This is a genomic window from Streptomyces sp. NPDC015032, assembly GCF_043080425.1.
Lineage (GTDB): Bacteria > Actinomycetota > Actinomycetes > Streptomycetales > Streptomycetaceae > Streptomyces.
The window spans coordinates 1-461,373 of the sequence record NZ_JBIBVN010000003.1 but is presented as its reverse complement, the minus strand read 5'-3'; the positions used below and the strand labels follow the sequence as shown (position 1 = coordinate 461,373).

The following is a 461,373-nucleotide window of genomic DNA, read 5'->3' as shown; positions in this document are numbered from 1 at the left end:
GACACTGACGATGCCGAGGACGTCCAGCGCACCCACGGCCCGCAAGAAGCCGCGTAGCTTGGACTTCTCGTCCTCGATACTGATGTAGACACCGGCGGTGACGGACACCGAGCCGCTGGCCACGCCCAGATCCAGAGCGGTCGCGGCGCCGAACTCCAACTGGGCTTCCAGGGCCACGACGTGCCCGGACTCGACGGTGATCGAGAAGAAGCCGCCGCCGCCGAACAGGGAGACGGTGACGAGGAAGGGCTGGTCACGCGAGGAGACGGCGAAGGTCGCGCGGACCGGGGATCCGTCGAAGGGGAGGACGACGGTGCTCGACAGCGCCAGGTTCTGAAGCAGGAAGACGCCTGCGCCGATGGTGGGGACGGCCAGACCGTAGCCGACTTCGACGCCGGAAGTATCCGCTCTCACCCGTGGCCCGCTCGGTGGCGACGGCAGGTATGCGCGCAGCCGGTCCAGGAACCGCAGGTCTCCGGAGAAGCCGACCTTGCCGACCTTCGCGTCGAGGGAGGGGGACGTGCCGGGTTTTCCGGTGAAGGCCATGCGGTCGAAGCCGATGTCCAGGATCCCGGCGAACGACAGGGTGAAGCAGCGCAGTTCGCCCCGGACCTCGGCCTGCGGCGGAGTGCCGTCGAACCGTACGACGGTGATGCCGTGCAGGTCGAGTGTGGTCGCACTCGTCGTCTGCAGCGGCCCGAAGGTGCCCACGCTCACCGGGGGCCGCCAGAGCAGTTCTGTCCGTACGGCCGTGGGCGGCTGAAGATCGCCCGGCGGGCGGATCACCGTGGTGACCATGCGGGGGGCATCCGTGCCGTCGCCGACGCCGACCGTGGTGGGCGGGATCAGCCGGGTCAGGTCCAGGACGCCGAGCAGACGGGTGGGAACGAGGCTGCCGGCGGTGGGCGGTGAGAAGTAGTCGGCCGGGTTGAACTGCCCGGACTTGAATTTCTGGAGGTCCCCGCCGACCAGGCCCGCCGTGCTGGACAGGCCCGACACCGGCAGCGCCAGCGAGGCGATCGCGCCCGAGGCGGTGGGCGGTGGGGCGAAGGCGACAGGATCCGGAAGGAGGGCGTACACCTGGTGGGTGCCGGCGAGGCCCTGGCTGACGTAGTCGGCGTCCAGTTCCAGCCGCCGTACCGCGCCTGTCACCCCCGCCGGGGCTGCCGACGCGGTGGGACTGGGGGCGGTCAGGGCGTCCAGGGCGGGGATACGGGCCTCGACGGCCAGGAGCCGGGGATGTGCGGCGAGGCGGCCCGCCTGCTGGAGGGAGACCGGAGGTGCGGTCGAAGGCTCGGCTCCGACGCGCAGGGCGGTCACGTCCACGGTGGACGACTCCGCGTCCGTGCCCTGTACGGGGGCGAGTTCGAGGCGGCCGGTGGCGGGCAGCGCAATGTCCTTGGACTTGGCCTCGTACTCCACGAGCGCCCCGGCCAGTCCGCCGTAGGCGGCGTCGCCGCGGACGAAGACGAGCGACGAGGTGAAGTCGACCCGGTGTCCGAGCCGGTCGGTGGCGGTGAGACCGAAGAGCAGCCGCTGGCCGGGCCGGTCGGCCGCGTGCAGCCAGTAGCCGACGTCGTCGAGGGGTTCCTCGGTGTTGCCGATCTCCGCTTCCAGGGGGTTGTTCAGCCGCACCTTCACAAAGGGGAAGGCCCGGCTCCCGTGCGGGAGGGTCGCGACTCCGTCGTAGGTGATCTCGGGCTGCAGCACGGTCAGCCGGGCCACCTGCACCAGGCCGAGGTCGAGATGCCGCTCGGTGCGGGTCGCGACCTGCACCGGGAAGCCGAAGGGGAGCAGATAGCCGCGCTCCAGCACCTGGACGACGATGTCACGGCCGCCGGCCGAGCGGTGGCGGTAGGCGGTCACGCCGAGCGCCGGGAAGTCCGCCCAGTTGCCCACCAGGTCGACGTCGGCCCCGAGGGCGCTGAGGGCCAGTACGTCGGCGACGACAGGCCTGCTGGCGGTGGCGTTTGTGATGAGCTGCCGGTGGATCGCCATCAGCGAGCTGAGGAAGGGGTCTTCGGTGCGGGCGGGGCCTGCGGAGCCCAGGGACACGGGCGCGTCCGGGGAGGTGAGGCGGGTGTGCCACAGACCGGTGGTCCCGGTGGAGCTCGTCACAGGGTACGTGCCGTGGGTCCAGGTCACATCGGTGGTGGGGCTCAGGAAGAGACCCCACACGCATTCCAGGGAGGTGTCGTCCGGGGACATCGGCAGCCCTGCCCAGGCCAGCAGCCCGGCGACGGTGAGCGGCACGGACGCACCGGCCGGCACCTGGAAGGTGACCCGGCTCTCATCCGCGTACCGCACCTCCTTCGTCCCGGTCGAGGAGGCGTCGGGCGTCGTGGCCTCCTCGAGGACGGCCTGCGAAGGGAAATGGACGGTGATGCAGCCCGGCAGACCGGGGGTGCTGGGCACGAGGAACGCCGATCCGGCAGTGTCGGTGCGTGAGAGACCGGCGAAGGTGAAGTCGAGGACCACCATGTCCTCGCGGCGCATGAGCGTGATGGTCTGACCGTCCATGGGCGTGGACGAGGCGGCGCACATGTGCACCAGCTCCCTTGGGTCTCCAGGGAATTCGCCCCGCATACGATTCTTTCATCCGCCCCGCGGCCGTGCCACCGGAGCACCCGCGCCGATGCCGGCCCGGCGTGATCACGGATGTCGCCCGCCCCGTCACCGAGCGGTCAGTCGGCCGTCACGGGGGCCCGAAGAGCCGCGGCATGGCTTTCCACCGGGCCGTGAGCCGGCTGCCCCAAGGACTTTCCGGCCACAGTCGGCGCGCGGGGCTTCCCGAGGCCGAGGACGATCTGCTGGGCGCGTACACAGCGCAAATGCTCAGCAACTGACAGCCTGTCGCCGACCCCGATGAGGCGGACTCGGCTCTCGCGCCACACGCGGACACAGCGGTGACGCCGCATCGGACGGGGGAACCGATGCGGCGCCGGTGTTCACTGCCCGGGCTGCTTCAGCCCGTAGACCCGGTCGAGGGTTTCGACGGTACGACTGCCTGCGTTGTCCCGGAGTTCGGCGCGTCGCGGTAGAGCCCCCGGCGTTGCACTCAGCCGACCGCCACCGGCGACGAGCCGCCCGCCACGGCCAGACGGGGCTTCCCGGAGCCGTCCGCGGGGACGGTCCAGATGTCGCTCGCCCGCCCGGCAGCGCCCGGCAGCGCGTAGGCAACCGTGCCGTCGTTCAGCCAGGCTGCCTGGTCGTCGACGCTGCGGCTCTCGGCGAGCGGCGTCTCGCGCATGGTCCGCAGGTCCAGGGCGTACAGCCGCCAGGGCGCGGCCGGGTCGTCGGAGACCTTCTTCTTGAAGGCGATCCGGGTGTTGTCGGGCGACAGGGAAGGACACTCGGCGTTCTGCCGCAGCACCTTCGCCGACCAGTTCCGCATGTTCCCCTCGACGAGGTAGGTGCGGCCCTTGGTGGAAACGGTCGCGTAGAAGCGGTTGTCGTCGCGGGCGAAGGTCACTCCCCAGTAGTTGACGTCGGGGGCGTGGTAGCGGACGCCGTCCATGGTGAGGGGGATGTCCTCGATGGATTTGATGAGGTAGCCGGTGCGCAGGTCGAGGATGGCGGTCCGCGTCGAGAAGGCGGTGGTGGAGTACGAATCACCGGTGGCGAAGACTGTCCAGGAGAGCATCCGCCCGGAGGCGGAGACCCGCGCGCGGTTGGGCACCCCCGGCACCACGACCCGGCGCGTCTCGCGCAACCGCCGGTCGAGAACGACCGCGTATGTCTTCGGCAGCACCCCGGGCTCGGCCCGCAGGCAGAGTGCGCTGTCACCGGAGGCGTAGAACCGGTCGCAGGCGGGACCACCGCCGGTGCGGGTGGCGGGAGTTCCGGCACGCGGTTGATGGGCGACGCGTCCCGTGGCCGTGTCCCGGAAGTACAGCGCGGGTCCGGTGAGCGTGAACGAGGCGTCGGCATCGCCTCGTCGGCCCTCCGAGCGGTGTTGCACGTGCTGGACGTACCCGACGGAGCCGCCCGCGAGGAGCAGCACCGCGGCCACGACGACGGCGATGCGGGCCCGCGGGCCCAACGGGGTGGCGGTTCTCGGGAACCTTGCACTCATACGGTCCGCCTCTCGGGAATGCTTGCTCCCGGCCCCTCGGGAGCCTGGGTGGCTGACGGGTTGCGCGGCAGCAGTGCCCAGCCGCCCACAAGTGCGGCGAGCAGGGCGGACAGCGCCGCCCACAGGGCGGGACTCGGCCCCCACGCCGTCCACGCGGCACCGAAGCCCGCCGCGGCGAGCATCCGGGCCAGCGCCTGGCCGGTCTGGAGCAGGGCGAGCCCGCCCGCTCTGCCGTCGGCGGGCAGCACGGGTCCGGCGAGGGCCATCAGCACCCCGTCGGTGGTGGCGTAGAAGATGCCGAGCAGCACGAGGACGGGCACCAGGAGTAGCAGGGCCGGGCCGCCCGTCGGGGCGAGGAGCGTGGCGTACACGCCGAGCAGGGCGATATGTCCGTACAGGAACGGCAGCCGTCGGCCGACCCGGTCCGCGACGCGCCCCGCCGGGACCGCGAGCAGCAGGTAGCACGCCGCCGCGCCGAGCGGGAGCAGCGGGAACCAGCCGACGGGAAGGCCGAGACGGCGTTGGAGCAGGAGGTAGACGAAGGCGTCGCCGATGGTGGCGGCTCCGAGCAGGGCGGCGGCTCCGAGGATCCGCCGGAAGGCGGGATCACGGAGTGCTCCGAGTACCTTGCGCCCACGAGGTGTTGTCTTCTCGGCCGGTGCCGGCCGGTGTTGTCCGGGAACGTACAGAACGAGGAGCAGCACCCCGAGCAGGCCGACGCAGAAGCTGACGACGAACACCGCGTCGTAGGCATCGGCGGTGGCCCAGAGCAGAGCGAACGCGGCGAGGGGGCCGAGCAGTGCGCCCGTGGTGTCCATCGCCCGGTGCACGCCGAAGGACCGGCCCAATGTCTCGGGAGGGCTGCTCAGGGTGATCAGCGCGTCACGGGGCGCCGTACGGATGCCCTTTCCGACCCGGTCGGTGGCGAGGGCGGCCGCGATCCCGGCGGTGGCGCCGCCCGCGAGGAGCAGGCCGAGCCGGGAGAGGGCGGAGAGGGCGTAGCCGATCCCGGCGACCCGTTTGTGCCCTCGGCCACGGTCTGCGGCATGCCCGCCGAGCAGCCGCACGACGGAGGCTGCGCCGTTGAACAGGCCGTCCAGGAATCCGAATTGGAGAGGTGAGAGACCGAGTCCGAGGACGAGGTAGAGCGGCAGCACCGCGGTGACCATCTCGGAGGAGATGTCGGTGACGAGGCTGACCGTGCCGAGTGCCAGGACGGTGCCGGGGATGCGCCGGCCCGACCCGCCGGTGCGGGTCGGTGCCGGCGCGTCCCGGCGGCCTGTGGTCGCCAGATACATCAGTGGCAGGCGTACTTCGGGCTGGCGTCCTTGGTCTTCCCGTCGGTGCCGACGTAGCTCCAGCTGTAGTCGGAGTCGGTGAAGTCCAGCTTCAGCACGCCGTATTCACCGCTGATCCGCTTCTGGCTGTTGGGCTGGACGTTCTCGATGGGATACGGCTCGGCGCCGCCCATGCCGCCGACGATCTCGGTGATACCGTCCGCGGTCGCCTTCCCGTCGGGGTTCTGCGGGGCGAACCGCTCGTAGTGGTGGTCGTGCCCGTTGAGCACGAGGTCTGCCTTGGCCCCGTAAAGGATCTTCCAGACCGGCCTGCTGACCGGGTCGTTGCCGTGTCCGCCCGAGGAGTACAGCGGGTGGTGGAAGAAGGCGGCGATGCACGCCTTGCTGTTCTTGGCGAGGTCGGCCTTGAGCCAGTCGATCTGGGCGCTCCGGTCGAAGGAGTTGGAGTCGAGGGCGATGAAGTGCCAATTGCCCTCGTCGAAGCTGTAGTAGCTCTTGCCCTGGGGATACGCGATCGCCCCGTAGTACGCCTTGTAGCCGGCCAGCGCCCCGGCCGGATCGTACGTCTCGTGGTTTCCGGGTACCGGATGCGTCTTGTTCTTGAAGGCTCCCCAGGTCTTGTCGTAGTAGGCGCGGTAGTCGGAGATCCGGGCGTCGTCGTACTGGTTGTCGCCCATCGTCAAGTAGAACTTCGGATTGAGCTTCTGGGCCAGTGCGGCGGTCTTGGGGTGCGCGCAGTCGCTGTCGGAGGCGGTGCACTGGGCGGCGATGTCACCGGCGGCGACCACCGTGAAGGCGCCGGTCTGCGGGGGCGCGCCGTCGAAGGTGCCGTACACCTCGACCTCGTGCAGCGAGTAGCCGTAGGCGGTGCCGCGCGCGGTGCCGTACACGCGCAGGTAGCGGCCCTTGCCGGAAAGGCCGGACCAGTCGTCGGTGCCGCCGTTCCCGGCCTTCTCGTCGGCGAGCCGGGTCCACGTGGTGCCGTCCGCGGAGATCTCGATCCGGTACGCCTTGGCGTACGCGTCCTCCCAGCTCAGCTGCACCCTTGTGACGTCGGCGGTCCCACCGAGGTCGACGCGCAGCCACTGCGGATCCTTGCCCTCCGCGCTCGCCCAGCGGGTGGCGGGGTCGCCGTCGAAGGCGTTCTGCGGGCCGTGGCCGGAGTCTTCTTCGGAGGAGGCGGTGGCGGTCTTGCCACGCGAGATGAGTGGGTCGGCAGCGGCGCCGGCCCGGTCGGGGTAGGCGAGCAACAGGCTGCCGACGAGGAGGAGTACGGCGGCGATGACCACGCCCACCGTACGGCGCCGCGTGGACGTGAGGAGCGGAGTTGAGCCGTTCAGGTACATCCCTGGACTCCTGGCCTTGGGGGGTGGCGAGAGCTGGGCATCGGTGCGTGACCCCGCGCCCCGCCCGGACGCGGGCAGGGGACGGCATCGTGGCGGCCGGACCAGAGCTCTCACTGAGCGCGTCATGCCCATGGGGACGGGGCACCGCGCCAGGCCGCCGCCCGGAATGCTAGCGAACAGTAAACTTTCCTACCAGTCCCCAAATCCCCTTGATCCGGCTTCCGTTCGACACTCTGCCGCATCCGGCCACCGGCCCTCGTCGGCATCGTCACGAAGCTGGACGCAGTGGGGCGTCCGACGCGTCGGTGTCGACGAATCCGGGTGGGGCGACGGAAGTGCGTCCGGCTCCTGGCGGTCCGAACCGGTAGCGCTTCCAGTTCCCCCGCGCTGCACAATCGCTACCCGTTGCCGCACCCGATGCGAGAGAAGTTCCTCCGTCGCCTGTGGACTTCCGTCGGCGCCTGATCAAAAATGCCCAGTGGAGCGGTTTACCGGTCCGGGGATACGTTGGCCCGCGTCGTACACGATCCAGGCACCCGTGTCTGCCGATTGGAGCCGCACCATGAAGGACGTCACCGAGCTGACCGAAGGCTGGAGCCTCAGCCACGACGGGGCGTCGCTCGATGCCGCTGTCCCTGGCTGCGTCCACACCGATCTGCTCGCAGCGGGGATCATTCCCGACCCGTACATCGGCCTGAATGAGCACGAGGTCGCGTGGGTGGGACGCCGCGCATGGACGTACACCCGCGAACTCCACCCAGCAGAGACGGCCCAACACACCTACGAGCGGACCGACTTGGTCTTTGACGGCTTGGACACCTCCGCACACATCGAGGTCGCCGGGAAGACGCTGGGGCGCACTCGCAACATGCACCGCTCCTACCGGTTCGATGTCACCGGCCACACCGGAGAGCTCCGCGTCGAGTTCGCCTCGGCCTACGACGAGGCCGCCACCGTGGAGAAGTCGACCGGGCCCCGCCCGAACGCCTATCCCGAGCCTTTCCAGTACATCCGCAAGATGGCGTGCAGCTTCGGCTGGGACTGGGGACCGACGGTGGTGACCGCCGGCATGTGGCGGCCCGTCCGCCTGGACCACTGGTCCACCGCGCGCATCGCCCGCGTCCGCCCCCTGGTGACGGTCGAGGGCACGACGGGGCTGGTGGAACTGCACGTCGAGGTCGAGCGCACCCGGCAGGGCGCCGACCGTCCTCTCGTGGCGCACGCGTCGGTGGCCGGTGCGACGGCCCGCGCGACCATCGACGGGGACCGTGGCGTGCTGTTGCTGGAAGTCCCGGACGTGGCCCTGTGGTGGCCTCGCGGATACGGCGAACAGCCGCTGTACGACGTGGCATTGACCATCTTCGACGCATCCGTCCCCGGCCGGGCTCTGGACACCTGGGAGCGGCGGGTCGGCTTCCGCACCATCGAACTGGACCGCGGCGCCGACGAACACGGCACCGGCTTCACCTTCGTGGTCAACGGTGTACGCGTCTTCGTCCGCGGCATCAACTGGATCCCCGACGACGTGCTGCCTTCCCGTATCTCCCCGGAGCGCTACCGCACCCGGCTGCGGCAAGCCACCGACGCCAACATCGATCTCGTACGGGTTTGGGGCGGCGGGATCTATGAGGACGACGCCTTCTACGACGCCTGCGACGAGCTGGGCCTGATGGTCTGGCAGGACTTCCTTTTCGCCTGCGCCGCCTACCCCGAGGAGCAGCCACTGCGCGGCGAGGTGGAGGCGGAGGCCCGCGAGAACGTCGTGCGGCTCATGCCGCACCCCAGCGTGGTCCTGTGGAACGGCAACAACGAGAACCTGTGGGGCTTTTGCGACTGGGAGTGGGAGCCGGAACTCGCCGGCGACTCCTGGGGCGAGGGCTACTACCTCGGACTCCTGCCGCGCGTGGTCGCCGAGCTCGACCCCACCCGCCCTTACACCGCGGGCAGCCCCTGGTCCGGATCGTGGGACCACCACCCCAACGACCCGGACCACGGTACACACCACTCCTGGGAGGTGTGGAACCGGCAGGACTACACGGAGTACCGCGCGAACGTGCCGCGGTTCGTCGCCGAGTTCGGCTGGCAGGCGCCCCCGGCGATGGCCACGCTGCGCCGCGCCCTGCCCGGCGAGATCCTCGCCCCCAACTCCCCCGGCATGCTGCATCACCAGAAGGCCGGGGACGGCAACGGCAAGCTGGACCGGGGCGTCGCCCGCCACTTCGTCCTGCCCGAGAACGACTTCGACCGCTGGCACTACCTCACCCAGGTCGTCCAGGCCCGCGCCGTCGCCACCGGCATCGAGCACTGGCGTGCGCACTGGCCGCGCTGCGCTGGCACTGTCGTATGGCAGCTCAACGACTGCTGGCCCGTCAGCTCCTGGTCCGCTGTCGATGGCGACGGCCGCCTCAAGCCGCTCCACCACGAGCTGCGCCGCGTCTACGCCGACCGCCTCCTCACCCTCCAGCCGGACGGCGAGAACGGCTCCGGCCCCGTACTCGCCCTGGTCAACCAGTCCGCCGAGCCGTGGACCGCCGCCGTCGCACTCCGCCTGATGCGGGCCGACGGCTCGCTCGCCGCCCGCGCCCGTCTGGAGCTGACGGCGGCACCGCGCACGGTGCTGCGCGTTCCGGTGCCGCAGGACGTCGTGCCGGCCACGGGCTCGGCCGAGGAGTACCTGGCGGCGGACGCCGACGGCCTGCGGGCCCTCCACTTCGCCGTGCGGGACCGGGAGTTCGCCTACCCGGAGCCGCGGTTCGGGATCGCTGTGGAGAACGTGACCGGCGACCGGGATTCGGTCGACGTCGTGGTGACGGCACAGACCTTGGTGCGGGACCTGCTGCTCCAGGCCGACCGCATCGCACCGGACGCCTGCGCGGACCGCGGTCTGGTGACCCTGCTCCCCGGCGAGCGGGCCCGCATCCGGGTACGCGGGGCGGCCGGCGTGGGGGCCGACGCAGTCCGGGCGGCAGTCTTCTGCGTGGAGCCCGCGTGAGCGCCCCCCGCCGAGCGCGTCACGAGGAGACCGCGCTGCAGGAGGGCTGGTGGAAGGGGCGTCAGGTGGGCGGGGCCGCCGATTCCCCGCACGGAAAACCGGAGGACCGGCGTGGTCGGCGATACTGCCGACCACGCCGGTCCTGGCCCGCGGAGCGGGAGAGGGTCCTACGACTCAGTAGGCGGAGTTGACGTTGTCGATCGACCCGTAGCGGTGCGCGGCGTAGTTGGCGGCCGCGGTGATGTTGGCGACGGGGTCGGTGACGTTGTACGCGGTGCCACCGACGTGGTACGCGCTGAAGGTCGGCTGGATGACCTGGAGCAGACCCTTGGAAGGGATGCCCTTCTGGGCGTTGACGTCCCAGTTGTTCTGCGCGTTCGGGTTGCCGCTCGACTCGCGCATGATGTTGCGGTGCAGCCCCTCGTAGCTGCCGGGGATGCCCTTGGCCTTCATGATGGCCAGCGACTGCTTGATCCACCCGTCCAGGTTGTTGGCGTAGCCCCTGGCGGTCTGGCTGCCGTCCGCCGAGGCCTTGACCACGGAGGCGCCCACCGATGTCGTCTCGGCGGCCTGCGCGGATGTCGAAGTCAGCGTGAGGGCTGCTGCGGCGGCACCCATGGTGGCGATGCCTGCGACGGACAGCGTACGGAGGCGGGCGATGCGGCTGGTGCGGGTCTGCGTGTTCGTGGTCATACGGAAGGAACTCTCCAATGGGGACGTCATGGTGTTGCCGGCCGGTCTCGGTTGCGGCGGCCTGCGGAGCTGAACCCCGCTGTTGCCGGCTCGAGCGAACCGATCCGGCGAATCCGCCTGACCCGGCCGCTGCTCCCTGCAACGACAGCCATGGTTAGCGGTGGGCCGAGGGGAAAGCAATTATGTGACGTACTACCCAACTACGGAGAAATGTCCGAAATGAGAATTTGAATGGCTTTTAAGAGCCTCTGTGGCGCTCTCGGTCCTACTACCGTCGTTAGGATGTGATCCAGCTCCTATGGGTGGCATCACATCCTCGGTCCCCGGCCGGGGGTCTCGGCGGGTCTCCGGCAACGCACGAACGGGGCACTCCGGCGGCTCCCGCCCCGCGCGCATACGCATACAGCCACCGCACGGCTCCGCGACGGCAGCGAATGGCGGATCAGCGCGGGCGGGGGCGCCAGGCGCTTCGTAGATTGGCGAGAACACCTCGACCACCGGAAGGCCGGTGCGGACCCGTGACACCGCAGATCGACTACAGGGGGGTGTTCGCGGCCACGCCCAGCCCGTACATGGTGCTCGACCCCGACCTGGTGATCGTCGACGTCAACGAGGCGTATCTGCGGGCGACCGGCACCGGCAGGCAGGATCTGGTCGGGCGGTATCTCTTCGACGCCTTCCCCGACAATCCGGCGGCTCCGGATGTGCACGGGGTGCGGAAACTGCACGCCTCGCTGCGCCGGGTCCTCGGTTCGAGGGAACCGGACACGATGGCGGCGCTGCGGTACGACATCCCCGTCGCCGACCGGTCGGGGGAGTTCGAGGAGCGGTGGTGGTCCCCGATCAACGCCCCCGTGCTCGGGCCGGACGGACGGGTGGCATGGATCATCCACCGGGTGGAGGACGTGACCTCGTTCGTCCTGTTCCATTCCGGCAGTCCGGTCGCGGGCAGCGGCCCGCACAGCCAGCGACAGGCCATGGAGGCCGAGCTGTACGCCCGGGCGCAGCAGCTCCAGCAACTCAACGAGAAGCTGCGCCAGGCCCACGCCCGGGAACGCCAGGTCGCCGTCACGCTGCAGGAGGCGATGCTCCATTCCCCGGACCTGGGCGAACACCGGAACGTCGCGGTGCGCTATCTGCCCGCCACCGGGACACTGAACGTGTGCGGCGACTGGTACGACCTGGTCGACCTGCCTCACGGCGTCTTCGCCGTCGCGGTCGGTGACGTCGTCGGCCACGGACTGGCGGCTGCCGCGGTCATGGGCATGCTCCGCAGCGCCCTGAGCGCCGCCGTCAGAGCGGTCGACGGGCCCGAGAGGGCCCTGGACGTCCTGGACCTCTATGCCCGGTCCGTGGACGGCGCGCTGGCTACGACCACGGTCCAGACCGTCATCGACCCCGTCGGCCGCGAGATCTCCTACAGCGACGCCGGTCACCCTCCCCCGGTCCTGGTACGTCCCGACGGCAGCTGCGATCTGCTGGACCGGGCCACGGACCCGCCCCTGGCCGCCCGCCCTCGCCACGCCCCCCGTCCCCGGGCCGCCATGTCCTACGCACCGGGCGACACCCTGGTCCTGTACACCGATGGGCTCGTCGAACGCCGTGGCGAGGACATCGACACCGGTCTGGGCCGGCTGACCGACGCCCTGTCCCACTACCGGCGCCTCAGCCCGGAACGCCTCGCCGATGCCCTGCTGGCCCGTCTCGGCGTCAGCGGCGGCGCCCGTGACGACATCGCCCTGGTCGTCGTCCGCCTCTGAGCCCGCGGCCTGCGAACGGCGCGCGGCGATTGACGGCGGAGCAGGTCCTTCCGGCACAGCGCCCGGACCGATGCGGACTCACGCGGGTTGCGGTGAACCACTCGCCGGGGGCTCCTCGGCGCCGAAACGGGGCAGAGCCGTGGCGCTGTAGTCCGCTACGGCCGCCTGCAAGCCGATGTCCACCTGTGCGCGTTCGGACATGTGCCACCGGTGTTCCAACAGCTCGTGATAGAGCTCGGCCGGGTCCATGGAGCTGCGGATGTCCCGCGGCACGGCACGCACCGTGGGCCTGAACACCTCGCGGACCCAACGGTGGGCGAGCACCTCCGCCCGGGCACCGAGCGGGTCGCCCGGTGCGTGGTCCTCCTGGGTCGCCATCCAGCTCTCCAGGTCGTTGAGGAGCCGTCGGGCCTGGTTCTCCTCGGCGTCGAGACCGGTGAGGCGCAGCAGCTGGCGTTGATGGTGGCCCGCGTCGACGACCTTGGGGACGAAGGTGATCGTGTCACCGTCCGAGGAGTTGACGATCTGCATCTCGGCGACGTCGAAGCCGAGGTCGTTGAGCCTGCGCACCCGTCGTTCGATGTAGTGGTACTGGCCGGCGGGATAGACCGAGGTACGGGTCAGCTCCGTCCACAGCTCCTCGTACCGCTGGCAGATCTCCGCGCCGAACGCGATGGGGTCCACCGAGGGGTGGAGCGCACCGGAGGCCTCCAGGTCGAGCATCTCTCCGCTGATGTTCACCCGGGCCAGGTCGATGTCGTAGGCGCGCTGCCCTGCGCTGAGCCGGTCGTGCACCTCGCCGGTCTCCGCGTCCACGAGGTAGGCGGCATAGGCGCCGGCGTCCCGGCGGAAGAGTGTGTTGGACAGGGAGCAGTCGCCCCAGGCGAATCCGGCGAGGTGCAGCCGGACCAGCAGTACGGCGAGTGCGTCCATGAGCCGGTGCACCGTGGTCGGTCGCATGGTCGTCTCGAACATCGAGCGATAGGGCAGGGAACCGTTGAGGTGACGGGTGATCAGCATCGGCTCCAGTGGCGCCCCGTCGCCGCCGGTTCGCCCGGTGACCACCGCGAGTGGGTCCACCGCGGGGATCCCGACCCGGGCCAGGGTGCGCAGCAGCTCGTACTCGCGTACCGCCGGGCGCTCGGCCAGCTCCTTGATCGCCACCACGTCGGACCCGGCTCGGGCATAGCGCACGATGTGGCGGGAAATGCCGCGCGGCAGCGTCACCAGGTGTTTCTCCGGCCACTCCTCAAGTGGCAGATGCCAGGGCAGTTCGAGCAGGAGAGCGGGGTGCTCGGGGTTGGTGGCGCTGAACCGCAATGCCATCGTTCGCCTCGCTCCTACGGTGACGGGACCATCAGTGTGACGTAGCCGCCCGGGGCTGCCGGTGCACGGGGCCGGCACGGTACCCGGCCGCACGAAAGGATCATCACATGCCCACGATCAAGACTCTGCCGGTCCGCGACCGCGGAGACGGTGCTGCGCCGCCCCGAGGACTGGCTGCCGGGAGCGGTCAGCGCCGGCATCACGGTACGCGCGGCGGCCCCCGCCCCTGCACAGGCCCACGCCCACGCCCAGATCCCCGCGCAAGCGCAGATGTACCCGGGGCGCCCCGGGTACCCGGGCCACCGCGTTGCCGGTTCCTCCTCCCCCTCCTGTCCCGCACAGGCATCACCGGTACAGGTGGTGCGTACCCGGGCACGGTCGTACTGTCGATTCAGGAACGACCGCTGAAGGAAGGGCACCGCCACCGGCACTTCTCCTGACGCGCGGTCTCGGCCCCACGGGGCCGGACCGGCGCGGTCGGGATGCCGTGCGAACTCGAAAAGAGGCAGCTGGGAGCCGACATGCAACGAGACAAGTTCAGAGCAGCGGTCATGATGTGTGCTGCCGCGACGCTCGTGGCGACGGCGGTACCGACATCCGCTTCCGCAGCGTCGTCCTCACCCGCTCGCACCGTGGCCGTCGACTGTTTCTCGGATCCACAAGTACGCCCCGGCGACTTCCTGCTCGCCTGCGGGGACGGCAACAACCGTCTCATCGGCCTCCGTTGGACCCAATGGGGACCGGCGTCCGCCGTGGGCAGTGGACTCGACGCGGTGAACGACTGTCGGCCGGATTGCGCCTCGGGCACGTTCCACTCCTACCCCGTCAAGGTGAGGCTGGACCGTCCGCAGAGCTGGGAGAACCATCCTGAGCTGCAGCGTTTCACCCGGCTGCAACTCACCTACACGGACAGCACGCCGTCTGATACACACCGGGTCGTGACGTACAAGCTCTGGGACTGATGCATCCGGGCGGTGGTCGGCGGCGGCCGGGCTACCCGGCAGCGGCGGCGGTATTCGCCGTCGGGATGGCCGGAACCACCCTGCCCACACCGTTGTACGGGCTCTATCAGGAACAGATCGGGTTCTCCGAGCTGATGGTGACGGTGGTCTTCGCCGTGTACGCCATCGCGGTCATCGCGGTGCTGCTGGTGATGGGCAACTATTCCGACGAAGTCGGCCGCAGGCCCGTGCTCCTGTGCGCCATGGCTCTGTCGGCCGCCAGCGCGGGATGTTTCCTCCTGGAGAGCGGCCTGGCCTTGCTCCTCGTGGGGCGGATGATGTCCGGCTGCGCGGCCGGTCTGCTGAGCGGCGCGGCGACAGCGGCCGTCATCGAACTGGCAGGTCCCGGGCAGCAGGCGCGAGCCGGCTTCGCCGCCACTGCGGCGAACATGGGCGGCCTGGGCTGCGGGCCGCTGCTCTCCGGCCTCCTCGCGCAGTACACCCCCTGGCCGCTGACACTTCCGTTCTGGGTCCATCTGGGCCTGGTGACCGCGGCCGCCGGAATCACCTGGCTCCTGCCGGAGACCGTGGCCGAGCCGAAGAGGTGGCCGCGTCCGACGCCACAGGGAGTAGCGGTGCCGCCCGAGGTCAAGGGCGTATTCATGCCCGCCTCGCTGGCGGCGTTCGCGGGCTTCGCGCTTCTCGGGCTCTTCACGGCGGTGGCACCGAGCTTCGCCTCGCGGACGCTGGGCGTGCGCAACCTGGCGGTCTCCGGTGCGGTGGTGTTCTCCGTGTTCCTCGCTTCGACCGCCGGGCAGTCCTTGACGCAACGGATCGGCGCGCGTCGCGCGCTCCCCGCGGGGTGCGGCAGCCTCGTCGTCGGCCTGCTGCTGGTGGCTGCATCGCTGATCGCCGAGTCGCCGGCCCTGCTCGTCCTGGGCGCGCTGTGCGGCGGCAGCGGCCAGGGACTTGCCTTTCGCGCGGCACTCACCCTGATCGGCGGAGCCGCCCCGGCACGGCATCGTGGCGGCACCATCTCGGCGTTCTTCGTCGTCGCCTACGCCGGGCTCGCGGTCCCAGTCGTCGGGGTCGGCGCGCTGGCCACCTGGTTCGGGCTCCGCCCTGCCGGGCTGATCTTCACGAGCTGCGTGATCCCGCTGGCGGCCGGGGCGGGGACGTACGCCTCGCGCAGGCTGCCGAAGTGAATCGCACCGGGAGCACCGCGGGCTTGTCCACGCCGTGCGGGGACGCCGCACGGCAGTGAATGGACGTCCGCCCGCCAGCTGCTGCCTGACATGGCAGCAGCCTCCTGCTCTCGCAGGAGGCTGCCACTGATGGTGAATCCGATCTCTCTCTGAGAGGAGCCGTCCTCGTGGAACATGCTACGGCGATCGACGAGGAGTGCCCACTCCAGCGGGACTCGCTCCGAGCGGTGCGGGGCTGCCGGACACTGTTTTCCGGCCGCGTCGCACTGCGTGTTCAGGGGCGCCGTGCTCGGCGACCCCTCGGCATCCCCGCCCCGGCAGGACGCCGAGCGGGTGACCGCGTCCCGCGCCCACTCGCCGCGGGTGCACGGACCCGGCTCCGGAGCTCCTGGAGCACGATGTCGCTGCCTCGTCGCCGCCGAGAGAGTTCGAGCGGATTCTCCACGAGGGGCAGGCCCGCCCGGCACTCTTGCTAGACGTTTCGTCCAACAAGCGAGGGTGGCGCTCAGGTGAACCGGAACGTGCCGTCGTGGCTGCTCAGGGGCGAACCGGTTGACCCTCGGGGCGACATGGAGATCGGCGAAGGCATCGACATAAGAAGGCCGAAAAAGCCGTAGCGACAGCCGCACAGTCTCGATCACCTGCCGAGCACGGTTCCAGGCACCCCGTCGGCCGGTCCAGACATCGAGGACGGCCGAATGACCGTCCCGCCCGCTCACGCTACCGTGTGCTACCAGCGCTCTTCCGGCTCCCGTCCCGGGACACCACGTCACTCGGGACGAGCCTTGCCGGCGCCCGCCCATGTCCACTTCCGAGCATGTTGCACAGCCTCTCATCTCCGCACCGATATGTGCGGACCGCGCGACAACCCATGGAGAACACGTTGAGGACGAAGTTCCGTTCTCGTATCACCGCCCGGCTCGGGCGCACGTACCTGTCCAGGATCCAGAAGTACGGAATCGGCTCCTCCACGATCCGGCTGCTGCCCGAGGACCTGCTGATGCTCCTGCGCAGGGATGGACTGGACCCGGTGGACAAACTGGCGGGGCTCCAGGCGAAGGCGCCGGTGTCCAAGGTGTCGTTGCCGTTCGGCATGGATGTCTGGGTGGTCACCGGGTACGAGGAGTCGAAGGCCGTCCTCGGATCGGCCGACGGATTCAGTACCGACTTCGCCCACCTCGCGACGAACGCCGGAGTGGCGGCGGAACAGAGTCCCGGCGGGCTCGGGTTCAGCGACCCTCCGGTGCACACCCGGCTTCGGCGCATCCTGACCCCGGAGTTCACGATGCGCCGGCTGCGCCGGCTCACTCCCAGAATCGATGCCATCGTGGAGGAACGCCTCGATGCGATGGAAGCCCGACAGGGCCCGGTCGACCTGGTGAAGGACTTCGCACTGCCGATCCCCTCGCTCACGATCTGTGAACTGCTCGGCGTGCCCTACGGGGACCGCCACGACTTCCAGCAGCTGGCCATGGACCGCTTCGACCTCTTCGGTGGCACGACCGCACCCTTCGGGGCCATGTCGGAGTCACTGGCGTACTTCAGGAACGTGGTCAGGATGCAGCGCGAGGAGCCGGGCGACGGCCTGCTCGGCATGATCGTGAAGGAGCACGGCGACAGCGTCGACGACGAGGAACTCGCGGGCCTCGCCGACGGCGTGCTGACCGGCGGATTCGAGACGACCGCCAGCACGATCGCCCTGGGCTCCCTCGTACTGCTGCAAAACGCCGAGGTCTTCGAGCGGATACGGACGGACGACGCGGCCGCCGCGCCGTTCGTCGAAGAGGTGCTGCGCTACCTCTCCGCGGTACAGCTCGCCTTTCCCCGGTTCGCCCGTCAGGACATCGAGATAGCGGGCGTGGTCATTCCGCGGGGCGACATGGTGCTCTGCTCGCTGAGCAGCGCCAATCGCGACCCGTCGTACGTCATGGACGACGGACGCTTCGATCCGCACCGCAACCCCTCGGGGCATCTCGCCTTCGGGTACGGAATCCACCGCTGTATAGGCGCCGAACTGGCGCGCATGGAACTGCGCTCCGCCTATCCCGCCCTGGCCCGGCGGTTTCCCCGGATGCGTCTCGCCGTCCCGCCCCAGGAACTGACCTTCCGCAAGCTGTCGATCGTGTACGGCGTCGAATCGCTGCCGGTACACCTGCGCTGAGCAGGCGCGATGCCGGATTCGACGGGATCTGCTCGTGCCCGTACCGGCGACGCGGCTTCACCACACCGCGGGGGCCACGGCCGAGGTGACGCAGGTTCGCCTCGGCCCGGCCGCACGGCTCCCCATCGTCTCGTCGATACCGGCCAAAACGAGCAGGGTCCCGTCGGCACTCTGAGGACGACCAGCACCACCACGACCGCCGTCGCGACGAGCAGTGCCTGAAGCACGGACAGCACCTGGAACAGAGCCGGCACGAGCACCACGCACAACAGCAGACGCATCCTGAGGATCCGGAACAGCAGCACATGCAGTCCGCGCAGGAGGTTCATGTTGAGCGCCACCGGGGATGTCGACTACAGGGGGGTACCGTCTGCCCTACCAGGTGACGGTGATCCGCTGCGGACTGCGGGAGGTGCTGCCGCGTCGCCATTCGATTTCTTCGGCGGGTTGCGCCAGACGCAGGCCGGGGAAGCGGGCCGCGATCCGGTGCAGGGACAGCTGGAGTTCGAGCCGGGCCAGCCAGGCGCCCAGGCAGTAGTGCGGACCGGCGCCGAACGACAGGGTGGGGGCTGCCAACGGGGCGAACAGGTCGTCGAGTTGCCGGGGCGGGAACACGTCGGGATCTCGGTTGGCCATGCCGCAGTCGGCGAGCACCACCGAACCCGCGGGGATGGTCACGCCGCCGACCTCCGTATCGACGGCGGCGTGGCGCGCGGACCCCCGGTCGTCGCCGAGCGGAATCAGGTGGAGCAGTCGCTCCGCCACCGCCCCGGCGGCCTCTTCGTCCTCCCCCAGGCGTTGCCAGCAGTCCGGACGTTCACCGAGCAGGTGGAGCAGGGAGTTGCCGAGCATCGTCATGGTGCTGTCGTGCCCACCCACCACCAGCCCGCACACGAGGTCGACCAGTTGTCCTTCCGGGACGCCGCCCTCGTCATCGGCCGCCCGGACGAGCGTGCTGGTCAGGTCGTTGCCGGGTGCGCTGCGCCGCTCGGCCAGCAGTGCGGCTCCGAAGGCGGCGAACTCCGTCAGGGCGGTCTCCATCTCCTCCTTGGGGTGGGAGCCGTCGGAGAAGGCGTACTCGCTCCAGTGACGCAGCCGTTCCCGGGACAGGGCATCGAGCCCCATCAGCCGGCTGATCACGTCGATGGGGAGCGGAAGGGTGAAGCCGGCCACCAGATCCACCGGAGGCTCCCTGTCGGCGAGTTGGTCCAGGCGCTGTTCCACGATCGACGCGACCCAGGGCCGCCAGCGCGCGACGGCCCTCGGAGTGAAGGCCCGTCGCAGAGTGCGGCGGAGACGCAGATGGTCTTCGCCGTCCTGGTTGAACATCAGGTCCAGGCTGCCCACCAGGCCTGATTCTCCCGTCAGGGACGGGGCGTCCGGTGCGTGGAGCCGCGCGCGTCCGAACCGGGAGTCGGTCAGGACCTTGCGTACGTCGGCATAACGGCTCACCAGCCAGGCCCGGCTCCCGTCCGGTAGCGCGACGGGGCCGGGCGGTCCGGGCGGGTCGAAGTTCAGACGGTGCAGAGGGAGCGTGGGCGGGCCGGTCATCAGGTCGTTGTCGTCAAAGCGGGGCACGGGACCTCCAGGCGTGGAAAGCGGGCGATCGGGGGGCTGCGGGGGCAGCGTGCGGTCAGAGTTCGACCAGCACCTTTCCCCGGCTGGCTCCCCTGTCGTGGTAGAGGCTCCGATAGGCCTCCGGGATGTTCTCGAAGCCGTGGTGGAGGGTGTGACCGCAACGGACCTCGCCCCGCCGGACCTTGCCGCCCAGCTCGTCGTGGAGCGCGCGCCAGTTCTCCTCGGTGAACCACTCCAGGGAGAAGATGCCGCGCACGGTTGCCCGCGGGAACATGATGTACGGCAGCAGGCGCGGCCCGACGGTGTCCCGGCCGACCTGGGTGGCCCACTGCCAGCACACGGCCACCTGACTGTCGATGTTGAGCATGGAGAACACGGCATCGGTCACGGTGCCGCCCAGATTGTCGAAGTACTTGTCGATTCCGTCCGGTGCCACCCAGGTGAGTGCTTCTCGCACGGATTCGCAGCTGTCCCCGTGGCGGTAGACGACCACCGCGTCGAATCCCAGCTCGTCGAGGTACTGCGCCTTCGCCGCCGTCGACGTGGTGCCGACCACCCGGGCCCCCGCGAGCTTGGCCAGCTGGCCGACCAGCGAACCCACGGAGCCGGAGGCGCCACTGATCACCACCGTGTCCCCGGAGCTCACCGTCAGGAACTTCGTCAGAGTGCCCCAGGCGGTCATTCCGGGTCCGCCCATGACGCTCAGCGCGGTGGGGAGCGGAAGCGCGTCGTCGTACCAGTGGGGCTCCAGGCGGCGGAAGGCCGGGAAGACCATGGGGAACGTACCCGTCTGCCAGGGGGTCGCCGCTCCGCTGCTGACGAGATGGGTGCGCCAGCCGCCGAATCCCTGTACCAGATCACCGGGGCGATGAGCCGCCCGCGGTCCGGCTTCCAGCACCTCCATGATCGAGTCGGCTCCCATGTGCGCGCCGAGAGGGGTGTCCAGCGCGATGCCCTGAAGGTAGGGGTCCACCGAGACGTAGCGTGTCCTCAACAGCATCTCGTCCGGGGCCAGGTCGACATCGAGCTCCTCCTCGACGAGCCCGTAGATCCTCTCGATGTCGGGGACCCCCTCGACGTGCTCACGGACCACCCATTTCCTGGTTCTCATCGTGTTCCCTCTCGCTCGACGGAGGACGAACGGCTCTGCATGACGGGCCGCGCGTCCGGTCGGGGCCCCACCGGGACGACGAGGTGGGTCGGGGGCGGCCCGCTCTCGTCGACGGACGCCGTGAACGTCCGGCCGTCGTCCCTGCAGATGAACTGCATGACGTGCCGGCCCGCCGCCGCCGCACGGATCAGGCCGCCTGTCGTCGCCCATACGCCGGACTGGTAGAAATTCCGCAGTCCCGGCAGGCCGGGGCCGTGCTTCTTGATGAGCGTCTCCAGCGTCTCCCCGCTCTCCACGAACGGCTGCCAGCCGAGGACGGTGCCGTCGTAGTTGCCGGTGTAGCGGACCTGTGTGAGCGGGCTCGACACATCACGCACGGCGATCGCGTCCGTGATGCCGGGGTGGCGCCGTTCCAGGAATGCCACGAGTGCGTCGCGGGCCCGCCGTTTGGCCGTGTAGTACCCGCGGCCGTGGCGTACCGGCAGTGTGTGCAGTTCCTGGCCGCCACGGGTCCGGGTCACCTGCTCCGGTCCTTCGTCGAGGGCCCGCCAGGGGGCGATGTCGCAGAAGTAGGTGACGTACGCGATGCTCGTGCCCTGGGGAGAGAGTTCCGGGTAGTACCTGCTGCGGAACTGGACGTTGATGCTGGGGTGGCGGATGCCGGTGAGTTCGGCCGCTTCCGATGCATCGAGCAGATAGGTCGTGCAGGGATCTGCGTCGGGGAAGTCACGGCGCAGGCCGAGGAAGAGCGTGAAGTATCCGGGGAAGACCATGCCGGGTTCACGGATGGTCTTCGTGTACAGACGGCGGTACGCCTCGTTGAGGTAGCGGCCGCCGAGCAGATCCATCATGGTGGTACGGCCGTCACAGGCCGAGACGACAATGTCGGCGCGCAGTTCGCGCCCGTCGCTCAGCCGGACCCCGACCGCCCGGTCGTCCTCGACCAGTACCTCTTCGACCTTGGCGTTGTAGGTCACTTCGCCGCCGAGTCTGCGGTAGCGCCGCTCGATCGACTCGGCCAGCCCGAGCGATCCGCCCTCGGGGACGCCCGCGGAGAGGTTGGCATGCGAAGCGAGTTGGAAGTGGAACGGCAGTACCGGGAACGCCGGGTGCTTCTCGAACAGGATGAAGTTGAACGCCTCCCGCAGCAGGGGATCCTTGAACCTCGCCGAGTAGTCGGTCATCAGTACGCCGATGGTCTTGCGCACGGCATTGAAATAGGGGACGAAGGACGCCAGCATGCGCCAGCGTTCGGGCATGGACATCAACCCGACCGGTTTGAGGAACGGATAGACGGCGAGGCACTTGCGGAACACCCTCAGCTGCTTGCAGAAGTCCCGGATCAGGGCGGAGTCGACGGGCGAGAGCTCGGTCAGATGTGCCTGGAGCCGGTCGGGATCGGAGTAGAAGTACACGGCCCGGCCGCACCGGCCGCGCACGACGTTGAACACATCGAAGTGCCGTACCTCCTTGCCCTGCAACGCACCCAGCTCCAGCCAGATCTGGTGCATCTCGTTGCCGGGTCCGCTGCCGAGGAGCCAGCTGACACAGGGATCCAGGGTGAAGTCCCCGCGGTCCCATGCCGTGCAGCAGCCGCCCGGCAGTTCATGCATCTCCAGGATGTGCGTGCGGTAGCCGTTCATCCGGGCGTAGCAGCCGGTGGACAGACCGCCGAGCCCGGCGCCGATGATGATCAACGACTCCCGTTCGGAAGGCGACACGAACCTGCTCTCCTCGGTGTTCATGTGCGGGAGTCCCCGCGCGCGGACCATCTGTCGAGCTGAGGCAGCCGGCCCAGCTTTCCGGGGTGCCAGGGTTCGCCGCCCGGGCTCTCGGAGGCCGTGAACCCGCGTCCCAGCTCGTCGCAGAGGTACTGGATGACGAAGCGGCCGGTCGACGCGGCGCGGATCAGACCGCCCATACCGACCCACTGCCCGGCCATGGAGAATCCCCGCAGGCCGGGCAGGCGCATGCGGTCCTTGCCGACGAGCTTGGCCGCGATGTCGTCGGCCTCGGAGAACGCCTTCCAGGCGAGGATGGAGCCGTCGTGGTTGCCCGTGTACCGCCGGGTGGTCGCCGGGGAGGCGACATCGACGAGTTCGATGCGTTCGGCCGTGCCCGGCAGTCGGCGCTCCAGGAAGTCTCTGACGAAGCCGGCGACTCGGTGCTTCTGCGCCCGGTACTCCTTGCGGTCGGCGGAACGCAGTGCTTTCCAGTAGGCGAAGTCGCTGAAGTAGGTGCAGTGGACCACCGATCTTCCGGGCGGGGCGAATCCGTCGGAGTAGTGGGAGCGCAACTGGACCACCAGACTGTTCTGGAGTGCGCCGGGCAACCGGGCGGCGTCCTCGGGAGGGAGCAGATACGTGGTGCTGTGCGCCCGGTCGGGCCCAAGGTCGCCCCGGACCCCGACGAAGGCCGAGACCACCGCGGGGAAGAGAGCACCCGGTCGGTGCAGCAGGTCGTCGTACAGCTTGTCGATCCGGGGCCCGGTGTACCTGCCCTGCAGGAGACCGTGGATCGTCGTGTGGCCGTCGCAGGCCGAGACGACATGGTCGGCGTAGTATCGCCTGCCGTTGCGCAGTTCGATACCGACGGCGCGTCCGTCCTCGACGAGGATCCGTTCGACCCGTGCCCGGTAGTCGATCTCACCGCCCAGCGTCGTGTACCGCTCCTCGATCGAACGTGCCAGGCCCAGTGAACCTCCTTGTGGGAAGCCGGCGTTGTGGTGGTGGGCGCTGGCCATGTTGAACAGGTACGGGAGCAGCGGGAAGCCCTCCGGGTCCTGGAAGAAGATGTTGCGGAACGCCCGGCGCAGCAACGGGTCCTGGAAGCGGTCGGCGAACTCGTGCATCGGTGTCGAAGCCGTACGCCAGAACAGCCGGAACGCGGGCAGGACGGTGCGGAGCGTCTCGGCCCTCTCGCGCACGGTCCGCAGGGCCGGGGCGGTCAGGAACGGATACAGGTCGATGGCGATGAATCGCCTCAGGTCCCGGCAGAACGAGCGGATCAGCCGGGCGTCGGCGGGCGAGAGGCCGAGCAGGTGGCGCTCCAGCCGGTCCGGGTCGTTGTAGAAGACCACCGACCGGCCGGCCTCGTCGACGACTCGGTTGAACATCTCGAAGTTGGTGATGGTCTTGCCGTCGAGCGCCCCCAGTTCACGCCACACCTGGTGGGCGTCGTTGCCGTCGGCGGTGCCGATCAGCCACTCGATGCAGTAGTCGAAGATGTAGCCGTCGCGCGACCATGCTGTGCAGCAGCCCCCGGGCAGCACGTGCTTCTCGAAGATGCGGGACCGCATTCCGTTCATCTGCGCGTAAGCGCCGGTGGACATTCCGGCGACGCCGGCACCGATCACGATGACCCGGGGTCTGCCGTCCGCGTCCCGTCCGCCGGCGCTCCACGGATCGTCCGTGTCACCGGCCATCGGCGCCGCCCTCCTGGAGGATGCCGCGCACCAGCTCGGCGTTGCGGGCCACGTGCTTGGGGTCGAGCATGTCCGCGTGGATTCCGGAGCCGCGCAGGAGGGCTGTGGCCGTGGTGGAGCTTCCGTGCCAGGTGCCGCGTGCGCCCTCGGTGTAGAGCGCGGTCTTCTCCTCGTCCGTGACCACGCTGACGGTGGCGGAAACCGTGCCGAGGTTCGGTGTGCGTCCGCAGAACGCCAGGTATTCCGCTGCGTGGTCCAGGGTTTCGCGGGCGACGATCTCCGACCCGGTGTGCTTCCGGAGGTGTTCGGCCAGTTCCGCCTCGAAGATCTCGAGGTGTTCGGGGCCGGGGACGTAGGGCTCCAGGATGCGGTGCGAGTCCAGGACGATCACGTGGTCGACCTCGCGTCCCCGGGCTTCGAGCTCCTTGGCCACCTCGAACGCGAGGTTGCCGCCGAGGGAGTAGCCGAGCAGCAGGCATCGGCCCTCGGGTCGCAGGGACTCGATGTGGTCGGCGTAGCGGGCCACCTTGTTCTCGCCCGGGACGTAGTTGAAGGCGATCAGCCGGTACAAGGGCAGCTGCGCGGCGAAGGCCCGGTAGACGAGTCCGTGGCCGCCCGCCGGGGGGAAGCAGAACACCGTCGGGTCCCGGTCGCTGTTGAAGCTCAGGAAGGGCAGATCGTCCGAGACGCCGCCGGTGGCGAGTCGTTCCACCGTCGCGGCCATCCCGTGCAGGGTCGTGACCCGGTACAGCAGGCTGACGGGGATTCCCACGCCGAACTCCTGGCGCAGCCGGTGGATCAGCTCGATCAGCTTGATGGAGCTGCCTCCGGCCTCGAAGAACTCGTGTGTCAGGCCGACCCGCTCCAGGCCCAGCATCTCCTTCCAGTGCCGGGCCATGCTCATTTCGAACGGTGTGCCGAGCACCTCCTCCGGTTCGTCGTCGGCGTCGAAGCGGGGCGTCGGGAGGGCGGCGACGTCGACCTTCCCGTTGGCGGTCAGCGGCAGTTCCGGCACTGCGACGAAGTGCGAGGGAACCATGTAGGCGGGCAGCAGTTCCGCGAGGCGCCGTCGCAGCGCGCGCTGGTCGAGCGCTGTCCCGTCCGCCGGCACGCAGTAGGCGCAGAGCACGTCCTCCCCCCGGGCGTCGGGGCGCACGGTGACGACCGCCCGGGCCAGCTGGGGCCACTGGGCGAGGTGGGTCTCGATCTCGCCGATCTCGATCCGGTGGCCGCGGAGCTTGACCTGGTCGTCCACCCGCCCGAGCAGATGGACCCGGCCGTCGGCGTCCCAGCAGGCCGCGTCGCCGCTCCGGTAGAGGCGTACGGGTTCGGCGCCCGGCTCCCGGCTCATCGTCCGGGTCACGAAACGCCGGGCCGTCTGCTCGGGGTCGCCCGCGTAGCCGAGCGCGACGCCGTCGCCGCCGATCCACAGTTCGCCCGGTACACCGGGCGGCACCGGCTCGCCGTGCCGGTCGAGCACATGGAGCGTGCTGTTGTTCAAGGGCCGCCCGATCGGCACGGTGCGGCCGGGTTCCAGGTCGTCGACGGGTCCTTCGAAGAAGGCGCTGTCGATGGTGGCCTCGGTGACCCCGTAGGAATTGATCAGGCGGGTGTGCGGTCCGCACAGGTCGCGCAGCCGTCGGTACTCCCCGGTCTTCCATGCGTCGGACCCGACGACCAGCAGACGCATGAAGTCCAGCCGCAGGCCCTCCCGTCCGCAGTGGTCCATGAGTCCGCGTACGACGGCGGGGACGAACTCCGCGCAGTCGACCCGCTCCTCGCGCATGGTCCTGTAGAGGCGTTCGGTGTCGAAGAGGAGATCGCGGTCGACGAGCACCAGATTGCCGCCGGAGCACAGCGCGCGCACCAGATCACCGGTGAAGACGTCGAACGACGGGGCCGCCATCTGCAGGTGCACCCGCACGTCACGGTCCAGCCGGTACTCCTGGAGCCAGGCTCCGTACGCCGAGGCGAGGTTGCGGTGGCTGACCTGCACGGCCTTGGGGTGCCCGGTCGAGCCGGAGGTGTGGATGATGTACGCGGGCGAGTCCAGGCCCGCCGGGTCGTCCGGTCCGGCCGCGGGCGACCGTCGGCCGTCCGTCGCGGGCTCCGCCTCGTAGAGTTCCCGTAGGGTCAGCGTCTCTGCCGCAATCCCTGCCATCCGGTCCCGGGAGGTCTCGTCCGCGACGACGAGGAGGCCGGCACCCGCGGTCCGCACGGTGTGGGCGACACGGTCGGCCGGGTGGTCGGGCGGGAGGGGGAGGTAGGCGCCACCGGCCTTGAGCACCGCGAGGAGGGCTACGACGAGGTCGGGCGACTTGTCCAGGCAGAGCGCCACCACGCAACCGGGACCGGTCCCCAGCCGGCGCAGCCGCTGCGCCAGTTCCCCGGCACGGCGGTCCAGTTCCGCGTACGTCAGCCGGAGGGCCGTCCCACGGCACGACGGGGCCGTGACGGCGATCGCGTCCGGGCAGCGGGCGGCAACCTCGCTGATCAGCTGGTGCACGGGCCGGACACGATCCGCCTCGTGCTCCCCCGCTCCGGGCGGCAGGGCGGTGCGCGCGGCGCCGCTCCACTCGCCGACCAGCCGCTCGCGCTCCTGGGCGCCCAGCATCTCCAGCCGGGTGACGGGGTAGTCGGCCGGTGCCCTGGTCATGCTGTCGAGCAGGGTGGTGTAGTGCGATGCCATCCGCCGCATGGTCTCGGGCAGAAAGAGGTCGGTGTTGTATTTCAGGACGCAGTGGAACCGGTGCTCCGCCTCGTCCTCGTAGACGGACAGGGTGACGTCGAACTGCCCTTCTTCTTCGGGCAGTTCGATGTATTCGAGCCGGTAGCCGTATTTCTCGGTGGCGACCTGGTGGGTCAGCAGGATGAACATGGCCTGGAACACCGCGGAACGGCTGGGATCGTGCTGGAGCCCCAGTTCGTCCACCAGCAGGACGAACGGATACTCCTGGTTGTCGAGGCCTCCCAGCACGGTCGTACGGACCTGTTGCAGCAGCTGGGCGACCGACGGCTCGCCGGACAGGTCCGCGTGCAGCGGGAGCGGGTTGACGAAGTAGCCGTAGACGGAGGCGAACTCCTGCTGGATCCGGCCGGTCACCGGGCTGCCCACGATGACTTGGTCCTGCCCGGAGTAGCGCTGGAGCAGCACGTAGTAGGCACTGAGCAGCACCATGAACGGGGTCACGTCGTGCTCGCGGGCCAGGGCGTGCACGCGAGCGGTGAGAGCCGTGTCCAGTGCGAAGAACTCCGAGGCCCCGTTGTTCGTCTGCACGGCCGGCCGGGGTTTGTCGACGGGCAGTTCCAGGACCGGCACCTCGTCCGGCAGCTGGGAACGCCAGTAGTCGAGCATGCGCTGTGCCGCGGGACCGCCCAGGAAGCGGTTCTGCGCGTTGAGGAAGTCCAGGTAGCGCGCGGTGACGGGCGGCAGCGAGGGCTCATGGCCCTGGCGCAGTCCCTCGTAGACCGCGAGGAGCTCCTCGATGAAGGTGAACGTGGAGATCGCATCCGAGACGATGTGGTGGACCGCCTTCATGATCACCCAGCGGTCGTGGCCGCGTTTGAAGAGGCGGAAGCGGAACAGCGGGTCGCGTTCGAGGTCGTACGGCTTGCGGTATTCGGCCACGATCGTCCGGTGGATGTCCTCCCATTCCTGGTCCTGCACGTCGAACAGCGCGAGGTCCGGGCTCCGGTCGGACGACACCTGCTGCAACGGCAGGCCGTCCACCGTGAGGAAGTTGGTGCGCAGCGCGGGATGACGTGCGACCAGGCAGCGGACGGCTTCGAACATCAGGTCGGGGTCGAGGGCGACGCGGACCTCGACCGCGCCGCCGATGTTGTATGCGTAGCCCTCGGGGTTGAGCTGCCTGAGGAACCACAGGGCCTTCTGGTTCTGCGTCAGCGGATGGCGGAGCTCGTCCTCGAAGACCTCCACCGCCGCCTTGTCGTCACCTCCGGGTTCGAACGCCACCGCTTCGGCCAGACCGTCGTGGAGCTGTGTGACCAGTTCGACGACCGGGGTGCCGCTCAGCAGAGCCACCACGGGCGGGGCGATACCGAGTTCGGAACCGAGCCGGGCACGCAGCTCCATCGCCAGGAGCGAGTCGAGCCCCAGCGCGTTGAGGCCCGCGTGCGGATCGATCTGCTCGGGGCTCGTCCGCAGCACCGAGGCGGCCACCGCGGTGAACCGTCGGGCCACCAGGGCCAGGCGCTCCGCCGCGTCCGCCCTGCGGAAGATGTCGACGATGCCGTCGCGCGTGCCCGCGTCGGCCGTTCCGTCGGAGGCCGCCGCCGCGAGTTCGGCGACCAGCGAGGGAGGGGAGGCGTACCAGGACTGGAACACCGGCCAGTCGACGACCGTCGCGACGAGCAACTGGGCCCGGTCCTGGCCGATGACGCGTTCCAGCACCGCCATGCCGACGTCCGGTGCGAGCGAGCTCATCCCACGGCTGTGGAGGTAGTGGTCGACGAGTCCGAGCTCTTCGATCATGCCGGTGGCCCACGGTCCCCAGTCGATGCTGAGTCCCGGCAGTCCGAGCGCGCGACGGTGCTGGGCCAGCGCGTCCAGGAACGCGTTCCCGGCCGCGTAGTTGGTCTGACCGGCCGTCGTCAGCAGGGAGGCGATCGAGGCGAACAGCACGAAGTGGTCGAGCGGTTCGTCCCGCAGATGCCGGTGCAGCAGATACGCGCCGACGGCCTTGGGGTCGTGGGCCTCGGCGAACGTGCGGTGGTCCATGTCCGTGACGAGTGTGTCGCGGACCTGACCGGCCAGGTGGAACACCCCGCGGACCGGCAGCGGGTCGGTGAGGCGGTGGGCGTCGAGCCAGGCCGTGAACGCGGTCTCATCGGTGATGTCGAGCGGTGCCAGGACGATCCGGGCGCCGAGCGCCTCCAGTTCCCTGACGAAGGCGACGGCACGGCCCTGGGCCGTGGCGGGGTCGAGTCCGCGCCAGGCGGACCGCTCCGGCAGCGCGGTGCGTCCGATGAGGATCAGACTGCGCGCCCCACGTCGTACGAGCGTCCGGCAGAGGAGCCGGCCGAGTGCTCCGAAGGCCCCGGTGACCAGGTAGCCGCCGTCGGCGCGCAGGCGCAGTGGAAGGGGGCGCGTCAGCCCCTCGGCCCGCCGCACCCTGCTGGTGAGGCGGCCGGTGCCGCGCAGCGCGATCTCCTCCTCGTCGTCGGTGAGTGCCTCGCGCAGCAGCGCCTGCGCGTCGGCTCGGAGTCCCTCGTCCCCCTGCCGGCCGGGATCCAGGTCGATCAGCTTTCCGCGATGGGAGAGCAGCTCCTGGTGCCTGAGCACCCGGCCGACTCCCCAAGCCGGCGCCCCCAGAGGCTCGACGCTCTCGCCGGACTCGACGCACTGCGCGCCGCGGGTCACGATGTGCAGCCGGCCGCCGGCCCCGCGCCGGAGCAGTGTGCGGGCGAGCGCGATCAGTGAATACGCCCCGGTTTCGCTGTGCCGTACGACGTCCTGCCCTGCGGCCTCGGTGAGGTGCGGCAGGTCGAGGTTCCACAGATGCACAACGGTGCCGAAGGACGTCCCGCCGTCCTGGCCGCGCTTCCCGCCCTCGTCCAGGTCGGCGAAGAGCCGCTCCAGATCCGGGCCGGACCCCGGCACGACGGTGAACTCCCCTCCGTCTCGCGCCCTGTGGTACGCCTTCCCGGGACGCACCAGGTGGCAACGCACACCGCGCGCGACGAGCAGGGCACTCAGCGCGTCGCCGACACCGTGGCTGTCGGCGAACACCAGCCAGTCGGTATCGGTGCCGGGACCGCCCTGTGCGGTGTCCGTGCCCGTGTCCGTGCCCGCGTCGAAGGGCCTGTCGATCCAGACGGTTTCGGCGAGCCAGGAGTCGATCGTGCCCAGGCCGACCGCCGTGGGTGCCTTCTCCACGTCGGCTGCGCGGAATCCAATGATCCCGCCCAGAGGTTCACCGCTGTCCGTGTGGACGGTGATGTTCCCGACGAGCTCGTCCGCGTCACTGCGGGTCACCGTGGCATGCACCCAGATCGGCTGGTCTCCGACCGGGGCGAGGCACATCTCGTCGATGGACAGGGGCAGGCGGATGCCGGAGGTCTTCCGGTCCGCTTCCCCGTCGAGGAGCTGTGTCGTCAGCAGGGACTGGAAGCAGGCGTCGAGCAGCACGGGATGGATATGGTGCCGGGCCGCGTCGTCACCGAGCGCCGCAGGCGGGCTGAGCCGGGCGAGGACCTCGTCGGAACCGATCCACACTTCGTCGATGGCACGGAACGCGGGACCGTAGTGGTAGCCCAGGGCGGCCAGCTCCGCGTAGCAGTCCTCTCCGTCCACCCGGCGGCGGCTGCGGGCCCGGACGGCCTCGGTGTCGACGGTGGGGCCGGCCGGGCGCGGCTGTCCGGAGCGTACGACGCCGCTCGCGTGCACCGCCCGGTCGCCCTCCGTCTCCCCTGCCGAGGCGATCGTGAACGCCGCGTTCTGCGGCGAGAGCGTCAGGCGTACGGCGCGGTCCTCGCCCTCGGGCAGGAAGAGGGCTTTGCGGAATTCGACATCCGTCAGCACGACGTGCGTGCCGCCGGTCAGGGAACGGACCGCCTGTGTGGCCATCTCCAAGTACCCGGCCGCCGGAAAGACCACGGTGGACTGGATGCGGTGGTCGTCGAGGTAGGGCAGCCGCTCCGTGTCGAGTGTCGTGTGCCAGGCCGGTTCGGTGTGTGCCGTACGGCGGCCCAGCAGTGGGTGGACGGCGTGGCCGAGGCGGACCTGCGCGACGGGGCCGGGCTCCGTCCAGTACCGGTCGCGCTTCCATGGGTAGCGGGGAAGCGCCACCGGGCTGCCCACCGGGTGCAGGGTGTCCCACGCGACCGGTACTCCGAAGTTGTGCAGTTCCGCCAGCGAGGCGGCGAAGCGCTCCGGTTCGTTCTCCTGGCGGCGGATCGAGGCGACGGTGTGTACGGCCGCGTTCCGGCCGTCGAGGCACTCACGGATGGAATGACCGAGCACCGGATGCGGGCCGATCTCCAGGAACAGCCCGTACCCGTCGTCGGCGAGCCGGTCCACGGCCGCACGGAAGCGGACGCGGTGGCGGACGTTCTTCCACCAGTACCCGGCGTCCAGTTCACCGCCGTGCGCCGTGCCCTCCTGGCCCGTCAGATACAGCGGAACCGTTGCCGCCCGTGGGGCGAGCCCGTCCAGCGAGGCCAGCAGTTCGTCCTTGATCGCTTCCATGGCCACGCTGTGGTACGGGACCTGGACCGACAGGAACTTGGCGAAGATCTGCTCGGAGCGCAGCCCCTCCGCCAGTTCGGCCAACGCGTCCCGGTCCCCGGCCAGTGTGACCGCCGAGGGGCTGTTGACCGCCGCAACGGACACCCGGTCCCCGTACGCGGCCGCCCGGAGCTGCGCCTCCTCCTCGGGGAGACTCACGGCGAGCATGGTGCCCGTACCGTCGAGCCGCTGCTGGAGCCGACTGCGGTGCAGCACGACCCTCACCGCGTCCTCCAGGGTGTAGACCCCGGCCTCGTAGAAGGCGGCGATCTCGCCCGTGCTGTGACCGACCACGGCGTCGGGCCGCACGCCGTAGTGGCGCCACATGGCGGCGAGTCCCACCTGGACGGCGAAGTTGGCCGGCTGCGCGAGCCACGTCTCGCCCATGCGCGACGCGGCTTCGTCGGCCGTCATCTCATCGATCAGGGACCAGCCCGCCAGCTTGCGGACGACCATGTCGCACCGGGTGACGGCGTCCCGGAACGCCTCGTCGCACTCGAACAGTTGGCGGCCCATGCCCCACCACTGCGGCCCCATACCGGTGAAGACCCAGACGAGGCCGCGCTGTTCGGTGTCGAGCTGCCTGCCATGGACCACTCGGGGGTGAGATTCTCCCCGCAGGAAGGCGGCGAGCCCTTCGTCCAGTTCGTCCCGGGACGAGTACACGACGGAGAGCCGTGACTCGAGGTGCTGGCGGCGGCGGGCAAGCGTGTACCCGAGGTCGGACAGCGAAACCCCGGGACCGTGGGACCCTGCCAGCTCGCGACGGATGCCCGCCGCCACCTCCGGCAGGGCCTCCGGGGTCCGGGCGGTCAGCGGCAGGACGTTCCAGGACCGTTCGCGGAGCGCGGGGCGCCGGTCCGCCCGCTCGGGTGCCGCCTCCAGCACGACATGCGCGTTGGTACCGCCGAAGCCGAACGAATTCACCCCGGCTCGCGCGGGCCCCTCGTGCTCGGGCCAGTCGGTCGGCTCGGTCGGGATCAGGTACGGGGAGGACTCCTGATCGATGGCTGCGTTGATACGTTCCAGGTTGATGTGGGGCGGGATGCGGCGATGCTTGAGGCAGAGCACGGTCTTGATCAGTCCTGCGATGCCCGCTGCCGCTTCGGTGTGCCCGATGTTCGTCTTGACGGACCCGACGTAGCACTTGGCACCGGGTCTGCGGCCCACGGCCAGCGCCCGGCTCAGCGCGTTCGCCTCGATCGGGTCGCCGACCGCCGTCGACGTGCCGTGGGCCTCCACGTACTGCAAGGAGCCGGGTGCGATGCCGGCTCCGGCGCAGACACGCTGGATGAGAGCGGCCTGGGCGTCCGCGCTGGGCACGGTGATGCCATTGGTGCGGCCGTCCTGGTTGACCCCCGTGCCGAGGATCACCGCGTGGATCGGGTCGCCGTCGCGTACGGCGTCGGCGAGCCGCTTCAACGCGACCATGCCCACGCCTTCGGCCCGTACGTAGCCGTTGGCCGAGGCGTCGAACGTACGTGATCGGCCGTCGGGAGACAGGAAGCCGCCCTTCGTCTCGGCGATGGTGTACTGCGGAGCCATGTGCAGCAGGACGCCACCGGCAAGTGCGAGGTCGGTCTCCCGGTTGTTGAGGCTCTGGCAGGCGAGGTGCACCGCCACCAGGGAAGAACTGCACGCCGTGTCGATCGACAGGCTGGGGCCGCGGAAGTCGAAGCAGTAGGAGAGACGGTTCGAGACCATCGTCATCATGGTGCCGGTGGCGGTGTGTGCGGCCAGTGAGGCGAAACTCAGATCGGAGAACTGGAGGATCTTGTAATCCAGCGTGAACGCCCCCACGAACACGGCGGTATTGCTTCCGGCGAGCTCCGAGGGCCGCTGCCCGCCGTCCTCCAGCGCCTCCCAGGTCACCTCCAGCAGCTTGCGCTGCTGAGGGTCCATGTGGTCGGCCTCGCGCGGACTGATTCCGAAGAACCCGGGGTCGAACTCGTCGAAACCATCGATGAATCCGCCACGGCCGCCGATCAGGCGTCCCGGTTTCTCCTTGTACTTGCTGCCGAGGGTCGTGACGTCGTAGCGGTCCGCCGGTGTCGGTGTGATGCAGTCCTTGCCGTCCATGAGGTTCTGCCAGTAGGTGCGGTGGTCCGACGCACCGCCGGGCAGTCGGCAGCCCATGCCGATGATCGCTACTTCGTCGCTCACAGATGCACTGTTCACGTCGGGCAAGGTGGTACTCCTCAAGTCGTGGCATCGGGACATGGCATGGATACGAGGGGGCAATGCGGTTTCCTGAAAAAGAGGGGCCGGTCAGGCGGCGCCGGGCCCGGCCCTCGTCGAACGGCGCCAGGGGTGCAGAAGGGTGATGGCGATCTCGCCGGTCGGGGGGAACGACGCGGGGTCGTCCATGCCGACCGCGACCGGCTCGCGGCCGGGCCGCCACGTGTAGCTGTCGAAGAGGTGGTCCCAGATCGACAGATCCGAGCCGTAGTGGCCCGCTTCGGACAGGTCGATGCTGTGATGCAGGCGGTGTTGTTCGGGACTCGCGAGCACATGGTTGAGCCAGCCGATGCGCACGTCGATATTCGCGTGGACGAAATAGCCCTGGGCGGCCACGAAGAGGCCCACGACGAGTACGGAGTCCTGAGAGAAGCCGACCAATGCCAGAGCCAGCTGAACAGCCCCTTGCGCGAGCACGATGTCGAGGACATGATTGACGCCATTATTGGCGACATTCACTTTTTGCGGCACGTGGTGCACTCCATGCAGTCGCCACAATATCCGGTTCGCGTGGCCCAGCCGGTGCATGAGATAGCTCGCCAGCGAGCCCGTCAGCAGAGCCGCGGGGATTTCGACCCAGAGGTGGAGCGCCGGCACTTCCGGGGTCACCGCGGAGACAGCTGCGGTGACGAGATACTGGGCCAGGGCACTGGCCGCCACCGTCAGCAGGAAGTAGACGCCGTACCAGCGCCATTCGCTGGGGCTCGGATGCCAGGAGCGCTGGTGCGGAATCAGTCGTTCGAGCACAGCGAGGTAGGCCAGGGCGCCGAGCAGGAAGAGCGGGCTCACACGGCCCGGATCCCAGTCGAGGCACAGAGCCGCCGTAGCCACCGAAACCGTGGCCACCAGCAGGAAGGGATACGCCGACAAACGAAGAACGGCCCGCCCCGCACGCACGGCGGATCCTTTCCGCAGCACCGGAGCAGTATCCGGCTGCCGGTCACCACCGGGCAGTGGTTCGCAGTTTTCCATCTGTAGCACCTTTACAGAGGAACCAGTACAGAAGAATGCGCAGACCTCGAAAGAGGAACTGACTGATGACTTCCTGCGGGCACGCGGGACCAATTCTCCTCACGGAAGTTTTCACACATCGACAAACCGCACACTTGAACGCCTTTGTGAATTACTTCACGGACTCCGCGGGCCCGGGCGGGACCGCCGGGTCGAGCCCGCCCTAGTTCATTTTCCCTGCCCAACCCTCCCAACCGTCCGATTCAAGCCGCGTCCCGTTGCGCAGGACAGAGGGCGAGATTTTGCCACCCCGTCCGATTTTCAATGCAACAGGCGGACCAGCAGGGCCTAATGCGAACAATTCGATTTGCCGCCAAGTGGGTTACTCATAACACTAATCATTTCTTGCGATTTTCCATTACCCCTTTCCGTACGCGTTTCCTCGGACCTGTCGTCGCGGGTCACGTAAACCGGGAAGAAGCCGCCAGGGCCGGAAGGGCGCCCCTCTGCCGCCCCGGTGGGCAGCCCACTCCGGCCGCGGCGGCGGCGCGGCTTCGGCCCCCGGTCCCGGCGGAGCGCAATCGGGCCCGCCGTGGCTCATAAACGCCGGATCCGGAGGGGTGACCGTGTTGCTCACACGGACGGCGGCCGAGGTCCGCAGACATGGATGTGTTCCATGACGGAGACCTCCTGGCCAACCAGGGCGAGAAGCCTCTCGTCGCCGATCAGCGCTCGGGCGGAAGCGCCCGGCGTCTCCGGCGCGCCGCGCGCCGGTCTCGTCCTCGACTGGGTACACACCCTCGTGGCGGTGGCGTCGACGCCGAAGTCATGCACGACGCCACGGCCGTCGGCCGACCGGCCGGACTACGAGAACCGGAAGCGGGAGGCGCTGGACGAATCGGCCTCACACCTGCCGCGGTTGCTCATGAATATCGAGGACGAGGAAGTGCCGGTTCGCATGCCGGCCCCGATGAAGCCCGCAGAAGCGGGCGGAAGCCCCATGGCCCGACCTGTTGGTGGGCATCCGCAACCGTGGCGTCACCGGGCACGGGTCGGCTGCGAACGCAATGCGGCGGCGACGGACTCCAGAACCGTGATGGGGCGCAGCAAATCCCCGTAACCGATCGGGGGCCTCCCCGTACGGACCATCCCCAGAAACGCTTCGAGGCCCGGTACGCAGTACTGCGCGTCGAGCGCGAGTGTCTGCTGGACCATGGTGTTCCGGGTGAACGTCATTCCATGGAACGGGATCTGGTCCGTTTCGTCCGGCTTGACGAAGTTCACGACGACACGCGTGCCGCCGGCGGTGAACGACGCGGTGACCGTGGTGTCGGTGGTGTCGGTGCGTACGTCGTGGATCTCACCGGGGGCGAGCCTCAGAGCAAGGTCCACGGGGTGAATGCCGTAGAAGAAGATCCCGCCGTACTCGCTGTCGGGATCGGCGGGCCCGGACATGACCACTGCGTGCGGCTGCCCGCCCCGGGCAGACCGGGCCACCAGTGCGTCGGCGTCGGGAATCCAGCGGAGCGCCGAGGACGACGTGAGGGGCGCATCATGGGCGAGCGCGGTATCGATCATGACCCGGGCGTCCTCGACGGTGCAGGCCAACGGCTTGTCCACGAACACCGGAAGCCCCTCGGACAGGAAGGGGATGGCCCGGTCGCGGTGGTGCGCGCCGTGCCGGTCCGCGACGATGACGGCGTCCACCAGCCCGAGCAGGCCCTCGGGCTCGTCGACGATCTTCTCCACCTTCCCGGTGGACGCCAGCACGTCGTTGCGCCGACTGTGCCCGCCACTGAGAGCCACGACGCGGGCATCGCCGCCCGCCTCGCGGACGTTGAGATGGCCGACGATGTGGTCGACATGGGTGTTCTCAGTGCCAACGATCCCGATACGCATCGGGAGAGGCTACCTTCACCATGACTCGCCTGCTGACGGCACTCCCCCAGGTCATCGGGCAGGCCGGACCCGGACCTCGTCGCCACGGCATGCCACACGCGTCGGCGGCGGGGGCGGGCGCCGGTGTCAGATGAGGGCCGGCGCCAGGATGGCGGCCGCCTCGGCGATCAAGAGGTCATCCATCGGGGCGTCCTCCGCGTGCTGGGTGGACAGGACGGCCAGCACGATCGGCCCCCGGCCGGACGGCCAGGCGATGCCCACGTCGTTCGTTGTCCCGTAGCGGCCGGTGCCGGTCTTGTCGCCGATGGTCCAGTCCTCGGGAAGACCGGCGCGCAGGCGTTTGCCGCCAGTCGTGTTGGCCAGCAGCCATCCGGTCAGTCGCTTGCGGTCCCCCGCCTCCAGGGCATGTCCGAGGGCCAGCCGCGCGTAGGTCCGGCCGATGGCCCGGGGGCTGGTGGTGTCGGTCGGACGCTGCGGTTCCGCCGAGTTCAGCTCTGGCTCCCAGCGGTCGAGCCGGGTCACCGTGTCCCCGATGGACCGGCAGAAGCGAGTGACGGACGCCGGTCCGCCGAGTTCTTCCAGCAGGAGGTTGGCCGCGGCGTTGTCGCTCTGCGAGATGGCCGCGCCGCACAGGGCCTCCACCGTCATCCCTCGCGCGAGGTTCTCGCACAGACCGGTCACGGGTGCCCCTCCCGCCCTCTCGATGTCCTGCTCCGTGTAGTGGATGACCTTCGAGAGGAACGACCCGTCGTGGTCGAGGTCCCTCAGGACGGCCCCGACGGCCAGCGTCTTGAACACCGAGCACATGGGGAAGCGCTCATCCTCCCGATGGAGGACGACCTTGCCCGTCACCGTGTTCCACCCGAACACCCCCAGGCGGGCGGCGTGATCCCGTTCCAGATCCTGCAACTTCCGCGCCGTCTCGTCCCCCTGGGCGGAGGCGTACGCGGTCGATGGCATGGACGCCGTGGCCAGCACCGCCCCCACACCTCCTGCGAGCACCGCACGGCGTGACGTGCCCCTGCTTGCCTTCACGATCTCCCTGCCTTTCTCCGGGTGCGGCCCGCCTTCTCGCAGGCCACTTCTTGCACATGACGTTTCCTGTAGCTCACCAGTTGCACACGAAGGGGACGCATCCGACGACCCGGTCGACGATCCCGCTGGGGAGCGGCAGGTGCTGGACAGTGTGACCGAATGCGCGAGGAGACTGGGTGGGGATCCCGAGACGACCCGGCGGATCCTCCGGGACCGGATCGAGGCGGCCAGGGTGGCGCAACGTGGGCTGTGCCGCCGGTGGCAGGACCATCCGTCAGCGACGCCCACCGAACGGCCGAGTTCACCGAGGTGCGCAAGGAGGTCGACCGCGTCGATGAGGCCCTCGTCCATCACCTCGGCCTCCGGAAGCGTCGCCACCGCCCCGCCCCGCTGTCGGCTGCATGACGGCACCCCCCTGGCGGTCACGCACACGTTCGCTGGGTTCACTATGTCGCGGCAGAGGCGTTCGACACGCTGACGGGTGAAGAGGAGGGCCTGGACGGGGCGTTGGAGGCCGCGGGCCTGGACATCCCGCGCAATCCCGAACCGAGCGGCGGGCAGTGGGACGTACGGGACCCGGATGAGACGTCCCGTCGGCTGCCTCGTCTCAGCAGGATGTTCCCGCTCACCCGCTGAGCCGGCACTCTGGGTCGCGGTGGGTCAGCCCGCGGGCTCGTCGCCGACGACCTCGACCTCGGCGAGGTCGTCGACACCCGTGAGGCGTACGTCGTCGAACATGACGAGTGCGCCGAACTCGCCCGCCCCGGGCGCACAGGCGAAGCGGATCATCCATTCCCTGCCGCCGGAGAAGGTGAACTCCGGCGCCCAGTCCGCCCAGCTCGATTCCTCGCGAGCGCCTCCCACGGCGATGGCCGCCGCTCTCAGGTGCCGTGCGGCGTCCGCGCAGACGGCATCGATGAAGCCGGCGTCGAACAGGGTGCGCGGGTGCTCCTCGATGAGGCTCACCGGGATGTCGGGGAGGTCGCGGAGGTGCCCGGTGCAGCAGCGGAGTCCCTGCGGCGCGCCGATCTCCTCGATTGCCACGACGGCCCCCTGTCCGCCGAGCCGGTCCGCGGCCCGAAGGACATCGGTCATGGTCCCGTCCCTCGTCGCCGCGCGGGCATCCGCGCAAGGGGGCTTCGGATCCCCGGCCGGCACTCGGTCCGCCGAGGAGGCTCCGGGTCTGCTGCGAGCAGGGTTCACACCAGGTCCTCCGTCGTGATCAGCGCGCCGCGCAGAAGCTCGCTCAGGAATGCTGGGACGCCTCTTCGTTTCATACCCTGAAGATCCCATGGAATCGGGCGAGCAACATGCCCCGTCATGGCGATGTTTGTGCACGTGACGTCGGCAGCGAACGCACAGCGCATCCGACGGTCCGGGCAGCCGACCAGGGACGGGGCAGTGTGCGCGGGATGTACTGCGGATGCGCCCGCCGGCGCGCTCGCCCGTCCGCCGGCCCGGGTGTCCTGTACTTGGATCGCTCCGCTCCGGTTACTCCGGCCAGGAGGAATCCAGGATGGTGTCCACGAAGTTGCCTCGCTCGAATCCGGGTACATAGCGTTCCAGGACATCGGCCTTCACATTCCCGAAGGTGGTGTCCGGCCTGCCTTCGATGCCTTCGGTGAACGCACGGAGAATGCGCTTCTTGAAATCGGGACGGGGATGGAGGGAGACGATCGCCGCACGGTCCGCGTCACTGATGTCGGCGTAGCCGATGCCGAGTACGTCGTACTCCACCCCCGCGGTCACCAGCGCGACCTCGGGCTCCATGAACTGGGGAATTCCCGGCGTCGTATGGAGCGCGATCGCCGTCCAGACGCGGCGGACGCTGTCCTCGGGCACACCATGGGCCTGCAGGAACCGACGTGCCTCGTCGGCGCTGTCCACCTCGAACCGGCGGCCGCTGCCGCGGAATTCCTCGTTGAGACCCAGGTCGTGGAACATGGCGCCGATGTAGAGGAGTTCGGGGTCGAAACTCAGCCCCCTGTTGCGCCCCTGCAGGCCACCGAAGAAGTAGACCCGTCGGGAGTGGTGGTAGATCAGGTCGTCTGCCGCGTCGCGCACCAGCTCGGTGGCGGCGGCGGCCAGCGCGGTGTCGGGCACCGTCACACCGGAGGCGGCGGGGAGATCGGCACTGCTGGGCATGCGGACTCCTTCGTAGGGGGTACGTCGGCTCGTTCTGTCCGATTCTTCAGCCTGCGGCCCTCCCTCGCCAGGTCAGGGACCGGTGGTCTCCTCCCGGCCCGTCGGAAACCGGTGGAGATGGGCCAGGTCGTGCGGGATGGGACCGTCGGGGCGGAAAAGAGGTGCGCTCTCCCCGTCGGCGGCCGTGGCCGGGGCGTCCGTGAGGCGCAGACGTGTGCGCAGTCGCCCGTAGAAATCGTGCGGGCCGAGCCTGATGACGCGCAGACGGTGCGGGGCCGCGTACACCCCGAGCCAGTCCCCGGCGTCCAGCACGCCGCGCAGCTGCCCGTCGATCGTGACCGCGCCCTGCCCCGAATGGGGCAGGACCCGCACCGCGACCGCTTCGTCCGGCGCGGCGACCACGGTGCGGTTGAAGGTCATATGCGGTGCGACGGGAGTGAAGACGACGGCGTCCATGCGGGGTGAGAGCACCGGTCCTCCCGCGGCGAAGCTGTAGGCGGTCGACCCGGTGGGCGTGGCCATGATGACGGCGTCGGCCGAGTACGAGGCGAGGAGCCGGCCGCCGATGTAGACGCCGAGGCTCACCTGCCGGTCGCGTGCGAGCTTCTCGACCACGACATCGTTGAGGGCCGTGACATCCAGCGCCACTCCCCAGCCCTCCGCCCCGGCCTCGGCCTCCCGGTCGACCTGGGGCGGCGGCAGCATCGGTCGGCGTCCGTAGGCCATCAGGGCATCGATGTCCTTGGGGACTTCCAGCACCCGGGAGGTCCTCATCGTCAGCGTCATGCGCTCCTCGACCTCCGCCCGCCCCCGGTGGACGGCGTCGAGTGCCCGGACGACGTCCTCGGCCGGCACCTCGGTCAGGAAGCCGACCCGCCCCAGGTCGATCCCGAGAACGGCGCCCTGGTTCTTGGCCGCGATCCGGGCACCGCGCAGGAACGTCCCGTCGCCTCCGAGTGTCACGATGAGGTCGGGGTTGCCCGCGACCTGGGCCTCCTCCCGTCCGCCACGGCGACGCGCGTCGTCGCGCCACACGTCGATGTCCGTGCACGGAATGCCGTCGCGGGCACACCAGTCGCGTACGACGCGCGCCGCGGCAGCGGCCTCGGGACGGCCCTGGTGGACGACGACTCCCACCCGCTCGACACTCATCTCGCTCCGGCTCCCCGCGCTGCGTCGTGGTGACTGTGACCATCTCCTGGTGCCACCTTGACGGTCCGGGGGCGTGGCCGCCCCGCCGCCGGGCCGCCCCGCCGTCCGCGGTCAGGCGATCGGGCCACCGGGGAGCGCGGCGCAGCCGGGGCCGTGGCTCCCGCCGCCGCCTCGTTCGGCCCGCGGACCACCAGTGGTTCCACCGCCCGGGCCGCCCGTCTCCCGGCCCCGGCCACGTGGTGGCCTGGACCCGGTCGTCCGGTCAGGTCTGTACGTCCTCCGGGATGCTGACCAGCCAGCGGGTGTCCTGGCGGGGCCGCAGGTAGAGCGCCCAGTACAGCGTGGCGGCGGCGGTGATCCCGCCGGTCCACAGCAGGTACTCGGTCTCCTGCTGGGTCAGGATGTACGCGAGCACCGCGATGAGCAGCACGGGAACGGCCGGCCACAGCGGCATGCGCCAGGCCGGCGCCTCGCGGTGCGCCCCGCGGCGGCAGAGCAGGGCGGCGACCGCGACCAGCAGGTACATGCCGGTGACGGAGACGCCGGTGACGCCGTACAGGGTGTCGAGATTGACGAAGCAGAGTGCCGCGCCTGGGATGCCGACGACCAGGGTCGCCACCCACGGGGAGCCGAACCGGCCGAGCCGGGCCAGGGCGTTGTTGAGCGGTTCGGGCCACGCCTTGTCCCGGGCGGAGGCGAACAGGACCCGGGAGTTCTGGATCACCATGACGATGCCCGCATTGATGATCGCGAGGGCGACGCAGAGGCTGACGAACGTACCGACGGCCGAGTTGGACCAGGCAGCGACCATGGTGTTGAGGTCGCCCGAGGTCAGGGCCGCGAGGTCCGGGGCGCCCAGCGTGATGGCGATGACCGGTACCAGGATGACCGCCGTGGAGATGGCGAGGGTGGCGAGGACCGTACGGGCCACGTTGCGTCGCGGATTCTCCAGTTCCTCCGAGAGGTAGACCGCCGTGGAGAAGCCCTGGGTGATGAAGAGCGCGATCGCCAGGCCGGATACCACCATCATCGCGGTGACCGTGGAGCTCGTACCGCCCGACGAGGCGACCGAACCGTGCATCAGCGCGGAGGCCCCGCGCTCGGAGTGCGCGAAACCGAGAACGGCCACGACGCCCGCCGCGATCACTTCCAGGACGAGGAAGATTCCGGTGATCCACGCGTTGGCGCGCAGGTCCAGGAGCCCGGCGAGAGTGGCGAGCAGCATGACGCCGGCGCCTGCGGCGGGGGCCGGGATGTGCACGACGGGGGCGAGGTAGTCGGCCGTGCCCATGGCGATGACCGGGGGCACGATCATCACGACCAGCAGGGAGAGCACGAAGACGAGCCATCCGGCCAGCCGTCCCGCCATGGTCGACACCATGGCGTACTCGCCTCCCGCACTCGGAATGAGGGTGCCCAGCTCCGAGTAGCAGAAGGCGACCGCGATGCAGAGCAGCGATCCGACGGCGATGGTCAGGGCGGTATAGGTACCGAGGCTGGAGAACAGGTCCGGTACGACCACGAAGAGTGTCGAGGCGGGCGTCACGCAGGAGAGCGTGAGCAGCGTTCCGCCCACGACGCCGATGGAACGCTTGAGCTTCTGTGGGGTGGGGCCGGTCGCGGGGGCGAGCGCCTGGGGAGCGCTGAGCGTTTCCGTCATCGTGCGATTCCGATCAACAGGTGCGGTGTTTGAGCACGGGAGCGGTATCGCCTCCAGACAGAGGACGTGGTGAGTGGTTTCGTCGCTCCCGGCGACGACATGCAATCCTGACGAGTTCCGCAGGTCAAGAGCCGTTCACCTACGGAATTCGTTGTTTCGGCGAGTAAATCTAACGTTTTGGCGCTAAGAATGCGTCATTCCGCTGGGGATCGGCGGGTACGGGAACCGCAGCGTGGCCCGGCGGAAAGTTTCGCCCGTTCCAGATTCCGGAAGGGCGGGGCGCCCCGGAGCACCGGGGAGCGCGGACGGCCGCCATCGCGCACGCACTTCGGTGCGGGTGCGCGTCCCCGGACTTGATGCCAGCCTGGATGCATGGCTTGGGCGTCATGGACGACTCGTGGTGTGTTCTCCGGGCACGGTGGTGTGCTGACGGACGAGGCCGGCGTCCTGTCCGGGGACCTGACGGTTCACACGACCTGGGCCGATGACACGGCCCAGGTGACCGTGCAGTACACGGGTGCGATCGACTGGTTCACCATGTCGGGCAGCCCCGTGTCGTGCGGCTCGGAGGATGACAGCCGGCGCCTGCACGACGCGGTGGTGAAATCCGTCCGGGCAGGGGCGGGGGCCACCGTTCCCAGGCCTCCGCCGGAGTAGCCGATGCGCGGGTCGCTCCCCGCCGGGTCCCTCCCGGTCCGGCCGCTGCCATAAGGTCTCTTGAGTGAGCAGAGCTTTCAGCGGCTGGACAGAGCAAGCATTCGAGCTGCTTCTGCGGTTGGAGGGCACCCCTTCGCAGGAAGAGCGCGAGAGACACCGAAAGGACCGGGAGCGCCTGGTCCGTCAACCCATGATCGCGTTGCTGAACGAGGTGGCCGACGCGGAGGGGGCGTACGAGGACTTCTCCGTCTGGGGGTTCCGCAAGGACCCGTGGTGGTGGCAGCACCAAGTAGCGGTGATCCGGATCGCGCGCAATGTCGAGATCGGCCTCCGCTTCGACCTCGACGGGCTCCGGATCAAGGGTGGCTGGACCTACCCGGACCCGGGGCAGATCCCGTTGTTCCGTACGGCAGTTGCCGCGCAGGAGAGCGGACCCGCGCTGGTGCGCGCCGTCGAGACGCTGGAAAGGCGGGGGTACGAGGTCACCGGCGATCTGATGAAGCGCGTGCCACGCGGCCACGACGCCGGGCATCCGCGCGCCGACTACCTCCGGTACCGCTCGATCTCCGCCGCCCGGCCGCTCGGCGGGGACTGCGCGCAGCACACGCCGGCCCTGCCCGGTGCCGTGCTCGCGGCGGCAGAGGAACTGGAGCCCCTGCTCTCCTGGCTCGCCGGCCATGTGACCGTTCCCGGTCCCCGCCGAGCCGCGTAGCACCGCCCCCGCACGCTGCCCGCGGGGGGCGGGATTCCGGTCCCCCCTCGATCACTCCACGATCGTGCCGCTGCCCGCACGCGCGCAGGGCGGGACTCCTGCCCTGTTCGTCGCCTACTTCTTCGGAGAGGCTGCCCGCACGCGCCGGGGCTCCGCGTCCACCGGCCCGTTTCCGGACGGCACGCTGCCGACGCAGGTGCGCGAGGCAGGGGTTCCGGCCTCGCGCACATCCGGGGCAACGGCCGGAAGGCGGTCCCCGACCGTCGAGAGGCCCTTCGCGAGCGGCATGACCGCCCTCTCACCACTCGTCGGCCCTGAACCGCCACCGGCACCATGGGGCGTCAGTAGGCCCCGAACACGTTGTCGATCGAGCCGTACTTGTCGGCCGCGTAGTTGCAGGACGCGGTGATGTTGGCGACCGGGTCGTAGCTGTCCAGCGACGTACCGGGCACGTGGTAGGCGCGGAACGTCGGGTCGATGATCTGAAGGAGACCCTTGGACGGCGTTCCGGCGACAGCATTCGAGTCCCAGTTGTTGACGGCCCGGGGGTTGCCGGAGGACTCGCGCATGACGTTGCGGTGGATGCCGTCGTAACTGCCGGGGATGCCGTGCTTCGCCATGACGGCCAGCGACTCCCTGATCCAGCCGTCCAGATTGTTCGTGTACGTGGCGGGCTTGACGGCCGGTGCGGCCGTGGTGGTCGTCGCCGGTGCGGCACCGCTCACGGCGGACACGCCGGTGGAAGCGTGTGACCCGGCCTTGGCGCCGATGGTCAGCTTCATGCCCGGGACAATCAGAGCGGGGCTGCCACCCACCACCTCTCGATTTTCCTCGTACACCTTCTGCCAGCCACCGCTGACGGAATACTCCCGCGCGATCTTGGAAAGGGTGTCGCCCACGGTCACGGAATGGACGGCGGGTGCGGCCTTCTGGACGGAGATTTCCTTGACAGTGGCGGCGGACGACGCCGCGGCCTTTTCGGCGGCGACGGTCTGCGCCGGTGCGGCCGAGGCGAATCCCGCACAGACCAGCGGAAGCACGAGGGCGGCCCCGCCCGTGGTCGCGGCGATGAATCCGCGGGTCAGCGAAGTGGACTTGCGACGATAGGACTTACCCGTGGTGGGCATGGCGAATTCCTCTCCGTCGCCTGCGAGGTGAGCTGTCGGGTTCAGACTGGAGATGTCTGGCCGCATGCAACTGCGGCTTCACCCCGAGCCGTTCCGAATTCCGGATCGGCGACCTACCTGGGTCCCCCGCTCCTGCCGTACGCGATCGGGTCGGATTCTCGGACGGCGGCAGGATTCGGCGTTCCGTCCGGATTGACGGTGACCGTAGGCGAGAAAGGCCGAATGGAACAAGCCCCTATTTTTTGATCACAATTGATTTGCAAGATCGAATCACAGAAAGGCAGTAATCCACCTCACACCACATGACCAAATTTCCTTGCACAGAAGGGAACGGCGCGCGCAGCCTGCCGCCTTGAACCGTGGACGTGACTCACACCACGCAGTTCCCAAAAGTCACATTTCGGACAGAGCTCAAAAGTCGCAACTCTCTACAAATACCCCCTAATTAACCAAGCGGGCATGTTCGACAAAGCGCCCATATAGGGACATTTGCCCGCCTGTGCTCGCACTCTCGCTCCGGTGCGCCGCCCCCCGGGGCGACCGCACCTGGCAGGACCGGTCGGCGGTCCGGCCGTGCCACTCCCCCGCCCGGCACGGGGCTTTGCCTTTCGCCCTCCGGCTCACTATCGTCTTGACCGTCCTGTTGTCTCCGATAGAGGTGGACGTTGCGCATCTGAGGTTCGCGATCATCGCGCCGTACGGCTCCGGTCGTACGCCCGTCACGCTGTAGCAGTGTGTTCTCCTGCCCGTGACCCCGCGTGGATGCGACCTCGGTGCAGGAGCCGTCCCTCGATCTCTCGGACCGGCGCACCCTTCCCCTTCCGGTCGCTGCGTGGTGCTCGCATACGAAGCCCTCACTCACCAGGCTCACGACTGCGAGGATCACCATGGCGACACCCACTGCCCCCAATGTCTCCCTCACCTGCTCCGCCCTGTCGTTCCAGTGGCCGGACGGCACGACCGTCTTCGACGGGCTCTCCCTCGGCATCGGCCGCGGCCGCACCGGTCTCGTGGGCAACAACGGCGCGGGCAAGTCCACACTGCTGCGCCTGCTGGCCGGCCTGCTCCGCCCCTCCCAGGGCTCGGTGACCGTCGGCGGCAGCCTCGCCCATCTCCCGCAGAACATCACCCTCGACACGTCGTTGCGGGTGGACCAGGCCCTGGGCATCGCCGAGCGGCGCGATGCGCTGCGCGCCATCGAGGCCGGGGATGTGAACGAGAAGCACTTCGAGACGATCGGCGACGACTGGGACGTGGAGGAACAAGCCCTCGCGACGCTGGGGTCGCTCGGACTCGGGTACCTCGAACTGGACCGCACCGTGGGCCAGATGTCCGGCGGGGAGACCGTCCTGCTGCGCCTGGCCGCACTGTTGCTGGAACATCCCGATGTCCTCCTGCTCGACGAACCGACCAACAACCTCGATGTCTTCGCGCGTCGCAGGCTCTACGACGCCGTCGACAACTGGCGCTCCGGGGTGCTGGTCGTGGTCAGCCACGACATCGAACTGCTGGAGCGCGTGGACCGCATCGCCGAACTGCGCGCCGGATCCGTGGGCTGGTACGGCGGTGGCTGGTCCGCCTACCAGGAAGCCCTCGCCACCGAACAGGAGGCCGCCGGACGGATGTTGCGGGCCGCCGAGGCCGACGTGCGCCGGCAGAAACGCGAATTGGAGGAGACCCATGTGAAGCTGGCCCGCCGCCAGCGCCAAGGCAGGAAGGCGGAGGTCGACGGGGGCCTCCCGAAGATCCTCGCCGGCCGCCGCAAGCGGTCCGCGCAGGAGTCCGGGGGCAAGCTGCGCGGTGTCCACGAGGAGCGGCTGAGCGAGGCGCGCGAACGCCGCGAGGAGGCCGCGGACGCGGTCCGCAACGACGCCGAGATCCGCGTGAGCCTCCCCCACACCGCCGTTCCCACCGGCCGCACGGTGCTGAGCCTGCACGAACTTCGCCCCCGGTTCGGGCGGCTGCTCCAGGGCAACCTCCATGTGCACGGACCCGAACGGATCGCACTCGTCGGCCGCAACGGCGCCGGCAAGACCACGCTGCTGCGCACCCTCACCGGCGAACTGGCCCCGCTGTCCGGCGAGGCCAGGACGTTCGTACCGGTGCGCTTCCTTCCCCAGCGGCTGGACGTGCTGGACGACGAGCTGAGCGTCGCGGCGAACGTGGCCCGTATGGCTCCCGGGGTCACCGACAACCACATCCGCTCCCAGCTCGCACGCTTCCTGTTCCAGGGGAAGCGCGCGGAACAGCCGGCGGGCACCCTCTCGGGCGGAGAACGCTTCCGCGCCGCGCTCGCGGCGACGATGCTCGCCGCACCGGCCCCGCAGTTGCTGATGCTGGACGAGCCGACCAACAACCTGGACATCGCCGGCGTGCGACAGCTGACCAGCGCACTCCAGTCGTACGAGGGTGCGCTGCTGATCGCAGGCCACGATCTTTCGTTCCTGGAATCCGTCGGCATCACCCGCTGGCTGCTCCTCGGGGAGGAACTCCAGGACACCACGGCGGAGGAGGTGCGCGAGCTGCTCTCGACGCCGGAAGCGGACTGAGCGACCGCGGCAAGGCCCGCACCGGCAGAAACACATCCGGGTGCGGGCCCTCAGCGGAGTGGAGGCCCGCACCCGGCCAGAGGTCAGAACCTTGCGATGATCTTGTTCATCTGCTCGATCTCGGCGGTCTGGGCGGTGACGACGGCCCCGGCCAGCTTCTTCGCGTCGGCGTTGGCGCCGTTCTTCCGCTCGTCCTCGGCCATGGTGACCGCGCCTTCGTGGTGGCCGATCATGAGCTGGGCGAACTGCTTGTCGAATTCCTTGCCCTTGGCTGCTTCGAGGTCACTCATGTCCTTGCCCGACATCATCCCGGGCATGCCCGAACCTCCGTCCGAGCCGTGGTCCATGCCGGGCATGTCGCCCATCGCGGGCGAGGACGAGGACTCGGCCAACGGCTTCCCCCAGGAAGTCAGCCAGCCCTTCATGGTGTTGATCTCGGGATCCTGCGCCTTCTCGATCGCGGCGGCCAGTTCCTTGATCTCGGAGTCGGCGGCGCGGCCGTCGGCCAGCTTCGCCATGTCGACGGCCTGCTGGTGGTGCGGGATCATCTGCTGAGCGAACTTCACGTCCGCATCGTTGAACGCGCCGCCGGGGGTGGCCGACGCGGAAGCGCTGCCGGAGCCGTGCCGCGTTCCGGGGACGGCCGAGCCGTCGGAGTCGTCGGAGGAACCGCAGGCGACCAGTGTCAGCGCGAGGGCGGCGACGGTACCGACGGCCGCGACGCCTCGACGGCGGGCGGCGGCGGACTGGGAGGAAGACAGGGAAACGGACATCACGCGTTCTTTCCAGGTGATTGCGCCACATCGGCGGCGCGCGAAACGGGCAGGAACCTCCGGCCGGTCCGGGCCGAGGGCCGGGAACCGGCGGACGCCTGTCACGTCCGCGCCACGCACACCTGGAGCAGCAGCTCTCTGCCGGCGAACGGCGGCCCCCGCCGGGCCGGCCCCCGCACCGCTGTGCGTGGCCTGCCGAGGACCCGTACGACCAGGACCACGAGGCCCAGTGCCATGAGCAGCGGCAGCAGCCGGTCGCGCGCCTGGGTGGACACGCACGACTCGCCGTTCATCCCCGGCGCGGCGACGTCCGCCCGGGCCGTGCCGTGCTCTTCCGGCATCGCCGCGTGTCCGGCAGCGGTCGCCATGGGCATGGCCTGATTCGAGGTCACGGCCATGGCACCGTGACAACCCTCGGCAGCGCTCGCCGGGGCCCCGTGCATGAGGAACAGCCCGCACAGGACGGCACACAGCACGAGCAGCCGGGACATTCCCGGTGTGCGCGTCCGCCTGCGATCCACGGCTGCCTCGAATTCCCATGCGTGCGAGTCCTGCGGTACGGGCCCGACGATACCCCCACAGGGTTTCCCGTCCCTGCCGCACCCAGTCCCTGCCGCACCCCACCCCTTCACACGCTGTACCGCCCCGGCACCGTGCTCGGCCGGCGTGCCCGGCCACTTCGCGTACGGACCGCGGTGGGACCCACGCATGCGGGACGCCCGGGTGGGAGGGAGCGATGATGCGGGCGCCGGCACCGGCCGAAAACCCGGCGGGCCTTTGGGTCCGGGGCGGCTCACCGGCCGTTGCGGGCCCGGGTCCATGCGGCGTCGCGCAACAGGCGCAGGCCATTGAGGCCGACGATGACGGTGGAGCCCTCGTGTCCCGCGACCCCCAGCGGCAGCGGCAACGTGCCGACGAGGTCCCAGATGACGAGCCCGGTGATGAAGACGGCCGCGACCATCAGGTTCTGCACCACGAGGCGGCGGCACCGGCGCGAGAGTGCCACGGCGGTGGGGATGGTGGCGAGTTCGTCACGGACGACGACGGCGTCGGCGGTCTCCAGAGCGAGATCCGAACCGGCTCTGCCCATGGCGATTGCGGTGTGGGCGGCGGCGAGTGCCGGGGCGTCGTTGACTCCGTCCCCGACCACGAGGACCTTCCGCCCGGCGCTCTCCATCTCCTTGACCGCACGCACCTTGTCCTGCGGCATCAGGCCGGCCCGGACGTCGCCGATCCCGACATCGGCGCCCAGACGAGCGGCGGCGCGGGGGTTGTCGCCGGTGACCAGCACCGGAGCACTGCCGGTGAGGGCGGTGAGGCGGGCGACGGTGCCCTGGGCGTCGGCACGCAGCCGGTCGGCGATGCCCAGAGCGCCGGCGGGCGTGCCGTCGAGGACGACCAGCACGGCGGTACGGCCGTCTTCCTCCAGTTCCGCGACGAGCTCGGCGGCCGCTTCGTCCCCACGGCCGTTCAGCAGACGGGCGGGGCTGCCGACGGCGACGGTACGGCCGTCCACCGTCGCGGTGACGCCGGCACCGGGGGCGGAGGTGAAGTCCTTCGCGGTGGGCAGGGCGAGACCGCGGGTCCGGGCGGCCTCGGTGACGGCCCGCGCGAGGGGGTGCTCGCTGGGATGCTCGGCGGCGGCCGCCAGAGTGAGCAGGTCGTCCGGTGTCGGGCCGGAGGCCGGCAGCGGGCGGATGTCGGTGACGCGTGGGGTGCCTTCGGTCAGGGTGCCGGTCTTGTCGAGGGCCACGGCGTCGATCTGTCCGAGGCGTTCCATCACGACGGCGGACTTGATCAGCACGCCGTGCCGTCCGGCGGTGGCGATCGCGGAGAGCAGCGGCGGCATGGTGGCCAGGACCACGGCGCACGGCGACGCCACGATCATGAAGGTCATCGCCCGCAGCAGCGTCGGCTGCAAGGCCGCGCCGAAGGCGAGGGGCAGGGCGAACAGGGCGAGGGTGGCCGCCACCATGCCGATCGAGTACCGCTGTTCGACCTTCTCGATGAACAGCTGGGTGGGGGCCTTGGTCCCGGAGGCCTCCTCGACCATGGCGACGATCCGGGCGATCACCGAATCGGACGGGTCACGCTCCACCACGACGCGCAGTGCGCCGGTGCCGTTCAGCGTCCCGGCGAAGACCTCGTCGCCCCGTTCCTTGGTCACGGGCAGCGGCTCGCCGGTGATGGTCGCCTGGTCGACCTCGCCGGCCCCGTCGAGGACCCGGCCGTCGGCGCCGACGCGCTCGCCGGGGCGCACCAGGATCACGTCCCCGACGCTCAACTGCCCGGTGGGCACCGGCTCTTCGGTTCCGCCCTCACCGAGGCGGGTCGCCGTGGCGGGCGCGAGGTCGAGCAGGCCGCGCACCGAATCGGCGGTCCGCGCGGTGGCGAACGCCTCCAGGGCGCCCGAGGTGGCGAAGATGACGATCAGCAGAGCACCGTCCAGCACCTGCCCGATCGCCGCCGCGCCGAGGGCGGCGACCACCATCAGCAGATCCACGTCCAGCGTCTTGCCCTTGAGGGCCTTCAGCCCCTCCCACCCGGGCTCCCAGCCACCCGCGACGTACGTCAGCGCGTACAGCGGGCCCCACGCCCACCACGGGGCACCGAGCAGGTGCAGGGGCAGTGCCGACAGGAACAGCCCCAGGGCGGCCGCGGCCCAGCGGGCTTCCGGGAGAGCCAGGATCCGGGTGCGCCGTCCGGCCGGGTCCGCGTCCCGCACCGGTTCGGCGGACGCGGCCGGGCGGGTGAGGGTGAAAGACATGGGCGGTGATCCTTCACACGAGACGGCGGAGTGCTTCGACTCCCGCACCATACAGGATCACATGAACACGCATTCATGTGTTCATCTCCGTAGGATGAGGCCATGGGCCACGGAGCTGACGCGAACACTGCTGCCACCGCGCGCGAGCGCCTCGACGCCGTGGGGGCCGCCGATGTGGCGGCCACCCTGCAGGCTCTCGCGACCCCGTCCCGGCTCCGCATTCTCGCCCGCCTCCAGGAGGGTCCGTGCCCGGCGACGGAGCTCGCCGACGCGGTCGGCATGGAGCAGTCCGCCTGCTCCCATCAGCTGCGGCTGCTGCGCAACCTCGGCCTGGTCGCCGGCGAACGCCGGGGCCGCTCGGTGATCTACGCGCTGTACGACAACCACGTCGCCGAACTCCTCGACCAGGCCCTCTTCCACGTCGAGCACCTGCGCCTCGGCCTGCACGACACCCCCGCGGGGGAGGCGGCGGGAGCCGGTGGCACGGTGACGGCCGATGGGGTGGTGACGGCCGCCCGCTGAAGCCGGGCAGGGAGCCGCCCGGTGCACCCGGACGGCAAAACCCTCCGGCCGGGCTCACCCGTTCATCCGGTGGCACCCTCCCGGGCGAGAACAGCCCCCAGGAATTCCCCGAGGATCCCGTCGAAGACCTCCGGCCGTTCCATGTTGGGGAAGTGCGCGGCGCCCTCGACCGTGGCCGCACGCCCGTCGGCGACGATCCGCACGAGACGTCGGCCCATGCCGATGTGGTCGTCCGAATCGATGCCGCCCTCGATCGCCAGCACCGGGACCGTGATCCCCGCCGCCCGCGTCCAGGTGTCGGTCACGGGCACACGCAGATCGGGTTCGCCGCCGGTGTGCTTGGCGACCGTCCGCACCGTCATCTCGCGCAGTCGGCGCACGACGACGGGGTCGACGTCATCGAGTGTGCGGTGCGGGCCCGCGACGAAGAGCATGAAGGCGTCGATCCAGCCTTCGACGTCTCCGGCGGCCAGAGCGTCGGCCTGCGCGGCCTGCACCTGCAGGACCCAGGGGTCATTGAACTCGGGCTCACTCGTTCCGGCGCCACTGACGACCAACGCACGCACCAGACCGGGGTGTTCGAGCGCGGTGTCGACCGCGGTGGCCGCCCCCATCGACACCCCGGCGAGGACCGCGGGGCCCGCGTCGAGGTGGCGCAGCAGAGCGGCCAGGTCATCCGTGTGACGGAACGGCCCGTCGGCGTTGGACGATCCGCCGTGCCCCCGGGCGTCGGGCACGATCACCCGGTGGGTCCGGGCGAGGGCCGGCACCTGGTCGTCCCACATGCCGTGGTCCAGGAATCCGCCGTGCAGCAGCACCAGAAGGGGGCCCGTCCCGATGTCGCGGTAGACGAGACGACCGTCGCCGATCTCGAAGGAGAACAGATCTGTAGAAGCAGTCATGACAACCAAGGTGTCATTTATTTCCCAACTTGGCAACCGAGGTGTCATGATGGCCGGGTGACCGACACTGAATCGCCCCTGGCTCCCGAGGATCTCGCCCACCGGCTCACGGAGGTCTTCGCCCTGGTCGGCCCGCTGTACAGACGGGTGCAGCGCAAGGTGGAGCAGGCCGCACCCATCGAGGGCCTGTCCGTCGGCGTGCGCGCCGTCCTTGATCTGCTGCGTGAGCACGGGCCGATGACGGTTCCCCAGATGGGCCGTGCACAGGCGTTGAGCAGGCAATTCGTGCAGCGCATGGTCAACGACGCGGTGGCGGCGCAACTCGTCGAGGTCATCCCGAACCCCGCCCACCGAAGGTCTTCGCTGATCCGGCTGACCGGCAGCGGCAGGGCGGCGATCACCGCCGCCCTCGTTCGCGAGCAGACGCTGCTGCGGCAGGTGGACGGGGACCTGACGAATGCCGAGGTGACGGCTTGCGTACGGGTGCTCAGCAGGATGCTCGACGTTTTCGACGGCGTCGACGTGGACTGACACCGACGCCCGTCGCGCCCGTCCACCGGGCGCGCCGGGTGTCCTCGCCGGTCTCCGTGCCACCGAGTGCGGAACCATTTCCCTGCGTCTACGCTCATATGTGGATCTATGCCGCCAACGCTCGTGACTCGACAGGAAGCGAGATCTCCATGGAGCGGCTCAAGGCGTCGGGGTTCGTCGGGGAACTCTCGGCGGAATTCCTCGGGACGATGATTCTCATCCTCTTCGGCTGCGGTGTGGTGGCGCAGGTCGTGGCCGGCGGAGCGCTCACCGATCCGCCGGGGGGTCTCGGGAATCACGACAGCATCGCCTGGGCATGGGGCCTCGGAGTCACCTTGGGTGTGTACGTGGCGGGCAGACTGAGCGGAGCCCACCTCAATCCCGCCGTGACTCTCTCGCTCGCCGCCTTCAAGGATTTCCCCTGGAAGAAAGTTGCTCCCTACGCGCTGGCACAGCTCGCCGGGGCTTTCATCGGGGCATTGGTGGTGCGCTGGAATTACGCCGAGGCCCTGGCCAAAGCCGATCCCGGACACACCATCAAGACGCAGTTCGTCTTCTCCACGCTGCCCGCCAACGGAAACCCCGCGCTTCCTGTCAGCGAATGGGGCGCGCTGCGGGACCAGGTCATCGGCACCGCCATTCTCGTACTGCTGATTTTCGCGGTGACGGACCTTCTCAATACGCCACCGGGCGCCAATCTCAGCCCATTCGTCGTGGGTCTCATCGTGGTGGCCATCGGTATGGCGTTCGGGACGAACGCCGGGTACGCCATCAATCCCGCTCGTGACTTCGGGCCCCGGCTCGCGAGTTTCCTCACCGGCTACGGAGGGGCATGGCGGGACCAGTACGGGAATTTCTACTACTGGGTGCCGATCGTGGGGCCGCTCGTGGGAGGCCTGGTCGGCGCGTTCCTCTACAAGACCTTCATCGGCCGCTTCCTGCCCACCGCGGAACCGGAGCCGGAGGGCACCATCCCCACACCGGCGCAGACGTGACGCCCGGTTCCTTCGTCGAGCACGGATCCAGGAAAGGCGGCACGCCATGGCGGACTTCATCGGCGCGGTGGACCAAGGCACCACCAGCAGCCGCTTCATGATCTTCGATCACGACGGGAACGAAGTGGCCAGGCACCAGTTGGAGCACGAGCAGATCCTGCCCCGGCCCGGCTGGGTGGAGCACGACCCGGTGGAGATCTGGGAGCGCACCAACTCGGTCATGCAGAATGCTCTGCGCGCCGGAGGTCTGAGCGCCACCGATCTCGACGCCATCGGGATCACCAACCAGCGTGAGACCACCGTCGTATGGGATCCCCGCACCGGCCGCCCGTACTGCAACGCCATCGTGTGGCAGGACACCCGGACCGACTCGATCGCCAACGCCCTGGAGAACGAGGGACACGGCGAGGTCATCAGGCGCAAGGCGGGACTGCCTCCGGCCACCTACTTCTCCGGCGGGAAGATCAAGTGGATCCTCGATCACGTCGACGGGGTCCGCGAGGCCGCGGAACGGGGGCACGCGGTGTTCGGGAACACGGACTGCTGGGTGCTGTGGAATCTCACCGGAGGTCCCGACGGCGGCATTCACGCCACCGATGTGACCAATGCCAGCCGCACGATGCTGATGAACCTGGAGACGCTCGACTGGGACGACGAACTGCTGGGCATTTTCGGCATTCCGAGGGTCATGCTGCCGGCCATCAACCCGTCGTCCGACGCGACGGCGTACGGCCGCACACGCACGTCACGGCCCCTGCGGGCCGCGATCCCGATCACCGGAGTACTCGGCGACCAGCAGGCGGCCACCGTGGGCCAGGTGTGCTACGAGCCGGGCGAGGCGAAGAACACGTACGGCACCGGCAACTTCCTCGTGCTCAACACGGGTACGGAGCTGATCCGGTCGCGGCACGGCCTGCTCACCACCGTCGCCTACCAGTTCGGCAAGGGCCCGGCGGTCTACGCCCTGGAGGGCTCCATCGCGGTCACGGGTTCGGCCGTGCAGTGGCTGCGGGACCAGATGAAGATCATCACCGAGGCCGCCGAGAGCGAATGGCTCGCCCGGACCGTCGAGGACAACGGCGGGATGTACTTCGTTCCGGCGTTCTCCGGCCTCTTCGCCCCGTACTGGCGCTCGGACGCCCGCGGAGCCATCGTCGGACTCGCGCGCTACCACACCAACGCCCATCTGGCGCGGGCCACTCTGGAGGCCATCTGCTACCAGAGCCGGGATGTGGTGGAGGCGATGGAGCAGGACTCCGGGGTCCATCTCGACGTGCTCAAGGTAGACGGCGGGGTCACGGCCAACGACCTGTGCATGCAGATCCAGGCGGACGTCCTCGGGGTGCACGTCAGCCGCCCTGTCGTCGCCGAGACCACCGCGCTGGGCGCCGCGTACGCGGCAGGGCTCGCCACCGGCTTCTGGCGCGACCGGGGCGAGTTGCGGGAGCACTGGCAGGAGTCGAAGCGCTGGGAGCCGCATTGGAGCGAGGAACGGCGCGCCGAGGGTTACGCCGACTGGAAAAGGGCGGTCGAGCGCACCCTCGACTGGGTGAGGGTGGAATGACACGGGGCCCGGCGACCGCGCCATACGGGCCTGATCCGGCCGGTACGGCGCGGCCGGATCAGGCCCCGGTACGCAGTCCGGCCAGCAGCTGGTAGACGGTCTCGGTGCCCTGCCGGAGGGCATCCACCCCGATGTGTTCGTCGGTTCCGTGCATGCGCTTGAGCATGTCCCGGTTCACGGTGAACGGGTACATGCCGTACACGGGTACGTTCTGTTCCCGGAACGGCACCGCGCTGGTGACCGCCTCGAACTGGCAGGCGGTGGCGCGTACTCCGGGGTGTGTCCGGCGTACGGCCGTCTGCCAGGCGCGGAAGACGTCCGTGTCGTAGCTGGAATCGGGCGTGGCGAGATAGCCGCGCAGCCGGTCCAGCGCCTGCTGCTCGCTCTCACCGGGGTTCCCGACCACGGTCAGCGTCGCCCGGTTGCCGATCAGTGAACGCAGTTCGGCGACGATCCGGCCCGGGTCGTCGGCGCCCGGCAGGAAGGCGGCCCGGAACTCCGCGGTCGCCGTGCCCGGCACGATGCTCGGGTAGTAGCCGGACTGCGCGGAGGTGAAGGCGAGCGTGGTCCGCAGCATCGCGTTGTGCAGCTCCGGGGTCTCGCTGAGCCGCACCACCGTTTCACCGGCCCTGTCCCGCTGCTGTTCCGAACGGGCGTCGAGCATCGCTCGGACGGCCTCGGCGAGCGGCCGGTCGGTGGTGGCCCCGGCGAGCTCGGCGAAGTACCGCCGGGACAGTGCGTTGGGGCGGATGCGGGCGCGCCAGTCCCCCAGTTGCTCCAGCACCTCGCCCAGTCTGATCACGGCCTGTCCGGTGAACGGCTTGGACGTGTGGGTGGCGTACGAGGAGGTCTCCAGGCGCAGCAGCAGGGAGCGTTTGTCGTTGCAGGTGAGCGAGGCGATCATGGGTGTCGTGCCGTCACGCTGGTTGAGCACCCAGCCGCCCTCGGTGACGACCGCGCCCGCCTCCACCTTGCCCGGGTGTTCGGTGAGGAACCAGCGCACCCCGTAGGGCCCCTGCTCCTCGTCGCAGTCGGACCAGAACACGATGTCGCGGTCGAAGACCGAGCCCTCCCGGACATGGCGCAACAGGGCGGCGACGAAGGCGGCGTTGACACCCTTCATGTCGAGCGCGCCGCGGCCGTACAGCTTGCCGTCCTTGATGTCGCCCGCGAAAGGGTCCGTCGTCCACGTGTCGCCGATGGCGGGGACCACGTCGGAGTGGCCCAGCAGGACCAGTGGTTTCTTCCGGGCGGGGCCGCCGGCGGGGACCCGGGCGAAGAAGTGGACGTTGCCCTCCTTGGGGGTGGGCACGATCTCGGTGCCCACCCCGGCCGCGCGGAAGATGCCCTGGAGCATCCGGGCGAGCGGCTGGGTGAGCGCTCCGTCACCGGGGTTGCTGGTGTTCTGGCGGATCATGGCCACGGCGAGGCCGACGGGGTCGGTGGGATCCCCGTCGAAGGTGACGCCGCCCGCAGCGGGTGCGGGCGCGGCCGATGCCCTGGGTGACGCCGACGCCACCGCGCCGAGGCCCAGCACGGTACCCGCGACCGCCGTCGCCCCGGCGCCGAGCACGGACCGGCGCGACGGCCGTACCCCGGGGAGGCCGTCCAGGCAGGCGGAGACGACCGCGGCCGGATTCTCCTGGTGGGCGTAGTGGCCGCCCTCGACGGACAGCGTCGTGCACTCGGCACGGGTCCAGTCGGCCCAGCGGCGTACGGTCACCTCGGGCACGTGCGGGTCGTCGGTGGCCCACACCGCGCGCAGCTCGACGTGCGGTACGGGGGTGCGGCTGCCGTCGTAGCCCGCGGCCAGTCGCAGATCGGCGATGACGGGGGGCAGCAGCACCTCCTCGAATTCGGGGTCCGCCAGCAGCTCCGGGTCGGTCAGCCCGGTCCCGGTGACGAAGGCGCGGGCGTCCTCGACGGTCACCTCGTCGCCATCGCCGTGGAAGTCACCGGGACACTGCCCGGCCACCGCGCACAGGCGCGCGACCGGCACCCCGGCGTCGAGCAGCCGGCAGCACGTCTCGTACGCGAGCAGCGCGCCGAGGCTGACGCCGATCAGCACCAGTCGCCGCCCGCCGCGCAGCCCGCGAATCTCGGCCGCCACCGCATCCGCGTAGGCCGCCATGCCGGTGACCGGCTCCTCGTCGACGCGGGTACCCCGGCCGGGCGGTGTGATCAGCGCGAGCGTGGTGTCCTCGGGCAGCAGGCCCCGCCAGTTCGCGAACGTCGAACCGTGCGCCCCGGTAGGTGCGAAGCAGACGGCGAGAGTACCGGCCGCGCCGCCCTGCGGCTTCTCCTCCGGCACGCTCAGCCATGGGACGCTCATGCCTGCTCCTCCTGCTGGGTCTCGCGGCACAGTGCGGCGATCGCACTGACGGTGGGCGCGCCGAGGATGCGGCGCAGTGGTACGCGCCGGCCCGCCGTGCCCGCCAACCGGTTGGCGAGCCGCACGGCGAGCAGGGAGTGGCCTCCGGCGTCGAAGAAGTTCTGGTCGGCCGACGCCGGCGGGGCGCCGAGCAGTTCCTGCCAGACGGCCGCGACGGCGGCCTCGGTGGCGTCGGACGGGGCGAATCCGGCCGTGTGTTCCTGCCCGATGCTCTCCACGAGCGTGCGCAGGGCGGTGCGGTCGAGCTTGCCGTTGGTGCTCAGCGGGAGCCGTGGGAGCTGCTGGATCCGGGCGGGCAGCATGTAGTCGGGCAGCCGGTCGCGCAGATACGCGCGCAGTGCGGCGGGGCCGGTCTCCTCGTCGGCGGTGACGCAGGCGACGATGCGCGTTTCGCCGTCCTCGCTCTGCGCGTACGTCCCCGCGTCGGTGATGTCCGGCGCCTTGCGGAGCGTGGCCTCGATCTCCTCCAGTTCGACGCGGTAGCCGCGGACCTTGATCTGGTTGTCGGCGCGACCGGTGATCTCCAGTGCGGCGTCCGGCAGTTGGCGGCCCCGGTCGCCCGTGCGGTAGTGCAGTACTCCGGTGTCGTCCGTGGTGAAGCGGTCCTCGCCGTCGCCGCCGAGGTAGCCGAGGGCGAGCGGTGGTCCGGAGACCCACACCTCGCCCGTCACACCGGGGGGCAGCCGTCGGCCGAGCCGGTCGCGGACCGAGAGCGAGGCACCGGCCACGGGGCTGCCGACGGGCACGCGTCGGGCGTCCGCGGGCAGCCGGGCGGTGTCGTAGGCGGCGACGTTGGAGGCGGTCTCCGTCATGCCGTACAGGTTGAGCAGTGTGGCGTCGGGCCAGACCTGGCGGAAGCGCAGGACCGTGTCCACCGGCAGGGTGTCGGCACCGCTGGTGACCAGTACGGGCTGATGCCCGCCCGGGCGTTTCGCGCTCTCCTCCAGCAGCCCCGTAATCAGTTGCGGGGTCAGGAACAGGTGCGTGATCCGCTCCTGTTCGACGGCCGCGGCGAACAGCACCGGATCGAGGAGCTCATCGGTGCCGAGCACGACGGACGGGATGCCCTTGAGGAGTCCGCCCAGCAGTTCCCAGGGCGAGGCGACCAGGGCGAGCGACTTCTGGACGGCCAGCACCGCGTTCCCGGGGAACGGATGGTCCTGCCACATCCACTCCAGCCGTCCGCGGACCGACCGCCGGCTGACGCGTACGCCCTTGGGGTTCCCGGTCGTGCCCGAGGTGTAGACGATGTGGAACAGCGCGTCCTCGTCCGGCTCCTGCTCGGGGGCCTGGTGCAGTGGGCCCTCGTCGAGACGGGCGAGCGTGACGCGAGGGGCGTCCAGAGTGGGGAACTGGTCGAGTCCGGGTTCGGCCAGCACGCAGTGCGGTCCTGTCTCCTCCACCATCCGGCGCTGTCGTCGCACGGGTATCGCGGGGTCGAGCCCGAGGTAGGCGGCGCCCGTCTTCAGTACGGCGAGGACTCCGGCGACGGCCGCCGGGCCGCGCTGAGCGGCGAGTGCCACCACTGTGCCCGGGCCGGTGCCCTTGGCGGCGAGCCGGGCGGCCAGCCGGCCACTCCATTCGTCGAGTTCACGGTAGGTGAGACTGGTGCCGGTGTGGCGCAGGGCTACGGCCCGGGGGCGGGCCGCCACCTGCTCGGCGAAACGTTCCAGCAGGGTCGGCATGGTCATCGGTGATCGTCTCCGGGCAGCAGATCGAGGGAACGGATGGTGGTGTGCTCCGCACGCTCCGGGTCGGTGAGGGCCCGCAGCGCGATCAGCGTGGATTCCAGTACGTTGCGTGCGGCCGGGGCGTCGAGCAGTTCCCGCTGGTAGGCGTACTGCAACAGCAGGTGGCCGGGACCGTGCGGCTGGACGTACAGCGCGCAGTCGTACTTGGTGTAGCCGGTGTCCAGTTCGACGAAGCGGAACCCGACGTCCGAAGCGGTGGTGGCACGCGCCGGGTACGGCAGCATGTTGAGCATGGTCTGGAAGACCGGTGTCGCCGAAGAGCTGCGCGAGGCCGCCGGTAGTCTCCGCAGCGTCCAGCCGAAGGGGTGCTCCGCCGCGGCGTACGCGTCGTACACGGTCTCCCGCACCTGTGTGGTGAACTCCGCGAGGGTCGCGGCCGGATCGCAGTGCAGGCGCAGCGGCAGCATGGCCAGGGTGAACGCCGGGACCTCGGCCGTCTCCGGCCGTTCCCGGCCCGCCATCGGTGCGCCCACGATCACCTCGTCGGCGTCGCTGTAGTAGCTCAGGGCCAGCGCGTACGCGGCCAGCAGCGGCACGAACGCGGTGGCGGAGGCGGACAGGGCGGTTTCGCGCAGCCGTTGGGACAGGTGCGCGTCGAGGACCGCCTCGGTGATCTCGCCCCGGTAGGTGGGTGTGGCGGGTCGCGGCTTCTGCGCGATCTGCAGCACCGGGAGTTCGCCCGCGAGCCGGCGAAGCCAGTACTCCCCCGCCTCGGCCACCTCCTCGGTGGCCAGCCGCGCCTCCACGTGGTCCAGGTAGCGGTCGTACCGGGTGGCGCGCTCCGGGTCGGGTGCGGCCGGCTGCTGCTCGTACAGCTCGGCGAGCCGCTGGAACAGCACGGTGGCACCCCAGCCGTCGAGGAGCAGTTCATGCATGGTGACCAGCAGCCGGTGCTGCCCGCCCGGCAGCCGGAACAGCTCGGTCCGCAGAGCCGGTCCGGCGAGGAGGTCGAAGGGCCTGGCAGCCTCCTCGGCAGCCACCGCGCGGAACTCGTCCACGGTGAGGTCCCGCGCCCGTGCGGGCAGCGGCACCTCCCAGTGCGGGTAGTGGTGCACCACCTCCTGCCCGCCCGGCTCGCCGGTCTCGGCGAACCGGGCGAGAAGGAGCGGATTCTCGCCGAGGAGCAGCTGCCAGGCCCGTGCCAGCCGTGCCACGTCCAGCGCCCCGTCCAGTTCCAGGGAGCCCTGGTAGCTGTAGTAGGGGCTGAGCGGGTCGAGTCGCCAGTGGAAGTAGACACCGGCCTGTTGCGGGGTGAGCGGCCGGGTCCTCGGGGCGTCCCAGGCATGCTGCGAGGGGCTGTCGGCCGTCCGCTGCTGGTGGCTGCCGAGTGCGGCGAGCGCGGCCGGGCTGCCGTCGCGCAGCACGTCGCGCAGGCCCGCGGCCGATCCCGTCCCGCGCAGGGCCGCGACCAGTCGCATGGCCAGCAGCGAGTCGCCGCCCAGCTCCAGGAACGAGTCGTTCCGGCCGACGCGTCCGGTGCCGAGGAGGTCGGCGACCAGGGCCGCGATCGCGGACTCCGCCTCGCCGCGCGGCGGCGTGTACGGGCGGCGGTCGGGACGGCTGCGGCGCGGGGGTGCGGGGAGCGCCTTGTAGTCCGTCTTGCCGTTCCGGGTCAGCGGGAGGCGGGGCAGGACGACGAAGGTGCGCGGCACCATCGGTGCGGGGAGCCGTTCGGCCAGATGGGCGCGGAGCGATTCCTCGGGCACCTCGGCGCCGGCGGCCGTGACATACGCGACGAGCCGTGGCAGCTGGGCGGCCACCGGGGTGTGGGCGCTCTCACGGGCCACCAGGGCGCCGGTGTCGTCGGGGGTGTGGACGGTGACGGCGCAAGCGGCGATCCCGGGGTGGCCGCCGAGCACCGCTTCGATCTCGGCGAGTTCCATCCGTACGCCGCCGAGCTTCGCCTGCCGGTCGACCCGGCCCAGATACTCCAGCTGGCCGTCCGGCAGCACGCGTACGGCGTCCCCGGTGCGGTAGAGGCGCCCGCCGCTGTTGCCGAAGGGGTCGGTGAAGAAGGCGAGTGCGGTGCGGTCCGGGTCGCCGAGATAGCCGCGGCCCACGACGAGCCCTCCGACGAACAGTTCTCCGCTCTCCCCCCGCGCACAGGCGTGCCATTCCCCCTCTTCGGCACGGAGCACGTAGAGTTCGGCGTTTCCGACGGGCGAACCGATCGGCAGATGGCGTACCCCGGCGGCCGGAGGGCCCAGTACGGCGTGGGTGACATCGTCCGAACACTCGGTGGGGCCGTAGGCGTTGAGCAGTCCGATGCCCGGCATGGCCTCGTGCCACCGTCCGGCCAGGGCGGGCGGCAGCTCCTCGCCGGTGGCGATCATCCAGCGCAGCGCGCCGGGGCCGGTCCCCGCGCTGTCGTGGGCGTCGAGCAGGAAGCGGATCAGGGTGGGTACGGTTTCCAGCACCGTCGTTCCGTGTCCGCGCAGCGCCTCCAGCAACAGCGCGCCGTCCTGCGCCAGTTCGTCGCCGAAGACCTGTACGCAGCCGCCGACGAGCAGCGGCGCGAGCATCTGCCAGACGGAGATGTCGAAGCCCAGTGGTGCGGTCTGGGCGAGCCGGTCGTCCGCGGTCAGGCCGAGGTCGTCGACCTTGGCCCACAGATGGTTGAGCATCCCCTGGTGCTCGACGACCGCGGCCTTGGGGCGTCCGGTCGAGCCGGAGGTGTAGAGGATGTACCGCACCTCGTCGGGGGCGGGCGGCGCTGTCCTGGTGTGCCGGGACTCCGCCGGCCGGGGTGTCGCGGTGGGCACGCCGGCCGCCCGGGCTCCCTTGACCAGTTCGCCACTGTGCTCCGGCCCGCCGGTGGTCAGCATGAGCACGGCGCCGCTGTCGGTGAGCAGGGACTCGACACGGGCGGCGGGCCAGCCCGCGTCCACCGGGAGGTAGACGGCGCCCAGCAGCTCCAGCGCGAGAAAGGCCGTGACCACGTCGCCGCCGCGCCGGCCGCCGACCGCGACGATCTGTCCGTGCGAGACCCCGGCGGCCGCCAGCCCGGCGGCGGTGCGGCGCATCCGGTCGGCCAGCTCGCCGTACCCGATGGATACTTCGCCGTCGTCGATCGCCGTGCGGTCCGGGCGCGCGGCCGCGTGCCGCTCGACGTACGCGTGGACCCCTTCACCCAGATCGTACGGTTCGCTGCGGGTGAGCGCCGCGGCGATGGCCCGCTCCCGCGTCCCTTCGGCCAGCGGAAGGACCGGATAGTGCTCGGGCAGGCCGGTCACCGGTCCCCCTTCTTCTCCGCCGTGACGAGCAGGTACTCGACGGGCACGCCCATGCCCCGTGCGTCGGTGGTGTGGAAACCCTCGGTCATCTCGACCATCTCCGCCCGCAGTTCCTTCCAGCGCGAGGGCGGCGAGATGGTGTTCCTCGCCGCGATGCAGGGGCCGAAGCAGTTCTCGAAGAAGGTGACCAGATCCTCCGCGGTACCGAACGGGTAGAAGAGTTCCCGGCGTTCGGACGTGATCGTGAATCCGGGGCCGAAGAGTTCGCCGAGATAGTCCCGGGAGCCCCAGAGCATGGGCTGTCCCTGATGGCCGTTGGGCGAGGGGAAGTACGCGGAGAGGATCTCCTGGAAGTGGGCGGTCCAGCTGCGTGCCGTCCAGTTGCACATGCCGATCCGGCCGCCGGGCCGCAGCACCCTGGCCATCTCTCCCGAGGAGGCGGCGTGGTCGGGTGCGAACTGGATTCCGTAGGTGGAGGTGACCAGGTCGAACGAGCCGTCCTCGAAGGGGAGTTCCTGCGCGTCGCCGCGGCGCAGCACCGCCTCGACACCGGCTTCCTCGAAGCGTTCGCGCGCGTCGGGGAAGAACTCGTCCGTCAGGTCCAGCCCGGTGACCACGGAGCCGCGCAGGGCGGACAGCAGGGCGACGTTGCCGTTGCCGGTGGCGATGTCGAGGTGGCGGGTGCCCGGTTCGGGGGCGAGCCGGCCGACCAGTTCCTCTGCGCCGGGCCGCAGCAGATCGGCGACGTGCCGGTACTCTCCGTACGACCACATGGTGCGGTTGATCTCCTGGACGTTCTGGTCGATCGTCATGCGGATCCCCCTTCAGAGTGTGAGCCGGGCGCCGAGACCGGCGGCTTCTGCGCGAGCGTGGATGCGGTCGGCGACGGCGACATCGAGGATCGACATGCCGAACGGGTTGCTGATCACGATCTCGTCCTGGTCACGGCGGCCCGGGTGGCGGCCGGTGAGCACATCGCCGAGGGTGCCGTCGACGCGGCGGGCGCCGGGCTGCGCGGTGATCCCTTCCCGGGGGTCGCCGTCGGGGCCGAGCAGGGTCCCCGCCCGGTGCATCCGGCCCAGCAGCCGGCGCGGGTCGTCACGGACCAGACTCCAGTCGTCGACGATCACCGTGCCGGCCGCGAGAACCGCCGCCTCGGTGAGGTCGTCCAGCGAGACATGGCAGACGAGCGCGCCCGGGCACAGCCAGTCCGGCTCGATGTAGCCCTGGGCCACCGTCGTCACGGGTACCACGAGTTCCGCGTCCCGCACCGCCTCCCGCGGTTCGTCCGCGAGCACCGTCTCGATGTCCGCGGCCCCGGGGAGCGACGCGATGTACCGGGCGACGGATTTCGCGCGGTCGGGCGCCACGTCGTACAGCGCTATGCGGTCCAGGGTGGGAACGGTGCGCAGCAGCAGCGCCACGTGCGCCTGTGCGAGCGCGCCGCAGCCGAGGAGCGCGAGCCGTCGTGGCTCCTCGACGGCCAGGTGGCGGACGGCGAGGGCCGTCACCGCCGCGGTACGCATTGCGCTGATGTACGCGGCCTCCATCAGGGCGAGGGGACGGGCGGTCTCCGGGTCGAGAAGGAGGGTGAAGCCCTGGGAGCGCGGTATGCCGCGCCCCGGGTTGCCGATCGAGGCGTTGATGGTCTTCATTCCGATGACGGGCGGCCTGCCGTCCTGGACCAGCGCGCCGGGCATGGCCAGCAGCCGGGCCGAGTCGCCCTGCGGGGTGGTCCAGCCGAGATAGGCCTCCTCGGGAAGGACCGACTGTCCGGCGGAGTGCAGCGTGAGCGCCTCGGCCACCGCCGCCACGATGTCCACGTCGTGGGCCGCCTCGATGACGTCCGCGCGGGTCAGGTAGCGGAAGTGGCTGTCGGGATATTGCTCGAAGTCCATGGCGGGCGGGGCTCCTTGGCGAGAGGGTCGGTGATGGTGTCGGACGGGTCCGGGGGTCAGTCGCCGGTGCCTCGCGGTCCGCGCAGCATCGCGAAGGGGACGAGCGCGCCGAGCAGCAGGACGCAGGCGAGCGCGGCCCAGCCGGCCGTGCCGAGGGCGAGGACGACACCGGTCATCAGCACCGGGCCCGCGACCCGGTTGGCGACGGTGCGGCTGGTGTTGAACAGCACCAGGTAGGCGCTGCGTGCCCGCTCCGGTGCCAGGTCGAAGGAGAGGGTCCACGAGGCGCCGACCTGGAGGAGCTCGGCGAAGGTCAGCAGGACGACGGCGGCGCCGAGCACCAGCAGTGCTTCCCGCGTCCCGAAGGCCGGCGCCGCGGCGAAGGCGAGGGCGCCCAGGCTGAGCAGCAGTGCTGCGGTCGCGTACGAGTACCACGCCCGGCGCGTTGTGCTGTAGCAGCGGTTGAGCGGGTACTGCAGAGCGATGCACAACACCGTGTTGACGGCGTACAGGATGCCGACGTAGCGCTCCGGCACATCCGTCTCGGTGACGAGCCACAGCGGGAAGGCCACGTTGAGCACCGGCATCCAGAGCGACACCAGTGCGTTGTACGCGGTGAAGCCCAGCAGTCGGCGGTCCTTGAGCAGATCCGCGACACGGGCGCTCTCGACAGCGGTCGCGGCTCCCTCCCCCCGCGCGGTGGCGTACACCACGGCCACCACCACATAGGCGAGTGCGCCGCCGATCAGCAGCGGCCGGAAGGCTCCGGGTGCCCCCGAGCCCAGGGCGAATCCGGCGATCAGCCCGCCCAGGCTGATGCCGAGGTTGACGACGGTGCGCTGCACGGCCATCACCTTCGCGCGCAGACTCTCGGGGGCCCTCGCTCCGACGTACGACTGCACGAGCGGGGGCGAGGACTGCTCGGTGACGGCGATGACGGCGACCACGAGGAGGAAGCTCCACCAGCCGTCCACCCACAGGTAGCCGACGGTGGCCAGCGCGCGAAGCAGCATCACCCCGATCAGCACGGGCTTCGGACCGAAGCGTCCGGCCAGCCGGGCGATGGGTACGGCGGCGGCGATGGCGACGGCTCCGCCGATCGTCAGACCGGTGCCCACGGACGAGGTGCTGAGATGGGCGACCTTGACGAAGTAGATGGTCGAGACGGCGAGGAACAGTCCCGTGCCGGTCCACTCGATCAGCGTGGCTCCCTGGACCAGCGGCAGGAACTGCCGGTGGTCGGTTCTCGTCCGCCGCCGCCGGTCAAGGGTGGTGCTCGTGCCCATGGTCAGTGCTCCTGGTGCTTTCGGTCGAAGAAGAGGCCTTCGCGGCGCAGCTGTTCCACGGCGGCGGTGATCTCCTTGACGATGCCCTGTTCGGTCGCCCAGTCGTCGGAGTAGAGGGTGTCGCGGTATTTCCCGCCGCCGTCGGCGGCCAGGCAGACGGCCAGCCGGTCGTCCGCACGGCCGTTGTCCTGGTCGGTGAGCAGCGCGCGCACGGCACAGCCGCTGGATCCCCCGAGTACGAGTCCCGCGTCCTCGGCGAGGATCCGGCAGACGGCTATCGCCTCGATGTCGTCGACGTGCACGGCACGGTCGTAGCTGTGCGGCCCGTTCAGGAAGACCGAGGGCCGGCTGGCTCCGATGCCCGGGATCAGCCGGAATCCGGCGCTGCCCGCGACGGCCAGCGAGCCGCGTACGTCGACGGCGACCGCGGCGACGTCGGGCCGGTGCTCGCGCAGATGCGCGCTGATACCGGCGAGGGTGCCGCCGGTGGAGACCGGTATGTACACCGCGCCGAGGTCCGGTCCGGCCTGCTCGGTGATCTCGGGTCCGGTGGTGCGGCGGTGGATGTCGGGCGAGGCCCAGTTCTCGTACTGGTTGGGCCAGCGGTATCCGGGGTTGCGGTCGCACAGCTCGCGCACCGTGCGCAGCCGGCTCAGCAGGTAGCCGCCCTGGCCATCGGGTTCGTCGACGACGATCACCCGGGCGCCGAGGTCGGCGAGCACGGCGCGGGTGGCGTGCGGGGTCTTGAGATCGACCACCGCGACGAAGACACAGCCGATGGAGGGCAGCAGCCGGGCCAGGGCCAGACCGAGGTTGCCGGAGGTGGACTCCACCACCACGGTGCCCGGTATGAGCGGCTGTTCTTCGTGCAGGGCCCGCAACAGCCCGACGGCGCTTCGGTCCTTCACCGATCCGGTGGGGCCGTGCTCTTCGAGTTTCAGTCCCAGACGCCGCACCCGGCCCCGGTGGGCGACGTCCAGGTGAAGTAACGGAGTCGTACGGAGGGCCCGTGCCAAGACGGGTTTGACACGCGGCACTGTTTCCCCCTGAACGATGTGTCGTTGACCTTTTCCACGGTTCGACCGCTCTGCCCCGCTGTGCGCACTCAGACCTTAGGCATCCGCCCCCCGGCGCACCACGCCCTTGCTCCGCGCATCTGCAACCACTTGGCCAGAACGGCGCTTGACGCTCCTCGGGTGCGTCCGGCGCCCTGCCGGCCGTCCCAGCACCGGCGCACATACGACTCGGTGGCCGGCCGGGCGCGGGGCGCGGCCGGCAAAACGAAATGGCTGGTTCGGTGCAGTGGGAGCCGTACGACCGGGGACCGTTCCGCCCCGACCGGATCACGAACCGCGCCGGTGAATCCGGCAGGCCCGCAGGGCGGGCGTGCTGTGGGATCCGGCCCGGAGCGGCGAGCCGTCAGCAGATCCGCGGCAGTTGCTCCCCGACCGGCAGGTCCACCACCCGTGTACCGCCGAGCCCGGTGCGGGCCACCACCATGCCCGGGTGCGCGTCCACCACCTCACCGATCACGGCCGCGTCCCGGCCCAGCGGGTGTGCGCGCATGGCGTCCAGGACCGCGTCGCCGTGTGCGCGCGGCACGAACGCGACCAGCTTCCCCTCGTTGGCGACGTACATCGGGTCGATACCCAGGATGGCGCAGGCATTGGCCACCGGCGCAGGGACGGGGACGTTTCGCTCCTGGATCACGACGCCGGTGCCCGATGCCGCCGCGATCTCGTTGAGGGATGCGGCGAGCCCTCCGCGAGTGGGGTCGCGCAGTACGTGCAGATCCGGGGTGACCGCGAGCACGGCCTCCACGAGTCCGCCCAGCGCCGCGCAGTCGCTCTCGATCTCGACTCCGAACTCCAGGCCCTCGCGCACGCTCATGATCGCAACACCGTGGACACCGATCGCCCCGCTGACGATCACGACGTCGCCCGGCACGACGCGCTGCGGACGCAGATCGACGCCGGCCGGGATGAGGCCGATACCGGCGGTGTTGATGAAGATGCCGTCCCCGTGACCGGCCTCGACCACCTTGGTGTCCCCCGTGGCCACTTCCACGCCCGCATGGCGCGCGGCGGCGCCGAATGCCTGGGCCACTCGGGCGAGGACGGAGAGTTCGACGCCCTCCTCAAGGATGAACCCGCAGGACAGGTAGGCAGCACGCGCTCCGCTCATCGCCAGGTCGTTGACGGTCCCGTTCACCGCGAGGTCGCCGATGCTGCCGCCGGGGAAGAACAGCGGCCGCACCACGAAGGAGTCCGTGGAGAAGGCCAGCCGGGCGCCGCCCAGCGACACGGACGCCGAATCGCCCATCTGCGCGAGCGTCTCGCCTCCGAAGGCGGGGGCGAAGACATGCTCGACCAGTTCGGCGGAGAGTGCGCCGCCACCGCCGTGGCCCATCACGACGCGCGGATGGTCCCGCAGGGGGGCCGGGCACGTCCATGCCGTGGGATCGAGCGGCGGAATACCGGAGGGCGACGCTGCCGAAGCGTTTGGGGAGCTTGTCGTTCCGTCGCCGCGCGTGGGGGTCTCGACCGTCTCAGCCAACGGGGCTCGCCTCCACAGAAGAGGTGTTCTTCATGTCCAGCCGCCGGTAGAGGTAGTACGCGGCGCAGGCGCCCTCGCTGGAGACCATGGTCGCTCCGAGCGGGGTGCGAGGGGTGCAGGTCGTACCGAACGCCTCGCATTCGTGAGGCTTGAGCATGCCCTGCAGCACCTCCCCGCTGCGGCACTGCGCGGGTTCACGGGTATCGATACCGGCCACCGGGAAGCGGTATTCCGCGTCGTAGTCCCGATAGCGCAGGGAGAGCCGCCAGCCGCTGCCGGGAATGACTCCGATGCCGCGCCAGGCCCGGTCGGCCACCTCGAAGACGTCCTCCAGCATGGCCAGGGCGGCAGGATTGCCCTCGGGGCGCACCGCGCGCGGGTAGGCGTTGTCCACCGTGTGTTCACCGCGCTCCAGTTGCGCAACGGTCCGGCGCACGCCTTCCAGGATGTCCAGCGGCTCGAAACCGGTCACCACGATCGGGACACCGAACCGTTCGGCCAGCCCGGGATACTCGCCCACCCCCATCACGCTGCACACGTGCCCCGCGGCGAGGAACGCCTGCACCCGGCAGCCGGGCGACCGCATGATCGCTTCGATCGCCGGTGGCACCCGGACGTGGGACACCAGCAGACTGAAGTTGCGGATGCCGAGCCTCCGTGCCTGACAGACCGTCATCGCGTTGGGTGGCGCGGTGGTTTCGAAACCGATTCCGAAGAACACGACCTCCCGGTCCGGGTTCTGCTGGGCGATCTTCAGCGCGTCGAGCGGGGAGTACACGACCCGTACGTCGCCGCCCTCGCTGCGGACCCGGAAGAGGTCCTTGGCGGTCCCGGGCACACGGAGCATGTCGCCGAAGGAGCAGAAGATCACCTCGGGGCGGGCGGCGATCGCGAGCGCCTTGTCGATGACTTCCAGGGGCGTGACGCACACCGGGCAGCCCGGTCCGTGGATCAGTTCCACCTGGTCCGGCAGCAGTTGATCGATGCCGTGCCGGATGATGCTGTGGGTCTGCCCGCCGCAGACCTCCATCAGCGCCCACGGCCTGGTCACGGTGGAGTGGATCTCGTCGAGCAGCCGCCGGGCCAGTCCGGGGTCCTGGAATTCGTCGATGTACTTCACTTCCGCGCCTCCCGCGATGCGTCACCGGCATCGGGCAGCGGCAGGCCGCCCGCCTCCGCCGCCATTTCCCAAGGGTCGCCGAACTCCTCCTGAAGCATGCCGAGCCGGGCGAACAGCTCCAGCGTCTGCCGGGCCGACTCCTCGTCCAGCTTCTGCAGGGCGAACCCCACGTGGACGATGGCGTACTCGCCGACCCGGAGGTCCGGCAGATACTCCAGACATGCTTCCTTGACCACTCCGCCGAAATCGACGGTGGCCATGCGGGTGCCGTCCCGTTCCTCGATTTCCAGTACTCTGCCGGGCACCGCCAGGCACATGGCTTCTCCTTGCTGTGGTTGGTCGTCTGCCCGGCTCCGCCGGGACCTGCCGTCAGGGGGTGGCCGTGCTCCCCCGCGCCGCACCGATGCCGCCCGTGCATGTCCGGGCGGCCACCATCACCTGCCCCAGGGCCAGCCCTCCGTCGTTCGGGGGTACCCGGTGGTGCCGCAGGACGGTGAATCCGCGTCGGTGGAGCGTCCGGGCGCAGGCCGAGGAGAGCCGCGTGTTGGCGAACACTCCGCCGGTCAGGGCCACGGTGTTCAGGCCGTACTGCTCGCGCGCCAGCACGCAGGTCCGGCGGACGAGAGCGGCGACCGCCTCGTGGAAGCGTGCCGCGACGACCCCCGGCGCGGTCTTGGCGCGCACATCGTCGACCACCGCCGAAAGCACGGGCCCGGGGTCGGCGATCAGCGCGCTCCCGCTGCCCGGCGCGGGAGCACGCAGCGCGAAGCCGTATCCGGCGCAGTCGCCCTCGGCCGTCCCCAGCGCGGCGTTCTCCAGCTCGACGGCGGCCTGGGCCTCGTAGCCGGCCCGGTGGCAGATGCCGGTGAGGGAGGAGACGGCGTCGAACAGCCGACCCATGCTGGAGGTGGGGACACAGTTGAGATTGCGCTCCAACTGCCGGGCCAGTACCGCTTGTTCACCGGGCTCACAGGCGACCGTGCACGGCAGGTCCCGCGCCCAGCCGATTCCGGCCGCGTGCAGATGTGCCAGAGCCATACGGTAGGGGCGGTGTACGGCGGCATCGCCGCCCGGCAGGGGAACGTACGCGAGATGCCCGAACCGGTGGTACCCGTCGTAGTCCGCCAGCAGGAACTCTCCGCCCCACACGGCCCCGTCGTCGCCGTAGCCGGTGCCGTCGAACGCGACGCCGATCACCCGGTGGCTGCCGTCCAGGCCGTGCTCGGCCATCGCCGAGGCGATATGCGCGTGATGGTGCTGTACGCGTACGACGTGCCGCGCGCCGGCCAGACGCCGGGTCAGCTGCCCCGATCGGTACCCGGGATGCCGGTCGACGGCCAGGACCCCGGGTCGCACTCCGGTGATGGCCGCCAGCTGCTGTCCGGCGTGCTCGAAGGCGTGTTGTGTGGCGAGGTCGTCCATGTCGCCGATGTGGCCGGACAGCCAGGCCCGGCGCCCTTCCGCCAGGCACAGGGCGTTCTTCAGGTCGCCCCCCGCGGCAAGGATCGCCGGTACCGGGAAGGGCAGTTCGACGGGCCGGGGGGCGTATCCGCGTGAGCGGCGTACGGTGAGCCGCTCCCCGTCGCAGACGCGGACCACGGAGTCGTCGCACGGTACCTGGATCGGGCGGTCGTGGACGAGCCAGGCGTCGGCCAGGCGGGCGAGCCGGTCCAGCGCCTCGGCGTCGTCGGTGACGATGGGCTCCCCGGCCACGTTGCCACTGGTCATGACGAGCAGGCCCGGCCCGGCGGGATCCCCGGGCAGGCCGAGGAGCAGGTGGTGCAGGGGGGTGTAGGCGAGCATGATGCCGAGGTCGGGGCTGCCCGGGGCGACGTTGTCCGACGGTTCCGGCGCACCCGGCGCGCAGGCGGCGCGGCTGCGGCGCCGCAGCAGGACGATCGGCCGGACGGCGTCGGTGAGCAGGGCCCGCTCCTGGGCGCCGATGTGGACGAGGTGCTCGATGGCGCCGATGTCGCGGGCCATCAGGGCGAACGGCTTCTCGCCACGGGCCTTGCGGCGGCGGAGTTCGGCCACCGCCCGGGGGTCGGTCGCGTCGCACGCGAGGTGGTACCCGCCGAGCCCCTTGACGGCCAGGATCGCCCCCTCGGCCAGGAGTCCGCGGGCCTCGGCGACCGGGTCCGTCGCGGTCACCCGTCGCGGGGCCCCGTCCGGATCCGGAGGCGCCACCAGCAGATCGAGGCGGGGGCCGCACCGGTGGCAGGCGACGGGCTGGGCGTGGAAGCGGCGGTCCGCGGGATCCGCGTATTCGCGGGCGCAGTCGGGGCACATGGGGAAGCGGGCCATGGTGGTGTGCGCGCGGTCGTACGGCAGATCCGTGACGATGGTGAAGCGCGGCCCGCAGTTGGTGCAGGTGATGAACGGGTGCCGGTGGCGCCGGTCCGCGGGGTCGGCCAGCTCGGCCAGGCAGTCGGCGCAGGTGGCTGCGTCCGGGGGGACCAGGGTGCGTGAGGGGCCGCCGCTTGGGGAGGCGACGATGGTGAACCCGGCACCGCCCGCGGCGGGAACCTCGCTGTGCTCGACGGAATCGAGAACGGCCAGGGGCGGTGCGTCCGCGGCGATCCCTTCGCAGAACACGGCCACGGCGGCCGGTGGGCCCTCGACTTCCGCGACGACCCCCTCGGGGGTGTTGGTGACGTGCCCCGCCAGACCCATCGCGACGGCGCGCGTGTACAAGTAGGGCCGGAACCCGACGCCCTGGACCACGCCCCGGACGACGACCCGGCGGCGCTGCGTCGGCTCACCCGTGGCCGGGCCGGACCGTTGCGCCGTCACGCGCGGTTCTGTGCCATGGTGCCGGACCCGTCCGGCACGGTGCCCGGTCCGTCGCTGTCGGCATGCGTGTGGGGCCGGCCGTGAGGTGCCCCGCCATGCTCTGCGTGTGCATGGGCGTGCGCGGAGTGGTGCTGCCGGGCCATGACGGGCCGGTGGACGGGGGCCCCGTTCGCGGCCTCCAGCGACCGGTCCAGGAGCGCCCCGATGCCGTCGCCGCGCCGGGCCGAGGTGAGGACCACCTCCACACCGGGATTGACCTGTTCGACGTGGGCGCGGAAGGCGCCCTCGTCGAACTGCACGGCCTCGGCGATGTCCGTCTTGGTGACGAGCACCAGATGGGCCAGACCGAAGGCCGTGGGGTACTTCAGAGGCTTGTCCTCGCCCTCGGTGACCGAGGCGAGTACGACCCTCAGTGTTTCGCCGAGGTCGTACGAGGCCGGGCAGACGAGGTTGCCGACGTTCTCCACGAAGAGGAGCCGCGTATCCTCGGGCAGCCACCCGTCGAGATGCCCGCCCAGCATCCGGGCCTCCAGATGACAGAGTCCGTCGGTGAGCACCTGCTTGACCGGGGCGCCGGAGCGGGCCAGGCGCATGGCGTCGTTCTCGGTGGCCAGGTCGGCGGTCAGCGCCGCGACCGGGACGCCCGTCTCACGGGCCAGGACCAGTTCGCGTTCGAGCAGTGCCGTCTTCCCGCTGCCCGGGCTGGAAAGCAGATTGACGACCGCGGTGCCGCGGGCGGCGAGTTCGGTGCGCAGGCGGTGCGCTGTCGTGTCGTTCTTCGCGAGTACCGCCTGCTGCAGGTCGACTACACGGCACATGGTTCAGCGCTCCTCGTAGATCGGTTCATGGATATGTCCCTGCGCGGGTCCCTCGTCCCAGTGGACGTCGGTGATGTGCAGTTCGCGGCCCGAGAGCAGCGCCGCGGTGGCCTCGCCGCACCTCGGGCAGCACAGCTGCGGCGGCATCCCGACCGCCCATTCGTCCGCACAGGGTGCGCAGCGTGCTCTCGCCCGTACGGAGTCCATGACGAGCTGCGCGCCTTCCAGCACGGTCCCGGCACAGGCCAGTTCGAAACAGAAGGACAGTGCGTCGGGGACCACTCCGGCCAGCTCGCCGACCTGGAGCCGGACGGATGTGACGGCAACGGCGCCGCCTGCCCGGGCTGCTTCTTCCACCTGGCCGACGACGGCCATGGCGATGGACATCTCGTGCATGGGTCTCCGTCCTGCCCGCGTCATTACACCGGGGTGTCGCCGCCGCGGCCGGTCCGGCTCGCCGACGCCGCACGGCACGTACGTCGTTCGGGGGCAGCCCTGGGCCCGCGGATCCGGATGCCGTCACATGCACCGCATCCGCACGTAGCGCTTGATGTCGGGCAGTACCTGGGCCACGATTACGGCCACGGCGGCGGCTACCGCGCCACCAATGATGATCTTCTTCATAACGGTGTTCGTCTCCTCAGTTGATGGCCGGGCCGGCCGTCGGCTGTGCGGTGGGGGCGGTCCGTTCCTGGTCCCGCACAAGGCGCAGGACCAGGTTCACCGCCTCCGGGACGGCAGCGGCCACGGGATCACTCAGGCCGATGCCCTCTTCCACGCGGGCGGGTTCACATCCGACGACCAGCGTGCGTCCCGGGGGTACGCAGCCCGTGCCGGCACACAGGGTTTCCAGCAGGGTCAGTACCGTGTCGGGGGACATGCGGTGGCCGTCGAGCAGAGCTTCCTGCGGCTCGATACGGCCGGGCCGGTCGGCCTCGATCAGGTACAGCGTTCCCGGATCGCCGCCGCGTTCGGTGGCGTCGATCAGGACCAGCGTGTCGTATCCGTCGAGGAGCTGATACGCGAGATGGACTCCGCGCACCCCGATGTCCACCGCTTCGACGTGTCCCGGCAGGGGGACGGACGCCAGTCGCCGCACGGTCTCGACACCGAAGCCGTCGTCGCCGAGGAAGATGTTCCCCACGCCCGCGACCAGGGTGGTCGCTCTCCGGTCCGGGGACTGTGTCATGCGTCCTCCAGAGGTGCGACCTCATCGGGCTGGAAGTACAGGAACCGGCCCTGTTCGCGCCGGATGTCGGCGCCCGGGTCGCCCTCCACGGTGACCGCGAGGTGCACTCCCCCGTCCACATCGTGGAGCACTGCTTCGACCAGTGCGCGGCGGCCCTGCAGAAAGAGGTCCTGGGCGTCGGTGCGGCGCAGGCCGGGCCGCAGGAGTACGCGGTCGCCCGTGCCCACCGGCCGGCCGTCCACCAGGATCCGGTCGCGCGCCGGATCGGCTCCGGCGTCGGAGCCCGGGTCCCACCACGGCTGGTCCGGCCGGATCAGGTCGTACTCGTCGGCTGCTTCCGGCATGTGCCGAGGCCCGTCCGGCGCAACAGCGCCGGGCGCGCCCGGCGCTGTGACTTCCCGCAGCGCCCGCACCGCGCCATGGAGCCGTTCCAGGACCTCGGGGGGCATCGAGTCGGCCAGGTCGATGACCGCGGCCGCCCGGTCGTCCGTCCCCCGGGCCTCGCGCTTCTCCTGGTCCGTGAGGGCGGCCGTCCGCAGCGCGAGGATCTCGTCGATCTCCGTGGAGTCGTAGAGCGCTCCGGGGCTCTCCGGGGCGATGGCCGGGTGGTCCTCGAGGATGATCGGGGATGAGAGCACCAGGTCCGCGCGGCCGGGCTCCCCGGCCAGCACGGGCCAGGTGTGCAGATTCCGGCAGCCCGCGACCGCGCCCTTGGCCCATTGCGGAGGGTCCGTCATCGAGAGGAACGAGCCTGCGCTGAGGCCCAGGAGCAGGTGCGCGGCCACCAGCGACCGGGGCAGAGCGGCGTCGCGGTCGGCGGCGCCGGGATCCGGCGTCCAGGTGCTGGTGTTCTCCACGACGGCGGTGAGCCGCATCGCCCGGTAGGGGCCGTCGAGTTCGGCAGCGGACAGCCGCACCACGCCGCTGATCTCCTCGCAGCGGCGCACCAGACGGCCCACGGTCCGGCCCTCCTCGTCCCGGACGGTTTCGTGCTCCTCGCGCGCCGGGCGTGCGAAGGGGACGACGAGGCCGTTGCCGGTGAGCTCGGCCGGGGTGGCGAGCACTTCGACGCGTTCCTCCCCGCCTTCGTCCCAGGGCACCAGGACCCGGTCGGCGAGGTGGAGTTCGGGGACGGTCTCGAAGCTGCCGTCCTCGCGGAGCCGCTGTACGGTACGCCGCTGGGCGTGCAGAAACCGCACCTCGGCCGCCAGAACCGCGTCGGCCTTCGGTTCCATCAGGCACTCGGTGCGCTGGAATTCGTGCTCTTCGACGGCTGCCGTCCAGGCCGGTGGCACGAGCACCCCGAACTGCCAGCGGAGCCGGTTCTTGGCCGCCGACGCGCGGTACGGGTACAGGACGTAGCCCTCGAAGAGGACGGCGTCGGCCACGCCACGGGCGGCGGCGAAACGGGTTTCCAGCGCGGGGGTGAACGCGGTCGTGGTCATTGCGCCGCCCTCTCGGCGAGCATGGCGAGCCCGGCGTCGGCGCGTGCGGGGTCCGACGGCCGAAGGGCCGTGGTTCCGGCCGCGTCGAGAAGTGTCCGGACGGTCGCCTCCCAGGAAGGCAGTGCGTGCCGGGAGCGGAAGGCGAGCAGCGCGTCCATGGTGTCGCGGGGAAGGCGGATCCAGCCGCATCCGGGGAAGTGCTGGTCGACCATCTCCTTCCACACCGCCACCGGCATCCGGAAGGGCGCCTCCCGGTCCCAGGGCACCGGCTCGACCAGGAAGCCACCGGAACCGGTGAAGGCGGTGCCGGAGAAGAGCATGAGGAGCGGCACCTCACCGTCCGTCAGCGCGTTCACATACCGTGTCGCAGCGATCTCCAGGTCGTAGGTGCAGGGCACGACGACGTCCGTCTCGGTCTCCCCGGTGAACGCCGGAACCATGACCGGGACCTGGGTGAACTGCACGGGCTGAAGGGTGCTGCCCCAGCGTGAGCGCTCTCCGAAGAGATCCGTCAGGCCCTCGGCCTCGGCCGTTTCGTAGCCGCGCCGGGCCGGCTCGATGCGGATCTGGCAGCGCAGCGCGAGCGCGTGCACCCGCGCTTCCTCGGACGCGGTGATGCGCAGCCGGAAGACGAGGGTGGGGCCGGCGGCGTACGGATCGGCGCGCACGCCGGTGCAGGTGAAGGTGAAGTCCGTCATGGCCGTCGCTCCCCCACGATCGCCTCGGCCCGGCGTTCGATGTGTTCGAAGAACGCCTGCAGATCGGCACGGGCCTCGGCTCCGCCGTCGAAGCCCTGCCACAGCAGGCGCATACGCCCCACCAGTTCGTAGCAGATGTCGATCGGTACCAGATAGCACTCGGCCCGGCCCTGAGAACGGCGCAACAGCAGTGCTTCCACATCGGGTTCGAGCAGCTGGGAGAGACGGCTGCCGCCGAGGACCGTCTGCCAGGTCGATGGATCGAGTTCGCTCTCGGTGGCTCCGGCGGGGCTCGGGTAGAGCGCCACGAGCCGGTCCAGTGCGGCGTTGCGGAAGAAGAAGGCGACGCCTACCGGGATCTGGAGGAGCTCCCACGCGTTGTCGTCGAGACGGTGGTCGTGGTCGGCCAGGTAGCGGTCCGGGACGTTCCGGAACCTGCCGTGGGCGGCGCCCGGCCGGTCGAACAACAGGGCGCAAGCGGTGCAGGCGCACGCGAGTGAACGCTGCTCGGTGTCCACCACATGCCGGTGGTCTCCCTCGGCCACCGGGATCCCGCAGAGTTCGCACCGCTCCTGGCGGGGTCCGCGCGGTGCCGTGAAACGCCGCAGCGTGCGCACACCCGGGGCGGGGGCGGGCCGTCCGGCCCACGTCCGGGGCGCGCTCATGATGTCCTGGCCGGGGCCGGCCGGGTGGTTGCCACGGCCTGCGGCGGACGGGTTCCGATCTGGAGGAGGGCCGGCTCCGGGGCGTTGGCGTCCGGTTCCATCGCGACCGTGGTCACCTCCGGTGCGAAGCAGGCCAGGGAGTTCTCGACGGACTGCTGCACCGCCGACGCCCCGGCGCAGCCGCAGCCGCCCGTAGCAGCGGCCCGCAGGCGCAGGGTGCCCGTGCTCTCGTCGAAGGTCACCATCTCGACGGGATCGCGGACGGCCGCGAGGGCCCGGCCGATGCGTGTGCCGGTGTCCTCGGGGTGCAGGTCGTGCAGGACGAGTAGGCTCGACACCAGGTCGTCGCCCAGGAGTTCGTCCAGGGTGTCGCCCGTCTCGCGGCCCGGTGCCGCCCGGAGCCGGTCGAGGATACGGGCCAGCCCGGCGCCGTAGAAGTCCATCAGGACCCGCACCAGTTCCTCGGCCGCCGCGGAGGTGTTCCGGTCACCGGCTGCCGTCAGTTGCTCAAGCACCTCTTCGACGCGCCGGCCGGCCCGCTCCGCTCCGGAGTCGTCCGTGGCCGCGCTCATCCGCCCAGTCCGCTCAGCCCGGTGGGCACATGCATCTTCTGCACGGTCCTGCCCCCGCCGACGTACATGTGGACGCCGCACGGGAGACAGGGATCGAAGCTGCGCACGGTGCGCATGATGTCGATGCCCTTGAAGTTCTCCGGCGGGTTCTCCTCGAAGATCGGCGTGTTCTGCACGGCGTCCTCGTAGGGCCCGGGAGTCCCGTAGGTGTCCCTGGTACTGGCATTCCATGGCGTCGGAGGGTAGGGGTGGTAGTTGGCGATCTTGCCGTCCCTGATCACCATGTGGTGCGAGAGCACGCCGCGTACGGCCTCGGTGAATCCGACACCGATGCTCTCCTCGGGGACGTCGAACTTCTCCCAGGTCTGTGTACGTCCGGCGCGGACCTCCGCCAGGCCCTGCTCGGCGCAGTGCAGTGCGATCGCGGCCGCGTACGCCTGGAAGTAGGTGCGGGCGCGGTTGCGCTCCAGCGCGTTGCTCCACTTCGGGATCTTCCACTCGAAGGTGGTCTCGGGCTTGGTCATCGTGCGCGGCAGGTTGATGACGACGCTGTGGCCGGTGGCCTTGACGTAGCCGACGTCGACGAGCCCGGAGAGCGCGGTGGACCAGAGCCGGGCAAGGGGGCCGCCGCCGGTGTCCAGGGCCAGATGGTCCTTGCCGTCGAACCAGCGCGGCGACATCACCCAGCTGTACTTGTCGTCGAAGTTCCGCTTCTGCGGCGCGGGGATCGTGTGCTGGTTCCACGGATGGCGGGGGTCGACCGGGTTGCCGAGCGGGTCATGGGTGACGAACTGCTCCTTGCCCTGCCAGTCGTCGTAGTACGAACTGCCCAGCAGGATCCGGATGCCGAGGTTGATCTCGGTCAGATCGTTGGTGACCAGCTTGCCGTCCACGATCACACCGGGGGTGACGAACATCTTCCGTCCCCAGTTGCTCATGTTGGCGTACGTGAAATCGCAGTGCTCGGGGTCGTTCAGCGCTCCCCAGCAGCCGAGCAGCACGCGCCGTCGGCCGACCTCCTCGTACCCGGGCAGGGCCTCGTAGAAGAAGTCGAACAGGTCGTCGTGCAGAGGCACGACCCGCTTCATGAACTCCACGTAGCGCGTGAGCCGGCTGAGGTAGTCGGTGAAGAGCTGGACGGAGGCGACGGTGCCCACACCGCCCGGGTAGAGCGTGGAGGGGTGCACGTGGCGCCCCTCCATCAGACAGAACATCTCCCGCGTGTAGCGGCTCACCTGGAGGGCCTCGCGGTAGAACTCGCCCTCGATGGGATTGAGCGACCGCATGATGTCGGCGATCGTGCGGTATCCGTGCTCCCCGGCGTGCGGCGCTTCGGTGCGCTCGGCGAGTTCCAGGACCCCGGGGTTCGTCTCGCGGACCATCTTCTCGCAGTAGTCGACCCCGACCAGGTTCTCCTGGAAGATGTTGTGGTCGAACATGTACTCCGCGGACTCGCCGAGGTTGATGATCCACTCACCGAGGTTCGGAGGCTTCACTCCATACGCCATGTTCTGCGTGTACACCGAGCACGTGGCGTGGTTGTCACCGCAGATCCCGCAAATGCGGCTGGTGATGAAGTGCGCGTCCCGGGGGTCCTTGCCCCGCATGAAGACGCTGTAGCCGCGGAAGACCGACGAGGTGCTGTAGCACTCCGCGACCCGCTTCTGCTTGAAATCGATCTTCGTGTGGATACCGAGACTGCCCACGATCCGGGTGATCGGATCCCAGGCCATCTCCACCAGGCCGCTGCCGTCGCCGGCAGCCTTCGTCGTCGGTGCCATCGTGTCTGCCGTAGCCCTTCTGAGAAAGGTGAGGTGAGGTCGTCACCGGAGGGTGTGGAGTGCGAACGGGGTCCTGGGCGTGTTCACCACGGGGGCCGGTAGCCGGTGGTCAGCCGGCCCCTCTTGTGCCGCCACTTCGGTTCCTTGTCCACGGTCTTCGCCGTGATCTCCCGGAGCCTGCGGATGACCGCCCCGTACGCGCCGCTGGCGGTGCTGGAGAGCTTGGCGCCCGGCGGTTCATCCATGAACGGCATGAATTTGTCGGGAAAGCCCGGCATGGTGCAGGCGATACAGATACCACCGACGTTCGGGCAGCCTCCGATGCCGTTCATCCAGCCGCGTTTGGGTACATTGCACTTGACGACGGGACCCCAGCAGCCGAGCTTGACCAGGCACGTGGGCGAGTCGTAGGTCTGGGCGAACTCGCCCTGCTCGTAGTAGCCGGCCCGGTCGCACCCCTCGTGCACGGTGGCACCGAACAGCCAGGTCGGACGGAGCTTGTCGTCCAGCGGGATCATCGGAGCGGATCCCGCCGCCTGGTACAGCAGGTAGGTCAGGGTCTCCGAGAAGTTGTCCGGCTGGATCGGGCAGCCCGGCACACACACGATCGGGATCCCGGCCTTCGACTTCCAGTCCCAGCCGAGATAATCGGGCAGGCCCATGGCACCGGTCGGGTTGCCGGCCATCGAGTGGATACCGCCGTACGTGGCGCAGGTCCCGATGGCCACGACGGCCAGGGCCTTGGGCGCCAGCCGGTCGATCCACTCGCTGGTGGTGACCGGCTGGCCGGTCTCCGGATTGTCACCGAAGCCGCACCAGTACCCCTCCGGTTTGATCGTCTCGTTCGGGATGGAACCCTCGACCACCAGGACGAAGGGATCGATCTCGCCGCGCTCGCCCTTGAAGAACCACTCGATGAACGTGTCCGCACCGCCCACGGGGCCGCTTTCGAAGTCGATCAGCGGCCAGTGGACCTCGATCCTGGGCAGCCCGGGCAGCGCACCGGTCACGATCTCTTCGATGCTCGGCTGCATCGCGGCAGTGAGGGCCACCGAGTCACCGTCACAGCTCAGCCCCGCGTTGATCCAGAGGATATGGATCGGGGACTCTTCTCCGGTGGTCGCAGCGGGTGCGTCCACGGCGTTCGACGTTGCTGCATCCATGAGGATGCCTCCCTGGGAAGAGACACACGGAGGCCGGCACATCGGCCTTCACTGTTCTTGGTAGCAAGCGTTCGGTGCGGGTACCTCGCGGTGCGCCGCCAGTGCGGTGACACGGGGCTCTCCGACGGACGGATCCACCGGAGATCCGTCGGCCGGGACCGGGACGGGGTGCGCCGGGCGGCCCCGCGGAGGGTCCTTGAGCACGAACGCGTGCCGTAGCGCGTGGTAGGAGGACTGCGGATCGAAGAAGGTCCGCCGCATCGCGGCCAGCTCCTGCTCCCGGTAGTCGGCCAGGGGCCGATGGGCCTCGTCCCGGTCCCGCCCGGTCTTCTTCGCGGCGATCCGCGACGTCGCCCCGGGCGACACGGCCAGGCGGACCGCCAGCCGGGTGGCCTCGCCCGCGAACGACTGCGCATCGCAGGCGATCGTCCGGTCGGCCAGGCCGAGCCGCACCGCGGCCTCGGCGCTCACCGGCAGCGCTTTGTCGGTGAGGCGTTCCGCGGCGGCGGCCCCCACCCTGCGCGGCAGCGTGTAGGTCCAGTACTCGGAGCCGTACAGCCCCATCAGACGGTAGTGCGGGTTCAGCACCGCGCCCGATCTGCACCAGATCTCGTCCGCGGCCAGGGCGAGCATCACTCCGCCGGCGGCCGCATTGCCGCCGATGGCGGAGACCACCAGGCGGTCGGTGGTGGTCAGCACGGCCTCCACGAGGTCGTCCATGGCATTGATGTTGGCCCAGGACTCCTCGCCGGGGTCGGCGGCGGCCTCGATGACATTGAGGTGGATGCCGTTGGAGAAGAAGTCCCGGCCGCCCCCCAGGACCAGCACCGAGGTGGGCCGTCGGCAGGCCAACCGGTAGGCGTCGTGCAGGCGTCGGCACTGCACCGTGCTCATCGCACCGCCGGGAAAGGAGAACGAGAGGAAGCCGGCCTGCCCCTCCTCCCGGTAGGAGATGTCGCTCCAGCCGGGCCCGCGCGCTTCCTCGGACAACGGCGCAGGACACTCGGGCAGCGCGGGCAGACGCCCGGCGAGCGCCGTCACGGCGGGCAGTTTGAACGTGGCCGGCCCTCCGGGCCTGCGACGGGGGCGGAGTTCGGGAATCCACACCGCGCCGTCGGTCGTCGCCCGGCAGACGGCCCCGGCCCTCACCGCCACCAGCTCGCCCGGTGCGCCGCGCAGTTCGTGCTCCGGGTGCCCCCCGTGCAGAAACCATTCACCGCCGAGCAGTTCGTCACGCACGCCGGGGTACGAGTCGGCCGCTCGCAGCTTCCGGAGGACCACTTCCGTGGAGTCCGACGCCCAGTCGATGCGACGGTGCTCCTGTCGGAGGTACGGCCGCGTACGGATGCGCAGTTCCTCGTTCCCGCCGGTCTGCGCACGAGGAACGTACGTACCGGCCGAGAAGCGCTCGACGGCGAGATGCACGGCCCGCAGAGCGGCGTCGGAGACCTCGTTGCGGTACAGGTCGCTCTTGCCCACCGGTGACATCGGAAAGGCGGCCGACGCCCAGACGGCGCCGGCGTCCATCTCCTCGTCGGCCTGCAGGACGGTCACGCCCCAGGTGTCCGCACCCTCGTCGATGGCCCAGTCGAGGGAGGAGGGCCCGCGGTCGCCCGGGGGGCCCGGATGGACGACGAGGCAGGTGTGCGCCGCCCATACCTCCCGGGGGATGGCGGTCTTCAGCAGCGGGGCCACGATCAGGTCGGGCGCGAACTCGCGCACGGCCCGCCGCAGCGACGCATCGCGCGCGGACTTCTCCGGCAGAGCGAGTTCCACCGCGACGACGTGGCCGCGGTCCCTCAGTTCGGCATGAACACGCTGCGTGAGGCTGTTGAAGGCGCTCGCCACGAGCAGGATGTGCACGGCAGTCTCCCAACGCCGGGCAGATCCGGCTGCTTGCGATGGTGGGACACCGCCGACGGCGCTCCACCGGCACCAGGCCGCCGAGTCACCCGAAAGCGAACACATCTGCGACCACTCAGTGGAACCCGGGCACCGAGCCCCCGCGCACCCGGTGGATGCCCGCCGGCCGACCGGCGGCACGGCGCGAAGCCGAGCCCGCACTCCCGGCCCAACTACGGTCCCCCTGGGCCCGATCGGGGCCGGACGACACGATCCGCCCCGGTGCCTGTTATCTTTGCGTGACCTCGCGACGCAACTCTCGGTCACGCTTTGGCCTTTGCTGCGACGGAGTCGGCGAGGGGGGAGCGTGTGCTCACCCTCTGGGCGTTTCCGTCCGATCAGCAGCCCCAGGGCCGAAGCCGAACCCGGGATGCGCACGCCTTGCACCGGCCGAGCCGAAGGCGTGACAGCGGACGAGCAATGATCACTACATGTGCACGGGCACGGTCGCAGTCCACGGCCGGCCCGGCCTGTCACGGCTGGACGGAATGACACAGCACAAGGCATTCAGCAGAATGGCGCGCTCCGCCCGCCCCGCGCCGGGCCGCGGCACGGGGCGCCGAAAGCGGTCGAAGCGGCCACGCCCACGCCTGTTACGCGGCCCGGACTATCCACGCGCGGGCCGGCACGGCTGGCAAAGGTGGGTGCCCTCGTGGCGGCTGGTCGTGGGTTCGTTCCTGATGATCACGGCAACGCTCGCGACCGTGGTGGGCATCGCCTACGCGCGTACGGACATCCCCAAGGACCTCAACGCGTTCGCCACACAGCAGGACACTGTCTACTACTGGGCCGACGGCACTCCCATGGCCCGTACGGGCTGGGTGAGCCGCCAGGAGATGCCTCTGTCGAAGATTCCCGACGACGTCCGATGGGCCGTGCTGGCGGCCGAGAACGCCGACTTCTACTCGGACCACGGCATATCGGCGGAGGGCATCACCCGCGCGCTGTGGCGCACGGTCGGCGAGGGCGACACCCAGGGCGGCTCGACGATCACCCAGCAGTACGTCAAGAACGTCTACCTCTCGCAGGACCAGTCCTTCTCCCGAAAGTTCACCGAGATGCTGCTCGCGGTCAAACTCGACCGCCATGTGAGCAAGGACGAGATCCTCCAGGAATACCTGAACACCAGCTGGTTCGGCCGTGGCACCTACGGTCTCCAGCGCGCGGCCCAGGCCTACTACGGCAAGGAGGTCACCCAACTCGACGCCAGCGAGGGCGCGTTCCTCGCGTCCCTGCTCAAGGGCGCCTCGCTCTACGACCCCGCCGTCAACCCGCGCAACCGTGACCGCGCCGTCGCACGGTGGAAGTGGACGCTGGACCGCATGGTCGAGATCGGCAGGCTGAGCCCGGCCGAGCGTGCCCGGTACACGACCTTTCCCGAGCCGAAACCCCTTCACAAGCCGAACAGCACAGCCGGGCAGGACGGTTACCTCGTCCAGCTCGCCGAGTCGTACGCCAAGCGTGCCGGGCACATCTCCGACGCGCGCTTCGACCTCGGCGGCTACCAGATCTACACGACGTTCGAGAAACCGCGGATGACCGCCCTCGGCCAGGCCGTGAAGGATGCGCGTGACACGCTCGATCCGAAGCAGCGCAAGGCCGACCGCCACGTCCGGTTCGGTGCCGCGACCGTCGCCCCGGACGGCCGGATCCTCGCCGTGTACGGCGGACCGGACTTCGAGCGGCAGGCCTTCAACGAGTCCAACGCCGGTACCGTTCCCGCCGGTTCGGCCTTCACACCGTTCGTCTACGCCGCCGGTCTGGAGCACGGCATCGCACGCCGGCGCGACGGCCCCCGGACCACCGTCACGCCCTCGACCGTGTACGACGGTGACGACGGCATCCCGGTCATAACACCCGAGGGCCCCTACTGGGACCGCAGCGGCAGGATGGTCAAGGGCCAAAACGACGGCGATCGTTCCTACGGCCGCATCAGCCTGCACGACGCCATGGCGAAGGCCGCGAACTCGCCGTTCCTTCAACTCGGCATGGACACAGGGCTGAAGCAGGTCCGCAGTACGGCCGAGGCAGCCGGGCTGCTCCCGTCCAGCTTCGGTCCACCCGTTCCGGCGTTCTCGATGGGCAACTCCACACCGAGCGCCATACGCATGGCCGACGCGTACGGCATGTTCGCGGCCCGCGGCATGCACACCGATCCGTACTCGGTACGAAAGGTCACCCGCAACGGAGAGCCGGTCCGGCTGGACCTGCCGCGGGCGAAGCGCGCCGTGCGGTCCGAGGTCGCGGACGAGGTCACCGCGTCGCTCGCACGGCCCGACGGAGAAAACCGCGCCGGATCCGCCCCACCGGTCGCCGCCAAGGCCGGAACCACCGAGGACGACACCGCGCGCTGGTACGTCGGATACGACCGGACCGCATCCACGGCCGTCGTCGTGTACCGCATGGACCTGGCGAAGAGTCTGGCACCACTGCCGCTCAAGGGGCTGGACGGCGGCTCGGCGGCCGGCCGAAAGCTCTCGTCCCGGATCTGGAACACATACACGGAAGCCATGACGAAGTGACAGACACCAAAGAGAAATCCGTATATCACCGGATCCGGGCCCGCGCGACGCCCCGTATCGTGCTCGGACTCGCGGCATGCCTGGTCGTGTCGGGTTCCGCGGCGCTGATCCCGCTGGCGTCCGACGATTCGTCGGACAGCCGGACCCCGCGGCAGGGCACGAAAACCGTCGCCGCGCCGACGCCCACCGCCCGGGAGCGCCGTGAGGGCGACGGGAAGGGGGCCGAGGAGGAGAAGTGGGACGGGAAGGTCAGGATTCTGGGCGACGGATCAACGTCCTACACGGGTCCCCAGCCGGGCCGGTTGAAGGCCGAGCGGCTCAAGCCGGGTGAGAAACCGCCGCAGTTCGTGGTGTTCTCGTGGGACGGTGCGCTCGAGGGCGACGACCGTATGTTCTCGCGGTTCCGCCGTGCGGCGAAGGAGAGCAACGCGCACATGACGTTCTTCCTCACCGGGATCTACCTGCTCCCCAAGGAGAAGAGGAGGCTCTACGAGCCGCCGCAGCACGGCCCCGGAGCGGCCGCGATCTCGTACCCGACGCGTGAACACATCCGTATGACGCTGAAGCAGCTCGGCGGCGCCTGGCAGGAGGGCAACGAGATCGGGTCCCATTTCAACGGTCACTTCTGCAGCAAGAAGGGCGGTGGGGACTGGAGTACGAACGAGTGGATCAGCGAGATCAACCAGTTCTACTCCTTCGTGCAGAACTGGAAGACCAATACGGGCTTCACCGATCTCGATCCGCTGCCGTTCGACCCCACCCGTGAGGTCGTCGGCGGGCGGGCCCCCTGTCTCGAAGGCCAGAAGACCCTCCTGCCGGCGACCAAGCCCTTCGGATGGCGCTACGACGCGAGTTCCCCGGGGGACTTCCAGATCTGGCCCTCCAAGAAGAACGGTGTCTGGGACTTCCCGTTGCAGATGCTGCCGTTCCCCGGCAAGGATTTCCAGGTGCTGTCCATGGACTTCAACTTCCTCTACAACCAGTCGGAGGGCACCACCGAGGGCGACCCCGCGAAGTACGAGAAGTGGCGCAAGGAGGCAAGGGACTCGTACGTAGCCGGGTTCAACCGGGTGTTCCACGGCAGCCGGGCACCACTGTTCATCGGGAATCACTTCGAGGACTGGAACGGCGGGATCTACATGGATGCCGCCGAGGAGACGATGCGGGAGGTCTGCCCGCGCAAGGAGGTGCGCTGTGTCTCCTTCCGTGAGCTGACGGACTGGCTCGACGCGCAGGATCCCCGGGTCCTCGCCCAGTGGCGAACGCTCGACCCCGCCCAGCCTCCGAACTGGAAGCAGTAGGCGGGGCATCGGGCCGAACGGGTCCGGAGCGCGCGGGCGTCCTCGGCGCCCGCGGTCAGCCCGCCTTCTTGACGAACTCCGTGGTGTACGTCTTGGCGAGGTCCACCTTCGCGTTCTTCAGGTTCGGGTTGAAGGCCTTCAGGACCCGTTCCACAGTGGCGGGGCCGTCCTCGGGCATGACGCCGTCCGTGGTGAACATGGGCAGGGTGCTCTTGATGGCCTCTGCGTAGAGAGCCTTTCCGCCGCCCTGGGCGTAGTCGGCGGGCATCTTCGCGGCGATCTCGTCGGCACTGTGCGTGGACATCCACTTCAGCGTCCTGACGAAGGCGTTGGCCAGTTTCTGGACGGTCTCCTTGTGGCTGTCGACCCACTCGGTCTGCATGTAGAGGCTGGAGGACGGGTAGAGCCCGCCGAGCGCCTGCTTGGAGCCCTCCGGAGTCCGCATGTCGATGAGGATCTTGCCGAGCTTCTTGTCCAGGACGGTGGCGACCGTCGGATCGGTGGTCATACCGCCCTGGATCGAGCCCTGCTGAAGGGCAGAGATGAACGTCTGCCCCGCGCCGACGGCCACGGGCGTGAATTCGCTCGTCTCCACCCCGTTGCTCACCGCGAGGTATTTCGTGAGGAAGTCGGTCGAGGAGCCGAGGCCCGTCACACCGAGCTTCCTGCCCTTGAAGTCCTTCGCGGACTTGAGGTCGTCCGCCGCCTGGTTGGAGACGATCTCGACCTCGCCGGGGGCCTGGGAGAACTGGACCACCGACTCGACCTGCTTGCCCTTCACCTGAAGGTCGAGGGTGTGGTCGTAGAAGCCCACGGTGCCCTGGACGTCGCCGGAGACCAGGGCCGTCTCGGCCTGGACACCCGCGGGCTCGGTGAGCAGCTGGACCGACACGCCCTCGTCCTTGAAGTAGCCGAGCCGTTCGGTGAGCATCGCCGGGAGGTAGATGACCTTGTCCAGGCCACCGACCATGATCTTGACCTGGTCGTTCTTGCCACCGGAGGCCGAGGTGGAGTCGCCGCCGCAGGCGGTCAGGCTGGTCAGGGCGAGTGCCCCGGCGACGGCGACGGCCGAGATCCTGGTGGATGTACGCATCTGATTCACGTCCTTGTGAGGAATCATTCGGGGGGGTGGGGTTCGCTGCGGGGGTCAGCGGGCGGTGTCGGCCTCGGCCGGTTTCCAGCGGAAGAGCCGCTTCTCCAGGAAGGTCAGCAGGCCCTCGGCCAGCAGCGCGACGATCGCGAGGATGACCATCGCGGCGTAGACACCGGCGGCGTTGAACGTGCCCTGGGAGGCGGCGACCAGCAGTCCGAGCCCCTTGGTGGCGCCGATGTACTCACCGACGATGGCGCCGATGAGGGCGAAGCCGAAGCTCACGTGCAAGCTGGTGAAGATCCACGACGTTGCCGAGGGGATGACCACCTGAAGGGTGACCTGCCGGTTGCTCGCGCCCAGGATGCGGGAGTTGGCGACGAGGTTGCGGTCGACCTCCCTGGCCCCCTGGAAGGCGTTGAAGAAGACGGGGAAGAACACCAGGACGACCGCGGAGGCGACCTTCGAGGCGGGGCCGAGGCCGAACCAGATGAGGAAGATCGGGGCGAGCACGATGCGCGGCAGGGCATTGAGCACCTTGATGTACGGACCCAGAACATCGGCGGCGAACCGGACACGGCCCAGTGCGATTCCCAGCAGCACGCCGGCGATCACACCGATGACCCAGCCGAGCAGCGCTTCGTAGAGCGTGTACCAGATCTGCTCCCACAGGGAACCCTGGGCGGTGCCGTCGACGACCCAGGTGCGGATCTGTTCCCAGATCTTCGACGGCATGGAGAAGTTGAACGGGTCGATGACCGCGGTACGGGCCAGCCACTCCCACAGCCCGATGACCGCGAGGAGAACCGCGACCCGGCTCCCGAGCACCAGGTACCTGCGGTTCCGGGCGGCCCGCGCCCTGGCCCGGGTGCGTTCGGTCTTGGTGACGACCGCGTTCGCGGTGAGGGTTTCAGGCGACATCGAGGGCACCCCTCTCACGGGTGATACGGACCTCTTCGCCGAGCGAGGACCAGATCTCCCGGTAGATCTCGACGAACCGGGGTTCCAGTCGCACCTGCTCGACCTTGCGGGGGCGGGGCAGGTCGATCTCGAAGACCTCCTTGACCGTGGCCGGGCCCGCGGTCATGACCACGACCTTGTCGGCCAGCGCGATGGACTCCTCCAGGTCATGGGTGACGAAGACGACGGAGGAGCCGGTGCCGGCCCACAGCTCCAGCAGTTCGTCCGACATCAGGGCCCTGGTCTGCACGTCGAGCGCGGAGAAGGGTTCGTCCATCAGCAGGATCTCGGGGTCGTTGACGAAGGTGGCCGCGAGGGCGACCCGCTTGCGCTGACCGCCCGACAACTGGTGGGGATACCGGTCCTCGAAGGTGGACAGCCCGACCCGGGCGAGCCACTGCCTGGCCCGTTCCCTCGCCTCGGGCTTCGGCACGCCACGGAAGCGCGGACCCGCCATCACATTGGACAGCACGGTCCGCCAGGGGAAGACCGCGTCCTGCTGGAAGACGAAGCCGACCTTGTCGCCGATGCCGCGCACCGGCTCACCGCCCACCAGCACCTCCCCCTCGGTGGGCTCCTCCAGACCGCTCACCAGGGTCAGGGTGGTCGACTTGCCGCATCCGGTGGGACCGACGACGGCGACGAACTCACCGCGCCCGACGGTGAGGTCCAGATCCCTTACGGCAGTGTGGAGCGCCCCCGACGGAGTCCGGAACGCCTTGCTCGCCCCCCGCAGCTCGATGGCGGGGCTCGTATCGCTGTTCATGGGGCGGGACGCTAGGTGCGGCGCGCGGACGTGGGCACCCTTGCGCCCACAACCCCTGCTTCTGCCCATAACCCGCGGTTCTGCCCGTTCTGCTCACGCTGTGGCAACGAATGGGCCACGAGGACTGTTCATCGGCGACGGCGACGTTTACGTTGCGTTCACACGAGGACGAAACGGAGCATCAGGTTCCTGGCCGACGGAAGGCAGAGGTCGAAGCACATGCGGATTCACTGGCCCCGCCGTGTCTTCGCCCAGGTCCTGCTCACCCAGGTGGCGATCACCACCGGTGTGATCATGCTCGTCACCGGGCTCTTCCTGGCGCCCCTCAGCGACCAGCTCGACGACCAGGCGATGCGCCAGGCGTTGTCCATCGCCCAGACCGCCGCCGCCGAACCCGGCCTGGTCCGCAGCCTGACCGGCAGCGACCCCAGTCCCACCGGACCGGTCCAGGCCGAGGCGGAGCGGATCCGGCGGGCCACCGGGGCGCTCTACGTCGTGGTCATGGACACCCGCGGGGTCCGCTGGTCGCACACCGACACGGCGCAGATCAGCAGGCATGTCTCGACCGATCCCAGCACGGCTCTGGGCGGCCGGGAGGTCATGCAGATCGACGACGGAACCCTGGGCCGCTCGGCACGCGCGAAGGTCCCCCTGCGCGACAGGGACGGGACCATCGTGGGCGCCGTCTCGGTCGGCATCGCCTACGACAGCGTCCATGAACGGCTGCTCGGGGCCATTCCCGGTCTGCTGCTCTACTCCGGGGCGGCGCTCGCCGTGGGCGTGCTGGCCGCCCTGGCCGTCTCCCGGCGGCTGCAGCGCGGCACCCATGGGCTGGCGTTCGCCGACATCTCCGCCCTGCTGGACGAGCGGGAGGCCATGCTGCACAGCATTCGCGAGGCCGTCCTCGCCCTCGACGCCCGGGGCCGGATCCGGTTGCTCAACGACGAGGCGCGGCGTCTGCTGGAACTGGGCCAGGACGCCGTCGGGCGCGCACTGGGCGAGGTGCTGCCGCCGGGCCGTACGACGGAGGTGCTGGCCGGCCGGGTCGGCGGCGCCGACCTGATCACCGTCTGCAAGGGACGCGTGCTGATCGCCAACCGCATGCCCACCGGTGACGGCGGAGCCGTCGTCACCCTGCGCGACCGCACCGAGCTGGAACTGCTCGGCCGTGAACTGGACTCCACACATGGCCTGCTGGACGCGCTGCGCGCCCAGGACCACGAGCACGCGAACCGGCTGCACACCGTGCTCGGGCTACTGGAACTCGGGAGGCACGAAGCCGCGGTGGAGTTCGTCGCGGAGGTGACCAATGGTCACCGGGCATCGGCGGAGCAGGTCGCCGAGCGCGTCAACGACCCGCTGCTGTCGGCGCTGTTGGTGGGCAAGTCGGCAATCGCGGCGGAGCGGGGCGCGTCCCTGAACGTCTCGCCGAACACCCGGCTCCCGGACGTGGTGGTGGATCCGCGCGATCTGGTGACGGTCCTCGGCAACCTCATCGACAACGCGCTCGACGTCGCCTCGCTCATCGAGGTCGAACTGCTCGCCGAGGGGACCACCGCGGTCCTGCGGGTCAGCGACAACGGTCCCGGGATACCTCCCGGCATGCGCGAGCACGTCTTCACCGAGGGCTGGTCCACCAAGGAGTCCCCCGCACATCGTGGCCGCGGTCTGGGTCTGGCGCTGGTGCGCCGGCTGGCCGAGCGCTACGGTGGCGCGGCTCGCGTCACCGCCAGGGCGGGCGGCGGCGCGGTATTCACCGTCGTTCTGCCCGAGGCACTCGGCGTCCGGCCGCCGACCGGAGTGGGAGAGTTGCGATGATCGATGTCCTGGTGGTGGACGACGACTTCCGTGTTGCCGAGATCAACGCCGAGTACGTGGCCAGGGTGCCCGGCTTCCGCGTCGTCTCACGCGCGCACACCGCCGTACAGGCGCTGGCCTTTCTGGAGCGCCACCACGTCGATCTGGTCCTTCTCGATCACTACCTTCCGGACGAAACGGGATTGACGCTGGTACGACGCATGCGCCAGCTCGGTCACCCGGCCGATGTGATCATGGTGACCGCGGCCCGAGATGTGTCGACCGTCCGGACGGCCATGCGGTACGGCGCCCTGCAGTACCTGGTCAAACCGTTCAGCTTCACGGGTCTGCGGTCCAAGCTGGAGGGTTACGCAGCCCTGCGCCGGGCCCTCGAAGGCGTGGGCGGCGGCCGGGGCGAGGCAGGACAGGAGCAGGTGGACCGGATCTTCGGCGCCCTTCGCACGGCGGAGTCCGGCCCCGCGGAGGCCCTGCCCAAGGGCCATTCGGCGCCCACGGCCGACGTGATCCGCCATGTCCTGTCGGCCGCCGGCGAACCGTTGTCCGCCCACGAGGTGGCCGCCCGGGCCGGGTTGAGCCGCTCCACGGCCCAGCGGTACCTCAAGTACCTGGAGGGCGCCGGCCGCATCAGTCTCAGTCTCAAGTACGGCGACACCGGCCGGCCCGAACACCGTTACGCATGGGCGAAGGAAGCCGAGGGGCGTACGGTGCCGTAGACGCCCGGCCGCAGCGCCGGCACCCCGTCTCACGCCCAGGTCGAAGGGACTGATCCATGAACCGACTCGGTACGAGGCCCCCGGCGACGGCCCGTCGCACTGCGGGGAACTCCGGCTCCGGGCCGCGGCGATGAGCCCGTCGGACGCGACGGCCGTGGAGCTCACCGCCGCGGCCGCCGATCTGGTGCGCCGACTGCACGCGGTACACGGTCCGCTGATGTTCCACCAGTCGGGCGGCTGCTGCGACGGCAGTGCGCCCATGTGCTACCAGGCCGGTGAATTCCGCACCGGCGGCTCGGACGTGCTGCTGGCCTCGTTGGACGTCGACGGGGTGGCGGAGGCTGTCCCGTTCTGGATGTCGAGGAGCCAGTACGAGGTGTGGGCGCACACCCGGCTGATCGTCGACGTGGTGGAGGGGCGGGGCAGCGGATTCTCTCTGGAGGCTCCGGAGGGGGTGCGGTTCCTGATCCGGTCCCGGCTCGTCGGCCCATGAGGCGGCGCGGCACGGCGGCGGTTTGCCGGAAGGGCAAGAATCCTTGTGAGTGCGGTGGCGGTGGCGGTGGCCGAATGATCGTGACACAGACGGTCCCCGGCCGGGGTGGCTTCGCGCCGACGGCCACCGGACCGCACCCGGCCGGACCCACGAGGAGAAACCCATGCCGCCCACCACCTCCCCCGCCGCTTCACCGCCCGACGCCGTGCACCGCGGCGATCGTGGGTCACGACTGGGGTTCGACCATCGCCGCCGACAGCGCGCTGCCCGGCCTGCGGCGGCACTGCGCGCGGTGTCCGGTGGCCGTGCCCCTGGGGCCCGGTCACCGGACGCCGCCGAAGTCAGGGCTTGAGGCTGCTGACGACGTCGGCCGTGGCCGTCAGCCCGTCCTGGATGGTCGGCGCCATGCTCGTGCCCGCGAGGAAGAACCCGAGCAGGGCGCAGACCAGCGCGTGCGAGATCTTCAGCCCTCCGTTGCGGAGGAAGACCACCGCAAGGATCAGCAGAAGTACCACCAGTGAGATCGAAATGGCCATGGCCAACCTCCTCCGCCGCGCCGGAATGCGGCATTCGGCCGCCAGTGTGGCGTAGCGGAGAGGCCATCCGGCGGACTGGCGTGTCCGCCATCCGGGTGTTGACTGGCTGTCACGCTCCGGAGGGTGCGCCCGTGGCCGGGCGGTCGCCGAGCGGAGCCGCCCCGGTCCCGGCGTCCCTGTCATGGGTACGCAGGAAGCGTTCGAGTCCGGCCAGATCATCGGTGTTGAGGTGGTCGACCCCGGCGGCCAGCAGCTCGGCCCAGACCGCCTCCCGCTCCGGTCCCGCGGCGTCCGGAGTGGCCCAGAAGCGGACGCGTTGGCCGCTTCGATGGGCCGTCGCGACGAGCGAGCGCAGTTTGTCCCGCTCGGCCACGGGGAAGGGACCCGCGCCCAGCCAGCTGAAGTTGTCGCTCCAGCTGTCGCTGATGAGCGGGATGAACGAGGCGGTGGCCGCGGTCCCGAGGTCGTCCGGCCGGCCGTCGTAGAAGGCGTATCGCGTCCGCTGCGCCTCCATCGGGCCGCGGGCGGCGCGGTCGCCGGAGACGACGGACGTGATCGCGCCGGGCCGCGTCCGGCCGTGGTGGTACGCCGTCAGCATCTCCCGGTACCGCCGGAGCTGCCGGTCCAGTTCGAGGTAGGCGGCCTCCCCCTCGGTCTTGATGTCGATCAGCAGCTGGACGGGTTCGCGGTAGCCGGGGTGGACCGTACCGTGATGGGCCCGGACCCTGGCCAGCAGCGGGTCCAGGTAGAGCGAGGCGAGGGTTCGGGTGGGGTCGAGGTCGGTGGCTTCATGGGCGACCAGCAGCTCCCCGTCCACGAGGAAGATGTCCGCCTCGACGCTGGTGAAGCCGTGGGCGAGCGCGTCGTGGAGGGGGCGCGTGTGCAGGTAGTCGTTGTGCGCGTGCGCACGGCGCAGCGGGCGCGGACGGCGGCGGTCTACGGCCGGGGGTGCGGCGGATGCCTCGGACGCGACGGCCGTCTGCGGGGACAGGACCGCGCCTGTGGCGACAGTGGCGAGCGCGGTGGTGACGACGCGTCGGCGGGTCGGGAACGTCATGGATTCTCCCGGGGACGAGGGCGGACCGGATAATCGGACGCGACCGAGTATGCGACGGCGGTCCCCGCAATGGGCGGGCGGTTCACAAGAGTTGACCGAGCCGTCGTCCGCCCGTCGACCGCCGTTACCCCGGGCCGGGCCGGGACGGTCCGGGGTGGTGGACACCGGGCGGGGCATTCAGCTCTGGTTCCTGCCCGGCATCGACACCCTGCGCACACGGCTCGCACAGGTCCGGGGGTCCGGTTCATCGCCAGGGCGCTTGCGTTCGCCGGATGGTGGAAGGTGCGGACCCTGCGCGCTCCACGGGTTCACGCGAAGGCCATGCCGTAGGTCTTCATGGCGATGGAGACACCGCGCCCCCGGTACGCGGCCCGCACCCCGGTCACCTCGTTGGAGACGAACTCCCCGTGGTCGGCTGCGGGGAGGGGACGTCCTCATCCGGCCCGGCCCGTCGCCTCCCGCGACGCGCCGGGCCCGGAGATCTCCTGCCAGCCGACGGTACGGTCGCACCAGCGTTCCAGCAGCACCCGGTCGTGACCGACCGCCAGCAGTCCTGCCCCGGACTCACGTCGGTAGGACTCGACGACCGCGACCAGCGCGGCGGTCGTCGACGCGTCGAGCATCGCCGTCATCTCGTCGCAGATCAGCCAGCGCGGCCGCAGGACCAGTGCCCTGGCCAGGCAGGCGCGCTGGAGCTGGCCGTCGCTCACCTCGTGCGGACGCCGTTGCAGCAGTTCGGCGGTGAGGCCGACGTCCGGAGCCAGCTCGGCGACCCGGTCCGTCACCTCCGCGCGTCGGCCGGTCGCGCGCAGCGGCTGGGCGATGAGTTCGCGCAGGCTGAGCCGGGGATCGGCGGAGAGCCGGGGCTGCTGGAAGACGACGCCGACGGCGGTGCGCTGTGTCCGCGGGGCACGGTGCCGCCAGCCCCGTACCGGTCGGCCGTCGAGAGCGACCGTGCCCGCGTCCGGGCGGTGCAGCAGGGCCGCGACCCTGGCCAGGGTCGATTTGCCGCAGCCGCTCGGGCCGAGCAGGCCGACGGCCTCCCCCGGTTCGATCGTCAGTGAGGCATCGCGGACCACGGGGTCGCGAGGGTCGTATCCGGCGGTGACACGGGTGAGTTCAAGCATGGGCGGACTCCTCCGAGGCTGTCCGCAGACCATGGTGGCAGGCGAGACGGCCGTCGAACGGGGGCGGGACGGAGCACTGGTCGTCGGCGCGGCTGCAACGGGCCGCGAACGCACAGCCGTCGGGGAGCGCTCCGAGTTCCGGCGGCATTCCGGGGACAGGCACGAAGGCACGCTCCGGCAGGGCGTCGAGGAGTCCACGGGCGTACGGGTGGCGCGGTCCCGGCTCCCCGAAGAACCGGCCCGCGTCGGCGAGTTCGACGATGCGGCCCGCGTACATCACGGCAACCCGGTCGGCGATCCGCTCGGCGGCCGCCAGGTCGTGGGTGATGATCAGCAGCGCCCTGCCTCCGTCGGTGTGCCGACGCAGTTCGTCGACGGTCCGCTCGACCAGGTCGCGGTCGAGTCCGGTGGTCGGTTCGTCGGCCAGGAGCAGGGGTGCGTCGCCGATCAGGGCGAGCGCGGTCGCCGCGCGCTGGGCGAGGCCGCCGGAGAGTTCGTGCGGATACCGGTCCAAGTGACCGACCGGGAAAGCGGCACGTGCGGCGGCCTGCTCGGCCGCGGCGCGCAGGGCGGGCCTGCGGCTACCGGTCAGCTCACGCAGCGTCTCTTCCAGTTGGGCCCGTACGGTGCGGACCGGGGTGAGGTGGGCCGCGGGGCTCTGCGGCACGAGTCCGATGCGGCGTCCCCGCACCGTGCGGGCGAGGGTCCGTTCGTCGGCGGCGAGGAGATCGGTGCCGTCGCCGAGCACCGCCGAGCCCGTGGTCCGGGCGTTGCCGGGGAGCAGGCCCAGCAGCGCGGAGGCGAGTACGGACTTGCCGCAGCCGCTCTCGCCGACCAGGGCGAGGCACTCCCCCGCCGCGAGGTCGAAGTGGGCGTCGCTGACGGCGGCGATGTGGCGCCCGCCACGCATCCGGAAACGGACGGAGAGCCCGCGGACGGAAAGGACCGGAGGCCGTGAGCCCGGTGACTGCGGGCCCGGAATCTGCGGGTCCGGGGACTGCGGGTCCGGGGTGGGCTTCACAGCATCAGCTCCGATCGGCGGCGCGGGTTGATCCTCTCCCGCCAGGCACCGGCGAGACCTGCCAGGGCGAGGGTCGGAATGATCAGGAACAGTCCGGGGAAGAGCGTCGGCCACCAGTCCCCGGCGAGCAGGGAACCGCGTGCCGTCTGCACGAGGTTGCCGAGGCTCGCCTGGTGGGTGGGGAGTCCGAGCCCCAGGAAGGAGAGCGCGGACTCGTGCCACATGGCATGCGGCACCATGAGGACCGCGGCGAGGCCCGCCTGCGGGAGGACCGCGGGCAGCAGATGCCGGACGACGACCCGCCCGCGCGAGGCCCCGCCGGAGATCGCCGCGTCGATGTACGGGCGCGAGCGCAGCGACAGGACCTCGGAGCGGACGATGCGGGCCGTCGAGAGCCAGTGGGTGAGGGCGACGGACACGATCACCGGGCCGACGCCGGGCCGGAACATCGCGACGATGAAGATACCGAGCAGCAGATGCGGGACGGACGAGAAGGTGTCCACGAGCCGCATGACGATCCGGTCGGTCCAGCCCCCGAACGCAGCTGCGAGCGCACCGACGGCGGTCCCGATGACGGTCGCGGTGAGTCCGGCGACGATGCCGACGAGCAGCGAGACGCGGAGCCCGTAGACACAGCGCAGGAGCAGATCACGGCCGACGTCGTCGGTGCCGAACGGGTGTTGCCAGGACGGTGGCCGGAGTTTGGCGGCGAGATCGACGGTCTGCTGGTCGAGCTGGACCAGGGGCGGTACGAACAGGACCGCGAGCAGCACCGCGGCGACGATCACGGCGGAGCTGACCACCCGGATGCGGCGGGTGGTGCGGCGTGCGGATCCGAGGACGGGTTCAGCCATCGAAGCCCACTCTCGGGTCGGCCATCGCGTACAGCAGATCGGAGAGGAGGTTGCCGAGGACGACTGCCGCAGTGGCGAGCACGGTGAGCGCCGCGAGCAGCGGGAAGTCGACGGAGGTGGCGGCCTGCACGGTGGCGGCGGCGATGCCGGGCCAGCTGAAGACCGTCTCGACGAGCAGGGCGCCGGTGATGAGCTCGGGGACGCGGGAGCCGATGAGGGTGAGCATCGGCAGCATCCCGGAGCGCAGCGCGTGGCCGAGCAGCACGGTGCGTTCGCGCAGTCCGCGGGCACGGGCGCCGCGCACCGGGTCCTCGTCCAGTGCGTCGGCGACGCCCTGGCGTACGTAGAGGAAGAACCAGGGCAGTTGGGAGATCCCGAGCACGGCCGCCGGCAGCACCAGATGGGTGGCCACCTGCCCGAAGGTGACGGTGTCGCTGGCCGCGTCGGTGAGGCCGCCGGCCGGGAGCACATCGAGTTCGAGGGCGAAGAGCCAGATGGCGAGCAGTCCCAGCCAGAAGGCCGGGGCGGCTTCGAGCGTGTACGCGGCGGAGCTGACGCACCGGTCGAGCAGGCCGCCCGGCCTGCGTGCGGCCAGCACACCGAGGCCCGTGCCCAGCACGACGGCCACGAGGAAGGCGGTCGCGGCCAGCAGTACGGACCAGCCCAGGCGTTCGCCGATGACGTCGGCGACCGGCTGGCGCATCACGCTGGAGTCGCCGAGGTCGCCGGTCAGCGCGGAGGTCAGCCAGTTCCACCAGCGCGTCACGAGGGGCTGGTCGACACCGAGATTGACTCGCAGCTGATCGAGGTTCTCCTGCGAGGCGCTGAGGCCGGCGGTGCCCGCGTACGCCTTGACCGGGTCGAAGGGGGAGGCGGCGGCGACGGCGAACACGCCGAACGTCACGGCGGCCAGGACGGGGACGGCGAGCAGCGCCCGCCGGCCCGCCATCCTGCCCATCGGCCCCCAGGGGAGGCGGTGGTTCACTTCTTCGGCGTCCAGTCCTCGACGTTCCACCACGGGCCGGATGCCAGGCCGTGGTCATGCGGCTCGACCTGGGTGGTGAGGGCCCCGAAACGGTCCTTCACGACGTAGAGGTGGTCGATGTGGGTGAGGAAGGTGTAGCCGGGGTTCTTCACCAGTTCGCGCTGGACGGTGTCGTAGGCGGCCTTGCGTGCAGCCTTGTCGCCGCTCCTGCGTCCTGCTTCGAGGGCCTGGTCGACGGCCTTGTTGTCGTACCAGGCCATGTTGTTGAAGCCGTCGCCCGCGAGCGAGGACTTCAGCATGGCGTACTGGTCGAAGTCGGGGTCGGCGGGCGATCCGCCGCCCGCGAGGACCGCGTCCTGCTTCATCCGGGGCTCGATGACTTCCCAGGTCCCGGCTTCGGTGGTGATGTCGATGCCGGCCTTCTTGGCGTCGGACGCGTAGGCCAGTGCGTGGTCCTGGCGGAGCTTGTCGCCGGTGAGGTACCAGAGCGGGAAGGCGGCGCGCACACCGTCCCTGGTACGGATGCCGTCCTTGCCGGGCTTCCACCCGGCGTCGTCGAGGATCTTCTTCGCGGCGGCCAGGTCGTGGGGGCGTTCGGTGCCCTCGGCGAACCACTCGCTGCCGGTGGGGACGGGGCCGTAGGCGGGTCTGCCCTCGCCGTTGAGGATGGAGTCGACCATGGCCTCGCGGTCGACGGCGACATCGAGGGCGCGGCGGATCGCGGTGTCGCCCGCCACCTTGTTGTGCGTGGGCAGGGTCACGGTGCGGTAGTCGTACGTCGTGGCGGCGTACGTCCGGGTGCCGCTGCCCCGGGCGAAGCCCTTGGCCAGGTTCGGCGGCAGGATCGCGCCGTCGAGTTCGCCGGAGCGCAGCCGGGTCGCGCGTACGTCGTCGTCCTTGATGATCGCCATGGTGAACTTCTTCACCTTCGGCGCACCGCCCCAGTAGTCGGGGTTGGCCCTGAAACTCAGCTTCTCGCCCTTGGACCACTTGGTGAGAAGGTACGGTCCGGTGCCGATGGGGTGGGTGGTGAAGGCACCGGTGTTGACGTCCTGTCCGCCCGCGACGTGTTCGGGGGCGATGGGCAGGACGGTGCGCTGGGCGAAGGGCGCGTAGGGGTACTTGAGCGTGAAGACGACCGTGTCGTCGCCGGACGCCTCGACGCTCCGCACCGCGTCGAGTTCGGTCCGGGACGCGTTGTTGGTCTTCTCGTCCAGGATGGTGCGGTAGGTGAAGACGACGTCCTTGGCGCCGAACGGCTTTCCGTCGCTGAACTTCACGCCCCGCCGGAGCTTGTACGTGTACGTCAGGCCGTCGGCGCTCACCTCGGGCAGCGCGGTGGCGAGCGCGGGCCGGAGCTTCATGTGCGCGTCGAGGGCGAGCAGCCCGTCGAAGATCTTGGAGTTGCCGTCCTTGCCGTAGCCCAGCAGCGGGCTGAGGCTGTCGGGCTCGTAGGCGATGCCGACCACCGCCGAGTCCCCCGAACCCGAGTCGCCGCCGTCCGGGCCACCCGGTTGTGAGCAGGCTGCCGCGGTCAGCGACAGCGCGGTCGCCAGTGCCACGGCGACCGCTCCCCGTATCGATCGGCGCGTCATACTCTGCACACCCCTTATTGAAGATCATCTGTTATTGCGAACTGATCGCAATTAAACATCAGGTAAAGGGGTGCCGGGTACCACGCCGGACGACCGGAACAGCGGAGCGGAGGTGCCTGAACACGCACCTCCGCTCCAAGTCCCGCAGCACCGATGGCCGTTCGTTCTCCCCGTCCTACGGCGCGGGCAGTTCGGCCAGCTCGGCGATCACCTCATGATGGTGTCCGGCCGTGCCGTACGCGATCGAGTCGGCCTTGGCGCGCTTGAGATACAGGTGCGCCGGATGCTCCCAGGTCATGCCGATGCCGCCGTGCAGCTGGATGCACTCCTCCGCCGCGTGCACCGCGACCTTCGAGCAGTACGCCTGGGCGACGGCCACCGCCAGCGGCGTGTCGGGGCTGCCGGCCGCGAGGGCGTCCGCGGCGTTGCGCGCGGCGGCGCGGGCCGACACCACCTCCAGCCAGATGTGCGCCATGCGGTGCTTGAGGGCCTGGAACGAGCCGACCGGCCGGTTGAACTGGTGCCGCTCCCGAGTGTGGCGGACCGCCTCGGTCAGGCACCACTCGGCGATTCCGAGCTGCTCGGAAGCGAGCAGTCCGGCGCCCGCCAGCAGCCCCCGGCGCACGGCGGAGACCGCGGACGCGCCGTCGGCCAGGCGGGTTCCGGCGGCTTTGGCGAGGGTGACGGTGGCGAGCGGACGGGTCAGGTCGAGCGGGACGAGGGGGGCGACGGTGACGCCTTCGGTGACGGTCTCCACCGCGTACAGCCCGTCGGTCGTGGGCACCAGCAGTACATCGGCCGCGGAGGCGTCGGCGACCCCGGTCACGGTCCCCTCCAGCTCGCCGGCCACGACACCGGCCGGTTGTGCCGCGCCGGGCTCCGGGGCGGAGAACGACAGGGCGAGGACCGCGGCCTTCCGTCCGGCGGCGAGGTCGCCGAGCAGTTCGGCGACCGGTCCGTCCGGTGCCCCCAGCGCGAGCAGCGTCTCGGTGGCGACGACCGCGCTGGTCAGGTAGGGCGTCGGGGCGACGCTGCGGCCCAGTTCCTCCAGCACCACGGCGGCCTCGCGGTGACCGGCGCCCTGTCCGCCCAGTTCCTCCGGCACCAGCAGTCCGGCGGCGCCGATGCCGACGACGAGGGCCTCCCAGAGCTGCGGGTCGTACGGTGTGCCGGACTCGACGCGGGCGAGCACGGTCGGCGCGTCGCAGCGGTCGGCGAGCAGCGAACGCACCGCTGCCCGCAGATCCTCCTCGGTCTGCGAGTACAGCAGATCGGGCGTCCGGGTCTCTTCGGTCGGTGCGGTCATCGGGCCAGGTCCTTCCAGGGGACGTCCTTGTCGTCGCGCGGCTCGGCGGGCAGACCGAGGACGCGCTCGGCAACGATGTTGAGCAGTACCTCGCTGGTGCCGCCCTCGATCGAGTTGCCCTTGGACCGGAGATAGCGGTAACCGGCGTCGCGTCCGGTGAAATCGACGAGCTCCGGGCGGCGCATGGTCCAGTCGCTGTACAACAGACCTTCCCCGCCGAGGAGTTCCACTTCCAGGCCGCTGATCTCCTGATTGAGGCGGGCGAAGGCGAGCTTCATCCCGGAACCCTCGGGGCCGGGCTGCCCGGCGACGAGCTGCTGGCGCAGCCGGGTACCGGTGAGCCTGACGACCTCGGCCTCGACCCAGAGGGCCAGCAGGCGCTGGTGGAGGTCGTGGGTGCGCAGCTCGGGGCGTTCGCGCCAGGTGCGGGCGAGCGGGCCGATCATGCCGCCCTCGCGCGGGATGCGTGCTCCGCCGATGGAGACCCGCTCGTTCATCAGGGTGGTCCGGGCCACCTTCCAGCCCTCGCCCACCGGGCCGAGACGCCTGCTGTCCGGGATGCGTACACCGGTCAGGAAGACCTCGTTGAACTCGGCCTCGCCGGTGATCTGGCGCAATGGTCTGACCTCGACACCGGGGTCGGTCATGTCGCAGATGAAGTAGCTGATGCCGCGGTGCTTGGGCTGGTCCGGGTCGGTGCGGGCGATCAGGATCGCCCAGCGGGCCAGATGGGCGCTGGATGTCCAGACCTTCTGACCGTCGACCACCCAGTCCTCGCCGTCGCGGACGGCGCGGGTACCGAGGGCGGCGAGGTCGGAGCCCGCGCCCGGTTCGCTGAAGAGCTGGCACCAGACCTCCTCGCCGACCCACAACGGCCGCAGGAAGCGCTGCTTCTGTTCGTCGGTGCCGTAGTCGAGGATGGTGGGCGCGGCCATGCCGAGCCCGATGCCGATCCGGCGCGGGTCGTTGTCGGGAGCATCCGCGGCGGCGAGTTCGGCGTCGACGACGGATTGCAGGGAGCGCGGCGCGTCGAGGCCGCCGAGGCCGGCCGGATAGTGCACCCAGGCCAGTCCGGCGTCGAAGCGGGCCTTGAGGAAGTCGGTGCGGTCGGTGGTGGCCGGCGGGTGGGCGGCCAGCAGGCCCTGGGTGCGGCGGCGGAGTTCGGCCGCGTCGGGGGGTGTCATCGGGAGGCTCCTGTCGGGAGGACGACGATCCGGCCGGTGCTGGTGCCGTCGGCGACCCGCTGGACGGCGGCCGCGGCCCCGGCCTGCGGTACCCGCTCGCTGATCAGCGGCTTGATGACGCCCTGGGCCGATAGGCGGGTGAGTTCGTCGTGGCAGGCACGGACGGCTGCCGGGTCCTGGGTGGTGTACAGGCCCCAGTGGAGCCCGGCGATCGAGTAGTTCTTGACCAGGGCGTGGTTCAGCGCCGGGGTGGGGATGACGCCGCTGGCGAAGCCGACGACGACCACCCGGCCCTCGAAGGCGATGCACTTCACGGACAGGGCATACGCGTCGCCGCCGACCGGGTCGTACACGACATCGGCGCCACGTCCGCCGGTGGCTTCCTTGACGGCGGCGACGATGTTCTCGCTGCGGCGGTCGACGACCAGGTCGCAGCCGAGCTCGCGGGCGGCCCTGGCCTTCTCCGGGCCTCCCACGACGCCGATGACGGTGGCTCCGGCGGCCTTTCCCAGCTGGACGGCCGCGCTGCCGACACCACCGGCCGCGGCGTGGACGAGGAGCGTCTCGCCCGCCTGGAGACGTGCCCGGCGGTGCAGGCCGAACCAGCCGGTCTGATAGCCGATGTGCAGGGCGGCCGCCTCGGCGTCGTCGAGGTCCTCCGGGGCGGGCAGCAGGGCCGCCTCGTCCGCGACGACATACTCGGCGAACCCCCCGTTCGGCAGGGCGGGGGTGGCCAGGACCCGCCGCCCGTCCGGTGTCCGGCCGCAGATCTCCACGCCGGGGGTGAACGGCAGCGGCGGCCGCACCTGGTACTGGCCGCGGCACAGAAGCGCGTCGGGGAAGTTGACGTTCGCCGCGAGTACCTCGATGAGCACCTGCCCGTCGTCGGGCGTGGGCCGGTCGGTCTCCTCGAGCCGCATCACCTCGCTCGGCTCACCGTTCCGGTGCACTCGCCATGCCTGCATGAGGGGCCTCCACAACTGTCGGCGTTACCACTGCTCCGACGCATACTAAGCGGTCGCTTGCCTCTCTGGGAACAACGTGCCGTTCCGGTTCCGGGCGGCTGCGCACATGGATGCGCCCGGTCCGGCCCGAAGAGGTTCGGGCCGGGCCGGGCGTGGGATGGACTCACGAGGGGCGGCGGACGGCGTCGGCCCGGCCACGGCACGTCGGGCGGTCCTCAGCCCTGCCGGGCCACCACTTCGGCGATCTGCGGCGCCGCCGACCCTGCGCTCCAGACGAGGCGTACGGCATCGGCCGCGCCGCCCCCGACGGTCACTTCGGTGTACGGGCCGTCGAGCGAACCGACGGTCCGCCACTCCCCGCCGGCGTCCCGCAGCTGGATATCGGCGCGGCCCACGGCCCCGCTCGGCTGGAGGACGGTGACGGAGCGCACGGGGCGTTCGGCGACGAGCCCCATCTCCAGCGCCTCCCCGGCCTCCGGGGCACGTGCCGCCCGGTAGACGGTGGACGGGTCCCCGTCGGATGCCGCCCGCAGCGAGGATCCGGGCGCGGCGGGCGGTCCGCCGGTCACCGCTCCGTCCTCGGTGGCGACGGCGAACTCCCGTACGACGAGCCAGCTGTCCTGGCCCGCGGTCGCCCGCGCCCGCACGTAGCGGGCCTTCGTTCCGGCGGGCGCGGCCGTGGTGACGTCCGGCCTCCCGGAGAAGGCGGCGAGCAGCTGCCAGCTCTGCCCGTCGGCCGAGTACTCCAGCACCCCCTCGTGGAGGTAGTCCTCGGTGCTGCCGGGCTTGGCCATGGCGAGGGTGATGTCGCCGATGTCCCGCGCCCGGCCCAGGTCCACGGTGATCCGGTCACCGGCGGCGGGCGCCCCGTCGCTCCAGAAGTAGGTGGAGTCGTCACCGTCCAGCATCCGCGCGGGCGTATTGCTCTGGTACGTGCCCAGGCTGGTCGACACCGAGGGCCGCCCGCTCATCCCGAGGATCCGGTCGTGCTCGGCCTTGGCGGCGTCGATGAACCGGTCCAGTACCCCGTCCCCGACGACGACCGGCACCTCGTGGCCGTCGAGGCCCGTGTACGTGAAGGACTTCGCCGCGGCGACCTGCGCGGGCAGCTGCTGCCGGAGTTCCCAGGCCCGTGCGCCCTTTCCGGCGCGGGCCGCCTCGACCATGCCCAGGGCGGTCCGGGCGGCAGCGGCCCAGGACTCGGTGGCGTCCAGCCAGGGGCCGGAGTCGGCGATGAAGCCGCGGTCCGGGAGGTGGCCCCGCAACCGGTCGGGGGCGGAGCCGAGCACAGCGAGCACCGAGCTGAGCCGCGCGGCGTCGCCGGAGGCCCAGTAGCCGGCGAACTCCGCCGCCAGTTCGGGGGCCTGGTCCTTGTTGAGGGCCGAGCTGTAGTTGGCGTCGGCGAAGGCCCGCAGCGCCTTCTCGGTACGGGGGTCTGCGCCCGCGTACTCCTTCAGTCCCTCGCTCCATGAGGTGCGGGGGTCGTACGCGGCGTCGTTCCAGGCGTAGTCGGAAACGGTGTGGAGCGCGATCTTCGAGGCGTACGGCTGGATCATCGGGTTGGCGGTGATCCCGGCCAGCCTGCCGGGCAGCCCCTTCTCCCGTCCATTGAACGGCCCGAGCAGCAACCGGCTGGTCGCGTAGTCGTTGACCGGGTAGTTGTCCCAGGTCAGGATCGGGTGGCCGAAGACCGTGCGGGCGGCCTCGGCCTGTGCGACAGTCATGGTCGGCGCGACGACACCGACCCCGGTCCATTCGACGAGGACATCGGGGTCGAGCTGCTCGGCCAGCGCCTTCTTGTACGGCGACGCGGCGACGTCGTAGTACTCGGTGGGGACCATCTGGAGCGGCTGGGCGCCCGGGTGGGTGGAGATGAACTCCTTGTTGACCCGGTTGAGCAGATGGGCCTGCGCCGCACCCGCCGCACCGCCGCCGGTCCCCCACTTCGCCTTGTCCTCGGCGCAGTTCCAGTCGGTGTAGCTGATGTCGTCGAGCGGCACGGCGAAGGTCCGTACGCCGATGTCCCACATCGTCTGGAACTTGTCGACCAGGGCCTTGGCGTCGGCATCCGAGCTGTAGCAGACGGAGAGGCCGGGCGAGAGCGCGTAGGTGAACTCGACGTGCCGCTCGACGGCCCGGCCGGTGAGCTCCTTGATCTGGGCCAGCCGGTCGGCGGGGTAGGCGTCGCGCCACTTCGCGCGGAGATACGGGTCGTCCTTCGGCGAGTACACATAGATGTTCATCTTGTGCTCGCCGTAGTAGTCGAGCTGGTCGAGCCGGGCCTCGTGCGACCACGGGGTGCCGTAGAAGCCCTCGATGACGCCGCGCAGTGCGGTGCCGGGCCAGTCCCGCACGGCGAGTCCGGCGACCTCGGCACCCGGGCGCTCGGCCTGCGGCAGGACTTGACGCAGGGTCTGCGCGGCGTAGTACGTGCCGGTGGTGTCCTTGCCGGCGAGGACGATGCGCCCGGCGCCGACACCGAGGACATAACCGTCGGCGGGCAGCGCGGACGGCCCGTCGAGGTGCTGGGCGGCGAGCGCGGCGGAGTCACCGACATGGACGGTGAGCCCGCTCCTGCCGGGTCTGTCGCCGCGTACGACGCGCTGCGCGCCGGCCCGGCGCAACGCGGCCTCCACCACCTTCAGGGACGGCTCGTCGCAGACCGGGCCCACCACCAGGGTGACGGTGGGGCTGATGGTGATCCGGTCGGGCCGGCTCTTCACGGACTGCGGGGTCGGCGTGATGGCGGGGGTCCGCCGCCCCTCCGCGGCTTTCGCCGGGACGGCGGTCGGGGCGCTGCCGGCTGCCCGGGCGGGCGGCGCGGCGGCCAGCAGACCGCCTGCGAACAGGGTCGCCGCCAGACCGAACGCGGTGAGACGGGGTGGGCGTGGCGTCACAGGTCCTCCATTGATCACTCAGGTCACCGGAGTCGCACAACACAACAACACTGAATTCAACATCGCGTCGATGACATGTCAATGGTCTGGACAACATCAACACGCGGACCTGCGCTTTTGCCATCAGAAGCAGCATCCATGCGCACGTGGCGGAGAACATCCACACGCTTCACTCCACCCAGAAATACCCCCAGGGGTATGGGTGCTAATCTGGAGGACAGATACCCCCCGGGGTAAAATGAATCCGAAAGGAGCCGTGTCATGTTCTTCGTCGACACCATGGAGACGACGGGCCTCGGCAACCGCAGCTATCTGGCGGGCGGCCGGCGGGCCGCCGTGGTCGTGGATCCGCCGCGCGACATCGACCGGGTCATCTCGGCGGCCGCCCGGCGCGGTGTGCGGATCGCCCTGGTGGTGGAGACGCATCTGCACAACGACTACGTGACCGGCGGTCTGGAACTGGCGCGTATCACCGGGGCCCGGTACCTGGTGCCGGCCGCGGCGGAGGTCTCCTTCACCCGCGTTCCGGTCGCCGACGGCGACACGGCACCGGTCGACGACGGCCTCGCCCTGCGCGCGCTCGCCACTCCCGGGCACACCCCGCACCACACCTCGTACGTGCTGGAGGAGCACGACCGCGCCGTCGCCGCCTTCACCGGAGGCTCGCTGCTGATCGGCAGCGTGGGGCGGCCCGACCTGGTGGAACCGCGGCTCACCGCCGAACTGGCCCGCGCCCAGCACGCCTCCGCGCACCGGCTCGCCGACGAGCTCGAAGACGCCGTTCCCGTGCTGCCGACACATGGCTTCGGCAGCTTCTGTTCCTCCTCGCAGGCCGAGGGAACAGCGACGACCATCGGCGACGAGCGCACGTACAACGACGCACTGGTCAAGGACGTGGACACCTTTGTCGCCGAGCTGCTCGCCGGCCTCGACGACATACCCGCCTACTACGCGCACATGGGACCGGCCAACGCGGCGGGCCCCGATCCGCTCGATCTGACCCCGCCCGGCACGGCCGATGCGGAGGAGATCGCCCGCCGGCTGGCCGCGGGCGAGTGGGTGGTGGATCTGCGCAGCCGGGTGGCGTTCGCCGAGGGTCATGTCGCCGGATCATTCAATTTCGAGGGCGAGGGACAGCTCGCGACCTATCTGGCCTGGCTGATCCCGTGGGGGAAGCCGGTCACTCTGCTGTCGAACACGGCCGCCGAAGTTGCGGAAGCACAGCGGGAGTTGTCGCGAGTCGCCATGGGCCGGCCGGTGGCCGCGGCCACCGGTGACCCCGAGGACTGGGTGCGCGAGCCCGCAGAACTGCGGTCCTTCCGCAGGTCCGACTTCGCGGGCCTGGCGGCGGCTCGGGCGCGCGGCGAGGACCTGGTGGTTCTCGATGTGCGCAGGAACGCCGAACAGAGCACCGGCGCCCTCACGGAGGCGGTTCACATCCCGGTCCACGAGTTGCCCCGACGGCTGGACGAGGTGCCGCCGGGCGTCGTGTGGGTGCACTGCGCGGGCGGGATGCGGGCGGCGATCGCGGCGTCGCTGCTGGATGCGGCGGGGCGTGAGGTGGTGGCCGTCGACGACGGTTTCGATGCGGCGGCAGCGGCGGGCCTGAGCCTGACCGTCCCCGCTTCCGCCGACTCCCCCATGCCCGCGGCCTGACCGCAGGACATCGGCACCCAGCACCCGCACCCGAGGAACGATCTCCATGTCTTCCCTGATGTCCTTCTTCCGTCGCGGCCCCGGCCGCCTGACCCCGGCCGAGGCCGCCCGGCGGACCGCCGACGGCACGGCGGTGCTGCTCGACGTACGTGAATCGTCCGAGTGGCACGCCGGGCACGCGCCGGATGCGGTCCATCCGCCGTTGTCCCGGCTCGCCGAGGGCGCCTCGCTGCCGGCCTCGGCGCGGGGCCGTCAGGTGATGGTGATCTGCCGCCTCGACAACCGGTCCCGGCGGGCGGCCCGGATACTCGCCGACCGCGGCTCACAGGCCGTCCACGTCGCGGGCGGCATGACCGCGTGGGCCGCCGACGGACTGCCCGTGCGCGACCGGCGCGGCGCGGCGGGAACCGTCGCATGAGCACACTGATCCTGGCGCTGACCGCCGGGGCGGTGGTGGGTCTGGCGCTCGGTGGGCTGGGCGGCGGCGGAAGCGTACTCGCCGTTCCCGCGCTGATCTACCTGCTCGGCTTCACCCCGGCCGCCGCCACCACCGCCGGCCTGCTCATCGTGATCGTCACGTCCCTCACCGGGCTGGTCGCCCATGCCAGGGAAGGCAGGGTCCGCTGGCGCACCGGAGGGCTCTTCGCGGCGGCCGGTATCGTTCCGGCCGCGCTCGCCGGGGCGCTGTCCGCGCGGATTCCGTCCGGTGTGCTCACCGCGGCATTCGCCGGGCTCGCGGTGGTCGCCGCCGTACGGATGCTCCGCCCCCGGACCGGGCCGACGCCCCAGGACTCCGTGTCCGCCGGGCGGGCCGCAGGGGCGGGCGCCGGACTCGGTGCCGTGACCGGGTTTCTCGGCGTGGGCGGCGGATTTCTCGCGGTGCCCGCGCTGGTCGCCGTCGTGGCCGTCCCGATGAGCGCGGCGGTGGGCACCAGCCTGCTGGTCATCACGGTGAACTCCACGGCCGCCCTGGTCACCCGCCTCGCCACACCGACCGCGCTGGACTGGACGGTGATCGCCCCGTTCGCGGCGACGGCGGTGCTCGGGGCCTGGGACGGGCAGCGCCTGGCCGCGAAGGTGTCCACGGCGGCGCTGCAACGGATCTTCGGCGCGGCGCTGCTGGCCGTGGCCGTCGTCATGCTCGTCGACGCCGTGACATGAGCCACGGCGTCGCCCCCCGGCGGCCGGCTCCCGGCCCGACTCAGGCCAGCGAGAGAAAGAGCTTCTCCAGTCGCGCCCGCATCTGCTCGCGGTCCGCCGGTTCGGTGCCGCCGTCGGCCATGCAGTGCTGCAGGCCCGTCGCGATGATCGCGAATCCGGCCCGGTCGAGCGCCCGGGAGACGGCCGCCATCTGCGTGATGACGTCCTCGCAGTCCCGGCCCTCCTCGATCATCTTGATGATCCCGGCGAGCTGGCCCTGAGCGCGGCGAAGGCGGTTGAGAACCGATTTCAGTTCGTCGGCCGCCATGTCGAGTTCCACAACATCCTCCTCCTGATACCCCGAGGGGTATTCTAACCTGAATGGGGAAGGAGTGGCCGAGTCCCTCCTCATCCCCGGTGAACGAAAGGAAACACTTCTCGTGACCAGCCCCGACTCCCTCTCCCCGGCCCAGGCCGCGGCCCGTCTCGCGGAGCTCACCGTCATCGATGTGCGAGCCCCCGGCGAATACGCCTCCGGGCACGTTCCCGGTGCTCTGAACATCCCGCTGGACCGCCTCCCCGAGGCCGTGCCCGCCCTGAAGTCCGCCGCGGCCCGCGGCTCACTCCTCATGGTGTGTGCCTCCGGTGTCCGCTCCACCCGGGCCTGCGACATTCTCGCGGCGGCCGACATCGACGCCGTGACCCTGTCGGGCGGCACCTCCGCGTGGGAGGGCGAGGGCCGCGATCTCGACCGTCCGGCCGGGGCCCGGGCGACCTGGCCGATGGACCGTCAGGTCCGGCTCGCCGCGGGTTCGCTGGTGGTCGCCGGCCTGCTGGCCGGGGTGCGCTTCCCGGCCGCGCGCTGGCTCACGGCGGGCATCGGCTCCGGGCTCGTCGTCTCCGCCGTGACCAACACGTGCGGGATGGCGGCGGCCCTGTCGAAGCTTCCGTACAACCGCGCCCCGCGCTCGGCCGCGAGCCTGGACGCGACGCTGGACGCCCTCCGGAGCTGACGGGCCACGCAACGGGAGGAGCCGGTCGCACCTGGTGCGACCGGCTCCTCCCGTTGCGGAAACGGCTCAGACCTCGTCCCGGGCCAGGGCGAGCAGCCGGTCCAGTACCCGCGGTCCCCCGGCACGCAGCCCGTCGTGCTCGTACTCGTCGGTCACCCAGGTACGCAGCCCACGGATCGCCGCCGCCGTGCGGAGTGCGTGACCGGTGTCGACGTACATGTCGTCGTGGTAGACGGCGGCGGCGACCGGCACCTCGTTGGCGGCCAGGCGCTCGGGGTCGTACAGCGGGGCCCAGTCGGTACGGGAGGCCAGCAGTTCCGCGGTCTCGCGCAGCGGGCGCAGCGCCGGGTCGACCTCGAAGTGCCAGGGATGGATGCTCTCACCGGTGAAGAGCACCGGGCCGTCGCCCTCCAGCGCCGTGACCGCGTCGAACTGCGGGAATTCGGCACGGACCCGCTCGGCGGCCCATCCGGTGGGCCGCTCGCCCTGGCCGTAGATCGCCTCGTGCATCAGCGCGTACAGCGGATGTCCGGCGAACGAGCTCGCCGTGCGCATGGCCTCCTGGAACGTGTCGGAGAGCTCGGTGCCGAACGGCGTGCGGACGAAGGCGTTCTCCAGCAGGTAGTGCAGCTGGTGACTGCCGGTGCCGCCGCCCAGCATGATGCCGAGGGACTGGAACCCCTCGGGCGTCAGACGGTGTCCCGCGCTCTGTGGGCGGTGCTCCGCGAGGTGAGCGGTGATCTCGCGGACGCGCTCGACGTCCTGCGGGTAGCGGGCGTAGTGGGCGGCGACCTTGCGCTCGATCCGCGGGTAGGCGGCCCGGTAGACGTCGTCGGCATGTGCGTCCAGCGAGGGCAGCCCGCCGGTGATGAGGACGGTCCTGAGCCCTTCGGGGGCGGCCGACAGGTAGCGGACGGCGCAGAAGCCGCCGAAGGACTGGCCGAGGACCGTCCACGGTTCGCCTCCGGTCAGCTGCGGACGGATCAGCTCGCAGTCGCGCACGATGTTGTCGGACCGGAAGTGGGCCAGGTAGTCGGCCTGCTCGCGCGGACCTCCGCGCAGTGGCAGGGTCTGCCGGTTGGCCGGGGTGGACAGGCCGGTGCCACGCTGGTCGAGGAGCAGCACCCGGAATTCCTGCACGGCCCGTCCCAGCCATGCCTCCGTGCCGATGAAGCGCCGGGCGCCGAAGCCGGGGCCGCCCTCCAGATAGACCAGCCAGGGCAGTTCCTCCCCGGCCCTGCCGCCGGCCACGGCCTCCCTGCCGAAGACCTCGATCTGCTCACCGCCCGGATCGGTGTGATCGAGCGGGACGGTGAAATAGCGGTCGGTGAAGACGATGCCGGGCTGCCGGTAGCTGCTCACGAGGTGCTCCTGAATCAGATGTGCCACGGACAGTTCAGCACACGGCCGTGACACGGACAGTCGCGGCCCGTGTGCGGCAGGCCCGGGGGCCTCCTACCGTGCAGGCATGATCCGGTTCGAGCAGGTCGGCAAGGTCTATCCGGACGGGACGAGCGCGGTCGACGGACTCTCCTTCGAAGTCGCCGAGGGAGAACTGGTCACCCTCGTCGGACCGTCCGGCTGCGGCAAGACCACCACGATGATGATGGTGAACCGGCTGATCGAGCCGTCGTCCGGCCGGATCCTGGTCGACGGCCAGGACATCTCCGGCGTCGACCCGGTGCGGCTGCGCCGCCGGATCGGGTACGTCATCCAGCAGGTCGGGCTCTTCCCGCACCGCACGGTCCTGGACAACACCGCGACCGTTCCCGCGCTGATCGGCTGGAAACGGGCGAGGGCGCGGCGGCGGGCGGCCGAACTGCTGGATCTGGTGGGCCTCGACCCGAAGACGTACGGTTCCCGCTATCCCGCGCAGCTCTCCGGAGGCCAGCGCCAACGGGTGGGCGTGGCGCGGGCATTGGCCGCCGATCCGCCGGTGCTGCTGATGGACGAGCCGTTCGGTGCGGTCGACCCGGTGGTGCGGGAGCGGCTGCAGAACGAATTCCTGAGCCTGCAGCGGACGGTCAGGAAGACGGTCCTGATGGTGACCCATGACATCGAGGAGGCTGTCCGGATGGGCGACCGCATCGCGGTGTACGGGGCCGGGCGCATCGAGCAGTTCGACAGCCCGGGGGCCGTGCTCGGGTCTCCCGCCACCCCCTACGTGGCACGGTTCGTCGGCACCGACCGGGGTCTGAAGCGCCTTTCGGTGACCGCGATCGAGCCCGACGATCTGGAGGAGCCGCCGGTCGCCCGGCTGGACGAACCGGTCCGGTCGGCGGCGGCACGGCTGAGCGGTGCGGGTGCCCGGTGGGCGGTGGTGCTGAACGGTGCGGGTGATCTGCACGGCTGGGTGTCGGCGGACGCGCTGCGGATCGCCGGGGAGCACGGCACGGTCGGCGAACTGGCCCGCCGGATGGACGCCTGGGTGCCGGTCGGCGCCTCGCTGAAGCGGGCGTTCAGCGAGATGCTTCAGCACGACGCGGGGTGGGTCGCGGTGCTGGAGGGGTCACGGTTCCTCGGCGTGCTGACCCCGGCCGGGCTCCACGAGGCGCTGCGCCGCTCGGTGGATGCGGACGCGCGAGGGGTGGGACGGCACGAGGTGCAGTTCGACTCGGTGTCGGACGCGTAGGAAGCGGTCGTGGGCGCGGCCCGGCCGGCCGGGACATGCCGTTCTGTGCGCGCGCCCCGGCCGCCCGTCCTACCGGCCGCGCCGGTAACTGCTGCCGTCCTTGGGCCGGACCAGCAGACCGGCGACGACCAGGTGGCGGCGCAGTGCCGAGCAGTCCTCGTGCACCGTGAGCAGTGCCTCGTTGACCTCGCGCTCGGTGTAGGTCCGGTCCCGCTCGAAGAGCGTCTCGGCGAGGTGGACCAGCACCTGCTCGCGGCGGGCCGTCTTGCGGGGGATCGCCGTCAGACGGCCGTGCGAGAAGAGGGCGGCGACCTGATGCTGCGGACCGCTGGAATCGTTGTCGGGCATGGGAGGGAGCGTCGCAGCCCCCAGGACCGCGGGCAACGTGTTTTCGCATCGCCCGCGGGCCGCCCGGTCCACACCGATGGCCCCTGGAGCCGGTCGCCCGCCTCGTGGAGCGCGACGTCCTCGGCGGCACACCGTCCGCCCCCGTACGGTGTGATCAGCCATGGCCACGGTGATCCTTCACCCCGCGAAGAAGGCGGTCCCGCATGTCCCTGTTCGATCTGCCCCTCGACGAGCTGCGCGACTACCGCAGCCGGTCGGTGGAGCCGGAGGACTTCGACGCATTCTGGTCGAAGACCCTCGACGAGGCCGGTTCCCACGACCTCGACGCCCGGTTCGAGCTGCGTACGGACACGGGACTCACGACCGTCGACGTGTACGACGTGACGTTCGCGGGCTTCGGCGGGCACCCGGTCAAGGGCTGGTTCGTGCTTCCGGCCGGCACCACGAAACCGCTGCCGGTGGTCGTGGAGTTCATCGGCTACGGCGGCGGGCGGGGCCTGGCCCACACCCATCTGCTCTGGGCGTCGGCCGGTTTCGCCCACTTCGTGATGGACACCCGGGGACAGGGCAGCGGCTGGCTCGTCGGGGACACCGCCGACCCGGTGGGCAGTGCGCCTTCGTACCCCGGTTTCATGACCCGCGGTATCGAGGACCCGCACGGGTTCTACTACCGGCGGGTGTTCACCGACGCGGTGCGTGCGGTGGAGGCGGCCCGCTCTCATCCGCTGACCGACGCGGCGCGCACCGCGGCCGTCGGGGTGAGTCAGGGCGGCGGCATCACGCTCGCCGTCGGCGGCCTGATTCCCGATCTCGCGGCGATCGCACCGGACGTCCCGTTCCTGTGCGACTTTCCGCGTGCGCTCACCGTCACCGACCGGAACCCGTACCGCGAGGTGGGCAGCTACCTCAAGACGCACCGGGGCCGGGCCGAGCGGGCGAGGGCCACCCTGTCCTACTTCGACGGGGTGCACTTCGCCGCACGCGGGCGGGCACCGGCGTTGTTCTCCACGGCGCTGGAGGACATGACCTGCCCGCCCTCGACCGTCTTCGCCGCCTTCAACGCCTACGCCCACCAGGACAAGGCCATCGAGGTGTACGACTTCAACGACCACGAGGGCGGCGGACCGTTCCAGCAGGCCGTGCAGCTGGGCTGGTTGCCCGGAAAACTGCGGGCCTGATCCGGGGGACGGCCCTCAGCCTCGCGGGACGAGGCCCTTGGACTCCAGGTAGGCACGTGCCACGTCCTCGGGCAGCCGTCGCCAGCTGTCGACCTGCTCGTCGAGCCGGGCCAGGTCGGCGGTGGTGAGCACGGTGTTGAGCCGGTCCAGCGCCCTGCGCACGCCCTCGCCGCCGGCCCGGGACCGGTTGACGACGGGGACGAGGTAGTCGGCGTTCTGCAGGTGCTTGTCGTCGGCGAGCAGGACGAGGCCGAAGTTGTCGAGGGTGGCGTCGGTGGTGGTGGTCAGGACCATCTGGTCCTGACCGTTCTGCACGGCCTGTTTGGCCTGGGTGGTGCCGACTCCCTTGGGGTCCACGGCCGTGATGCGGATGCCGTACGTCTTCTTCAGCCCGGGTGCGCAGTAGGGGCGCTGCACGCACTCGTCGCCGGCGGCCAGGCGTACGGGCAGCTTCGACCTGCCCAGGTCGCCGAGCGTCCTCAGGTGGTGCTTCGCCGCGTACGGGGCGGCGACCGCGAAGGCGTTCTGGTCGATGGCCCGCCCGGGGTCGAGGACGGTGAGGCCGCGGGGCGCCACGAGGGAGCGCAGGGCCTTCATGGTGGCGGCGAGATCGGGCGATCCGACGGGGGCCGCGTCGGCACCGTTCCGCTTGGCGTTCAGCCAGTCGGCGAAGGTGGCGGCGTACTCCGGTACGACGTCGATCTGGCCGCTCTCCAGCGCCGGTTCGTAGATCTCGCGGTTGCCGACGGAGATGATCTCCGTGGAGTAGCCGGCCCGGCCGAGCAGTGCCGCGTACATCTGGGCGAGCAGATCGCTCTCGGTGAAGCCCGCGGAGCCGATGGTGAGGTGTTTGCTGTCGCCCGGCGGTGCGGTGACCTCGCCCCGGTCCTCCAGGGAGGGCCCGGTGAAGCAGGCCGCTGCCAACAGGAGCACCGCCAGTGCGGGGAGGGCTGCGCGCGGGCTCACCCGGATTCCCCGCCGCGGGAGCGGTCGGGGACGAGCCGTTGCGCCGCTTCGAAGAGCCCTTCGACGATCAGGGCGAAGGCGGCGACGAGGACCGCCCCGGCGACCACCTGTGCCGTGGAGGCGAGGTTGAAGCCCGCGGTGATGATGCGGCCGAGTCCCCCGCCGCCCGCCAGCGCCGCGAGGGTGGCGGTCGCGACGAGTTGGACGGCGGCGATCCGGACGCCGGTGAGGATCAGCGGCAGGGCGAGCGGAATCTCGACGCCCAGCATCACCTGCCGGCCCGTCATGCCCATCCCCCTGGCCGCCCGTACGGCATCGCGATCGACCTCGCGCACGCCGACGTAGGCGTTGGTGAGCAGCGGCGGGACGGCGAAGAGCACGAGCGCGATGACGGTCGGCCACTCGCCGTACCTGCCGATCGGCGTGAGGAGCAGCAGCACCAGCACGGCGAAGGTGGGGACGGCGCGGCCGATGTTGGAGATGTTGACGGCCGGCGCGCCGCCCCTGCCGAGATGGCCGAGGACCAGGGCGACGGGCAGCGCGATCAGGCAGCTGATCAGCAGGCAGACCACGGTGAGGAACAGATGCTGGCCGAGCCTGTTCCAGATGCCGTCGTCGCCGGACCAGTGCGCCGGGGCCGTGAGCCAGGACCAGGCGTCGGCGAGGGTGTTCACGACTGCCTCCGGGTCCAGGGGGTCAGGACGCGTTGCGCGAGAAGGAGCAGCAGGTCGGCGGCGACGGCGATGACGACGCAGAGGACGGATGCGGTGAGCACCTGGGCCTTGAAGTAGGTGTTCATCCCGGAGTAGATGAGATTGCCGAGCCCGCCGTGGCCGACGATCGCGCCGACCGTGACCAGGGAGACCGTGGAGACGGTCGCGATGCGCAGTCCGGCCATGGCGGCGGGCAGGGCGAGGGGAAGCTCCACGGCCAGGAGGAGCCGGACAGGGCCGTACCCCATGCCGCGTGCGGCCTGCCCGGTCTCCTCGGGTACGGCGCGCAGTCCGGCGAGGATGTTCCGGACGAGGAGGGTGAGCGAGTAGAGGACGAGACCGGCGACGACGAGCGAGGCGGAGAGGCCGTACACCGGCAGCAGCAGCGAGAACATGGCGAGCGACGGCACGGTGTAGAGGATCGTCGTGACACCGAGGACGGGGCCCGCCGCCCAGCGGCGGTGGCGTGCCGCCAGGGCGAGCGGAACGGCGAGGACCAGCCCGATGAGTACGGAGACCGCGGTGAGCTGAAGGTGCTCGACCACGGCGTCCCAGAGAATCTCGCGACGGCTGGTCAGATAGGCGCCGCAGAGCCACTCGTTGCGCGCGAGGCAGTCGTCGGGGGGCGCGGTCACCCGTCCATTGGAGCGCGGGGGCCGGGCGGACGCGCGTCCTGATCGACCGTCCGGGGGCGGAGAGGTCCGCGTGCGCGTGGCGCCCTCGCTTCGACAACCGTCTACGCGATGGCCGGCTGGGGTGCGGTGTGCGTTCTCGGCGCCGTGATCAGCTCGCTCACGCTCCTCGTGTGGGCGGTGACCCGCGGGGACACGGCCGGAGCGTCCCCGGCTTCCGGCGGATGACGGGCACCCGCCCCACCCGTCCGGCAGGCGGGGCGGGATCGGAGCACCGCTGACAGTGCCCAGGACTCGCCCGGCCACCGCCCCCGGGGAAGGCCCGGCGGGCGTCCGGCCCGCGCCTCCCCCCGGGCGGTCGTCAGTGCGGCTCGTCCGCCGCTTCCAGGACGAAGACCGGGATCTGCCGGTCGGTCTTGAGCTGGTAGTCGGCGTAGTCGGGGAACGCCTCGACCGCACGCTGCCACCACAGGGCCTTCTCCTCGCCCGTGACCTCACGGGCGTTCATGTCCTGGCGGACGGGGCCGTCCTGCAGCTCCACACGGGGGTCGGCCGCGATGTTGTGGTACCAGACGGGGTGCTTGGGGGCACCGCCCTGCGAGGCGACCACGGCGTACGTGCCGCGGTGCTCGACCCTCATGAGCGGGGTCTTGCGGATCTTGCCGCTCCTGGCACCACGGGTGGTCAGGATGATGACCGGCAGGCCCCGCATCGTGGTCCCCTCCGTACCGCCGGAGCCCTCGAACAGCTCGACCTGATCGCGGACCCACTGCGCGGGGCTCGGCTCATACTCGCCCTTGAGAGGCATGGCATCTGTCCCATCGTCGACATGCGGATACTCGGTGGCCCGACACACGGGCCTGCGGGCGTCGACGTGTCCGGCTGCGAGAACTCTTTCATCCTCGCGCCCGCCCGGGGCCCGGACGGATTTGCGTGTCACGGCGACCGCGGGACCGGGTCACGGGTGCGGCGGCCTCAGCCGCAGTTGCAGCATCGCCTCGAACCGCGCCTCCGGGTCGTCGAGGTCGATGCCTGCCACCACGGCCAGCCGCTTGAGCCGGTAGCGGAAGGTGTTGGGGTGGATGTGTACGGCGGCAGCGGCGGCGGCCACGTCGCCGAAGGTGCTCAGCCATGCCTCCAGTGTGTCCGTGAGGGCGGTGTGGTGCTGGGCGTCGTAGGCCCGCAGCCGGATGACCGGGCCGTCGGGGAGATCCTCCTCGGCGGCGATCCGGTCCGTCAGTTCCTCCAGCAGCGAGGCGGCGTAGACGTCCGACAGCCGGGCGGACCGTCGCTGCGAGCGGCCGGAGCCGAGGACCCGCAACGCCCGGTCCGCGTCGGCACGGGAGCGACGCAGCTCGGCCGGCCGGGCGGCGAGCCGGCCGATGCCGATGACGGCGGGCACCCGGCTGCCTATGCGCCCGAGGAACGCCTCGGCCACCCGTAGCGCCTGCTCGTCCGAACTCGTGGGCAGCACGGCGTAGGTGACACCCCCGAGCGAGGCCGCGGCGGTACGGGGATGGATGGCGGCCAGATGGAGGGCGAGTGCCTCGGCGATGCGGTGGCCCGCGGCCACCCGGTCGGGTGCCGACTGCTCACCGGTCACGGCGAGTGCCAGTACGCAGGCGGGCTGCGCGGACAGACCCAGCCGCACCGCGGCCTGCGGGGCATGCGTGCCGCCCTCCAGGACCGTGGCCAGCAGATCCGCCCGCAGCCGGCATTCGACGTCCTCGCCCGTGCGGTGGCGCAGCAGATGCAGGGCGGCCACCTTCGCCGCCTCGTGCAGGGCCTGCGTACGGTCCTCGCTCAGCGGTCCGTCGACCACGACCCAGATCGAGCCGAGGATCTCGCCGCCCGCGCGGACGGCGATCGCCACCCGGGGTTTGTCGGAGATGCCGGCCACATAGACGGGCTCCTCCTTGCGGTAGAGGGCCTGGAAGGCCCCGTGCTGCTCCAGGGCGCGCAGCTTCTCCGCGGGCACCTGCCGGTCGAGAATGGTCGCGATCCTGGCGTCGTCGCCCTCGTCCTGACGGCTGGAGAAGGCCAGCACCCGCCCGCCGCGGTCCTCCACGGTGACCGGCCCGTCGAGCAGCCCGGCCGTCGCGTTGGCCAGTGCGAACAGGTCGCCGGCGAGCGGCTCGGCGCCGTCGGCCTCGTCGGGGCCTCCCACCGTGCCCAGTTCGTCGGCCGCGAGCAGCGACCGCAGCAGCGTGGCCACCTGGGCCCAGGACGCGCCGGGAGTCAGGCCCAGGACCGTCACGCCCGTCCGTGCGGCCGCCACGGACACCGGTCCGTCCACCGGCACCGGAGACCGGACTATCACGGCCGCCGCGCCGAGCCCCGAGGCCCGGTCGACCAGGGCGGCCACCGGCTCGGCGCCGTACACGCCGACGCCGAGCACGACCGCTCCGGGCAGCCTGGCCGGTTCGTCCAGGGGGTCCTGGATGAGCACTCCGGTGACGGTACGAGCCGGGTCGGCTTCCCCGGCCACCACCTCGATCAACGTCGATCCCAGATCGTTGAGGATCCGGCCGAGCACGGCTCGCGGCTGCTCCGTCATCCTCACAAGGTAGGTGATCGGAGTTCGTCCACGGCCACGGCCGCCACCTGCCCGATCACCCGGTCCGCCCGGGGATCGCGCAGGCCGGGCCTGTCGGACCGGGTGAAGACGGCCACCGCCCAGCGTCCGACGCCGGGGTCCTCGATCACCCCGGCCTCGTTGCGCCAGCCCGGCAGCGTCCCGGTCTTGCCGGCGACGCGGTAGCTGTCGTCGAAGCCGGACGACAGCCGGTGCGGCCAGATCTGCCGGGACATCACGGCCCGTACCTCGGCGCAGGCTTCGGCGGGGCCCGCCTCGTCGCGCCAGATACCGGCCAGCAGTTCGGCGATGTCACGAGCCGTTCCCCGGGTGGTGCGTTCGGGGACGCACACCGACAGTTCCAGGGCCTTCCCCGGCTCCTGTGCGGCCAGTTCCGCCATCCTCTCGTGCGCCTCGGCCTCGGTGGTCACACCGAGATCGGCGAAGAGCGATCCGGTCAGGGCCCGACAGCCGCCGATCAAGCGGGTCCGTTCCCGGCCCAGTTCGGCGAGCATCCGGTTGACCGTGTCGAGTCCGACCCGGTCCAGCACGACATCGGTGGCGGCGTTGTCGCTCATCGTCATCATCATGTGGACCAGGTCGCGCAGGCTCATCTCGATCGCGTCGGCACAGCCGGAGGTGCCGATGCCGCCGTCACGGTAGTGCGGGTCCACCGCATGGCGCTCGGTCCTCCCCAGCCGTCCCGCCGCGGCCTCGCGGGCGTAGGCCAGTGCGACCGGAATCTTGAACACGGAGGCGAGGCAGACCGGTTCGTCCGCTTGGACGCCGATCGTGCGGTCGCCGTCGATCTCGCGGGCGAAGAAGAACCCCTGGACCCCGGCCTCGTCGAATGCCGCCCGGATCCGCGCCTGGGCGGTGCCGGGCCGGAGGGTCGTCATCGGCTGATCCATTCCGTCGATTCGGTCACCTCGGCCAGCTGCCCGGGGACCGGCGAGAGTCCGAGACCCGGGGCGCGGGGAACGTCGAGATGTCCGTCCTTCAGCACGAACGGTTCGGTGATGTCGGTCCGGTAGTACCGGTCGGAGGCCGAGGTGTCGCCGGGCAGCGTGAAGCCGGGCAGCGCGGCGAGAGCGACGTTGGCGGCCCCGGCCGAGGCCGGTCTCCAGCATCCCGCCGCACCAGACCGGCACGCCGTGCGCGGCGCACACGTCGTGGATCCGCCGGGCCTCCAGATAGCCGCCGACCCGCCCCGGCTTGATGTTGACGACCGAACAGGCACCCATCGCGATGGCATCGGCCGCCGAACGGGCGGAGACGATGGATTCGTCCAGGCAGATGGGGGTGCGCACCCGCTCGGCCAGGGCCGCATGGCCCCGGATGTCCTCCTCGTCCAGGGGCTGTTCGATCAGCAGCAGCCCGTACGGGTCGAGCCGGGCCAGCTGTGGGGCGTCGGCGAGGGTGTACGCGGTGTTGGCGTCCACCTGGAGGAGCACGTCGTCGCCGAAGCGTTCCCGGACCGCGCGCACGGGTTCCACGTCCCAGCCGGGCTCGATCTTCAGCTTGATCCTCAGATAGCCGTCGGACAGATAGCCCTCGACGGCGTCGAGGAGCGCGGGGATCGAGTCCATGATGCCGACCGACACCCCGGCCGGCACCCGTGCGGCCGTCGCCCCCAGCCACTGGCCCATCGACAGGTCATGGGCGCGCAGCCAGGCGTCCAGTACCGCGGTCTCCAGGGCGGCCTTGGCCATCCGGTGCCCCTTGAACGCCGCCAGTGCCGGGGCGACCGCCCAGGGGTCGAGCGCCGGCAGGGCGTCGAGCGCGGGCACGAGATACGTCCGCAGGACGTCCGCCGCACTCGCGGTGTACTCCGAGGAGTACAGCGGATCGGCCATGGTGACGCATTCGCCGTAGCCCTCGTGGTGCTCGGTCTCGACCCTGACCAGCAGGATCTCCCGGTTGGTCAGGGTGGCGAAGGAGGTCCGGAAGGGCGCGACCAGGGGCATCGCGATCCGGCGCAGTTCCACACCGACGAGCTTCATCCCTGCTTCTCCTGACGTTTGTCGATCACGTACCAGCCGTCCCGGGTGAATCCGGTGACGGTGTGCCCCTCGGCCATCAGGCCGCCGAGTACCTCGCGCAGTTCGTACCGCCACGCGCGGGCCAGGGGCGGGTCGGCGCGGCGCAGTGCCTCGATCTCCGCGGGGATCCGGACCAGGACGGTGTCCCCGTCCCGGCGCCCGACGGCGGGGCGGCCGTCGGGTTTGGCGTCCAGGCCGACCACGGCGTGCGCGCCCGCGCCGTCGACCGTGATGACGCGGGGCATGCCCGCGGCGGCCGCGACGGCGTGTTCACCAGCCAGTTCCCAGTGGACCAGCAGCCGGTCCGTCTCGGTCCCGGCGTTGACCTCGTCCTGCATCGCCCCGTAGAAGTCGGCCAGGTACTCGGTCGGCACCGCGCCCAGTTTGGCCAGGTTGAAATAGGCGTTGCGGCTGATCAGCGGGTCGAAGGTCCAGGTGACCGCGGTGATGCCACGGGCCAGGGCCCAGGCCCGCTGATGGAGTTTGACGGCGTAGCCGACATTGCGGCCCCGTACGGTGCCCTCCACCCCCGCGATGTGCGAGTGCAGTCCGGCGGTGGCCAGGAAACCCAGGCAGACACCGACCATCCGGCCGTCCTGGTGGATCCCGACGACGTAGCTGCCGGAGTGGGCGAAGACCCTCAGCAGTTCGGGGGTGATCAACGGGTTGCCGGGATCGGGCCGCCAGATCCGGTCCAGTACCCGGCAGGCCTCCTGCATCTCGTCCAGCCCGTGCAGCTCCGAGACGGTCACGCCGGCGCGGTGGGCGGCCAGTTCCGCGGCGGCGGCCGCCCGAGCCGCCTCGGTGCCGGTCACGGTCTCACCCGGTCGGGGGCGGCCGGCGGCTCGCGCACGAGCGAGGCCACCAGAGAGGCCACCAGCGCCGCGCGACGGGGCAGTTCGGCGACGAGCACGTGCTCGTCGTCCGCGTGCGCCCCGCCGCCGACGGCCCCGAGGCCGTCCAGGGTGGGCGTGCCCGCCCCGGCGGTGATGTTGCCGTCGGATCCGCCGCCGACCGCCACGCCGCGCAGGGTGCCGAAGCCCAGTTCCGCGTAGTGGTTCCGGGCGAGTCCGAACAGCTCCGCCGACGCGCTCGCCTGGAGCGGCGGCCGGTCCGGGCCGCCCGAGAGCTGGAGCGAGGCGCCCGTGAGGACCGGTGCGAGACCCCGCACGGCGTGGTCCACCCGGTCCTGTTCGGCGGCTGTCTCCACTCGTACGTCGACCAGCAGCCGGGCGGTGTCGGGCACCGTGTTGCGAGTGGTGCCGGAGGAGGCCACGGTCGGTGTCACCGTGGTGCCGGTCGCCGGATCGGCGAGGGCGGACAACGCGAGCACCTGGTGGGCGAGTTCGGTGGTCGTGTTGACGCCGCGGTGCGGTTCGAGTCCGGCGTGCGCCGCCCGTCCGCCGATGTTCAGCTCGTAGCCGGACACGCCCTTGCGCGCGGTCTTCAGGGCGCCGCCCTCGCTCGCCTCCAGGACGAGTACGGCCCGGGTGCGGCGGGCCTCGGCCTCGATCAGGGCGCGTGATGTCGGGGAGCCGATCTCCTCGTCGCCGGTGAGCAGGACCGACACCCCGTCCAGGTCGTCGAGGACCGACAGCGCGTGGAACAGCTGCACCACGCCCGCCTTCATGTCGAAGCAGCCGGGTCCGGTCAGCCGTCCCCCGGCCACCTCGAAGGGGTGGCCGGCCAGGGAGCCCACCGGCCACACCGTGTCGAAGTGGCCGAGCAGCAGCACCCGGTCGCCGGAGCCGAAGCGCCAGCGCAGCGCGGGCCGTCCCGAACCGTCGAGCCACTCGGGTGCCGAGCCGGTGAGCCGGGTACCGAGTCCGGCGACGAGCCGGGCGCAGTCGGCCACGGCGGCCAGGTCGTCACTGGGCGACTCCGCGCGGACCAGTGCCTCGATGTCGGCCAGCAGTACCGGCAGCCCGGCCTCCAGGGCGGTGGCGATCGTCACGTCAGCCCACCTTGGGGGTGGCGCGGCCGCCATGGTGGATGTACGGCGTGCCGTCGGCGAGTGTGTAGAACACGACCGGGACCCAGAGCTCGAACCCCGGCCGCTGCACGACGAACAGCCCGGGCTCGACCGGGTGCAACTCGTACTCCTGCTCCGTGTCGGGGGTCAGTTCGGCCAGCGGTCCGGTGATCCGGTCGAGCATCACCAGGCCGCCGTCCCGCTCCACGATCTCCACCCTGGTGGAGACCCGCTGGTACACCCCGACGTAGTCGGCGGGGTCCACCGCCACCGGTTCCGTCGCCGGTTCGAGCGTGGCGCGCATCGTGACCCCGGCCAGCTCCTGGGCGATCTCCCCGAACACGTCCCGGTAGAGGCTCATGGTGTCGCCGCCGTTGGTGAGCAGGCAGATCGCCAGGTCGGCGTCGGGCAGCACCCGCAGGTAGGCGCTCTGCCCGATCGTGCCGCCGTCGTGCCCGTACACCCGGTGTCCGTCCCAGGTGTCGAGGAACCAGCCCAGTCCCCAGGCCTGGGCCAGGAGGTACGGGTCGGGAAGCTCGACCTGCTTGGTCTGCATGGCGGTGACGCCCTCGGCCGAGAGGATCTTGATGCCGTCCTCGGTGACGCCGTTGTCGAGGTGCAGCCGGGCGAACCGCAGCACTTCGCGCGGCGTCGAGCAGATCAGTCCGGCCGGTCCCGCCGAACGCATCAGCCCCCACATCGGCGCCTGTACCGGCGGGTCCCCCAGGTGCCCTATGGCGGCGCGGAAGCGCAGGACCTCCTCGGGCAGGGTCGCGGTGTGCGTCAGGCCGAGCGGACGGAACAGGCGCTCGCGCATCAGCTCGTCCCACTGGACGCCGGTGACGACTTCCAGCACCCTGCCGAGCAGGGTGAAGCCCGCGTTGCAGTACGACATGGTGGCGCCGAGCGGGTGGTTGGGGGTGGAGTCGCCGAGGAGCGCGACATACTTCTCCAGGCAGTCGTCGCCCCGGCCGGTGTCGGTGAAGAGGTCGCCGTCGATACCGCTGGTGTGGTCGAGGAGGTGACGGATCGTCACGCCATTGGTCAGTTCCTCGTTGGCGAGCCGCAGTTCGGGGAGTACGGAGACGAGCGGCGCGTCCAGTTCGAGCAGGCCCTCGTCGACCAGGGCCATGGCGACCGTGGTGGTCCATACCTTGGTGATCGAGCCGATCTGGAAGAGGGTGTCGGTGGTGGTCTCGATCCCGGCCTCGGTGTTGGCCAGGCCGACGGCGGCCTCGGCGATCAGTTCACCGCGGTGCAGGATGGCGAGGCCGGCGCCGGGGACGGAGTGCCGGTCGGCCAGCTCGGCGAGTCGGGCGGTCCAGCGGGCGGACAGGTCGGTGGTGTCGGTCATGTTCGGCTCCCATTCCGTTTTCGTTCAGCGGTCTCGGCGGGTTCGGCGGATTTCGCGGTTTCAGCGGTCGGTGTGTGTCGTGACCCATTCGACCAGGCGACGGGCGTAGTCCTCCCGGTGCGAGGGCGGGCCGTCCAGGAGGAACAGGTGCGAGCTGCCGGGGTACATGACGAGCCGGGCCGGCACGTCCCGGGTGCGCAGCGCGTGGAACCACTGCTCGGCCTGACCGACCGGGCAGGTGTGGTCCGCGGCGCCGTGCAGGATCAGGGTGGGCGCGCGCACCGCGTCGGCATGGCTGAGCGGTGAGAGGGCCGTCAGCCGCTCCGGGTCGCCGATCTCGTGGTCGGCGATCATGTGTCCTTCCTCGGAGGTGCCCGCCATGCTCGTCAGGTCGACCAGGATGCCGCCCGGTACGACGGCGGCGAACAGGTCGCTGCGGGCGGAGAGCCAGCAGGTCAGATAGCCGCCGTAGCTGTAGCCGGTGAGCGCGATCCGCTCCGGGTCGACGAGCCCCTCGGCGACGAGGGTGGCGACCGGTTGCAGGACGTCCTGTTCGTCCGTCTCGCCCCAGGCGCCCACGGCCGCCGTGTAGAAGGCCTCGCCGTAGCCGTCGCTGGCGCGGACATTGAGCGTCAGGATCGTCCAGCCCCGCGAGGCCAGCTCCTGGTGGTAGAGGTGGACCGGGTCGGAGTGCGGGGCCCAGGCGTTGTGCGGGCCGCCGTGCACGTCCACCAGCAGCGGTCCTCCCTCGGGCGTCTGCGCGGCGCGGGTGATCATGCCGTGCACCACCGTCCCGTCCGTGAGGGTGAACTCGCGTTCGGTGACGGGGTGGAGGGCGACGTCGGGCAGCGACCGGGCCATGTGGCCGGTGAGCCGCTCGGGCCGGTGCCCGGCGGCCGGCTCGCCCGCTTCCGCGGATTCCCAGGCGTCCAGGTCGAGCAGGGCGATCTCGGCGAAGTCCGACGCGTCGGAGACCACCAGCGCCGCCCGCCCCGCCTTCGTGGCGACCGAGCAGCCGCCGACCCCGGTGCCGACGGGCAGCGGGGAGGCGCTGATTCCGGCCGCGTCCACCCGGTACAGGCGGGTGGCGCCCCGGTCGCGGGCGCAGAAGACGATGGCGTCGCCGTGGAACTGCGGCAAGGCGCCCGGGTAACCCGGTCCGCCCGGCAGGACATTGCGGTCGAGAGCGGCGCTGATGGAGACCGGCGCCGATCCGTCCAGCGGCTGGCGCAGCAGCTCCAGGTGACCGACGCCGAACACGGTCCGGCCGACGACGAGCAGTGCGGAACCGTCGGGGTACCAGCTCACCGGGCCGACGAGGCCGTCTGCCGGACCGATCCGGCGGGGCGCGGGCGCGTCTTCCCCGACCCCTACGACATGGGCGGCCGAGGGACCTAACACCGCCGCGTCCGGGCCGCTCTTCGCCGGGTAGGCGAGCTGGGTGCCGTCGGGCGACCAGGTGGGCGGTCCGACGTGCCGGTCGCCCCGGGTGAGCTGCCTGACCTCGCCCGATTCCACGTCCACCAGGAACAGCTGGGTCCGGACGGATCCGATCAGGCCCGCCCCGTCCGACTTCCAGCCGAGCGCGTCGATGACGACGGGGGCGGCGTCGTCGCGCCGGGTCTCGGGGGCCGCGTACGCGATCCGTGATCCGTCCGGGCTCCACACCGGTGTGCCGGCCCCCGCCGGGCACCGGGCGGGCGTGGTGAGCGCTGTGGCCTCTCCCCCGTCGGCCGGCAGCAGGTGCAGCTGCCCCTCGCGCAGGAACGCCAGTCGCGTCCCGTCCGGAGACCAGCGCGGCGCGGTGTCCGCGGGACCGTGGGTGAGCCGCCGGGCCGGGCCGCCCCCGTCGCGTACCTCCCAGATGGACCGGACGACACGGTCGTTCCCGGCGTCCTGGGTGGACAGCGTGTAGGCGACGCGTTCGCCGTCCGGGGAGAGTGCGGGATCACCGGGGATCTCGAACCGGTACAGGTCGTCGATCGTCAGCGGTCGGCTCATGATGCCTCCTCGGCGAGGGCAAGGGCGGGTACGCAGGAGATCAGGTTCCGGGTCGTCGGATGCTCCGGACGCTCCAGCACCCGTGCGGTGGGGCCGCATTCGACGAGGTGTCCGCCGTCCATCACGGCGACCTGGTCGGACAGGTAGCGGACGACCGCGAGGTTGTGGGAGATGAAGAGCATCGCGAAGCCCAGCTCGCGCTGGAGCCCGCGCAGCAGGTTGAGCACCGCGCCCTGGACGGAGACGTCCAGGGCCGAGGTGATCTCGTCCGCGATCAGCACGGCGGGCCGGGCGGCCAGGGCCCTGGCCAGGGCCACCCGTTGGCGCTGGCCCCCCGAGAGCGCGTCCGGGGTGAGCACGGCCCGCGCGGGGTCGATGCCGACGAGCTCCAGGTAGCGGGCCACCTCCGCACCGCGTGCGGCGCGGCGCTCGCGGGCCGGTGCCTCGCGCGAGCCGGCTTCGCGGGGCAGCGCTTCGGCGACCGACGCGCCGACGGTCATGCGCGGGTCCAGCGAGGCGTACGGGTTCTGGAACACCAGCTGCACCTGGCTGCGTCCGGGCCGTCGGCCGGCCTCGCTGCCGGCGACCAGTACCCGCCCGGAGTGCACCGGTGCCAGGCCGACGACGGCCTTGCCGAGAGTCGATTTGCCCGACCCGGACCCGCCGACCAGTCCGGTGACCGTTCCCTCCGGCACCATCAGGTCGACGTTCTGCACCGCGGTGAAGCGGCCGTAGCGCACGGTGATCGCGCGCAGCTCCAGTGAACTCATGACGTTGCCTCCGCTCCGTGCGACGTGGCTTCGACGGGGGTGCCGGCCGTCACCGCGTCCACCGGGTACCAGCAGGCGACCCTTCGGCCGGGCCCGAGGCCGGCCAGCACGGGAGCCTCGCCGTGGCAGCGTTCCCGGGCGCGTTCGCAACGCGGTGCGAAGGGGCATCCCGGGCCGCTCTCCCCCGGTTCCGGGGGCCGGCCGGGGATGGTCGCCAGTTCCGTGCCGGGATCCGTGGTCATGGTCGGGACGGCCCCCACCAGCGCCCGGGTGTACGGGTGGGCCGCGCCACCGGCCAGTTGGGCGACCGGGAGGTCCTCGACGATCAGGCCGCCGTACATCACGAGGACCCGTTCGCAGACCTGCGCGACGACGGCGAGGTCGTGGGAGATCAGCAGCAGTGCGGCGCCGGATTCCTCGCGCACCTCGGCGAGCAGGTCGAGCACCTGCTGCTGGACGGCCACGTCGAGCGCCGTGGTCGGCTCGTCGGCAATGATCAGCTTCGGCTCCCCCATCAGGCCCATCGCGATGACGGCCCGCTGTCGCATCCCGCCGGAGTACTCGTGCGGCCGCTGCCGGGCACGCCGTTCCGGCGTGGGGATACGGACGGCGCGGAGCCGGTCTACGGCGCGATCGGTGGCCTGTGCGCGGCTCGCCCCGAGGTGCACCTCGGCCACTTCGGCGAGTTGACGGCCCACGCGCAGGGCCGGGTTGAGCGAGGCCATCGGATCCTGGAAGACCATGGCCAGTTCGGTGCCCAGGGGCGGATCCGCCCGCAGGTCGCGGCCGTCGAAGCGGAGCGCCGCCGCGGAGACCTGTCCCCGGTGCGGGACCAGATCCGCCAGGGCCAGCGCGCTCAGGCTCTTGCCGGAACCCGATTCGCCGACCAGTCCGACGGCCTCGCCCGTCGCGATGTCCAGCGAGATTCCGCGTACGGCCTGCCGCCCGCCGGCGAACGTCACCCTCAGGTCGCGTGCCCGGACCAGGGCCCGGCCGTCGTCGACGGCGGCCGTTTCGTCCTGCGTACGCGTCCGCTCCGGCGGCGTCTGCTCCGGTGCCTGTGGCGCCCGTCGGCCACCGGCCTGCGCGAGCACCTCACCGACCAGCCCGAACATCAGCCCCGTCAGGACCACGGCGATGCCGGGCGCCAGTGCCGCCGCCGGATTCACGTAGATCCGGTTCAACTGCTCGTTGAGCAGCCGCCCCCAGTCGTATTCGGGCGGCTGTACGCCCAGCCCGAGGAACGAGAGGCCGGAGAAGGCGACGAGGATGCTGCCCGCGGCCTGGGTGGCGAACAGGACCGACGGCTCGGCGATGTTGGGGAGCAGATGACGTACCACCAGCTTGAACCGGCCCACGCCGAGGATCCGGGCCGCGGCGACATAGTCGGAGCCCGCGATCGACGCCGTCAGGTTCTGCACCAGCCGTGCCATGGGCGGGACCATGGCCAGTCCCACGGCGAACACCGCCCCGGTGCTTCCCACGCCGAAGATCGTGGCGAGAAAGAGCAGGAACAGCAGACCGGGAAAGGCGACGAGTACACCGACGGTCGCGGTGATGAACCGGCCGAGGCGTCGGCCCACCACCGACGGCGCCACACCGAGCAGCAGTCCGCCGCTGACCCCGATCAGGGCGGCCAGCAGGGTCAGTCGCAGGGTCAGCCGGGTCGCGACCACCACTCGCGCGGCGATGTCGCGGCCGAGCTGGTCGGTGCCCAGCAGGTGGGCGGCGCTGCTGCCCTGGTTGATCGCGTCCGTGTCGACCCGCGCGGCCTGATCGCCGAGCAGAACCGGCCCGAACACGGCGACCAGTGCCACCAGCAGGCATGCGGTCAGCGCGGCGATGCCGATCGGCGTCCTGAGCGTACGCCCGAGACGGTGCCGGAGCGAGGCATCCTGTTTCTGATGAGACATCGTCAACTCCCGCGGACGGTGGACTGGGGGTCGGCGACGGCCACGGCCACGTCGACGGCGAAAGTGATCAGCAGTGCGGCCGCTCCGTAGACCAGTACGACGCCCTGGACCAGGGGATAGTCCTTCTCGGTGATCGCCTGGACGATCGTCGTGCCGAGGCCGGGCCAGGCGAAGACGTTCTCGACCAGTACGGTGCCGGCGAGCAGCGAACTGAACAGCAGGCCGCCCAGGGTGAGCGAGGAGGTCAGCAGGTTGGGCAGCGCATGACGCAGATAGCGCAGCCGGGCCGGGAGCCGCTTCGCCCGCGCGGTCCGCATGTAGTCCTCGCCCAGCACCCGCAGGGTCTCCACCCGCACGATGCGCGACAGGGTCGCCGCCGGGACGATGGTGAGCGCCAGCACCGGCAGTACGTAGGAGTCCAGCCCGCCCCGCGACGCCACCGGGAAGACTGGCCATGCCACGGCGAACGCCGCGATCAGGCCGACCGCCAGCAGGAACTCGGGCACCGCGCCCAGGAATCCGGTGACGCCGGTGAAGGCGAGCTCGCCGCGCCGTCTGCGTCCGTCCTTGGTCAGCACGGCGGCCGTCATCCCGACCGGGATGGCGAGCAGCAGGATCAGCACGAAGGCGGGGACGGCGATCTGCAGGGTCGCCGGGAGCCGGCTGGAGATGATCTCGGAGACGGGCATCTGGGCGCCGATCGAGTCACCGAGCCGCCCCTGGAAAAGATGGCCGACGAAATCGCCGTACTGCTTCAGCAACGGCTGGTCCAGGCCGAGCGAGTGTCTACGGGCGGCGATCAGCGCCGGGTCGGCGGCGGTGCCGAGCGACGCCCTCACCGGGTCGCCCGGGATCAGATGGATCATCGCGAACGCGGCCGTGACCAGCGCCGCCAGCGACACCACCAGCCGCCAGGTGCGGCGCAGGGCGAATCCGGCCCAGGGACTGCGGACCGTCGCCCCCAGGGAGTTCAGGGTGATCGTCGCCATCAGCCGGCGCTCCGCCGCAGCGTGCTGGGGATGATGCCGGCGCCGTCCACCTGGAAGGTGATGCCCTTTCCGTAGTAACGGATGGGCCTGCTGACGATCGGCACGATGTCGACGTGCTTGACCAGGGCGGCATCGGCCGCCTCCCAGAGGGCACAGCCCGAGGCACCGGGCTTTGCCGAGGCCTGCGCGGCGAGGCGGTGGTAGTCGGAGTTGTCGATGGAGCCGAAGTTGTTGCCCTTCGGCGGCGGCGGCCCGTCGTAGAACTGGGTCAGCTGGTCCGGGAGCGTGACTCCGATGGGCGCCCAGGCGATGTCCCAGTCGCCGCCGCTGAGGGTGCTGAGGATGCTCGATGAGCCGGTGGGTCTGGCGGACGCCTTCACGCCGAAGGACGTCCACTGCTGTACGGCGAGTTCGACCGCCGAGGCCACCTGTGGGCCCTGATTGGCCGGGTGGCTGAGCCCGACGGTGAGCGGTTTGCCGTCCTTGGTCCAGGTGCCGCCGCTCTTCGACCAGCCGGCCGCGGTGAGTGCGGTGGCGGCCTGCGCGGTGTCATGGGCGGGCAGGTTCCCGGTCACCGTGTCGCCGGCACAGGGGGTGGGGGCGGTCTCGCCGATGCCGGTGGCGGGCTTGCCCTTCCCGCCGGTGGCGACGTTCGCGAGCTGCTTCAGGTCCAGTACGGAGACCAGTGCCTTGCGTACGGCCGGGTCTGCGGTCGGACGGCCGGCGGCCTGGTTGAACAACAACTGCCCGGACAGCGCCTCGAAGCTCTCGTTCTTCACCTCGGCCGCGTCCAGCCGGTCCTGATCGGCGCCGTTGATCACGGCCCCGTTGATCTGCCCGGCCATCAGGAGGTTGGCCGCGGTGGACTCGTTGGCGACCACCTTGAAGACGAGCTTGCCGGGGAGGTCCGCGGCGTGGGCCCCGCCGGGCCCCCAGGTGTACTTCTCCCGTTTGACGTACGTGTAGTGGTCGCCCGGAACCGCTTCGGTCAGCCGGTACGGTCCGCTCGCGGCAGTGGCCTTGGCCAGCGCGGCCGGTGCCGCCAGGCTCTTCTTGCAGAGCAGCGGCAGCAGCCGGGACATCTCCACGATGAACGGCGCGGGCTTCGTCGTGGTGACGGTGACGGTCCGGCTCGCCTTGTCGGCCTTCGCCACGGCGGTGACGGGGACGGAGAGCCCGAGCAACGGTGACTGGTTCTTCGGGTCGGCGATGTAGTTGTACTGGGCGGCCACGTCATCCGCGGTGAGCGGCGATCCGTCCTCGCAGGTCACCCCGGGTCGGATGGTGAACTGCGCGGAGGTGGCCGTGGCGGACCATTTCTCGGCCACACCGGAAACGATCTTGCCGTCGGCCGGGACGTGCACGAGCGTGTCGTACGCGAAGGAGTTCATCGACAGTGCGGTGCTGGCCAGCGCCGTCGTGGGGCTGAGGGTGCCCGGATCGGCGGCCACGGCGAACACCACCGCCGACCCGCCGGCGCCGTCGGCGGCCGACCCGCCACCGCACGCCGCCGCGGTGGCGGCCACGCCCAGCACCGTCGCCATCGCGGCCGCAGACCGGGTCCTGCGCGTCGTTCTGGTTCTCGTCTCCGAGCCTGCGGTGCTGGCCATGGTCACCTCCGAGGGAGCGGCACGCCGCCGCCGAGTGAGGGAACCTTAGGCAGCCGTGCACCGGGGCCGAGTGGTGGCGCCGCACGAAAAACCGCCTCGCCGAATGTGCGCCACAACGAAGACGAACACCGGGGTGCGAGGGCATGAACAGCCGGATCCGGCGCGGCGAAAATCCGTTCGCGGCGGAACCGGGTGCCTGACAGCCTGTGCCGCATGACTGCCCAGCACCAAGTGCGCGCCCATTACGACGCCCGGACGATCGTGGTCTACCAGGCCTATTCACCCGCGGTCGCCGACCCGTCCCTGCGGGCGAAACGCTTCGTGACGCCGTTCTCGTTCAACCGGATGACCTGGATCAAACCGTCGTTCCTGTGGCTCATGCACCGGAGCAACTGGGCGCAGAAGCCGGGGCAGGAACGCATCCTGGCGGTACGGATCACCCGTGCCGGATGGGAGGAGGCGCTCTCGCGGGCCGTGCTGACGACGGCCGACCCGGCGGACATCGACCGGGCCCCCGTACACGTCCAGTGGGATCCCGAACGCTCGCTGCGCGGGGCGGCCCTCAATCACTACAGCATCCAGGTCGGGGTCGGACGCGGGCTGATCCGCACCTTCGCGGAGGACTGGGTCGTCGACCTCACCGACGTCACCCCGCAGGTCCGCAGGATCTCGGCACTCAAGCAGAGCGGCCGGTCCGCCCAGGCCCAGCGGCTGCTGCCGGCCGAGCGGATCTACCCGGTTCCGTCGGCCATCGCGAAGAATCTCCTCGTCGACGGATGAGCGCCGGCCGCGACGACCGGTGACCGGGAGGGCCGCTACAACGGCGATGACAGCTGCAACGGCGGCTCGGCGAGGAGTTCCAGCAGCCAGCGGGCGCTCTCCTCGTCGCCCGCCGTGCCCGCGGCGTCGGGCGTACCGGGGAAGAGGCGCCCCCAGGAGACGGCCCGGCCGATCGCTCCCAGCCGCCACGCCAGACGCACCGCGCGCCGCAGTTCCGCCTTCGTCCGGCCGTTCCCCTCCCACGGCTCCAGATAGGCGTCCCGCAGCCGGGGCAGTACCTCGGGCCCGAACCGCTCCCGGGCCTGACGGGCAGGAACCAGAAAGCTGCAGAAGGGATGGGCGACGGCGGCGTCGCCCCAGTCGAAGAAAGTGAAACGGCCCGGCTCGGGCGCGAAGAGCTGACCGTCATGCAGATCGGAGTGGTCGAGCGTATCGGCGATGCCCGCACCCGCGAGCTCCTCGCACCACTGTGCGAGGCGTGGCCGGAGCCCGCGCAACGCCCTGAGCCCGGCGGGCTCCAGAGCGGTGTTCCCGTCCACCGCCCGGTCGAAGGTACCGGGGAGCGCGGCCGTGCGGGCGCCGGGGACACCGAGCTGTTCGATCTGCCCGGTGTACGGCAGGAGTGCGCGTTGCATTCCGGCGTACTGGCGCAGCGGCTCCTCCCAGGCATGGGGATCGGCCGGGCCACGGGCGGAGTCGAGTACGTCTCTGAAGAGCGCACCGCCGTCCGGGAGCAGCGACCAGCCGCGGCCGGCGTCGACGGCGAGGGGCTTCAACACGTACGCGGGCACCCAGCGGGACAACGCCTCGGTCAGGCCCGCCTCGAAGGCGCTGGCGGGCGGGTTGGCCTTGAACCAGACGGCGTCGCGTCCCTCGACGGAGATCCGGACCAGCACGGACCACGGCCGGAGTCTCACCTTCCGTGGCCCTGTTTCACGCAGTCCGTGAGCGACGAGCCCGCGCTCCACCCATCCGAGTGCTTCCTCCCGCCAGGGTTCCCGCTCCCAGGGCGTCACCGCGTTCGGGTACCGCCCCCGGTCCACCATGTCCGGCGCGTCACGTTGCATCGCGCCATCACATCACCGTGTGCGGCCAACCTCCACCTCATTGATGCGGCACGTGCGACGACGATGTCGCCGCTCCCGGCGGTCAACGGCCCACGCGACCAGCCTCGTAGTACGCCTCGGCCCCGGAGCCGGCTTCTCCGGAGACAGCCCGTCGGCCCCCACCGGGCGGTCGGGCCGGTGACCCACCGCATGTCGGGCGTCCACCACGCCGGACGGCTGTCGACCGATCTGCCCGCGACTCCTGGCCCGGTCGAGCGCCTCCGGCAGAAGGCCCACCCCCCTTCGCGCTCTCGGTGGTGATCAATACCTCGGGCAAGCACGGATGACATATGTGAAGATCTGGCCATGAGTACATCATCGGAGTCGCCGGCCGACAGGCTTCAGACGGACCGGCCGCACTCGGCACGCGTGTGGAACTACCTGCTGGGCGGCAAGGACAACTACACCGTCGACCATCAGATGGGCGACATGATCCTCCAGATGTTTCCGGACTTCGTCGACATCGCCCGTCTTCAGCGGGCCTTCCTGGCCCGCGCCGTACGCTTCCTGGCCGCGGAGGCGGGCATCCGTCAATTCCTCGACATAGGCACGGGCCTGCCCACGGCCGACAACACGCACGAGGTCGCCCAGCGGGTGGCCCCGGAGTCGAGAATCGTGTACGTCGACAACGACCCGCTCGTCCTGACCCATGCCCGTGCCCTGCTCACCAGCACCCCCGAGGGCGCGTGCGCGTACATCGACGCCGATGTGAGGGACGCCGACGCGATCCTTGCCGAGGCCGCCAGGACGCTGGACTTCAGTCGGCCCGTCGGGCTGACCATGCTGGGGATCATGGGCCAACTCCCCGATGAGGACGACCCGTGGGCGCTCGTCGACCAGCTGCTGGACGCACTCCCCTCAGGAAGCTATCTGGCCCTCAGCGACGGCACGAACACAAGTGACGTGCTGAACCTGGCCGTTGCCTCCTACAACGCCAATTCGGCCAGCTCGTACCATCTGCGCAGCCCGGAACGGATTGCCGACTTCTTCCACGGCCTGGAGCTCGTGGAGCCGGGCGTCGTCAGGACGTCGGCCTGGCGCCCCGACCCCGCCCAGAACCCGGCGGACGCCCGGCAGGGTCACGCGGTGAGCGGCGTCGGTCTCAAGGTCTGAAACGCCGGGTCCTCCAGACGCCGAGGCCATGTGGTCCATGACCTCGGCTCCGGAGGACCGGGGGGACTGGAACGGGCGTCGGAGTGCACCAATGCCTCGGAGCGAGCAACGGGCTCACGACCTCGCCCGCGCGGAGTTCTACCGGCGTTCGAGCGATCCCCGGACGAAGGCCGCCTGGCCGGCGTGCTGCAGATCGTCCGAGATGACGCTGATCAGACGGACCCCGAGGGTGACCGGCGGCGACCACGCCTCGTCGACGACCCGGTTCAGTGCCCGGCCGTCGAGCCCACCGAGGAAATCGAGGGTCTGTTCATGGGCGTCGTCGTAGTAGCCGAGCAGTAGTTCGGGCGAGCCCACCCGCACGGCCGCGACGTCCGCATCGCTGTGACCGTACCCGGTGGCACTCTTCTCGAAGGGCAGGTCGAAACGGGATGCCCAGTCCCGGGTGAACCAGACCTGCTCGATGTCTGCCGCATCCGAGACGTGGTCGTCCTGGATGCGGGTGAGGTGCCACACGAGCCAGGCGATCGTATTCGCCCCGCCGTCGAGGCGGGCATGGAGGTCGGTGGATGACAGTCCCTCGACCGCCGAGTGCACCGTCTCCTGGACGCGATTGAACGCGTCCGTCAAAAGGTCAACGCTGTTCATGCCCTCACGATCCCCGTTCCTGCGCCCCTCCCCCGCCATCGACACGCGCCGCGCCCCGACGTGTCCTGCGGTCATCACCCCTTGACGCGCTGGGCAATTCGGCGTCCCGCGTAGAGTGGAAGCATGCGTTGACACCTGCCCGGAATGCGGGCACCCCCGTGACCTCCTTCGCAGCTGAGCGAACCCGATTCCGACGAAGGAGAAGAACCGACATGAACGCGTCGAACCTCATCGACGTCCCCGAAGCGTTCGCAGCGTCGTACGGCCGGCACAGCGGCGCATCCGGCCGCGCCTGGATCACCGCGCTGCCGGGACTGGCCGCGCAGTTCCTGGACCGTTGGACGCTGCGGCCGGACGGCCCTCCAGGACATGGCATGGCCTCACTGGCACTGCCCGTGACCCGTGCGGACGGTACGCCCGCGGTCCTGAAGCTCCAGCAGGTCACCGAGGACAACATCGGCGCCGCACCGGGCCTGCGGGCGTGGAACGGCAACGGAGTGGTGCACCTGCTCGACCACGACCCGGACACCGGCACCATGCTGCTGGAACGGCTGGACGCGGCCCGGCCGCTGTCGTCGGTGGCCGACGACAGCGCCGCCCTGCAGATCCTCGCCGAGCTGATGGCCCGCCTGGTCGCGGTGCCCGCGCCACCTGGCTTCCGGCACCTGGCCGACATCGCCGCGGCCATGCTCGACGAGGTGCCCCGCGCGGTGCCGGGGCTGCGTGACCCCGCCGAGCGGCGGCTGGTGCGCACCTGCGCGGCCGCGGTCGCCGAACTGACCGGCGAACCCGGCGACCGCTTGCTGCACTGGGACCTGCATTACGACAACATCCTCGCCGGGCAGCGGGAACCCTGGCTGGCCATCGATCCCGAACCCCTCGCCGGCGACCCCGGGTTCGAGCTGCTGCCCGCGATGGACAACCGCTGGCAGGAGGTCGTGGCGACCGGCGACGTGACACGCGCGGTGCTCCGCCGCTTCGACGTGCTGACCGAGGTACTCGGCCTTGACCGGCAACGGGCGACGGGCTGGACACTCGGTCGTGTCCTCCAGAACGCGCTGTGGGACATCGACGACGGCAGGACCGCACTGGAGCCGGCCCAGGTCGCCATCGCCACGGCCTTGTTGAGCCGTTAGGCACCTTCGTTTGGATCGGGCCGGGCGCCGCGAGCCCGGCCCGATCCGAACGGGCGGCCCTGGGCGCGGAATCGGCCGGGCCCGGCCGGTGGTCCCGCACCGGTGCCCGGCCGGAGCACCGGACACTCTCGATACTCCTCAAGTGCCGTCGGGTGGCCGGCCGGTGGCAGGTCGCCGGGCCCTTCCGGGATTTGCCCCGCTCGCGATCCCGTTCAGGCCGCGGGTGCCGCGGCCCCGGCCGTTCCGAGGTGGTCGGCGCCCGAGCGCCGGATGGAGCACCCAGCCGGCATCGTGGCGATACGGGTGAGCGTTCCGCAGCCACCCGGCACACCCCCGCAGGCGAGCCGCGACCGGAGCGGTCGGACGCCGCGGTGGTCAGACGGTCAGCTCCGCGATCCGGGCCAGTCGGCGCAAGGAGTCCGTCAGTGCCGCCCGGTCATAGGTGCTGGTGGTGACCAGCACCTCGTCCGCGCCGGTCTCCTTGATGGCCGTTTCGAGCGCCGCGGACACGTGGTCCTCCGTGCCATGGAGATGACCGCCCAATCCGCTCTCGTAGAAGCCGCGTTCCTTCTCCGTCATGGTCAGCGCCTCGACCCGCTCGGCGGGGACGAGCGGCGGGAACACACCATGGACCCGGGAGTACGCCATGGACCAGGCCTCCGGTATCAGCAGGCGCCGGGCCTCCTCCGGGCTTCCCGCCGGCGCGATCGTGCCCGACACGACCACATAGGGCCGCGGGGCCCAGGCCGACGGACGGAACTCCCGGTGGTAGCGGTCGACGGCCCGCAGCAGCTTCTCCCGGCCCCGGAGGTCCCCGACGACCAGTGGCAGCCCGGCCGCCGCCGCGATGCCCGCCCCCTCACCGATGGCCAGCACGAAGGGGGGAATCCGCAGCCCCTCGGTGGGGCGGGCATGGACCCACGGGTGGGCCCGCTGTGTGCCGTCCAGCCAGCCGAGCAGCTCGGCGAGCTGCCCGGCGAAGCCCTCGGCGGCCGACTTGTCCCGGCCGAGCGCCTTGCGGACACCGTCGGTGAAACCCACCGAGCGCCCGACGCCCATGTCGATCCGGCCGGGGAAGAGGGACTCCAGGACCCCGAACTGCTCAGCCACGACCAGCGGTTGGTGATTGGGAAGCATCACGCCGCCCGTGCCGACCCGAATGGTGGAGGTCGCCGCCGCGACCGCGGCGGCCAGCACGGTCGGTGCCGACCCGGCGACACCGGGCACACCATGGTGCTCGGACACCCAGAACCGGTGGTACCCGAGCGCCTCGGCCTCCTGGGCGAGGCACACGGTGTCACGCAGCGCCTCCGGGCCGTCATGCCCCTCACGGGTACGGGAACGGTCGAGCACGGAAAACCGGGTGGATGCGATCACGGAGCTCACACCCTTGTTCAACGTCCCGCCCCCGCCAGGATTCCCCGGCCCGTGGACGGAACCCACGCGTGCGGCCCCTGACCGGCAGCAGCGCTCGGGGGCCGGCCGCGTGGGCACGCCCACGGCACCGGTGTGGAACGGCCGGGGGCATTCGGTCGTCGTCGGCTCGACCACCCCCCGTGGCGACCACCCCACAGGACGACCACCCCACGGGACGACCACCCCACGGGGCGACTACTCCATGGGGTAGATGTCCCCGCTCGCCATGCCGCTGATCTGGTCGCTCTCCGCCTCGATCCGGCGGGCCTTGTCCTTCAGGCGCCGGCGTTCCTTGGGGTCGGTGGTGCGCTCGGCGGCGTCCTTGAGGTCCTGCGCCTTGGCGCGCATCTCCCTTATGCGACCACGGTATTCCTCCGACTCACTCATGATCACTCCTTGGGTCTGTGGGCGGAGCGGGCCCCGCCACGGAACCAGCCTTTCCGGCACACCGCGCTCCAGGCGGTTACCTGCTGTTACGCCTCCGGCGACGGAGGGCCATCCGTCAGCCCGGCGTCCCGGGCGGCCAGGGCCGCTCGGACGCGGTTGCCCACCCCCAGCGTAGTCAGGATGCGACTCACATGAGCCTTCACCATGCTCTCGCTCATGCGGAGCCCGCCGGCGGCCAGCAGATCGGGCGATGCGCTCGCCAGTCTGCGGCGGCAGCGATTCCGCCCGCAACGCCAGCACCCCGGTGTGAAGCGCCGGCAGGCTCAGCCGATGGGCCAGCACATCATGCATGCCGGCCGCGATCCGGGCCCGTTCGGCCGAACTAGCCTGTTGGGCGCGGAGTTCCGCCTGGTCTCTCGGTGAGTCGATCAGCCGTCGGCGGCTGTGCCACCACAACCCCGCCGCCAGCGCCAATGCGCACAGCAGCCCGGCGCCGTACACCGGTGTCACACCTCCGCTCAGCGGCGCGGCGCACACCCGGGCCTGCAGGCTGGTCGCCCTCGCCGCCGAAGTCGCCCGGCACCGGGCGGTGGAGGCCGCACTCGCCGAATTCCGGCTACGTGGGACGGCAAAGGGACGCATCGTGTGGGCCAACATCCCACCGGCCCGCGTATGGCGCCTGCGCTCGATGCCCGCTCCGGCGGGCACGCCCGCCCCGCAGAACGAGCAATCGGCCGCTGCCGGTCCGGGCGCCGGCTGCCCCTTCAGCCCCGGGATCGCCGCCGGGGACACCAGGATGCACAGCGGCCCGGCCGGCGGACATCCGCGGCCAGGAAGCCGAGTCCGATGGCCAGCATCCAGGAGTCCTTGGCCAACGGGATGCCGTTCTGGGTGGGCCGCAGGCTGCCGGGCTCCCGCATTCCCGGCATCCGCAGGTAGAGGCCGAGCAGGCCGCTGGAGAACCCGGTCAGCGCCAGCCCGGCCAGCCGGGTCGGCACGAAGGGGGTGAGCAGGGTTCCGCCCACCGCGATCTCCGACCAGGCGAGCAGCCGGGTGAATCGTCGGGCTTCGATCTTCTTCAGGAACGGGTAGGCGATACAGGCCATGCCGTGCACGCCCTGGGCCGTCTCCTCGTCCGCCTTCAGCTTGCCCAGGCCGGAGTTCAGGATGAAAGCACCGACGGCCAGGCGAGGGGCCACATCACGCGGTTCGAGTGTCGTCATGGGAGCCTCCGTCGTTCTGCTACCCGCGCCCCCCGTCGAGCTTAACCAGAAGGCGCCGGTGGCGCTTCACCAGGAGCCCCGGCCGCGCCGCCGTCCGTTCCGTACGTGCGCTGGTCGTCCGTCTCATGGCGTCGGCTTGATCACAGGGCGTAACGGGCACCGCCGAATCGATTGCGGCCGTACGACTCGGCGAAAGCCGATGTCGGGTAGATTTGGCCGGATGACGACGTATTACCGGAACGCGCAAGCGGCAAAGCACCAGCCGGCTCTGCTGCCCGTGCGGTCCCAGGAGGTGGACGAGGGCTACCGGCTCGTCGACCCGGACGGGGGCCTGACGGCCGTGGTGGAACATGTGCAATGGGTCGACAGTCACCCGGCGGGTCCGGACACACATGTGGTCGTCTCGTTCGAGGACGGCTCCGACATCGAGTTCCCGTTCGGCGTTCCGCTCACCGCCGTCTGGCATGACGAGCGACGCCCGGTCCCCCGGACCGGTCTCGCCGCGGCAGCCCCCTCCTCGTGGGGCAGACCGCTCGACAAGTGACGCGGATTCCGGCGACAGCATCCCCTGGGTCATGTTGCGGCTGCCCTGATCGGCCTGGCACTCCCAGCCGCCCCGGCCGCACGGCGCACTCCGGCGGCCGGGGCGGCTCAACACCGGCCTCCGGCACGGGGCCACCGCTCCCGGCATGAAAGCCACACCCGGCCTGACGCGGACTCACCGACGTTCGGGACGGGCGTTGTTCGACTTCCGTTGACCGCGGAGCAACCTCGGGCGCGCGTGCACCGTCTTGATCCACAGCAAGGCGGTTCGCCGCAAGCGACAAGCCACGTCCGACCTCCACGAGCGCCCGGGTCCGGCCACCAGTCGACTATGCATTGAATGCATACATGAAGAGAACAGTCACTCTGCCGTCGGTCCGGTCGCGCGCGAAAGGCTCCCATGCACAGCAAGGCACTGGCGCCCGAATACCAAGGCGCCCTCACCAAGATGTCGGTGAACTCCTCTCTCACGGATGTACTGGCGGCAGGAGAACGTCACCTGAGGGAGGCCGAACTCACCGGCTCGCAACAGGAGGTGGCACGGTGCGGGCTGGCAGTGGCCGAAGCACATCGCAGGCTCGGCAATGTGCAGGACGCCGACCGGGCATGGAAGGCCAGCTACCGGGCCGCCCGCTCGGCCGACGACCAGGGGGCGATGGCATGGGCCCTGTGGAGCGGCGGGACACTCGCCCGGCAGCGCGGTGAACTCCGTTTGGCATTCAGGCTGTTGGGACTCGCGGCCGATATGGGCAAACGCGGCGGGGACATCGTCGCCCGTGGCTACTCCCTCGCGGGCCTTGCCGAGACGGGGCGAATACAGGGCGACTACCAGACCGTTGCGGCCCTGCACGAACAGTTGCTCGCCGAGGCGCGCGCCCGCGGCGAGGCACGCCACACCGTGTGGGCCCTGGAGGGCATCGCACAGATCCACCGCAACACCGGATCGCTCGACAGTGCCCTGGCCATGTTCGAGGAGGCGGCCGAACTGGCCGGGAATGCGGACGACCGGCGCGGCCGGGCGTGGGCCCTGCGCGGCATGGCCGACATCATTTCCCTGCGGGACGATCCGGAGCGCGCTCTGGCCCTGCTTTCGGAAGCCGAACTCACGTGTCGCGAGATGAAGTTGTCCAGTGCACTTGCGTACAACCACAAGATGCGCGCCAACGTGTTCTACCGCGCCGGCCGCTACGAGGAGGCACGCGAGGTCTACGAGGAAGCGCTCGCCGAATTCCGCGCCATGGCCGAACCCCGGGGCGAGGCGCTGTCCCGGCTCGGTCTCGTCAAGTCGGAGGCCCGGCTGGGCCGCAGCCTCGACGAGACCGCCGCCGATCTGGACGAGCTGCGCCGCACCCTCAGCCGGATCGGGCTGCTCAACGCCCGGGACATGGTGGACAAGGCGTATGCCGAACTCGGCGTGGCACCGGCCGGGGGCCGGACGCACGAGGAAAGCGGACAGCGATGACACCAGCGTCCGTAACCCAGCAGACCCCGGCCCCGCAGATCCTCGGCCGCTGCCGGGACCTCGTACGCCCTGCGCTCGTGCGGGCCGTGCAGCGTCTGCACCCGTGGCACACGGAGATGGCCGCCTTCTCCCTCGGGTGGGGTGCGGCGGACGGCAGTCCCGTCCCGGGCTCCCAGGGCAAAGGGATACGCCAGGCCCTCACGCTGCTCGGCGCCGAGGCCGCCGGAGCACCCGCGGAGGACGCCGTCATCGGCGCGGTCGCCGTCGAACTGATCCATGTCTTCTCCCTCCTCCACGACGACATCATGGACGGCGACGAGACCCGCAGACAGCGCGCCACCGTCTGGAAGGCGTACGGAACCGGCCCCGCGATCCTGGCGGGCGACGCGCTCTTCGCCCTGGCCGTACAGACGCTGGCCGAGGCGCCCGGTGTCCACGGCGCGGCGGCGGTTCGGCATCTCGCCGCAACACTGACCGACCTGGTGCGCGGTCAGGCCGAGGACCTGCTCTTCGAGACCCGGCCCTGGACCGGGCCCGAAGCGGTGCGGCCGCAGGAGTACCGGTGGATGGCCGAGCACAAGACGGGCGCGCTCCTCGGCTGCGCGGCGGGGCTGGGCGGCGTACTGGCCGGAGCCCCGGCCACGACCGTCGACGCCCTCGCCGGGGCCGGGCGGCATCTCGGGGTGGCGTTCCAGGCCGTCGACGACCTTCTCGGAATCTGGGGTGATCCGGAGATCACGGGCAAGCCCGTGCACGGGGATCTGCGTCGGCTGAAGAAGACGTACCCCGTGCTCGCGGCCCTGGCCACGGACCACCCCGCCGCACGGCACCTCGCCTCGCTTCTCGGCACCGACGGTCCGCTCGATGCCGCAACCGCCCGCCGGGCAGCCGATCTCGTCGAGGAAGCCGGTGGGCGCGCCGCGACCCTGGCGGAGGCGCACCAGCACCTGGACAGCGCACGTCGCAGCCTGGAAAGCGTTCCGTTGGCCCCGGCCGCGCTCGGTGACATCCTCGCGCTGCTCCCGTTCTTCGTCGACCGCACCGTGTGACCCGGCGGGGTCCCGGCCTCCCCCGGATGTCACGCCGGCGTGCCGGTGGCCGGAGCCCCGCCACCGGGGATCCGGCCACCGGCATATCCCCAACGGGACCGGAGAACGGACCGGTCCCCCGGGAACCCGCCGGGCGCGGACTATTCCTCGATGGCTCCCCCGGTCCGCCGCAGGTGCTGCCGGAAGGTGTACGAGGGATCGGCCGAGCGCCGTGCCAGATAGCCGTCGAAGGACGTCTGCTCGCGCAGTGTCTCGCCCGCCCTGATCCTGCGGGCCTGCTCGCGCTCGGTCTGCCGGATCGCTTGCGCGGTCGCCAGCACCTCCTCGGCGCGTCCGGCCGGGACGAACAGCACGCCGTCCTCGTCGCCGAAGACGAGGTCCTCCCCGCTCACCAGATGCGGGCCGAAGCGCGCCGTGGTCAGCGCCTCGGGCTCCCGCTCGTCCAACCGGACCGGGCCGAGCGGGTGGCTGCCGTAACTGAACACGGGAAGGCCGATCTCCACCAGTTCCGGAGTGTCCCGGTGCAGCCCCCACACCGCCAGGGCCGCCACGCCCGCCGCCTCGGCCTCGAGTACCGCCAGATCCCCGACGCATGCCTCGTCCGGCCGGCCGCCGTTGTCGATGACCAGCACGTCCCCCTGTCGGGCCCTGCCGAACACCTCCAGGAATACGTCCACGCTGCCGTAGTGCCGCACCGGCAGTGCCCGGCCCGCGATCCGGTGGCCGGGGATCACCGCGCCGATGCCAGCCGGCGCGGCACGCAGCGGCACATCGACGCGGAGGCAGGCATCGGCCACCAGTGGTGTGGACAGGTCGTCGAAGATCTTCAGCATGATGTTCTCCCTGGCAATGTGCCGTTGTCGCACGTCGGCAGTGGGCGACAACAGCGGGTTGGGGCCGTGATGTTACTGGCGCGGGCGAGGCCCGTCGACGGGAGGACGGGAAGCATCAGCCGACGAGCCGCCCAGCACGCACGCCACGGTGGCCAGCAGCCCCGGTGGCTCCTTCCCCAGCTCTCGGCTTCGTCCGAGCAGCCGGAGACCCCGTCCAAGGACTTCGGGCCGTCTTGCGCTCGCACGTACTGGACGACGCTCCTTCCGGGCAAACACGGCCGGTCGCGGCACCAGTGGCGTACGGATGCGGCGGCCCAGTACTCGGCGGGCCCCGGTGCGGTCGTTCATGCGGCATCGTGGAAGACGAGGCCGAGGGTGCGGCGCCTCCCTGAACGGACGGTGCTGACACCGTGCCGCATGGGCGCGGTCGACCAGCCGCGCCGGGAGGCGACGGGACGGTCGCGGGTGGTGAAGACCAGCCCGTGCCCCTGGAGGAGGGTGGTGGCCGTTCCCCGGGACTGGGCGCGGGGGCGCTGCTCGGTCATGAGGAACTCGCCACCTGTGTAGTCGATGCCTGGCGTATCGAGTCCGATGACGACCTGGAGCGGGAAGAGCATGTCTCCGAAGACGTCCCGGTGCAGGGCGTTCCAGTCGTCGGCACCGTAACGCAGCAGGATCTGGGCGGACTTGGACTGCCCGGCCTCGTGGCACATGCCGAGCCACTCCTCCAGCCCGTCCGGCCACGGGGCGGGCCGTCCCAGCCTGCCGGCCCATTCGCGGGCGATCGGCAGCAGGTGCGGGTAGAACGCTGCCCTCAGCTCCCGGACCGTTTCGGGCAGATCATGGGTGAAGTAGCGGTACTGGCCGGAGCCGAAGCGGTGGCGGGCCATGTCGACGGTGGTGCGGAAGCGCTCGGTCTCGTCGTACAGACCGGCGATCGCGCGGCACTGGTCGGGAGTGAGCAGCTGTCCGGTCGGCGCGCTGCCGTACGCGTCGACTTCGTCGGTGAGTGCGGTCCAGTCGGTGGCACCGACCCGGTCGGCCAGGGTTCCGGCCGGGTGTGTCGTTGTGTCGGTCACGGGTCTGTTTCCTCAGTACGCGGTTGATGGGGGCCGACCGTTCGGACGGCCCCCCGGCCGCCCCGTCGTCGGAGACTTCTCGACGGCCGGCCGCAGTCCACCCGGCGGGACATCCGTGGCCGTGCCGAGGATCAATCGGACGTTCCTTGCGGGGCGCCGGCCCATGAACGAGTCTGCGGCGTTCGGTGGGATCCGTCCGGTGGTTTTCGGACGGCACGCTGTCCCCGGTGCGTGTGCTGCCGGCCGGCCCCGCGGACGGATTCAGCGGGCGTCATGGCAGACAGGACCAGCGTATGGCGTCGCCCGGGCCCGACGACTCCGGTGCCGTGCCTTGCCGTACTTTGAGGCCGAAGTCCCGGCGATCCGCCAGCGGAATCCCGCGTGCCCGCTTCCGTCAGCGGCGGCGGCCCGGCCGCCGAATCCGTATGGGGTCCTGCCGGAGCGCCGTACGCACCACGCCGGGCGAATCGGCGCCGACGCGCGGACCCCCACCGGATTTCCGGCACGTCGGGCGCCGCATCCGCCGGGGCACGTCCCCGAACTTCGAGTGACCGTGACTCCGCCCGTGGGGTGACATCCTGCGTATGCCGCCGCGCCGCCCCGGAACGACACGGCCCTTCCTGGTACCAGCAGGGAATGCCCAGGCCATCGCATCCGCAGCCCGACAACACGGACCCCGGCGCACCGTCCGAAGGACGACGGCACCGGATCCGCGCCGCGTCACGCCGGGCGCTGCGCGGCGTGTCCCGCCCCGCGGCCCGCAACACGGGCGTGCGACTCGCGACGGCTCCCGGCCCTCGGGACGAGCCGCGCGTGAACGCCGCGCTCAGGACGGTCGCGGCCTACGCCTGGCGGATCCTCGTCGTGGGAGCCGTCGTGTACGCGGTCTTCTCGGTGCTGGGGCGCTTCCACGAGGTGGCGACAGCCGTCTTCCTCGGCCTGGTCGTCACCGCGGTGCTGCGCCCGGTCGCCGACCTCCTGGCGCGCCGGACGCCACGCCCGCTCGCCGTCGCCGTGGCGCTGCTCGGCAGCATCGTCCTCGTCCTCGGTGTGCTGAGCCTGGTGGGCGAGACGGTCGCCGGAGAGCGCGCCGGACTGGAGCGGGAGTTCGGCGACGGTCTCAACAGGATCGAGCACTGGCTGGAGGAGCCGCCGTTCCGGCTGAACCGGGGAACGCTCGACAACGTCCGGTCCCATGTCGGACAGTATCTGTCCAGCCATCGCTCCGCCCTCATCAGCACGGCCGTCACTGGCCTGGGCCGGCTGGTGGAGGTGGTGACGGTCATCGCTCTCGCGTTGTTCTGCTCCGTCTTCTTCATCCACTCGGGCGATCGGCAGTGGAAGTGGTTCTGCGACCAGCTTCCGGAGACCGCCCGGACCCGGGTGGCGATCGCGGGCCGGGCGGCGTGGCGGACGTTCACCGGGTACACCCACGGCATCATCCTGGTGGCGGCGACCAACGCCGTACTCGTGGGCCTGGCCCTGTTCGCGCTCGGAGTGCCGCTGGTGCTTCCCCTGGCGCTGCTGGAATTCTTCGCCGCCTTCATTCCGCTGATCGGCTCGCCGATCGCCCTCGCCGTCGCCACCGTGGTGGCTCTGGCGTCGAAGGGCCCGGTCGTGGCCGCCGTCGTCATCGCGCTGATCGTGGTCATCGGCCAGATCGAGGGACACCTCCTGCATCCGCTCGTGATGGGCTGGGCGGTCCGGCTGCACCCGGTCGTGGTCGCACTCGCGGTGATCGGCGGCGCCATCGCGGCGGGAGTGCTGGGCGCGGTGGTGGCCGTACCGCTCGTATCGGTCGTCTGGTCGGTCCATCAGGCCCTGCGCCGGGCACGCGGGCCGGCGTACCCGAAGGCGTGAGCGGTGCGCGTGGATCGTGCGCATGGACCGTGCGCCGAGGTGGTGGACGGCACCGCATCCGTGAGCCGCCCGGTCCGAGGCGGGACCTCGCCCCGCCCCACGGGGTCCTGCCTCGGACCGGGCGCATCGGACCGTCAGCGGGGCGTCAGGTGCTGCCTCTTCACCACCAGGCCCTCCGGCGCGTCCACGTGCGCCGTTCCGTCGGCGTCGACGGAGATGTCCAGTCGCCCGCCCGCGACGTCGAGCCCCTCGACCTTCAGCGGACGGTAGGCCTCCGCGAACCCGGGCGCGACCGTGAGCGTTCCGCCGGGGACATCGGCGGAGAGCCCCAGCACCGACTGGAGGATCATGACGGACGAGGCCGCCGCCCAGGCCTGCGGGCGGCAGGACGCGGGGTAGGGCGCGGGCCGGGCGTCGGTCGCCGCGCCGTGACCGGCGAACAGTTCGGGAAGCCGTGCGTCGAAGCCCGCCGACGCGGTCAGCAGCCCCTCGGACAGGGACGCGGCTGCTTCCGGGAATCCTGCCCTGACCAGGCCATGCACGGCGATGGCCGTGTCGTGCGGCCAGATGGAACCGATGTGGTAGCCGTACGGGTTGTAGGCCACGGAGTCGCTGCTCAGGGTCCGCAGGCCATGGCCCGAGTCGAGGTCGGGCGCGCCGAGCCTGGCCGCCAGCAGAGCGCTCTCCTCCTGGTTGAGCAGGCCCGTTCCCAGCAGGTGTCCGAAGCCCGACGTGACCGAGTCCACCGGCCGCTTCTGCCCGTCGAGCGCCACGGCCGGGTACGGTCCCCGCTCGTCCTCCACCCAGAAGTGGCTGCGGAAGCGGTCGCGCAGCCGTTCGGCCCATTCCTCCCACCGGTCGGCGCCGGGCCGGCCGAAGGCGCGCAGCAGGGCCGCGCCGCCCCGCGCCGCCTCGTAGGCGTACGCCTGGACCTCACAGAGCGAGATCGGGTAGGCGGCGAGGCGTCCGTCGCGGTAGCGGATGGAGTCGCCGGAGTCCTTCCAGCCCTGGTTGGCCAGGCCCCGGCCGGTGTGGTCGATGTACTTCAGAAAGCCGTCGCCGTCCGCGTCGCCGTGGTCGCGCATCCAGGCGAGGGCGGACTCCGCGTGCGGCAGCAGCTGTTCGACCTGATCGGGTGCGAGGCCCCAGCGCCAGGCGTCGTGCAGCAGGGTGATCCAGAGGGGTGTGGCATCGACCGTGCCGTAGTAGCAGGGCGGCAGGGAGAAGTTCTCGTTGAAGTCCTGGGTGGCGCGGCGCACTTCGTGCAGGATCTTGCCGGGCTGCTCCTCGGTGCCCTGGTCGGACTTCGTGCCCTGCCTGCGGGCCAGGGTGCGCAGCGTACCGGCGGCGAGACCGGTGCCCAGCGGCAGCAGCATCCGGGCCGCCCACAGGGAGTCGCGGCCGAAGAGGGTGAGGAACCAGGGGGCCCCGGCGGCCAGGAACTGGTCGGCGGGGTTCTCCGGGTCGGTCAGCCGCAGCCGGTCGAGATCCGCGGACGACTGACTCAGCCAGTGATCGAAGCGCCGGTCGGCGCTGCGCAGTCGCGGCGTGCGCCAGGGCAGGCTGTCGGCAGGGGGTGCGGGGAACTGGTCGCCGTCCTGGTGTGCCGCGTCGCAGTGCAGTACCGCGCTCCATGACGACCCGGGGGCGAGTTCGAGCTCGTATTCCAGCCGTCCGGCGGCCGGGTCGACCGCGGCGGGCGCCGGGGAACTGGTGAGGCGTACGGCGATGTCGTCCCGTGACCAGTCGAGTCCGCCCCCGGCGACGGTGGCGGTGACGGGGTTTCGCGCGTATCCGGACTTGACGCGCTCGATCGGGGCGAGGTCCGTCCCGGCGGTGACGATCAGCCGGACACGGACGTGCCGGCCCCCGGCGTTGCCGACTTCGAGGGTCTCCTCCAGACGGCCGGGCGTGACGCGGCGACGCCGGTGCAGGGTGACTGCCGGGTCCGGCGTCTCCTCGCCCAGCCCGCGCAGCACACTACGGAAGGCCGCACGGTCCGCTCCCTCGAGGGCTCCGCCCACCGGGGCGAGCACGATTCCGTCCGCCGCGACGGTCAGCCGGGCAAGTGCCCTGCTGTCGCCGTGGTAGAAGCCGTCGGCGTCGCCGTCGATCTGGCCGTCCGCGTGCGAGATCGCGAAGCTCGGGGCGTACAGCGTCACACAGGCGTCATGCAGGAACGGCTGGAGACCTTCGGCCGACGGACCGGCCCCCGCCGCGGAGTTTGTTACATCGTGGGTCTTGACAGTGGTGTCCAAAAGAGCAGAACCTCTCAGGCATTGGAGCGTTCCAAGAACCCTAACGACGACCTCAGGGCGTTGACAACGTTTTTGGAACGCTCCAATGAACTCACTCGTTCGCACAACCGGTTCCGGAGACGCTCATGCCCCGCACCCCCAACAGCCCCGCACCCAAGGCCGCTTCGGTAACCCTGGCCACGGTCGCGCGGCGGGCCGGAGTCTCTCCGCAGACGGTGTCGAACGCGCTCAATTCGCCCGATTTACTGCGCCCGGAGACCCTGGACCGGGTCCTTCGCACCATCGACGAGCTGGGCTACCGCCCGCACCGAGCGGCGCAGACCCTGCGCACCCGCTCCAGCAAGCTCATCGGGTACGGCATCCGGCCCACCGCCCCCGGCACCTCGGCGCCGGTCATGGACCGGTTCCTGCACGCCCTGTCCCAGACCGCCGACGAGGCCGGCTACCGGATCCTGCTCTTCGCCTCACCTCCGGGCAGCGCCGGCCTGGACGGGTACGAGGAGCTCCTCGACCTGCACAGCGTGGACGGATTCGTGCTGAGCGGCACCGAACGGGGCGACCAGCGCCAGGCCTGGCTGGAGAAGCGCGGTGTGCCGTTCGTGGGCTTCGGCCGGATGTGGTCCGGCCGGCAGATCGGCGACTGGGTGGATGTCGACGGCGCCTCGGGCACCGACGCCGCGGTCGAGCATCTGGTGGGCCTGGGGCACCGCAGGATCGCGTTCCTCGGCTGGCCGCGCGGCTCCGGGGTCGGCGACGACCGCGCCATGGGATGGCAGCGCGCCATGCAGCGGCACGGCCTTCCGGTGCGCGGCAGGCGGGCGCAGAGCGTCGATGACATCGCCTCGGCGCAGACCGCTGTCGGGCCGCTGCTCGACGGAGGTGCCACGGCTGTGATCGCCGCGAGCGACATGCTCGCGCTCGGCTGCTACCAGGCCCTGCGGGAGCGACGAGCCGTGCCGGGCACGGATGTCGCGGTCGTCGGCTTCGACGACTCCCCCACCGCCGCGCTCCTGTCCCCCGGGCTGTCCACCGTCGCCCAGCCGCTGGAGGCCGTCGGCCGCGAATGCTTCCGGCTGCTGCTGGCCCGGATGTCGGGACCCGGCGCTCCGCCCGAGCGCGTCCTGCTCGAACCGTCCCTCGTCGTACGTGACAGCACGTCCGCGTAGGACCCCTGAACCACCACCCCCCGCACCCGTTCACGGGCCGACGGCCCGACCGCGGGCCGCCGATGCACCACACGCCCTTCCTGCTCGAACCGCCCCTCGTCGTACGTCACAGCACGTCCACGTAGGACCCCTGAACCACCACCCCCCCGCACCCGTTCACGGGCCGACGGCCCGACCGCGGGCCGCCGATGCACCACACGCCCTTCCTGGGCAACCGAGCCGCACGTCCTATCCCCCTGGAGAAATTCATGGCAACCCGCAAGGCCGTCGCCGCCCTCGCCACCTGCGCGGCGCTCCTGGCCGCCACCGGCTGCTCATCCAGCTTCGGCAGCGACAAGGAGCCGGAGCAGGACAAGGCCGCCAAGCAGAAACTGACGGTACTGATCGCCACCTCGGGGGACGCCGAGACCCAGGCGGTCAAGGCCGCAGCCGCCGCGTACGCGAAGAAGTCGGGCAACTCGGTCTCGGTCGAGATCGCCAAGGACATGAACCAGCAGCTTGCCCAGTCCTTCGCCGGGCACAAGCCGCCGGACGTCTTCTACGTCAACTCCGACCAGTTCGCGAACTACGCGAAGGGCGGCTCGCTCTACCCCTACGGGGACCGGATATCCGACGCCGACGACTTCTCCGCGCAGCTGCGCAGCTCGTTCTCGTACGACGGGAAGCTGGTCTGTCTCCCGAAGGACACCTCGACCCTCGCCCTCGCCATCAATACCGACCTGTGGAAGAAGGCCGGGCTGACGGAGAAGGACTACCCGAAGAGCTGGGAGGAGCTGAGGACCGTCGCGGACAAGCTCACCGGCAACGGCGTCACGGGGCTGGTCACCAGCGACGAGTACCAGCGGCTCGGCGTCTTCATGAAGCAGGCGGGCGGCTGGCTCACCGACCCGGGCCAGAAGAAGATGACCGCCGATACCCCGGAGAACGCCAAGGGGCTCGGCTTCGTCCAGTCCCTGCTCAAGTCCGGCTCGATGAAGTTCGCCAAGCAGGTGGACACCAGCTGGGGCGGTGAGGCGCTCGGCAAGGGCAAGGCCGCGATGACCATCGAGGGCAACTGGCTCGAAGGCGGCATGAAGCTCGACTACCCCGATGTGAAGTACGCCGTCGCGCCGCTGCCCGAGGGACCGGCCGGAAAGGGCACCCTCGCCTTCAGCAACTGCTGGGGCGTCGCCGCCGACAGCGCGCACCGCGATGCGGGAGTCGACCTCGTGAAGCACCTGACCTCCGCGAAGCAGCAGCTCGACTTCGCCGACGCATTCGGAGTCATGCCGTCGCGGACCAGCGCCCTCAAGAAGTACGCCGAGAAGCAGCCGGCCGCCGGCGCCTGGGTGGAGGGCAGTGCCTACGCACAGGGCCCGGTGACCATCGCCGGCTTCGACAAGGTCCTGAGCCAGTTCAACACCGATCTGCAGTCTCTGCGCACCACCGACCCGAAGAAGATCCTCGCCGGCCTTCAGCGCAATGGCGAACAGGCGCTCACGAAGGGCAACTGAGCTCCATGCCCATCCGCACGATCCCCGCTGGCGGGGCCTCCCGCACGACCGGTTCGCCCGGCGCACCTGACAGCGCACCCGGCGAAACCGGCACGCCCGCGAAGGCCCGCGCCCGGCGCGCGGGCCTTCGCGGGGAGGGCGCCTGGGGCTGGCTGTTCGTCAGCCCCATGGTGCTCGTCCTCGGCCTGTTCATGGTGCTTCCCATCCTGATGGCTCTGTGGGTGAGCCTGCTGCACTGGGACGGGCAGTCCAACCCGTTCTCCGGCCAGGCCGACTTCGTCGGTCTGGACAACTACCGGGCGCTCCTGACTCAGGACGGTCTCGACCGCACGCTCTTCGCGACGTCCCTGCGCAACAACGCCTATTACGTCCTGCTGACCGTTCCCCTGCAGACCGTACTGGCACTGGGTCTGGCCCTGATCGTCAACCAGAGACTCCTACGAGGGCGCGGCGCGCTCCGTACGACGTTCTTCTTCCCGTCGATCACCAGCGCCATCGCCGTCTCCACGGTCTTCCTCTTCCTCTTCCAGGGCAGCGGAGCCGTCAACTCCATGCTGTCCTGGATCGGGGTCAAGGGACCGAACTGGTTCGCCGATTCTCGCGGGGTGCTCTCCTTGGCCCTGGGCGGACTGGGAATCGTCGATCCGGATCACCCCACCGGGCTGCTGGCCGATCACTCCACACTGGGGCTGTCGTGGTTCGAATGGCTCTCGGGTCCCTCGGTCGCCATGTGCACACTCATCCTGCTCGCCGTGTGGACCACCTCCGGCTCGTTCATGCTGATCTTCCTCGCGGCACTTCAGAACATCCCGCGCGAGCTGGAGGAGTCGGCGGCCATGGAAGGAGTCAACCGCCGCCAGATGCTGCGGCACGTGACGCTGCCCGCGCTGCGCCCCGTGCTGTTCCTGGTGCTGACGCTCGGGCTGATCTCCACCTGGCAGGTCTTCGACCAGGTGTATGTGATGGGCCAGGGCGCTCCGGGCAACACGACGCTCACGCCCGCCTTCCTGTCGTACTCCGCGGGCTTCGACAACGCGGACTTCGGGCAGGGCTCGGCGATCGCCTTCATCCTGCTCGCCCTGATCCTCGTCCTGACCGCGTTCCAGCGCTGGGCGCTGCGGGAGCGTGGCGTACGCACCAGGAGGAACCGATGACCGCCGCTGGTACAGCCGTGCCCGACCGGGCTCGGCGTTCCCCGGGCCGCCGCGTCCCGCACGACCGGGGACGTCCCGTCCTGAGCCGTTTCCGCCTGCCGTGGCGGCTGGTGGGGTATGCCGCGGTACTGGGGCTGGGGCTGCTCTATCTGTTGCCGTTCGTCCTCCAGTTGGTGACGGGCTTCAAGACGGATCCGGACGCCGCCACGCATCCACTGGCCCTGTTGCCCACGACGCCGACCACGGCCGCGTACCAGCGGCTGTTCGGCCTGAGCCAGGCCGCCGACGGGGTGCCTTTCCTCCGCTGGCTGGGCAATTCGGCGCTGGTGGCGGTGCTGGTGACGGCCGGCCGGGTGCTGTTCGACTCCATGGCCGGATACGCACTGGCGCGGCTGCGCTTCCGGGGCCGCTCGGTGCTGCTGGGATTCGTGCTCGCCTTGATGGCGGTGCCCGGAGTGGCCCTGCTCATCCCGAAGTTCCTGGTGCTGAACACCTTCGGGCTCTTCGACACGTACACCGGCATGATCCTCCCGTTGCTGGTGGACGCGGCGGGCATCTTCATCATGAAACAGTTCTTCGAGTCCGTGCCGCGCGAGGTCGAGGAGGCCGCACGGATCGACGGGGCGGGGGTGTTCCGGATCTTCTGGTCCGTCGTCCTGCCGATGGCCAGGCCGGCGTTGATCACCCTGACCATCCTGTCGTTCCAGGGGTCGTGGAACGAGTTCACGCACTTCCTCGTCAGCACACAGTCCGGCCAGTACGAGACTCTCACAACGGGCCTGGCCCGCTTCGTCTCGGGCGGACTCGGCGGCGGAACGCAGTATCCGCTCAAGCTCGCGGCGGCTCTGCTGTCCACCCTTCCGGTGGCCGCGCTGTTCTTCTGTTTCCAGCGCTACTTCGTGAGCGGCGCCAACGCGGGCGCGGTCAAGGAATGAGCTACAGCCGCACCGGGCCCCGCCGTTCCGGGTGCGATGTCTTCGATCGCCTAGACTCGGCGAATGGCGAAGTACTTCGACGTGCACCCCGAAAATCCTCAGCAGCGCACCATCCGCACCGTGGCCGACAGCATCCGGTCCGGCGCACTCGTCGCGTATCCGACCGACTCCTGTTACGCGCTGGGGTGCCAACTGGGCAGCCGTGACGGCATCAGCCGGATCCGGTCGATCCGGAACCTGGACGACCGTCACCACTTCACCCTGGTGTGCCAGAACTTCGCGCAGCTGGGGCAGTTCGTGCACATCGACAACGATGTGTTCCGCGCGATCAAGGCGGCGACACCGGGCCGCTACACCTTCATCCTCCCGGCGACGAAGGAGGTGCCGCGTCAGCTGCTGCACCCGAAGAAGAAGACGGTCGGAGTACGGATTCCCGACCATGTCGTCGCTCAGGCCCTGCTCGCCGACCTCGGTGAGCCGCTGCTCTCCAGCACCTTGCTCCTGCCCGACGAGGACGAGCCACTGACCCAGGGCTGGGAGATCAAGGAACGGCTCGACCATGTGGTGGACGCCGTGGTCGACTCGGGCGACTGCGGCACCGAGCCGACCACGGTCATCGACTTCTCCGGCGGTGATCCGGAGATCGTGCGCCGCGGGTCGGGCGACACCGCACGGTTCGAGTAGCCCCGCGCCGGCGGCCACAGGGCGCCTCTATGCGGTCCTGCGCGGCCTCCGGCAGCCGCCCCCCGCAGGGAGGCGCGCCGAAGGCGGTGGTGAACCCGGCCGCATACCGGACAGGACGTTCCCGCCGGACCAGGCGTGCGCGCCGGGCCTGACGTACCGGCCCCGGCGCGCAGTCGCCGTCGTTCCGTCGGTGCAGGACCGAGGGGGGCCGCTACGCCACCGTGATCGCCTGCACCGGGCAGACCCGGGCGGCTTCCTTGGCCATCGGGGCCGCGGCGCCCTCCTCATGGCCCGGCAGCAGTTCGCTGAAGCCGTCGTCGTCCTGGGTGAACATCCCGGGCGCGGTCAGCGCGCACTGCCCGGCGCCGATGCACACATCCCTGTCGATACTGATCCGCATCAACACGCCTTCCCTTCCTGGAGAGTTCCGGTCACCACGCCACGGGCAGTTCGACCATGCCCTGGAGCGTGTCGCCGGGCTTGAACGGGATCTCGTCGGCGGGTGCCGCCAGCCGCAGCCCCGGCAGCCGGTCGAAGAGGGTGCGCAGCGCGATCTCCAGCTCGGCTCGCGCGAGGTTCTGGCCGAGACACTGATGGATCCCGAAGCCGAAGGCTACATGGTGGCGCGCCTGCCGGCCGAGGTCCAGTTCGTCGGCTGCCGGGTACGCGGTTTCGTCCCGGTTGATCGCGGAGGTGGACAGCACGACGCCCTCACCGGCCCGTATGGTCACCCCGCCCACCTCGATGTCCTCCGTAGCCAGCCGTGAGATGCCGTCGGCGACGGACAGGAAGCGCAGCAACTCCTCGACGGCGGTGGGCATCAGCTCCTCGGAGGCACGCATCCGGTCCAGCTGGTCCGGGTGTTGCAGGAGGGTGAACGTACCCAGCGAGATCATGTTCGAGGTCGTCTCGTGGCCGGCGACGAGCAGGAGCTCGGACAACTGGACCAGTTCGTCGCGGCCCATGGCCCCGGTGTCGAGCTGCCGGGCGATGAGCTCATCGAGCAGTCCGTCCCCCCGGTCGGACCGTTTGCGCTCGATCAGCTCCCGGAAGTACTCGTCGAGCGCGTCCCGCGCTTCCTCGACGTCGGCAGTCCCCGGGCCGCGCAGTAACTTGCGCGACTGGGACTCGAAGAAGTCGTGGTCGGCATACGGAACGCCGAGAAGCGCACAGATCACCGTGGAGGGCACGGGCAGCGCGAAGGCGCTCACCAGATCGGCGGGCGGGCCCTGCTCGATCATGGCGTCCAGCAGCCGGTCCACGGTCTCCTGGATCCTCGGCCGCAGTGCTGCCGTCCGCTTCACGGAGAAGCTGGGGATCAGCATCCGGCGCTGCGCGTTGTGCTCGGGGTCGTCGACGCCGATCAGCTCGACTCGGCGCCTGCTGCTCAGTGCCAACCGCTCGGCCAGTATCGGGAACGCGGGGTCCTCGCGGTCGGCCGACAATCGCCGGTCGACCAGCAGCACGCGCGCCTCGGCGTGCCCGGTCACCAGCCAGACCCGGCGGCCGTCGAAGAGCCTGGCGGGAGACACCGGAGGCAGCGGCGTTCGGCCGTCCTTCTGGGGCCGGTACTCCGTCGGTGGGTGGTAGGGGCAGGTACGGTCCTGTGGGAAGGAGACGGTCTCGGTGTCTGCCATGCCGGGCCTCGCAAACAGAATGGAGGGAGTGCTACCGATCCCTCTCCACTAGATGCCTCAGTCACCTAATTGGTCTACGCGATGTTCGGCCAACTCGTCACAGAGGCATGCCATGAGGCCACCGCGCCCCGGCCCGGAGTGTCCGCGCGCTCCGTCCGAGCGGGACCGGGGATCCGGATCATTTCCACGGACCGCCGTCCGGGCGGCGGCTTCGCGGCTCGTCCGGGGTCAGTCGGCTGTCCGGCGCAGGACCAGGCCGACGAAGCCCCACGTGTCCCGGTAGACGCGCAGCCACTCCGTACGACGGAGCGCGGCCGTATCGAGCACGTCGGCGCTGTCCGGATCCGCGGGGTGGTCCAGGGCCCAGGAGGCCAGCGACCCCCAGCAGGCCCACTCGTAGTCATCCAGCTCACGGCGCGTGCTGACGTGCCCGTGGACCGGAGTCCATCCATCGGCGACGACGCGGTCCACGGTGGTGGCCAGGTCGGTGAAGTCCCCGAGCATCTCGACGGCTTCCGGCGACGGCGTACGCTCCCAGAAGCCCTCGCCGATCAGAACGCGTCCGCCCGGGGCCAGATGCTCGCGCGCCGCCGCGAGGGTGGGCAGCAGGCCGCCGAAGGCATGGGTGGCCCCGACGCTGAGCACCACATCGAACGGGCGCGCGGAACTGAAGCGGGCCGCCTCCTGGTGGTGCAGTACGAGCCGGTCCTGGACGCCGAGCCGACTCGCCGCCTCCCGGGCCTGCCCGAGCGCGTCCTCGGAGACGTCGACGCCCTCGGCGCGCAGGTGCGGGTGCGCGGCCAGGGCACGCAGAAGCCACTCCCCGCCACCGCAGCCCAGGTCCAGCAGCCGCTCATCGCCCCGTGGGACGGCACATCGCAGAAGCTGTCGCACCGAGTCGTCGTCGAGCGGAGACTTGATCGGGTGGTTCGCATGGGCAATCCTGGACATCTGTTCACGGTTCACCGGCGCAGCCTGACAGCACCGAAGGCCCCACGCACGTGGTTTTCCCGCGGACCGGACCGGAGGACCCGGTGGCCGCCGGACAACAACCGATCCACCGGCACGGGCAATTGCTCCCGCCCAGTCGCACCCGATGCGCGTCCCCGCACTCAACTCCTCGGCTGTCCCCCCGTGTTCATCCGGCTGATTGCCCATCCACGATCACACGGGCGGAGGCCGCACGCCTTGAGGAATTGCGGCTCGTTCCGGCCGCCGATTTCCGACCCCGGTTGCGACGGGACCGGAGATCCTGCAATGCGGGGACGTCCAGCGCGCATCCGCAGCGCGCGTATCGGCAGCGTGCGAGACGGCGGGGGGCCTCGTCACCCATATCGATCAGAACTCGCGCATCGCGCAACGTCGGCGCGCCTGGACGGCCCGGGTCGTTCAGCCGGCGCGAGAAGGCGGGACCCGTCGTCCCCAGAGGCCGGCCAGATGCGTGTGGAGAACGTCCTGCGCCTCCTGCGGGGTGAGGTGGCCGATGAGGACGTGTGCGGTGAGCCCGTCCGCGAGAGCGAGCAGGGTGCGGGCCTCACCCTGCGGATCCAGGGGCACGGCGCGGTCGGCCACCTCATCGGCTTGCTCGATGAGGCGGGTGAACACCTCTTGCAGGGAAGCGTAGTTCGCCCTCAGCGTCCCGGCGAGCGGCTTGCTGACAGCCGCCTGCGCGACGAAGGCGAGCCAGACCCTGGCCTCGGTACGGTGCTCCTCCCGGAGCAGCGAGAGTTCGGTGACGGCGTGGCCCAGGGCGGTGCCGGGCGACTGGGCCGGACTCCTGACGAGGCGGGCCCGCACGCGCTCGCCGATCCGCTCGCCGATATGCCCGAGAGCGAACACGAGCATCTCTTCCTTGGTACGGAAGCACCGCTGCACGGCTCCCATCGACACCTGCGCGCAGGCCGCGACATCGCGGAGGGTCACGCCCTCCAGTCCGTGTTCGTCGGCGAGGCGGCAGACGGCCTCCGCGATCCGGCGGCGTCGGTCCGTGTGGTCGACCTGTCTGGGCATGTCCGGTCGTCTCCCTGGTTTCGCGGTACTCGTTTCACGGCGCTCCGTCTCGTACAGCACTTTATTCGATGCACCAGTATCGGTTCCCGCGCTACAGTTCCGATGCAAGTGCATCGGAACGTGTACGGGAAGGGATACGAACGCATGCAGGATGCCCTGTGGAAGATGACGGCCGCCGCCCAGGCGGAGGCGGTGCGCAGCGCGCAGGTCTCGGCCGTCGAACTGGTCGACAGCCATCTGGAGCGGATCGCCGAGGTCAATCCGCACGTGAACGCGGTCACGCAGCTCCTGGCGGACCGCGCACGCGCCGCCGCGGCACAAACGGACCGCCGGCGGGCCGCCGGTGAGACGTTGGGGCCGCTGGCGGGCGTTCCGTTCACGGTGAAGGAGAGCACCGCCGTCGAAGGCGTGCCGACCACGTTCGGGTCACCGCGTTTCCGTGATCTGGTGGCCCCGGCCGACGCGCCCCCGGTGGCACGGCTGCGCGCGGCCGGAGCCATCCCGATCGGGCACAGCAACATGCCGACCCTGATCCTGGCGGGGATGCACTCGCGGAGCGAGTTGTTCGGCGACACGGTCAACCCCTGGGACCGTACCCGGACCCCGGGCGGCACCAGCGGGGGCGACGGGGTGGCCGTCGCCACGGGCATGGCGGCGCTCGGACTCGGCAACGACTCCGGTGGATCGGTGCGCATCCCGGCCCAGTTCTGCGGCGTGGCCGGGCTGAAGCCGAGCACGGGCCGGTTCCCCGCGGATCACCGCGTCCTCGGCCCCGACGACCCCGGGCCCGCGTCCCAGATGCTGGTGACCGACGGTCCGCTGGCACGGAGCGTGGGCGACCTGCGGTTGGCGTACGAGGTACTGGCAGGGGTCGATCCGCGTGACCCGAGAGCCGTACCGGCCCCGGCTTACGGCGAACCGCTCCCGGGTCCGGTGAGGGTCGCGGTCGTGCCGGACCCGGGCGGGCACGGTGTCCACCCCACGGTTCGCGCGGCCGTCGGGGCCGCGGCCGGGGCGCTGCGCGACGCCGGGTACGACGTTCGGGAGGTGGCGGACGTACCGCGGCTGGACGAGGCGCTCGAAGCGTACGGCCGGATCACCGTGACCGAGTTCGCCGGGACCTGGCCGACGGTGCGGAAGCTGCTCGGGGACGGCGGGGACCGCTACATCGATATGGCGATGGAGCAGACCCCGCCCGCGAGCGCGGAGGAGTTCATGAAACTGATGGGCACCTGGATGAGCATCCGCCGTTCCTGGGCCGAATTCCTCCACGAGTACCCATTGCTGCTCGGCCCGGTCTTCACCGAGCCACCGGTCGAGCCGGGGTTGGAGTCGCGGGACAGGGCGGGGCGGGACCGGGTCGGTTCGGCGATGCGTCTGTGCACCGTGACCAGCTTCGTGGGCGTGCCCGGCGTGGCCGTGCCGACCGGAGTGGCCGACGGGCTGCCGTCAGGTGTGCAGATCATCGGGCGCGCGTTCCGGGAGGACCTGTGCCTGGCCGCGGCCCAGGCCGTGGAGGCCCGCCTCGGCGTCTTCACACCGGTGGACCCGCGCGGGACCGGATGACGCGGGCGGCCCACGGCCGGTCGGACCTGATCTGCGCGCCATCGGCGTATGAGTCACGTTGGCGCGAAGCCAGGCCGGTGGGTCGACTGTAGGGCCTGGCGGGCCGATCGCGTGACTGACGCGGCACCGACTTGTCCAGACGCGGTTGGTCGTGTCTGCCGCCCGAAAAAAATCTGCGCCTCGGCCTGACGCTGAGGTACGGTCCGCCGGTGATCGCTGGAGATGAGTACCTCGGAGAACGCGTAGCAGAGCGGTACGACCATTCCACGGGTACCGAGCTCCAGCAGGACGGCCTGATGAGCCACGACGAGTCCGCCTCCTTGCCGTCGGCCGTGTCCGTCGAGGCCGACGACGTGGAGGCTCGCGTGCGCTGCTTCTTCGGCCGCGACCCGGACGGGAACGTCGTCAAGGTGCTGAGCCAGTGGTGAGCAGCGACCTGGTGATCGTCGGCGCCGGCATCGTCGGCGCCTCGGTGGCCTATCACGCCGCCCGGGCCGGTGCCGTCGTGACCCTCGTCGACGCCGGGCGGCCGGGCTCAGGCGTGACAGCGGACTCGTTCGCCTGGATCGGAGCGTCCGGCGTACGCACCGGTCCAGCCGCCGCGCTGCGGGCGACCGCGGTGGAGGAGTACCGTCGGCTCGAGGCCGAGCTGCCGGGACTCCCGGTGACCTGGTCCGGCTCTCTGTCCTGGGGCACGGCGGACGGCGCGCCGGAGGCGGGGCCCGGGCAGGAGATTGTGAACGCGGCCACTGTGGCGACGCTTGAACCCACCCTGCGGCAGCCCCCGGAGTGGGCCGTCTGGGCACCCGGTGACGGCGCCGTCGACCCGGTGGGCGTGACCGAACGGCTGGTCGCCGGTGCCCTCGCCCACGGCGCCCGGATCCGTCCGGACGCCCCGGTCACCGCGGTCCGCCGGGACGCCGCGGGTCGGGTTGTCGGGGTCGAGACGGCCGCAGGGCCCCTCTCGGGTGCGACTGTGGTGCTCGCGGCAGGGGTGGCCACGGCCGCGCTGGGCGCGCCGCTCGGCATACGCGTCCCGGTCGCCCCGTCGTCGGCGACACTCTTCCGGTTCCGTGCTCCGGCCGGTTTGGTCCGCACCGTGGTCAACAACCGGGACTTCGATCTCCGGCAGGTCGGCGCGGACCGGCTACTCGCCGCCGCAGACTCGCCCGAACGGACTCTCGCCGCCGTCCGGTCCTCTTTCCGCGGCGCCGCGGACGTCGAACTGCTCAGCACCCGGGTCGGCGTACGCCCCATGCCGGCCGACGGCGAGCCGATCGTCGGTCCGGTCGTTGAGGTGCCCGGCCTCTACGTGGCGGTGCTGCACTCCGCGGTCACGCTCGCCCCGGCCGTGGGCCGCCTGGTCGCGCGGGAGCTGGTCGACGGCGCCGTCGAGCCGGTGCTGGCGGGCTGCCGTCCCGACCGCTTCTAGCAGTCGGTCCTCAAACGGATCTTGCCCAGAGTCAGTTCCAGCCGGAACGCCGTCTCGCGCTGCGCTGCGCGCACCGCTGCGGTGCCCGCCTGGCGGTCTGGGACATCCTTGCCCGGATCCAGGACTTCCCACGTCGTGCTGATCCCGCTCACCGTCCAGCGAGGCGCCAACCACAACTCTTGACAATTACTCCGCTTTCCGTCGCTCGTCCCTAGCCTGAACATGATCACTACGGGCTGCGCGCCTCATGCTACTGGCCACGCGCAGACGCCCCACCGGCCACCGGGAAGACGCCCCACCCGCCTCGGAAATTCGGTTGCGGAGGCCCGAAGGCACGCCATGATGGGCGTGACCACACCGCCGAACCTCGGGAGACCCCGAATGCGCCGACTCCTCGGAACGACCCAGCGCCCCCACTGGCTCACGGTTCTCGAGGACTCGACCACACATGCACACCCTGAACATCGGCATTCTGGCCCACGTCGACGCCGGTAAGACCAGCCTCACCGAGCGGCTCCTCTTCGACGGCGGCGTGATCGACCGGCTCGGCAGCGTCGACGCCGGCGACACCCGCACCGACGACGGGGAGATCGAGCGTCGGCGCGGCATCACGATCCGCTCGGCCGTCGCCGCCTTCACCTGCGGCGACGTCCAGATCAACCTCATCGACACCCCCGGTCACTCCGACTTCGTCGCCGAGGTCGAGCGTGCCCTGGAGGTCCTCGACGGCGCGGTGCTGCTGCTCTCCGCCGTGGAGGGCGTCCAGGCCAGGACGCGGGTCCTGCTGAAGACCCTGCGGCGGCTCGGCCTGCCCACGCTCGTCTTCGTGAACAAGATCGACCGGGCGGGCGCCCGCGAGGTGGGCCTGCTCGACGATGTCCGGCGCCTGCTCACTCCGTCGGTCGTGCCGCTCACGGGAGTCGAGGACATCGGCACGCCGCAGGCCCGGGTCGTACCGCGTCCGCTCACCGCGCCGGGGGTGGCCACCACCCTCGCCGAGGTCGACACCGGGATCCTCGCCGCGCTCGTGGACGGCCCCGCCCCGACCGAGGACGACCTACGGGCCGTGCTCGCCGCACGCACCGCCGACGGCTCCATGCATCCGCTGTTCTTCGGGTGCGCGCTGGACGGGCAGGGCGTGGCCGAACTCGTCGAGGGCATCGTCCGATTCGTACCGGCGCCCACGCCCGAGCAGCGCGGCACGACGGAGGCTCCCCGGGGCGCCGTGTTCGCCGTACGGCCCGGCCCCGGCGGCGAACGGAGGGCCTACGTCCGGTTGTACGAGGGCGAGGTGACGAACCGCCAGCGACTGACCTTCCTGCGGCGCGGGGCCGACGGGCGCACGACAAAGGTGGCGGGCCGGGCGCTGGAGCTCACTGTGGTCGGGCAGCCCGGTGCGCCCTCGCTCACCGCGGGGAACATCGCCGAGCTGCGCGGTGTCCCCGGCATCCGCGTCGGCGACCGGCTCGGGGAGGTCACCGACAGGGCGCCCCAGTTCGCCGCGCCGACCCTGGAGACCCTGGTGCGGGCACGGCATCCCGCGAAGGCGGCGCCCCTGCGGTCGGCGCTGCTCGCCCTGGCCGACCAGGACCCACTGCTGCACGCCCGGCCCGCGGGCTCCGGCGCCACCGCGCTGCTCTTGTACGGCGAGGTGCAGAAGGAGGTCATCGCGGCGACGCTCGCCGAGGACTTCGATATCGAGGCAGACTTCGAGCCGAGCCGGGTGCGGTTCCTGGAGCGCCCGGCGGGCACGGGAGAGGCGTATGAGGAGATGCCGTGGCTCGACCAGGCGCACTGCATGGCCACGATCGGCCTGCGCGTCGAGCCGGGCGCCCGCGGTTCGGGCACAGTCTTCGCGTACGAGACCGAACTCGGCGCCCTGCCCCGCGCCTTCCACCAGGCCATCGAGGACACGGTCCACGCGACGCTGCGCTCCGGCCCGCACGGCTGGGCGGTGACCGACTGCCGGGTCACGCTCGTCCGGTCCGGCTTCTCCTCGCAGCACAGCACGGCGGCCGACTTCCGCACGCTCACCCCGTACGTCCTGCTCCGGGCCCTGGACAGGGCGGGCACGCGGGTGTACGAGCCGTACCACGCCTTCGAAGTCGAACTCCCCCTGGACACGCTGGCGCCGGTGACGGCCCGGCTCGCCGCGTACGGAACTGAGTTCGGGGAGACGACGGGCGGCCGTACCGCCTGGCTGATCACCGGCGAACTCCCGGCGCGCCATGTGCGGGACGTGGAGCTGTGCCTGCCGAGGCTGACGCGCGGCGAGGGCGTGTGGTGGTCACGGCCGTCGGGGGACCGGCCGCTGCGGGCGGAGCGTTAGTCTGAGGGCCGTCGGTGGCGGATGCGGCGAAGTCGTCGCCGAGGGCGCCGCGGAGTTTGCGAATCTCCTGCCGCGCGAGTTCAACCGCTCCTCCAACCGGTAGCGGACAGCGTGTGGCTCGCGCCGAACGACGACGCCGCTGCCGGTTGGGGGACGGTCCGCGCGGTCGTCACCCGTGACGGGGTGCCGGCGTGCAGCGGCGTCGCGTTGGTCAAGCTCACCGCCTGACCGGGTTTCTGACGGTTCGCGTCGGCACCGGGCCTCCGGAGGGATGGAGGCCCGGTCGGGCGGCAGAGGCAGCACAGCCCTTCAGGGTGCCGCTGGGGGCGGCGCTTTGCCCGCGGTCCGCGGCGGGCCAGGATGCACATTCACCACGGCCCGACCGGGGCGCATCACCGAGGTTCGGCGGGCATGCCCGCGGTCCGGGCACGACGGGGGCCGCCGCCGGCTCGCGCCGGGCCGCCCCCGTCAGTGGCTCCAGTGGTCGCGCTGCGGGAGCTCGGCCCAGGAGTCGGGTGGGCCGACGACGGCGCGGGCATCGGCCGGGCGCAGCCCCGCGTAGGCACAGGAGTAGGCCACCGCGTTGCAGTGGTAGAGGTACGAGGCCAGGACTTCCTCGGGTGTGTCGTCCTGGTCCGGCGAGCCACCCGGGTGAAGGTCCCAGCCTTCGACGACGCCGTTCCGGGCGATGCTGCCCTGATTGCCGCTCTTGGGGTTGGCGTACAGCCCGTAGCAGACGGTGTCCCGGGACAACCGGGTCAGCACGCCCGGCATCTGCGGCGCGTACCCCCACGGCTGAGTGACCACGCAGCCGCCCGGCACGGTCGTCACGCCGATGATCTGCAGGCTCTCATCCATGTCGTACGCGTACGGATCCTCCACCAGCTCGTCCAGTTCCTGTCCTGCCACCGACGTCGCTTCCAAGCGGCGTATCGCCTCCCCGGCATCGATCCCGGCCACACACGCCAGGCCCGTACCCTCGTAGTGGAAGCTTCCCAGCGCCGCGACCAGCCGTCTGCCCTCCTGCGCCGTCGCGCGTTCCGCCTCGGTCAGCCCGCGTTCGCCGTCGGGTACCGCAAACAGATCCGGCGTCGGTCCGGCCAGGCTGAGCCGCCCCGGTGACCAGCCACCCATCAGGGACCGCCAGGGATCGGCTCCGGCAGCGGCGAGAGCCCTTGCGTTGTCCGGCCGGTTCGACAGCACGGCTTCCCACAACGCGGTCGTCCCGCCCTCGAGCGCGTCCACATCCGCGACGCGTCGGGCCAGTTCCGTGACGACCGCCGGTGAGCCGAAGCCCGCCGCCCGGTGCAGGGGCCGGCCCCCGCCCCAGGCTTCTGGATCGGCGCCCCGGTCGAGACGCATCCGGATGCCGTCGTGGTCCTGCCAGTCCTGCCATCCCACGCCTGACCAACCATCATGGCGAGCCGTCACCGATTCCTCCTCCAACGCCGATTCGGGCGGTTCGCACCGCCGCATACGCACACCCTCGCAGACAGGTCCGACAACGCCCCGCGCGATGTTCCCGCGTCTCCCCGGCGACGCAGCAACGGCGCTCGCCCGTGCCGCGATGTCGCCGGACACCTGCAAACAGTGCCTGAGCCGCCCGGAGAATCAACGCAGCGTCTGCGGCCGCCTGTGCCGCGGCCATCACAACACGGCGGAAGCGGCCCCTTCCCCTGCGAGAGCTGCGCGCCGGCCGATGGGCAGCTGCGGCAGCTCCGAACGCCGACGGGCGGCGTACGCCGACGCGGTGTCGGTGTACGCCGCCCTCGGGCGGGACAAGGTGCGGGCGGCGGCCCGCGGGGTCATGGCGGCTATTTCGGGTCTTGGTTGAACTTCGAGGCCGACCAGAAGTAGCCGAGTACCGCGAGGCCCAGGCACCAGACGACGGCGAGCCATCCGTTGTTGCCGATCTCGGTGCCGAGGAGCAGGCCGCGCAGGGTCTCGATGGCGGGTGTGAAGGGCTGGTACTCGGCGACCGGCCGGAACCAGCCCGGCATCGCGTCGATGGGGACGAAGGCGCTGGACAGCAGCGGCAGCAGGATCAGAGGCGTGGCATTGTTGCTGGCGGCCTCGGCGTTCGGGCTGATCAGGCCCATGCCGACCGCGATCCAGGTGAGTGCCAGGGCGAAGAGTACGAGCAGCCCGAACGCCGCGAGCCATTCCAGAACGGTGGCGTCGGTGGAACGGAAGCCGATGGCGACGGCGACGGCACCGACGAGAACCACGCTGATGACCGACTGCAGGACGCTCCCGATGACGTGTCCGATGATCACGGAGCCGCGGTGGATCGCCATGGTGCGGAAGCGGGCGACGATGCCCTCGGTCATGTCGTTGGAGACGGAGACCGCGGTGCCGACCACGGTGCTGCCGATGGTCATCAGCAGGAGGCCCGGGACGATGTAGGCAATGTACCGGGAGCGGTCGGGAGCGCCACTGCCGCCGATGCCCGCGCTCATGGTGTCGCCGAAGATGTAGACGAAGAGCAGCAACAGCATGATCGGGGTGAGCAGCAGGTTCAGGGTGAGGGAGGGATAGCGCCGGGCGTGCAGGAGGTTGCGGCGCAGCATCGTGGAGGAGTCGCGCAGGGCGAGGGAGAGGGAGCTCATCGGGCGGTCTCCTTGGGCTGGTTGGGCTGGTTCAGCTGATTGGGCTGGCTCGGCTGATTGGACTGGTTCGGCTGGTTGGGGATGGCGGCGCCGCCGGTCAGGGCGAAGAAGACGTCGTCGAGGTCGGGGGTGTGCACGGTCAGCTCGTCCGCCTCGACGCCGGCCGAGTCCAGCCAGTCGAGGATGGAGCGCAGCTCGCGCTGGCTGCCGTCGCTGGGGATCTGCAGCGACAGCACCTCGTCGTCGCGGGCGGCCTCGCCCAGGGCGGAGGCGGCACGCTGATACGCGGCCGGGTCGGTGAAGCGGAGCCGGACGTGCCCGCCCGGGATCATCCGCTTCAGCTCCTCGGCGCTTCCCTCGGCCGCGATCCTGCCGTCGTTGAGCACGGCGATGCGGTCGGCGAGCTCGTCGGCCTCCTCCAGGTACTGAGTGGTGAGGAAGACGGTGACGCCGTCGGCGACGAGTTCGCGGATGATCCGCCACATGTTGTGGCGGGAGCGCGGGTCGAGGCCGGTGGTCGGCTCGTCGAGGAAGATGATCCGCGGGCTGCCGACCAGGGTCATGGCGATGTCCAGGCGCCGCTTCATACCGCCGGAGTAGGTGGAGGCCGGCTTCTTCGCGGCCTCGGTGAGGTCGAACCGCTCAAGCAACTCGGCGGCGACGCGCCGTCCCTCGCGCTTGGAGAGATGGTGCAGGTCCGCCATCAGGAGCATGTTCTCCTCCCCGGTGATCAGGCCGTCGACGGCGGAGAACTGCCCGGTGACACCGATCGCGGCGCGTACGGCCTGCGGGTCGGCGGCGAGATCGTGGCCCGCGACACGGGCCTGCCCGCTGTCGGCGGTGATGAGCGTGGAAAGGATCTTGACCGCGGTGGTCTTGCCGGCGCCGTTGGGCCCGAGCAGGGCGAACACGGACCCGGCCGGGATGCGCAGATCGATGCCGTCGAGGACGCTCTTGTCGCCGTACGACTTGCGCAGACCGACGGTGGAGACGGCGACCGGCGCGTGCGGACCGCCACGCCGACTAGACGTGGGCATGACAGAAGAAGGCATGGGACCCTCCATTGGAAGGATGAAGTGACGGGAGAATACGGTGAGTTGAGGTCAGGCTCTTGAGGGTCAGACCTTGGCGCGGAGGACGTCGATGTTGCCGTACCGGGTGCGGGCACGGACCTCGACGGTGTCCTCTGCCTTTTCCGGGGACTCGGACGCGGTGAGCGTGTTGCGCACCTGACCGGAGCCCGAGCTGACGTCGAGCCAGGCGGCGGTGCCCTCGCGGATGCCGACCTCGATGGCACCGTGGGAGGTCTCCAACTGAACGGTGCCGCGGGCCACTTCACCGACGCGCAGGGTGCCGTGGGCGGTGGCGGCGGTGACCGAGGCCTCGGCGCGCCGGATCTCGATGTCGCCGTTGGCGCCGTTGACACGCAGGTCGCCGGTCGCGACGCCGACCGTCGTGGTGCCGTGCGAGTTCTTCAGAACGGCGGAGCCGTCGACGAGGCCGACGCGCAGGCTTCCGGAGCTGGTGGTGATCTCGGCCGCGCCCTCGACCCGGTTCACGGTGATCGAGCCGTGCGACGCGGTCAGCTTCAGCGGGCCGGTGGTGTCGAGGCGGACGTCGCCGGACGAGGTCTTCACGCACACCTCGCCGAGCCGGCCCTCGCCGAGCACCTGGGCCCAGGCGCCGGTCACGTCGACGCACGAACCCGTGGGCAGTTCGACCGTCACATCGACGGTGCCGGTGCGGCCGACCAGATAGCGCGGCTTGGGCGTCCTGACGGTCAGGACGCCGCTCGCGTACGCGACCTCGGTCTGGTCGGCCGCCCGTACGTCCTGGTCACGCTTCGGGTCGCGGGGCCGCACCTCGACGACGGTGTCGAGGCGGTCGCCCGCGGTGAGCCTGATGGAACCGGCCTCCACGTGCGCCGTGGCCGAGATCGGTTCGGGAGTGTCGAAAGAAGGCATGGCTGTACCGTCCTCTTGGGCCTTTGGGACGTCCCCGCTGGTGGGACATGGTGTGGGTGACGCAGGGCGGGCGGGGCGCGGCTAGCGCACCCAGCCCGTGATGCTCTGTCCGATGGTCTGGGTCTTCTCCGTCGCACGCGGCCGCGTGCCGCCGTCGACCGCGGCCGACACCGCCCGCACCAGCCACGCGTTGACCGACAGGCCCTCGCGGCTCGCGGCCTCCTCGGCGCGCGCCTTGAGGTGGGCCGGCAGACGCAGATTGACGCGGGCGGTGCCACCCTCGTCACCGTCGGCCGGGGCCGCGATCCCGAGCGGTTCGACGGGTACAGCCGGCTCCGCGCGGCCACCAGCGTCGGCGGGCGGCAGCGTCACCACGAAGTCGGGGTCGAGCCCGCGCAGCCGTACATCGACCGAGCCGGGGGCGAGTTCACGGGTGATCTCGTCCATCGCGGCGGAGAGCACATGGAGCATGGTCAGCCGGGTCGCCGACTCCAGAGGAGCGGTGAGCCGCTCGGCCAGCTCACGGGCACTTTCGCCGCCGGCCTCGGCGGCCACCGCGAGTTCGCGGCGGAGAGTGTCGACATACGGGGTGAGGTCCATAACGCCATCATGGCACCACAATGGCACACACGCAAGCCCGGATGGCACCTCACACCGGACGGACCTCGGGGACAGCACCCCTGAACTGCGGAAACATGGAGGGTGCGACCGAAGTCATGGTGACATCACGCATGCTTGTACGCCTCCAGGAACGCGAAATGGCATCACCCGGCACTGGATGGCACCAAGTGGTGCCATCCAGTGCCGGGTGATGCCATGTGATGCCGCAAGAAGGCGGCCGGACCCCGCCTCGCAACCCACCTCGGTCCGCACCGCTCCCAGCAGCGCATTCACCGGCCGTGGCCGACAGACGTCCTCGCCCCCCGGGTCCGGCCGCCTCCGCCGCATGCTCCCCCGGCTGTTTCCGTACCTGGTGGATCCGCCGCGAGCACGCGCGTGGCTGACCGTTGCAGCCGCCACGTCGGCGGCAGACGGCAGGCGGCAGGCGGCAGGCGGCAGGCGGCAGGCGGCAGGCGGCAGGCGGCAGCAATGCCCTGCCCCCGTCGGACCCGCTCCGCGCGGACGGCTACGCCGGAGGGGCGGCCCGGCGAGCCGCCGCGCGACGCAGCGTCGCGGCCTCGCCGGCCAGCACGGCGGGATCGTCGCCGGGCACGAACTCCACGAGCGCGTCGAGCCGGACGCGGCGCCGGTTCAGCAGGTCGAAGACCCCGGTCCACAGGTCCTCACGGTCCGCCAGCCGCAGTCGGCGGTTGCCCGGCCACCACGAGAAGACGTGCACCGCGCCGACCCGGTCGCCGAGCTCGGCAAGCCCCGCCAGCGCCTCCTCGTCGGGGGTGTCGAGCGGCGGCTGCCAGTAGGTGCGGAGGTTGTCGGCGCCCACCTCGTCCAGCAGCCGGAGGGTCGAGGCGACCGAGTCGGTGAGGGTCTTCGCATGGAACTCCAGCGCGAGCTCCAGCCCGTGGTCCGCGGCGACCCGCGCCGCCTCCCGCAAGCGGGTCACGGTCCCGCGCCGCTCCTGCGGCGTGGCATCCCGCGATCCGACTGTTCCCGCCCAGACCCGCACCCGCGGCGCACCGAGGAGCACCGCGGCACGGGCGACCACCGGGAACCCGGCCGACTCGTCCGGGGTGGCACGGAAGTACGAGCCGTACGAGCAACAGGTGAGCCCGTACCTCTCGGAAGCGTCACGGGCCGCTCGGACCGTGCCGGGCTCCTCGGGAGGCGCGTGCACGTCCGCTCCCCACTCGACCACTTCCAGGCCCGCGTCCGCGGCCCGGCGTGCGACCTCGGCGGCGGGCAGCCGCCGGAAGGTGACGGAGCACAGGCCCAGCCTGGTCACGGTGCCACCCGGCCCGGTCGGCGAACAGCTCGGAACGCGGCACGCCGCATGGCGTCGCTTCTTCTCACGGTCACTGCATCCCTTTCCTTCGGCCACCTCGCGGCGGTCCTTCTGTGGCCCTCCCGGGCCCGTACGGCGGCCGGCCGACCGGCCGCGTCCCCGCCCCGCCCACCGGAGGCCCGGACGAAAGCCCCGGAGCCCGGACGGGAGGACGGCCGCACGGTCCGCCCGGGGAGGTCGGGCGGACCGTTTCACGGCCGGCCGCTCACGCTGCGTTCGGCCCCACGTCCGCAGTCGTGAGCGGGTGGCGCAGGGCGGGCAGTGTCGCATACTCGTCAGCCCCGATGTCCCGCGTACTGCCCCGCACATCGCCGTCGATGTCGTCGTACACGGCCGGACTGCCCAGCGTGGCCGCGCCGATGGCCGGGCTGCCCGCCGACAGCCGCGAGATCCCGTCGGATCCCCGGCTGAGCCGGGGATCGGCCCGGGTGCAACCGCCCGAAGGGATATTGCCGTTGGACGCCGCACCCCACACCATGTTGCTCTGCCAGGTGAAGCCGGTGGTGGCTCCCATCGCGACGAGGCTGCCGGAGTCACCGACGAACAGGTTGTCGGCGATGACAGCGTCCCGTGGCTCGTACTCCCGGGTCTCGCCCGAGAGCGTGCTGGAGTTGCCGAGCAGGGTGTTGTGCACGATCACCGCGCGGTCGCACGCGTCGTTGCCCCGCCTTTCGTCCGCCGTCTCGCCCGCGTTGTGGTCGCGGGTGGTGCCGCTGCCGACCACCAGGGCCCGGCCCGACAGTCCGCTGAGGTAGTTGTTGACGATCAGGTGGTCATTGCCGTACAGGCGCACCCCGTCGACGCCCCCGATCAGGTAATTCCCCTCCACCGTGGAGTGGTTGCCGTGGCGCAGCACGATCCCGCCGCGGCTGTTGCGGATGGTGTTGTAGCGCACGGTGTTGTCGGAGGACTTCACCGAGATGGCCTCGGGGTCTCCGTCGCAGCGCTCGAACAGGTTGTACTCCACGATCGCGTGGGCGCTGGACAGCGCCCGGCCGCTGACGCCGAGCCGGATCGGCTCGCCGCCGTTGGCACCGGTGAAGCTGTGGTCGGAGAAGTGGTTCCTGAAGATGTGGAGGTTCTGGGCCATGGCGGTCGAGCCGGGGCCGTCGACGACGATGAAGATGCCGGCGGTGGTCTTGTCGTGGAAGTGGTTCCGGTCGATCTTCGAGTCGTTCGCCCGCACAACGACCCAGTAGAGGCCGTCGGTGTCCGCGAACTGGAAGTCGTTGCGGGTCAGCCGGATCGTCGAGCAGTTCGCCGGGATCTCCATCGTGGTGCTCTGCCGGAAGGCGAAACCGCTGACGGTGATGTTGCTCGAATTGCTGAAGACGAAGCTGCGTTCACCCCGCAGCACGGCACCGCCGAGGGTCTTCGAGACGATGGTGATCGGTGCGGCGCCGGTGCCGTTCTTGCCGGAGACGTTGATCGCGCCTCCTGACGGAACGGTGTAGGTGCCGTCGGCCAGAACGATCCGGTCGCCGGGTGCGGCACCGTTGATCGCACTTTGGAGTCCGGCCAGGGAGCCGACCGGTATGTCGACCGCCGATGCGCTGCCCGACAGCGTTGTGGTGAGGGGCACGGCGGCAAGCGCTGCCACCGCGGTGCTCCTGAGGAACGTGCGTCGTTGCATGATGGCCTCCTGTTGCGGCAAGGACGTACCGGGCCGGATCCGTACAGCCCCCGCGGCTGGACGTACCGGTGCCCCGCGGTGGGGACAGCCGGGGGCGAACCGGGCCGGCCGTCCTTCCCGTGGGCGGGCTCAGCGAGCGTGGGGGCCGACGTCGGCCGGGTTCAGCGGCCGGCGTACGGGGGGCCTGTTCACGTACTCGTCCGCGCCGATGTCCCTGGCCCGCCCACGCGGCTGGCCATCGATGTCGTGGGTGACGGGCGGCCGCCCGAGCGTGCCCGCGTCGATCGCCGGACTGTCCGCCGACAGCCGGGCGACGCCGTCCGGGCCCGTCACCAGCTTCGGGTCGATACGGGTGTAGCCGCCGGCCGGGATGTTGCCGTCGGCTGCGGCGCCCCAGAGGATGTTGCCCGACCAGGTGAAGCGCACGGTGTTCGCCATCGCGACCAGTTCGCCCGAGTCCGAGACGAGCAGGTTGTCCGCGACGGTCACGTCCCGCGGCTCGTGCGGACGCTGGCTCTCCCCAAAGAGCGTGCCCTTGTTGTTCACAAGGGTGTTGTACGCGATGAGGACCCGGTCGGGTGCGTCGTTGCCGCGGCGGGCGTCGGGCGACTCGCCGGGCAGGTGGTCGCGGGCCGAACCGCTGCCGATCACCATCGCCCGCCCGGACAGGCCGGCGAGGTGGTTGTTGACGATCACATGGTCGTTGCCGTAGATCCGCAGGCCTTCCGTGCCGCCGATGAGGTGGTTGCCCTCCACGCGGTTGCGGTTGCCGTGCCGCAGGACGATCCCACCGAAGCTGTCGCGGACAGTGTTGTAGCGGATGACGTTGTCCGAGCTCTTGACGGAAATGGCCTCCGGGTCGCCGTTGGCGCGCTCGAACAGGTTGTACTCCACGACCGCGTGGGCGCTGGACAGCGCCCGGGGGCTGACGCCGAGCCGGATCGGCTCGCCGCCGTTGGCACCGGTGAAGCTGTGGTCGGAGAAGTAGTTCCGGTGTACGTGGACGCGCTGGGCCATCGCCTCCGTGCCCGCGCCCTCGATACCGAGGTAGATGCCGAGCGTGCTCTTGCCGTGGAAGTGGTTGTGGTCGACCTCGCTGTCGTCCGCACGCACCATCACCCAGTGCAGGCCCTCGATGTCGGCGAGCTGGAAGTCGTTGCGGGTGAGCCTGATGTGTGAGCAGTTCTCGGGGACCTCCAGGGTGGTGCTCTGGCGGAAGGAGAAGCCGCTGACGGTGATGTGGCTGGACTCGTCGAACACGAAGCTGTGTGCGCCATCGAGTACGACGCCGCCGCGGGACTGGGCCGCGATGGTCACGGGCGCGCGGTCGGTGCCCCGCTTTTTCCGGATCGTGACGGGCCGGTCCGACGGGACGGTGTATCTGCCGTCGGCGACGACGATCCGGTCACCGGGTCGCGCGTGGTCGATCGCGGCCTGGAGCTCGTCCAGCGAGCCGACGGCGGTCGGAGCCGCCGTCGCACTGGCGGCCGGGAGACCGCCGGTGGGGACGGCGACCAGCACAGCCCCTGCCGCGGTGCCCATGAGGAACGTGCGGCGTTGCATGATGCCTCCGTGATTGTGGTGGTGGACCGGGGCCGGGACCTGGCTCAGCCGTCGGCCCGGTCGGCGGGGGTGTCCAGGTACAGCTCGATGACGGGTACGGGGGTGTCGGGACGTTGGACGGGGAGTTCGAGGGTGAGCGTGCCGGCGGGCTGCCCGCCCATCTCGGTGTTGAGCGCGGGACGGTCCGGGTCGATATGGACCTGGGTGATCTCTGACGCGTCGTTCAGCAACTGGGCGTAGCGGACCCGGCCGGCGAGTCCCGGCAGGTGCAGATGGCGCAACGGCCAGGCGAACAGATGGACGTAGAGCCGGTCGCCGCGCTGGGTGAACCGGCACTCGGTGGGGGCGGTGTACGGGGACGGGCCGCAGCCGCGGACCGACCGCTCGTGCAGGTCCATCCACCGGCCGATCTCGGCGAGGACGGCGACGGCGCGCGGGTCGAGGTCGCCGCGGCCGGTGGGGCCGACGTTGAGCAGCAGGTTGCCGCCCTTGGACACCCCGTCCACGAGCATCCGGATCAGCAGGTCGGCGCTCTTGTGGTCGAGGTTGTCGCGGTCGTAGCCCCAGCTTCCGTTGAGCGTCTGGCACGCCTCCCAGAGGACGGGCCGCCCGTCCTTGGTCATGGGGCCGGAGGGCTGGTACTGCTCGGGGGTGACGAAGTCGCCGGGAAGGCCGGTCCTGTCGTTGACGAGGACGTGCGGCTGGAGTTCGCGGATCATCTCCAGGAGCTTCGGGGAGTCCCAGTCGTCCGGGCCCTTGCCGCCCCACCAGCTGCGACCCTTGTACGAGAAGTCGAAGAACAGGTAGTCGACCCGCCCGAAGAACGTCAGGAGTTCACGGACCTGGCCGTGCAGATAGCGCTGGTAGTCGCGGATGTCGCGGTCGGCGGTCGCGGCCTTGAACTCCTCGTCGTCGCGCTGCGGATGGATGCCGTCCACGGGAAAGGACGGGTGGTGCCAGTCGATCAGGGAGTGGTAGAGGCCGACCTTGAGTCCTTCGGCGCGGCACGCCTCGACGAAAGGCCCGACGAGGTCGCGGCCGTACGGGGTGTTGGTGACCTTGTAGTCGGTGAGGGCACTGTCCCAGAGGCAGAAGCCGTCGTGGTGCTTGGTGGTCAGGACGACGTACCGCATGCCGGCCGCCCTGGCCGTCCTGGCCCACTGGACCGGATCGTAACGGTCGGGGTCGAAGTGGTCGAAGTAGACCTGGTACTGCTCGTCGGTCAGCTTCTCCCGGTTCTTGACCCACTCGTGCCGTGCGGCCAGGGAGTACAGCCCCCAGTGGACGAACATGCCGAATCGGTCGGTGGTGAACCAGGTCGTCTCCGGAGTTTCCGCAGTCGTCTCGGTGGCCGGGGGCCCGGCGGGCGCGGACGGGTACGCCGTTGGTGTGTCAGCGCTCGGGGTCATGGGGCATCGCTCCTTGTCGTCGGCGTCCGGTGGCGCCTTCGGTGCGTTGTTCGGCGCTCCGGTCGGCGCGACCGGAGGGCTGGTCGTGCGGGATGGTACGAGGCATGGCGGGTGTGTCGCGGTGCGACCCCACCGCCGGGCCGGGGTCTGCGGTACGGCGACGCCGCACCCGGTGAACTCCCGGAAGCCGATGATGACTTCGCCGGGCGGTGCGGGGCAGTCGGCTGCCGGGTCAGCCCTTCAGGGCGCCGGAGGACAGGCCGTGGACGAAGGAACGCTGGAAGAGCAGGAAGACGATCACGGAGGGCAGCAGGGCCAGCAGGGAGGCAGCCATCACCACTCCGGGGGTGACGGCGGGATCGATCCGCAGGGTGCGGAGCGCCAGCGGGAGTGTGTAGGAGGAGGAGTCGGTGGAGACGAGGAGGGGCAGAAGGTACTGGTCCCAGATCATGGTGAAGCCGAAGACTCCGATGACCCCGAGCGCGGGCCTGCACATCGGCAGGATGATCTGGGCGAAGATCCGCAGGTCTCCGGCACCGTCGATGCGTGCGGCCTCTTCGAGTTCCCGGGGCACGTCCTTCATGAACTCGGTCATCACCAGGATGGAGAATCCCCAGGCACCCAACGGGACGATCATTCCGGCCAGGGTGCCGATCAGGTTGAAGTGGACCACCGGCAGGTCGGAGAGGATCACGGACAGCGGGAGGGCCAGGATCTCCTCGGGCAGCATCAGCGTCGCCAGGATGGCGACGAGCACCAGCGTCATCCCGGGGAAGACCTTCCTGGCCAGCGCGTAGCCGGCGAGGACGGAGACGGCCACCTGGAGGAGCAGGCCGAAGCCGACCACGAAGAACGAGTTCAGCAGGTACGCGAGCACGCCCTGGTCGAAAGCGATCCTGAAGTTGTCCAGAGTGGCGCCCGAGGGGATGACGCTCAGCTGTGTCGGGTCCTTGACGTGGCTGAAGGCACTGACCAGCAGGGCCATCAGGGGCCCGGCGAAGACGATCAGGACCAGCAGGTGGGTGACGCCCCTCAGGATCCGCCCACCCGGGCTCCTGCTCTCGGTCAGGCCCAGCGCGGTCTCGGTCGGCGCGTTCATTTGCTCTCCCTCCGTCGCAACAGGTGGACGACGATGGTCAGGATCAGCGTCGCGATGAACAGCAGGACGGCTCCGGCCGCGCCGACGCCGAGTCGGTTCTGCTCCAGCCCGAGCTTGTAGATGAGGGTCATCACGACCTCGGTGGAGCCGTCGGGTCCGCCGTTGGTGAGCAGGAACACCTCGGTGAACACGCGCAGTCCGCGGATCGCGGCGAGGATGAACAGGATCGAGAACACCGACCGCAGTCCGGGCACCGTCACATGCCACACCCGCTGCATCCTGGAGGCACCGTCGACCTTCGCGGCCTCGTACAGACCTCGGTCCACACTCGTGAGTCCGGCGAGGAAGATCATCATGTCGTAGGGGGCACCCCGCCAGATGCCGGTGAGCATGATGGAGACCATCGACGTATCGGGGTCGTTGATGAATCCCGAGGGGCCGAAACCCACCAGGCCGAGAACGGAGTTGAGCATGCCGTCCTCGGTCGGGTGGTACATGACCCGCCAGAGTTCGGCGACGACCGCGATCGGCACCACTACCGGCAGGAACGCCGCGGAACGCACGAACCCCAGCCGACGGCCCTGCCCCTCCATCAGCAGCGCCAGTACGAGGCCGAGAGCCATCGAGCCGGCGGTCTGCCCGGCGGCGAGGACGACAGTGTGCCAGGCGGCCTCGCGGAAGCCGTCGGAGTGGAGCACCGTGGAGTAGTTCTCGGCACCGACCCACTTGTTCCCGAGGTAGGGCTGGACCTCCTGGAAGGACATGGTCAGCGCACTGGCCATGGGAATGAACTTGAAGTACAGAAAGAGGAGCAGTGCCGGGGCCAGGAACAGCCACGGAGTCCACCACCGGCCCGCCCGGCGGTTGTGTCCGCGGCGGCCGGTGGTGGCCCCGCCGACCGGGCGGCCGGTGGTCCGGTCCGCGGGGCCGGCCGCCGCGAGGGCGGCCGGATCCGCCTGGTCGAGGCTCATGACGCGGCGATTCCCTGTTCCTTGAGGATGTCGGCGAGCTGCTTGTCGAGCTCGCCCAGTTTGGTCCTGGTGTCCAGATCACAGTCGGCCATCAGCGCGTTGATGGCCTCCGCGGTCGTCTGCCGCACCGGGGTCCAGTTGGGGATCGACGGCGCGTACCGCCCGGATTTCCGGTACGCCTCGGCGTAGGTCGACCAGCGGGGGTCGGGGCGGACCTCGGAGATGTCCACCGTCTTGTTGACGGGCAGTTGCACGGTGTATCCGATGTCGCCCTGCATCCCGGTCTTCTGGCCCTCGGCCGAGAGGGCGAAGTCGGCGAAGGCGTCCTGGCCCGCCCGGTTCTCGGAGCCCGCCATCAGGTAGACGGAGCCGCCCTCGGCGAGCACGGTGGCGTCCTTCGGCCCCTTGGGCATCGGCACGACCTCGTACTTGTCCTTGCCGAGAGTCTCGTCGAAGCGGGGCAGCAGGTACGGGCCGACGACGAACATGCCGGTCCGGCCCGCCTCGAACGTCTCATTCGTGGGTGGGGTCTCCATGGTCACGGCACCGGGCTGAATGGCTTTGTCCTTGCAGCCGAGATCGCGGAACCACTGCACGGCCTCGACCGATTCCTTCGTGGTCATCGCGGGCCTGTACGTGCCGTTCCCGGTCTCGGTGATGAAGTCCCCGCCCGCGGCCCAGAGGAAGTTGGAGAAGTACCAGGAGGCGTATCCGCGCTTGGTGGAGAGGGGGGCGGCGAGGCCGAAGGTGTTCTTCTTGCCGTCGCCGTCCGGGTCCTTGGTGGTGAATGCCTCGGCCATCGCGGCAAAGTCGTCCCAGTTCTGCGGGACTTGCAGATTCAGCTTCTCCCGCCAGTCCTTGCGGATGAGCAGCGCGGACGCCTGCGCCGAGTACGGCAGCCCGAACTGCTTGCCGTCCACGCTCTTGCCGGAGTCCAGGCCCTGGCCCACGGCCTGCTTCCCGCTCTTGACCTTGTCCAGGTCGATCTCCCTGAGCAGTCCTTGACTGTGCATGGCACCGAGTTGCGTCACATCGTTCATGACGATGTCGGGAAGGTTCTTCTGCGCGGCCCGCTGCTGCAGCTTGGTCTCGAAGTCGTCGAAGATGGCCGTGACTTCGACCTTGTAGCCCGTGGCCTTCCCAAAGGCGGCGGCGAGCCTGAGCGCGCCCTGCTCTCCCGGTCCGCCCGGTGTCGTCCTGGTCCACAGTTCGAGCGGCGCCTTGGAGTCCTGCTTGGCGTCCACTCCCGCGGGCCCGGACGTACAGCTGGTGAGGACCAGTGCGGAAGCGAGGAAACCCGCACCGATCCACCGCGATCTCTGCATGACAACTCCTGTTTCGCCGCAACACAGCTGGCCTGGAAAGCGCTTGCTGGGGACGCTAACGGGGGTCTGAATCCGCGGTCAATAGTCCGATGAATGCAAAAATCTCGCGATGCCTCGCCGCGGTCGGCGAAGAGACGCCCGCGCACACCTCCCCTACGGCCCGAAGCTTCCCACAAGGCACGCGCCCAAGCCGAGATACTGCCTGCTGGAGGGAGAGATAAGTCGCCCGAGGCATCGATCACCCCACTTCGCGGAGATCGCACACGATCCTGACGGCTGCCGGGCCGACCAGAGCCAGATCACTACACCTCATCCAAGAGCCTGCACAGTCCTCCGATGTATTGTGCCGCAAGTGCGCCGAACAAGGCACTGAACAAGCCACGCCAATCCTTGACATCCGGTCAGACATTTCTCCACACGTCCGATCAGGGGCCGCGGGTCGATCCACTGGCGGTCCATGAGCAAAAGAGCCGAGGAGCGAGACGTACATGAACGAGCCGGCACCCAGGCCGACAGCATTGCTGGTCATGGAGGAAGAACGCAGATCAGACGTCTATCCCCGCGAGGTTCTCGCCGAAATCGACGGGCTCGTGCACCGGCAGGGTCCGCCCGTCACACGACAGCAGCTCGACAAAGACCCCGAGGTCCTGCGGCGGACCGACATCCTGCTCACGGGCTGGGGAGCGCCCGTCCTCGATGCCGCCTTCCTGTCACACGCCCCTCGGCTACGGGCCGTTCTCGTCGCGGCGGGCTCCGTACGGCACCTGACCACGCCTGCTTTCTGGGCACGCGGCATACCGATCGTCTCCGCGGCGGCGGCCAACGCCGTCCCGGTGGCGGAGTTCACCCTCGCCCAGGTCCTCCTCGGGCTGAAGCAGGTGCACCGCATCACCCGGGACGTGGCGAGCAGTCGTCGCTACCCTCGGAACCCCGAGGTCCCGGGCGCCTACCGGTCACGCGTGGGCCTGCTGGGGCTCGGGCACATCGGCCGCCTCGTCGCGGCCCACCTCAGCCGCTTCGACATCGAGATCCTCGCCACGGACCCCGTAGCCTCCGCGGACACCGTTCGGCGGACGGGCGTCCGGCTCGTCGGCATCGAGGAACTCTTCGCCACCTGTCACGTCGTCAGTCTCCATGCCCCGCTCCTGCCCGAGACCCGCGGCGTGATCGGAGCAGGACTGCTGAACTCCCTGGGGCCGGGCGCGACACTGATCAACACCGCGCGTGGGGCGCTCGTCGACGAAGACGCCGCGGCGGCGGTCCTGCGCGCCAGACCCGACCTCACCGCCGTGCTCGATGTCACGCACCCGGAGCCCCCGGTCCATGATTCGCCGCTCTTCACCCTTCCCAACGTGGTCCTGACGCCGCACCTCGGCGGAGCCCTCGGGGCCGAACGCCACCGTCTCGGGCAGCTTGTGCTCGACGAACTCCGCCGCTACGTAGCCGACCAGCCTCTCCAGCACGCCATCGACCCCGGCCGCGCCGCGTCCCTGGCCTGACGCCGGCGGAAGCCGGACGACCGGCTCTCTCCAAGTCCTCGTCCCCGCACCGCATGCCGCACTCCCTGTCCGCATACGCCTCGCTGCTCATCGGCGTCCGCGCCGATGAGCAGCGAGGCGTGGCTGACACCTTCGATGCGGCCTTGCGCCGGGCCTGAGCTCCGGCCGACGGGTCGTGGACGAACGGGCCGGGCGCGGGGCGTCCACCGGCAGGACGGGGTCGCGAACGCCTTCCGGGGCGCAGGACGGGCCTCGCCCGACGCAGCACGTCCCCGTTCGGCCCCACCCCGGTCGTCATCGCACACATGGCGGGTGACGATGGCCGGTGACAGTACTGAGGGACGGGGTCGGCGGGCGACATGAAGCATGGTGATGGGCAGGACGCCGGAACCCCCGGCCGGCTGGACCGCAGGCTCTTCCTCGCTGCCGCAACGGGCGGCGCCCTGGCCGGCGTCGCGGTGACCGGTTGCCACACCGCAGCGACCGGGCGGTCCGGCACCGGATCCACCACGCCCGCCGCCGACCGCCGCGCCGAAAGGGAAGACAGTACCCGGGCGGGGGACTCCGACTGGCGGGTCCGTTCGGTGGGACCGCCGGAGGCCGTCGAGGGCTATACCGACAAGGTGAGCGTATTGCCGGGCGAGGAGTTCGGCCTGTACGTCTCCACCACCGCCCCGGCGTTCCGGGTCTCGGCCTACCGCGTCGGCTGGTACGGCGGAGCGCAGGCGCGGCTGGTCTGGCGTTCGCCCCGTGTGGCCGGATCGGTCCAGGCCCGTCCCCGGCTGCTCCAGGCCACCCGTACCGTACGGGCGGACTGGCGACGCACACTCCCTGTCCGCACCAGCGGCTGGCCGGAGGGGGCGTATCTGCTGCGGCTGGACGCCGAGAACGGCCACCAGCGCTACGTACCACTGATCGTCCGCTCGGCGAGCGCGGCAGGCAAAGTCGTGCTGATGCACGCCGTGGCGACGTGGCAGGCGTACAACACGTGGGGCGGCTACAGCCTCTACCAGGGCGAGGACGGCTCATACGGCACACGGTCGCTCGCTGTCAGCTTCAACCGTCCCTATGGCAGCAACGGCGCCGAGAAGTTCCTGGTCTACGAACGGGCGGCGGTGGTCCTGGCGGAGAAGCTGGGCATCCCGCTCGCCTACACCACGGGCACGGACATCCATCGTGACCCCGGCGTTCTCCGCAACGCTGCCGGAGCACTCTCGCTGGGACATGACGAGTACTGGACCCCACAGCAACGGGCGTACATCACCCGTGCGCGCGACGCGGGCACGAACGTGGCCTTTCTCGGCGCCAACGCCTGCTTCCGCAGGGTCAGGCTGGAGCCGGACGGCACCGGCGCCGACCGCACTGTCGTCTGCTACAAGACCGACTACCGGCGCGACCCGTACCTCGCCCACCACCCGGACATGCCGACCCACGACTTCCGTCAGCCGCCCGGCGCCTCCCCCGAGTCCTCCCTGACCGGCGTCCTCTACGAGGGCTACCCCGTGGACGCCCCGTATGCCGTCCGCCAGAGCGACCACTGGCTCTTCGAGGGGACGGGGGTGAAGCGGGGAGACTCCTTCGAGCATCTGGTCGGGGTGGAGTACGACCGGGTCACTCCGGGCATGCCCACCCCGGCGCCGCTCGAGATCATCGCCCACTCCCCTCTCGTCTGCAAGGGCAAGCACAGCCATGCCGATTCCGCCTACTACACCGTGCCGAGCGGAGCCGGCGTCTTCGCCTCCGGGACGATGCGGTGGGTCGAGGCTCTGATGGCGGGGACCCGCGAGAATGGACGCAACCACGGCATGGACGCCCGTACGGGCGCCTTCGTCACCCGCGCCACGGAGAATCTGCTCCATGCGTTCGCGGCGGGCCCGTGTGGTCGGATCCGGCCGAAGCCCAGGGACAATGTGAGAGCCGTGTACGCGTCCGCACCACACTGACACCATCGGTACGGCCCTGCCGCCGGACACCGTTTGCCGGACCGGTCCGGCAAACCGGCACCGCCGGCCGCGCGGCACAAGCGGTGTGCGGTATGTGAAGGCGGCGACCCGGGCGAGGGGGGAGACCGCGACGCGGATCACGGCCGGTCGTCATCCGCCTCGCCAGATGTTGTCGAAGGCCGCCTCGTCGATGGCTCGCCGCTGCCGCTGGAACTCCAGGTCCCTCAGCGCGTCGTCAACGGCGAAGAGCACCGTCACCACCCCGTCGTCGGTCACGCCCGGGGAGTCATCGGCCGGCCTGTCCCGTATCCCGACAGCCGCCGCGAGAGCGGCGAGGACGGGCTCGTCGGACGACCAGCGGTCAGCCGCCTCACGGCGATCGGGTGAATCGGCCAGCACCATCTGACTGGTCAGGGACGGCATCCAGCGGGAGTGCCGCTGCCGAGTGATCCGCCCTTCCGACTCAAGGGCGTCCAGATAGGCCGTGGCCAGACCGCGGCCTCTGCGCCAGAGCCAGTCGTCGAGCGTCTCGTACGGTGCTTCCCGCACGAGCGACGCCGCCGCCTCGTCCAACAGACGATCAGCCATGGCCGGCGGGAGGCCCGGCACGATCCGGTCGCCGTCCAGCCGGATGGCCTCGGCGCCCAGGAGGTCGATCATTTCGGCACCCGCGAGCGCCAGCGACAGATCGCCTCGCTCCACAGGGCGTCTGGTCGACATTTCCATGGCGATAATCAGAAGATCCCTCGGTGTGGTCATGCATGGCTCCACGCGTCAAGGGCATCAGCAGCGATGCGTCACTGAACGGCTGGTCCGGCGCCGAGCGGCCATCCGGGCGTCCCTGTCGGTGGCTGCCGCGACCGCCGCACGGATTCACCGTGCGCAGCCGATGGGCGTGAAGCTCGGTCCGCCGATCTCGTACACCAGCTTACGGAGCACGGGCCTCACCTGCATCCCGCGCCGAGCGCCCTGCCGGTGACGGTGGGCGGGGCGCCACTCCGCCCGGCCCACCGTTCCCGGAGCACCGGGCACATCCCGGCGCGCTCACGGGGCCGTCGTCGGGCCAAGCGGCCGGGCAGGCGCGGCGCCGTTCGTGCACGCGCTCGCCGACGGGCCCACCGCGGATGATCCACGCGCTGTACCGGAGCACCACGATCCGGGCGGTCCCCTATCGGTCAGACGCCTTCCGCGGGAGCGGCCCGGCCCGCGTGGGGCGACATTTCCGCGGTCAGCCAACGGAAGACATACGGCACCTGGCGCCTCCACAGCCCGGTGGTGTGCGGCCCGCTCACCTCGGCCACGGCCACGCGTGTCGGGGGCACCGCCGCCCGCTGCAGAGCCAGGCCGTCACGGTAGCCGTCGTTGCGTCCGCCCGAGAGGTAGAGCGCGACGCGCGGCGGGGTGGTGGCGTGGCGCAGGATCCACAGCGGGTTGTTGACCCGTCGCAGCTCCGGGTTCCGGCCCGTGAGGGAGACCCGTTCGGCGGCCGGGTCGTTGTAGCCGGAGAGGCCCACGGCGGCCCGGTACCGGTCGGGGTGGGCGAGTGCCATCTTCACGGCGCAGTGCGCACCGGCCGAGTACCCGGCCACCGCCCAGCCCTTCGCACGACTCTGCGCGCGGAAGGTGTCCGTCACCATCTGCCGGACGTCCACGCTCAACCACGACTCGGCGTCCACGACGCCCGGCACATTCGCACACCCGGTGTCCTGGCCCGCCAGCAGGTTGGTCCGCGGCTCCACGAGAATGAACGGGGCGATCTCCCCCTTCCGCATTCCGGTTTCCAGCTGCGACTGCACCCGCAGGCTGCTGAACCACGCCTGCGCCGATCCGGGGAAACCGCCGAGGAGCTCGACCACGGGGAACTTCCGATGGCGGAAGGCCGCTTGGTCGTACTGGGGCGGCAGCCATACGTAGACCTCGCCGCGCACCCCCGACACCCGGCCTCTCAGCTGGGTGACGCGGACGCCCCGGCCCATCCGGGGGTCGTGCGTCGGGCTGAAGTTCTGGACGACCTTCGGTTCGCTCGCCAGGCGCTTGCGATCCCCGAGCCCGTCGCGTCCGAGGTTCGGCGCGGCGACGATGTGGTGTCCGGTGCCGAGCAGGTCGGCCCAGTTGTCGTACAGACCGTTGGTGTTGTTGACCATCACGAAGACGCTCAGCACGGCCGCCCCCTGCGCGAGGACGACCATCACCAGACGGACCCCGCCGCGCAGCACGGCGGGGCCTCGTACCCGGCCCCACAGCAGCAGCGGAATCAGCACGGTGACCACGGCCAGCGCGATCGTGGCCAGGAAGAACGGTGTCCCCGTCAGGCTCATCACGCCTGGGAGGATGCCGTACACGCCTCGATGGTTTACCCGTTTTCCACCTTTTTACGTCCGACGCAAGCTATCGGGTGGCGCCGTGTTGACGCCAGGAGCCGTCGGCCCGTACGTCCTGGCCCGGTCCGCCCGGCGGGCCGGTGCGCCGCCGTCCCGTTCGGACGAGCGGGCGGCGGGCGGCCCGGCGGGGCACTTCGTGACGATTGCCCGGGCCGTTCCGCAGGAGCTTCGGCAGAGATCAGCTCGCGTCGTTCCCGTACTGATGAACGAGACCGTACGCGGTTGACGGCCCGGCCGCCGCGGGGAGTCGTTGCCTCCCCGTGGGAGGATCTCGATGTGCCGACCGGACAACGTTGGCGAGGCGTTGGCGAGACCTTGGCGGCGCGGCAGCAGGACGTGAGCACGGGCTCGGAGAATGATGGAGGTCAGCAGGTCGAGGGCGGGTTTCGCCGCGGTACCTGGGTCCTTGTCGCACCTCACATCCTGGGGGAATCTCCATGCGTACGTTCCGCAGCCGCAACCGCGCCACCGTCCTCGGGGCCGCCGTGACCGCCGTACTCGCTCTCGCCCTCACCTCTTGCGGCAAGGACGGTACCGGCACGAAGGAGGCCGGCCCGGCGGACAACTCCGCACCGGCAGCTGCTTTAGCCGGGTCTTCACAGTCCACGGGGCCGGTGAAGACCAGCGGCACCACCGAGAACACCGGCGCCGTGAAAGCGGCCTCCGTGCAGACGCGCACCACGAAAGCGGGTGGCGGCACCGACACCGACAGCTATGCCTACAAGCACCCGTGCGACATCGAGAAGCTCTCGGTGCGCGTGACCGGCCGGTCGGGTGCGCCCACTCAGCGCGTGATCAAGGTACGCAACACCGGCGCGAAGGCCTGCGGCCTGAGCCACTACCCGCGCGTCAGCCTGGGCAACTCCCGTGCCGCGGACCACAGCCACGACGTCAGGCCGCTGGTCCCCGGCGGGCCGGGCGGTGCACCCGCGTACCCGGTCCACGCCGGACACACCGCCTACGCCGTGATCGACCTCGACCCGAGCGGCGCGACCACCGGGACCGCACCCGGGATCGACGAGCTGAACGTGCTGGCCGACGGCGATCACATGCCCAACGCGGCCACGCTCAACTTCCCGCTCGGCTCCGGCGCGAGGGTGCTCAAGCCGAAGCTGGGCCTCTACCGGAGCACCGTCGCCGACGCCGTCCGTTCCATGACGCAGGCGGACACGCAGTCCTGAGCGATTCGCGCACCGTTCACCCACCCGAGCGCGCGCCCCGCCCGCTGTTGTGGAAGCGCGCCGGTGTCCCGGCGCGCCGTCGCTCCTGAGCCGAGGCGTCAGCGGCCTCGGCATCTGCCGCCTCGGATGCTCGCCGCGTCGGGAGGCCCGGGTGGTGAACCCCTTCGTACGCGCTCGTCGGAGCCTCACCCCGCCGTTCGCCGCATGGTGAGGGCCAGGTGGACCTGCAGTGCGTGGTCGCCGCTGCGCCACCGGGGGCCCAGCAGGGCCGAGATGCGGTCGATGCGCTGGTAGAGCGTGTTGACATGGACGTACAGGACGGCGGCAGTACGGCTCAGGTTTCCGTCGCAGGCGAAATAGGTGAAGGCAGTACGCACCAGGTCGCTGCCGCGCGTCTCGTCGTGCTCCACCAGCGGACCGATCGTGCGGCGGACGAAACGGTCCAGTTCGTCGCGGCCCGCAGGGCCCAGCAGGATGCCGTGGATGCCGAGGTCGTCGCGGCAGGCGCCCTCGCCGGAGCGGTCCAGCGCGACCAGTACATCCAGGCAGCGGGCGGCGTCGCGGTGTGCTTCGACGACGGCCGCCGCGCCGGGTGCCGCGGGCTCCGCGCCGACCGTGACGGGGTGGCCGGTCCCGGCGGTCAGCAGCTCGGCGAGGGCCCGGGCAGCGCCGCCCGGGTCCTCGGCGGCGGGCAGGACGACCACGGTGTTGCCTCCGTACTCGCCCGCGATGCCGCCGCGCCGGGTGGCATGACCACCCGCCAGTTCCGTGATGCGGCGCCGCCCGGCGTTGTCCCCGCCCCGGGCCACCAGCACCACGTGGTCGCGCTCCAGGTCGAGGCCGACCAGCGCGGCCCGGCGGCGCAGCCCTTCGGGGTCTCGGTGCGGGGCGCCCAGCAGGTCTTCGAGGATCTCGCCGCGCAACCGGTGCTCGGCCTCCGCGACCGAGCGTTCACCGAGCAGCATGAGGGCGGCGGCCTGGGCGGCCCGTTCCAGGGCGTGGATGTCGGAGGCGTCGAGTCCGCCGCGTACGAACAGCAGCGTGCCGAGGTGTTCGTCGGCGGCGGCAATGGGGGTGACACAGACGGTTCCACGTGACGCGGAGCCGCGGCGGGCTCGGGCCCGTGCTCTCTCCCGTACGAAGTCCGCCGGTTCGGGCGGGGCTTCGCCGGCTGAGGCGAGCGGCCGGTCCTGGGCGTCGAGGACGAGGACGCTGCCGCGCAGCACGTCGGCGAGTTCCGTGGCCAGCCCCGTGGGGCCGCCGCCGTCGAGCGCGACATCGGTGAGCCGCTCATGGACGGCGGCGCTCTTGCGGACCTCTTCGAAGAGCGTGGCGTTCTCGATGGCGAGGGCGGCGTGGTTGGCGAGCGAGACGAGCAGATCGACCTCGTCCGGCGAGAAGGGCCGCACCCTGCGGTTGGCGGCGAACAGCACCCCGTACACCTGGTCGCCGAACTTCAGCGGCACGCCCTGGATGGCCACCAGCCCCTCGGCGCCGATGACACCGTCCACGTACGGAGTGTGCGCGAAGCGGGCGTCGTTGGGGTAGTCGGCGGTGTGGTACGGCACCGCGGTCGCGGCGACCAGTCCGCCCAGTCCGGCGCCGGCGGCGAGCCGGCCGGTCTTGAATCCGTCCGTTGTGATGCCGTCGGTGACGCGTACGTACGTGTCCCCTTCCTCCGCGTCGGAGAGCAGCAGATACGCGACATCGGTGCCGATGAGGGTGCGGGCACGGCTGACAATCGCCTGCAAAACATCCTCGAGATCGCGCAGCGAGGCGAGGTCACCGGCGGTCTCGTAGAGCGCGGCGAGCGCCGCCTCCCGGCGGCGGTGGGCCGCGAGTCTGGAACGTATCTCCAGGGCCTCGTCGACGAGTTGCGGTTCGGCGCCGACAGCACGGAACTCCGCCTCGGCGGCCTCCTCGCGCAACAGGCGGAGCAGAGCACCGGTGGTCGTCGGCGTCGTCGTCACCCGGCCAGTGATACCGCATCGTCACCGCCACGCACACCGGGCGACGGAGAAAATCTCCACCCGTCGCCCGTCGACGACGTGGCACACCTCCATTTCCCGCAGGGCGGTGCGCGGCCAACCATGGCCCCACCCGTCTTCGTACCCCCCGACTTCCGATCCCGTTCCCCGAACGGATACCAGCCAAGGAGAGCGCACGATGAAACTCCGTTCCCTGCGGGCGGCCGCCGTCACGCTGGCCGCCGCCCTGGCCGCGGCCCTGGGGCTCACCGCCCCCGCCCACGCGGGCGAACCGGGCCTTCCGCGGCTCAACATCACCGATACGTACGTCACCGGAATCTCTTCCGGCGGATTCATGGCCTCGCAGCTCCAGGTCGCCTACTCCGGCACCTTCAAGGGCGCGGGCATCGTCGCCGCAGGTCCGTACTACTGCGGCAAGGGCGGCATCGTCATCGGCCTGATCGCCTGTGGTACGGGGCTGGTCTCCACCGACCCGGAAGGCATCGAGCAGATCGTCCGCCGCTGGTCGGCCGAGGGACGGATCGACCCCGCGTCGAACCTGACGGGCAAGCCCGTCTATACGTACCACGGCACGAAGGACCCTGTCGTCCGGACATCGGTGAGTGACGAAGGGGTGCAGTTCTACCGGGACTTCGGGGCCCGGATCGCGTATCACGACACCGATCCGGCAGGGCACGGCTGGCCCACTCCGAACGCCCCGCTGAGCTGTGGCACCACCTTCTACCCGTTCCTGATCAACTGCGGCAACGACCCGCAGGGCGAGATGCTCCGCCACTGGCTGGGACAGGTGAACGCGCCGGCCGCCGCCCAGTCGGGCACCGTCAGCCGGCACGACCAGAACCGGTACGTGCCCGGCGGTCTTGCCCAGTGGTACAGCATGGGCAGCAGCAGTTTCCTCTACACTCCGGACTCCTGCGCGGCAGGGGCAGCATGCAAGCTGGTCGTCGCCTTGCACGGCTGTCTGAGCGACAACAAGTTCGTGGGTGACCGGTTCGCCCGTGAGTCCCATCTCAACGAGTACGCCGACACCAACAACCTGGTGATCCTCTATCCGCAGACCGACATCAGCCTCCTGCGCGGCAACCCTCAGGGCTGCTGGGACTGGTGGGGGTACACGGGCAGCGACTACGCCCAGAAGTCGGGACCGCAGATGCGCGCCATCCTGAGCGAGGTGCATGCGCTCGGCGGCTGACGCCGAAGGCAGCCGGACGCGTGTGTCTGCGCGCTGGCGGCAGCTCTCGTGCCGGCCTGCGCAACACTGCGCGGGGCGTCCCTGCCCCCACGCGGCTGACTGCCGAAGGGCCCACCGGCCCGGTCCCGGATCGAGTGGCAACGCGTAATGACGGTGAAACAGCGAGTGCGGTCCGGCCCCGCCTTCGCAGAGGATGCTGTTGGTCAAACCAACGGCATCGCAGACGGAGACGGGGCCGGCACCGCCCTCTCGGCCGGCAGGGCGGCCCCGTGTCGGCAGACGACTCGAAGAAGCCCTGGCCCAGAACCTTGGCCCCCTCGGCCTCGCCGAGGTCATCGGGCTCGGTGGGAGGACGGCGATGCGCTACGCCGGGCCTGCACGGCAGCCTCAGCGGATGACGTCGAAGACCTGCTTCTGAAGGCCGTTGGAGTAGACATCGTGCTCGACCAGCTCGAGCTTCTGGGTGTCCTTGTCCGTGGTGCTGAACAGACGCTTGCCGTTGCCGAGGAGCAGCGGGAAGACGAGCAGGTGGTAGCGGTCGATCAGGCCGGCGTCCGACAGTCCGTGGTTCAGGGTGGCGCTGCCGTGGACGGTGATCGGGCCCCCCTCGGTCTGCTTGAGGGCGGCGACCTCGTCGAGGGAACGCAGGATGGTGGTCTCGCCCCAGTTCGTGACGAGGTCGTCGTCGGTGAGGGTGGTGGAGACGACGTACTTCGGCATCGTCTTGTAGCGTGCGAATTCCTCCATGTCGGGCCACACGGGGCTGAACGCCTCATAGCTGGTCCGGCCCATGAGGACGGCGGTGGACTCCTGCTGCTCGCGCCCCTTGATCTCGAACGCCTCGGGGAGGAAGTCGACTTCCTTGAAGGTCCAGCCGGAGTTGCGGTAGCCGGGCTCGCCGCCCGGGGCCTCCACCACGCCGTCGAGGGAGACGAAAGCGGTGCTGATCAGAGTACGCATGGGCTTGTCCTTGATGTCCTGTGCGATTGGTCGTCGACGTCCTTCTCCAGGGCGATGGCCTCGAACGCCGCTCGCTCGTCGATGTGCCGGCCGCATGGATGCTGAAGCAGCATGCCATGAACGTCCGGATCCTCGGACAGGTCGGCGAGGGCGTCGGCGAGAACGGGCAGCTGACGGTCGTCGGCGTACGGGGGCGTCGAGCCAGGCCGGATGATGGCGCTGCACCTTGCTCACGGCGCGTGCGTCCGCCCTCAGGGCGGGAGCGAGTTCCGTCGGCTGTCGTCCATGCCGCGGCGGCAGGTTCCAGAGAGGCACCACCGACATCTGGACGGCCGGACTCAGCCGTCGGTACGCCTCGGCCGCATGAGGCCGGGTCGGCAGAACGGGAACGTACAGCGGTCCGGACATGGCGGCTCCCCCTCGGCCCTGCCGGTGCCCTTTCCCTCACCCCAGGGTGGGCCGCGTCGGCGCTCCGCGAAACGACGCCCTTTCGGCCCAGATGGCTGGAACGTGCAAGCGCATGGCTGTTCCTGGACAGGTGGCCCGCTCTCCCGGGATAGGCTCTCGTCGCACGGAAGGCGCACAGCGGGCATGACCTTCGCGCCCTGGCCGAAGCCGATCGCAGCCGGCCCCTACCGCACACCTCGGGGATCGTCCTCGCCATCAGGCCGTCTGCGCTGTGGAGCGGCCCCACCTCCACCCGCCCGGAAGCCGACCGGGCGATGCGCGTCTCCACCGCCACATCGAGGTCCGCTCCACAGCAATTTTGCACACCGCGCAACATTGCATAGCATGCACTTCATGAGTGCAGACGACACCCCCCTCGGACTGCGCGAACGCAAGAAGCGTGCGACGCGTGACGCCCTCGCGGACGTGGCGCTCCGCATGGCCGCGGACCGCGGAATCGAGAAGATGACCGTAGAAGCGGTCACCGATGCGGTCGGCGTCTCGGTGCGCACCTTCTTCAACTACTACCCGTGCCTGGAAGACGCGATCACCCGTCCGGACCAGGACGGCGCCGAACGGATCCGCCGGGCGGTGATGAACGCACCGGAGGAACTCACGGCACTCAACGCTCTCCGCGAGGCGATCGGCCAGGAACTCGCCCCTATCGAGGAGGGTCACGAACGCTGGGAGCTCCAAATGGCCGTACTCAGGACGAGCCCTTCGCTGCTGCCGCGATTCCTGGCCGCCCAGGGTGCGGACGAACGCGCGCTGGTCGCCGTCGTGGCCGAGCGCCTCGGCCAGGATCCGGAACTCGATCTCCACCCGCGGCTTCTCACGCACGTGACGATCGCTGCCGTGCGCGCCGCCGTCGAGATCTGGGTGGCCTCCGGCCGTACCCGCACGTTCCAGAGCATCTATCGCGAAGCGTTCACCTCGCTGGCCGACGGCCTGAGCGACTGAAGCACATCCGAAGCCCCCCGGGGCATTTCACCAGAGAATGAGGAAACGTCAGCCCATGACCGCTGCCGTCACACCCGAAACCGGTACGGCCGGTGCGCCCGAGGGGGCCGCACCCGCCATGACGCGTCGTCACATACTCCAGGCCATGTCGGGCCTGATGGCCGGCATGTTCGTGGCCATCCTGGCCTCCACCGTGGTCTCCAACGCACTGCCCAGGATCATTGCCGATCTGCACGGCAGCCAGTCCTCGTACACCTGGGTGGTCACCGCCGAGCTTCTGGCGATGACAGCGACCGTCCCGATCTGGGGCAAACTGTCCGACCTCTACGACAAGAAGCTGCTCATCCAGCTTTCTCTTTCGATGTTCATCGTCGGCTCACTCGTCGCAGGCTTCTCGCACAGTGTCGGCCTGCTCATCGTGAGCCGTGTGGTGCAGGGCATCGGCGCGGGCGGTCTCACCGCGCTCGCCCAGGTCGTGATGGCGGCGATCATCCCGCCTCGTGAACTCGGCCGCTACTCCGGCATCTTCGGCGCCGTCTTCGCCGTCGGCACCGTCGCAGGACCGCTCATCGGCGGCGTGCTCGTGGACACCTCCTGGCTGGGGTGGCGCTGGTGCTTCTTCATCGGTGTGCCGTTCGCCCTGCTCGCGATCGTGCTGCTCCAGCTGACGCTGAAGCTGCCCACGGTCCGCAGGGAGGTGAAGATCGACTACCTCGGTGCCGTCCTGATCATGAGCGGGGTCAGCGCACTGCTGCTGTGGGTGACGCTCGCCGGCAACCGGTTCGACTGGGCGTCGTGGCAGACCGCCGTGCTGGTCACCGCCGGTCTGGTACTTCTGGTCGCAGCGGTCCTGGTCGAATCCAGGGTCCAGGAACCGATCATCCCGCTGGACATCTTCCGCAACCGCACGGTGACGCTGACGACCGTGGCGAGTCTGCTGGTCGGCGTGGCCATGTTCGGCGGCACGGTGTTCCTCTCCCAGTACTTCCAGATCTCCCTCGGCAAGACGCCGACCGTCGCGGGGCTGATGAGCCTGCCGATGATCCTCGGCCTCATGGTGTCCACCACCGTCGCCGGGCAGATCATCTCCGCCCGGGGCAAGTGGAAGGGCTTCCTGATCGCGGGCGGCATCATCATGACCGCGGGCATGGGCCTGCTGTCCACGATCAGCGCGGACTCCTCGTTCGGCCTGCTCAGCGTCTACATGGTGGTGCTCGGCGTCGGCGTCGGCATGCTGATGCAGAACCTGGTGCTGGCAGCTCAGAACGACGTACCCGCGTCGGAGCTCGGCGCAGCGACCTCGGTGCTGTCGTTCTTCCGCAGCCTCGGTGGAGCGATCGGCACGAGCGCGCTGGGCGCCGTACTCAGCCACCGGGTGGCGAGCGAGATGGCGAAGGGCTTCGGCGGGGCGGCGGGCAACGGTGGGGCCGGGCACGGCGTCCCCGACCTCACCACCCTTCCCGAACCGGCCCGCCAGGTGGTCGAGCACGCCTACGGGGTCGCGACCGCGGATGTCTTCCTGATCGGAGCCCCCTTCGCGTTTCTCGCCCTGATCGCGGTGCTCTTCATCAAGGAGAAGCCGCTCAAGACGCAGAGCGGCATGGAACGGCTCGCGGAGGAGAACGCCGCCGCGTCGAAGGCACCGGCTGCTCCGATGCACTGAGCACGACGAGGGCGAGGAGGCGGGGACGCCGTGCCCGGACGGAGTCCGCGGACGCGCAGGTTGCGGCGGCCGCGTGAGGACGTACCGCGCACGGCGGCCCGGCTCCGGCCCTCCCACACGCCGGTCGTCGGGCGTCGGTCGCACAGAGCATTGCGGACATGGGCGCGGATGGTTCAGAGCCCGACGTCGCGGCCGTTGATGTCGGCGAGGGATTCGCGGCGGACCAGCAGCCGCGCACGGCCGTCGTGGACGGCGACCACCGGCGGACGTCCGACCACGTTGTAGCTGGACGCCATGGAGAGGTGGTACGCGCCCGCGACAGGGACGGCCACCAGGTCACCCGGACGGATGTCGCCCGGCATGGCCGCATCGGCGGCGAGCACATCGCCCGCCTCGCAATGCCTGCCGACGACGGTCGCCGTACGGGGCTCGGCCGTCGAGGGCCGGCCGACGAGACGGGGTGCGTAGCGGACTCCGTACAGCGCGGGCCGCGGGTTGTCGCTCATCCCGCCGTCCACGGCGACGAAGATCCGGTCGCCGGTCCTCTTGACGGCGAGCACCCGGTAGAGCGCCACGCCCGCGGGTCCGACCAGCGCACGACCGGGCTCGACGGTGAGCCGGGGCACGGGGATGCCGGCCGCCGCACAGCTCGTGGCCAGTTCGCGGCGGATGCGGGCGCCGAGCGACGGTATGTCGAGCGCGGTGTCCCCCGGCCGGTAGGCGACCGCATGCCCACCTCCCAGGTCCAGCTCCGGCAGGACGGCTCCGTGCTGGTGGCCAACCTGGGCCAGCAGCCCGACCACTCGTCGGAGCGCAGTCAGGTAGGGCTTGACCGTAGTGATCTGCGAGCCGATGTGGCAGTGCAGTCCGACCAGTTCCAGCCGCGGCTGGTCGAGTATCCGGGCGATCGCGTGCTGCGCGCTCCCGTCGGTGATCGACAGCCCGAACTTCTGGTCGTCCGTGCCCGTACGGATCGCGGCGTGGCTGCCCGCGCTCACGCCCGGAACCACGCGCACCAACACCTTCTGACGCACGCCGTCCGGGATGAGTGCGGACAGTCGGGCGATCTCCCACGCGCTGTCGATGACGATCCGTCCGACACCCAGGCGCAGCGCGGCGCTCAGGTCTTCCGGGCTCTTCGCGTTGCCGTGCAGGACGATGCGCTCCGGCGGGAAGCCGGTGGTGACGGCGAGTTCCAGCTCGCCCGCGGAGCAGACGTCCAGGCCGAGGCCCTCTTCCTGCACCCAGTGCACCAGGGCGCGGCAGAGGAATGCCTTCGCCGCGTAGACGACATCGGTGTCCGGGAAGGCCCGCAGATAGGTGCGGCAGCGTTCCCGTACCTCGCCCTCGTCCAGGAGATAGACCGGCGTGCCGAACCGCTCGGCCGCCTCGACGAGGGAGACTCCCCCCACCGCGACGTCGCCGCGGGAGGTGAGCCGCGCCGAAGCGGGCCAGACGGACAGACCCGCGGCGTTGCTCGGCGGTACGGGGGCCACGTGCGGGATGTCCGGCTCCGGCGCCGGAGCCGGTACTCCTGGCAGTGATGTGGTCATGATGTTCCCCCAGCCGGTCAAGAGGTTGATGCAGGAGACAACGGCTGTATACGGGTCGCGCGGACCCCATCGGCCGCTCCCGGTTCCCAGGCCCGTCGGCGCTCCCACCGCGGAGCGGGGGTCGTACGACGAGCGAGCTTCACAGCGGCCGCGGCACTGGGCCCGGGGACGACGAGCAGGGGATCGACGACGAGGCCGGCCACCCCCAAGGGTGCGACCAGGGCACGTACCGCCGGCTCGGAGAGGCGGATCCGGGTCTGCCCCTCCCCCAGGGCGAGGATCAGTTGTCGCTCGTTGGTGAAGGCAACTGCGGTGCGGATGCCCAGGGGTGTACGGAAGAGGCGGGCGCAACAGCCCGCGGGCCCCGGCCGGACGGGAACGAACAACGCTCCGGTCCGGTCTGGTTGAAGGGGTTCGGGGTCCTCGGCGCTCTGGTTGTCGATCATGGCACTCCTCGTGGAGACGGCGCATCGACCCGGACCACTGGTACTGGCATGCCGGGCATGGCAGTGACGCTATGCCCGCCGCGACCGGGCCGGACATCTCCGTTAGCGGACCCTTGACCCCGTACCTCCGACCCTTGACGCGCGATTGACGACGGAGCGCGGGCCGGCTTCGTCAAGGGGCTCGGGCAACGTCATGCGCGCCGCCCGCGGGCGTTCGACCCGTTGTGCCGGACATCGCTACGGGCAGTAGCGCATGCGGCCGGGTCCGGTCGGCCGGTACGGCCATCCTCGCGCGCGTCGTCAAGGATCCATCAAAGCGGACCGGAATCGAGCACGGGAGCGTCCGTCCCCGTTACACCTGAGGTGGAGGTGGGTGTCATGTCTCTGTACCTCACCCGGAACCAGGTGGCGGTCGTGGCCGCCCTCGCGCTGCCGCCGGCCGTGTGCGCGGTGCTGGTGCCCTTCCGGACCGGCATGTCCGATGCCGACGCCGCCCTGGTACTCGTCGTCGCCGTGGTTGCGGTGGCCGCCTTGGGCCATCGCCTCGCCGGTGCGCTCGCGGCCCTGTCCGCGGCGGTGTGGTTCGACTTCTTCCTCACCCGTCCCTACGGACAGTTCGCCATCGGCAAGGCTGCCGATGTCGTCACCGCCGTGCTGCTCCTCGCCGTCGGCATCGCCGTCTCCCAGCTCGCGGCCCGGGCCCGGAAGCTGAAGGTGATCGCCCTCACCGACGACGACTACCTGGCGCAGATCCACCACACCGTCCGGCTGGCCGAGACCGCCACCAGCCCGTACACCGTGATCGACCATGTGTGCCGGCAGCTCGTGGGACTGCTCGGCCTGAGCGGCTGCCGCTTCGAATACGGCACCCTCATCGGGCGCCCGCCCCGTCTGGAGGAGGACGGCACCATCACCTGGGACCACCGGCGCTGGGACGCCGACCGCGACGGCCTGCCGGACGAGGAACTGGAACTGCGGGTCTTCCACAACGGACGCTTCCACGGCCGGTTCATGCTTCAGCCCGCGCCCGGCGCGGCGCCCCCACTCGCCGCACGCCTGGTCGCGGTGACCCTGGCCAACCAGGTCGGTGCGGAACTCGGCACGGCCGGCCTTGCCTACGTTTGACGGCACGGGTCGCGCCGGGTGGAGGGAACGGGACAGACGACTTCCATCACCCTGTCGCCCCCACATTCCGGTCACACCAACCCGGCCAGATCGTGGTTGAGTTCGACGACATTGACGCGTTCCTGACCCAGAAAGCCGAGAACACGTCCCTGGACGTGGCGGGCCACCAGCGTCTTGACCTCGGTGGGGGCGAGATGGCGGGCCTTCGCGACGCGGTCGACCTGTTCGTAGGCGTACGCCGGGGAGATCGCCGGGTCGAGCCCGGAGCCGCTGGCGGTGACGGCATCCGCGGGGACGGACTCGGGCGGGACCCCGTCGAAGGCGGCGACCGCGGCGCGACGGTCCCTGACGGTCTCGATCAGACCGGTGTTGTTCGGGCCCAGGTTGGAGGCGCCGGAGGCCGTGGGATCGTAGCCGCCGGCGGACGGACGGGGCTGGAACCACTTGGGGTCGGGGCGCAGCGGCTCCTTGGCGTCCTGGGGATTCTTCTTCGGCAGGGCGAAGTTCTGGCCGATCAGGCTGGAGGCCACCGGAGTGCCGTTCGCCGTCAGCAGGGAGCCGTTGGCCTGGTGGGAGAGACCGGCCTGGGCGATGCCGGTGACGAGCAGCGGATAGGCAATGCCGGTGATCACGGTGAACGCCAGCAGCATCCGCAGCGCGGCCAGATGGTGCCGGAGTACCGGGGGAAGGTGGGTACGCACCGCGGGATCGCCTTCTTCTCTCGTCGGGCCGTCTCAGCGCAGGCCGGGGATGAACTGGATCAGGAGGTCGAGCAGCTTGATGCCCACGAAGGGCAGTACCAGCCCGCCGAGCCCGTACATCCAGATGTTGCGGCTGAGCAGTGTCGCGGCGGAGGACGGCCGGTAGCGCACACCACGCAGTGCGAGCGGGATCAGCGCGACGATGATCAGCGCGTTGAAGACGATCGCGGAGGCGATCGCCGAGGTCGGGCTGTGCAGGCGCATGATGTTGAGCTTGTCCAGGCCCGGGTACACCACCGCGAACATCGCCGGGATGATCGCGAAGTACTTCGCGACGTCGTTGGCGATCGAGAAGGTCGTCAACGCACCACGGGTCATCAGCAGTTGCTTGCCGATCTCGACGATCTCGATCAGTTTGGTCGGATTGGAGTCCAGGTCCACCATGTTCCCGGCCTCCTTGGCGGCCGAGGTTCCGGTGTTCATCGCCACGCCGACATCCGCCTGGGCCAGCGCGGGCGCGTCGTTCGTGCCGTCGCCGGTCATCGCGACCAGTTTGCCGCCCTCTTGTTCTCGCCTGATCAGGGCCATCTTGTCCTCGGGAGTGGCCTCGGCGAGGAAGTCGTCCACCCCCGCCTCCTGGGCGATGGCACGCGCGGTCAGCGGGTTGTCACCGGTGATCATGACGGTTCTGATGCCCATGCGGCGGAGTTCGTCGAAGCGTTCGCGCATTCCTTCCTTGACGACGTCCTTGAGATGGATGACGCCGAGGACACGGCCGCCGGGCGCGTCGCCGTGCCGGGTCGCCTCGCCGACGACCAGCGGGGTGCCGCCACTCGCGGAGATGCCGTCGACGATGCCGTCGACCTCTGCCGTGGGGTGGCCTCCGTTGTCACGGACCCAGCGCATCACTGCCGTCGCCGCTCCCTTGCGCAGGGACGTGTTCTGCTGAGGATCATTGAGATCGACACCACTCATCCGGCTCTGAGCGGTGAAGGGTACGAACGTTGCCCGGTCCAGTTCGCCCTCGCTCCGGCCACGTAGCGCGTACTGCTGTTTGGCGAGAACGACGATCGAGCGGCCTTCGGGCGTCTCGTCGGCAAGCGACGACAGCTGGGAGGCGTCCGCGAGTTCCTCGACGCTCACCCCCTCCACCGGCAGGAACTCGGCTGCCCGGCGGTTGCCGAGGGTGATGGTGCCGGTCTTGTCGAGCAGCAGGGTATTGACGTCGCCCGCTGCCTCCACCGCGCGCCCGGACATCGCCAGCACGTTGCGCTGCACGAGCCGGTCCATGCCCGCGATGCCGATCGCCGAAAGCAGCGCGCCGATCGTCGTGGGGATCAGGGCCACGACGAGGGCGACGAGGATGACGAGGGTCTGCTCGGCCCCTGCGAAGATGGCGAAGGGCTGGAGTGTCACCACCGCGATCAGGAAGATGATCGTCAGGGATGCCAGCAGGATATTGAGCGCGATCTCGTTCGGCGTCCTCTGCCGCGCGGCCCCCTCCACGAGTGCGATCATCCGGTCGATGAAGGTCTCCCCCGGCTTCGAGGTGATCTTCACGACGATTCGGTCCGAGAGCACCTTGGTGCCGCCCGTGACGGCCGACCGGTCGCCGCCCGACTCGCGGATCACCGGCGCCGACTCGCCCGTGATGGCCGATTCGTCGACGCTCGCGATGCCCTCGACCACATCGCCGTCACCGGGGATGATCTGCCCGGCCTCGACGACGACGTGGTCGTCCAGACGGAGGGCGATGCCCGGAACCTCCTCCTCTGCGGTGTCGGCCGCTCCGGGCCGCCAGCCGGTGAGACGGCGGGCCGTCGTCGTCGTCCTGGTGCGGCGCAGAGTCTCCGCCTGGGCCTTGCCGCGTCCTTCGGCCACGGCTTCGGCAAGGTTGGCGAAGACGGACGTCAGCCAGAGCCAAGCCGTGATCACCCAGGCGAAGACACTGGGCGCCCTGACGGCCGACAGCGTGGTCAGGACCGCCCCGACCTCCACCACGAACATGACGGGATTGTGGACCGTCGAGCGCGGATCCAGCTTGCGCAGGGCGTCGGGGAAGGACGTCAGAAGCTGTTGGGGATCGAGCAGTCCGCCCGAGACCCGGCGCTGCCGGCGCCCGGCGCCCGGCGGAACGGGAGTGGGAGTGGTGGTCGTGGACATCAGTGCAGACCCTCCGCAAGGGGTCCGAGCGCGAGCGCGGGAAAATATGTCAGCCCGACAACGATGAGGATCACTCCGGTCAACAGCCCTACGAACTGCGGCCGGTGCGTGGGCAGGGTGCCTGCGGTGACCGGGACGGGCTGCTGTCCGGCGAGCGAGCCGGCGAGCGCCAGGACGAACACCATCGGCAGGTACCGGCCGACGAGCATGACCACCCCGAGGGCGGTGTTGTACCAGACGGTGTTCGCACTCAGCCCTGCGAACGCCGAGCCGTTGTTGTTCGCGGCCGACGCGAAGGCGTAGAGGACCTCGGAGAAGCCGTGCGGTCCGGAATTGAGCATCGCGGCCCTCTCTCCCGCGAATGCCATCGCCAGCCCCGCACCGACGAGGGCGAGGGCGGGCGTGGTCAGGATGTAGAGGGAGGCGAACTTCATCTCCCGGCCCCGGAGCTTCTTGCCCAGATACTCGGGTGTACGGCCGACCATCAGTCCGGCGACGAAGACCGCGACGATCGCCAGGATCAGGATCCCGTAGAGCCCGGAGCCGGTACCGCCGGGCGCGATCTCCCCCAGCATCATGTTGAAGATCGTCATTCCGCCGCCGCCCGGCGTGTACGAGTCGTGGGAGGAGTTGACCGCTCCGCACGACGTCAGAGTGGTGGACACGGCGAACAGGGCCGAGGTCCAGATCCCGAACCGTGTCTCCTTTCCCTCCATCATTCCGCCGGCCGTATGACCGGCTGTGCTGCTGACGCTGTGCAACTCGTTGGCGGTCACGACGGCGACCGATGCGGCCCAGATCAATGCCATCACGGCGACGATGGCGTAGCCCTGCCGGTGGTCACCGACCATGGTCCCGAAGGTCCGCGGCAGCGAGAACGCGATGACCAGCATGAGGTAGATCTCGACCAGGTTGGTGAAGGCGTTCGGGTTCTCGAAGGGGTGCGCGGAGTTCGCGTTGTAGAAGCCACCGCCGTTGGTGCCCAGTTCCTTGATGACCTCCTGAGAGGCGACGGGGCCCCCGGTCAGGCGCTGATGCCCGCCCGCGATGGTGGTGACGTCGTGGATTCCATGGAAGTTCTGCACGGCACCCGCGGCCACCAGAACGAGCGCGAAGACAAACGCAAGGGGCAACAGAACGCGCACGACGATCCGCGTCAGGTCCACCCAGAAATTCCCGACGCGATCGGTCTTCTTCCTGGTGAAGCCGCGGATCAGTGCGGCGACGACGGCGATGCCGACAGCTGCGGAGACGAAGTTCTGCACCGCGAGGCCCGCCATCTGGACCAGATGCCCCAGGGCCGACTCGCCGGAGTACGACTGCCAGTTGGTGTTGGTGGCGAAGGATGCCGCGGTGTTGAACGCCAGGTCCGTGGTGAAGGGCTTCGTCCCCAGAGACAGCAGGAGATGGTTCTGCAGACGCAGGAATGCGTACAGGAACAGGACCGACACTGCGGAGAAGGCCAGGACGCTGCGCAGGTAGACCGTCCACTTCTGGTCCGCGTCGCCGTTCACTCCGCCCGCCCGGTAAACCAGGCGTTCGATCCGTCCATGATGACCGGCGGCCAGGACGCGGGCCATGTAGCCGCCCAGCGGGCGGAACGAGAGACCTAGCGCGACCACCAGGGCGAGTACCTGGAGCCAGCCCGCGAGGGTGTCGTTCATCCGGGCTCTCTCCTAGAACCTCTCGGGAAAGATCAGGCAGATGACCAGGTAGATCACGAGACACACGGCAACGATCAGGCCGACGAGGTTCTCCACGCTCACAGGCGCGCGACCCCCTTGGCGGCCAGGCCGATAAGAGCGAACACCGCTGCCGTGAGGCCGATGTACACAACGTCCGCCATGCGAGTGGCACCCCGCAGAGTCATGAGGGCAGGACTGTTCGGCCCCGCCGGCTGGAAGGTGGAGTCGATCCCGAGTACGGGGCCGGTTCACTTCTGACGCTATATCAGTTGAGGTCGTGAGGGTTCTGTCGCCCTGTGAGCCGATGGGATGACGGCGCAGTGCGCGGATTCACCCCGCGCCGCCGGATGCCTCGCTGCCGCCGGATGCGGCACCCGGAAGGGTGAGCATCACCGAGAAGGCGGGCCCCTCGGCGGTCGTCTCCAGGGTCCCGTCCATGGCCTCGGCCAAGTCGCGCGACAGCCGCAGGGACAGGCCGCCCGCCCTGGCACCCGGAGACCGGGAGGTTCCGGTGTCCACTTCCGGATCCCGGTCGGACATGCCGTCCGCCACCAGAATCGTCACCCGGCCGGCCCGGACCTCGGCGGTGAAGACGGGGGGCCGGTCCGGCGGGCTGTGCCGCAATGCGTCGGCCGCCAGGGCGGTCAGGGCCCGGGTGAGGAGAGCGGCGTCGGCGATCACATCGGGCAGCCGTTCCGGCATGCGCAGAACGATCGAGTGACCGCCGGGCCCGAGGTCGTCCAGAGCAGCGCCCAGCGCTTCGTTGAGGTCGACCGGGCGGAGGTACAGGGCGAGTGCCCCGGCGTGCAACCGACTCACATCGTCGAGATCGGTGACCAATTGCGCCGCACGGCGCACCGCCGCGCGGGCCGTGTCCAACAACTGCTCCTCCTGCGGTTCGGGCGCCCCGGCGCGTCGACGCCGCAAGCGCACGAGCGCCGCTTCGGCGGTGTTCAGCGGGGTACGCAGATCGCGGCCTGCCGCGAGAAGCAGGGATGCCCGGGTGCGTTCGGCGTCGGCGAAGGTGTCCGTACCGCCGGAGCACCCGGCAATCCGCTCCCGGGCATGGGCCAGCCCCAGTTCGGCGGCGCATGCGGCGAGGACGCGCTGGTCCTCCGTGCTCAGTCCCGAGCCGCGTGCGACCAGGGTGAGGTCGTCGTCGACGGGGCTCTCCACATCCGCCTCGTAGGGCTTTTCCGGCGGCCGCTCCCCCGCGCTGGCGACCACGTACCAGCGGGGCACGGGGGATGCTTCCGGATCCCTTTCGAGCAGGCTGACCGCATGGAGGCCGAAGTTCTCCCGGATCTGCTCCACCAGTGCCGTCAGATCCTGGCCACGCAGCATGGCGGCGGCCAGGCGGCTCAAGGCCCTCGCCTCCGACGTCGCGCGTACGGCCTGATGCGTACGCCGCGCTGCCGTTCCGGCCGCCGTGCCGACGAGAACGGCCGTGGCGACGAAGACCACGAGCGCGGTGATCTCGTCGGGGCGCTCGATGGCCAGCGTGTGTACCGGTGCGGTGAAGTAGTAGTCGACCAGCAGTGCTCCCGCGACGGCGGCGAACAGTGCGGGGTAGACCCCGCCGACCAGGGCGACCACGACGACCGCGAGCAGATAGATCACGAGGTCGCTGGAGAGGCCGAGACGGACACCCGGCGCGGTCAGCAGCACCGTCAGCACGGGCAGCAGCAGCACGGCGCCGGCCAGCGCGGACCAGTACCGTCTTGGGCCCGTGCCACGGCTCGGACGAGGAAGCCTCAGCGCAGGAGTGCCTGCCGCCTCCTCATGGGTGACGATGTGCACGTCCATGGGACCGGATCCTCTGATCGTCCGCTCTCCCACACCTGCTCTCAGCAGGGAGGCGAGACGGCCGTGCCGGCTCGCGCCCAGCACGATCTGAGTGACGTTCTCCGCCTCGGCGAACTGGAGCAGGGCATCGACGACGTCCTCGCCCGTGGTCTGGTGGTAGCTGCCGCCGAGCGACTCCAGAAGGGTGCGCTGGGCCTCCAGCACCGTCGGGTCGAGACCGGGGAGCCCGTCCTCCGGAACCACGTGGAGGGCCAGCAACTCGGTGCCGGGGGTACGAGTGCTGATCCGCGCGGCACGACGGATGAGGGTCTCGCCCTCCGGCCCGCCGCTCAGGGACACCAGGATGCGCTCCCGGGTCTCCCAGGGAGCGACGATGCCGTGTTCCGCGCGGTAGCGCTGCAGCCCCTCCTCCACCCGGTCGGCGAGCCACAGCAGGGCGATCTCGCGCAGGGCGGTGAGGTTACCGACTCGGAAGTAATGAGTGAGTGCGGACTCGATGCGGTCCGGCGGATAGATGTCGCCATGGACCATGCGGCGGCGGAGCACCTCCGGTGGCAGGTCGACGAGTTCGATCTGGTCCGCCCGGCGAGCCACCTCGTCGGGCAGGGTCTCCCGTTGTGTGACACCCGTGATCTGCCGTACCACGTCGTTGAGGGATTCCAGATGCTGGACATTGAGCGTGGTGACAACATCGACGCCGGCGGCCAGGAGTTCCTCCACGTCCTGCCACCGCTTGGCGTTGCGGGCCCCCGGAACGTTGGAGTGGGCCAGCTCGTCGACCAGGGCGACCTGGGGACGACGGGCCAGCACCGCGTCGAGATCCATCTCGGTGAAGAGCGCGCCGCGGTGCCTCAGCGTACGGCGGTCCATCGTCTCCAGGCCCTCGGCCATGGCCGCGGTGGGCCGGCGTCCATGCGGCTCGACAAAGCCGACGACCACGTCCGCACCCCCTGAACGCAGCCGCTGCCCCTCGGCGAGCATGGCGTACGTCTTCCCGACCCCGGGGGCGGCCCCGAGGTAGATCCGCAACCGTCCACGTGCCACCGGCGGACTCCTGCCCAGATCACCCCATGGCGTGTGCTCGCGCCCTTCCATGGTGCGCCCCTCATAACCGTTCCACCCGACGACACCGGCCAGGGGCACCTCGACCCCGTCGCCCGTGCCCGGGGTGATGTGACGCTCGGCCCTCGCTCGGTCGTCACGGCCAAGTGCCCGGTCATCACCTGGATCACCGGCGATCACTTCGAGGGCCGCTGGATCAGCGAACCCCTCGCCGAGGCGCGGCGGAGCGGGCTCTGGAGACGCCGGAGGGCAGTCCTGTGCCGCGGGGACGCGTTTCGCCGCAGCGGCGGAGCCGCGCACCTGCCCATGGAGAAATGGGACGAATCCGCAACCGTCGGACCAGGCGTGCAGGACTCCGAAGGCCCCAGGCACACTCTGTGTGTCACATTCCCGTCGTCAAGAGGATGATTCACGCATGATTACGCTCAAGAAGGAAGACGGCCCGGCTGATCTGGACGGGGTGACCCATCTGTCCATCGGAGTGTCCTGGGATCCGACCGCCGGCAGCAGCGGCGGGGTGATGGGAATGCTCCGCCGCAAGTCCGGTACCGACCTCGACCTGATCGCCATCGCGATGCAGGGCGGGGACCCGGTGCGCCTGGCGGGACTCGATTCCCTCGATCCCATGGGGAACGGCTCCTTGGTTCACAGCGGCGACAACCAGACCGGGCGCGGCGACGGCGACGACGAGACGGTGACGGTCGAGTTCGCGCGGATACCACCCAATATCACCTCGATAGTGTTCGTCGCCGCCGCCTACAAGAAGGGCAGTTCTTTCCAGAAGGCGCGCAATATCAGCTTCAAGGTGTACGACGCGACCGGGGGAAGCTCCCAGCAGGTCGCCGACATCTGGCCGAGCCTGCTCACCCAGGACAACGGCTGCGCCGTGGCCAAGGCCGTGCGCGTCGGCGACAGCTGGAAGCTCGAAGTGATCAATACGGCGGGGAAGATCAAGCAGGGCAATGAGCATGCCCTGATGCGCTTCGCCGTCAGCAAGTAGCAGGCATTGACCAGCCCGGCCGCGTCCACGTCTGCTCGGTGGACCGCCGGGCGGTCTCGCGCGGGGCGTCCTTTGCCGGTCGATCCGGCACATGGCCGGCCCACCGGACCCGAGTGCCGGATTTCCGACACCGGTCAGGGCCTGAACCTACGTCACTTCGCACACGCAGACACGTCGGCGCGCTCTGCCGGTCACCGGCGCCAGAAGAAGTGATGCACCACCCCACTCGGGCTCGGGATCTGCTCCAGATGAAAGCGGTCGACAAGCTCGTCGGGACTCGTCCACAGCCTCTCGCCGCGGCCGATCTCGACCGGCGCGACGGCGATATGCATCGTGTCGATGAGATCGGCGTCGAGGAACTCCCGGACCGTGGCAACACCGCCGCCGATTCGTACGTCCTTGCCCTCGGCGGCGTCGAATGCCCTCGCCAGCGCATCCTTCGCAGACGCGTCGAGGAAATGGAACGTGGTGTCGCCCAGAGTGATCGAGGGTCGTTCATGATGAGTGAGGACGAACACCGGCGTGTGGAACGGAGGTTCGTCCCCCCACCACCCCTGCCAGTCGTAGTTCTCCCACGGCCCTCGCTGCGGACCGAATTTGTTGCGCCCCATGATCTCGGCGCCGATGTTGTTGGTGAAGTCACGAGTGAGGTAGTCGTCGAGGCCGTAGGTTCCACCGGGTTCGGTCCGGGTGGGGCAGTGAGCGGTGGCGCCCGACCAGGAGAAGAACGGACCTGGATCGACGTTGCCGAACGGGCGTTCAAGGCTTTGCCCCTCCCCGGAACCGTAACCATCGCTGGACAGATTGAAGTTCTGAACGCGGACCAGCTGTGTCACCGAAACCCCTTCTGGTTGCAATATGCAATCGGTCAGTAACCTACCTAGAGTGATCTCATGATGCAACCAGTTCCCCACGACAAGCTCCCCGTGTCTCCGGGCCGGTCCGGCTGTCCGATCAATATGACGATCGAGCTCCTCGGAGACCGGTGGAGCCTGATCGTCCTGCGCGACATCATGTTCGGCGGAAGCACCCACTTCCGCGAGCTGCTCACCGAGTCCATCGAGGGCATCGCGTCGAACATCCTGGCCGGTCGCCTCGCGAAACTCGTCGCCGCAGGCCTGCTCACCCGCGACGACGACCCGAGCCACCGCCAGAAGGTCGAATACCATCTCACCGAGGCGGCGATCCAGCTCGTCCCGGTGATGGCCCAGCTGGGCGCGTGGGGTGCCTGCTGGCTGGATACGACGCCGGAACTGACTGTGCGAGCCGAACTGCTGGCCGCGGGCGGCCCCCCGCTGTGGCAGCGATTCATGGCCGAACTCCGCGCCACTCACCTGGCCGGCGCGCCGCTTCCTGCGGATGGGGTGCTTGCGGAACTGACCGCCGCGTATCACGAAGCCGTTGCCGAGCGCGGGCAGGATGCAGCTGGATAGTCCGCGCGCCGCCGATGAGCCCCCGGGTCGATCACTGCACGCAGAACCCGTGTGAGAGCACTGCCTCAACCTCGTTCCCAGCCCGTGCCGATGCGCTGGGCGAAGTTCTCGCTCCCGGCACGCTCGATCACTCGCGCCCTGGGGTCGTTGCCCGGATCCGTGTCCGCGGCAATGCGTTCGGCGCTCTGCTCGGCCGGCAGACGGGTTCCTTCCCGAGCAGGTCGCCGACCTGGCCGCGGCCGCGATGGCCTTCCGTGACCCCGATGCAGGCGATGACGAAGCCGTTCGCGCCCCGAGTCGGTACCGCCAGCCCGACCTGTTCGCCGTCCTGCCGCACACCGGTCGGCCACCAGTCGGGGGGATTTGAGTAGCTGAGCAGCTCGTCGTGGGGAGACGGTCTCCGAAGACGGATCTCAGCCGGCCGTGCCGGGCTTCGTCCCCCATACGTACCCGGCGTCGTCGATCCCGAGGAGGTTCCACAGGGAGGCCGCATCGTGGACGGTGACGTTGCCGCAGCCGGCGGTCGACGGCATGGACGGCGGCGCAGAACATACGCCGGAGTTCCGAGCCGGCTGCGTGCGGCTACCGCTCGCCGGCCGCGGCCGCGAGTTCCTTGAGCAGCACGGCAACGGCAGTCTCGGTCATCCGGTACCCGGCGGCCGACTCGACGATGCCGCCCGCCGCGACGCGCGAGGTCCACCAGTCTTCCAGGAAGCCGGGGGCGTATCCGCCGGTGCAGAAGCCGAACGGGTCGGACACCAGGCAGAAGACGATCATGAGCTCGTAGTCCGGCTGTGCGTAGGAGCGCTCCTGCGACTGCGATGCCCTGATGTAACGCTCGAAGGAATCGACCTGGTTGCCACTCGTGAACAGCCAGAACAGGTAGTCGTACATCAGCATCGACCGTGCGTCGGCGTGCAGGGCGAAGAACCCCTTCTCCCGCACGACGGCCTCAGCAAGCCCCCTCATCAGCCCGTCCACATCGGGCAGGAGGTCCGCGACTTCGCGGAAGGCCCGTAGCAGGACGGGCGAGAAGCTGCCCTCGCGCACCGTGTCCAGGGCGGCGAGCCGGTCTTCCTCCGACGTGTCGTAGGCGGATTCGTCGACCAGGCCCTCGATGAACGCCTCGAAGTTCTCCGCGACGAGGGTGATCGCGAAGTCGGCCTCCTGATCAACATGCACCACCGACGGCTCGCCGTCCTTGCCGCAGGCTCGGTAGTCGAGGGCCAGCATGTCGTGGCCCGCCGAGGGCATGTCGGCGAAGTAGACGCCGATGTCGGGATATTCCCACATGTCGATCCAGAACCGGCTGCCGAATTCGCCACCGAGTGAGTTCGGCTTCGTCCGTCCGATGCCCAGGATCCCGGTGATAGCGATGTGGTCCTCGGCCCAGGACGTCGGCTCGGCCATGGGAAAGCAGTTCCGGGTCGGGATGCCGCCGTTCTGCGCGCGCACCAGAGCGATGTAGGAGCCGGGCAGACGCTATCCGCCGAGTTCCTCCTCCAGCGAGGCGATCAGTTCCGGCGACGGCGGGGTCTCGACATAGTTCTCCAGCGCGTACGACGAATCCTCCCAGAATCCGGCGCCGTCGAAGCCCTCGAAGTGCCCCACCACGTCCTCCTTTGAATATTCTCCGGCAATCCTATGAGGCCCCGTGCCTCGCTGGGGACCGGCCCCGAATCCGATACGGGATACGTGCCGTCCCCACCGCGGCCTGCACCAACTCGCCTGCACCATCCGCTCGGGACGACTGCGAAACCCGTTCCGGGAGCACCACGAACTCCAACGCCGCATACCCATACGGTCACGGCACCAGCCAGGACGCGAATCCGTCGTGAGGGGCGGGTGCGTCCCGACGTCGTAGCGGACACCGCCAGGGGCGAGCTCATGCCGTTGGAGATCCCCCTCGGCCGTAAAGCCGGATGCGAGCACCATTCCGCAGGAACAGGCCAAGGGGCCACTCGATCGCGGCCCTGGCGTCGCAGAAGGACCAGACCCGCGGATTCCAGTACGGCCAGATGTCGGCTGATCGCCTGGCGGGACAGCCCCGGACCGTGTGGCGAGGAGGCGCTGGAGGAGCTCCGGGGCCTCCGGCTGCACATCCACCGCCGCAAGAGCCGCCTCCCCGGACGGAATACGAAGATCGGAGAGACACCCCTTGATGGTTCGGGCCGCGTGCACGAGGCCGGGAAACGGGAACTCCTCCGGCTCCTTCTCGCATTACAGAGGACGATCTGATCGTTTGATGTGTGACAAGATCACGGCGCCGTCGTCGAAAGAAGTGAGCAATTCATGGCCATGGTGGGCCTGTTCTGGATCGCCGAGGGCGACGTGTACGTGGGCGCGAAGCCGTCTGGTCTGGCTCCCGGGGTGCGGCTGACCCCCGAGGGCGTGGTGGCCCTCGGCGACAGACAGTCCGGCCTCTGCCTGTGGGAGGACATCAACTCCCTGACGGTGGTGGACGTCCCGGTGAAATCCCTGAAGCGGCAGATCGGCGCGGTCAAGGACCTGGCTCTGGGCACGCTAATGAACCTGGCTCTTCCCATGGGCCCAGGCCGGGTGGACGAGGCTCCGGCGTTGATGACGGTGCGCGTGGAATCTTCCGACGGCGACCATGAGTTGGCGGCCTACGTCGCCGCGGCCGTCGGCTACCCCCAGACCGAGGTCGACCTCTCCCGCGCCCTCCTGTCCCACCTCACGGAGGGCGCCGCGACGATGTCGACGACGCTGGCGGCGATGTCGGAGTGGGGCCGTACGTGGGAGGGAGGGTCGCCTCGGGGGACGGAGCGGGAGGAACTGTTGCTGGGGTGGGTGGGCTAAGGGCTGTCCCAACTGATGCCCCTGCAAGGTGCGCAGTGGATTGCCCGGCGATTTGCTCAACGGGTGCCGGCGGTGAATGCGCTGAGATGTTTCACTGCCGGTCAGCGGGTGCGGGTCGGCGAACAGCGCGGCTGACACCTCTTCCCCCTCGGGGGGGGAAGAGATGCTCTTCCTTCCCTCTCCCCGGGCCGGGGCATCGGCCTACTCCGCGGCAGTACCCGCTCCCGGGCTGCCAAAGGGGTTGTACCTGCTGTGCGGGTCCTCTTCGGGGGTGTGGGTGTGTGTCAGGTGGGTGAGGGCTTCTCGCCAGGTGCCGGTGTGGACGGGCAGGGGTTCCAGAGATGTGGCCAGTGTGTGAATGGCGTCGGTGGTGGCGGGGCGGGCGATCCAGTTGACGATGGATGCCAGCAGCCAGGCTCGTGTGGGTGGGGAACCGGCGTGGGGCGGTTCGGTCAGGACCGCGGTGACCGCCGGGCCGGGTTGCCCGGGCCGGGCCGGATCGGGCAGGTGGAGGACGCCGGTGGCGGGGGCGGACCGCAGTGTGGTGTAGGGCTCGGGCGGTAACCGCCAGCCGGCCCGGTCCAGCTGCCGGGCGCGTTTGACGAAGTCTGACATCCAGGTGCGGGGAAAGAGAACAGCATGCCCACCGGCGTGCACGGCGGCCCCGCACAGCAGCGGGATCATGCCCCGCTCTGGCGACGCGTGGCGTGCGTAGCCGGCGAGGACGGCAGCGAGGCTCTGCTGCAGGGCGACGGGGGTGCGGGCCCGCGTGAGGAGTTCGCCGCCGCGGAAGAGGAGGTAGAAGGTACTGGGACGTTCAACGGTGAGGGTGACGGGCGTGTAGCCGGTGTCGCAGAGACCGCCGGTGGCGGTTTCGGCGATCTGGAGGGATTCGTGACCGCGTACCGCGATACCCAGACGGGTGCCGTTGATCCGGGCGGTGAGGACGGCGTCGACAGGCTGGGCAGCGACGTTCACCGAACAACTGGTGGGCGCCTCGACGACGGTGGCCTGCGGGTCGGCGCCGCTGAGCCCGACCAGGGCGTGGCTGACCTCGTTGAAACCGGTGAGTACCCGGGGTGGCCGGCCGGGCGCCAGGAGCACGGCGGTGGGCGTGCCCTGGTGCGCCGCGCGTTGGCCGAGGCTGGTCAGGAGCTGGCGTGCGGGTTCGGCCAGAAGCCGGCCGAACAGGCTGGTGTCGTCGCCGTCGACCAGGAGCACGGAGGCATCGAGGCGCTTCAGGCTCGGAGCGTTCGCCGTGAGATCGGCGGTCAGCTGGGTGCAGAAGCTACAGGTTGCGGCCATCGCCACTACGAGCACCGGGTGTGGCGTCAGCCGGGCGCAGTCGGTGGCCTGCGCCAGCAGGTCGCCGTGCACCGCGGGTTCGGCGGATTCGGTGTCTGATGCGATGAGGCCGGCGGCCCGCCACTGGGTGAAGCAGTGGGTGTGCTGGGCGTGGTGTTCGACGGCGGGGGACCGACCGCGGAGCCAGCCGAGAGCGGTCGGACTGAGATAGGCCGCGGCGGGCCTGCCGGTGTCCAGCAGGACCCCGCCGCTGCCCAGCTCAGCCACGACCACTCCTGGTTGCAACATGACTACGGCTGCTGGCAGAAGCCGCTGTAGCCGTTGGTGGACACACACACGAGTCCGGGGCAGCAGCCGATGGATCCGGTGCAGCCTTCTCCTTGGATCCGGCAGGCGCTGGGGGCGATGAAGGCGTCGGTGAAGATTTCTTCGATCTCCGCGATCATCTCGGTGTCGGGGGTCAGGGGGCGCGTCTCTTGCAGGTAGGTGACCATGTGAAAAGAGTGAGGGATCGGCGACCCTATGTGTATCACCCACACGCATGAAGCTTGACGAGGTGATTTTGACAAGCGAAATGAGTCCCTCCGGCATCGAAGTGGGCGCGATCAGGTGTTCGACCGGCGAGTGCCGTGGATGGACAGGTGACAGACAAAGGCGCAGCTGGGGGCGGCCGTCTCACGCCAGGTCCATCACCGGCTCCCCGCCGGGGCGGGGCGGGAGAATGCCGATCACGCCAATGGCGCAGGCCAGAACTTGGCTCGTACACATGCGCGACGGTTTCGCCATTCCGGGGTTCCGCATCCAGTGGAAACGCAAACGAGGCGCGATGTGCGCTGTCGACGCCGTCCCTGACGACCGGCGACAACAGACCACACCTGCCGTCCATGACGCCATCGGCTGCGGACTCCGACGAACCGTCGCCCTGGCAGCGATCGCCCATGACTGAACCGGACCCGCAGCAAGACCGCGGAACTCCGGCTCATGGACCGTGTACTCGATGTCAGTGCGCTGCGGTAGACACTCCGGCAGCAGCCGGAACGCGACCACGGAAGAGGGCCCACCATGGCAGACAACGGAATATCAGGCGGCACACCGGGAGAAGACGTGGCAGATCCGGATCCGGCGCACGGGCTGCCCGGCCGCATCGGCGTCATCGGCGGTATCGAGTCGCTGGTCCTCGACGACCGCCGCCTGTGGTTCGGTTTCGATTTCACCTCCGACCAGGTGCTCTCCCCCTTGATCGGCGACGCAGGAGCCATGGCGCGGTACGCCGCACGGCACATGCGCCAGCGCACAGGTGCCCACAACGAGGACTACTGGACCCACCTCGTCCGGGCCGCCGTGGAAAACTCGGATCTGGTGCAGTTTGACGAGCAGCGCACCTTCACCACGCGATCGCTGGAAGCAGGGGACGCCAGCCCCGCACACGGGCACCTGCTCTACCTTCTCGACGCGGCAGCGGAGGACCCCGATGACGAGGACGGGGAGCTGCGGCCGGTACAAGCCCGGACCACGGTCGGCAACTGGTCGCTGCTGTTCGCGCCGTACGTCCGCAGCGCACAAACCGCCTGACCGCCGGCTCGGACACGCCGCTGCGCCGGCCCGCGGATCTCCGTAGAGGAGGCATTGGCGTTCGGCGCGCCACCACCAGTTGGCCGCCCGGCGCGCGACTGGCGCCGTCGGACCGGCCCCACCGAGCCGACGGCCGGACGGAACGGCCGCTCGGTATGCGTCGTACGTCATGCCGGAGCACTCTGAACTTGGGGCTGCCCGTCCCCGACCGGCAGCCCCGAGGAAGGGGTGACAGCGATGTTCGCGAGGCTGAGCACCTATGAGGGATCACCGGTTCCCGCGCAGGGAGACCTGACCGCGAACTGGGAGGCAACTCTCCAGAAGGTCCAGGAGGTTCCCGGCTTCCGGGGCGTGTACTACCTCATCGACCGAGCCTCCGGGAAGGCAAAAACGCTGACCTTGTGGGATGACGAGCAGACCATGCAGGCCGGCGAGGGAAGGACAACCCGGCTCCGCGAGGAAGTCGCGCACAGGGAAGGCCAACGGGTTGTCTCGGTCGAGCGCTTCGAGGTGGGATTCAGTCACCTGGAGACGTAGCGTTCACCGCTCCGCATGCTGACGGCACCGTGGAGTCGGCGGGCCGAAGACACCGGAGGCATTGTACGAGCAGCTGCATCCGTGCGCGATCGCAGGGGGCCACGGGTCAGCTGTCCTGCCGACGCCTCCGGGGAGCGGTACTGAGCCATTCGTGTTGTGATCGATGACGGAGGGCACAACGCTATCGAGAACGGGAGGACATCATGGCTGAGAAGCTGCGAGCGCGAGACATCATGTCCGGTGGCGTGCAGTGCGTCGGTGCGCACCAGTCTCTGTTCGACGTGGCGAAGATGATGCGCGATCTGGGCGTCGGTTGCCTGCCCATCTGCGGCGACAACAACAAGCTCACAGGCTTGATCACCGACCGTGACATCGTCGTCAAATGCTGCGCCGAGGGAGTCGATCCGGCAACCGTGCAGGCCGGATCGCTCAACGCCAAGGTGCACTGGATCGATGCCGAGGCGGACGCCACCGCTGTTCTGACGACCATGGAGGAACACCAGATCAAGCGGCTGCCGGTGATCGACGTCCAGGGCGGCCACCGCCTGGTCGGCATGATCACGGAGGCCAACCTCGCGAAGAATCTGAGCGACGAACAGATCGCCGAGTTCGCGAGCCGCGTATACGCGGGTGCCGGCATGTCGGGTCAGTCCCCCGGCTGAGGCGTCTCCTCGACCCCTGGGCGACAGGCTTCGGCCGGGTGGGGCGCGAGACGTTGCCCATGCCCGTCGAGGCGATCTGCCGGGATGCCGCCGTACGGCCGAGGCCCCGGCTGTACGGCGACGTAGGGCTGCGCCATGTACGGGTCCTGCCGCAGCCCGGCGAAGTCCTGGCCGTGCGGGCGCAGTTCGGGCTCGGCGCACGGGACCGGAGCGTCCCGGGTGGCTCGTCGGCACCAAGTACGGGCGCAGCCTGTTCGAATTGGCCTGAGCGGCGGCGTGGTCCTGTGGCGGCAGGGACTGGGCGGCCCCCTGCGCCGATCCCTTCTACGCCAACGGAGTTGTCCGCGTCGTCACGCGCGCCGGTACCGTACTCGCAGTGGACGCCGAGACCGGTCGCAATCCCGCCCGGGCGCGGCGCAACCGTCAGGTTCGAACACACGGGGGGACAGCGGCTGATGTGGACCGACACGGCCTTCCTGGTCGGCGCGGATCCGGGCGAAGTACTGCGTACGGCACCGCCGCCGGCCGACGAGGCCGAGCGGCGCACGGCGGCCGTGTACCGCTCGGTGGCTCAGCGGCTCGGCCGGGCCGAAGGCGTGAGCCGGGCCCAACTGCTGTCCCTGGAGGCGGCCCGCTTCGGGTGGCCCGGCCTGGCCGCACGGTTCGCCTCGGCCGCACCGCCCGGGGAGCCGACCGCGCCCTGGCGGGTGGGCTGGGCGACGGGACGGCGGGCCGACGAGCGGACCGTCCGGGTGATCCGCTGCGATGGCGTGCACGCGGTGCTCGCCGTGCGGAACGGGCGCCTGGTTGCCGTGGATGCCGGTCCGTTCGGCGAGGTACGGGCCCTGGACGTGCTCGACGGGACCTCGAGGGACCTGTTCAAGGCCCCGCAGGACGCCCGGGTGGTGGGGTCGGTCGAGTCGGGCGGGCGGGTACTCCTCCTCACCGGCCACGAGGCGCGCGACCGGCACTGGAACACCGACCGGCAGGGGCCCGACGACACCGTACGGGTCTGGGACCTGAGCACCGGCGAGCCGGTGGGCGAGCCGCTCGTCGTGGCCCGTGGCCGCCTCACCACGGTGACCGCCGCGCGGGCGGACGGCCGGACGCTCCTGGTCAGCGGCGGCTGGGACGGGCTGGTCCGGGTCTGGGACCCGGCCACGGGCCGGGAAGTCGCCGAGCCCATCGGGGGGCACCGGGGCTGGGTGACCGCTGTGGCGACGGCGCAGGTGGCGGGCCGCGCGGTCGCCGTCACCGCGGGAGAGCACGACCATCACGTCCTGGTCCGGGACCTGCTCAGCGGCCGCACAGTCGGCCGGCCGCTGACCGGCCACTCCGCTCCGGTCCTGGCCGTGGCCACCACCCACGCGGACGGCCGCGCCCTGGCCGTCACGGCGAGCGAGGACCACACGGCCCGTGTCTGGGACCTGGCCACCGGCACGCAGCTCGGCACCCCGCTCACCGGCCACGGCCACCGCGTCTGCGCGGTCGCCACCGCCCGCGTGGACGGCCGTGTCCTCGCCGTCACCGGAGGCTGGGACCACACCGTCCGGGTGTGGGACCTGCTCACCGGCGCACAGCTCGCCGACGCCTTCACCGGCCACGACCAGCCTGTGAACGAGGTGGCGGTCACCATTTCGGACGGACGGCCCCTCGTGGTCGCCCGGGCCACCGACGGCCTGTTGCGCACATGGCACCTCACCGGACGGCGTCACGGCGGCGAAGCCATCGACGGTCCGGGCCGGAAGGCCGCGTCACTGACCATGGCGACCGTGGGCGGCCGCCGGATCGTGGCCACGGGCCGGTACGACGGGACGGTCGATCTCTGGAACCTCGATCGTCCCCACACCACCCGGCCCCTGCCCGGCCACACCGACGCAGTCCTGGCCGGGGGCATGGCCACGGCCGTCGTGGACGGGCGCACCCTGCTGCTCACGGCGGGCCGGGACGGGCTCGTACGGATCGCCGACCTGGAGACCGGCGAGGCGTGCGGGGCCCCGCTCGACTGCCGGGACACGGAACCGGCCGCCCTCGCGACGGCCGTCGTCGACGGCCGGACCCTCGTCCTGACCGGCACCCGGACCGGAACCGTCCGGATCTGGGACCTGGCCGCACGGCAGGAGACCGAACCGCCCCTGGCCACCGGGGACGACCGGGGCGTACGAGCGCTCGGGGCCATCTCGGCCGGCGGCCGCACCACCCTGGTCACCGGCCATGCCGACCGCACCGTCCGGATCTGGGACCTGGCCGACCGTGCCCCGCTCGGCCGGCCGATGCACGGCCACACCCGCGCGGTGGAGCGGGTCGCGACGGCCCTCGTGGACGGTACGCCCGTCGCCGTCACCACTGCCGGGTACGACCCCCACCCCAGGGTCTGGGACCTCGCGACGGGCCAGGAGCGCGGCGAGCCGCTGTACGGCCACCGCCGCCGGATCGCCGACCTGGCCGTCACCGCGCTCGACGACCGGACCGTCGCCGTCACCGGCGGCGACGACGCCACCGTGCGCGCCTGGGACCTGCACACCCGCACGCGGATGGGCCGTGCCCTGCGGTTCCCCTACCGGGTACACAGCGTGACCCCCGTCGACGGCGGCGCACTGCTGGTCGGCTTCGCCGACGAACTGGCCCTGCTGCCCCGGGCAGACCTCTCGGAAAGATCCGATCAGCCCGTGCTGTGACCAGGCATCCGGGCCGCTGCTCCGCGTCTGTGCGTGGCCGGCGCTTCGCTCGCACTCCACCACTGTGCGGGACGGCTGTCCCAACGGCTCGTGGAGGTCGCCGAACAGCCCACGAGCGGCCCCGCAGGACATGCTCGTCCACCTGAGTCGGCACAGCGGACCGCCCGGAGCGCGCACGACCTTCACGAAAGCGCGGACCCCGCGCACGCCTGACAGGCCACCTCAAGAATCCGCGCCGTCAACAACCATGATAGAAGAGGGCGTTATGAACCACGAGGCATACAAAGCACGCCAACTCCACAGTCCTGTTCCGCACTCGGCCCGGGTCTGGAACTACTGGATCGGTGGCAAGGACCACTACCCGGTGGATCAGGAACTGGGAGACCAAGTCATCGCGAGCTATCCCCAGACCCGTGAACTCGCCCTGGCGTCACGGGCCTTTCAGGCGCGTGCGGTGCGGTATCTGGCCGAAGCGGGAATAACCCAGTTCCTGGACATCGGAACCGGGCTCCCCGTACAGAACAGCACCCATGAGGTCGCGCAGAGCATAGAGCCGAAGGCTCGCATCGTGTACGTCGACAACGATCCGCTGGTTCTGACGCACGCCCGTGCCCTGCTGACGAGCTCGCCCGGCGGGATGACGGACTATGTGCACGCGGACATGCTGGAAGCCGAGCGGGTGCTCCGGGAAGCGGCGCGCACCCTGGACATGACACGCCCTGTTGCCGTCATGGTGCTGTCCACGCTGGGGCACCTCGAACCCCGGGCCGGCATCGAACTCATGCGTCGGTACATGGCCGGCACGGTGGCAGGGAGCTATTTGGTCCTCTGCGACACGATCTCCACACCGCAGACACTTGCCGCGCAGGAGGCTTACGCCGCGGGCGACACTCCGCCGTATCTGGTACGCCGGCCGGAGGAGATCCTCGCGAGCGCCGAGGGGATGGAGTTGATCGAGCCCGGATTCGGTTCGATCACCCTCTGGCGAGCGGGCGAAGAGGTTCTCGATCCGGTTGACCAGTGGGGATTCGTCGCCCGCAAGGTGTAGGAAGCAATCACCGCGGCCTGTGAACTCAATGGCGGCCCCGGTACCGGGCACCGTGGTCACGTTCCACTTCATCGTGCATGCCCGCGCACAGCGCCCATGCAATGAGGAGGTTGAGGGCGATGAGCACGGTTGCCCACACGGGGTAGTAGGGCACCCACAGAAAGTTGGCGATCGCACCCAGCCCGGCGATGGCGACACCGAAGAAGCGCGCCCACACAGCACCGCTGAACACCGCGCAGCCGGCGAGGACGAGAACGATGCCCAGGATCAGATGAATCCAGCCCCAGCCCGTCAGGTTGAACTCGAATACATAGTGGCGCGTCGGGAGGAACAGGCCGCCCTTCGCGATAGCGGCGATCCCCTCGAAAATCGCCATCGCGCCACCGACGATCATCAGAACTGCTGCGAGAACGGTCAACCCGGACCGGAAGGCAATCTCCGGATTCGTGCCGACGACGCCGGATTCGGGTCTGTTGATGTCACTGGCCATCTCGGCCTCCTTGGCGGCTGAACCATCCGGCCGGCCGGATCGGCCGGTCGAGGTTCCCCCACGTCCAAGCGTGTCATGGCGTTGTTCTGACGGCACTTCGTGGCCGGTCGTCCAGGAAACCGTCCCGTTCGGGCGGATTCCCCACCCCGGCAAGGACGTTCCCGCAGGCCGGGACCCGCTCGGGCCGGGGAGCACCTCGGGGTGGTGTCACAACGTGCGCGGCCGCACTGTCAGTTCCAGAGTTCACCGAGCCAGCGCAGGGCGCTCAGGCTCGGCAGGAAGCAGTACTCGCCGCCGCGGGTGACGACGAAGCGCGGCAGTGGGGTGAGACGCCGTCGCAGCGGCCGCCGGGGAATGGTGAAGCCGGTGACTCCGTCGTGGGATCCGGTGACGGGGTCTTTGGTGTTGCCCGCGCCGAAGAAGACGCCGTCGTTCATCCACTCGGACTGGACGAACTCGAACTGCCGCCCGAGGTGGGCTCCGATGAACGCGAACATCAGGCCGCGGTCGGCCCCGTCGTCCTCCAGGACTCCGTCGGGCAGCGGCGGTCCGTAGACGGCGCCACGTCTGATCATGCGGTGCAGTCGCACGTCACCCGCCACCGAGGCGTCGCGGGGATTGGCCCGGCGGATGTGGCAGCCACCGGGCGTGATGAATCCCGCCGGGTCGTCTCGCTCGTACAGGAAGGTGTTGCGGCGATGCAGGTCGGCGCCGAGAGCGGGGTCGTCGTGCTCCGGGCTGAGCGCGAGGGGGGCTCCGCTGCGCCAGCGTCCCATGATCTTGGCCGCGAGCAGTTCCTCGTCCTTCGGAGAAGTGGCGTTGTCCCGCAGATACTGCCGGAACGCGGCGACATCCTGGTGGAGCTTGCGGAAGACCGCGTAGCTGCCGTTGCGACCCAGCACCTCCGGCCGCGGGGTCTGGAGACCTCCGATCTCGTCCCGGTAGCCGAGCACGAACTCCCCCGCCTTCAAGGGCACTTCCAGCCGGTTCGACCCGGCGATGCCACTTCCGTCGACGGCTGGATGGCTGACGCCGTCGCGGTAGCCGAAGTGCTCTGCCTCGGTGGGCAGCGCGTAACAGTCCTGCCGCCAGATCGCGGTCACACCGGAGAGGCGGTCGTACGCGGGGCGCGCTCGGTCGAGGGCCGCCTCCAGCCCTTGGGGGTCGGGCGCGACCGCCGTGAGCACCACATGGACGTCCGGCGTGCCCAGCGGGGCTTCCCAGTTCTCGGGGCTGCTCTCGCCGACGTCACCCAGCGTTCCGGCCCGGGCGGCCATCCCCTGCCGGAACTCCCAGGCAAACGTGTCCAGTGACGCCCGCGGCACACCCAGGGCCGCCAGGCCGTGGCAGGAGACCGCGGCACTGACCCAGGTGTCCCCGCGGGGGCCGGCCGAGTCGGCGGCGGAGGTCACCACCGCACTCGCCCGCCGCATCAACTCCCGCCCGTCCGCCCGGTCATCGACGCGGAACACGAGGTAGGTCGCCGCATAGGGAGTCGGCCGAGGGCTGAGAACCCCGCGCTGAATGTCGTCGAGTTCCAACGCGCCTTGCGCAGACCTGCTCACGGTCGCCTCCCTGCGGTACTACTTCGAGACGAGATTCCGCCAGAATCGCTGCAGACTCTCGTCGCCGCCGAACAGCGAACTGAAGATCGTGGAGTCCGCCAGCAGCACATCACCGGCCCGCGCACCGCTCGGTGGCATCCACAGGAACATGTTGAACTCGGTGTTGCCGGCCTCGGTGAACGGATGCGGCCTGGACGTGTCGACCGGCTGCCTGGCCAGCACGTGGATGGCCTCCGGCTCGTCGGTCGTCACGGCGTAGTGCGGCAGGTGCATATGGAAGTTGAAGTTCGTCACCCCTTCCAGCCACCCTTTCGCGTCCAGGTCCCTCACCGTGGCGAGCGGGGCGATCCGGTTCTTCTCCCGCACCGCGGGGCGGAGTCCGTAACGGTTCTCGACCGGCACCGCGAGGCCCTGCATCAGGCCCCGGACGTAGGTGGCGAATCGCTGCTGGCGGGGGACCAGGGGGTCGCCGTGATGGTGGTACTCCACGTCCCGCACGGCCAGATCGTCCGATGCACCGACGTCATGGTGGGGTCCCAGGACCAGACAGGCGTCCTCCCTGGCGAGGAAGGCCCGCAGCGCCTCGACCTCCTCGGGCCGGGCTTCCTGCCCGGTGACCATGTGGTCCAGCCCGAACACGAAGAGGGTGTCGGTGTCGGCCAGTACGCGTTCGTCGAGCGGGGTACGGAATCCGGCCTGGTCGATACGCTGGTACACGGGGACGGGGTGCCCGGTGACCTCCTCGACCAACTGCTGGAACGGCACCCAGGCCCAGAAGAACAATTCCAGCGAGCCGGCGATGCCCTGCTGGAACCGGAACGGGTCGGACCACTTCGGGTCCTCGTAGGCAGGCCACGCCACCCGCCTGACCTCTGTCATCGTGGAGAACCGGTTGTCCAGTTCCGCCGGATTCCTGCCCGCCTCGGCCGGGTAGCTCCACGAGACGTAGATGCTCACCCGTCGCCGACCAGGCGTGTATGCGCGCGGGACGTGGTTCTGGTTGTAGGTGCGCGCGGTCCTGACCTCGCTCATCTCGTCTCCGATCCGCAGGGGGACAAGCACACGGCAGCCCGCTCTCACTGCAGCTGGTCGAGCATCTCCGACAGGGCCCCCTTGATCCGCAGAGCCTTCTTGATCTCATCGGCGGACACGTACGGGTACTCCCCGTACTCGATGAAGCTCGGACAGTGGTGTTCGCGCACGAACCCGACGAACGCCTCAGGGTTGGTCCGCCAGTCCTCCGGGAACCCTTCGAGGTTCTCGAAGGCCGTGTTGACCCCCGCCCTGCCGAAGAGCGCGATGGCGTCCTCGGTGTACTTGTCGAAGTCGGTGTCGAAGATCCCCTGGTACATGAAGCGCGTGTCGTCGTCGAAGAGCACCCAGCGCAGGTAGTGCAACTTGAGTGGCGCGAGGAGATGGGGGTCTTCCTCCAGCGCCTCGGCGAGAGTGTGGCCGTACTCGCGCAGCGCTCGGGCGCGGCCCGGCTTGACCTTCGCGACGATGGTGAACCCGTGACACGCCGGTGTCTTCGGAAAAACGGGACCGTATTTCCCCTGCTCCAGCTGGTCGGTCTCGGGGATGACGGCCGCCTGCGGCTTGATGTCCATGTCCGCTCCTCGCGCCACCTGTAGGCCGGGAACAATCCCCCTGATTGTCCCATGCGGCACGGCCGTCCGCCTCGTGAGCAGTACTGGTCGTGATCCCGGTGGGCGGTGCGGGCAGCACCGTCGGCAGCCCGGCCGAACGCTGCCGCAGAACTCCGGTCCCACCGCTCCCGTGGCAGACGAGTGGCCGGGCCGTCTCCCTGTTGCGGGAGACGGCCCGGCCGGACCTGCGTGGTTACCGAACGTCGTAGGCGCGGGTGATGGTCTGAGTGACCGCGTTGCCGTTGGAGTCGGTGAGAGCAGCCTTCAGCATGACCGGCTTTCCGGCTGCGCCGGTGTGGTCGAGGACGGCCGTCCACTTGCCGTCCCGCTGCTCGGTCGGCGCCTGGGTCCAGGTGGTGCCGCCGTCGTAGGAGTAGGACAGCGAGGCCGCCGTGACCGCGCCCGGGGTGTACCCGGCGTGGCCCTCGGCCGACAGGCCGAGCTTGATGCCGCTCTGTGCCGGCAGGGTGTTCATGCCGTCCACCGGCAGGTCGTACACCGGAGCGAGGATCGGCAGGCCGCGCGAGTAGACGTCCGGCTCCCGGTGGGAGCGGAAGCTCCACGTGGTGGTGACGGCGGTGGAGCGCAGCCAGTTCCGGTCCGAGGTGTCGATCTTGGACAGGTTCTGGGTGAGCTCGTACGCGGAGTCCTCGTCCGGCACCTTGAACACGTCGTACGGCCAGGCGCTGGAGGCGATCTTCTCACCGTTGCGCTTCAGCACCAGGTTCCCGAGGTCTCCGAACGACCCGCCGTAGGACCAGTGGTCACCGGAACCGTCGACCCAGAGCGCGTTCTGGAAGCCCATCAGGTCACCCTGCCGCTCGGCGGACAGCATCGGCTTGCCGTCGGCGTCGCGCGGCGCGGCCGGCCGCAGGGGGCCGCCGTACCACTCCTCGGTACGCCGCTCTCCGGCCCGGTAGGTGCGCTCCTGGTCGCTCATGAACGCGGCGAACGGGAAGCTGGTCATCGCACTGTGGTACCAGGCGTCGTCGCCGGTCGTGTAGTAGGCCGTGCGGGTGGCCGGCACGTGGACCTGGCCGAACGGGCTCACGGGAACGTAGGCGTTGCCACTCCAGGAGGGACGGATGAACATCGCGTCGATGTAGTCGGCCTCCTTGCCCATGGCGTGCCACTTTTCGGTGACCTTGGCCAGCTTGGCGTCCTTGGGCTTGTAGACCTGGTCGGAGTGGAGCGGTCCCGAGGTCGGGAACGACAGGTTGTAGACGTAGGGCGAGCCGTCCTCGGAGCCGGTCGCCCGCCAGGTGGGCCGGAACTCGAAGGTGCCGTTCTCGGCACGCCCGTCGATGTCCGCGTAGAACTTCTGGACGGTGTCGGCGGCCATGAGCGATCCGGATATCTGCCAGGTGTCGTCCCACGTGCGGGCGTAGCTGAACGTGGTGTTGTTCACCGTCGAGGGCCGGTCCGTGCGCAGGCTCAGCCGGTTGGCCTTGCGGGCGTCGAGGACGACGGTGGTGTCACGGGTGATCCGCAGCTGCGGGCGCGCAAGGTAGCTGACCGACTCGGGGGCGTTGTCCGCGTCGAAGCTCCCCACGAAGCTGCTGAGGGCATAGTCCCCCGGGCGCACGCTGTACGTCTGGTCGGTCGCGCCGTTGTTGGTGCGGCGCTCGCCCTTGGCGGTGTCGAGGCTGACCAGGTCCAGGGAGGAAGGACCGGCCGCGGGCTTGCCGTTGCGGTCGATGACCTTGACCCGGAGGGTGACCGTCTCCGGCTGGACGTGGAGCGTCACGGGCACGGAGACGTGCACATCGCCGCCGGTGGCCAGGATCCGGCCGGTGACCGCACCGTACTGGGCGTCCTTCAGACGGGCGGTGGGGTCGATCCGCAGCGGCACCTGGACGGTGGCCCCCGCGGGGACGGTCACCTTGCCCTGCTCCAGCTCGATGACGCCGGAGCGGACATCGCTGCCGTCGTTGCCGTGCACACCGCTGACCTTCAGGCTCAGGTTGAGGTCGCTGCCGCTGGTGTTGGTGAAGGGCACCTTCACGGTGGTGCGGTCCGAGGCGTCCTGCGGCCAGTTGTAGCTGCCGGCCTGGACGGCGGGCGCGGAGAGCACCTTCTGGTGCATCGCCGCGGAAACGTCGAGGACACCGGCCCCGGTCTGGTCGGCGCCCGCGATCTGGCCGCCGGTGCGGGCGGAGGAGACCAGGGCGGCCTTGATCTGCTGCGCGGTCCAGTCCGGGTGCGCCTGGCGGACGATGGCCGCCGCGCCCGCGACATGCGGGGTCGCCATGGAGGTACCCGACATCGTCTGGTACGCGTAGATGCCACGTCCGCCCGCGTTGGCCGCCGAGATGTCGACACCGGGGGCGGCGATCTCGGGCTTGAGGGTGTGGGTGACGGCCACCGGACCGCGGCTGGAGAACCGCGCGGTGGTGTCGTCGCGGTCGACGGCCCCCACGGTCAGCACGCTGGGCACGCAGCCGGGCGAGGAGACGGTCTCGGTGCCCGAGCCGGCGTTGCCGGCGGCGACGACGAACAGGGTGCGGGTGCTCTGCGAGAGCTGTTTCGTGGCCTCGGCCATCGGATCGGTGCAGTCGCCGATCCTGGGGTTGCCCAGGCTCATGGAAACGACATCGGCCTGCTGGTCGACGGCCCACTGCATACCCGCGATGATCCAGGAATCCAGTCCGTAGCCCTGGTCGTTGAGGACCTTGCCGATCAGCAGTGAGGTACCGGGGGCGACACCCTTCTTGCGGCCGTCACTGGCCGCTCCGGACCCGCCGGCCGTGGAGGCGGTGTGGGTGCCGTGACCCACCCGGTCGTTGGTGCTGCTGGAGTCCGTGAAGTTCTTGGCCGCGGCGACCCGGCTCGCCAGGTCCGGGTGCTCGGCGTCGACGCCCGTGTCCAGCACGGCGACCTTGGTGCCCTTGCCGTCGTAGCCCTCGGCCCAGGCCTCCGGCGCGTGCACCTGCTTGGTGGAACGGTCCAGCGTGGCCTCGACCTTGCCGTCCAGCCACAACTTCTTCAGCGTGGAGGCGGTGCGTGAGCGGGTGCTGGTGACATCCCGCCAGAAGGTGGTGGCAGTGTCCTTGCCGGCCTTGAGCGCGACGCCGCCCACAGCCGGGAGGCTCAGGCCCCGCTCGGCTCCACGAGGGGCCGCCGGCGCGCTGTCGGCAACGTTCACACCGTTCTGATAGGTGGCGATGAGCGGCAGCGTGTCGGTGTGTGTGTCGTCGTATCCCTGGCGGATGAGCCCAGTGACGTTGAACAGCTGCTCGTCGACCTTGCCCTCGGCGATCGCCCGGGAGGCGTCCTCCGGGTAGACGTAGAGGTCCTTGCCCATCTGAAAGGTCTGCACCATCGGCTGTGTGCCGTCCTCGCGCGGCACAACGGCCGCCGAGCTGCGGCCCGACGTGTCCGTGGTCACCAGCACCTTGTCGCCGGTGATGAGTGTGACCGCGACCTGCTTGCCACCCTTTGCTGCGGCCCCGCTGCCGGTGACGGGCCTCTTTCCCGAGGCACCGTCAGACGGCGTGTCCGCCGCCCCGGAAGGCGTGACCGCAGTGACGGCCAGGACGGCGGCGGTCGCCGTGCCCAAGGCTATACGCGCTATGGGATGCATGAGTCTCCCTGTTTGATGCTGTGAACATGCCATACTGCGGCTGCATCCTGGCAGACCTGCCGATCACTTGGGGTTGCTGAGCGTGACGGGTTTCCCGCGTGGCGGTATTCCGTCACGCGCGCACATCCGTTACCTCGCCGGCTCGGTGGATCTCCGGGGCCCGGCAGGTGGGGGTACGCCCCGCCGGGCGGCGGAGCCCGGATGATCTCGCCAAAAAGGGCATTCGGGCACACTCCCCCCTCTTCGACCAGCAACAGGCCCGGTTTCTCGCAGGCTCCTGCACGCGCCGAGGTCGCCGCTGACCGGTCGTCGGCGCGCACGGGTTGCCGTCGTCGCCGCCGACCGGTCGTCGGCGCACGCAGGCCCGGTTCGCCGGCGGTGAAGCGGGAAACCGCCATGAGTTGGGCACTCGTCCTCGCCGGGGAACCACCCGCAGAAGGCAACTCCGCGGCTTTCCGGCGCAAAAGAGGGTCAGAGCCAGCCCGCACGTGCGGCGTGCCATCCGAGTTGCAGGCGCGACTCCGCTCCGGCAAGGTCCATCAGGCGGCGTATCCGCCGCTCCACGGTGCGTATGGAAAGGCCGAGTTGGGATGCCGTCCGCCGGTCGGAGATCCCTGCCAGGAGCAGGCCCAGGACCTCCATTTCCCCCTCGGTCGGCTGCTGATCGGCTGCCGGCTCCTCGCGCACGCCCGTGGAAGTGGTGTACATCGGCCGGGCCTGGGCCCATTCCTTCTCGAAGAGATGGACCAGAGCCGTCAGCAGGCCGCTGCGGTGCACCACGATCGCGCTCGGCTCACCGCCGGAATCCGACATGTCCAGTGGCACCATGGCGCGCTCCCGGTCCGACACGATCATCTTCAGCGGCAGCGAACCGGCCACGCGGAGCTCAAGACCTGCCGTGAGAGCTGTCCGCACGTCCCGCAGGACATCCTGACCGTCGAGGTAGTTCCTGGCAGCCACGACCCGGAAGTCGACCCCGCGGTCCAGCGCGGAATTCTCCGACATGTCGGCGTCCTCGCGCGGCACCGCGATGGACTCACCGACGAGGAAGACGAGCAGCTCCCGCTGAGCGCCGCACTGCAGTTGGTGGAACCGGCGTGCGACCTGCTCCACGCCGACGACCACCTCCACGACACCACCCGCGGTGTGTGCGGCAGAACTGCGGTACTGCTCGGTCAGCATCGAGAACGCGGACTCCACCTGGTGCAGTGCGTTGCGCTGCTGAACGAGGAGCGGGGCCAGGGACACCGAGGGCGGCGTGAGCCGGTAGCGGGCGGGCCGGGGGCCGGCCTCGCAGTCGGCCGAGTCGGGGTTCCCGCTCCCGGCCTCGGTGGCGACGGCCACCAGGCCGCGTGCGGTCAGGTCAAGCAGAATACGGGCGCATTCGGCCCTCTCGAGTCCGGTCTGCCGGGCGAGGTCCTGCGCGGAGGCGGTCGGGCGGGCCAGCAGTGCCGTGTAGATGGCCTCTTCGGCCGGGCCCAGTCCCAGCGCCTGCAGCATCCGGCTCCTCCTCGGGCGGCCACCGTGTCCGGCCCTGGCGCAGCTCGCATGCACCGAGCGGATTCTTCTCAGCCGGATCCTATCCCTCCGTCAGAATGCCGCCACCGACTGTTCACCCTGGCCGGCGACCCGGCCAGGTTTCCGGCCGTCCGGACTCCGGCCTGCTCGGAAGCCCACGCGGGCGAGGTCCTGACGGCGGTCCGGCGCGAGGGACTGCAAGCGCTCGCCGAAACCGCCGCCTCCCGTTCGCGCACAGGCGCTCCGGACTCCCTTCACCGGCCGGTTCCAGGACTTCATCGCCCGGTATACCTGGGGCGAGATCTGGGCCGACCCCACGCTCAGCCGCCGCGAGCGGAGCCTGATCACCCTCACGGCGCTCGTGGCCCACGGCCATCTCGACGAGCCGGCCCTGCACGTCCCCGCCGCCCGGCGGGGCGGCCTCACCTCCGACGAGATCGGCGCGGCCCTGCTCCAGACGGCGGTCTACTGCGGGGTCCCGGCCGCCGACGCCGCCTACACCGTGGCCCGGCGGATCCTTGAGGAGGACACACCGGGCCGGTGACGACGGGGCACGGAGACCGCGGTCAGGACTCCGCGCCCAGCCAGGTCTTCCGTACGGCGCGGAGCGGGTCGCGCTCCGTGCGGGACTCCGTGTTCCAGATACGGGTCTCGCGCCGCTCGGTGGAGTAGGAGGGCCAGCCGGCGCCGGGGTCGAGGTCGCGGACGAAGGCGACCCAGGCCGCGTGCACGGCGTCGGCGAGCCGCTGCGGGGGCGCCTCCCCCAACGCCTTGTCGACCCCTTCGGCACCCAGGAGGTCGAAGGCGAAGGGGAGGTCTGCGCAGTGGTGGGCCAGGCCCTCGAACGCGGGCGCGGTCGCGGTCCAGTCGAACTGGTAGAGCCACGTGGGGAGATCGCGGCTCGCCCGGGACTCGGCGACGGCGAGGGCGGGTGCACGGAAGATCTCGTCGGTGAGGTACTGACCGGCCTCTCCCTCCGCGGCTCCGTTGAACTCGTGCGCGGTGCAGCCGATCATCAGCGGGATGTCCTGGCCCGCTGTGCCGGCGATCAGTGCGTCCGGTACGGGTTCGGGGATCAGCACTCCGTCGGCGAAGGGGGCGAGGACCAGCATCGGGAGGGCATCGCGACCGGGACCGGGGGCGTTCAGCGCGTCCTGGAGGGCGAGGATCTCCTCGTCCGTCAGGCCCTGGAGCGCCGCGGCCGTGGCGGGCACTCCGGTACGGGCGGTGAAGAGCTCGGAGACGGTCGCCGCGAACTCGGGTCCCTGCGGGCGCATGACCGCGCCCGAAACCGAGATCGCTGCCCGGAACAGGCCTGCCGCGGACGGCGTGGCCAGGAGCGTCTGGACCGCGCCGCCGCCTGCCGACTGGCCGGCGACGGTCACCTTGTCCGGGTCCCCGCCGAAGGCGGCGATGTTCTCCCGCACCCACCGCAGGGCAGCGATCCAGTCGAGCACCCCGCGGTTGTCGGGCGCGTCCTCCACGTGCAGGAAGCCCTCGATGCCGAGCCGGTAGCCCAGCGATACCAGAACCACTCCGTCGCGGTTGAAGGCGGTGCCGTCGTACCAGGGGCTGGCCGAGCAGCCCGCGACGAAGCCGCCGCCGTGGATCCACACCAGGACGGGGAGGCCGGCCTGCCCGGCGGCGCCGGCCGGGGTGAACACATTGAGGTTGAGGGTGGAATCACCGGGAATGCAGGGCTCGGGGATGGTGGTCACCTCGGCGAACGGACGGCGCTGGGCGGTGGGCCCGTACACGCGGGCGTCGAGGACGTCGGCCCACGGCTCCGGGGGGACGGGCGCGGCGAAGCGGAGCGGTCCGACCGGCGGCCGGGCGTAAGGGATACCGAGGAAGCGGACGCCTGTCCCGGTGCGTGCACCACGCACCGGTCCGTGGCTGGTATGGACGATGTCTTCCGTCATGCGGGGCCTCTCCGGCGGTGTCGGTGAGCGGCGGGGCGCGGCGGGGCGCGGCGCGCTCGATGGGGTGGCGGGTACCCACCAGGACCTCCGCGCACTCGGCCGTGCGGTCGGCGACGACGGACGCGGCGGTGATGCACCCGTCGTGGCACGGTGTCGTGGCGTCGGCCCCGTGGTGTCTTCTTTCGCGGTCCTGCAACGGGGCCGCCGGCCTTTGGGCCCGATGTCAGCTGTCGAAGCCGAGACCGAAGCGGTCCAGGGACTTGAGCCAGAGGTTGCGCCGGCCGGCGTTCTCGTCCGCGCGGGCGAGGGACCACTTGGTGATGCCGATTCCCAGGGAGCACACCGGCTCCGGCGGGAAGGGCAGGGGTTTCTTCCGGACCATCTCCAGCGCGGTGCGCCGGGTGCGGCCGCCGGCGAGCAGGTCGAGCATGACCTCCGCGCCGAAGCGTGTGGCGCCGACGCCGAGTCCGGTGTAGCCGGCGGCGTAGGCGACCTTTCCGCGGTGACTCGTGTCGAAGAACACGCAGAAGCGGGTACTGGTGTCGATGGCGCCGCCCCACGCGTGGGTGAAGCCGACCCCCTCCAGTTGCGGGAAGGTCCGGAAGAAGTGCCGGGCGAGAGTGGCGAAGGTCTCCGGCCGCTGGTCGCGCTCGGCGCTGACACGGCCCCGGTAGTGGTGGACGGCGTCGTACCCGCCCCACAGGATGCGATTGTCCGCGGACAGGCGTACGTAGTGGAACTGATTGGCGCTGTCCGCGAATCCCTGCCGGTTGCGCCAGCCGACGGAAGCCAGCTGCGCGTCGGTCAGTGGCTGCGTCATCAAGGCGTAGTCGTACACGGGGACGGTGTACGGGCGGTGGCGGCGGAGCAGGGACGGGTAGGCGTTGGTGGCGAGCGCCACGCGTGCGGCGTCGACGCGGCCGTAGGGGGTGCGGACGGCGATTCCGGAGCCTGACTCGGTGAGCCTTGCAGCCGGGGTGTGCTCATGGATGCGCACGCCGAGGTCCAGACAGGCCTGCTTCAGGCCCCAGGCCAGCCTGGCCGGGTTGACCATGGCGACGTCGTCCTTGTTCCAGAGGCCGCCGAGAAAGGTGGGTGATTCGATCTCGGCCCGTACGGCGTCGGCGTCGAGGAGGACCGGGCGGCCGCCGTACCGAGCGGCGTTCTCGGCCTCCTCCGTCAGGCCCTCGACCTGATAGGGCTCGGTGGCCACGACGAGAGAACCGGTGCGTTCCCAGGAGCAGTCGATCCCGTGCCGTTCGATCGTGTCCTCGATGGCGCGGAGGTTCTCGCGGCCCAACTGCTCCAACAGGCCGATCTCGTCCGGCCAGCGCTGCAGTCCGTTGCTGAGGCCGTGGGTGAGGCCGGCTTCGCAGAATCCGCCGTTGCGGCCCGAAGCCGCTCCCCCCACTTCCTGCGCTTCGATCAGCACCACGTCGGTGGACGGATCGCGTTCCTTGGCGATCAGCGCGGTCCACAGTCCGCTGTATCCGCCGCCGACCACGAGCAGGTCGCAGCGGGTGGCCCCGACGAGGGCGCGGGCCGCGTGGGGCCGGTCGGGGTCGTCCAGCCAGAAGGGGATCGGTTCGGCGTCCCGGAGCGAGATGAGGGGGTCCATGAGGCGGCTCCTTCGGATTACGGAGGAACACGCCTCCGAAGTACCGCCATCAGACCGTTTGGGGGGTTATATCGTCAACGGTGTTGTCATAAGAGCTCGTACCGCCGGGCCGGCTCGCGGAAGAGTTCCTCGGCGCGCGCGGCCGGCCACCCCTCGGGCAGATGCTCGGCGGGCAGATCTCGGGCCCGGACGTCAGGCCCGGCTACGGGAATCTCCCGGAGGAGAGCGGCGCGGTGCGTCGCCCAGGCGGTGTACAGGTTCTGCGCCTGAGTCGTACGACGAGCCCGAGGAGCACCCGCCCGAGCCGCTCCCTCGGGCTCGCCCACTCCGCTCACCGTCGCCCCCTGACGGCCATGCCGCCAGGCAGGGCCGGTGGATTCCCGGCCCTGCCGCGCGGCCGGTGATCGCGCCTGCGAGGGGGGTAATGGCTTACGACAACAGCGTTGACATGTAAATGGGCACCTCGGTTGCATGAGCGCTCGACACATCCCTCCCTCTCGCCTTGGAGCACCCCATGGCCAAGCCCGATCTGATCTTCACCCGTGGTCCCGTCCACACCGGCGATCCCGCGCGCAGCCGGGCGAGCAGTCTGGCCGTCACCGGCGAGCGCATCACCGCCGTCGGCCATGACGAGGTGCGCGAGCTGATCGGTCCCGACACGGAAGTCATCGACCTCCGGGGCAAGTTGCTGCTTCCCGGATTCCAGGACTCCCACATCCACGCGGTGTCCGGCGGAATGGAACTGGCCGAGTGCGATCTGACCGGCACGGTGGGCGTCGAGGACTACCTCACCCGCATACGCTCCTACGCCGACGCGCACCCGGACCATGCGTGGATCACGGGCGGCGGCTGGTCCCTGGAGAGCTTCGACGGCGGGCTGCCCACCCGGCAACTCCTGGACTCGGTGGTCCCGGACCGCCCGGTCCTGCTGGCCAACCGCGACCACCACGGCGCCTGGGCCAACACCCGGGCGCTCGAACTGGCCGGTCTCACCCGGGAGTCCGCCGATCCCGCCGACGGCCGGATCGAGCGCGAGCCGGACGGCACCCCGAGCGGAATGCTGCAGGAGGGCGCCACCGCCCTGGTCTCCCGGCTCGTGCCGCCGAGCACACCGGCGGACCGCCTCGCCGGTCTGCTGCGGGCCCAGAAACTGCTGCATTCCCTCGGCGTCACCGGCTGGCAGGACGCCCTGCTGGGTGTGTTCGGCGGCAATCCGGACCCGTCCGACGCCTATCTGGCGGCCGCCCGTGAAGGCACGCTCACCGCCCGGGTGACCGGGGCCCTGTGGTGGGACCGCGAGCGAGGGGCCGAGCAGATACCCGAGCTGCTGTCCCGGCGGGAGCGGCTGACCCACGGACGGTTCCGGGCCCGTGCGGTGAAGATCATGCAGGACGGCATCGCCGAGAACTTCACGGCGGCCATGACCACCCCCTACCTCGACGGCTGCGGCTGCGCCACCGCCAACTCGGGTCTGAGCTTCATCGACCCCGTCGCCCTGCGCTCGTACGTCACCGAACTCGACGCCCACGACTTCCAGGTCCACTTCCACGCGCTCGGCGACCGCGGGGTGCGCGAGGCCCTGGACGCGGTCGAGGCAGCTGTCGAGGCGCATGGGCGGCGTGGCAACCGTCACCATCTCGCCCACCTCCAGGTGGTCCACCCCGACGATCTGGATCGCTTCGCACGGCTCGGCGCCATCGCCAACATCCAGCCGCTCTGGGCCGCCCACGAACCCCAGATGGACGAGCTGACGATCCCCTTCCTCGGACCCGAACGGGCCTCCTGGCAGTACCCGTTCGGCTCCCTGCTGCGCGCCGGAGCCACCCTGGCCGCGGGCAGCGACTGGCCCGTCAGCAGCCCCGACCCGATCGCCGGAATCCATGTCGCGGTGAACCGGATGGCGCCGGAGGCCACCGACGGGCGGGTCTTCCTCCCGGAGCAGCGCCTCGATCCCACCACCGCGGTCGCCGCCTACACCGCCGGCTCGGCCCATGTGAACGGGCACGACGACACCGGCAGTCTGCTCCCCGGCCACCTGGCCGACCTGGTGGTGCTGGACCGCGACATCTTCACGCTGCCCCCGGAGGAGATCGCCGAGGCCCAGGTCCTCCACACCTACGTCGGAGGCACGCTGGTGCACTCCGCCTGAGGAGGTCCCAGGGCCTCTCGTCGGCATCACGCCGGGCTCGCGGGGTCCGGTCCGGTCCGCACGGGAGTCCCTGGGACGGCCGCCGCGAGGACTGCCGGACCAGCAGGCGCGTCGGCCTGATCGCCGTCCTCGCCCCTGTGCTCGCACCGTACGACCCCGACGCGCTCGACCTGTCGGCGAGCCTGATGGGCACCAGCGGTGACCATCTCCTCGGCACCGACCAAGTCGGGCCGGAACATCCTGTCGAGACTCGTCCACGGCGCGCGGACGGGCCTGCTCGGGCCGCTCCTCCTGTCCCTCGATCCGCGGGTGACCGTGGGCCGGTGCGTCGAGGAGGTCCTGCGCCTCCACTTCCCGAGGGAGACGGCAGCCCGGCGGGAGCGCGTCGCCGAGCTCCTCGACCAGGTCGGGCTCGGAGAACGGGAGGCGGCCGCCCTGCCCGGCAAGCTGTCCGGCGGCCGGCGCCAGCGCGTGGCGATCGCCCGCGCGCCGGCCGCCGAACCGCGCGTCCTCGTCCTCGACGAGGCCGTGGCGGCCTTGGACGTGTCCACTCAGGCGCAGGTCCTCGAACTCCTGGACACCATCCGGCGCGAAGTCGGCATCGGCTTCCTGTTCGTCACCCATGACCTCGCCGTCGTCCGGCACATCACCGACGAGGTGATGGTCCTGGGGGAGGGACAGGTGGTGGAGGCGGGCCCTACGGCCGAGATCCTGGACGCGCCTGGCCACCCCTGCACACGTCTGCTGCGCAGCTCCGTCCCCCGACGCGGGTGGAACCCCGCCGACGCCGCGGCCGCCCGTCGCTCCCTCGGTCAACCCGCTGCGAGCCCCGGACACCGCGACGTTCCTTGACTCCTGCCGAACGGCCTGGAGGCCCTCGGCCCGGGTGCGGCCGACCGGCTCGTCGACGCTTCGGTCGTTACCGTGCCGCGTCGGCTGCGGCTCGGCCGCCTCGCCGCGGCCGGACCCGGTGATCTTGTCGTGGGCGCCGGTTCCGGCTTGCGGTTGCCGCTGCGTCAACTCCTACAGTCGCCTGTGCGGCCGGAGAGACCGGCCCGGCGATGGGAGACACGGTATGGCCTGGCCGATCGCGGATGTGGCCCGGATGTCCGGGGTGACCTCCCGGACACTGCGGCATTACGACGAGATCGGTCTGCTGCCGCCGGCGTGGATCGGAGGCAACGGGCACCGCTACTACGAAGAGGCCGGTCTGCTGCGGCTGCAGCAGATCCTGCTGATGCGGGAGTTGGGCCTGGGACTGCGCGAGATCCAGGCGGTTCTGGACAACCAGGTCGATCAGGTGACTGTGCTGCGCGAGCATCACCGACGGCTTCTCAGGGAGCGCGACCGACTGGGGACGCTCGTCCGCACGGTCGGACGGACCATCGCCGAACTGGAGGAAGGCAAGGACAACAACGACATGGCGAGAATCAACCGGCCGGAGAACCTGTTCGAGGGATTCGAGCACTCGTCCGCCGAGCCCGAGGTGCGCGAGCGATGGCCGAAGGCGTGGGAGCAGACCCGACGGGCCATCGAGACGATGACCGATGAGGACCAGGAGCGGTGGCAGCGTGAGGTCACGGCTCAGATGATCCGTATCGCGGAGTTCATGGTGGCCGGCACACCGGTTGCCGATCCCGCGGTGCAGGCCGAAGTGGACGCCCACCACCAGGGCATCTGCCGGTTCTGGACGCCGAACGCGGCCGCGTACAAGGGACTGGGACAGACCTACGTCGACGACCCGGGGATCCGTACGAACTACGACAAGATCGCCGAGGGGCTGGCTGTCTATCTGCGCGACGCGATGGTCGTCTACGCGGATGCCCGGCTGAGCTGACGGACGGCTCGCACTGCCGGGGGGCTGCAGACCCCCGGCGACAAGCAACTCTGCGCAGGCGTGACTGTCCGAGCAGCCGCGCTCGACACCGGAATCGCTCGGCTCCGCGCGACCACGGCCGACGCCTGAGCACCGGGAGACCCGGGCCGGGCAATGTCGGTCTGTGTGGGTCCTCGCGTCAGTCGTGGGGGACGACGGCGACCGGGCAGCGTGCGTGATGCAGGGCGGCCTGGGCTACGGGGCCCAGGTGCGGTGCCAGGGCACGAGAGTGCTGTCGTCGGCCGACGACCAGCAGATCGGCACCGTCGGCGGCCCGTACGACAGCCTTGGCAGGGCTTACGAGGGGGGTGCTGTCGGTGACGTCCACCTGCGGGAACCTGTCACGCCAGGGGCGGAGGGCCTGGCTGAGGAGCTTCTGTGCGTCCTGAACGATTCCTTCCGCCACAGCATGGTTCACGCCCCAGGGCACGTACGCGTCCACCGGCAGGCTCCGGCCGTGGACGGCCCGGAGTGGCGTGCCTCGCGCAGCAGCGGTCTCGAAGGCGAATTCGAGCAGGCTGTCGCAGGGTCCGTGCAGTTTGAGCGCCACCACCACGCCGCCCGCCGCGGTTCGAGTGGGCTGGGGGCCGTCTTCGCCCGTACTCGCGCGCACCAGGACCACCGGCCGTTCGGCGCGCGCCACGACGGGCATGCTGATGTCGCCGAGGAAGTAGCTCTCGACGGGCACCAGCCCTCGCGAACCGAGCACGAGCATCTCGGACTCCGATGCCGCTCGTAGCAGCGCGTGCTCGGCGTCGTCGGCGACCAGGCTGCCGACGACGGAGAGGCCCGGGTGGTGTGCCTGGAGCTCTGCCTGCGTGTTGTGCACGATCCGCCTCGCCCAGTAGTTCTGATCCATCTCGGCGGGAATGCGGGTCGGTTCCGGCACCAGCAGAGGCCACGCGTGCAGCAGGCGCAGCGTGAGCTTGCGGCGCTCGGCTTCGTCGGCGGCCCACCGGGCAGCGGACAGACTCTCGGGCGACCCGTCGAGGCCGACGGTGACAACTGGCTCCATGACGACTGCCTCCGTCTCACAAGAAACCTGAACGGCGGTCCGGGGCCGCCTTCCGCACTGCTGCCGCCCCTGTGCCCCTGGCCGGGGCACGGCGGACGACGGCAGGGGATGGACGGGGTGAGCATCTGCGCAGGCACGCGCCGTGCACGGGCTCCCTTCACTCGACAAGTACCCCAGATCCGCCGGTGGCGCATGCGGAACCCGGCGTGGCGCTCAGGGGAGGCAGACAGCAGGGACACGGCGGTCTCGCGTGCCGGTGGGTGGGCTCCGTACGTCGTCGGTCCGGTGGCCGGGCGCCGGCTATGGACACCGCACCGTCGGCGCTCCGGTACAGCCGTTCGATGATGGGGATCAGGCTCTTGAACGCGACCGGTCCGCCGAGCGCCAGGTTCCCCGCCGGACCTCGGCCGTCACTGTCGAGGGATCGAGGCCCACCGTCTGGCTGCAAGCACCCCCCGGTCGGTCTCCTCACGGCCGGCATCGTCACGGCGCAGGAAGACCCGCAGCAGGTCTCTGCCGTGTGACGCTCCCCGTCCGGAGCGGTCCCCTTTCATGTGTCCCGCCCCTCACCGGGCCCGGCGAGCCGGTGCCGGGCACGCCCTACCGCTTTGTACGGGTCACGACTTTGTACGGGTCACGACCGCGCCGAAGAGGGCCAGGCCCTTGATGACGACGCGGGGCGTGCCCGGTTTTCCGGTCCTGCGTGCGGCGCGCTTGTCGAAGACGCCGAACAGGCCGAGGCCCCTCACGTCGACCTCGATGTCGTCCGGAACCACGATCCTGGTGCCGCCCCACAGCGCCACGGCCCGGATCTCCGTGTCCTGGCTGCTGAAGCGCGCCTCGGACAGATCCAGCTCGCCGCCGCCCCACATCGACCAGAGGGTCATCCGGGGCGGCACGACCCACTGGCCCGTGCGCTCGAAGCCGCCGAAGATCCCCGCCACGAAACGCCGCGAGGTCGGTGCGCGGTCCACCACGAGCGAGTCCCGCGGGCCCGGCCGCGGGAGGCCCCGGCAGGCGGCCTCCAGATCGCCCCGGGTCCGCGAGGCATGCACCTCGTCCAGCCGGGGCGCAAGCTGCTCCAGCGGCAGCCGGCCGTTCTCCACAGCGGCCCGCAGCCGCTCCTCGGCCTCGTTGCGCTCATGGTCCGAAGCCAGGAAGTCGAGATCGTGCGGCGTCATGGCGTCACCCCTCCAAGATAGGCGGCAAGCACTGAGGACAGGGCAGTGCGGTAGGTGTCGTCACGCCCCGGCTCTTCGGGATCGTGGCCGAGGTCGGTCAGCCAGTAGCGCCGGCCGAGCGCGTAACCGTACGCGCCGGACATGGCCAGGAGCACCACCATCTCGATCCGCGCCCGGTCCGGCCCCTCGGGCGCGGGGAGCACCGTGCGGACCCCCTCCTCGATCGCGTCGACCAGCCGGGACAGATTGGTCGCGGAGTCCGGGGGCTTCTCGACATCCCAATCGTGGAGTTGGGACCACGTCCACAGCCGGACATACCGCTCGTCCCCGAGGATCTCGAAGAGCACCCTCGTCATCCCGTCCGCGTACGGCACGCTCCCGTCCGCCTGCATCCGCTCCCGTATCAGCTCTCGCTTGCGCTCGTTCTCACGCTCCAGAACAGCCCGCACCAGCGCCCGATAGGTGCCGAAGTAGTGGGTGACCAGCCCGTGCGTCACCCCGACCGCCTCCGCGACCCGGCGCAGCCCCACACCGTCGGGCCCATGCCGCGCAATGAGATCAGTGGCCGCGTCCAGAATCTCCGTCCGCGCCTGCTCAGGCGTACGCCTTCGTCGTCCGGCAACCATGGCCCTCTCCTGTTTGCGCGGTGGACAATACCCTGTTGTCCACCCTGACAACAAGGCTCGCGGCTGGCAACTCGCCTACCACCGCTTCGGGTTGGGTTGCGGCGTAAACCTACGCAACCAGGGCCTCCCACGCCTCGGAACCTTCGGTGAATGCAACCTTCCGCGTCCCGATCGCGAGGAGTTCATTCCTGGCTGTGCCTGACGCGTTCGGCCAGGTCGCCGATCGCGCTGCCGAGTTTCTGCACGGGGCCGGAGAGGGCGGCGAGGGCGGCCTCGATATCGGTTGTCGCGGTTGTGCAGTTATCGATGACGGCTGAGTGGTCCAGCCGGGCCCACACGGCGGCTTCGGCCACCAGCGCGTCGCGCTGGGGACTGGCGACCGGGTGCTGGGAGGCCTGGGCAAGCAGATCGCGGGCCTGTTGGCCGGGGGCGCTGTCGGTCATGGACCGCATCTTTCCAGCGCCACGACGCCGTCGTCATCGACCGACCCGCGAACAGCCGGGGACTTCGCGAAGTTCGTCGTGGTGAGAAGCGCCTTCCGGCGATTCCTGTCACCGCCGTGGCCGTGCGCAGCTCCGGCCCGCCGTGCCGGCTGAAGCCGGCGGTAGGTTGTGCGTTGACAGTTCACGCCTCGGTTGGAAGACGGACGGTGCCCATGACCGATTACGCGACGTCGCCCGGACCGGCGGTTCATCAGACGATCGATACTTCGGTGCCGCACTCGGCAAGGATCTGGAACTACTGGTTGGGCGGGAAAGACAACTACCCTGTCGACGAGGAAGCCGGCGACGCGTACAGCGCCGTCTTCCCTGGCATCGTCACCATCGCCCGTAGTAGCCGTGCTTTCCTGCTCCGCAACCTTACGTACCTGGTCACGGAGGTGGGCATTCGGCAGTTCCTGGACATTGGAACCGGCCTGCCGACGGTGGACAACACCCACGAGGTCACCCAGCGGCTCGCACCGGGGGCCAGGATCGTCTACGTCGACCACGACCCGATGGTCCTCGCGCACGCCCGCGCCCTGCTCACCTCCACCCCCGAGGGGGCGACCGCCTACGTGGACGCCGACCTGTCCGACGTCGATCGCATCCTGGCGGCCGCGGCCGAGACGCTGGACCTCACCCGTCCCACCGCCCTGATTCTCAGCAACATCCTGGGCCACGTCGCCGACTACGGGCAGGCACGGGCCACCGTCAGCCGGCTGATGGACGGACTGCCGTCCGGCAGCTATCTCTCCATCAACGACGGTTCACGGGGCACCGATGCCGGCTTCGAACAGGCACAGGACGCATACAATGAAACGGGCGCCGTGCCGTACTTCCTGCGCCCCGTCGACGAAATCACGGCGTTCTTCGACGGTCTGGAACTTCTGGAGCCAGGGGTCGTATCGGTCCCCTTCTGGCGCCCGGACCCCGCTTCCGCCACCCCGGACGCCATCGGCGAGCACGGCGGCCTTGCACGCAAGCCGTGACTGAAGCGCGAACCGTGGAAAGGGACCCGTTGCCGGCTGGGACTGATGGAGCGGGCGAACCACGGGTCGAGGATGGTCCCGCTCGCGTCTCTCCGTAAACGCGCTGCATGGCATTCCTGGAGAGCCGGACCGGGCCGGCCCCGGGAGTGGCGACCGATCTCCCGGTCCGGAGCTCCGAGTTGGCTGCAAGCCATTGAGGGGCTTGAGGAGTTGATCTCCACCCGGCCCCACTCGGCACAACTCCCGCATATTCCCGAGTCGGAGGATGTTCCACTGCAAGAGCCTGTCGTGACGGCGGAGGCCATCCACGCACCGCACGACCTCCTGCCGGCTGATTGGGGCGAGGGCACCCGGGTGCCCCTTGTCGTCGCCGACAAGCGAAACGAGGTGGTGGCTCTTGGTGTGCGTCACCCGAAACCGGGGGATTCAGCCGAGCGCGGCTCTTTCCCCCGCCTCAGGTGCTCCGTAGCCGTCAGAGGAACTCCGCAAGAACCCGGTCCACGTCTCGGCCGACCGTCCGCGCAGACTGCCGCGCTCACTCGCCCCGGACATCGCCGCCCTCGCCAAGCGCACCGGCGTGCCCACCTACGTGCTGGCGCTGCCCGCGGGCGACGCCACGCTGCTCGCGCTGGTGCACGACCGGCTCGGCGAGAACGGTCTGTACGTGCTGATCAGCGACCACAGCAGCATCACCGCGTCCGCGTTCGGCGTCGACGTCCCGGTCAAGGAAGCAAGCCGTATCGCCCTGTACGGCACCCCGCACGGGGCCGGCCCGCTCGCCGCGTTCGAGTCCTTCGTCGATGCGATCGCCTCGGGCCACGACCGGGCTGCCGCCAGGGCCGACGATCTGCATGAGCGTTACCACAAGGACGACAAGCCCGACCTGTACATCAGCTCCACCGACCGGCAGAACCAGAACCTGCTGCTCGGCTTGGCCGTGGTGGTGATCCCCGGCCTGGTGCTGGCCCTCGGCATCCGGCTGTCCTGCCGCCGCTCCGGCCGATCGCAGCCGCCCGGGGAGAAGAAGGCCGCCGGTCCGAAGACCCCGGCCGTCGTCCTGGCCAAGACTCCACCCGTCACCCCGGCCGAAGGCAGAGGCAGGGATAACGGCTCGGGCAAGGGCTCGGGCAAGGCCGCGGTGAAGCCGAAGACGAAGGCCCCGGCCCGCACCGGTTGGCCCGCTGTCCGCCGACGCGGCGTGCTGCCGGTGACGGTGGTGGCGACAGTGGCCACCGTGCTGGCCACGGTGCTGGCCGCGCCTGCCGTCTTCCCGCAGACCGTCGACAGTCCGTACCTCGATGTCACCCGGGCCGACCTGGACGCCCGGGTGAAGGAAATCGCCGCCGGGCTCGCCTCCGGACCGATCTACCAGGACCCGTCCACCCCGGACGTACTGACCGGCGCCGACCTGCCCGCGATCCGGCAGCGGATCGCCGAACTCGCGCCCAGGGGCCCGGTCCATGTACTGGTCACATCGACCGACAGCGACGACGAGAGCGGCGGCAACAGCAACATCCTGCTGGGCCGGGTCCACCAGCGCACCGGCCAGAACGGCGTCTACGTGCTGATCGACCCGCTGTCCGGCCGGATCGACCTGGACACCTTCGGCACCGACCAGGACGCCGCGCACCGCTTCATGCTCCTGCCGTCCACCGTCCTCTACCCGGAGTACCGCAGGGACGGCGACCTGCGGGTGGTACCACGCCTCGACCAGACCCTGGACGCCGTCGCCACCGCCCGGCCGAGCAAGGGCTACGACCCCGTGCCCCGCGACGCCGAACTGCCCCCGTTGCACGACAACCGGCTGCCCGCCCTGTTCAGCAGCGACTTCGGGCCCGGGATCATGCTCGGCACGATGCTGCTGGGCGTGCTGCTGCTGATCATCTGGCTGGGCATCGTCATCACGCGGGCCGTGCTGCGTTCCCGCCGCACCCACCCGGCCGATCCCTCGCCACCGCAGCACGCCGGAACCCGGCACGACACCGCACTGCCCTCCGTCCGGCAACTGCGCGCCTGGGCCGCCGCCGACGTCCGCGAACTCACCGGGCGGCTGGCCGCAGCCGACCAGGACGCACCCGGCCGCACCCGTGCCTGGGACTGCCTGGACGCCGCCGCACTGCTGGCCGACACCGGCGACGGGCGCCCGGACGAGGCCACCGAGGCGGGCGATCTGGCCGCCGTCACGGTGCTCGCCCGGGCCGGACTCGACGCCCTCCTGGGCCACCTCCACCCCACCCTCTGCCGGCTCAACCCGTTGCACGGCGCGGCCACCGGGGGCAGGGTCCCGGGGTGGCTCGCCGGCCTCGGCATCGGCCCCAGGTCCGCGCGGCTGTGCCCCGCGTGCCGGGACGCCTTCCGCGGCAGCACCACAGACCCGGCCGCCCGCGAACGGGAGGCCACCGAGCGGCTGCTGCGGCTGCCCGGTGCGGGCGGCCGTGCCCGCACCGCCTGGGACGAGGCCGGGCAGGTCCTGCCGGCCGCCCGTGAAGGGCTCGAAGCACTCATCCTCAGGGCCAGGGAGTCCGCCAGTGTGCAGTGAACGACCCACCAGTGACCGCCCGTCCGGTGCTTCCCACGGTTTTGCCACCGGGCTGCTCGCCGCTCTCATGCTGGCCTGCGGGGTGCTGCTCGGCACCGGCGCCCCCGCCTGTGCCGAGACCGCGGGGACCGGGCCGACCGCCACCACGATCACCGAAAGGCTGGCCACCGACCCCGTCTACGTCGCCCCGTCCTATGCGACCGCCGTCAACCCCGCCCAGCGGCAGGACCTGGTCGATCGGATCGCCACGACCGGCCTGCCGATCAAGGTGGTGCTGGTGCCGCTGAAGAAGGGCGACGCCTTCGACGGCAGCGCCCGCGCCCTCGCCTCAGTGGTCAAGGAACGGCTCGGCCTGCGGGAGTTGATCCTGATCACCACCGACGAGTACGGGAAGTGACTCAACGGCACCGAGTGGCCCACCGACGCCCACCAGACCCGTGACGCCACCGCCGCCGTCGGCTTCCTCAAGGAACTCGACGACGCCGGACTGGCCGCCCGCGTCGCCAAGGCCGTGGAACTGATCAAGGCCGGCAACGGCACGGAGGTCTACAAGGCCGAGACCGCCAGGATCGACAAGGAGTACTCGGCCCGGCCCAAGGCCGAGGAGAACGCCTCCGGCTCCTCCGGCAGCGGCTCGGGAACCCTGTTCGCGGTCGCCGCGGCGCTGGTCCTCGCCATCGGCAGCGCCGCCTTCCTGGTGCACCGACGCCGCTCGCCCCGGCACACCGCCTTCACCTTCCCCGATGCCGTCTTCGCCGCCGGGCAGGCCGCCGACGAGGCCGGGCTGCGCCGCCGGGCCGCCGACGAGTTGCTCTCCCTCGGCGAGGCCGTGGAGCACGCCGACGACGCCGCCACCCCGGGCCTGAGCCGGGCCCTGGACGCCTACGACGCGGCCGGCCGGGTGCTGGACGCCGCACGGGGCCTGCCCGACCTGGTCGGAGTGCTGGCCCTGGCCGCCGAGGGACGCTCCGCCCTGGCCCAGGTCCCCGCACTCCCACTGTGCTTCTTCGACCCCCGGCACGGCACCGCCGTCCGCCGGACCACCTGGCGCCCGCTCGGCCGCCGGGACCGGGCCGACGTCGCGGTCTGCGAGGACTGCGATCAGGCCCTGCGCGCCCGCCGGTCGCCGCAGGTGCTCGCGGTCCGGGACCAGGGCCGTACCGTTCCCTATTTCGAGGTGCCCGCCGAGCGCAGCCTGTGGGCGGCCACGGGCTACGGTTCCCTGCTGTCCGGCCCCGACGACACCCTCGCCGCCCGGGTCGGCGCCGGCGAGTTCAGCCGCGCCCGGCAGCAGTCCGAGAACCATGGCACGGCCAAGGACTGAGCCCGGCACGCCCGTTGACGGAGCGCCGGTTTCCCGACGGAAGCGGCGCTCCGCCGTTCCGTCGCCCGTCCGGGTCGCGCAGTCCCCGGCATGGCCGACGCGACCCCAGCTGCCGTACCGCGTGCTCAGTGACGGTGCGGGCAGCCCGGACGGCAGATCGCCGATCGGGGCGGCCCCGTCGAGGTGAAAGAGCTGGGCTGCCACCGTGGCGGCGATCACCGCGACGATGGAGAACGGGATGGTCGGGCGCCGGCGTGCGCCGAGCAGCATCACGGCCGTGACACCGGCACCGAGGGCGACGGCGGTCCAGTTCGGCGCCTTCGCGAACTACTCGAACGCGCGCCAGGCCACCACCAGAGCCTTGTCGCCCTCCGGCTTGGCCACGCCGAGCACCCCTGGGACCTGCTGCAGTCCGATCACGCAGGCGATGCCCAGAGTGAATCCCTCCACCACCACCGGCTTCCGCTCCGAGCCCCGAGGAGACTCCGAACCCGAGAGCGAGTGGCAGGGCCACAACGGCGACAGTCAGGCCGGCGAGCAGGTCACGGCGCGGATCACGGGCCATGACCGTGTAGTCGGCGCGGGCGGGCAACAGGGAGCGCACCCGCTCCCAGGACCGGACCAGCAAGGCACTCACTCGGGCGCTGCCTCTGATTTCCGCAACTCGGCCAGGAGTTCATTCTGTCCGCTCAGCATCTCCGTCAGAATCCTCCGCGCCGCCCGCATCAGGTCCGCGGCATCACCGCCGGCCAGCTCATACACCACGGTCGAGCCCTCCCGGGCAGCGGTCACGATCCCCATTCTGCAACTCGTTGATCTGGTGCTCGCCCTTCGACCCCTCCGTGGACCGTCTCCAGCCGTGTCGCACGGGGCGCCGAACGGAGTCGGCCGCAGAGACGACTCCGAGGGCACGGATCGGCATGCTCGTCCCCGACACGGAATCAAGTCCGGTGAACAGCTCGGGCGCCGAAGGCGGGTCATCGGGCCCACGATGCCGTGGCCGACCGGCGGCGGCGGTTCCGCAGTCGGCCGACGGCCCTCTCCACGGGCTCGTCTGCATCGGCCCGCAAGGTGCCTCAAGCGCTTCCGGCATGCTCGCGCATCGCGATCCGGGCCAGCTTCGTCAGCATCATCCCGTTGCGGACCGCGACGATGTAATCCACGGGGAGTCCGTGCATCCGGGTGCCGGGGCCCCGGAGAGGGTGCCAGTCGAGAACGAAGAGAGTGTTCTCGCTCCAGGGAATCAGGTTCATGGCGATACGGGCTGCGCCGAAAGGATCTGCCTTCGCTTCCAGTTCGAGGCGGTGTTGCGGTTCGCAGATGCGGACGACGCACGTGTCGTCGAGGGTCAGGGGACCGGCGCCCACTCGGACTTTCAGACGGGCGCCCACTTCGGGCCAGTGCGGGTCAGCGGCGAGGACCTGCTGGGTACCTGTCACCCACTCCCCGTAACGGTGGCTGTCGGACAGCAGGCCCCAGACCTCGGACGGCGAACTCAGGATCAGACGGCAGTTCCGGGCCACGCTGATCACGCTCCTCCGGAGGGCGAGGGATAGGAGAGATGCTGCCGGTCATGGCTCCTCCGGAATGGGGCCGTCCGGCAGAACAGGCGCTGGGCAGCCGTAGGCCCCGGCGCGAGAACTTCTCGGCGGGTCGGCCCATATGCACCGATCGCCCGGCGGGCCGCTTCATCGCTGCTCGTGTGGGGCAACCAGTCGAGCGCACTGTGGAACTTCGGGAAGTCCCCGACCGATACCGCTTTCACCACACCCTGCACGCACTCTGCCCTTCACGCGGCCCAGCCAATGACTGCTTCGGTGAGTCCGAGGCGTCGCCCCTGACAACGATGGCCCCTGGCCTCTCCCGCTGCCCGGCCGTGGTCGTCCCCGGCCCGACGGCTGGGCGCGACCGCACCTGGGCTCCTGGTCCGGCCGCCCACGGGCTCGGCCTCCAGCCTCATGCCAACCGCACCACCTCCGCAATCCCACAGGCCCGTACGAGGCCGAACCGAACCGGACTCCGCAGCGGCCGGCCCCGGCATTGAACCGGCGCGGACAGGGGTGATCCACTCTTTGAGGTGCTGGCCCGAGCGGGTGGTCCTCGGCCCCCGCCTGGTGGCGGGCAAGGTGAAGCTGAGCGGGGCGAAGAACAGCGCGGGTGCCGGGGCCGACGCCGAGGTCACCAGCGTTGTGGCCGGGATGGTCGCCGGTGCGGACGGCACCGACGACCTCGACGTCCTGCGGCACGGTGCGATACCGGCGACCGACCTGGCCTGACGAGTGGTCGGAGCCACGGTTCGCCGCGCCGCTACTCCTCGGCGAAGACGACGACCGCGTCCTTCGGACCGAACGTCAACGGGGCCGTCCTGGGTGGGTTGAGGAAGATCCCGTAGGTGGGAGCTTCCTCGCCGTACCTGGCCAGGCGGTAGCCGATGGCCGTCTCTCCCCGCTGCCGAGCCGCCTCGATGACCGTGGCGAAGTTGGCCTCGGCTCCGGGAACCACGTAGCCGGACGCTGGTTTGAGATAGATCTCCGAACCCTCCGGGTCGAAGAGATCGGTGAACACCGCGTACAGGTGACGGTTCTCGGTCAGTTGGGTGAGCAGGAGGCTGATCACCTTGGTGCTCACGATGAAGTCGTCGGCCTTGGTGACCTGGGCGACCTCGCGATTGCTGTCGTCGTTCATCTCCGTGACGATCGAGTACGGGTCGCCGAGCCCCTCCTCGATGTCCCGCAGGTGGAGCAGCGTGACCAGGGTTCGGTCATCGGCGGGGCCGGGGGCGATGCTCTCGTCCGAGAGCACGACGATGTGCTGGTAGCCGCCCAGCTCCAGGCCCTCCAGCGAGGATCTCCGCGTCGGCTCGCACTGCTTGTACCCCACCGTGAGGTTGGCCACCGCCCCCTGCAGGGCTGCCTCCGGCCGCCGTCGCGTGGCGATGTCCAGTACCGACCCGGGCTCGACGAAGCTGTCCAACAGCGTGACGAGCTTGGCCGTACGGGAGTTCTCGCCGATGAGGAGTGTGCGGTCCAGTCCGGGCGGCTGGGCGGGGGCGGAGGTGATGGCCGACTCGACGATGGCCGGCCGGGCGTCGGCAAGCCGGATGAGCAGGTCGTCCTCGGCGACCACGAGCATCTGGTCGCCGGGGGCGATGACGGTGTCCATCGGCGGGTTGACCAGCACCTCGCCGTCGTTTCGGCGCAGCCCGACCGGAACGCCGAGCTCGTAGGCGTTGAGTACCCTCCCGTACGTCGAGCCGACCAGGTCGGATTCCTCACGGAAGTAGAACTCGTTGCCGACGAAGCTGAGCAGTTCGTCGAAGACGGTCGACAGGCCCGTCTGCCGGTGCGCCTGCGCGATGAGGCGGACGGCGATGTCCTCGGCGTCGATCACCAGAGCCGCCTCGCCGGCCGCCAGACGAGCGGCTGCGAGGTTCTCCGAATCGTGCACGGCGGCGACGACGTGGGGGCGGGTCCGGCTCCACTGCCGGCTGTTCAGCAACAGCAGGACCTTGATGACATCGACGTCCCGGTCGTCGCCGACAGGCGGCAGAACCATGATCGACTTTGCTGTGTCCGGGCTGACCAGCTCCAGATCCGCCCGCACGAGGGGATTGCCGGAGCGGCAGATGACACGAGTGCTGCCCGGGTTGGGGATCCGTGCCCGGATCGCGTCCTCCATCAAGACCTTGTCCCGGTCCGCCAGGATCGCCACGCACGAACGGCGTAGGCTCTGATTCGCCTCGACGAGCTCCTCGACCACGGTGAAGATCTGGTCCGACCAGCCGAGCACGATGGTGTGGCCGCGCTCCATCAGCTGCGACCGGCCCTTGCGCAATTCCTGGATCTTCTGGTTCAAGCCCGTGGTCAGCACACCGATGAGTGCACTGACGATGAAGATCCCACCAATCGTCACCGCCAGCATGAGGCCGAGGAATACCGGTCCGCCGGTGTCCCCGCCCATGGTGCCGGCGTCGAGCGTCCGCAGAAGGCTCATCCACGCCACCCCCGCCCAGCCGCCGTTGTCCTCGGCGTCGGTGTCGGTGAACACGACGACCAGCGTCGAGGCCAGCGCGATGAGCAGCACCGAGGCGAGCCCCAGCCAGCTGATCAAGGCCGGCGTCCCACGGTCCATCGTGCCGTCGAACCAATACCGTAAGCGAATCCGCAGCCTCTCGCGCATGAGCACACCCCTCCCCTGTTCCCACTCTGCCGAACTGTGTGGCGCACGCCGTTGTCACCACGGTGGCGCTCACCGTCGATCATTCTCCCAGCTCCGAGCCGATACGCTTCCCCCTTGCGCAAGTCCGCAACTTTCCGTCATGCGCTGCGGCGGAAGCCTCCACCGCGACGAGGGACCGATTCCCCCCCATGCGTACGGGGCCCAGCTGCCGCAACCACGAGTGCGCACTGGACCCCGCCCACATCAATGCAGTTCGGCCCGCCCTCCCCCGCGGCTTCAGTGCCACAGGCGGCAGTTCAGGAGCGGGCAGCCGCCCCCGCCTGCCGAGCCGTCACCAGGACGACTTCGTCACTCCCGGCAGGTATCCGGCGTGGGCCTGCGCGCGCACGTTGACGCGAGAGAGGCCGAACTTGCGCAGGTGGCCGCGGGGGCGGCCGTCCACGCTGTCGCGGTTGCGCACGCGGGTCGCGCTCGCGTCCCGGGGGTGGCGGCGAAGTTCCGCCTGGGCGGCCGTCTTCTCGTCGTCCGTGGTCCGCGGGGACACCAGGACAGCCTTGAGCTCGGCGCGTCGCCGCGCGTAGCGGGCCACGATCCGCTTCCGCTTCTCGTTCTTCGCGATCTTGCTCTTCTTCGCCATCAGACACGCTCCCCACGGGCTCGGACACGGGCGACGGCGGCCTCGATGCCAATGACGTCCACGGTCTTGATGGCACGCGCGCTCAACCGCAGGCGGACGTGCCGCCCTTCACCGGGAAGCCAGTAGCGCTTGTTCTGGATGTTGGGATCGAACCGGCGCGACGTGCGCCGATGCGAGTGGGAGATCTTCTTGCCGAAGACCGGCTCGGCGCCAGTCAGCTGGCAGTGGGCGGACATACGGGTTCTGCCTTTCTCTCCACCGGCTTACCGGTAATGGAAATCATTGTCGTATGCTACCCGCATGGCTCGTAACGAAGTACGCCCGATCATCAAGCTCCGCTCCACCGCCGGGACCGGCTACACCTACGTGACCCGCAAGAACCGCCGGAACAACCCGGACCGGCTGGTCCTCAAGAAGTTCGACCCCATCGCCCGGCGCCACGTCGACTTCCGCGAGGAACGCTGACCGCACCGGCTCCACCCGCCCGCACTCCGACCCAGGGAACACACCCCATGAAGCCCGAAATCCACCCCGCCTACCGTCCGGTCGTCTTCCGCGACAAGGCCGGTGACTTCGCGATCCTGACCCGCTCGACGATGACCAGCGACAAGACCATCGAGTGGGAGGACGGTCACACATACCCGGTGGTCGACGTCGAGATCTCCTCCGCGAGCCACCCCTTCTACACCGGCACCGCACGCGTGCTGGACACCGCCGGCCGCGTCGAGCGCTTCGAGCGCCGCTACGGCCGGGACGGAGGCCGGCGATGACCCTCGAAGGACCGATGCCCGTGGTGATCGTCGGCGGACTCCACGCCGACGCCCGCCGCGGCACGGTCGAACAGCTGCTGCGCGAAGTGCCCGACAGCGTCGCCCTGCACCACGACCTGTCCACCGGCCCGGCAGGCACGGTGCACCGCAGCGTCCGCGACACCACGGGCGCCTCGTGGGACGAGGTGCCCCTGGTCAACGAGTGCGCCTGCTGCGCCCTGCGCGAGGACCTCGTTCCCGCACTGGAGCGGCTGGCCGACGCCGGCCTCACCCGCCTCGCGGTCGTGGAACTGTGGGACTCCGTGGAACCCCGCGCCATGGCCGAGATCATCGCCGCCCACGGCGACGGCGCCTTCCGGCTCACCAACGTACTGACCGCCGTGGACCCTGCCCTCGTCCTGCCCTGCCTGTCCAACGGCGACGACCTGGCGGAAGCCGGACTCGCCGCGGCCCCGACGGACCAGCGCACCGTGGGCGACACCTTCGCGCGGCAGCTGGAGTACGCTCCGGTACTCGCCGTGGCCGACAGCCCCGCCACCGGACTCGACGACCTCGCGCTCCTGCGGCAGTTGCACCCGGCCGCGAGGCAGGTCCGCATCGCGTCCGGGCAGTTGGGCGCCGCCGCGGTCGCCGGCTTCGACGTGGACGCGGCGGCGGCCGCCCAACACCCGGCCTGTGCCCGGCTCCCCCACGACTGCGACGAGGAGGGCGTCAGCACGCTCGTCTGGCGGTGCCGACGGCCCTTCCACGCCGGCCGCCTCTACGAGGCGCTGGAGGACCTGTGCTGTGCCGCGGCCCGTAGCCGAGGGCGGTTCTGGCTGGCGGACCGGCCCGACAGCCTGCTCGCCTGGGACGCCGCCGGGGGCGCGCTGTGCGTGGAGAGCGCCGGCCCATGGATGGCCTCCCTCCCGGACGCCGCCTGGGAGTTGATGCCCGCTGAGCGCCGCACCGCGGCCGCGCTGGACTGGCACCCCGAGCACGGCGACCGCTGCCAGCACCTGGTGTTCACCTCTCCCGACCTGGACCGCGCGGGACTGCTCGCACTGCTCGACTCCTGCCTGCTCACCGACGACGAACTGGCGTCCGGGCCCGGCGCCTGGCCCCGTCCCACCGGCTTCGACCACCTGCTCGACGCCGTCGCCTGACCCACCCCACCGACCATCCGACCGACCGAGGACGTTTCCATGCCCCGCCCGACCAAGTCCGCGCTCACGCGCGAGAACCGGCCGAACCCGCTCGACGCCGCCGGCATCACCCACATCGACTACAAGGACACCGACCTGCTGCGGAAGTTCATCTCCGACCGCGGCAAGATACGCAGCCGCCGGGTCACCCGGGTCACCCGGCAGCAGCAGCGGCAGATCGCCACCGCCGTCAAGAACGCCCGCGAGATGGCCCTGCTTCCCTACTCCATCCGCTGACCTTTACCGCACCCCCGACTCCCTGCCGACGAAAGGACCGTCATGGCCGTCCCCAAGCGCAAGATGTCCCGCAGCAACACCCGTCACCGCCGCGCCCAGTGGCGGGCGAACACCCCGCCGCTCGTCCCCGTCACCATCGACGGAAGCACCTATCTGGTGCCCCAGCACCTGCGGAAGGCGTACGAACGCGGCCTTCTCCGTCCGGAGGACTGACGCAGCATGCCGCACGACCGCCTGCCGGTGACCGTCCTCTCCGGATTCCTCGGAGCGGGCAAGACCACCCTGCTCAACCACCTGCTGTCCAACCGCGAGGGACTGCGGGTCGCCGTCATCGTCAACGACATGAGCGAGATCAACATCGACGCCGCGCTGGTGCGCGGCGGCGAGGCCGCCCTCTCCCGCACGGAGGAACGGCTGGTCGAGATGACCAACGGATGCATCTGCTGCACGCTCCGCGACGATCTCCTCGAAGAGGTGGACCGCCTCGCCGGGGAGGGACGCTTCGACTACCTCCTGATCGAGTCCAGCGGCATCTCCGAGCCCATGCCGGTCGCCGCCACCTTCTCCTTCGCACGCGACGACGGTGCGACGCTCGGCGACGTCACCCGGCTGGACACCATGGTCACCGTGGTGGACGCGGCCAACTTCCTGGCCGAGCTCGGAACCGGCGACGAACTCGCTTCGCGCGGCCTCGCACCCTACGAGGACGACGAGCGCACCGTGAGCGATCTGCTGATCGACCAGGTCGAGTTCGCCGACGTGATCGTCCTGAACAAGCTGGACCTCGTCGACGACGCGTCGGCCGAGCGCCTGCGCGGCGTCCTCACCCGTCTCAACCCGGGCTCACGCCTCGTCGAGACGGTCCGAGGGAGGGTGCGCGCCTCCGACGTGCTCGGGACCGGCCTCTTCGACGTGGAACAGGCACAGCAGGCCCCCGGCTGGGTACGGGAGCTCAACGGCGACCACGTCCCGGAGACCGAGGAGTACGGGATCTCGTCCACTCTGTTCCGCGCCGACCGGCCCTTCCACCCGGGCCGGCTGTGGCAGCTGATCACCGAGCGGTTCGACAGCGGCGAGTTCGGGACGGTCCTGCGCAGCAAGGGATTCTTCACGCTGGCCGGGCGCCCCGGGGTGACGGGCCTGTGGTCCCAGGCGGGGTCCGTCGCCCGCTTCGAGCCCGCCGGGATCAGCAACGCCGGAGCACCCGAGCAGCAGGCCCAGGAACTGGTGTTCATCGGAACCGGACTGGACCCGGCGGCCCTGCGCGCCGCTCTGGAGAACTGTCTCCTGGACGGTGAATGGACCGGCGGCGAGGATCCCTTCCCCGTCTGGGACGCCCCCGAAGCCCACGAGACCTGCGCCCACGAGCAGCACGGCACGGGGCTGCCCGTCTGAAGACCCCGGGCCGGGTGGTGGTCGCAGCCACGGCATCACCCGGCCCGGTCAGCATTGGGCCGGCATGAGGTCCGCCAAAGCGGCTTACGCACGACCACGACCTGGAATCCCGGGCACCTGCGACGGAAACCTCCACCGCGACGAGGGACCGATTCCGCCCATGCGTACGGGGCCCGGCTGCCGCAACCAGGAGTGCACACCGGACCCCACCCACATCAATATCAATGCGGTTCAGCGCACCCTCCCCCGCGGCTTCAGTGCCACAGGCGGCAGTTCAGGAGCGGGCAGCCGGCCCCCCTCGAAGCCATGCACTTCCCCGAACCGGGCACTGGTCATCCAGTCCGCACGTGCCTCCTCGATCTCCTCGTGCGACCGCCCGATGAAGTTCCACCACATCACGATCTCCTCCGCGAAGGGCTCGCCGCCGAGGAGCATGAGACCCGCGTCGGTGTCCGCACGCAAGGGGAGTTCGGTGCGGCCGCAACCGAGGTAGAGCATGGAGCCGGGCAGCACGGGAACGCCGTCGACCTCGGCCTGGCCGGACATCGAGAGCACCGCGTACTCGAAGTCCGGGTCGAGCGGCAGACGGGCCCCGGCTCCGGCGGTGAGAGACAGGTCGGCGCCGACGATCGGGGTGTACGCGGTGCCGGGCGAGGTGGCGCCGTCGAGTTCGCCCAGGATCAGGGTGGCGGTGAGGCCGGGGGCGGTGACGGTCGGCAGTTCGGCGTGGTGCTGGAAGTGCGGCTCGACGTGACGGTGGGCACCCGGCAGCGCCACCCAGAGCTGCGCACCGTGCAGAAATCTCGCGTGGGACTTCGGGCTCTCCTCGGAGTGACTGATGGCCCGGCCGGAGGTCATCAGCCCCAGTTCGCGCGGGCGGATCGTCCGGAGGCTGCCGAGGCTGTCCCGGTGCAGGACCTCGCCGTCGTGCAGCCAGCTGACCGTCTGCAGGCCCATGTGGGGGTGCGGCGGCACTTGCATCCCGGGCTCGCCGGCGATGTCGTCGGGGCCGTAATGGTCGACAAAGGCCCATGCGCCGACCATCCGGCGGCCCAGATTGGGCAGGAGCCTGCGGACCTCGGTGGACTCACCCAGCTGGACATGGCGCGGGGTGAGAAGTTCACGTACAGGCTCGGCGACGACGAAGCCCCGTCCTCCGCAGACGGAGAGTGCGGCCTGGCGATCGAGATTACTCATGGCGCTCAACCTATTCCCGTGCGGACCCGGGGTGCCGGTACCCACGCCGATAATGTAGTGGAATATTCAACCAGTCCGCCATGTTCTTCCACCAGAAGCGCGGCTGAACATGTGGCCGGGCCAATGGCGGGGCGGGGCCGGAAGCGATCCGGAGCGGTCCGTGAACGAGGAGGTCAGAGGTCAAGTGAGCGACACCTATTTCGAGTTCGGTACGGAAGCCGATCGCTGGGACCGTGCGCGGATGTTCTTCGAAGCGAAGGAGTACATGACCGCTGCCCGGATTCTGGAGGGGCTCGTCGAAGAGGTGCCGGAGCAGGTCTCCCCCCGGCTGCTGCTGGCGCGGGCCTACTACCACTCGGCTCGGCTCGGCAGGGCCGAGACGGAGCTGCGGGCGGTGCTGGAGCGCGACCCGGTGGAGCCGTATGCCCGGCTGATGCTCGGCCGCACACTTGAGCGCCAGGGGCGGGACGCGGAGGCGACCGGTCACCTGCGGATGGCTGCGGCGCTCTCCGGGGACTTCGGCTTCGACGAGGGCCGGACACGGTCCTGAGGGCCTCTCGTCCGGATCACACCCGGCTCGCGGGGTCCGGCCCGGCCCGCAGAAAAGTTCCGGGCGGTCGCGAGGGGCGTTCGACAGACGGTCCAGCCATTCCGTCAGGAGTGCTCCCTCGGCGGTGGTGGCGGTGGCGGCGGTGGGAGTAGCGGACCGGCATGCGTCGGTCCCTCCCGGCAGCCGGGGCTAAGGGCTGTCCCGTAATCCCTGGTGGATCAGCGCGCGGCGGCAGATGCGGTGCATCGCAAGGCGGAGGGACGTCCGCATACTGGATGTATTCGGACGTTCCGACAACGCGGCGAGGATGGGGCCTCCCCTGCTCGAGCGCAGCCGAGAGCTTGGGGAAGTAGCTGTCGTCGTGCGCCCGCCAGGGATTACGGGACAGCCCTTAGGCATGACGAGGCAGCGGAACCCGCCGGAAAGCTCCCGGCGGGTTCCGCTGCGCGCTGATGACGAGATGCCCTCGTGCGTGACGACATGCCCACTGCCGGTCAGATGCCGGCTGATGGCCAGATGCCGGCTGATGGCGAGCGGTGCGTCGGTCAGCCGGCCGCGGTGGCCGCCCGGTTCGCCGCACCCTGGCCGGTGGTGACGCTGTCGGCCCCCGACGCGAGGAGCCGTTCCGTCAGGTGGCCGAAAACGAGGCCGAAGGTGACCCACAGGATGGCCTGTACGGCGAGCGTGGTCAGGCGGAACTCCCACAGCAGCGCCGCCGGGAAGTCCTTTCCGACCTCGTTGAACGAGGGCAGGAACGCGTAGGCGAGTCCGATCACGACGACGTACGCGACGGATGCGGTGATCGTTGCGTTCCAGTTGCCCAGGCGGGGGGCCAGCCGTCGGCCGAGGATCACGGCGGCGACGGCCAGCAGCACGCCGAGGGCGACCATCAGGAAGAACAGCGCGGTGCGTCGGCCGATGGTGTCGGGGTTGCCGACGGCCGGCGGATTGGCCGGGTACTTCAGGAATGGCACGACGTACACGGTCAGCAGGGCCGCTCCCGCGATCAGTGCGGCCGTGGCCCGGGGTCCGAATCTGCCGATCCGGCCGAGGGCGTAACAGAAGACGAGGGCTGCGATGCCGCCGATCGCCACTCCGAAGACGAGCACACCGGTGGCGAGTCCGGCGGTGGACTGCATGGTGCGGCTGACGAGTTCCTCGCCGCCCCCGTGGTCGTGGCTGTGCGCCTCCTCAAGGGCAATGGCCGCATCGACGCGGGACTCACCGAGGAAGTACGCGACGAACAGGGCAAGTACGCCCGCGGCCAGGCCGGCCAGCATGCCGCGGATGAGCAGGGCTCTGACAGATATGGAGTTCATGAGGTTTCCCCTGGATCGGACGGTACGTCAGTGACAGGGGAAGCCGAGGAGGTGGCGGCCGTCGTGGACCCACTCGTGGACGCCTTCGCCGGAGATGACCGCGGTGGCACCCTGCTCGGCGCCGACGAAGTACAGCAGTACGAGCATGAGGATGCCGAAGAAGACCGCCCAAGGGGCAATGGCCTTCCCGGAGATGGGGGTGATCGCCGGTACGGCGGGGGCAGCGGCAGTCCGTGCCATGGCAGAACCTCCTGAGGGAACACGCGTCCCAATCGTGGTGCTGGAACGAAGGTGCTGGGTCTGACTTCCCGTACGGGGACGGGTTCACAGTGGCGCGACCGTGCCGGACTCTCACCGGACTTCCGTCACACCTTCGTCATGTTCCTGGGACGATACCGCCTGGGACCGGGCCTGGCCACGGTGCCGGTGGCAGGGCCGGAGGGCCTGAACGCCATGGTGAGCACACGTGAGGGCCAGAATTCAGGGAGTCGACCCGGTCATGACGGTTCAGGTGATGCTGATCTCACCGGCGCTCAACGCCTCGCTGCGCGAGGCGCGCTTCGACGGTGATGCTCCGATCGACCCGGCCGGGGCCCGGCGGGCCCGGGCCGCCGCGCCGGCGGTGCCCGTGGCCGACCGGTATGTACGCGGGCCCTCCGCGCGGTGCACCGGAACCGCCGACGCCCTGGGCTTGCACACCGATCCCGAACTCTCGCTCCGGGACTGGGACATGGGCCGATGGACCGGGCAGCGGCTGGCCGAGGTGGGCACGAACGAACCGGACGCCGTGTCGGCCTGGCTGACCGACCCCTCGGCGGCTCCGCACGGCGGCGAGTCCCTGCTGGAATTCTGCGCACGGGTCGGCCACTGGCTGAAGTCCGTGGGGACCTTCGGCGCGCCCGAGGAATCCATGCAGCATTTGGACGGCGACGCGGGCGGCCGTGTGCTGGGGGTCGTCGGGCCCGCGGTGGTACGGGCGGTGACCGTACAGGCGCTCGCTCTGCCGACGGAGGCGTTCTGGCGGCTGGATGTCGCCCCGCTGACTCTGACCACGCTCAGCGGCCGGTCCGGACGGTGGAATCTGCGCTGCGGGCAGCCGCTGTCCCCCACCGCGGGGAACTGACACCTCCCACGGCCCGCACCACAGCATGAACGACTGATGTGCCGGAACCATCCATCAGCGCCGAGGGCAGTGGTGCAACTGGTCGCCCTGACCGTCCGGCAGACGTGTCGCAGGAGGAAACCCGGTGGGAATCCGGGACTGCCGCGCGGCGGTACCACCACAGACGCATGCAAGAAGTGTGGTCCGTACCAAAGCCTTGACACGCTCTTGGTTCACTTCTTCAATCTCAGACAGAACGGAAGCCTTTCCCCGCTCCCCCCATGATGAGCGTTTGCCATGCCCATGACAGCTGCTCGATTCCGCACGGGAAGGACCCCCCATGACCTCCCCCCGCCTCACCCGGCGTCTCCTGGTATCCGCGCTCTCCTTACTCGCCCTCGTCTCGGCCTCCTCCGGCCTCGCCGCCGGGGTGCCGCTGCCCTCGCCGCGGCCGTCGGTGACGGCAGGGGCCTTCACCGACGATTTCGACGGGCCCGCGGGCTCCGCAGTCGACGACGGCAAGTGGCAGATCGAGACCGGCGACAACGTCAACAACCACGAACGGCAGTACTACACGGCCGGCAACAACAACGCGGCACTCGACGGCCAGGGACATCTGGTCATCACCGCACGCCGTGAGAACCCGAACAACTACCAGTGCTGGTACGGCACGTGCGAATACACCTCCGCACGCCTGAACACCTCCGGCAGGTTCACCCAGACCTACGGGCACGTCGAGGCCCGGATGAAGGTGCCGCGCGGTCAGGGCATGTGGCCCGCCTTCTGGATGCTGGGCGACGACATCGGTCAGGTCGGCTGGCCCGCTTCCGGCGAGATCGACGTCATGGAGAACGTCGGCTTCGAACCCTCCACGGTCCACGGCACGTTGCACGGTCCCGGCTACTCCGGTTCCGGCGGCATCGGCGCCGCCTACACACTGCCGGGCGGCCAGGCGTTCGCCGACGACTTCCACACCTTCGCGGTCGACTGGGCCCCCGACTCGGTGACCTGGTCGGTCGACGGCAACGTCTACCAGCGCCGCACACCCGGCGATCTCAACGGAAACACCTGGGTGTTCAACAAGCCCTTCTTCCTTGTCCTCAACCTCGCTGTCGGCGGCTACTGGCCCGGTGACCCCGACGGCAGCACCTCCTTCCCCCAGCAACTCGTCGTCGACCACGTGCGAGTCACCACCAGCGATCTGCGGCCGCCGGCCTGACCGGCCCGCTCCGCCCGACCCCTCGGCCACGCCGGCGATCCGGGGCCGGGCAGGAGCACCGTGGCACGTGCCCCGCCCGGACCGGCCGGCACCGGGGCGCGGACGAGTGCGCGGATGCTGCGGGTGACCGGCGCGACGGGGCAGGGACACGCCACTGGCGCACCGGGCGGCGTCGGGCCGTCGGGGCGGTCGCTCAGGACGCGCTGGTGTCGCTGGACCCGTTGCGCCGGATCGGGGCCGAGGTCGCAGAGCCGATGAGGACGTGCTCGGCGCACCGCGGCACCCTGCACGAAATCCCTGCTCACGGCCGTCGTCAGGTGGGTACGGATGCCGCGCCGTCCGGGGAGCCGCCGACGACGGGCGGACCGGGCCCTATGCGTCGCGGTACGCCTCCAGCAGGCGCAGCCAGACCTCGCTGATCGTCGGATAGGCCGGAACGGCGTGCCACAGCCGGCCGATGGGGACCTCGCCCGCGACCGCGATCGTCGCCGAGTGCAGCAGCTCGCCGATGCCCGGTCCGACGAAGGTGACACCGAGCAGGATCTCCCGGTCGAGGTCCACGACCATGCGGGCGCGGCCGCGGTAGCCCTCCGCGTACAGTCCGGAGCCCGCCACCGCGGCCAGATCCTGGTCGATGGCGCGCACCCGGTGGCCGGCCTGCTCGGCCTCGGCGAGGGTGAGGCCGACGGAGGCGGCCTCGGGGTCGGTGAAGACGACCTGCGGGACGGCCGCGTGGTCGGCGGTGGCCACGTGGGCGCCCCAGCGGTCGTTCTCCAGCAGCGGCACTCCCGCGGCGCGGGCGGCGATCGCGGCGCCCGCGATGCGCGCCTGGTACTTGCCCTGGTGCGTGAGGAGCGCCCGGTGATTGACATCTCCGACGGCGTAGAGCCAGGTCGTGCCTTCGACGAGGCAGCTGTCGTCGACGGTGAGCCAGGAACCGGGCGTCAGACCCACCGTCTCCAGGCCGAGGTCGCCGGTGCGCGGGGCACGGCCGGTGGCGAAGAGCACTTCGTCGGCCTCGACACGCTCGCCGTTGTCGAGTTCCAGGATGACCGGCCCGTCCGGGGCCGCACGCCGCAGGGATGTCGCCGAGACACCGGTACGGATGTCGGCGCCCGCCTCCGTCAGCGCCCGCGCGACCAGCTCACCCGCGAAGGCCTCCATCTTCGGCAGGAGCCCCTTGCCGCGGATCAGCATCGTCACCCGGGCGCCGAGGGCCTGCCAGACGGTGGCCATCTCCGTCCCGACCACACCGCCTCCGACGATCACGAGGCGGCCGGGCACCTCCTTGGCGCTCGTCGCCTCACGGCTGGTCCAGGGGCGAGCCCCGTCGATGCCGGGCAGGGCGGGGACGACGGCGCGGCTGCCGGTGCAGACGGCGACGGCCTGCCGGGCGGTGAGCCGGTGCACCGTGCCGTCGGGGGCGGTCACGGAGACGGCCTTCTCACCGGTGAGCCGGCCCCGGCCCCGGTAGATGTCCGCTCCGATGCCCTCCAGCCAGGCGACCTGTCCGTCGTCCTTCCAGTGCGAGGCGTAGGTGTCGCGATGGGCGAGGACGGCCGCCGTGTCGAGCGGGCCCCGCACGGCGTCACCGAGGCCGGGGACGCGGCGCGCGTCGGCGCGGGCGACGACCGGGCGCAGCAGGGCCTTGCTGGGCATGCAGGCCCAGTAGGAGCACTCGCCGCCGATGAGCTCGGTCTCGACGACCGCCGTACTGAGCCCGGCGGCACGCGCCCGGTCGGCGACGTTCTCGCCGACCGGACCCGCTCCGATCACCACGACGTCGTACTCGGCGTTCAGGGAAGCATCTGTCATGGGGACAGTTTTATCGCGGGTGTGCGCGGCGTCCACATGGGCAGGCGGAATAGCGCGAGTACCGGCACCGTTGTGCCGGGCAGGTCCGAACGGGCACAGGAAGAGGTAACAGAACATGAGCACCGTCGAGCTCACCAAGGAAAACTTCGATCAGGTCGTCAGCGAGAACGACTTCGTCCTGATCGACTTCTGGGCTTCCTGGTGTGGCCCGTGCCGGCAGTTCGCGCCGGTCTACGACGCGGCCTCGGAGCGCCACGACGACCTGGTCTTCGCCAAGGTCGACACCGAGGCGCAGCAGGAACTGGCGGCGGCCTTCGAGATCCGCTCCATTCCCACGCTGGTGATCGTCCGGGACAACGTGGCGGTGTTCGCACAGCCGGGGGCGCTGCCGGAGGCCGCGCTTGAGGACATCATCGGACAGGCCAGGAAGCTGGACATGGACGAGGTCCGCAAGTCCATCGAGGACCAGCAGAAGGAGCAGAAGTAGGCTCCCCGCGCACACGAGCGGTGAGGGGCCCGGCCGGACCGGCCGGGCCCCTTCCCGTGCCTTTCCTCGGCTTTTCCTCGGCCTTCTTCGGCCTTCTTCACCCTGTCGTGGCCTTCCGTGGCCTTCCGGCCGGAGCCCGGCGGCGCGGTCTCAGCCGCCGGCGTTGCTGTCGGCTTTGCTCTCCTTGATCCGGACCGAGAGGCCGTAGTCCAGCTCGGCGCCGTCGACCAGCAGGGCCTCGACCGTGTGTGTGGCCGGGTCGATGTCCGCCACGACGCCTTCACCCGAATAGCGGGGATAGCCCGATGCCCCCGTCTCGCCGGTCGCCGTCACGACCGCCGAGCGGATGGCGCCGCCGGGCTCGGCGGCTTCGGCGGTGTCCTCGGCGAATCCGGGGACCAGCAGGATCTCGTAACTCTGCGGATGGCTCATGGTCATGACGCTAGGCAGGCGGCGCGCGGTACGCATGTTGCCGCGCTACGGCACCTCGCGGACTCGACGGCTCAGCTGGACTCGCGGTGGACCATCCTGGCCCGCAGCAGGTCGTGGTGCTCGGGGGCGCTGCCGGGGTGTCGCACCAGCCGGTCGACGAGGTCCGCCGGCGGCTGCGCCGTGGCCATCTCCAGACGTACGCTGCTGAGCCGGGGCCGCAGCAGTCTGCCGAGCATCAGGTCGTCGGCGCCGATCACGGCTGTCTCACGGGGCACCTCGACGCCCGCGTCCTGAAGGGCCCGCATCAGGAGCATCGCGTATGCGTCGTTGTACGCGAACACGGCGTCCAGGCCCAGCGTGCGCCAGCGGGCGGCCAGCCGGTCGGCCGCCCCCTCCTCGTAGCGCAGCGGCAGCGGTTCGACGAGGGCCCCGTGGCTCCGTGCGGCCTGCCGGGCCCCGTCCAGCCGGGGTTCGGCGAACAGACCGAGGCCGCCCTCCTCGGGCATGATCACGCCGATACGGCGCCGGCCTCGCTCCAGCAGGTGCCCGATCGCGCAGCTGCCGACCTTTCGCTGGTCCATGACCAGCGCGTGGGCGCCGGCCACCGGCCGCGGGCCGAGCGTGATGACGGCCTTGGCCCCGGCTCGCCTGAGCATGGATATGCCCTGCGGGGTGAGGGCGATCGTGCCGGGTGCGATGACGGCGACGGGACGGAGTTCTGCCCAGGCGCGGGGTGCGTCGTCGGCGTCGAGGCCGGTGCTGCCGTACTGGACCACGGTGTAGTCGAGGCGGCGCAGCCCGGCTTCCAGTTCGTGGAAGAAGCGGTGGTGGAGCGGGCCGGCCGGTAAGTTCACCGCGGGCAGCACCACCATGCGGGTGTGCCCGGCGCGCAGGCTGCGGGCCGCCGCGTGCGGTACGTAACCCAGTTCAACGGCCGCTTCCCTGACCCGGCGGCGGGTGGGCTCACTGATCCGCACGGTCGCGATGTCGTTCAGTACATAGGACACGGTGGCCCGGGAGACTCCGGCGAGCCGTGCCACATCGGCACTGGTCGGAGGGGGGCCTTCGGCGGGCTGGTTCGGTAACTGGCTCATGGCGTCGGGCAGTCTTCCAGACCCGTCGGACATGGGGACGCTGCGGGGCATGGTTGACTCCTCGGTGGTGGGGCTGCTCAGCCGGGTGACCGGAACGGTGCGACCGGGGCCGGCCGGCGAGGTGATCGTACGGATCCGGGGCGGTGCCGAGCACTTCCTCGCGCATCCCGCCTCGGCGGAGGACCGCATCGAGGTGGGCACGGTGGCGACGGTGTTCGGTCATCTGCCGCCGCGCACGGTGTATGTGGCCCCCGCATACGGCAGTTGAGGCTTCCGCGGGGCGGCCTTGACACACTTCGTGGTCAAGAATGCGGCCCGCCGCTTCCTCGACCAGCGGCGGCTGACGCTCCGCCAGTGGCGGCAGGGGGCAGGGCGGTCCCCGGCAGCACGGCGAGGGTGACGGCGCGTCCGGCGCGGGTGAGGTGTCCGGTGGTCATGGGCCGAGCCTGCTGCTCGTTCACCGGACCCGCTCCGTGGGCTGGGCCGTACAGGTCCTACGGTGAGGGGATGACCATCCAGTTCCGTGACGACAGCACCGACGGCCCGGCCGGATTCCCCGGCCGTACCGGACCCGCCGCGACCTCCGAGGCCGACCCGCGCGACGTGGGCCCCGTCCGCACCTCGTACGCCCCGGACCGGGACGGTTCTCCCGACCCCGGCGAGATCGTCTGGACCTGGGTGCCGTTCGAGGAGAACGACGGGCGCGGCAAGGACCGTCCGGTTCTGGTGGTGGCCCGGGAGGCGGCCGGCACGCTGCTCGCCGTGCGGTTGTCCAGCAAGCAGCACGACCGGGACCACGAGTGGGTGGCGCTCGGGGCCGGCCCGTGGGACAGCTCGGGCCGTCCGTCGTGGGTCGATCTGGACCGGGTGCTGCGGGTGCACGAGGACGGGATGCGGCGTGAGGCGTGCGCGCTGGACCGGGGCCGGTTCGACCTGGTCGTCGGCCGGCTGCGGGAGCGCTACGGCTGGAGCTGACCGCCGAACGTCCGGGTGAAGGCGGACCGGGTGGCGGAATCGGGGCTGCGGTCGAGGATGCCGAAAACGATCTGCTCGAAGTGCCCGGCGAACCTGCCGCCGTCCAGCAGCAGCGCCCGGAACGCACCGGCCACCTGTGCCGGATCGTTGCGGAACACACCGCAGCCCCAGGCGCCCAGCACCAGCCTGCGGTAGCCGCATACCGCCGCGACTTCCAGCACCCGCTCGGCACGGGCCGCGAGCGCGGCGGGGATGCGGTGGGCGTCCTCGGGGGTGCGGCTGCGGATGACTCCGGCATTGGGCGCCGGGGAGGTGAGGAAGCCTGCGGTGTACGGGGTGTCGAGCAGCCGCCCCCGGTCGTCGCGGAACACCGGCACACCGGGTGAGTGAATCACCCGGTCGGTGTAGAAGGCGCTGCGTTCCGCGCGGTGGTGGGCGTAGTAGTCGGGGGCGCGCAGCAGCGTGGCGTACAGGGCGGATCCCCGGCACAGGGCTTCCTCCTGGGCCTGCGCGCCGTTGAGGTATCCGCCGCCGGGATTGCGGGCGGAGGCGTAGTTCAGGACGGCGACCTTGCCGGGCCCTTCGCCGGTCATCCGGCGGGCCGCCTGCAGGCTGCTCTCGTCGGTGACCTCCACGAGAGGTGTACGGCCGGAGTCGAGTGCCGCGACGGGTACCGGCTCGGGGCCGTACAGTCCGGTGCCCGAGAGTGCGCTGGTCAGTGCACGTTCGATGCTCACCTCACGCCCGCCCGGCGTCCGGTAGCGGCCGGACTCGACAATGGCCTCGGTCTCTCGCGCGATGCCGCGCAGCCGTGCGCTCATCGGTACTCCCCCGTGTGGTGCATACGGGGCATGCTCGGCGCTTCGGCGGCATGGGTGCAACCGAATTTCCGCCCCACAGGGGCACTCTTGTGCGATCCCCCCGCAAGGGTTTGGGTGGCACGGACGAACCGAGCAGAAGGAGGCCCGGCATGTCATCGGACACACCCGGCGGCCACGGTCCGCCCGGCCGGCCCCTGCCCCTCGACGAGGGCGAGGCGGAGGACCTGCTGCGCTGCATCTGCTTCAAGACGGGGCCGCCCCGCACGGTGGGTGTCGAACTCGAATGGCTCATCCACCACCGGGACCGTCCCGGCGTCCCGGTCCCGCCCCACCGCCTCGACGCGGCCGCCGCCATCCTCCGGGCCCTGCCCCTGAGCGCGGCGCTCACCTTCGAACCCGGCGGCCAGCTGGAGCTCAGCTCGCGCCCCGCCGACTCCCTGATGGCGTGCATCGACGCCACCGCCGCCGATCTCACCGCCGTACGCGACGCCCTGGACCGGGTGGGTCTCGCGCCGTCGGGTCTCGGCGTCGATCCGTGGCATCCGCCGCGCCGGCTGCTGCGCGAGCCCCGTTACGACGCCATGGAGGCCTCGTTCGACCGGTCGGGCCCGGCCGGTCGCGCCATGATGTGCACCACCGCGTCCGTCCAGGTCTGTCTGGACGCCGGAGAGGAGGAGCCCGGTCCGCTCGGGTACGGGCGGCGCTGGCAGCTGTGCCATCTGCTGGGCGCGGTCCTGGTGGCGGCGTTCGCGAACTCGCCCCTGCGGCTCGGCCGCCCGACGTCATGGCGGTCCACCCGGCAGTCGCTCTGGGCCGACCTCGATCCCCGGCGGTCCCTGGCGCCGCCCGGTCATCTGCCGCCCCGTGACGCCTGGGCCAGGCATGTCCTGGACACCCCGGTGATGTGCATCCGCGCCGACGAGGGGCCGTGGGCCGTGCCCTGCGGTCTGACCTTCCGCAACTGGATCCGTACCGGCGCGCCGAGGCCTCCGGTGCGCGCCGATCTCGACTACCACATCAGCACTCTCTTCCCGCCCGTGCGCCCGCGCGGACATCTTGAGCTGCGCATGATCGACGCGCAGTACGGCGCGGACGGGTGGCTGGTGCCGCTCGCCGTCACCACCGCCCTGTTCGACGACCCGGAGGCCGCCGAGACCGTGTACCGCACCGTCAAACCGCTGGCCGAGACGGCCGGGCCGGGGCCCGCGCCACGCAATCCGCTCTGGGTGGGTGCCGCCCGTGACGGTCTGGCCGATCCCGAGCTCCGGGCGGCGGCCGCCACCTGTTTCGCACTCGCGCTGGAGGCGCTGCCCCGGATGGGAGCGACCACGGCCGTGCTGGAGGCGGTGGCGGACTTCCACGACCGCTTCGTCGCCCGGGGTCGATGTCCGGCCGACGACCTTGCCGGACTGCTCGCGCTGGACCCGGCGGGCGGTTCGGGCCACCACTTCGAGGGGCCCCGCTCATGACCGACTCCCCCGTACCCGCCGCAACCGGTCCGGGCGATCCAGGCGATCCAGGCGATCCGGACGAGGCGGACACCGAGGCGCTCCGGCAGCGCGCTCTCGACGCGCTGCTCACCGCCCGGGAACGCACCACGCTTCTCACCGAGAGTGTGGACGACCATGAACTGACCGCTCAGCACTCGCCGTTGATGTCTCCGCTGGTCTGGGACCTGGCACACATCGGCAATCAGGAGGAGCTGTGGCTGCTGCGCGGGGTGGCCGGGCGGGAGGCGATGCGCCCGGAGATCGACGGGCTGTACGACGCCTTCGAACATCCCCGGGCGACCCGCCCCTCGCTGCCGCTGCTGGCGCCCGCCGAGGCCCGCGGCTATGCCGCGGAGGTCCGCAACCGGGCGCTGGACGTACTCGACGGCACGCCACTGGGTGGTGACCGTCCGCTGGTGCGGGCCGGGTTCGCCTTCGGCATGATCGCCCAGCATGAACAGCAGCACGACGAAACCATGCTGATCACCCATCAGCTGAGGTCCGGTCCTGCGGTCCTGACCGCGCCCGTGCCGCCCGGCCCCACCGACGCGGCCGGCCTGCCCGCCGAAGTCCTGGTCCCGGGCGGCCCGTTCACCATGGGTACGTCCACCGAGCCGTGGGCCCTCGACAACGAGCGCCCCGCGCACCTGCGGGACGTACCGGGCTTCTACCTCGACACGGCCCCGGTCACCTGCGGCGCCTACCAGCGGTTCATCGAGGACGGCGGCTACACCGAGCCGCACTGGTGGGCCCCCGAGGGCTGGGCGATGGTCCGTGAGCACGAACTGACCGCTCCGCTCTTCTGGCACCGGGATGCCGGTCAGTGGCTGCGCCGCCGCTTCGGAGTGACCGAGACGGTGCCGGAGAACGAACCGGTGCTCCACGTCAGCTGGTACGAGGCGGACGCGTACGCCCGCTGGGCGGGGCGCCGGCTGCCCTCGGAGGCGGAGTGGGAGAAGGCCGCGCGCCACGACCCGGCGTCGGGCCGTTCGCTGCGCTATCCGTGGGGCGACGAGGACCCTGCCCCCGAGCGGGCCAACCTGGGCCAGCGCCATCTGCGGCCCGCGCCTGCGGGGGCGTACGCCGCGGGCCGGTCACCGCTCGGTGTGCGGCAGTTGATCGGTGACGTGTGGGAGTGGACGTCGAGTGATTTCGAGCCCTATCCGGGCTTCTCGGCGTTCCCGTACCGCGAGTACTCCGAGGTGTTCTTCGGACCGGCCCACAAGGTCCTGCGGGGCGGTTCGTTCGCCGTGGCCCCCGTGGCGTGCCGGGGGACGTTCCGCAACTGGGACCTGCCGGTGCGGCGCCAGATCTTCTCCGGATTCCGTACCGCGAGGGATGTCTGATGTGCCGCCATATCGCTTATCTGGGGCCGTCGGTGGCCCTCGGGGAACTGTTGACGCGGCCGCCGCACGGTCTTGTGCGCCAGTCCTGGGCGCCGAGGCACCAGCACCACGGGACCGTCAACGCCGACGGTTTCGGCGTCGGCTGGTATGCGGACGGCGATCCGGTACCGGGACGGTACCGGCGCGCGGGCCCCGTCTGGGGCGACCGGACGTTCGCCGATCTGGCCCGAGTGGTGCGCAGTACGGCGCTGCTCGCCGCGGTGCGCGACGCCACGGAGGCGGGCGCGGACGGCGAGGCGGCGGCTGCGCCCTTCGCCGCCGGGCGGCTGTTGTTCAGCCACAACGGTGCGGTGCGGGGCTGGCCGGACTCCCTGGCACCGCTGGCCGCCGCACTGTCCCCGGCCGAGCTGCTGGCCCTCACCGCCCGCTGCGACTCGGCCCTGATCTGGGCCCTCGTACGTCACCGTCTCGCCGACGGTGACGAACTGCCGCAGGCCGTCGCCGACACCGTGCTCGATGTGGCGGCCGCGGCCCCGGAATCCCGGCTGAATCTGCTGCTCGTCGACGGCACCACGATCGTGGCGACGGCCTGGGGCGACACCCTGTGGTACCTCGCCGAGCCGGGCCTGCGGACGGTCGTGGCCTCGGAGCCGTACGACGACGATCCGCGCTGGCGCACGGTCCCCGATCGGACGCTGCTGACGGCGACCCGTGCCGAAGTCCTGCTGACCCCGCTCAAGGAGCCCACTGAGTGAGTCCCTTTCTGCTGACCCGTACCCTGCCGGTGGACGCGACGGACGCGGCCCTGCGCGCCGATGTGCTGCACGGCCTGACCCGGCATCCGAAGACGCTGCCGCCGAAATGGTTCTACGACGCGCACGGCAGTGAACTGTTCGAGGAGATCACCCGCCTCCCCGAGTACTATCCGACCCGCGCCGAGCGAGAAATCCTGCTCGACCGCGCCGGAGAGATCGCCGCGGCCTCGGGGGCACGGACCCTGATCGAGCTGGGATCGGGGTCGTCGGAGAAGACCCGGTACCTGCTGGACTCGTTGCCCGCGCTGCACAGCTACGTACCGGTCGATGTGAGCGAGAGCGCACTGCGCGGCGCCGCCGACGCCCTGCTCGCACAACGGCCCGGTCTCTCCGTGCACGCGCTGATCGCCGACTTCACCGGCGGGCTCGCGCTGCCGGGCACCCCGGGGCCGCGGCTGGTCGCGTTCCTCGGCGGCACGATCGGCAATCTGCTCCCCGACGAGCGGTCGGGGTTCCTGAAGTCGGTGCGGTCGCTGCTCTCCCTGGGCGACACGCTGCTGCTCGGCACGGACCTGGTGAAGGACGAGGAGGTGCTGGTCGCCGCGTACGACGACGCGGCCGGAGTGACGGCGGAGTTCAACAAGAACGTGCTGAGGGTCGTGGACCGGGAGTTGGGCGCGGACTTCGACCCGGCCGACTTCGATCACGTGGCGTTGTGGGACCCGGAGCGGGAATGGATCGAGATGCGGCTGCGCGCCCGTACGGCGCTCACGGTGAAGGTCCCGGACCTCGATCTGGTGGTGGCGTTCGAGGCCGGCGAGGAGCTGCGTACGGAGGTGTCGGCCAAGTTCCGCGAGGAAGGTGTCCGGGCCGAACTCGGCGCGGCCGGCCTGAGGATGGATCGGTGGTGGACTGATTCCGGGGACCAGTTCGCACTGTCGCTGGCGACGGCGGTCTGAACGGGGCGGGCCGGCCGGTCGCCGGGATCGGCGCGAGGGCGTCGGTCCCGGCGGCGGACCGCGCGTTCATCACAGGTCGGCGAGTGCGAGGAAGTGGCGCAGATAGCGGGGGTCGGTGCGGCGCAGTGACAGGAGTACGTACAGGTCGGCGACGTTGAAGTCGGGGTCGTACGCGGGTGCTCCGCAGACCTGGGCACCCAGTCGCAGATAGCCCCGGAGCAGGGGCGGGAGCGTGGACAGGCCGGTGGGCACGTCCCCCCGCCCCGCAGATCCGGCGGCGGGCTGCCAGAGGCGGTGGGGGGTGACCCAGTGGTCCTCGGGCGCCAGGTGCTTCGTCCGTACGGTCTGCCATGCCCCGGCCGCGGCGACACCGTCGTCGGCGAGCGGTATCGAGCAGCAGCCGGCCAGCCAGTTGTGCCCGGCGCGTTCCATGTAACGGGCGAGTCCGGCCCAGATCAGCGCGATCACGGCGCCGTCCCGGTGGGCCGGGTGGACACAGGACCTGCCCACCTCGACCAGGTCGTCACGGATCGGCCCGAGCCGCCCGAGGTCGAACTCGCTCTCCGCGTAGAGGCGCCCGGCGACCCTCGCCCGGTCGGGCGGCAGCAGCCGGTACGTGGCGACGACGTCACCGGTGGCCTCCTCCCGCACCAGCAGATGGTCGCAGTACGCGTCGAACGCGTCGCTGTCCAGGCCGGGTTCGGATCCTTCAAGCCTGGCGCCGAGCTCACCCGCGAAGACCAGGTGGCGCAGGCGCTGGGCCGCACGCACCTCCTCCTGGTCGACGGCGAGGGACACCCGGTAGCGCGGCGGAGCGGAAGGGACGGGCTGCGCGGGAACAGCGGGGACGGTGGGGGGAGAGGTGACGGGCAGCGCGTTCATGACGGTCTCCGGGGACGGATCGGCAAGGGCGGCCGCCGGACGGTCGCGCTGCGGCGAAGGCCCGGCCCCCTACTTCTTCCGCGACCGGCTGGATTCGACATGACCACATGGGAGAGCCGGGATGTGCGAAGGCTGAATCCCGGGTGTGTCCGAGCGCGGGCTGAAGCCCCTCGCCGAGGCGTGGCTCCGTGCGGTTCAGCCGCTCGCGAGCAGGTCGGTGATCTTCTCCGAGGCTGCCTTCGCCTCTTTCCGCGGGTCACCGCCCTCGAGGACCGCCGTCATGTACGGCTTGATCGGGTTGACGGCCTCGACATTCGCCCACTGCGGCGAGTTGGGCGTCGCACGCCCCTCCGCGGCGCCCCGGGCCATCGCGGCCGTGCCCTTCTGCCCCACGACGACACGCGCGAGGTCGGGTTTGTTGGGCACGTAGCTCATGGTCCTGGCGAGTTCTTCCTGCCACTTCCGGCCCGCGAGCGCCTTGATCACATCAATACCCGCGGCGCGCCGGCCCGCCTTCGCCGGAACGATCAGATCGGACCCGCCGGTGAAGACGGAGCCGGGGGCCTTCGCGGTCTTTCCCGGGATCGGGAAGTAGCCCAGTTTCCCCTTGAGTTCGGGGTTCAGCTGCTCGATCTGCGCGGCGGCGCCGGGCACCGCGATGATCTGCGCGATATCCCCCTCGGCGAAGACCTTGGCCTGCGGGGGCTCTTCCTCGTCCGCGTTCCTGGGGCCGTCACCGAGCGCATGGAGTTTCTTGTAGAAGCTCATGCCGCGAAGTGCCTCGGGGCTGTCCAGGGCACCTTCCCAGTCGCCGCCCCTCTCCTCGGCCAGTTCGCCGCCCTCGTCCCAGATGAATCCGGCCAGGACATACCAGTTCTGGCCCGCGAGATAGATGCCCTGATTGCCGTTCCGGTTCAGCTGTTCGCTGTCCGCGATCCACTCGTCCCGGGTCTTCGGCGGGGACTCGATACCGGCCTGTTCGAAGAGCTCCTTGTGGTAGATCACCACCCGATTGGCCGCGTACCAGGGGATTCCGTACTGGACACCGTCGATGCTGCCCGGCTCGGCGAGACCGGGCAGCCAGTCCTCGCCGCCGAGGTCGCGCACGGACTCCAGGGTGAGATCGCGCAGCCCGCCGCTCCCCGCGTACTGGGAGACCTGGGTGTTGCCCACCTCGATGACGTCCGGGGTGTCCTTGCCCTTGAGCGCCTCGGTGACCTTCGGGCCGATGCCGGTCCAGCTCTGGATCTTGAACTCGAGCTCGACGGACGGGTGCTCGTCCTCGTACGCCTGGGTGAAGCGCTTGAGGAAATCGGCGGACACGCTGTCCTTCATCAGCCAGATCGTGACCTTCTTGCTGCTGGACGCCTCCGAGCCCGAGACGATTCCGCATCCGCATCCGCCCAGTGCAAAGGTGGAAACGAGCGCGACGGCTCCGACGAGTCTGCGGTTCTTCACCAGGTTCACCTTCTGCGAAACGGCACGACAAATTCCAGAACCCGGTGTGGGGGACTGCGGGCGGCGCTCGCACGGGCGTGGCTGGATTTTGGTATGGACCATTGCTCCGGTCAAGGCCCGTTCATCACACATTCCGCACATGGACCTCTCGCACACACGGGTCCGGTGGGGCACCGTGGTGGGAACGAGAGGAGACATAACATGTCGAATCACACTTATCGGGTCACCGAGATCGTGGGAAGCTCCCATGAAGGCGTCGACGACGCCATCCGCAGAGGCATCGCAAGAGCCTCGGAAACGTTGCGCAATCTCGATTGGTTCGAGATCACGCAGGTTCGCGGAGAGATCAGGGATGGCCGAATCGAGCACTTTCAAGTGGGCCTGAAGGTGGGCTTCCGGCTCGACGAGCCGAGCTGATCCGGCGCCATCGGCCGCCCACCGGAACGCGGTCGGCCCCGCCGGACACCGATCCGCCGCACACCGCGTTCAAGTACGACCCGTGCCGTCCAGATCGAATACGGCCAGGGGCCGGTGGTCGCTTCTCACGCCCCCAGCACATCAGACGAGCGCCACCACCAGGAGAACGAGCACGACCACCACGGCCACCACCGCCGCGACCCGCAGGGAGCGGCGCTGCGACCAGATGGGGAGAACGTCCGGGCCCTCGTGCCCGGGGAAGACGTAGAAGACATGGTCGGGATCGTCGGGGACCGTGACCGCGGCCAGTCGCAGCCAGCCGATGTCGACGCGCCGGGCCACTTCACCCCGGCGCGGCGCGAGGGCCGATTCGACCGACTTGACGTGCGCCGGGTCGAGAGCGTCGGGGAGGGGGTCACCGACATCGGCCAGAGTGGCCCTCTCCCACGCACCGGCCCGTCCCGTCTGCTGCCGGACGCGCAGCGGCGGTGCCGGTTCGGGCAGCTTCAACGAGGTCCGGACAGGCGCCTGCCCGACCGATCCCCCGGTCCACAGCGTGACCAGGCCCGTGCCCTCGCACGGGGCGTGCTCCGTCGTCCTTCCGCCCTCGCAGACCGGGCAGGCCCTGAGGCCCGTGTCGTCGCACTGCGGGCACGTCTGGGCACCCCGTCCCTGACATTCCGGACAAGCGGTACGGGGCTTGCGGCACTTCACGCAGGTGGTCCGCCCGGCAGGCGGCTTCTCCAGCGCCGGACCGGCCGTCGCACGGCCCGTACGGCGTCTGCCCGTGCCGTCGCACCAGACGCACGGGTCGACACCCTTGCAAGCCGGGCACACGGGGCCGATGTCACAGCGCAGTTTCCCCTTCCCCCGGCACCGCGAGCAGGGCTGCCGTCCGTCGTCGCAGCCACAGGGCACCGTTCGCACCGAGTCACGGAGCACCAGCTCGACCGTCCGCGCCACCGTCGGGTCCTTCGGAGGCTCGACCGGATGGTCGCGCAGATCGCCTTCGTACGTGGGCAGTCGCGACGTGTCGTATCTGCCGGGCCTGGACTCCGGCCGTGTGGTGCGGGTCTCCACACATCTGACGACGCGCAGGTCGAGCAGCGGGAGCCGGGTGATGTCGGCACCGGCCCGCAGCAGTTGCGCCCCCTGTCCGGGCCGGCCGATGTGCCGGGCGACCGCTTCGAGGATGTCGTCCTCGGACAGTGAGTCGGCCATGACGGCTCTGCCACCTCCCCGGCACGCGCACCCGTGCGCCGGACGCAGCGTACGGGCGCGGCCGTCCGGCGCTCAAGAGGGCGTCACGGGGCAGGACGGGAGCCGCACTCGGGCACCTTCGGACGGGAGTCGTCACATACCCGCGCGCGCCCGCCCACGCGCGGATGTGTGATCATGTCCCTACGTTCCACCTGGATCGAAAAGATTTGTGCAGGATCCGCGTGGAATCAAAAGCGTTTGTAAAGCTATATTCAGGTTTGTGGCATCAAACGTTAACCATGTGAAGCGAATACTCCTGCGTTCAGGGAAGAGCCCCTACAATGTCGTCCCTGTCGAGCGCGCTCTCCACCAGGACGTGTTCGCCACCAACTCGGGCAACCTGATCTTCAGCGACGCCGCTCACAAGATCCTCGAGACGCCACGTTCGGAGGTGGTGTCGAACGGCATCACCACCAGGGTCGCCGACGCCGCCCGCATCAACAGCGAGTACGACGTCTTCGTCATCCCGCTGGCCAATGCCTTCCGGCCGTCCTTCGAACGTCAGCTGGAACGTCTGACCCAGCTCATCTCGAAGCTGACGATCCCGGTCGTCGTCCCGGGGGTGGGCGCCCAGACCGGCGTCGACTACACCGCGGACCGGCTGCGCCCCATGCAGCCCACGGTCTACGCGTTCGTCTCGGCCGTGCTCGACCACAGCGCCTCCATCGGAGTGCGCGGGGAGTTCACCGAGCGGTATCTGCGGGACATGGGTTTCCGCGACGTGGATGTCATCGGCTGCCCCTCGATGTTCCTCAACGGCAGCAGACTCGACATCCGGGAGAACGGCCGGGCCCTGGGGCCCGAGTCGCGGATCGCCATCAACGGATCGCACGACGCCGTGCGCAAACAAGGACTCGGGCGGATCATCAGCCGCACCCACGCGCGCTACCCTCACCTCCGGTTCATCGGCCAGAACCTCTCCGACGCCCGTCAGCTGCACTGGCGTGACCTGTCCCACCAGAACGCCTCGCTCACCGGCATCCCCACCCACCCCGACCACCCCATGTACGGGGAGGACAAGGTCCGCGTCTACATCGACCCGGTCACCTGGATGAACGACCTGCGGGGCTTCGACTTCTCCTTCGGCTCCCGCATCCACGGCAACATCGCGGCGCTGCTGGCCGGCACGCCCGCCACCGTGCTCTGCGGCGACTCGCGGACGCTGGAGCTGTGCCGCTACTTCGACATCCCGCACCGGATGCTCGCGAAGGTCCCCTCGGACCTGGACCCCGCCGACCTCCACGCCGAGGCGGACTTCGGGCCGCTGACGCGCGGTCACCAGGAACGGTTCGAGCGGTTCACGAACTTCCTCGACAAGAACGGCCTGGAGAACACCTTCACCCACGGCGACGGCGGCGCGGCCTTCGAGGCGCGGATGAGCAAGCTGGCCTTCCCGCCGGGCGTCCGCCCCTGGATCGGCGCCGGTGCCGCCGCCATGAGTGACCGCCTCAACTGGCTCCAGTCCCAGCTGACGGACCTCACCGCACAGAACACCCAGCTCAAGCGGAAGCTCGCGAAGAGCTCCGCGGTGCCCGCCCAGCGCTCCACGTACCAGCGGGCCCGCAGTGCCGTGGGACGGCCCATCAAGCGCGCCCTGCGCCCGTCGCGCTAGAACGACTTCGAACCCGGTCCGCGGCCGGTCCCGGAGGGCCGGCCGGTCCCGGCCCGCGCCTGCGGACCCCGCCGCTCCTGACGCCTAGAATCGGAGTGTTTGTCCCCAGGCTGTCCGCCTGCCCCGATCCGTACGGAGCCCTGCCCGCATGTCCACTCCCCACGATCCGTACGTCCGGGTGCGCGGCGCCCGCGAGCACAACCTCCAGGACGTCTCGGTCGACATCCCGCGCGACACCCTCACCGTGTTCACCGGCGTCTCGGGGTCGGGGAAGTCCTCCCTCGCGTTCGGCACGATCTACGCCGAGGCGCAGCGCCGCTACTTCGAGTCCGTCGCCCCGTACGCCCGTCGGCTGATCCACCAGGTCGGGGCGCCGGCGGTCGGCGAGGTCACCGGGCTGCCGCCCGCCGTCTCGCTGGAGCAGCGCCGCTCGGCGCCCGGCGCCCGGTCGTCGGTCGGGACGGTCACCACGCTCTCCAACTCGCTGCGCATGCTGTTTTCGCGCGCCGGGGACTATCCGGCCGGTGCCGAACGGCTGGACTCCGACTCCTTCTCACCGAACACCGCCGCGGGGGCATGTCCCGAGTGCCATGGTCTCGGCCGGATCCACCGCACCACCGAGGAGCTGCTCGTCCCCGATCCCTCGCTGTCGATCCGCGACGGCGCGATCGCCGCCTGGCCGGGGGCCTGGCAGGGCAAGAATCTGCGCGATGTGCTGGACGCGCTGGGCCATGACATCGACCGCCCGTGGCGCGAACTGGGCGCCGGGGAGCGGGAGTGGATCCTGTTCACCGATGAGCAGCCGGTCGTGACGGTCCATCCGGTGCGTGACGCGGGACGCATCCAACGCCCTTATCAGGGTACGTACATGAGCGCCCGCCGCTATGTGATGCACACCTTCTCGGACTCCAGGAGCCGCACCCTGCGGGCCAGGGCCGAGCGCTTCCTGACCAGTGCCCCGTGCCCGGTCTGCGACGGCAGCAGACTGCGTCCCGAGGCGATGGCGGTCACCTTCGCCGGCCGTTCGATCGCCCGGCTGGCCGCGCTGCCGCTCACCTCTCTCGCCGAGGTGCTGCGCACGGCGGGCGGCGATGACACGGCGCGGGTGCTGACGGCGGAGCTGCTCGCCCGGATCGAGACGGTCACCGAGCTCGGACTCGGCTATCTGAGCCTCGACCGTACGGCACCGACGCTGTCCTCCGGCGAGTTGCAACGCCTGCGGCTCGCCACCCAGTTGCGGTCCGGTCTGTTCGGTGTCGTGTACGTGCTGGACGAGCCGTCGGCCGGTCTGCACCCGGCGGACACGGAGTCGCTGCTCGGGGTGCTCGGCCGGCTGAAGGAGGCCGGCAACTCGGTCTTCGTCGTGGAGCATCAGATGGACGTGGTCCGCCGGGCGGACTGGCTGGTCGACGTGGGGCCGCTGGCCGGTGAGCACGGGGGCCGGGTGCTGCACAGCGGCCCCCCGGCAGGGCTCGCGGAGGTGGCGGAGTCGGCCACCCGGCGCTTCCTCTTCGACGACGGGCCCGCTCCGGTGCGGGAGGTGCGTTCGCCGTCGGGGTGGCTGAGGCTGAACGGGGTGGACCGCCACAATGTGCGGGGCGTGGACGCCGAGTTCCCGCTCGGGGTGTTCACGGCCGTCACCGGCGTCTCGGGTTCCGGGAAGTCGACGCTGGTCGGTCAGGTCCTGGCCGGTGTCCTCGCCGACCGGCAGGCCACCGCCGTCGCCGGCCTGCCCGCGGAGCGTGCCACGCCCGGGTGCGCGTCGGCGGAGGGGCTGGAGGCGGTGGACCGCCTCGTACAGGTCGACCAGAAGCCGATCGGCCGCACCCCACGGTCCAATCTGGCCACGTACACGGGGCTGTTCGATGTCGTGCGGAAGCTGTTCACCGCGACGGACACGGCGCGCGAGCGCGGCTACCGGGCCGGAAGGTTCTCCTTCAATGTGGCGGGCGGGCGGTGCGAGACCTGTCAGGGCGAGGGGTTCGTCTCCGTGGAACTACTCTTCCTGCCCAGTACGTACGCTCCCTGCCCGGACTGCCACGGAGCGCGGTACAACCCGGAGACTCTGGAGGTCACCCTGGGCGGCCTCGACATCGCGCAGGTGCTGGACCTGACGGTGGAGGCGGCGGCCGGGTTCTTCGCCGGTACACCCGCTGCCGAGCGCAGCCTGCGGACGCTTCTCGATGTCGGGCTCGGCTATCTGCGACTCGGCCAGCCCGCCACGGAGCTGTCGGGCGGCGAGGCCCAGCGGATCAAGCTCGCCGCCGAGCTCCAGCGCACCCGTCGGGGCCACACCCTGTATCTGCTGGACGAACCGACGACCGGACTGCATCCCGCCGATGTCGAGGTGCTGATGAGGCAGCTGCACGGTCTGGTCGACGCGGGCAACACCGTCGTGGTCGTCGAGCACGACATGGCGGTGGTGGCGGGCGCCGACCGGGTGATCGATCTCGGGCCCGGCGGCGGCGACCGGGGTGGCCGGATCGTGGCGGCGGGAACACCCGCCGAGGTCGCCCGCGCGGAGGGGAGCCGTACGGCGGCATACCTCAAGGCCTCCCTCCGTCTCGCCTGAGAGTTCGATCAGGTTCAACTCCCCGTTTGCCAGTGGGAGTTGCCGCATCACAAGCCCGGCGTCCGAGACTTCCTGGCCCCGGAGGTGGGCGGCCTCCGGGGCCAGGAACTCCGCCGCTCTCTCAGAGCCTGTCGGGTGACCTCTGACCGGGCGGCCACGCCCTGGCACGCACGCTTCCCGCGTTGCCGAAATGCCCAAGTAGCTCCTTCCCCAAGCTCTCAGCTTCGTTCGAGCAGGGGAGACCCCATCCAAGGACATCCCGGCGCCTTGGAATCGCACGCACCAGACCGCGTCCGCTACCCGATCGAAGGTCACCCGACAGGCTCTCAGCGGCGCACCTTCCGAGTCGCGCGCAGCCACTCCTTGTTCATGGCCGAAATCGACGGCAGCGGGATGCCCTTGGGGCAGGCCGTGGCGCACTCACCGGTGAGGGTGCAGCCGCCGAAGCCCTCACTGTCCATCTGTCCGACCATGTCGAGGACCCGGGTCTCCCGCTCCGGGGCACCCTGCGGCAGGACGTTGAGGTGGTTGATCTTGGCCGAGGTGAAGAGCATCGCCGAGCCGTTGGGGCAGGCCGCGACGCAGGCTCCGCAGCCGATGCACTCGGCGTGTTCGAAGGCGAAGTCGGCGTCCGGCTTGGGCACCGGCGTGGCGTGCGCCTCGGGGGCGGTGCCGGTCGGGGCGGAGATGTAGCCGCCCGCCTGGATGATCCGGTCGAAGGCCGAGCGGTCCACTACCAGGTCCTTGACGACCGGGAAGGCGGAGGCGCGCCACGGTTCGATGTCGATCGTGTCGCCGTCCTCGAAGGACCGCATGTGGAGCTGGCAGGTGGTGGTCCGCTCGGGGCCGTGGGCGTCGCCGTTGATGACGAGGCTGCAGGCACCGCAGATGCCTTCGCGGCAGTCGTGGTCGAAGGCGACGGGGTCGTCGCCGGCGAGGATGAGTTCCTCGTTGAGGGTGTCGAGCATTTCCAGGAACGACATGTCCTGCGAGATGCCGTCCACCTGGTAGGTGGACATGGCGCCGGGGGCGTCGGCGTTCTTCTGGCGCCAGACGCGCAGGGTGAGCTTCATGCGTAGCTCCGCTGGGTGGGGTGGACGTACTCGAAGACGAGGTCTTCCTTGTGCAGGACGGGAGCCTCGCCGGTGCCGGAGAATTCCCAGGCGGCGGCGTACGAGAACTCCTCGTCGCGGCGGGCGGCTTCGCCGTCCGGGGTCTGTGACTCCTCGCGGAAGTGGCCTCCGCAGGATTCGGCGCGGTGCAGGGCGTCGAGGCACATGAGCTCGGCGAGTTCCAGATAGTCGACGATGCGGTTGGCCTTCTCCAACGACTGGTTGAACTCGTCGCCGGTGCCGGGCACCTTGATGCGGCGCCAGAACTCCTCGCGGATCCGCGGGATCCGTTCGAGTGCCTTGCGCAGTCCCTCCTCGGTGCGGGCCATCCCGCAGTACTCCCACATGAGTTCACCGATCTCGCGGTGGAAGGAGTCGGGGGTGCGGTCGCCGTCGACGGAGAGCAGCAGGTTGAGCCGGTCCTCGGTGTCCGCGACGGCCTCTTCGACGGCGGGGTGCGAGGCATCGACCTCGCCGTGGTGCGGGTTACGCGCCAGGTAGTCGTTGATGGTCGACGGCAGGACGAAGTAGCCGTCGGCGAGGCCCTGCATCAGCGCGGAGGCACCGAGCCGGTTGGCGCCGTGGTCGGAGAAGTTGGCCTCCCCGATCGCGAACAGGCCCGGGACCGTGGTCTGGAGGTCGTAGTCGACCCAGAGTCCGCCCATGGTGTAGTGCACGGCCGGGTAGATCCGCATCGGGGTCTCGTAAGGATTCTCCGCGGTGATCCGCGCGTACATGTCGAAGAGGTTGCCGTACTTCTCCTCCACCTTGGCCCGGCCCATCCGCTGGATGGCTTCGGCGAAGTCCAGGTAGACGCCCTGTCCGCCGGGGCCGACACCGCGTCCCTCGTCGCAGACGTTCTTCGCGGCGCGCGAGGCGATGTCGCGGGGCACGAGGTTGCCGAAGGCGGGGTAGATGCGTTCCAGGTAGTAGTCGCGCTCGTCCTCGGGGATCTCGTTCGCGGGGCGGTTGTCGCCCTTGGCCTTCGGCACCCAGATCCGGCCGTCGTTGCGCAGCGACTCGCTCATCAGCGTCAGCTTGGACTGGTGGTCGCCGGTGCGCGGGATGCAGGTGGGGTGAATCTGGGTGAAGCAGGGGTTGGCGAAATAGGCGCCGCGTCGGTGGGCGCGCCAGATGGCGGTGGCGTTGGAGTTCATGGCATTGGTCGACAGGTAGAAGACGTTGCCGTAGCCGCCGCTGGCCAGGACGACCGCGTCGGCGAAGTAGGTGTCGGTCTTCCCGGTGACGAGGTCGCGGGCGACGATGCCGCGGGCCTTGCCGTCGACGATGATCAGGTCGAGCATTTCGGTGCGGGCGTGCAGTTCGACGTTGCCGGCGGCGATCTGCCTCGACAGCGCCTGGTAGGCGCCGAGGAGAAGTTGCTGCCCCGTCTGGCCGCGGGCGTAGAAGGTACGGGAGACCTGGACGCCGCCGAACGAGCGGTTGTCGAGGAGGCCGCCGTACTCGCGGGCGAAGGGGACGCCCTGGGCCACGCACTGGTCGATGATCTCGACGGAGATCTGGGCGAGCCGGTGGACGTTGGACTCGCGGGCGCGGAAGTCACCGCCCTTGACCGTGTCGTAGAAGAGCCGGTGGATCGAGTCGCCGTCGTTGCGGTAGTTCTTCGCGGCGTTGATGCCGCCCTGGGCCGCGACGGAGTGGGCACGGCGGGGCGAGTCCTGGAAACAGAACTGGACGACATGGTAGCCCTGTTCGGCCAGCGTCGCACCGGCCGAACCGCCGGCCAGGCCGGTGCCGACGACAATGACGGTGTGCTTGCGGCGGTTGGCCGGGTTGACCAGCTTGGCCTGGAAGCGGCGGGTGTCCCAGCGTTCGGCGACGGGGCCCTCGGGGGCCTTGGTGTCGGCGACGGGAGCACCCGTCTCGTAGCGCGAGTAGTCGGTCATGTCAGCTCACGACTCCGGTCATGACGGCGACGGGTACGGAGATGAAGCCCACCGTCAGCACCGCTGCGAGGACGTTGGCGATGGTCTTGAGGACACGGTCACGGGTCGCCCTTCCCGCACCGAGCGTCTGGGCGGCGCTCCAGAAGCCGTGCCGGATGTGGAGCCCGAGGGCGAGCACGGCGACGATGTAGACGGTGTTGCCGTACCAGGTGGAGAAGGTGTCGATGACGTTCTGGTAGGGCTTCCCGGACTGGAATCCGCCGGGATGCACGGTGCCCGTCGTCAGGTCGAGGATGTGCCAGACGATGAACAGGGCGAGGATGATCCCGCCCCAGCGCATGGTCCGGGTGGCATAGCCGGCGCGCGGCTTCTTGTGGACGTACGCGGCGGGGCGGGCCCTGATGTCGCGGCGGCTCAGCTGGTACGCCGAGACGGCGTGCAGGACGACGGCGGCGACGAGCACGACACGGACGATCCACAGGCCCCACTCGTAGTGCAGGACGGGCTCGCCCATGGTCCGCAGCCAGTGCGCGTAGTGGTTGAACTCACCGGATCCGAAGAAGATCTTCAGGTTGCCGATCATGTGGGCAACCAGATAGAGGAGCATGACCAGACCGCTCACGGCCATGATCGTCTTCTTGCCGACGGACGAGTCCCAGAGCGTACGCGTCATGGACGGCCGTCGGTCCGTCCGTGTTGCCAGTGCCATGGACACGACGCTAGGGCCGAACGGCCTCATCAGTCCAAGACATGGAACGGCTCATCTCCATAGCCACCCCCTATCGAGGCCGCATACGCTGGACCTATGCAGTTCCAGCAGCTGACGTACTTCGTCGCCGTCGCCGAGACCCGGCACTTCACCCGTGCCGCCGAGGAGGTGCATGTCTCGCAGCCCTCGCTCTCCCAGCAGATCCGGGCGCTGGAGAACGAGCTGGGGGCGGAGCTGTTCAGCCGGGCCCGCGGCAACATCACCCTCACCGACGCGGGCGAGGCGCTGCTGCCGCTGGCCCGCCGCATCCTCGCGGACGCAGACACCGCGCGCCACGAGGTGCAGGAGCTGGCTCAGCTCCGCCGGGGCCGGGTCCGGCTCGGCGCGACGCCCAGCCTCTGCACGGGCCTGCTGCCCGACGTGCTGCGCGCGTTCCACGACCGGCATCCCGGGATCCGGCTGCTGCTGGAGGAGGGCGGTTCGCTGGACCTCGTACGGGAGTTGGCGCGCGGGGCACTCGATCTCGCCCTCGTCGTACTGCCGCTGCCCGCCGCGTCTCCCGCGCTCACCACGGTCGAGCTGCTCCAGGAGGATCTGGTCGTGGTGTCGTCGGCGCGGGCGCCGCGGCCCGGCCGGGGCGGCAGCGTACGCATCGCCGACCTCCAGGGGGAACCCCTGGTGATGTTCCGGCACGGCTACGACCTGCGCGAACTGACGGTCGCCGCCTGCCGGGCGGAAGGGTTCGAGCCGTCGTTCACCGTGGAGGGCGGCGAGATGGACGCGGTGCTCGGCTTCGTCCGGGCGGGGCTCGGGATCGCCGTTGTGCCCAGCATGGTCGCCACCCGGGCCGGCCACGACCTGCGGACCACGCCGCTGGCCCGCCCCGGCCTGCGGCGCACGATCGCACTCGCGCACCGCAGCGACGTGGCACCGCCGCGCGCGGCCCGTGAGCTGCAGAAGGTGCTGCTGGCCAGCCGCACGGGCTGAGCCGGCCGGGGTCCGTCCGTCACGCGGCCTCGGCCGCGCTCCGCCCTCGAACGCCGGACGGGCCCGATTCCGTACCGCTCGGGCCCGTCCGGCCCCCTCACACCGCGTCGGCCAGCAGCAGCGAGTGGATCCGGTCGGGCGCGCCGGGCCGGGCGTAGTACCACCCCTGCGCCGTATCGCACCCCAATTCCCTCAGCTGTTCCGCCTGGGCCCCGGTCTCCACGCCCTCCACCGTGACCGCGAGGTCCAGACTGTGCGCCAGCGAGACGATGCCCTCGACGATCTTCAGATCGACCGGGTCCACCGGGTGGTGCTGCATGCCCTGTGTGAAGGAACGGTCCAGCTTGAGCACGCTCACCGGAAGCCGGCGCAGGTTCGCCAGGTTCGAGTACCCGGTGCCGAAGTCGTCGAGTGCTATGTCGACGCCCATGTCGGCCAGTTGCCGCAGCGGCTTGAGCAGATCGTCGTCCGCGCCGATGAGGGCGGACTCCGTGACCTCCAGACACAGCGCCCCGGCTTCGAGGCCCGACCTCTCCAGCACGTCGACCGTCTCGGCGACCAGCCGTGGATGGTGCAGCTGGGTGGGTGAGAGGTTGACATTGATCCGCAGCGGACCGCCGTCGCTGTGCCGCTCCTGCCAGAAGTTGGCCTGCCGCACGGACTCCTCCAGCACCCAGCGGCCGAGCGGCACGATCAGCCCGGTGTGCTCGGCGAGCGGGATGAACCGGTCGGGACCGAGCACCCCGTGCTGCGGGTGACACCAGCGCACCAGCGCCTCCGCGCCGTGCACCGTGCCGTCGCCGAGGTGCACGAGGGGCTGGTACTCGATGAAGAACTCACCGCGTTCCAGAGCGGCCGGCAGGGCCGTGGTCAGCCCGTGCCGGGTAATGGCACGGGCGTCCGCCTCGGCGTCGGCGAGCTCGAAGCGGTTGCCGCCCGCCGACTTGGCCCGGTACATGGTGATGTCGGCGCTGCGCAGCACCTCGGCGGCGCTCCGCTCGCCGGCCGGTCCCTCGACGATCCCGATGGATCCGCGTACGGTCAGCTCCCGGCCGTCCAGCCGGATCGGCGTTCCGAGCACACCGAGGATGCGGCAGGCCAGCTCGTCCACCTCCTTCTGGGTGTCGGGGCCGGTGGTCAGGGCCACGAACTCGTCGCCGCCGAGCCGCGCGACCATCTCGCCGGGCGCGGTCGCGCAGCTCTGCAGCCGGTCGGCCACCTCGACGAGCAGCCGGTCCCCCGACGCGTGGCCGAGGCTGTCGTTGATCGCCTTGAAGCCGTCGAGGTCGAGGTAGCACAGGCCGAAGCGGCTGCCGTCATCGGCGGAGAGCGCCTTCTCCAGCCGTTCGAAGAACAGCGTCCGGTTGGGCAGACCGGTGAGCGCGTCATGGGTGGCCTCGTACCGCAGCCGCAGGTTGAGCAGTCTGCGCTCCGTCGTGTCCTCGAACAGCGCAAGCTGATACTCCGGCCGCCCCTCGGAGTCGCGCAGCAGGGACACCGTCAGGTTGGTCCACAGCACCGTGCCGTCGTTGCGGTAGTACGCCTTCTCGACCCGGTAGTGCTCGCGTTCGCCGCGTACCAGCTCGTTGTAGTACTTCCACACCTGCGGCGAGTCCTCCGGGTGGACCCACTCGTTGATCCGGTGGCTGCGCACATGGTGTTCGAGCCCGCCGAACATCCGGGTGAGGGTGTCGTTGACCTCCAGCACGTTGCCGTCCAGGTCGGCGATCCCGATGCCGATGGCCGCGTCCTTGAAGACGGCGCGGAAGCGTGCCTCGGTGGCATGCAGTGTCTGCTCGGCGTCCGAGCGGGCGGTGAGCGCCGAGCGGGCGATGGCCTCCTGCTCCGCGAGGGTCCGCTCGCGCAGGGCCTGAGTGAACCCGCCGGCGAGGGCGTGCTGTATCCGGGCACAGCGGGCCCTGCTGTCCTCGGTCGACAGCGTCGTGGCACCGTTGCCGCCGCAATAGAGCACGAGGTACGAGTCGACGACGCCGAGCGTGCTGCTGAGCGCGTCGGGATCCATGCAGTGCGCGGCGACGAGGGCGGCACCCACCTCGCTCGCGGGCGCCGCGTCGAAGGGCCGCGCGTGCAGGATCTCGCTGAGCCCGCGGGCCAGCGGCAGCAGATGCTGTTCGAACTCCGTGCGCGTCATGGAGGTGGCCGTCGAGGGGAAGGTGGCCCGGCTCCAGATCGTGGCGAATCTCCGGAGCCGGTCCTCGGGACCGTCGGGCTCCGTGTCGGGCCCTTCGGATGACTGGGCGGGGATGCTCACGCCTTGCGTCCCACTCCTGCGAAGCCCGAGAAGGCGAATGGGTCCTCCTGCTCCGGCGCCAGGGGGGTGTCGGGGCGCCAATTCGGCATCGACACGAGTCCGGGCTCGACCATCTCGTACCCCTCGAAGAACCGGGCGACCTCTGCGCGCGACCGCATGACCAGCGGGTTGCGGATGTCCTGGTAGACGCCGACCGCGCCGCCGGCCTCCTCCTGGGAAAGCGGAATCCCCTCGTACGAGGCGTGGGTGATGACGACGAGGCTGCCGGGGGCGAGAGCCTCGCGCAGTTCGGCGACCGCGGTCTGCGGGTCGTCGGCGTCCTCGATGAAGTGGAGTACGGCGACGAGCAGCAGGGCCACCGGACGGTCCAGGTCGAGCAGTCCGGAGATCTCCGGACTCTTCACGATTTCCTGCGGGCGACGGAGATCAGCGGCGGCGACCACCGCCCGCTCATTTCCTTCGAGGACGGCGCGGCTGTGCGCGACCGCGACGGGGTCGTGATCGACATAAGCGACCCGGGCCTCGGCGTCGGCCGTCTGTGCGACTTCGTGCACATTACCGAAAGTCGGTATTCCGGAACCGATGTCCAGAAACTGGGTGATGCCCTCGCTCACCGCATGGCGCACGGCTCTGCGCATAAAGGCGCGATTCGCCTGCATGATCTTGGGGAGCCCCGGCATGAACTCCATGGCCTTGCGAGCCGCTTCCCGGTCCACCTCGAAATTATGCGATCCGCCCAGATAGAAGTCGTACATGCGAGACACGCTCGGCACCGAAATATCTATGCCTCGCGGTGCCCAGGCGGGACGCTCCATCGATGTCTCCAACAAGTCGCCACGGCGATCCGGCCATGTTCATGGTCAGTGTTGACCAGAGGCTACTGATCGTGCGCCAGGAGAGCGAGCGGAAACGGAAATTACCCGTCCGTTATTGGTCACACACCAGTGGCATGTGCAACCGCCCCGTCGCTGCGTGTGACCTCAGGCGACGAAACAGCCCCGGATAGACACTCCCGCGTTACTTGGGGCACCCACCAGTTCGACGCCCGGGGGCAGCACGTACCATGTGGCCCCGATGGTACGGCCGTTGACGCCTCCGGGCTTCACATCGCCGGAGAAGATCCGGAAGGAGTCCGGAGAAGACCCCCCAAAAGGTATGGACCTGCCATCAGTCAATGGCTTGTCACTTGGGTTTCCTCGGGCCGGCCGAAAGCGTCAAAGCCCTGGGCGACGACGCCTTTGACACCATTCCCTGCCGATGAGGCAACAGCCACCCGGTGCGGACGCGCGCCAAGTGCCGCCCGCATCCCATGCATTGGCATACGCACAGCAGCCAGAGACACAGCGGTACGCCGACGGACCCACAATGGCGAGTTGCCGGGCCGTCGAAGCGACAGGTCGTGAAACCCCTTGCGGATCCCGTCAGTTGTGGCGCGGGAATTTCTCCGAGCCGCAAACACCCGGCGCTCCAGGTCCCCACCATCAGGCGAATCCGGTCCGTCCCGGGCGTGCCCCGCGAGCGGCCGGAACATGCTCCCCGTCGTGTACGGATCACTCATAGGACGGTTCACGACAGCCGTCGCACTCCTCTGGCTGCTGTCCGCCCCGGCCCCTGCCGCGGCGGACAGCTGCGCGTACGCCTCCATCGGTGAGGGCGGCGGGAATTCGGCGGTCGCCGTGTCGGGCAGCGGCCACTGTCATACGGGCCCGTCGCCCGAGCCGACTCCACGCCCCGCACCGCCACCCCCGCCCCACCCTTCTCCTGCCCCTCCTCCGCCACCACCACCTCCGCCCCCACCTTCCCCTGCCCCTCCTCCGCCACCACCACCTCCGCCTCCCGCGCCCCCGCGGCCGGAACCGCCACCCGCGCCACCGCCCCCATCTCCCCCGCCCCCGTCCTCCCCCTCACCGTCCGCACGCCCCACGCCTCCCACGCCCCTGCCCGTGGCGCTGCCCACCTACCGCAAGCCGCCGCGCAAGGTCCCGCGGCGTGGCACCTCCCTGGTCACCCTCACCCTGCTGATCACGGCGCCCGCGGTGTTCGCCGTCGCCGTACTGCGCCCCCGCTCCCGATGACCTCCGGAGAAACCCATGTCGGAATGGCTTGTTCTCGCCCTCGCGATGACCGCGGTCAGCGCTGTCGTGCTGACCACCGCCGTACTCAACAACCGCCGGATCGGAGAGGACGACGACCCGTCCGAGACCCCCGACGTCATCGAGTACATGACGATGATGATCGGCGTGGTCTACGCGATCGTGCTGGGTCTCGCCATCGCGGGCGTCTGGGAGGGCCGCAGCGCCGCCCAGGAGTACGTACGCCAGGAGGCCCAGGCACTGCACGAGGTGAGCGTCCGCTCCGCCGTCTACCCGGCCGAGGTGCGCAAGCGCATCCGCGCCGATGTCGACGCCTACGCGCGCTACGTCGTCCACGACGAGTGGCGGTCGATGACCGAGCACGGCTCGCTCGACGACGAGGGGACCCGGCTGCTGGCCCGGGTACGCACCGATGTCACCGACTATCGGCCGAAGAACAGCCACGAAGGGCAGGCATATCAGCCACTGGTCGATGAGGTCGCCGCGGTTGACGACGCGCGCAGCGCGCGCGGTCAGAGTGCCGGCGCGACCATGCCGGGCGTGGTCTGGTTCGGCCTGATCACCGGGGCGCTGGTGACCGTCGGGCTGATCTTCGCGCTGCAGATCCGCAGAACCTTCCGCGAACTGCTGCTGGCCGGGCTCTTCAGCGTCCTGATCGCCTTTCTGCTCTTTCTCATCTGGGATTTCGACTCCCCCTTCGGCCGTGGCATGTCGGCCACCGCCGCACCGTTCCTCGACCTGTTCCCCGGCGCAGCGGGCGGATAGCGGGCCGGCGCGGCACGAACGGTGCGCCGCCCGGGGGAACCCGGTGCCCCGGGCGGCGCACTCCGATCGCCGACAAAAAGGTCGACTTCTAGCGTGTGGCCCGTCGAGGTGCATTTCTGACCTTAATGCGGAAAACCGTTCCGCAACTGCTCCTCGGGGAATGGGAGGATTCACCCATGCGTGCCATAGGCGCCGCACCCGTCGCCCTGCTCGGCGCCGCCGTTCTCGCCCTGACCGCTCCGGCCGCGACCGCATCGGCCGAGACGTCGGGAGGCGCGTCCTCCGCGACCGGATACACCGTCACTCCGTCGGTGATCGCGCCGGGAAGCCAGGTCACCCTGGCCGCCCGGGGGTGCTCCACAACCGCAACGGCCGGCTCCGGAGTATTCGACACGGTCACCATCCCCAGGGGCGGCACCGCCGCGGCCACGGTCGACCGGGCCGCGGGATCCGGCGCCGCCCATGAGGTGACATTCATCTGCAACACATCGCCCGGCGCCACGGCGAAGGCCGGTCTCACGGTCGGCACGCCCTCCGCCGCCCCACCACGAGCGCCCCGGTCGCTCCGGCCGGTGCGCGGGGCGGACTCGGCGGCGGCATGGGCCGGATGAACACCGCGGAGGTCGCCGCCGGAACCGCACTGGCGGTGGTCACGGCCACCGGCATCATCTACGTGGTGCGCCTGCGCAAAGAGAGCCGCCCGCACTGAGAGCAGGACAGTGCGGCCCGATACGCCCGTCGCCCCGGGTCCTGTAGCAGGACTCGGGGCGACGGGCGTACGGGCCTGTGCCCCCCGTTCACCCTTGCCCCGGCCCGTGTCCGGCAGGCAGCCGCCGGAGCAGTCGTCCCGGACCCGACCGTCCGGCCACCTCCGGCTGTACCGCGGACCCTGAGTACCGGCCGCGCGCTCACCGCCGCCGCGGCACCGTGATCCGGTAGCCCGCGTCGAGCAGCTCGGGCAGATACCGCCGCAGGGCTGACACGCTCTGCGAACCGTTGCCTCCCGCATCGCGCGACAGCACCACGACGCCGGGCGCCGCCCCCTGCCGGACCCTGCGGACGATCGTCCCGGCACCCGGTTCGGTCCAGTCCAGCGTGTCGAGCGTCCAGGCGATCGGCTCCATGCCCAGTTGGGCGCAGATCTCGAAGGAGTTCCGGTTCCAGGATCCGTAGGGCGCCCGGTACCAGAACGGCGGATTGCCGGTGATCTTTTCGATCACCTCGCTGGTGCTGCCCAGCTCGTCACGGACACCGGCCCGGGAGAGCCTGGTGACCAGGGGATGTGTCCAGGAGTGGTTGCCGATCGTGTGACCGTCCTCGGCGATCGCCCGCACCAGGTCCCGGTTGCCGTCGGCCTTCTCTCCGCAGATGAAGAACATCGCGCGGACGTCGTGCTTGCGCAGTGTGGCGAGGATGTGGGGCGTGCACAGCGGGTCGGGTCCGTCGTCGAAGGTGAGCACCATGGCGTGCCCGACCTCGGGCAGTTTCTCGAAGGGCCTGGTGCGGACGGGTGGTGCCGCGGGCCGGAAGCGGGGCGGGGAGCCCTCGGTCATGGGCTGGAGCCGGTGGGAGGAGTGCAGCTCCTGATGGACGGCCGGGGAGCCGGCAGCGCCCTCCGGGAGCTCTGCGGCGGGCCGGAACGGTTCCGAGGCCGGATCCGCGGCGATCACGCGTACGGCACCGGCCGTGCCGAGTCCGGCGGCCAGTCGCAGCAGCGCTCTGCGCCCCGGCAGCCTCTGGTCATTTTTCATGACCAACTGCTCGCACGTCGACAGGCCCGATCCGGTCAACGACACCTGCCGCGGGAGCTTTTGCACCCCATGGAGGGACCGTGTCCGTGGCAACCGGCAGCTCTGTTCCGGGCCGTACCGCGGCCCGGGACGGAGCGCGCGCCGGCAGCGGATAGCCTCACTGCCGTGACAGACCAGCACCCCCACCAGTTCGAACGTGGCACAGACGGTCCGAAAGTGATCGTCTCCGGCCTCGACGGCTCCGATTCCTCCATGCGTGCCGCCGCGTACGCGGCGGGACTCGCCCGCCGGCAGGGGGCCATGCTCGCCCTCGTCTACGTCCAGCCCGTGCTGCCCGCGGGGGGCGCGCTCGGCGCCCCCGTCGCCGATACGACCGGCGAGGTGGCGGAGGGGCTGGTGAGCGAGATCCGGCAGGCGACGGAGCGGATGAAGGACATATGGGATGTCCGCTGGGAGTTCCACACCTTCCGCGGTGACCCCTACAACGGACTCGTGACGGTGGCGGACAAGCTGAAGGCCGACGCCGTCGTGGTGGGAGCGTCGGAGTCCGCCGGGCACCGGTTCATCGGTTCGGTGGCGATCCGGCTGGTGAAGGCGGGCCGCTGGCCCGTCACGGTGGTCCCGTAACCGTCGCGCAATCCTCACCTCCGCCCGACGGCACGCCGTCTTCCGCACCGGCCCCGCCTGGGCCATCATGAGCGCCCGTCAGGGACGGCCGTCAGCAAAGAGGTGACTCATGGCCAGGCTCCGAGTGGGCGAGGGTGTACTGCGCCGCAAGCCCATCGAGCAGATCGACGAGAAAGGCCCGGCGGGGGACGTCACCACCCAGCTCACCAGAACGCTCGGGTTGTGGCAGCTCACGGCGATCGGCGTGGGCGGGATCATCGGCGCGGGCATCTTCACCCTCGCGGGCACGGTGGCGAACGGCACCGCCGGGCCCGCGGTGCTCGTCTCCTTCCTGATCGCGGGTGTGGCGAGCGCGGCGGCAGCCTTCAGTTACGCCGAGTTCGCCGGCCTGATTCCGAAGGCCGGTTCCGCCTACACCTACGGATACGCGGTGCTCGGCGAGCTGGTGGGCTGGTTCATCGGCTGGGACCTGCTGCTGGAGTACACCGCGATCGTCGCCGTGGTCGCGATCGGCATCTCCGGCTACTTCAGCTTCCTGCTCGGGGAGATGGGGCTGGACGTGCCGAAGTGGATGCTGGGCGCGCCCGGTACCGGGGACGGCCATCGGGTGGACCTGTTCGCCGCGCTGCTCTGCCTGCTCGTGGCGTATCTGCTGACCCTCGGCATCAAGAACGCGGCCCGCTTCGAAACGGCCGTGGTCGTCCTGAAGGTCCTGGTCGTTCTGCTGGTCATCGGCGTCGGCGTGTTCCACATCAACACCGCCAACTACAACCCCTTCTTCCCGTTCGGGGTGAGCGGTGCCTTCACTGGTGCGGCCACCGTGTTCTTCGCGGTGTTCGGGTACGACGCCATGTCGACGGCGGCCGAGGAGTCCAAGGACGCCCAGCGGCACATGCCGAAGGCGATCCTGTACTCCCTCGGCATCTCCATGGTGCTCTATGTGGCGGCCTGTCTCGTGCTGACGGGGATGCAGAGCTACCAGGACATCGACCCCGAGTCCGGATTCTCCACGGCCTTCAAGTCGGTGGGGCTCAGCCGGCTCGCCGATGTGATCGCGGTGGGCGCGATCATCGGCATCCTCACCGTGATGTTCACCTTCATGCTCGGCGTGACCAGGGTGTGGTTCTCGATGAGCCGCGACGGGCTGCTGCCGAAGTGGTTCGCCAAGACCCACCCGACCCGCCATGTGCCGACCCGGGTGACCTGGATCGTCGGCGCGGCATCGGCCGTGATCGCCGGGTTCCTCCCGATCGGCGAGGCCGCCGAGCTGACGAACATCGGCATTCTGCTGGCGTTCGTGGTGGTGTGCATCGCGGTGATCGTGCTGCGCTACAAGCAGCCCGGTCTGCCGCGTACGTTCCGCACTCCCGGCATGCCGTTCGTGCCGGCTCTGGGTGTGGTGTTCTCCCTCTGGCTGATCACTTTCCTGCAGTGGCAGACATGGGTGCGGTTCGTGGTGTGGTTCCTGGTCGGACTCGTGATCTATTTCGGCTACTCGTACCGGAAGTCGGAGATGGCGAGGACACCGGAATCGGGTACCGGGACGGGAACCGGCTGACCCGCTGCCCGTACGGGCACCGCACCATCCGCTGCCCACCCCCGTACGGGCGCCCTCCCCGGCAACCGCCCGACCGTTCACCGCACCATTCGCCGCTCCGTGCGACCGCTCGTCGCACGGAGCGGCTCCCCGCCTGTTCCCCGGCGCCCCGATGCGTTCGGATACGGCAGTCGGCAGCGAAGCGGCACGGGCCTCGGCGGAGAAGGGCGTTCACGATGACCACGACGACCGATGAGCGGACCCTCGCGGATCTCCAGCGCGAGCACGGCCCCGCCCTCTTCCATTTCCTGCTCGGGCTGACCTTCGGCGACCGGCAGCGGGCCGAGGATCTCCTCCAGGAGACGCTGGTGCGGGCCTGGCAGCATCCGGAGGCCTTCGACGCCCCGTACGAGTCGATGCGGCCCTGGCTCTTCACCGTCGCGCGGCGTCTCGCGATCGATGCGCGCCGGTCGCGGCAGGCCCGGCCGGCCGAGGTCAGCGATGTCGTGCTGGAGACCGCCGCGGGCGAGGAGGACACCGCCGAGGTCACGGTCTCGGCCCTCGACGTGCGCGATGCGATACGCGCCCTCAGTCCGGAGCACCGTGCGGTCCTCGTCCAGATGTATTTCCGCGGGCTGAGCGTGGTCGAGACGGCTCGGGCGCTCGGTATTCCGGCGGGCACGGTCAAGTCCCGGTCCTACTACGCGCTGCGTCGGCTCTCCCGCAGCCTGCCGGGCTACTCCAGCAGGTCCTCCTCGCCCAGCGGAGCGAGCAGCGAAACGGCCTCCGCGACTTCCACGTAGTCGGCGGCGCACCGGTCGCAGCACAGCAGGTGGCGGGAGACCGCGCGGGCCTCGCCGGACGTGAGCGCATCGAGAACATAGGCGCCGAGCAACTGCCGCACGTGTGGGCCCTCCCCGGGATCGGCGGTCATCGCATCCTCACGTCGTCGACGGATCCGGTCGTGACGGATCCTGTGCTTCTGGCCACGCGGAGCGCGCTCCCCCGGTTCAACGCTCCGTGAAGCCCGGTGCCGAGAAGGGGAAGGGGCGAGACGGGATGTGCCCGAGAGGTCAGGACGGAACCAGTGGGAGCGGGCTGCCGGCCCCGATGGCCTGGATGTACGCCGGCCTGGCAGCTGGGGCTGCCACTGGGGCATCTGGCGGTCCATCTCCACTGATCACCCCTGCCGTCGGGTCAGGAACCGTGCACCCCCGCACGGTACTTCGGCAGCCGTACCGTGATCTTCATCCCGGCGCCGATACCGGTCTCGATGACGAGTCCGTAGTCGTCCCCGTACACCTGGCGCAGCCGTTCGTCGACGTTCAGCAGTCCGATTCCGGTGGAGCGGCCGCCCTCGCCGCGCAGGATGTGACGCAGACGTTCCGGGTCCATTCCGGTGCCGTCGTCCTCGATGACGACCTCGGCCTCGGAGCCGGCGTCGAGTGCGCTGATGGTGATGCGGCTGTGGGTGACGGCCCCTTCGAGGCCGTGCTTGACGGCGTTCTCGACGAGGGGCTGGAGACAGAGGAACGGCAGGGCGACGGGCAGCACCTCGGGGGCGACCTGGAGGGTGACGGCGAGCCGTTCGCCGAAGCGGGCCCGTACCAGTGCCAGGTACTGGTCGATGGAGTGGAGTTCGTCGGCGAGGGTGGTGAAGTCGCCGTGGCTCCGGAACGAGTAGCGGGTGAAGTCGGCGAATTCCAGCAGGAGTTCGCGAGCCTGCTCGGGGTCGGTACGGACGAAGGAGGCGATGGCGGCGAGCGAGTTGAAGATGAAGTGCGGGGAGATCTGGGCCCGCAGCGCTCTGATCTCGGCCTCGATGAGCTGTGTGCGGGAGCGGTCGAGTTCGGCGAGTTCCAGCTGTACACAGACCCAGCGCGCCACCTCTCCGGCCGCTCTCGCCAGCACGGCCGATTCGCGCGGGGCGTAGGCGACGAGGGTGCCGAGGACCCGGTGGTCGACGGTGAGGGGCACGGCCACGGCCCAGCGCAGCGGACAGTCGAGGTCGTCGCAGTCGCTGGAGAAGGCGGTGTCGCGGCCGCTGGCGAGGAGGCCCCGCACCTGGTCCATGACGTGCCGGCCGTGGTGTTCGCCCATGCCGTCCCAGACGAGCACCCGGTCACGGTCGGTGAGGCAGAGGGCGTCGGTACCGAGCAGGGAGCGGAGTCCGCGGGCGGATTTACGGGCGCTCTCCTCGGTGAGTCCGGCGCGCAGCGGGGGCGCCGCGAGCGAGGCCGTGTGCAGCGTCTCGAAGGTGGCGTGCTCGACGGGGGTGCCGACGTCGCTGGTGCGGACCGGGCGGGCGGTGCGGCGGCCGAGCAGGAGGCCCACGCCGAACAGCAGGAGGCCGAGCAGGACGAGTACGGCGTATCCGGCCCCGGTCATCGGTGTCTCCCGGAGGTCAGCGCTTCCGGCAGGTGGAAGCGGGTCATGGCGGCGTTCGTACCGGGAGGTATCCGGCCGGGCGTGGCGAGGGACACCAGGACCATGGCGAGAAAGCCGACCGGCACCGACCACACGGCAGGCCAGGCGAGCAGCGCGTGCGGCCAGCCGGGCGGTCGTACCGCGCCGCTGACGGTGATGGCGACGGACAGGAACGCGGAACCGCCGCCGAGCAGCAGTCCGGCGATCGCACCGGGCGGGGTGAGCCGCCGCCACCAGATACCGAGGACCAGCAGCGGGCAGAAGGAGGACGCGGAGACGGCGAACGCCATCCCCACCGAGTCGGCCACCGGCACCCGGCTGACCACCAGTGAACCGGCCAGCGGCACGCACATGGCGAGTACGGTGGCGAGCCGGAAGTGCCGTACCCCGCGCGACGGGAGCACGTCCTGGGTGATGACCCCGGCGACGGCCATCGTGAGGCCGGAGGCGGTCGACAGGAACGCGGCGAAGGCGCCGCCGGCGATGAGCGCACCGAGCAGATCCCCGCCGAGTCCGCCGACGACCCGGCCGGGCAGCAGCAGCACGGCGGCGTCCGCTTCCCCGCCGTGCACGAGTTCCGGGGCGTACAGCCTGCCCAGCGCGCCGTAGACCGGCGGCAGCAGATAGAACACCCCGACGAGGGCGAGGACGGCGACCGTCGTGCGGCGGGCGTCGCGGCCGTTGGGGCTGGTGTAGAAGCGGACGACGACATGGGGCAGGCCCATGGTGCCGAGGAACGTCGCGACGATCAGTCCGTAGGTGGCGTACAGCGGATGGTCGGCGCGGAAGACGGAGAGCTGATCGTCGAAGGTGACGCGGGGCTGTCCGTCGCCCTGCCAGGCGAGCACCAGGAAGACCGCGGGGACGAGGAGTGCGGTCAGTTTCAGCCAGTACTGGAAGACCTGCACAAAGGTGATGGACCGCATGCCGCCCGCGGCGACAGCGATCACGACGACGGCCGCCACGAGCACATCGCCCAGCCGGCCGGGTGCCCCGGTGAGAATCTTGAGCGTCAGCCCTGCGCCCTGGAGCTGCGGTACGAGGTAGAGCCAGCCCGCCGCGACGACGAACACGCTCACCAGCCTGCGCACCTGCCGCGATTCCAGCCGCCCCTCGGCGAAGTCGGGCAGGGTGTACGCCCCCGAGCGGCGCAGCGGTGCGGCGACGAAGACCAGCAGCACCAGATAGCCCGCGGTGTATCCGACCGGGTACCAGAGCATGTCCGGGCCGTGCACGAGGACCAGGCCGGCGATGCCGAGGAAGGAGGCGGCGGAGAGGTATTCGCCGCTGATCGCCGCGGCGTTGAGCCGGGGCCGTACGGTGCGCGAGGCGACGTAGAAGTCGGAGGTGGTGCGGGAGATGCGCAGCCCGAAGCCACCGACGAGGACGGTCGCGACAACGACGACGGCGACGGCCGCCACCGCGTACGTACGGCTCACGGTGCGGGGCGGCCTTCCACGAGCCGGGCGAAGTCGCGTTCGTTGCGCTCGGCTCTTCGCACGTACCACCAGGCGGCCAGGGTCAGTGGCGGATAGGCGGCGAACCCGAGGACCGCCCAGACGAGCGCGGCGCTGTGCAGGGCCTCGAAGACCAGCGGCAGCGTGCCGACGACCACGGCGAGGACGGTGAACGCGGTGAGTCCGGCCCGCAACTGACTGCGCATCAGTGACCGGACGTACGCATCGCCCAGTGCGGTCTGCTCGTCGATCTCCGACTGGGTGCGGTAGCGCGGCAGCGGGCGCACCCGCCGGGGCTCCCCCGTCACCACTTCACGCCGGGGCGTTGGCTCTGCGGACATGGGCCCGGAGTGTACGCAGCACCGGACCGCCCTGGGAAGAGGTTTCGAGCGCGGGTAGTCCCTGGTCAGCGGCCGGTCCGGCGCATCAGCAGATCGCGCAGCGCGCGGGCGTGGCGACGGCTCACGGCGAGCTCCGCGGCGCCGATGCACACGCTCATGCTGCCCGCGTCGAGGCGGAGTTCGTCGATCCGGCCCAGAGCGACGAGATGGCGCCGGTGGATGCGTACGAAACCGCGCGAGCGCCAGCGTTCCTCCAGGGTGGTCAGGGGGACCCGGACGAGGTGGCTGCCGGTGGCGGTGTGCAGCCGGGCGTAGTCGCCCTGGGCCTCGGCGTAGGCGATGTCGTCGATCGGGATGAACCGGATCACCCCGCCGAGTTCCACCGGTATCTGGTCGTTCGCGGTGTCGACTACGGGTGCGGAGCGGTCGCCGACCTGTTCGGCGACCCGGCGGACCGCTTCGGCGAGGCGTTCGCGACGGACCGGCTTGAGGACGTAGTCCACGGCTTTGAGGTCGAAGGCGTGGACGGCGAAGCCCTCGTGCGCGGTGACGAAGACGATGAGCGGGGGTGCGGCGAACCCGGCCAGCAGCTGGGCGACGTCGAGGCCGGTGAGGCCCGCCATGTGGATGTCGAGGAAGACGACGTCGATGGCCGACGGGTCGCCGGGGCCCGCCTCGACCGCGCTGCCGATGCGGCGCAGTGCCTCGGTGGCCCCGGTGGCGCCCTCGGCACTTCGGATGCGGGGATCGGCGCGCAGGAGGTAGAGGAGCTCCTCCAGGGCGGGTTCTTCGTCGTCGACGGCGAGTACGCGCAGCATGGGCCGGAGTTTAAGGTCTGCCGGGGGTGACGGGCGGCGGATCGCGCGGTCGGTGACCGCGGCACTCGCGGCGGGCGGCGCCCGCCGGGGCTCGTCCGCCGCCGGTGAGGACGGTACGCAGCGCCAGGGGCCCCTTGCCGGGGCGCGGCGGCGCGGCCGGGAAGCTTGTTGTTGCCGGATGCGTCGGCGGGACGCCTGTCAGAGGCCGTACACACGCTCGGCGGTGGCGGCGAGGACGCGGTGCCGCTCGTCCTCGGTGAGGGTCTCGGTCAGGGTGCGTGCCGTGTCGACGACCTCCGCGTATGTCGCGGCGAGCCGGCACACCGGCCAGTCCGAGCCGAACATCAGCCGGCCGGGCCCGAAGGCGTCCAGGACGGTGTCGGCGTACGGACGCAGATCGTTCACCGTCCAGGACCGCACGTCGGCCTCGGTGACCAGGCCGGAGAGCTTGCACACGGTGTTGGGGCGGGCGGCGAGGGCCCGGAGGTCGTCGGCCCAGGGGTGCAGTTCACCGGAGGCGACGGGTGGTTTGCCGGCGTGGTCGAGTACGAAGGTCAGCCCGGGCAGCAGGGCGGCGGCCTCGGCGGTGGCGGGCAGCTGGTGGGCCCGGACGACGAGGTCGTAGACGAGCCCGGCGTCGGCGACGGCGCGCAGTCCGCGCAGGACGTCGGGGCGCAGCAGCCATGCCGGGTCGGGTTCGCCCTGGACCTGGTGACGGATGCCGACGAGCCGGTCGCCGCCCGGGAGTTCACGCAGCGCCGAGAGGGTGTCGCCGATGTCCGGCGCTGTCAGGTCGCACCAGCCGACGACGCCTGCGACGAGATCGCTGTCGTGGGCGAGGGCCAGGAATTCGGGGGTTTCGGCGGGGACGGCGATGGTCTGGACGAGGACGGTGGCGCGGACCCCCGCGGCGCGTGCCTCGGGCTCCAGGTCGGCGAGGGTGAAGGTGCGCCGGAGCGGGGCGAGTTCGTCGCCGGTGATCCAGTCCTGGTCGCGTACCGACAGGTCCCACACATGGTGGTGGGCGTCGACGATCCATTGACGGCCGTTCATGTCACAGCTCCCAGGCGACCGGGAGACCGGCTTCGGCACCGTTCGACGAGTAGTCGTGCGCGACGTCGAGGAGCTCGGCCATCCTGGCCTGCCAGGCGACGTTGACCGGGAGTTTCTCCAGTTCGGCGAGGAGTCCGGCGTAGTCCTCGCAGTCGATGACGTGGAAGAGGTCGGTGCCGCTGCGCCAGATCGTCCAGGAGGTGGCGCCCGCCGCGCGGATCGCGGTGGTGAGCTCTTCGGGGACTTCGCGGTGCGCGGCCTCGTACGCGTCGATGCGGTCGGCGCGGACCTTGGTGTGCAGGGCGATTCTCATGTCAGTGTCCGTCCTCGGTCAGCAGGCCCTCGGCGCGCAGTTCGTCCCAGAGTTCGTCCGGGACCTCGCGGCGCAACAGGGCGGCGGCATCGCGCACCTCGTCCGGGGAGCGGGTGCCGACGAGCACTCCGGCGACGGCCGGGTGTGCGAGCGGGTAGTGGAGGGCGGCGGCCCGGAGCGGGACGCCGTGCCCCTCGGTGACGGCCTTGATCCGCAGCGCCCGGTCCAGGAGGGCCGGCGGCGCGGCGGTGTAGTCGTACGTGGCACCGGGGCGCGGGTCGGCGAGCAGTCCGGAGTTGAAGACGCCGCCGACGACGACGCTGCGGCCGCGGGCGGCCGCCTCGGGCAGCAGTTCGGCGAGGGCGGACTGGTCGAGGAGGGTGTAGCGGCCCGCGCAGAGCACCACGTCGATGTCGGTGTCGCGCAGGAAGCGGGCGAGCATCGCGGTCTGGTTCATACCGGCACCGATGGCACCGATGACCCCCTGTGCGCGCAGCTTCTCCAGTTCCGGGTAGGCGTCGCGGAACGCGGCCTCCGCATGGTCGTCCGGATCATGCAGATAGGCGATGTCGATGCGGTCGAGACCCAGCCGTCGCAGGCTGTCCTCGATGCTGCGGCGTACGCCGTCGGCGCTGAAGTCCCAGCGGCGGCGGTGGGTGGCCGGTACGGCGAAGCCCTCGGAGAGGCCGTCGGACAGGTGCTCGGCGGCGGGGGCTGTGCCGGCGGGCAGCGGGTCCAGCACCCGTCCCACCTTGGTGGACAGGACGTACGTGTCGCGGGGCCGGCCGCGCAGGGCCTCGCCCAGCCGCCGTTCGGAGAGACCGAGTCCGTAGTGCGGCGCGGTGTCGAAGTAGCGGATGCCCTCGTCCCAGGCGGCGTCCACGGCGGCCGCCGCCTGGGCGGGGTCGACCGCGCTGAAGAGATTGCCGATGGCGGCCGCTCCGAAGGACAGCTCGGTGATCTCGACCGCGCTGCTTCCCAGTCTGCTGCGCCGCATGCTTCCGCCGCCCTCCCTGGTGATCACTTCTTGCACACAGCGAATATTCATCGGATCACTTGGGCGCGTCAACACCTCGGCCACCAAGATCTCCGGCAACTTTCCGGAGATCTGTCCGATCTATGGCCGATCGGGGCGCGGACCGTTCAACAGGTCGGCAGCAGTGCGAGCAGTTGCGCCACCTCGTCATCGGCACAGCTCGCCAGCCGCTCCAGATCGGGCAGCGCCTTGCCGTCGGCCACCAGCCCGACCTGGACCCGGCCGCCGTACGCGGACAGGGCGATGGCCAGGGACTGACCGCGGGCCAGCGGCGCCATCGGGTAGACGGCGCGCAGCGGGCAGCCGCCGAGCGAGAGCGCCGAGCGCGGCAGGGGCACGCTGGTGACCAGGACGTCGAAGAGCATCCTGGCCGCGTTCCCGGCGAGGGGCGCGCCGAAGCGGTGGGCCAGCGAGGGCAGTTGATCGGCGAGTACGGCTACCGCCCCGGCACCCCGGAAGGGCCCTCGGGACTTGTTGCGGTCCATGGCCGTGCGGACGGTGCGGAGCCGGTTCCAGGCATCGGGTTCGGAGACGGGGAGTTCGAGCAGGTAGGCGGAGAGCTTGTTCCCGGTCGCGGCGGCCTGACCCGGTCTGCGGCGGGAGACCGGCACCAGCGCGCGCGGGTCCTCGGCCGGCAGCGATTCTCCGCGCTCCAGCATCCAGCGGCGGAGCGCCCCGGCGACGACCGCGAGCAGGACGTCGTTGGTCGTGCCCCCGGCGACGCGGCGGATCCGCTGGATCTCCCCGAGATCCAGGTCCGCGGTGGCCAGCCGCCGGGTGCCGCTGGAGCTCGCGGTGAGCGCGGGCGCGCCGCGCAGATCGAGGCGGCTGGCCCGCACCATGGAGGCACCGACGCCGAATGCCCGCCCGAGATCCTCGATCCGGTCCCGCGCGAGCCCGGCGACCTGCCGCGGGCCCGGCATCCAGGAGCGGGGCGGGACCGCGCGCGCCCGGCGGGCGGGCGTGCCGTTCCGGGCGCGTCCGGTGGCGGAGGCGATCTCGTCGAAGATCCCGGCACCGATGGCGACCGCGCGCATTCCGTCGGCGAGAGCGTGGTGGAGCTTGACGAGTACGGCGAAGGCGCCGTCGCCGGCGCCGCCGATCACGTACATCTGCCAGGGCGGCAGCCCCCGTTCGAGGGGTCGCTCCATCAGTTCCCCCGCAAGCCGGGTGGCACCCGCCATGAATCCGCCGCCCCCGTCGCACGGCTCCGCCCCGGTCGGCCGCACCCATGCGATGTGCCGCCGTACATCGAAGTCCTTGTCAGCGAACCAGGCCGCGCCGCCGACCGGCAGCAGTACGTCCCTGACCCTCATCCGCAACCGTGGAATCGCGGCCGCGCGGCTGCCCAGCAGTTCCAGCACGGCCTCCGGGCCGACGCGGTGCGCCGGGTCGGGCACCGGGGAGAACACGGCGAGCGCACCGAGGTGCATGGGATGGGCATCGGATTCGAGGTGCCAGAAGGCCAGGTCGAGGGGGGTCAGCAGCTCAGTGCCCAACGGATCCTCAAGTCATCGGAAGACAGAACTGACGGAGTCGCAGTCAATCGCTCGCGGTCGGTTACGGTCAAGCACAGACATGTTACTTTCTGTTACTGTCGGGTAGTACTCAACACCTGACGGGCCGCACCGGCATCTCGTCATTCGCGTTCGGGGATGACGAATTCGCACCACACGCACTTGCCGCTGCCCCGCGACTCCACGCCCCAGAGGTCCGCCAGCCGGTCGACCAGCATCAGCCCCCGCCCGGAGACCCCGGCCTCCCCCGCGTCCCGCCGCCGGGGCAGCACACTGGAGCGGTCCTCGACATCGACCCGCAGACGCCGCTCGGGCCCGGCGAGCACCCGGATCGTGACGATCGCTCCGCCGTCGGTGTGCATCAGCGCATTGGTGATCAGCTCGTCGGCCGCCAGCTCGACCTCGTCGGCCCGCGTCCCGGCGCCCCAGGCCCGTACCGCCGCCCGGATCATGTGCCGCGCGGAACTCAGCGCCTCGGGATCCCCCTGTGCGACATGCTGCTGGAGCCTGCCGCCCGGCTGGGGTGCGTGAGCAATGTTGCGGCCCAGCAGCAGGACCGCCACGTCATCCTGTCCGCCGCGCTCGTCGACCTCTTCGCAGAGCCGGTCGGCCAGCTTCTGGAGGTCCCGCGGGCCGTTGCGCACCATGGACGTCAGCAGCTGGATCCCCTCGTCGAGATCCGCGCCGGGCAGCTCCACCAGCCCGTCGGTGAACAGCACCAGCGTCTGCCCGGGGTCCAGCTCGATCGTGCCGACCAGGTACTCCAGCCGCCCGAACTCGGCGGAGAGCCCCAGCGGCAGCCCGCCCTCGGTGAACAGCCTGCGGCAGCCGCCGTCGGCCTCGCGCATCAGTGGATCGACATGACCGGCCCGGACCAGCTGCACCACTCCGGTCGTCAGGTCGACCTCCGCATAGGTGCAGGTGGCGAAGCGGTCGGTGTCCAGCTCGTGGAGGAAGACGGAGGCGCGGGCCATCACCGTGGCGGGACTGTGCCCCTCGGCCGCGTACGCCCGCAGCACGATGCGCAGCTGCCCCATGACGGCAGCGGCGTGCGTGTCATGCCCCTGCACGTCCCCGATGACGACCCCGACCCGGCCGCCGGGCAGCGGGATGACGTCGTACCAGTCGCCCCCGATGTCCCGGCCCAGCCGGGCCGACCGGTACCGGACGGCGACCTGGGCCCCCGGCACGTCCGGAATCCGGCGCGGCAGCATGGCCTGCTGGAGACCCTCGGCGAGATCGTGCTCCTGCTCGTACAGCATGGCCCGCTGAAGACTCTGGGCGATGGAACTGCCGAGTGCGACGAGCAGATTGCGCTCGTCGCCGGTGAAGCCGTCCTTGTCGCTGTAGAGCAGCCCGAGCGCACCTATGGGCCGGGCCTGGGCGATCAGCGGCAGATACGCGGCGGACGTGATCCCGAGATGGCTGATGTGCGGCCAGAGAATCGGGTACGAGGCGGCGAAATCCGTGGCGGACTCGATGAAGCGGGGCGCGAGCGTGCGCACCACCTCACTCATCGGGTACGGCTCGTCCGTCCGCGTGTAGCGGGTGCCGGGGACGAACGAGCCCTCCGGCCCGTCCGCGACCAGATGGATGCGCCCGGCCTCGATCAGACCCACGACCAGGCTGGTCGCACCGAGATGTGCCAGACCCTGGGAGTTCTTCAGCACCTCGATGACGTCCCCGACGGTCCGGGCGTGGGCGAGTGCGGCCGCGGTGCCCTCCACCAGGCTGGTACGGCGCCGCCGCTCCATGTCCAGTTCCCGGCGGGCCGTCGAGTCGGCCAGCTCCTGGGTGGCGTCGCGCACGATCCCGATGATGCGATGGGGGCGGCCGCTCCCGTCGCGCTGAATGAAGCCCTGGGTATGAGTCCAGCGCAGGGTGCCGTCGCGCCTCAGGATCCTGAAGTACGCGCCATAGTTGCGCTGCCCGCCCTTGAGCGCCTGCGCGACCATGGCATCGAGCCGGACGCCCTCGTCCGGCGGCACCCGCGGCGCGATCGACTCCGGCCGGTCGTCGTACTCCTCGGCCCGCAGGTCGAGCACCTCGAGCGCGGCCCGGTCCATGTGCATCAGGCCGCTGTCGAGGTCCCAGTCGAAGCTGCCCATACGGTTCAGGGCGAGACTGAGATCCGGGTGGGCGGGCCAGCCGTCCGGGAGTGACAGGGCACCCGCTACCCGATCATCCATGTGGGTCACTCTGCCATCATTTGTCCGATTCTTCGAGCGAACCCGGCGCCGCCGGGAGACTCCGGTACCCCGCGTTCGGGGACGCCCCACAACCGGTGCGGGGCGCCGGACGGGGCCGCTCCGGGGCTCCCGGAGGGCCGCCCGCCGGAAGGACGCAGGTCAACAGCGGTTACCGTGTAGCACGGTAAGCCCATCCTTACCTCTACCCTGCGCCGCATACCCTGCGCCGCACTGTCCGCGTCAGCCCGTTCTAAGGACCTGCAACTCCATGACCCGCCCCGTCCGCGTCGCCATAGTCGGAGCCGGCCCCGCCGGAATCTACGCTGCGGACGCGCTGCTGAAATCCGAGGCCGCACAGGACCCGGGTGTTTCGATCGACCTGTTCGAACGAATGCCCGCCCCCTTTGGCCTGATCCGTTACGGCGTGGCTCCCGACCACCCGCGGATCAAGGGCATCGTCCAGGCGCTGCACCAGGTGCTCGACAAGCCGCAGCTCCGACTGTTCGGCAATGTCGACTACCCCGCCGACATCGGCCTGGACGACCTGCGGTCCTTCTACGACGCGGTGATCTTCTCCACCGGCGCCGACGCGGACCGCGCGCTCGACATCCCCGGCAGCGGCCTGGACGGCTCCCACGGTGCCGCCGACTTCGTCTCCTGGTACGACGGACACCCGGATGTGGCACGCAGCTGGCCCCTGGAGGCGGAGAAGGTCGCCGTACTCGGAGTGGGCAACGTGGCCCTGGACGTGGCGCGCATACTCGCCAAGACGGCCGACGAACTGCTGCCGACCGAGATACCCGCAAACGTCTACGAGGGCCTGAAGGCCAACCAGGCCCTGGAGGTGCACGTCTTCGGGCGCCGCGGTCCCGCGCAGGCCAAGTTCAGCCCGATGGAGCTGCGCGAGCTGGACCACTCGCCGAACATCGAGGTCATCGTCAACCCCGAGGACATCGAGTACGACGAGGGTTCGATCGAGACCCGGCGCGGCAACAAGCAGGCCAACATGGTCGCCTCCACGCTGGAGAACTGGGCCATCCGCGACGTGGGCGACCGGCCGCACAAGCTGTTCCTGCACTTCTTCGAGTCCCCGGCGGAGATCCTCGGCGAGGACGGCCGGGTCGTCGGTCTGCGCACCGAGCGGACCGAGCTGGACGGCACCGGGAACGTCAAGGGCACCGGACGCTTCACCGACTGGGACGTCCAGAGCGTCTACCGGGCGGTCGGCTACTACTCGCAGGAGCTCCCGAAGCTCCCGTTCGACGTGGCCTCCGGCACCGTCCCGCACGCCGCGGGGCGCGTCGTCGACGGCGTGGAGCCCATGCCGTCGGTGTACGTCACGGGGTGGATCAAGCGCGGCCCGATCGGCCTGATCGGCCACACCAAGGGCGACGCCAACGAGACGGTCGCCTGCCTCCTGGCGGACCACGGAGCGGGCCGGCTCCCCGCACCGGAGCGGCCCGAGCCGGAGGCCGTCACCGCCTTCCTGGAGGAGCGCGGCATCCGCTACACCACCCGCGACGGCTGGTACCGCCTGGACGCGCACGAGCGGGCGCTGGGCGCCGAGCAGGGGCGCGAACGGATCAAGGTCGTGGAGCGCGACGCCATGCTGGACGCTTCCGAGCCCCGCGCCTGACCGTACGGACAGTTCCGTACCGGACCGTTCCGGACCGATGAGCCGGCCCGCCGCCGCGGCGGCGGGCCGCCGGGCCCCTCCTTCGGGTGGCTCCGCCCGCCCCGGCGGAGCCGCCCGGCTCACGATTCGTTCAACGGCCCTGCAACGCCTTCACGCGGCGCCATGTAGCCGCCTCCGGCTCCCGGCTGGGCCGGAAGCCCACCCCCCGAGCATGAATGTCATGATCCTGACAATCATTACACGGCACCACGAAACCGCCAGGCCGCGAACGTCCGCAGGCCACGATGCGCCCAACGCGGATTGATCCAGACCTTTCACCAATGGGTCCGACTCAAAGGCGGACACCGATCCCCCGGGGTCGATTATGGACGAATGACGACTTAGCTTAGGCTTACCTAAACTTCCGCTCCTCTGTGGAATCCAACCGCTCCGACCGCCTACGCATGAGGAACACCCATGTCCCGGTTCACCCGCGTGCGTCGCCGGACGCTCGCCGCAACTGCCACCGCCGCAGCCCTTGTTCTCGTCCTCGGTGGTTGTTCGTCGAGCGACGACGACAAGGAGACCTCCGGCGCCTCCGGGAAGAACGGCGGAGCGTTCCCCGTCTCGATCAGGAGTGCCCTCGGCACGGCGGAGATCGAGGAGCAGCCCGAACGGGTCGTCACTCTCGGCCAGGGATCGGCCGAGACGGCCATCGCACTCGGCCACACCCCGGTGGGCATCGAGAAGTACGAGTGGGGAAGCGACAAGACGGGCTATCTGCCCTGGATCCACGACGCGGTGAAGAAGTCCGGCGACACACTGCCGACCCTGTTCACGGGCGGTGAGGACATCGACTTCGAGGCCATCACCGAACTGGAGCCGGACGTCATCCTCGCGCCGTGGTCCGGGATCACGCAGAAGGACTACGACATCCTCAAGGACATCGCCCCCACCGTCGCCTATCCCGACCTGCCGTGGAGCACCGACTGGGACCAGCAGATCGAGATCATCGCCAAGGCGCTGGGCCGGCCGGACCAGGCGAAGACCCTCACCTCGAAGATCGAGAAGCAGCTGGCCGATGCCGCGGCGACCCGCCCGGAGTACAAGAAGCACACGTTCTCGTACATCTACAACACCGGCCCCGGCACCCTCGGTGTGTTCAAGCCCGATGAGCAGCGCGTCAAGATGGTCTCCTCGCTGGGACTGACGGTCGACCCGGTGGTGAACACCTTCAAGGAGACCAAGGGCACCGACTCGGCGCTCATCGGTCTGGAGAACGCCGAGAAGTTGCAGAACAGCGACCTGGTCTTCACCTTCTACATGGACGACAAGGCCCGCAAGGAGATCGAGGCACAGCCGCTGTACGCGGCGATCCCCGCGGTCAAGAGCGGCGCCGTGGTCGCCGGCCAGGACAACTCCTTCGTCACCGCCTCCTCGATCATCAACCCGCTCACCGTGCCGTGGGTGATCGACCGTTACCTGCCGTTGATCGACAAGGCCGTCAAGGCCGCCGGCAACAGCTGAGACCGGCCGCCACCACACATGGCCACCACCACATACGCACCGCCGAGCGGTGCCGGCACCTCACGGACCGGCACCGCTCGACGGGTGTATTCCGCCGTCATCGCCGTCGTCGTTCTCGTGCTCGCCGTGCTCGCGAGCGTCATGTTCGGCAGCCGGACCACCTCGTTCGGCGAGGTACTGGACGTCCTGTCCGGCACCGCGGATCCGAATGTCACCGCCATCGTCGAGAGCCGGTACCCGCGGACCGCGCTCGGTGTGCTCGCCGGTCTCTGCCTGGCCGTCGCGGGCACGCTCATGCAGGGCGTGACCCGCAATCCGCTGGCCGATCCCGGTCTCCTCGGGATCAACGCGGGCGCCTCCGCGAGCATCGTCGCCGCGACGGCCTTCCTGGGGGCGTCGGGCAGTACGGAGACCATGTGGTGGGCGCTGCCCGGTGCGCTGGTCGCCGGTCTGCTCGTCCATGCGGTCGGATCGGCGGGGTCGGGCGGCGGGCTGGTGCGGCTGGTGCTCGCCGGTGCGGTGCTCTCCGCCGTACTGATGGCGTTCATCCAGGCGGTGACCCTGAGCCGGCCGAAGGTCTTCGACAGCTACCGGTACTGGGTCGTCGGGGCGCTGGGCGGCCGGGACATCGATGTCTTCTGGTCGGTCCTGCCGTTCGCGGTGGCCGGTCTGATGCTGGCCGCGGTGCTCGGTCCCGGCCTCAACGCGCTCGCCCTCGGGGACTCGACGGCGGCGGCCCTGGGGGCCCGTCCGCCGCTGGTGCGGGCGGGCGGGCTGTTCTCGGCCACGTTGCTGAGCGCCGCGGCCACTGCCGCGGTCGGCCCGATCGCCTTCGTCGGACTGGCCGTTCCGCATGTGGTGCGGGCGCTGGTCGGGGTCGACTTCCGGATGCAGATCCTCTTCTCGGCGCTGACCGGCCCGGCGCTGCTGCTCCTGGCGGATGTCGTGGGGCGGGTGGTGATGCGCCCGCAGGAGCTGATGGTCGGTGTCGTGACCGCGTTCATCGGGGCGCCCGCGCTGCTCGTCGCCGTACGCAGGATGAGGGGCAACGCATGACATCGCATCAGGCCAGTACCCGAACCGCGTCGCCCAGGGGGTTCCTGACGATCGGACGGACCGTGGCGGTGCCGGTCCGGCGGGTGTCGGCGCTGGCGACCCTCGTGCTGTTCGTGCTGCTCCTGACAGCCGCGGTCGCCACGCTGTCGCTCGGGCGGCTGGGCATTCCGCTCGGCGATCTCGCCGAAGCGGTGACGGGCGGGGCGGAGGGGAAGAACGCGTTCGTCCTGGAACGGCTGCGCGGGCCGCGTCTGACGGTCGCCGTGGGCACCGGCGGGGCGCTCGGGCTCTCCGGGGCGCTGTTCCAGTCCGTCACCCGCAATCCACTCGGCAGCCCCGATGTGATCGGGCTGGGGGCCGGCGCGGGGGCGGGTGCCGCGATCGCCGCGCTGCTGTTCCCGGACACCGTGCCGGTCGGGCTCGGCGCGCTGCTCGGGGCCCTCCTCGCCATGGCGCTGGTCTACGTGTCGACCGGCACCGGATTCCGCAACCCCGCCCGGCTCGTCATCGCCGGGGTCGGTGTGGCGGCGATCGGCTCGGCGGTCACCCAGTACGTCGTCTACGCCATGGAACGCGACCGGGCCGCCGTACTCAGCGCCTACGTCAACGGCAGCCTGTCGGCGCGGTCCTGGGACGACGCCACCACGATCTGGTGCGTGCTGCTGGTCGTGGCTCCGCTCACCGCCCTGATCGCCAGGCGGCTGGACATCGGGGAGATGGGCGACGACATCGCGGGCGCGCTCGGGTCCGGGCCCCGCGCCACGAAGACAGTCGCCGTCGTCCTCGCGATCGTGCTCTCGGCGGGCGCCGTCGGTGTCGCCGGACCCATCGCATTCATCTCGCTGACGGCCCCGCAGATCGCCAAGCGCATCACCCGGGCCTCCGGCCCGCACCTGCTGCTGTCGACGCTGACCGGCGCGCTGCTGCTGGTACTCGCGGATCTCTGCGCCCAGCAACTGCCGCTCTTCGACAACCTGCCCGTCGGCATCTACACGATGGCCATCGGAGGCGCGTACCTCGGCCGGCTGCTGGTACGGGAATGGCGCCGGGGCGTCCTGTGAGGTCTTCGGGGGCCGGCACCCGTCGCTGAAGCAGTTGCGAGGCGCCATGGTCGCGCCCCCGCAGACGTCCGGTTCGTCGTCCTCTCCGGCCGTCGGATCCGGGCCACCCGCCCGCAGCGCGTACACGAACCGGACACGGAAGCCGAAGTGGCAGTCGTGGCCGATGTCGCCGGCCTGCTCGTGTCCCCTCTCCACGGCGTCTCTTGAACGTGTTCAAGAGGCGCCGTAGAGTCACCACTGAACACACTTGAACGTGTTCAAGTCGAGGGGGACGGCGATGTCGGTACTTGTCGGTGCGATCGTGACGCTGGGCATGCTGGTGGTGGTCCCTGCGGGGCTGCAACTGATCGGTGCACCCGAGCTGGACCGCATGCGCCGTCTGTGGCTGCTCTTCGCCGTGCCCGGTGCCGCCGCCCTGTGGCTGCCGCGCGGTCTGCCCGCCACCGCCCTGGCGGTCTGCTACGCGCTCGGGACCGTCCTCCTCGCCCTGCACGCTCCGCGCCGGCTGCTCCGCAACCTCACGACGCCCGGAGTCTCCGCCACGGCACCTGCCGAGATCGCCCTGCTCACCGCCCTGGTGACGCCGTCGATCGCCGCCACCGCACTGGTCGCGGAGCGCTCGGGGCACACGCTCTTCGGCTTCGGGCTCGGCATCCTCGCACTGACCGTGCCGCACTTCCACTACGCCGGATTCGCCGCCGCGCTGGTCTCGGGCCTCGTCTGCCGGACCGCCGACAGCCCCGCGGGAAGATTCGCCGCGCTGAGCGTGCCACTGGGCACCCTGCTCGTCCTGATCGGCTACTTCATCGGGGACTGGGCCGAGCTGGCCGGCGCGGTCGTCCTGACCGCGGGAATGTGGACCGTCGCCCTCCTCACCTGGCGGTCGATCCGTGACCGGAACCGGGACCGGATCACCCGGGCGCTGCTCGCCGTCTCGTCCGCCGTCCTCGCGGTCACCATGGTGCTCGCACTGAGCTGGGCACTCGGCGAGGCCACCGGACTCCCGCACCCCACACTGACCTGGATGGCCGCCACCCACGGCCTCGGGAACGCACTGGGCTTCGCACTCTGCTCGGTGCTCGCCTGGCAGCGACTCCGCAACCGCACCGACCACGAAGGAACGACCGCATGAGCACCCTCACCTATCCCGAGGTCGGCGCCACCCGCCTCGGCCCGCTCCCCGACGGATACCACCACCTCCACCACCGGACCCGGGTCGGACGCGGCCGCGCCGACTTCGAGGCGGCGGGCGCGGCGGTCACCGACTGGCGCATGCATCGCACCAGCGGCGCCAGGGTGCGCGCCTCGGCGGCCCGCGCCGAGGCCGGGGTCTGCGTCCGGGTGTCGCTGGGCATCGGCCCGTTCCGGTTCACCGCGCCCTGCCGGGTCGTCTGGGCCGCGTACGAGCAGGACCGCATCGGGTTCGGCTACGGAACCGAGGCCGGGCACCCGGAACGCGGCGAGGAGTCCTTCGTGGTGGAGCTGGCGGACGACGGGGCGGTGTCGTTCACCGTCATGGCGTTCAGCCGCCCGGCCGCCTGGTACGCCGGGCTCGCGGGGCCCCTCGTACCGGTGGCTCAGCGGTGGTACGCCCGGCGGCTCGGTACCACGCTGCGCCGCATCGTCGGTGAGGGCCGCGGCGAGCGCGTCTGAGAGCCTGTCGGGTGACCTTCGATCGGGTAGCGGACGCGGTCTGGTGCGTGCGATTCCAAGGCGCCGGGATGTCCTCGGATGGGGTCTCCCCTGCTCGAACGAAGCTGAGAGCTTGGGGAAGGAGCTACTTGGGCATTTCGGCAACGCGGGAAGCGTGCGTACCAGGGCGTGGCCGCCCGATCAGAGGTCACCCGACAGGCTCTGAAGGGCTGAGCCGGGCCACCGGGCCGATACTGGAGGTGATGGAGTGGTTCACCGCGGACGGGTACTGGCTCAGCCGGCTGATCTTCCAGCGGGCTCTCGCCGGCGTGTATCTGTTCGCCTTTCTCACCGCCGTGCTCCAGTTCCGGGCGCTGATCGGTGAGCGCGGCATGCTGCCCGTGCCCGACTTCCTGCGGCGCACGGACTGGCACAGCGCGCCCGGCCTCTTCCGGCTCCACTACTCCGACCGTTTCTTCGCATGCGTCTCCTGGACCGGCTGCGCGCTCGCGGTCGCCCTGCTCGCGGGGGTAGACTCGTACGTTCCGCTCTGGACGGCGATGCTGCTCTGGGCGCTGCCCTGGGCGCTCTATCTCTCGATCGTCCAGGTCGGCCAGACCTGGTACAGCTTCGGCTGGGAGTCGCTGCTGCTGGAGACCGGCTTCCTCGCCGTGTTCCTCGGCAACGCACACACGGCTCCGCCCGTCCTGGTGCTCTGGCTGTTGCGCTGGGTGCTGTTCCGGGTGGAGTTCGGCGCCGGGATGATCAAGATCCGCGGCGACGAATGCTGGCGGAAGCTGACGTGCCTGTACTACCACCACGAGACCCAGCCGATGCCGGGACCGCTGAGCTGGTTCTTCCACCGGCTGCCGAAGTCCGTCCACCGGGTCGAGGTGGCCGCGAACCACGTCACCCAACTTCTGGTGCCGGTACTCCTCTTCACTCCGCAGCCGGTGGCGAGCGCGGCCGCGGGGCTGATGATCGTCACCCAGCTGTGGCTGGTCCTCTCGGGGAACTTCGCCTGGCTGAACTGGGTGACGATCACCCTCGCGCTGTCCGCCGTCGACTGGTCCCTGTTCACCGAACCTCCCTCGCAGTCCGCGCCGCCCCTCTGGTACGAGATCGTCGTCCTTGCCGTCACCGCGCTGGTGGTGTTCCTCAGCTACCGCCCGGCACGCAACCTGGTCTCCCGCCGCCAGGTGATGAACCGCTCGTTCGATCCGCTGCACCTGGTCAACACCTACGGCGCATTCGGCAGCATCAGCCGGGTCCGGCTGGAGGTCGCGGTCGAGGGCACGGACGACCCGGTGCTCCACGACGGCACGGTCTGGCGGGAGTACGGCTTCCGCGGCAAGCCGGGCGATCCGCGCCGGCTGCCCCGTCAGTTCGCCCCGTACCATCTGCGGCTCGACTGGCTGATGTGGTTCGCGGCGCTCTCCCCCGCGTACGCGGGCCCCTGGTTCGGCCAGTTCGTGGAACGGCTGCTGGAGAACGACCGGGACACGCTGCGGCTGCTGCGTCACAACCCGTTCCCGGACGCCCCGCCCACGCATGTCCGCGCCAGGGTGTACCGCTACCGGTACACGACCTGGCGCGAACTGCGGGCCACCGGACGCTGGTGGCACCGCACCTACGTACGGGACTTCATGCCTCCCGTCTCACTCGGCCCGGCCTGGCTCAGCCCGACCAGGCGACCTTGAACACCCAGGCGTGCTCTCCGGTCCTGCGGGCCGCCGCCGGTACGTCGATCACCAGGGAGCCGCCCGTGATGCGCCAGCGGAGCGGCCGGTCGTGACCGAGCAGGGTGACCCGGTCACCGCTGCGGATCGGCACCGGGGCCTCGACGGTGAGCGTCGCACCCGGCCGCGCCAGGGAGTGGATGTAGAACGCCCTGCCGGGCCGTACGGTGAACCGCAGATCCTCGCCGAGCTGCGGCATCCGTGCCCAGTACGTGGTGTCGTAGATCGCCTCCCCGTTGGTCTTCAGCCACTCCCCCGTCTCGCGCAGCCTGCGCTGCATGATGCCGGGGATCGTGCCGTCGGCCCTCGGGCCGATGTCGAGCAGGAAGTTGCCGTTCTTGGAGACGATGTCGACGAGCGAGTGCACGATCTCCTCGGCCGTCATGTACTTCTCGTCCGGCGTCCCGGCGTTGTAGCCGTAGCTGAACGGGTCGAGGCCGCGGCTGGACTCCCACTTCGCGGTGACGATCTGGTCGTACGTCGTGTACTCGGGCGTCGTGAAGTCGTGCGGGCCGATCCCGGAACGGTTGTTGACGGTGACGTCGATCGGGCGGGACCGGTTCTTGGCGTGGTTGAAGTACTCGGCCAGCACCCGGTGGCTGTCGTTGTCGCCACCGATGTCGCACCAGAGGATCTCGGGGTCGTAGCCGTGGATCAGCTCCAGCATCTGCGGGCCCTGGAACTCGGTCACATAGTTCTTGCCGGCCGTGTATCCGGCGTACGGGACCGGCTCCAGGGTGTACGGATTGCGCGGGGCGTGGCCCATCCACGGGTGGTCGGGGTTGAACCACTCGGGCATCGAGAAGTACAGCCCGGGATGGAGTTCGGGGGTGTAGCGGCGCGAGGCGTCGAAGAGTTCCCTGACGAGGTCCCGCTTCGGCCCCATCTTCACCGCGTTGCGGTCGGAGAGCCTGGTGTCCCAGAGCGCGAAGCCCTCGTGGTGCTTCGAGGTGAGGACGTGGTACTGGGCGCCGGCGTCCCGGAACAGCTCCACCCAGGAGCGCGGATCGAAACGCTCGGCGCGGAACATCGGGATGAAGTCGTCGTAGCCGAAGGACTCGCCGTAGGTGTCACGGTGATGGGTGTACGTGGGGTTGCCGGGGTCCTGCATCTGGTTCCAGTACCACTCGGCGTACTGCGTACCGACGGGTGCCCAGGCAGGCACGGAGTAGATCCCCCAGTGGATGAAGATCCCGAACTTCGCTTCCTGGAACCAGTACGGCGCCTGGTGGGTGGAGAGGGAGTCGTCCGTCGGGGCGTAGTCGGGGACGCCGAGGGTGAGCGAACGCCGGACGGTGGCGGCCTGCTGTCCGCGTCCGCGTGCGACGACGTTGCCGTCCCGGGCGGTGCCGGGTGCGGTGCCGGGCCTGTTGCGGATGCCGATGCGGACGCGGGCCTGATCGCCCGGGGCGAGCCGGGTGATGCGGGCGGGTGCGACGGTGCGCGCCCCGGGCACGTCCACGGCGAGTGTGAGGCCGTCGGAGGCGAGGATGCCGACCGTGCCCGCGTTGACGACGGTGGCCTCGACGCTCTGGGCTCCGGAGTCCAGCAGCGAGGTGGTGGAGTGGGCGTCGCGCAGCGTCAAGGCCCTTCCCTGTGCCGCCGGTTGGAGGGTGAGCGCGAAGATGTGCAGGGACGGCTTGCCGGCCTCGGCGGGCTGGGTGGTGGGAAGAGTGAGCGCAACGGCTTCCCTGGACGGGTCGAGCGCGATCTCGGTGACGGCGATGGAGACCTGGTGCCCGTCCTTGCCGCCGTCGGCCGCGTAGCGGTACGCGGCGGTGACGGCGCCACTCCCCGAATACCAGTCGGGGCCACCGAGGACCGCGGCCGAGGTGGTGCCGTCGGCGTAGTGGACCGTGGCCCCGCCGGACGCGGCGCCGTAGCTGCACGCGGTGAGGAGGAGTCCGGAGAGATACCGGCCCGGTGGAAGGCTGATGCGCTGGCCGAGGGCGACGATGTTGTTCTTGGCACCCGCTGCCGAGGCGGGGAAGAGGAACGCTGTGCCATTGATCTCCCGTTCCCCGGCGGGGAGTTCCTCGCCGGGGAAGGTGTAGCCGGAGCCGTCGAAGTCGCCGCCGCGGGCATCGGCGGTGTCGATGCCGTCGTTGTCGAACCACTCGTCGAGGGGCACCGGGACGGCGGCGGGGACGGTGCCCCAGCCGCCGTCCGCAACGTCGGCCTCTGATTGCGCTGGTACGGCTCCGATCCGCGGATCGGCATCGGCGGTGGCGGGGGTGAGCAGGGCGGCGCCGACTGCCACCCCTGCCGTCATTCCGAGTACATGGCGCCTGGGAAGTTCGGTCATGACATCCGATGATTGGATCGTGTCGCGAACCTGTCAATGGAGTCTTCCAGACGGAACGAAACCCTCTCTCCTCAACCATCCGATGACTGAGTGCGGTCGCCCCCGGGCAATCAGCCCCGCTCGAAGCAGTGGAAGCGGCCGATGGCGGAGAAGCCACGGCGCTCGTACCAATGTCGTGGCCAGTCCGCCGCATCAGCAGTCAGGAATCGGATACGGCAATCCTTTTCGGCGGCCAGGCGCAAGGCGGTGGTCAGGACGGCATCGGCGTAACCGCGCCCGAGGTGGGCCTCCGAGGTGACCAGGTCCTCGATCTGGGCTGTGCCGGTTGCCGGGTCCAGATAGAGGTCGCCCCATGAGGCGACCTCGCCCTCCTCCGTGCGGGCGCCGAGGAAGTGCACGACGTCGGCCCCGCGACGGCGGGCCTGGCGTCGGTCGACGAGGTCGCGCAGGACCTCGTCGTCGGCATCCGGAAGGAAGCCCCGCCATCGCCGGGTGAGTGGGATACGCAGCGCGTCGAGATCCATCTCCTCCGCGGGTCCACCGCTCGGCACCGGGCCTGTGTGCAGCATGACCAGATAGGTGGAGTGGGTGTACGCGGCCCGGATCAGTGGCTCTGCGCACGCCCTTCCGACTTCGTCGTCAAGGACAGAGATCAGTCGGTGTGGCAGATGCCCCAGCGCCTCCTCCGCGATGGCGGGCAGCGCCTCGGAGTCAACGGCCGTGTCGATGACAACCTGGTTGTTCGCCCGGGAATGCGCGAAGGCGTCGTCATAGGCGGCGAACCCGCCCGGGAGGTCGACGACGTGCGCGGCCTGGCGGCGGGCAAAGGCCGAGAGGAAGGAGTTGATCCGCTGGAGTTCTGGGGTTGGCATGGGAGGAGCGTAGGCAGCCGTGGACCACGACCGCCCACGGACTATCTCCGGCACGCATGATGCCCCCGAGCCCCGGCCCGCGTGATGCAGCCGGAGCTCGGGGTTCGGTGCCCGAGTAAGTGGACTCAGTCGATGCCGGGCAGGATGTGCGGCTCGGCGAGGTCGTCCTCGTAGCCGGCCAGCCGGATCGGTGCGGACCTGGCCCAGACCTCGATGTTCCGGAGCTTCTCGGGACCGCGGGCCCGTTCTCCGTGACGTTCGGCCGGTCGTTTCTCGTGCTTCGTCAGTTCTGGTGTCGTCACCGCGCACTCCTTTGTGTCGCGTAGCCCCGGGCGTCACCGACGCCCCGGCCTCACGACCGGGAGTCGACCACCCGCGAGGGCAGGGGCAAAAACTGTTCGGTCGCGGTGGCGCCGGATACGGGGCGGGACGGCGACTCGGTTGACAAGCCTGTCCCAGGACGGCCGAGGAGGATTTGTGGACTCCCCGGTGACGTCCGTTCGCACCAGAGTAACCATATGAGCACGTTCCCGCTCGATGGAACGTATGCCGTAGATCACTTTCAGCCACTTCGGGCGGAAAAAGCCTGCGGAAAAATACCTGGACAGGACCGGCATCCCGGCCCGGCCCATGGCACCGCACGCGCGGCTCGAACTGCCGACTACCAGTTCGCGGGCGCGTAATCCTTGAGGAAGCAGCCGTACAGGTCCTCGCCCCCCTCGCCGCGCACGATCGGGTCGTAGACGCGGGCGGCGCCGTCGACCAGGTCGAGCGGGGCGTGGAAACCCTCCTCCGCAAGACGGATCTTGTCGGGGTGCGGGCGCTCGTCGGTGATCCAACCGGTGTCCACGGCGGTCATCAGGATGCCGTCCTTCTCGAACATCTCCTGGGCGCTGGTGCGGGTGAGCATGTTCAGCGCGGCCTTGGCCATGTTGGTGTGCGGGTGGCCCGCGCCCTTGTAGCCGCGGCTGAACACCCCTTCCATCGCGGACACATTGACCACGTAGGAGCGCTTGGCGGCCGTTGCCGCCATCGCCGGACGGAGCCGGCTGATCAGGATGAACGGCGCGGTGGAGTTGCAGAGCTGAACCTCCAGCAGCTCGATCGGCTCGACCTCCTCGACCGTCTGGATCCAGCTGTTGGTGTCATGCAGGTCGGGCACGAGGCCGCCCGCGTCGATCGCCGTTCCGGCGGCGATCCGCTCCAGCGAGGCCGACCCGGTGACCAGGGCGAGCTCGGTCACGTCCTGTGCGGTCAGTCCTTCCTTGCGGGCGGCCGGGAGAGCCGCGACACGGTCGACGGTGCCGCTGCCGAAGGTGCCGATGACCTCCGCGGCGGGCAGCTCGCCCGCCGGAAGCGGGGCCGACTCGGCGTTGACCAGTTCGCTGTACGCGTTCGCGGAGCGCCGCACCGTCTGCGCCGCGTTGTTGATCAGGATGTCCAGCGGGCCCTCGGCCGCGACCGAATCGGCGAGCGCGACGACCTGGGCGGGGTCACGCAGATCGATGCCGACGATCTTCAGCCGGTGGATCCACTCGTCACTGTCCGGCATCGCCTTGAAGCGGCGGATCGCGTCGTTGGGGAAACGCGTGGTGATGGTGGTGTGCGCACCGTCGCGCAGCAGCCGCAGCGCGATGTACATGCCGATCTTCGCGCGGCCACCGGTGAGGAGCGCGCGCCGGCCGGTGAGGTCGGTCCGCGCGTCGCGGCGCGAGCGGTTCTCCTGCGCGCACTGCCGGCAGAGCTGGTGGTAGAACGCGTCCACCTCGACGTACCGGGTCTTGCAGATGTAGCAGGACCGGGGGCGCTGGAGGACCCCCGCGATCTCGGCACGCGCCGAGGACGACGGCAGGACCCCCTGGGTCTCGTCGTCGATGCGGTCGGCCGAACCGGTGGCGGTGGCCTCGGTGACGGCCTTGTCGTGCGCGGTCTTGGCCGCGCGGCGCTCCTGGCGGCGGCGCTGTTTCACGGTCCGGTAGATCCCGGCCGTGGCACGGCGCACGGCGATGGCGTCGGGGTGGTCGACCTCGATGGTGTCGAGTTCGTCGAGCACGCCCAGGCAGACGGCCAGCCGCTCCGGGTCGATACCGGGACCGAACTCCTCAGTACCGGAAGCGAACTCCGGGCTGTCCTCTGTCACCGTCATTGCCGTTCCTCTGTCGTTTGTCCCTCGTGGCGCCGACCGCCGTACCTGCTCCTGCCGGGCCGAACGCCCCGGTCAAGTCTGCCATGCACGGGACGCTGCTCCGTTCGTGTGATGTCACTCGCCAGACGCGCGGGGAACGGGGCCGTCCGGCCCGCGTGCGCGCGGGAAACCTCGCCGGGAACAGCGCCGTCCCGACCCGACGGCTCCGCCGCCATCGGGTCACATATGCTTCCCTGCGATACGGCCGGGGCTGAGCCGTGCCGTCCGTACGAGGGGGTGGAGAGTGGCCGAACTCCCGGCGGGCGGCTCTCCCGCCAGACCTTTCGTGCGCTCGGCCGGCGTCCCTGTGCAGAACGGGCTTTCCCCGGCCGGCAACGGCTCCGTCGACGATTCGGTGTGGAAGGTCGACGCCGTGGTCCTGCTGGTCGAGGACGACGCCGGCGACGCCCTCCTCGTCGAGGAGATGCTCGCGGACGGCGAACTGGACTCCGCGCTGACCTGGTGCAGGACACTCGCACAGGCGCGCGGGTTCCTGGCCGGCTGCCGGACCCCGTGCTGCGTACTGCTCGATCTGCATCTGCCCGATGTCCACGGTCTGGACGCGGTGACCCAGATCGTCGAGTCGGCGCCCGACGCGGCCATCGTGGTGCTGACCGGCAGGGCCGAGGCCGATACGGGCCTGTCGGCCGTGGCGACCGGCGCCCAGGACTACCTCGTCAAGGGCCGGCTCGATCCGGAGGCGCTGGGCCGCTCGGTCCGTTACGCCCTCCAGCGCAAGCAGGTCGAGCGGGCCGCCGCGGCGCTGCGCGCCAACCGGCTGATGGCGCAGGAGAACGCCCGTCTCGAACGCGGGCTGCTGCCCGTGCCCCTGCTGCACGACGATTCCTTCGAGGCGGTGGCCCGGTACGCTCCGGGCCGGGCGCACGCCCTGCTCAGCGGTGACTTCTACGACGTGGTGCAGACCTCGGACGGCACGGTGCACGCGGTGATCGGCGATGTGTCGGGCCACGGGGCCGCGGAGGCGGCGCTGGGTGTCTGTCTGCGGGTGGCCTGGCGCACGGCGGTGCTGTGCGCCACCGACCGGCTCGAACAGGTCCGGCTGCTGGAGGAGATCCTGGTCGCCGAACGCTCCGACCCGCATGTCTTCGCCACCGTCACCTCACTGGCCTTCGCACCGGACCGGCGCCGGGTGCAGGTGGTGCGGGCCGGTCACCCCGGTCTGTTGCTGCGCAGCGGCGCCCGGGTGAGCTGGGTCGAGCCCGATCCCGGGATGGCCCTGGGGCTGCTGCCGGGGACGGGGCGGTGGAGCGTCTCGGAACTGTCCCTGCCCGGGGACGGCCGGCTCGTCCTCTTCACGGACGGCCTCTTCGAAGGGCGTACGGGGCCGGGCTCCCGGCTGGGCGAGGAGGGACTGCTCGCCCTGGCCCGCAGCCACGGGGCGCTGGCCTCCCGCGCCTTCGTGGACACCCTGGTCGACGAGGCCGCGGAGGCGGCGTCCCCGTACGGCGGTCTCGCCGACGACGTGGCCGTGCTCCATCTGGGCTGGGGACGGGAGACGCCGCGATGAGCGGCCGGGGCACATCGCCGGAGCCCCGGCGCGGCCTGACCTCGCGGCTGTCGGTCCAGAACTGCGTCCACCTGATCCTCGCCGTGTTCGTGCTGGTCATCTGCGCGGGCCTGACCGTCGGCGGCGTGGTCCTGTCCCGGATATCCGACCGCACCACCGAGTTGGTGGACCGCATCCAGCCCGCCCGCTCCTCGTCCTTCCAGTTGCAGAACGCACTGCTGGACCAGGAGACCGGGGTCCGCGGATTCGCGCTCACCGGCGACCCGGTCTTCCTGCAGCCCTACGAGGCGGGAATGCGGGACGAACAGCTGCGGATGGCCAGGATGCGTGCTCTCGTCGGGGACGAACAGCCCTTCGCCCGCGATCTCGACCGGATCGCCGCGGCCGCCCGGGAATGGCGCAGCCGGCATGCCGAGCCGCTGGTCGCCGCGGTCCGCCGGGACGGCCCGGCGTCCGAGTCCTCCGCCCCGATCCGGCGGAGCAAGGACGAATTCGACACCCTGCGGCGGCTGTACACGACGCAGCAGGCGCACCTGGACGTGGCGCGCGACCGGGCCCGCGCCGATCTGAGTGCCGCCCGCACCACCCGTGACAGGGTGGTCGTCTCGCTGCTCGTGGGCTTTCTGCTCGCGGTCGGCTCACTGAGTCTGCTGCTGCACCGGATGGTGGGCCGGCCGCTCGGCCGGCTGACCGCCGCCTCGGAGACGGTCAGCTCGGGGGCGTTCGGCAACCGGATCGAGGTCGACGGGCCGTCCGATGTGCGGGCGGTGGCAACGGCCGTGGAGGACATGCGCCGCCGCATCGTCGAGGAGCTCGCCGAGTCCCGGGACCGCGAGGCGCTGCTGGCGGAACAGGCGCAGGAGCTGCGCCGGTCCAATGCCGAACTGGAGCAGTTCGCCTACGTCGCCTCGCACGATCTGCAGGAGCCGCTGCGCAAGGTCGCCTCGTTCTGCGATCTTCTGGACAAGCGGTACGGTGCGGAACTCGACGACCGGGCGCGGCAGTACATCGACTACGCGGTCGACGACGCCGGGCGGATGCAGGTGCTGATCGACGATCTGCTCACCTTCTCCCGCACGGGGCGGGTGCACGACCGGTGGAAGCCGGTCGATCTCGACCGGTCGCTCGACCGGGCGCTGGCCAATCTCGCGCTGGCCGTGGAGGAGTCCGGTGCCACGGTCGTACGGGAGGGTCCGCTGCCCGCGCTGACCGGGGACCCGACGGCGCTCTCCATGGTCTGGCAGAACCTGATCGGCAACGCGCTGAAGTTCCGCCGCCCCGACGTACCGTGCCGGATCGCGGTCGGCTGCGTACGGGAGGGCGACGAGTGGCACTTCCGGGTGGCGGACAACGGCATCGGTATCGCGCCGGAGTTCTCGCAGAAGGTGTTCGTCATCTTCCAGCGCCTGCACGGCAGGGACGAGTACGAGGGCACGGGCATCGGTCTGGCTCTCTGCCGGAAGATCGTGGAGGTCCACGGGGGCCGCATCTGGCTGGACCCGGAGACCGCCGAGGGCACCTGCATCCGCTTCACGTTGCCGGTCGCCCCCGCCGTACCCGCCCGCACCGAGGCGCGGCGGCTCGCCGCGGACTCCGTCACCGGGAGTCCCGGCCATGGCTGAGATCAACCGGGTTCTCCCCGGAGTGGGACCGTTCGTCGCGGGTAGGCGAACGTCGAGAAGCTGTCATCGAACACCCCTGCGTCGCCCTGGCTGGAGCACATGAACGAACAGGTCACCTCGCGACCGGCCGACCGGCCCACGGAGGTTCTGCACAGCGCCGAGGTGTTCGACGGCGAACCCGGCTGCATCGCGCGGGCCCGGGCCCTGGCCGACCGATTTCTTGTCCGGCTGGCCGCCGAGTGGCTCGCCGTGTTCGGCGAGCACACCCGCGGCGATCTGATGCTGGCCGTGAGCGAGCTGGTCACCAATGCGGACCGCTACAGCCAGGGCCCGTATCTGCTGGAGCTGGAGGGCACCGCGGAACGTGTCAGCGTCACGGTGTACGACAGCAGCACGGCCCTGCCGCTGTTCTACTCACCCGACCCGGCGCGCCCCGGTGGTCACGGCATGGAGATCGTGGTGGCCCTGTGCGACCGGCTGACCGCCGAGCGCGTACCGGTGGGCAAGCGCATCCGGGCCGAGTTCGAGCTGAGCAGCTGAGCTGGGGAGCGGGCGGGACACCGCCCGCCCCCCAGCTCACGGTCAGCCCAGCGCGGGCGGGGCCGCGCTGGTCGAAGTACCCCAGGACGACGGCTCGGCGCCCACTGTGAAGGAGAGCGAACCGGCCGAGCGGATGTCGTCGGTGGTGAGATAGGTCCGGTGCTGGGCCGCGCCGTCGAGCCGGGCCGACTGGATGTAGCGGTCGGTGGCCGAGGTGCCGGGTGCGCTGACCGTGAACGATCCGCGCGGGTAGTAACGGCGGTCGAGCCTGATGTCGACGCGCTCGAAGGCCGGTGTGGACAGGCCCCAGGTGTCGGTGCCCGGCTGGACCGGGAAGACGCCGATGGAGGACAGCACCATCCAGGCGGACATGGTGCCGAGGTCGTCGTTGCCCGTCATGCCGGTCGGGGTGTCGGTGAACAGGGTGAGGGCCGCGTGCACCACATCGGTGGTCTTCCACGGCTGGCCGGTGGAGAGATAGGTGTACGGGGCGATCAGGTCGGGCTCGTTCTGCGGGTTGTACTTGTCCGCGTTGTAGTAGGCGTACGGGCCGTTGACCCAGACCTCGCGGGCGGTTCTCGCCGGGTCGGCGAGGAGTTTGTCGTACGCGAAGAAGGAGTCGAGCCGCTGGTTGGCGGCGTCCTTCCCGCCGATCAGTCCGACCATGCCGGGCAGGTCCTGTGGCACGAGCCACTGGTACTGCCAGGACGTGCCCTCGTGGAATCCCTCGCTCCGGGCCGGGTCGGCGGGGCCGGTGAACATCCCGGCGGTGTCGCGGGCGCGGAAGAAGCCGGTCGAGGGATCGAAGATCCTCCGGTAGTTCTGGGCGCGTTCCGTGTACCGCTTCGCGTCGGCGTCATGGCCGAGATCGCGGGCCATCTCGCCGAGCATCGCGTCGGAGAGCGCGTACTCCAGGGTGGCGGAGGCTCCGTGGTCGAAGTCCGAGTCACCGGGCTTGGCGTGCGGACGGTCCTTGATGTACGGGGCGAACCCGTCCTTCAGGTACTGCGTGTTCGCTTCGCGGCCGACGGGCGGGGAGTCGGCGGGCGGCACCCCGTCGGCGTTCTTCTTCAGGGCCCGGTACGCCTCCTCCTCATGCCCCTTCAGCAGCCCCTGCTGGTAGGCGTTGGTGAGATAGGGGGTGACCGGGTCGCCGGTCATGATGTTCGTCTCGACCGTCCCGTAGCCCCACTTGGGGAGCCAGCCGCTCTCGGCGTCGATGCGCAGGACCGAGATCGCCATGTCGCGCGACTCGCGCGGGGCGAGCAGCGAGAGAAGCTGGGCCTGGGTGCGGTAGGTGTCCCAGAGGGACCAGTTCTGGTAGTACGTGAAGGCTCCGTCGGCTGCGACGGCCCGGTGGGTCTTCCGGTCCCATCCGGTGTAGCGGCCGTCGGCATCGCTGCCGACGTTGGGGGCGAGGAAGGACCGGTAGAGGGAGGAGTAGAAGGTACGCCGGAGCTGCTCGCTGCCGCCCTGCGCCTTCACGCCTTCGAGCCGCTTCTCCCAGACCTGCCGGGCGGCGTGCTCGACCCGGTCGAAGCTGCGGCCGCCCTCCGCACGGAGGTTGAGCGCGGCGCCCTCGGCGTCGACATAACTCAGGGCGGTGGTGGCCTCGACGGTACGGTCCTTCGTGGTGTCGAAGCGCAGCCAGGCGCCGTTGCGGGCGCCCGCGGCCGTGGACTTCCCGGAGCCCTCGGTGACGGTGTCGCCGTTCCAGGTGCCGGAGGTGGTGAACGGCCGGTCGAAGCGGGTGATCGTGTGGAGGGTGTACGGCTTGGTGTCCTGGCAGAAGCCGCTGCCGGTGATCGCGGTCCGTACCGTCCGGTTGTCGAGGATCTCGACCTCGGACGAGAGCGTCCGGTGCAGCGACTGGCCCGCGTTGAGCAGGACGTTGGCCTTGTCGGTGGCCGGGAAGGTGTAGCGCTGTACGCCGGTGCGGGTGCTCGCGGTGAGTTCGGCACCGATCCCCGTCTTCAGCCCGACCCTGTAGTAGCCGGGGCTCGCCTTCTCGTCGTCGTGGCTGAACTCCGCGGCGTACTTCGCGTAGTCGGTCTGCGTGACGTCCCCGGTCGTGGGCAGGGTCGGCAGGTCGCCGCCGAGTCCGCAGCCGACGCCGGAGAGATGGACGGCGGAGAAGCCCCGTATGTGGTTCTCGCCGTAGTCGTACCCGGTGTTGTGGCCGGTGTCCGGGGAGAACTGCACCATGCCGAAGGGGACGGAGGCGCCGGGGTAGGTGTTGCCCTCGTTCTGGGTTCCGATGAACGGGTTGACCAGGTCGGTCAGTTGTCCGCCGGTCCGGGGCGCGGCCCGGGCCGTGGCCCCGGTGGTGAGGACACCGCCGAGGAGCGCGACGACGGCAAGAGCGGCCGCCGGGCCGCGGAGACGCGGCCATGGGGTCCGGTGCATGGATACTCCTCCTTGGACAACGTTGTCAGAGCGCGATCATTCTTGGTTCCGCGGCGACCCCCGTCAAGGGTTCGGACGCGAGCGCCCCGGCCCGGTACGGGTGGGGCGCTCGTCGGGCCCCCGCGGCGACGGCTCGGAGAGGACCTGGATTCATGACGGCCGACGGTCGGCGGAAGGGCTCGGCGCGTGGTCGAAGACGCAGTCACCGCACAGGCCGCCGTCGGGACAGCGGTAGTACAGGCAGCAACTGCGGCGGCGGAACGCCGGGTCGTGCGGGGCACCGGTGTTCCGGAGGTCGGGGTGGTCGAACAGTTCGGCGGCCAGTGCGCGGGCCCGTACGGACACGTCGGGGCGTCGGTTGCTCCGTGCCCAGGCGACCAGTTCGCGCAGGGCTCCTGCCAGCGCCGACCCCGCATTGCCCCACAGCAGCCGGTTCGACAGGGGGCCGTCCCGGTGGATCGCCTCGGCGAGGGGCACGAGATGGCCGAACTGAACGGTCTCCCGGATCCGGCCGGCGGTGGCGGGCAGCATTTCGGAGGTGCTCAGCCACAGGTCGTCGGGGGTGCCGCGCCGTGGGTCCCAGTGCAGGGCATCGGGCGGGAGGTCGGGGAAGCGGCCGGTCAGCGCTGCCGGGCCGAGCGCCATCGACCAGAGGCGGGAGGCCAGCCCCAGGTGTGCGATGGAGGCGGCGACTCTGCGCTCGGGGGTACGGAGCCGGGCGGCGACTTTATCGATTCGGACCGTGAGCGGCGCGGTATCCCCCGCGTACAACAGGGCCAGCGGGCGGTGCGCCCCCTCGGGCTGCGCGGTGGTACGCAGGGCGAAGAACCCACCCACCGAGGCCGCTGCGGGCTCCTCCATCGTGCTGCTCCTTCCCGGTTCCTCGGCCGCGACCGGTGGCTCGCGGGCACTCCGGAGTGCCGCGGGCCGCGCCCCGGGGTTCACCGTAGCTCCTCGGAGTGATCGCTCCGCAGTCCTCCGGAGGGATGACTGCCGTCGGCAGGGGGACACCCTGACCTCCGCTGTACTACCAAAGCAGTACGGCGGAGTGCCACCCCAAGGACGACGACATGGGCGCCGGGAAAGGACATTGTGGTGTACATGAGTTCCCTTGCGCTGTCCGTGCTTCTGTCGCTGGTCTCCGCGGTCGCCTATGCGGCCGGGGCGATCGTCCAGGAGCGCGTGGCCGCGGCCGGAGACGGCCGCTCGCTCGCACCCTTGCGCAACCGCGCCTGGTGGGCTGCCGTGGTACTGAACGGGGTGGGCGCGGTGCTGCATGTCGTGGCGCTGGCCTACGGCCCGCTCAGCCTCGTCCAGCCGCTCGGTGCGCTGACCATCGTCTTCGCCCTGCCGATGGCGGCGCTCTTCGTACACCGCCGGGCGGGGGCCACCGCGTGGCGCGGCGCGATCATGGCGACCGTCGGTCTGGCGGGCCTGCTGGCGCTCACCGGGGACGGCGAAGCGCGGGCGCTGAGCGGTCCGGACCAGCTGATGCTGGCCGGTATGACGCTCGGCGGGATCGCGGTGCTCTTCCTGATCTCCAAGGGTGTGCGCCGACCGGTGGTGAGGAGCGTGGTCCTGGCCGGGGCAGCGGGAGTGGCATTCGGTATCGCCTCAGTGTTCACGAAGACGGTGGCGATGCAGTGGGCGTCCGGTGCGGCAGGGGCCGGCATGCCGACGCTGCCGGCGATCGCCGTCTTTGCGGCAGCCGGGCTGTTGTTGTCCCAGGTCGCCTACCGGGGTGCCGGGCTGACCGCACCGCTGGCCACGGTGACCGTGATGAACCCGGTGGTGGCCGCGACCGTCGGCATCACCATGTTCGACGAGCACTTCCGGCACGGTACGGCGGGCACCATGCTCGCGCTGGCGTGCGGAGTGGTCGCCGCGGGCGGGCTGATCCTGCTGACGACGGAACAGCTTGACGCGGAACACCGCGCCGGGCAGCGGGCGGGGAGCGCGCACCCGGTCGTCGCAGTGGGTGGGACGGACGGGATGTCCGGCGCCGACGGAACCCCCGAACCTGCGTTCGGTCTGCCCCGGGCGGCGCGGCCGGATCTCGCTCTTCCCGAGCCCGCCGCTTCGATGCCCGTCCCGTCGGCGGGTGCGGCTCCGGCGCCCGCCGCGGCCGCCGAAGCCGGCACGGTGGCCTTCTCGGGAGCCCCGCTGCTGCCTCTGCTGAAGCCGCTGGAGTGCCGGATCGGGCAGGGGAAGTTCGGGCCCGGCGGGTCGTCGTACACCCGCGCCGCACGACGGGACGGCGCGTCGTCCGCGGCCGCCGACGATGCCGGACCGCCCCTTCAGACGCTGACGCCGCCCGCCCTGAGGTAGGCCAGCGGGTCGATGTCCGAGCCGTAGCCGGGGCCGGTACGGATCTCGAAGTGCAGGTGCGGGCCGGTGACGTTCCCGGTGGAGCCCGAGCGGCCGATCCGCTGCCCCGCCGAGACGTGCCGGCCCTCGCGCACATGGAGCGCGGACAGATGTGCGTACTGGCTGTACCTGCCGTCGCTGTGCCGGATGACGATCTGGTATCCGTACGCCCCGCCCCAGCCGGCCGAGACGACGGTGCCGGAACCGACCGCCTTCACCGAAGTGCCGGTCGGAACGGGGAAGTCGACGCCGGTGTGGTGGCCGCTGGCCCAGGACCCGGACTGGTGGTACGGGGTGCCGATACCGGCCGCGACCGGCGCGACGAGACCGGAAGCCTTCTCCACCCGCTCCGGCTTGTGGCTCTCGGTCCTGTTCGGATGCGGCTTCGGGTGCGGCTTCGGTTTCGTGGTCGGGTGGCGGGGGTTCGCGGCTCGGCGCTGCGACGCGGCCGGCTGCTGTTGCTTCGGCTCGGCCGCCCGACGCTGCGGCGTGACGTTCCCGTGCGGTGCGGTCGTCGCTTTCGGCTCGGCCTTCGCCTGCGCCTCCGTTGTCGGCTTGGCCTTCGCCTTCGGCTCCGATTTCGGCGCCGGCTTCGGCTTCGGCTTCGCTGCCTCGGTCGTGCCCGCGCCGGAACCCGTCCGCGCCGCCCGGTCCGCATCAAGACTCAGGCGCTGTCCGGGAAGGATGAGATCCGGGTCGTCCCCCACGACCTTGCGGTTCGCCGCGTACAAGTGCTGCCAGCCGCCCCGCACCTGCTTGCTCTCCGCGATCGCGGAGAGCGAGTCGCCACGGGCCACGGTGTACGACTCGCGCATGCCGGGCACGGTGGTCGGCGTGGCAGGCGTGGACGTCCGCTTCGTCCTGGGCTTCCCGGTGGTGGCCTCCCCCGGCTTCTTCACCTGACTGGCGTGCTCCGACTGGGTGTTGACGTCGGGGGCGTCCCCGCCACTCGTCAGCCCCGCCCGTGTCGAGCAGCCCGGCCAGGCACCGGGCCCCTGCCCTTCGAGCACCTTCTCCGCAATGGCGATCTGCTCGTCCTTGGTGGCCAGATCGGCGCGTGGAGCGTAGACCGTACCGCCGTAGGCCGCCCAGGTCGACCGGGTGAACTGCAGGCCGCCGAAGTGGCCGTTGCCGCTGTTGATGTGCCAGTTGCCGGTGGACTCGCAGGCGGCAACCTTCTCCCAGACGTCGGCCCCGGCGGCGCCCGCCGATGTCGCCGCGATGAGCGGGAGCGCGATGCCCGCGCCTCCCGCGGTGACCGTGAGTGAGGCGCGGTTGAGTCGACTGGGCTGGTATCTGCGGTGCCGTCCGTTCGCGGCCATGACTTGGCTCCCCCACAGGCAGTAAAACACGTCGCAAGCGCCCAACTTATGGGCAGACAAAGGCCGGTGACAAGAGAGCAGAAACGGCCCCGATGTCTATCGCGCGACAGCGAGGACGAGAGACGCAGCGGCCAGAACCAGGTGACCGCCAGGAAAGGCGATGTTGTGATACACGCGAGCACGGATGTGTACTCCGACGGCGCCGATGAAGACCAGGACGGGCCCTGTCGCGGCGGCAATGCCGATGGCCCGGACACCCAGGAGCCCCGAGGGACACCCTCTCGCCGCGCACGACGTGATCCCCTTCCGGGAACTGTGGGATGAGCCGTTCGTGGCCGCCCCGCCCGAAACCGACCGGTGGCGGGACCACTGGCTGGCCGCCGACGAACGCGACGGCCATCCGGTCCGCATCGGCGCCGTCACCGACCAGCCGGACGACTGGCTCAGCGCCATCGCCAACGGCTACGGCATCGCCCTGACCCCCGCATCCACCGCCCGCTTCTACGCCCGACCCGGCATCACCCACCGCCCCGTCAGCGGCGTCAGTCCCAGTCAGGTAGGCGTCGCCCGGGTCTCGGCCGACGACAAGCAATCCCATCGTTCAGGACTTCGTCCACTGCTGCCTGGATGCACCGTGGCCGGAGGAGACCACCACCTGATCACACGGCGGGTGCCGACTGCGCGACCCGGGTCCGCAGATCCTGCAGATTCCTGACGTGGGAATACCGGCCGACGTCCTTGACACCGAAGCCGCGGAGCGGCGCCGAGACCGTGACCTTGGCGAGATCCGTCGGCAGATCCATACGGCCCATGCCGAACAGCCGTCCCCGCGCCCCGTATCCATACTGAAGATCCTGGCATCCCGACACAGATTGCAGAGCACACAGATGAGCGGAACCGCGCAGATCGGCGTCACGGGACTCGCGGTCATGGGCCGTAATCTCGCTCGCAACTTCGCCCGCAACGGCTTCACGGTCGCCGTGCACAACCGGACGACCGCGAGGACGGACGCCCTGGTCGAGGAATTCGGCAACGAGGGTTCCTTCGTGGCCGCGCGGACGCCGGAGGAGTTCGTCGCGGCGCTGGAACGTCCACGTCGGCTGGTCATCATGGTGAAGGCGGGCGATCCGACGGATGCCGTGGTCCAGGAGTTCGCGCCGCTCCTGGAGGAGGGCGACGTCATCATCGACGGCGGCAACGCCCACTTCGAGGACACCCGCCGCCGTGAGAAGGAGCTGCGCGAGCGCGGCATCCACTTCGTGGGCGTCGGCATCTCGGGCGGCGAGGAGGGCGCGCTGAACGGGCCGAGCATCATGCCGGGCGGCTCGCCCCGGTCCTACGAGTCCCTGGGACCGCTGCTGGAGAAGATCGCGGCCAAAGCGAAGGACGGCTCCCCGTGCACCACTCACATCGGCCCCGACGGGGCCGGGCACTTCGTGAAGATGGTCCACAACGGCATCGAGTACGCGGACATGCAGCTCATCGCAGAGGCGTACGACCTGCTGCGCAAGGTGGCGGGCTACTCCCCCGCGAAGATCGCCGAGACGTTCCGCGGCTGGAACACCGGCCGCCTCGACTCCTATCTGATCGAGATCACGGCGGAGGTGCTCGCCCACACCGACGCGGCCACCGGAAAACCCTTCGTCGACATCGTGCAGGACCGGGCGGAGCAGAAGGGCACGGGCCGCTGGACGGTGCAGATCGCGCTGGATCTCGGGGTGCCCGTCTCCGGAATCGCGGAGGCCGTCTTCGCCCGCTCGCTGTCCGGCCACGCCGATCTGCGCGAGGCGGCCAAGGGCCTGGCGGGCCCCTCGGCCGCGGCGCTCGACGAGTCTGCGGCCGCGGCCTTCGCCTCCCGGGTGGAGCAGGCGCTGTACGCGTCCAAGATCGTCTCGTACACGCAGGGGTTCCATCAGATCCGGGCGGGCGGCGAGGCGTACGACTGGAACATCGACCTCGGCGCGGTGGCAGCGATCTGGCGGGCCGGGTGCATCATCCGGGCCGCGTTCCTGGACCGGATCCGGGCGGCCTACGACGCCCGCCCCGACCTGCTGAGCCTGCTCTCGGACGAACAGTTCGCCAGGGAGATCGGCGCGGCCCAGGACGACTGGCGGACGGTGGTCGCCGAGGCGGTACGGCAGGGGGTGCCCACGCCCGGGTTCGCGGCGGCCCTCTCGTACTACGACGGACTGCGCGCGGGACGGCTGCCCGCGGCGCTCACGCAGGGGCAACGCGACTTCTTCGGCGCGCACACCTATCGGCGCACGGACCGCGAGGGCTCCTTCCACACGCTCTGGGGCGGCGACCGGTCGGAGGTCGAGGCGGGCTGATCGGTGGAGCACCGGGGGCGCCGAGGATCCGATGGGTGACAGGACCGGCCCCTCCGTCGCCCGGTCGGATGACCCGGGGTGCGGTGCCGCCGTGGGTGTGCGTAAGTGGCAGCGGGCCCTCGTGTCGCCCCCGCGTGCCCGCTGACGTTCCGTGTCACTGATGTCCCATGGAGTCTCCGTATGCCCGATGCCACGCCGGAACAGGTCGCGGCCCAGCCCGTCGTCGCACCGCTGACCAGCGCAGCCCTGATCCTCGTCGCCACGGTCGAACCCGGTGGTGAGTCCGTGGTCCGCGAGACGCTGCCGGAACTGGCCTCGACGGCCCGCGCCATCGGATTCCGGTTTCCCGGCACCGGCCTGACCTCGGTCACCGGCTTCGGTTCCGACGCCTGGGACCGGCTGTTCGCCGGACCGCGACCAGCGGGCCTCCACCCGTTCCGGGAACTGCACGGTGCACATCACCACGCCCCCGCCACCCCGGGAGATCTGCTGTTCCACATCCGGGCCGAACGGATGGACGTGTGCTACGAGTGGGCGTCCCGGCTCCTCGGCCGGTTCGGCGGGGCGGTGAAGGTCGTCGACGAGACACAGGGGTTCCGCTACTTCGACCGCAGGGACCTGCTCGGCTTCGTCGACGGCACCGAGAACCCCGTGGGGGCCGATGCGCGGTCGGCGGCCCTGGTCGGCGCCGAGGATCCGGAGTTCGCGGGTGGCAGCTATGTCGTCGTGCAGAAGTATCTGCACGACCTCGCCTCCTGGAACGCCCTGAGTACCGAGGCGCAGGAGCGCGTCATCGGCCGTACGAAGCTCGCCGACATCGAGTTCCCCGACGACGTCAAGCCCGCCGATTCCCATGTCGCTCTCAACACGATCACCGGACCGGACGGCACCTCGCGCGAGATCCTGCGGGCCAACATGCCGTTCGGCAGCTTCGAGCAGGGCGAGTTCGGCACGTACTTCATCGGATACGCCGCCGACCCGGGAGTGACCGAGCAGATGCTCCGCAACATGTTCCTCGGTGATCCGCCCGGCACGTACGACCGCATCCTCGACTTCTCGACTGCGGTCACCGGCACGCTCTTCTACGCCCCCCGCGCCGACTTCTTCGACGCCCCGCCGCCGTCGCCCGCCGTGACCACGGCCGAGGCCCTGCCGGAGCCGGTGTCCGCGTCGGCAGTGGCGCAGGCCCCGGCCCGGCCGGACGACGGTTCGCTGCACATCGGCAGCCTGCGAGAAAGTACCCAGTGATGAACAACCTCCACCGCGAACTCGCCCCCGTCACGGAAGCCGCCTGGGACCAGATCGAAGAAGAGGCCCGGCGCACCTTCAGTCGCCATCTGGCGGGCCGCCGGGTCGTCGATGTCACGGGGCCGGACGGTCCCGGGCTCGCGGCCATCGGCGACGGCCATCTGCGCAGGATCGACCCGCCCACGCCGGACGTGATCGCCCGTGCCCGTACGTCGGTGCCCGTCATCGACTGGCGGGTGCCGTTCACGGTGACCCGGGCGGCGGTGGACGACGTCGAGCGCGGATCCGACGACAGCGACTGGCAGCCCGTCAAGGACGCTGCCCGCACGTGTGCGTTCGCCGAGGACATGGCGGTCATCGACGGATACGCGTCGGCCGGCATCACCGGGCTCCGGGACGGCTCCTCGCACACACCACTGCCGCTTCCGGCCGACGCCCGCGACTATCCGGCCGCGGTCAGCCAGGCGCTGACCCAGCTGCGCCTGGCCGGGGTCGGCGGCCCGTACCGCCTGCTGCTCGGCGCCGACGCCTATACGGAAGCGACGGAGACCTCCGACCACGGATACCCGGTGGCCACCCATCTGGCCCGACTGCTCGACGACCAGATCCTGTGGGCGCCCGCTGTCACGGGCGGCGTGCTGCTGTCCACCCGTGGCGGTGACTTCGAACTGCGCCTGGGCCAGGACCTGTCGATCGGCTATCAGGACCACGACGCGACCAGCATCCGGCTCTACTTCCACCAGGCGTTCACCTTCCGGATGCTGACGCCCGAGGCCGTGATCCCGATCATCGCCTGACGAGCCGCCTCCCCGGGCCGGTCGCCCGCACGTGCGGGCGCTCCGAACGCTCCGGACGCAGGCAGCAGGCGCGGCGTCCGAGGTCCCGAGGTGTGCCGCCCGAGATCCGTCCGGCGGAGTCAGGCCGTCGGACCGGCCCACCGCTGGGCGAGGAACGCCTCGCCGGGCCGCGTGCGGGATGGCGAGGTCGCCGCCCGCCGGGTGGGCGAGCGTGTCGACGCGGTCGAGACCGAGCTGATCACGGAGCGCCTCGACGTGGTCGGCCGGGCGATCGGGCCCCTCGGTCCGACGCACGCGCAGTACTCCCTGCCCGGACCTCTGCTCGGAGTGCAGCAGTCGTCGAAGTGCAGCAGTCGGGGCTGCGTCCCGGTCGGCGCCTGCTCGCGGACCACCCGGGGCGCCGGAGCCCGCGCGGCGCACCGGGTGACGGTCAGCCGGTCGGATGGGGCGACGGCTCCGGTTCCGGTACCGGCTCGGGGTTCGGCGAGGGCGGTTGCGGGATCGGATCCGGCGCAGGGCCGGGCGGGACGGGTCCGGGCGGCGGAGGCGGCGGCTCCGGCAACGGCGACGGCGGCCCGGGCATCGGCCCGGGGGTGGGCGCCGGTGGCACGGGGTCGGGGTACGGATTGGTCATCGGATGCCTCCGAACGGTTCGGGGTGGATCTCCTTCCACCGTCCCCCGGAGCGGCGGCCCGCGCCTGGTGAGTCCATGCGTACGGGTTCCGGATGACCTGTCCGCAGGCTCCGTCCGGACGGCGGGGTCAGCGCACGGCGGCAGCAGCGGCGGCGAGACCCGTACGGGGACTGGAGAGCACCGGGATCCGGGTGACTGTACGGGTGACCGCGTCGGCCATGGACGCCTGCGCCAGTACGATCACATCCGCGTCCGTCACGGCATCGGCCGCTGCCGCGACCAGGTCCAGAAAGCCCTCGCGGTCATCGGCCTCGAAGCAGGCCCAGGCCCCGTCGACCAGGACGGTACGAACCTCGGCGGTCCGGTCCCCCCTCTCTTCGGCGAGCAGCGCGAGGGTCGGTGCCAGGGTGGCATCGAGCGCAGCGAGGACCACGACACGTTCCCGTGCCGCGGCGGCCACCGCCATCGGACGGTCGACACGCAGCACCGGAACTCCTGCCGCTGCCGCGGCCGACTCGGCGACCCCGCCGATCGTCGAACAGGTACAGAGCACGGCACGGGCACCCTCGGCGACGGCACCCGCGAGCAGCGCCCGGACCTCCCCCGCCACCGCTCCCGGGCCCGATTTCCGGGCCCGGATGAGCAGATCCTCGGCCACGAGATGGCGCAGGCCGAGTCCGGGATGGTCCATGTCCCGAAGCGCGTCGAAGGCCGGGACGTGGGCCGGGGAGGTGTGCAGCAGTGCGAGTGTCATCGACCGAACGGTACAACTCTCCGACCGGTACGGGACATCGGCCGGTACGGATCACCGCCGATACGGATCAGCGCGCCTCGTCGGCGTACGACGCTACAGCTCTGGGTGGGACGTGAGCTGTGCCTTCGCCCGCTCCACCAGTTCGGCCGGGGCTTCGGGAGCCCGCTCGGGGTGGCGCTCCGCCCACTTCGCGGCGTACGGGCAGAGCGGGACGACGGGAACGCCCTCACGGCCCGCCATGGCGTAGAACTCCTGGACGAGGGAGCCCGCGATGCCCTTGCCCTCGTGGCCGGGTTCGACGACGGTGTGTACGGCCACGAGTGCGGCGGGGGCGCCCTCCAACACGAAGTACGCGATGACTCCGGTGGCCTTTCCGTTCTCGTACGCGAGCAGGTTGCCGTTCGCGCGGTCGTCGCGGATGTCGAGTTCGATCCGGTCGGCCGGTTCTGCCATGACGGGTACTCCCTCGGTGATCGAGCCGGTTCAGCTCGCCGCGGGGACGGCGTGCGGGCTCCGTTCGGTGGCGGTGCCGGGTACCGGCTCGGAGGCGTCGCCGCCGAGTGAGACGATCCGGTTGTCGGCATCGACGTGCACGATACGCGGGGTCAGGTCGCGGGCCTCGGCGTCGTCGACCTGGGCGTAGCTGATCAGGATGACCAGATCACCGGGGTGGACGAGGTGGGCGGCGGCGCCGTTGATGCCGATGACACCGGAGCCGCGTTCACCCTCGATGACGTACGTCTCCAGGCGTGCACCATTGTCGATGTCGACGATGTGCACCAGCTCGCCGGGCAGCAGATCCGCCGCCTCCATCAGCTCGGCATCCACGGTCACGGAACCGACATAATGCAGGTCGGCGTGGGTCACGGTGGCACGGTGGATCTTGGACTTGAATACTGTCCGAAACATGAAGAGACTCCCGAAATGTCTGCTCCCTGCCTGCTTCCTGCAGGTCAAGGGCGATTTCTGGAGCCTACAGCCATTCGCATGTTCGGTCAGCTGTCCCCAGGTGTTGCAGGACTCACGCTGACCAATGGCTGACTTCCCTGACGCATCGCCAGGATGGAGATTTGCCGTCAGGCTCGATAGCCCTGCAGTCGGCCCGTTCAACGCAAGAGGCGTCTTGCGCTGTGAGTTTGCGTCCCGTCGGCGCGGATACCCACACCCCCTTGGTGTGCGGGAACACTCCTGTCACGGGAGGTGAGGACACCGAGGAGGCGGATGACTTCGTGGGTCAGGGCGGTGCGGGCGGGGGCGAGGTAGCTGACGATGTCGCCGGTTCCTACGAGGGGCATGGTGTTCCTTCTGGGTACGAAGTGAGGGGGCGGACGTCCGTCCGGCGGCGGAGGCGGTCGTGGACGGCGGGGTCGAAGGAGCCGGCCAGGGGCGCGGCGACGGCGGCGGCGGAGAGGGCGACCACGTCCGCGAGTCGCCGGGGCCAGGCGGTGGCGGTCACCAGCCCCAGGGCCAGCGCGGCGACAGCGGCGTCCCCGGCACCGATCGGGTTGCCACGCAGCCGCTCGGTGGGCCGGGCTTGCCAGGAGCCATGCGGGGTCAGAGCGATCAGGCCCTCGGGTCCGAGGGAGGCGACGACGGCCGACGAGGTGACCCAGTTCGCCGACCCCACCGTGGCCACCGGTGAGCACGCGGCCCCCGGTGAACACGGCGCCGGCGATCCCCGTCCCGCCCGCTACGAAGACAAAGTCGGCACAACCCCGGGCCGGCACCGGCCCGGGCCTCGGCCAGGCCGCCCGCCCGCCCGCCCGGACATCGTGCCCGAACGCGACGGGCAGGTCGATATGTTCCGCCAGCGCAGTTTGAGGGCCGCCTCACGGCCCAGTCCGGTCGTCCAGCCCGTGCCGAGGAACGTGAACTGGTCGGCGGTCAGGGACCCTTCGGGGAGATCCGCGGGGGGCCAGACCGAGGCCGCCGCGCAGCAGGACGAGGGCGGTGGTGGCGAACCGGGTCTGCACCACGGACCGCTCGTCGGCGAATGACAGGTCAACGAGAGTGTCCGAGACGTCCCGGACAGGCGTGGCCACGTCGCCGGTGAGCGTGATGGTCGGGACGGTCGGGTCGGTGCGCATCAGGGCGTCGATGACCTCGGTCGTGGTGCCGGAGCGGCTGATGGCGAGGACGCGGTCATAGCGGCGGGCCGCCTGGAACTCGGACGCGGGGAACGCGTCGGTCTCGCCGAGCCCGGCGGCCTCGCGCAGCGCCGCGTACGCCTGCCCGATGAAGAGCGATGTCCCGCAGCCCACCACGGCCACGCGCTCGCCGTCCCGGGGCAGCCCGCCCTGGGGCAGGCAGGCCACGGTTTCCAGCGCGCGGCGCCAGCAGGCGGGCTGGCTGGCGATCTCCCGGTCGGCATGGCTCTCGGCGTGGATTGCGGGAGCACGATCGTGGTGTGTCACAGCAACCTCCGGATGAGAGGAAAAGGGGCGGACCACGGTCAGGCCGTCCGGTGGATCTGCTCACGGTGGACCGGGTGCGCGAAGGGCCGGCCCGCGGTGTAGTGGGCGAGCTCGTCGGCGGCAGCCGCGGCCATGCGATGCAGTTCGTTGCCGAGGGAGCCGGCCGCGTGCGGGGTGAGCAGGACGTTGGGCAGGTCGTACAGCGGTGAGTCCGCCGGCAGGACGTCGGGTTCGGTGACATCGAGCACCGCGTCGAGCCGGCCGGAGACCAACTCCTCGACCAGGGAGTCCTGGTCGATCAGCGATCCGCGCGAGGTGTTGATCAGGGTGGCGCCGTCGCGCATCAGGGCGAGCCGGTCCCGGCTGATCAGGTGCCGGGTCTCGGGAAGCTCTGGGGCGTGGACGCTCACCACGTCGCTCTGTGCGCACAGTTCGTCGAGGGGTACGAGACGGGCGCCGAGAGCGGCGGCCTCGCTCTCGGCCACGAACGGGTCGTGGACCAGCAGCCGGAGGTCGTAGGGGCGGAGCAACTCGATCACCCGGCGGCCGATCCGCGAGGCGCCGACGATGCCGACGGTGCGGTGGTAATTGCCGATGTCCTGGTACTCGGACTCCCAGTCGAACGGGCCACGCCGCTTGCGGTAGTCCCCGCTGATCCGCAGCAGCCGCTTGTTGGCGAACAGCACGGCGGCGACGGTGTACTCGGCCACGGGCAGGGCGTTGACCGCCGCGGCGGAGGTGACCTGGATGCCCCGTCCCCAGCAGGCGTCGGTGATGTGGTGCTTGACGGAACCGGCTGCGTGCAGCACCGCCCTCAGGCGTGGTGCGGCGGCGAGCACATCCCCAGTGATCGGCGGACACCCCCAGCTGCTGATGATGACCTCGGTCTCGGCGAGGGCGGTGACCGCCTCGGGAGTGGTGAAGTCGTCCAGGACGAGCGACGGGTCGAGCTCGGCCAGCCGGGTGAGGCGGCCCAGGGTGGCATGGTCGATGAGCCGGGGCGCGAGCGACGGGTGCATGGCGAGTAAGGCCCTGGGACGGTGACCCGGTGCCTCGGGGGCGCGCGGTGGCGCCTCGGGCGGAGTCCTGCGGCGGGGCACGTGGTTCTCCGTAAGGTGGTCGAAGTGGTGGGGCGGGAGGGTCACTTGACGCTGCCCGCGGTGAGGCCGGCTTTCCAGTGCCGCTGGAGGGCGATGAACGCGACCACCAGCGGGACGATCGCGAGCAGGGAGCCGGTGACGACGAGAGGGTAGAAGTCGGGGAAGGAGCGGGTCTCGGCGTTCCAGGAGTAGAGGCCGAGACTGACCGGGAAGAGCCGGTTGTCGGAGAGCATCACCAAGGGCAGGAAGAAGTTGTTCCAGATGGCGGTGAACTGGAACAGGAAGATGGTCACGTAGCCGGGCATCACCATGGGCAGGCCGACCGACCAGAAGGTGCGCAGCTCCCCCGCGCCGTCGACGCGGGCCGCCTCCAGGACCTCACCGGGCACGTATCCGCCGCAGAAGACCCGTGCCAGATAGACCCCGAAGGGGTTGACCAGGCAAGGGATGAACACGGCCCAGAAGGTGTTCACGATGCCGACCTCGGAGGCGAGCAGGTACATCGGCAGGGCGAGCGCGGTGGTGGGCACCAGCACACCGAGCAGCACGAGGCCGAACAGCTTCTCCTTGCCACGGAAGGCGTAGACGTGAAAGGCGTAGCCGGCGCAGACGCAGATGAACGCGCAGAGCAGGGCGCCGAGTCCCGCGTAGAGCAGGGAGTTGAGGTACCAGCGGAAGTAGATGCCGCCGTCCGCGGTCGCGAGGTCGTGCAGGTTCTGTCCGAGGTGCAAGGTGGACGGAGTGAGGGTGTTGCCGCCGAGCAGGTCGGGAGTGCTCTTGGCGGCGGCGGTGAGCAGCCAGCCGAGCGGCAGCAGGGTGTAAAGGGTGGCGAGCAGGAGCGCGCCGTTCACCGTCGCCTTGGAGAGGGTCCACGGCCGCCCCGCGCGCGTGCCTTGGGCGGGACCGGGCCGGGAGGGGCACCTGGCGGCGCGCTTCCGGGGTGCGAGGGTGGTCATGCTGTGACCTCCGCACGTCGCTCGGACCGAACTCGGCCGACCCGGGTGATGAGGAACGACAGGGCGGCCGCGGCGAGCGCGAGCAGCACGGAGGCGGCGGCGGCGAGGCCGTAGTCGTTGCGTTCGAAGGCTGCGGTGTAGGCGTACATGTTGGGCGTCCAGGAACTGACCACGGCCGGGGCGGTGGTGTGCAGGATCATGGGTTCGGTGAAGAGCTGAAGCGAACCGATCACGGTGAACATGCCGACCATGGTGATCGAGGCGCGGATCAGCGGGATCTTGATGCTGAGGGCGGTGCGTAGCGGGCTCGCGCCGTCCACGACCGCGGCCTCCAGGACCTCGCGGGGAATGGCCTGGAGTGCCGCGTAGAAGATGACCATGTTGTAGCCGGTCCACTCCCACACGGCGATGTTCACCACGGCGGGCAAGGGGTGGCCGAGCAGGTCGAGCTGGGCGCCGGCCGAGTCGAGGGCGTTGACCACCGGGCTGATGCCGGGGGTGTAGAGGTAGGTCCAGATCAGGGCGGCGATGATGCCGGGTACGGCGTGCGGCAGGAAGAGCGCCAGCTGGAAGAAGCGCTTGGCCCGGGCGAGGGCCGAGTCCAGGAGCAGTGCCATGACCAGCGACAGGCCGAGCATGAGGGGGATGTAGATCAGGCAGTACCGGGCGATGGTCAGGAAACCGTCCAGGTAGGCCCCGTCCCCGAGTACCCGGGAATAGTTTCCGAGTCCTGTGAAGATCGTCTCGGCGTCCCCGAATCCCAGCCCCGAGCGACGCTCGGTGAACAGGCTCAGATAGACCGCGTAGCCGATCGGGACCAGCGTCACCGCGGTGAAGAGCGCGAAGAAGGGGGCGAGCAGCAGCACCGGAGCCCCGCTTCTCCCGCGCTGCCGCCCGATGGTGGCGGCGCGGGAGACGGAGGTGTCGGGCCGGCTCACTGAGCGACCTTGAGTCCGCGGGTCTTCATCTCGGCGAGAGTGGCCTGCTGGGACGCGTCCACGGCGGACTGGATGGTGCCGCCCGCGCCGAGCTTGCCGAAGGCGTCCTTCATCGAGGAGTTGGTGGTGCCCATGGCGGGACCCCAGTGCCAGTCCTGCTTGACCGACTTGGCGGCGTCGATGAAGACCGAGTAGATGTCCTGACCACCGTAGAAATCGGTATTGAACGCCGCCTTCGCGACCGGCACCAGGTCAGGGGAGGCGGGGAACAACGAAGAGGTACCGGAGGCGATACGGGCCTGGATCCCTTCGGGGGTGGTGGTCGCCCAGGTCGCAAACTCGACCGCCGCCTTGGCCTTCCTGCTGTCCTTGGAGACGGCGAAGGTGGAGCCGCCGAGCATGCCGCTCGCGGGCTTTCCGTCCCAGGTCGGAACCGGGGCCACCGCCCACTTGCCCTTCGCGCCGGACGTGTCGGCGAGCGTGCTCTTGAGTACGCCGCCGCCCCAGGCGGCACCGACGTAGCCGGCGGTCTCACCCTTCTGCAGCGAGGCCGTCCACTGCTGACTGAACGATGCCTGCGAGTGAACCAGGTCGTCGGAGACCAGGTGCTGCCAGAAGTCGGTGACCTGCTTGGTCGCGGGGCCGTCGAGGTCGACGGTCCAGGTGTCGCCGGACGCGCCGAACCAGCGCGCCCCGTTCTGCCAGGCCAGTGCCTCCAGGACGCCGGGGTCGTCCGGGAAGAAGGTGCCGATCCGGGTGTTCGGCGACGTGGCCTTGAGCTTCTCGGCGGCGGCGCGGTACTCGGCCCAGGTCTTCGGCGGGGCGATGATGCCCGCCTTGGCGAACAGGTCCTTGCGGTAGAAGAACGCCTGCGGGGCTGCGTCCAGGGGCAGCGCCCAGCTGCGCTCGCCGAGGGTCGTCAGCTCGACCGCCTGGGGCAGGTACTTCGCCTTGAGCGTGTCCGGGACGAGCGGGGTGATGTCCTGGACGGCACCCTGGCTGACGAAGTCCGGCAGGGCGCCGTACTCCACGTTGAACACGTCCGGGGCGTTGCCCGCCTTGACCGCGTTGGAGATCTTCGCGTAGCCGCCGGCGTTGCCGGACGGGATCTGCTCGAAGGTCACCCGGACGTCCTTGTGGGAGGCGTTGAACGCCTTCACGACGTCCTCGGTGCCCTTGGCCCATCCCCAGAAGGTGATCGTGACCGGAGCGTTGCCCGCGCCGTCGCTGCGCGGATCGCCGTCCGAGTCACCGCTGGTGCAGGCCGTGGCAATCGACAGCGACAGTGCACAGACGGTGACGGCGGCGGCGAGCCGGAGGGTTCTGCGGCCGCGGCGAGGGTTGCTTCTGAAGGACATGGCTCGGCTCCTGTGAGTAGGGCGGCGTACTCGTGGGGGAGGGGCCCGGCAGGCCGACAGCCGCCGGCCGGTGCGGGTGGCGCCATCGTGCGACCGACTCCGATCAGAGTCAAGAGATCTGGATCAAATGATCCGATGTGATCACCGCGGGCTGCTCGCTTGCGTCGGATACCTCTTGCATTTATGGGCGATTGTCGAGAGATCGGATTGATTGACAGAGATTATTCGATCGAATCCTTGACGTTCGATCTCTCGATCCCTAGATTCGGTCCGCCTGATCGGACCAAGGAGCAGCCATCATGTCCTCGATCCCGCTTCCGCCGGAAGACCGCGCGCTCAGCCCGTACACCGGCTGGACCAGGGCGCATTGGGAGGCGGTCGCCGACGGGCTGTTGACGGCCGCCCTGCGCCATGCCGGTCCGGAACACGCCCTGATCCCCCTGCCCGGCCCCCGTCCGAGCATCTCGGGGACGCGCTCGGACGCCCTCGAAGGTTTCGCCAGGACCTTCCTGCTGGCGGCCTTCCGGGTCGCCGGTGCTGGCGGCGACGACCCGCACGGCTTCCTGCAGCGCTACACCGAGGGCCTGGCAGCCGGGACCAGGACCCCGACCACCGACCGTGACCTCACCCCACGCGATCCCGTCTCCTGGCTCGTCATCGGCGACCGCAACCAGGCCATGGTCGAGGCCGCATCGATCGCGCTCGCCCTTCGGATCACCCGCCCCTGGCTCTGGGACCGGCTCGACGAGCAGGTGCGCGAGCGGACACGGGCCTGGCTGACCGGAGCCCTGCACCACACCCCTGTCGACAACAACTGGTGGCTCTTCCCGCTCACCGTCGGGGGCTTTCTCGCCGACATCGCCGCCGACCAGGACGGCGCGGCGCGAGACGCCGTCGGACGCGGACTGGCGAAGATCGAACAGTGGTACCTCGGTGACGGCTGGTACACCGACGGCCGTCCGCGCGCCTTCGACCACTACAACGGCTGGGCATTCCACCTCTACCCCTCCTTGCACGCCCACCTGAACGGCGACACCCGTCTGCTCGACGTGCACGGTCCCCGGCTCGCGGCGCACCTCGACGGCTATGCCCACACCTTCGGCGCGGACGGATCCCCGATGCACCAGGGCCGCTCCCTCACCTATCGCTTCGCCGCCACCGCGCCCCTGTGGGCCGGCGCCCTCACCGGCCACACCCCACTGACACCGGGCGCGACCCGCCGCGTCGCCTCCGGCGTGCTGCGCCACTTCGTCGACCACGGAGCCCTGGACGAGGACGGTCTGCTCACTCTGGGCTGGCACGGGCCCCACCTGCCGCTCGTACAGGAGTACTCGGGCCCCGCCTCGCCGTACTGGGCGAGCAAGGGCTTCCTCGGACTTCTCCTCCCCTCCGGCCATCCTGCGTGGACCGCGGTCGAGGAACCCGCACCGGTCGAACGCGCCGACGCCGTTGTCCCGCTTCCGCGGCCCGGGTGGCTGATCCAGTCCACCGCCGCCGACGGGATCGTCCGGCTCCACAACCACGGCAGCGACGACCAGCCCGCCGACCACGTACAGCCCGACAATCCGTTGTACGCCCGCCTCGCCCACTCCACCGCCACCGGCCCGGCCTTCGACGACACGCCCGACAACCACGTCGGCGTGCTGGTCGACGGCGAGCTCAGCGAGCGCGGCCGGATCCGGCCGCTCGGCGCGGGCGACGGCTGGGCCGCCTCCGCGCACCGTCCCCGCATCCGAGGCGCCGAACTCCCCGGCGTCACCGTCACCTCCGTGGTCCTGGCCTCGGGAGTCGACGAGGTTCACGCGCACCTGGTCACCGGGGCCGGCCCCGGCACCGAGGTGCGGCACAGCGGCTGGGCCGCGGCAGGCACGGCCGTCGAAGAACGCACGGACGGCCTGTCCGCCCGGGTCGTGGCTGCCACCGCCGACGGCACTCGGCTGCTCTCGTCGCTGGAGAACGTCCACGGCTTCACCGCGGTAGGCACCCACACGCTGCCGACCGGCACCGCCTACGGAACCGTTGGCGCGGTACCCGCCCTTCGTGGCCGCACGGGCGGCGGGGACTCGCTGTTCGTCGCCGCGGCGAGACTGACCGGAGCGGGTGTCGGCGCCGAGCCCCAACCCGACGCGGCGCTCCACGTGCGTGTCGAGGGAACCCGGATCCGTGTGCGCCGGACCGATGGCATCGAACTCGAGGCCCTGCTTGCACCTGAGGCCGTCACGGTGACGGTACGCACGGCACGGTGACCGCCGTGCGCCGGCTCACCTGACGGAGGATCAGCCGGAGCCGCCGCAGGAGGTGCGGATCTTGAGCTCCGGCAGCAGCTCCAGATGGTGCACCGGCAGTCGCTCGTCGCCGCTGCCCAGCCGGCGCAGCAGCAACTCCAGGGCCGCCGCGCCGACTGCCCGCTTCGGCGGGGCCACGGCGGTCAGCGGCGGCGCGGCCAGGGCCGCGAACACGTCGTCGTACGAGATCACCGCCACGTCCTCGGGCACGCGGAGGCCACGGGCACGCAGGACCGGGACGAGCTGGATGGCCTCCTTGTCGTTGTGCACGAGAACCGCCCGCGCCCCTTCCGCGACGCCCTCGGCGATCCGCGCCCCGATGGCCTCGGAGTCCTGGCCGGGGTGCTCGATGTCGATCACCGGTCGCGGCTCCAGACCGAGCAGCCGCACCCCCTCGGTGTAGCCCGCCCGTACCTGGTAAGCCGTCCAGGTGTCCTGCCGCGCGGTGAGCATCACTGCGCCGTGACCTAGTCCGGCCAGGTGGCGCAGCGCGAGCATGACGCCGTGGCCGTGGTCGGACGCCACCGAGTCCAGACCGGCGCCGACGCTGTCGGCAGGGGCACGGCGCTCCACCAGTACGGTCGGCAGGGGGAGTTCGCTGATCCAGGAGCCGACGCCGCTGGGGCCATCCGGGGTCCAGTTGGGGGTGACCAGGAGACCGTCGACGCCGGACTCGAGCAGTTGCCCGACCTGAGCGCGGTCCTCGGCGGCCCCGTACGGCGCGATGCCGAGCACCAGGCGCGCCCCGGCAGCGGACGCAGCCGCTCGGGCGCCGGCGATGATCTCGTCGAAGTACGAGCCGGCGGTGGGGACGAGCATGCCGATGACCCATTCGCGGCCGGTGGAGGCGGGGGTGGCCGCTCCGCGCGGCAGCGACACGGCGCCGTGCGAGCGGTTCAGCAGCCCGTTGTCGGCGAGCGCGGCGATGTCCCGGCGTACGGTGACGGCGGCGAGCCCGAGTCGTTCCGCGAGGTGCACGACCCGGACCGTACCGAGTTCGCCGACGGCTTCGAGGATCCGCGCCCGGCGTTCCTCGGCTGTGAGAGTCATCGTTTTCCTCTCCCTGGTGCGCGTCCACGGCGCGAATCGCGGCGGCGCGCGGCCCTGTCTGATCAATTTGTATCATTCGATCGACCTGACGCGGCAGGCATGCGGTGCCGTACGGCCGGGCGAACGGCAGGGGCCCGTGCCCGGCAGCGGAGACTGCCGGGCACGGGCCGTCGGTGAAGAGGCGGTCTCAGCCGTTGCCGCCTGCCGTGACCGTGAGGTAGTCGATGTTCGGTCCGTCGTTCTCGGCCGCCGTGAGCCGAACGGTGTTGGACCCCGCCTTCAGCGGGACCGTCGCCGTCGCGTCGGACCAGGTGGACCACGATCCGGTGACCGGGTAGGCGGTCGTGCTGATCGTCCGCCCGTTGACCGAAAGGGTCAGCGGCCGTACGCCGGACAGCAGGGCGTAGCGGATCGCCAGGGTGTGGTCGCCGGCCTCGGCCGCGTCCACGGTCCACTCGATGAAGCCTCCCGCTCCGGACGGATAGTTGACGTAGGCGTCACCGCTCTGTCCTCGCGCCAGCGTTTCCACCGACGTCCCGCTCAGCACCGCGTCCTCCGCCTCGCAGCGGACACCGGGCCGACAGTTGACGGTGATCGTCTGGTGGGTCATGGCCGTGACGGGCCGCCGGAGGTAGCCGGAGGTCACCTCACCCGTGATGTCGTACGAGCCGGACCTCAGGTCGGCCGGGGCCAGCAGGGTGTACGAGACCTTCAGGCTCTCGCCGGGCGCCACGCTCGGCGCGGTGGCGGGAGAGGACGGCAGCAGCGTGAAACCGGTGGGCACGGTCAGCTTCACCTCGACGTCGGTGGCCGGGGCGGTGCCGTGGTTGGTGAACGTCGCCGTGACGGGGAGCTCCTGGCCGGGGCTCGCCTTGATGTCGTCGACGGACAGGGTCAGCGCACCTGTCTGTGGGCATCCGGAGCCGCTCGTGGGGGCCGGGCCGAGGTCGTCGACCACCAGCTCGTCCACGGTCACCGCGCCCTTGCCGCCGGCCGAGGTCAGCGCAAGATACGCGTCGCCGCACGCCTCGGCACCGGTGGAGAACACCGTGCCGTACTCCTTGCTGGGTGCGCTGCCCTGCGGGGGTGCGCTGTCGTCCCAGCCTGCGGGCCGGGGATCGTCGGCGGACGGCCAGCTGTCGAGCGCGCGGCCGGTCGTGGTGGGCAGCGGGTCCTCGACCAGGACCCGATTCTCCGCCCCCGCGCCGCCCGAGCGGACCTGGAGCCGGTACTGGCCGGCCGTGTCCGACTGGTACCTCAGCCCGACGCGGTAGGTGCGGCCCGGCTTGAACTCCAGCGTCTGCGGAATGGTCCGCCACACCTCGCCCTTGCCGATTCTGAACGACTTGAACGAGAAGTCGCCGCTGATGGTGTCCCGGGTGTAGCCCTCGTGGCGTTCCGCGCGGTGGCTGTGCGGGTTGTCACTGCCCGAGCCTTCGCTGTTGACGAACGGGCCCCAGGCACGGTCGGCGGCCTCGAAGTCCTCGTAGAAGTAGTGCTCCGCGGTCTTCGGGGAGACGGTCGTGGGGTTGACCCGTACATCGGCGAAGTCGGCCGCGGTGCCGTCCGCGCCCGCGGCGCCCGACAGGCTGATCACGGCGGTACTGCTGCCCTGCGGCACGGTGAAGGGGACGGTCATCTTCTGGAACCGGGTGCCCGCCCAGACGTTGACCGGGTCCTTCAGGTCGGCGGGCGAGGTGTCGGTGGAGCGGCTCACCGGCGCGCCGCCATGGCCGCTCACCCCGAGTGTGGCGGTACGGCCGCCGGTGACCCGCACGTATGCGGAGGCCGCGTACGTGCCGGGGGCCAGTCCCTTCAGCTGCTGCGTCAGCCGGCCGGCCTTCGAACCGTCGAAGCGGGTGAACTGCCAGCCCTTGTCGCCGGTCTCGATCCGGGCGTCACCGCTCCGCGACCAGGCGTCGAAGGTGTGACTGTTGAAGGAGCCGTCCTTGACGATCGCTCCCTGGCCCCAGACGGTCTTCTGTCCTGCCGCCCCGTTCGGGTAGAGGACATATGCCGTGCGGGCGTCGGCTGTGAGGGTGACCGTGCCGTTCCTGACCTTGAGTGTCTTCTGGTCCCGGCGGCCGGTGTCCGTGAGGCGGTAGAGCACGACGGAGTCGCGGCCCCGCCATGCCGGGGGCAGCTTCCAGGTGCTGGTGCCGCCCGCGTCGTTCCAGTGGTAGATCTTGTCCTGCTTCTCCGGATCCCAGGGCAGGAACAGCTTGTCGCCCTCGGCGAGCTTGGTGTCGCCCTGGAAGAGCTGCCAGGTCCCGGTCGCGTCCGTCGAGTACACCCCGTCGGTGAAGTCGACCCGGTGGTCGGTCCACTTGGTGATCGGGAAGTGCTGCATGAACTTCGTCGGCAGGTTGTTGGTGTAGACCTTCCGCTGCCAGGCGTTGAGGTCGGTCTGCCCCATCCAGCCGCCGTACGAGAGGTTCGACAGGCCCTTGAGGAGCGTGGCGTCCTTGCGGTACCAGATGTCGCGGTCGGTGTTCTGGATGAAGCGGACGATCTGTGACCGCACGCCGTTGCCCTCGTACTGGCCCGAGCGGTGGTACCAGAGCGCGTCCCGGTCCATGTAGTCCTCGAACTCGGTGTGCACCATCCAGCCGTTGCGGTGCTGGAGCCGGGCCAGTTGGTAGGCATTGTAGCCACGGCCGAAGTACACGTCGTTGTAGATGAACGACAGGCCCGGCACGTCGGCGGCGAGGTCGTCGAGGCGCTTGGCGAAAGCGCCCGACTGGACGTCCTTGTCGCGGTCGATGTGGTAAGAGACGTCCCGGTAGATCCAGCCGGTGTCCTTCTCGCCGTTGGTCATGTCCCAGCGGAAGCTCTTGGCGTCCGGGTAAGCCTCGGTGGAGTTGATGTGGACGCCGATGTCGGCGCCGTACTTCTTCGCCTCTTCGACGAGGAGGTTGAGGTCCTTGCGGCCGCCCGCCCCTTCGTTCAGATGGCCGCCGTAGTCGGGATGCGCGTTGTCGTGCCCTTCGGCCTGATAGCCCTTCAACTGCACGAGCTGACCGAGCCCGTCCGTCAGCAGGCTGCCCTTCTTGATGTCGTCGAGGACGCGCGTGAAGGGGTGGCTTGCGAAGCTGTTGGTGTTGTACTCGATGTTGGAGACCACGTAGTTCTTGGTCTTCTCGGCGCCCAGCGGCCGGTACATGATCTCCCGGTACGCCATGGCTCCGTCCTGCCAGTCCACGGCCCCGTCGGCGTTCCGGTCACCGGTGAGGACGACCTTGGCGTACGGCAGTTCGGTGGGCTCGGGGTCCTGGCCGGCGACGGGCGTCGGCCGCCAGGTCCAGGTGCCGCTGGTCACCGAGGTCGACTTCGTCCCCTCGGTCTGTGTGGTCCGGACGAGCAGACGGGACTGGTCCTCCAACGAGTTGGTCTCGACGGAGGCGGCGAGCCGGTCCGTGGCGAGGATCGCATAGCTGGTGCCGCGCGGTGCCGTGTCGAGCGGGGCGTCGGCGAGTGCGGTATGCCGGTCGATGTCGGTCTCGGCGTTGTATTCCCCGCTGAACGACAGCCGCGCATCGGCGAGTTCGGCACCGGGCTGGTCGGCGCGCGCGGAGATCAGTCCCTGGTCGGGAATGGCGAGGGTGCGGAGCTTCTCGGCGCCGCCGTCCTCGATGCCCGTGACCTTGAAGGTCAGAACGTGACCGCTGACGGACAGCCGTGCCCGGAGCGTGAGGCTCAACTCGTCGATCCGGAGCACGTAGTCGACGCCGTCGGCGCCGGCCGTGCTCTGCACGGTGGGGGTGTATGCCTTCCCGTTGACGACGATCTGGTTGGTGCCGCCCGTGCGGCCGTACAGGACCGAGCCGTCGGCCGTCCACGTGTAGCGCTGGACGGCCGGGAAGGCCGGGTCGACCTGGATGGTCATCTCGGATGTGGAGAGGGAGAGCGAGCCGGTGTCCGCGTGCGCGGCGCCCGCGACCGCCGTGTGCAGGGATGCGGTCACGGCCAGACAGGCCGCGGCCGCTGCCAGTCTCCGGGACAGGCGTGGTCGTGCTGTTCGGGGCATGGGGAACTCCTCCGTGATTCCCTGGGGATGGGGGCGGCCCATGCTGCTGAGCGGGAAGGAGAGGAATCAACAAGAACTGCGGGACAACCAGGAAGATGTGCCACCGCAGGATGCCCGAACCACCAGTCCCGGTCGCAACTGCACCTGGTGCACAGGGCCGGTTCCGTCGTCGGCGAGCCGCTGCAGCAGGATCTCGGCGGCGAGCCTTCCCAGCCGATGCTTCGGCGGGGAGACCGCGGTGAGCGGTATCTCGGCCACGTCCGCGAACTCGTTGTCGTAACTGACCAACGCGAGTTCCTCCGGCACCCGCACACCGGCCCGGCGCGCGGCCCCGAGCAGCAACGCCGCCTCCCGGTCGCCGAAGCACAGTGCGGCGCTCGCCCCGTCGGCCCTGAGCGCAGCCACCGCCTCGTCGGCCTGCTCGGCATCCCAGTCGTCCGTGGACTGACTGAACCGGACGCTCTCCCGCAGACCGAAGTCGGCCGCCGCCTCGTTGAAACCTCTTGTGATCGCCGCGGCGTGCGGACCGTCCCCGCGCAGCACCAGGGCGACCCTGCGATGCCCGAGGTCGTACAGGTGCCGCACGGCGTCGTAGGCGCCGCTCGCGTGGTCCGTGCACACATGCTCGGTGGTGTCCCGTGACCCGGCCGCGGTGAGCCGGCGCTCCATCAGCGTCACCGGCACGGGCAGCCGCATCAGCTCGGCCGCGCGCTCCAGCGGGTCGGCCAGCTCGTGGAGAAGCGGCACCAGGAGCAGCCCGTCGACTCCGGCGCTCACCAGGCGCTCGATCGCCTCGCGTTCGATGCCCTGGTCGTACTGTGAACAGGCGAGCACCATACGCACCCCGGCCGCCGCCAGAGTCATCTCGACTCCCTGGAGGACCCGCGGGTAGTACAACGAGGTCGTCGGGACCAGCACCCCCACCACTCGGCCGGAGGGGCGGGCTTCGCCCGGCCGTACCGACGCGAAGGTCCCGGCGCCCTGCCGCCGCTCGACCAGCCGCTGCTCGACCAGCACCTCGTAGGCACGCCGGACCGTGGTCACAGAAAGCCCGGTCTCGGCCGCCAGCGACTGCTCCGTGGGCAACTTGCTGCCCTGAGGCCACGTGCCGTCGAGAACCCTCCGTCGCAGCTCTCGGGCCAGCTGGCGGAACTTCAGCTCCCGAGCCGACTGCGGTCGGGCATCCATCCACTCCCCCGTTCACAGAGCGTCATCGCTGCCCTGCCCGGCCCTCCGGAGCGCAAGCAGAGTGCAGTCTGGACTGTCGAGGAGTGCACGGTCAAGCCCCCGGCGCTCGCGCCATCTTGGGCATCTGACCCGGTGGTGAGGGTACGAGGTACGGGCTGCATGTGCCGTGCGCGTCTTGATTCCCGCCGTGCAGGCCGGGCGACAAGCTGCGCCTTCGGCCACGAGCGCACCCAGATCCTGCGCGCCGGAGCTACTCAAGACTGCCTACCTCGTTGCCGTCCCCACACCGAGATCCGGACCATGCGCGGCCCAACACCCCACCATGGACACGATGGAACATCATTCCTGCTGGTCACAAGGGTGTCTTGCTGTACCGCCAGCAGACCAAGAACTGGAGTGCCCCCGGCCGGGCCGGCCGCTACCGGCCTGTCGGCTGGCCGTGCCAGGAGTTCCACAGCGCGGCGTACACGCCTCCCGCCGCCACGAGCGCGTCGTGCGTACCCGATTCCGTGACCCGACCGCCCTCCATGACAGCCACACGGTCCGCGTCCCGGGCGGTGTGCAGCCGATGGGCGATGGCAATGACCGTCCGTCCACGCAGCACGGCGGCCAGCGCCCGCTCGGCGTGGCGCGCGGCCGTGGGATCCAGCAGTGCCGTCGCCTCGTCGAGGATAAGCGTGTGCGGGTCGGCCAGCACCACGCGGGCCAGGGTGAGTTGCTGTGCGGCCGCCGCGTCCAAGGCAAGCCCGGTGATCCCGACTTCGGTGTCCAGCCCGTCGGGCAGTGCGGTGAACCAGTCGGCCCCGACGGTGGCCAAGGCGGCGCGGAGTTCCGTGTCGCAGGCGGTGCCCACCGCGAGAAGCAGGTTGTCACCAACAGCAACCTCGTTCTCCGCCCGGTCCGGCTGATGAGCCGCCTCGTCGACGCCCGAGGCTTCGCCCAGGAGGTCGTCTCCGTCGACATCCGGGCAGAACATCCGGCGCACGAGACATAGCCGGGGCGCGCCGACCTCCCCGGGCTTCGGGAAGAGGACGCCGGCCGGCCCCACCGCTCACGCGGCAGGGCCGAGCACCGTGAAGGCCACCGATCCGCCGCCGCCCGTCTCGTCGTCCACGCCGACGGTCTGCCAGGTGACAGCGTCGACCATCCGGGTCGGGGCGAATGCCTCCGCGGGGAAGTCCTTGCCGCTCTTGAGGCGGTCGTACAGGGGCTGGACGACGAGCGCGCCGACGTCCTTGCCGTTGATGAACAGCGCCGCCTTCATGCCGGACGGCTTGCCGGACTGCCAGTCCTTGCAGGCGAGGTAGGCGCCGAGGCCGACGCCGATGATGTCGTTCGGGCCGACGCCCGCGTTCTGCAGGGCGGCGACGCCGCCCTGGACGTTCTCGTCGTTACAGCCCCAGACGACCCAGTGCTTGACCCCCGGGTCGGCGGTGATCGTGGCCGCAGCCATGTCCTGGGCGCCGGTCGGAGTGTTGTCGGTGGCGACGTCGATGTTTCTGGACGGCGGCGCCGGCGGATGCGGCGAACGTCGCCTTCGCGGCCGGGGGTCCTTTCTGCGATCGCGAGCCGTAGATGTGCCGAACGGCGGGGCGACCGGCCGCCGCCTCCTCCGTGAGCCGGCCCGCTACTCGGTACCCGGCCCGGTCTTCCGGTCCGACAGGAACGCCGACTGCATCGGGGCGCCTTCGGTCTTCTGCCGGGTAAGCCGCACCGTTCCGTCGATGACCGCGTCCTGGCGGCCGGCCGGTGGTCAGCGTCCGGACTGCGGTTCCGGGGCGGCGCGGCGGTCCTGGATCTTGGTGCGGTAGAACCACAGGACCACGGAGAGGGCGAGCAGTGCCGCGGCTATGCCGAGCTCCTTGTAGCCGCCATATCCGGTGATCGAGAACCCGGTGGCGCCGACGACGAGGATGACGACGAGGACGGCCGTCAGTACCCAGGCGAGCGGCACGAAGACGCCCGGGAGCCGGATCGGGCGCGGTGCGTCGGGGCGGTCGCGGCGCAGCAGGAGGAAGCCCGAGACGGCCAGGACGTGGGTGAGGATGTAGCCCAGGTTTCCGGTGACGATGATGGCCAGCGGCGTCTTGAGCACGGTGAGCACGAAGACGTTGAGGACGAGGGCGACGGTCAGGGCGCGGGCCGGCACGCCGCGGCGGTTGAGGTGTCCGAGCTGGCGGACGGTGAGGCCCTGGCGGCCCATGTCGTACAGCACGCGGGAACCGTCGGCGAGACCGGTGATCATGATGAGCAGCAGGGAGGCGATGAGGAAGACGACCATGACGTCGGCCGCGCCGCCCACGAGCTTCTGGAACGCCGCGACGTAGAACGTGGTCGGGTCGCCGGTGATCGCCTTCTCTCCCAGGTAGCCGGACAGGGCCAGGGGGAGAAGGATGAAGACCCCGAGGCAGAACAGCACGCCGGCCCGCAGCGCGCGGGAGGTGTCCTTGACCGTGTCCTTGTACTCGGGGGCGAAGGTGGCGCAGACCTCCACGCCGAACGAGGTCCAGCTCATGACGTACAGCCAGACGATGGCCTTGTGCAGCCCGGCCGCGCCGTGCAGGTCCCAGTGCAGGTGGGCAGCGCTCCAGTCGCCGCTGAGGAACGGGCCGACGATGAAGACGGCGAGCGGGACCAGAAGGGCGCCGCCGGTGAGGTAGACCAGCCACATCGCGACATGCAGGCCGATCATGGCAGCTCCGTAGAGCAGCAGCATGACGGCCAGGCCGACGACGATGGGGAAGCTGAGACTCAGCGGGCCGAGGTCGACCGACCAGTCCTGGCCGGGGAACCACTGCACCTGGACGAACGAGCCGATGATGCCGGCGTAGACGGCGAGTGCGGTGGTCCACGGGATCCAGTACCCGATGCTGGCGATGGGGCCGAAGACCGGGGCGCGGGACTTCCAGGCCTCCGAGGCGTAGCCGGCGATGCCGCCGGAGGAGTCGGGGAACATCGCCGCGAGTTCGCTGTAGATCCAGTTCGCCACCGTGGCGAGGACCATCGATATGGCCCACAGGCCGATCGCACCCCAGGCACCGAGCCCTCCGATGGAGGCGCCGAGCGAGGCGATCAGTGCGGCGGGCATGGTCAGCGACATGGCGAAGCCGTCGTACCAGCGGATCTTCTTGGCCAGCGCGGGCTGGTCGGTGGCGGCGGGCGGGGACGCGGAGGCGTCGGCGTGGAGTGACATGCGAGCACTTTGAGCCAACAGGAAATCGCCGTCAAGAGTCATGGAACAACAAACACTCGCAATTTACTTTGCCGATCCGTGAGGGTTGACGCGGAAAGCTTGGCGATGTTTGATCTGCGCCAACGACGGATCGTCCTGAGGAGAAGGCCTGATGTCCACCCAACCCCTGACGCACCAGCTGTTCATCGACGGAGCCTTCACCGACGGCTCGGGCACCGACGCCTTCGACGTGATCAGCCCCGCCACCGGCGAGCACGTCGGAACCGTCCCGCTGCCGGTCAAGGCCGACCTCGACGCCGCGGTGGCGGCCGCCCACACCGCGCAGCGCAAGTGGGCCGCGCTGAACGTGTGGGAGCGCGCCGCCCTGTGTCACCGCGTCGCGGACGAGATCGACAAGCGGCGTGACGAGCTGGCCCGGCTGCAGACCCTGGAGCAGGGCAAGCCGCTCGCCGAGTCCATCGCCGACGTCACCGAGGCGGCCCTGCTGTTCCGCATCCACGCCGAGGACGCCGTGCGCCTGTACGGCGAGACGCTCCCGTCCCGGGACAACACAAAGCGGATGTTCACCTTCCACCGTGCCGTGGGCGTCTGGGGCATCATCACGCCCTGGAACTTCCCGCTGCTGATGTTCACCGAGTTCGCCGCCCCCGGCCTCGCCACCGGCAACGCCCTGGTGGTCAAGCCGCCGACCCACACCTCGCTGACCGTCCTCAAGGCCATGGAGTGCCTGGTCGCCGCGGGTGTGCCGGACGGCCTGATCAACATCCTTCCCGGCGACGGCCCCTTCGGTGACGCGCTCGTGCGCCACCCCGGCATCCACGCGATCGGCTTCATCGGTTCCTCCGCCACCGGTGCGAAGATCCAGGCCGCCGCGGGCCTGAAGCGCTCCATCATGGAGTGCTCCGGCAACGGCTCCCTGGTCGTCCTCGCGGACGCGGACCTCGACGCCGCCGCGAAGGCCGCCGTCGACGGCGCCTACCCCTGCGCGGGCCAGGTGTGCTGCGCCACCGAGCGCGTCATCGTCCACGAGGGCGTCCACGACGCGTTCGTGGAGGCCCTCGTACGGGAGTCGGAGCGTGTCGTCCTGGGCGACCCCTTCGACGAGAAGACCCTCCTGGGCCCGCTCAACAACGAGGCGACCGCGGCCAAGATGGACCGGCACATGGCGGACGCCCGTGAGCGGGGGGCGCAGATCCTCGTCGGCGGGCAGCGCCGCACCGGGATGCCGACCGACCTCTACTACGAGTTCACCGTCGTCGACGGCGTCCCCGTGGACAGCCTCCTGTCCCGCGAGGAGTCCTTCGGTCCGGTCGTGCCCGTCATCACCGGTCGCGACGAGGACGACCTGCTGCGCATCGCGAACGACGACCCGCTTGGTCTGCAGGGCGCCGTCTTCACCAGCAGCATGACCTCCGCCTTCCGCTTCATCGAGGAGATGGAGGTCGGACAGGTCGTCGTCAACGAGTCCAACAACTGGTGGGACGTCAACATGCCGTTCGGCGGCGCCGGCGCACGGTCCACCGGCTGGGGCCGGATCGGCGGCAAGTGGACCCTCCTGGACATGACGGACCTGCGGACCGGCGTGATCAGCCTGTAGCCGACGGCCCGTAGCCCGTACGCAGTAGCCAGTAGCCGGCCCGGCTGCCCGCAGTGGCGGCCGGGTCGCCCACGTACCGCCACCGCAGCTCTTCCCTTACGAGGACCCATGACCGACACGCCCCAGCCCACCGACCACCGTGCCCGCCTGAGCCATGCTTCTCCCGCCGCGTTCTGGCTGGAGCGCGACGAGCGGCCGGAGCCCCAGCCCAGACTCACCCAGGACGCCCGCTGCGACCTCGCCGTCGTGGGTGGCGGATACGCCGGCCTGTGGACGGCGCTCCTGGCCAAGCAGCGCGATCCTGGTCTGGACGTCCTCGTCATCGAACAGGCGACGTGCGGACACGCCGCCAGCGGACGCAACGGCGGCTTCTGCTCGCCCAGCGTCACCCACGGCCTCGCCAACGGAGCCGAGCGCTGGCCGGACGAGATCGGCCTGCTGCAGCGCCTCGGCGCGGAGAACTTCGACGCCTTCCAGCGCGACCTCGACACCTTCGGCATCGACTGCGGCTTCGTCCGCAGCGGCAAGGTCACCGTCGCCGCCACCCCCTGGCAGAGCGCCGGGCTGCCCGCCGCCGTCGAGCTCGCCAACCGGCACGGGGAGAAGGCCCGCCTGCTCGACACCCGGGAACTGCGCGAGTACGTCGACTCCCCGCTGTGGAAGACCGGCATGTTCACGCCCGACTACGCGCTGCTCGACCCCGCCCGACTGGTGTGGGGACTACGCCGGGCGTGCCTGGACCTCGGCGTCCGCATCGCCGAGCACACCGAGGTCACCGACCTCGACACCCGCAGCCACCCACTGAGGCTGCGCACCCCCTACGCCGAGGTGACCGCGAAGCGCGTCGCCCTGGCCACCAACATCTACCGCCCGCTCCTGCGCCGCCTGTCACTGTCGATGCTCCCGGTGTACGACTACGCCCTCGTCACGGACCCACTCACCGACGAGCAGCTCGCCGCCATCGGATGGCAGGGCGCCCACGGCATCACCACCGCCGGAAACCAGTTCCACTACGTGCGCAAGACCGACGACAATCGCATCCTGTGGGGCGGATACGACGCCATCTACCACTACGGCAGCAGCACGCAGGAGAGCCTGACCCAGCGGCCCGCCACCTTCACCACGCTCGCCAGGCAGTTCGCCGAGACGTTCCCGCAGCTCGACGGCGTGCCGTTCTCCCACGCCTGGGGCGGCATCATCGACTCCACCACCCGCTTTTGCATGTTCTCCGGAACCGCCGCACGAGGCCGCGTCGCCTACGCGCTCGGCTTCACCGGCCTCGGCGTCGGCGCGACCCGCTACGGCGCCGAGGTGATGCTCGACCTGCTCGACGGCCGGAACACCGAACGACTGCGGCCCGCCATGATCCGCCGGCCGCCCGTCCCCTTCCCGCCGGAGCCGATCCGCTACCTGGGCGTCCAGGCCACCCGGCTCTCCCTGGCGCGCGAGGACACCCACGGCCGTCGCAACCTCTGGCTGCGCACGCTCGACCGCCTCGGCCTCGGATTCGACTCATGAACCGGCACTACCTGTGATCGGTCACAGCCCGTGACCCGCCACAATGAACCGTCCCCCTGAGGGACACCACACGACGTGAGCCCCAGTCAGAGGCAGATAACACAGAGAGACTCCGAGCACCACCATGACTCAGCAGGAAAGCCCGCTCGACGACACCGACCGGCGCATCATCGCGATCCTCCAGGCCGACGGCCGACGACCCTACAGCCAGATAGCCGAGGATCTCGGCATCCCGGCCTCCTCCGTCCGCTACCGCGTGCAGCGGCTGGAGGAGAACGGCATCCTCCAGGTCGTCGGCATCGCCAACCCCCTGACCATCGGATTCGACCGATTCGCCATGATCGGCCTCAAGGTCCGGCCCGGAACCGCACGCGAGGTCTGCAGGCAGTTGGGAGAACTCCCCGAGACCTCCTACGTGATCATGACCACCGGCCAGTACGACATCATGGCGGAAGTCATCTGCCGCGACACCCAGCACTTCACCGACCTCGTCAACGAACACCTGCACCAGATCGACGGAGTCACCGCCACCGAGTCCTTCTTCGTGCTGGAGGTCCACAAACTCGCCTACGGCTGGGGGGTCGGCGAGGTCGAATCGCGCACGGCGGAGAGCACTTCTCCCGCCGGGATCGACCAGCGGCCGGACGCGCCACAGAGCCTGCCAACCACAGGCCGCCGCCGCCCACCGACTCCGAACCGGTAAGCACCTGTCGTCGTTCAGATCCTGACGGCCGGGGCACCGAACAGGAGCCCCGGCCGGGTGAAGCAGTCGGCCGGGGCAGGGAAACTGGGTCTCTTGGCAGCTCGGGGTTCGCGAGGCCGACCGAGGTCCAGGAGGCACTGCTGCCGCACTCGCCGGTCCGCGCCCCGGCGAGGAAGGCGACCGAGCGCGGCTCGGTACCGAGGCGGTCGAGGATGACGGCAGCTACCGCGGCGCCGTGGCCGAACAGGGCGGTGCGCCGGGTGCCGGGCTCGGCAGTGATGCCGTAACGCAGCAGGACGGTGATGCCGAGCTGGGCCGGCTCGTCGTCCGTGCGGTCCGGCGGGTACGGGGCGAAGCCGTTCACGGCGGGGCCCAGGGTGTCTCGTCTCATCTGACTGATCCGCTGCGGTTCAGTTGACGGTGACGGTGTAGGTGATGCGCTCGGGGGCCTGGGAGGGGGAGGCCGCCCCCGTGGTCGGGGTGGCGGAGGGTCCGGTCGTCTCGGGGGGCAGGGTGGAGGTGTTGCCCTGGCAGGTGGAGAAGGTGCAGTGCAGCAGCGTGAACCGGGTGGTCCCCTTGCCCTTGGCCTCGAAGGTGAAGGTGAGCCGGCCGCCGGCACCGGGCAACGGCTCGTCACCGGAGTTCGACGCGTAGTCCTGGCCGCGGCTGACGAGCACCGAGCTGTCGGGCTCGGGGTCGACCAGGTACCAGTACTCGCGGGTGGAGGCGTTCTGGTCGACGGTGAGCGTGAAGCGCTCGCCCGGCTCGGCAGTGATGCTGGTGTCCTTCACCGGGCGGCTCGCGGTACTCGTGGAGCCGTCGGTCGGTTCGTCGGTGCCCGAGCCGCAGCCCGTGGCGAGAGCGAGGAGCGCGGCTGCCGCGATCGCGGCACCGCCCCTGCTACCGCGGAAGGTGGACGCTGTACGCATTGGGGAGTTCACTTTTGGAAGCCTTGCCCATTCGGCTGTTGATGAAGTCGTCCTCGCTGACCCAAGTGGTCGAGCCCCAGGGGTTGTACACCTGAAGCATGTCACCCTCCTGGGCGATGATGGTCATCGCGTGGGCGCTCTTCTCGCCCCTGACGTCGACCGGAACCGGATGCTGTAGCCATATGACGAAACGACAGGCCTGGGACGCGACCCGGTAGTGTGCACGCGGAAAGTGCCTTCCCGACGAGACGACAGAAGCCTTGTACAAGCCCTGCCGTCCCAGGCCAGAAGGCACTTTCACCTTCCCGCTCAAGGTCCGGACACCGCCGCAACTGAAACGCGGAGGTCAGTAGAGAGGGCCATCATGGCTTCGCGACCACGGCTTCCTGACGCGTACCACAAAGCCGTCGACCGCTTGGCGGGCCGGGACATCGGTGCCCGCCACTCCGCGTTGCTCGAGCTGGACGCGCTGGCCGTGGACGGCTCCGCATGGCGACAGAGCGTGGTGGACGCGATCTGCGGCTATTTGCGCGGACCTGAGATGGAGGGACACAGGGACCGTGAGGTGCGGCAGATTGCGCTCCGGATTCTCGCCTCCCAGCTGCGCGTATCTCCGGAAAACTCAGGAGAGACCCCTGCTGCCGCGAAACTTCCGAAGGGTCTGCAGGTGGATCTTTCCGGCGCCGAGCTCGGGGATGTCGATTTCAGCGGATGCCGTTTCGACCACGCGTCTTTCGCGGATACATTGTTCAGCGGCCAGTGTGTCTTCGATGGTGCACAGTTCACCGGTGTAGCTCAATTCCAGTGCGCGCTCTTCGCATCCGATGCCAGCTTCTCAAGAGTACGGTTCGCTTGCTGGGCTGTTTTCGGCCGCACCCGATTCCACGGTCGCGCGAATTTCGATGGGGCCCGCTTTCAGGATGTTGCCTGGTTCGGCCACGGTGAGGAGTCGATCGATGAGAACGACGATATGACCTGGGAGGCCGTGGAGAAGAGAAGAGCGCTTCCCTGGGGAGAGCTGAACGAGGACGACCCGTTGTGGCCACGCGACGTTCTTATGGGTGAATACCAGTGTTGGGAGGAGGGTGGTGATGGAGCACGTTTCAACGGCGAGGTGTCCTTTCGGGACGCCCGGTTCGAGGACGTGGCCTGGTTCTGGAAGGCGCGATTCGGCGGCGGATCACTGTTCCAACGTGCGGCGTTCTCCGGCCGGGTACATCTCGACCACCCCTCCGTCGACCTTACCGCCGCCCGGGCGGCCGGCGCCGATGCGGACGACGAGCAGCACTGGCCTTTCGGCTGGACGGTGAGTTTCGAACGCGGAGGCGAAGGTGAAAACGAGGATGAATTCTCGGGGCGCCTGGTACCCGATGGTGCCACCCGCGCGTACTGTCGTCAGCTCGCTGATTCGGACCCTGCGGCGCGGCTCTCCGGCTTGCGCGCCCTCGAAGGGCTCGGCGACGCCGAACCCGGGCTCAGGCAACGAGTGGCCGACACCATATGTGAGTATCTGCGGACGCCCCTGGCATTCGACGTGACCGCCCGGCCGGCGGCCCTCACCGCGGACCAGGCTCAGGAGTTGCACGTCCGACATGCTGCACAACGGATCCTCGCAGACCGCACCCACCACTCGGCGGACACGCACTGGGAAGACATCTCCCTGGGACTCTCCGGTGCAACACTGATCGACTTCGACCTCAGCGAATGCCATCTGGAATACGGGGATTTCTCCGGAGCCCAGTTCCATGGAACAACCACATTCGAAGAAGCGTTGTTCGGCGTGGGCGCCGATTTCTGCATCCGAGGAACCTACTCGGGGCGTGCATCATTCCACGGCAACGCCACCTTCACCGGCGCCCTGTTCGGCAATGAGCGGTGGAGTATGCGGGAGTTGATGGAAAGAAGCCTGAGGGAGTGCGTATTCCATGCTCAGGCCACTGACATCCCCTGAGCAAGATGATCCGACACGAGGCGGACCCGGTCCGCACGCTGCACTTGTGCCGTGTCCTGATCACAGGAGCAGGTTGACGAACGCGCTGTGATCACGTCGGTCCAGGGCCAGTGGCGGGCGAGGTGGAGGAAGTGACGGCCGGTGGTGATGAGTTGGGCGGCGACGGAGACATCGTGACCTCGTTGTCCGGCCCGAGGACGTGGTCAGGGGCGCGGCGGTACGGCAGCGAATCCCCGGTTGGCGAAACCGGCGTCCGGCCGACGTGACCGCCCCCGTCCTTCATGCCGTCCGGAGGGGCCGGTCGGCTGCGTATATGTGCGTCGTGTCGCGCTCAGCGGTGCGGTGACCGGCGGATGGACAGGACCGCGACGTCGTCGTGCCGGGCGCCCGCTCCGGCGAACGCGCGCGCATCGTCGTAGAGGGCGTGCGGCAACCGGGTGGGAGGGAGGGACACGCGCTCGGTGATGCGTTCGGTTACGGGGTAGAACGTGCCGTCCTCGGCGCGGGTCTCGGTGAGCCCATCGGTGGTCAGCAGCAGCGTGGCGCCGGCCGGGAAGGCGAACCAGTCGACGGTCGGGGGTTCGGCGGCGAGTTCGGCGAGGCCGAGGGGGACGCCGGAGCCGATGACCGGCGTGGTGACGGTCGCATCGTGCAGCAGGTGCGGCGGAATGTGCCCGCAGTTGATGACCTGTACGTCGTCGTGCGCCTCGACGTTGACGATGAGCGCTGTGACGAACCTTTCGTCGTCGCCGGTCTGTGCAGCGTAGGAGTTGTGCCGTACGACGGAGGCATCGAGGGCGTCGGCGAGCGCGGTCAGGGTGGGCTCCCGGTGGGCCGCCTCGCGGAAGGCGCCGATGACGGCGAACGCGGCGCCGACCGCGGGCAGGCCCTTGCCCTGGACGTCCCCGATCAGCACCCGGGTCCCCCATGGGGAGGCGACGACGTCGTAGATGTCGCCTCCGACGAGCCGGTCCTCCTGCACGGGCTCGTACACTCCGTCGACCAGGACGTCGTCGGTGAGCAGAGGCAGGGGGCGCAGGATGTGGCGCTGCATCGCTGCGGCGGTGGAGCGAAGCCGCAGCGTCTCGCGCTCGCGATGGATACGACGGTGGCAGGCGTAGACGGAGGCCGCGCCCAGGGCGAGGGTGAGCAGCAACATCAGGATCCTGTCGAGCCACGACCGCCCGTCACCGTGCCGGACCACCACGGTGACGGTGACCACGAGCACGGTCCATGCGAACACAAATTTCGTCTGGCGTACGGTGCACAGCGCCGACGCCGTCCCCGGGAGGAACACAAGGAGCCCCAGCAGCCATACCAGGGACCCGGACAGGGCACCGAGGACCATCACCAGGGCCGTCACTGCCACCACGCCGATCACGATCTCGGCGTTGCGCGGTGGCTCGACGGCCGCCTCGAAGGAATGCGTGAAGCTCTTCGGGTGAGTACGGGTCACGGGGCCTCCCGGGCAGGTGGTGTGCTTCTTGTACGTTAGGCAGGCCCGGCCGCGGGCGAGCCGCGCCCCGCCGGATGATGTCCTCGGTGCGACGAGCACCACTCCGTGCAGGGCGCGGCCCTTGCATCACGCACGCGGCAGGTGGGAGCCGGGCCGCCGACTGCGCGGCTCCCCACTCGGCCGGCTGCTTCCGCACGCCATCGCGCGGATGCTCTCCTGCTCGGCCGAGCCGCCCTGCCGCCTCACGTCATCGCGGGAACGGGCGCTGCCCGTCGGCCTCGGGGTGCCGCGCGGCGGCCCCGTCCCGGGGCATCATGTGCAGCAGCTCCAGTCGCCGCTGAACAGCCTCGACCGCCCCGAAGCGCCGGCCGGGAACGTGGCGGCGCAACGAAACCAGGGACGGGCCGAGTTCCCGGGCCCGATCCTGGTCGCGAAGTTCCTGCCACTGGTGGTGGGCCCGGTCCACGGCGCCTTCCACGGCAGGGTCGTCCGGGGGCTGTTGCCGGGCAAGGCGGGCGTCGGCGGCAGCCATCCACAACTCGCAGCTGCGCGCGGGATCACCGGCGAGACGAGCGAGGTCGGCCCGGATCTCCAGCCAGTGGATCGCCTGCACGGAGCCCGTGCCGTAGGTACGCAGGGCCCACCCCTCCCACATGGCTGCGAGTGACGCGGCCTCGCTGTGCCGCCCCGCGTGGGCGGCGGCAAGAATCGCGGGCAGCGGATCCTCTTCGGATGCCCCGGTGTTCTCCGCACTCGGGGCAGGCGCCGTGGGAACGGGTGCAGGCCCCTGGTGCGGCCGGCTCGGTGGCGGCACTGCCGGTGCCGCAGGGACGGGGACGGCTGTGTGGTCGACGGCCAGGAGCAGCGCCTCGGCGGGACCGGCCTGGGCGACAGCCTGTTCGTGGAGCTCTGCGAGCGGAGGGTTCGCGCCACTGCGCCAGGTGGTGGCAAGGGCCCTCAGGTAGGCCGGTTCTACGATCCGGTGACGGGGCGGCGGCGGGGTGATCCGGCCGTATACGCGGATCCCGTGGCCCAGGGCGAGGCCCTCGGTGCGGAGCTGCTGCCAGGCGTCAGGGGCGGCGACCAGGTCGGTGACGACGGTGGTGGTGCCCGGGCGGCGCAGTTTGAGTTCGCCGGCCAGCCAGTGCCAGGGCAATGCGGTGTAGCGCAGGGTGGTCGGCGTGGTCCGGGCGAGTGCGAGGTGGATCAGGTGCTGCTTGTGGTCGAGGTGCAGTTGCCCGGTGAGGTAAAGGGTGAGCGGGCCGGATGTGGCGGCCGCGGCACGGATCCGGGTGAGGACGGTCTGCGGGTCGGTCGGGTCGGCGAGTTCGACGATGGTGGCCGCCGTCGTTCGGGTCAGGATGCTGGGCGGCACCGCCGCGAGCGTGGGCAGGACGCTGGTTGCGTCGATGAGGCGGCCTTTCCCGAGCGGCGCTGCCGCGAGCAGCAGCGCGGTCCCGGATGCCGTGTCCTCCCCGTTGATCATCACAACAGCACCGTAGCCGCTCCCGCTGGTGAATGGAGCCAGCAGCCGGCACCTGACCGATGGTTGGCGGGAGACGGGCATCAACAACCGCAAGGAGCGAGAACAGCGCGCGGCCAAAGCGGCTTCGCGCTCCACTTGAAGGCAGCGCGCCACGACCTGCCCATCCGGTCGCCGTCCGGTGACGCCGCCTGCGCACCGGTCCACGCGGCACCTCCGCACGCCGCAGACGTCCGCTCCGACCACCCGGGGCATCCACCGGGGCCGGAACGGGCCGGTCGGGACTTTGCGGGTGCCCGGGAACCGTGCCTGGCCGGTTCCGGTGCCCGCCCTGTTCCCGACAGGCTGCTCCCGCCCGGACGCGGTCCGCGTCATCGGGCTCGACGCCGCTCCCCACGCCGTCTCCTAAGCTCGCGCCGTCGGCCTGCTGGACGAGGCGTTCGCCGAAAACCTGGAGGCCGCACCGGCCGGCCCCGCCCGGCTCCGCGCGGCACGCGACACCCGTCTGATCACCGTCACCGGCGGAGCCGGCTTTCTGCGGCCTCACCACCGAGAAGTCCGTCGAGCGCACCTTCCCGCAGCGCCGCCGGGCCAGCGCGCAGCACCGCCGCGCGCCGCCCGCGCTTCGGTGGTCCGTGATCGGCGTTGTCAGTGGCCGCAAGTATGTTCAGTCATGTCCCGCCGTCGTGGCGCGGAAGTCCCCCTGGTGCATTGGAGATGGTGCGTTGTCTGACTGGGAGAGGTCGAGCACAGTGCAGGTGACAGCACCCGCACGGCCGCGCAAGCTCGCCAAGGTGCCGTTCGTCGAGCTCGCCGACGGACGCCTGCAGGGCGTGGTGTCCAGCGGCTCGGACATCGAGCGGGTCTATGTCTCGTCGGTCGCCGTGGGCACCTACGCGTTTGCCTGCAGCACCAACAACAACCGGCCCTGCGGCGGCGCTCGGGGCTCGTTCTGCAATCACATCCGCGCTCTGATCAACGAGGCGGTGCTGCAGTACGGCGCCGAGCGCGTGGCCCGCTATCTGAGGGTCGAGAGCGCGGACGGGGAGCCGAGCGCGCAGTCCATCGCCGCCGGCATGAGCAGCGCTCGTCCTCAGCAGGGGGACGCCAGGACCGCCGCGCCCGTCTTCAGCCGGTTCCTGCGTCACCTGGCCTATCTGGAACTCGCCCCGACCACCGCACCGTTGCCGGAGATGCAGTGGTTCCCGCCGACCAGGGCGGTGGCGTGATGCGCGCCGATCTGCTGGCCGAGACCATCGACGGGGCCGATGAGGCCCTGGCGGCCGTAGACGCCTTCGACCGGGCTCTCGTCGCCGGCCCGTCCAGGCCGCCGGGCTGACGGCGCTCGCGCAGGCGGTCGCGGGTACGCCACTGGCCACCAGGGTCGCCGAGGCGGCCGAGAAGGCGGCGGCCGGAGCCGCGAGCGAGGACCACCTGGTCGCTCTCGCCGCCGCCCGCACCGCGCTCCTCGGCTCCGTCCACGACGCCCTGACGACGCGTGTCGACGCGGCGACCGGACGGCCCCGCAGTGAGGAGGCCGTCCCGGCGCCCGGCGGGCAGCAAGCGGGGAACCTGCTCGTCGCCGCCCGCTCCTGGCTGTCCGATCTGGCGCGTTCCGGGTGGCAGGGCATCGATCACGACGTGGTCTCGGGCTCGGCGCACGTCGTCTCCGCAATGCTTCCGGATCCGGCCCTGCGCCGCCTCGCGACGCTTCTCGACGGCTTCGCCGCCGAACTCGCCGCGTCCTGCCCGGGCGCGGCCCTGGAACGTGTCCCGGCACGCCGCTGGGCCGACCTGTGGTCGCGTGCGATGCTGCTGACCTTGCCCGGTGCGGCCGACGTACTCATGGCCGGTACCGCCACCGGCCGCCTCCTGCCTCTCGGCGTCGACGTGCAGGAACACGCGACCGCCGTACAGGCCCAGGTGCACGCGGTGTTCGAACCCGTGGACGGTGCGGACGGCGGCGCGCCCCGCCTGGTCCGTGCCAGTGTGTCGGCTCCGAAGCCCGACACGGTCGTCGGAGCCGGCCTCTGGCAGCTGCTCCGCCCGCACATGTCGCTCCTGGCAGCCGCCGGCGAAGGCCGCTCGATGGACCTCGCGGGCATGCCCATGACCGCCGAGGGCGACCTGATCTGGAGCGACGAGCACGCGCGCCCGGGCGAACCCGCCGACGCCTTCGCCACCGCCCGCATCGCCCTGTCCACCGCCACCGACACGTCGACCGCGCCCTTGGAGCGGCACCCGGCACGTATCGCCGCACCCGTGTTCCTGGAGGGCTACACGGCCCATGAGGACGACGGCACACTGACGTTCACCGTCGCCGGGCACCCCCTGGTTGTCGACACCGACCGCATTCCGACCGCCGGTCCGCTCACTCCCGAGGCCGTCGCCGCGTCGAGCGCGTGCATCGGGCTGCTCCGCTGGGACGCCGGGACGTACCGCGTCCAGCCTCTGGCCGTCGAGACGACCGTACGGAAGAAGGCTGTCGCGGTCCACGCCGGGGGATGGACCGGGGGCACGACCGACAAGGCCGGGGTCAAGGCGGAGAAGACCGCCACCGACGCCGTGACCGTGCTGCGGGAGCGTGCCGGGAGGTTGCTGCGGAAATGACGGAGCACACGACTGGACAACCGGCCGAGTACACGATCCGGCCGGACGCCGGGGTGGACCCCCACGACAATCGCCGACAGGTCCTGTACTGGCGGCTCCTCGCCCGGCTCTTCGACCACGAGGAGCAGGCCGCACTGGAATCGGCGAGCCTCGCCGTCGTCGAGGACATCGGTCTGCCGTCCGCGCTGCTGGACCCGCAGGCATCCGTCGACTCGGTCGTGCAACGCCACCCGGACCTGGCCGCCGAGTTCGACGGTCTGATGGCGCCCGGTCCCGACACCGTCGGCGACGCACGTGACCGGGCAGCCGAGGTACGAAGCGCGGCGCTGGTGTCGAAGGTGCTGCTCAACGTCTTCGCCACCGGCTCCGGCGCGGTCGACGCCGGACAGCTGGCCCGCTGGCAGTCCGACGCGGGCTGGCTGGAGCGCGCGCTCGGCTACCGGCCCGGCGACTTGCGCGGCGGCCGCGCCGGCGCGGCCGCCGGGCATGGCACGACGCCCGGCCCCGGCCGGCCTGTTCCGCCGATCGGCCCGGAACTCGGCGCCATCGAGGCAGACCTCGTCCAACGGATGCACTTGCGCGAAGTGCTCGCCGACCCCGCGCTCGCCGCGCAGCTGACCCCGAGCATGTCACTGATCGAGCAGTTGCTGCGGGACAAGAAAAACCTCTCCGGCGTGGCCCTGGCCAACGCCAAGGCCCTGATCCGCCGCTTCGTCGACGAAGTCGCCGAAGTACTCCGCACCCAGGTGGCAAAAGCCACGGTGGGCGCCCTGGACCGCTCCGTCCCGCCCAAGCGGGTGTTCCGCAACCTCGACCTCGACCGCACGATCTGGAAGAACCTCACCAACTGGAGCCCGGAGGAGGAACGGCTGTACGTCGACCGCCTCTACTACCGGCACACCGCCCGCAAGACGACGCCGCAGCGGTTGATCGTCGTGGTGGACCAGTCGGGCTCGATGGTCGACTCGATGGTGAACTGCACCATTCTGGCGTCGATCTTCGCGGGGCTGCCGAAGGTGGACGTCCACCTCATCGCGTACGACACGCGTGCCATCGACCTGACCCCGTGGGTGAACGACCCGTTCGAGGCCCTGCTGCGCACCAACCTCGGCGGCGGCAACGACGGTCCCGTCGCGATGGCCATGGCCCGTCCGAAGATCACCGATCCCCAGGACACCGTGATGGTGTGGATCTCCGACTTCTACGAATTCGGCCGTTCCCAGCCGCTGTTCGAGGGAATCGAGGCCGTCCGGCGTTCCGGGGTGAAGTTCATCCCTGTCGGCTCGGTCACCAGCTCCGGGCGCCAGGAGGTCAATCCCTGGTTCCGTGAACGCTTCAAGGCCCTCGGCACTCCGGTGATCTCCGGCCACATCAGCAAACTCGTCCACGAACTCAAGACGTTTCTCACCTGATACCTACCTGGAAAGGCCCTGTTGTGTCCGATCTGCTGCGCGCCCCTGCCGAGATCAAGTACGCCGAGGAACTGGACTGGCTGGAGTCCGTCGACGACAACCCCAAGCCCTTCTCCTGGCGCCTGTCCCCGAAGATGGTGCGTCTGTTCATCCTGGGCTCCGAGCGCTCCGACGGCCTGGACCGCGAGATTTCCCAGAAGTGGTTCGGCGACCGCAGTTTCGTCGAGCGCTCCATCGTCACGCTGGCTTCCGACCGCGGCCTGCTGCTCATAGGCGACCCCGGTACCGGCAAGAGCTGGCTGGCCGAGCTGCTGTCCGCAGCGATCTCCCGCAACTCCACGCTGGTTGTGCAGGGCACGGCCGGCACCACCGAGGATCACATCAAGTACTCCTGGAACGTGTCCATGGTCATCGCCAAGGGCCAGTCGCGGGAGTCGATGATCCCCTCACCGATCATGACCGCGATGGAGACCGGCGCGATCGGCCGTTTCGAGGAACTCACCCGGTCCACCAGCGATGTCCAGGACGCGCTGATCTCGATCCTGTCCGAGAAGTACCTCTCGGTTCCCGAACTGGACAGCGACAGCATCGTCTTCGCCAAGCCCGGTTTCTCGATCATCGCCACGGCCAACAGCCGCGACCGAGGAGTGAACGACCTGTCCTCGGCGCTCAAGCGCCGCTTCAACTTCGTCCGCATTCCGGTGATGACGAACAAGAAGAGCGAGACGGAGATCGTCCGCTTCCGCACGGAGGAACTGCTGCGCCGCCACCAGCTGGAGCTGGATGTGCCGCCGACGCTGCTCGACGTGCTGCTGCAGAGCTTCGCCGACCTGCGTGCCTCGGCGGCGGCGGCCGGCAGCGACGACGAGAAGCTGGAGTCCGCGCTGTCCACGGCCGAACAGATCGGCGTGCTCGAGGACGCGATCCTGCACAGCAACTTCTTCGGCGAGCGCGCCCTGACCGCCCGCACGCTGGCCTCCTCGCTCGTCGGATCCCTGGCCCGGCGCGACCCCGAGGACCTGGCCATCCTGAACAAGTATCTGCACGGCGTCGTCGAACCACGCAGCAAGGAAGAGGGCGGAGCCTGGCCGGAGTTCCTGGACGGCGGCCGGGACGCGATCGCCACCCTGTCATGAGTGACACGCACGAGGAGACGTTCGAAGCACTGCGCGGGCAGTTGCAGGAGGCCGCCGCGACGTTCGCCGACGGGCCCGACGCCCTGGAGGGCATCCTCCTCGGCATCGTCGACGACGTCGACCGCGCGGTTCGCGAGCCGCTGGAGATCTTCCCGGTATGCCACCACTCCCCCGCCTCGGCCATCGCCATGGCGCGCCGCCTGCGCCAGAAGCAGCCGAAGGTCGTGTACCTGGAGCTGTGCGAGGACATGGCTCCGCTGCTGACCGAACTGCGCAACTGCAAGCTCCCGGTGGCCCTTCAGGCGTTCGCGACCGATGTCGACGGATTCCCGGCCGAGTGGTCCCCGCTGTCGGTAGTGGCACCGATCACCGAGGCCTCCGCCGAGTACCAGGCGATCGCCTACGCACTGGACACGCCGGGCGTCGAACTGGTCCTCGTCGACCGCTCCTCGGACCATGTCTTCCAGTGGGACGCGCGCGGAACGCAATCCGCCGGCCCCACCGGTCCGGATACGACGCCCGCCGAGGAAGAGGCCGCGTTGCACGGCGACGCGGTCGGGGTGGAGATCGGCGACGTGCGCCCGCGCTTCGCGGAACTGGAGGAACACCTGCTGCGCCACGGCCGGGTGCGGCACTGGTCGGAGTGGTGGCACCAGTACGTCGAACTCCCGCTCGGCGACAGCGACCACGACACCTATCGCCAGGTCATGCTCCTGATAGGCAGCCTCTTCCGGCGCCTGGCGCCCGGCGCCCCCCAGCGGGTGCGCGTGGACGAGGACCGCGAACGCTACATGTGGACCAGGATGCGCCGGCACCTGGCCACGACCGGCACCGATCCCGAGGACTGTCTCTACGTCTGCGGCGCCTTCCACGCGGCCAGCCGCGTTGCGGAGTTCGGCGTCCACGGCACCGACACCTTCGAGATCGGCCCGCGCACTGCCACCAAGTGGCTGCACGGTCTCATTCCATCGAGCCACGCGGCGATCGAAGCGCAATTCGACCTGGCCGCCGGCTCGGTGTCGATCGCCTCGACGGTCTGGGCGAAGAACGTCAGGCGCACCCGCGTGGAGCCGTACCGTCTGGCGGGACAGGCGGGCGCGAAGAAGTCGAAGGCCAGGAAGGCCGCGGCGGCCGTGCCCGCACCGGCGGAACCCCCCTCGGACAGGCTGACCGGCTTCCTGCGGCAACCACCCGTCCTGGACCGGCTGGACGAGACCGAGCTGCTCGGCTGGTCGGTGGAGATCGTGCGCGCCGCGCGCCGCAGCGGCTACCTCGCCTCCACCGCCGACGCCATCGCGGTGTTCGAGACGTCGATCCTGCTGGCCGGGATGCGCGACCGGGCCAGGCCCACGCCGTACGACTTCCAGGACGCGGCCGTCACCTGCATCGAGAAGGACAGCGTGCCCGGCCGGCGCGACGTGCGCCGCCTCGTGGAGATCATGATGGGCGGCGACCGGGTCGGCCAGGTCGGCTACGACGCGCTGCCACCCCTGGCCCGCGACGTACACGACCGGCTCGCGCCGCTGGATCTGAAGCTCCAGCAGCGAGGCGTGCAGCGGGCACTGCTCGACATCGCCTCCCAGCCGGAACTGGAGCGGTGCTCCGACGTGCTGTGGATGCTGCGCCATCTGATGCCGCAGGGCGCCGCGCGGCCGATCATGGGCGAGCGGAGACTGGGCGAGCGGCCGATCCAGGAGTCGTGGGACCTGGCGCTGGGCACACATCAGCGCGCGCTCATCGAGCTCGGCTACGAGGGTGTCAGCGTCGAGCAGGTCCTGGAGCAGCGCCTGCGCCGCACGGCGTACGGCCCGCACGCCGCCACGGCGACCGTCCTGGAAGCCGTCGAGGACGCGACGCTGTACCTGCGCAGCCGCCGCCTCGCCGACGAGCTGGGCAGCCGCGCCCTGGAGGTGCTGTCGGCCGAACGCAGTGTCGACGGCGCACCGGAGGTACTGCGCCGGGTGCGGCGGCTGCTGGCGTACTACCGCACCAGCGAGCCGGTGCTGCCGCCGTGGGTCGAATCGTTCGTCAAGACCGGATACGCGCACTACTGCACCCTGTTGCCCACGGCGTTCACCGATGAGGACGCGACCGTACGCCAGGTGGCGGCGATGCTGGGGTTCCTCTTCAGCATGGAGAGCCTGGCGCTGTCGCTGGGCTGCGACCGTACCCAACTGGAGCTGGCCCTCGCCCAGTCGCATCCCGAGGACCCGTCGAAGACGGCGCTGCTGTGGGCGGCTCAGGTGCAGCTCGGACACCTCTCCCGCGCGGACCTGCGGGCGAAGTGCGACGAACTGCTGGGCAACCCCTTGGTGGTGCCCGCCTATCCGCGCTATCTCAGCGGCTTCGTACACGCCCTGGAGCCTGTCCCGGGCCTCACCGACTTCGTCGTGGAGGCAGTGTCGAACGCCTTCGGACGGCTGCCGGACCCGGTGCTCCTGCCGTGGCTGCCGACCCTGATCACCACCCTGCGATCGAGCGGGGCCGAGCTGGCGCCGCTGCTGATCCGTGAGTCCGGGCGGATCTTCCCGGGCCGGCTCCCGGCGCTGGACGAGTGGGTTCCGCCGTGGCGGGCGCAGCCGGAACCGGAAGCCGCGCATCCGGCACGGCGCGCGGACGACAGCCGCGGTTGCACGCTGCTCGCCGCCCACCCCGCGGCGTGCGACGCGGTGGCGAACCTGCTGGGCTGCGACGACACGTGGCAGACAGCGGATCCTGTCTCGCCGGGAGCTGCACTGGCGGGGCGCTTTCCGGGTACGGCGGTGGCGCTGGAGGTGCTGCTGGCCGGCACATGACGTCGGCGGGGTGGCAGCCTGTTACGAAGCCGGCGCGCACGGGGGCGCGGACGTCATGGGGCTGCCCCGTGCCGACCTCTCCCCCGGCTCCCCGGCCGACTTCGTCCTGCTGCGTGCCGAGTGCCTGCCGCAGGTCGTGGTGGACATGCCCGCGCGCGACATGGTGGTGCACGGCGGCCGGGTGGTGGCCCGCGACGGCGAGTTGATCTGACGCCCTCTCCCGCCTCCGTGCCCCGGCGGCCGACGAGACGCCAGTGACTCGCGAGTCCCGGCACAGGCCGGCAGGGCCCAGGGAGGACGGCACACGTGACGGCAAGCACCGGCTGGGAGACGGAGGACAGCCGTCGGCTCCGGCATCGCGCACACCGCTGAACGAGCTCGCACGCCGGGCCATCAGAGAACGCATCATCGACGGCAGCTACGCCCAGGGCACCCGCATGGTGGAACGCGAGATCGCCCAGGACCTCCGGATGTCGCGGGTGCCGGTGCGCGAGGCACTGCGAGCGCTGGTGGAGGAGGGCCTGCTGGACCTGCTGCCGCACAGCGTGCGAGTACGCCGACTGGAGCGAGCCGACGTGGAGCACCTGTACGACGTGTGGGAGCCACTGGCCATCCAGGCGTCACGCGTCGCGGCATCGCCGCGGGAGACGCCGACGCCGCAGGGGCGATCACCCTCCTGCACGTCCGCAAGAGCCGGGAACTCGCACTGCGGGCCGTGACCGTGCGAACCGTTTCCTGAACGGTCTGTATGCGCGACCGTGGGACCTCGCGCGTCGAGAGATTCGGGAGTGGATGTCATCCTCCCGGCATTTCTCGCCGCACAACAGCGCACCACCGTCGACGGATGGCTCGGCGACGCCGCCGCCATCATCGCGATCCAGCGCGACGGACCGATGGTCGGCCCGCTGTGTCGCGCCCGGCCGGGCGAAACGGGGTTTGCCCCCGCCCGATCTCTTCCGACCGGGGACACCCGGCCACGGTGTGGCGCCCGATCACCGTCAGCTGTTGGCCGACCGTGACTTCGCGGTCGGCCGCTCGCGTACTTCTGCTGTGATAGGGGAACAACTCCTCTACGAGAGGTCGGCAGAACCTCGTGACCGCGCGAGCCGGCGCGTACGGACCAGGTCCGTCGCAGGCCGCGTCCCGCGGGATCGTGCGACGCCATGCTGGGCACGCCGTACGACGGCAGGAGGTTCCGCCCTCCGCAGCGCCGCTCCTCGGAGGAGTTCTCCGATGACCACCACATTCAAGGTCACGTCTCTGACGCCCGCACACCGCGACCATCTCCTGAGTCTTGCCGACAACGTATGGTTCCCCGCCGCGCACCGGCTCTTCGAGGAACACACGCCCGCCGACCACTTCTGGATCATGAAGACGGGCACGGTGACCCTCGACTCGCAGCTGCCGCGCCGACGTCGCGCGGAGATCGAGTCGCTGGGGCCGGGCGAGCTGATCGGCCTGTCCTGGCTCTTCCCGCCCTTCGAGTGGGAACTCGGAGCCGAGACCGTGAGCCCCGTCCGCGCCTTCCAGTTCGACGCACCGCAGGTCCGTGCACTCTGCCGGTCGGACCCCGAGTTCGGATTCGCGATCAGCCAGTGGGTCGGTCTGGTACTCACCCAACGGTTGCATGCGACGCGTGGCCGGCTGCTCGATCTCTACGAGTCCGCTGCGCGGGCCTGATCTCTCGATGCGCTGCCCCTGTGGCCGACGGAGCGTGCTGCCCGTGGCCGCGGAGCGTCGAAGACGCGCGGGACGGCCGACGGCTGTCAGGACCCGGACCGCGGGTCGCGTGCCCCGCCCTGTCAGGCGTCGGACACGGTGAAGAGGGCGCCGTCGGGGTCGCGGATGATGAAGGCGTCCTTCGCGGAACCGGCGAGCGAGGGCATCGTTGAGGAATCGCCTCCGGCGTCGACGGCGGCCGCCGCGGCCTTTTTGCTGTCCTGGACGTGGAAGTCGACGATCCACCGGGGGCGGATCTTCGGGTCCGGGGCGGTCTCGATGCCACCGCCGCGCAGGGTGGCGACCGTGTGCCCCGCGAGCTGGATGACGACGTGATCCTGTGCGTAGTCGACCGTGCAGCCGCCGGGCGGCTGGGCCCAGTCGAAGACCTCGGCGTAGAAGATGGCGGCCTCGAACGCGTGGCGGGTCTGCAGGTCCAGCCGGGCGGGAGCGCTGCCCCGTCCCACCGACCAGGCCAGGGCCGGTCCTTCCCAGAAACCGAACATCGCCCCGTCGCGGTCGGCGGCGATCCCGGCGCGCCCCGCACCGAGCTTCAGCGGGCCGATCGCGGGCGTGGCACCGCGCTCCCTGATCCGGGCGGCCGTCTCGTCGGCGTCGCGGACAGCGAAGTACGGGGTCCAGACGGCAGGAGGGCCGGCGGGTGAGCAGCATCCGATTCCGGCGACCGGTTCGCCGTGCGCCATGGCAACCGAGAAGCTGCTGCCGAGGCTGCTGTCGCGGAATTCCCAGCCCATGACCTCGGTGTAGAAGGCCTGTGCCGCGTGCAGATCGTGTGCCATCAGGTTCACCCAGCAGGGCGCCCCGGCAACCGGCATGATCCGTTCGGGAGACGGCATTCGATACTCCTTCCGGTGGACCGGTCAATGTCCGGGGGCGGGCCTGTCCGGGGGCTCAGGCTCCGTCGCCGCAGCCGGCCCGCCAGCGCTCGGTGGTGTGAGCGGCAGCGCGGGACGACCGGCGGGGCGGCCTCCTGCCCTCACCGTGTACCCGGCGGCATGTCACCGCACTCCGGAGCCGCTCCGTCCACGCCCGATCCCGCATTGCCGGAAACCTCGCCCCTCACGCACCGGGGCCGGTGAGCGGGCCCCGCTGGTACGGCGAACGCGGACCGTGGTCCCGGGGCGGTCCACCATGCGCCGGTGGCGCACCACCGAGAACGCCGTCAGCGCCTCGCTCCGGCCATGCGCTTCCACCCGATCCGGTTGTAAAATGTCGTCCAAAAGATGACAAATGCCATGTCATGCGGACGATGACGCGCAGGAGGCAGCGATGGCGCGGGCAGTGGGAATCGACCTGGGAACGACGAACTCCGTGGTGTCCGTGCTCGAGGCCGGTGAGCCGACGGTCGTCACGAACACCGAGGGCGCGCGGACCACACCGTCCGTCGTCGCCTTCGCGAAGAACGGCGAGGTGCTGGTCGGCGAGGTCGCCAAGCGGCAGGCGGTGACGAACGTCGAACGCACCGCGCGGTCGGTCAAACGGCACATGGGAGACGCTCACTGGCATTTCCCCGACTCCGGTGACATCGACGGCAAGCGGTACACGGCACAGGAGATCTCCGCGCGAGTGTTGCAGAAGCTGAAGCGGGACGCCGAGGCGCATCTCGGGGAGGACGTCACGGACGCGGTGATCACCGTCCCGGCGTACTTCAACGACGCCCAGCGCACCGCGACCAAGGAGGCGGGCCAGATCGCAGGGCTGAACGTGCTGCGCATCATCAACGAGCCGACATCCGCGGCATTGGCCTACGGCCTGGACAAGGAGAACGAACAGACGATCCTCGTGTTCGACCTCGGTGGCGGCACGTTCGACGTATCGCTGCTGGAGATCGGTGAGGGCCTGGTGGAGGTGAAGGCGACCAACGGCGACACGCACCTCGGCGGTGACGACTGGGACCAGCAGATCGTCGACCACCTGGTGAAGCAGTTCAAGAACGGCTACGGCGTGGACCTGTCCAAGGACAAGATGGCTCTCCAGCGCCTGCGCGAGACCGCGGAGAAAGCGAAGATCGAACTGTCGTCCGCGACCGAGACCACGATCAACCTGCCCTATATCTCGGCGTCGGCCGAAGGCCCGCTGCATCTGGACGAGAAGCTCACGCGTGCACAGTTCGAGCAGTTGACGGCGCCTCTGCTGGAGCGCTGCAAGGGGCCTTTCCACAACGCGGTCAAGGACGCCGGCATCAAGGTGTCGGACATCGACCACGTGATTCTGGTGGGCGGTTCGACGCGGATGCCCGCGGTGACCGAGCTCGTCAGGGAACTGACCGGCAAGGATCCGCACAAGGGTGTGAACCCGGACGAGGTCGTCGCCATCGGCGCCTCGCTCCAAGCCGGTGTCCTCAAGGGCGAGGTCAAGGACGTCCTGCTGCTCGACGTCACCCCGCTGTCCCTCGGCATCGAGACCAAGGGCGGCATCATGACGAAGCTCATCGAACGCAACACCACGATCCCGACCAAGCGCTCCGAGGTCTTCACGACGGCCGAGGACAACCAGCCGTCCGTGCAGATACAGGTCTACCAGGGCGAGCGCGAGATCGCGGCGTACAACAAGAAGCTCGGCATGTTCGAGCTGACCGGCCTGCCGCCGGCCCCGCGCGGCGTCCCGCAGATCGAGGTCGCCTTCGACATCGACGCGAACGGCATCATGCACGTCGCCGCCAAGGACCTCGGCACCGGCAAGGAGCAGAAGATGACCGTCACCGGCGGCTCCTCGCTGCCGAAGGACGACATCGACCGCATGGTGCGCGAGGCCGAGCAGCACGCGGAGGAGGACCGGCGCCGCAAGGAGTCCGCCGAGACCCGCAATCAGGCGGAGAGCCTGGTCTACCAGACCGAGACGCTGCTGCGGGACAACACCGACAAGATCCCCGCGGATGTGCGTGCCGAGACCGAGGCCGCCCTGGCGGAGGTCAAGGAGAAGCTCAAGGGCGAGTCCGCCGAGGGCGACAACACCGCCGAGATCCGTACCGCCACCGAGAAGGCGGCGGCCGCCGCGCAGCGGATCGGCACCGCTCTGTACGCGCAGGCACAGGGCGGCGATACCGCTGGAGGCGGTAGCGCCGGTACCGGCACGCCCGGAGGCACAGGCACCGGTGACGATGAGGTCGTCGATGCCGAGATCGTCGACGACGAGCAGAAGGGGGGCACCGGATGAGCAGGAATCCGCACCTCCGGCACCAGGGCGAGCGGCCCCTCGTACTGGTGCGTGACCGGAGCGGGGCCTCCCCGGTCACTCTTCCGTCCCGACCCCACCCGGGCGCGGGGACCGACCGGACGGAGACAGAGGATGGACGACCGCATGAGGTGCGTCTGCGCGAGCAGGTCGCGGAGCGGACCGCAGACCTGCAGCGAGTGAAGGCCGAGTACGACAACTACCGCAAGCGGGTGCGTCGCGACCGCCTGGCGATACGGGAGATCGCGGTGGTCAACGTCCTCACAGGTCTGCTTCCGGTCCTGGATGTCATGGAAGAGATCCAACGGCGGGACGACGACCACGGCGCGGCGGCGGTTCTCTCCGCCACACTCCAGGACCGGCTGGCGGGACTGGGACTGCGGACCGTCGGCGCAGCGGGTGAACCCTTCGACCCCCACACGCATGAGGCGATCACCTACTACGCCTCCGGCACCGCCCACGAGGCCGTATGCACCGAGGTGCTGCGGCACGGCTACCGGGTCGGCGACCGTCTTCTGAGGCCGGCCCAAGTGGCGGTCGAAGGTCCCGCTCCCGCCGCGTAGTCCTGCGGGAGGCGGCTCCCCCGGACTTCGGGCCGGCCGGGTTGGAAGGCTTGGAACGACACCGGAGGCGCGCCGTGCCGGTGCCGACGCCCGGCCGTGTGCCGGGCTCGGCTGCGTGCCGGTGCGGCCGTGTGCGCTGCCGTGTGCCGGTGCCGGGTGCGGTCGCGGGCAAGCGTTACGTGGCACGGGTCGTCGCCGTCGACGCGTACGGGAACGCTTCCCCGGCCGCTTCGCTGGCGTTCCGCAAGTAGCCGAGCGGTGCGGCCGGGACCGGGCGGCTCCCTCCCTGGGATGCCGTCCGGTCCCCGTCCTGCCGGGTGGTCAGGTCGTATCGGGGTCCACCACGGCCCGGCCCTTGGCGCGCCTGCCGACGACCGCGGCCGCGGCGGCCGCGCCGGCCGTGAAGGCGAGGGCGACCATCCATGGCCGGTTGAAGACGTTCCGGGTGACGTGGTCGACGGAGTACCGGCCGGGTCCGGTCAGGCCGATCGCCGCGGCGGTGAAGCCGAGGAAGGCCGGGTACTCGTAGCCGCCGCTCTGGACGAAGAACCCGGCGGGCGCGTGGACGGCCACGGCACCTGCCATCGCTCCGGCCGCTGCCGCACCGGCCGCCGGGGTGGCGAGGCCGAGAGCCAGCAGTGCGCCGCCACCCGCCTCGCCGAGCCCGGCGGCGACCGCACTGTGCTTCGGCGGGTGGAAGCCCATGGCCTCCATCGCGGCGGTGGTTCCTTCGATGCCTCCGCCACCGAACCAGCCGGCCAGTTTCTGGGTGCCGTGCGCGGCCAGGACCGCGCCGGTGCCGACGCGCAGGGCGAGCAGGCCGAGGTCACGCCGGTCGAGGCAGGCCATGGGAGTCTCCGCTGGGGTTCGGGGCAGGGGGCGGGGCCCGGTGGGGCCGGACACACCACCCGGTCCGCGTGGCGGGCGGGTGGCGTGGTTCCACTCTCCGTGGCGCGGGGCGCCGGCGGGTCCCGGTGCTACGCCGTCCGGGGGACGGCCGCACGCGCGCCCCTGAGACGAACGCCATTGTGCAACTTGTTGCACAATGGCGTTGTGTCCGTCTACAACTGGTGCGACGACACTGTGTGAGGAGCCGCCGCATGAGCCCGTACCCGAATCTGCTGAGCCCGCTCGACCTCGGGTTCACGACTCTCCCCAACCGGGTGCTGATGGGGTCGATGCACATCGGCCTGGAGGAGGCCGAGCGCGGCTTCGAGCGGATGGCCGCCTTCTACGCGGAACGGGCCCGGGGCGGCGTCGGTCTGATGGTCACCGGCGGTATCGCCCCGAACGCCCGGGCGTGCTCCCTCCCCGGCGGCGCCAAGATGACCACCGAGGCGGAGGCCGAGCAGCACGCGCGGGTGACCGCCGCCGTGCACGAGGCGGGCGGCCGGATCGCCATGCAGATCCTGCACTTCGGCCGGTACGCGCACCATCCCGACCTGGTCGCGCCGAGCGCGATCCAGGCGCCGATCAGCGCCTTCACTCCGCACGCCCTCACGGACGACGAGGTCGAGGAGACCGTCGAGGACTTCGCCAGGGCCGCCGGGCTCGCGCGGCGTGCGGGCTACGACGGTGTCGAGATCATGGGCTCCGAGGGCTATCTGATCAATGAGTTCATCGCCGCCGCGACCAATCACCGCACCGACCGCTGGGGCGGCCCGTACGAGAACCGCATCCGGTTCCCCGTCGAGATCGTGCGCCGGGTCCGGGAGCGGGTCGGCAGCGATTTCATCCTGATCTACCGGCTCTCCATGCTGGACCTGGTGCCCGGTGGCTCCTCGCTGGAGGAGGTGGTGCGCCTCGCCCGCGAGGTCGAGTCCGCCGGCGCGACGATCATCAATACGGGGATCGGCTGGCACGAGGCCCGTATCCCCACCATCGCCACCTCCGTGCCGCGCGGTGCCTACACCTGGGTCACCGAGCGAGTGCGCGGCGCCGTCTCCGTACCGCTGGTGACGAGCAACCGCATCAACACCCCCGAGGTCGCGGAGGCGGTCCTCGCGTCGGGCCGGGCGGACATGGTGTCGATGGCCCGGCCGTTTCTCGCCGACCCGGACTTCGTCGTCAAGGCGGCCAAGGGGCGCGCCGACGCGATCAACACCTGCATTGGCTGCAACCAGGCATGCCTGGACCATGTCTTCAGCGGCCGCGTCACCTCGTGCCTGGTCAATCCGCGGGCCTGTCACGAGACCGAACTCACCCTGGCGCCGACCCGCACCGTCAAGCGGGTGGCGGTCGTGGGCGCCGGGCCGGCCGGTCTCGCGTGCGCTGTCTCGGCGTCCGGGCGCGGACACCGGGTGACCCTCTTCGACGCGGCCGAGGAGATCGGCGGACAGCTGAACGTGGCGCGCCGGGTTCCCGGCAAGGAGGAGTTCGACGAGACGCTGCGTTACTTCCGCACCCGCCTCGCGGAGGAGGAGGTCGAGCTGCGACTCGGTACGCGGGCCACGGCGGATGTGCTCGCGGACTTCGACGAGGTCGTCATCGCCACCGGTGTCACGCCCCGCTCGCCCGCGATACCCGGTCTGGACCACCCCAGCGTGGTCGGCTACCTCGATGTCCTGCGCGACGGGGCACAGGTCGGTGACCGGGTCGCGATCATCGGGGCGGGCGGGATCGGCTTCGACGTCGCCGAGTTCCTGACCGACCCGGGTGATGCCGCGAGCCTCGACCCGGAGGTGTTCTTCCGGCAGTGGGGCGTCGACACCGACTACCGCGACCGGGGCGGTCTTCGCGCCCCGGAGCGTCCGAAGGCGGCGCGCACCGTCCACCTGATCCAGCGCAGGACCGGCAAGGTCGGTGCGGGGCTGGGCAGGACAACCGGCTGGATCCACCGCACCGAGCTGCGGCACCGCGGCGTGACGATGATCGCGGGCGCCGTCTACGACCGGATCGACGACGACGGACTGCACCTGACCGTCGACGGTGAGCAACACCTGCTGCCGGTCGACACGGTGGTGCTCTGCGCGGGCCAGGAGCCGTGCCGCGAGCTGTACGAGGAGCTGCTCGCCGCAGGCCGTCCGGCGCACCTGATCGGCGGCGCCGACATGGCCGCCGAACTGGACGCCAAGCGCGCGATCCGCCAGGGCACGGAGCTCGCGGCTTCGCTGTGACGGTCCCCGGCAGCCACCGGCCCGGGGGCTTCCGGACGACCGCTCCCTCCGTCCTGGGACCACTGCCCGGCCGTCCTTAGGATGCACTCCATGTCACTGCCGCATGCGATCCTCACCGCCCTGCTCGAAAAGCCGTCGTCGGGGCTGGAGCTGACCCGCAGGTTCGACCGGTCGATCGGCTACTTCTGGTCCGCCACGCATCAGCAGATCTACCGCGAGCTGGGAAAGCTGGAGCGGGCCGGGCAGATCCGGGTGCTGCCGTCGGAGCAGCCCGCGCGTGGGCAGAAGAAGGAGTACGAGGTGCTGCCCGCGGGCCGGGAGGCGCTGTCCGCATGGGTGGCCCGCTCCGAGGACCCCAAGCAGGTCCGGGATCCGCTGCTGCTGAGGATGCGGGCGGCGGCGGTCGTCGGAGCGCCCGGACTGGACGCCGAGCTGCGGCGGCATCTCGGGCTGCACCGTCGGCAGCTGGCGGAGTATCTGGAGATCGAGCAGCGGGACTTCCCTCCCGGGCGGAACTCCGCGGAGGACCGGCTGCGGCATCTGGTGCTGCGCGGCGGCATCGATCTGGAGAACTTCTGGATCGGCTGGCTGACCCGGGCGCTGGCCCACGACGAGGAGCCGGACCCGTCGGGCGGCTGAGAACCTGTCGGGTGACCTCTGATCGGGCGGCCACGCCCTGGCACGCACGCTTCCCGGTCGAAGGTCACCCGACGGGCTCTGAGGACCGTACGGCGGTCGTTCGACGTGCTCCCGACGGGTCGGACGACGCCGGCGTCAGGTCACGGTCCGCCCGCCGGGGCCCGGACGGGTTCCGGTCGCAGTGCGGGGCGGTCCGACGGCCCCCGGCTCCCGGTCACGACCCGTGACGGTGTTCCGGCCCCGTGCCCGGGCCCGGCCGTGGCCACCGTCCGTTCGACGCCGACCGGGGGCCCGGTCTGCGCGCGGCTGAGCAGAATCACGCCCCGCACCGCCGCGGCCGTGCCCAGCAGTGCCAGGACCAGGCCGGCCGTGCCGCCCTGGAGCCGTTCGCCGAGCAGGGCCAGACCTATGGCCGCCGCGGCCACCGGATTGGCGAGGGTGACGACGGCCAGTGGCGCTCCCAGGCCGCCCTGGTAGGCGGTCTGGGACAGCAGCAGCCCGCCCATCGCGAACGCGGACACCAGGAGCGCGACGACCACCACGCGCCGGCTGAGCAGCGGGCCGGTGTGGCCGGTGACGGAGACGGTCAGGGTCTGGGTGAGCGCGGAGGCGACCCCGGAGGTGATGCCGGACGCCGCCGCGTGCCGCAGGCCGGGGCGTGCTCCCGGTCGGCTGAGTCCGGCGACGACGGCCATGGTCCCGGCTCCGACGGCCAGCGCCTCGGGGAGGCTGAGCGTCTCGTGCGGGGCGGTACCGCCCGCGGTCATCAGCAGGGCGCCGAGACCCAGCAGGGTGAGGATCGTGCCGCGCCATTCGATCGGGGTGACCCGGCGCCCGGCGGCCCTGGCTCCCAGCGGGACGGCGGCGACCAGGGTGAGGGCGCCGAGCGGCTGGACGAGCGTGAGCGGACCGTACTCGAGGGCCGCAACGTGCAGCAGGGCACCACCCGCGTTCAGAGCGACCGACCACCACCAGGCACCGCGGCCGAGCAGCTTCAGGCCCCTCGCACCGGGCTCGGTGCGGCCGGCGAGCCGGGACTGGGCCACCGCGGCCGAGGCGTACGCGGCGGCGGAGACGAGGGACAGCGCGACGGCTGTCGGCGTGGCGTTCACCGCCGGGCCCCGGACGAGGCGTACGAGGACGCGGGAGGGGTCTGCGGTGCGGCGTCGGCGGTCGACGCGGCGGGTCCGGCGGGCGGGGGCACTGCCGCCGACAGGGACGCACTCGCCGGGGCGGGCCACGGAAGGTGTGCGCGCACGGGCTCCGCGCGCCGGAGCGGCAGCGCCGCGAACGCCAGGGCGAGGAGCACGGAGACCACGATCGAGTCGAGCCAGTAGTGGTTGGCCGTGCCGACTATGACCAGCAGCGTGACGAGCGGGTGGAGCAGCCACAGCCAGCGCCACCGGGTGCGGGTGGCGACGATCAGCCCCACGGCGACCATCACCGCCCAGCCGAAGTGCAGCGAGGGCATCGCGGCGAACTGGTTCGCCATCGAGTCGGTCGTCGGCGTCGCTCCGTACACCGTCGGCCCGTAGACCTGGCCGGTGTCGACGAGCCCGGCAGCGGCCAGCAGCCGGGGCGGGGCGAGCGGGAACAGCAGGTGGAGGGCGAGTGCGGCGCCGGTGAGCGCGGCGAGGATGCGACGCGACCAGACGCAGTGGCGCGGGCGGCGCCAGTAGAGCCACCCGAGGAAGAGCAGCGTGGCCGGGAAGTGCACGGTCGCGTAGTAGGTGTTCGCGAGGTGGATCAGCGTCTCGTCGTGCAGCAGCAGGCTCTGCACCGCGCCCTCGCCCGGCAGGTGCACGGACCGTTCGAAGTCCCAGACGTTCCCGGCGTTGCGGTACGCCTCCTCCACGTGACCGTTCGCGGCCTGCCGGCCGAGCTTGTAGATCACGAAGAGTCCCACGACGAGAAGCAGCTCGCGGACGAGGGGCGGTCGGGCAGAACTGTCCGGCTCCCGATCTGCGGGCTCGCTACCGGCGTACCTCATCCGGTGCCCCTTTGCTGAGAAGCGGTGTTGCGGCGGCAGGTTCCGGCCCACGCCATATCGATACGCCAGTGTACCGATACGCAAACGTATCGGTACACGCGCGTTTCGGTACACTGGCGCATCGATGGACCTCACCGCAGAATCGCCGAGAGGGAAGGCAATGCCGTCACAGGAAGCCGCGCGGGAACAGGCACACACATCACGCCGCTCGAAGATCACGCCGGAGCGGGCGCAGGAGCTCTACGCGGCCGTGCTCGACATCCTGAGAGAGTGCGGCTACGAGGCCCTCACCATGGAAGGGGTCGCCTCGCGGACGCGTTGCGGCAAGTCCACGCTCTACCGGCAGTGGGGCTCCAAGCCCGAACTGGTCGTGGCGGCACTGCACGGCACCCGGCGGGTGCTGCTGCCGCACATCGACACCGGCACACTGGCGGGGGACCTGCGCGAGGCCGCGCGGGCCATCGGCACGGCATCGGGGCGTGACACCCCGCTGATGCACGCGCTCAGCCATGCCGCACTGCAGAATCCCGAACTGCTGTGCGCGCTGCGCGAGGCCCTGATCGTGCCGGAGGTCGCGGCGATCGAAGCGATGGTCCGGCGCGGCGTGGAGCGAGGGGAGATCCCGGCGGACACTCCCGCCACGGAGTTCGTCTCCGCACAGCTGATGGGCGTGATGCGCGCCCGGCCCCTGTTGGAGGGGAAGCTCGCGGACGAGGCGTATCTCACCCGCTTCGTGGAGAACGCCGTACTTCCCGCACTCGGACTGGACGCCCCTGCGCCGTAGTCCCCCAAGACGCGGGTCGCCGTCCGAGCGGATGACGACGACTCGCCCGCGCCGCACCGTGGGGACGGGGGCGGCGTACCACCCGGGCGGCCGGTGACTCCTTCGGGAGCCACCGGCCGTCCGTGTTCGTTCTGCCCGCCAATCACCAAACAAACACTTGGTAGTTTCGCTAGACTGACCGACCCGATCGGCTTGCCCCCACGACTGAGGCAGAGGCGGACCATGGACATCAGCAATCCCCTCGACTTCACGGGGCGGGCGGTGATCGTCACGGGCGGCACCAAGGGCATCGGCTCCGCGATCGCCGGGGCCTTTCTCGCCGCCGGTGCGGATGTGCTGGTGTGCGGCCGCAGCGAACCGGCCGAACCCCCTGCGGGCGGTGGCCGGCGGGCACACTTCCGGGCTGCCGATGTACGCGACCCGGCAGCCGCCGCCGCGCTGGTCGACACGGCGGTGGAACGGTTCGGGCGGCTCGATGTGCTCGTCAACAACGCGGGCGGCTCCCCCGACGCCGACGCCGCCACCGTGTCGCCGCGGTTCATCGAGAAGATCGTCGCACTCAATCTGCTGGCCCCGTTCTACGTGGCGCAGGCCGCCAACCGGGTCATGCGGGTCCAGAGCGAGGGCGGTTCGGTCATCAACATCGGCAGCGTCTCCGCACACACCCCGCAGCCCGGCACGGCCGCCTACACGGCGGCGAAGGCCGGGCTGCTGGGACTGACCCGGGCACTGGCCCTGGAGTGGGCACCGAAGGTGCGCGTCAACCACATCACGACCGGCCTGATCCGCACCGAGAGCGCGGCACCGGTGTACGGGCAGGACGGCGGCGCCGCGGTGGCCGGGGTGATTCCGATGCGGCGGATGGCCGTACCGGCGGATGTGGCGCGCGCCTGCCTGTATCTGGCGGGCGGCCTGGCCGGGTACGTCAACGGCGCCGATCTGGCCGTGCACGGCGGGGGCGAGGTGCCGGCCAGATTCCTCGCCGCACAGGGCGAGTGAACAGGACCGGCAGCGTCCGTCGGGCGCGCGGTGGCAGCGGTGGGCCGCCACGACCCACCCCACACGGGCGGCGGCGCTCCGGCGCCACACGGCCGTCGCACGCGGCACACGATGCGGCCGCGCCGTCCGGCGGGCGCGCCGAAACGGACGGGCACACATCGGGCAACCATTCTCGTCCCCTTGACGATATAGACCGACACCTCTTATCGTCCCCATGACGAGAACAAGGGGGGCCGACATGGCCGACATCACCCGGCGCTTCGGCTGGCGCCATCTGCGCTCCGCGCCCACTGCCCACATCCGCCACCACAAGCGCGGCCGGCTCGCCCACGACGGACCGGGGCTCAGCTTCTGGTACCGGTCACTGACTGCCGCGCTCTCCGAAGTGCCGGTCAACGACCGCGAGTTGGCGATGGCCTTCCATGCGCGTACCTCCGACTTCCAGGACGTCACCGTGCAGGCCACCGTGACGTACCGGATCAGCGACCCGGCCGAGGCCGCCGCCCGCCTGGACTTCTCGGTGGACCCGGACACCGGGGCCTGGCGCGGCGCGCCGCTGGAGCAGATCGCCACGCTACTCACCGAGACCGCCCAGCAGCACACACTGGACGTGCTCGCCCGGACGGCGCTGGCCGAGGCACTGGTCGACGGTGTCGCATCGGTACGCGACCGGGTCGCAACGGGGCTCGCCGCCGAACCCCGGCTGCCCGCCACCGGCATCGACGTGGTCGCGGTGCGGGTCGTCGCCATCCGCCCCGAGGCCGAGGTGGAGCGCGCCCTGCGCACCCCCGCCCGCGAGCAGATCCAGCAGGAGGCCGACCGGGCCACCTACGAGCGCCGCGCCGTGGCCGTCGAGCGGGAACGCGCCATCGCCGAGAACGAGCTCGCCAGCCAGATCGAACTGGCCCGCCGTGAGGAGCAGTTGGTCGAACAGCGCGGCACCAACACCCGCCGCGAGGCCGAGGAGAACGCGGCGGCCGACGGAGTGCGTGCCGAGGCCGAGGCGGCCCGCAAGGTGCGGCTGGCCCGGGCCGAGGCCGAAGCCGCCCGTGAGGTCGGCGCCGCACGCGCGGAGTCCCAGGCGGCCTGGCTGCGGGTGCACGACGAGGTGGACGCCGCGACCCTGCACGCCCTGGCAGCCACCGCACTGGCCGAGAACGTGCCACACATCGACAGCCTCACCGTCTCCCCCGACATCCTCACCGGCCTGCTCGGCAAGCTCGGCAGGACCGCCCCGGAGTCCCCGGCATGAGCCTCGCCCCGCGCGCGGTCCTGGTCCACCGCACCACGGAGTACGAGGAGTTGCTGGCCAGGCACGGCACACACGGCCAGGCCGCGTTCTTCCTCTCCAGCCGCGGCCGGTCCATCGACGAGGTGGCCCGGCGGCACCGGCACACCGAGCAGGCGCTCGCCGACGTGGCGGCGGCGGTGCCGCTCCAGTGGCGCCGGTCGCGGGTGGAGCGCGCCGATCTCGACCGTTTCCTGTTCGCGCCCGAGGACGTGGTGGTCGTCGTAGGACAGGACGGGCTGGTCGCGAACGCCGCCAAGTATCTGTCCGGTCAGCCCGTCGTCGGCATCGACACCGACCCCGGACGCAATCCGGGCGTGCTCGTACGCCACCGGCCCGCCGACGCGGCCGCCCTGCTCCGGACGGCCGCGTCCTCCAGCGGCGCGGCCGACGAACTCACCATGGTCGAGGCCGTCGCCGACGACACCCAGCGCCTCCTCGCCCTCAATGAGATCTATCTCGGCCCGCCCGGCCACCAGACCGCCCGCTACCGGCTCGGCCCCGACGCACCCGATGACGCACCCGCCGAACCGCAGGCGTCCTCCGGCGTCCTGGTCGGCACGGGCACGGGTGCCACGGGCTGGCTCCGCTCACTGTGGCAGGAGCGCCACAGCTCCCTGCGGCTCCCGGCCCCCACCGACCGCCGACTGCTCTGGTTCGTCCGCGAGGCCTGGCCGTCACCCGCCACCGGCACCTCGCTGGTGGCGGGCGAACTCGGGCGCGGACAAGGGTTGAGGCTCACCGTCGAGTCCGATCGCCTGGTGGCCTTCGGCGACGGGATGGAGGCGGACGCACTGGAACTGACATGGGGTCAGACGGTACGGCTCGGCATCTCGGCGACATCGCTGCGCCTGACCGTCTGACAGCCCGGAACCCGAGGGCCGAGCAGGCCGGTGAACTGGAGGCGGCCCGTGCTCGTCGGGCCGCCTGCGAGCAGCACGTCGCCGGCGAAGCGGAAGACGGGACGGCCGTGACGTCCGCCGCGAGCAGCGCCCACGGCGAAGGCCACGGCGGCGGCCGACCGCCCGGCGAGGAATCGGCCGTACGTAGGCTTGCCTCCGCGCATACCGGACCGCCGGGCCCGCGCCCGTCGCATCCACGCCCATCCACGAGGAGCACCATGGACACCACCCCCACCGACGCCCCGCCCCGCAACACCCGCCCGCCGCTGGCACAGGCGGCGCTCGGCGTGGGCGTCATCGTGCAGGACGCCCGGGGGCGCGTACTGCTGGGCAGGCACCACGGCGGAACCTGGGAACTCCCCGGTGGAAAGGTCGACCCGACCCATGAGTCGATCGCCGCGGCGGCCGTCCGCGAGCTCCGCGAGGAGACGGGCCTGGAGGTCGACGTGGCCGATGTGACGGTTTTCGCCATGCTTCATGACGTGATCGGGGGCATCAACCGGGTGTCGATGGGGGCCGTGGTGACCCTGGGATCGGGCAGCCCCCGGGTGACCGAGCCCCATCTGATCAGCAGCTGGCAGTGGACCTCGCCCGACGCACTGCCCGGGCCGCTGTTCGGCCCCTCGGCACAGGTCCTCGCGGCCTGGCGCCCGGATCTCGCGATCGAGCACCCTCCGGCGCACCTGCTGACCGTCTCGGCCGGCAAAGACGGCGCGTGCCCCGTGACCGGGCCGGCCTGACCCGGACGACGGATGCGACCGCCTGGAGCCCCGATCACCGGTGCGGTGGCTCGTCCGGCGGCCGGCGCCTCCGGGACCGGTCCCCCGGTCACCCGCCCGGCCCCGGGCGTCGCTCCCGGCCGCCGCCCGGACTACGCGTCGGGCGAACGACCCCACCGCTCGACGCCTCGTTGCCGCGATCGCTCTCCCTGTCCGTGCACGGGCTGGGAGGGGTGCCGTTCTGCCATGCGACGCCCCGGGACGCCCTCGATGCCTTCGCCCCGCGGGACGGCCGCGACCACGCGCCGTGACGCGCACACTCTTCAGCAGAACCCGGCCCCGGCCGCGTCGGTGACACCGCCCGGTCGCCGAGACCTTGCAGGCGGATACCAGGACAGCTGAACTGCTGTGCGGCATCGCGAAGTTCCGGTCTGTATCGTCACTTCTCCGACGGTCCGGCACCATGGGGGAAGTTGCGATGAGCCCTGATTCCTTGCTCCGACAGGCGATCACCGAGGACATGAGGGACATCCCGGCCGGGGAGATCGTCCTGCGGGACGAGGGCACGCGGACCGACTGGAAGGCCGAGGTCGGAGCCTTCCGGATGGCGCCGCATCCCGTGACCCGCGAGCTGTACCGCGCCGTGCGGGGCGAGGCGCCCGTGTCATCGGCGGGGCCGCGGACACCGGTGACGGACGTCTCCTGGAAGGACGCCGTTCGATTCTGCAACCTGCTCTCGCAGGCGACGGAACTCGAACCCTGCTACGCGATCGGCGACGATCCCGACGGGCAGGACGTCATCTGCGACTGGACGGCGACCGGCTACCGTCTCCCGTCCGAGGCGGAGTGGGAGTACGCGTGCCGGGCCGGGACCTCCGGCGACCGCTACGGAGAGCTGGACGAGATCGCCTGGCACCGCGGGAACTCCGGCGGCGCGGTGCACGACGTCGCGACCAGGGCGCCGAACGCGTGGGGCCTCTACGACACGATCGGCAACGTGTGGGAATGGTGCTGGGATGTCTACGATTCCAGGGTCTACGGCCCGTACCGGGTGTTCCGTGGCGGAGGTGGATACGACCGCCCCCGAGGGTGCCGGGCCTCGTGCCGCCGCAAGAGCCATCCGACCTTCCGCATCGACGATCTCGGCTTCCGGCTCGCCCGGTCACGGTGATCGGGGCGGCGCGATGCCACACCGATAGGTGCGGTGTGCGCTATCGGTCCGAGGCACCGGCGGTGAACGTGACCGGCAGGTGCTCGGGGCCACGCAGCCCGCCCGGCCGCCACCGCAGCTCCTCGGGCGGCACAGCCAGCGCGAGGCGGGGCAGACGGCGCAGGACGGTGGCAATGGCGATCCGGCCCTCCAGCCGGGCCAGCGGCGCACCCAGGCAGTAGTGGATGCCGTGCCCGAACGCGAGGTGGGCATTGTCCCGCCGGGTGATGTCGAGACGGTCGGGATCCGGGAAGTGTTCCGGATCGCGGTCGGCGATGGCGGAGGCCACCAGTACGGTCGCCCCACGCGGGATGTCGACCCCGGCAATGGTGACGTCCTCACGCGCAAACCGGGCGATACCGGGGCTGACCGGTCCGTCGTAGCGCAGGAATTCCTCGATCGCGCCCGGCAGCAGCGACGGATCGTCGCGCAGCATCCGCAGCTGGTCGGGGTGGGCGAGGAGCGCGGCGATGCCGCTGCCGATCAGGTTGACCGTGGTGACGTACCCGGCGACGAGCAGCAGGAAGGCCATGGAGATCAGCTCGTCCTCGTCCAGCCGCCGCTCCTCGTCCCGGGCGACGATCAGCGCGCTGAGCAGGTCGTCCCCGGGGTGGGCCCGCTTGGCCTCCAGCAGTCCGGCCAGATATGCGCTCATCTGCCGCCACGCCCCGTCCAACCGGGCCCGGTCCGGTGGCTCGGACCCCTGGAGGATCAGGTCGTCGGTCCACCGCTGGAAGTCGTGCCGGTCGGTCACGGCCACCCCGAGCAGTTCGCTGATCACGGTGACCGGGAGCGGCAGCGCGTAGCTCTCCACCAGGTCGGCACGGCCGGTCGGCACGATCTCGTCGAGCAGCCGGTCGGCGATCTCCTGGATCCGTGGCCCGAGCCCCGCCACGTGGTGCGCGGTGAACGCCTTGGAGACCAGGCGACGCAGACGGGTGTGATCCGGCGGGTTCATGCGCAGCATGGTGTGCAGCATGGACCCGCGGTCGTCGGCGGGCACCCGCTCGATGATCCGAGGGTCCGACGCATCGCGGGCGTCGCTGCTCAACTGCGGGTGGGACAGTGCCAGGAGGCCGTCCTCGTACCGCGTGACCACCCACGCCTCCACGCCTCCGGCGAGAACGGCACGCCGTACCGGGCCGTCCTCGCGCAATTGCCGGTAGAGGGGAAAGGGATCCGCCACAAAGGCCGGGTCGGCGTAGGGCAGGAGGACCGGCTGCTGGCTCATCATGCCTCCCGTGGGGCATCGCGTCACATATGACCGTTTTCATCTGATACGTCCAGCGTAAGGGGCGCGGGGCTCAGTCCGCGGGAAGACGGCGCGAGCCCCGCGGCGGCGGGTCCTGTACGGCGGGTCGCCGGCCGGAATCGCCGACCGGAAGGCCCACCGATGACAGGGGCGGCGGCAACGAGCGGGGCGGACCGGCCGGGGCGGGGGCGCGTGGTGCCTACGCGCTACTGGTTCGATCAGCGGCACCACCCGGTCCCCTACCGGATGTGAGCCGCAGAGTCCCTCGATCACATGACCGGGGGTGTGTCGGACCGACAGGCGAACGCGGCTCCGGCGCGCATGACGCCACCGGTGCGGGCGTCGGCTGACGGTGCAGCAGGTCTCTGGTCGGGTCGAAGTGCAGTGTTTTTCCGCCTTTGCCTGCGGTCCATTACGGACACCGCAGAAAATCTCCTGAATCCAGGCGTACTGCTACCCGCCGCCGCAGTGAAAGAACGAACACTTTGCGGTGGGGGTTGTTTTGCTCAATGGAATCCACTGTTCGCCCACTTAACGTAGCCCACCGGGTTACGCCCCTTCACATACCCCGCCGGGGGCAAAACCCGGTCGCCTATCTGCCTGAAACAGGCCGATCCCAAACCGGTCTTGGATCACACCCGCCCGTGCGGCGGGGAATGCGTAGAAGGAATGATGACCATGAATGCGAACGCCTCTGTGCTGGTCCGGCGGTCACGCACGTGCCTGGCCGTTGTCGCCGTTGCCGGAGCGCTGGGACTGCTCAGTGCGTGCGGCGGATCGTCACACCCCAAACCACCGGGTGCACTGAGTCCCGGCACTGGCCAGACCCTGCCTGGAACGCCCGGTGCCTCCGGAACGGGCGGTACGGTCAGCCCGCCACCCATCACGCCCTCCACCTCACCCACCGCCGGCCAGTCGTCCGCTCCGGCGGCCGCCAACGCGGTGACGATCAAGAACTTTGCGTTCTCCCCGGCCAAACTGACGGTCAAGGCGGGCACGAAGGTGACCTGGACCAACACCGACCCCGACACTCACACCGTCACCAGCAAACAAGGCTCGGGCGGGCCGCTGAAGTCGGCCGGCCTGGCCACCAACGCCACCTACAGCTACACCTTCACCAAACCCGGCACCTACGCCTACTACTGCACCATCCACCCGTTCATGACCGCCACCGTGGAGGTGACCCCATGACCGAACCCCCACACGACTCCACCGGCGACGGCGAGCACGGTATGTCCCGCCGCAAGCTCATGCGGCACTCGGCCTGGTTCGGTGGCGCCGTCGTCCTGACAGTCACCGCGGGAGAGGTGATCAGCCATATCCCCGGTTCGACGGATCCCCCTCCGGCGGGCAGCACGGACCTGCGATTCGTGCAGATTTCCGACAGCCACATCGGCTTCCATGGCCCGGCCAACCTGAATGTCGCCGGAACGTTCACCGCAGCGATCAACCAGGTCAACTCACTCGGATTCCGCCCCGACTTCGTCATGCACAGCGGCGACCTGACACACCTTTCCACCCCCGCCCAGTTCGACCAGGTCAAGCAGATGCTGTCGCAGCTGCGCACGGACCGGATCTTCACCGTGCCGGGCGAACACGACTCGATCGGAGACAACGGACGCGCATACCGGCAGGCTTTCGCCAAAAACACCCTCGGCGACGGCTGGTACAGCTTCGACACCCACGGTGTGCACTTCATCGCGCTGGTCAACACTCTTCACCTTGAGCGACTCGGCCACCTGGGCAGCGCTCAGATCGATTTCGTCCGCAAGGACATCGCCGGCCTGTCATCGGACACCCCAATCGTCGTCTTCAGCCACATCCCCTTGTTCGCGATGTATCCGAAGTGGGGCTGGGGCACCGACGATGCGGTGAAGGTCCTGTCGATGCTGCGCCGTTTCTCCTCCGTCACGTGCCTCAACGGGCACGTCCACCAGCTCTTCACCAAGACCGAGGGCAATATCACCTTCCACTCGGCCGCCCCCACCTGCTACCCGTTTCCCAAACCCGGCCAGGGCCCCGCCCCTATTCCGCAGGTGCTGCCCGCCGGACGCCTCAAGGACGCACTCGGCATCCGCACCGTCAACTACCGTCAGGGCAGCCATGCACTGGCGGTCAAGGACGAGAAACTCACATGAACCACCGGAGCCTGTCCGCCCTCGCACTGCGTTTGGTGCTCGCCGCCACGCTCGCGGCAAGCGGATACATCCACGCCCAGCTCTACATCGACGGATACCGCTTCATCCACGTCATCGGCCCGTTGTTCCTGCTGCAGGCCGGCGCCGCCTTCGCAGTTGCCGCACTCCTCCTGTTGGCGGCACCCCTGCTCCTCCGAATCGCTGCCGCCGCAATCGCCATCGGCGCGCTCGCCGGGTTCGCCACATCCCGCACCATCGGGTTGTTCGGGTTCACCGAACGCGGCTTGCAGCCCGCCCCGCAGGCGCTGCTCAGCCTCATCGCCGAGACACTCACCCTGCTGACTGTCGTGACCTGGCAGGCGCTCGAGATCCGGCAACACCGTCGCACCCGGCCGCACCATGACGAGACCAGCCGAGTGCGGCCCGGCCTCCGCACCATGGCACCGGACAGATGAGCCGGACACCGAAGCGCCTCCCACGCAGCGGACACCACCCGGCGCGGCGGCCCACCCGCCGGCCGACAAGTGGCAGGCCGGCTGTCGAAGGGGGAGCATGGACAGGAAGCGTGCGCTTCATGCGCTGGCTGCGTGTCCGTGCGAACGGCAAAAAATCTTTCAGGAAGTGCACCGGACTGAATTGAGCCGGACCGATGCGCGATTCGACCGTGCGCGTCGGCCTAAAACCAGAGCGGTTATCGGGGTTTTGTTTTCGGGCGACGGTGGACACGTCGATCCGAGGGCGCCCATCAAGGCTTGAGTGTCGCCTGCCGCACTTCGCCACTCCACCTGTAGGAATATCCCGAAAATTTAGATCGGAAACGGGGCCTGCGCATGGGATGGCTTACTTTCGGTTACTTCATATCGTATATTCCGTACGCCATGCTGGTGAAGGCACTGGCCAGCGGAGTGACTCCGCTGTCGGGGAAGCCGGTCAGCGGCTTTGAGTTGCTGCCCGCAGCCGTCCTGGGACAGCTCGTGGCGATGTCCGTGTTCGTAGCCCTGTCGGGTTGGTGGCGGCATATGCGGCGGCGTGGGACCGGTGGACGTCGTCGGATTCCAGTGGTGGGTCGGGAAACGTTGGCAGCCGGCTTCTTTGCTTCACTTATTATCGGCACCACCACGATGAACTACACCTTTTCCGGTGTCTCGATCCTCTTCATGCTGTTGTTGATGCGCGGGGGAGTTCTGGTTGTTTCCCCGTTGGTCGACAAGGCGCGCAAACGGCGGGTGACGACGTCTTCCTGGGTGGGGTTGTGCCTCAGCCTGATCGCGGTTTCAGTGGCACTCGGTGATGTGAACAGCTATCACCTCACGCTGGCTGCCGTGCTGAGCGTCCTGATCTATCTCGTCGGCTACATGGGCCGGTTCGAAATCATGAGCCGGGTGGCCAAGTCGGGGGTTCTCGCAACAGACCGCCGCTTCTTCGTCGAGGAGCATGTTGCCGCACCGGTTTGGCTGGCTCTGCTGCTGGCGGCAGGGGCACTGGCCGGGCAAGCGCAGTTGCGTGCGGGCTTCACCACATTCCTCGGTACCCCCGTCGCGTTGGCGGCGGCGGGCATAGGCGTGGCGTACGAGGTGCTGTTCGTCTTCGCTTCGCTGATCTACCTGGACCGGCGCGAGTACACCTGGGGCGTGCCGGCATGGGCGTTCGCCAGCCTGATGTCCGGTCTGGCCGCCTCCTTCTCGCTGGCGTGGATGGCCGGGCTTCAGGCTCCGGGGAACGCTCAGCTCCTCGCGCTCGTCTTCGGCGTCGGCGCGGCGGCGGCGCTGTCCTACCCGTCGGCCGTCACCTGGTGGCGGGTACGCGCCACCGGGGCGGTATGCCGCGTGCTGTTCGTCTGCGGCGGGAACACCTCCCGTTCGCCCATGGCCGAGGTCATTGCCTGGGCCCAGGCCGCGGAGGCGGGAGTCGCGTACGCCTTCCGGTTCTCCAGCGCGGGTGTTGCGACGACGCGGCCTGGGGACCCGATGGCTCCCGACGCCCGGTCCGCGCTCGCTGAACTCGGACTGGACCGAGTGCCGGGTCCGGGGAATCCCCGGCTTCACCGATCGCGCCCGGTCACCCCCGAACTCTGCCGGGACAGCTCCGTCATCTACTGCATGACCCGGGCCCATCGCCACGGGGTGATCGCCATGGCACCCGAGGCCGAGGGCCGCACCCTGTGTCTGGATCCGCGCTGTGACATCCCTAATCCAGAGGGGCAGTCCCCGGAGGTGTACAGCCGGTGCGCCCGGCACATCCAGCGGTCCGTCCGTGTCCGCCTGGGCGAACTCCTTCGCTCCGACCTCCTCGCGGCGCACCGTCGAGCCGCAGCACCCGGATGTGGCAGGTGATCGCGGTGATCGGCAGCACCCCGGAGGCGTTGGCGGACACACTGTGCGAGGCGTTCGACCGCGGTGATCGGCCCATTCCTGATGACGCCAACCGGCCGCCGTCGCCGGACGACGTCGTCGAACGCCGTGCCCGCGCCGCCAGGCCGGGAGCGCCGCCGGCCAAGGGGGACGCCACCGCGGACACCGCCGCCGCACGGGCCCGCTTCCGCGACAACCTGCGCTTCCACGGGCCGCCGAGGCTGCTGGGCATCGACTCCGACCGCCCCATCGTGTGCACCCCGGCTGTCCATCGGTTCGCCCCGCCGCGGGCCCCTCTGGAGGAGTACGTCCGATGGAGCGGCTGACGAGCGGGTGCGATGCCACCGTCACGCGGCGGGCTCACATAGTCGCAGTGGTCGCCCGACCTGAGGATCTCACCACGCCTCGCCTGCGCGGCCTCTCAGGGGTGGCCGACGCGCTGGAGGTACGTGCCGACCTGGTCGGCGACCCCGATCCGCACCGGCTGCGCCAACACTTCACCGGGCCCGTGACCTACAGCCTGCGCTCCCCGCGCCACGGCGGCCGCTCGGCTGCCGGCCCAGTCGAACGCCGCACCCGGCTCCTTCGCGCGGCGGACCACTATGACGTGGTCGATCTGGAGGCCGTGGACGACCTGGTTCCGGAACTGCTGGCGGGAATCCCCGCCCGGCAGCGGCGCGTCTCCTGGCACCAGCCCGAACCCGCACGCCCTGAGCGGAGCGCCGACCGCGGGGCAGGCGTGCTGGAGGCATCCGCGGAACTGCGGGAGCGGTTCGCCACGATGGCCACCACACCTGCGCTGCTGTACCTCCTCGTGCCGCAGCCGGGAACCCAATATGGGTCGGCCTCGCCGCTGCTGCTCACCGGGCTCGGGCGCTCCGACGTGACGGCGTTCGCGTCCGGTGCGGCCGGCACCTGGACCCGGGTGCTGGCGCCCTGGCTGGGCGCGCCCCTCGCCTTCGGCCGGGCCGGTACCCCGGGGCCGGACGGAATGCCGAGCGTGGGCCAACTCCTGACTGACTACGGACTGCCCGCGCTGCCACCGCTCAGCGCCCTGCTCGGCATTGCCGGCCATGCCCCGGGACGCTCGCTGTCACCCCGGCTGCACAATGCGGCGTTGCGGGAGCTGCAACTGCCCGCGCTCTACCTGCCCTTCCAGGTGGACACGTTCCCCCGCTTCTGGCACTGCGCCAACGACTTCGGGGCGCTCGCCCGGCTGCCGCTACGCGGGCTGACCGTGACCGCTCCCCACAAGCAGAGCGTGGTCGAAGTAGCCGACATCGTCGGCCCGCAGGTGCTGCGGTGCGGCGCGGCCAACGTTCTGTGGCACGACGCCGGGCGCTGGCGGGCGGCCACCACCGACATCGCGGCTGCCCTGCACATCCTGGCCCGGGCCGGGGTCGATCCCAGCGGCCGCAGGGCCGCCGTCATCGGTTGCGGCAGCACCGGGCAGGCCGTCGCACTGGCCCTGCTCCAGGCCGGAGCCCGGGTGACCCTGGTCAACCGGGGGCATGCGCGCGGCCGGGAAGCCTCCTCGCGCCTCGGGGCTCCCTACGTACCGCTCTCCCGGTTCTCCCCGGCAGGACACAGTGTGCTCGTCCACGCCACACCCCTGGCGGAAAGGCAACCGTTTCCGGTTGCCGCCGTCGACCGGGACGCTGCGGTATTGGAAATGGTCTACCGCGATCCTCCGACCGCGCTCATGAGCGCCACCCGTGCCCGCGGGCTGATCGGCATCGACGGCTGGGACGTCCTGCTCGTCGAAGTAGGCGAACAATTCCAGCTGTTGACAGGCCATCCGTTCCCCGATGCGCTGTCACTGCGCTCCCTCTGCTTCAGCCAGGTCGAGGACGCCGATGTCCACGACCTCACCGAGCCGGGGGAATCGCCCCCGGCGCAACCCACGAGCGGAGAGGCACCATGACGACCCGTTCGGCCTCCCCCACCGGACCGGCCGCACCGCGGCCGCCGGACACCCCCGACGTCTCGGCGCTGCTGGGCGACTGGGTCAACACCGACCAGGGCAGTTCGAAGGGCCCCCTACGGCTGACCGTGAGGTGGCACGAGAAGGGCCTGTTCGTCAGAGCTTTCGGCACCGGCGGCCCGCAGCCGCGCGACTGGGGCGAGGTGTCGGCGGTCGTGTACACCGCGCCAGGAACCCCATCGGTTGCCTGGTCGTTCTCAGCGATCTACACCTTCGGCCCGCTGCGCACTGTCCTGTGCGCCTACCACAAGGCGGGCATCCTGGTGGCCACCACGAGCAGCATCTTCAGCGATGACAGCGATGACAGCGAGGGGGTCGACCACTGGGCCCGCTCGTTCTTCCACAGGGCGGAGGGGCGGGCATGACGGCACGGACGGTCGATCCGGCGCCACTGGCTGGTGGCTGGGTCAACTTCGACATCACCGCCGCGGGCATCCACCTGATCGATGCCGCGGTCGACGGCAGCCGGCTCATGCTGCGGATCACCGAGCGAGGCGACCCGGACCCGTCACAAGAGGCGCTCGTACCGACGGCAACGCCCGTTACCGGCGCCACCCTGCCCGCCGTCCCTCTGGCCGACGACATGGACGCCCCCGAGGCCGTGGCCTTCCTCGCCGAAGGTCCGCTCGGCTCCCGCCAGGTCATCCTCTGCGGCTACCTCAACCGCGGCCTGCTGACCATCGATGTCCATATCGTCCATACCGTCGATCCGCAGATACCGAACGTGATGTACCGCGCCCACTTCTACCGTTCGGAAGGGGCCGTCCTCCTATGACCGGCGACCTGGGCCACGGTCCGGCCCGCGATCCGGTGGCCGGGGGCGACCGGGTCGTTCTCGACGCCTTGGCGAAGCTGGCCGCGGACAACTTCGCCCCCCGCGCCGAGGAATACGACCGCCGAGCCGCCTTCCCCGCCGAGGACTTCGACGATCTGTTCTCCGGCGGGTTCCTGGCCGCACCTGTGCCGCGGGAGCACGGCGGCCTGGGCTACGGCCCCCAGCAGCGCAACACCCTGCCCCTGTGGGAGATGACCACCACGCTGGCCAAGGCCGATCTGTCACTGGCCCGCTGCTGGGAGGGGCACGCCAACGCACTCGTCCTCATCGACGCCCTGGCCGGCCCGGAGCAGAAGCGGCACTGGTTCACCGGCGTGGTCGAACACGGAGAGAAATGGGCCGCCTGGAGCGGCGAACCCCAGGCGCCCAAGCCGGGCGAGAACGGTCGCTTCGGCACCATGCTGACACCCGTCCGCAGCGGCTGGACCCTCCGCGGCAGCAAGGCGTTCGCCACCAGCGCCACCGGAGCCCAGTGGGCGATCCTGCTCGTCGATCCGGCCGGCCCCGGCGGTGCCCGGCACAGCCGAGAGGCCCACGGAAAACTCCTGCTGCTCGCCTGCGACCTGTCCGACCCGACTGTGACTGTGGACAGTTCGTGGTGGGACCCGATCGGCATGCGCGCGACGGTCAGCCATGTGGTGCGGTTCCACAACACCTTCGTGCCGCGCGAGCATCTCATCGGCCGCCCCGGCGGCTACTTCGAAGGGCACTGGCAGACCGCTTTCCTCCCGCACTACGCTGCCAGCTTCCTCGGCGGCGCTTTGGCCGCGAACGAATACGGGCTCGGGTATCTGATGCGACAGGGCAAGAGCGGTGATCCCCATGTGCAGCAGCGGGTGGGCAGCATGGCGGTCAACATCGGCACCGCCCGCCTCTGGTTGCGCTACGTCGCGGGTCTGTGGGACGAAGGCAGGGTCGAGGAGGCACGGATCGCCGGCAGCAGGGCCTGGCATGTGATCGAGCATGTGGCGGAAGAGACAGTGCACCACGTCATCCGCGCGTGCGGTGCCCGCAGCCTGATCCGCCCGAGCCCCGTGGAGCGGATCCTGCGCGACCTGACCTTCTACGAGCTCCATGACAACGACGACCACGTCCTGGCGACCATCGGGCGGGCCGTACTCGGCGAGCAGCACGACCCGTCGTTCCACAGACCATGACTCCGAACCCTCAAGCCAGGTAAGGGAACACGTCATCGCAGGGTATCCATCGGCGACGATGCATGGACGTGCGAGACCAGCGGCCTACGAGCGCTCGGGCGCGCGGCACGTCCCGGTTTCCAGGTGACGACACATGAAACTGGGTCGGCATGTCGCCCTCATCGGCCGTCCGGTCCAACCGCTCTCCTTGATTCGCGTACCTGCTGGCGCGCCGACTGGACCGGGCCGGGGCTCTTCGGACGTACTGGCGAGATCGGCCTGCAACGCCTGGAGAACCTGTTGAGAAACCCTTGCCTCGCGACCACCTCCGTCGCCGCCGGCGCCATGCGTGCCACGGTGCACAACGGTGGCTCCGGCGGCAGAAGGACGACCATCGGCGTGCGCCCGCAGCCCGCACCGGCGGCGGGCGCATCCGCTCGCACCGATCCTCCCTTTGTCTCCGGGCCGTCGGACCGCACCACCGGCACTCCCAACGTCGCGCCCGGCACCACGTGGTGTGCCGTCCCGCTCCAGGTCGGCAAAATCGAGAGCGGGGGCGGCTGATCACGTGGACGGCCTCGCTCACCCTGCCAACCACCGACGGCTCCACGGCGTCCTGTGGATGCTCCTGCCCGTGGCGGTCATGGTCGGCCTCTACTGGTACGGCCGGGTACACACCCCCGCCTACGAGAACAGTCTCTTCGGGCAGCGCGGCGACGACGCCAGACTGCTCAAGGCTCAACTCGGCTCCGCACTACTGGGCCTGGCGCTGATTCAGCTGCTTCTCGCCCTCTGGATGTACGGCCGCCTGCCCGCACTGCGAACCGCACCGCACCGGGTCAACACGACACACCGCCTCATCGGTCTGACGGCCTTCCTCCTGTCCCTCCCCATCGCTCAGCACTGCATCACCACCTACGGCGTCCAGCTGACCGACACCCGCCTGGCGTTGCACTCGCTCGCCGGCTGCTTCCTCTACGGGGCCTTCGTCGCCAAGGTCATCGTGGTCCGCCACCGCCACTGGCCCAGCTGGGCACTCCCTCTGGCTGGAGGCACCCTCGTCACCGCGATCGCCCTGATCTGGTACGCGGCCGCCCTCTGGTACCTGAACGGCTTCCAGGCACCCGGCCTGTGAGCAGAGCGCGAGACGTCTCTCCCGGCGGCCAACGGCGCCCCCGGCTGGACCGACAGCATCGCGGTGAGCGACACGCTGCCCAGCGGATCGCCGTCACCTGGCCCTGACGACATGAGCTGGCGAACGCTTTCGGCCTCGCGGCCCTGCCCAGGTCAGCCACCTGACCAACGGCGCTGCATCTGCCCACCCACAACCCGAGGAACCCGGAGCACCCGACCCGAGCGCCGGGCCCCAGGTATGCCCACCCGCCGACAGCCAGGGCGCACCACAGTCAGCACAGCTCAGCCGAATCCAACTGAAACGGGGAGGTTAGTGCACATTTTCGGACGGTCGCCGGTGGGGGGCGCAGCGGCAGCCGGTCGCAGCGCGAGCGGCGTCTCCGGTGGAAGTGGCCGGCGGCGAAAACAGCATGACGGCGGACTACCGCGCTTCCTAGAATCGGGCATTGTGTTTTCCCCTCCCTCTTTCATCAGCGATGACGCGGTCCTACGTGCGGTCGCCGCCCACTGGCTGCCTCAGGCTGCCGAAGTCGAGTACCTGCCCTGGGGGTTCGGCGCGTACCACTGGCGAGTGCGTGGCGCCGGCAGGACTCTGTTTGTGACGTTGGACCAATTGGCGCCCCGGCATACCGCGACCTCGCTGGAGGCTGCTTATGCGGGGGCCGCGGCGTTGGCGGCCGACGGTCTGGATGTGGTGTGCGCGCCGGTGCCTGCCCGGTCCGGGGGCTTTACCGTCGATGTCGGGCCCGGCGTGCTCAGCGTGACGCCGTGGCTGGACGGGCGGTCTCCGACCAGGGCGGAGGCCCGAGAGCCCCAGCACGTCCATGAGGTCGTCGCCGCGCTGGCCGCTCTGCATCGGGCAGTGCCGCCGGACAGCTTGCAGCACTGGATTCCACGGGTGGGCCCGGAGTTCGCCGATGAGGTGCGGGTCCGCACGGGCCGGCCCTGGACATCGGGACCCCTGGCAGAGAAGGCGCGGGACGCGCTCGCCGCCCGCTGCGACGCGATCGAACGCTGGACCGTTCGTTACCTGGAGCTGGCGGACATCGCATGGGCCCGCCTGGACACCTGGGTGCCGACCCATGGTGAGCCGCACTTCGCCAACCAGGTCATGAGTGTCTGTGGACTGAAGCTGGTCGACTGGGAGTCGCTGGCTCTCGCGCCGCGCGAGCGGGACTACGCCGATGTGCTCGGCACGGCCGCCGGCGCCGGTCTGAACCCCGACCCGGCGATGGTCGAGCTGTTCGCGCTCGACTGGCGGCTTTCCGAGATCGCTGAATACGCGCGCTGGTTCGCCGCGCCGCACACGGGCACCGACGACGACCGCACCGCATTGGCAGGGTTGTACGAGGAGTTGTCGGACATCACCGGATGCACCTCGGCCGAGTAGCCGGCGGCCTCTGCCGGGGTGCGGCTCGATCGTGGGCCTCCGTCCACGGCGACAGCACCCGCACGCCGGGAAGGAACACGGCACGGTGAGCCCCTGGCGGCCTTGACGACCACGGGGGTCGTCGCCGAGTTCGGGCCGGCGCCCACCGTTCATGGCCACCGGCTCCGCTCATGACCGCGCTGCAACGCCGGTCCGCTCCCTCGAGCGGCGCGCCTCCGGGAACGGCCGCCGCGTCACGTGACAAGCGGCCCGGAGATGAGGTGACCGTTCTTGTCGTAGGGCCAGGCGTTGGCAATGCATCCGTGCAGACCCTTGATCGTGCTGCATCAATCGACATCTAGGGCGGAACGCGCGCTGACCTGGTGCGGAACGGGAATCGAGTGATCAACTGGGAAAGGACTGGGAAAAGGTGGCAGCCATACGTCCTCCCCCTCCCCCACGAACTTCTCCCACCGCTCCTGCAACGATTCCGCGATCCGTGACTCCATCCCCGGTGTCACGTTCGCGTACACGCCCTCCACTCCGCCGAGTTCGTGTCCCATGCGGGTCTCCACTGCCACCCGCGGGTGCCCATCCTCGTCGAGCCACTCCTTGTGGCCGTGCCTCAGGAGATAGATCCGCTTCGTCGCCATCTCCGGCACCGCAGGGATCTCCGCCCGCGCATACCGCCCCTTGCGTTCTGGGCTCCCATCTCGGATCGGCCGCCAATACGCTTCCTCGAAGGTCGTTCCGAGCAGCGGCCCCCCTTGTGCGCCCGGAACACCCACTGGGAGCCATGCGAAGCCAGCAGTGTCTTGTGCATCTCATGCAGAAACGGCGGCACCACCAACGTCCGCCACGATTCGTATTTCGGCTCCACCAGCGTCCGCCCCCCGTCAACCCACTGGTGCTGGTGCTGCACCCGGAGAGCCGGCATTTTCGTGTAGCGATCCAGGTCCGGTTCACGCCTTACGTCGTCCGTCTCGAACGGGTCCGAGACCGGCCAGTTCGGTGAGGCGAAGCACCGCTGCAGTCCCCACATCTCCTTCGGCCGCATACCGGTGAACGCCGCGGTCCAGATGTACGTCCAGCCGGTGTACCCCCAGACGTGGTATGCGTTGGTCGCGAGCCGATGGAGCGTGATCATCTCCATGGGGCGCTTCGGCACACGTATCTTCTTCTTGTACTTGCCGCGGCCTTGCTTCTCCCTCACGACTGGAGACGTCGTGCGGAGTTGGTAGCGGGTCACCGAGTCATCCATCATGGCGCCGAAGACCATGAGAATCTCTTTGACGTATCCGGCCGAAATCTCTCCGCGCTCGGCGGCCGCGCGGAGGGTCCTCTTCCATCCTTCGTACTCGAATGTAGTGATGTCGCCGACGGCCCTGCTTCCCCAATAGGGTTCGATCCTCTTGTTGATGATGGACTTGTAGGACTGCATGGATGCCGGTCGCAGGTCCTGGGCGTCAAACCAGTCCCAGCAGTAGGCCGATATGAGGGTCTTGCCATCTTTCGGCTTGACCGTGGTGCCATGACGGACTTCGTATTCACGGTCGAGGCCGTAGTTGCACGCCGTCTCCTCGTCATCGAAGCCGGACTCGGATTCGTACTTCTTGCGGCCGTTGGGCAGGTACTCACCCGCCCACCACTTGACCCGGCACTTATCGCCGCACCATTCGATGTAGGGCATGAGGCCTCCTGGTCTCTGGCTCAATGGCCATGGCAGGCGCGTTCTTCACCCTGCACATGGCCTGGTATGCCAGGGGGTTGGGGTCGAATGCGGTGGAGTCGAAGGTGAGTTCTCGCAGGGTGGGGATCTGCACCGGTCCATCAGCGCCGGACCTGTCAGCCGTCGCTCTCGGGGAGATGACCGGCTTGGCGCAGTTCTTCGATCACCGCATGCTTCAGCTTGCGGATCTCAGTGCGTTGTGGCAAACCGGATCTCGTTCGGAGCCTGCGGGTGCGGGTGATCGCTCGGACTGAGATGTCGGTGCGGTCGTAGGCATGAAGAAACGGGCCCCTTGGTAGTGACGTGGTCGTTGAGGCCGGTCACGAGCAAGGAGACCCGTTGTCGGACGAGTTGACCATTTCTGCTGTGCCTGCGTCCACTGCGGTCATCCCTGGGTGTGACTGCTACGTGCGCAGGTTCGGTTCGATCGCTCCGGAACGCCGGGCAGGCTGCTATCCGAGTGACATGACAGACGCGGAGTGGGCCGAGGTCCGTTGCGCGATGCCGGTGCCGGCCTGGCTCCTGAAGCGGGGCGGACGCCCCGAGGCGTACTGCCACCGCGAGATACTCGACGCGGTGCGCTACCTGGTCGACAACGGTGTGAAATGGAAGGCTATGCCCGTCGACTTCCCGTACTGGCAGGCGGTCTACGACTTCTTCCGCCGCTGGCGGACATACGACTACGTGCGTGAACTGCACGAACGCCTGCGCCACACGGCCAGAGAACGCTCCGGCCGCAACGCCGAGCCCAGCGCGGGAGTCATCGACAGCCAGTCAGTGGACGCCTCAGAGACCGTCGGCGAGGACAGCCGCGGATACGACGGCGGCAAGTCACGCGACGGGCGCAAGCGTCACATCCTCACCGACACCGAGGGCCTGCTCCTGGAGGTCACCGTGACCACGGCCGACGTCCACGACTCCAAGGCCGCCCCCGCACTGCTGGAAACGTTCATGGACCAGCCGGGCCGCCTGCTGAAACTGGTGTGGGTCGACAGTGCCTACCAGGGCCCGGCGCTGGCCAGGGCGTTCGCCCGCCACGGAATCCGGATCGAGGTCGTGCGCCGGTCCGACGGACAGCGCGGCTTCGTCGTCCTGGCCCGCAGGTGGGTGGTGGAACGCACGCCGAGCCGGCTCTCCCGCTCACGCCGCCTCAACCGCGACCACGAACGCCGACCCGACCACCATGCCCAGATGGTGTGGTGGGCCGCCGTGATCAGGCTGTCCCGCCGCCTGGCCGGGGACGCTCCGCGCCGGCCGGAGAACCGCCCCGGCCGGCTGCTGAAGACGCGGGCATGAACCGGCCGTCCTTCGCCCGCACCAGCCAGCCCCGCTTCTCCAGCACATAGGCACGGTGACGGATCTTCTCCACCTCGTTCTTGATCTCCGCCTCCCGGCCCACCGCCCGTGTCAGCTCCACCCCGTTCACCGGCCCCGAAGCGGCCACCACCGCCGCGAACACCTCCCGATACACGCCGCTGAGCACCTCCTCGCCCATGCCCGACCGCCACACCGGCGGCCGCTCACCATGACCCGCACCGGAGCCGCTCGAACCCCCGACCGAAGCCGCCCCACCACCGGACGGCACGGACACCGGCGTATTCACCGGGCCCTCCTCGGCCAACACCGACACGAGCTCCTCACGCCCCACCCGGGCCCGCTCAACTCGCTCCCGCGCGGCATCCACCTCCGCCTGAGCCTGCTCCAGGACCTCCGTCCAGGACTCCAGGTCCTGCCTCGCCCGCGCCTCACGCTGTTCCATCAACCCCAGCACCGACGGCATCGCAACCTCCTCGATCAACAACAAGCCGCCCGCTGGCTGCCCCTACCCCGCCGCAATCATGCCCCGCACATGAAAAAGCCCCTGCTCATCGAACAGGGACTCCCTTTGCCACAACGCACTTACGGACCTTGCCGGACTTGGCGTCCTTGACCTGCTCCCACTCGTAGAAGCCGTCGGCCGGCAGCAGGCAGCGGCGTTTGACGAACGCGCGGTGGAAGGCGGGCTTCTCGTGCACGGTCTCCACGCGCGCGTTGATCAGTTTCGCGCCGATCTTCACGTCCTTCGCCCAGGAGGGCACCAGGCCCCAGCGCAGCGGCCGCAGCCGGCGCCGAGCCGGGGCGTCCTCGCCCGCGCCACGCGGGGCGCGCTCCAGGACCGCCCATACATCGTCGGTCGGGGCGACGTTCCAGCTCGGCGCGAGGGTCTCCTCGGGGTGCCACTCGGTGACCTCGAACAGCTGGGCCAGGTCCTGGGGGCTGCGGGTGGAGGCGTAGCGGCCGCACATACGGCCACTGTGCCATGGCGGGGCGTGTGGGTCCTGGTGGAGCGGCCGGGGGTGTGAGGCGGCAGCTCGTGGGGCGTCGTACCCGTGAACCGGCCGGGCGAGAGCGGGCGCGTGGGGCGCCCGCTCTGCTCGGTGGCGGCTGCCGGGTCAGTCCTCGGGTGTGGTGCGGGTGTCCTCCTCGAATGTGGCTTCCTGGGCGGCCTCCGCCCTGGGCGGAGTCGTGAACAGGCCGCACAGCACGGTCGCCGCGACGAGGACGGCGGCGGCCGTCAGGAAGGTGACGTGCATGGCGTTGGTGAAACTCGTCGCGAAGGCCTCGTCGCCGAGCCGCTGGAAGAGGGCGGTCTCACTCACACTCAGCCCCGCAGGAGGGCTGGGCGGACGGAAGTTCTCGGCGTTGTCGGCGGCGGCGAGGAACTGGTCGCGCAGCCCGGAGGGCAGCTGGGTGGCCTGCTCCTGCGCCTCGCCCGGGAGGTCGGCGTTGATCCGGGCGGACAGCAGGGCACCCAGTACGGCGGTGCCGAGGACGCCGCCGATCTGGCGGGTGGTGTTGGAGACACCGGAGGCGGCGCCGGCCAACTGGGGGTTCACCCCGTCCATGGTGGCCTGTTGCAGCGGGGCGAAGGTCGCGCCGCTGGCGATGCCGATGATGATCAGGCCGGGCAGCAGACTCCAGGCGTCGCTGTGCGCGTCGGTCGAGGCGACCAGCACGAGCAGGCCGACGGTGAGCAGGGCGAGCCCGGTCATGAGGACGTACTTGCCGCCGAACTTGTCGGACAGCCGGCCGGCGTAGGTGGAGCCGACCGCGGTCAGGATCGCGTTGGGCAGCATGACCGCGGCGGTCTCCAGCGCGCTGTAACCGCGGGCCGTCTGGAGATACAGCACGAGGACGAAGGCGATGGCGATCATCCCGAGCTGGAAGATGAAGCCGACGCCGTTGCCGACCGAGAAGTTGCGGGCGTTGAACAGGGCGAGCGGCATCAGGGAGTCGTTCTTGCGGCGGTGCTGCCACAGGACGAACAGCACCAGCAGTACGACGCCGGCGATGATGACGGACGCGATGCTGATCGGCCCGGTGATGGTTCCCCAGTCGTAGCGCTCGCCCTCGATGAGGCCGAAGACGATGCCGGTGAGGCCGACTGTGGCCAGGGCGACGCCCGTCAGGTCGAGGCTGCTGCTGCGGCCGGGCCGCATGACCGGGACGTACCGCACGGCCAGCAGGGCGGTGACGATGCCGATCGGCACGTTGATGAAGAAGATCCAGCGCCAGCTGAGGTGGGCGAGCAGGAACCCGCCCACGATCGGGCCGACGATCGGCGCGAAGCCGACGATGGCACCGAACAGACCGAACGCCCGCCCGCGCAGCTGGGGCGGGAAGATCGTCAGGATCGACGAGATCACCTGCGGGAACAGCAGCGCCCCGCCCAGCCCTTGCAGCACGCGCGCGGCGAGCAGCCATTCGGGCGTCTCGGCCAGCCCGCACAGGGCCGACGCCGCGGTGAAGAGGGGGATGCCGATCAGGAACAGCCGCCGATAGCCGTAGATGTCGCCGAGGCGCCCTGTGGTGATCAGCAGTACCGAGAAGACCAGCATGTATCCGTCGATGATCCACAGAACCTGGTCGTAGGACGCGTCCAGGCCGTTGATCAATGTCGGGATGGCGATGTTGACGATGCTTCCGTCCAGCAGCGCCATGAAGAAGCCGACGCACATGATGGCGAGGACCAGCCATGGTCGTTGCGTGACCGGGGCCGCCTCCGCCGTCTTGACTTCCGTCACTCCGATGACCTCCATGAACTCGGAGCACCGGCCGTGGCTTCGGATATGCGCCGCAATGGCGACATCCGTAGACCGTTGGCCGAAAGGGAACTCCGTTATGGCGGGGCATAGGAAGAGCCGTCGCCAAAAAAACAGAGATAACCCTCTGTGCGGTGTGACTCCCACCTTCTCCACGGTCATCGGGACCCGAAGAAGCTGGTTGGCGAGGCATGAGCCCAACGGTGAGAAGCCGAATAGGACTCTAGCAAGGGCTGCGAGGCGCTCGCAACGAGGTCGATCTCGCCGCGGGCGGGGTCAGTCGGGCAGTGCGGGCAGCCCGAGTTGCCGGAGACAGCCCAGGTCGTCGCGCCATTCGCGATGGTGCCGGATGCGGCCGTCGACCACCTCGCACAGGTGCAGCTGCTCGGCCGCGAACCGGCGTCCGGTGGGCGGGAGTCCGACGAGGTCGCCGGTGTGCCGGCCGCTCATCACCAGGTACGCCGTGACGTACCCGCCGCCCTCGCGGTACTCGATCTCCTCCAGATGCAATTCGGAGAACGCGTTCCGTACCCAGTGGACGGAGTCGGTGAAGCTTTCCGGGCCTCGTTTGTCCGAGCGTTCCAGTGTCGCCGGGTTGAGATATTGCGGATGAATGTATTCGGCCGCGTCTTCGGTCTTTCCCGTCTGGAATGCCTGGACCATACGGCGGACCACATCTATCGCGTCGCTCATCTCTCTCTCCCTTTCCGCCTTCGGGACGCTTTTCGTGGCGCCCATCCTGACCCCGCACAACGCACACCACAAGACCTCCCCGGGCCATGCGCGGTAATTCCGAGAGCCCGACTCGAGAAAGTCTCGACCCACGCTCCACCGGCAACCGCTTGTCTCTGAGGAAAGCCGATGATGCGGAGGAAAGAATGGATTCGACTGCCTACAAGTCCGGGGTGACGAACGCCTTCAAGAACGCCGCCGATTCCTACGACCGCGGCGGGGTCGGCCTCTTCACCCCGATGGGCCGCCGTCTGGTCGAACTCGCCGCACCGCGGCCGGGCGAGCGGGTGCTCGACGTCGGCTGCGGCCGGGGCGCCGCCCTGTTCCCGGCCGCCCGTGCCGTCGGGGCCACGGGGCGGGCCGTCGGCATCGACATCGCCGACACCATGATCGAGGCCGCCCGCGAAGAGGCCGCGCGGAGCGGCGCCGACAACGTGGAGTTGCTGGTCATGGACGCCGAGCGGCCGACCTTCGCGCGCCGTTCGTTCGATCTCGCCCTCGGCAGTTACAGCATCCTGTTCCTGCCCGACGCGCCTGCCGCGCTGGCGCGTTACCCGCGCATCATGGCCGCCGGGGGGCAGGCTCGCCTTCACCTGCCCGGTCTTCGACTCGGACAGCTTCCCGTTCCTGCCGCCGGTGTTCACCGCGATGATTCCCGAGTCCGTGCCCGCGGCGCTGCCGGCCGACTGGCAGCCGAGCGAGCTGCGCCGGCGCTACAACGGCTGACTGTCGGGCCTCGACCTGCTCCGTGCGACGCTCGGCGAGGCCGGGTTCACCGACGTGACCGTGCGGGACCAGCCGGTTCCCATGACCGCCGAGTCGTCGGCCGCGTGGGTCGACTGGTCGCACACGCAGGGCATGCGGCTGCTGTGGGAGCGCCTGCCGGAGCCGGTCGCCGAGGAGCTGCGCGCTTCGCTGATCGCAGGGCTGTCGGAACTGAGCGGCCCCGACGGCTCGTTGGTGATCGCCACTCCGGTGCGGTTCGTCACCGCCCGCGTCGGCTCCTGACGGGGCGCTTGCGCGGTGAGGACGCGGGCGGGCGTCATGTCCGTCCGCATCCGCTTGCTCAGCGGCCGGGATGCGGTCCTGCTTTGGGGTATGCGCGACAGCGGACGCCGGGGAGCGCGTCCGCTGTCGGGTTCCGTGTGCCGGTCAGGCGAGCTTGGCGAAGAGTGCCTTGCGGAGCGGGGGTACGGCTGAGGCGGTCCGGAGCACCGTCTTGAACAGCAGGCGCTGTGTCGTGCTCTCGGACACGAACATCCGGGCGGCCCGCAGCGACTCGGAGACCGCGCGGAAGCCGTCCCGCCGCATCGCGTCCTCGTACCGGCCCACGGCCAGCCGTGGGTCGGCGCTGCCGGTGAGTTCGCGGGCGAGGAGCGCGGCGTCGTTGAGCGCCATGTTCGCGCCGACGCCGCGCAGTGGCGTCATGCTGTGGATGGCGTCGCCGAGCAGGGTCACATGGGTCGCCGGCCAGGGGGCGGGGGGAAACTTCACCTCTGAGGTGGTGGCGGCTTCGTCCTGGGCGAAGCCGCCGACCTCATCGTACGGAAGTCGAAGAACGCACCGGGTATCGGCGGCCGCAACGCCGTCACCATCCCTCGCCGCGTCGGGGCACCGACGGCGATACGCCGGAAGCCAGCCGAGGCATCGCGGTCGTCAGCACCTCCCGTCCCTCGTTGCTTGCTGGCGCTGCACGAGCCAGAACAGGCGACTGGATGCCACGCCCCTGCCATTGCGCCCTCTCAGACCCTCTGCCGCGACGTGAGATCCCAGTCGCACACGGCGGGTTCCCGGTGATGCTGGAGGGGGACAGGCAGCGGGGGCCGGAGACCAGCACTGGCCTCCGGCCCCTGTGGCGATTTCGCCCAGATTCTCCCAGCTCGGCCAGATGGGAAGCTGGGAAACCGATGGGAAATCGATCATGCAGATCGCTGCAACGTGCTGCACGAAGATGCGACGAACTACCCGAACACGCATGCTGCGCCGCAGGTCACGTCACGTTCGGCCCGGAGACGAGGCGACCGTCCTTGTCATAGGGCCAGGCGTTGGCGATGCATCCGTGCAGACCCTTGATCTGCTGCATCATCACGGGGGCCGGTCGCCCGGGACCCGCGCAGGTCATATGTGTGTGGCCCAGGAAGTGCCCCATCTCGTGGTTGATGATCAGCGCCCGGTAGTCATGAATCGGGCCGTCGAACGTGGGCGAGCCCTCGACCCAGCGTTTGAGGTTGACCACCACCCCGTCGGGGACCTCGCAGTTGTATTCGCCCTCGGTGTCCTGGTGGATGCCCGCCCAGCACAGGGCGTCCGCCGTTCCCGGTGTCGCGATCTTCACCGTGAGGTCGTGGGGCGCTCCCGCGCCCACCAACTGGAAGGAGTAGGCCTGGTTGCGGGTCCAGCCCCGGGGAGCGGCAAGTATGTCGGCGATCTCGTTCGCCGCTTGGGTCGGCGAGATCTCGAGCCCGGCCTCGACCTCCACCACGTAGCGGAGCAGGCGCGACCCGTGACCGACCTTCGCGCCGCCGGCGTCCGCGGTGACGAACGAGCCGGTGCCCCTCGAAGGGATGTCGTTCTCGGCAGGGGGCCGAGTGGTCGTCGGAGTGGGCGTCGGGGCGGGCGCGGGGGTGACGCGCAGCGTGCTCCGCGGGCGCGGTGCACCGCTCGACGCGTCACTTCGCCCACCGTCCAGGAGGTACGGCGCCGAGCCGAGCAGGCCGACGGCCAGCAGCGCGCCGATCAGATAGCTCCGCGACCGGCGGGGCGGAGCGCTCCGGCGGCGGGAGGCCCGGCGCGGAGCGACCCGGCGGTGGGAGGACCGGTGCTGACGGCCACCACGGTGGGAGGCCGGGGCGCTGCCGGTGGGTGCTGCGGATTCCCGCTCTCGTGCCGAATGCATGGCAGCTCAGACTGGTCGCTTCAGATGATCACCATGAGCTCGGATGATGACGAAATGGCAACGGTGGTTTGCCGGTGACTCTCGCAGCCCGGGACCGGACCGCCACCGCCCCGGCCTGTTGTGATCATTCGGTAACAGCACGCGCGAGGGGCCCTCTCCGGGACGGTCACCTCATCCGATCGGCCTACACTTGCGAAGTGCCACGAGTCCTGATTGTCGAAGATGACCCAGATGTCCGTAAGGCCGTCCAGTTGGCGCTACGACATCAGGGGCATGAGGTATTCGCCGCCGGAACCGGTGAAGAGGGATTGGAACAGCTCCGCTCCTTCCAGCCCGACGTCATCGTGCTCGACCTCATGCTGCCCGGCATGTCCGGCCTCGACGTGTGCCGGCGGATAAGGGGTCGCGACCAGGTGCCGATCATCATGGTGACGGCCAGGGGGGACGACATCGACGTGGTCGTGGGGCTGGAGGCCGGCGCGGACGACTACGTGGTCAAGCCCGTGCAGGCCCGGGTGCTCGACGCGCGCATACGGGCCGTGCTGCGCAGACAGGACGCGTCAGTATCGGACGGCCTCCGGCCCCGGCCGGAGTCGCACGGTGAGCTGGTCATCGACCGGGCGGGACTCGCGGTGACACACCGCGGCGAACCCGTCGCGCTCGCCCCCTCCGAGCTTCGGCTGCTGCTGACCCTGTCGGCTTCACCCGGCCAGGTGTTCAGCCGCCAGCAGCTGCTGGAAGCGGTCTGGGAGCACAGCTACCACGGCGACATACGGCTCGTGGACGCCTGTGTGAAGCGATTGCGCGGCAAGCTCGGTGAGGGCCGGGATCCCCGGTACGTGCAGACTGCACGCGGCTTCGGTTACCGCTTCGGCATCTCGTGAACGACCGCAGAACCGTGCGGGCACGAAAGGCCGTACGCGGACGCGAGGCCGCCGCGGCCGGGCAGGTCGCCGGACCGGGGCGGTTCCTCGGGGCGGTCCTGGCCCGAGTCCCGCTTCCGCTGCGGGGGCTGCGCCCCCGTCTGGTGGCGGCCTTCGTCCTGGTGACCATGGCCAGCGCCCTGGGCACCGGAGCACTGGCTTTCCGGGAGGCGCGCACGGGGGTACTGCAGCAGAGCCAGGACTCCGTCATCAGGCAGTTCCGGACGAGCGTCGACGCCGTGGCCGCCCACACCTCCGCCACACCGGACCAGTCGGAGCTGCAGTCGGCGGTGGACCAGGTGCTCGGCGCCAACCAGTCACAAGGGTGGCGGGTCATGGCCACGTACGGCGGCCTTCGCGCCCACGCGCCGAGCGCCGGCTTCGACAGGCTGAGCCCCGAACTGCGCCGGTCCGTGCAGACCAAGCGCGCCGCGGTGTTCCAGCGGATCGACGCCGACGGGCATCCCTGTCTCGTCGTCGGAATGCCGGTCACGTACACCGCCGTCGAGGGCGGGGAGTCCAGGCTCTCGGGGATGGTGATGTACCTGGTGGTGTCGCAGAACACCGAAGAAGCCTATGTGCGAGCGATGATCAGCGGCATCGAGCGCGCCACCCTGGTGGCACTGTGCCTCGCCGTCGTCCTGGCCCTGCTGGCGGCGAGCGCCGTGCTCCGCCCCGTACGGGCGCTGCGCCGGGCGACGCGCCGGATGGCCGAGGGGCACCTCGACGTCCGGCTGGCCGTCAACGGTTCCGACGAACTGGCCGACCTCTCACGATCCTTCAACGAGACGGCGGCCGCCCTGGAGCAGTCGGTCGCGGAGTTGCGCCGCCTGGAGGCCCAGGCGCGCCGCTTTGTGGCGGACGTCTCCCATGAACTGCGCACGCCGCTGGCGGCGATGTCGGCGGTCACCGACATGCTGGACGAGAGGACACGGCACCTGGACCAGGAGACCGGCGACGCGCTGCGGTTCCTCAGCGAGGGAACCAACCGGCTCAGCGGGCTGGTGAACGACCTGATGGAGATCTCCCGTTTCGACGCGGGCGCGGTCGAACTCAACCTGGACGAGATCGACTTGGCCGAGTCGGCACAACGCACCCTCGCCTCTCGCGGGTGGCAGGGCCGGGTGGAAACCCGTTTGCCCCGACCGGGCGTGCTCAGAACACGCGTGGATCCGGTCCGAATCGACGTGGTGATGGCCAATATGGTCGGCAACGCGCTGCGGCACGGGGCACCGCCGGTACGGCTGACCATCGGCGTGAGGGAGGAGCAAGCAGATGTGGCGTGGGCCGTCATCGAGGTGACCGACAACGGACCGGGGATTGCCGAGGAAGCCATGCCGCACATCTTCGAGCGCTTCTACAAGGCGAGCACATCAAGGACCAGAAGTGAGAGCAGCGGGCTGGGCCTGGCCATCACGGCCGAGAATGTGCACCTGCACGGAGGACGCATCCGTGCGGCGAACCTGCCGGAGGGCGGCGCGGTATTGACGGTCGAGCTCCCCCTGCACCGCGACTCCGCAGCCGCCGAATACGACGCCGCCGCGGGCGCCCGGTGAAGGGCTCGCGCGCAGGGGCGCTGCTGGCCGGGCTCACGGCCGCGCTCACCCTGGCGGCGTGCGGAGTCCCCCCGTCCGGCGTCATCGAGGCCGGCGAACCGGCGAGCGGCATGCTCCCTCCCAGCCCGAAGCCCCCGGCACCCGCCGCCGTCTCCCTCTACTTCCTGCACAACGGAGAGCTGAGGCCCTATCTGCGCAGTATCGGCGACCCCGGGGACTTCGGGGCCGTCGTGCGCCTTCTGTTCGCCGGACCGACCACGAGCGAGGCCACGACGGCCACCACGGAGCTGCCCCGCCTGACGGACACGCTGGAGGTGGCGATCGGTGGCGACGACGCCCTCCTCGTCCACCTCCCCAAAGATGTCCCTCCCCTCAGCCACCCGGCCATGCTGCAGTTGGCGTGCACGGTGGCCCACATGGCTCCGCTGCTTGCCGTGGCGCCCGCGGACGGGAATCGGGACGGAGCCTCCACCACTCCTCCCGACACCGCGCAACCCTCCCCCGCACACTCGAACGTCCGTGTAATCGGGGACGGTTGGACGATCACGCAGTCGGCCGACTCGTGCCCCGGCTCTCTCCAGCCGTAGAAGCAAGCCCAGGCACGGCCCAACGAGCCACATCGGCCCGCGTACGGGCGGGGCGGCGGTCGGCGGCTGCCGCCCCCCAGTGCCGCGCTCCTCGCACGTCCGAACGGTCACGGGCTCATGGCCGTCATGCTCAGTCGGCTCGATGGGAGCCCGCTCAGGACCATCGGTCCGGTGCTGACGGACCTCGAAATCTCTACGACAAGGCCGCCGCTGCCCACACGGCCGAATCCACCTGGCCACCATCGGCAGGTGTTCCGTCCGCGCTGTCGGCTTGCGCCCCGTAGCGCATCTTGATCGGGTCAACAGGCGTCTCGGGGCCTGGAAATGGATCCCCAACCGGTCCCCAACCGGTCCCCAAAAATGATCAATGGGTCGTTTCGGATTGCTCCGAAACGACCCATTGATCTGCGACTTCGAAAAGTCGGGACGACAGGATTTGAACCTGCGACCCCTTGACCCCCAGTCAAGGGGTTCACTTATTGGCGGCAGTCGAGGCGCCAGTCCATCGACGTGCTTGTTACCCAACTGCATTTCAAGCATCGGGTGTTGATGCTGGCCACGCAACGGCAGCTCGCCGACCGGGCCATCGAAGCCCGAGGCGCGAGTGGTTGCGGGGCCGCCCCCAAGGGGACGGGGCGGCCCCGCGCGGCCGATACGGTGCCTCACCCAGCCGGCACCGCATCGCCGTCGGAATCCGCGGCAGCCGTCGCGCGCAGCGGTTCGAGCGCCACCGACCAGGCGACGACCTCGTCCAGCATCGTGTTCATCGCCGCTTCCTGCCGCTCCCCGGGCCGGAACACGCCCGCCGAGGTCGGGTCCGTCATGTCGCAGCCGGTGTAGTCGAAGTCGTCGAACACCGACAGGACGACCTGGTTGCGCACGCCGGCGACCCTCACCTCGGCCAGCGTCAGCCGCAGATGCTCGACGGCACGAGTGCCGCCGTCCACGCCGTAGCTGACGAACCCGGCCGCCTTGTCGTTCCACTCGGCGAACAGGTGGTCGATCGCATTCTTCAGGGCCGCGGTCATGGAGTGGTTGTACTCGGGCGTCACGAAGACGAATCCGTCGAACGAACCGATGGCGGCGGCCCACCGCCGCGTGGCCTCGTTGCGGTACTGGCCGAACATCGCGGGCACGGGCTCGTCCAGCAGCGGCAGCTCGTAGTCCGCCAGGTCGACCAGTTCGAAGGTCACCTCGCCCCACCACCGCCGCGGGATGCCGCGCGGCGACCTCGGTTGCCCACCGGGCGACGGTCTCCCCGCGCCGGCCGGGGCGAGTGCTCCCGAGTATGACGGCAATCCTGGTCATCTGTTCCGCTCCTTGTGTGTCCTGTGCGTGCGGGCCCGGTGGCGGGCACGTCGTTCAGCCGGCCCGCGAGATGGCGCCCGGTCACCGAGGTCCGGCGCTCCACGAGGTCCCTGGGCAGCCCGGAGAACACAACGTCACCGCCGGCCGCTCCGGCACCCGGCCCCATGTCGATCAATCAGTCGGCCTGGGCGATGACGTCCAGGTCGTGCTCCACCACGACCACGGTGCTGCCCTTCGCCACGAGCTGGTCCAGCAGGCCGAGCAGGCGCCCCACGTCCTGGCGGTGCAGCCCCGCCGTCGGCTCGTCGACCACGTAGAAGTCGGAGGGCGAGGCCAACTCAACGGCCAGCTTGAGCCGTTGCCGTTCTCCTCCGGACAGCGTGGACAGCGGCTGCCCGAGTGCGAGATAGCCGAGCCCGGCCCCCTCAAGGCTCGCCAGCACCGCCCTGATCGGCCGTTCCGTGAAGAACTGGCACGCCTCGGCCACCGACAGGGCGAGGACATCGGCGATGCTGCGACCGCGGAGCCGGTGGGCGAGCACCTCGCTGCGGAACCGGGAGCCGTCGCACTCCTCGCAGGTGGACTCCAAGGTGTCGCCCCGGCCCAGCTCCGTCACAGTGACCCCGAGACCGCTGCAGGCCGGGCAGGCACCCGCCGAGTTCGACGAGAACAGCGCGGCACTCACCCCGGTGCCCGAGCGACGCGGAGTGCTGTGGGACGGGGCGTACGCACCCGTCCCACAGCACTCCGCGGGGTGTAGCCGGACGGACAGCGCGGCGTGGACCGCGTGGCCGTCCTTCGGTTGATCGCCTCTAGGTATGGGTCCGGCCGGCGTTGATCTCGGCGTCCGGTGCCGCGGCGGCAGCGTTGCCCTCTCCCCACTGCTGGGCGCCCTGCTTGGGCCGGGGGATGAGGAAGGTCGCCAGCATGCCGAGGGCGAGCAGCGCGGCACAGGTGTAGCCGTTGATCTGGATCGCGTGGGACATGGCGTCGCGGGCGGCGTCGGCGGCGGACGCCGTCTGCGGGTTGTCGCCCAGCCCGGAGATCATCGCGCCGGCGCTGTCGGAGACCGCCGAGGACAGCTGGTCGGCGCCGGCCTCGGGTGTTCCCTGCTTGACGAGCCGGTCCGACAGGTCGGAGGCCAATGCTGTGAAGAACGTCGAGGTCAGGATCGCAATACCGACTGCGGAGCCGAGCTGGCGCGCGGCGCTCTGGATTCCGGAGCCCTGGCCGGCCTGCCGCGGCGGCACGTCCGCCAGGACCACGTTGGTGACCTGGGCGGTGGCGAAGCCGACCCCCATGCCGTACAGGAACAGGGCGATGGCGATGACCCACCACTGGGAGTCGCTGCTGGCCAGCAGGCCGAACATCAGCAGGCCGACGGCCTCCAGGATCAGGCCGATCCGGACCAGGCCGACCGGCCCGGTCTTCTCGGCCATGCCGAAGCTCGCGCCGCTCGCGAAGAAGCTGCCGACCGCGACGACGAAGACCAGCAGCCCGGTCTGGACCGGGGAGTAGTCCAGGGCGTACTGGAGCCACAGCGGCAGCACGGCGAGCATGCCGAACTCGGCCAGGGCGATGATGAGTGTCGCGATGTTGCCCGTGCTGAAGGACTTGATGCCGAACAGCGAGGTGTCCATCAGCGGCGCGGTGCCGTTGCCCCGGGTGAGCCGCACCTGGAGGAACAGGAAGAGGGCGAGACACACCACCGCGACGACCAGGGCGACCGGGATGACCGACAGGCCCGTGCCGCCCCCGAAGGGACCGAAGTCCTTGCGCGGTTCCCACCACCCGTAGTTGCGTCCCTCGATCAGCGCGAACGCGAGAAGTCCGAGGCCCAGCACCGACAGCACCGCGCCGGCGGCGTCGATCCGTCCCGGCTGGCGAGGGGAGGGCTGGAGGAACTTCATGACGCCGACGAGGATCAGCGCGACGACCGCGATGTTGATGCCGAAGGCCCACCGCCAGGAGTAGTCGGCGAGCCAGCCGCCCAGCAACGGTCCGACCGCGGCGGCCGCCCCGATCGTCGATCCCCAGATGGCGAACGCCTTGCCGCGGTCCGGGCCCCGGAATGTCAGATTGAGCAGCGCCAGCGACGTCGGCATGATGATCGCGCCACCGACACCCTGCGCGAACCGGCTGGCGATCAGCAGCTCCCCGGTGGGCGACACCGCCGCGGCGATGCTGGCCAGCCCGAAGACCACGGTCCCGACCATGAACAGCCTGCGCGCTCCCAGGATGTCCGAGAAGCGGCCCATCACCAGCAGCAGGGCGGCCAAGATGATCGCGTAGGACTCCTGGATCCACTGAGCGCCGAAAGCCGAGATCTCCAGGTCGTCGATGATCGGCGGCATCACCACATTGACGATGGTGAAGTCCACGACCACCAGCGAGACACCGAGGGAAATGGCGACCAGGCCCAACCAGGCGTCCCGGTTGGTGGGTGAGGACCGAGCCGGATTCTCGGACACAGTGTTCCTCCGTTCTGTTCGATGGGGGTGCACCCGGTTCGGTCACCGAGGGCGAGGTACTGCGGGTGCCGGGGAGGCGTCCGGCCTCCGAGCCAAGGGCACCCTGCCGGAAGAAGAGGACGTATTCTGACCTCTACTGACACCAATCCGGAGGGCAATCCGTGATCGCCAACCGAACGCTGGAGCTGCTCAGCCTGCTTCAGGCCCAGAAGGAGTGGACCGGCGACGGTCTGGCCGAGCGGCTGGGGGTATCCCCGCGGACGGTCCGGCGCGACATCAACCGACTGCGCGAACTGGGCTATCCCGTCACGGCACGCAAAGGCCCCTCCGGCTTCTACCGGCTGTCCCGCGGAGCGCGGCTGCCCCCGCTGATAGTCGACGACGAGCAGGCCATCGCCATCGCGCTGGCCCTGCAGACGGCTCCGGCCTCGGTGACCGGCATGGGGGACGCCACGAAGCGGGCGCTGAACTCCATCAAGGAGCTCCTGCCTCCCCACCTGGCCCGCAGGCTGGCGACCTTCTCGATCGAGCTGATTGAGAACGCCTGGGAGCTGGCCCCGCCCCAGGTCGATCCCGCGCTGCTGGCGCAGCTGAGCGCCGCCGCGCAGCAGCGCGAGCTGGTGCGGTTCGCCTACCGGTCCATCGACCGCGACCCGGTGGAGGACGACGAGGTCCTGGCCGAACCCCATCGGCTCGTCGTCTGGTCCGGGCGCTGGTATCTGGTGGCGTACGACCAGCGCAGGAACTCCTGGCACACCTATCGGCTCGACCGCATCGGGCAACTGACCTCCACAGCCTGGCGGTTCGGTCCTCGGGAAGTGCCGGAGGCGGACATCACCCACTTCGTCCAGAGCCAGCCCGACCGGGGGGACACCGCGGACACCTGGCCGTGCTGGGGCACCGTCCTGATGGAGTGCCCCGCGACGCTGGTGGCGAAGTGGGCTCCGGGCGCGGCGAGCTTCGAAGCGATCGACGAGCGGATCACCCGGATCCGGATGGGGGCGTGGTCCTGGTCGGCGCTCATCGGCTTCCTCGTCACCTTCAACTGCCGTTTCACCGTCGAAGGCCCGCCCGAACTCGCCGAAGCGGCCCGCCAGGTGATCGGCCGCCTCGACGTCGGGGTGCCCCTGCCCGACGAGCGCGCGCCGGAGCCGGTCAGTTCAGTCCGAGCCGGTACCTGAGATCGGAACGGACGGCCCGAATTCCTTCCTCGATGTTCAGGAACGGGGACGACGCCAGATCCGTCCACACCCGTGAGGTGACCGAGAGATCGACGTTCGGACCCGCCGCCACGGGCTCGTGCGCGACGGGCACCGGCCGGTCGAAGAGACGCTCGGCCACCTCCAGGGCTGAGACCAGAGCTACGTCGGAAGCTGGCTTACCTCCGCACCTCGTCGATGCGGCACCATCCTCTGCTCGCAGGCCAGCTCCCTTGTGCCAGAACTCTCCTGTCGGTGCTCCGCCGCCTCCGTGCTTGTGATCGTCTTCCGGTTCTCACGCTCGAGCTGTCTCACCGATGGTCACTGTGTGTAGACGATCGCGGGTCACAGGTGGGCCTGATCCAAGCCTACGGAGGCGTCCGGAAGGCCCCGGGCGATGCCTCTGGCTCGAGGTTACGGAATCGGCTGACGTCTTGACAGATTCGAAGGCGGTCGCTCAACTGCCCGAAAACATGGCCGGATTGCGTCGCAGAGTGTCGAAAAACCGTTGATTGCGATGTGATAACCGTCACTCTGGGTAGTCAATTTCAAGACCGAAAACGCGCATTGAGGGGCTTCGGGGTCACTTGGTCCCCCACTGGTCCCCAACCGCATGCGAAAGAGTGTCCGTCGAATCTGACGCCACGTCACGCAAAAAGCCGATGGCCTGGGATTTCTCCCGGCCAACGGCCTTTCCGACTCACGTCGGGACGACAGGATTTGAACCTGCGACCCCTTGACCCCCAGTCAAGTGCGCTACCAAGCTGCGCCACGTCCCGATGCGATTCCCCCCGGTGTTCCCGGGCGGCTGCGCAGGACAAACATTACCTCACTCCGCGGACCGGATCGACGCCCGTGCCTGGTGGGCGCGGTTTGCCAGGGATTCGGCTCCGCATGCCGTGGCCAGTTTGTGGGCCCTGGCCAGTTCGCGCGTGGAGCGAATGGCGATGCCGTAGTCGACGAGGGCCAGGGCGTGTTCGTACGCGGACGGGGACGCCTCCAGATGGCGGACCGACTCGGCCAGCAGATGCGTGGCGTCCTCGGGGCCGGCGAAGAGGGCGAGGCAGCGCAGGGCCTCACCGATCGCGGTGTCCGTGCCGAAGCGTTCGGCGTGGCTCCGGGCCGTGGTGGCGAGTTGGGCAGCACGGACCGGGTCCTCGTCGGCCAGGGCACGGGCGAGATCGCCTGCCCAGGGCGCCCATACGCCGTTGTACCTGCCGCGGGGTTCAAGGGCCTGACCGGCCGTTTCGAGTTCCTTGGCCGCTTCCTTCGTACGGCCTTCGGCCAGCAGCAGTCGACCCCGTACGCACGGGGCGTCGGGCAGCACCATCGCGCTGGGATAGGGCGAGCCGAAGTCGTAGCGGTCGGCGATCTGGCGGGCCTCGGTGACACGGCCGCGGGCGACCAGGGTGTCGATGAGGAGACAGGCCGCGTCCCAGTGGACGGGCAGCCCGCTGCCGACGCGGTCGGCGAGGCGCAGTCCTTCACGGAGGAAGCCCTCGGCCTCGGCGAGCCGGCCGCGACGGCGGTGGACCAGCCCGAGCAGGGTGTGGGCGAACGCGAGGTGCGCACCGCTCCAGCCGGAGATCTCGAAGGCGCGGACGGCCTCGCCGAACAGTTCCTCGGCCCGGTCGAGCTGGTCCGTGAAGGCGTAGGTGATGCCGACGAGGGTCGGGAGTTCGAAGCCCCACTCCGTATCGGTCCAGCCGAGTCCGCGTGCGGGATGACCGTCGACCAGAGCGCGTTCGCAGAGATCGACGATGAGCTGGGAGTTCTCGCCGCGCATCATGGCGTCGAAGGCGCGGATGGTGAGCAGCGCGCGCTCGGCGTTGTCGCGGCCGGTCAGATGGTCGGCGTTCCGGGCGAGCCGGCCGGAGCGGGCGGGTCCGTCGTCCTCGGACGCCTGCATTCCCTCCCAGAGGAAGTGGGCGGCCTGGAGCCGCATCAGGCCGGGTCCCGGGGCGGTGCGTGCGGCCTCGGCGGCGAGGGCGCGTGCCGCTTCCTTCAGCTGGTTGTTGTGGGAATGGGCGGCCGCGAGCCGGTAGGTGGCGTCGACGCGCTGGTCGTCGGAGAGGCCCGGCATCTCAAGGGCGTCACGCAGGTGCTGGACGGTGGTGGCGGGCGAGCCGAGCAACGTGGCGCAGCCCAGTTCGTACAGCAGGGTGGCCTTCACGCGTGGGCTCGGTGGTTCCGCCAGGGCGCGTTCGAGGCAGCGGCGGGCGGCCTCCGGGGCGCCGACCGCGAGGTGCTGCCTGGCGGCTTCGCGGAGCTGCCCGACGAGTTCCTGGTCGTTGTCCGGGTGCACTTCGAGGAGGTGGCGGGAGGCCGCCGCCGGGCCGAGTCCCGCGCGGGTGATCGCCCACGCCGCCCGGCCGTGGAAGGCCGTGCGGGTGGCCGGCGGGATGGAGCGGTAGACCGCGGTGGCGATCAGCGGGTGGACGAACTCCAGCGGGTCGAAGCCGGTGACGATACGGGCTTCACGCAGCCGTGCCGTGCAGTCGGCGGCCTCGGCGGGACTCATTCCGGCGAGGGTGGCGGCGAGATCCTGCGAGATGTCCGTACCGAGGACCGCCGCGGCCCAGGCGAACCGGGTGGCGTTGGTGCCGAGCCGTTCGAGCCGGGCGACGAGTCCGCTGCCGCGGGCCGATGCGCCGAGTTCGCGCAGCAGCCCGGCCGACTCCTCCAGCGGCACCAGTTCGCGGTCCTGGACCTTGGCGACGAGTTCGACCGCCTCGTAGGGGTTGCCTCCGGTGACGGCCCACACCTCGCGGCAGAAAGGATCGTCGGCGTGTTCGCCGAGGGCCGCGCGGGCCAGTTCCGCGGTGGCGTCCGGGGTGAGGGCGCGCAGCGCCACCCGGACCTGGGCGGGATGGGCGCTGCCCGGTCCGCTCTCCTTCTGCCGCGCTGCCAGTTCTTCCGGCCGGTGGGCCTGGACGACCAGGACGGGCAGTTCGCCGAGGCGGGCGGTGAACGAGGCGAGCCAGGCGAGGGATTCGCCGTCCGCCCAGTGCGCGTCGTCGATGACGAGCAGAAGCGGACGGTGGCTCAGCCGGGACGCGAGCCGGGAGACGACGAAGTCGAGGCCGTCCCGGACGCCCTGCGGATCCGGCTGCGGACCGCTCGGTTCCGCGAGTCCGAGTGCGGGCGCGGCAATCTCGTACCAGGGCCCGAACAGGGATCGCACCTCGTCGGGCGGGAACTGGTCGAGGGCGGGCTGCAGCAGTTGGCGTACGACATGGAACGGCACGGACGTGACCGTTTCGCCGCCGCGTGCGGACCAGACTGTGCAGCAGTCAGCGGCCATCGCCCTGATCTCGGCGAGCAACGCCGTCTTGCCGATGCCCGCCTCGCCGCTGAAGATCAGCAGCCCGCCGGCCGCCTGGGCGCCGCACAGGGCGTCGACGGCTTGTGCGGCGGCGGCGAGTTCCGGTTCGCGCTCGTACAGCGGCCGGGACTGCTTCATCCCTACCCTCCCCAAAGTGGTGCGGACGACAGTCGACATTAGTCGTGCGCGGGGTCCACGGACAGTGGTTCGGCCAGTTCGTCGCAGGTGCGGGGCACAATCGGAGGGTGGACGAGACTCGCAGGGACCGCGATGCGGAGGGCCGGGCGCGCAACGCGCGCCCCCGTGACGGGCTGGGCCGCCCGCTCCCGTACGGCGCGCCGGGAGTGGAGCGGCAGCCGGAGGGAGTGGTCCGTACCCCCGCGGAGACCTTGCGGGAGGCGCAACGGCTGCTGGACGCGGGGATGCCGTTCCATGCGCACGAGGTGTTCGAGGACGCGTGGAAGTCGGGACCGGTGGCGGAACGGGAGTTGTGGCGCGGGCTCGCGCAACTGGCCGTCGGGCTGACGCACGCGGCCCGGGGCAATGCCACGGGCGGGGCCAGGCTGTTGCGGCGCGGCGCGGCGGCGCTCGCGGAGTTCAAAGCCGACCGGCCCCATGGGATCGACGTCGACGGACTGATCGGCTGGGCCGGGGAACTGGCGACGCGGGTGGAGCGGCCCGAGGCCCGCAGCAAAGGCTCGGCCGGCGGACAGGTGCCGGACGACCGCCCCGTCGACGCCGTCGCCGAGGCGCCCCGTCTGCGGTCCCGGGACCGGTAGGACCGGTCCGGTGGATCGGGTTCGCGACCGTACCGCGGGTCCACCGGACCGGTCCCGACCCCGGCGCCCGGTGCGGTGGGGCGTGGGGCAGACTCGGTGCGGTGAGAAAGATCTATGTCATCGGCATCGGCGCGGGCGATCCCGACCATCTGACCCTGCAGGCCGTCAAGGCGCTGAACCGGGCGGACGCGTTCTTCATCCTCGACAAGGGCGAGGAGAAGTCCGACCTGACCGGGCTGCGGCGGGACATCCTCGACGTGCATGTGGAGAACACCGCGTACCGGCTCGTCGAGGCGCGGGATCCGGAGCGGGACCGCAGGACGCCGGACTACTCACCCGCGGTGGACGACTGGCGTCGGCGGCGTGCGGATCTGTACGAGCGGTTCATCGCGGAGGATCTCGGCGAGAACGAGTGCGGGGCATTCCTGGTGTGGGGCGATCCCGCCCTGTACGACTCCACGCTCGGCATCCTCGAAGAGATCCTCGACCGGGGTTCGGTCGCGTTCGACCACGAGGTGGTCCCGGGGATCAGCAGCGTCTCGGCGCTGCTGGCCCGGCACCGGACGGGGCTGAACCGGGTGGCGCGTCCGGTGCAGATCACGACGGGCCGGCGGCTGGCCGAGGGGTGGCCCGAGGAGGTCGACGACGTGGTCGTGATGCTCGACGCGCGGCAGGCGTTCACCCGCCATCTCGACCAGGATCTCCATATCTACTGGGGCGCGTACGTGGGAACCGAGGACGAGATCCTGGTCTCCGGGCGCCTCGCCGAGGTGTCGGACCGGATCGAGGAGTTGCGGGCCGAGGCGCGCGCCCGCAAGGGCTGGATCATGGATACCTATCTGCTGCGTCGCGGCTGAACCGGCCTTTCACGCACAGCACTCGGAGCACCGACGCCACATCGTGCACGACGGTCACGCCGTCGGGCGGTGGCGGGCGGCGGACCACGACCACGGGCAGACCGAGGTTCCTGGCCGCGGTGAGTTTCGCCGCGGTGGCGGGGCCGCCGCTGTCCTTGGTGACGAGAACGTCGATGGCGTGGTCGCGCAGCAGCGCCGTCTCCCCTTCGACGGTGTACGGACCGCGGTCGAGGAGCACGTCCGTGTGGCGGGGCAGCGGCGGCTCGGGGTGCTCCACGGACCGTACGAGGAAATGGAGCGCGTCCGCGCCGGGGGATGCGGCGAAGACGGCCAGGCCCAGGCGGCCGGTGGTGAGGAAGATCCGGCGGCCCAGGGCGGGCAGTCGTTCGGCGGCGTGGGCGAGGTCGTCGGCCGGGTGCCAGCGGTCGCCGGGGCCCGCCGTCCAGCCGGGACGGCGCAGCGCGAACAGCGGTGTGCCGGTGGCCTTCGCGGCCTCGGCGGCGTTGGCACTGATGGTGCCGGCGAACGGGTGGGTGGCGTCGACGACGGTGTCCACGCCGTGGGTACGCAGCCAGTCCGCGAGGCCCTCGGGGCCGCCGAAGCCGCCGATGCGCACGGCACCGGCGGGCATCCGGGGCCGGGCAACCCGGCCGGCCAGGGAGGTGGTGACGCGCGTCGTCGCGGCGCCGGGCCCGGTCAGCTCGGCGGCGAGCTGCCGGGCTTCGGCCGTGCCGCCGAGAAGGAGAATGTGGCCGGGCATGCACCGAACCTACGTCACTTTCGCCGCCCGGCGTCCGGAGCGGTGAACAGGGCCGCCCGCAGCCACTACGATCCGGCGTCATGAGCACTTCTGACCAGGACCAGGCCGTGGAGCTTCCGATAGCGGCCTCCGGAGCGGCTTCCGAGGCCGTTCCCGAGAAGGCTTCCGGGGCTGCTCCGGAGACCGGAGGCGATGCCGGAGCCTCTCCGGAGACCGCTTCCGGACCCGATGCGCAGACGGCACCCGAGGCGGACGACCGGCGGCTGACGCCACGTCAGGCGAGACGGCTGCGCATCGTTCTCTCGTCGGTCGGTATGGCGGCGATGGCGGTCGTTCTCGCCCTGCGGATCGCCAGCCGGTCGTCCGTGCTGGTCGTCGGGGTGTACGGGCTCGCGCTGATCCTGTGCGGGATCGTGATCGAGCTCAGCAGGAACGGCCGTACCCGGCTGGGCAGTTGGCTGCTGGGTCTCGGCCTGCTGGCGGCGGTCGGATCCGACTGGCTGCTGATTCCCTGACGTACGGCCGGTCAGCGCACCGCGATCCGCACGGCCGCGCCGCGCGGATCGACGCGGTCGAGCCAGTCGGCGCGCAGATGGAACGGACGGCTCGGCTCCACCGGCAGGAGCAGCCGCTGCCGGTGGAGCACCCGGCCGTCCTGGTGGACGACGAGCAGCGGCGCGTGCAGTCTCCGGGCGGCGCGCAGGCTGAAACGGCCTCGGAGCGGGGCGTCCGCACCGGGGCCGACGAGGTTCGGTGCGATCCATCGCAGCGGGGAGTCGACCGCGATGGACGGCCGGTCCGTGGGCCAGGCTTCCGCGGCCAGATGGCGCAGCACGGGCGCGGCGACGGCCCTTCCCTCGGCGGCCGCGACATCGGCGCTCTCCACTCCGTGCAGGAGGTTGCCGACGGCGAAGACTCCGGCCCCGGTCGTACGGTAGGCGGTGTCGTACGCGGGGCCCCGGGTGCCGGGGTCCAGGGCGACCGCGCCGCGCCGGGCCAGTTCGTGGTCGGGGATCCAGTCGCCGGTGAAGACGACGGTGTCGCAGTGCAGGGTGGTGGTCCGGCCGTCGTGGTGCCGCAACTCCACTCCGGTGAGGCGTTCCCGGCCGGTCAGGGCGGTGACGGTGGTGTGGGTGAGGAGCGGGGTCCGGTGCCGGGAGAGGGTGGGGACCGTGAGGCGGGCGGGCGGCTGGTCGGTGACCACGGCGACGACGTCCAGCCCCGCGACGCGCAGGGTGTCGGTCGCGGCGCGGCTGACGGGTTCGTTGCCGATGACGACGGCGCGGGTGCCGATCCGCTGCCGGTGGAGATGGACGGCCTGCTGGAGTTCACCGGTGGTATAGACGCCGGGCGGGCGCGTGCCGGGTACGAGGCGGGCGCTGCGGGGGCGTTCACGGGCGCCGGTGGCAAGGACGACGGCGCGGGCGGTGATCCGTTCCAGTCCGGTGGGTGCGGTGGTGTCGACTGTCAGCGGACCGGCCCAGCCGGTGGCGGTGACACCGGTACGCAGGGTGGCTCCGGCCCGTTCGGCCGCGGCCGCGCACTGCCGGGCGTACGCGGGTCCGGTCAGCCCTGCGCCGTCGGCACGGATCAGTCGTGCCCCGGTGGCACGGCTGCCGAACCCGCCGTGGAAGCAGTGGCGCGGGATGCCGCCCGCGGTCTGTTCGCGCTCCAGGACCTCGATGAGACCGGCGCCGGACGCGGCGAGTTCGGCCCCGGCGGCGAGTCCGGCCGGACCGCCCCCGATGACCAGTACGTCGACGGTCCGCTCGCGCCGGGTCATGGCCGCGCCTCCTCGAACAGTGCGCGGACCGCGGCCCCGCAGTGGAACCCCTGACAGCGCCCGTTTCCGGCCCTTGTTCTGCGCCGCAGGCCGTCCGGGGAGTGTGGTGGAACCGGGCCGCCGAGGGCGTCCCTGATCTCGCCCGCGGAGACCCGTTCGCAGTGGCAGACGAGCGTGCCGTAGGCCGGGTCCTCGGCGATCAGTTCGGCGTCCTGGTACGGCCGGGGGAACGCCTCGCCGAGGTTGGGCATGGTGACGGGCGGCAGTGCGGACGGCGTCCCCAGGTCGAGACCCGAGTGGCTGAGCAGTCCGACGACATGGGCGGCGATGGCCATGGAAGCGGTGAGGCCGGTGGAGCGGATGCCGCCGACGGCGATGTAGCGCCGGTCCGGGTGTTCCTGGATGCGGTAGTCCTCCTGGCCGGTGGCGGCGCGCAGGCCGGCGTAGACGGCCGTGACTTCCTCGTCGAGCAGGGCGGGCAGGATGCGACGGCCCTTCTCGCGCAGCAGCGCGATGCCGTCCGCGGTCGATCCGGTGGCGGTCTTGTCGTCGAGCTCCTCCGCGGTGGGACCGAGCAGCACATTGCCGAAGACGGTCGGTGCGACCAGGACGCCCTTGCCGGCGGCGGTGGGCACGGGCAGCAGGATGTGGCCGACGAGATCCCGGGCGAGCTTGTCGAAGACGAGGAGCTGGCCGCGGCGCGGGGTGACGGTGAAGACGTCATGACCGAGTTCCCGGTCGAGCTCGTCGGCGTACAGTCCGGCGGCGTTGATCAGATGGCGGGTGAGCAGTGGCCCTCGGGTGGTGGTGAGGGTGTGGATGCCGTCGCCGCTGTCGATCTGCCGCACCTGGCAGTTGAGGTGGAGATGGACTCCGGCCCGCACTGCCTGGGTGGCGTAGGCGAGCGGGGTCGTCCAGGGGCAGATGATGCTCTCGTCGGGGATTTCGAGCGCGCCGAGGGCGCCCGGCCCCAGATGGGGTTCGCGGGCCCTCAGCTCTGCGGCGTCCAGGAGCCGTGCCGCGTAGTAGTCGTTGCGTTCGGCCTTGGCCAACAGGGCGGGGAGTGCGGCCAGTTGTTCCTCGTCCCAGGCGACGAGGAGGGCACCGACACGTTCGACGGGGATGCCGGTCTCGGCGGCGTACGCACGGAGCCTGTGCTGCCCTTCGCGTACGAGCCGGGCTTCGAGCGAGCCGGGTACGGCGTCGAAACCGGTGTGCAGGATGGCGGTGTTGGCCTTCGACGTGCCGTTGGCGATGTCGTCCGAGGCGTCGACGAGGGCGGTTCGCAGCCGGTAGCGGGCCAGTTCGCGGGCGATGGCGGTACCGACGACACCCGCACCGACGACGGTCACGTCGTAGACCTGGGTCCCGGTCCCGGCCATCGGTGCTCCGGCGGTGGTGATCGTGTGGTTCATCGCGTGGCTCTCGTACGTGTCAGGCATGTTCCAGCAGGGTCTGTACGGCCGCACGGAAGCCGGCGAGGCGCTCGGCGGCCTCATCGGCTCCGATCCGGGGCTCGTACACGGCGGCGGGCTTCCATTCGGGTGCGGCCTGCCGGAGCGGGAGCCGCGGGTCGAGGCCGAGGCGGGCGACGGCTCCGATACCGAGTGCGGTGGCATCGGGCAGTGCGGACACCTCGACGGGGCGTTGCAACAGGTCGGCCTGGGTCTGCATGAGCAGGGCGGAGCGCGTCAGGCCGCCGTCGACACGGAGCGAGGTCAGGGGGGATCCCAGATCGGTGGCGACCGCTTCGGAGAGCTCGACGACCTGTGCGGCGATGCCCTCGCACAGGGCACGCACCAGGTGGCCGGCGGTGGTGTCGAGGCCGAGGCCGGTCACCGAACCGCGCAGGTCGCCGCGCCACCAGGGAGCGGCGAGTCCGGCGAGTGCGGGTACGAACGTGACGCCGCCGGAGTCGGGGACGGTGGTGCCGACCGGATCGAGGTCGGCCGCGCCGGAGATCACTCCCAGGTTGGTGAGCCAGTCGACGGCGGAGGCCGCGGTGTAGACCTGTCCGTCGAGGCAGTAGCTCGTACGGCCGTCGAGCCGCCAGGCGACACAGCTGACGAGCCCGGTGGAGCCGCGGCGCGGGGTGGGGCCGGTCTGGGCGAGCAGGAACGCTCCGGTTCCATAGGTGCACTTGGCGTTGCCCGGGTCCAGGGCGTTCTGGGCGAGGAGGGCGGCCTGCTGGTCGACGAGGAGTCCGGTCAGCGGGATTTCACCGCCGAAGGCGCTCGTCGTACCGACGGTCCCGTCGGAGTCGACGACGGCCGGGAGGCGTTCGTCGCCGAGGCCGAAGATGTCCAGGGCCGCGGGTGACCAGCGGACCCGGTCGAGGTCGAGCAGCTGGGTGCGTCCGGCGGTCGCCGCGTCCGTGACGAAGGCGCCGGTCAGCTGATGGACGAGCCAGGAGTCGCTGGTGGTGACGACGCCCTCGCGGGTCAGTTCCCGGCGGATCCAGGCCATCTTGGGCGCGGCGAAGTACGGATCGAGCGGGAGCCCGGTGAGCTGCGTCAACTCTTCGTCATGTGACGTGAGTTCGGCACAGACCGAGGCGGAACGCCGGTCCTGCCAGACGATCGCGTCGGTGAGCGGCCGCCCGGTGTCCGGATCCCAGGCGAGCACGGTCTCGCCCTGGTTGGCGAGGCCGACGGCGGCCACTGGTTCGCCCGCTTCGCGCAGGGCCCGGCGCCCGGCGTCGACGACCGAGCCGAGCAGTTCGGCGGGGTCGATCTCGACCGCTCCCCCGGCGCCATACCGCGGCCGCACCGGCGCCGAACCGGAACCGATCACGCCACGCTCGGGGCAGACCACCAGCGCCTTGGTTCCCGACGTGCCCTGGTCCACGGCGAGTACCGGGCCTGTCATCGACACTCCAGCTGTGCGGAAGCTCTGCGGCTTGAACGGAATCGTGATCATTGATCTGCGCCGCCCAGAGTGGTGCAGACCACCGCGTACGTCAAGGGCCGACCGGGTGCACGTACGGAACGGCCGAATGTCGGCCAACGCCCCTGCTTATGCGTCGACTTGAGTAAGATCCGCGAATCGGTCCGGCGTTCGGCACAACTGGCCTTACACTCACCGCCGAGCAACAACCGGACGCTTTCGAGCAGTTCGTTTTTCAACAACTGCTTCACCCCCACGTCCTTGAGGATTGATGAGACCGACACCCTGTCCCGAGCACCGAGACATCGACTCCCGGGCCTTCCGCTTCCGCACGGATTCCATGCCACCGCCGGGTTGCGTGACGTGCTGAGGAGATCCCCGAACCGTCGCATGCCGTCCCTCCGCATGTCGTCCCGTAGCACGGGGGCAGGGCGATTCCATGGCCAACAATGATTTCCGGCCGGTCTACCACCCGGCCGGCCATGACAATGAACTGCGTGTCGCGTTACAGGACCTGCGCACCGGGCGCTGGATGTCCATGCGGAATCTGCTGGAGAGCACGCCGGACTGGACCCTGTGGACGCAACGCACACAGGTGCTGGGTGCGATCGCCGCCGGCTCGGACGCCGTGCAGGCCTGGCAGGCCGAGGAGCCCCGGAGCGTCGCCGCCGCCGTGATGCACGCGCGGGTCGTCGTCGAGCGGGCCGTGCGGGCCCACCGCGAGGGCCATCGTCGCGCGCAGGAGCTGTGGCAGGAGGCATGGGGAGCCTGCCGGACGGCCGCACACAGCTCGCCCGCGGACCCGGTGCCCTGGGTGTGCCTGCTGGCTCTGTCCCAGCTGGACGAACACCAGCAGTTGGAGGAGCACCGGCTCCATCCGCCCGGGCCGATGCTGTTCCCCGGACCGTGGGGACTCCTGGCGGAGGCGGACAAGCGCGATCCGTGCAATCGCGAGGCCTACCACCGGATGCTCCAGTTCGTGTACGCGCGCAAGGCCGGCGGAACGCTCTCCGAAGCGGTCAACTTCGTGCAGTGGGCGTCCTCCTCGGCCCCCGACGGTTCGGCACTGCATGCGCTGCCCCTGTACGTACGGGTGGAGCGGTACCGCCGCGAGCACGGGCACGAGAAGGCCCTGGATCTCCACTGGGTCACCGAGGACGCCGAACGGGACGCGGCCCGGGCACTGAATCTCTGGTTCCGTCGCACGGCGCCGGTCTCCCATTCCCTGCTCGACCTGAACCATCTGGCCCACGCCCTGTGGGGGGCCCTCCAATTCACCGACGCCGCACCGGTGTTCCGAGAGCTCGGCCCCTATTTCACCTCGGTCCCCTGGGTGTACCGCACGCGTGATCCCCAGAGCCCGGGAGGCGCCGAGGAAGTGTTCCTCCGCGCCCGGAGCCGCTGTCTCGCCGTTTCCCCCGACCCCGGACGGGGGCCGCACGGCTGAGCGGGGACACCGAGCCGGCGCACGGCCGCCTTCTCCGTTCCCTGGCCGATCTCTTGTCCTCCCTTCCCCAACCGCTCATGGAGGTTTTTCCTATGTCCATATCCACCCCGACCCAGTCGGGTGCGGAGGCCGTCCCGCAGAGGGACGAGGAGCAGCGCCTGCGTGAACTCGGCTACCAGCCGGTGCTCGCCCGCCGCATGGGCGGCTTCGGCAACTTCGCCATCAGCTTCTCCGTCATCTCCATCCTGTCCGGCTGCATGACCCTGTACGGCTTCGGCATGTCGACCGGTGGCCCGGCGGTCATGCTCTGGGGCTGGGCCGGCGTCGGCCTCTTCGTGCTCTGCGTCGGCATGGCGCTCGCCGAGGTCACCAGCGCCTACCCGACATCAGGGGCGCTGTACTACATGGCCGACCGGCTCGGCGGCCGCAAGTGGGGCTGGTACACCGGCTGGCTGAATCTGCTCGGGCTGCTCGGCGCGATCGCCGGTATCGACTACGGTGCCGCGCTGTTCACCGGTGCGCTGATGAACCTGCAGTGGGGCTTCACCCCCACCCCGGGCAAGACAATGATCATTTTCGTCTGCATCCTGCTGCTGCATGCCGTGCTCAACCTGTTCGGCGTCCGTCTCGTCAGCGTGCTCAACTCGATCAGCGTGTGGTGGCATCTGGCCGGCGTCGCGGTGATCGTCACCGTGCTGGCCATCGTGCCCTCGCACCACCAGTCGCCGTCGTTCGTCTTCACCGAGTTCGTCAACGACACCGGCTGGCACAACCCGTTGTACGTGGCGGCGATCGGTCTGCTCCTCGCCCAGTACACCTTCTGCGGCTACGACGCCTCCGCCCATCTCTCGGAGGAGACGTCGAACGCCTCGGTGACGGCCGCCAAGGGCATCGTCCGCGCGATCTGGGTCTCCTGGGTCGCCGGATTCGTCCTGCTCGCCGGGCTGACCTTCGCGATCCAGGACTACGCGGGCGCCCAGGAGAGTGCGACCGGGGTGCCTCCGGCGCAGATTCTGATCGATGCCCTGGGCACCTCCGGGGCCACGGCCATGCTCCTGATCGTGATCGCGGCGCAGCTGTTCTGCGGCAACGCGGAGGTCGCCGCCGCCAGCCGGATGGTGTTCGCGTTCAGCCGTGACAACGCGCTGCCGGGCTCGGCACTGTGGCACAAGGTGAGTGCGCGCACCCAGACTCCCGTCAACGCGGTGTGGCTGTCGGTCGTCGTCGCCGGCGTGCTGGCGCTGCCGTCGCTGTACTCCGCCACCGCGTACGGTGCGGTGACCGCGATCAACGTCATCGGCATCACGCCCGCCTACGCGATCCCGATCTTCCTGAAGCTGCGCTCCGGCGACCGGTTCGAACGCGGGCCGTGGAACCTGGGCCGCTGGAGCAAACCGATCGGCTGGATCGCCGTGGTGTGGGTCGCCATCGTGACCGTGCTGTTCCTGCTTCCGCAGAAGTCGCCGGTGACGGTCGACTCGATGAACTACGCGTCGATCGCGCTGGTCGCGGTGCTGGCCCTGGCCACCGTGTGGTGGTTCGTCGCGCGCCGTTCGTACAGCACGCCGTCGGCGTACGGGAACGCCCGCGAGCAGGCGGAGATCGAGGAAGGCATCGTCTGACCCGCCACCGCCACCGTCGTCCTCAGCCCTCCCGGGTCGCAGCGAGCAGCGCCCGGGGAGGGCTGCGGCATATGTGCGGTGGTGCAAAACGCCGTGTGCGCGTGTGCGTCGAGGCCGGCCGCCCTGCGCCGGTCCGGAAGGGGTGCCTCCTGGGATCGGTGGGGCGCACGGGGCGGTCCACGCGCATGGACAGCAGAGGCACGGTCGCTATGCTGCGACCCAAACGCTCACAGGAAGCGTTCAAACGCACAACGCGCGGCGGTACGGCGAGGGGACCAACAGCGATGCGGGAGCCGGTGGATCTCAGACGACAGCGAATCCTGTCGGTGGTGGAGTCGCGCGGCGCCGTCAAGGTCAGTGTGCTCGCAGCCGAGCTGGACGTCTCGGTGGTCACGATCCGGCGGGACGTCGAGGAACTGGCCCGGGCAGGACGGCTGCGGCGCGGACACGGCGTGGTCCGGCCGGCGGGAGAGGCACAGCCCCCCGTCGTCGTCCCGGCACGGCCGAGCGCCGAGCCCGCCGGGGACGGCGGCGCGATCGCCCTCGTCGTGCCCGACCGGCATTCGTACCTGTACGAAACCCTGCACGGCGCCCGGACCGCCCTGGAGGAGTCCGGGATGCGGATCGCGCTGCACATCGCGCACCAGTCGGCCGACGCCGAACGTCCGCTGGTGGAACGGGCACTGGCGGACGGGGCGCGCGGGCTGCTGATCGCGCCGCGCTGGCGCAATGCGCGCTCGGAAGAGCTGGACTACGGCTGGCTCGCGGACGTGGGGGTGCCGACCGTGCTGATGGAACGCCGGCCCCGGCCGGGCAGCGCACTGCACGCCCTGGATTCGGTCTGCTCCGATCACTGGTACGGAACGTATCTGGCCGTGGAGCATCTGGTGTCGCTGGGACATCGGCGTATCGTGCTGGCCGCCCGTGACGACAGCCCGACCGCGCGCACCATCCGCGCCGCGTTCGCCGAGATCGCCGCGGCCCGTCCGGAAGTGGAGGACTGGTCGGTGGTGCTCAGTTCTCCGGAGGCGGTACCCGGCCCCGGACCCGGATCTCCCGTTGCGGAATCCGACGCCCCGACCGCCCCCGCAGCCGACGCCCGCGCCCCTCTCGACCTCGCCGCCCTGCTGAGGAAGCGGGGCGCCACGGCGGCCGTGCTGCACGGCGACGTGGACGCGCTGATGCTGGCGCAGCAGCTGGCGGAGAGCGGAATCGAGGTGCCGCGCGACTGCTCGGTGGTGGCCTACGACGACGTGGTGGCGGCCCTCGGCAGCACCCCGCTGACGGCGGTGGCTCCACCGAAGGCGGAGATCGGGCGGGCCGCCGCCGAGTTGCTGCTCCACCGGCTGTCCGGAGCCACCGGCGCGAGCGGTCCGGTGCAGCGGACACAGCTGCTGCCCACACTCAAGGTGCGCGGATCCGCGCAGGCATGGAGCCCCACCGCGAAATGATCGTTTGACCGCTTTGATTCTCTCCTGATCGATCTATTGACCAATATCGATCAGCCGATCAGGATTTCCCGTGACCCGAATCAGGAGCCGCGGGAGGCATACATGCCCGGTCGACGGAGCCGTCGATCCGCGCTCGCCACGACCGCGACCCGGATCCGCCCCTTCCTGCCCAGGGCGACATCCTCCGACCAGCACCTGTATCCGGTCGGCCCCGGACTCTGCGCCCGGAACAACGCCGCCACCGTCTCCCCCGAGTGCCACCCCGTCGTGATCACGGGTTCACTGCTCGCGGTCCTGCCGCCGGTCCTCACCTCTGCCCACCTCCGGCATCTCCGGAATTCGGGACTCGGGGCGAGCGCCGTCCAGCAGCCGGGCCACCACCCCCACCCCGTACCAGGAGAGAGATGTCCAGCACCCCCCGCACCTCACCCGTCACCCCGAATCGGCCACGCGCCGCCGTCGCCATGAAGCCGGACGCCGCGGCCGCGCTCCTCGACGCCCGGTCCCTGGCCTCGCTCGGCGAGGTGTACGACCTCGCCCCCCCTGCCTGTGCTCGACGACTTCACCACCGACCGGGCCCGCGTCTTACTGGCGGACGCGGAGGTCCTGGTCACCGGCTGGGGCTGTCCGCCGCTCGACGCGGCCGTCCTGACCACCGCACCGCGCCTGCGCGCCGTCGTCCACACCGCGGGCTCCATCCGCGGGCACATCACCGAGGCCTGCTGGGAACGCGGCATCGAGGTGTCGTCGGCAGCCGCCGCCAACGCCCTGCCTGTGGCGGAGTACACCGTCGCGGTGATCCTCCTCTCCGGCAAGCGGGCGCTGGAGCGAGCCCACGGCTACCGGGCGGAACGCCGCCGCGACAACTGGCTCGCCCTCCCGGCCGAGGTCGGGAACTACGGCCGCACCGTCGGGATCCTGTCCGCCTCGCTGATCGGCCGGCGCGTCATCGAACTGCTGCGGCCGTACGACCTGCCGGTGCTGCTCCACGACCCGTACGTCACCGAGGCGGAGGCCGCCGCACTCGGCACCCGGTCCGTCGGCCTCAGTGAACTGTTCGCGCACAGCGACGTGGTGAGCATCCACACCCCGCTGCTGCCGGCCACCCGCGGCCTCGTCAGCCGGGAACTGCTCACCTCGATGCGTCCGGACGGCGTGCTCATCAACACCTCGCGGGGCGCCGTCATCGACCAGGACGCGCTCACCGACGTACTCCGGCAGAACCGGATCCGGGCGATCCTCGACGTCACGGAACCCGACACACTTCCCGCCGCGCACCCTCTCTGGGAGTGCGACAACGCATGGATCACCCCGCACCTCGCCGGCTCCCAGGGCAACGAGTTGCGGCGACTGGTCGATCTGGCGGTCGGCGAGGCCGGCCGCTGGGCCGCGGGCGACGGATTCGCCCATCCGGTACGACGTGAAAGGCTGGCATTCCTCGCATGACCGCACCCCATCTGGATTCGCCCCTCGAACTCCCCGCCGAAGACCGGGTGCTGAGCCCGCACACCGGCTTCACCCGTGCGCACTGGGAGGCCGTGGCCGACGGGCTGCTCAAGGCCGCCTGGAAGTGGGCCACTCCGGGTGGCGCGCTGCTGGACCTGCCGGGCAGGCCCTCCGCGTCCGGTGTGCGCTCCGACGGTCTGGAGGGGTACGCGCGCACATTCCTCGCCGCCGCCTTCCGGGTGGCGGGCGCGGACGGCAAGGACCCGCACGGCTGGCTCGGCCGGTACGCGGACGGGCTCACGGCCGGCACCCTCACCCCGGGCCGGGAGGATACCGAGTCGTGGCCGCTGATCCGCGACCACACGGTCTTCGGCCAGCCCATGGTCGAGTCCGCGTCGGTCGCCATCGGATTGCGGCTCACCCGGCCGTGGCTCTGGGACCGCCTGGACTCCGGGGTGCGGGACCGCGCCGAGGAGTGGCTGCGCGGCGCGCTGCGGCACGTCCCCTCGCCCAACAACTGGTACCTGTTCCCCTACTCCGTGGCCGCGTTCCTGGAGTCCGTGGGCCGGGGCGACTCCGAGACCGCGCGGGCGAAGGAGCGCGCGCTCGAACTGCTGGAGGGGTGGTACCGCGGAGACGGCTGGTACGCGGACGGCGACGGCCGCGCCTTCGACCACTACAACGGCTGGGCGCTGCACCTCTATCCCGTACTGGACGCTCATCTGTCGGGCGACGCCGGGCTGTCCGCACACTACGGCGCCCGGCTGCGCGAGCACCTGGAGGGCTACTCGCTGCTGTTCGGCGGCGACGGTGCTCCGATCCACTTCGGCCGGTCCCTGACCTACCGTTTCGCCGCCGCCTCGTCGGTCGCGATCGGTGCCGTCACCGGGCACACCCCGCTCACGCCCGGCGCCTCGCGCCGGGTGATCAACGGATCGCTGCGCTACTTCCTGGACCGCGGTGCGACGGGCACGGACGGGCTGCTGAGCCTGGGCTGGCACGGTCCGCACGAGGCGACACTGCAGAACTACTCGGCCCCCGCGTCCCCGTACTGGGCGTCCAAGGCCTTCGTCTCGCTGCTCGCCCCGGACGGCCATCCGCTGTGGACCGCGACCGAGGGGCCCGCACCGAGCGAGGGCCCCGACCGAGTGCTCGCGCTGCCCGCGCCCGGGCTGCTCGTCCAGTCCACCCGGGCGGACGGGATCGTACGGCTGCACAACCACGGCAGCGACCATGTGCGCCCGCACGAGGGCGAGTCGGGGGGCGCGGACGATCCGCTGTACAGCCGTCAGTCGTACTCCACGGTGACCGGCCCCACCTCGGCGGCCAACGCGGCGGACAACCATCTGGCCGTGGTCGTCGCCGGGGCGCGCAGCGGTCGCCGCGTCATCCGTCCGCTGGGCGCCGGGAGCGGTGACGGGTGGGGCTGGGCCGCGTCCTGGCACCGTCCGGTGTTCACGTCCGGTTCGCCGATGGTGCCGGGGATGCGGGTGGAGAGCGTCACCGTGGTGCGTGGCCGGTACGAGCTGCGGGTGCACCGGGTGCTCGGCGCACCGGCCGGCGCCCGGGTGGAGCAGACGGGCTGGGCGACCGGCCGGGACGACACGCTGACCTCCGCGCTGCACGGCCTGCACGGCTGGGAGTCGCGGGACGCAGTACGGGCCCCGCAGGGAACGGCGTACACGCGCTGGGCGGAGGTGCCCCGGCTGTCCGCGCACGCGCAGGGCACGGTGGTACTGGTGGCACTCGCCTCGTTGACCGCGGAGCCCGACGCGGCGCCGCTCGACGCGGTGGTGAGCGGGGTGGATGTGGACGGGGACACGGTGGAGGTCCGCTGGGCGCGGGACGCGACGACGACACGTATCGGCTTCGAGCCGGTGACGGTCACACACGGGTGAGCACCGGGATTGCGCGGTCGGGAGGCCGCGCAACCCCGCCCCTCCCGCTACGCGTCCGTCCGGATCACGACAGCCAGCGTGCGCGGGCCGTGCACACCCTCGACCCGTTCCAGCTCGATGTCGGAGGTGGCCGAGGGGCCGCTGATCAGCGTGGTCGGCCGCTCCGGCACCAGCCGGGCCACCGCCTCCGGCACCCCGACCTCGACCGTCGACAGATCGACGACACACACATGCAGATCGGGGACGAGGGAGAGGGCCCGGCGCCCCTGGTCGGGCGAGCCGTCCAGGAAGATCGTGCCGGTCTCGGCGCAGCTGACGGCCGAGGCGGTGACGACGCCGTCCAGTTCGTCGAGCCGGGGTGCCGGGATGTCGGCGCCGTCCTGACGGACCTCCCCGTCGTACGCGCCGAGCCACGCCGTGTCGAGTCCGGCCGGCACACCGATCCGCCGGGCGCCGCGTTCCCGCAGCACCCGGGCGACGACCGCGGCCGTGCCGTCGGCGGTACAGGTGTGCACGTGTGCCTTGTAGTCGACGAGCCGGTCGGTGAACAGGGCCAGGCGTTCGCCGTCGGAAAGGGTGCGGCCGGTGCGGTAGGCGCGGGGGACGGTGGTGTCCGGGGCTGGGGCCAGGGCCAGGGCGTCCTTGATCCTGCCGAGCACCGTTTCACGAGCGGTCGTCACTTCTCCCCCTCCGCCTTCTTCTTCCGGTTCTTCCGGTACGCGTCGCCAGCGGCCCGCATGGTCGCGGCACCCTCGTCCGAGGCCAGCCACGCGCGGAAGGACTGCTTCGGCGGGGCGGCGGTGTCGCGGCTGTCGCTCCAGCCGTCGAACGGCGGCGGCAGATGCGAGATCTTCCCGTCCCGCCCCGCGATGATCCGGCCGATCACCGCCCCCTTCTGTGCGGTGGCGAACAGCTTCGGCCTCTTCATGACGGTGGCCGCGGATTTCATGGCCAGCTTCTCCGCCGTCATACCGGACTGCTCGGTGTGCTGGTGGCGGAGCTCGACCAGCAGAGACGGGATGTCGATCTTGACCGGACAGGCGTCGAAGCAGGCACCGCAGAGGCTGGAGGCGTACGGCAGCGAGCTGTTGGGGTCGTCCTTGGCCGCGTGCATCCCGGCGAGCTGCGGAGTGAGGACCGCGCCGATCGGTCCCGGGTACGTCGATCCGTACGCATGGCCACCGGCCCGTTCGTACACCGGGCAGACGTTGAGGCAGGCCGAGCAGCGGATGCAGTTGAGCGCCTCGCGGCCGATCCGGTCGGCGAGCGCCGCGGTGCGTCCGTTGTCGAGCAGCACCAGATGGAAGTCCTGCGGCCCGTCGCCGGGCGTCACCCCGGTCCACATCGAGGTGTACGGGTTCATCCGCTCGCCGGTGGACGAGCGCGGCAGCAACTGCAGGAAGACTTCCAGGTCCTGATAGCGCGGCAGCACCTTCTCGATGCCCATGACGGTGATCAGGGTGTCGGGCAGGGTCAGGCACATGCGGCCGTTGCCCTCGGACTCGACGACGGCCAGGGTGCCGGTCTCGGCGATACCGAAGTTGGCCCCGGAGACCGCCACCTTCGTCGTCATGAACTTCTCGCGCAGATAGGCTCGGGCCGCGGCGGCGAGATGGGCGGGTACGTTGTCGAGGCCCGGGTCCACGCCCGGGATCTCCTTGAGGAAGATCTGCCGGATCTCGTCGCGGTTGCGGTGGATCGCGGGCACCAGGATGTGCGAGGGCCTGTCGTGCGCGAGCTGGACGATCAGTTCGGCGAGGTCCGTCTCGTACGGGGTGATGCCGACCGATTCGAGGTGCTCGTTGAGGCCGATCTCCTGGGTGGCCATCGACTTGACCTTGATGACGTCGCTGCTGCCCGTCGCCTTGACCAGCCGGGTCACGATCTCGTTGGCCTCGACACCGTCGCGCGCCCAGTGGACGGTTCCGCCGCGCTCGGTGACCTTCCGCTCCAGCTGTTCCAGCAGTTCGGGGAGGCGGTTCATGGTGTCGGTCTTGATGGCCGACCCGGCGTCGCGCAGCTCCTCCCAGTCGGGCAGTTCACCCGTGACGTTCAGACGTTTGGCGCGGATCGTGTGGGTGGCCCGGCCGAGATTGCGGCGCAGCTGCTCATTGCGGAGTTCGTCGTGGGCGGCCGCGGGAAAGCTCCGGTCACCGCGCAGATTGCCGGTTCCGTACGGGGAACGGGGCGGGGCGGCCGGCATTCCGAGGAAGGTGCTGCTCATCGGACGGCCTCCGTCGGGGCGTACGGCGAGGTGCGGGTGGAGGAGAGGATCTGCGCGAGGTGCAGGGTGCGGGTGCCCGAGGCGATCCGGGAGAGCCCGCCGCCGATGTGCATCAGACAGGACGAGTCGCCGGCGGTGCAGACATCGGCCCCGGTGGTGGCGATGTTGCGCATCTTGTCCTGAAGCATCGCCGTCGACGTCTCGGCGTTCTTGACGGCGAAGGTGCCGCCGAAGCCACAGCAGGCGTCGGCCTCGGGAAGCTCGACGAGGTCGATGGAGTCGACGGCACGGAGCAGCTTCAACGGCTTCTCACCGACCCGGAGCATGCGCAGGGAGTGACAGGTGGGGTGGTATGTCACACGGTGCGGGAAGTACGCGCCGACCTCGGTGACGTTCAGTACGTCGATGAGGAGCTCCGACAGCTCGTACGTCTTGGCCTTGACGGTGGCGACCCCCGCGCGCAGCGCCGCGTCGCCGTACCGTTCTGCGACGATCTCGTGCTGATGACGGACCGAGCCCGCGCACGACCCCGACGGCATGACGACGGCGTCGATCGAAGCGTCACCGAACTGCTCGGCGAAGTTGCGCACCAGGGGCACGGGTTCGCGCTGGTAGCCGGTGTTGACGTGCATCTGGCCGCAGCAGGTCTGCCCCGGCGGGAACACCACGTCATGGCCCAGGCGGGCGAGCAGGACCGCGGTCGATTTCACCGCCTCGGGGAAGAGCGTGTCTCCCAGACAGGTGGCGAAGAGTCCGATGCGCATGAGGTCTCTCCGAATCGTTTCGGATCTTTATGGTCCGACCATACTAGCCTCGGTCCGGAACGTGAAGGATGCGGCACGCCTGGAGTAGTACTTACTGAAGGTCATGCACCTGACAATCACGCCGCCCGGCCGGACTCGCACACGCAGCCGGGAATCCCCTACCGCCGGTCGGACTTCTCGTCGACCAGGGTGCCGTGGAGGCTGCGGATGTGCCGCTCCACCAGGTCGGCGGCGCTCGTACCCCTGCCCGCACGGACCAGTCGCAGGAGCTGCGCGTGTTCCGCGTTGAGCGCGGCGGCCGTGGCCGGCCAGTCCTCGGCCTCCTCCAGGGCTCGCAGGATCAACGGACGCACCGACTCGCGTACGGCGGAGGTGAGCGTGGAGGTCAGTTCATTGCCGGAGCTTCGGGCGATGTGCACATGGAAGCGGGTGTCCAGGTCGTTGAACTCGGGCACGCCCACATCCGGCTCCCCCATCCGCAGGACAAGGGCCTCCGCCTCGTCGAAATCCTCCGTCGAGGCATGCCGCGCGGCCGCTTCGAAGCTGGATCTCTCCAGCACGACGCGCGCTTCCAGTACGTCCTGGAGGCTGTAGCTGCCGAGCGCGAAGTGCAGACGCAGCAGCCTCCCGAGGGCATCGTCCGGATTGCGCACGATGCGCGCCCCGGCATCCGGCCCCCGGCCCGGCTGGGCCACGAGCACACCGATGGTCTCCAGCACTCTCAGCGCCTCACGCAGCGCGGACCGGCTGACACCGAGAACCGGCGCCAGCTCACGCTCGGGCGGCAACCGGTCACCGGCCCTGAGCTCTCCGGCGAACACCCGCTCCTCGATGCTCTGGAGCACGAGTTCATGCGTACGTGACTGCCGTACGGGTTGCCACTCGACGGGCATCCCTCACCCCCTGCCTCGGCCGGAATCGTCCGGTTGCCGTCGCGTCTGCCGCCTGATCTCCAACTATGTCACACATCACATATGGTCGGACCAAAGATCTGGCGTCACCGGGCTCACCGCCCGGACCGTCGGCCCACCGGGAACACGGCGACGATCAGTCCGGCCGCGGTCGTGAGCATTCCGATGAGTGCCACCGCGGACCAGCCGCTGTGCGCCCAGGCAAGCGTTCCGGCCAGCGAGCCCAGGGCGATACCCAGGAAGCGGAACGTGAAGTACAAGGTGTTGAGCCTGCTGTGGACGGCGGGGTCGAGCGCGAACAGGGCCGTCTGACTGGCGGCCTGACTCCCCCAGACCCCCACGTCCAGCACGACCACCCCCGCGACGATCCAGCCGAGCCCGCCGCCCCCGGGCAGGAGCAGCAGCCACCCGATGACGACCAGGCCGATCAGCGCGGCCAGCGCGCCCCGGTGGCCGAGCCGGTCGGCCAGCCTCCCCGCGTGGGGCGAGGCCAGAGCACTGGCCGCCGCCACGAGACCGAAGAGCCCGATCCCGGTCGGCCCGAAGCCGTACTTCTTCTCCAGCAGGAACGTCAGCGCGGTCCAGAACGCACCGAACGCGATCCCGACCAGGGCGCCGGAGAGAGTGATCCTGCGGATCAAGGGCTGCGACGCGAAGAGCCGCGGCAACGAGACGAGCGTGGCCCGGTAGCCGGCACCGCCGGCCGCCCGTCCGCTGCCGCCGCCCGACGGGACGTGCGGCAGCGCGCGTCGCAGCACCAGCATCAGGAGCAGCGTCAGCACGCACGAGCAGCCGTACACGGCCCGCCACCCGAGCAGGTCGCTCATGGCTCCGGCGTAGGCACGGGAGGCCAGCACCCCGGTCAGCAGACCGGCCTGCACGATGCCGACGATCCGTCCCCGGCCGACGCCCGGAGCCCCGCGGTCCGCGAGTGCGACGGCGAGCGGTGTGACCAGCTGAGGCACCGGGGACAACAGCCCGACGGCGAAGCCCGACCCGATCAGCCACCACACCGAGGGCGCCAGCGCACAGGCGGCCAGCGCCAGCGCCGAGGCGCCCCCGAGTCCCAGGATGAGCCGGCGCCGGTCATGGCTGTCACCCGCGGGAACAAGCAGCAGAATGCCCGCCGCATAGCCGAGCTGGGTGGCGGTGGGCACGGCCCCGAGCGCATCGGTTACGACTCCGAACGAGGCGGCCGCGGCCCCCATCAGCGGCTGGTTGAGGTACACGTTCGCTGCGGTGACGGCGCTGGTGGCCGCGAGCAGCGCGGTCAGGCGCCGGCCGGTGGCGCGTTCCGGGCCGGGGGCGAGGTCTGTTTCGATCACATGGCCCGACGCTAGGCCGACCTCGTACTGGCATACTTTCGTTGTTGCGCCAACACCTGTCGAGAGTGCGCCAATGTACGGCAAGAGCGAACTACGTGACGACTACCAGGACGTGCCCAGGCCCGTCGCGGCGATGGCCCGTGACCTGCCCGACGGCCATTACATCCCGCCCCACGAACACCGGCGGGCTCAGCTGATCTACGGCACGACCGGCGCCATCACCGTAGCCACCGGCCACGGAATGTGGGTGGTTCCCGCCACCCGCGGCGTCTGGGTTCCACCGGGTCTCACCCATGCGATGACCTGCGCGGGAGCGGTCGCCATGCGCACCCTGTACATCGAGGCGCAGCCGGACTGGCACCTGCCCGCGGACCCGACCGTCGTCTCCGTCTCCCCGCTGCTGCGGGAACTCATCGACGAGGCGACGCGGCTGCCCGTGGAGTACGAGCGAGCGGGCCGGGACGGCAAGGTCATGGAATTGCTGCTGCTCCAGCTCGCGCCGCGGCCCGTCCCGGCGCTGCACCTGCCGGCTCCCGCCGATCCGGAGCTGGCCGGGCTCTGCGAGGCGATCCGCGAGCACCCGGGCCTGCCGTGGTCGACGGAGGACGCCGCCACCCATGCGCACATGAGCCGACGCAGCCTGCAACGCAGGTTCGCCGCCGCCACCGGGCTGAGCCTGGCGCGTTGGGTGCAGCAGGCGAGGATCATCCACGCGGTCACCCTGCTCGCCAGGAACACACCGGTCACGGCGGTCGCGCTCGGTCTCGGATATTCGACGCCGAGCGCTTTCACGGCGATGTTCCGCCGGGCGCTGGGCACGACCCCGTCGGCGTATTTCGCCGGCCCCGACGCCTCCGGTCCCCGTACGTGACAACCCGGCGGCGGCATGCTCCGTCCGCCTCGACGGTACGGAGACATGTCCGCTCCCCGTTCAGTCGGCGAAGGACCCGTGGCGGCCCGCACCGCTGCCGAAGCGGTCGGCACCGGCCTGCGTCTCTCCCGCGGTGAGGGGCACCAGGCCGTGCCGGTACTCCGCGGCCAGGGCGTCCGGCTCGCTCAGACCGTGCTGCTCGCGCACCGAGAGCCGGTCATGGCGCAGGCACAGCTGCGGGAACGCGGCGATCTCCCGGGCGAGCCGCTCCGCCGCGCGGCGTGCTTCGCCGGATGGGACGACCCGGTTGGCGAGCCCCATGGCGTGCGCCTCCGGGGCCGGGACAGGGCGCCCGGTGAGGATCATGTCCATGGCCCGGCTCTCACCGATCAGCCGTGGCAACCGTACGGTCCCGCCGTCGACCAGCGGGACTCCCCAGCGGCGGCAGTACACCCCGAACACCGCATCGTCCTCGGCCACCCGCAGATCACACCAGAGGGCCAACTCCAGCCCCCCGGCCACCGCGTGCCCCGAGACCGCCGCGATGACGGGCTTGCTCAGGCTCATACGGGTCGGCCCCATCGGCCCATCACCCCCGGCCAGGACCCTGTTGCCGCGTTCCGTACCAATGCCCTTCAGGTCGGCACCCGCACAGAACGTACCGCCCTCGCCCCACAGAACGGCGACCGCCGCATCGGGATCGGCATCGAACTCGCGGAAGGCATCGGCCAGTTGACCGGCCGTCGGGCCGTCCACCGCGTTGCGGACCTCCGGCCGGCTGAGGATCACGGTGCATACGGGGCCGTCGCGCTCGATCCGTACTGCGGGTTTCTCGCTCATCGTCCGCCTCCCACAGGGGGTCGCGCAGGGCCCGGCGGAGGGTTCTTCCAACCGGGGAACACAGGATGGTGCCCACGAAGCGCACCGACTTCGCAACCTCGTGTCCGGCCGGCCTGGCACGCGCGCGGTCGCGAGGGAGGCGCCGGAGACCTTCGCCCCGTCCGCGGGGCGACGCGGGCGGTAGCGGCCTTCACCCGGGCGGGGCCCTGATTCATCTGATTCTCACGCAACCGTTCTACGGTGGGCCACGTGACCCAGATGAGCCCGCCCGGTTGGCATCCAGACCCCGGGCATACAGGAATCGGCCCCCTTCACGAGCGCTGGTGGGACGGCAACCAGTGGACCGACCACATCCGCGTACCACCCGCCGCGATCCGGCGTCGCCGGCTGCGCATCGGCATCGGCATCACCGCCGGTGTGGTGGTGCTCGCCGCCATCGGGGGCGGCCTCTTCCTGCTGTCGGACCAATCCGGCGGGCCGAAGGAGAACGCGGCCACCGCGCCGTCCGATGCGCCCGGCCGCGGGCCGGGAGCGCCGGGAGGCGGCGGCCGCGGGGGCGGCGGCGAGAACGGGGCACCCGAGCGACAACTGCCGCAGGCCGAGGACGGCTACGCCACGGATCTGGCCAGCGGCATCAGTCTCCCGGTGCCCGACGGCTGGACGGGCAGCTCGGGGATCGCCGGCGCCGGAGTGACCACGGGCGATTACGCCTGCCCCGGCAACACGTCCGAGAAGTGCGTGCGCGGCGGGGTCTTCTCCATGCCGGCGAAGGTCCTGAAGCTCGACACCACAACGGCGAAGGCCACGGCGACGAAGGACATCTCCTCGAACGCCGAGGAGTCCTACGGCGAGAAGATCTACGGAGGCATCACCTCGCATCAGCAACTCAAGTCCGGGCCGGTCACCGTGGCCGGTGAACAGGGCTATCTGGTGCGCTGGAAGGTGGTGACGAAGAGCGGCGACGACGGGTACGTCCAGTCGCTGGCCTTCCCGTCCCCCCATGCCAAGGACACGCTGATCGTCGTACGTTCGGGCTTCGACATCAACTCCAAGGCTCCGGAACTTTCGGTCATGGACGACATCACCGAGGGCATCAAGGCCGCGTCGGGAGCGGGCTCCGGTCCCGGCACCTCCGCATAGGACCACGGCGGACGGCCGGGGCGGACGGGCCGGCGTCATGCACCGCTGTGCGGGCACGGAAGGGGTGAGTAGGAGCGGACGACCGAACTGAGTACGTCGTCCCATCCCGCGGCGGGCCGTGGCTGATCGAATGACCACCATGGCTCCTGACGCACCGCACCGCCCCCGCATGCAGCATGTCGCCACAGCCGGTACGGCCCTGGCCGTGACCTTGGCTCCGCTGGTGATCGGCGTGTTGCTGGCCAAAGCCATGGCGACGGACCCGATGACGCCGGTCAACGCGATGGTCACCAGGGGCGCGCAGCCCGTACCCGTCTCGCCCGCACAGTGGCGCAGGTGCGGCAGGCAGGCGCTGCGCACGTGGCAGGGGCCGCTGAACGTGTGCAGGCACCCGGGATCTCTTGTGCGACGGTACCCCGGAGTACGCCGCCCGCGCGGGCCCGTGGTGCTGCCGCGCGAGCGCTGAGGAAGCGACGGGCCCGACGCACCGGGGAACCCCCGATGTCAGGCCCGTCGGCAGTGCAGGAACAACTGGGGCTCGGCCGAGGCTCCTTCGTGGGCCGGAGTGAACAGGCCGCTCTGTTCCCACAGGACCGTGAACCCTGCCCCGGCGACGAGCCGGGTGAACTCATCGGCCCCGAAACTGGTCGCCCGTACCTTCTGTCCCATGAAGACGACGTCGACGTCCTCGACGTCCAGCGGAACCGTCGCGACGACCAGGTGACCTCCGGGGACCAGCAGCCGCCCCAGCTTCCGCAGGAGCCCGGACTGGTCGTCGCGGGACATCTGAAGCAACGAGAAGTACAGGCAGATCGCGTCGAAACTCCGTTCCTCCAACGGTAGTCCGCGAATATCGGCGCACTCGAAGGACGCTCGGGGTACCTGTCGGACCGCCAGATCCACCATGACGGGCGAAACATCGACGCCCAGCACGTCATGACCGGCGTCGGCAAGGGTCCGCGCGGTCGGCCGGCCCGTACCGCAGCCCACATCCAGGACCCGGCTGCACGGCGCGAGGTGCTCCAACAGCCAACGCAGCGAGGCGTGGTGGGTGGCCGAGTCGGCGAACGCCCGCTCGTACTCGGCACCCAGCGCGTCGAACACGGTTGCGGCGGGGAGGCTCTGGCCTTCGTCCATCGATGCGTTTCCTTCCGTCGCCCCGGCGGCTTCCCGGGATCGTTTCATCATGCGCCACGGCCCCGGGCGGAAATTCCGGTGACCGTGCCGCACCGGGCTCACTACACTCGCCACGAAACGCGCACCGCGACAACATCGCGGTGCGCACCGTGACGAGCGAGGGGAGACCGGCCATGCGTTACCGCACCGCCGTTGTCGTCCCCCAGTCACGGTACGAGGTGATCCTGGTGTCTTCGTGCGCCCGGTGCCCGCTGCGCGGCCGGTACCGGATGTCCGTGACGGACAACTGACCTCTTTTCCGCCGGTGTCGGGACACCGGAACGGCTGTGTGCCGACGCGGTGCGCCGCAACAGGGGTTTCTGCGTGGCCCGGCCGCAGGCCGGTTCGTCCGGAAATCGCGCCGACCCGCATCCGGATCACCTCGAAAGGCCATGGGCCGTGCGTACCGAACTGCACCGTCATCCGACCAGTCCGCTGACCGGCGTTCGCAACCTGGGCATCCTCGCCCACGTCGACGCCGGCAAGACCACCGTCACCGAACGGATCCTCTATCTCACCGGCACCACCCACAAGCGGGGCGAGGTCCATGACGGAACGACCGTCACCGACTTCGACCCCCAGGAACGGGATCGGGGGATCACCATCTTTGCCGCTGCGGTGAGTTGTGACTGGAACGGGCACCGGATCAACCTGATCGACACCCCCGGCCACGTCGACTTCTCGGCCGAGGTGGAGCGCTCGCTGCGGGTGCTCGACGGTGCGGTCGCGGTGTTCGACGCCGTCGCGGGAGTCGAGCCGCAGAGCGAGTCGGTGTGGCGGCAGGCCGACCGGCACGGGGTTCCCCGGATCGCCTTCGTCAACAAGCTGGACCGCGCCGGTGCCGACCTCGACTCGGCGGTCGCGTCGATACGGGAGAGGCTGCGCACGGTCCCCCTGGTGGTGCAGCTGCCGATCGGGAAGGAGGACGGGTTCACCGGGGTGGTGGATCTGCTGCGCATGCGGTCGCTGGTCTGGGCCGATGGCCGCGGCACGTTCGAGGAGGGGCCGGTCCCGGACGACCTGCGGGATGAGGCGCACCGGCGGCGTCGGGTGCTGGAGGAGACCGTGGCGGAGCTCCATCCGGCGGCGTTGGAGGAGTTCTGCACGGAGTCGGCGGTCTCCGCCCGGACGCTGGCCACCGCGCTGCGCGACCTGACCCGTACCGGTGAGGGCGTTGTGGTGGTGTGCGGATCGGCCTACCGCAACCGCGGAATCGAGCCGCTGCTGGAGGCCGTCGTGGCCTATCTGCCCTCGCCGCTGGATGTGCCGGCGGTACGCGGCACCCTGGACGGCACCGAGCAGGAGCGGCCCGCCGACCCGGCTGCGCCGTTCGCCGCCCTGGTGTTCAAGGTGAACTCGACCGCCACGGGACGGCTGACCTACCTGCGTGTGTACTCGGGGACGATTCGGAAGGGGGACGCGGTGCTGGACGTGGGCGCGCGGCGCAACGAGCGGGTCGGCCGGATCCTGCGGGTCCGGGCCGACCGGCACGCGGACGTGGACCATGCCGCGGCCGGGGACATCGTCGCGGTGATCGGGATCAAGGCGGCACGTGCCGGGGCAACTCTGTGCGCGCCCGCGTCACCCCTGGTTCTCGAACCGCCTTCCGCCGCCGACCCGGTCGTCTCCGTGGCGGTGGAGGCCCGCAGAAGCGCCGACACCGACCGGTTGGTGTCCGCGCTGGCGCGGCTGGTCGAGGAGGACCCGTCTCTGACGGTCCGGTCCGACGCCGAGACCGGCCAGACGGTGCTGTCGGGAATGGGGGAACTGCATCTGGAGGTCGCGGTGGAGAAGATCCGCCGTGCCAACGGGCTGGAGGTCGGCGTCGGCCGTCCGCAGGTGGCCTACCGGGAGACGGTCGTCCGCGGCGTGTCCGGACTGGTGTACCGGCATGTCAAGCAGGACGGCGGTGCCGGCCAGTTCGCTCACGTCGTCCTGGACACGGAGCCGCTGCGGGCTCCTGGTGACGACGACTCCGGCGACACGGTGGGCTTCGTGTTCCGGTCGGTCGTCGTCGGGGGCCGGGTGCCGCAGGAGTACGTCCGGGCCGTCGAGTCCGGCTGCCGGGATGCCCTGGCCGAGGGTCCGCTCGGCGGCCACCCGGTGACCGGGCTGCGGGTCACGCTGACCGACGGGGCGACCCACTCCAAGGACTCCTCGGAGATGGCGTTCCGCACGGCCGGCCGGCTCGCGCTCCGTGAGGCACTGCGCAACAGCGCGATGGTGCTGCTGGAACCGGTGGTGGAGGTCACTGTCGTCGTGCCCGACGACGCCGTGGGCGGGGTGCTCGGCGATCTGGCGGCACGGCGCGGACGGGTCTCCGGCTCGACCGCGCGGACCGGTACGTCGGTGATCACGGCGACCGTGCCTCTGGCGGAGTTGTTCGGCTACGCGACCAGGCTGCGCAGCCGGACCCGGGGCCGGGGGACCTTCACCACCCGGGCCACCGGGTATGCCCCGGTGCCGAGCACGGTGCCCCGGGGGACACCGGACCGGTAGACCCCGGGGTCGGCCCCGTCCGTACGCGGGCGGGGCCGACCCGGCCGCTTCGCACCTGCCGATGACGTGCGCGGGCCGCACTCCGGCCACGGCGTTCCCACGGGGCCGCCCCGCTCCGCGATGTTCTCGGGAGGGCGACCGGATGCCATCGGGACCGGTCGCCGCCCCACCGGTGCCCCGCCTGCCGGGGCACCGGACCGGAGGGTCGCCGGGATCAGACCAGCGGAACCGGGTAGGTCGGGTACTCCACGCCGGACACGTGCTGGACGACGCGAATGACCTGGCAGGAGTAGCCGAACTCGTTGTCGTACCACAGGTAGAGGATGGCGTTGTCACCCTCGACCTTGGTGGCGCCGGCATCGACGATCGAGGCATGCCGCGAGCCGATGAAGTCGCTCGACACCGCGTCCGGGGCGGTGGTGAAGTCGATCTGGCGCTTGAGCGGCGAGGTCAGGGACACATTGCGGAGGTAGTCGAGGACCTCCTCGCGGTCGGCCTCGCGGCCGAGCCGCAGGCTGAGAATCGCGATCGAGACGTCCGGCACGGGGACACGGATCGAGCTGCCGGTGATCGGCGCCTTGAGCTCGGGCAGCGCCTTGGCGACGGCGGAGGCGGCACCCGTCTCCGTGATGACCATGTTGAGCGGCGCCGAACGGCCGCGCCGGTCGGCCTTGTGGTAGTTGTCCAGCAGGTTCTGGTCGTTGGTGAACGAGTGGACGGTCTCCACGTGCCCGCGCAGCACGCCGTACTCGTCCGCCATCGCCTTCAGCGGCGGGACGATTGCGTTGGTGGTGCAGGAGGCGCAGGACAGGATCTGCTCATCCGGCTTGATCGTCTCGTGGTTGACGCCGTGCACGATGTTGGGAACATCGCCCTTGCCCGGAGCCGTCAGGACGACCTTGTCGATACCGGGGCGCAGGTGCTTCGACAGGCCTTCGCGGTCGCGCCACTTGCCGGTGTTGTCAATGAGGATGGCGTCCTTGATGCCGTACGCCGTGTAGTCGACCTCCGACGGATCGTTGGCGTAGATCACCTTGATCTCGTTGCCATTGGCGACGATCGTGCTGCTCGCCTCGTCGACGGTGATCGTGCCCTGGAACTGGCCGTGGATCGAGTCGCGGCGCAGCAGCGAGGCGCGCTTGACGAGATCCTCGACGGCCCGGCCACCTCCCCCGCGGACGACGATGGCGCGCAGCCGCAGACCATTGCCGGAGCCGGCCTTCTCGATGAGCAGTCGGGCGACGAGGCGGCCGATGCGGCCGAAGCCGTAAAGGACGACATCGCGCCCCTCGCGGCTCTCGATCTTGTTGGCACCCATGGCGCCGGCGACGGCCTCGGCGGTGAACTCCTCGACCGTGAGGCCACGGACGTCGGTCTTGTACGTCGCGGCGAGCATGCCGATGTCGATCTGGGAAGGACCGAGATCGAGCGTGGTGAGCGCCTGCAGGAACGGCAGCGTCTCGGTGACCGAGAGTTCCTCGCCGTCGATCTGGCGGGCGAATCGGTGGATCTTGAGAATGCTGACCACCGACTTGTTCACCAAGGAGCGGCTGTGCAGCAGGACCGTCACGTCCCGCTCGCGGTGCAGCTTCCCGATGACGGGGATCATCGACTCCGCGATCTCCTCGCGGTTCTTCCAGTTGGTGAACGAGTCGTCATTGACAGTCACAGGTTTATCTTTCGAGCTAGGCGGCGCTCATATGCTAACCCCCCGCACTTTTGATCATTCAAGTGGTGTCACTTGAGCGGGATGCCGCGATCGACCCTCATGAACACGCCAGAGCCAAGAATGGTCCGATTTGCAACGTAAAGACCGTTTCGGTTTGCGCAGATCTGCCAAGATTTACCCGCTGCGCGACCCTCGGCCGACCGCCCAGGAAGCAGGCCGATTCCGGCCATGCCCGCGCCAAACCCCCGTCGACCGGGGCTCCACCGGCCGCCCGGCAACGCCGTGACCACTCCGGCACCCACGGCCACCAGCCCGGTGGCGGGTACGGAAAAGGCCGCCCTCCCATGGATGAGAGAACGGCCTCCGACGTGCGAAATGCACAGTCGGGACGACAGGATTTGAACCTGCGACCCCTTGACCCCCAGGAGTGAGGGTCAAGGGCATTTTCTGGATATAACAGACTTAATCCGGGCACAAGTTGTGCATGGAAGCATGCATCGTGCACCACCGCGCGTACCGTGTGGTCCCCAACTGGTCCCCAGGATCACCGTCCTGGCGGTGAGGATCGCTCTGGCATCTCTGGTCACTGCAGGGTGGAGAGGGCAGATTGACCGGCGGGCTGTCAGTGCCCGCGCATAGCCTGCCGACATGTCCTCGACTCGCGATGAGCTTCGCCATGTCATGCTCGGTTCCCTCTTTACACCTGAGGTTCCCCTGGGGTCGACCCGGGACATCCTCATCACCTGCCACGTCTCGGCGACAGACAGGGGCAAGCTCCACGGAAGCCCCGAGTGCCGCACGCTGCGGTCAGCCGCCTCCGTGAACCAGATCGACGTCCCCTTCGGCGAAGCCGTGGCGCGGATCTGCCCGAGTTGTCGGTGGCCTCTGCCCACAAACAGCTTCATCCTGCCGCTCGGCGCCGCTGTGAGCGAGGTGGATTCACTCGCCATCTGGCTCGACCGGGAGTCCAAGGACGAGGAGGACCTCGAGGCCGAGCGTGACGCCGCCATCGCCCTCGCCGCCGGCGAGTACCTGCCCCGCGCCGCCGAATCCGGCGACGCCGAGGAGGAAGACGACGACGCGGCCGGGCGCGACGAAGAATGGGAGCGATACGACCGCGCCCGCAACTTCCGCTCCCGACGTCACGAGCACTGGCGTCGGCTGCACTCCTACCTGACACGGAGCAACGAGGCCGTGTCCGAGTACCCCTTCCTCGCCACCTGGGCCGATGGTCTGCAGAGTCGCCTCGCCACGGTCCTCGACGAGGAGCGTCGGGCCTTCGCGGCCCTCGTGCAGCCGATCCGCCTGCTGGAGGCGGCTGCCGTACGTGTCCTGCCCGAGCCGGCCCTGGACCGGTCACATCACCGCAGCCCTCGACCGGCTCACCCAACTGCCCGACTCTGGCTGACCAGCGGATTCCCCGTCCCTACGACAGCACCTCAACACCCGGAGCAGTGGAACCCGGCGCCACCCCGAGGCGACACTCGGGCCCTCGGCCTGCACAGCCTCAGCCCACGGCACGAAAACGGTCCACCGAATCTGTCGGCGGACCGTCACGAAACTTCGAGGCTAACCACATAGGACACGGTCTTAATTCTCCTGTGGTCGTGGACGGCTCGTGGTTGCTGCTTCATGCTCCGTTTGTCGCTCAAGGCGCATCGGCGTTCCTGGGGCCGCCGCGGCGGTACTTGTTGATGCGGCTCCATGGCAGCACTTCTGTCCGTACAGAATCAGGAATGTGGGCACATGAATTGTGATCTCATGGTTGGGGCCGATGTCGGCCTGGTGAACACGGTGGCCAAGGAAGTCCACCGGCAGCTCTACCCGCAGCACTTCACCGGTTCGCAGGTCATCGAAGATGTGGGTGCCACGGTTTCCTGGGACGTAAAAAAGGCCCCTGTTTTCGACCTGAGTCCGGCGGAGGCCTCCGAGGTCGACTTACGTGCACGCTTCGCGTCGGGGCCGGCCGACGGCGGGATGACCGAGGACGAGGTGACCGAACACGTCGCCGCGCTGCGCAACTCACTGAGTGAGAGCACGTTCCAGGTGCGGCTGAACCAAGTCCGCGTCACGGTCGACACCGGGGACGGCAAGCCCGTGGGGGAAGACGTAGCGGTGACTGTCCAGGTGCAGGCCACGGCCTCGGACACCGGCCTGTTCAGCCTCAATCCCTTCCGTGCTGCCGCTGATGCGCCGGGGAAGGTCGATAGGACCTTCCTGGACCGGGTGGTGCTCCCCAACGTCCTGGACCGGGTCAGGACGGTGCTGTCGGGTATCGCCCTGCCCGCACCGCAGATCCCGGGCCTGCCTCTGTCGGTACCTATCCCCGTCATCCGGTCGCAGCAGGCTGCGGCGGCCCTGAACCTGCCCGAGCACGGTATGCCCAAGCCCCCTTTCCCCGACAGCTGGCCTTCAGGCCCCTTCTTCGCCCTCCTCGGGCACGACACGGTCGAACGCGTCACGAAGATGGCCACCGCGTACTTGGAGGGGAAGACCTTTCCCGCCCGTGGCCAGAAGGACGTCGGGGTCGGCAGTGCGTACTACAAGGCGGCGATCTCCATCCACCACGTCCAGTGCGAGGTGGTGTGGGACAACGGGCAGCCCGCTGTTCTCGTGCATGCCTCTGTGTCCGGCAGCGGCAGTGCCGGCATCAACTGGTGGTGGGGCGGGTCCACCGATGCCTTCTTCGACCTTCACCTGGAGCCCGACCCGACCGTCACTCTCGCTCTGGCGATGCAGGGGACAACGCTCAAGGCTACTGCTGTGGACATGACCTCCTTCGGGCTGAAGCTCGTCCCCACACGCAACGACATCGTCAGCCTGATCTTCTCGTGGGTCGTCGACGCTCTGTCGTCGACGTTCGGAGACCTTGTCCGAGACGCGCTGCGCGGAGTTGAGTTCGAGGTGGGCACGTTCCCGGCGATTCCCGTCGACGTCGCCCCTGTCCGCCTCGACGTCATGCCGACGGACCTGGTCCTTGCGCGCTTCGGTGACGCACTCGCGATCGAGGGCAACCTGGCCGTCACTCAACGGTAGCCAGCCACGTAGAACGGTGCCGGGCCCGGCGCTTCAGGCTGCGGGCCCAGCACCGGCGGAATTCACAGTTCCCCGCATTTCGGCCATTCCTGGCGCAGTGCGCTCAACACCTGGCTTCACTCTGTGTGCACAGGGACACTGCGAAAACCCCAGCACGGGATGTTCACTTCCTCTTCCCTCTAGTTTCGAGGATGTCTGAAAATCGAATTCTTTCTACCTCTTGCACCCCTTTGGATGGGTTGCTGTGACCGACGCTTCCTATGACTTTGCCATCGGCTTACACGCCGACTCGCTCAACTCGGGTCTGGCGAAGCTGCACGACCGACACCGTGCGGTGTTCCGGGGAACCGAGTCCGGGACCTTCGACGGCATCGGGTGCACCTTCGGCTGGGACTTCCTGAAGCCGCCCGAACTCACCTTGAAGAAGCCCGACGCCGGCCTGTGGAGCACGATGCTCAAGGCGCAGGGCATCACGGAGCTGCCCGACTCGGGAGTCCTGCAGCTCCATGCGCCGCAACTGCAGGTGAACGGCACCCTTGCGGGTGACGCCCTGCCGCAGGGTGTCAGTGACGTCAAGGTTGCAGTCCAGGCCAGGGTCGAAGACGGCGCCGTCGTTGTCGTCCCGCTCGGCGTGTGGCTGTCCGAGATCCCGGACGCGTACACCAGGGCCCTGGTCGACCATGTGATCGTGCCGAACGTCCTCGACCAGGCGAAGAGCCTGCTGAGCGGGCTGAGGCTGCCCGTCCAGGACTTCTTCGGGCAGCAGATCGCCCTTACCCCTGTGCTTCTGGACGTCACCGGGACCCATCTGGTCCTCGCGGCGACCGCCGGCACTGGCCAGGCCCCGGCCGCCGGCCCTTCCGGCGGTTCTGCCACCGCCTGGCCGACGGGCAAGCAGGTGTTCGTCCTCCTCGGCCGGGATCTCCTGGCCCGCCTGCTGCAGGGCGCCCTCGACCAGTGGCGCGGCAAGCAGCTGGCCAAGGACGACAGGACACTGACCGGCGTCGCCTCGGTCTGGTGGAAGGCTGCGTTCGGGAAGGCCGACAACGTGAAGGCCTACACGAACGACCCGACCAGGATCACGGCGGACTTCGACATCCCGTGGTCCGTGGGAGTGGACCTGTTCCCTGTCGCCCCGGCCAAGGGATGCGCACTGTTCAAAGCCACCCAGGTGTTGTAGGCGCCGCACTCATCGCCCCGCGCCCGCCCTTGAGTCCAGGAGGCACGTCCCGTGGAACCGCTGATCGACTTCGAGGTCGTCCCCGACCCGCCCGAACCCCACGTCACCTTCAAGGCCACCGGCCTGACGGACACGGCCTTGTCCGTGACGCTGGAGAAGATCGTCCTGAACACGCTCTCGCTGCATCCCAGGTCCGATGCCGCCAAACTGGCTCTGCCGGCCGCCTACATGCTCGCCCTCGCGGCCCCGAAGGTCATCAAGGACGCCCTGGAAGGCCAGAGCACCGACATTCCGCTCAGCAAGCCGCTGGGCGCCGGCTTCACCGTCCAGGGCCAGACCGTGTCCATGAACCTGGCCTCTCCCGAACTGGGGTCCCACGAGGGGATGCTCATGATCAGCGGCACGCTCACCGTGCCCTGAACCCTTCCCGTACCGCCGGCCTGCGCCGCCACGACCCGATGCCCGAACGATCCTGGAGGAGACCCCCTTTGAGCACGCCCCAGCCCCCGAGCCCCGGCGCCGACCGGCCCGACGGCGAGGCCGAGACGCTCCACCTCGCCGACACCCCCGGCTACCCTCTCGCCCGCAGCGTTCAGATGCCCGACACCCTCGACTACCCCACGGGTTCACTGAGCTTCCGTCTCGGCGCGCTCCAGTTACGCCCTGAAGGACGGCTGGAGCCCCTCGCCGAGGAGACCTGCGGCGGCACCCGCCGCGTCACCCACCGCATCCCCGCCCTCGTCCTCACCGGCCGATACGCCCTCGACACCCAGCCCGATGCGGTCCCGCAGATTGACACCGCCGGAAACCTCCGCCCGCTCGCGGACGAGGCCCGACAGCCCACCCTCCCCGCCGGAGCTCGCCCGGACGGACCCCACCCGGACGAGGGCACCGTCCGCGAATGGACCGACCGCGCCCGCACCCACCGCGCCAAGCTGATGAGGACCGAAAACGGCCGCAAGCTCCTCACCGAGTACGGCACTCACAACGAGACCTACTACGACATCTTCAACGGCGACTCCGAAATGTCCAAGAACCTCCGTGATGAGTGGGCTAAAGGGGGAGTTACCCGGCGCATGTCCCAGCACACCTACGACGTCACGGATCCGGAAGCCCCCGCCGACGGCCAACACCCGGTCAACGACTGGCACGACCCGGAAGGCCCGAACGTCACGTACAACACGCATGCCTGGATCCAGCGGACCACGCTGGCCACCACACTCGTCACCGAGGCCGTCCGCATAAAGCACAAGGATCACGGCAAGTCCGATCGCTTCAAAGCTGCGGCCAAGGCCATCGAGAGCTTCTCGAAGGCGGTCCAGCAGACCGGCAACGATGGCTCACAGGTCAACTCGATGACCCAGGACCACGTTTACGCGGCCGTCGAGCAGCACTCGGGGAACGTGCCGGCCGTCTCCGACGAGGAGATGGCCCGCTACGACGGACTTGCCGCATTCCGCGAGGAGGCCGCGCAAGCGCTCCAGGAAGAACAAGAAGGGCAGGAGGAGCAGGCGGACTGGATCGAACTGTCCGACCAGGACCGCGCCGTCATCCACTCAATCGGCGCTGCCGCCTACCACGAGGAAGCACAACAGGAACCGCAGGCGACCGACACCCTGTATACGGGCGCGTGCACGGCACGGTGGGAAGACATCCGCATCACCACCCGTCTCACACCGGACGGCACCGCAACAGACGTGACGGTCGAACTGCCGGACCTCGCCCTGACACTCGACGACGAAGACTGGCGGGGCACCGCCGCGCAGGTGGCACGCGAACGACTCGCCGCCATGCGCTTCGTACGCCACCTGCTGCAGGACTCAGTCGCCGAGACCGTCCGCTACGCCACCCTCACCGGTATCACCGGATACCTCCACCCGCAGGACGGGCGGTCCTGACCGGTGCTCACTCTCGGCACGGCCGCCCCGGCCAAAGACATCCTCGGCGCCTTGTGGACGGACCTGCTCGCCGACGACGCGCCGCGCTTCGAGGCGTTCCTGGAGCAGGCCCTGGCCCCGCAGCAGGACTACCTCACCGACGCTGAGCGCACGCTCTACCGGCACGGCAAACGAGTACGCCCAACCGTCCTGCTGCTGGCCGCCCGCATGGTGCACGGTTCCTCGCCGCTCCCGGACAAGGTGCTCCAAGGCGCCGTATCCCTGGAAATGCTGCACGTGGCCACGCTGATCCATGACGACATCGTGGACGGCGCCGCACTGCGCCGCGGCCTGCCCTCAATCAACGCCGCCCGCGGCACCGAAGCCGCGGTGCTCGTCGGCGACCTGCAGTTCGTCCAAGCCATCCGCGGTTTCGTGGGAGCCATCGACCGCGACAGCGACATGGCCCTGGTCGAACTCGTCCTCGACACCGCCTTCCAAATCGGCTGCGGAGAACTCGACGAACTACGCACGGACCTCTCCGCCGACCCGGTGCACCTGGCCCAGACGTACTGGCAGACCGCCGACCGCAAGACCGCCGCCCTGTTCGGCCTGGCAGCCGAGGCCGGAGTGACACTGGCCGGCGGGCGCACCAGCGACGCCCGCCGCGCCGGGTTCTACGGCCGCCGGCTCGGACGGGCTCTGCAGGTCATGGACGACCTGTTCGACCTCGCTCAGGACGAGTCCCTCTCCGGCAAGCCGCGCGGCATGGACCTGCTGCGACGCCGCGCCTCCCTGCCCCTGGTCTACGCCATGCAGGAAGGAGGACCACACCACGCGGTCAGCCGCATCATGCGCGGCGAGCCCGCCGACGCCGACACCCTGGAACGCACACTCGCCGAAGTCCGCAGCAGCAGCGGATTCTCCCGCGCCTACGCCGACGCACGCTCCCAGGCACTGGAAGCCGTCGAACTGCTTCGCCCGTTCCCCGCCGGCCGCTACCGCTACGCCCTCGAGGACTTGGCCCTGCACATCGTGGACCGCGCAGCCTGAGAGCGCGAGGGCGTCCCGACCGACGACGCACACCCCGGAAGGAGAGGTCCGTGGCCACCAAGCTGCTCGACTTCATCTACGCCACCATGTACAAGCGCATCAACAACCCGGACAGCCCCTACTGGCTCCCCTCCGTCCTGAAGGAGGTCCGTGCCCCCGACGGCCGCTCACTGCATCTCCTGAAGATCCCCATGTGGGACATCGGGCAGCTCACGGGCGCCGAGGGCGCGGCGATCGGCGACAACATCAGCACCCAGTGGTGGACCCAGGTCGTGGCCGCTTTTGAGGATGCGAGAGATCGAGGCGTACGCGATCTGCCCAGTACCGGGGCCTTCACCCATCAGCGTGACGCCGAGCATCCCTGCCCCGTGCTTTCCCTGTCCGACCTCACCGTCGACGGGCTGCCGAACGCCTCGGTCGGAGAGCTCCACAACCTCACCCCGACCAACACCGGCTACCGAGGCACAATCCGGGTCACCACCGCCGCGTACGACACGCACGGATGGCGCCAGCAGATCACCATCAAAGGCAAGTACAGCCTGGTGCAGCACGTCGTGGCGATCGACAGGCCCGGAACCGGGAACGGCGCCCGCGAAGACCTGAAACCGCCGACGAAGACCGAAATCAACGGGCTGCAGGGGGTCGAGTGGCCACGCCAGCGCATCGAAGGCCACGGGCATTTCGCCCTGACAGTCAAGGATCTCGCCTTCGACGTCGTGCTGCGCGCCGAGGTCGCCGGTACCGGTGCAGACCGCGCCCTGCAACTCGCCGTCGAGTCGATCACACTCGCCTCCCAGCCCGGTTTCCACCTCAGCGAGGACTCCCTGACCATCGAGGACAGCAAGCTCGACCCGGACCTCCTTGACGTATGGAAGCAATCGGCGGCCGGCGCCTTCAACCACCGCGATGCGCGAAAGGCTCTCACCGAAAAGCTGGTCGGCACACTCGCCGAAGCCGCCTTCCGCGACGAGCTGTCGGCCACGGCCACCACCCAACTGGCCAAGGCCCTCGACGGTGTGCTCGGCGCCGTCCCACACGGCGGCCTGCCGCACGACGACAGCCGGTTCCCGGCACGCTACGGCCCCCTGGAGGTCTACCTCTTCGACCGGTTGCGAGCCTCCGTGAACGACCCCGACTCCGGCTTCTACCCCCCGACCGTCGTCCTTGGGGCAACCAATCCCGCACTCGAACCGTACGACATCGGGCACATCGACCTCGGCACCCACAAGCTTGGCGTCGCGCCCGTCACCCTCACCTTCAAGGACATCCGGATCAAGGGCATCTCCAACGTCCTCGTCCCCACCGGGGACACCGCCCTCACGGACGAGGGCCTCGCCGCGACCTTGAGGTTCGGCCGGCTGCCCGGCGACACGAAAACACCCCCGCCCCCGCTCACCATCACCGCTACCGGCGTCCTTTCCTTCCCGGACAGCACCGATGTCATCGAGGGCGACATCACCGCCACCGCCAACCAGCCCTCGGCGACGGTCGACCTGTCCTTCACCGGTCACGACGCCGACGATCTCAACGTTGGGCTGAACTCGCTCAACCTCACCCTCGCCACGAACGACCTGCACGTCACGCTCCACCTCAAAGAGCCCAGCTTCTGGGACAAGGCCGCCCAGAAGATCCTGAACCAGGACGAGACCAAGCAGAAGATCGTCGAGGGCGTGCAGACGGCAGCCGACGCGCACCGTGCCGATATCGCCCAGCAGATCACCGAAAACGCCCGCGCGGTCATCCACGCCAAGCTCAAAAGCTGACCGCACGACGATCGAAGAGACCCCTGAAGGCGACCACCCGGCACACCCAGGGCAAGACCCCAACCGACCACGGTGACGGCCCCGCCCCAAGACCGATCGGACCCCGGGCCGGAGAACCCACTTCCCACCGCGGACCGCACACCGCCAGAACCACGACAACGCTCGTCGCGCACACCAACCGCACCACGACCGAACCCGACCTCCCACACACCCCTACCAGGAAGAGAGTTCTTCATGAGCACCACCACAACCCGGCCCCCAGCACCACATTCCCCGCGCCCCCGACTGCGCCTCGTCACAGTCGCTGTCGCCGCGCTGGCGTCCCTCGCGGCAGCCACCCCGGCCCCGGCACGCAGCTACACCCCACCAGATCTTGAACCAGCACATCGAGCCTGCCTCCACCGGAACTCACGGGACCTGTTCACGAACAGGAAGGATTGGGTGTATCCCGCAGGTGTGCCCACCGTCCCTTCGGTGTCCAATCGGCAGTGGGCAAAACCGACCACCTACAGGGACGCCTGGAACCCCCTACCAGACGGATTGGGAAGGCTGTTCGGTCTCCGGTGCGGCCGCCAGGATCTTTCTTCGGACACCAGGGGAAGCGGTCTTGTCCACATCGCCTACCGCCATGCACCCGCCAACACAACTACCAGCGTGACCGAACTCCTGAACTGCATTCAGCACATCCTTGGCTCGGCCACTCCCCCTCCGTTATCCGCCCCCACAAATTCCAACTGGGTCTACACCGCGTCGAACACCCCGGGCACGCAGAAATGGAAGCTGGTCGTGGACCCACACCCAGATCGTCAGACCGTGGTCACCGTCTACCAGCTCGACAACACCAACCCAACAAGGGAGCCGCTGGCGAATTGCCTGTGACGCCTGGTTCCACGGGGCGCTCATGACACGCCGCACCCCGTGGGCACCCGGGCTCCGGCCCCGTCCGGTGCTGTCAGGCAGGCGGCCCGCTCCCGCCGTACCGGGCCTGCCGCGCCGGTGTGCGACTGCGGGCCCGCAAGGGCCCACTCACGAGCCTCTGCTCTCTCGGGCTCAGACCACCGTTCTCTTCCTCTCCCTCCCATCAGGAAGCCATGCCCATGGACACCATCGAGTTACGCAGTCTTGTCACCAGCTGTATCAGCAACGGCACCCTGACCATGGCGGCGAGCACCCTGAGGACAGGCGCCGCCGCTCGTCTGATCAATGACTGGTTCTCAGGGCCGCTCGTCGTCGAGAACGTCACCTGCACGGACACGGACACCGGCATCCAGGTGAAGGGAACCTTGAACTGGACACGGATCTCGTGCGAGCGCCAGGCCACGGCCACTTTCGCCGCGGGCCCGGGCGGCGATCCCTCGCTGTTGCTGCGCTTCCCGCTCCCCGATCAGTGGACTTTCGCCGCTTCCTTCCCGGCCACGGCCGGTACCCCGATGAACGGCCTGCGGTTCCCAGCCGGCCCCGAACTGCTGCTGACCTCCCAGTCGCTCTCCGCCCAGGGAGGGCACCCTGTACTGGCCAGGGGGCTGAACTTCCACGCGCCCGCGGCCGAACTGCACACCGACTGCCGGGGGTGGAACGCTCTGCTGACCGCTGCCTCCGACGGCCGGATCGCTTTGAGCGGCACGATCGCCCCCTTCTCGGGGGCGACACTGCCCGACATCCAACTCGCCTCCGGTCCTCTCACGTCACCGTCCCAGGACCTGGATCTCCGGTTCTCCCTCCAGGCTGGAGCGCAGTACGACGACGGCGAGGTGACGTTCTACGGGGTGGACCTGTGCGCCTCTCTCGGTCTGCCGGGCAACCTGTCACTGAAGCTGATCACCGCCCTTGCACCTGGGCCACTGACCCTGATCGCCCAACTGAGCTCCACCAACCACTCGGTCAGGTCCGAGGACCTGAAGACCTGGGCGCACCTGGGCGCCGCGTTCGAAAGGGGCGCCGGCAGCGGGCTCGACCTCGGCGCCACGGTGCAGTTGCGGGATCTGACCTTGTCTATCGATCCCCTTCAGTTGTCGAAGCAGTTCACGCACGCCGTGACTCAGATCACGGTAGGTGTCGCTGCTCAACCTGAGCTGACTTGGATCATCAACGGCGCGCCGGGGCTGAGGCTCGCCGGTCTGCAGGCGAATTTCGTTCTTGACAACCCTCTGCGGAAGACGCGCAAGGCCACCGTCTACGCCGGCGCTGACGTTCAGATCGCCGGCCATACGAACGTCATGGCCACCGGTGTCATCCCCCCGGGCACCCTGAGGCTGGCCCTGGATCCGTCCACTCCGGTCGAGCTCACCGAGGCCTTCAAGCAGTTCGTGCCTGGGCAGGTCCTGGTGGGCCTGCCCCGGATCGACCTGACCGGGCTCGACGGGCAGATCACCCCCACCAAGGGTGCCTTCGAGGTCACCGCGCGTGCCGCAGTTGCTGCCCCCTTCGATCTGGGCGCCGCGACTATCACCCTCAAAGACGCCAAGGTCTCCTTATGGCGCCGCCCCGGTGCGGCCGGCGGGGAGCCCACGACCGGTGGCGAGTTCACTGCCACGGCCCGGCTCGCCCCCCGCTCCGATCTCGCCGCGTGCACCGACTTCACCGCCGACTGGACCATCCCCGGGCGGCTCACTCTCAAGGGAACCTTACCTGAACTCCCCCTCACCACCCTCCTCAAGCACCTGGACACCGAGGCCGGTCTCCTGCCCGACAGCCTTCCCGAGGTCACCCTGATCCCAAGCACGGTCACTGTCGCCCTCGCCAAGGAAAACGAGCAGAGCTACGACCTCCTCCTCGACTCCGGGGTCCGCTTCAAAAACACCACCCTGCGACTGGTCGGGAAAGCCGGCAAGGACGGAGCGACTACCGCTTTCACGGCCGTTCTATGGGCGGAGGGATGGGGAGTCTCCCCTGCTGCCATCGCCGGCTGGAAGGGGCCCCTCGGCATCTTCGACGCCGTCACCTTCACTGGTGTTGGACTTGCCGTCAGCACCGCCGAACAGCAGTTGACCAGCCTCTCGGACGTGTCCCTTCCGGCTACCCTGCCCGATCAGGTCAGCAAGGGTCTGACCTTCTTCGCCGAGATGACCTTCACCAAAGACGGTTTTCTGAACTTCCTCAACAAGCTCTTCCCCGGCGCAACCGGTGTCAAGGTCGCCGGCGTGCTGGCCACCGACGCCAGTCAGTCGCACTTCGACGTCACCATCGCCGAAGGCTCCAGGAAGCCCGGCGAGTCTGGCTTCGGCGGCGTGCATCTGGTCATTTACCCGGCCGTTCCGTCGATCGCGCTGGTCACCACCTTTGTCCTGCATGCCCCCTTCATCTCGGACGACCCGCTGCAGTTCATTGTCAGCGGCTCCGTCTCACGCACCGAGGCCGTCTGGAGCATGAGCCTGAACCTCGTCCTCCGGGGCGCCGACAGCGAGGGCGGGCGCCCTGGCCTTCTTATGCCCTGCCAGCTGGGCTTCGCCCTCGACGCCCCCGGCCCGGCCGTCATCACCGCCACCCCCACAGCACCTGTCGTCCGCCCCCTACCGGTCACCGCGGACGCCGATGCCAAGAAGCACGCACTGAGGGACGTCTTCGGGATCAAGGGCTTCACCATCCACGACTTTTTCCTCAACGTCAGTTTCCGGGACAACGGTTTCGGCCTCGGCGGGGGCGGCTGCATCGAGATCGGCGGCGTCACCCTCGAACTCGCCGTCCACGGAACCGTCGAACCGCCCGACATCGATGCCTTCGTGTTCAGCCTCGACGCCACCCACACTGGGCACGGTGTCTCCCTCCACGACCTCCTCGGCCTCGTCTTCGACGACATCCCCGGCGCCCTTGACTTCCTCAAGGACATCGCCATCAAAAAACTTGCCCTCTACGCCGTCGCCATCCCGGGCGGCTGGACCAACCTCGGCACCCAAAAGGAGTGGTCGCAAGGCATCACCACCGACGGCGACATCGACTTCTTCGGCAACACATGGCGTTTCCAAGCCAGTGTCGGCAAGGAAGGCATCGCCGCCAAGAGCGACATCGCCCAACCCCTCAGGTTCGCGGACATCCTCACCGTCTCGGACGCCTCCGGGAAGAAAGGCCCCCAATTCGAAGTCAATCTCCGGAAGACGGGAAACAGCTTCCCCGAGAAGATCCTTCACCTCTCCGGAAGCATCAGCTTCCTCGATGTCGTAAAAACCAAGGCCGAGATCGATGTCAACCACAACGGATTCTCGTTCGCGGTCACCATCGACATCACCATCGCCAAGGCCTCCTTCGACTGCGTCCTCCACATCAAGCACCAGAAACTCACCGCCAAGGCCAATGCCGAACTCGACTTCCGCGTCGGCGCACCCGATGGATGGGACGTAGCCTTCCTCGACGTCCGAGCTGCGGGCGACATCGAGGTGACGGCCAGCCTCCAGGGAGCATCCGTCTCCGTTCACCTGACAGGGCATCTCACCGCCCCCGGAGTGGAACAGGACGTCACCATCGGGCCGCTGAACTTCACGGCCCAAGGCTTCAACGAAATCGGCACACACCTTCAGGATTCCGTCGACATCGCGAAAAACATCTGGAAGCAACTGGAGAACCTCGGCACGGAAGCCGGAAAATGCGCCGTGGACAAGGCCAGCCGCCTCATGTGACCGCCCTTTCGCAATCAAAGCAAGAAACCGGCCTCGAATCGCGGTCGCAACTCTCCTCCCGGGAAGCCGAAGACCGCAACCCAGCGAGCCGCCGACTTGGTGCGCAGCTTTCGCCTCGCGCATACCGAGGTGGTGACTGGCGCTGGCCGGTACCCGCTGGATCTGGTCGAGGCAAATGGCCGGTCCCGAGCGGCTTCGCCGAGTGGGGAGAAGCTCGCGGACCGCCTCTTCAGATGGAGGCGGGTGCCGCGGGTGCCCTGAGGTGGTGTTGCTCCAGGCGGGCGATCTGGTCGCGGTAGGGCGGCAAACCGGCACAGGCCCGGCGTCTGTCGAGGTCGTCGGGGTCCTCGACAGGGTGGAGCCCGATCCGTCCGTCGAGGAGCCAGTACTGCGTTGCGTACCGCTGCGGGCGGCCGCTCCACACGAGGCACCGTGCTTCCAAGTGAGCACTGTGCATCGTGAAGTTGCAGGTCACGGGTCTGGTGTGCGCGGGGTTCGGGATGCTCGTGCTGGTCGTGGGCGGATGGCTTCGGCGAAGATCGTCGGTCACCGGGAGACTTCGCGGTTCGTCAGGACCAGCAGAGCCCTCACCAGCGCGGTCGCCCACTTCGGATCCGTGCGGACCTTGCCGAGGACGCGCCAGTTCTTCAGGTGGGCGAAGCCGTGCTCGACCGGCGCCCGTACTGCGGCAAGGGCCTTGTTCGACAGCTTCTGCCCTCGCGTGAGCGGCCGGTTCCGGGCGGCCTTGTAGCCGGTGATCACCGCCGGGTCGGCATCGGGACCGCTGTCATCGAGCCCGACGAATCCCAGGTCGGCGATCGCTCCGAGCCGGGCCGCCCGCAACTTCTGCGTGAGCTTGTCGTGACGGCAGGCGGTGATCTCCGAGGTCCGCCCCGGCCGGGCCGCCGAGACCCAGAGCAGTCGGCCCTTGTCGTCGGTGAGCGCGATCACGAGCAGACCATGGTGCTTGTGCTTGCCCGAGTAGTTCTTCCGGTTTTCCGTCCCGGTGCGCCGCCGGGTGCGGATCAGCGAGCCATCCAGCAGGACCACCCCGCCACCCGTTCGGGCGATTCTCTTCAGGGCGCGGTCCAGGCGCGGGGCGCGGGCGGCCAGCAGGCCGACGACTTCCCTGACCCACCGTGTCACGGTGGTGCGGTGTATCCCGTTGCCGCCGGCCAGGTCGCCCGGCCGCTGGTCACAGCGCAGCACCGCCAGCACGATCCCCGCGATCCTTCCCGCGGGCAGCGCCCGCCACCGCGAGCCGATCTTCTTGCAGTGGCCGCGTATCAGGGTGGCGAGATAGTTCAAAGTGGCGCTCGACAGCGGCAGGCGGGCAGTGTAGACAAGGTCGTCAGGGCCCTCGGCGGACCCGTTGTTTTTCTTCACACCGAACTCAACTGCCGCCGGGGTTCCGCTGGTTACGGCCTGCCGGGTTCCTCTTCCGGCACGGTCACCGACGTGCGGTGAACCGCCCGTCGGGACGTTTGTGCAGCCAGCCGCGATCAGCGAGCTTGGTCATCTTCGCCCGCAGCGGCTCCAGCTTCCCACGCACCGCAACGTCAAGGCCCAGCTCCTCACCCACCGCCCTGACCTGGACCGGGCCGTCGGCGGCCTGCACGATCGCCAGGATCATGCGGTAGTCGTCCGGCAGGGCGGTCTCGTCGGGATTCTCGCCGCGGTGTGGGATCAGCAGGACAGCCCGCCCCGCCACCCGGCCGGGAAACGGGGCGGCGGCACCGGCCGCGGCCCGGTCCTGCTCGGCCAGCCGGTTCAGGACCCGCTCGGCAATCACCAGCTCCTCCCGCTCGGCCTGGACCTCGGCAAGCTGTTTGGCCAGTTCCTCGGTGAGCACGTCCAGTTCACCCCGTCGAGCCGTGATCCGCTCCAGCTCCTGCATCCCCACGCCCTCCCGGCGTACCGGCCCGGTGACGGATCGTAAGGGCGGCACGGCGGCCGACGCAGCAGAACACGACAACGCCTCCAGCCGACAGGTCAGACGATCTTCATCGTGGACACCGGCCTACAATGGTCGGCCCCCGCGAAAGGAGGGCTGGGTCGTCGGACGTCGTCGGTCGCGTGTTCCCGGCTTGTCGTCTCGGGGATCGCAGCTCCGCCGGGGGTGGACGTCACGGGTGTGTCACCGTCCGTGTGAGCAGGGGGACGTGGTCGGGGATGGGGGTGGACGATCGGGGGATGACAGCCAAGATGCGGGCGTGGGTGGGTGGTGTGGTGGCGGGTGCGGCGCTGGTGGGGTTGGCGGTGTATCTCGCGGCGGTGGGGTTGGACGCGGCGGACAAGTCGGCGAGCGTGGCGGGCCTGTTCGTGGCGATCGCGGGGTTGGTGGTGGCGGTGACCGGGCCACGACGCGAACACCCCCGCAGGGCGGACAGTCGGTCGCGAACAGTGCGGTGAACGGCGGTGCCGCGCAGGTATCCGACATCGGCGGCAACGTGCGCATCACCCACCGCGGCCGCCCCGCGACGTCCCTGCCTCCGGTGGCGCCGGTACCGCCTCCGTCAGGCGGCGCACCAACGGGGGGCGACGGGCAACGGGTACGCGACAGCACGATCGTGGGTCCGGTCGACCAGGTGCGGGACACCACCGGGGACGTCGACATCGAGGAGGGTCCGTGACCGGCGCCGGCCGCAAGTCCCGTTGGTGGCCCCGCCGGGGCACCCCGACCGGTTGCGGGGAGGGTTCGGCACGGGAAGACGCCGCGGCGACGCCGACCCACGGGGCGCCGACACCGGCCCGTCGCCGGTCGACCGGCGGAAGACGGGCAGCAAACACCACCTGATCTGCGACGGACGCGGCACCCCGCTCAAGGTCATCACGACCGCGGCCAACGTCAACGACGTCACCCAGACCCTGGCCCTGGTCGACGGCATCCCACCCATCGCAGGCCGCCCCGGCCGACCCCGCCGACGGCCAGAGGCCCTACTCGGCGACAAAGGCTACGACTCCAACGCCCACCGCGACGAGCTCCGTCGCCGACGAATCCTGCCCGTCATCTCCCGCAAGGGATCACCGAACATCAAAGGCATCGGCAAGCTGCGATACGTCGTCGAGCAGACGTTCGCCCTGCTCCACCACTTCAAACGCCTCGCCGTCCGCTGGGAACGCCGCACCGAACTCCACGACGCCTTCGTCTCCCTCGCCTGCAGCCTCATCTGCTACCGACGACTCAAGAAGACCCGACCATGATCGTGTTACGAGCTCTGAAGGGCTGGCGACTGCACCGAAATCTCCGCTGCAGCACCAACCGCATCACGGACATCGTGAAGGCCGTCCTTGTCCTTCACCACGTCTCAAGCTGAGGTTGGAAAACGCTCAGTAACCATGCCCGTTGCTGGTAAGCCCGGCTATCAGAACTTGCGTGATGCTGGCCCGGGCGAAGTGTGTCTACTGGGGAAGCGGCCATGGCGGGTCGGGCTCCGGCACAAGGGCCAACGCCCTGACGGCCGCTACCCATCGCAGGTGCTCGACACATTGTGTCCCGCATGATCCAAGCCATTCTGGCGGCGAGCAGAGGAAGAACCTCCGCCGCAGCACCACATGGTGATAGCCGCCGTTGGCAAGCGGGAAACGAACCCCCTCAACCAGCTGCAGGAAGTCGTCGACACCGAAGGGTGATTATCAGCCAAATCCCCCCCCCATCCGGATTACATGCATGGCACACGAGTATCGTTTGCCCGAACCCTGACTACGACTGGACTGCTACGAGGAAGTGCTCACTTATGCACGGACACTCCCACGTGCATAGCAATACGCTTAATTCATACCCAACTACAGCAGGGAAACCATGCCCCACGTAAGCAAAAGGAACACAGCGCTCCTGCCCACAGCTTTGTCAGCCGCCACGTTAATCATGACTTGCACCACACCCGCACAGGCGGCGGCGCCGCAGTCCGCATGCGAACTTATGTATAGCGGCAACATCGAGACTTACGCAATGACATGCAGCGAACCGGGCGAACCGATGTTCGGGGGATTTGCCACTTGGCGCAACATTCCGGTCAAGTTCGACCAGGTCGATACCCAAAACAAGACGGTCACCTTTTCCAATTACCTGCGACTCACTCCGAACACGGAAGCGTCGCCGTTCGAGAATAACATCGAAGTGGGGCTCTATGCAGAAAAGACAGGCAAGACAACCCAAACCTATGGTCCCAGATGGACCGAGCTCGGCAACAGCGGTGGGAAGACCAAGGCGATCACAGCTGGTGTAAACCCCTCCGTCCCTGACGGCCGCAACCACACATACATGCTCATGCGTAAGTCGTCGGGAGATCAGTGGGATGTCCTGTACGACTTCAACACCGTTGGAAGCACGACGGATCAGCTTAAGGTGATACCAGGTTCCACAAATCGCATCGATACCGGCATGGAGCTCCTGGGGCACCAGTACACAGACGTACCAGAAATCGCAAACCGAATGCAATTTATGGACGGCAATAACACTTGGCGCCAGGTCGCGACAAAAAATACCGCAACGATTGTCACCTTGCCTGCCTGCAGCACAACAAATAAGCCCCCCAACTGCCTAAACACCAAGCTAGCCGACGCCACTTCCTTCTCCCAATGGACTGTCAGTAAGCCACGCACCGCCATCACTTCCACACTTCAAAACAGAAAAATACTGGGGATGCTTCCCACATTGGGTGACACCCATAACGGCGTCGATCAATCAAAGTTGCAAGCGTGCATGGAAAATGAACCAGATCGCTGTCTTGATGACGTTCCCGGCCTCGCCGAATGCGTACGCACTCACCGGGTCTGCAACACCTCTGGGCTCACCTCTGAGCCGGCTATCGCGCTTAAGGGAGCTGCTGAGGCGGGATCGGAATCGATACGGCAGCGTGCCGCTTCCGCCTTCAACGTAGCCACCGCCGACATAGAGATCACCGCAGCAGTTGAGGGCTCCTCCGGGGAAGGGGAAAAGGTTTGGGACGTACAGTCGACACACAGTACACCCGGCCTAAGGGACACTGGAAAGCTCTTCAAAGGATTCCATGCCACCTATTCGGCAAAAAGCGGAGAATTCCTGGAAGCCTGCTGGGGCGATATGTGCAAGGAATAAAAGAACCAACAACCCTTGCATCAGCACTTACCCGCACATCAATCTATAAGGAGAACCCCTTGTACTTCCGCAGCTTATCGGCCCGCTGGGTAATCCACCTGGCCGGAGCATTCACCATGACGTTGCTGACCGCAACTGCGGCGTCCGCCCTGCCCGCACAGTCAGGAAGCCCACGGCAACCGCAGTTCGAATTCGTGGATATATCCGATGCTCCCAGAGCAGGTCTACGAGAGGTCGACAGTCCAGCTCCCCTCGAACAGCACCTCAAGAAGGGTCAAACATCTACTCCTGGCACGCTGCCTAGCGTGCCAGCCGAGGACCCAGATCTTCGCACAGAGTGCGCACAACACGAGTCCGAAGCGAAGTCGCAGACCGGTTGGGTAAAGTCCAGGTTCGAAAGTTGCCATAAGCGCCACTATGATCTGGTATTGCGCGACAAGCAAAATAAGGAGCAACGCGGACGACTCATCTTCGACTCCTGGGTGCTTGGTTTCACTCTCGACGGAACCCGGCAAGTCGATTTCGTCGCGAGCGTAGAGGATATCCAGGTCGCAACGTCTGGCGGGGAAGACGCTAAGCAATGGAAAGTAGGCCAGCATTTCAGTAATGCTATAGATGCCAGCGCCAGTGATCCTGACCCAAAGGTAGACGTTCCCTCGACGACGAAGCGCGATGAGCTGCTCGGAGTATGGGACTCAACCCCCACCTGGACGTTGACCTACACATCACCCGACAAGGGCGCCCTGTACTCACAAGGAAATGCCCAAAAAGTCATGTCCACCTACGACATGACTATCACGGTGAACTCCCCCACCGTTGACCCCTACGTAGAAGTGGGCAGCTACCAGGCGAGCGTACGCTTCGACTACGCTGGCCCTGTAGCAGGGAAGTACAAGGGAGCCGTTTTCACCAAGGCTCGGGTAGAGCTGGTAATGAGCCAGACAGATCCCACGGTCAACGAAAGCGCCCTCCATATATACGATGCCCTGAAGAGGCCCGAGCGCACCTTCCCTTCCTCTGCAAGTAAATCGATACCGGGTGAAACGGAGCCATTGCATCGGCGGGTCGACACCAAAAAGAGTGAGGAGCAGCGGGCGAACTCCATCAAAGAGTGCAAAAAGGTATGGGGGGACTATTCCGGAACTCCCCTTCAGTGTGACGAGTACCCATTCGCGAGCACCTACGAGGGTTCACTCGCGGGAGACGGACGGTTCTCGGTTCGCCTGATCGAGGGTGGAGACAACGAGGCTGGAGGCCGTATGCTCAACACCATGTACACACTGAATCGAATAATCGACGGAGATGCCTTCTACGTGAAGATCGTTACCTAGACAGCCAGTAAAGGACGCCCAGTGCAACCCATCGCCGAATACACCACAAGTGCCCGCCCCGACCGAAGCGTAGTAGAGATCTACGACGCCGATGCATACTTGGCGGACGAGGCTGCAATGAAGGCGTCCCGGCAACAGGTGGTAGCCGGAAACGGCTACCACCTGTATTTCCACAGCCTTCAGTCCGACATCCACGTAAAAGTAAATATTCGCATCTGGTCTATGCCACAGAAGGTTCCTGCTCAAGCGGAAGGTTTCACACCCATTCACCTTGAGTCCGAGACGGGAACCCTCGTCATCGGTCAGCTCACTCTCGGCCCAGCCGGAGAAATGGAACTGCCCCGGGCAGGTGTGTATGAAGGGACTGCATGGTGGAGAGGCAGGGATGCCGCCTTGGCTTATCATGACGACCTCCTTCGCCAAATCGATGATAACTGGGAAATTGATCAAATCACCCGAGCCTGGAGAGAGTGCCCCTTCACAGAGGAATACGTACTGGATTTGTCATTCTCTCGCCCATGCGCACCAGATGAGGACTAACCACTCCTCGATGCACGACTCGGGGAGTTGAACGATTCCGCTGCTTGTGTATCCACTTACCTGTTGCGTATCGAGTAACCCTTCGGCTGGCATGGCTCCACGAATCTATGGAATGCCGGCCATCGGTTGCTGACGTCAGTGGCATACTCGGCGCTGAACCCAGGGCCCCGGGGAGAGTCCTGTTCGCCCGACTTGATCACGTGTCGGCGTGGCCCGATCCGGCTCGGGATCAGAGTTCAGCTGGCGGCAGGCCG

At 70.2% G+C, this 461,373-nt stretch carries 382 protein-coding genes, 1 tRNA gene, 22 pseudogenes and 2 riboswitches (1 of these 407 only partly in view); of the genes and pseudogenes, 177 read left to right on the top strand and 228 right to left on the bottom strand.

From position 1 onward, the window contains the following. From ACF08M_RS07800 to ACF08M_RS07785, 4 genes are all read right to left on the bottom strand, one after another. A protein-coding gene (locus ACF08M_RS07800) for a hypothetical protein (RefSeq protein WP_392184348.1) crosses the window boundary here: on the bottom strand, window positions 1-2,544 show its 5' portion. The gene continues 261 nt to the left of window position 1, outside the view; 2,544 of the gene's 2,805 nt are visible here — the first part of the coding sequence; the start codon lies at window positions 2,542-2,544; its stop codon lies beyond the left edge, outside the window. A gap of 514 nt (window positions 2,545-3,058) precedes the next feature. Continuing rightward, window positions 3,059-4,075 carry a TolB family protein gene (locus tag ACF08M_RS07795; RefSeq protein WP_392184347.1) on the bottom strand — a complete coding sequence of 339 codons (1,017 nt, stop codon included), beginning with the start codon at window positions 4,073-4,075 and terminating at the stop codon, window positions 3,059-3,061. Beyond that, a complete protein-coding gene (locus ACF08M_RS07790; protein WP_392184346.1) occupies window positions 4,072-5,373 on the bottom strand; it encodes an MFS transporter in 1,302 nt (433 codons plus the stop codon). The genes ACF08M_RS07795 and ACF08M_RS07790 overlap by 4 nt, the downstream gene beginning before the upstream one ends. Next, entirely contained in the window at window positions 5,373-6,719 is a 1,347-nt protein-coding gene (locus ACF08M_RS07785; RefSeq protein ID WP_392184345.1) for a discoidin domain-containing protein, read from the bottom strand. Before ACF08M_RS07785 ends, ACF08M_RS07790 begins: the two co-directional genes overlap by 1 nt. 562 nt (window positions 6,720-7,281) lie before the next feature. On the opposite strand from ACF08M_RS07785, the gene ACF08M_RS07780 reads away from it, so the two are divergent. Further along, window positions 7,282-9,711, top strand: coding sequence for a glycoside hydrolase family 2 protein (locus tag ACF08M_RS07780; RefSeq protein WP_392184344.1), 2,430 nt, complete (start codon window positions 7,282-7,284; stop codon window positions 9,709-9,711). Between the two features lie 174 nt (window positions 9,712-9,885). On the opposite strand, the gene ACF08M_RS07775 is transcribed toward ACF08M_RS07780, so the two are convergent. Next, entirely contained in the window at window positions 9,886-10,404 is a 519-nt protein-coding gene (locus ACF08M_RS07775; RefSeq protein ID WP_392184343.1) for a transglycosylase SLT domain-containing protein, read from the bottom strand. Between the two features lie 518 nt (window positions 10,405-10,922). Here ACF08M_RS07775 and ACF08M_RS07770 point away from each other — a divergent pair. Continuing rightward, complete coding sequence (locus ACF08M_RS07770; RefSeq protein ID WP_392184342.1) at window positions 10,923-12,164, top strand: PP2C family protein-serine/threonine phosphatase; 1,242 nt, start codon at window positions 10,923-10,925, stop codon at window positions 12,162-12,164. A 78-nt stretch (window positions 12,165-12,242) separates the two neighbouring features. Here ACF08M_RS07770 and ACF08M_RS07765 read toward each other — a convergent pair whose 3' ends face one another. Then, window positions 12,243-13,490 (bottom strand): DUF4032 domain-containing protein, encoded by a 1,248-nt coding sequence (locus tag ACF08M_RS07765; RefSeq protein ID WP_392184341.1) that lies wholly within the window; start codon window positions 13,488-13,490, stop codon window positions 12,243-12,245. A gap of 521 nt (window positions 13,491-14,011) precedes the next feature. Between ACF08M_RS07765 and ACF08M_RS07760 the strand changes: the two genes are divergently transcribed. The 3 genes from ACF08M_RS07760 (at window position 14,012) to ACF08M_RS07750 (ending at window position 17,797) form a co-directional block, all read left to right on the top strand. After that, entirely contained in the window at window positions 14,012-14,452 is a 441-nt protein-coding gene (locus ACF08M_RS07760; RefSeq protein ID WP_392184340.1) for a hypothetical protein, read from the top strand. After that, on the top strand, window positions 14,452-15,636 hold the full coding sequence (locus ACF08M_RS07755; protein WP_392184339.1) for an MFS transporter: 1,185 nt from the start codon (window positions 14,452-14,454) through the stop codon (window positions 15,634-15,636). The genes ACF08M_RS07760 and ACF08M_RS07755 overlap by 1 nt, the downstream gene beginning before the upstream one ends. An 871-nt stretch (window positions 15,637-16,507) precedes the next feature. Beyond that, complete coding sequence (locus ACF08M_RS07750; RefSeq protein WP_392184338.1) at window positions 16,508-17,797, top strand: cytochrome P450; 1,290 nt, start codon at window positions 16,508-16,510, stop codon at window positions 17,795-17,797. A 375-nt stretch (window positions 17,798-18,172) separates the two neighbouring features. Here ACF08M_RS07750 and ACF08M_RS07745 read toward each other — a convergent pair whose 3' ends face one another. The 8 genes from ACF08M_RS07745 to bla form a co-directional block, all read right to left on the bottom strand. Further along, window positions 18,173-19,348 (bottom strand): cytochrome P450, encoded by a 1,176-nt coding sequence (locus ACF08M_RS07745; RefSeq protein WP_392184483.1) that lies wholly within the window; start codon window positions 19,346-19,348, stop codon window positions 18,173-18,175. 82 nt (window positions 19,349-19,430) lie between these two features. Beyond that, window positions 19,431-20,486, bottom strand: a complete 1,056-nt coding sequence (locus ACF08M_RS07740) for an MDR family NADP-dependent oxidoreductase (protein ID WP_392184337.1) — start codon at window positions 20,484-20,486, stop codon at window positions 19,431-19,433. After that, entirely contained in the window at window positions 20,483-22,231 is a 1,749-nt protein-coding gene (locus ACF08M_RS07735; RefSeq protein WP_392184336.1) for a phytoene desaturase family protein, read from the bottom strand. Before ACF08M_RS07735 ends, ACF08M_RS07740 begins: the two co-directional genes overlap by 4 nt. Beyond that, window positions 22,228-23,910 carry a phytoene desaturase family protein gene (locus ACF08M_RS07730; protein ID WP_392184335.1) on the bottom strand — a complete coding sequence of 561 codons (1,683 nt, stop codon included), beginning with the start codon at window positions 23,908-23,910 and terminating at the stop codon, window positions 22,228-22,230. Before ACF08M_RS07730 ends, ACF08M_RS07735 begins: the two co-directional genes overlap by 4 nt. After that, complete coding sequence (locus tag ACF08M_RS07725) at window positions 23,900-33,343, bottom strand: amino acid adenylation domain-containing protein (protein WP_392184334.1); 9,444 nt, start codon at window positions 33,341-33,343, stop codon at window positions 23,900-23,902. Before ACF08M_RS07725 ends, ACF08M_RS07730 begins: the two co-directional genes overlap by 11 nt. An 81-nt stretch (window positions 33,344-33,424) precedes the next feature. Continuing rightward, complete coding sequence (locus tag ACF08M_RS07720) at window positions 33,425-34,366, bottom strand: sterol desaturase family protein (RefSeq protein ID WP_392184333.1); 942 nt, start codon at window positions 34,364-34,366, stop codon at window positions 33,425-33,427. Between the two features lie 1,017 nt (window positions 34,367-35,383). Beyond that, complete coding sequence (locus tag ACF08M_RS07715; RefSeq protein WP_392184332.1) at window positions 35,384-36,244, bottom strand: Gfo/Idh/MocA family protein; 861 nt, start codon at window positions 36,242-36,244, stop codon at window positions 35,384-35,386. 126 nt (window positions 36,245-36,370) lie between these two features. Next, window positions 36,371-37,204, bottom strand: coding sequence for a class A beta-lactamase (bla, locus tag ACF08M_RS07710; protein WP_392184482.1), 834 nt, complete (start codon window positions 37,202-37,204; stop codon window positions 36,371-36,373). A 333-nt stretch (window positions 37,205-37,537) separates the two neighbouring features. On the opposite strand from bla, the gene ACF08M_RS07705 reads away from it, so the two are divergent. Further along, window positions 37,538-37,684 (top strand): hypothetical protein, encoded by a 147-nt coding sequence (locus tag ACF08M_RS07705; protein ID WP_392184331.1) that lies wholly within the window; start codon window positions 37,538-37,540, stop codon window positions 37,682-37,684. A gap of 255 nt (window positions 37,685-37,939) precedes the next feature. On the opposite strand, the gene ACF08M_RS07700 is transcribed toward ACF08M_RS07705, so the two are convergent. From ACF08M_RS07700 to ACF08M_RS07685, 4 genes are all read right to left on the bottom strand, one after another. Further along, complete coding sequence (locus ACF08M_RS07700; RefSeq protein WP_392184330.1) at window positions 37,940-38,374, bottom strand: hypothetical protein; 435 nt, start codon at window positions 38,372-38,374, stop codon at window positions 37,940-37,942. A 396-nt stretch (window positions 38,375-38,770) separates the two neighbouring features. Beyond that, entirely contained in the window at window positions 38,771-39,424 is a 654-nt protein-coding gene (locus tag ACF08M_RS07695; protein ID WP_392184329.1) for an HD domain-containing protein, read from the bottom strand. Window positions 39,425-39,496: 72 nt separating this feature from the next. Continuing rightward, entirely contained in the window at window positions 39,497-40,576 is a 1,080-nt protein-coding gene (locus tag ACF08M_RS07690) for an NAD(+)/NADH kinase (RefSeq protein WP_392184328.1), read from the bottom strand. A gap of 262 nt (window positions 40,577-40,838) precedes the next feature. After that, on the bottom strand, window positions 40,839-42,236 hold the full coding sequence (locus tag ACF08M_RS07685; protein ID WP_392184327.1) for an APC family permease: 1,398 nt from the start codon (window positions 42,234-42,236) through the stop codon (window positions 40,839-40,841). A gap of 372 nt (window positions 42,237-42,608) precedes the next feature. Between ACF08M_RS07685 and ACF08M_RS07680 the strand changes: the two genes are divergently transcribed. Then, window positions 42,609-42,893 carry a hypothetical protein gene (locus tag ACF08M_RS07680; RefSeq protein ID WP_392184326.1) on the top strand — a complete coding sequence of 95 codons (285 nt, stop codon included), beginning with the start codon at window positions 42,609-42,611 and terminating at the stop codon, window positions 42,891-42,893. 190 nt (window positions 42,894-43,083) lie between these two features. Next, window positions 43,084-43,605: a DUF2461 family protein gene (locus tag ACF08M_RS07675; protein WP_392184325.1), complete on the top strand. Its 522-nt coding sequence runs from the start codon at window positions 43,084-43,086 to the stop codon at window positions 43,603-43,605. 341 nt (window positions 43,606-43,946) lie between these two features. On the opposite strand, the gene ACF08M_RS07670 is transcribed toward ACF08M_RS07675, so the two are convergent. Then, window positions 43,947-44,732 carry a transglycosylase SLT domain-containing protein gene (locus ACF08M_RS07670; protein ID WP_392184324.1) on the bottom strand — a complete coding sequence of 262 codons (786 nt, stop codon included), beginning with the start codon at window positions 44,730-44,732 and terminating at the stop codon, window positions 43,947-43,949. Between the two features lie 4 nt (window positions 44,733-44,736). Then, window positions 44,737-44,923, bottom strand: a riboswitch (cyclic di-AMP (ydaO/yuaA leader). Window positions 44,924-45,619: 696 nt separating this feature from the next. Here ACF08M_RS07670 and ACF08M_RS07665 point away from each other — a divergent pair. Further along, a complete protein-coding gene (locus tag ACF08M_RS07665) occupies window positions 45,620-47,281 on the top strand; it encodes an ATP-binding cassette domain-containing protein (protein WP_392184323.1) in 1,662 nt (553 codons plus the stop codon). A gap of 83 nt (window positions 47,282-47,364) precedes the next feature. Here the strand turns inward: ACF08M_RS07665 and ACF08M_RS07660 are convergent, their stop codons facing one another. The 3 genes from ACF08M_RS07660 to ACF08M_RS07650 all read right to left on the bottom strand — a co-directional run bounded on the left by ACF08M_RS07660 (window position 47,365) and on the right by ACF08M_RS07650 (window position 50,821). After that, the gene (locus ACF08M_RS07660; RefSeq protein ID WP_392184322.1) at window positions 47,365-48,054 is read right to left on the bottom strand and encodes a DUF305 domain-containing protein; all 690 of its coding nucleotides are present in this window, start codon (window positions 48,052-48,054) and stop codon (window positions 47,365-47,367) included. A 101-nt stretch (window positions 48,055-48,155) separates the two neighbouring features. Further along, window positions 48,156-48,446, bottom strand: a complete 291-nt coding sequence (locus tag ACF08M_RS07655; RefSeq protein ID WP_392184321.1) for a hypothetical protein — start codon at window positions 48,444-48,446, stop codon at window positions 48,156-48,158. A gap of 401 nt (window positions 48,447-48,847) precedes the next feature. Next, window positions 48,848-50,821 carry a heavy metal translocating P-type ATPase gene (locus ACF08M_RS07650; RefSeq protein ID WP_392184320.1) on the bottom strand — a complete coding sequence of 658 codons (1,974 nt, stop codon included), beginning with the start codon at window positions 50,819-50,821 and terminating at the stop codon, window positions 48,848-48,850. Window positions 50,822-50,923: 102 nt separating this feature from the next. On the opposite strand from ACF08M_RS07650, the gene ACF08M_RS07645 reads away from it, so the two are divergent. Beyond that, a complete protein-coding gene (locus ACF08M_RS07645) occupies window positions 50,924-51,343 on the top strand; it encodes an ArsR/SmtB family transcription factor (protein WP_392184319.1) in 420 nt (139 codons plus the stop codon). 62 nt (window positions 51,344-51,405) lie between these two features. Here the strand turns inward: ACF08M_RS07645 and ACF08M_RS07640 are convergent, their stop codons facing one another. Further along, window positions 51,406-52,245: an alpha/beta fold hydrolase gene (locus tag ACF08M_RS07640; RefSeq protein ID WP_392184318.1), complete on the bottom strand. Its 840-nt coding sequence runs from the start codon at window positions 52,243-52,245 to the stop codon at window positions 51,406-51,408. Between the two features lie 57 nt (window positions 52,246-52,302). On the opposite strand from ACF08M_RS07640, the gene ACF08M_RS07635 reads away from it, so the two are divergent. The 3 genes from ACF08M_RS07635 to glpK all read left to right on the top strand — a co-directional run bounded on the left by ACF08M_RS07635 (window position 52,303) and on the right by glpK (window position 55,335). After that, entirely contained in the window at window positions 52,303-52,776 is a 474-nt protein-coding gene (locus ACF08M_RS07635; RefSeq protein ID WP_392184317.1) for a MarR family winged helix-turn-helix transcriptional regulator, read from the top strand. Window positions 52,777-52,925: 149 nt separating this feature from the next. After that, window positions 52,926-53,771, top strand: a complete 846-nt coding sequence (locus ACF08M_RS07630; RefSeq protein ID WP_392184316.1) for an MIP/aquaporin family protein — start codon at window positions 52,926-52,928, stop codon at window positions 53,769-53,771. Window positions 53,772-53,817: 46 nt separating this feature from the next. Beyond that, window positions 53,818-55,335, top strand: a complete 1,518-nt coding sequence (glpK, locus tag ACF08M_RS07625) for a glycerol kinase GlpK (RefSeq protein WP_392184315.1) — start codon at window positions 53,818-53,820, stop codon at window positions 55,333-55,335. Between the two features lie 58 nt (window positions 55,336-55,393). Here glpK and ACF08M_RS07620 read toward each other — a convergent pair whose 3' ends face one another. The 22 genes from ACF08M_RS07620 to ACF08M_RS07515 form a co-directional block, all read right to left on the bottom strand. Continuing rightward, the gene (locus ACF08M_RS07620) at window positions 55,394-57,667 is read right to left on the bottom strand and encodes a M20/M25/M40 family metallo-hydrolase (RefSeq protein WP_392184314.1); all 2,274 of its coding nucleotides are present in this window, start codon (window positions 57,665-57,667) and stop codon (window positions 55,394-55,396) included. Then, window positions 57,664-59,418 (bottom strand): AMP-binding protein, encoded by a 1,755-nt coding sequence (locus ACF08M_RS07615; protein ID WP_392184313.1) that lies wholly within the window; start codon window positions 59,416-59,418, stop codon window positions 57,664-57,666. The genes ACF08M_RS07620 and ACF08M_RS07615 overlap by 4 nt, the downstream gene beginning before the upstream one ends. Then, entirely contained in the window at window positions 59,415-62,711 is a 3,297-nt protein-coding gene (locus ACF08M_RS07610) for an amino acid adenylation domain-containing protein (protein ID WP_392184312.1), read from the bottom strand. Before ACF08M_RS07610 ends, ACF08M_RS07615 begins: the two co-directional genes overlap by 4 nt. Continuing rightward, a complete protein-coding gene (locus ACF08M_RS07605) occupies window positions 62,708-63,523 on the bottom strand; it encodes a class I SAM-dependent methyltransferase (RefSeq protein WP_392184311.1) in 816 nt (271 codons plus the stop codon). The genes ACF08M_RS07610 and ACF08M_RS07605 overlap by 4 nt, the downstream gene beginning before the upstream one ends. A 12-nt stretch (window positions 63,524-63,535) precedes the next feature. After that, window positions 63,536-64,609 (bottom strand): ornithine cyclodeaminase family protein, encoded by a 1,074-nt coding sequence (locus ACF08M_RS07600; RefSeq protein WP_392184310.1) that lies wholly within the window; start codon window positions 64,607-64,609, stop codon window positions 63,536-63,538. A 56-nt stretch (window positions 64,610-64,665) separates the two neighbouring features. Continuing rightward, window positions 64,666-65,895: an MFS transporter gene (locus ACF08M_RS07595; protein WP_392184309.1), complete on the bottom strand. Its 1,230-nt coding sequence runs from the start codon at window positions 65,893-65,895 to the stop codon at window positions 64,666-64,668. A 2-nt stretch (window positions 65,896-65,897) separates the two neighbouring features. Further along, the gene (locus ACF08M_RS07590; RefSeq protein ID WP_392184308.1) at window positions 65,898-66,911 is read right to left on the bottom strand and encodes a pyridoxal-phosphate dependent enzyme; all 1,014 of its coding nucleotides are present in this window, start codon (window positions 66,909-66,911) and stop codon (window positions 65,898-65,900) included. Window positions 66,912-67,314: 403 nt separating this feature from the next. Next, on the bottom strand, window positions 67,315-68,370 hold the full coding sequence (gene hypE, locus ACF08M_RS07585) for a hydrogenase expression/formation protein HypE (RefSeq protein ID WP_392184481.1): 1,056 nt from the start codon (window positions 68,368-68,370) through the stop codon (window positions 67,315-67,317). 73 nt (window positions 68,371-68,443) lie between these two features. Then, on the bottom strand, window positions 68,444-69,571 hold the full coding sequence (gene hypD / locus ACF08M_RS07580; protein ID WP_392184307.1) for a hydrogenase formation protein HypD: 1,128 nt from the start codon (window positions 69,569-69,571) through the stop codon (window positions 68,444-68,446). Continuing rightward, on the bottom strand, window positions 69,568-69,888 hold the full coding sequence (locus tag ACF08M_RS07575) for a HypC/HybG/HupF family hydrogenase formation chaperone (protein WP_392184306.1): 321 nt from the start codon (window positions 69,886-69,888) through the stop codon (window positions 69,568-69,570). Before ACF08M_RS07575 ends, hypD begins: the two co-directional genes overlap by 4 nt. A gap of 52 nt (window positions 69,889-69,940) precedes the next feature. Next, window positions 69,941-72,364, bottom strand: a complete 2,424-nt coding sequence (gene hypF / locus ACF08M_RS07570; RefSeq protein ID WP_392184305.1) for a carbamoyltransferase HypF — start codon at window positions 72,362-72,364, stop codon at window positions 69,941-69,943. Further along, window positions 72,361-73,182, bottom strand: a complete 822-nt coding sequence (gene hypB / locus ACF08M_RS07565; RefSeq protein ID WP_392184304.1) for a hydrogenase nickel incorporation protein HypB — start codon at window positions 73,180-73,182, stop codon at window positions 72,361-72,363. The genes hypF and hypB overlap by 4 nt, the downstream gene beginning before the upstream one ends. Before the next feature lie 3 nt (window positions 73,183-73,185). Then, window positions 73,186-73,578, bottom strand: a complete 393-nt coding sequence (gene hypA / locus ACF08M_RS07560; protein WP_392184303.1) for a hydrogenase maturation nickel metallochaperone HypA — start codon at window positions 73,576-73,578, stop codon at window positions 73,186-73,188. Between the two features lie 123 nt (window positions 73,579-73,701). Beyond that, complete coding sequence (locus tag ACF08M_RS07555; RefSeq protein WP_392184302.1) at window positions 73,702-73,806, bottom strand: DUF6893 family small protein; 105 nt, start codon at window positions 73,804-73,806, stop codon at window positions 73,702-73,704. Window positions 73,807-73,822: 16 nt separating this feature from the next. Further along, window positions 73,823-74,371, bottom strand: coding sequence for a hydrogenase maturation protease (locus ACF08M_RS07550; protein ID WP_392184301.1), 549 nt, complete (start codon window positions 74,369-74,371; stop codon window positions 73,823-73,825). Continuing rightward, window positions 74,368-75,816 carry a hypothetical protein gene (locus tag ACF08M_RS07545; protein WP_392184300.1) on the bottom strand — a complete coding sequence of 483 codons (1,449 nt, stop codon included), beginning with the start codon at window positions 75,814-75,816 and terminating at the stop codon, window positions 74,368-74,370. The genes ACF08M_RS07550 and ACF08M_RS07545 overlap by 4 nt, the downstream gene beginning before the upstream one ends. Continuing rightward, a complete protein-coding gene (locus tag ACF08M_RS07540) occupies window positions 75,813-76,514 on the bottom strand; it encodes a DUF6084 family protein (protein WP_392184299.1) in 702 nt (233 codons plus the stop codon). Before ACF08M_RS07540 ends, ACF08M_RS07545 begins: the two co-directional genes overlap by 4 nt. Next, window positions 76,511-77,179 (bottom strand): DUF5947 family protein, encoded by a 669-nt coding sequence (locus ACF08M_RS07535; RefSeq protein ID WP_392184298.1) that lies wholly within the window; start codon window positions 77,177-77,179, stop codon window positions 76,511-76,513. The genes ACF08M_RS07540 and ACF08M_RS07535 overlap by 4 nt, the downstream gene beginning before the upstream one ends. Then, the gene (locus ACF08M_RS07530; RefSeq protein ID WP_392184297.1) at window positions 77,176-77,751 is read right to left on the bottom strand and encodes a hypothetical protein; all 576 of its coding nucleotides are present in this window, start codon (window positions 77,749-77,751) and stop codon (window positions 77,176-77,178) included. The genes ACF08M_RS07535 and ACF08M_RS07530 overlap by 4 nt, the downstream gene beginning before the upstream one ends. After that, window positions 77,748-79,532 (bottom strand): nickel-dependent hydrogenase large subunit, encoded by a 1,785-nt coding sequence (locus ACF08M_RS07525; protein WP_392184296.1) that lies wholly within the window; start codon window positions 79,530-79,532, stop codon window positions 77,748-77,750. The genes ACF08M_RS07530 and ACF08M_RS07525 overlap by 4 nt, the downstream gene beginning before the upstream one ends. Before the next feature lie 83 nt (window positions 79,533-79,615). Then, window positions 79,616-80,695 carry a hydrogenase expression protein HypE gene (locus ACF08M_RS07520; protein ID WP_392184295.1) on the bottom strand — a complete coding sequence of 360 codons (1,080 nt, stop codon included), beginning with the start codon at window positions 80,693-80,695 and terminating at the stop codon, window positions 79,616-79,618. 48 nt (window positions 80,696-80,743) lie between these two features. Continuing rightward, entirely contained in the window at window positions 80,744-82,558 is a 1,815-nt protein-coding gene (locus ACF08M_RS07515) for a hydrogenase maturation protein (RefSeq protein WP_392184294.1), read from the bottom strand. A gap of 527 nt (window positions 82,559-83,085) precedes the next feature. On the opposite strand from ACF08M_RS07515, the gene ACF08M_RS07510 reads away from it, so the two are divergent. Both ACF08M_RS07510 and ACF08M_RS07505 read left to right on the top strand, forming a co-directional pair. Continuing rightward, window positions 83,086-85,119 carry a transglycosylase domain-containing protein gene (locus ACF08M_RS07510; protein WP_392184480.1) on the top strand — a complete coding sequence of 678 codons (2,034 nt, stop codon included), beginning with the start codon at window positions 83,086-83,088 and terminating at the stop codon, window positions 85,117-85,119. Then, complete coding sequence (locus ACF08M_RS07505; RefSeq protein ID WP_392184293.1) at window positions 85,116-86,420, top strand: hypothetical protein; 1,305 nt, start codon at window positions 85,116-85,118, stop codon at window positions 86,418-86,420. The genes ACF08M_RS07510 and ACF08M_RS07505 overlap by 4 nt, the downstream gene beginning before the upstream one ends. 55 nt (window positions 86,421-86,475) lie before the next feature. Here the strand turns inward: ACF08M_RS07505 and ACF08M_RS07500 are convergent, their stop codons facing one another. From ACF08M_RS07500 to ACF08M_RS07490, 3 genes are read right to left on the bottom strand one after another with little or no spacing between them, the layout of a single operon-like run. After that, complete coding sequence (locus ACF08M_RS07500; RefSeq protein WP_392184292.1) at window positions 86,476-87,513, bottom strand: ABC transporter substrate-binding protein; 1,038 nt, start codon at window positions 87,511-87,513, stop codon at window positions 86,476-86,478. 54 nt (window positions 87,514-87,567) lie between these two features. Then, the gene (locus tag ACF08M_RS07495) at window positions 87,568-88,431 is read right to left on the bottom strand and encodes an ABC transporter permease (RefSeq protein ID WP_392184291.1); all 864 of its coding nucleotides are present in this window, start codon (window positions 88,429-88,431) and stop codon (window positions 87,568-87,570) included. Further along, window positions 88,421-89,236, bottom strand: a complete 816-nt coding sequence (locus tag ACF08M_RS07490; RefSeq protein ID WP_392184290.1) for an ABC transporter ATP-binding protein — start codon at window positions 89,234-89,236, stop codon at window positions 88,421-88,423. Before ACF08M_RS07490 ends, ACF08M_RS07495 begins: the two co-directional genes overlap by 11 nt. 219 nt (window positions 89,237-89,455) lie before the next feature. On the opposite strand from ACF08M_RS07490, the gene ACF08M_RS07485 reads away from it, so the two are divergent. The 3 genes from ACF08M_RS07485 to ACF08M_RS07475 all read left to right on the top strand — a co-directional run bounded on the left by ACF08M_RS07485 (window position 89,456) and on the right by ACF08M_RS07475 (window position 92,260). Further along, complete coding sequence (locus ACF08M_RS07485; RefSeq protein WP_392184289.1) at window positions 89,456-91,054, top strand: ATP-binding protein; 1,599 nt, start codon at window positions 89,456-89,458, stop codon at window positions 91,052-91,054. After that, on the top strand, window positions 91,051-91,767 hold the full coding sequence (locus ACF08M_RS07480) for a response regulator (RefSeq protein ID WP_392184288.1): 717 nt from the start codon (window positions 91,051-91,053) through the stop codon (window positions 91,765-91,767). The genes ACF08M_RS07485 and ACF08M_RS07480 overlap by 4 nt, the downstream gene beginning before the upstream one ends. 130 nt (window positions 91,768-91,897) lie before the next feature. After that, window positions 91,898-92,260, top strand: a complete 363-nt coding sequence (locus tag ACF08M_RS07475) for a DUF779 domain-containing protein (protein WP_392184287.1) — start codon at window positions 91,898-91,900, stop codon at window positions 92,258-92,260. A gap of 341 nt (window positions 92,261-92,601) precedes the next feature. Here ACF08M_RS07475 and ACF08M_RS07470 read toward each other — a convergent pair whose 3' ends face one another. The 11 genes from ACF08M_RS07470 to ACF08M_RS07420 form a co-directional block, all read right to left on the bottom strand. Then, complete coding sequence (locus ACF08M_RS07470; protein ID WP_392184286.1) at window positions 92,602-92,796, bottom strand: hypothetical protein; 195 nt, start codon at window positions 92,794-92,796, stop codon at window positions 92,602-92,604. A gap of 109 nt (window positions 92,797-92,905) precedes the next feature. After that, window positions 92,906-93,853, bottom strand: a complete 948-nt coding sequence (locus ACF08M_RS07465; protein ID WP_392184285.1) for a phosphatidylinositol-specific phospholipase C/glycerophosphodiester phosphodiesterase family protein — start codon at window positions 93,851-93,853, stop codon at window positions 92,906-92,908. Between the two features lie 434 nt (window positions 93,854-94,287). Continuing rightward, window positions 94,288-94,980, bottom strand: coding sequence for an ABC transporter ATP-binding protein (locus ACF08M_RS07460; protein WP_392184284.1), 693 nt, complete (start codon window positions 94,978-94,980; stop codon window positions 94,288-94,290). Then, window positions 94,973-95,890: an ABC transporter ATP-binding protein gene (locus tag ACF08M_RS07455; RefSeq protein ID WP_392184479.1), complete on the bottom strand. Its 918-nt coding sequence runs from the start codon at window positions 95,888-95,890 to the stop codon at window positions 94,973-94,975. Before ACF08M_RS07455 ends, ACF08M_RS07460 begins: the two co-directional genes overlap by 8 nt. A gap of 107 nt (window positions 95,891-95,997) precedes the next feature. Next, window positions 95,998-96,855: an ABC transporter permease gene (locus ACF08M_RS07450; RefSeq protein WP_392184283.1), complete on the bottom strand. Its 858-nt coding sequence runs from the start codon at window positions 96,853-96,855 to the stop codon at window positions 95,998-96,000. Continuing rightward, on the bottom strand, window positions 96,848-97,813 hold the full coding sequence (locus ACF08M_RS07445; RefSeq protein WP_392184478.1) for an ABC transporter permease: 966 nt from the start codon (window positions 97,811-97,813) through the stop codon (window positions 96,848-96,850). Before ACF08M_RS07445 ends, ACF08M_RS07450 begins: the two co-directional genes overlap by 8 nt. Window positions 97,814-97,836: 23 nt before the next feature. After that, the gene (locus tag ACF08M_RS07440; RefSeq protein ID WP_392184282.1) at window positions 97,837-99,435 is read right to left on the bottom strand and encodes an ABC transporter substrate-binding protein; all 1,599 of its coding nucleotides are present in this window, start codon (window positions 99,433-99,435) and stop codon (window positions 97,837-97,839) included. Between the two features lie 175 nt (window positions 99,436-99,610). Beyond that, window positions 99,611-100,741 carry an acyl-CoA dehydrogenase family protein gene (locus ACF08M_RS07435; protein WP_392184281.1) on the bottom strand — a complete coding sequence of 377 codons (1,131 nt, stop codon included), beginning with the start codon at window positions 100,739-100,741 and terminating at the stop codon, window positions 99,611-99,613. After that, window positions 100,738-101,925: an acyl-CoA dehydrogenase family protein gene (locus ACF08M_RS07430; RefSeq protein WP_392184280.1), complete on the bottom strand. Its 1,188-nt coding sequence runs from the start codon at window positions 101,923-101,925 to the stop codon at window positions 100,738-100,740. Before ACF08M_RS07430 ends, ACF08M_RS07435 begins: the two co-directional genes overlap by 4 nt. Continuing rightward, window positions 101,922-102,890 carry an NADPH:quinone oxidoreductase family protein gene (locus ACF08M_RS07425; protein WP_392184279.1) on the bottom strand — a complete coding sequence of 323 codons (969 nt, stop codon included), beginning with the start codon at window positions 102,888-102,890 and terminating at the stop codon, window positions 101,922-101,924. The genes ACF08M_RS07430 and ACF08M_RS07425 overlap by 4 nt, the downstream gene beginning before the upstream one ends. Before the next feature lie 215 nt (window positions 102,891-103,105). Beyond that, window positions 103,106-105,787: a beta-N-acetylglucosaminidase domain-containing protein gene (locus ACF08M_RS07420; protein ID WP_392184278.1), complete on the bottom strand. Its 2,682-nt coding sequence runs from the start codon at window positions 105,785-105,787 to the stop codon at window positions 103,106-103,108. 261 nt (window positions 105,788-106,048) lie between these two features. Between ACF08M_RS07420 and ACF08M_RS07415 the strand changes: the two genes are divergently transcribed. Genes ACF08M_RS07415 through ACF08M_RS07405 form a run of 3 tightly spaced genes read left to right on the top strand, consistent with a single transcriptional unit; the run spans window position 106,049 to window position 108,604 of the window. Then, the gene (locus tag ACF08M_RS07415; protein WP_392184277.1) at window positions 106,049-107,443 is read left to right on the top strand and encodes a rhodanese-like domain-containing protein; all 1,395 of its coding nucleotides are present in this window, start codon (window positions 106,049-106,051) and stop codon (window positions 107,441-107,443) included. Between the two features lie 46 nt (window positions 107,444-107,489). Further along, complete coding sequence (locus ACF08M_RS07410; RefSeq protein ID WP_392184276.1) at window positions 107,490-107,861, top strand: rhodanese-like domain-containing protein; 372 nt, start codon at window positions 107,490-107,492, stop codon at window positions 107,859-107,861. Then, window positions 107,858-108,604 carry a sulfite exporter TauE/SafE family protein gene (locus tag ACF08M_RS07405; protein ID WP_392184275.1) on the top strand — a complete coding sequence of 249 codons (747 nt, stop codon included), beginning with the start codon at window positions 107,858-107,860 and terminating at the stop codon, window positions 108,602-108,604. Before ACF08M_RS07410 ends, ACF08M_RS07405 begins: the two co-directional genes overlap by 4 nt. Before the next feature lie 40 nt (window positions 108,605-108,644). Here ACF08M_RS07405 and ACF08M_RS07400 read toward each other — a convergent pair whose 3' ends face one another. Then, window positions 108,645-108,923, bottom strand: a complete 279-nt coding sequence (locus ACF08M_RS07400; RefSeq protein ID WP_392184274.1) for a metal-sensitive transcriptional regulator — start codon at window positions 108,921-108,923, stop codon at window positions 108,645-108,647. Between the two features lie 100 nt (window positions 108,924-109,023). Between ACF08M_RS07400 and ACF08M_RS07395 the strand changes: the two genes are divergently transcribed. Next, window positions 109,024-109,596: a rhodanese-like domain-containing protein gene (locus ACF08M_RS07395; protein WP_392184273.1), complete on the top strand. Its 573-nt coding sequence runs from the start codon at window positions 109,024-109,026 to the stop codon at window positions 109,594-109,596. A gap of 66 nt (window positions 109,597-109,662) precedes the next feature. Here ACF08M_RS07395 and ACF08M_RS07390 read toward each other — a convergent pair whose 3' ends face one another. Continuing rightward, window positions 109,663-110,958 carry an alpha/beta fold hydrolase gene (locus ACF08M_RS07390; RefSeq protein ID WP_392184272.1) on the bottom strand — a complete coding sequence of 432 codons (1,296 nt, stop codon included), beginning with the start codon at window positions 110,956-110,958 and terminating at the stop codon, window positions 109,663-109,665. A gap of 106 nt (window positions 110,959-111,064) precedes the next feature. Between ACF08M_RS07390 and ACF08M_RS07385 the strand changes: the two genes are divergently transcribed. Then, window positions 111,065-112,228 (top strand): ABC transporter ATP-binding protein, encoded by a 1,164-nt coding sequence (locus tag ACF08M_RS07385; RefSeq protein WP_392184271.1) that lies wholly within the window; start codon window positions 111,065-111,067, stop codon window positions 112,226-112,228. Between the two features lie 69 nt (window positions 112,229-112,297). Here ACF08M_RS07385 and ACF08M_RS07380 read toward each other — a convergent pair whose 3' ends face one another. Continuing rightward, the gene (locus ACF08M_RS07380) at window positions 112,298-112,576 is read right to left on the bottom strand and encodes a DUF2087 domain-containing protein (protein WP_392184270.1); all 279 of its coding nucleotides are present in this window, start codon (window positions 112,574-112,576) and stop codon (window positions 112,298-112,300) included. Window positions 112,577-112,779: 203 nt separating this feature from the next. Here ACF08M_RS07380 and ACF08M_RS07375 point away from each other — a divergent pair, with 203 nt between their 5' ends. Continuing rightward, window positions 112,780-113,754 (top strand): acetylxylan esterase, encoded by a 975-nt coding sequence (locus ACF08M_RS07375; protein ID WP_392184269.1) that lies wholly within the window; start codon window positions 112,780-112,782, stop codon window positions 113,752-113,754. A 15-nt stretch (window positions 113,755-113,769) separates the two neighbouring features. Here the strand turns inward: ACF08M_RS07375 and ACF08M_RS07370 are convergent, their stop codons facing one another. The 15 genes and pseudogenes from ACF08M_RS07370 to ACF08M_RS07300 all read right to left on the bottom strand — a co-directional run bounded on the left by ACF08M_RS07370 (window position 113,770) and on the right by ACF08M_RS07300 (window position 131,291). Continuing rightward, window positions 113,770-114,726 carry an ABC transporter substrate-binding protein gene (locus ACF08M_RS07370; protein ID WP_392184477.1) on the bottom strand — a complete coding sequence of 319 codons (957 nt, stop codon included), beginning with the start codon at window positions 114,724-114,726 and terminating at the stop codon, window positions 113,770-113,772. After that, window positions 114,717-115,394, bottom strand: a complete 678-nt coding sequence (locus ACF08M_RS07365) for an ABC transporter permease (protein WP_392184268.1) — start codon at window positions 115,392-115,394, stop codon at window positions 114,717-114,719. Before ACF08M_RS07365 ends, ACF08M_RS07370 begins: the two co-directional genes overlap by 10 nt. Continuing rightward, entirely contained in the window at window positions 115,391-116,068 is a 678-nt protein-coding gene (locus tag ACF08M_RS07360) for an ABC transporter permease (RefSeq protein ID WP_392184267.1), read from the bottom strand. The genes ACF08M_RS07365 and ACF08M_RS07360 overlap by 4 nt, the downstream gene beginning before the upstream one ends. A 358-nt stretch (window positions 116,069-116,426) precedes the next feature. Next, window positions 116,427-116,873: a nitroreductase family deazaflavin-dependent oxidoreductase gene (locus tag ACF08M_RS07355; RefSeq protein ID WP_392184266.1), complete on the bottom strand. Its 447-nt coding sequence runs from the start codon at window positions 116,871-116,873 to the stop codon at window positions 116,427-116,429. 150 nt (window positions 116,874-117,023) lie between these two features. After that, on the bottom strand, window positions 117,024-118,622 hold the full coding sequence (locus ACF08M_RS07350; RefSeq protein ID WP_392184265.1) for a PucR family transcriptional regulator: 1,599 nt from the start codon (window positions 118,620-118,622) through the stop codon (window positions 117,024-117,026). A 2-nt stretch (window positions 118,623-118,624) separates the two neighbouring features. After that, window positions 118,625-119,539 (bottom strand): serine hydrolase, encoded by a 915-nt coding sequence (locus tag ACF08M_RS07345; protein WP_392184264.1) that lies wholly within the window; start codon window positions 119,537-119,539, stop codon window positions 118,625-118,627. Beyond that, window positions 119,536-120,643 (bottom strand): annotated as a pseudogene (gene menC, locus ACF08M_RS07340) (o-succinylbenzoate synthase). Before menC ends, ACF08M_RS07345 begins: the two are co-directional and overlap by 4 nt. Next, window positions 120,640-121,497, bottom strand: a complete 858-nt coding sequence (locus ACF08M_RS07335; protein WP_392184263.1) for a GNAT family N-acetyltransferase — start codon at window positions 121,495-121,497, stop codon at window positions 120,640-120,642. Before ACF08M_RS07335 ends, menC begins: the two are co-directional and overlap by 4 nt. Further along, on the bottom strand, window positions 121,494-122,636 hold the full coding sequence (locus ACF08M_RS07330) for a M20 family metallopeptidase (protein WP_392184262.1): 1,143 nt from the start codon (window positions 122,634-122,636) through the stop codon (window positions 121,494-121,496). The genes ACF08M_RS07335 and ACF08M_RS07330 overlap by 4 nt, the downstream gene beginning before the upstream one ends. Window position 122,637: 1 nt before the next feature. After that, window positions 122,638-124,008 (bottom strand): serine hydrolase domain-containing protein, encoded by a 1,371-nt coding sequence (locus ACF08M_RS07325; protein ID WP_392184261.1) that lies wholly within the window; start codon window positions 124,006-124,008, stop codon window positions 122,638-122,640. A gap of 60 nt (window positions 124,009-124,068) precedes the next feature. Continuing rightward, complete coding sequence (locus ACF08M_RS07320) at window positions 124,069-126,009, bottom strand: S9 family peptidase (protein ID WP_392184260.1); 1,941 nt, start codon at window positions 126,007-126,009, stop codon at window positions 124,069-124,071. Further along, entirely contained in the window at window positions 126,006-126,779 is a 774-nt protein-coding gene (locus ACF08M_RS07315; RefSeq protein ID WP_392184259.1) for an ABC transporter ATP-binding protein, read from the bottom strand. The genes ACF08M_RS07320 and ACF08M_RS07315 overlap by 4 nt, the downstream gene beginning before the upstream one ends. Then, window positions 126,776-128,692: a dipeptide/oligopeptide/nickel ABC transporter permease/ATP-binding protein gene (locus ACF08M_RS07310; RefSeq protein WP_392184258.1), complete on the bottom strand. Its 1,917-nt coding sequence runs from the start codon at window positions 128,690-128,692 to the stop codon at window positions 126,776-126,778. The genes ACF08M_RS07315 and ACF08M_RS07310 overlap by 4 nt, the downstream gene beginning before the upstream one ends. A gap of 2 nt (window positions 128,693-128,694) precedes the next feature. After that, window positions 128,695-129,681: an ABC transporter permease gene (locus tag ACF08M_RS07305; RefSeq protein ID WP_392184257.1), complete on the bottom strand. Its 987-nt coding sequence runs from the start codon at window positions 129,679-129,681 to the stop codon at window positions 128,695-128,697. Further along, a complete protein-coding gene (locus ACF08M_RS07300; protein WP_392184256.1) occupies window positions 129,681-131,291 on the bottom strand; it encodes an ABC transporter substrate-binding protein in 1,611 nt (536 codons plus the stop codon). The genes ACF08M_RS07305 and ACF08M_RS07300 overlap by 1 nt, the downstream gene beginning before the upstream one ends. Before the next feature lie 213 nt (window positions 131,292-131,504). Here ACF08M_RS07300 and ACF08M_RS07295 point away from each other — a divergent pair, with 213 nt between their 5' ends. Beyond that, on the top strand, window positions 131,505-132,071 hold the full coding sequence (locus tag ACF08M_RS07295; RefSeq protein WP_392184255.1) for a DUF4291 domain-containing protein: 567 nt from the start codon (window positions 131,505-131,507) through the stop codon (window positions 132,069-132,071). Window positions 132,072-132,106: 35 nt separating this feature from the next. Here the strand turns inward: ACF08M_RS07295 and ACF08M_RS07290 are convergent, their stop codons facing one another. Continuing rightward, window positions 132,107-133,138 (bottom strand): phosphotransferase, encoded by a 1,032-nt coding sequence (locus ACF08M_RS07290; RefSeq protein WP_392184254.1) that lies wholly within the window; start codon window positions 133,136-133,138, stop codon window positions 132,107-132,109. A 345-nt stretch (window positions 133,139-133,483) separates the two neighbouring features. Here ACF08M_RS07290 and ACF08M_RS07285 point away from each other — a divergent pair, with 345 nt between their 5' ends. After that, complete coding sequence (locus tag ACF08M_RS07285) at window positions 133,484-134,290, top strand: SAM-dependent methyltransferase (RefSeq protein WP_392184253.1); 807 nt, start codon at window positions 133,484-133,486, stop codon at window positions 134,288-134,290. Between the two features lie 138 nt (window positions 134,291-134,428). On the opposite strand, the gene ACF08M_RS07280 is transcribed toward ACF08M_RS07285, so the two are convergent. Next, complete coding sequence (locus ACF08M_RS07280; RefSeq protein WP_392184252.1) at window positions 134,429-134,938, bottom strand: DUF664 domain-containing protein; 510 nt, start codon at window positions 134,936-134,938, stop codon at window positions 134,429-134,431. A gap of 212 nt (window positions 134,939-135,150) precedes the next feature. On the opposite strand from ACF08M_RS07280, the gene ACF08M_RS07275 reads away from it, so the two are divergent. Next, a complete protein-coding gene (locus ACF08M_RS07275; RefSeq protein WP_392184251.1) occupies window positions 135,151-136,074 on the top strand; it encodes an aminoglycoside phosphotransferase family protein in 924 nt (307 codons plus the stop codon). A gap of 375 nt (window positions 136,075-136,449) precedes the next feature. Here ACF08M_RS07275 and ACF08M_RS07270 read toward each other — a convergent pair whose 3' ends face one another. The 5 genes and pseudogenes from ACF08M_RS07270 to ACF08M_RS07250 form a co-directional block, all read right to left on the bottom strand. Continuing rightward, complete coding sequence (locus ACF08M_RS07270) at window positions 136,450-137,451, bottom strand: MsnO8 family LLM class oxidoreductase (protein WP_392184250.1); 1,002 nt, start codon at window positions 137,449-137,451, stop codon at window positions 136,450-136,452. A 234-nt stretch (window positions 137,452-137,685) separates the two neighbouring features. Then, a complete protein-coding gene (locus ACF08M_RS07265; RefSeq protein ID WP_392184476.1) occupies window positions 137,686-137,877 on the bottom strand; it encodes a DUF6381 family protein in 192 nt (63 codons plus the stop codon). 86 nt (window positions 137,878-137,963) lie between these two features. Continuing rightward, window positions 137,964-138,104 (bottom strand): annotated as a pseudogene (locus tag ACF08M_RS07260) (DNA-binding response regulator); the annotation flags it as partial. A gap of 28 nt (window positions 138,105-138,132) precedes the next feature. Beyond that, window positions 138,133-138,519, bottom strand: a pseudogene (locus tag ACF08M_RS07255) (histidine kinase); the annotation flags it as partial. Between the two features lie 122 nt (window positions 138,520-138,641). Further along, window positions 138,642-139,100, bottom strand: coding sequence for a hypothetical protein (locus ACF08M_RS07250; RefSeq protein WP_392184249.1), 459 nt, complete (start codon window positions 139,098-139,100; stop codon window positions 138,642-138,644). Between the two features lie 220 nt (window positions 139,101-139,320). Between ACF08M_RS07250 and ACF08M_RS07245 the strand changes: the two genes are divergently transcribed. The 3 genes from ACF08M_RS07245 (at window position 139,321) to ACF08M_RS07235 (ending at window position 142,154) form a co-directional block, all read left to right on the top strand. Then, window positions 139,321-139,644: a hypothetical protein gene (locus tag ACF08M_RS07245; protein ID WP_392184248.1), complete on the top strand. Its 324-nt coding sequence runs from the start codon at window positions 139,321-139,323 to the stop codon at window positions 139,642-139,644. A gap of 399 nt (window positions 139,645-140,043) precedes the next feature. Further along, complete coding sequence (locus tag ACF08M_RS07240; protein WP_392184247.1) at window positions 140,044-141,105, top strand: tetratricopeptide repeat protein; 1,062 nt, start codon at window positions 140,044-140,046, stop codon at window positions 141,103-141,105. Next, window positions 141,102-142,154 (top strand): polyprenyl synthetase family protein, encoded by a 1,053-nt coding sequence (locus ACF08M_RS07235; RefSeq protein WP_392184246.1) that lies wholly within the window; start codon window positions 141,102-141,104, stop codon window positions 142,152-142,154. The genes ACF08M_RS07240 and ACF08M_RS07235 overlap by 4 nt, the downstream gene beginning before the upstream one ends. Before the next feature lie 140 nt (window positions 142,155-142,294). On the opposite strand, the gene ACF08M_RS07230 is transcribed toward ACF08M_RS07235, so the two are convergent. Beyond that, window positions 142,295-142,987, bottom strand: a complete 693-nt coding sequence (locus tag ACF08M_RS07230) for an RraA family protein (RefSeq protein ID WP_392184245.1) — start codon at window positions 142,985-142,987, stop codon at window positions 142,295-142,297. Window positions 142,988-143,331: 344 nt separating this feature from the next. Further along, window positions 143,332-144,066, bottom strand: coding sequence for a 2OG-Fe(II) oxygenase (locus tag ACF08M_RS07225; protein ID WP_392184244.1), 735 nt, complete (start codon window positions 144,064-144,066; stop codon window positions 143,332-143,334). Window positions 144,067-144,702: 636 nt separating this feature from the next. On the opposite strand from ACF08M_RS07225, the gene ACF08M_RS07220 reads away from it, so the two are divergent. Next, complete coding sequence (locus ACF08M_RS07220) at window positions 144,703-145,926, top strand: AI-2E family transporter (protein WP_392184243.1); 1,224 nt, start codon at window positions 144,703-144,705, stop codon at window positions 145,924-145,926. A 134-nt stretch (window positions 145,927-146,060) separates the two neighbouring features. Here ACF08M_RS07220 and ACF08M_RS07215 read toward each other — a convergent pair whose 3' ends face one another. Continuing rightward, window positions 146,061-148,184: a glycogen debranching N-terminal domain-containing protein gene (locus tag ACF08M_RS07215; RefSeq protein WP_392184242.1), complete on the bottom strand. Its 2,124-nt coding sequence runs from the start codon at window positions 148,182-148,184 to the stop codon at window positions 146,061-146,063. 125 nt (window positions 148,185-148,309) lie between these two features. On the opposite strand from ACF08M_RS07215, the gene ACF08M_RS07210 reads away from it, so the two are divergent. The 5 genes from ACF08M_RS07210 to ACF08M_RS07190 all read left to right on the top strand — a co-directional run bounded on the left by ACF08M_RS07210 (window position 148,310) and on the right by ACF08M_RS07190 (window position 153,616). Then, a complete protein-coding gene (locus ACF08M_RS07210; protein ID WP_392184241.1) occupies window positions 148,310-149,350 on the top strand; it encodes a LacI family DNA-binding transcriptional regulator in 1,041 nt (346 codons plus the stop codon). Between the two features lie 248 nt (window positions 149,351-149,598). Beyond that, window positions 149,599-150,843 (top strand): extracellular solute-binding protein, encoded by a 1,245-nt coding sequence (locus tag ACF08M_RS07205; RefSeq protein WP_392184240.1) that lies wholly within the window; start codon window positions 149,599-149,601, stop codon window positions 150,841-150,843. Between the two features lie 5 nt (window positions 150,844-150,848). Further along, window positions 150,849-151,997 carry a carbohydrate ABC transporter permease gene (locus ACF08M_RS07200; protein WP_392184239.1) on the top strand — a complete coding sequence of 383 codons (1,149 nt, stop codon included), beginning with the start codon at window positions 150,849-150,851 and terminating at the stop codon, window positions 151,995-151,997. After that, window positions 151,994-152,932, top strand: a complete 939-nt coding sequence (locus ACF08M_RS07195) for a carbohydrate ABC transporter permease (RefSeq protein ID WP_392184238.1) — start codon at window positions 151,994-151,996, stop codon at window positions 152,930-152,932. The genes ACF08M_RS07200 and ACF08M_RS07195 overlap by 4 nt, the downstream gene beginning before the upstream one ends. Window positions 152,933-152,995: 63 nt before the next feature. Further along, on the top strand, window positions 152,996-153,616 hold the full coding sequence (locus ACF08M_RS07190; protein WP_392184237.1) for an L-threonylcarbamoyladenylate synthase: 621 nt from the start codon (window positions 152,996-152,998) through the stop codon (window positions 153,614-153,616). Window positions 153,617-153,827: 211 nt separating this feature from the next. Here the strand turns inward: ACF08M_RS07190 and ACF08M_RS07185 are convergent, their stop codons facing one another. The 4 genes from ACF08M_RS07185 to ACF08M_RS07170 form a co-directional block, all read right to left on the bottom strand. Next, window positions 153,828-154,016 carry a ferredoxin gene (locus ACF08M_RS07185; protein WP_392184236.1) on the bottom strand — a complete coding sequence of 63 codons (189 nt, stop codon included), beginning with the start codon at window positions 154,014-154,016 and terminating at the stop codon, window positions 153,828-153,830. Window positions 154,017-154,047: 31 nt separating this feature from the next. Then, entirely contained in the window at window positions 154,048-155,253 is a 1,206-nt protein-coding gene (locus tag ACF08M_RS07180; protein WP_392184235.1) for a cytochrome P450, read from the bottom strand. A 228-nt stretch (window positions 155,254-155,481) separates the two neighbouring features. Beyond that, complete coding sequence (locus ACF08M_RS07175) at window positions 155,482-156,219, bottom strand: SAM-dependent methyltransferase (RefSeq protein WP_392184234.1); 738 nt, start codon at window positions 156,217-156,219, stop codon at window positions 155,482-155,484. A 423-nt stretch (window positions 156,220-156,642) separates the two neighbouring features. Continuing rightward, entirely contained in the window at window positions 156,643-157,263 is a 621-nt protein-coding gene (locus ACF08M_RS07170; RefSeq protein ID WP_392184233.1) for a TetR/AcrR family transcriptional regulator, read from the bottom strand. 144 nt (window positions 157,264-157,407) lie between these two features. Here ACF08M_RS07170 and ACF08M_RS07165 point away from each other — a divergent pair, with 144 nt between their 5' ends. The 4 genes from ACF08M_RS07165 to otr(A) all read left to right on the top strand — a co-directional run bounded on the left by ACF08M_RS07165 (window position 157,408) and on the right by otr(A) (window position 162,590). Beyond that, a complete protein-coding gene (locus tag ACF08M_RS07165) occupies window positions 157,408-158,829 on the top strand; it encodes an amidase (protein ID WP_392184232.1) in 1,422 nt (473 codons plus the stop codon). A gap of 209 nt (window positions 158,830-159,038) precedes the next feature. Further along, on the top strand, window positions 159,039-159,257 hold the full coding sequence (locus tag ACF08M_RS07160; protein ID WP_392184231.1) for a hypothetical protein: 219 nt from the start codon (window positions 159,039-159,041) through the stop codon (window positions 159,255-159,257). Then, window positions 159,254-160,261: an NAD(P)/FAD-dependent oxidoreductase gene (locus ACF08M_RS07155; protein WP_392184230.1), complete on the top strand. Its 1,008-nt coding sequence runs from the start codon at window positions 159,254-159,256 to the stop codon at window positions 160,259-160,261. The genes ACF08M_RS07160 and ACF08M_RS07155 overlap by 4 nt, the downstream gene beginning before the upstream one ends. A gap of 448 nt (window positions 160,262-160,709) precedes the next feature. Continuing rightward, window positions 160,710-162,590 carry a tetracycline resistance ribosomal protection protein Otr(A) gene (otr(A), locus tag ACF08M_RS07150; RefSeq protein WP_392184229.1) on the top strand — a complete coding sequence of 627 codons (1,881 nt, stop codon included), beginning with the start codon at window positions 160,710-160,712 and terminating at the stop codon, window positions 162,588-162,590. Between the two features lie 468 nt (window positions 162,591-163,058). Here the strand turns inward: otr(A) and ACF08M_RS07145 are convergent, their stop codons facing one another. The 12 genes from ACF08M_RS07145 to ACF08M_RS07090 all read right to left on the bottom strand — a co-directional run bounded on the left by ACF08M_RS07145 (window position 163,059) and on the right by ACF08M_RS07090 (window position 177,123). Beyond that, window positions 163,059-164,066: an ankyrin repeat domain-containing protein gene (locus tag ACF08M_RS07145; RefSeq protein ID WP_392184228.1), complete on the bottom strand. Its 1,008-nt coding sequence runs from the start codon at window positions 164,064-164,066 to the stop codon at window positions 163,059-163,061. A gap of 338 nt (window positions 164,067-164,404) precedes the next feature. Further along, complete coding sequence (locus ACF08M_RS07140) at window positions 164,405-165,199, bottom strand: ABC transporter permease (protein WP_392184227.1); 795 nt, start codon at window positions 165,197-165,199, stop codon at window positions 164,405-164,407. Next, window positions 165,196-166,236, bottom strand: coding sequence for an ATP-binding cassette domain-containing protein (locus tag ACF08M_RS07135; RefSeq protein WP_392184475.1), 1,041 nt, complete (start codon window positions 166,234-166,236; stop codon window positions 165,196-165,198). Before ACF08M_RS07135 ends, ACF08M_RS07140 begins: the two co-directional genes overlap by 4 nt. Before the next feature lie 81 nt (window positions 166,237-166,317). Continuing rightward, on the bottom strand, window positions 166,318-167,163 hold the full coding sequence (locus tag ACF08M_RS07130; RefSeq protein WP_392184226.1) for a DUF4097 domain-containing protein: 846 nt from the start codon (window positions 167,161-167,163) through the stop codon (window positions 166,318-166,320). An 81-nt stretch (window positions 167,164-167,244) separates the two neighbouring features. After that, window positions 167,245-167,763 carry a hypothetical protein gene (locus tag ACF08M_RS07125; RefSeq protein WP_392184225.1) on the bottom strand — a complete coding sequence of 173 codons (519 nt, stop codon included), beginning with the start codon at window positions 167,761-167,763 and terminating at the stop codon, window positions 167,245-167,247. A gap of 526 nt (window positions 167,764-168,289) precedes the next feature. Next, window positions 168,290-169,063, bottom strand: a complete 774-nt coding sequence (locus ACF08M_RS07120) for a sugar phosphate isomerase/epimerase family protein (protein ID WP_392184224.1) — start codon at window positions 169,061-169,063, stop codon at window positions 168,290-168,292. Window positions 169,064-169,328: 265 nt separating this feature from the next. Beyond that, complete coding sequence (locus tag ACF08M_RS07115) at window positions 169,329-170,756, bottom strand: polysaccharide lyase 6 family protein (protein WP_392184223.1); 1,428 nt, start codon at window positions 170,754-170,756, stop codon at window positions 169,329-169,331. 129 nt (window positions 170,757-170,885) lie between these two features. Continuing rightward, window positions 170,886-172,319 (bottom strand): chondroitinase-B domain-containing protein, encoded by a 1,434-nt coding sequence (locus ACF08M_RS07110; RefSeq protein WP_392184222.1) that lies wholly within the window; start codon window positions 172,317-172,319, stop codon window positions 170,886-170,888. Window positions 172,320-172,363: 44 nt separating this feature from the next. Beyond that, window positions 172,364-173,728, bottom strand: coding sequence for an alpha-L-fucosidase (locus ACF08M_RS07105; RefSeq protein WP_392184221.1), 1,365 nt, complete (start codon window positions 173,726-173,728; stop codon window positions 172,364-172,366). 232 nt (window positions 173,729-173,960) lie between these two features. Then, window positions 173,961-174,827, bottom strand: a complete 867-nt coding sequence (locus ACF08M_RS07100) for a carbohydrate ABC transporter permease (protein ID WP_392184220.1) — start codon at window positions 174,825-174,827, stop codon at window positions 173,961-173,963. Next, window positions 174,824-175,798 carry a carbohydrate ABC transporter permease gene (locus ACF08M_RS07095; protein WP_392184219.1) on the bottom strand — a complete coding sequence of 325 codons (975 nt, stop codon included), beginning with the start codon at window positions 175,796-175,798 and terminating at the stop codon, window positions 174,824-174,826. Before ACF08M_RS07095 ends, ACF08M_RS07100 begins: the two co-directional genes overlap by 4 nt. After that, window positions 175,795-177,123 carry an extracellular solute-binding protein gene (locus ACF08M_RS07090; protein WP_392184218.1) on the bottom strand — a complete coding sequence of 443 codons (1,329 nt, stop codon included), beginning with the start codon at window positions 177,121-177,123 and terminating at the stop codon, window positions 175,795-175,797. The genes ACF08M_RS07095 and ACF08M_RS07090 overlap by 4 nt, the downstream gene beginning before the upstream one ends. A gap of 488 nt (window positions 177,124-177,611) precedes the next feature. On the opposite strand from ACF08M_RS07090, the gene ACF08M_RS07085 reads away from it, so the two are divergent. Both ACF08M_RS07085 and ACF08M_RS07080 read left to right on the top strand, forming a co-directional pair. Then, window positions 177,612-178,622, top strand: coding sequence for a hydroxyacid dehydrogenase (locus tag ACF08M_RS07085; protein WP_392184217.1), 1,011 nt, complete (start codon window positions 177,612-177,614; stop codon window positions 178,620-178,622). A 359-nt stretch (window positions 178,623-178,981) separates the two neighbouring features. Continuing rightward, entirely contained in the window at window positions 178,982-180,565 is a 1,584-nt protein-coding gene (locus ACF08M_RS07080) for a N,N-dimethylformamidase beta subunit family domain-containing protein (protein WP_392184216.1), read from the top strand. 150 nt (window positions 180,566-180,715) lie between these two features. On the opposite strand, the gene ACF08M_RS07075 is transcribed toward ACF08M_RS07080, so the two are convergent. Together ACF08M_RS07075 and ACF08M_RS07070 are read right to left on the bottom strand one after the other, a co-directional pair. Further along, entirely contained in the window at window positions 180,716-181,324 is a 609-nt protein-coding gene (locus ACF08M_RS07075; protein WP_392184215.1) for a GPP34 family phosphoprotein, read from the bottom strand. Window positions 181,325-181,740: 416 nt separating this feature from the next. After that, a complete protein-coding gene (locus ACF08M_RS07070; RefSeq protein ID WP_392184214.1) occupies window positions 181,741-182,907 on the bottom strand; it encodes an alpha/beta hydrolase in 1,167 nt (388 codons plus the stop codon). Between the two features lie 61 nt (window positions 182,908-182,968). Between ACF08M_RS07070 and ACF08M_RS07065 the strand changes: the two genes are divergently transcribed. Together ACF08M_RS07065 and ACF08M_RS07060 are read left to right on the top strand one after the other, a co-directional pair. Next, a complete protein-coding gene (locus ACF08M_RS07065; RefSeq protein ID WP_392184213.1) occupies window positions 182,969-183,172 on the top strand; it encodes a hypothetical protein in 204 nt (67 codons plus the stop codon). 211 nt (window positions 183,173-183,383) lie between these two features. Next, window positions 183,384-184,127: a DUF4232 domain-containing protein gene (locus ACF08M_RS07060; protein WP_392184212.1), complete on the top strand. Its 744-nt coding sequence runs from the start codon at window positions 183,384-183,386 to the stop codon at window positions 184,125-184,127. A gap of 185 nt (window positions 184,128-184,312) precedes the next feature. Here ACF08M_RS07060 and ACF08M_RS07055 read toward each other — a convergent pair whose 3' ends face one another. Beyond that, the gene (locus tag ACF08M_RS07055; RefSeq protein ID WP_392184211.1) at window positions 184,313-186,097 is read right to left on the bottom strand and encodes a helix-turn-helix domain-containing protein; all 1,785 of its coding nucleotides are present in this window, start codon (window positions 186,095-186,097) and stop codon (window positions 184,313-184,315) included. A gap of 196 nt (window positions 186,098-186,293) precedes the next feature. Between ACF08M_RS07055 and ACF08M_RS07050 the strand changes: the two genes are divergently transcribed. Then, window positions 186,294-187,307, top strand: coding sequence for a hypothetical protein (locus ACF08M_RS07050; protein ID WP_392184210.1), 1,014 nt, complete (start codon window positions 186,294-186,296; stop codon window positions 187,305-187,307). Window positions 187,308-187,694: 387 nt separating this feature from the next. Here ACF08M_RS07050 and ACF08M_RS07045 read toward each other — a convergent pair whose 3' ends face one another. The 3 genes and pseudogenes from ACF08M_RS07045 to ACF08M_RS07035 form a co-directional block, all read right to left on the bottom strand. Continuing rightward, complete coding sequence (locus tag ACF08M_RS07045; protein WP_392184474.1) at window positions 187,695-188,267, bottom strand: dihydrofolate reductase family protein; 573 nt, start codon at window positions 188,265-188,267, stop codon at window positions 187,695-187,697. 32 nt (window positions 188,268-188,299) lie between these two features. Further along, window positions 188,300-188,428 (bottom strand): annotated as a pseudogene (locus tag ACF08M_RS07040) (tetrahydrofolate dehydrogenase/cyclohydrolase catalytic domain-containing protein); the annotation flags it as partial. A gap of 79 nt (window positions 188,429-188,507) precedes the next feature. After that, a pseudogene (locus tag ACF08M_RS07035) lies at window positions 188,508-188,675 on the bottom strand (hypothetical protein); the annotation flags it as partial. A 393-nt stretch (window positions 188,676-189,068) separates the two neighbouring features. On the opposite strand from ACF08M_RS07035, the gene ACF08M_RS07030 reads away from it, so the two are divergent. Then, entirely contained in the window at window positions 189,069-189,674 is a 606-nt protein-coding gene (locus ACF08M_RS07030) for a TetR/AcrR family transcriptional regulator (protein ID WP_392184209.1), read from the top strand. Between the two features lie 55 nt (window positions 189,675-189,729). After that, on the top strand, window positions 189,730-191,337 hold the full coding sequence (locus tag ACF08M_RS07025; protein ID WP_392184208.1) for an MDR family MFS transporter: 1,608 nt from the start codon (window positions 189,730-189,732) through the stop codon (window positions 191,335-191,337). A gap of 173 nt (window positions 191,338-191,510) precedes the next feature. On the opposite strand, the gene lysA is transcribed toward ACF08M_RS07025, so the two are convergent. Both lysA and ACF08M_RS07015 read right to left on the bottom strand, forming a co-directional pair. Then, entirely contained in the window at window positions 191,511-192,890 is a 1,380-nt protein-coding gene (gene lysA / locus ACF08M_RS07020) for a diaminopimelate decarboxylase (RefSeq protein WP_392184207.1), read from the bottom strand. Window positions 192,891-192,907: 17 nt separating this feature from the next. Beyond that, window positions 192,908-193,336, bottom strand: a complete 429-nt coding sequence (locus ACF08M_RS07015; protein ID WP_392184206.1) for an SAV_915 family protein — start codon at window positions 193,334-193,336, stop codon at window positions 192,908-192,910. A gap of 378 nt (window positions 193,337-193,714) precedes the next feature. Between ACF08M_RS07015 and ACF08M_RS07010 the strand changes: the two genes are divergently transcribed. Beyond that, window positions 193,715-194,461 carry a DUF4118 domain-containing protein gene (locus ACF08M_RS07010; RefSeq protein ID WP_392184205.1) on the top strand — a complete coding sequence of 249 codons (747 nt, stop codon included), beginning with the start codon at window positions 193,715-193,717 and terminating at the stop codon, window positions 194,459-194,461. Window positions 194,462-194,532: 71 nt separating this feature from the next. Here the strand turns inward: ACF08M_RS07010 and kdpC are convergent, their stop codons facing one another. The 5 genes from kdpC to ACF08M_RS06985 form a co-directional block, all read right to left on the bottom strand. Continuing rightward, a complete protein-coding gene (kdpC, locus tag ACF08M_RS07005; RefSeq protein ID WP_392184204.1) occupies window positions 194,533-195,162 on the bottom strand; it encodes a potassium-transporting ATPase subunit KdpC in 630 nt (209 codons plus the stop codon). Window positions 195,163-195,195: 33 nt separating this feature from the next. Further along, window positions 195,196-197,325, bottom strand: coding sequence for a potassium-transporting ATPase subunit KdpB (kdpB, locus tag ACF08M_RS07000; RefSeq protein WP_392184203.1), 2,130 nt, complete (start codon window positions 197,323-197,325; stop codon window positions 195,196-195,198). Next, window positions 197,325-198,989: a potassium-transporting ATPase subunit KdpA gene (gene kdpA, locus ACF08M_RS06995; RefSeq protein WP_392184202.1), complete on the bottom strand. Its 1,665-nt coding sequence runs from the start codon at window positions 198,987-198,989 to the stop codon at window positions 197,325-197,327. Before kdpA ends, kdpB begins: the two co-directional genes overlap by 1 nt. 12 nt (window positions 198,990-199,001) lie before the next feature. Beyond that, window positions 199,002-199,091, bottom strand: a complete 90-nt coding sequence (kdpF, locus tag ACF08M_RS06990; RefSeq protein WP_392184201.1) for a K(+)-transporting ATPase subunit F — start codon at window positions 199,089-199,091, stop codon at window positions 199,002-199,004. 249 nt (window positions 199,092-199,340) lie between these two features. Beyond that, window positions 199,341-201,860: a DUF4118 domain-containing protein gene (locus ACF08M_RS06985; RefSeq protein WP_392184200.1), complete on the bottom strand. Its 2,520-nt coding sequence runs from the start codon at window positions 201,858-201,860 to the stop codon at window positions 199,341-199,343. 433 nt (window positions 201,861-202,293) lie between these two features. Between ACF08M_RS06985 and ACF08M_RS06980 the strand changes: the two genes are divergently transcribed. Continuing rightward, window positions 202,294-202,878 (top strand): TerD family protein, encoded by a 585-nt coding sequence (locus ACF08M_RS06980; protein WP_392184199.1) that lies wholly within the window; start codon window positions 202,294-202,296, stop codon window positions 202,876-202,878. A 191-nt stretch (window positions 202,879-203,069) separates the two neighbouring features. Here the strand turns inward: ACF08M_RS06980 and ACF08M_RS06975 are convergent, their stop codons facing one another. Then, window positions 203,070-203,714 carry a dihydrofolate reductase family protein gene (locus tag ACF08M_RS06975; protein WP_392184473.1) on the bottom strand — a complete coding sequence of 215 codons (645 nt, stop codon included), beginning with the start codon at window positions 203,712-203,714 and terminating at the stop codon, window positions 203,070-203,072. Between the two features lie 123 nt (window positions 203,715-203,837). On the opposite strand from ACF08M_RS06975, the gene ACF08M_RS06970 reads away from it, so the two are divergent. After that, a complete protein-coding gene (locus ACF08M_RS06970) occupies window positions 203,838-204,311 on the top strand; it encodes a winged helix-turn-helix transcriptional regulator (RefSeq protein WP_392184198.1) in 474 nt (157 codons plus the stop codon). 582 nt (window positions 204,312-204,893) lie between these two features. Here the strand turns inward: ACF08M_RS06970 and ACF08M_RS06965 are convergent. The 3 genes and pseudogenes from ACF08M_RS06965 to ACF08M_RS06955 form a co-directional block, all read right to left on the bottom strand. Further along, window positions 204,894-205,790, bottom strand: coding sequence for an SMI1/KNR4 family protein (locus tag ACF08M_RS06965; RefSeq protein WP_392184472.1), 897 nt, complete (start codon window positions 205,788-205,790; stop codon window positions 204,894-204,896). A gap of 3 nt (window positions 205,791-205,793) precedes the next feature. After that, complete coding sequence (locus tag ACF08M_RS06960; protein ID WP_392184495.1) at window positions 205,794-205,922, bottom strand: hypothetical protein; 129 nt, start codon at window positions 205,920-205,922, stop codon at window positions 205,794-205,796. Window positions 205,923-206,278: 356 nt separating this feature from the next. After that, window positions 206,279-206,368, bottom strand: a pseudogene (locus ACF08M_RS06955) (ArsR family transcriptional regulator); the annotation flags it as partial. A gap of 235 nt (window positions 206,369-206,603) precedes the next feature. Here ACF08M_RS06955 and ACF08M_RS06950 point away from each other — a divergent pair. Continuing rightward, complete coding sequence (locus ACF08M_RS06950) at window positions 206,604-207,131, top strand: hypothetical protein (protein ID WP_392184197.1); 528 nt, start codon at window positions 206,604-206,606, stop codon at window positions 207,129-207,131. 201 nt (window positions 207,132-207,332) lie between these two features. Here ACF08M_RS06950 and ACF08M_RS06945 read toward each other — a convergent pair whose 3' ends face one another. Next, window positions 207,333-208,703 (bottom strand): hypothetical protein, encoded by a 1,371-nt coding sequence (locus ACF08M_RS06945; protein ID WP_392184196.1) that lies wholly within the window; start codon window positions 208,701-208,703, stop codon window positions 207,333-207,335. A 23-nt stretch (window positions 208,704-208,726) separates the two neighbouring features. Further along, the gene (locus ACF08M_RS06940; RefSeq protein WP_392184195.1) at window positions 208,727-208,930 is read right to left on the bottom strand and encodes a hypothetical protein; all 204 of its coding nucleotides are present in this window, start codon (window positions 208,928-208,930) and stop codon (window positions 208,727-208,729) included. 227 nt (window positions 208,931-209,157) lie between these two features. Between ACF08M_RS06940 and ACF08M_RS06935 the strand changes: the two genes are divergently transcribed. From ACF08M_RS06935 to ACF08M_RS06910, 6 genes are all read left to right on the top strand, one after another. Beyond that, complete coding sequence (locus ACF08M_RS06935) at window positions 209,158-209,382, top strand: hypothetical protein (RefSeq protein WP_392184194.1); 225 nt, start codon at window positions 209,158-209,160, stop codon at window positions 209,380-209,382. Between the two features lie 158 nt (window positions 209,383-209,540). Further along, complete coding sequence (locus ACF08M_RS06930; RefSeq protein WP_392184193.1) at window positions 209,541-210,008, top strand: hypothetical protein; 468 nt, start codon at window positions 209,541-209,543, stop codon at window positions 210,006-210,008. 237 nt (window positions 210,009-210,245) lie between these two features. Further along, the gene (locus ACF08M_RS06925; RefSeq protein ID WP_392184192.1) at window positions 210,246-210,545 is read left to right on the top strand and encodes a hypothetical protein; all 300 of its coding nucleotides are present in this window, start codon (window positions 210,246-210,248) and stop codon (window positions 210,543-210,545) included. A 203-nt stretch (window positions 210,546-210,748) separates the two neighbouring features. Further along, entirely contained in the window at window positions 210,749-211,207 is a 459-nt protein-coding gene (locus tag ACF08M_RS06920) for a CBS domain-containing protein (RefSeq protein ID WP_392184191.1), read from the top strand. A 455-nt stretch (window positions 211,208-211,662) separates the two neighbouring features. Then, window positions 211,663-213,885: a WD40 repeat domain-containing protein gene (locus ACF08M_RS06915; RefSeq protein ID WP_392184190.1), complete on the top strand. Its 2,223-nt coding sequence runs from the start codon at window positions 211,663-211,665 to the stop codon at window positions 213,883-213,885. A 265-nt stretch (window positions 213,886-214,150) separates the two neighbouring features. Continuing rightward, window positions 214,151-214,933 (top strand): SAM-dependent methyltransferase, encoded by a 783-nt coding sequence (locus ACF08M_RS06910; RefSeq protein WP_392184189.1) that lies wholly within the window; start codon window positions 214,151-214,153, stop codon window positions 214,931-214,933. A 25-nt stretch (window positions 214,934-214,958) separates the two neighbouring features. Here the strand turns inward: ACF08M_RS06910 and ACF08M_RS06905 are convergent, their stop codons facing one another. The 6 genes from ACF08M_RS06905 to ACF08M_RS06880 form a co-directional block, all read right to left on the bottom strand. Beyond that, window positions 214,959-215,423: a hypothetical protein gene (locus ACF08M_RS06905; RefSeq protein WP_392184188.1), complete on the bottom strand. Its 465-nt coding sequence runs from the start codon at window positions 215,421-215,423 to the stop codon at window positions 214,959-214,961. Window positions 215,424-215,653: 230 nt separating this feature from the next. Continuing rightward, complete coding sequence (locus ACF08M_RS06900) at window positions 215,654-216,988, bottom strand: Dyp-type peroxidase (RefSeq protein WP_392184187.1); 1,335 nt, start codon at window positions 216,986-216,988, stop codon at window positions 215,654-215,656. A gap of 18 nt (window positions 216,989-217,006) precedes the next feature. Next, a complete protein-coding gene (locus ACF08M_RS06895; protein ID WP_392184186.1) occupies window positions 217,007-218,020 on the bottom strand; it encodes a hypothetical protein in 1,014 nt (337 codons plus the stop codon). Between the two features lie 44 nt (window positions 218,021-218,064). After that, window positions 218,065-218,595 carry a hypothetical protein gene (locus ACF08M_RS06890; RefSeq protein WP_392184185.1) on the bottom strand — a complete coding sequence of 177 codons (531 nt, stop codon included), beginning with the start codon at window positions 218,593-218,595 and terminating at the stop codon, window positions 218,065-218,067. Between the two features lie 232 nt (window positions 218,596-218,827). After that, window positions 218,828-222,217 (bottom strand): S8 family serine peptidase, encoded by a 3,390-nt coding sequence (locus ACF08M_RS06885; protein ID WP_392184184.1) that lies wholly within the window; start codon window positions 222,215-222,217, stop codon window positions 218,828-218,830. Between the two features lie 471 nt (window positions 222,218-222,688). Then, window positions 222,689-223,717 (bottom strand): helix-turn-helix domain-containing protein, encoded by a 1,029-nt coding sequence (locus ACF08M_RS06880; RefSeq protein WP_392184183.1) that lies wholly within the window; start codon window positions 223,715-223,717, stop codon window positions 222,689-222,691. Between the two features lie 247 nt (window positions 223,718-223,964). Here ACF08M_RS06880 and ACF08M_RS06875 point away from each other — a divergent pair. Further along, window positions 223,965-224,279: pseudogene (locus ACF08M_RS06875) on the top strand (carboxymuconolactone decarboxylase family protein); the annotation flags it as partial. A gap of 22 nt (window positions 224,280-224,301) precedes the next feature. Here ACF08M_RS06875 and ACF08M_RS06870 read toward each other — a convergent pair. Together ACF08M_RS06870 and ACF08M_RS06865 are read right to left on the bottom strand one after the other, a co-directional pair. Further along, window positions 224,302-225,657: a carboxylesterase/lipase family protein gene (locus ACF08M_RS06870; RefSeq protein ID WP_392184182.1), complete on the bottom strand. Its 1,356-nt coding sequence runs from the start codon at window positions 225,655-225,657 to the stop codon at window positions 224,302-224,304. A gap of 223 nt (window positions 225,658-225,880) precedes the next feature. Then, window positions 225,881-227,275, bottom strand: coding sequence for an NAD(P)/FAD-dependent oxidoreductase (locus ACF08M_RS06865; protein WP_392184181.1), 1,395 nt, complete (start codon window positions 227,273-227,275; stop codon window positions 225,881-225,883). Between the two features lie 514 nt (window positions 227,276-227,789). Between ACF08M_RS06865 and ACF08M_RS06860 the strand changes: the two genes are divergently transcribed. From ACF08M_RS06860 to ACF08M_RS06850, 3 genes are all read left to right on the top strand, one after another. Next, window positions 227,790-229,424, top strand: coding sequence for an amidohydrolase (locus ACF08M_RS06860; protein WP_392184180.1), 1,635 nt, complete (start codon window positions 227,790-227,792; stop codon window positions 229,422-229,424). 198 nt (window positions 229,425-229,622) lie between these two features. Then, window positions 229,623-230,276 (top strand): ATP-binding cassette domain-containing protein, encoded by a 654-nt coding sequence (locus ACF08M_RS06855; RefSeq protein WP_392184179.1) that lies wholly within the window; start codon window positions 229,623-229,625, stop codon window positions 230,274-230,276. Window positions 230,277-230,499: 223 nt separating this feature from the next. Then, the gene (locus tag ACF08M_RS06850) at window positions 230,500-231,261 is read left to right on the top strand and encodes a MerR family transcriptional regulator (protein WP_392184178.1); all 762 of its coding nucleotides are present in this window, start codon (window positions 230,500-230,502) and stop codon (window positions 231,259-231,261) included. 178 nt (window positions 231,262-231,439) lie between these two features. Here ACF08M_RS06850 and ACF08M_RS06845 read toward each other — a convergent pair whose 3' ends face one another. From ACF08M_RS06845 to ACF08M_RS06830, 4 genes are all read right to left on the bottom strand, one after another. Beyond that, a complete protein-coding gene (locus ACF08M_RS06845; RefSeq protein ID WP_392184177.1) occupies window positions 231,440-232,315 on the bottom strand; it encodes a universal stress protein in 876 nt (291 codons plus the stop codon). A gap of 617 nt (window positions 232,316-232,932) precedes the next feature. Then, on the bottom strand, window positions 232,933-233,496 hold the full coding sequence (locus ACF08M_RS06840; RefSeq protein ID WP_392184176.1) for a DUF1707 domain-containing protein: 564 nt from the start codon (window positions 233,494-233,496) through the stop codon (window positions 232,933-232,935). Then, a complete protein-coding gene (locus ACF08M_RS06835) occupies window positions 233,493-234,122 on the bottom strand; it encodes a TetR/AcrR family transcriptional regulator (RefSeq protein ID WP_392184175.1) in 630 nt (209 codons plus the stop codon). Before ACF08M_RS06835 ends, ACF08M_RS06840 begins: the two co-directional genes overlap by 4 nt. A gap of 182 nt (window positions 234,123-234,304) precedes the next feature. Then, complete coding sequence (locus ACF08M_RS06830) at window positions 234,305-234,565, bottom strand: hypothetical protein (RefSeq protein WP_392184174.1); 261 nt, start codon at window positions 234,563-234,565, stop codon at window positions 234,305-234,307. Between the two features lie 212 nt (window positions 234,566-234,777). Here ACF08M_RS06830 and ACF08M_RS06825 point away from each other — a divergent pair, with 212 nt between their 5' ends. From ACF08M_RS06825 to ACF08M_RS06810, 4 genes are all read left to right on the top strand, one after another. Further along, window positions 234,778-235,593, top strand: coding sequence for an SAM-dependent methyltransferase (locus ACF08M_RS06825; RefSeq protein WP_392184173.1), 816 nt, complete (start codon window positions 234,778-234,780; stop codon window positions 235,591-235,593). 577 nt (window positions 235,594-236,170) lie between these two features. After that, window positions 236,171-238,132 (top strand): hypothetical protein, encoded by a 1,962-nt coding sequence (locus ACF08M_RS06820; protein WP_392184172.1) that lies wholly within the window; start codon window positions 236,171-236,173, stop codon window positions 238,130-238,132. Then, complete coding sequence (locus ACF08M_RS06815; protein WP_392184171.1) at window positions 238,122-238,529, top strand: hypothetical protein; 408 nt, start codon at window positions 238,122-238,124, stop codon at window positions 238,527-238,529. Before ACF08M_RS06820 ends, ACF08M_RS06815 begins: the two co-directional genes overlap by 11 nt. Before the next feature lie 114 nt (window positions 238,530-238,643). Further along, window positions 238,644-239,456: a hypothetical protein gene (locus ACF08M_RS06810; protein ID WP_392184494.1), complete on the top strand. Its 813-nt coding sequence runs from the start codon at window positions 238,644-238,646 to the stop codon at window positions 239,454-239,456. Between the two features lie 123 nt (window positions 239,457-239,579). Here ACF08M_RS06810 and ACF08M_RS06805 read toward each other — a convergent pair. From ACF08M_RS06805 to ACF08M_RS06795, 3 genes and pseudogenes are all read right to left on the bottom strand, one after another. Next, window positions 239,580-240,093 (bottom strand): annotated as a pseudogene (locus tag ACF08M_RS06805) (SulP family inorganic anion transporter); the annotation flags it as partial. Next, a pseudogene (locus ACF08M_RS06800) lies at window positions 240,090-240,260 on the bottom strand (transcriptional regulator); the annotation flags it as partial. The pseudogenes ACF08M_RS06805 and ACF08M_RS06800, both read right to left, overlap by 4 nt. A gap of 272 nt (window positions 240,261-240,532) precedes the next feature. Then, window positions 240,533-240,979, bottom strand: a complete 447-nt coding sequence (locus ACF08M_RS06795; protein WP_392184170.1) for an SRPBCC family protein — start codon at window positions 240,977-240,979, stop codon at window positions 240,533-240,535. 549 nt (window positions 240,980-241,528) lie between these two features. On the opposite strand from ACF08M_RS06795, the gene ACF08M_RS06790 reads away from it, so the two are divergent. Next, the gene (locus tag ACF08M_RS06790) at window positions 241,529-241,732 is read left to right on the top strand and encodes a hypothetical protein (RefSeq protein WP_392184493.1); all 204 of its coding nucleotides are present in this window, start codon (window positions 241,529-241,531) and stop codon (window positions 241,730-241,732) included. A 31-nt stretch (window positions 241,733-241,763) separates the two neighbouring features. Here the strand turns inward: ACF08M_RS06790 and ACF08M_RS06785 are convergent, their stop codons facing one another. The 3 genes from ACF08M_RS06785 to rpmB all read right to left on the bottom strand — a co-directional run bounded on the left by ACF08M_RS06785 (window position 241,764) and on the right by rpmB (window position 244,508). After that, window positions 241,764-243,587 (bottom strand): potassium transporter TrkA, encoded by a 1,824-nt coding sequence (locus ACF08M_RS06785; RefSeq protein WP_392184169.1) that lies wholly within the window; start codon window positions 243,585-243,587, stop codon window positions 241,764-241,766. A gap of 379 nt (window positions 243,588-243,966) precedes the next feature. Continuing rightward, complete coding sequence (rpsN, locus tag ACF08M_RS06780; protein WP_392184168.1) at window positions 243,967-244,272, bottom strand: 30S ribosomal protein S14; 306 nt, start codon at window positions 244,270-244,272, stop codon at window positions 243,967-243,969. Beyond that, the gene (gene rpmB, locus ACF08M_RS06775; protein WP_392184167.1) at window positions 244,272-244,508 is read right to left on the bottom strand and encodes a 50S ribosomal protein L28; all 237 of its coding nucleotides are present in this window, start codon (window positions 244,506-244,508) and stop codon (window positions 244,272-244,274) included. The genes rpsN and rpmB overlap by 1 nt, the downstream gene beginning before the upstream one ends. Window positions 244,509-244,572: 64 nt before the next feature. On the opposite strand from rpmB, the gene rpmG reads away from it, so the two are divergent. From rpmG to ACF08M_RS06745, 6 genes are read left to right on the top strand one after another with little or no spacing between them, the layout of a single operon-like run. Next, on the top strand, window positions 244,573-244,737 hold the full coding sequence (gene rpmG, locus ACF08M_RS06770; RefSeq protein ID WP_392184166.1) for a 50S ribosomal protein L33: 165 nt from the start codon (window positions 244,573-244,575) through the stop codon (window positions 244,735-244,737). A 47-nt stretch (window positions 244,738-244,784) separates the two neighbouring features. Beyond that, window positions 244,785-245,042 carry a type B 50S ribosomal protein L31 gene (locus ACF08M_RS06765; RefSeq protein ID WP_392184165.1) on the top strand — a complete coding sequence of 86 codons (258 nt, stop codon included), beginning with the start codon at window positions 244,785-244,787 and terminating at the stop codon, window positions 245,040-245,042. Beyond that, on the top strand, window positions 245,039-246,187 hold the full coding sequence (locus ACF08M_RS06760; protein ID WP_392184164.1) for a GTP-binding protein: 1,149 nt from the start codon (window positions 245,039-245,041) through the stop codon (window positions 246,185-246,187). The genes ACF08M_RS06765 and ACF08M_RS06760 overlap by 4 nt, the downstream gene beginning before the upstream one ends. Before the next feature lie 39 nt (window positions 246,188-246,226). Continuing rightward, a complete protein-coding gene (gene rpsR, locus ACF08M_RS06755; protein ID WP_392184163.1) occupies window positions 246,227-246,463 on the top strand; it encodes a 30S ribosomal protein S18 in 237 nt (78 codons plus the stop codon). Window positions 246,464-246,505: 42 nt separating this feature from the next. Continuing rightward, window positions 246,506-246,676 carry a 50S ribosomal protein L32 gene (gene rpmF / locus ACF08M_RS06750; protein ID WP_392184162.1) on the top strand — a complete coding sequence of 57 codons (171 nt, stop codon included), beginning with the start codon at window positions 246,506-246,508 and terminating at the stop codon, window positions 246,674-246,676. A gap of 6 nt (window positions 246,677-246,682) precedes the next feature. Beyond that, window positions 246,683-247,858, top strand: coding sequence for a GTP-binding protein (locus ACF08M_RS06745; RefSeq protein WP_392184161.1), 1,176 nt, complete (start codon window positions 246,683-246,685; stop codon window positions 247,856-247,858). 231 nt (window positions 247,859-248,089) lie between these two features. Here ACF08M_RS06745 and ACF08M_RS06740 read toward each other — a convergent pair whose 3' ends face one another. Next, window positions 248,090-249,055: a pirin family protein gene (locus ACF08M_RS06740; RefSeq protein ID WP_392184160.1), complete on the bottom strand. Its 966-nt coding sequence runs from the start codon at window positions 249,053-249,055 to the stop codon at window positions 248,090-248,092. 184 nt (window positions 249,056-249,239) lie between these two features. Here ACF08M_RS06740 and ACF08M_RS06735 point away from each other — a divergent pair, with 184 nt between their 5' ends. Continuing rightward, window positions 249,240-249,605, top strand: a complete 366-nt coding sequence (locus ACF08M_RS06735) for a tetratricopeptide repeat protein (RefSeq protein ID WP_392184159.1) — start codon at window positions 249,240-249,242, stop codon at window positions 249,603-249,605. A gap of 545 nt (window positions 249,606-250,150) precedes the next feature. Here the strand turns inward: ACF08M_RS06735 and ACF08M_RS06730 are convergent. Both ACF08M_RS06730 and ACF08M_RS06725 read right to left on the bottom strand, forming a co-directional pair. Beyond that, a complete protein-coding gene (locus ACF08M_RS06730) occupies window positions 250,151-250,924 on the bottom strand; it encodes a CbtA family protein (protein ID WP_392184158.1) in 774 nt (257 codons plus the stop codon). Between the two features lie 27 nt (window positions 250,925-250,951). Beyond that, on the bottom strand, window positions 250,952-251,164 hold the full coding sequence (locus tag ACF08M_RS06725) for a CbtB-domain containing protein (RefSeq protein ID WP_392184157.1): 213 nt from the start codon (window positions 251,162-251,164) through the stop codon (window positions 250,952-250,954). Window positions 251,165-251,167: 3 nt separating this feature from the next. Beyond that, a riboswitch (adenosylcobalamin (AdoCbl) riboswitch) is annotated at window positions 251,168-251,314 on the bottom strand. A 109-nt stretch (window positions 251,315-251,423) separates the two neighbouring features. On the opposite strand from ACF08M_RS06725, the gene ACF08M_RS06720 reads away from it, so the two are divergent. Then, on the top strand, window positions 251,424-252,047 hold the full coding sequence (locus tag ACF08M_RS06720) for a histidine phosphatase family protein (protein ID WP_392184156.1): 624 nt from the start codon (window positions 251,424-251,426) through the stop codon (window positions 252,045-252,047). Window positions 252,048-252,366: 319 nt separating this feature from the next. Further along, window positions 252,367-253,245: a family 16 glycosylhydrolase gene (locus ACF08M_RS06715; protein WP_392184155.1), complete on the top strand. Its 879-nt coding sequence runs from the start codon at window positions 252,367-252,369 to the stop codon at window positions 253,243-253,245. 372 nt (window positions 253,246-253,617) lie between these two features. Here the strand turns inward: ACF08M_RS06715 and ACF08M_RS06710 are convergent, their stop codons facing one another. After that, entirely contained in the window at window positions 253,618-255,060 is a 1,443-nt protein-coding gene (locus tag ACF08M_RS06710; protein WP_392184154.1) for a dihydrolipoyl dehydrogenase family protein, read from the bottom strand. Window positions 255,061-255,175: 115 nt separating this feature from the next. Between ACF08M_RS06710 and trxA the strand changes: the two genes are divergently transcribed. Next, window positions 255,176-255,547, top strand: a complete 372-nt coding sequence (gene trxA, locus ACF08M_RS06705; protein WP_392184153.1) for a thioredoxin — start codon at window positions 255,176-255,178, stop codon at window positions 255,545-255,547. Window positions 255,548-255,697: 150 nt separating this feature from the next. Here trxA and ACF08M_RS06700 read toward each other — a convergent pair whose 3' ends face one another. After that, entirely contained in the window at window positions 255,698-255,979 is a 282-nt protein-coding gene (locus tag ACF08M_RS06700; protein WP_392184152.1) for a hypothetical protein, read from the bottom strand. 71 nt (window positions 255,980-256,050) lie between these two features. Beyond that, entirely contained in the window at window positions 256,051-257,073 is a 1,023-nt protein-coding gene (locus ACF08M_RS06695; RefSeq protein ID WP_392184151.1) for a LacI family DNA-binding transcriptional regulator, read from the bottom strand. 49 nt (window positions 257,074-257,122) lie between these two features. Here ACF08M_RS06695 and ACF08M_RS06690 point away from each other — a divergent pair, with 49 nt between their 5' ends. After that, window positions 257,123-257,341 carry a hypothetical protein gene (locus ACF08M_RS06690; protein ID WP_392184150.1) on the top strand — a complete coding sequence of 73 codons (219 nt, stop codon included), beginning with the start codon at window positions 257,123-257,125 and terminating at the stop codon, window positions 257,339-257,341. 239 nt (window positions 257,342-257,580) lie between these two features. Beyond that, on the top strand, window positions 257,581-258,048 hold the full coding sequence (locus ACF08M_RS06685; protein WP_392184149.1) for a type II toxin-antitoxin system PemK/MazF family toxin: 468 nt from the start codon (window positions 257,581-257,583) through the stop codon (window positions 258,046-258,048). Here ACF08M_RS06685 and ACF08M_RS06680 read toward each other — a convergent pair. Beyond that, a complete protein-coding gene (locus ACF08M_RS06680) occupies window positions 258,033-258,869 on the bottom strand; it encodes a TIGR02452 family protein (protein ID WP_392184148.1) in 837 nt (278 codons plus the stop codon). The two genes, ACF08M_RS06685 and ACF08M_RS06680, sit on opposite strands and share 16 nt — an antisense overlap. A 149-nt stretch (window positions 258,870-259,018) precedes the next feature. Between ACF08M_RS06680 and egtA the strand changes: the two genes are divergently transcribed. From egtA to egtD, 4 genes are read left to right on the top strand one after another with little or no spacing between them, the layout of a single operon-like run. Then, on the top strand, window positions 259,019-260,338 hold the full coding sequence (gene egtA / locus ACF08M_RS06675; RefSeq protein WP_392184147.1) for an ergothioneine biosynthesis glutamate--cysteine ligase EgtA: 1,320 nt from the start codon (window positions 259,019-259,021) through the stop codon (window positions 260,336-260,338). Further along, window positions 260,335-261,705: an ergothioneine biosynthesis protein EgtB gene (gene egtB, locus ACF08M_RS06670; RefSeq protein WP_392184146.1), complete on the top strand. Its 1,371-nt coding sequence runs from the start codon at window positions 260,335-260,337 to the stop codon at window positions 261,703-261,705. Before egtA ends, egtB begins: the two co-directional genes overlap by 4 nt. Further along, entirely contained in the window at window positions 261,705-262,460 is a 756-nt protein-coding gene (gene egtC, locus ACF08M_RS06665) for an ergothioneine biosynthesis protein EgtC (RefSeq protein WP_392184145.1), read from the top strand. The genes egtB and egtC overlap by 1 nt, the downstream gene beginning before the upstream one ends. Beyond that, complete coding sequence (gene egtD / locus ACF08M_RS06660) at window positions 262,457-263,419, top strand: L-histidine N(alpha)-methyltransferase (protein WP_392184144.1); 963 nt, start codon at window positions 262,457-262,459, stop codon at window positions 263,417-263,419. Before egtC ends, egtD begins: the two co-directional genes overlap by 4 nt. A gap of 69 nt (window positions 263,420-263,488) precedes the next feature. Here the strand turns inward: egtD and ACF08M_RS06655 are convergent, their stop codons facing one another. Beyond that, window positions 263,489-264,301, bottom strand: a complete 813-nt coding sequence (locus ACF08M_RS06655; protein WP_392184143.1) for a GNAT family N-acetyltransferase — start codon at window positions 264,299-264,301, stop codon at window positions 263,489-263,491. Window positions 264,302-264,496: 195 nt separating this feature from the next. Continuing rightward, window positions 264,497-265,759 carry an extracellular solute-binding protein gene (locus tag ACF08M_RS06650; protein ID WP_392184142.1) on the bottom strand — a complete coding sequence of 421 codons (1,263 nt, stop codon included), beginning with the start codon at window positions 265,757-265,759 and terminating at the stop codon, window positions 264,497-264,499. Between the two features lie 201 nt (window positions 265,760-265,960). On the opposite strand from ACF08M_RS06650, the gene ACF08M_RS06645 reads away from it, so the two are divergent. Beyond that, window positions 265,961-266,176: a dodecin gene (locus ACF08M_RS06645; RefSeq protein ID WP_392184141.1), complete on the top strand. Its 216-nt coding sequence runs from the start codon at window positions 265,961-265,963 to the stop codon at window positions 266,174-266,176. 141 nt (window positions 266,177-266,317) lie between these two features. On the opposite strand, the gene ACF08M_RS06640 is transcribed toward ACF08M_RS06645, so the two are convergent. Continuing rightward, a complete protein-coding gene (locus ACF08M_RS06640) occupies window positions 266,318-267,397 on the bottom strand; it encodes a hypothetical protein (protein ID WP_392184140.1) in 1,080 nt (359 codons plus the stop codon). Window positions 267,398-267,677: 280 nt separating this feature from the next. Between ACF08M_RS06640 and ACF08M_RS06635 the strand changes: the two genes are divergently transcribed. Together ACF08M_RS06635 and ACF08M_RS06630 are read left to right on the top strand one after the other, a co-directional pair. Next, on the top strand, window positions 267,678-269,048 hold the full coding sequence (locus ACF08M_RS06635; RefSeq protein WP_392184139.1) for a polysaccharide pyruvyl transferase family protein: 1,371 nt from the start codon (window positions 267,678-267,680) through the stop codon (window positions 269,046-269,048). A gap of 148 nt (window positions 269,049-269,196) precedes the next feature. Then, window positions 269,197-271,620 carry an ABC transporter gene (locus ACF08M_RS06630; RefSeq protein WP_392184138.1) on the top strand — a complete coding sequence of 808 codons (2,424 nt, stop codon included), beginning with the start codon at window positions 269,197-269,199 and terminating at the stop codon, window positions 271,618-271,620. Window positions 271,621-271,946: 326 nt separating this feature from the next. Here ACF08M_RS06630 and ACF08M_RS06625 read toward each other — a convergent pair whose 3' ends face one another. From ACF08M_RS06625 to ACF08M_RS06615, 3 genes are read right to left on the bottom strand one after another with little or no spacing between them, the layout of a single operon-like run. Then, window positions 271,947-272,693 (bottom strand): succinate dehydrogenase/fumarate reductase iron-sulfur subunit, encoded by a 747-nt coding sequence (locus ACF08M_RS06625; RefSeq protein ID WP_392184137.1) that lies wholly within the window; start codon window positions 272,691-272,693, stop codon window positions 271,947-271,949. Next, window positions 272,690-274,639, bottom strand: coding sequence for a fumarate reductase/succinate dehydrogenase flavoprotein subunit (locus ACF08M_RS06620; RefSeq protein ID WP_392184136.1), 1,950 nt, complete (start codon window positions 274,637-274,639; stop codon window positions 272,690-272,692). The genes ACF08M_RS06625 and ACF08M_RS06620 overlap by 4 nt, the downstream gene beginning before the upstream one ends. A 1-nt stretch (window position 274,640) precedes the next feature. Beyond that, window positions 274,641-275,348 (bottom strand): succinate dehydrogenase, encoded by a 708-nt coding sequence (locus tag ACF08M_RS06615; protein WP_392184135.1) that lies wholly within the window; start codon window positions 275,346-275,348, stop codon window positions 274,641-274,643. Between the two features lie 96 nt (window positions 275,349-275,444). Here ACF08M_RS06615 and ACF08M_RS06610 point away from each other — a divergent pair, with 96 nt between their 5' ends. Next, the gene (locus ACF08M_RS06610) at window positions 275,445-276,335 is read left to right on the top strand and encodes a LysR family transcriptional regulator (RefSeq protein ID WP_392184134.1); all 891 of its coding nucleotides are present in this window, start codon (window positions 275,445-275,447) and stop codon (window positions 276,333-276,335) included. A gap of 97 nt (window positions 276,336-276,432) precedes the next feature. Here ACF08M_RS06610 and ACF08M_RS06605 read toward each other — a convergent pair whose 3' ends face one another. Both ACF08M_RS06605 and ACF08M_RS06600 read right to left on the bottom strand, forming a co-directional pair. Next, window positions 276,433-278,607 (bottom strand): putative bifunctional diguanylate cyclase/phosphodiesterase, encoded by a 2,175-nt coding sequence (locus ACF08M_RS06605; protein WP_392184133.1) that lies wholly within the window; start codon window positions 278,605-278,607, stop codon window positions 276,433-276,435. Continuing rightward, window positions 278,604-279,422 (bottom strand): SAM-dependent methyltransferase, encoded by an 819-nt coding sequence (locus tag ACF08M_RS06600; RefSeq protein WP_392184132.1) that lies wholly within the window; start codon window positions 279,420-279,422, stop codon window positions 278,604-278,606. The genes ACF08M_RS06605 and ACF08M_RS06600 overlap by 4 nt, the downstream gene beginning before the upstream one ends. 1,128 nt (window positions 279,423-280,550) lie before the next feature. Between ACF08M_RS06600 and ACF08M_RS06595 the strand changes: the two genes are divergently transcribed. The 3 genes and pseudogenes from ACF08M_RS06595 (at window position 280,551) to ACF08M_RS06585 (ending at window position 282,174) form a co-directional block, all read left to right on the top strand. Then, window positions 280,551-280,682, top strand: coding sequence for a hypothetical protein (locus tag ACF08M_RS06595; protein ID WP_351827172.1), 132 nt, complete (start codon window positions 280,551-280,553; stop codon window positions 280,680-280,682). 15 nt (window positions 280,683-280,697) lie between these two features. After that, window positions 280,698-281,465: a hypothetical protein gene (locus tag ACF08M_RS06590; protein WP_392184131.1), complete on the top strand. Its 768-nt coding sequence runs from the start codon at window positions 280,698-280,700 to the stop codon at window positions 281,463-281,465. A gap of 176 nt (window positions 281,466-281,641) precedes the next feature. Beyond that, window positions 281,642-282,174 (top strand): annotated as a pseudogene (locus ACF08M_RS06585) (hypothetical protein). Window positions 282,175-282,373: 199 nt separating this feature from the next. Here ACF08M_RS06585 and ACF08M_RS06580 read toward each other — a convergent pair. Continuing rightward, window positions 282,374-283,216 (bottom strand): polysaccharide deacetylase family protein, encoded by an 843-nt coding sequence (locus tag ACF08M_RS06580; RefSeq protein WP_392184130.1) that lies wholly within the window; start codon window positions 283,214-283,216, stop codon window positions 282,374-282,376. 165 nt (window positions 283,217-283,381) lie between these two features. Between ACF08M_RS06580 and ACF08M_RS06575 the strand changes: the two genes are divergently transcribed. The 3 genes from ACF08M_RS06575 (at window position 283,382) to ACF08M_RS06565 (ending at window position 286,183) form a co-directional block, all read left to right on the top strand. Continuing rightward, window positions 283,382-283,843, top strand: a complete 462-nt coding sequence (locus ACF08M_RS06575; RefSeq protein ID WP_392184129.1) for a universal stress protein — start codon at window positions 283,382-283,384, stop codon at window positions 283,841-283,843. A 109-nt stretch (window positions 283,844-283,952) separates the two neighbouring features. Then, window positions 283,953-285,401: an amino acid permease gene (locus ACF08M_RS06570; RefSeq protein ID WP_392184128.1), complete on the top strand. Its 1,449-nt coding sequence runs from the start codon at window positions 283,953-283,955 to the stop codon at window positions 285,399-285,401. Window positions 285,402-285,616: 215 nt separating this feature from the next. Further along, a complete protein-coding gene (locus tag ACF08M_RS06565) occupies window positions 285,617-286,183 on the top strand; it encodes a sigma-70 family RNA polymerase sigma factor (protein ID WP_392184127.1) in 567 nt (188 codons plus the stop codon). On the opposite strand, the gene ACF08M_RS06560 is transcribed toward ACF08M_RS06565, so the two are convergent. The 10 genes from ACF08M_RS06560 to ACF08M_RS06515 all read right to left on the bottom strand — a co-directional run bounded on the left by ACF08M_RS06560 (window position 286,117) and on the right by ACF08M_RS06515 (window position 296,531). Then, on the bottom strand, window positions 286,117-286,314 hold the full coding sequence (locus ACF08M_RS06560) for a zf-HC2 domain-containing protein (protein WP_392184126.1): 198 nt from the start codon (window positions 286,312-286,314) through the stop codon (window positions 286,117-286,119). The genes ACF08M_RS06565 and ACF08M_RS06560 overlap by 67 nt on opposite strands. A gap of 263 nt (window positions 286,315-286,577) precedes the next feature. Then, window positions 286,578-287,768, bottom strand: coding sequence for a sensor histidine kinase (locus ACF08M_RS06555; RefSeq protein WP_392184125.1), 1,191 nt, complete (start codon window positions 287,766-287,768; stop codon window positions 286,578-286,580). Continuing rightward, window positions 287,765-289,246: a cation acetate symporter gene (locus tag ACF08M_RS06550; RefSeq protein WP_392184124.1), complete on the bottom strand. Its 1,482-nt coding sequence runs from the start codon at window positions 289,244-289,246 to the stop codon at window positions 287,765-287,767. The genes ACF08M_RS06555 and ACF08M_RS06550 overlap by 4 nt, the downstream gene beginning before the upstream one ends. After that, window positions 289,243-289,605 (bottom strand): hypothetical protein, encoded by a 363-nt coding sequence (locus tag ACF08M_RS06545; RefSeq protein WP_392184123.1) that lies wholly within the window; start codon window positions 289,603-289,605, stop codon window positions 289,243-289,245. The genes ACF08M_RS06550 and ACF08M_RS06545 overlap by 4 nt, the downstream gene beginning before the upstream one ends. Window positions 289,606-289,670: 65 nt before the next feature. Continuing rightward, window positions 289,671-290,423, bottom strand: coding sequence for a LytR/AlgR family response regulator transcription factor (locus ACF08M_RS06540; protein WP_392184122.1), 753 nt, complete (start codon window positions 290,421-290,423; stop codon window positions 289,671-289,673). A 198-nt stretch (window positions 290,424-290,621) separates the two neighbouring features. Next, on the bottom strand, window positions 290,622-291,476 hold the full coding sequence (locus tag ACF08M_RS06535; RefSeq protein ID WP_392184121.1) for an amidohydrolase family protein: 855 nt from the start codon (window positions 291,474-291,476) through the stop codon (window positions 290,622-290,624). 1 nt (window position 291,477) lies between these two features. Further along, window positions 291,478-291,789: an L-rhamnose mutarotase gene (locus ACF08M_RS06530; protein ID WP_392184120.1), complete on the bottom strand. Its 312-nt coding sequence runs from the start codon at window positions 291,787-291,789 to the stop codon at window positions 291,478-291,480. A 1-nt stretch (window position 291,790) separates the two neighbouring features. After that, on the bottom strand, window positions 291,791-292,786 hold the full coding sequence (locus tag ACF08M_RS06525) for an aldo/keto reductase (protein WP_392184119.1): 996 nt from the start codon (window positions 292,784-292,786) through the stop codon (window positions 291,791-291,793). Window positions 292,787-292,932: 146 nt separating this feature from the next. Then, complete coding sequence (locus tag ACF08M_RS06520) at window positions 292,933-294,324, bottom strand: wax ester/triacylglycerol synthase family O-acyltransferase (RefSeq protein ID WP_392184118.1); 1,392 nt, start codon at window positions 294,322-294,324, stop codon at window positions 292,933-292,935. Window positions 294,325-294,464: 140 nt separating this feature from the next. Continuing rightward, window positions 294,465-296,531 carry a SpoIIE family protein phosphatase gene (locus ACF08M_RS06515; RefSeq protein WP_392184117.1) on the bottom strand — a complete coding sequence of 689 codons (2,067 nt, stop codon included), beginning with the start codon at window positions 296,529-296,531 and terminating at the stop codon, window positions 294,465-294,467. Between the two features lie 268 nt (window positions 296,532-296,799). On the opposite strand from ACF08M_RS06515, the gene ACF08M_RS06510 reads away from it, so the two are divergent. The 7 genes from ACF08M_RS06510 to ACF08M_RS06480 all read left to right on the top strand — a co-directional run bounded on the left by ACF08M_RS06510 (window position 296,800) and on the right by ACF08M_RS06480 (window position 305,122). Further along, entirely contained in the window at window positions 296,800-298,167 is a 1,368-nt protein-coding gene (locus ACF08M_RS06510; RefSeq protein ID WP_392184116.1) for an FAD-dependent oxidoreductase, read from the top strand. A gap of 456 nt (window positions 298,168-298,623) precedes the next feature. Continuing rightward, complete coding sequence (locus ACF08M_RS06505; protein ID WP_392184115.1) at window positions 298,624-299,673, top strand: iron-siderophore ABC transporter substrate-binding protein; 1,050 nt, start codon at window positions 298,624-298,626, stop codon at window positions 299,671-299,673. An 18-nt stretch (window positions 299,674-299,691) separates the two neighbouring features. Further along, entirely contained in the window at window positions 299,692-300,729 is a 1,038-nt protein-coding gene (locus tag ACF08M_RS06500) for a FecCD family ABC transporter permease (protein ID WP_392184114.1), read from the top strand. After that, the gene (locus ACF08M_RS06495) at window positions 300,726-301,790 is read left to right on the top strand and encodes a FecCD family ABC transporter permease (protein WP_392184113.1); all 1,065 of its coding nucleotides are present in this window, start codon (window positions 300,726-300,728) and stop codon (window positions 301,788-301,790) included. Before ACF08M_RS06500 ends, ACF08M_RS06495 begins: the two co-directional genes overlap by 4 nt. Window positions 301,791-302,067: 277 nt before the next feature. Next, the gene (locus tag ACF08M_RS06490; RefSeq protein WP_392184112.1) at window positions 302,068-302,922 is read left to right on the top strand and encodes a YndJ family protein; all 855 of its coding nucleotides are present in this window, start codon (window positions 302,068-302,070) and stop codon (window positions 302,920-302,922) included. Continuing rightward, the gene (locus tag ACF08M_RS06485) at window positions 302,919-303,443 is read left to right on the top strand and encodes a DUF1990 family protein (RefSeq protein WP_392184111.1); all 525 of its coding nucleotides are present in this window, start codon (window positions 302,919-302,921) and stop codon (window positions 303,441-303,443) included. The genes ACF08M_RS06490 and ACF08M_RS06485 overlap by 4 nt, the downstream gene beginning before the upstream one ends. 242 nt (window positions 303,444-303,685) lie before the next feature. After that, window positions 303,686-305,122, top strand: a complete 1,437-nt coding sequence (locus ACF08M_RS06480; RefSeq protein WP_392184110.1) for a lipase maturation factor family protein — start codon at window positions 303,686-303,688, stop codon at window positions 305,120-305,122. On the opposite strand, the gene ACF08M_RS06475 is transcribed toward ACF08M_RS06480, so the two are convergent. From ACF08M_RS06475 to ACF08M_RS06460, 4 genes are all read right to left on the bottom strand, one after another. Further along, on the bottom strand, window positions 305,100-307,466 hold the full coding sequence (locus tag ACF08M_RS06475; RefSeq protein WP_392184109.1) for an alpha-L-fucosidase: 2,367 nt from the start codon (window positions 307,464-307,466) through the stop codon (window positions 305,100-305,102). The genes ACF08M_RS06480 and ACF08M_RS06475 overlap by 23 nt on opposite strands. A 110-nt stretch (window positions 307,467-307,576) precedes the next feature. Next, entirely contained in the window at window positions 307,577-308,338 is a 762-nt protein-coding gene (locus tag ACF08M_RS06470) for a GNAT family N-acetyltransferase (RefSeq protein ID WP_392184108.1), read from the bottom strand. Between the two features lie 125 nt (window positions 308,339-308,463). Then, the gene (locus tag ACF08M_RS06465) at window positions 308,464-308,640 is read right to left on the bottom strand and encodes a hypothetical protein (protein WP_177328339.1); all 177 of its coding nucleotides are present in this window, start codon (window positions 308,638-308,640) and stop codon (window positions 308,464-308,466) included. Window positions 308,641-308,999: 359 nt separating this feature from the next. Beyond that, entirely contained in the window at window positions 309,000-310,484 is a 1,485-nt protein-coding gene (locus ACF08M_RS06460) for an SDR family NAD(P)-dependent oxidoreductase (protein WP_392184107.1), read from the bottom strand. Window positions 310,485-310,767: 283 nt separating this feature from the next. On the opposite strand from ACF08M_RS06460, the gene ACF08M_RS06455 reads away from it, so the two are divergent. The 3 genes from ACF08M_RS06455 (at window position 310,768) to ACF08M_RS06445 (ending at window position 314,213) form a co-directional block, all read left to right on the top strand. Further along, window positions 310,768-312,051 (top strand): PP2C family protein-serine/threonine phosphatase, encoded by a 1,284-nt coding sequence (locus ACF08M_RS06455; RefSeq protein ID WP_392184106.1) that lies wholly within the window; start codon window positions 310,768-310,770, stop codon window positions 312,049-312,051. After that, entirely contained in the window at window positions 312,048-313,673 is a 1,626-nt protein-coding gene (locus ACF08M_RS06450; RefSeq protein ID WP_392184105.1) for an ATP-binding protein, read from the top strand. The genes ACF08M_RS06455 and ACF08M_RS06450 overlap by 4 nt, the downstream gene beginning before the upstream one ends. A gap of 99 nt (window positions 313,674-313,772) precedes the next feature. After that, window positions 313,773-314,213 carry an ATP-binding protein gene (locus ACF08M_RS06445; protein ID WP_392184104.1) on the top strand — a complete coding sequence of 147 codons (441 nt, stop codon included), beginning with the start codon at window positions 313,773-313,775 and terminating at the stop codon, window positions 314,211-314,213. A 42-nt stretch (window positions 314,214-314,255) separates the two neighbouring features. Here ACF08M_RS06445 and ACF08M_RS06440 read toward each other — a convergent pair whose 3' ends face one another. Continuing rightward, window positions 314,256-316,619 carry a GH92 family glycosyl hydrolase gene (locus tag ACF08M_RS06440; protein ID WP_392184103.1) on the bottom strand — a complete coding sequence of 788 codons (2,364 nt, stop codon included), beginning with the start codon at window positions 316,617-316,619 and terminating at the stop codon, window positions 314,256-314,258. 150 nt (window positions 316,620-316,769) lie between these two features. After that, window positions 316,770-317,480, bottom strand: coding sequence for a (2Fe-2S)-binding protein (locus ACF08M_RS06435; RefSeq protein ID WP_392184102.1), 711 nt, complete (start codon window positions 317,478-317,480; stop codon window positions 316,770-316,772). 231 nt (window positions 317,481-317,711) lie between these two features. Between ACF08M_RS06435 and ACF08M_RS06430 the strand changes: the two genes are divergently transcribed. Further along, the gene (locus ACF08M_RS06430) at window positions 317,712-318,947 is read left to right on the top strand and encodes a DMT family transporter (RefSeq protein WP_392184101.1); all 1,236 of its coding nucleotides are present in this window, start codon (window positions 317,712-317,714) and stop codon (window positions 318,945-318,947) included. Here ACF08M_RS06430 and ACF08M_RS06425 read toward each other — a convergent pair. After that, a complete protein-coding gene (locus ACF08M_RS06425; protein ID WP_392184100.1) occupies window positions 318,917-320,308 on the bottom strand; it encodes a peptidoglycan DD-metalloendopeptidase family protein in 1,392 nt (463 codons plus the stop codon). The two genes, ACF08M_RS06430 and ACF08M_RS06425, sit on opposite strands and share 31 nt — an antisense overlap. Before the next feature lie 96 nt (window positions 320,309-320,404). Then, window positions 320,405-320,524 (bottom strand): hypothetical protein, encoded by a 120-nt coding sequence (locus tag ACF08M_RS06420; RefSeq protein WP_392184471.1) that lies wholly within the window; start codon window positions 320,522-320,524, stop codon window positions 320,405-320,407. A gap of 49 nt (window positions 320,525-320,573) precedes the next feature. Between ACF08M_RS06420 and ACF08M_RS06415 the strand changes: the two are divergent. From ACF08M_RS06415 to ACF08M_RS06400, 4 genes and pseudogenes are all read left to right on the top strand, one after another. Then, a pseudogene (locus ACF08M_RS06415) lies at window positions 320,574-320,967 on the top strand (LysR substrate-binding domain-containing protein); the annotation flags it as partial. 228 nt (window positions 320,968-321,195) lie between these two features. Then, on the top strand, window positions 321,196-322,638 hold the full coding sequence (gndA, locus tag ACF08M_RS06410) for an NADP-dependent phosphogluconate dehydrogenase (protein WP_392184099.1): 1,443 nt from the start codon (window positions 321,196-321,198) through the stop codon (window positions 322,636-322,638). 180 nt (window positions 322,639-322,818) lie between these two features. Further along, the gene (locus ACF08M_RS06405; protein WP_392184098.1) at window positions 322,819-323,886 is read left to right on the top strand and encodes a Dyp-type peroxidase; all 1,068 of its coding nucleotides are present in this window, start codon (window positions 322,819-322,821) and stop codon (window positions 323,884-323,886) included. Then, complete coding sequence (locus ACF08M_RS06400) at window positions 323,886-324,683, top strand: family 1 encapsulin nanocompartment shell protein (RefSeq protein WP_392184097.1); 798 nt, start codon at window positions 323,886-323,888, stop codon at window positions 324,681-324,683. Before ACF08M_RS06405 ends, ACF08M_RS06400 begins: the two co-directional genes overlap by 1 nt. A 761-nt stretch (window positions 324,684-325,444) precedes the next feature. Here ACF08M_RS06400 and ACF08M_RS06395 read toward each other — a convergent pair. The 10 genes and pseudogenes from ACF08M_RS06395 to ACF08M_RS06350 all read right to left on the bottom strand — a co-directional run bounded on the left by ACF08M_RS06395 (window position 325,445) and on the right by ACF08M_RS06350 (window position 332,837). Then, window positions 325,445-326,071 carry an aspartate/glutamate racemase family protein gene (locus ACF08M_RS06395; protein WP_392184096.1) on the bottom strand — a complete coding sequence of 209 codons (627 nt, stop codon included), beginning with the start codon at window positions 326,069-326,071 and terminating at the stop codon, window positions 325,445-325,447. 93 nt (window positions 326,072-326,164) lie between these two features. After that, window positions 326,165-326,524 (bottom strand): GNAT family N-acetyltransferase, encoded by a 360-nt coding sequence (locus ACF08M_RS06390; RefSeq protein WP_392184095.1) that lies wholly within the window; start codon window positions 326,522-326,524, stop codon window positions 326,165-326,167. 30 nt (window positions 326,525-326,554) lie between these two features. After that, a complete protein-coding gene (panD, locus tag ACF08M_RS06385) occupies window positions 326,555-326,980 on the bottom strand; it encodes an aspartate 1-decarboxylase (protein ID WP_392184094.1) in 426 nt (141 codons plus the stop codon). Window positions 326,981-327,353: 373 nt separating this feature from the next. Continuing rightward, on the bottom strand, window positions 327,354-327,698 hold the full coding sequence (locus ACF08M_RS06380; RefSeq protein WP_392184093.1) for a PfkB family carbohydrate kinase: 345 nt from the start codon (window positions 327,696-327,698) through the stop codon (window positions 327,354-327,356). A 31-nt stretch (window positions 327,699-327,729) separates the two neighbouring features. Beyond that, a pseudogene (locus tag ACF08M_RS06375) lies at window positions 327,730-327,864 on the bottom strand (ROK family protein); the annotation flags it as partial. A 17-nt stretch (window positions 327,865-327,881) separates the two neighbouring features. Beyond that, a pseudogene (locus ACF08M_RS06370) lies at window positions 327,882-328,458 on the bottom strand (SIS domain-containing protein); the annotation flags it as partial. Between the two features lie 65 nt (window positions 328,459-328,523). Further along, entirely contained in the window at window positions 328,524-329,504 is a 981-nt protein-coding gene (locus tag ACF08M_RS06365; RefSeq protein ID WP_392184470.1) for a hydroxyacid dehydrogenase, read from the bottom strand. A gap of 122 nt (window positions 329,505-329,626) precedes the next feature. Next, complete coding sequence (locus tag ACF08M_RS06360; protein ID WP_392184092.1) at window positions 329,627-330,541, bottom strand: carbohydrate ABC transporter permease; 915 nt, start codon at window positions 330,539-330,541, stop codon at window positions 329,627-329,629. Continuing rightward, on the bottom strand, window positions 330,538-331,479 hold the full coding sequence (locus tag ACF08M_RS06355) for a carbohydrate ABC transporter permease (RefSeq protein WP_392184091.1): 942 nt from the start codon (window positions 331,477-331,479) through the stop codon (window positions 330,538-330,540). The genes ACF08M_RS06360 and ACF08M_RS06355 overlap by 4 nt, the downstream gene beginning before the upstream one ends. Continuing rightward, on the bottom strand, window positions 331,476-332,837 hold the full coding sequence (locus ACF08M_RS06350; RefSeq protein ID WP_392184090.1) for an ABC transporter substrate-binding protein: 1,362 nt from the start codon (window positions 332,835-332,837) through the stop codon (window positions 331,476-331,478). Before ACF08M_RS06350 ends, ACF08M_RS06355 begins: the two co-directional genes overlap by 4 nt. Window positions 332,838-333,136: 299 nt before the next feature. Here ACF08M_RS06350 and ACF08M_RS06345 point away from each other — a divergent pair, with 299 nt between their 5' ends. Next, window positions 333,137-335,083 carry a DUF2264 domain-containing protein gene (locus ACF08M_RS06345; protein WP_392184089.1) on the top strand — a complete coding sequence of 649 codons (1,947 nt, stop codon included), beginning with the start codon at window positions 333,137-333,139 and terminating at the stop codon, window positions 335,081-335,083. Between the two features lie 30 nt (window positions 335,084-335,113). Here the strand turns inward: ACF08M_RS06345 and ACF08M_RS06340 are convergent, their stop codons facing one another. The 6 genes and pseudogenes from ACF08M_RS06340 to ACF08M_RS06315 all read right to left on the bottom strand — a co-directional run bounded on the left by ACF08M_RS06340 (window position 335,114) and on the right by ACF08M_RS06315 (window position 344,580). Next, the gene (locus ACF08M_RS06340) at window positions 335,114-336,172 is read right to left on the bottom strand and encodes a substrate-binding domain-containing protein (protein WP_392184088.1); all 1,059 of its coding nucleotides are present in this window, start codon (window positions 336,170-336,172) and stop codon (window positions 335,114-335,116) included. A gap of 187 nt (window positions 336,173-336,359) precedes the next feature. Further along, the gene (locus ACF08M_RS06335) at window positions 336,360-340,199 is read right to left on the bottom strand and encodes an endo-alpha-N-acetylgalactosaminidase family protein (RefSeq protein WP_392184087.1); all 3,840 of its coding nucleotides are present in this window, start codon (window positions 340,197-340,199) and stop codon (window positions 336,360-336,362) included. A 66-nt stretch (window positions 340,200-340,265) separates the two neighbouring features. Then, window positions 340,266-341,387, bottom strand: a complete 1,122-nt coding sequence (locus tag ACF08M_RS06330) for a substrate-binding domain-containing protein (RefSeq protein ID WP_392184086.1) — start codon at window positions 341,385-341,387, stop codon at window positions 340,266-340,268. 418 nt (window positions 341,388-341,805) lie between these two features. Continuing rightward, a pseudogene (locus ACF08M_RS06325) lies at window positions 341,806-342,267 on the bottom strand (ABC transporter ATP-binding protein); the annotation flags it as partial. Between the two features lie 171 nt (window positions 342,268-342,438). Then, on the bottom strand, window positions 342,439-342,840 hold the full coding sequence (locus ACF08M_RS06320) for a hypothetical protein (protein WP_392184085.1): 402 nt from the start codon (window positions 342,838-342,840) through the stop codon (window positions 342,439-342,441). A gap of 300 nt (window positions 342,841-343,140) precedes the next feature. Then, the gene (locus ACF08M_RS06315) at window positions 343,141-344,580 is read right to left on the bottom strand and encodes an APC family permease (RefSeq protein ID WP_392184084.1); all 1,440 of its coding nucleotides are present in this window, start codon (window positions 344,578-344,580) and stop codon (window positions 343,141-343,143) included. Between the two features lie 151 nt (window positions 344,581-344,731). On the opposite strand from ACF08M_RS06315, the gene ACF08M_RS06310 reads away from it, so the two are divergent. The 3 genes from ACF08M_RS06310 to ACF08M_RS06300 all read left to right on the top strand — a co-directional run bounded on the left by ACF08M_RS06310 (window position 344,732) and on the right by ACF08M_RS06300 (window position 348,398). Continuing rightward, on the top strand, window positions 344,732-346,177 hold the full coding sequence (locus ACF08M_RS06310; protein WP_392184083.1) for an aldehyde dehydrogenase family protein: 1,446 nt from the start codon (window positions 344,732-344,734) through the stop codon (window positions 346,175-346,177). Window positions 346,178-346,285: 108 nt separating this feature from the next. Continuing rightward, complete coding sequence (locus ACF08M_RS06305; RefSeq protein WP_392184082.1) at window positions 346,286-347,695, top strand: NAD(P)/FAD-dependent oxidoreductase; 1,410 nt, start codon at window positions 346,286-346,288, stop codon at window positions 347,693-347,695. A gap of 124 nt (window positions 347,696-347,819) precedes the next feature. After that, window positions 347,820-348,398: an Lrp/AsnC family transcriptional regulator gene (locus ACF08M_RS06300; RefSeq protein ID WP_392184081.1), complete on the top strand. Its 579-nt coding sequence runs from the start codon at window positions 347,820-347,822 to the stop codon at window positions 348,396-348,398. Between the two features lie 410 nt (window positions 348,399-348,808). Here the strand turns inward: ACF08M_RS06300 and ACF08M_RS06295 are convergent, their stop codons facing one another. Both ACF08M_RS06295 and ACF08M_RS06290 read right to left on the bottom strand, forming a co-directional pair. Then, the gene (locus tag ACF08M_RS06295) at window positions 348,809-349,327 is read right to left on the bottom strand and encodes a protease inhibitor I42 family protein (protein ID WP_392184080.1); all 519 of its coding nucleotides are present in this window, start codon (window positions 349,325-349,327) and stop codon (window positions 348,809-348,811) included. After that, complete coding sequence (locus ACF08M_RS06290; RefSeq protein ID WP_392184079.1) at window positions 349,299-349,427, bottom strand: hypothetical protein; 129 nt, start codon at window positions 349,425-349,427, stop codon at window positions 349,299-349,301. The genes ACF08M_RS06295 and ACF08M_RS06290 overlap by 29 nt, the downstream gene beginning before the upstream one ends. 264 nt (window positions 349,428-349,691) lie before the next feature. Here ACF08M_RS06290 and ACF08M_RS06285 point away from each other — a divergent pair, with 264 nt between their 5' ends. After that, complete coding sequence (locus tag ACF08M_RS06285) at window positions 349,692-351,278, top strand: pentapeptide repeat-containing protein (protein WP_392184078.1); 1,587 nt, start codon at window positions 349,692-349,694, stop codon at window positions 351,276-351,278. Window positions 351,279-351,609: 331 nt separating this feature from the next. Here the strand turns inward: ACF08M_RS06285 and ACF08M_RS06280 are convergent, their stop codons facing one another. Together ACF08M_RS06280 and ACF08M_RS06275 are read right to left on the bottom strand one after the other, a co-directional pair. Then, window positions 351,610-352,734, bottom strand: a complete 1,125-nt coding sequence (locus ACF08M_RS06280) for a PP2C family protein-serine/threonine phosphatase (RefSeq protein WP_392184077.1) — start codon at window positions 352,732-352,734, stop codon at window positions 351,610-351,612. 247 nt (window positions 352,735-352,981) lie between these two features. Continuing rightward, entirely contained in the window at window positions 352,982-354,220 is a 1,239-nt protein-coding gene (locus ACF08M_RS06275; RefSeq protein WP_392184469.1) for a hypothetical protein, read from the bottom strand. A gap of 755 nt (window positions 354,221-354,975) precedes the next feature. Between ACF08M_RS06275 and ACF08M_RS06270 the strand changes: the two genes are divergently transcribed. From ACF08M_RS06270 to ACF08M_RS06235, 8 genes and pseudogenes are all read left to right on the top strand, one after another. Continuing rightward, on the top strand, window positions 354,976-355,446 hold the full coding sequence (locus tag ACF08M_RS06270; protein ID WP_392184076.1) for a hypothetical protein: 471 nt from the start codon (window positions 354,976-354,978) through the stop codon (window positions 355,444-355,446). After that, window positions 355,416-356,827: pseudogene (locus tag ACF08M_RS06265) on the top strand (hypothetical protein). The gene ACF08M_RS06270 and the pseudogene ACF08M_RS06265 overlap by 31 nt, the downstream one beginning before the upstream one ends. Continuing rightward, window positions 356,824-358,239, top strand: a complete 1,416-nt coding sequence (locus ACF08M_RS06260) for a VWA domain-containing protein (RefSeq protein ID WP_392184075.1) — start codon at window positions 356,824-356,826, stop codon at window positions 358,237-358,239. Before ACF08M_RS06265 ends, ACF08M_RS06260 begins: the two are co-directional and overlap by 4 nt. A gap of 23 nt (window positions 358,240-358,262) precedes the next feature. Further along, window positions 358,263-359,375 (top strand): AAA family ATPase, encoded by a 1,113-nt coding sequence (locus ACF08M_RS06255; protein ID WP_392184074.1) that lies wholly within the window; start codon window positions 358,263-358,265, stop codon window positions 359,373-359,375. Continuing rightward, window positions 359,372-362,170: a hypothetical protein gene (locus tag ACF08M_RS06250; protein WP_392184073.1), complete on the top strand. Its 2,799-nt coding sequence runs from the start codon at window positions 359,372-359,374 to the stop codon at window positions 362,168-362,170. The genes ACF08M_RS06255 and ACF08M_RS06250 overlap by 4 nt, the downstream gene beginning before the upstream one ends. Window positions 362,171-362,189: 19 nt before the next feature. After that, a pseudogene (locus tag ACF08M_RS06245) lies at window positions 362,190-362,381 on the top strand (cytosine deaminase); the annotation flags it as partial. A gap of 112 nt (window positions 362,382-362,493) precedes the next feature. Further along, a pseudogene (locus ACF08M_RS06240) lies at window positions 362,494-362,823 on the top strand (GntR family transcriptional regulator); the annotation flags it as partial. Window positions 362,824-363,403: 580 nt separating this feature from the next. Next, window positions 363,404-363,850: a Crp/Fnr family transcriptional regulator gene (locus ACF08M_RS06235; RefSeq protein WP_392184072.1), complete on the top strand. Its 447-nt coding sequence runs from the start codon at window positions 363,404-363,406 to the stop codon at window positions 363,848-363,850. Window positions 363,851-363,972: 122 nt separating this feature from the next. Here the strand turns inward: ACF08M_RS06235 and ACF08M_RS06230 are convergent, their stop codons facing one another. Then, the gene (locus ACF08M_RS06230) at window positions 363,973-364,746 is read right to left on the bottom strand and encodes a VOC family protein (protein ID WP_392184071.1); all 774 of its coding nucleotides are present in this window, start codon (window positions 364,744-364,746) and stop codon (window positions 363,973-363,975) included. A gap of 433 nt (window positions 364,747-365,179) precedes the next feature. Here ACF08M_RS06230 and dnaK point away from each other — a divergent pair, with 433 nt between their 5' ends. Together dnaK and grpE are read left to right on the top strand one after the other, a co-directional pair. Next, window positions 365,180-367,066 (top strand): molecular chaperone DnaK, encoded by a 1,887-nt coding sequence (gene dnaK / locus ACF08M_RS06225; RefSeq protein ID WP_392184070.1) that lies wholly within the window; start codon window positions 365,180-365,182, stop codon window positions 367,064-367,066. A 149-nt stretch (window positions 367,067-367,215) separates the two neighbouring features. After that, window positions 367,216-367,647 carry a nucleotide exchange factor GrpE gene (grpE, locus tag ACF08M_RS06220; protein WP_392184069.1) on the top strand — a complete coding sequence of 144 codons (432 nt, stop codon included), beginning with the start codon at window positions 367,216-367,218 and terminating at the stop codon, window positions 367,645-367,647. 321 nt (window positions 367,648-367,968) lie between these two features. Here grpE and ACF08M_RS06215 read toward each other — a convergent pair whose 3' ends face one another. Further along, the gene (locus tag ACF08M_RS06215) at window positions 367,969-368,496 is read right to left on the bottom strand and encodes a DoxX family protein (protein ID WP_392184068.1); all 528 of its coding nucleotides are present in this window, start codon (window positions 368,494-368,496) and stop codon (window positions 367,969-367,971) included. A gap of 251 nt (window positions 368,497-368,747) precedes the next feature. Between ACF08M_RS06215 and ACF08M_RS06210 the strand changes: the two genes are divergently transcribed. Next, entirely contained in the window at window positions 368,748-370,763 is a 2,016-nt protein-coding gene (locus tag ACF08M_RS06210; protein WP_392184067.1) for an FAD-dependent oxidoreductase, read from the top strand. A 90-nt stretch (window positions 370,764-370,853) separates the two neighbouring features. Next, complete coding sequence (locus ACF08M_RS06205) at window positions 370,854-371,402, top strand: PadR family transcriptional regulator (protein WP_392184066.1); 549 nt, start codon at window positions 370,854-370,856, stop codon at window positions 371,400-371,402. A gap of 140 nt (window positions 371,403-371,542) precedes the next feature. On the opposite strand, the gene ACF08M_RS06200 is transcribed toward ACF08M_RS06205, so the two are convergent. Then, entirely contained in the window at window positions 371,543-372,514 is a 972-nt protein-coding gene (locus tag ACF08M_RS06200; protein WP_392184065.1) for a hypothetical protein, read from the bottom strand. Next, window positions 372,511-373,392, bottom strand: a complete 882-nt coding sequence (locus ACF08M_RS06195; RefSeq protein WP_392184064.1) for a phosphatase PAP2 family protein — start codon at window positions 373,390-373,392, stop codon at window positions 372,511-372,513. Before ACF08M_RS06195 ends, ACF08M_RS06200 begins: the two co-directional genes overlap by 4 nt. Window positions 373,393-373,552: 160 nt before the next feature. On the opposite strand from ACF08M_RS06195, the gene ACF08M_RS06190 reads away from it, so the two are divergent. From ACF08M_RS06190 to ACF08M_RS06165, 6 genes are all read left to right on the top strand, one after another. Next, complete coding sequence (locus ACF08M_RS06190) at window positions 373,553-374,176, top strand: TetR/AcrR family transcriptional regulator (protein WP_392184063.1); 624 nt, start codon at window positions 373,553-373,555, stop codon at window positions 374,174-374,176. A gap of 222 nt (window positions 374,177-374,398) precedes the next feature. Next, entirely contained in the window at window positions 374,399-375,175 is a 777-nt protein-coding gene (locus ACF08M_RS06185) for an SDR family oxidoreductase (RefSeq protein ID WP_392184062.1), read from the top strand. Between the two features lie 238 nt (window positions 375,176-375,413). Further along, entirely contained in the window at window positions 375,414-376,427 is a 1,014-nt protein-coding gene (locus tag ACF08M_RS06180) for an SPFH domain-containing protein (protein ID WP_392184468.1), read from the top strand. Next, entirely contained in the window at window positions 376,424-377,326 is a 903-nt protein-coding gene (locus ACF08M_RS06175) for a hypothetical protein (protein WP_392184061.1), read from the top strand. Before ACF08M_RS06180 ends, ACF08M_RS06175 begins: the two co-directional genes overlap by 4 nt. A gap of 257 nt (window positions 377,327-377,583) precedes the next feature. Continuing rightward, window positions 377,584-378,105, top strand: coding sequence for an NUDIX hydrolase (locus tag ACF08M_RS06170; protein WP_392184060.1), 522 nt, complete (start codon window positions 377,584-377,586; stop codon window positions 378,103-378,105). 457 nt (window positions 378,106-378,562) lie between these two features. After that, window positions 378,563-379,255 carry a formylglycine-generating enzyme family protein gene (locus tag ACF08M_RS06165; protein ID WP_392184059.1) on the top strand — a complete coding sequence of 231 codons (693 nt, stop codon included), beginning with the start codon at window positions 378,563-378,565 and terminating at the stop codon, window positions 379,253-379,255. Between the two features lie 40 nt (window positions 379,256-379,295). Here ACF08M_RS06165 and ACF08M_RS06160 read toward each other — a convergent pair whose 3' ends face one another. Further along, the gene (locus tag ACF08M_RS06160) at window positions 379,296-380,525 is read right to left on the bottom strand and encodes a cytochrome P450 (RefSeq protein WP_392184058.1); all 1,230 of its coding nucleotides are present in this window, start codon (window positions 380,523-380,525) and stop codon (window positions 379,296-379,298) included. A gap of 699 nt (window positions 380,526-381,224) precedes the next feature. Between ACF08M_RS06160 and ACF08M_RS06155 the strand changes: the two genes are divergently transcribed. From ACF08M_RS06155 to ACF08M_RS06100, 12 genes are all read left to right on the top strand, one after another. Next, on the top strand, window positions 381,225-381,737 hold the full coding sequence (locus ACF08M_RS06155; protein WP_392184057.1) for a cupredoxin family copper-binding protein: 513 nt from the start codon (window positions 381,225-381,227) through the stop codon (window positions 381,735-381,737). After that, window positions 381,734-382,684 (top strand): metallophosphoesterase family protein, encoded by a 951-nt coding sequence (locus tag ACF08M_RS06150; protein ID WP_392184056.1) that lies wholly within the window; start codon window positions 381,734-381,736, stop codon window positions 382,682-382,684. The genes ACF08M_RS06155 and ACF08M_RS06150 overlap by 4 nt, the downstream gene beginning before the upstream one ends. Then, the gene (locus ACF08M_RS06145; RefSeq protein WP_392184055.1) at window positions 382,681-383,139 is read left to right on the top strand and encodes a hypothetical protein; all 459 of its coding nucleotides are present in this window, start codon (window positions 382,681-382,683) and stop codon (window positions 383,137-383,139) included. The genes ACF08M_RS06150 and ACF08M_RS06145 overlap by 4 nt, the downstream gene beginning before the upstream one ends. Window positions 383,140-383,562: 423 nt before the next feature. Then, on the top strand, window positions 383,563-385,017 hold the full coding sequence (locus ACF08M_RS06140) for a hypothetical protein (protein WP_392184054.1): 1,455 nt from the start codon (window positions 383,563-383,565) through the stop codon (window positions 385,015-385,017). Window positions 385,018-385,022: 5 nt separating this feature from the next. Beyond that, a complete protein-coding gene (locus tag ACF08M_RS06135) occupies window positions 385,023-385,361 on the top strand; it encodes a hypothetical protein (protein ID WP_392184053.1) in 339 nt (112 codons plus the stop codon). After that, a complete protein-coding gene (locus ACF08M_RS06130; RefSeq protein ID WP_392184052.1) occupies window positions 385,349-386,959 on the top strand; it encodes a type I 3-dehydroquinate dehydratase in 1,611 nt (536 codons plus the stop codon). Before ACF08M_RS06135 ends, ACF08M_RS06130 begins: the two co-directional genes overlap by 13 nt. Continuing rightward, the gene (locus ACF08M_RS06125) at window positions 386,956-387,384 is read left to right on the top strand and encodes a hypothetical protein (protein ID WP_392184051.1); all 429 of its coding nucleotides are present in this window, start codon (window positions 386,956-386,958) and stop codon (window positions 387,382-387,384) included. Before ACF08M_RS06130 ends, ACF08M_RS06125 begins: the two co-directional genes overlap by 4 nt. Further along, window positions 387,381-387,794, top strand: coding sequence for a hypothetical protein (locus tag ACF08M_RS06120; RefSeq protein WP_392184050.1), 414 nt, complete (start codon window positions 387,381-387,383; stop codon window positions 387,792-387,794). The genes ACF08M_RS06125 and ACF08M_RS06120 overlap by 4 nt, the downstream gene beginning before the upstream one ends. After that, window positions 387,791-389,011: an acyl-CoA dehydrogenase family protein gene (locus tag ACF08M_RS06115; RefSeq protein WP_392184049.1), complete on the top strand. Its 1,221-nt coding sequence runs from the start codon at window positions 387,791-387,793 to the stop codon at window positions 389,009-389,011. Before ACF08M_RS06120 ends, ACF08M_RS06115 begins: the two co-directional genes overlap by 4 nt. Before the next feature lie 279 nt (window positions 389,012-389,290). Continuing rightward, the gene (locus ACF08M_RS06110) at window positions 389,291-389,554 is read left to right on the top strand and encodes a hypothetical protein (RefSeq protein ID WP_392184048.1); all 264 of its coding nucleotides are present in this window, start codon (window positions 389,291-389,293) and stop codon (window positions 389,552-389,554) included. A 4-nt stretch (window positions 389,555-389,558) separates the two neighbouring features. Next, window positions 389,559-390,125, top strand: coding sequence for a DUF6529 family protein (locus tag ACF08M_RS06105; protein WP_392184047.1), 567 nt, complete (start codon window positions 389,559-389,561; stop codon window positions 390,123-390,125). A 612-nt stretch (window positions 390,126-390,737) separates the two neighbouring features. Further along, a complete protein-coding gene (locus ACF08M_RS06100) occupies window positions 390,738-391,514 on the top strand; it encodes a phosphotransferase (protein ID WP_392184046.1) in 777 nt (258 codons plus the stop codon). A 326-nt stretch (window positions 391,515-391,840) separates the two neighbouring features. Here the strand turns inward: ACF08M_RS06100 and ACF08M_RS06095 are convergent, their stop codons facing one another. Beyond that, a complete protein-coding gene (locus ACF08M_RS06095) occupies window positions 391,841-392,146 on the bottom strand; it encodes a hypothetical protein (protein WP_392184045.1) in 306 nt (101 codons plus the stop codon). After that, the gene (locus ACF08M_RS06090) at window positions 392,119-393,183 is read right to left on the bottom strand and encodes a hypothetical protein (protein WP_392184044.1); all 1,065 of its coding nucleotides are present in this window, start codon (window positions 393,181-393,183) and stop codon (window positions 392,119-392,121) included. Before ACF08M_RS06090 ends, ACF08M_RS06095 begins: the two co-directional genes overlap by 28 nt. Window positions 393,184-393,687: 504 nt before the next feature. Here ACF08M_RS06090 and ACF08M_RS06085 point away from each other — a divergent pair. Beyond that, a complete protein-coding gene (locus ACF08M_RS06085) occupies window positions 393,688-394,518 on the top strand; it encodes an IS5 family transposase (protein ID WP_392184043.1) in 831 nt (276 codons plus the stop codon). Here ACF08M_RS06085 and ACF08M_RS06080 read toward each other — a convergent pair. The 4 genes and pseudogenes from ACF08M_RS06080 to ACF08M_RS06065 all read right to left on the bottom strand — a co-directional run bounded on the left by ACF08M_RS06080 (window position 394,436) and on the right by ACF08M_RS06065 (window position 397,997). Then, window positions 394,436-395,002, bottom strand: a complete 567-nt coding sequence (locus tag ACF08M_RS06080; RefSeq protein WP_392184042.1) for a hypothetical protein — start codon at window positions 395,000-395,002, stop codon at window positions 394,436-394,438. The genes ACF08M_RS06085 and ACF08M_RS06080 overlap by 83 nt on opposite strands. A 118-nt stretch (window positions 395,003-395,120) precedes the next feature. Beyond that, window positions 395,121-395,507 (bottom strand): annotated as a pseudogene (locus ACF08M_RS06075) (SOS response-associated peptidase); the annotation flags it as partial. 147 nt (window positions 395,508-395,654) lie between these two features. Then, complete coding sequence (locus tag ACF08M_RS06070) at window positions 395,655-397,286, bottom strand: MFS transporter (RefSeq protein ID WP_392184041.1); 1,632 nt, start codon at window positions 397,284-397,286, stop codon at window positions 395,655-395,657. A gap of 294 nt (window positions 397,287-397,580) precedes the next feature. After that, on the bottom strand, window positions 397,581-397,997 hold the full coding sequence (locus tag ACF08M_RS06065; RefSeq protein WP_392184040.1) for a SnoaL/DnrD family polyketide biosynthesis methyl ester cyclase: 417 nt from the start codon (window positions 397,995-397,997) through the stop codon (window positions 397,581-397,583). 86 nt (window positions 397,998-398,083) lie between these two features. Between ACF08M_RS06065 and ACF08M_RS06060 the strand changes: the two are divergent. Together ACF08M_RS06060 and ACF08M_RS06055 are read left to right on the top strand one after the other, a co-directional pair. After that, window positions 398,084-398,581: pseudogene (locus ACF08M_RS06060) on the top strand (class I SAM-dependent methyltransferase); the annotation flags it as partial. 241 nt (window positions 398,582-398,822) lie between these two features. Beyond that, complete coding sequence (locus tag ACF08M_RS06055) at window positions 398,823-399,044, top strand: hypothetical protein (RefSeq protein ID WP_392184492.1); 222 nt, start codon at window positions 398,823-398,825, stop codon at window positions 399,042-399,044. Between the two features lie 144 nt (window positions 399,045-399,188). Here ACF08M_RS06055 and ACF08M_RS06050 read toward each other — a convergent pair whose 3' ends face one another. Continuing rightward, entirely contained in the window at window positions 399,189-399,530 is a 342-nt protein-coding gene (locus tag ACF08M_RS06050; RefSeq protein WP_392184039.1) for an FAD-dependent oxidoreductase, read from the bottom strand. Between the two features lie 496 nt (window positions 399,531-400,026). Further along, on the bottom strand, window positions 400,027-400,932 hold the full coding sequence (locus ACF08M_RS06045; RefSeq protein WP_392184038.1) for a DUF3152 domain-containing protein: 906 nt from the start codon (window positions 400,930-400,932) through the stop codon (window positions 400,027-400,029). A 197-nt stretch (window positions 400,933-401,129) separates the two neighbouring features. Between ACF08M_RS06045 and ACF08M_RS06040 the strand changes: the two genes are divergently transcribed. From ACF08M_RS06040 to ACF08M_RS06030, 3 genes are all read left to right on the top strand, one after another. Beyond that, window positions 401,130-401,816, top strand: coding sequence for a response regulator (locus ACF08M_RS06040; protein WP_392184037.1), 687 nt, complete (start codon window positions 401,130-401,132; stop codon window positions 401,814-401,816). A gap of 167 nt (window positions 401,817-401,983) precedes the next feature. Continuing rightward, on the top strand, window positions 401,984-403,411 hold the full coding sequence (locus ACF08M_RS06035; protein WP_392184467.1) for a sensor histidine kinase: 1,428 nt from the start codon (window positions 401,984-401,986) through the stop codon (window positions 403,409-403,411). Continuing rightward, window positions 403,408-403,998 carry a hypothetical protein gene (locus tag ACF08M_RS06030; RefSeq protein WP_392184036.1) on the top strand — a complete coding sequence of 197 codons (591 nt, stop codon included), beginning with the start codon at window positions 403,408-403,410 and terminating at the stop codon, window positions 403,996-403,998. Before ACF08M_RS06035 ends, ACF08M_RS06030 begins: the two co-directional genes overlap by 4 nt. 662 nt (window positions 403,999-404,660) lie before the next feature. Here ACF08M_RS06030 and ACF08M_RS06025 read toward each other — a convergent pair. The 3 genes and pseudogenes from ACF08M_RS06025 to ACF08M_RS06015 form a co-directional block, all read right to left on the bottom strand. Continuing rightward, a pseudogene (locus ACF08M_RS06025) lies at window positions 404,661-405,306 on the bottom strand (NADPH-dependent FMN reductase). A gap of 175 nt (window positions 405,307-405,481) precedes the next feature. After that, on the bottom strand, window positions 405,482-405,991 hold the full coding sequence (locus ACF08M_RS06020) for an ATP-binding cassette domain-containing protein (protein WP_392184035.1): 510 nt from the start codon (window positions 405,989-405,991) through the stop codon (window positions 405,482-405,484). 127 nt (window positions 405,992-406,118) lie between these two features. Continuing rightward, the gene (locus ACF08M_RS06015; RefSeq protein ID WP_392184034.1) at window positions 406,119-407,777 is read right to left on the bottom strand and encodes an MFS transporter; all 1,659 of its coding nucleotides are present in this window, start codon (window positions 407,775-407,777) and stop codon (window positions 406,119-406,121) included. A 161-nt stretch (window positions 407,778-407,938) separates the two neighbouring features. Here ACF08M_RS06015 and ACF08M_RS06010 point away from each other — a divergent pair, with 161 nt between their 5' ends. After that, window positions 407,939-408,958: a helix-turn-helix transcriptional regulator gene (locus ACF08M_RS06010; RefSeq protein WP_392184033.1), complete on the top strand. Its 1,020-nt coding sequence runs from the start codon at window positions 407,939-407,941 to the stop codon at window positions 408,956-408,958. On the opposite strand, the gene ACF08M_RS06005 is transcribed toward ACF08M_RS06010, so the two are convergent. From ACF08M_RS06005 to ACF08M_RS05995, 3 genes are all read right to left on the bottom strand, one after another. Beyond that, window positions 408,933-409,118, bottom strand: coding sequence for a hypothetical protein (locus ACF08M_RS06005; RefSeq protein ID WP_392184032.1), 186 nt, complete (start codon window positions 409,116-409,118; stop codon window positions 408,933-408,935). The two genes, ACF08M_RS06010 and ACF08M_RS06005, sit on opposite strands and share 26 nt — an antisense overlap. A 563-nt stretch (window positions 409,119-409,681) precedes the next feature. After that, window positions 409,682-409,755: transfer RNA gene (locus ACF08M_RS06000), tRNA-Pro, on the bottom strand. A 50-nt stretch (window positions 409,756-409,805) separates the two neighbouring features. Beyond that, the gene (locus ACF08M_RS05995; RefSeq protein ID WP_392184031.1) at window positions 409,806-412,439 is read right to left on the bottom strand and encodes an ATP-binding protein; all 2,634 of its coding nucleotides are present in this window, start codon (window positions 412,437-412,439) and stop codon (window positions 409,806-409,808) included. A 107-nt stretch (window positions 412,440-412,546) separates the two neighbouring features. Here ACF08M_RS05995 and ACF08M_RS05990 point away from each other — a divergent pair, with 107 nt between their 5' ends. Together ACF08M_RS05990 and cobF are read left to right on the top strand one after the other, a co-directional pair. After that, window positions 412,547-413,080 (top strand): DUF309 domain-containing protein, encoded by a 534-nt coding sequence (locus ACF08M_RS05990; RefSeq protein ID WP_392184030.1) that lies wholly within the window; start codon window positions 412,547-412,549, stop codon window positions 413,078-413,080. A 101-nt stretch (window positions 413,081-413,181) separates the two neighbouring features. Then, on the top strand, window positions 413,182-413,937 hold the full coding sequence (gene cobF, locus ACF08M_RS05985) for a precorrin-6A synthase (deacetylating) (protein ID WP_392184029.1): 756 nt from the start codon (window positions 413,182-413,184) through the stop codon (window positions 413,935-413,937). Here the strand turns inward: cobF and ACF08M_RS05980 are convergent. Further along, window positions 413,906-414,697 (bottom strand): cobalt-precorrin-6A reductase, encoded by a 792-nt coding sequence (locus tag ACF08M_RS05980; protein WP_392184028.1) that lies wholly within the window; start codon window positions 414,695-414,697, stop codon window positions 413,906-413,908. The genes cobF and ACF08M_RS05980 overlap by 32 nt on opposite strands. 80 nt (window positions 414,698-414,777) lie before the next feature. Here ACF08M_RS05980 and ACF08M_RS05975 point away from each other — a divergent pair, with 80 nt between their 5' ends. Then, window positions 414,778-415,212 carry a hypothetical protein gene (locus ACF08M_RS05975; RefSeq protein WP_392184027.1) on the top strand — a complete coding sequence of 145 codons (435 nt, stop codon included), beginning with the start codon at window positions 414,778-414,780 and terminating at the stop codon, window positions 415,210-415,212. An 11-nt stretch (window positions 415,213-415,223) separates the two neighbouring features. Here the strand turns inward: ACF08M_RS05975 and ACF08M_RS05970 are convergent, their stop codons facing one another. From ACF08M_RS05970 to ACF08M_RS05960, 3 genes are read right to left on the bottom strand one after another with little or no spacing between them, the layout of a single operon-like run. Further along, on the bottom strand, window positions 415,224-416,480 hold the full coding sequence (locus ACF08M_RS05970; RefSeq protein WP_392184026.1) for an FAD-dependent oxidoreductase: 1,257 nt from the start codon (window positions 416,478-416,480) through the stop codon (window positions 415,224-415,226). Beyond that, the gene (locus ACF08M_RS05965) at window positions 416,477-417,895 is read right to left on the bottom strand and encodes an NAD(P)/FAD-dependent oxidoreductase (protein WP_392184466.1); all 1,419 of its coding nucleotides are present in this window, start codon (window positions 417,893-417,895) and stop codon (window positions 416,477-416,479) included. Before ACF08M_RS05965 ends, ACF08M_RS05970 begins: the two co-directional genes overlap by 4 nt. Before the next feature lie 19 nt (window positions 417,896-417,914). Then, the gene (locus ACF08M_RS05960) at window positions 417,915-419,348 is read right to left on the bottom strand and encodes an FGGY family carbohydrate kinase (RefSeq protein ID WP_392184025.1); all 1,434 of its coding nucleotides are present in this window, start codon (window positions 419,346-419,348) and stop codon (window positions 417,915-417,917) included. A 457-nt stretch (window positions 419,349-419,805) separates the two neighbouring features. Between ACF08M_RS05960 and ACF08M_RS05955 the strand changes: the two genes are divergently transcribed. The 5 genes and pseudogenes from ACF08M_RS05955 to ACF08M_RS05935 all read left to right on the top strand — a co-directional run bounded on the left by ACF08M_RS05955 (window position 419,806) and on the right by ACF08M_RS05935 (window position 427,230). Further along, complete coding sequence (locus tag ACF08M_RS05955; protein WP_392184024.1) at window positions 419,806-420,813, top strand: hypothetical protein; 1,008 nt, start codon at window positions 419,806-419,808, stop codon at window positions 420,811-420,813. A gap of 92 nt (window positions 420,814-420,905) precedes the next feature. Then, entirely contained in the window at window positions 420,906-422,435 is a 1,530-nt protein-coding gene (locus tag ACF08M_RS05950; RefSeq protein ID WP_392184023.1) for an amino acid permease, read from the top strand. Between the two features lie 284 nt (window positions 422,436-422,719). Then, the gene (locus ACF08M_RS05945; RefSeq protein WP_392184022.1) at window positions 422,720-423,886 is read left to right on the top strand and encodes a substrate-binding domain-containing protein; all 1,167 of its coding nucleotides are present in this window, start codon (window positions 422,720-422,722) and stop codon (window positions 423,884-423,886) included. Between the two features lie 404 nt (window positions 423,887-424,290). Further along, window positions 424,291-425,332: pseudogene (locus tag ACF08M_RS05940) on the top strand (hydroxyacid dehydrogenase). Further along, window positions 425,329-427,230 (top strand): DUF2264 domain-containing protein, encoded by a 1,902-nt coding sequence (locus ACF08M_RS05935; protein WP_392184021.1) that lies wholly within the window; start codon window positions 425,329-425,331, stop codon window positions 427,228-427,230. The pseudogene ACF08M_RS05940 and the gene ACF08M_RS05935 overlap by 4 nt, the downstream one beginning before the upstream one ends. A gap of 47 nt (window positions 427,231-427,277) precedes the next feature. Here ACF08M_RS05935 and ACF08M_RS05930 read toward each other — a convergent pair whose 3' ends face one another. From ACF08M_RS05930 to ACF08M_RS05910, 5 genes are all read right to left on the bottom strand, one after another. Further along, window positions 427,278-427,910: a lactate utilization protein C gene (locus tag ACF08M_RS05930; protein ID WP_392184020.1), complete on the bottom strand. Its 633-nt coding sequence runs from the start codon at window positions 427,908-427,910 to the stop codon at window positions 427,278-427,280. Next, entirely contained in the window at window positions 427,907-429,454 is a 1,548-nt protein-coding gene (locus ACF08M_RS05925) for a lactate utilization protein B (protein ID WP_392184019.1), read from the bottom strand. The genes ACF08M_RS05930 and ACF08M_RS05925 overlap by 4 nt, the downstream gene beginning before the upstream one ends. Then, window positions 429,451-430,218: a (Fe-S)-binding protein gene (locus ACF08M_RS05920; protein ID WP_392184018.1), complete on the bottom strand. Its 768-nt coding sequence runs from the start codon at window positions 430,216-430,218 to the stop codon at window positions 429,451-429,453. The genes ACF08M_RS05925 and ACF08M_RS05920 overlap by 4 nt, the downstream gene beginning before the upstream one ends. Window positions 430,219-430,376: 158 nt before the next feature. Continuing rightward, on the bottom strand, window positions 430,377-431,111 hold the full coding sequence (locus ACF08M_RS05915) for a FadR/GntR family transcriptional regulator (RefSeq protein ID WP_392184017.1): 735 nt from the start codon (window positions 431,109-431,111) through the stop codon (window positions 430,377-430,379). A 113-nt stretch (window positions 431,112-431,224) separates the two neighbouring features. Next, window positions 431,225-432,454 (bottom strand): MFS transporter, encoded by a 1,230-nt coding sequence (locus ACF08M_RS05910; protein ID WP_392184016.1) that lies wholly within the window; start codon window positions 432,452-432,454, stop codon window positions 431,225-431,227. A 73-nt stretch (window positions 432,455-432,527) separates the two neighbouring features. Here ACF08M_RS05910 and ACF08M_RS05905 point away from each other — a divergent pair, with 73 nt between their 5' ends. Further along, the gene (locus ACF08M_RS05905) at window positions 432,528-433,325 is read left to right on the top strand and encodes a helix-turn-helix domain-containing protein (RefSeq protein ID WP_392184015.1); all 798 of its coding nucleotides are present in this window, start codon (window positions 432,528-432,530) and stop codon (window positions 433,323-433,325) included. Between the two features lie 60 nt (window positions 433,326-433,385). On the opposite strand, the gene ACF08M_RS05900 is transcribed toward ACF08M_RS05905, so the two are convergent. Then, window positions 433,386-434,165 (bottom strand): crotonase/enoyl-CoA hydratase family protein, encoded by a 780-nt coding sequence (locus tag ACF08M_RS05900; protein WP_392184014.1) that lies wholly within the window; start codon window positions 434,163-434,165, stop codon window positions 433,386-433,388. A 258-nt stretch (window positions 434,166-434,423) separates the two neighbouring features. Here ACF08M_RS05900 and ACF08M_RS05895 point away from each other — a divergent pair, with 258 nt between their 5' ends. Next, a complete protein-coding gene (locus tag ACF08M_RS05895; protein WP_392184465.1) occupies window positions 434,424-435,305 on the top strand; it encodes a DUF2510 domain-containing protein in 882 nt (293 codons plus the stop codon). 139 nt (window positions 435,306-435,444) lie between these two features. After that, window positions 435,445-435,771 (top strand): hypothetical protein, encoded by a 327-nt coding sequence (locus tag ACF08M_RS05890; protein WP_392184013.1) that lies wholly within the window; start codon window positions 435,445-435,447, stop codon window positions 435,769-435,771. 38 nt (window positions 435,772-435,809) lie between these two features. Here the strand turns inward: ACF08M_RS05890 and ACF08M_RS05885 are convergent, their stop codons facing one another. Beyond that, on the bottom strand, window positions 435,810-436,442 hold the full coding sequence (locus ACF08M_RS05885) for a class I SAM-dependent methyltransferase (RefSeq protein WP_392184012.1): 633 nt from the start codon (window positions 436,440-436,442) through the stop codon (window positions 435,810-435,812). Between the two features lie 438 nt (window positions 436,443-436,880). Between ACF08M_RS05885 and fusA the strand changes: the two genes are divergently transcribed. Beyond that, window positions 436,881-438,980, top strand: coding sequence for an elongation factor G (gene fusA, locus ACF08M_RS05880; RefSeq protein WP_392184011.1), 2,100 nt, complete (start codon window positions 436,881-436,883; stop codon window positions 438,978-438,980). 214 nt (window positions 438,981-439,194) lie between these two features. On the opposite strand, the gene ACF08M_RS05875 is transcribed toward fusA, so the two are convergent. Next, complete coding sequence (locus ACF08M_RS05875; RefSeq protein ID WP_392184010.1) at window positions 439,195-440,649, bottom strand: glyceraldehyde-3-phosphate dehydrogenase; 1,455 nt, start codon at window positions 440,647-440,649, stop codon at window positions 439,195-439,197. A gap of 648 nt (window positions 440,650-441,297) precedes the next feature. On the opposite strand from ACF08M_RS05875, the gene ACF08M_RS05870 reads away from it, so the two are divergent. The 9 genes from ACF08M_RS05870 to ACF08M_RS05830 all read left to right on the top strand — a co-directional run bounded on the left by ACF08M_RS05870 (window position 441,298) and on the right by ACF08M_RS05830 (window position 454,168). After that, entirely contained in the window at window positions 441,298-442,230 is a 933-nt protein-coding gene (locus tag ACF08M_RS05870) for a hypothetical protein (RefSeq protein WP_392184009.1), read from the top strand. Between the two features lie 165 nt (window positions 442,231-442,395). Continuing rightward, window positions 442,396-443,685 carry a hypothetical protein gene (locus ACF08M_RS05865; RefSeq protein ID WP_392184008.1) on the top strand — a complete coding sequence of 430 codons (1,290 nt, stop codon included), beginning with the start codon at window positions 442,396-442,398 and terminating at the stop codon, window positions 443,683-443,685. A 244-nt stretch (window positions 443,686-443,929) separates the two neighbouring features. Next, window positions 443,930-444,865 (top strand): hypothetical protein, encoded by a 936-nt coding sequence (locus tag ACF08M_RS05860; protein ID WP_392184007.1) that lies wholly within the window; start codon window positions 443,930-443,932, stop codon window positions 444,863-444,865. Window positions 444,866-444,916: 51 nt separating this feature from the next. Further along, on the top strand, window positions 444,917-445,285 hold the full coding sequence (locus ACF08M_RS05855; protein ID WP_392184006.1) for a hypothetical protein: 369 nt from the start codon (window positions 444,917-444,919) through the stop codon (window positions 445,283-445,285). A 68-nt stretch (window positions 445,286-445,353) separates the two neighbouring features. Then, window positions 445,354-446,763, top strand: coding sequence for a hypothetical protein (locus tag ACF08M_RS05850; protein ID WP_392184005.1), 1,410 nt, complete (start codon window positions 445,354-445,356; stop codon window positions 446,761-446,763). Between the two features lie 3 nt (window positions 446,764-446,766). After that, window positions 446,767-447,795: a polyprenyl synthetase family protein gene (locus ACF08M_RS05845; RefSeq protein WP_392184004.1), complete on the top strand. Its 1,029-nt coding sequence runs from the start codon at window positions 446,767-446,769 to the stop codon at window positions 447,793-447,795. 50 nt (window positions 447,796-447,845) lie between these two features. After that, window positions 447,846-449,558 (top strand): hypothetical protein, encoded by a 1,713-nt coding sequence (locus tag ACF08M_RS05840; RefSeq protein ID WP_392184003.1) that lies wholly within the window; start codon window positions 447,846-447,848, stop codon window positions 449,556-449,558. Between the two features lie 654 nt (window positions 449,559-450,212). Beyond that, a complete protein-coding gene (locus ACF08M_RS05835) occupies window positions 450,213-450,437 on the top strand; it encodes a hypothetical protein (RefSeq protein WP_392184002.1) in 225 nt (74 codons plus the stop codon). Window positions 450,438-450,655: 218 nt separating this feature from the next. Beyond that, complete coding sequence (locus ACF08M_RS05830) at window positions 450,656-454,168, top strand: hypothetical protein (RefSeq protein ID WP_392184001.1); 3,513 nt, start codon at window positions 450,656-450,658, stop codon at window positions 454,166-454,168. A 229-nt stretch (window positions 454,169-454,397) separates the two neighbouring features. On the opposite strand, the gene ACF08M_RS05825 is transcribed toward ACF08M_RS05830, so the two are convergent. From ACF08M_RS05825 to ACF08M_RS05815, 3 genes are all read right to left on the bottom strand, one after another. Then, the gene (locus ACF08M_RS05825) at window positions 454,398-454,610 is read right to left on the bottom strand and encodes a DUF6624 domain-containing protein (RefSeq protein WP_392184000.1); all 213 of its coding nucleotides are present in this window, start codon (window positions 454,608-454,610) and stop codon (window positions 454,398-454,400) included. A gap of 104 nt (window positions 454,611-454,714) precedes the next feature. After that, window positions 454,715-455,554: a transposase family protein gene (locus tag ACF08M_RS05820; RefSeq protein ID WP_392183999.1), complete on the bottom strand. Its 840-nt coding sequence runs from the start codon at window positions 455,552-455,554 to the stop codon at window positions 454,715-454,717. Window positions 455,555-455,618: 64 nt separating this feature from the next. After that, window positions 455,619-456,065 (bottom strand): hypothetical protein, encoded by a 447-nt coding sequence (locus ACF08M_RS05815; protein ID WP_392184464.1) that lies wholly within the window; start codon window positions 456,063-456,065, stop codon window positions 455,619-455,621. Window positions 456,066-456,361: 296 nt separating this feature from the next. Between ACF08M_RS05815 and ACF08M_RS05810 the strand changes: the two genes are divergently transcribed. The 7 genes and pseudogenes from ACF08M_RS05810 (at window position 456,362) to ACF08M_RS05780 (ending at window position 461,119) form a co-directional block, all read left to right on the top strand. Next, the gene (locus ACF08M_RS05810) at window positions 456,362-456,580 is read left to right on the top strand and encodes a hypothetical protein (protein WP_392183998.1); all 219 of its coding nucleotides are present in this window, start codon (window positions 456,362-456,364) and stop codon (window positions 456,578-456,580) included. Further along, complete coding sequence (locus tag ACF08M_RS05805; RefSeq protein WP_392183997.1) at window positions 456,577-456,801, top strand: hypothetical protein; 225 nt, start codon at window positions 456,577-456,579, stop codon at window positions 456,799-456,801. The genes ACF08M_RS05810 and ACF08M_RS05805 overlap by 4 nt, the downstream gene beginning before the upstream one ends. Window positions 456,802-456,826: 25 nt before the next feature. After that, a complete protein-coding gene (locus tag ACF08M_RS05800; RefSeq protein WP_392183996.1) occupies window positions 456,827-457,372 on the top strand; it encodes an IS5 family transposase in 546 nt (181 codons plus the stop codon). Between the two features lie 14 nt (window positions 457,373-457,386). Beyond that, window positions 457,387-457,485: pseudogene (locus tag ACF08M_RS05795) on the top strand (IS5/IS1182 family transposase); the annotation flags it as partial. A 551-nt stretch (window positions 457,486-458,036) separates the two neighbouring features. Beyond that, entirely contained in the window at window positions 458,037-459,248 is a 1,212-nt protein-coding gene (locus tag ACF08M_RS05790; RefSeq protein ID WP_392183995.1) for a hypothetical protein, read from the top strand. Between the two features lie 428 nt (window positions 459,249-459,676). Then, on the top strand, window positions 459,677-460,579 hold the full coding sequence (locus ACF08M_RS05785) for a NucA/NucB deoxyribonuclease domain-containing protein (RefSeq protein ID WP_392183994.1): 903 nt from the start codon (window positions 459,677-459,679) through the stop codon (window positions 460,577-460,579). Window positions 460,580-460,600: 21 nt separating this feature from the next. Next, window positions 460,601-461,119, top strand: coding sequence for a hypothetical protein (locus ACF08M_RS05780; RefSeq protein ID WP_392183993.1), 519 nt, complete (start codon window positions 460,601-460,603; stop codon window positions 461,117-461,119). Window positions 461,120-461,373: the final 254 nt, after the last annotated feature.

Coding starts and splice junctions, on each gene's coding strand:
- ACF08M_RS07795 (WP_392184347.1), bottom strand. CDS start 4,075: ATGAGTGCAAGGTTCCCGAGAACCGCCACCCCGTTGGGCCCGCGGGCC.
- ACF08M_RS07790 (WP_392184346.1), bottom strand. CDS start 5,373: ATGTATCTGGCGACCACAGGCCGCCGGGACGCGCCGGCACCGACCCGC.
- ACF08M_RS07785 (WP_392184345.1), bottom strand. CDS start 6,719: ATGTACCTGAACGGCTCAACTCCGCTCCTCACGTCCACGCGGCGCCGT.
- ACF08M_RS07780 (WP_392184344.1), top strand. CDS start 7,282: ATGAAGGACGTCACCGAGCTGACCGAAGGCTGGAGCCTCAGCCACGAC.
- ACF08M_RS07775 (WP_392184343.1), bottom strand. CDS start 10,404: ATGACCACGAACACGCAGACCCGCACCAGCCGCATCGCCCGCCTCCGT.
- ACF08M_RS07765 (WP_392184341.1), bottom strand. CDS start 13,490: ATGGCATTGCGGTTCAGCGCCACCAACCCCGAGCACCCCGCTCTCCTG.
- ACF08M_RS07760 (WP_392184340.1), top strand. CDS start 14,012: ATGCAACGAGACAAGTTCAGAGCAGCGGTCATGATGTGTGCTGCCGCG.
- ACF08M_RS07755 (WP_392184339.1), top strand. CDS start 14,452: ATGCATCCGGGCGGTGGTCGGCGGCGGCCGGGCTACCCGGCAGCGGCG.
- ACF08M_RS07750 (WP_392184338.1), top strand. CDS start 16,508: ATGGAGAACACGTTGAGGACGAAGTTCCGTTCTCGTATCACCGCCCGG.
- ACF08M_RS07745 (WP_392184483.1), bottom strand. CDS start 19,348: ATGACCGGCCCGCCCACGCTCCCTCTGCACCGTCTGAACTTCGACCCG.
- ACF08M_RS07740 (WP_392184337.1), bottom strand. CDS start 20,486: ATGAGAACCAGGAAATGGGTGGTCCGTGAGCACGTCGAGGGGGTCCCC.
- ACF08M_RS07735 (WP_392184336.1), bottom strand. CDS start 22,231: ATGAACACCGAGGAGAGCAGGTTCGTGTCGCCTTCCGAACGGGAGTCG.
- ACF08M_RS07730 (WP_392184335.1), bottom strand. CDS start 23,910: ATGGCCGGTGACACGGACGATCCGTGGAGCGCCGGCGGACGGGACGCG.
- ACF08M_RS07720 (WP_392184333.1), bottom strand. CDS start 34,366: ATGGAAAACTGCGAACCACTGCCCGGTGGTGACCGGCAGCCGGATACT.
- ACF08M_RS07715 (WP_392184332.1), bottom strand. CDS start 36,244: ATGCGTATCGGGATCGTTGGCACTGAGAACACCCATGTCGACCACATC.
- bla (WP_392184482.1), bottom strand. CDS start 37,204: ATGCCATCGACCGCGTACGCCTCCGCCCAGGGGGACGAGACGGCGCGG.
- ACF08M_RS07700 (WP_392184330.1), bottom strand. CDS start 38,374: ATGACCGATGTCCTTCGGGCCGCGGACCGGCTCGGCGGACAGGGGGCC.
- ACF08M_RS07695 (WP_392184329.1), bottom strand. CDS start 39,424: ATGCCCAGCAGTGCCGATCTCCCCGCCGCCTCCGGTGTGACGGTGCCC.
- ACF08M_RS07690 (WP_392184328.1), bottom strand. CDS start 40,576: ATGAGTGTCGAGCGGGTGGGAGTCGTCGTCCACCAGGGCCGTCCCGAG.
- ACF08M_RS07685 (WP_392184327.1), bottom strand. CDS start 42,236: ATGACGGAAACGCTCAGCGCTCCCCAGGCGCTCGCCCCCGCGACCGGC.
- ACF08M_RS07680 (WP_392184326.1), top strand. CDS start 42,609: ATGGCTTGGGCGTCATGGACGACTCGTGGTGTGTTCTCCGGGCACGGT.
- ACF08M_RS07675 (WP_392184325.1), top strand. CDS start 43,084: ATGATCGCGTTGCTGAACGAGGTGGCCGACGCGGAGGGGGCGTACGAG.
- ACF08M_RS07670 (WP_392184324.1), bottom strand. CDS start 44,732: ATGCCCACCACGGGTAAGTCCTATCGTCGCAAGTCCACTTCGCTGACC.
- ACF08M_RS07665 (WP_392184323.1), top strand. CDS start 45,620: ATGGCGACACCCACTGCCCCCAATGTCTCCCTCACCTGCTCCGCCCTG.
- ACF08M_RS07660 (WP_392184322.1), bottom strand. CDS start 48,054: ATGTCCGTTTCCCTGTCTTCCTCCCAGTCCGCCGCCGCCCGCCGTCGA.
- ACF08M_RS07650 (WP_392184320.1), bottom strand. CDS start 50,821: ATGTCTTTCACCCTCACCCGCCCGGCCGCGTCCGCCGAACCGGTGCGG.
- ACF08M_RS07645 (WP_392184319.1), top strand. CDS start 50,924: ATGGGCCACGGAGCTGACGCGAACACTGCTGCCACCGCGCGCGAGCGC.
- ACF08M_RS07640 (WP_392184318.1), bottom strand. CDS start 52,245: ATGACTGCTTCTACAGATCTGTTCTCCTTCGAGATCGGCGACGGTCGT.
- ACF08M_RS07630 (WP_392184316.1), top strand. CDS start 52,926: ATGGAGCGGCTCAAGGCGTCGGGGTTCGTCGGGGAACTCTCGGCGGAA.
- glpK (WP_392184315.1), top strand. CDS start 53,818: ATGGCGGACTTCATCGGCGCGGTGGACCAAGGCACCACCAGCAGCCGC.
- ACF08M_RS07620 (WP_392184314.1), bottom strand. CDS start 57,667: ATGAGCGTCCCATGGCTGAGCGTGCCGGAGGAGAAGCCGCAGGGCGGC.
- ACF08M_RS07615 (WP_392184313.1), bottom strand. CDS start 59,418: ATGACCATGCCGACCCTGCTGGAACGTTTCGCCGAGCAGGTGGCGGCC.
- ACF08M_RS07605 (WP_392184311.1), bottom strand. CDS start 63,523: ATGACGATCGACCAGAACGTCCAGGAGATCAACCGCACCATGTGGTCG.
- ACF08M_RS07600 (WP_392184310.1), bottom strand. CDS start 64,609: ATGGACTTCGAGCAATATCCCGACAGCCACTTCCGCTACCTGACCCGC.
- ACF08M_RS07595 (WP_392184309.1), bottom strand. CDS start 65,895: ATGGGCACGAGCACCACCCTTGACCGGCGGCGGCGGACGAGAACCGAC.
- ACF08M_RS07575 (WP_392184306.1), bottom strand. CDS start 69,888: ATGTGCCTGGCGGTGCCCGGCAGAGTACTGGAAATCGAGGAACGGGAC.
- hypB (WP_392184304.1), bottom strand. CDS start 73,182: ATGTGCCGTGTAGTCGACCTGCAGCAGGCGGTACTCGCGAAGAACGAC.
- hypA (WP_392184303.1), bottom strand. CDS start 73,578: ATGCACGAGATGTCCATCGCCATGGCCGTCGTCGGCCAGGTGGAAGAA.
- ACF08M_RS07555 (WP_392184302.1), bottom strand. CDS start 73,806: ATGAAGAAGATCATCATTGGTGGCGCGGTAGCCGCCGCCGTGGCCGTA.
- ACF08M_RS07550 (WP_392184301.1), bottom strand. CDS start 74,371: ATGACACAGTCCCCGGACCGGAGAGCGACCACCCTGGTCGCGGGCGTG.
- ACF08M_RS07545 (WP_392184300.1), bottom strand. CDS start 75,816: ATGACCACGACCGCGTTCACCCCCGCGCTGGAAACCCGTTTCGCCGCC.
- ACF08M_RS07540 (WP_392184299.1), bottom strand. CDS start 76,514: ATGACGGACTTCACCTTCACCTGCACCGGCGTGCGCGCCGATCCGTAC.
- ACF08M_RS07535 (WP_392184298.1), bottom strand. CDS start 77,179: ATGAGCGCGCCCCGGACGTGGGCCGGACGGCCCGCCCCCGCCCCGGGT.
- ACF08M_RS07530 (WP_392184297.1), bottom strand. CDS start 77,751: ATGAGCGCGGCCACGGACGACTCCGGAGCGGAGCGGGCCGGCCGGCGC.
- ACF08M_RS07525 (WP_392184296.1), bottom strand. CDS start 79,532: ATGGCACCGACGACGAAGGCTGCCGGCGACGGCAGCGGCCTGGTGGAG.
- ACF08M_RS07520 (WP_392184295.1), bottom strand. CDS start 80,695: ATGGATGCAGCAACGTCGAACGCCGTGGACGCACCCGCTGCGACCACC.
- ACF08M_RS07510 (WP_392184480.1), top strand. CDS start 83,086: ATGACACAGCACAAGGCATTCAGCAGAATGGCGCGCTCCGCCCGCCCC.
- ACF08M_RS07500 (WP_392184292.1), bottom strand. CDS start 87,513: ATGCGTACATCCACCAGGATCTCGGCCGTCGCCGTCGCCGGGGCACTC.
- ACF08M_RS07495 (WP_392184291.1), bottom strand. CDS start 88,431: ATGTCGCCTGAAACCCTCACCGCGAACGCGGTCGTCACCAAGACCGAA.
- ACF08M_RS07490 (WP_392184290.1), bottom strand. CDS start 89,236: ATGAACAGCGATACGAGCCCCGCCATCGAGCTGCGGGGGGCGAGCAAG.
- ACF08M_RS07485 (WP_392184289.1), top strand. CDS start 89,456: ATGCGGATTCACTGGCCCCGCCGTGTCTTCGCCCAGGTCCTGCTCACC.
- ACF08M_RS07480 (WP_392184288.1), top strand. CDS start 91,051: ATGATCGATGTCCTGGTGGTGGACGACGACTTCCGTGTTGCCGAGATC.
- ACF08M_RS07475 (WP_392184287.1), top strand. CDS start 91,898: ATGAGCCCGTCGGACGCGACGGCCGTGGAGCTCACCGCCGCGGCCGCC.
- ACF08M_RS07470 (WP_392184286.1), bottom strand. CDS start 92,796: ATGGCCATTTCGATCTCACTGGTGGTACTTCTGCTGATCCTTGCGGTG.
- ACF08M_RS07465 (WP_392184285.1), bottom strand. CDS start 93,853: ATGACGTTCCCGACCCGCCGACGCGTCGTCACCACCGCGCTCGCCACT.
- ACF08M_RS07460 (WP_392184284.1), bottom strand. CDS start 94,980: ATGCTTGAACTCACCCGTGTCACCGCCGGATACGACCCTCGCGACCCC.
- ACF08M_RS07455 (WP_392184479.1), bottom strand. CDS start 95,890: ATGCGTGGCGGGCGCCACATCGCCGCCGTCAGCGACGCCCACTTCGAC.
- ACF08M_RS07450 (WP_392184283.1), bottom strand. CDS start 96,855: ATGGCTGAACCCGTCCTCGGATCCGCACGCCGCACCACCCGCCGCATC.
- ACF08M_RS07445 (WP_392184478.1), bottom strand. CDS start 97,813: ATGGGCAGGATGGCGGGCCGGCGGGCGCTGCTCGCCGTCCCCGTCCTG.
- ACF08M_RS07440 (WP_392184282.1), bottom strand. CDS start 99,435: ATGACGCGCCGATCGATACGGGGAGCGGTCGCCGTGGCACTGGCGACC.
- ACF08M_RS07435 (WP_392184281.1), bottom strand. CDS start 100,741: ATGACCGCACCGACCGAAGAGACCCGGACGCCCGATCTGCTGTACTCG.
- ACF08M_RS07430 (WP_392184280.1), bottom strand. CDS start 101,925: ATGACACCCCCCGACGCGGCCGAACTCCGCCGCCGCACCCAGGGCCTG.
- ACF08M_RS07425 (WP_392184279.1), bottom strand. CDS start 102,890: ATGCAGGCATGGCGAGTGCACCGGAACGGTGAGCCGAGCGAGGTGATG.
- ACF08M_RS07415 (WP_392184277.1), top strand. CDS start 106,049: ATGTTCTTCGTCGACACCATGGAGACGACGGGCCTCGGCAACCGCAGC.
- ACF08M_RS07410 (WP_392184276.1), top strand. CDS start 107,490: ATGTCTTCCCTGATGTCCTTCTTCCGTCGCGGCCCCGGCCGCCTGACC.
- ACF08M_RS07405 (WP_392184275.1), top strand. CDS start 107,858: ATGAGCACACTGATCCTGGCGCTGACCGCCGGGGCGGTGGTGGGTCTG.
- ACF08M_RS07385 (WP_392184271.1), top strand. CDS start 111,065: ATGATCCGGTTCGAGCAGGTCGGCAAGGTCTATCCGGACGGGACGAGC.
- ACF08M_RS07380 (WP_392184270.1), bottom strand. CDS start 112,576: ATGCCCGACAACGATTCCAGCGGTCCGCAGCATCAGGTCGCCGCCCTC.
- ACF08M_RS07375 (WP_392184269.1), top strand. CDS start 112,780: ATGTCCCTGTTCGATCTGCCCCTCGACGAGCTGCGCGACTACCGCAGC.
- ACF08M_RS07355 (WP_392184266.1), bottom strand. CDS start 116,873: ATGCCTCTCAAGGGCGAGTATGAGCCGAGCCCCGCGCAGTGGGTCCGC.
- ACF08M_RS07350 (WP_392184265.1), bottom strand. CDS start 118,622: ATGACGGAGCAGCCGCGAGCCGTGCTCGGCCGGATCCTCAACGATCTG.
- ACF08M_RS07345 (WP_392184264.1), bottom strand. CDS start 119,539: ATGACGACCCTCCGGCCCGGCACCGCCCAGGCGCGGATCCGGGCGGCA.
- ACF08M_RS07325 (WP_392184261.1), bottom strand. CDS start 124,008: ATGACCGACACCACCGACCTGTCCGCCCGCTGGACCGCCCGACTCGCC.
- ACF08M_RS07320 (WP_392184260.1), bottom strand. CDS start 126,009: ATGAGCCGACCGCTGACGATCGACGACCTGTACCGGTTCGAGATCCCC.
- ACF08M_RS07315 (WP_392184259.1), bottom strand. CDS start 126,779: ATGAGTTCACTGGAGCTGCGCGCGATCACCGTGCGCTACGGCCGCTTC.
- ACF08M_RS07310 (WP_392184258.1), bottom strand. CDS start 128,692: ATGTCTCATCAGAAACAGGATGCCTCGCTCCGGCACCGTCTCGGGCGT.
- ACF08M_RS07305 (WP_392184257.1), bottom strand. CDS start 129,681: ATGGCGACGATCACCCTGAACTCCCTGGGGGCGACGGTCCGCAGTCCC.
- ACF08M_RS07300 (WP_392184256.1), bottom strand. CDS start 131,291: ATGGCCAGCACCGCAGGCTCGGAGACGAGAACCAGAACGACGCGCAGG.
- ACF08M_RS07295 (WP_392184255.1), top strand. CDS start 131,505: ATGACTGCCCAGCACCAAGTGCGCGCCCATTACGACGCCCGGACGATC.
- ACF08M_RS07290 (WP_392184254.1), bottom strand. CDS start 133,138: ATGCAACGTGACGCGCCGGACATGGTGGACCGGGGGCGGTACCCGAAC.
- ACF08M_RS07285 (WP_392184253.1), top strand. CDS start 133,484: ATGAGTACATCATCGGAGTCGCCGGCCGACAGGCTTCAGACGGACCGG.
- ACF08M_RS07280 (WP_392184252.1), bottom strand. CDS start 134,938: ATGAACAGCGTTGACCTTTTGACGGACGCGTTCAATCGCGTCCAGGAG.
- ACF08M_RS07275 (WP_392184251.1), top strand. CDS start 135,151: ATGAACGCGTCGAACCTCATCGACGTCCCCGAAGCGTTCGCAGCGTCG.
- ACF08M_RS07265 (WP_392184476.1), bottom strand. CDS start 137,877: ATGAGTGAGTCGGAGGAATACCGTGGTCGCATAAGGGAGATGCGCGCC.
- ACF08M_RS07250 (WP_392184249.1), bottom strand. CDS start 139,100: ATGACGACACTCGAACCGCGTGATGTGGCCCCTCGCCTGGCCGTCGGT.
- ACF08M_RS07245 (WP_392184248.1), top strand. CDS start 139,321: ATGACGACGTATTACCGGAACGCGCAAGCGGCAAAGCACCAGCCGGCT.
- ACF08M_RS07240 (WP_392184247.1), top strand. CDS start 140,044: ATGCACAGCAAGGCACTGGCGCCCGAATACCAAGGCGCCCTCACCAAG.
- ACF08M_RS07235 (WP_392184246.1), top strand. CDS start 141,102: ATGACACCAGCGTCCGTAACCCAGCAGACCCCGGCCCCGCAGATCCTC.
- ACF08M_RS07230 (WP_392184245.1), bottom strand. CDS start 142,987: ATGCTGAAGATCTTCGACGACCTGTCCACACCACTGGTGGCCGATGCC.
- ACF08M_RS07220 (WP_392184243.1), top strand. CDS start 144,703: ATGCCCAGGCCATCGCATCCGCAGCCCGACAACACGGACCCCGGCGCA.
- ACF08M_RS07210 (WP_392184241.1), top strand. CDS start 148,310: ATGCCCCGCACCCCCAACAGCCCCGCACCCAAGGCCGCTTCGGTAACC.
- ACF08M_RS07205 (WP_392184240.1), top strand. CDS start 149,599: ATGGCAACCCGCAAGGCCGTCGCCGCCCTCGCCACCTGCGCGGCGCTC.
- ACF08M_RS07200 (WP_392184239.1), top strand. CDS start 150,849: ATGCCCATCCGCACGATCCCCGCTGGCGGGGCCTCCCGCACGACCGGT.
- ACF08M_RS07195 (WP_392184238.1), top strand. CDS start 151,994: ATGACCGCCGCTGGTACAGCCGTGCCCGACCGGGCTCGGCGTTCCCCG.
- ACF08M_RS07190 (WP_392184237.1), top strand. CDS start 152,996: ATGGCGAAGTACTTCGACGTGCACCCCGAAAATCCTCAGCAGCGCACC.
- ACF08M_RS07185 (WP_392184236.1), bottom strand. CDS start 154,016: ATGCGGATCAGTATCGACAGGGATGTGTGCATCGGCGCCGGGCAGTGC.
- ACF08M_RS07180 (WP_392184235.1), bottom strand. CDS start 155,253: ATGGCAGACACCGAGACCGTCTCCTTCCCACAGGACCGTACCTGCCCC.
- ACF08M_RS07170 (WP_392184233.1), bottom strand. CDS start 157,263: ATGCCCAGACAGGTCGACCACACGGACCGACGCCGCCGGATCGCGGAG.
- ACF08M_RS07165 (WP_392184232.1), top strand. CDS start 157,408: ATGCAGGATGCCCTGTGGAAGATGACGGCCGCCGCCCAGGCGGAGGCG.
- ACF08M_RS07145 (WP_392184228.1), bottom strand. CDS start 164,066: ATGCGGCGGTGCGAACCGCCCGAATCGGCGTTGGAGGAGGAATCGGTG.
- ACF08M_RS07140 (WP_392184227.1), bottom strand. CDS start 165,199: ATGAGCTCCCTCTCCCTCGCCCTGCGCGACTCCTCCACGATGCTGCGC.
- ACF08M_RS07135 (WP_392184475.1), bottom strand. CDS start 166,236: ATGCCCACGTCTAGTCGGCGTGGCGGTCCGCACGCGCCGGTCGCCGTC.
- ACF08M_RS07130 (WP_392184226.1), bottom strand. CDS start 167,163: ATGCCTTCTTTCGACACTCCCGAACCGATCTCGGCCACGGCGCACGTG.
- ACF08M_RS07125 (WP_392184225.1), bottom strand. CDS start 167,763: ATGGACCTCACCCCGTATGTCGACACTCTCCGCCGCGAACTCGCGGTG.
- ACF08M_RS07115 (WP_392184223.1), bottom strand. CDS start 170,756: ATGCAACGACGCACGTTCCTCAGGAGCACCGCGGTGGCAGCGCTTGCC.
- ACF08M_RS07110 (WP_392184222.1), bottom strand. CDS start 172,319: ATGCAACGCCGCACGTTCCTCATGGGCACCGCGGCAGGGGCTGTGCTG.
- ACF08M_RS07105 (WP_392184221.1), bottom strand. CDS start 173,728: ATGACCCCGAGCGCTGACACACCAACGGCGTACCCGTCCGCGCCCGCC.
- ACF08M_RS07100 (WP_392184220.1), bottom strand. CDS start 174,827: ATGAACGCGCCGACCGAGACCGCGCTGGGCCTGACCGAGAGCAGGAGC.
- ACF08M_RS07095 (WP_392184219.1), bottom strand. CDS start 175,798: ATGAGCCTCGACCAGGCGGATCCGGCCGCCCTCGCGGCGGCCGGCCCC.
- ACF08M_RS07090 (WP_392184218.1), bottom strand. CDS start 177,123: ATGCAGAGATCGCGGTGGATCGGTGCGGGTTTCCTCGCTTCCGCACTG.
- ACF08M_RS07085 (WP_392184217.1), top strand. CDS start 177,612: ATGAACGAGCCGGCACCCAGGCCGACAGCATTGCTGGTCATGGAGGAA.
- ACF08M_RS07080 (WP_392184216.1), top strand. CDS start 178,982: ATGAAGCATGGTGATGGGCAGGACGCCGGAACCCCCGGCCGGCTGGAC.
- ACF08M_RS07075 (WP_392184215.1), bottom strand. CDS start 181,324: ATGACCACACCGAGGGATCTTCTGATTATCGCCATGGAAATGTCGACC.
- ACF08M_RS07060 (WP_392184212.1), top strand. CDS start 183,384: ATGCGTACGTTCCGCAGCCGCAACCGCGCCACCGTCCTCGGGGCCGCC.
- ACF08M_RS07050 (WP_392184210.1), top strand. CDS start 186,294: ATGAAACTCCGTTCCCTGCGGGCGGCCGCCGTCACGCTGGCCGCCGCC.
- ACF08M_RS07045 (WP_392184474.1), bottom strand. CDS start 188,267: ATGCGTACTCTGATCAGCACCGCTTTCGTCTCCCTCGACGGCGTGGTG.
- ACF08M_RS07030 (WP_392184209.1), top strand. CDS start 189,069: ATGAGTGCAGACGACACCCCCCTCGGACTGCGCGAACGCAAGAAGCGT.
- ACF08M_RS07025 (WP_392184208.1), top strand. CDS start 189,730: ATGACCGCTGCCGTCACACCCGAAACCGGTACGGCCGGTGCGCCCGAG.
- lysA (WP_392184207.1), bottom strand. CDS start 192,890: ATGACCACATCACTGCCAGGAGTACCGGCTCCGGCGCCGGAGCCGGAC.
- ACF08M_RS07015 (WP_392184206.1), bottom strand. CDS start 193,336: ATGATCGACAACCAGAGCGCCGAGGACCCCGAACCCCTTCAACCAGAC.
- ACF08M_RS07010 (WP_392184205.1), top strand. CDS start 193,715: ATGTCTCTGTACCTCACCCGGAACCAGGTGGCGGTCGTGGCCGCCCTC.
- kdpB (WP_392184203.1), bottom strand. CDS start 197,325: ATGTCCACGACCACCACTCCCACTCCCGTTCCGCCGGGCGCCGGGCGC.
- kdpA (WP_392184202.1), bottom strand. CDS start 198,989: ATGAACGACACCCTCGCGGGCTGGCTCCAGGTACTCGCCCTGGTGGTC.
- ACF08M_RS06980 (WP_392184199.1), top strand. CDS start 202,294: ATGATTACGCTCAAGAAGGAAGACGGCCCGGCTGATCTGGACGGGGTG.
- ACF08M_RS06970 (WP_392184198.1), top strand. CDS start 203,838: ATGACGATCGAGCTCCTCGGAGACCGGTGGAGCCTGATCGTCCTGCGC.
- ACF08M_RS06950 (WP_392184197.1), top strand. CDS start 206,604: ATGGCCATGGTGGGCCTGTTCTGGATCGCCGAGGGCGACGTGTACGTG.
- ACF08M_RS06940 (WP_392184195.1), bottom strand. CDS start 208,930: ATGGTCACCTACCTGCAAGAGACGCGCCCCCTGACCCCCGACACCGAG.
- ACF08M_RS06935 (WP_392184194.1), top strand. CDS start 209,158: ATGCCGATCACGCCAATGGCGCAGGCCAGAACTTGGCTCGTACACATG.
- ACF08M_RS06925 (WP_392184192.1), top strand. CDS start 210,246: ATGTTCGCGAGGCTGAGCACCTATGAGGGATCACCGGTTCCCGCGCAG.
- ACF08M_RS06920 (WP_392184191.1), top strand. CDS start 210,749: ATGGCTGAGAAGCTGCGAGCGCGAGACATCATGTCCGGTGGCGTGCAG.
- ACF08M_RS06915 (WP_392184190.1), top strand. CDS start 211,663: ATGTGGACCGACACGGCCTTCCTGGTCGGCGCGGATCCGGGCGAAGTA.
- ACF08M_RS06910 (WP_392184189.1), top strand. CDS start 214,151: ATGAACCACGAGGCATACAAAGCACGCCAACTCCACAGTCCTGTTCCG.
- ACF08M_RS06905 (WP_392184188.1), bottom strand. CDS start 215,423: ATGGCCAGTGACATCAACAGACCCGAATCCGGCGTCGTCGGCACGAAT.
- ACF08M_RS06895 (WP_392184186.1), bottom strand. CDS start 218,020: ATGAGCGAGGTCAGGACCGCGCGCACCTACAACCAGAACCACGTCCCG.
- ACF08M_RS06890 (WP_392184185.1), bottom strand. CDS start 218,595: ATGGACATCAAGCCGCAGGCGGCCGTCATCCCCGAGACCGACCAGCTG.
- ACF08M_RS06885 (WP_392184184.1), bottom strand. CDS start 222,217: ATGCATCCCATAGCGCGTATAGCCTTGGGCACGGCGACCGCCGCCGTC.
- ACF08M_RS06880 (WP_392184183.1), bottom strand. CDS start 223,717: ATGCTGCAGGCGCTGGGACTGGGCCCGGCCGAAGAGGCCATCTACACG.
- ACF08M_RS06870 (WP_392184182.1), bottom strand. CDS start 225,657: ATGACGGAAGACATCGTCCATACCAGCCACGGACCGGTGCGTGGTGCA.
- ACF08M_RS06865 (WP_392184181.1), bottom strand. CDS start 227,275: ATGGACCCCCTCATCTCGCTCCGGGACGCCGAACCGATCCCCTTCTGG.
- ACF08M_RS06860 (WP_392184180.1), top strand. CDS start 227,790: ATGGCCAAGCCCGATCTGATCTTCACCCGTGGTCCCGTCCACACCGGC.
- ACF08M_RS06850 (WP_392184178.1), top strand. CDS start 230,500: ATGGCCTGGCCGATCGCGGATGTGGCCCGGATGTCCGGGGTGACCTCC.
- ACF08M_RS06845 (WP_392184177.1), bottom strand. CDS start 232,315: ATGGAGCCAGTTGTCACCGTCGGCCTCGACGGGTCGCCCGAGAGTCTG.
- ACF08M_RS06840 (WP_392184176.1), bottom strand. CDS start 233,496: ATGACGCCGCACGATCTCGACTTCCTGGCTTCGGACCATGAGCGCAAC.
- ACF08M_RS06835 (WP_392184175.1), bottom strand. CDS start 234,122: ATGGTTGCCGGACGACGAAGGCGTACGCCTGAGCAGGCGCGGACGGAG.
- ACF08M_RS06830 (WP_392184174.1), bottom strand. CDS start 234,565: ATGACCGACAGCGCCCCCGGCCAACAGGCCCGCGATCTGCTTGCCCAG.
- ACF08M_RS06825 (WP_392184173.1), top strand. CDS start 234,778: ATGACCGATTACGCGACGTCGCCCGGACCGGCGGTTCATCAGACGATC.
- ACF08M_RS06785 (WP_392184169.1), bottom strand. CDS start 243,587: ATGGACCGTGGGACGCCGGCCTTGATCAGCTGGCTGGGGCTCGCCTCG.
- rpsN (WP_392184168.1), bottom strand. CDS start 244,272: ATGGCGAAGAAGAGCAAGATCGCGAAGAACGAGAAGCGGAAGCGGATC.
- rpmB (WP_392184167.1), bottom strand. CDS start 244,508: ATGTCCGCCCACTGCCAGCTGACTGGCGCCGAGCCGGTCTTCGGCAAG.
- rpmG (WP_392184166.1), top strand. CDS start 244,573: ATGGCTCGTAACGAAGTACGCCCGATCATCAAGCTCCGCTCCACCGCC.
- ACF08M_RS06765 (WP_392184165.1), top strand. CDS start 244,785: ATGAAGCCCGAAATCCACCCCGCCTACCGTCCGGTCGTCTTCCGCGAC.
- ACF08M_RS06760 (WP_392184164.1), top strand. CDS start 245,039: ATGACCCTCGAAGGACCGATGCCCGTGGTGATCGTCGGCGGACTCCAC.
- rpsR (WP_392184163.1), top strand. CDS start 246,227: ATGCCCCGCCCGACCAAGTCCGCGCTCACGCGCGAGAACCGGCCGAAC.
- rpmF (WP_392184162.1), top strand. CDS start 246,506: ATGGCCGTCCCCAAGCGCAAGATGTCCCGCAGCAACACCCGTCACCGC.
- ACF08M_RS06745 (WP_392184161.1), top strand. CDS start 246,683: ATGCCGCACGACCGCCTGCCGGTGACCGTCCTCTCCGGATTCCTCGGA.
- ACF08M_RS06740 (WP_392184160.1), bottom strand. CDS start 249,055: ATGAGTAATCTCGATCGCCAGGCCGCACTCTCCGTCTGCGGAGGACGG.
- ACF08M_RS06730 (WP_392184158.1), bottom strand. CDS start 250,924: ATGAACTCCATATCTGTCAGAGCCCTGCTCATCCGCGGCATGCTGGCC.
- ACF08M_RS06725 (WP_392184157.1), bottom strand. CDS start 251,164: ATGGCACGGACTGCCGCTGCCCCCGCCGTACCGGCGATCACCCCCATC.
- ACF08M_RS06720 (WP_392184156.1), top strand. CDS start 251,424: ATGACGGTTCAGGTGATGCTGATCTCACCGGCGCTCAACGCCTCGCTG.
- ACF08M_RS06715 (WP_392184155.1), top strand. CDS start 252,367: ATGACCTCCCCCCGCCTCACCCGGCGTCTCCTGGTATCCGCGCTCTCC.
- ACF08M_RS06710 (WP_392184154.1), bottom strand. CDS start 255,060: ATGACAGATGCTTCCCTGAACGCCGAGTACGACGTCGTGGTGATCGGA.
- trxA (WP_392184153.1), top strand. CDS start 255,176: ATGAGCACCGTCGAGCTCACCAAGGAAAACTTCGATCAGGTCGTCAGC.
- ACF08M_RS06700 (WP_392184152.1), bottom strand. CDS start 255,979: ATGAGCCATCCGCAGAGTTACGAGATCCTGCTGGTCCCCGGATTCGCC.
- ACF08M_RS06695 (WP_392184151.1), bottom strand. CDS start 257,073: ATGAGCCAGTTACCGAACCAGCCCGCCGAAGGCCCCCCTCCGACCAGT.
- ACF08M_RS06690 (WP_392184150.1), top strand. CDS start 257,123: ATGGTTGACTCCTCGGTGGTGGGGCTGCTCAGCCGGGTGACCGGAACG.
- ACF08M_RS06685 (WP_392184149.1), top strand. CDS start 257,581: ATGACCATCCAGTTCCGTGACGACAGCACCGACGGCCCGGCCGGATTC.
- ACF08M_RS06680 (WP_392184148.1), bottom strand. CDS start 258,869: ATGAGCGCACGGCTGCGCGGCATCGCGCGAGAGACCGAGGCCATTGTC.
- egtA (WP_392184147.1), top strand. CDS start 259,019: ATGTCATCGGACACACCCGGCGGCCACGGTCCGCCCGGCCGGCCCCTG.
- egtB (WP_392184146.1), top strand. CDS start 260,335: ATGACCGACTCCCCCGTACCCGCCGCAACCGGTCCGGGCGATCCAGGC.
- egtC (WP_392184145.1), top strand. CDS start 261,705: ATGTGCCGCCATATCGCTTATCTGGGGCCGTCGGTGGCCCTCGGGGAA.
- ACF08M_RS06655 (WP_392184143.1), bottom strand. CDS start 264,301: ATGAACGCGCTGCCCGTCACCTCTCCCCCCACCGTCCCCGCTGTTCCC.
- ACF08M_RS06645 (WP_392184141.1), top strand. CDS start 265,961: ATGTCGAATCACACTTATCGGGTCACCGAGATCGTGGGAAGCTCCCAT.
- ACF08M_RS06640 (WP_392184140.1), bottom strand. CDS start 267,397: ATGGCCGACTCACTGTCCGAGGACGACATCCTCGAAGCGGTCGCCCGG.
- ACF08M_RS06630 (WP_392184138.1), top strand. CDS start 269,197: ATGTCCACTCCCCACGATCCGTACGTCCGGGTGCGCGGCGCCCGCGAG.
- ACF08M_RS06625 (WP_392184137.1), bottom strand. CDS start 272,693: ATGAAGCTCACCCTGCGCGTCTGGCGCCAGAAGAACGCCGACGCCCCC.
- ACF08M_RS06620 (WP_392184136.1), bottom strand. CDS start 274,639: ATGACCGACTACTCGCGCTACGAGACGGGTGCTCCCGTCGCCGACACC.
- ACF08M_RS06615 (WP_392184135.1), bottom strand. CDS start 275,348: ATGGCACTGGCAACACGGACGGACCGACGGCCGTCCATGACGCGTACG.
- ACF08M_RS06610 (WP_392184134.1), top strand. CDS start 275,445: ATGCAGTTCCAGCAGCTGACGTACTTCGTCGCCGTCGCCGAGACCCGG.
- ACF08M_RS06600 (WP_392184132.1), bottom strand. CDS start 279,422: ATGGAGCGTCCCGCCTGGGCACCGCGAGGCATAGATATTTCGGTGCCG.
- ACF08M_RS06590 (WP_392184131.1), top strand. CDS start 280,698: ATGTCGGAATGGCTTGTTCTCGCCCTCGCGATGACCGCGGTCAGCGCT.
- ACF08M_RS06580 (WP_392184130.1), bottom strand. CDS start 283,216: ATGAAAAATGACCAGAGGCTGCCGGGGCGCAGAGCGCTGCTGCGACTG.
- ACF08M_RS06570 (WP_392184128.1), top strand. CDS start 283,953: ATGGCCAGGCTCCGAGTGGGCGAGGGTGTACTGCGCCGCAAGCCCATC.
- ACF08M_RS06565 (WP_392184127.1), top strand. CDS start 285,617: ATGACCACGACGACCGATGAGCGGACCCTCGCGGATCTCCAGCGCGAG.
- ACF08M_RS06560 (WP_392184126.1), bottom strand. CDS start 286,314: ATGACCGCCGATCCCGGGGAGGGCCCACACGTGCGGCAGTTGCTCGGC.
- ACF08M_RS06555 (WP_392184125.1), bottom strand. CDS start 287,768: ATGACCGGGGCCGGATACGCCGTACTCGTCCTGCTCGGCCTCCTGCTG.
- ACF08M_RS06545 (WP_392184123.1), bottom strand. CDS start 289,605: ATGTCCGCAGAGCCAACGCCCCGGCGTGAAGTGGTGACGGGGGAGCCC.
- ACF08M_RS06540 (WP_392184122.1), bottom strand. CDS start 290,423: ATGCTGCGCGTACTCGCCGTCGACGACGAAGAACCCGCCCTGGAGGAG.
- ACF08M_RS06535 (WP_392184121.1), bottom strand. CDS start 291,476: ATGAACGGCCGTCAATGGATCGTCGACGCCCACCACCATGTGTGGGAC.
- ACF08M_RS06530 (WP_392184120.1), bottom strand. CDS start 291,789: ATGAGAATCGCCCTGCACACCAAGGTCCGCGCCGACCGCATCGACGCG.
- ACF08M_RS06525 (WP_392184119.1), bottom strand. CDS start 292,786: ATGCGGCGCAGCAGACTGGGAAGCAGCGCGGTCGAGATCACCGAGCTG.
- ACF08M_RS06515 (WP_392184117.1), bottom strand. CDS start 296,531: ATGGATGATCGGGTAGCGGGTGCCCTGTCACTCCCGGACGGCTGGCCC.
- ACF08M_RS06510 (WP_392184116.1), top strand. CDS start 296,800: ATGACCCGCCCCGTCCGCGTCGCCATAGTCGGAGCCGGCCCCGCCGGA.
- ACF08M_RS06505 (WP_392184115.1), top strand. CDS start 298,624: ATGTCCCGGTTCACCCGCGTGCGTCGCCGGACGCTCGCCGCAACTGCC.
- ACF08M_RS06500 (WP_392184114.1), top strand. CDS start 299,692: ATGGCCACCACCACATACGCACCGCCGAGCGGTGCCGGCACCTCACGG.
- ACF08M_RS06495 (WP_392184113.1), top strand. CDS start 300,726: ATGACATCGCATCAGGCCAGTACCCGAACCGCGTCGCCCAGGGGGTTC.
- ACF08M_RS06490 (WP_392184112.1), top strand. CDS start 302,068: ATGTCGGTACTTGTCGGTGCGATCGTGACGCTGGGCATGCTGGTGGTG.
- ACF08M_RS06485 (WP_392184111.1), top strand. CDS start 302,919: ATGAGCACCCTCACCTATCCCGAGGTCGGCGCCACCCGCCTCGGCCCG.
- ACF08M_RS06480 (WP_392184110.1), top strand. CDS start 303,686: ATGGAGTGGTTCACCGCGGACGGGTACTGGCTCAGCCGGCTGATCTTC.
- ACF08M_RS06475 (WP_392184109.1), bottom strand. CDS start 307,466: ATGACCGAACTTCCCAGGCGCCATGTACTCGGAATGACGGCAGGGGTG.
- ACF08M_RS06470 (WP_392184108.1), bottom strand. CDS start 308,338: ATGCCAACCCCAGAACTCCAGCGGATCAACTCCTTCCTCTCGGCCTTT.
- ACF08M_RS06460 (WP_392184107.1), bottom strand. CDS start 310,484: ATGACGGTGACAGAGGACAGCCCGGAGTTCGCTTCCGGTACTGAGGAG.
- ACF08M_RS06450 (WP_392184105.1), top strand. CDS start 312,048: ATGAGCGGCCGGGGCACATCGCCGGAGCCCCGGCGCGGCCTGACCTCG.
- ACF08M_RS06445 (WP_392184104.1), top strand. CDS start 313,773: ATGAACGAACAGGTCACCTCGCGACCGGCCGACCGGCCCACGGAGGTT.
- ACF08M_RS06440 (WP_392184103.1), bottom strand. CDS start 316,619: ATGCACCGGACCCCATGGCCGCGTCTCCGCGGCCCGGCGGCCGCTCTT.
- ACF08M_RS06435 (WP_392184102.1), bottom strand. CDS start 317,480: ATGGAGGAGCCCGCAGCGGCCTCGGTGGGTGGGTTCTTCGCCCTGCGT.
- ACF08M_RS06425 (WP_392184100.1), bottom strand. CDS start 320,308: ATGGCCGCGAACGGACGGCACCGCAGATACCAGCCCAGTCGACTCAAC.
- gndA (WP_392184099.1), top strand. CDS start 321,196: ATGAGCGGAACCGCGCAGATCGGCGTCACGGGACTCGCGGTCATGGGC.
- ACF08M_RS06405 (WP_392184098.1), top strand. CDS start 322,819: ATGCCCGATGCCACGCCGGAACAGGTCGCGGCCCAGCCCGTCGTCGCA.
- ACF08M_RS06400 (WP_392184097.1), top strand. CDS start 323,886: ATGAACAACCTCCACCGCGAACTCGCCCCCGTCACGGAAGCCGCCTGG.
- ACF08M_RS06395 (WP_392184096.1), bottom strand. CDS start 326,071: ATGACACTCGCACTGCTGCACACCTCCCCGGCCCACGTCCCGGCCTTC.
- ACF08M_RS06390 (WP_392184095.1), bottom strand. CDS start 326,524: ATGGCAGAACCGGCCGACCGGATCGAACTCGACATCCGCGACGACCGC.
- panD (WP_392184094.1), bottom strand. CDS start 326,980: ATGTTTCGGACAGTATTCAAGTCCAAGATCCACCGTGCCACCGTGACC.
- ACF08M_RS06365 (WP_392184470.1), bottom strand. CDS start 329,504: ATGCACCCGTCGCTCGCGCCCCGGCTCATCGACCATGCCACCCTGGGC.
- ACF08M_RS06360 (WP_392184092.1), bottom strand. CDS start 330,541: ATGACCACCCTCGCACCCCGGAAGCGCGCCGCCAGGTGCCCCTCCCGG.
- ACF08M_RS06350 (WP_392184090.1), bottom strand. CDS start 332,837: ATGTCCTTCAGAAGCAACCCTCGCCGCGGCCGCAGAACCCTCCGGCTC.
- ACF08M_RS06345 (WP_392184089.1), top strand. CDS start 333,137: ATGTCCTCGATCCCGCTTCCGCCGGAAGACCGCGCGCTCAGCCCGTAC.
- ACF08M_RS06340 (WP_392184088.1), bottom strand. CDS start 336,172: ATGACTCTCACAGCCGAGGAACGCCGGGCGCGGATCCTCGAAGCCGTC.
- ACF08M_RS06335 (WP_392184087.1), bottom strand. CDS start 340,199: ATGCCCCGAACAGCACGACCACGCCTGTCCCGGAGACTGGCAGCGGCC.
- ACF08M_RS06330 (WP_392184086.1), bottom strand. CDS start 341,387: ATGGATGCCCGACCGCAGTCGGCTCGGGAGCTGAAGTTCCGCCAGCTG.
- ACF08M_RS06320 (WP_392184085.1), bottom strand. CDS start 342,840: ATGGCTGCGGCCACGATCACCGCCGACCCGGGGGTCAAGCACTGGGTC.
- ACF08M_RS06315 (WP_392184084.1), bottom strand. CDS start 344,580: ATGTCACTCCACGCCGACGCCTCCGCGTCCCCGCCCGCCGCCACCGAC.
- ACF08M_RS06310 (WP_392184083.1), top strand. CDS start 344,732: ATGTCCACCCAACCCCTGACGCACCAGCTGTTCATCGACGGAGCCTTC.
- ACF08M_RS06305 (WP_392184082.1), top strand. CDS start 346,286: ATGACCGACACGCCCCAGCCCACCGACCACCGTGCCCGCCTGAGCCAT.
- ACF08M_RS06300 (WP_392184081.1), top strand. CDS start 347,820: ATGACTCAGCAGGAAAGCCCGCTCGACGACACCGACCGGCGCATCATC.
- ACF08M_RS06295 (WP_392184080.1), bottom strand. CDS start 349,327: ATGCGTACAGCGTCCACCTTCCGCGGTAGCAGGGGCGGTGCCGCGATC.
- ACF08M_RS06290 (WP_392184079.1), bottom strand. CDS start 349,427: ATGCTTCAGGTGTACAACCCCTGGGGCTCGACCACTTGGGTCAGCGAG.
- ACF08M_RS06285 (WP_392184078.1), top strand. CDS start 349,692: ATGGCTTCGCGACCACGGCTTCCTGACGCGTACCACAAAGCCGTCGAC.
- ACF08M_RS06275 (WP_392184469.1), bottom strand. CDS start 354,220: ATGATCAACGGGGAGGACACGGCATCCGGGACCGCGCTGCTGCTCGCG.
- ACF08M_RS06260 (WP_392184075.1), top strand. CDS start 356,824: ATGACGGAGCACACGACTGGACAACCGGCCGAGTACACGATCCGGCCG.
- ACF08M_RS06250 (WP_392184073.1), top strand. CDS start 359,372: ATGAGTGACACGCACGAGGAGACGTTCGAAGCACTGCGCGGGCAGTTG.
- ACF08M_RS06235 (WP_392184072.1), top strand. CDS start 363,404: ATGACCACCACATTCAAGGTCACGTCTCTGACGCCCGCACACCGCGAC.
- ACF08M_RS06230 (WP_392184071.1), bottom strand. CDS start 364,746: ATGCCGTCTCCCGAACGGATCATGCCGGTTGCCGGGGCGCCCTGCTGG.
- dnaK (WP_392184070.1), top strand. CDS start 365,180: ATGGCGCGGGCAGTGGGAATCGACCTGGGAACGACGAACTCCGTGGTG.
- ACF08M_RS06215 (WP_392184068.1), bottom strand. CDS start 368,496: ATGGCCTGCCTCGACCGGCGTGACCTCGGCCTGCTCGCCCTGCGCGTC.
- ACF08M_RS06210 (WP_392184067.1), top strand. CDS start 368,748: ATGAGCCCGTACCCGAATCTGCTGAGCCCGCTCGACCTCGGGTTCACG.
- ACF08M_RS06205 (WP_392184066.1), top strand. CDS start 370,854: ATGTCACTGCCGCATGCGATCCTCACCGCCCTGCTCGAAAAGCCGTCG.
- ACF08M_RS06195 (WP_392184064.1), bottom strand. CDS start 373,392: ATGAGGTACGCCGGTAGCGAGCCCGCAGATCGGGAGCCGGACAGTTCT.
- ACF08M_RS06190 (WP_392184063.1), top strand. CDS start 373,553: ATGCCGTCACAGGAAGCCGCGCGGGAACAGGCACACACATCACGCCGC.
- ACF08M_RS06185 (WP_392184062.1), top strand. CDS start 374,399: ATGGACATCAGCAATCCCCTCGACTTCACGGGGCGGGCGGTGATCGTC.
- ACF08M_RS06180 (WP_392184468.1), top strand. CDS start 375,414: ATGGCCGACATCACCCGGCGCTTCGGCTGGCGCCATCTGCGCTCCGCG.
- ACF08M_RS06175 (WP_392184061.1), top strand. CDS start 376,424: ATGAGCCTCGCCCCGCGCGCGGTCCTGGTCCACCGCACCACGGAGTAC.
- ACF08M_RS06170 (WP_392184060.1), top strand. CDS start 377,584: ATGGACACCACCCCCACCGACGCCCCGCCCCGCAACACCCGCCCGCCG.
- ACF08M_RS06165 (WP_392184059.1), top strand. CDS start 378,563: ATGAGCCCTGATTCCTTGCTCCGACAGGCGATCACCGAGGACATGAGG.
- ACF08M_RS06160 (WP_392184058.1), bottom strand. CDS start 380,525: ATGAGCCAGCAGCCGGTCCTCCTGCCCTACGCCGACCCGGCCTTTGTG.
- ACF08M_RS06155 (WP_392184057.1), top strand. CDS start 381,225: ATGAATGCGAACGCCTCTGTGCTGGTCCGGCGGTCACGCACGTGCCTG.
- ACF08M_RS06150 (WP_392184056.1), top strand. CDS start 381,734: ATGACCGAACCCCCACACGACTCCACCGGCGACGGCGAGCACGGTATG.
- ACF08M_RS06145 (WP_392184055.1), top strand. CDS start 382,681: ATGAACCACCGGAGCCTGTCCGCCCTCGCACTGCGTTTGGTGCTCGCC.
- ACF08M_RS06140 (WP_392184054.1), top strand. CDS start 383,563: ATGCTGGTGAAGGCACTGGCCAGCGGAGTGACTCCGCTGTCGGGGAAG.
- ACF08M_RS06130 (WP_392184052.1), top strand. CDS start 385,349: ATGGAGCGGCTGACGAGCGGGTGCGATGCCACCGTCACGCGGCGGGCT.
- ACF08M_RS06125 (WP_392184051.1), top strand. CDS start 386,956: ATGACGACCCGTTCGGCCTCCCCCACCGGACCGGCCGCACCGCGGCCG.
- ACF08M_RS06120 (WP_392184050.1), top strand. CDS start 387,381: ATGACGGCACGGACGGTCGATCCGGCGCCACTGGCTGGTGGCTGGGTC.
- ACF08M_RS06115 (WP_392184049.1), top strand. CDS start 387,791: ATGACCGGCGACCTGGGCCACGGTCCGGCCCGCGATCCGGTGGCCGGG.
- ACF08M_RS06095 (WP_392184045.1), bottom strand. CDS start 392,146: ATGGCGACGAAGCGGATCTATCTCCTGAGGCACGGCCACAAGGAGTGG.
- ACF08M_RS06090 (WP_392184044.1), bottom strand. CDS start 393,183: ATGCCCTACATCGAATGGTGCGGCGATAAGTGCCGGGTCAAGTGGTGG.
- ACF08M_RS06085 (WP_392184043.1), top strand. CDS start 393,688: ATGACAGACGCGGAGTGGGCCGAGGTCCGTTGCGCGATGCCGGTGCCG.
- ACF08M_RS06080 (WP_392184042.1), bottom strand. CDS start 395,002: ATGCCGTCGGTGCTGGGGTTGATGGAACAGCGTGAGGCGCGGGCGAGG.
- ACF08M_RS06065 (WP_392184040.1), bottom strand. CDS start 397,997: ATGAGCGACGCGATAGATGTGGTCCGCCGTATGGTCCAGGCATTCCAG.
- ACF08M_RS06045 (WP_392184038.1), bottom strand. CDS start 400,932: ATGCATTCGGCACGAGAGCGGGAATCCGCAGCACCCACCGGCAGCGCC.
- ACF08M_RS06035 (WP_392184467.1), top strand. CDS start 401,984: ATGGCCAGCGCCCTGGGCACCGGAGCACTGGCTTTCCGGGAGGCGCGC.
- ACF08M_RS05995 (WP_392184031.1), bottom strand. CDS start 412,439: ATGAAGCAGTCCCGGCCGCTGTACGAGCGCGAACCGGAACTCGCCGCC.
- ACF08M_RS05980 (WP_392184028.1), bottom strand. CDS start 414,697: ATGCCCGGCCACATTCTCCTTCTCGGCGGCACGGCCGAAGCCCGGCAG.
- ACF08M_RS05975 (WP_392184027.1), top strand. CDS start 414,778: ATGAGCACTTCTGACCAGGACCAGGCCGTGGAGCTTCCGATAGCGGCC.
- ACF08M_RS05970 (WP_392184026.1), bottom strand. CDS start 416,480: ATGACCCGGCGCGAGCGGACCGTCGACGTACTGGTCATCGGGGGCGGT.
- ACF08M_RS05965 (WP_392184466.1), bottom strand. CDS start 417,895: ATGAACCACACGATCACCACCGCCGGAGCACCGATGGCCGGGACCGGG.
- ACF08M_RS05960 (WP_392184025.1), bottom strand. CDS start 419,348: ATGACAGGCCCGGTACTCGCCGTGGACCAGGGCACGTCGGGAACCAAG.
- ACF08M_RS05955 (WP_392184024.1), top strand. CDS start 419,806: ATGGCCAACAATGATTTCCGGCCGGTCTACCACCCGGCCGGCCATGAC.
- ACF08M_RS05950 (WP_392184023.1), top strand. CDS start 420,906: ATGTCCATATCCACCCCGACCCAGTCGGGTGCGGAGGCCGTCCCGCAG.
- ACF08M_RS05945 (WP_392184022.1), top strand. CDS start 422,720: ATGCGGGAGCCGGTGGATCTCAGACGACAGCGAATCCTGTCGGTGGTG.
- ACF08M_RS05935 (WP_392184021.1), top strand. CDS start 425,329: ATGACCGCACCCCATCTGGATTCGCCCCTCGAACTCCCCGCCGAAGAC.
- ACF08M_RS05925 (WP_392184019.1), bottom strand. CDS start 429,454: ATGAGCAGCACCTTCCTCGGAATGCCGGCCGCCCCGCCCCGTTCCCCG.
- ACF08M_RS05920 (WP_392184018.1), bottom strand. CDS start 430,218: ATGCGCATCGGACTCTTCGCCACCTGTCTGGGAGACACGCTCTTCCCC.
- ACF08M_RS05915 (WP_392184017.1), bottom strand. CDS start 431,111: ATGCCCGTCGAGTGGCAACCCGTACGGCAGTCACGTACGCATGAACTC.
- ACF08M_RS05905 (WP_392184015.1), top strand. CDS start 432,528: ATGTACGGCAAGAGCGAACTACGTGACGACTACCAGGACGTGCCCAGG.
- ACF08M_RS05900 (WP_392184014.1), bottom strand. CDS start 434,165: ATGAGCGAGAAACCCGCAGTACGGATCGAGCGCGACGGCCCCGTATGC.
- ACF08M_RS05895 (WP_392184465.1), top strand. CDS start 434,424: ATGAGCCCGCCCGGTTGGCATCCAGACCCCGGGCATACAGGAATCGGC.
- ACF08M_RS05890 (WP_392184013.1), top strand. CDS start 435,445: ATGGCTCCTGACGCACCGCACCGCCCCCGCATGCAGCATGTCGCCACA.
- ACF08M_RS05885 (WP_392184012.1), bottom strand. CDS start 436,442: ATGGACGAAGGCCAGAGCCTCCCCGCCGCAACCGTGTTCGACGCGCTG.
- ACF08M_RS05870 (WP_392184009.1), top strand. CDS start 441,298: ATGTCCTCGACTCGCGATGAGCTTCGCCATGTCATGCTCGGTTCCCTC.
- ACF08M_RS05865 (WP_392184008.1), top strand. CDS start 442,396: ATGAATTGTGATCTCATGGTTGGGGCCGATGTCGGCCTGGTGAACACG.
- ACF08M_RS05830 (WP_392184001.1), top strand. CDS start 450,656: ATGGACACCATCGAGTTACGCAGTCTTGTCACCAGCTGTATCAGCAAC.
- ACF08M_RS05815 (WP_392184464.1), bottom strand. CDS start 456,065: ATGCAGGAGCTGGAGCGGATCACGGCTCGACGGGGTGAACTGGACGTG.
- ACF08M_RS05810 (WP_392183998.1), top strand. CDS start 456,362: ATGACAGCCAAGATGCGGGCGTGGGTGGGTGGTGTGGTGGCGGGTGCG.
- ACF08M_RS05790 (WP_392183995.1), top strand. CDS start 458,037: ATGACTTGCACCACACCCGCACAGGCGGCGGCGCCGCAGTCCGCATGC.